This is a genomic window from Brachybacterium ginsengisoli (assembly GCF_002407065.1).
In the GTDB taxonomy this organism is placed as follows: Bacteria; Actinomycetota; Actinomycetes; order Actinomycetales; family Dermabacteraceae; genus Brachybacterium; species Brachybacterium ginsengisoli.
On record NZ_CP023564.1, the window covers coordinates 966,083 to 1,425,296 of the forward strand.

General features: G+C 71.0%; 409 protein-coding genes, 5 tRNA genes, 3 rRNA genes, 1 pseudogene and 2 riboswitches (2 of these 420 cut by a window edge). Of the genes and pseudogenes, 270 read left to right on the top strand and 148 right to left on the bottom strand.

Translation table 11 applies throughout. The features are described 5' to 3' along the window. Positions 1-1,157: the 5' portion of an ABC transporter substrate-binding protein gene (locus CFK41_RS04185; protein WP_096798538.1), read on the bottom strand. The gene continues 127 nt to the left of window position 1, outside the view; 1,157 of the gene's 1,284 nt are visible here — the first part of the coding sequence; the start codon lies at positions 1,155-1,157; its stop codon lies beyond the left edge, outside the window. A 98-nt stretch (positions 1,158-1,255) separates the two neighbouring features. Here CFK41_RS04185 and CFK41_RS04190 point away from each other — a divergent pair, with 98 nt between their 5' ends. Next, entirely contained in the window at positions 1,256-2,512 is a 1,257-nt protein-coding gene (locus CFK41_RS04190) for an ROK family protein (protein WP_151904669.1), read from the top strand. Beyond that, complete coding sequence (locus CFK41_RS04195; RefSeq protein ID WP_096798539.1) at positions 2,509-3,606, top strand: Gfo/Idh/MocA family protein; 1,098 nt, start codon at positions 2,509-2,511, stop codon at positions 3,604-3,606. The genes CFK41_RS04190 and CFK41_RS04195 overlap by 4 nt, the downstream gene beginning before the upstream one ends. 142 nt (positions 3,607-3,748) lie before the next feature. On the opposite strand, the gene CFK41_RS04200 is transcribed toward CFK41_RS04195, so the two are convergent. The 6 genes from CFK41_RS04200 to CFK41_RS04225 form a co-directional block, all read right to left on the bottom strand. After that, positions 3,749-4,666, bottom strand: coding sequence for a glycine betaine ABC transporter substrate-binding protein (locus tag CFK41_RS04200; protein WP_096798540.1), 918 nt, complete (start codon positions 4,664-4,666; stop codon positions 3,749-3,751). Positions 4,667-4,709: 43 nt separating this feature from the next. Next, a complete protein-coding gene (locus CFK41_RS04205; RefSeq protein ID WP_096798541.1) occupies positions 4,710-5,618 on the bottom strand; it encodes an ABC transporter permease in 909 nt (302 codons plus the stop codon). Next, positions 5,615-6,946 carry a quaternary amine ABC transporter ATP-binding protein gene (locus CFK41_RS04210; RefSeq protein WP_096798542.1) on the bottom strand — a complete coding sequence of 444 codons (1,332 nt, stop codon included), beginning with the start codon at positions 6,944-6,946 and terminating at the stop codon, positions 5,615-5,617. The genes CFK41_RS04205 and CFK41_RS04210 overlap by 4 nt, the downstream gene beginning before the upstream one ends. 412 nt (positions 6,947-7,358) lie before the next feature. Then, positions 7,359-8,108 (bottom strand): dienelactone hydrolase family protein, encoded by a 750-nt coding sequence (locus tag CFK41_RS04215; protein WP_096798543.1) that lies wholly within the window; start codon positions 8,106-8,108, stop codon positions 7,359-7,361. A 62-nt stretch (positions 8,109-8,170) separates the two neighbouring features. Continuing rightward, entirely contained in the window at positions 8,171-9,436 is a 1,266-nt protein-coding gene (locus CFK41_RS04220; RefSeq protein WP_096798544.1) for a calcium:proton antiporter, read from the bottom strand. A 291-nt stretch (positions 9,437-9,727) separates the two neighbouring features. Further along, complete coding sequence (locus CFK41_RS04225) at positions 9,728-9,991, bottom strand: hypothetical protein (RefSeq protein ID WP_096798545.1); 264 nt, start codon at positions 9,989-9,991, stop codon at positions 9,728-9,730. A gap of 151 nt (positions 9,992-10,142) precedes the next feature. Here CFK41_RS04225 and CFK41_RS04230 point away from each other — a divergent pair, with 151 nt between their 5' ends. Together CFK41_RS04230 and CFK41_RS04235 are read left to right on the top strand one after the other, a co-directional pair. Next, positions 10,143-11,618 carry a SulP family inorganic anion transporter gene (locus CFK41_RS04230; protein ID WP_096798546.1) on the top strand — a complete coding sequence of 492 codons (1,476 nt, stop codon included), beginning with the start codon at positions 10,143-10,145 and terminating at the stop codon, positions 11,616-11,618. Between the two features lie 78 nt (positions 11,619-11,696). After that, positions 11,697-12,518: a class I SAM-dependent methyltransferase gene (locus CFK41_RS04235; protein ID WP_169928785.1), complete on the top strand. Its 822-nt coding sequence runs from the start codon at positions 11,697-11,699 to the stop codon at positions 12,516-12,518. Between the two features lie 16 nt (positions 12,519-12,534). On the opposite strand, the gene CFK41_RS04240 is transcribed toward CFK41_RS04235, so the two are convergent. Both CFK41_RS04240 and CFK41_RS04245 read right to left on the bottom strand, forming a co-directional pair. Then, on the bottom strand, positions 12,535-14,574 hold the full coding sequence (locus CFK41_RS04240; RefSeq protein ID WP_096798548.1) for a prolyl oligopeptidase family serine peptidase: 2,040 nt from the start codon (positions 14,572-14,574) through the stop codon (positions 12,535-12,537). 154 nt (positions 14,575-14,728) lie between these two features. Next, positions 14,729-14,801 (bottom strand) — tRNA-Arg (locus tag CFK41_RS04245). Positions 14,802-14,875: 74 nt separating this feature from the next. Here CFK41_RS04245 and CFK41_RS04250 point away from each other — a divergent pair. Both CFK41_RS04250 and CFK41_RS04255 read left to right on the top strand, forming a co-directional pair. Beyond that, on the top strand, positions 14,876-16,309 hold the full coding sequence (locus CFK41_RS04250; protein WP_096798549.1) for a nitrilase-related carbon-nitrogen hydrolase: 1,434 nt from the start codon (positions 14,876-14,878) through the stop codon (positions 16,307-16,309). Between the two features lie 49 nt (positions 16,310-16,358). Then, on the top strand, positions 16,359-17,012 hold the full coding sequence (locus tag CFK41_RS04255) for a copper resistance CopC family protein (RefSeq protein ID WP_096800934.1): 654 nt from the start codon (positions 16,359-16,361) through the stop codon (positions 17,010-17,012). Between the two features lie 107 nt (positions 17,013-17,119). Here CFK41_RS04255 and CFK41_RS04260 read toward each other — a convergent pair whose 3' ends face one another. Further along, a complete protein-coding gene (locus tag CFK41_RS04260) occupies positions 17,120-17,323 on the bottom strand; it encodes an antitoxin (protein ID WP_096798550.1) in 204 nt (67 codons plus the stop codon). A 164-nt stretch (positions 17,324-17,487) separates the two neighbouring features. On the opposite strand from CFK41_RS04260, the gene CFK41_RS04265 reads away from it, so the two are divergent. The 5 genes from CFK41_RS04265 to proC all read left to right on the top strand — a co-directional run bounded on the left by CFK41_RS04265 (position 17,488) and on the right by proC (position 25,515). Next, entirely contained in the window at positions 17,488-18,345 is an 858-nt protein-coding gene (locus tag CFK41_RS04265) for a DeoR/GlpR family DNA-binding transcription regulator (RefSeq protein ID WP_096798551.1), read from the top strand. A 105-nt stretch (positions 18,346-18,450) separates the two neighbouring features. Beyond that, on the top strand, positions 18,451-23,229 hold the full coding sequence (locus CFK41_RS04270; protein ID WP_151904671.1) for a hypothetical protein: 4,779 nt from the start codon (positions 18,451-18,453) through the stop codon (positions 23,227-23,229). Continuing rightward, complete coding sequence (locus CFK41_RS17715) at positions 23,226-23,471, top strand: hypothetical protein (protein WP_151904672.1); 246 nt, start codon at positions 23,226-23,228, stop codon at positions 23,469-23,471. Before CFK41_RS04270 ends, CFK41_RS17715 begins: the two co-directional genes overlap by 4 nt. A 130-nt stretch (positions 23,472-23,601) precedes the next feature. Continuing rightward, positions 23,602-24,552, top strand: a complete 951-nt coding sequence (locus tag CFK41_RS04275) for a DUF368 domain-containing protein (RefSeq protein WP_096798552.1) — start codon at positions 23,602-23,604, stop codon at positions 24,550-24,552. A gap of 96 nt (positions 24,553-24,648) precedes the next feature. Beyond that, positions 24,649-25,515, top strand: a complete 867-nt coding sequence (proC, locus tag CFK41_RS04280; RefSeq protein WP_096798553.1) for a pyrroline-5-carboxylate reductase — start codon at positions 24,649-24,651, stop codon at positions 25,513-25,515. 283 nt (positions 25,516-25,798) lie between these two features. Here proC and CFK41_RS04285 read toward each other — a convergent pair whose 3' ends face one another. Both CFK41_RS04285 and CFK41_RS04290 read right to left on the bottom strand, forming a co-directional pair. Then, positions 25,799-26,464, bottom strand: coding sequence for a potassium channel family protein (locus CFK41_RS04285; RefSeq protein WP_096798554.1), 666 nt, complete (start codon positions 26,462-26,464; stop codon positions 25,799-25,801). A gap of 104 nt (positions 26,465-26,568) precedes the next feature. Beyond that, entirely contained in the window at positions 26,569-27,984 is a 1,416-nt protein-coding gene (locus CFK41_RS04290) for a TrkH family potassium uptake protein (RefSeq protein ID WP_096798555.1), read from the bottom strand. 145 nt (positions 27,985-28,129) lie between these two features. Between CFK41_RS04290 and CFK41_RS04295 the strand changes: the two genes are divergently transcribed. Beyond that, complete coding sequence (locus CFK41_RS04295) at positions 28,130-29,407, top strand: acetoin utilization protein AcuC (protein ID WP_096798556.1); 1,278 nt, start codon at positions 28,130-28,132, stop codon at positions 29,405-29,407. On the opposite strand, the gene CFK41_RS04300 is transcribed toward CFK41_RS04295, so the two are convergent. Continuing rightward, positions 29,395-29,655, bottom strand: a complete 261-nt coding sequence (locus CFK41_RS04300; protein WP_151904673.1) for a hypothetical protein — start codon at positions 29,653-29,655, stop codon at positions 29,395-29,397. The two genes, CFK41_RS04295 and CFK41_RS04300, sit on opposite strands and share 13 nt — an antisense overlap. A gap of 135 nt (positions 29,656-29,790) precedes the next feature. Here CFK41_RS04300 and CFK41_RS04305 point away from each other — a divergent pair, with 135 nt between their 5' ends. The 3 genes from CFK41_RS04305 to CFK41_RS04315 all read left to right on the top strand — a co-directional run bounded on the left by CFK41_RS04305 (position 29,791) and on the right by CFK41_RS04315 (position 33,480). Continuing rightward, positions 29,791-31,545, top strand: coding sequence for a dynamin family protein (locus CFK41_RS04305; RefSeq protein ID WP_096798558.1), 1,755 nt, complete (start codon positions 29,791-29,793; stop codon positions 31,543-31,545). Further along, positions 31,542-33,242, top strand: a complete 1,701-nt coding sequence (locus CFK41_RS04310) for a dynamin family protein (protein ID WP_096798559.1) — start codon at positions 31,542-31,544, stop codon at positions 33,240-33,242. The genes CFK41_RS04305 and CFK41_RS04310 overlap by 4 nt, the downstream gene beginning before the upstream one ends. A gap of 139 nt (positions 33,243-33,381) precedes the next feature. Further along, positions 33,382-33,480, top strand: a complete 99-nt coding sequence (locus tag CFK41_RS04315; protein ID WP_074712200.1) for a 30S ribosomal protein bS22 — start codon at positions 33,382-33,384, stop codon at positions 33,478-33,480. Positions 33,481-33,545: 65 nt separating this feature from the next. On the opposite strand, the gene CFK41_RS04320 is transcribed toward CFK41_RS04315, so the two are convergent. Both CFK41_RS04320 and CFK41_RS04325 read right to left on the bottom strand, forming a co-directional pair. Further along, complete coding sequence (locus CFK41_RS04320) at positions 33,546-33,851, bottom strand: glutaredoxin family protein (RefSeq protein WP_096798560.1); 306 nt, start codon at positions 33,849-33,851, stop codon at positions 33,546-33,548. A gap of 126 nt (positions 33,852-33,977) precedes the next feature. Next, positions 33,978-34,508 carry a YceI family protein gene (locus CFK41_RS04325; protein WP_096798561.1) on the bottom strand — a complete coding sequence of 177 codons (531 nt, stop codon included), beginning with the start codon at positions 34,506-34,508 and terminating at the stop codon, positions 33,978-33,980. A 123-nt stretch (positions 34,509-34,631) separates the two neighbouring features. Here CFK41_RS04325 and CFK41_RS04330 point away from each other — a divergent pair, with 123 nt between their 5' ends. The 6 genes from CFK41_RS04330 (at position 34,632) to ccsB (ending at position 40,156) form a co-directional block, all read left to right on the top strand. Continuing rightward, on the top strand, positions 34,632-35,189 hold the full coding sequence (locus tag CFK41_RS04330; RefSeq protein WP_096798562.1) for a MarR family winged helix-turn-helix transcriptional regulator: 558 nt from the start codon (positions 34,632-34,634) through the stop codon (positions 35,187-35,189). Between the two features lie 75 nt (positions 35,190-35,264). Further along, positions 35,265-35,912 carry a histidine phosphatase family protein gene (locus CFK41_RS04335; protein WP_096798563.1) on the top strand — a complete coding sequence of 216 codons (648 nt, stop codon included), beginning with the start codon at positions 35,265-35,267 and terminating at the stop codon, positions 35,910-35,912. After that, the gene (locus CFK41_RS04340; RefSeq protein ID WP_096798564.1) at positions 35,909-36,493 is read left to right on the top strand and encodes a TlpA family protein disulfide reductase; all 585 of its coding nucleotides are present in this window, start codon (positions 35,909-35,911) and stop codon (positions 36,491-36,493) included. Before CFK41_RS04335 ends, CFK41_RS04340 begins: the two co-directional genes overlap by 4 nt. Then, positions 36,490-37,284 carry a cytochrome c biogenesis CcdA family protein gene (locus CFK41_RS04345; RefSeq protein WP_096798565.1) on the top strand — a complete coding sequence of 265 codons (795 nt, stop codon included), beginning with the start codon at positions 36,490-36,492 and terminating at the stop codon, positions 37,282-37,284. Before CFK41_RS04340 ends, CFK41_RS04345 begins: the two co-directional genes overlap by 4 nt. Beyond that, on the top strand, positions 37,284-39,065 hold the full coding sequence (gene resB, locus CFK41_RS04350; protein WP_096798566.1) for a cytochrome c biogenesis protein ResB: 1,782 nt from the start codon (positions 37,284-37,286) through the stop codon (positions 39,063-39,065). Before CFK41_RS04345 ends, resB begins: the two co-directional genes overlap by 1 nt. Beyond that, on the top strand, positions 39,062-40,156 hold the full coding sequence (gene ccsB / locus CFK41_RS04355) for a c-type cytochrome biogenesis protein CcsB (RefSeq protein ID WP_096798567.1): 1,095 nt from the start codon (positions 39,062-39,064) through the stop codon (positions 40,154-40,156). The genes resB and ccsB overlap by 4 nt, the downstream gene beginning before the upstream one ends. 141 nt (positions 40,157-40,297) lie before the next feature. Here ccsB and CFK41_RS04360 read toward each other — a convergent pair whose 3' ends face one another. Further along, positions 40,298-40,624: a PLD nuclease N-terminal domain-containing protein gene (locus CFK41_RS04360; protein WP_096798568.1), complete on the bottom strand. Its 327-nt coding sequence runs from the start codon at positions 40,622-40,624 to the stop codon at positions 40,298-40,300. Between the two features lie 118 nt (positions 40,625-40,742). Here CFK41_RS04360 and CFK41_RS04365 point away from each other — a divergent pair, with 118 nt between their 5' ends. Further along, positions 40,743-41,237, top strand: coding sequence for a DUF4229 domain-containing protein (locus CFK41_RS04365; protein WP_096798569.1), 495 nt, complete (start codon positions 40,743-40,745; stop codon positions 41,235-41,237). Positions 41,238-41,249: 12 nt separating this feature from the next. Here CFK41_RS04365 and CFK41_RS04370 read toward each other — a convergent pair whose 3' ends face one another. From CFK41_RS04370 to CFK41_RS04385, 4 genes are all read right to left on the bottom strand, one after another. Continuing rightward, positions 41,250-42,146 carry a 1,4-dihydroxy-2-naphthoate polyprenyltransferase gene (locus tag CFK41_RS04370; protein WP_096798570.1) on the bottom strand — a complete coding sequence of 299 codons (897 nt, stop codon included), beginning with the start codon at positions 42,144-42,146 and terminating at the stop codon, positions 41,250-41,252. 101 nt (positions 42,147-42,247) lie between these two features. Continuing rightward, entirely contained in the window at positions 42,248-43,567 is a 1,320-nt protein-coding gene (locus CFK41_RS04375) for an AMP-binding protein (protein WP_096798571.1), read from the bottom strand. Position 43,568: 1 nt separating this feature from the next. Further along, positions 43,569-44,564, bottom strand: coding sequence for a 1,4-dihydroxy-2-naphthoyl-CoA synthase (locus CFK41_RS04380; protein ID WP_096798572.1), 996 nt, complete (start codon positions 44,562-44,564; stop codon positions 43,569-43,571). Next, positions 44,561-45,124, bottom strand: a complete 564-nt coding sequence (locus tag CFK41_RS04385) for a GNAT family N-acetyltransferase (RefSeq protein WP_227873204.1) — start codon at positions 45,122-45,124, stop codon at positions 44,561-44,563. Before CFK41_RS04385 ends, CFK41_RS04380 begins: the two co-directional genes overlap by 4 nt. A gap of 125 nt (positions 45,125-45,249) precedes the next feature. On the opposite strand from CFK41_RS04385, the gene CFK41_RS04390 reads away from it, so the two are divergent. The 4 genes from CFK41_RS04390 to CFK41_RS04405 all read left to right on the top strand — a co-directional run bounded on the left by CFK41_RS04390 (position 45,250) and on the right by CFK41_RS04405 (position 50,860). Then, complete coding sequence (locus CFK41_RS04390; protein ID WP_096798573.1) at positions 45,250-46,293, top strand: hypothetical protein; 1,044 nt, start codon at positions 45,250-45,252, stop codon at positions 46,291-46,293. 52 nt (positions 46,294-46,345) lie between these two features. After that, positions 46,346-47,323 carry an o-succinylbenzoate synthase gene (locus tag CFK41_RS04395; protein WP_096798574.1) on the top strand — a complete coding sequence of 326 codons (978 nt, stop codon included), beginning with the start codon at positions 46,346-46,348 and terminating at the stop codon, positions 47,321-47,323. A gap of 256 nt (positions 47,324-47,579) precedes the next feature. Continuing rightward, the gene (gene menD, locus CFK41_RS04400; protein ID WP_096798575.1) at positions 47,580-49,292 is read left to right on the top strand and encodes a 2-succinyl-5-enolpyruvyl-6-hydroxy-3-cyclohexene-1-carboxylic-acid synthase; all 1,713 of its coding nucleotides are present in this window, start codon (positions 47,580-47,582) and stop codon (positions 49,290-49,292) included. A gap of 23 nt (positions 49,293-49,315) precedes the next feature. Continuing rightward, positions 49,316-50,860 (top strand): S1C family serine protease, encoded by a 1,545-nt coding sequence (locus CFK41_RS04405; RefSeq protein ID WP_096798576.1) that lies wholly within the window; start codon positions 49,316-49,318, stop codon positions 50,858-50,860. 11 nt (positions 50,861-50,871) lie between these two features. Here CFK41_RS04405 and CFK41_RS04410 read toward each other — a convergent pair whose 3' ends face one another. Continuing rightward, positions 50,872-52,170 carry an isochorismate synthase gene (locus CFK41_RS04410; protein ID WP_151904674.1) on the bottom strand — a complete coding sequence of 433 codons (1,299 nt, stop codon included), beginning with the start codon at positions 52,168-52,170 and terminating at the stop codon, positions 50,872-50,874. A 172-nt stretch (positions 52,171-52,342) separates the two neighbouring features. On the opposite strand from CFK41_RS04410, the gene CFK41_RS04415 reads away from it, so the two are divergent. Beyond that, the gene (locus CFK41_RS04415; protein ID WP_227873205.1) at positions 52,343-53,944 is read left to right on the top strand and encodes a cell division protein PerM; all 1,602 of its coding nucleotides are present in this window, start codon (positions 52,343-52,345) and stop codon (positions 53,942-53,944) included. Here CFK41_RS04415 and CFK41_RS04420 read toward each other — a convergent pair. Further along, positions 53,922-54,338: a hypothetical protein gene (locus CFK41_RS04420; RefSeq protein ID WP_227873206.1), complete on the bottom strand. Its 417-nt coding sequence runs from the start codon at positions 54,336-54,338 to the stop codon at positions 53,922-53,924. The two genes, CFK41_RS04415 and CFK41_RS04420, sit on opposite strands and share 23 nt — an antisense overlap. 71 nt (positions 54,339-54,409) lie before the next feature. On the opposite strand from CFK41_RS04420, the gene purN reads away from it, so the two are divergent. The 3 genes from purN to ppk2 all read left to right on the top strand — a co-directional run bounded on the left by purN (position 54,410) and on the right by ppk2 (position 57,855). Then, entirely contained in the window at positions 54,410-54,982 is a 573-nt protein-coding gene (gene purN, locus CFK41_RS04425) for a phosphoribosylglycinamide formyltransferase (RefSeq protein ID WP_096798579.1), read from the top strand. 29 nt (positions 54,983-55,011) lie between these two features. Further along, positions 55,012-55,089: riboswitch (ZMP/ZTP riboswitch) on the top strand. 31 nt (positions 55,090-55,120) lie between these two features. Then, positions 55,121-56,794 (top strand): bifunctional phosphoribosylaminoimidazolecarboxamide formyltransferase/IMP cyclohydrolase, encoded by a 1,674-nt coding sequence (purH, locus tag CFK41_RS04430; RefSeq protein WP_096798580.1) that lies wholly within the window; start codon positions 55,121-55,123, stop codon positions 56,792-56,794. A gap of 155 nt (positions 56,795-56,949) precedes the next feature. Then, the gene (ppk2, locus tag CFK41_RS04435) at positions 56,950-57,855 is read left to right on the top strand and encodes a polyphosphate kinase 2 (protein WP_096798581.1); all 906 of its coding nucleotides are present in this window, start codon (positions 56,950-56,952) and stop codon (positions 57,853-57,855) included. Positions 57,856-57,899: 44 nt separating this feature from the next. Here ppk2 and CFK41_RS04440 read toward each other — a convergent pair whose 3' ends face one another. Further along, positions 57,900-59,408, bottom strand: coding sequence for an aspartate ammonia-lyase (locus CFK41_RS04440; RefSeq protein WP_096798582.1), 1,509 nt, complete (start codon positions 59,406-59,408; stop codon positions 57,900-57,902). 98 nt (positions 59,409-59,506) lie between these two features. On the opposite strand from CFK41_RS04440, the gene CFK41_RS04445 reads away from it, so the two are divergent. The 4 genes from CFK41_RS04445 (at position 59,507) to galK (ending at position 63,838) form a co-directional block, all read left to right on the top strand. Next, entirely contained in the window at positions 59,507-59,797 is a 291-nt protein-coding gene (locus tag CFK41_RS04445; protein WP_096800936.1) for a DUF3017 domain-containing protein, read from the top strand. Positions 59,798-59,885: 88 nt separating this feature from the next. Then, positions 59,886-61,376 carry a threonine/serine exporter family protein gene (locus CFK41_RS04450; protein ID WP_096798583.1) on the top strand — a complete coding sequence of 497 codons (1,491 nt, stop codon included), beginning with the start codon at positions 59,886-59,888 and terminating at the stop codon, positions 61,374-61,376. A 4-nt stretch (positions 61,377-61,380) separates the two neighbouring features. Continuing rightward, positions 61,381-62,469, top strand: coding sequence for a lactonase family protein (locus CFK41_RS04455; RefSeq protein WP_096798584.1), 1,089 nt, complete (start codon positions 61,381-61,383; stop codon positions 62,467-62,469). Between the two features lie 109 nt (positions 62,470-62,578). Then, a complete protein-coding gene (galK, locus tag CFK41_RS04460) occupies positions 62,579-63,838 on the top strand; it encodes a galactokinase (RefSeq protein ID WP_096798585.1) in 1,260 nt (419 codons plus the stop codon). A gap of 67 nt (positions 63,839-63,905) precedes the next feature. Here the strand turns inward: galK and CFK41_RS04465 are convergent, their stop codons facing one another. After that, on the bottom strand, positions 63,906-64,925 hold the full coding sequence (locus CFK41_RS04465; RefSeq protein WP_096798586.1) for an adenosine deaminase: 1,020 nt from the start codon (positions 64,923-64,925) through the stop codon (positions 63,906-63,908). Positions 64,926-64,935: 10 nt separating this feature from the next. Next, positions 64,936-66,192: a pyridoxal phosphate-dependent aminotransferase gene (locus CFK41_RS04470; protein WP_096798587.1), complete on the bottom strand. Its 1,257-nt coding sequence runs from the start codon at positions 66,190-66,192 to the stop codon at positions 64,936-64,938. A gap of 310 nt (positions 66,193-66,502) precedes the next feature. On the opposite strand from CFK41_RS04470, the gene CFK41_RS04475 reads away from it, so the two are divergent. The 15 genes from CFK41_RS04475 to tuf all read left to right on the top strand — a co-directional run bounded on the left by CFK41_RS04475 (position 66,503) and on the right by tuf (position 86,571). Continuing rightward, positions 66,503-66,575 (top strand) — tRNA-Trp (locus tag CFK41_RS04475). Positions 66,576-66,636: 61 nt separating this feature from the next. Next, positions 66,637-66,903 carry a preprotein translocase subunit SecE gene (gene secE, locus CFK41_RS04480; RefSeq protein ID WP_096798588.1) on the top strand — a complete coding sequence of 89 codons (267 nt, stop codon included), beginning with the start codon at positions 66,637-66,639 and terminating at the stop codon, positions 66,901-66,903. 76 nt (positions 66,904-66,979) lie between these two features. Further along, the gene (gene nusG / locus CFK41_RS04485; protein WP_096798589.1) at positions 66,980-67,933 is read left to right on the top strand and encodes a transcription termination/antitermination protein NusG; all 954 of its coding nucleotides are present in this window, start codon (positions 66,980-66,982) and stop codon (positions 67,931-67,933) included. Positions 67,934-68,118: 185 nt separating this feature from the next. Continuing rightward, entirely contained in the window at positions 68,119-68,550 is a 432-nt protein-coding gene (gene rplK / locus CFK41_RS04490; protein WP_096798590.1) for a 50S ribosomal protein L11, read from the top strand. A gap of 4 nt (positions 68,551-68,554) precedes the next feature. After that, a complete protein-coding gene (gene rplA / locus CFK41_RS04495; RefSeq protein ID WP_096798591.1) occupies positions 68,555-69,274 on the top strand; it encodes a 50S ribosomal protein L1 in 720 nt (239 codons plus the stop codon). 308 nt (positions 69,275-69,582) lie between these two features. Further along, positions 69,583-70,443: a serine/threonine-protein kinase gene (locus CFK41_RS04500; RefSeq protein WP_151904675.1), complete on the top strand. Its 861-nt coding sequence runs from the start codon at positions 69,583-69,585 to the stop codon at positions 70,441-70,443. Positions 70,444-70,752: 309 nt separating this feature from the next. Beyond that, the gene (gene rplJ / locus CFK41_RS04505; RefSeq protein ID WP_096798593.1) at positions 70,753-71,271 is read left to right on the top strand and encodes a 50S ribosomal protein L10; all 519 of its coding nucleotides are present in this window, start codon (positions 70,753-70,755) and stop codon (positions 71,269-71,271) included. Positions 71,272-71,415: 144 nt separating this feature from the next. Further along, positions 71,416-71,805 carry a 50S ribosomal protein L7/L12 gene (gene rplL, locus CFK41_RS04510; RefSeq protein ID WP_096798594.1) on the top strand — a complete coding sequence of 130 codons (390 nt, stop codon included), beginning with the start codon at positions 71,416-71,418 and terminating at the stop codon, positions 71,803-71,805. 598 nt (positions 71,806-72,403) lie between these two features. Next, complete coding sequence (gene rpoB, locus CFK41_RS04515) at positions 72,404-75,892, top strand: DNA-directed RNA polymerase subunit beta (RefSeq protein ID WP_096798595.1); 3,489 nt, start codon at positions 72,404-72,406, stop codon at positions 75,890-75,892. Between the two features lie 115 nt (positions 75,893-76,007). Continuing rightward, positions 76,008-79,892, top strand: coding sequence for a DNA-directed RNA polymerase subunit beta' (locus CFK41_RS04520; RefSeq protein ID WP_096798596.1), 3,885 nt, complete (start codon positions 76,008-76,010; stop codon positions 79,890-79,892). 490 nt (positions 79,893-80,382) lie between these two features. After that, entirely contained in the window at positions 80,383-81,666 is a 1,284-nt protein-coding gene (locus CFK41_RS04525) for a resuscitation-promoting factor (RefSeq protein ID WP_096798597.1), read from the top strand. A gap of 505 nt (positions 81,667-82,171) precedes the next feature. Next, positions 82,172-82,546 (top strand): 30S ribosomal protein S12, encoded by a 375-nt coding sequence (gene rpsL, locus CFK41_RS04530; protein ID WP_096798598.1) that lies wholly within the window; start codon positions 82,172-82,174, stop codon positions 82,544-82,546. Continuing rightward, on the top strand, positions 82,546-83,016 hold the full coding sequence (gene rpsG, locus CFK41_RS04535; protein WP_096798599.1) for a 30S ribosomal protein S7: 471 nt from the start codon (positions 82,546-82,548) through the stop codon (positions 83,014-83,016). Before rpsL ends, rpsG begins: the two co-directional genes overlap by 1 nt. Before the next feature lie 91 nt (positions 83,017-83,107). Next, on the top strand, positions 83,108-85,255 hold the full coding sequence (fusA, locus tag CFK41_RS04540) for an elongation factor G (protein ID WP_096798600.1): 2,148 nt from the start codon (positions 83,108-83,110) through the stop codon (positions 85,253-85,255). Between the two features lie 128 nt (positions 85,256-85,383). Continuing rightward, positions 85,384-86,571 (top strand): elongation factor Tu, encoded by a 1,188-nt coding sequence (tuf, locus tag CFK41_RS04545; protein ID WP_096798601.1) that lies wholly within the window; start codon positions 85,384-85,386, stop codon positions 86,569-86,571. 438 nt (positions 86,572-87,009) lie between these two features. Here the strand turns inward: tuf and CFK41_RS04550 are convergent, their stop codons facing one another. After that, positions 87,010-87,867, bottom strand: a complete 858-nt coding sequence (locus tag CFK41_RS04550) for a general stress protein (RefSeq protein ID WP_096798602.1) — start codon at positions 87,865-87,867, stop codon at positions 87,010-87,012. 176 nt (positions 87,868-88,043) lie between these two features. Between CFK41_RS04550 and ngcE the strand changes: the two genes are divergently transcribed. From ngcE to CFK41_RS04625, 15 genes are all read left to right on the top strand, one after another. Next, positions 88,044-89,510, top strand: a complete 1,467-nt coding sequence (ngcE, locus tag CFK41_RS04555; RefSeq protein ID WP_096798603.1) for an N-acetylglucosamine/diacetylchitobiose ABC transporter substrate-binding protein — start codon at positions 88,044-88,046, stop codon at positions 89,508-89,510. Further along, on the top strand, positions 89,507-90,481 hold the full coding sequence (locus CFK41_RS04560) for a carbohydrate ABC transporter permease (RefSeq protein ID WP_096798604.1): 975 nt from the start codon (positions 89,507-89,509) through the stop codon (positions 90,479-90,481). Before ngcE ends, CFK41_RS04560 begins: the two co-directional genes overlap by 4 nt. After that, complete coding sequence (locus CFK41_RS04565) at positions 90,478-91,389, top strand: carbohydrate ABC transporter permease (protein ID WP_096798605.1); 912 nt, start codon at positions 90,478-90,480, stop codon at positions 91,387-91,389. The genes CFK41_RS04560 and CFK41_RS04565 overlap by 4 nt, the downstream gene beginning before the upstream one ends. Before the next feature lie 425 nt (positions 91,390-91,814). Further along, positions 91,815-92,123, top strand: coding sequence for a 30S ribosomal protein S10 (gene rpsJ / locus CFK41_RS04570; RefSeq protein WP_015776378.1), 309 nt, complete (start codon positions 91,815-91,817; stop codon positions 92,121-92,123). 11 nt (positions 92,124-92,134) lie between these two features. Then, positions 92,135-92,815, top strand: a complete 681-nt coding sequence (gene rplC, locus CFK41_RS04575; protein ID WP_096798606.1) for a 50S ribosomal protein L3 — start codon at positions 92,135-92,137, stop codon at positions 92,813-92,815. 5 nt (positions 92,816-92,820) lie between these two features. Then, the gene (gene rplD / locus CFK41_RS04580; RefSeq protein ID WP_096798607.1) at positions 92,821-93,747 is read left to right on the top strand and encodes a 50S ribosomal protein L4, sunset domain variant; all 927 of its coding nucleotides are present in this window, start codon (positions 92,821-92,823) and stop codon (positions 93,745-93,747) included. Then, entirely contained in the window at positions 93,744-94,046 is a 303-nt protein-coding gene (rplW, locus tag CFK41_RS04585) for a 50S ribosomal protein L23 (RefSeq protein WP_096798608.1), read from the top strand. Before rplD ends, rplW begins: the two co-directional genes overlap by 4 nt. Positions 94,047-94,092: 46 nt before the next feature. Further along, positions 94,093-94,929, top strand: a complete 837-nt coding sequence (rplB, locus tag CFK41_RS04590; protein ID WP_096798609.1) for a 50S ribosomal protein L2 — start codon at positions 94,093-94,095, stop codon at positions 94,927-94,929. 18 nt (positions 94,930-94,947) lie between these two features. After that, positions 94,948-95,229, top strand: a complete 282-nt coding sequence (gene rpsS / locus CFK41_RS04595; protein WP_096798610.1) for a 30S ribosomal protein S19 — start codon at positions 94,948-94,950, stop codon at positions 95,227-95,229. A gap of 53 nt (positions 95,230-95,282) precedes the next feature. After that, the gene (rplV, locus tag CFK41_RS04600; protein WP_096798611.1) at positions 95,283-95,636 is read left to right on the top strand and encodes a 50S ribosomal protein L22; all 354 of its coding nucleotides are present in this window, start codon (positions 95,283-95,285) and stop codon (positions 95,634-95,636) included. A gap of 10 nt (positions 95,637-95,646) precedes the next feature. Further along, entirely contained in the window at positions 95,647-96,489 is an 843-nt protein-coding gene (gene rpsC / locus CFK41_RS04605) for a 30S ribosomal protein S3 (protein ID WP_096798612.1), read from the top strand. A gap of 5 nt (positions 96,490-96,494) precedes the next feature. After that, positions 96,495-96,914 carry a 50S ribosomal protein L16 gene (rplP, locus tag CFK41_RS04610; RefSeq protein ID WP_096798613.1) on the top strand — a complete coding sequence of 140 codons (420 nt, stop codon included), beginning with the start codon at positions 96,495-96,497 and terminating at the stop codon, positions 96,912-96,914. After that, positions 96,914-97,147: a 50S ribosomal protein L29 gene (gene rpmC, locus CFK41_RS04615; protein WP_096798614.1), complete on the top strand. Its 234-nt coding sequence runs from the start codon at positions 96,914-96,916 to the stop codon at positions 97,145-97,147. The genes rplP and rpmC overlap by 1 nt, the downstream gene beginning before the upstream one ends. A gap of 20 nt (positions 97,148-97,167) precedes the next feature. Continuing rightward, positions 97,168-97,503: a 30S ribosomal protein S17 gene (rpsQ, locus tag CFK41_RS04620; RefSeq protein WP_096798615.1), complete on the top strand. Its 336-nt coding sequence runs from the start codon at positions 97,168-97,170 to the stop codon at positions 97,501-97,503. Between the two features lie 364 nt (positions 97,504-97,867). Then, positions 97,868-99,565, top strand: a complete 1,698-nt coding sequence (locus tag CFK41_RS04625) for an MFS transporter (protein ID WP_096798616.1) — start codon at positions 97,868-97,870, stop codon at positions 99,563-99,565. Between the two features lie 149 nt (positions 99,566-99,714). Here CFK41_RS04625 and CFK41_RS04630 read toward each other — a convergent pair whose 3' ends face one another. Then, the gene (locus CFK41_RS04630; protein WP_096798617.1) at positions 99,715-100,173 is read right to left on the bottom strand and encodes a hypothetical protein; all 459 of its coding nucleotides are present in this window, start codon (positions 100,171-100,173) and stop codon (positions 99,715-99,717) included. 489 nt (positions 100,174-100,662) lie between these two features. Here CFK41_RS04630 and rplN point away from each other — a divergent pair, with 489 nt between their 5' ends. The 22 genes from rplN (at position 100,663) to CFK41_RS04740 (ending at position 117,475) form a co-directional block, all read left to right on the top strand. Further along, positions 100,663-101,031 (top strand): 50S ribosomal protein L14, encoded by a 369-nt coding sequence (gene rplN / locus CFK41_RS04635; RefSeq protein ID WP_096798618.1) that lies wholly within the window; start codon positions 100,663-100,665, stop codon positions 101,029-101,031. A 1-nt stretch (position 101,032) separates the two neighbouring features. Next, entirely contained in the window at positions 101,033-101,419 is a 387-nt protein-coding gene (gene rplX, locus CFK41_RS04640; protein ID WP_096798619.1) for a 50S ribosomal protein L24, read from the top strand. A gap of 1 nt (position 101,420) precedes the next feature. Next, positions 101,421-101,990 (top strand): 50S ribosomal protein L5, encoded by a 570-nt coding sequence (rplE, locus tag CFK41_RS04645; protein ID WP_096798620.1) that lies wholly within the window; start codon positions 101,421-101,423, stop codon positions 101,988-101,990. Position 101,991: 1 nt separating this feature from the next. Further along, complete coding sequence (locus CFK41_RS04650) at positions 101,992-102,177, top strand: type Z 30S ribosomal protein S14 (RefSeq protein ID WP_010550318.1); 186 nt, start codon at positions 101,992-101,994, stop codon at positions 102,175-102,177. Positions 102,178-102,249: 72 nt separating this feature from the next. Further along, positions 102,250-102,648 carry a 30S ribosomal protein S8 gene (gene rpsH, locus CFK41_RS04655; RefSeq protein WP_096798621.1) on the top strand — a complete coding sequence of 133 codons (399 nt, stop codon included), beginning with the start codon at positions 102,250-102,252 and terminating at the stop codon, positions 102,646-102,648. Between the two features lie 19 nt (positions 102,649-102,667). Continuing rightward, positions 102,668-103,210, top strand: a complete 543-nt coding sequence (gene rplF / locus CFK41_RS04660; protein ID WP_096798622.1) for a 50S ribosomal protein L6 — start codon at positions 102,668-102,670, stop codon at positions 103,208-103,210. 2 nt (positions 103,211-103,212) lie between these two features. Continuing rightward, positions 103,213-103,599 carry a 50S ribosomal protein L18 gene (gene rplR, locus CFK41_RS04665; RefSeq protein ID WP_096800937.1) on the top strand — a complete coding sequence of 129 codons (387 nt, stop codon included), beginning with the start codon at positions 103,213-103,215 and terminating at the stop codon, positions 103,597-103,599. 37 nt (positions 103,600-103,636) lie between these two features. Then, positions 103,637-104,323, top strand: a complete 687-nt coding sequence (rpsE, locus tag CFK41_RS04670; protein ID WP_096798623.1) for a 30S ribosomal protein S5 — start codon at positions 103,637-103,639, stop codon at positions 104,321-104,323. Next, on the top strand, positions 104,320-104,502 hold the full coding sequence (rpmD, locus tag CFK41_RS04675) for a 50S ribosomal protein L30 (protein WP_151904822.1): 183 nt from the start codon (positions 104,320-104,322) through the stop codon (positions 104,500-104,502). Before rpsE ends, rpmD begins: the two co-directional genes overlap by 4 nt. Before the next feature lie 5 nt (positions 104,503-104,507). Continuing rightward, positions 104,508-104,975: a 50S ribosomal protein L15 gene (rplO, locus tag CFK41_RS04680; protein ID WP_096798624.1), complete on the top strand. Its 468-nt coding sequence runs from the start codon at positions 104,508-104,510 to the stop codon at positions 104,973-104,975. 167 nt (positions 104,976-105,142) lie between these two features. Beyond that, complete coding sequence (gene secY, locus CFK41_RS04685; protein WP_096798625.1) at positions 105,143-106,447, top strand: preprotein translocase subunit SecY; 1,305 nt, start codon at positions 105,143-105,145, stop codon at positions 106,445-106,447. Continuing rightward, positions 106,444-107,043 (top strand): adenylate kinase, encoded by a 600-nt coding sequence (locus CFK41_RS04690; protein WP_096798626.1) that lies wholly within the window; start codon positions 106,444-106,446, stop codon positions 107,041-107,043. Before secY ends, CFK41_RS04690 begins: the two co-directional genes overlap by 4 nt. Further along, on the top strand, positions 107,040-107,888 hold the full coding sequence (gene map / locus CFK41_RS04695; RefSeq protein ID WP_096798627.1) for a type I methionyl aminopeptidase: 849 nt from the start codon (positions 107,040-107,042) through the stop codon (positions 107,886-107,888). Before CFK41_RS04690 ends, map begins: the two co-directional genes overlap by 4 nt. Positions 107,889-108,261: 373 nt before the next feature. Continuing rightward, the gene (gene infA / locus CFK41_RS04700) at positions 108,262-108,483 is read left to right on the top strand and encodes a translation initiation factor IF-1 (protein ID WP_089064401.1); all 222 of its coding nucleotides are present in this window, start codon (positions 108,262-108,264) and stop codon (positions 108,481-108,483) included. 22 nt (positions 108,484-108,505) lie between these two features. Continuing rightward, a complete protein-coding gene (gene rpmJ, locus CFK41_RS04705) occupies positions 108,506-108,619 on the top strand; it encodes a 50S ribosomal protein L36 (protein WP_010532506.1) in 114 nt (37 codons plus the stop codon). Positions 108,620-108,817: 198 nt separating this feature from the next. Continuing rightward, positions 108,818-109,192, top strand: coding sequence for a 30S ribosomal protein S13 (rpsM, locus tag CFK41_RS04710; protein WP_096798628.1), 375 nt, complete (start codon positions 108,818-108,820; stop codon positions 109,190-109,192). Between the two features lie 112 nt (positions 109,193-109,304). Continuing rightward, a complete protein-coding gene (rpsK, locus tag CFK41_RS04715; RefSeq protein ID WP_062947608.1) occupies positions 109,305-109,709 on the top strand; it encodes a 30S ribosomal protein S11 in 405 nt (134 codons plus the stop codon). A gap of 155 nt (positions 109,710-109,864) precedes the next feature. Next, positions 109,865-110,860 (top strand): DNA-directed RNA polymerase subunit alpha, encoded by a 996-nt coding sequence (locus CFK41_RS04720; RefSeq protein WP_096798629.1) that lies wholly within the window; start codon positions 109,865-109,867, stop codon positions 110,858-110,860. A gap of 27 nt (positions 110,861-110,887) precedes the next feature. After that, positions 110,888-111,547, top strand: a complete 660-nt coding sequence (gene rplQ / locus CFK41_RS04725) for a 50S ribosomal protein L17, sunset domain variant (protein ID WP_096798630.1) — start codon at positions 110,888-110,890, stop codon at positions 111,545-111,547. A 356-nt stretch (positions 111,548-111,903) separates the two neighbouring features. Then, entirely contained in the window at positions 111,904-113,997 is a 2,094-nt protein-coding gene (locus tag CFK41_RS04730; RefSeq protein WP_151904676.1) for an S-layer homology domain-containing protein, read from the top strand. Between the two features lie 225 nt (positions 113,998-114,222). Continuing rightward, positions 114,223-116,319 (top strand): S-layer homology domain-containing protein, encoded by a 2,097-nt coding sequence (locus CFK41_RS04735; protein ID WP_169928786.1) that lies wholly within the window; start codon positions 114,223-114,225, stop codon positions 116,317-116,319. A gap of 1 nt (position 116,320) precedes the next feature. Beyond that, positions 116,321-117,475: a polysaccharide pyruvyl transferase family protein gene (locus CFK41_RS04740; RefSeq protein ID WP_096798633.1), complete on the top strand. Its 1,155-nt coding sequence runs from the start codon at positions 116,321-116,323 to the stop codon at positions 117,473-117,475. A 5-nt stretch (positions 117,476-117,480) separates the two neighbouring features. Here the strand turns inward: CFK41_RS04740 and rbsK are convergent, their stop codons facing one another. The 8 genes from rbsK to CFK41_RS04780 form a co-directional block, all read right to left on the bottom strand. Beyond that, positions 117,481-118,383: a ribokinase gene (gene rbsK, locus CFK41_RS04745; protein ID WP_096798634.1), complete on the bottom strand. Its 903-nt coding sequence runs from the start codon at positions 118,381-118,383 to the stop codon at positions 117,481-117,483. A 1-nt stretch (position 118,384) separates the two neighbouring features. Beyond that, on the bottom strand, positions 118,385-119,425 hold the full coding sequence (locus CFK41_RS04750) for an aldose 1-epimerase family protein (protein ID WP_096798635.1): 1,041 nt from the start codon (positions 119,423-119,425) through the stop codon (positions 118,385-118,387). Between the two features lies 1 nt (position 119,426). Further along, complete coding sequence (fucP, locus tag CFK41_RS04755; RefSeq protein WP_096800938.1) at positions 119,427-120,833, bottom strand: L-fucose:H+ symporter permease; 1,407 nt, start codon at positions 120,831-120,833, stop codon at positions 119,427-119,429. 5 nt (positions 120,834-120,838) lie between these two features. Beyond that, on the bottom strand, positions 120,839-121,480 hold the full coding sequence (deoC, locus tag CFK41_RS04760) for a deoxyribose-phosphate aldolase (protein ID WP_096798636.1): 642 nt from the start codon (positions 121,478-121,480) through the stop codon (positions 120,839-120,841). Positions 121,481-121,569: 89 nt separating this feature from the next. Next, complete coding sequence (locus tag CFK41_RS04765) at positions 121,570-122,517, bottom strand: sugar-binding transcriptional regulator (RefSeq protein WP_096798637.1); 948 nt, start codon at positions 122,515-122,517, stop codon at positions 121,570-121,572. Positions 122,518-122,526: 9 nt separating this feature from the next. Continuing rightward, the gene (purL, locus tag CFK41_RS04770; RefSeq protein ID WP_096798638.1) at positions 122,527-124,854 is read right to left on the bottom strand and encodes a phosphoribosylformylglycinamidine synthase subunit PurL; all 2,328 of its coding nucleotides are present in this window, start codon (positions 124,852-124,854) and stop codon (positions 122,527-122,529) included. Between the two features lie 185 nt (positions 124,855-125,039). Then, positions 125,040-127,217, bottom strand: coding sequence for an acyl-CoA dehydrogenase family protein (locus CFK41_RS04775; RefSeq protein WP_096798639.1), 2,178 nt, complete (start codon positions 127,215-127,217; stop codon positions 125,040-125,042). After that, complete coding sequence (locus CFK41_RS04780) at positions 127,214-127,753, bottom strand: TetR/AcrR family transcriptional regulator (protein ID WP_407641147.1); 540 nt, start codon at positions 127,751-127,753, stop codon at positions 127,214-127,216. Before CFK41_RS04780 ends, CFK41_RS04775 begins: the two co-directional genes overlap by 4 nt. A 299-nt stretch (positions 127,754-128,052) precedes the next feature. On the opposite strand from CFK41_RS04780, the gene CFK41_RS04785 reads away from it, so the two are divergent. The 3 genes from CFK41_RS04785 to CFK41_RS04795 all read left to right on the top strand — a co-directional run bounded on the left by CFK41_RS04785 (position 128,053) and on the right by CFK41_RS04795 (position 131,790). After that, a complete protein-coding gene (locus tag CFK41_RS04785; RefSeq protein ID WP_096798641.1) occupies positions 128,053-129,375 on the top strand; it encodes an acetyl-CoA C-acetyltransferase in 1,323 nt (440 codons plus the stop codon). A gap of 85 nt (positions 129,376-129,460) precedes the next feature. Beyond that, positions 129,461-130,801 carry a 3-oxoacyl-ACP reductase gene (locus CFK41_RS04790; RefSeq protein WP_096798642.1) on the top strand — a complete coding sequence of 447 codons (1,341 nt, stop codon included), beginning with the start codon at positions 129,461-129,463 and terminating at the stop codon, positions 130,799-130,801. A gap of 5 nt (positions 130,802-130,806) precedes the next feature. Beyond that, positions 130,807-131,790, top strand: a complete 984-nt coding sequence (locus CFK41_RS04795) for a MaoC/PaaZ C-terminal domain-containing protein (protein ID WP_096798643.1) — start codon at positions 130,807-130,809, stop codon at positions 131,788-131,790. Positions 131,791-131,863: 73 nt separating this feature from the next. On the opposite strand, the gene CFK41_RS04800 is transcribed toward CFK41_RS04795, so the two are convergent. Further along, entirely contained in the window at positions 131,864-132,838 is a 975-nt protein-coding gene (locus CFK41_RS04800) for a nucleoside hydrolase (protein WP_096798644.1), read from the bottom strand. A 61-nt stretch (positions 132,839-132,899) separates the two neighbouring features. Between CFK41_RS04800 and CFK41_RS04805 the strand changes: the two genes are divergently transcribed. Together CFK41_RS04805 and CFK41_RS04810 are read left to right on the top strand one after the other, a co-directional pair. Beyond that, the gene (locus tag CFK41_RS04805) at positions 132,900-133,295 is read left to right on the top strand and encodes an MmcQ/YjbR family DNA-binding protein (RefSeq protein WP_096798645.1); all 396 of its coding nucleotides are present in this window, start codon (positions 132,900-132,902) and stop codon (positions 133,293-133,295) included. A 34-nt stretch (positions 133,296-133,329) separates the two neighbouring features. Continuing rightward, on the top strand, positions 133,330-134,163 hold the full coding sequence (locus CFK41_RS04810; RefSeq protein WP_096798646.1) for a MerR family transcriptional regulator: 834 nt from the start codon (positions 133,330-133,332) through the stop codon (positions 134,161-134,163). A 57-nt stretch (positions 134,164-134,220) separates the two neighbouring features. On the opposite strand, the gene CFK41_RS04815 is transcribed toward CFK41_RS04810, so the two are convergent. Beyond that, positions 134,221-135,330, bottom strand: a complete 1,110-nt coding sequence (locus CFK41_RS04815) for a serine hydrolase domain-containing protein (protein ID WP_096798647.1) — start codon at positions 135,328-135,330, stop codon at positions 134,221-134,223. A 78-nt stretch (positions 135,331-135,408) separates the two neighbouring features. On the opposite strand from CFK41_RS04815, the gene CFK41_RS04820 reads away from it, so the two are divergent. The 3 genes from CFK41_RS04820 to CFK41_RS04830 are packed head-to-tail and all read left to right on the top strand — an operon-like array spanning position 135,409 to position 138,355. Next, the gene (locus CFK41_RS04820; protein WP_096798648.1) at positions 135,409-136,455 is read left to right on the top strand and encodes a pirin family protein; all 1,047 of its coding nucleotides are present in this window, start codon (positions 135,409-135,411) and stop codon (positions 136,453-136,455) included. A 4-nt stretch (positions 136,456-136,459) separates the two neighbouring features. Next, the gene (locus tag CFK41_RS04825) at positions 136,460-137,695 is read left to right on the top strand and encodes a methyltransferase (protein ID WP_096798649.1); all 1,236 of its coding nucleotides are present in this window, start codon (positions 136,460-136,462) and stop codon (positions 137,693-137,695) included. A gap of 27 nt (positions 137,696-137,722) precedes the next feature. Continuing rightward, positions 137,723-138,355 carry a Type 1 glutamine amidotransferase-like domain-containing protein gene (locus tag CFK41_RS04830; RefSeq protein ID WP_096798650.1) on the top strand — a complete coding sequence of 211 codons (633 nt, stop codon included), beginning with the start codon at positions 137,723-137,725 and terminating at the stop codon, positions 138,353-138,355. Positions 138,356-138,455: 100 nt separating this feature from the next. Here the strand turns inward: CFK41_RS04830 and purQ are convergent, their stop codons facing one another. Then, positions 138,456-139,181 carry a phosphoribosylformylglycinamidine synthase subunit PurQ gene (gene purQ, locus CFK41_RS04835; RefSeq protein WP_096798651.1) on the bottom strand — a complete coding sequence of 242 codons (726 nt, stop codon included), beginning with the start codon at positions 139,179-139,181 and terminating at the stop codon, positions 138,456-138,458. Next, the gene (gene purS / locus CFK41_RS04840) at positions 139,181-139,453 is read right to left on the bottom strand and encodes a phosphoribosylformylglycinamidine synthase subunit PurS (protein WP_096798652.1); all 273 of its coding nucleotides are present in this window, start codon (positions 139,451-139,453) and stop codon (positions 139,181-139,183) included. The genes purQ and purS overlap by 1 nt, the downstream gene beginning before the upstream one ends. A gap of 240 nt (positions 139,454-139,693) precedes the next feature. On the opposite strand from purS, the gene CFK41_RS04845 reads away from it, so the two are divergent. The 4 genes from CFK41_RS04845 to CFK41_RS04860 all read left to right on the top strand — a co-directional run bounded on the left by CFK41_RS04845 (position 139,694) and on the right by CFK41_RS04860 (position 144,505). Next, the gene (locus tag CFK41_RS04845; protein ID WP_096798653.1) at positions 139,694-140,419 is read left to right on the top strand and encodes an MBL fold metallo-hydrolase; all 726 of its coding nucleotides are present in this window, start codon (positions 139,694-139,696) and stop codon (positions 140,417-140,419) included. Positions 140,420-140,479: 60 nt separating this feature from the next. Then, positions 140,480-140,588: riboswitch (TPP riboswitch) on the top strand. Between the two features lie 38 nt (positions 140,589-140,626). After that, entirely contained in the window at positions 140,627-141,394 is a 768-nt protein-coding gene (locus tag CFK41_RS04850) for a YkoF family thiamine/hydroxymethylpyrimidine-binding protein (protein ID WP_096798654.1), read from the top strand. Beyond that, positions 141,391-142,056: an ECF transporter S component gene (locus CFK41_RS04855; RefSeq protein WP_096798655.1), complete on the top strand. Its 666-nt coding sequence runs from the start codon at positions 141,391-141,393 to the stop codon at positions 142,054-142,056. Before CFK41_RS04850 ends, CFK41_RS04855 begins: the two co-directional genes overlap by 4 nt. After that, on the top strand, positions 142,046-144,505 hold the full coding sequence (locus tag CFK41_RS04860; RefSeq protein ID WP_151904678.1) for an ATP-binding cassette domain-containing protein: 2,460 nt from the start codon (positions 142,046-142,048) through the stop codon (positions 144,503-144,505). The genes CFK41_RS04855 and CFK41_RS04860 overlap by 11 nt, the downstream gene beginning before the upstream one ends. Before the next feature lie 71 nt (positions 144,506-144,576). On the opposite strand, the gene CFK41_RS04865 is transcribed toward CFK41_RS04860, so the two are convergent. Both CFK41_RS04865 and purD read right to left on the bottom strand, forming a co-directional pair. Further along, a complete protein-coding gene (locus tag CFK41_RS04865; protein ID WP_096798657.1) occupies positions 144,577-145,491 on the bottom strand; it encodes a phosphoribosylaminoimidazolesuccinocarboxamide synthase in 915 nt (304 codons plus the stop codon). After that, positions 145,488-146,789, bottom strand: coding sequence for a phosphoribosylamine--glycine ligase (purD, locus tag CFK41_RS04870; protein WP_096800939.1), 1,302 nt, complete (start codon positions 146,787-146,789; stop codon positions 145,488-145,490). The genes CFK41_RS04865 and purD overlap by 4 nt, the downstream gene beginning before the upstream one ends. Positions 146,790-146,963: 174 nt before the next feature. On the opposite strand from purD, the gene truA reads away from it, so the two are divergent. From truA to CFK41_RS04890, 4 genes are all read left to right on the top strand, one after another. Next, complete coding sequence (gene truA / locus CFK41_RS04875; RefSeq protein ID WP_096798658.1) at positions 146,964-147,902, top strand: tRNA pseudouridine(38-40) synthase TruA; 939 nt, start codon at positions 146,964-146,966, stop codon at positions 147,900-147,902. A 338-nt stretch (positions 147,903-148,240) separates the two neighbouring features. Further along, positions 148,241-148,684, top strand: a complete 444-nt coding sequence (gene rplM / locus CFK41_RS04880) for a 50S ribosomal protein L13 (protein ID WP_096798659.1) — start codon at positions 148,241-148,243, stop codon at positions 148,682-148,684. 50 nt (positions 148,685-148,734) lie between these two features. After that, on the top strand, positions 148,735-149,244 hold the full coding sequence (gene rpsI, locus CFK41_RS04885; protein ID WP_096798660.1) for a 30S ribosomal protein S9: 510 nt from the start codon (positions 148,735-148,737) through the stop codon (positions 149,242-149,244). 395 nt (positions 149,245-149,639) lie between these two features. Further along, positions 149,640-150,920 (top strand): CoA transferase, encoded by a 1,281-nt coding sequence (locus CFK41_RS04890; protein ID WP_096798661.1) that lies wholly within the window; start codon positions 149,640-149,642, stop codon positions 150,918-150,920. Between the two features lie 66 nt (positions 150,921-150,986). Here CFK41_RS04890 and CFK41_RS04895 read toward each other — a convergent pair whose 3' ends face one another. After that, the gene (locus CFK41_RS04895) at positions 150,987-154,310 is read right to left on the bottom strand and encodes a DEAD/DEAH box helicase (protein ID WP_096798662.1); all 3,324 of its coding nucleotides are present in this window, start codon (positions 154,308-154,310) and stop codon (positions 150,987-150,989) included. A 168-nt stretch (positions 154,311-154,478) separates the two neighbouring features. Here CFK41_RS04895 and glmM point away from each other — a divergent pair, with 168 nt between their 5' ends. Continuing rightward, positions 154,479-155,825: a phosphoglucosamine mutase gene (glmM, locus tag CFK41_RS04900; protein ID WP_096798663.1), complete on the top strand. Its 1,347-nt coding sequence runs from the start codon at positions 154,479-154,481 to the stop codon at positions 155,823-155,825. Between the two features lie 113 nt (positions 155,826-155,938). On the opposite strand, the gene coaA is transcribed toward glmM, so the two are convergent. Beyond that, positions 155,939-156,895 carry a type I pantothenate kinase gene (coaA, locus tag CFK41_RS04905; protein WP_096798664.1) on the bottom strand — a complete coding sequence of 319 codons (957 nt, stop codon included), beginning with the start codon at positions 156,893-156,895 and terminating at the stop codon, positions 155,939-155,941. Between the two features lie 198 nt (positions 156,896-157,093). Between coaA and glmS the strand changes: the two genes are divergently transcribed. From glmS to CFK41_RS04940, 7 genes are read left to right on the top strand one after another with little or no spacing between them, the layout of a single operon-like run. Further along, positions 157,094-158,962, top strand: a complete 1,869-nt coding sequence (glmS, locus tag CFK41_RS04910; protein ID WP_096798665.1) for a glutamine--fructose-6-phosphate transaminase (isomerizing) — start codon at positions 157,094-157,096, stop codon at positions 158,960-158,962. A 56-nt stretch (positions 158,963-159,018) separates the two neighbouring features. Next, positions 159,019-159,534 carry a holo-ACP synthase gene (locus CFK41_RS04915; protein WP_096798666.1) on the top strand — a complete coding sequence of 172 codons (516 nt, stop codon included), beginning with the start codon at positions 159,019-159,021 and terminating at the stop codon, positions 159,532-159,534. Then, the gene (locus CFK41_RS04920; RefSeq protein ID WP_096798667.1) at positions 159,531-161,060 is read left to right on the top strand and encodes an NAD(P)H-hydrate dehydratase; all 1,530 of its coding nucleotides are present in this window, start codon (positions 159,531-159,533) and stop codon (positions 161,058-161,060) included. The genes CFK41_RS04915 and CFK41_RS04920 overlap by 4 nt, the downstream gene beginning before the upstream one ends. A 13-nt stretch (positions 161,061-161,073) precedes the next feature. Further along, positions 161,074-162,243 (top strand): alanine racemase, encoded by a 1,170-nt coding sequence (gene alr / locus CFK41_RS04925; protein ID WP_096798668.1) that lies wholly within the window; start codon positions 161,074-161,076, stop codon positions 162,241-162,243. Then, positions 162,243-162,845 carry a tRNA (adenosine(37)-N6)-threonylcarbamoyltransferase complex ATPase subunit type 1 TsaE gene (gene tsaE, locus CFK41_RS04930; protein ID WP_096798669.1) on the top strand — a complete coding sequence of 201 codons (603 nt, stop codon included), beginning with the start codon at positions 162,243-162,245 and terminating at the stop codon, positions 162,843-162,845. Before alr ends, tsaE begins: the two co-directional genes overlap by 1 nt. Then, entirely contained in the window at positions 162,845-163,549 is a 705-nt protein-coding gene (gene tsaB / locus CFK41_RS04935) for a tRNA (adenosine(37)-N6)-threonylcarbamoyltransferase complex dimerization subunit type 1 TsaB (protein WP_096798670.1), read from the top strand. Before tsaE ends, tsaB begins: the two co-directional genes overlap by 1 nt. Position 163,550: 1 nt before the next feature. After that, complete coding sequence (locus CFK41_RS04940) at positions 163,551-164,063, top strand: GNAT family N-acetyltransferase (protein ID WP_096798671.1); 513 nt, start codon at positions 163,551-163,553, stop codon at positions 164,061-164,063. A gap of 27 nt (positions 164,064-164,090) precedes the next feature. Here the strand turns inward: CFK41_RS04940 and CFK41_RS04945 are convergent, their stop codons facing one another. Together CFK41_RS04945 and CFK41_RS04950 are read right to left on the bottom strand one after the other, a co-directional pair. Further along, positions 164,091-165,803 (bottom strand): hypothetical protein, encoded by a 1,713-nt coding sequence (locus CFK41_RS04945; protein WP_096798672.1) that lies wholly within the window; start codon positions 165,801-165,803, stop codon positions 164,091-164,093. Then, complete coding sequence (locus CFK41_RS04950) at positions 165,788-166,711, bottom strand: ABC transporter ATP-binding protein (protein ID WP_227873208.1); 924 nt, start codon at positions 166,709-166,711, stop codon at positions 165,788-165,790. Before CFK41_RS04950 ends, CFK41_RS04945 begins: the two co-directional genes overlap by 16 nt. 158 nt (positions 166,712-166,869) lie before the next feature. Here CFK41_RS04950 and CFK41_RS04955 point away from each other — a divergent pair, with 158 nt between their 5' ends. Then, positions 166,870-168,375, top strand: a complete 1,506-nt coding sequence (locus tag CFK41_RS04955; RefSeq protein WP_096798673.1) for an AI-2E family transporter — start codon at positions 166,870-166,872, stop codon at positions 168,373-168,375. Positions 168,376-168,487: 112 nt separating this feature from the next. Here the strand turns inward: CFK41_RS04955 and greA are convergent, their stop codons facing one another. Beyond that, positions 168,488-168,979 carry a transcription elongation factor GreA gene (greA, locus tag CFK41_RS04960; protein ID WP_096798674.1) on the bottom strand — a complete coding sequence of 164 codons (492 nt, stop codon included), beginning with the start codon at positions 168,977-168,979 and terminating at the stop codon, positions 168,488-168,490. Positions 168,980-169,225: 246 nt separating this feature from the next. Further along, positions 169,226-169,618: a DUF4307 domain-containing protein gene (locus tag CFK41_RS04965; RefSeq protein WP_096798675.1), complete on the bottom strand. Its 393-nt coding sequence runs from the start codon at positions 169,616-169,618 to the stop codon at positions 169,226-169,228. A 210-nt stretch (positions 169,619-169,828) separates the two neighbouring features. On the opposite strand from CFK41_RS04965, the gene mca reads away from it, so the two are divergent. Both mca and CFK41_RS18035 read left to right on the top strand, forming a co-directional pair. Then, positions 169,829-170,740 carry a mycothiol conjugate amidase Mca gene (gene mca / locus CFK41_RS04970; protein ID WP_096798676.1) on the top strand — a complete coding sequence of 304 codons (912 nt, stop codon included), beginning with the start codon at positions 169,829-169,831 and terminating at the stop codon, positions 170,738-170,740. Further along, positions 170,737-171,186: a hypothetical protein gene (locus CFK41_RS18035; protein ID WP_174705959.1), complete on the top strand. Its 450-nt coding sequence runs from the start codon at positions 170,737-170,739 to the stop codon at positions 171,184-171,186. The genes mca and CFK41_RS18035 overlap by 4 nt, the downstream gene beginning before the upstream one ends. 67 nt (positions 171,187-171,253) lie before the next feature. Here CFK41_RS18035 and trhA read toward each other — a convergent pair whose 3' ends face one another. Then, positions 171,254-172,132 (bottom strand): PAQR family membrane homeostasis protein TrhA, encoded by an 879-nt coding sequence (trhA, locus tag CFK41_RS04980; RefSeq protein ID WP_227873209.1) that lies wholly within the window; start codon positions 172,130-172,132, stop codon positions 171,254-171,256. Between the two features lie 221 nt (positions 172,133-172,353). Here trhA and CFK41_RS04985 point away from each other — a divergent pair, with 221 nt between their 5' ends. The 3 genes from CFK41_RS04985 (at position 172,354) to CFK41_RS04995 (ending at position 176,049) form a co-directional block, all read left to right on the top strand. Next, on the top strand, positions 172,354-173,112 hold the full coding sequence (locus tag CFK41_RS04985; protein ID WP_096798677.1) for an isoprenyl transferase: 759 nt from the start codon (positions 172,354-172,356) through the stop codon (positions 173,110-173,112). A 205-nt stretch (positions 173,113-173,317) separates the two neighbouring features. Beyond that, positions 173,318-174,778 (top strand): PhoH family protein, encoded by a 1,461-nt coding sequence (locus CFK41_RS04990; RefSeq protein ID WP_151904679.1) that lies wholly within the window; start codon positions 173,318-173,320, stop codon positions 174,776-174,778. 350 nt (positions 174,779-175,128) lie between these two features. Continuing rightward, complete coding sequence (locus CFK41_RS04995; RefSeq protein ID WP_169928788.1) at positions 175,129-176,049, top strand: hypothetical protein; 921 nt, start codon at positions 175,129-175,131, stop codon at positions 176,047-176,049. 453 nt (positions 176,050-176,502) lie between these two features. Here the strand turns inward: CFK41_RS04995 and CFK41_RS05000 are convergent, their stop codons facing one another. Beyond that, entirely contained in the window at positions 176,503-177,918 is a 1,416-nt protein-coding gene (locus CFK41_RS05000; protein WP_096798678.1) for a class II fumarate hydratase, read from the bottom strand. Between the two features lie 100 nt (positions 177,919-178,018). Continuing rightward, a complete protein-coding gene (locus CFK41_RS05005; protein ID WP_096798679.1) occupies positions 178,019-178,930 on the bottom strand; it encodes a carbohydrate kinase family protein in 912 nt (303 codons plus the stop codon). Between the two features lie 145 nt (positions 178,931-179,075). On the opposite strand from CFK41_RS05005, the gene CFK41_RS05010 reads away from it, so the two are divergent. From CFK41_RS05010 to CFK41_RS05020, 3 genes are all read left to right on the top strand, one after another. Continuing rightward, entirely contained in the window at positions 179,076-179,810 is a 735-nt protein-coding gene (locus CFK41_RS05010; protein ID WP_227873210.1) for a DUF4245 domain-containing protein, read from the top strand. Between the two features lie 116 nt (positions 179,811-179,926). Continuing rightward, complete coding sequence (locus CFK41_RS05015) at positions 179,927-181,375, top strand: SLC13 family permease (protein ID WP_169928789.1); 1,449 nt, start codon at positions 179,927-179,929, stop codon at positions 181,373-181,375. Between the two features lie 30 nt (positions 181,376-181,405). Beyond that, positions 181,406-182,653, top strand: a complete 1,248-nt coding sequence (locus CFK41_RS05020) for a glycerate kinase family protein (RefSeq protein ID WP_096798682.1) — start codon at positions 181,406-181,408, stop codon at positions 182,651-182,653. A 78-nt stretch (positions 182,654-182,731) separates the two neighbouring features. Here the strand turns inward: CFK41_RS05020 and CFK41_RS05025 are convergent, their stop codons facing one another. Together CFK41_RS05025 and xseA are read right to left on the bottom strand one after the other, a co-directional pair. After that, complete coding sequence (locus CFK41_RS05025; protein WP_096798683.1) at positions 182,732-183,025, bottom strand: exodeoxyribonuclease VII small subunit; 294 nt, start codon at positions 183,023-183,025, stop codon at positions 182,732-182,734. Further along, positions 183,025-184,431: an exodeoxyribonuclease VII large subunit gene (gene xseA / locus CFK41_RS05030; protein WP_227873211.1), complete on the bottom strand. Its 1,407-nt coding sequence runs from the start codon at positions 184,429-184,431 to the stop codon at positions 183,025-183,027. Before xseA ends, CFK41_RS05025 begins: the two co-directional genes overlap by 1 nt. A gap of 127 nt (positions 184,432-184,558) precedes the next feature. On the opposite strand from xseA, the gene CFK41_RS05035 reads away from it, so the two are divergent. Together CFK41_RS05035 and CFK41_RS05040 are read left to right on the top strand one after the other, a co-directional pair. Beyond that, the gene (locus CFK41_RS05035; protein WP_096798684.1) at positions 184,559-185,572 is read left to right on the top strand and encodes a 4-hydroxy-3-methylbut-2-enyl diphosphate reductase; all 1,014 of its coding nucleotides are present in this window, start codon (positions 184,559-184,561) and stop codon (positions 185,570-185,572) included. 143 nt (positions 185,573-185,715) lie between these two features. Then, positions 185,716-187,728, top strand: coding sequence for a vWA domain-containing protein (locus CFK41_RS05040; RefSeq protein WP_227873212.1), 2,013 nt, complete (start codon positions 185,716-185,718; stop codon positions 187,726-187,728). Between the two features lie 36 nt (positions 187,729-187,764). Here the strand turns inward: CFK41_RS05040 and CFK41_RS05045 are convergent, their stop codons facing one another. Then, positions 187,765-188,979 (bottom strand): DNA recombination protein RmuC, encoded by a 1,215-nt coding sequence (locus CFK41_RS05045; RefSeq protein WP_227873213.1) that lies wholly within the window; start codon positions 188,977-188,979, stop codon positions 187,765-187,767. A gap of 195 nt (positions 188,980-189,174) precedes the next feature. Beyond that, positions 189,175-189,537, bottom strand: coding sequence for a winged helix-turn-helix transcriptional regulator (locus CFK41_RS05050; RefSeq protein ID WP_096798686.1), 363 nt, complete (start codon positions 189,535-189,537; stop codon positions 189,175-189,177). A 166-nt stretch (positions 189,538-189,703) separates the two neighbouring features. Here CFK41_RS05050 and CFK41_RS05055 point away from each other — a divergent pair, with 166 nt between their 5' ends. After that, on the top strand, positions 189,704-190,354 hold the full coding sequence (locus tag CFK41_RS05055; protein ID WP_096798687.1) for an NAD(P)-dependent oxidoreductase: 651 nt from the start codon (positions 189,704-189,706) through the stop codon (positions 190,352-190,354). Positions 190,355-190,976: 622 nt separating this feature from the next. Beyond that, positions 190,977-192,062, top strand: a complete 1,086-nt coding sequence (gene ychF / locus CFK41_RS05060) for a redox-regulated ATPase YchF (RefSeq protein WP_096798688.1) — start codon at positions 190,977-190,979, stop codon at positions 192,060-192,062. A 302-nt stretch (positions 192,063-192,364) separates the two neighbouring features. Here ychF and CFK41_RS05065 read toward each other — a convergent pair whose 3' ends face one another. Continuing rightward, complete coding sequence (locus CFK41_RS05065) at positions 192,365-193,387, bottom strand: serine aminopeptidase domain-containing protein (protein WP_227873214.1); 1,023 nt, start codon at positions 193,385-193,387, stop codon at positions 192,365-192,367. Positions 193,388-193,416: 29 nt separating this feature from the next. Between CFK41_RS05065 and CFK41_RS05070 the strand changes: the two genes are divergently transcribed. From CFK41_RS05070 to CFK41_RS05090, 5 genes are all read left to right on the top strand, one after another. Continuing rightward, complete coding sequence (locus tag CFK41_RS05070) at positions 193,417-194,004, top strand: GNAT family N-acetyltransferase (RefSeq protein ID WP_096798689.1); 588 nt, start codon at positions 193,417-193,419, stop codon at positions 194,002-194,004. Beyond that, positions 194,004-194,816 carry a PaaX family transcriptional regulator gene (locus CFK41_RS05075; protein ID WP_096798690.1) on the top strand — a complete coding sequence of 271 codons (813 nt, stop codon included), beginning with the start codon at positions 194,004-194,006 and terminating at the stop codon, positions 194,814-194,816. Before CFK41_RS05070 ends, CFK41_RS05075 begins: the two co-directional genes overlap by 1 nt. A gap of 386 nt (positions 194,817-195,202) precedes the next feature. Then, positions 195,203-195,484 carry a type II toxin-antitoxin system RelE/ParE family toxin gene (locus CFK41_RS05080; RefSeq protein ID WP_096798691.1) on the top strand — a complete coding sequence of 94 codons (282 nt, stop codon included), beginning with the start codon at positions 195,203-195,205 and terminating at the stop codon, positions 195,482-195,484. Next, a complete protein-coding gene (locus CFK41_RS05085; RefSeq protein WP_096798692.1) occupies positions 195,471-195,773 on the top strand; it encodes a HigA family addiction module antitoxin in 303 nt (100 codons plus the stop codon). Before CFK41_RS05080 ends, CFK41_RS05085 begins: the two co-directional genes overlap by 14 nt. Beyond that, positions 195,770-196,264, top strand: a complete 495-nt coding sequence (locus tag CFK41_RS05090; RefSeq protein WP_096798693.1) for a nucleotidyltransferase domain-containing protein — start codon at positions 195,770-195,772, stop codon at positions 196,262-196,264. Before CFK41_RS05085 ends, CFK41_RS05090 begins: the two co-directional genes overlap by 4 nt. A 298-nt stretch (positions 196,265-196,562) precedes the next feature. On the opposite strand, the gene CFK41_RS05095 is transcribed toward CFK41_RS05090, so the two are convergent. Continuing rightward, entirely contained in the window at positions 196,563-197,252 is a 690-nt protein-coding gene (locus CFK41_RS05095) for a TetR/AcrR family transcriptional regulator (RefSeq protein ID WP_096798694.1), read from the bottom strand. A gap of 63 nt (positions 197,253-197,315) precedes the next feature. Here CFK41_RS05095 and CFK41_RS05100 point away from each other — a divergent pair, with 63 nt between their 5' ends. The 7 genes from CFK41_RS05100 (at position 197,316) to CFK41_RS05135 (ending at position 202,375) form a co-directional block, all read left to right on the top strand. Further along, the gene (locus CFK41_RS05100) at positions 197,316-198,071 is read left to right on the top strand and encodes an SDR family oxidoreductase (RefSeq protein ID WP_076808296.1); all 756 of its coding nucleotides are present in this window, start codon (positions 197,316-197,318) and stop codon (positions 198,069-198,071) included. Between the two features lie 29 nt (positions 198,072-198,100). Continuing rightward, the gene (locus CFK41_RS05105; RefSeq protein WP_076808295.1) at positions 198,101-198,430 is read left to right on the top strand and encodes a nuclear transport factor 2 family protein; all 330 of its coding nucleotides are present in this window, start codon (positions 198,101-198,103) and stop codon (positions 198,428-198,430) included. 102 nt (positions 198,431-198,532) lie between these two features. Further along, a complete protein-coding gene (locus tag CFK41_RS05110) occupies positions 198,533-199,699 on the top strand; it encodes a low temperature requirement protein A (protein ID WP_076808293.1) in 1,167 nt (388 codons plus the stop codon). Between the two features lie 578 nt (positions 199,700-200,277). After that, entirely contained in the window at positions 200,278-200,601 is a 324-nt protein-coding gene (locus CFK41_RS05120; RefSeq protein ID WP_096798695.1) for a HigA family addiction module antitoxin, read from the top strand. Beyond that, positions 200,598-201,119, top strand: coding sequence for an AAA family ATPase (locus CFK41_RS05125; RefSeq protein ID WP_096798696.1), 522 nt, complete (start codon positions 200,598-200,600; stop codon positions 201,117-201,119). Before CFK41_RS05120 ends, CFK41_RS05125 begins: the two co-directional genes overlap by 4 nt. A gap of 234 nt (positions 201,120-201,353) precedes the next feature. Then, positions 201,354-201,740, top strand: a complete 387-nt coding sequence (locus CFK41_RS05130; protein WP_096798697.1) for a VOC family protein — start codon at positions 201,354-201,356, stop codon at positions 201,738-201,740. Positions 201,741-201,943: 203 nt separating this feature from the next. Beyond that, positions 201,944-202,375 (top strand): MepB family protein, encoded by a 432-nt coding sequence (locus CFK41_RS05135; RefSeq protein ID WP_096798698.1) that lies wholly within the window; start codon positions 201,944-201,946, stop codon positions 202,373-202,375. 254 nt (positions 202,376-202,629) lie between these two features. On the opposite strand, the gene CFK41_RS05140 is transcribed toward CFK41_RS05135, so the two are convergent. The 3 genes from CFK41_RS05140 to CFK41_RS05150 form a co-directional block, all read right to left on the bottom strand. Further along, on the bottom strand, positions 202,630-202,959 hold the full coding sequence (locus CFK41_RS05140; protein ID WP_096798699.1) for a carboxymuconolactone decarboxylase family protein: 330 nt from the start codon (positions 202,957-202,959) through the stop codon (positions 202,630-202,632). A gap of 149 nt (positions 202,960-203,108) precedes the next feature. Then, positions 203,109-204,536, bottom strand: coding sequence for an MFS transporter (locus CFK41_RS05145; RefSeq protein ID WP_227873216.1), 1,428 nt, complete (start codon positions 204,534-204,536; stop codon positions 203,109-203,111). 397 nt (positions 204,537-204,933) lie between these two features. After that, a complete protein-coding gene (locus CFK41_RS05150; RefSeq protein ID WP_096798700.1) occupies positions 204,934-205,335 on the bottom strand; it encodes a MerR family transcriptional regulator in 402 nt (133 codons plus the stop codon). Positions 205,336-205,432: 97 nt separating this feature from the next. On the opposite strand from CFK41_RS05150, the gene CFK41_RS05155 reads away from it, so the two are divergent. The 3 genes from CFK41_RS05155 to CFK41_RS05170 all read left to right on the top strand — a co-directional run bounded on the left by CFK41_RS05155 (position 205,433) and on the right by CFK41_RS05170 (position 208,264). After that, positions 205,433-206,758: an NtaA/DmoA family FMN-dependent monooxygenase gene (locus CFK41_RS05155; protein ID WP_096798701.1), complete on the top strand. Its 1,326-nt coding sequence runs from the start codon at positions 205,433-205,435 to the stop codon at positions 206,756-206,758. Further along, on the top strand, positions 206,746-207,246 hold the full coding sequence (locus tag CFK41_RS05160; RefSeq protein WP_151904680.1) for a flavin reductase family protein: 501 nt from the start codon (positions 206,746-206,748) through the stop codon (positions 207,244-207,246). The genes CFK41_RS05155 and CFK41_RS05160 overlap by 13 nt, the downstream gene beginning before the upstream one ends. A 445-nt stretch (positions 207,247-207,691) precedes the next feature. Continuing rightward, positions 207,692-208,264 (top strand): GNAT family N-acetyltransferase, encoded by a 573-nt coding sequence (locus CFK41_RS05170; protein ID WP_096798703.1) that lies wholly within the window; start codon positions 207,692-207,694, stop codon positions 208,262-208,264. Between the two features lie 107 nt (positions 208,265-208,371). Here the strand turns inward: CFK41_RS05170 and CFK41_RS17905 are convergent, their stop codons facing one another. The 8 genes and pseudogenes from CFK41_RS17905 to CFK41_RS05205 form a co-directional block, all read right to left on the bottom strand. Further along, a complete protein-coding gene (locus CFK41_RS17905; RefSeq protein WP_169928790.1) occupies positions 208,372-208,509 on the bottom strand; it encodes a hypothetical protein in 138 nt (45 codons plus the stop codon). Positions 208,510-208,656: 147 nt separating this feature from the next. Next, complete coding sequence (locus tag CFK41_RS05175) at positions 208,657-209,424, bottom strand: SCO1664 family protein (RefSeq protein WP_096798704.1); 768 nt, start codon at positions 209,422-209,424, stop codon at positions 208,657-208,659. Then, positions 209,424-209,960, bottom strand: coding sequence for a DUF3090 domain-containing protein (locus CFK41_RS05180; RefSeq protein ID WP_096800945.1), 537 nt, complete (start codon positions 209,958-209,960; stop codon positions 209,424-209,426). Before CFK41_RS05180 ends, CFK41_RS05175 begins: the two co-directional genes overlap by 1 nt. A gap of 5 nt (positions 209,961-209,965) precedes the next feature. After that, complete coding sequence (locus CFK41_RS05185) at positions 209,966-210,685, bottom strand: MSMEG_4193 family putative phosphomutase (protein ID WP_174705960.1); 720 nt, start codon at positions 210,683-210,685, stop codon at positions 209,966-209,968. Positions 210,686-210,740: 55 nt separating this feature from the next. Then, a complete protein-coding gene (locus tag CFK41_RS05190) occupies positions 210,741-211,514 on the bottom strand; it encodes a sulfurtransferase (protein WP_096798705.1) in 774 nt (257 codons plus the stop codon). A 74-nt stretch (positions 211,515-211,588) separates the two neighbouring features. After that, positions 211,589-211,801 carry a helix-turn-helix domain-containing protein gene (locus tag CFK41_RS05195; protein WP_096798706.1) on the bottom strand — a complete coding sequence of 71 codons (213 nt, stop codon included), beginning with the start codon at positions 211,799-211,801 and terminating at the stop codon, positions 211,589-211,591. 1 nt (position 211,802) lies between these two features. Beyond that, on the bottom strand, positions 211,803-212,333 hold the full coding sequence (locus tag CFK41_RS05200; RefSeq protein ID WP_096798707.1) for a DUF2975 domain-containing protein: 531 nt from the start codon (positions 212,331-212,333) through the stop codon (positions 211,803-211,805). Between the two features lie 272 nt (positions 212,334-212,605). Next, a pseudogene (locus tag CFK41_RS05205) lies at positions 212,606-213,088 on the bottom strand (phage tail protein). Positions 213,089-213,256: 168 nt separating this feature from the next. Here CFK41_RS05205 and CFK41_RS17720 point away from each other — a divergent pair. The 5 genes from CFK41_RS17720 (at position 213,257) to arr (ending at position 216,170) form a co-directional block, all read left to right on the top strand. Further along, complete coding sequence (locus CFK41_RS17720; protein ID WP_151904681.1) at positions 213,257-214,072, top strand: GNAT family N-acetyltransferase; 816 nt, start codon at positions 213,257-213,259, stop codon at positions 214,070-214,072. 28 nt (positions 214,073-214,100) lie between these two features. Continuing rightward, a complete protein-coding gene (locus tag CFK41_RS05220) occupies positions 214,101-214,763 on the top strand; it encodes a YdeI/OmpD-associated family protein (protein ID WP_096798708.1) in 663 nt (220 codons plus the stop codon). After that, complete coding sequence (locus CFK41_RS05225) at positions 214,760-215,311, top strand: pyridoxine/pyridoxamine 5'-phosphate oxidase (protein ID WP_096798709.1); 552 nt, start codon at positions 214,760-214,762, stop codon at positions 215,309-215,311. The genes CFK41_RS05220 and CFK41_RS05225 overlap by 4 nt, the downstream gene beginning before the upstream one ends. Before the next feature lie 91 nt (positions 215,312-215,402). Next, on the top strand, positions 215,403-215,687 hold the full coding sequence (locus CFK41_RS05230; protein WP_096798710.1) for a hypothetical protein: 285 nt from the start codon (positions 215,403-215,405) through the stop codon (positions 215,685-215,687). Positions 215,688-215,744: 57 nt separating this feature from the next. After that, the gene (gene arr, locus CFK41_RS05235; protein ID WP_096798711.1) at positions 215,745-216,170 is read left to right on the top strand and encodes an NAD(+)--rifampin ADP-ribosyltransferase; all 426 of its coding nucleotides are present in this window, start codon (positions 215,745-215,747) and stop codon (positions 216,168-216,170) included. Here the strand turns inward: arr and CFK41_RS05240 are convergent, their stop codons facing one another. Then, positions 216,171-216,890, bottom strand: coding sequence for a VOC family protein (locus CFK41_RS05240; protein ID WP_096798712.1), 720 nt, complete (start codon positions 216,888-216,890; stop codon positions 216,171-216,173). A 93-nt stretch (positions 216,891-216,983) separates the two neighbouring features. On the opposite strand from CFK41_RS05240, the gene CFK41_RS05245 reads away from it, so the two are divergent. From CFK41_RS05245 to CFK41_RS05265, 5 genes are all read left to right on the top strand, one after another. Then, positions 216,984-217,199 carry a DUF6357 family protein gene (locus tag CFK41_RS05245; RefSeq protein WP_096798713.1) on the top strand — a complete coding sequence of 72 codons (216 nt, stop codon included), beginning with the start codon at positions 216,984-216,986 and terminating at the stop codon, positions 217,197-217,199. Between the two features lie 101 nt (positions 217,200-217,300). Next, entirely contained in the window at positions 217,301-217,633 is a 333-nt protein-coding gene (locus CFK41_RS05250) for a putative quinol monooxygenase (protein WP_096798714.1), read from the top strand. Positions 217,634-217,683: 50 nt separating this feature from the next. Then, positions 217,684-218,304, top strand: a complete 621-nt coding sequence (locus tag CFK41_RS05255) for a cation transporter (protein WP_096798715.1) — start codon at positions 217,684-217,686, stop codon at positions 218,302-218,304. A gap of 109 nt (positions 218,305-218,413) precedes the next feature. Then, on the top strand, positions 218,414-220,009 hold the full coding sequence (locus tag CFK41_RS05260) for a choice-of-anchor I family protein (RefSeq protein WP_151904682.1): 1,596 nt from the start codon (positions 218,414-218,416) through the stop codon (positions 220,007-220,009). A 132-nt stretch (positions 220,010-220,141) separates the two neighbouring features. Beyond that, the gene (locus CFK41_RS05265) at positions 220,142-220,651 is read left to right on the top strand and encodes a PIN domain-containing protein (protein WP_227873217.1); all 510 of its coding nucleotides are present in this window, start codon (positions 220,142-220,144) and stop codon (positions 220,649-220,651) included. 38 nt (positions 220,652-220,689) lie between these two features. On the opposite strand, the gene CFK41_RS05270 is transcribed toward CFK41_RS05265, so the two are convergent. Together CFK41_RS05270 and CFK41_RS05275 are read right to left on the bottom strand one after the other, a co-directional pair. Continuing rightward, entirely contained in the window at positions 220,690-222,306 is a 1,617-nt protein-coding gene (locus tag CFK41_RS05270; protein ID WP_096798716.1) for an alkaline phosphatase D family protein, read from the bottom strand. Between the two features lie 106 nt (positions 222,307-222,412). After that, a complete protein-coding gene (locus tag CFK41_RS05275) occupies positions 222,413-222,652 on the bottom strand; it encodes a PspC domain-containing protein (protein WP_096798717.1) in 240 nt (79 codons plus the stop codon). Between the two features lie 179 nt (positions 222,653-222,831). Between CFK41_RS05275 and CFK41_RS05280 the strand changes: the two genes are divergently transcribed. The 5 genes from CFK41_RS05280 (at position 222,832) to CFK41_RS05300 (ending at position 227,098) form a co-directional block, all read left to right on the top strand. After that, the gene (locus CFK41_RS05280; RefSeq protein ID WP_096798718.1) at positions 222,832-223,617 is read left to right on the top strand and encodes an amino acid ABC transporter ATP-binding protein; all 786 of its coding nucleotides are present in this window, start codon (positions 222,832-222,834) and stop codon (positions 223,615-223,617) included. 41 nt (positions 223,618-223,658) lie between these two features. Then, the gene (locus tag CFK41_RS05285) at positions 223,659-224,522 is read left to right on the top strand and encodes a glutamate ABC transporter substrate-binding protein (RefSeq protein ID WP_096798719.1); all 864 of its coding nucleotides are present in this window, start codon (positions 223,659-223,661) and stop codon (positions 224,520-224,522) included. A 115-nt stretch (positions 224,523-224,637) separates the two neighbouring features. After that, on the top strand, positions 224,638-225,312 hold the full coding sequence (locus tag CFK41_RS05290; protein ID WP_096798720.1) for an amino acid ABC transporter permease: 675 nt from the start codon (positions 224,638-224,640) through the stop codon (positions 225,310-225,312). Beyond that, positions 225,309-226,202, top strand: coding sequence for an amino acid ABC transporter permease (locus tag CFK41_RS05295; protein ID WP_096798721.1), 894 nt, complete (start codon positions 225,309-225,311; stop codon positions 226,200-226,202). The genes CFK41_RS05290 and CFK41_RS05295 overlap by 4 nt, the downstream gene beginning before the upstream one ends. A gap of 128 nt (positions 226,203-226,330) precedes the next feature. After that, positions 226,331-227,098 (top strand): phosphatase PAP2 family protein, encoded by a 768-nt coding sequence (locus tag CFK41_RS05300; RefSeq protein WP_096798722.1) that lies wholly within the window; start codon positions 226,331-226,333, stop codon positions 227,096-227,098. Between the two features lie 19 nt (positions 227,099-227,117). Here CFK41_RS05300 and CFK41_RS05305 read toward each other — a convergent pair whose 3' ends face one another. The 3 genes from CFK41_RS05305 to arfB all read right to left on the bottom strand — a co-directional run bounded on the left by CFK41_RS05305 (position 227,118) and on the right by arfB (position 229,139). Further along, a complete protein-coding gene (locus CFK41_RS05305) occupies positions 227,118-227,963 on the bottom strand; it encodes a DUF3152 domain-containing protein (protein WP_151904683.1) in 846 nt (281 codons plus the stop codon). 62 nt (positions 227,964-228,025) lie between these two features. Then, positions 228,026-228,622 (bottom strand): 1-acyl-sn-glycerol-3-phosphate acyltransferase, encoded by a 597-nt coding sequence (locus tag CFK41_RS05310; RefSeq protein WP_096798724.1) that lies wholly within the window; start codon positions 228,620-228,622, stop codon positions 228,026-228,028. Between the two features lie 76 nt (positions 228,623-228,698). Beyond that, the gene (gene arfB / locus CFK41_RS05315; RefSeq protein ID WP_096798725.1) at positions 228,699-229,139 is read right to left on the bottom strand and encodes an alternative ribosome rescue aminoacyl-tRNA hydrolase ArfB; all 441 of its coding nucleotides are present in this window, start codon (positions 229,137-229,139) and stop codon (positions 228,699-228,701) included. 96 nt (positions 229,140-229,235) lie between these two features. Between arfB and CFK41_RS05320 the strand changes: the two genes are divergently transcribed. Both CFK41_RS05320 and CFK41_RS05325 read left to right on the top strand, forming a co-directional pair. Further along, positions 229,236-229,550, top strand: a complete 315-nt coding sequence (locus CFK41_RS05320) for a 4a-hydroxytetrahydrobiopterin dehydratase (protein ID WP_096798726.1) — start codon at positions 229,236-229,238, stop codon at positions 229,548-229,550. A gap of 183 nt (positions 229,551-229,733) precedes the next feature. Beyond that, entirely contained in the window at positions 229,734-232,025 is a 2,292-nt protein-coding gene (locus CFK41_RS05325) for a sodium-translocating pyrophosphatase (RefSeq protein WP_096798727.1), read from the top strand. A gap of 36 nt (positions 232,026-232,061) precedes the next feature. Here CFK41_RS05325 and CFK41_RS05330 read toward each other — a convergent pair whose 3' ends face one another. Beyond that, positions 232,062-233,348: an acyl-CoA dehydrogenase family protein gene (locus tag CFK41_RS05330; RefSeq protein ID WP_096798728.1), complete on the bottom strand. Its 1,287-nt coding sequence runs from the start codon at positions 233,346-233,348 to the stop codon at positions 232,062-232,064. A 118-nt stretch (positions 233,349-233,466) separates the two neighbouring features. Continuing rightward, positions 233,467-233,787: a hypothetical protein gene (locus CFK41_RS05335; protein ID WP_096798729.1), complete on the bottom strand. Its 321-nt coding sequence runs from the start codon at positions 233,785-233,787 to the stop codon at positions 233,467-233,469. Between the two features lie 178 nt (positions 233,788-233,965). Here CFK41_RS05335 and CFK41_RS05340 point away from each other — a divergent pair, with 178 nt between their 5' ends. Next, entirely contained in the window at positions 233,966-235,627 is a 1,662-nt protein-coding gene (locus tag CFK41_RS05340) for an ABC-F family ATP-binding cassette domain-containing protein (RefSeq protein WP_096798730.1), read from the top strand. Positions 235,628-235,669: 42 nt separating this feature from the next. Here the strand turns inward: CFK41_RS05340 and CFK41_RS05345 are convergent, their stop codons facing one another. Next, positions 235,670-236,164 (bottom strand): flavin reductase family protein, encoded by a 495-nt coding sequence (locus CFK41_RS05345; RefSeq protein ID WP_096798731.1) that lies wholly within the window; start codon positions 236,162-236,164, stop codon positions 235,670-235,672. A 143-nt stretch (positions 236,165-236,307) separates the two neighbouring features. Here CFK41_RS05345 and CFK41_RS05350 point away from each other — a divergent pair, with 143 nt between their 5' ends. Continuing rightward, a complete protein-coding gene (locus CFK41_RS05350) occupies positions 236,308-237,222 on the top strand; it encodes an NADP-dependent oxidoreductase (RefSeq protein ID WP_321169386.1) in 915 nt (304 codons plus the stop codon). A 127-nt stretch (positions 237,223-237,349) separates the two neighbouring features. Here the strand turns inward: CFK41_RS05350 and CFK41_RS05355 are convergent, their stop codons facing one another. The 4 genes from CFK41_RS05355 to CFK41_RS05370 all read right to left on the bottom strand — a co-directional run bounded on the left by CFK41_RS05355 (position 237,350) and on the right by CFK41_RS05370 (position 244,543). After that, a complete protein-coding gene (locus CFK41_RS05355) occupies positions 237,350-238,942 on the bottom strand; it encodes a GMC family oxidoreductase (protein ID WP_096798733.1) in 1,593 nt (530 codons plus the stop codon). A gap of 73 nt (positions 238,943-239,015) precedes the next feature. Continuing rightward, positions 239,016-240,497, bottom strand: coding sequence for an aldehyde dehydrogenase family protein (locus CFK41_RS05360; RefSeq protein ID WP_096798734.1), 1,482 nt, complete (start codon positions 240,495-240,497; stop codon positions 239,016-239,018). Then, positions 240,490-242,745: a choline BCCT transporter BetT gene (gene betT / locus CFK41_RS05365; RefSeq protein ID WP_096798735.1), complete on the bottom strand. Its 2,256-nt coding sequence runs from the start codon at positions 242,743-242,745 to the stop codon at positions 240,490-240,492. The genes CFK41_RS05360 and betT overlap by 8 nt, the downstream gene beginning before the upstream one ends. A 352-nt stretch (positions 242,746-243,097) precedes the next feature. After that, complete coding sequence (locus CFK41_RS05370) at positions 243,098-244,543, bottom strand: MDR family MFS transporter (RefSeq protein ID WP_096798736.1); 1,446 nt, start codon at positions 244,541-244,543, stop codon at positions 243,098-243,100. Between the two features lie 229 nt (positions 244,544-244,772). Between CFK41_RS05370 and CFK41_RS05375 the strand changes: the two genes are divergently transcribed. Both CFK41_RS05375 and CFK41_RS05380 read left to right on the top strand, forming a co-directional pair. Further along, entirely contained in the window at positions 244,773-245,462 is a 690-nt protein-coding gene (locus tag CFK41_RS05375; RefSeq protein ID WP_096798737.1) for a dihydrofolate reductase family protein, read from the top strand. Next, a complete protein-coding gene (locus CFK41_RS05380; RefSeq protein WP_096798738.1) occupies positions 245,459-246,229 on the top strand; it encodes a DUF899 family protein in 771 nt (256 codons plus the stop codon). Before CFK41_RS05375 ends, CFK41_RS05380 begins: the two co-directional genes overlap by 4 nt. A gap of 25 nt (positions 246,230-246,254) precedes the next feature. Here the strand turns inward: CFK41_RS05380 and CFK41_RS05385 are convergent, their stop codons facing one another. Further along, a complete protein-coding gene (locus CFK41_RS05385) occupies positions 246,255-246,575 on the bottom strand; it encodes a putative quinol monooxygenase (RefSeq protein ID WP_096798739.1) in 321 nt (106 codons plus the stop codon). 58 nt (positions 246,576-246,633) lie between these two features. Beyond that, positions 246,634-246,978: a universal stress protein gene (locus tag CFK41_RS05390; RefSeq protein ID WP_096798740.1), complete on the bottom strand. Its 345-nt coding sequence runs from the start codon at positions 246,976-246,978 to the stop codon at positions 246,634-246,636. 221 nt (positions 246,979-247,199) lie between these two features. On the opposite strand from CFK41_RS05390, the gene CFK41_RS05395 reads away from it, so the two are divergent. The 3 genes from CFK41_RS05395 to CFK41_RS05405 are packed head-to-tail and all read left to right on the top strand — an operon-like array spanning position 247,200 to position 250,242. Further along, positions 247,200-248,141, top strand: coding sequence for a tripartite tricarboxylate transporter substrate binding protein (locus CFK41_RS05395; protein ID WP_321169387.1), 942 nt, complete (start codon positions 247,200-247,202; stop codon positions 248,139-248,141). Beyond that, positions 248,138-248,734 carry a tripartite tricarboxylate transporter TctB family protein gene (locus CFK41_RS05400; RefSeq protein ID WP_096798742.1) on the top strand — a complete coding sequence of 199 codons (597 nt, stop codon included), beginning with the start codon at positions 248,138-248,140 and terminating at the stop codon, positions 248,732-248,734. Before CFK41_RS05395 ends, CFK41_RS05400 begins: the two co-directional genes overlap by 4 nt. Further along, complete coding sequence (locus CFK41_RS05405) at positions 248,734-250,242, top strand: tripartite tricarboxylate transporter permease (protein ID WP_096798743.1); 1,509 nt, start codon at positions 248,734-248,736, stop codon at positions 250,240-250,242. Before CFK41_RS05400 ends, CFK41_RS05405 begins: the two co-directional genes overlap by 1 nt. A gap of 100 nt (positions 250,243-250,342) precedes the next feature. Here the strand turns inward: CFK41_RS05405 and CFK41_RS05410 are convergent, their stop codons facing one another. The 12 genes from CFK41_RS05410 to CFK41_RS05465 form a co-directional block, all read right to left on the bottom strand. Next, complete coding sequence (locus CFK41_RS05410) at positions 250,343-251,185, bottom strand: SurA N-terminal domain-containing protein (protein ID WP_096798744.1); 843 nt, start codon at positions 251,183-251,185, stop codon at positions 250,343-250,345. Positions 251,186-251,405: 220 nt separating this feature from the next. Then, the gene (locus tag CFK41_RS05415) at positions 251,406-252,248 is read right to left on the bottom strand and encodes a sugar phosphate isomerase/epimerase family protein (protein ID WP_096798745.1); all 843 of its coding nucleotides are present in this window, start codon (positions 252,246-252,248) and stop codon (positions 251,406-251,408) included. Positions 252,249-252,386: 138 nt separating this feature from the next. Continuing rightward, the gene (locus CFK41_RS05420) at positions 252,387-253,559 is read right to left on the bottom strand and encodes a Gfo/Idh/MocA family protein (RefSeq protein ID WP_096798746.1); all 1,173 of its coding nucleotides are present in this window, start codon (positions 253,557-253,559) and stop codon (positions 252,387-252,389) included. Between the two features lie 184 nt (positions 253,560-253,743). Continuing rightward, positions 253,744-255,213, bottom strand: coding sequence for an MFS transporter (locus CFK41_RS05425; RefSeq protein ID WP_096800949.1), 1,470 nt, complete (start codon positions 255,211-255,213; stop codon positions 253,744-253,746). Positions 255,214-255,699: 486 nt separating this feature from the next. Continuing rightward, the gene (locus CFK41_RS05430; protein WP_096798747.1) at positions 255,700-256,716 is read right to left on the bottom strand and encodes a transglycosylase family protein; all 1,017 of its coding nucleotides are present in this window, start codon (positions 256,714-256,716) and stop codon (positions 255,700-255,702) included. A gap of 318 nt (positions 256,717-257,034) precedes the next feature. Further along, positions 257,035-257,955, bottom strand: a complete 921-nt coding sequence (locus CFK41_RS05435; RefSeq protein ID WP_096798748.1) for a macrolide 2'-phosphotransferase — start codon at positions 257,953-257,955, stop codon at positions 257,035-257,037. Positions 257,956-258,133: 178 nt separating this feature from the next. Then, the gene (locus CFK41_RS05440; RefSeq protein ID WP_096798749.1) at positions 258,134-259,240 is read right to left on the bottom strand and encodes a baeRF2 domain-containing protein; all 1,107 of its coding nucleotides are present in this window, start codon (positions 259,238-259,240) and stop codon (positions 258,134-258,136) included. 170 nt (positions 259,241-259,410) lie between these two features. Further along, positions 259,411-260,226 (bottom strand): ABC transporter ATP-binding protein, encoded by an 816-nt coding sequence (locus CFK41_RS05445; protein ID WP_096798750.1) that lies wholly within the window; start codon positions 260,224-260,226, stop codon positions 259,411-259,413. Beyond that, entirely contained in the window at positions 260,223-261,260 is a 1,038-nt protein-coding gene (locus tag CFK41_RS05450) for a FecCD family ABC transporter permease (protein WP_096798751.1), read from the bottom strand. The genes CFK41_RS05445 and CFK41_RS05450 overlap by 4 nt, the downstream gene beginning before the upstream one ends. Further along, a complete protein-coding gene (locus CFK41_RS05455) occupies positions 261,257-262,303 on the bottom strand; it encodes a FecCD family ABC transporter permease (RefSeq protein WP_096798752.1) in 1,047 nt (348 codons plus the stop codon). The genes CFK41_RS05450 and CFK41_RS05455 overlap by 4 nt, the downstream gene beginning before the upstream one ends. Before the next feature lie 8 nt (positions 262,304-262,311). Continuing rightward, positions 262,312-263,361, bottom strand: coding sequence for an ABC transporter substrate-binding protein (locus tag CFK41_RS05460; RefSeq protein WP_096798753.1), 1,050 nt, complete (start codon positions 263,359-263,361; stop codon positions 262,312-262,314). Positions 263,362-263,606: 245 nt separating this feature from the next. After that, positions 263,607-264,257: a mismatch-specific DNA-glycosylase gene (locus tag CFK41_RS05465; protein WP_096798754.1), complete on the bottom strand. Its 651-nt coding sequence runs from the start codon at positions 264,255-264,257 to the stop codon at positions 263,607-263,609. A gap of 52 nt (positions 264,258-264,309) precedes the next feature. Here CFK41_RS05465 and CFK41_RS05470 point away from each other — a divergent pair, with 52 nt between their 5' ends. Next, complete coding sequence (locus CFK41_RS05470) at positions 264,310-264,906, top strand: thymidine kinase (protein ID WP_096800950.1); 597 nt, start codon at positions 264,310-264,312, stop codon at positions 264,904-264,906. Here the strand turns inward: CFK41_RS05470 and CFK41_RS05475 are convergent. Next, positions 264,899-265,399: a hypothetical protein gene (locus tag CFK41_RS05475; RefSeq protein ID WP_096798755.1), complete on the bottom strand. Its 501-nt coding sequence runs from the start codon at positions 265,397-265,399 to the stop codon at positions 264,899-264,901. The two genes, CFK41_RS05470 and CFK41_RS05475, sit on opposite strands and share 8 nt — an antisense overlap. Positions 265,400-265,557: 158 nt before the next feature. Here CFK41_RS05475 and CFK41_RS05480 point away from each other — a divergent pair, with 158 nt between their 5' ends. Continuing rightward, a complete protein-coding gene (locus CFK41_RS05480) occupies positions 265,558-268,782 on the top strand; it encodes a GH92 family glycosyl hydrolase (protein WP_096798756.1) in 3,225 nt (1,074 codons plus the stop codon). Here CFK41_RS05480 and CFK41_RS05485 read toward each other — a convergent pair. The 7 genes from CFK41_RS05485 to CFK41_RS05515 all read right to left on the bottom strand — a co-directional run bounded on the left by CFK41_RS05485 (position 268,733) and on the right by CFK41_RS05515 (position 277,252). Next, positions 268,733-269,578: a YwaF family protein gene (locus tag CFK41_RS05485; protein ID WP_227873218.1), complete on the bottom strand. Its 846-nt coding sequence runs from the start codon at positions 269,576-269,578 to the stop codon at positions 268,733-268,735. The genes CFK41_RS05480 and CFK41_RS05485 overlap by 50 nt on opposite strands. 166 nt (positions 269,579-269,744) lie before the next feature. Beyond that, on the bottom strand, positions 269,745-271,838 hold the full coding sequence (locus CFK41_RS05490) for a PTS fructose transporter subunit IIABC (protein WP_096798757.1): 2,094 nt from the start codon (positions 271,836-271,838) through the stop codon (positions 269,745-269,747). Between the two features lie 48 nt (positions 271,839-271,886). Further along, a complete protein-coding gene (locus CFK41_RS05495; RefSeq protein WP_096798758.1) occupies positions 271,887-272,843 on the bottom strand; it encodes a 1-phosphofructokinase family hexose kinase in 957 nt (318 codons plus the stop codon). Continuing rightward, on the bottom strand, positions 272,840-273,601 hold the full coding sequence (locus CFK41_RS05500; RefSeq protein WP_096798759.1) for a DeoR/GlpR family DNA-binding transcription regulator: 762 nt from the start codon (positions 273,599-273,601) through the stop codon (positions 272,840-272,842). Before CFK41_RS05500 ends, CFK41_RS05495 begins: the two co-directional genes overlap by 4 nt. Positions 273,602-273,715: 114 nt before the next feature. Further along, complete coding sequence (locus tag CFK41_RS05505) at positions 273,716-274,924, bottom strand: MFS transporter (protein WP_096798760.1); 1,209 nt, start codon at positions 274,922-274,924, stop codon at positions 273,716-273,718. Next, on the bottom strand, positions 274,921-276,222 hold the full coding sequence (locus tag CFK41_RS05510) for a hypothetical protein (RefSeq protein WP_096798761.1): 1,302 nt from the start codon (positions 276,220-276,222) through the stop codon (positions 274,921-274,923). Before CFK41_RS05510 ends, CFK41_RS05505 begins: the two co-directional genes overlap by 4 nt. Continuing rightward, entirely contained in the window at positions 276,215-277,252 is a 1,038-nt protein-coding gene (locus CFK41_RS05515) for a substrate-binding periplasmic protein (RefSeq protein WP_169928791.1), read from the bottom strand. Before CFK41_RS05515 ends, CFK41_RS05510 begins: the two co-directional genes overlap by 8 nt. Positions 277,253-277,357: 105 nt before the next feature. Here CFK41_RS05515 and CFK41_RS05520 point away from each other — a divergent pair, with 105 nt between their 5' ends. Next, positions 277,358-277,879 (top strand): phosphoribosyltransferase, encoded by a 522-nt coding sequence (locus tag CFK41_RS05520; protein WP_096798763.1) that lies wholly within the window; start codon positions 277,358-277,360, stop codon positions 277,877-277,879. A 106-nt stretch (positions 277,880-277,985) separates the two neighbouring features. Here the strand turns inward: CFK41_RS05520 and CFK41_RS05525 are convergent, their stop codons facing one another. Both CFK41_RS05525 and CFK41_RS05530 read right to left on the bottom strand, forming a co-directional pair. Then, positions 277,986-279,551, bottom strand: coding sequence for a glycoside hydrolase family 10 protein (locus CFK41_RS05525; RefSeq protein WP_096798764.1), 1,566 nt, complete (start codon positions 279,549-279,551; stop codon positions 277,986-277,988). Positions 279,552-279,636: 85 nt separating this feature from the next. Beyond that, positions 279,637-280,683 (bottom strand): DUF808 domain-containing protein, encoded by a 1,047-nt coding sequence (locus CFK41_RS05530; RefSeq protein ID WP_096798765.1) that lies wholly within the window; start codon positions 280,681-280,683, stop codon positions 279,637-279,639. Positions 280,684-280,790: 107 nt separating this feature from the next. On the opposite strand from CFK41_RS05530, the gene CFK41_RS05535 reads away from it, so the two are divergent. Together CFK41_RS05535 and CFK41_RS05540 are read left to right on the top strand one after the other, a co-directional pair. Next, positions 280,791-281,438, top strand: a complete 648-nt coding sequence (locus tag CFK41_RS05535) for an SDR family oxidoreductase (protein ID WP_096798766.1) — start codon at positions 280,791-280,793, stop codon at positions 281,436-281,438. A 66-nt stretch (positions 281,439-281,504) separates the two neighbouring features. Continuing rightward, positions 281,505-282,689 (top strand): MFS transporter, encoded by a 1,185-nt coding sequence (locus CFK41_RS05540; protein ID WP_096798767.1) that lies wholly within the window; start codon positions 281,505-281,507, stop codon positions 282,687-282,689. Here the strand turns inward: CFK41_RS05540 and CFK41_RS05545 are convergent, their stop codons facing one another. The 3 genes from CFK41_RS05545 to CFK41_RS05555 form a co-directional block, all read right to left on the bottom strand. Beyond that, positions 282,690-283,061, bottom strand: a complete 372-nt coding sequence (locus CFK41_RS05545) for an acylphosphatase (protein ID WP_227873219.1) — start codon at positions 283,059-283,061, stop codon at positions 282,690-282,692. Positions 283,062-283,175: 114 nt separating this feature from the next. Continuing rightward, complete coding sequence (locus CFK41_RS05550) at positions 283,176-285,638, bottom strand: phosphoketolase family protein (protein ID WP_096798768.1); 2,463 nt, start codon at positions 285,636-285,638, stop codon at positions 283,176-283,178. 133 nt (positions 285,639-285,771) lie between these two features. Further along, the gene (locus tag CFK41_RS05555; protein ID WP_096798769.1) at positions 285,772-286,944 is read right to left on the bottom strand and encodes an amidohydrolase; all 1,173 of its coding nucleotides are present in this window, start codon (positions 286,942-286,944) and stop codon (positions 285,772-285,774) included. A 129-nt stretch (positions 286,945-287,073) separates the two neighbouring features. On the opposite strand from CFK41_RS05555, the gene CFK41_RS05560 reads away from it, so the two are divergent. The 4 genes from CFK41_RS05560 to CFK41_RS05575 all read left to right on the top strand — a co-directional run bounded on the left by CFK41_RS05560 (position 287,074) and on the right by CFK41_RS05575 (position 290,265). Continuing rightward, positions 287,074-287,964, top strand: a complete 891-nt coding sequence (locus CFK41_RS05560) for a PPK2 family polyphosphate kinase (protein WP_096798770.1) — start codon at positions 287,074-287,076, stop codon at positions 287,962-287,964. Positions 287,965-288,038: 74 nt separating this feature from the next. Further along, on the top strand, positions 288,039-288,536 hold the full coding sequence (gene tpx / locus CFK41_RS05565) for a thiol peroxidase (RefSeq protein WP_096798771.1): 498 nt from the start codon (positions 288,039-288,041) through the stop codon (positions 288,534-288,536). 387 nt (positions 288,537-288,923) lie between these two features. After that, complete coding sequence (locus CFK41_RS05570) at positions 288,924-289,304, top strand: DUF488 domain-containing protein (RefSeq protein WP_096798772.1); 381 nt, start codon at positions 288,924-288,926, stop codon at positions 289,302-289,304. 70 nt (positions 289,305-289,374) lie between these two features. After that, positions 289,375-290,265, top strand: a complete 891-nt coding sequence (locus CFK41_RS05575) for a sulfite exporter TauE/SafE family protein (protein WP_096798773.1) — start codon at positions 289,375-289,377, stop codon at positions 290,263-290,265. A gap of 9 nt (positions 290,266-290,274) precedes the next feature. Here CFK41_RS05575 and CFK41_RS05580 read toward each other — a convergent pair whose 3' ends face one another. The 4 genes from CFK41_RS05580 to zupT form a co-directional block, all read right to left on the bottom strand. Further along, the gene (locus tag CFK41_RS05580; RefSeq protein WP_096798774.1) at positions 290,275-291,063 is read right to left on the bottom strand and encodes an alpha/beta fold hydrolase; all 789 of its coding nucleotides are present in this window, start codon (positions 291,061-291,063) and stop codon (positions 290,275-290,277) included. Between the two features lie 193 nt (positions 291,064-291,256). Then, positions 291,257-293,485: an NADP-dependent isocitrate dehydrogenase gene (locus tag CFK41_RS05585; RefSeq protein ID WP_096798775.1), complete on the bottom strand. Its 2,229-nt coding sequence runs from the start codon at positions 293,483-293,485 to the stop codon at positions 291,257-291,259. A gap of 165 nt (positions 293,486-293,650) precedes the next feature. Beyond that, positions 293,651-294,919 carry a hypothetical protein gene (locus CFK41_RS05590; RefSeq protein WP_151904684.1) on the bottom strand — a complete coding sequence of 423 codons (1,269 nt, stop codon included), beginning with the start codon at positions 294,917-294,919 and terminating at the stop codon, positions 293,651-293,653. A gap of 93 nt (positions 294,920-295,012) precedes the next feature. Further along, on the bottom strand, positions 295,013-295,867 hold the full coding sequence (zupT, locus tag CFK41_RS05595; protein ID WP_096798776.1) for a zinc transporter ZupT: 855 nt from the start codon (positions 295,865-295,867) through the stop codon (positions 295,013-295,015). Positions 295,868-295,968: 101 nt separating this feature from the next. Here zupT and hisD point away from each other — a divergent pair, with 101 nt between their 5' ends. The 7 genes from hisD to CFK41_RS05630 all read left to right on the top strand — a co-directional run bounded on the left by hisD (position 295,969) and on the right by CFK41_RS05630 (position 305,226). Continuing rightward, the gene (gene hisD / locus CFK41_RS05600; RefSeq protein ID WP_096798777.1) at positions 295,969-297,306 is read left to right on the top strand and encodes a histidinol dehydrogenase; all 1,338 of its coding nucleotides are present in this window, start codon (positions 295,969-295,971) and stop codon (positions 297,304-297,306) included. 198 nt (positions 297,307-297,504) lie between these two features. Next, the gene (locus CFK41_RS05605; RefSeq protein ID WP_096798778.1) at positions 297,505-298,584 is read left to right on the top strand and encodes a LacI family DNA-binding transcriptional regulator; all 1,080 of its coding nucleotides are present in this window, start codon (positions 297,505-297,507) and stop codon (positions 298,582-298,584) included. Positions 298,585-298,705: 121 nt separating this feature from the next. Further along, a complete protein-coding gene (locus tag CFK41_RS05610; protein ID WP_096798779.1) occupies positions 298,706-299,998 on the top strand; it encodes a sugar ABC transporter substrate-binding protein in 1,293 nt (430 codons plus the stop codon). A 1-nt stretch (position 299,999) separates the two neighbouring features. Beyond that, positions 300,000-300,950: a carbohydrate ABC transporter permease gene (locus CFK41_RS05615; RefSeq protein ID WP_096798780.1), complete on the top strand. Its 951-nt coding sequence runs from the start codon at positions 300,000-300,002 to the stop codon at positions 300,948-300,950. Continuing rightward, positions 300,950-301,768 carry a carbohydrate ABC transporter permease gene (locus CFK41_RS05620; RefSeq protein ID WP_096798781.1) on the top strand — a complete coding sequence of 273 codons (819 nt, stop codon included), beginning with the start codon at positions 300,950-300,952 and terminating at the stop codon, positions 301,766-301,768. Before CFK41_RS05615 ends, CFK41_RS05620 begins: the two co-directional genes overlap by 1 nt. A gap of 34 nt (positions 301,769-301,802) precedes the next feature. Then, positions 301,803-303,362: a glucoamylase family protein gene (locus tag CFK41_RS05625; RefSeq protein WP_096798782.1), complete on the top strand. Its 1,560-nt coding sequence runs from the start codon at positions 301,803-301,805 to the stop codon at positions 303,360-303,362. Further along, a complete protein-coding gene (locus CFK41_RS05630) occupies positions 303,349-305,226 on the top strand; it encodes a glycoside hydrolase family 3 protein (RefSeq protein WP_227873220.1) in 1,878 nt (625 codons plus the stop codon). The genes CFK41_RS05625 and CFK41_RS05630 overlap by 14 nt, the downstream gene beginning before the upstream one ends. A gap of 26 nt (positions 305,227-305,252) precedes the next feature. Here CFK41_RS05630 and CFK41_RS05635 read toward each other — a convergent pair whose 3' ends face one another. Continuing rightward, positions 305,253-305,687, bottom strand: coding sequence for a DUF3054 domain-containing protein (locus CFK41_RS05635; protein ID WP_227873221.1), 435 nt, complete (start codon positions 305,685-305,687; stop codon positions 305,253-305,255). A gap of 149 nt (positions 305,688-305,836) precedes the next feature. On the opposite strand from CFK41_RS05635, the gene CFK41_RS05640 reads away from it, so the two are divergent. The 7 genes from CFK41_RS05640 to CFK41_RS05670 all read left to right on the top strand — a co-directional run bounded on the left by CFK41_RS05640 (position 305,837) and on the right by CFK41_RS05670 (position 310,754). Then, positions 305,837-306,970: a histidinol-phosphate transaminase gene (locus CFK41_RS05640; RefSeq protein ID WP_151904685.1), complete on the top strand. Its 1,134-nt coding sequence runs from the start codon at positions 305,837-305,839 to the stop codon at positions 306,968-306,970. Beyond that, on the top strand, positions 306,967-307,590 hold the full coding sequence (gene hisB / locus CFK41_RS05645) for an imidazoleglycerol-phosphate dehydratase HisB (RefSeq protein WP_096798784.1): 624 nt from the start codon (positions 306,967-306,969) through the stop codon (positions 307,588-307,590). The genes CFK41_RS05640 and hisB overlap by 4 nt, the downstream gene beginning before the upstream one ends. Next, entirely contained in the window at positions 307,587-308,210 is a 624-nt protein-coding gene (locus CFK41_RS05650; protein WP_096798785.1) for a hypothetical protein, read from the top strand. The genes hisB and CFK41_RS05650 overlap by 4 nt, the downstream gene beginning before the upstream one ends. Beyond that, positions 308,207-308,899 carry an imidazole glycerol phosphate synthase subunit HisH gene (hisH, locus tag CFK41_RS05655; protein WP_151904686.1) on the top strand — a complete coding sequence of 231 codons (693 nt, stop codon included), beginning with the start codon at positions 308,207-308,209 and terminating at the stop codon, positions 308,897-308,899. Before CFK41_RS05650 ends, hisH begins: the two co-directional genes overlap by 4 nt. Before the next feature lie 3 nt (positions 308,900-308,902). Then, positions 308,903-309,061, top strand: a complete 159-nt coding sequence (locus CFK41_RS17910; RefSeq protein ID WP_096798787.1) for a hypothetical protein — start codon at positions 308,903-308,905, stop codon at positions 309,059-309,061. Between the two features lie 140 nt (positions 309,062-309,201). Then, positions 309,202-309,936, top strand: coding sequence for a bifunctional 1-(5-phosphoribosyl)-5-((5-phosphoribosylamino)methylideneamino)imidazole-4-carboxamide isomerase/phosphoribosylanthranilate isomerase PriA (gene priA / locus CFK41_RS05665; protein ID WP_096798788.1), 735 nt, complete (start codon positions 309,202-309,204; stop codon positions 309,934-309,936). Continuing rightward, positions 309,933-310,754: an SseB family protein gene (locus CFK41_RS05670; RefSeq protein WP_096798789.1), complete on the top strand. Its 822-nt coding sequence runs from the start codon at positions 309,933-309,935 to the stop codon at positions 310,752-310,754. The genes priA and CFK41_RS05670 overlap by 4 nt, the downstream gene beginning before the upstream one ends. A gap of 62 nt (positions 310,755-310,816) precedes the next feature. On the opposite strand, the gene CFK41_RS05675 is transcribed toward CFK41_RS05670, so the two are convergent. Both CFK41_RS05675 and CFK41_RS05680 read right to left on the bottom strand, forming a co-directional pair. Beyond that, a complete protein-coding gene (locus tag CFK41_RS05675) occupies positions 310,817-311,197 on the bottom strand; it encodes a DUF1844 domain-containing protein (protein WP_096798790.1) in 381 nt (126 codons plus the stop codon). Positions 311,198-311,315: 118 nt separating this feature from the next. Beyond that, on the bottom strand, positions 311,316-312,299 hold the full coding sequence (locus CFK41_RS05680; protein ID WP_096798791.1) for a hypothetical protein: 984 nt from the start codon (positions 312,297-312,299) through the stop codon (positions 311,316-311,318). A gap of 376 nt (positions 312,300-312,675) precedes the next feature. Between CFK41_RS05680 and infC the strand changes: the two genes are divergently transcribed. From infC to CFK41_RS05705, 5 genes are read left to right on the top strand one after another with little or no spacing between them, the layout of a single operon-like run. Beyond that, positions 312,676-313,254: a translation initiation factor IF-3 gene (gene infC, locus CFK41_RS05685; RefSeq protein ID WP_407641148.1), complete on the top strand. Its 579-nt coding sequence runs from the start codon at positions 312,676-312,678 to the stop codon at positions 313,252-313,254. A 25-nt stretch (positions 313,255-313,279) separates the two neighbouring features. Continuing rightward, positions 313,280-313,474, top strand: coding sequence for a 50S ribosomal protein L35 (gene rpmI, locus CFK41_RS05690; RefSeq protein WP_096798793.1), 195 nt, complete (start codon positions 313,280-313,282; stop codon positions 313,472-313,474). 59 nt (positions 313,475-313,533) lie between these two features. Further along, positions 313,534-313,914, top strand: a complete 381-nt coding sequence (gene rplT, locus CFK41_RS05695) for a 50S ribosomal protein L20 (RefSeq protein ID WP_096798794.1) — start codon at positions 313,534-313,536, stop codon at positions 313,912-313,914. Between the two features lie 19 nt (positions 313,915-313,933). Next, entirely contained in the window at positions 313,934-314,836 is a 903-nt protein-coding gene (locus CFK41_RS05700; protein WP_096798795.1) for a TrmH family RNA methyltransferase, read from the top strand. Beyond that, positions 314,833-316,890, top strand: a complete 2,058-nt coding sequence (locus tag CFK41_RS05705) for a cytochrome c oxidase assembly protein (protein ID WP_096798796.1) — start codon at positions 314,833-314,835, stop codon at positions 316,888-316,890. Before CFK41_RS05700 ends, CFK41_RS05705 begins: the two co-directional genes overlap by 4 nt. 364 nt (positions 316,891-317,254) lie before the next feature. On the opposite strand, the gene CFK41_RS05710 is transcribed toward CFK41_RS05705, so the two are convergent. Next, complete coding sequence (locus CFK41_RS05710; protein ID WP_169928792.1) at positions 317,255-318,676, bottom strand: heparan-alpha-glucosaminide N-acetyltransferase domain-containing protein; 1,422 nt, start codon at positions 318,674-318,676, stop codon at positions 317,255-317,257. A gap of 282 nt (positions 318,677-318,958) precedes the next feature. Between CFK41_RS05710 and CFK41_RS05715 the strand changes: the two genes are divergently transcribed. Then, positions 318,959-319,774 (top strand): hypothetical protein, encoded by an 816-nt coding sequence (locus CFK41_RS05715; protein WP_096798798.1) that lies wholly within the window; start codon positions 318,959-318,961, stop codon positions 319,772-319,774. Positions 319,775-319,946: 172 nt separating this feature from the next. On the opposite strand, the gene CFK41_RS05720 is transcribed toward CFK41_RS05715, so the two are convergent. Both CFK41_RS05720 and CFK41_RS05725 read right to left on the bottom strand, forming a co-directional pair. Then, positions 319,947-320,567, bottom strand: coding sequence for an MBL fold metallo-hydrolase (locus tag CFK41_RS05720; RefSeq protein WP_096798799.1), 621 nt, complete (start codon positions 320,565-320,567; stop codon positions 319,947-319,949). Beyond that, positions 320,564-321,664, bottom strand: a complete 1,101-nt coding sequence (locus CFK41_RS05725) for an S-(hydroxymethyl)mycothiol dehydrogenase (RefSeq protein ID WP_096798800.1) — start codon at positions 321,662-321,664, stop codon at positions 320,564-320,566. Before CFK41_RS05725 ends, CFK41_RS05720 begins: the two co-directional genes overlap by 4 nt. A 183-nt stretch (positions 321,665-321,847) precedes the next feature. Here CFK41_RS05725 and pheS point away from each other — a divergent pair, with 183 nt between their 5' ends. The 5 genes from pheS to CFK41_RS05750 all read left to right on the top strand — a co-directional run bounded on the left by pheS (position 321,848) and on the right by CFK41_RS05750 (position 328,206). After that, positions 321,848-322,954 carry a phenylalanine--tRNA ligase subunit alpha gene (gene pheS / locus CFK41_RS05730; RefSeq protein WP_096798801.1) on the top strand — a complete coding sequence of 369 codons (1,107 nt, stop codon included), beginning with the start codon at positions 321,848-321,850 and terminating at the stop codon, positions 322,952-322,954. Position 322,955: 1 nt separating this feature from the next. Beyond that, positions 322,956-325,550, top strand: coding sequence for a phenylalanine--tRNA ligase subunit beta (gene pheT, locus CFK41_RS05735; RefSeq protein ID WP_096798802.1), 2,595 nt, complete (start codon positions 322,956-322,958; stop codon positions 325,548-325,550). Continuing rightward, on the top strand, positions 325,547-326,047 hold the full coding sequence (locus tag CFK41_RS05740) for a hypothetical protein (RefSeq protein ID WP_227873222.1): 501 nt from the start codon (positions 325,547-325,549) through the stop codon (positions 326,045-326,047). Before pheT ends, CFK41_RS05740 begins: the two co-directional genes overlap by 4 nt. Before the next feature lie 4 nt (positions 326,048-326,051). Beyond that, entirely contained in the window at positions 326,052-327,128 is a 1,077-nt protein-coding gene (locus tag CFK41_RS05745; protein WP_096798803.1) for a family 20 glycosylhydrolase, read from the top strand. A gap of 169 nt (positions 327,129-327,297) precedes the next feature. Next, complete coding sequence (locus CFK41_RS05750) at positions 327,298-328,206, top strand: endo-beta-N-acetylglucosaminidase H (RefSeq protein ID WP_096798804.1); 909 nt, start codon at positions 327,298-327,300, stop codon at positions 328,204-328,206. 112 nt (positions 328,207-328,318) lie between these two features. Here CFK41_RS05750 and CFK41_RS05755 read toward each other — a convergent pair whose 3' ends face one another. Genes CFK41_RS05755 through CFK41_RS05775 form a run of 5 tightly spaced genes read right to left on the bottom strand, consistent with a single transcriptional unit; the run spans position 328,319 to position 334,358 of the window. After that, positions 328,319-330,076 carry an ABC transporter substrate-binding protein gene (locus tag CFK41_RS05755; RefSeq protein WP_096798805.1) on the bottom strand — a complete coding sequence of 586 codons (1,758 nt, stop codon included), beginning with the start codon at positions 330,074-330,076 and terminating at the stop codon, positions 328,319-328,321. A 47-nt stretch (positions 330,077-330,123) separates the two neighbouring features. Beyond that, positions 330,124-331,200, bottom strand: coding sequence for an ABC transporter ATP-binding protein (locus CFK41_RS05760; protein ID WP_227873223.1), 1,077 nt, complete (start codon positions 331,198-331,200; stop codon positions 330,124-330,126). Then, positions 331,197-332,318, bottom strand: coding sequence for an ABC transporter ATP-binding protein (locus tag CFK41_RS05765; protein ID WP_096798806.1), 1,122 nt, complete (start codon positions 332,316-332,318; stop codon positions 331,197-331,199). The genes CFK41_RS05760 and CFK41_RS05765 overlap by 4 nt, the downstream gene beginning before the upstream one ends. Continuing rightward, positions 332,315-333,235, bottom strand: coding sequence for an ABC transporter permease (locus CFK41_RS05770; protein ID WP_096798807.1), 921 nt, complete (start codon positions 333,233-333,235; stop codon positions 332,315-332,317). Before CFK41_RS05770 ends, CFK41_RS05765 begins: the two co-directional genes overlap by 4 nt. A 1-nt stretch (position 333,236) precedes the next feature. Beyond that, entirely contained in the window at positions 333,237-334,358 is a 1,122-nt protein-coding gene (locus CFK41_RS05775; RefSeq protein ID WP_096798808.1) for an ABC transporter permease, read from the bottom strand. A 412-nt stretch (positions 334,359-334,770) separates the two neighbouring features. On the opposite strand from CFK41_RS05775, the gene CFK41_RS05780 reads away from it, so the two are divergent. From CFK41_RS05780 to CFK41_RS05925, 29 genes are all read left to right on the top strand, one after another. Further along, positions 334,771-335,604: an EndoS/ChiA family endoglycosidase gene (locus CFK41_RS05780; RefSeq protein WP_096800956.1), complete on the top strand. Its 834-nt coding sequence runs from the start codon at positions 334,771-334,773 to the stop codon at positions 335,602-335,604. Positions 335,605-335,792: 188 nt separating this feature from the next. Next, positions 335,793-336,908: an N-acetyl-gamma-glutamyl-phosphate reductase gene (argC, locus tag CFK41_RS05785; RefSeq protein ID WP_151904687.1), complete on the top strand. Its 1,116-nt coding sequence runs from the start codon at positions 335,793-335,795 to the stop codon at positions 336,906-336,908. A gap of 99 nt (positions 336,909-337,007) precedes the next feature. Next, complete coding sequence (gene argJ, locus CFK41_RS05790) at positions 337,008-338,177, top strand: bifunctional glutamate N-acetyltransferase/amino-acid acetyltransferase ArgJ (RefSeq protein ID WP_096798809.1); 1,170 nt, start codon at positions 337,008-337,010, stop codon at positions 338,175-338,177. Next, positions 338,174-339,160, top strand: coding sequence for an acetylglutamate kinase (gene argB / locus CFK41_RS05795; protein WP_096798810.1), 987 nt, complete (start codon positions 338,174-338,176; stop codon positions 339,158-339,160). Before argJ ends, argB begins: the two co-directional genes overlap by 4 nt. Continuing rightward, positions 339,153-340,385 (top strand): acetylornithine transaminase, encoded by a 1,233-nt coding sequence (locus CFK41_RS05800; protein ID WP_096798811.1) that lies wholly within the window; start codon positions 339,153-339,155, stop codon positions 340,383-340,385. The genes argB and CFK41_RS05800 overlap by 8 nt, the downstream gene beginning before the upstream one ends. Before the next feature lies 1 nt (position 340,386). Next, on the top strand, positions 340,387-341,376 hold the full coding sequence (gene argF / locus CFK41_RS05805) for an ornithine carbamoyltransferase (RefSeq protein WP_096798812.1): 990 nt from the start codon (positions 340,387-340,389) through the stop codon (positions 341,374-341,376). Further along, positions 341,373-341,957 carry an arginine repressor gene (locus CFK41_RS05810; protein ID WP_096798813.1) on the top strand — a complete coding sequence of 195 codons (585 nt, stop codon included), beginning with the start codon at positions 341,373-341,375 and terminating at the stop codon, positions 341,955-341,957. Before argF ends, CFK41_RS05810 begins: the two co-directional genes overlap by 4 nt. A gap of 142 nt (positions 341,958-342,099) precedes the next feature. Further along, positions 342,100-343,338, top strand: coding sequence for an argininosuccinate synthase (locus tag CFK41_RS05815; protein WP_096798814.1), 1,239 nt, complete (start codon positions 342,100-342,102; stop codon positions 343,336-343,338). Next, entirely contained in the window at positions 343,335-344,807 is a 1,473-nt protein-coding gene (argH, locus tag CFK41_RS05820; protein WP_096798815.1) for an argininosuccinate lyase, read from the top strand. Before CFK41_RS05815 ends, argH begins: the two co-directional genes overlap by 4 nt. Before the next feature lie 190 nt (positions 344,808-344,997). Next, positions 344,998-346,266, top strand: coding sequence for a tyrosine--tRNA ligase (gene tyrS, locus CFK41_RS05825; RefSeq protein WP_096798816.1), 1,269 nt, complete (start codon positions 344,998-345,000; stop codon positions 346,264-346,266). Positions 346,267-347,014: 748 nt separating this feature from the next. Further along, positions 347,015-348,534 (top strand): 16S ribosomal RNA (locus CFK41_RS05830). 385 nt (positions 348,535-348,919) lie between these two features. Continuing rightward, positions 348,920-351,985: ribosomal RNA gene (locus tag CFK41_RS05835) — 23S ribosomal RNA — on the top strand. Positions 351,986-352,109: 124 nt separating this feature from the next. Continuing rightward, a 5S ribosomal RNA gene (rrf, locus tag CFK41_RS05840) occupies positions 352,110-352,226 on the top strand. Together the 16S, 23S and 5S rRNA genes form the textbook arrangement of a ribosomal RNA operon. 392 nt (positions 352,227-352,618) lie before the next feature. Further along, the gene (locus tag CFK41_RS05845; protein ID WP_096798817.1) at positions 352,619-353,626 is read left to right on the top strand and encodes a polyprenyl synthetase family protein; all 1,008 of its coding nucleotides are present in this window, start codon (positions 352,619-352,621) and stop codon (positions 353,624-353,626) included. 222 nt (positions 353,627-353,848) lie between these two features. Then, positions 353,849-360,067, top strand: a complete 6,219-nt coding sequence (locus CFK41_RS05850) for an Ig-like domain-containing protein (RefSeq protein ID WP_096798818.1) — start codon at positions 353,849-353,851, stop codon at positions 360,065-360,067. Positions 360,068-360,123: 56 nt separating this feature from the next. Next, entirely contained in the window at positions 360,124-361,098 is a 975-nt protein-coding gene (locus tag CFK41_RS05855; protein WP_151904688.1) for an AAA family ATPase, read from the top strand. Continuing rightward, positions 361,095-362,522, top strand: coding sequence for a DUF58 domain-containing protein (locus CFK41_RS05860; protein ID WP_096798819.1), 1,428 nt, complete (start codon positions 361,095-361,097; stop codon positions 362,520-362,522). The genes CFK41_RS05855 and CFK41_RS05860 overlap by 4 nt, the downstream gene beginning before the upstream one ends. Next, positions 362,519-365,041, top strand: coding sequence for a transglutaminase domain-containing protein (locus tag CFK41_RS05865; protein WP_096798820.1), 2,523 nt, complete (start codon positions 362,519-362,521; stop codon positions 365,039-365,041). The genes CFK41_RS05860 and CFK41_RS05865 overlap by 4 nt, the downstream gene beginning before the upstream one ends. Next, on the top strand, positions 365,038-367,044 hold the full coding sequence (locus CFK41_RS18225) for an RDD family protein (protein WP_096798821.1): 2,007 nt from the start codon (positions 365,038-365,040) through the stop codon (positions 367,042-367,044). Before CFK41_RS05865 ends, CFK41_RS18225 begins: the two co-directional genes overlap by 4 nt. Beyond that, positions 367,041-367,922, top strand: coding sequence for a PP2C family protein-serine/threonine phosphatase (locus CFK41_RS05875; RefSeq protein WP_096798822.1), 882 nt, complete (start codon positions 367,041-367,043; stop codon positions 367,920-367,922). The genes CFK41_RS18225 and CFK41_RS05875 overlap by 4 nt, the downstream gene beginning before the upstream one ends. Then, complete coding sequence (locus tag CFK41_RS05880; RefSeq protein WP_096798823.1) at positions 367,919-370,957, top strand: FHA domain-containing protein; 3,039 nt, start codon at positions 367,919-367,921, stop codon at positions 370,955-370,957. The genes CFK41_RS05875 and CFK41_RS05880 overlap by 4 nt, the downstream gene beginning before the upstream one ends. Further along, on the top strand, positions 370,954-372,630 hold the full coding sequence (locus CFK41_RS05885) for a serine/threonine-protein kinase (protein WP_096798824.1): 1,677 nt from the start codon (positions 370,954-370,956) through the stop codon (positions 372,628-372,630). The genes CFK41_RS05880 and CFK41_RS05885 overlap by 4 nt, the downstream gene beginning before the upstream one ends. 69 nt (positions 372,631-372,699) lie before the next feature. Next, entirely contained in the window at positions 372,700-373,410 is a 711-nt protein-coding gene (locus tag CFK41_RS05890) for an FHA domain-containing protein (RefSeq protein ID WP_096798825.1), read from the top strand. Between the two features lie 154 nt (positions 373,411-373,564). Next, positions 373,565-378,031, top strand: coding sequence for an FtsK/SpoIIIE domain-containing protein (locus tag CFK41_RS05895; RefSeq protein WP_096798826.1), 4,467 nt, complete (start codon positions 373,565-373,567; stop codon positions 378,029-378,031). Positions 378,032-378,242: 211 nt separating this feature from the next. Next, positions 378,243-378,512 carry a WXG100 family type VII secretion target gene (locus CFK41_RS05900; protein ID WP_096798827.1) on the top strand — a complete coding sequence of 90 codons (270 nt, stop codon included), beginning with the start codon at positions 378,243-378,245 and terminating at the stop codon, positions 378,510-378,512. Between the two features lie 128 nt (positions 378,513-378,640). Further along, positions 378,641-379,123 carry a hypothetical protein gene (locus CFK41_RS05905; RefSeq protein WP_096798828.1) on the top strand — a complete coding sequence of 161 codons (483 nt, stop codon included), beginning with the start codon at positions 378,641-378,643 and terminating at the stop codon, positions 379,121-379,123. A 320-nt stretch (positions 379,124-379,443) separates the two neighbouring features. Beyond that, positions 379,444-379,698 carry a hypothetical protein gene (locus CFK41_RS05915; protein ID WP_096798830.1) on the top strand — a complete coding sequence of 85 codons (255 nt, stop codon included), beginning with the start codon at positions 379,444-379,446 and terminating at the stop codon, positions 379,696-379,698. 418 nt (positions 379,699-380,116) lie between these two features. After that, positions 380,117-380,377: a hypothetical protein gene (locus tag CFK41_RS05920; RefSeq protein ID WP_151904689.1), complete on the top strand. Its 261-nt coding sequence runs from the start codon at positions 380,117-380,119 to the stop codon at positions 380,375-380,377. Between the two features lie 65 nt (positions 380,378-380,442). Continuing rightward, a complete protein-coding gene (locus CFK41_RS05925) occupies positions 380,443-380,712 on the top strand; it encodes a WXG100 family type VII secretion target (protein WP_096798831.1) in 270 nt (89 codons plus the stop codon). Between the two features lie 162 nt (positions 380,713-380,874). On the opposite strand, the gene CFK41_RS05930 is transcribed toward CFK41_RS05925, so the two are convergent. Further along, positions 380,875-381,363 (bottom strand): YajQ family cyclic di-GMP-binding protein, encoded by a 489-nt coding sequence (locus CFK41_RS05930; protein ID WP_096800959.1) that lies wholly within the window; start codon positions 381,361-381,363, stop codon positions 380,875-380,877. A 197-nt stretch (positions 381,364-381,560) separates the two neighbouring features. Here CFK41_RS05930 and CFK41_RS05935 point away from each other — a divergent pair. From CFK41_RS05935 to CFK41_RS05985, 11 genes are all read left to right on the top strand, one after another. Further along, positions 381,561-381,642 (top strand) — tRNA-Tyr (locus CFK41_RS05935). Between the two features lie 85 nt (positions 381,643-381,727). Beyond that, positions 381,728-381,800, top strand: a tRNA-Thr gene (locus CFK41_RS05940). 54 nt (positions 381,801-381,854) lie between these two features. After that, positions 381,855-381,931: transfer RNA gene (locus CFK41_RS05945), tRNA-Met, on the top strand. A gap of 97 nt (positions 381,932-382,028) precedes the next feature. Then, a complete protein-coding gene (gene rpmG / locus CFK41_RS05950; RefSeq protein ID WP_029360274.1) occupies positions 382,029-382,199 on the top strand; it encodes a 50S ribosomal protein L33 in 171 nt (56 codons plus the stop codon). Between the two features lie 222 nt (positions 382,200-382,421). Beyond that, positions 382,422-382,871 (top strand): MaoC family dehydratase, encoded by a 450-nt coding sequence (locus CFK41_RS05955; protein WP_096800960.1) that lies wholly within the window; start codon positions 382,422-382,424, stop codon positions 382,869-382,871. Positions 382,872-382,928: 57 nt separating this feature from the next. Then, positions 382,929-383,408 carry a MaoC/PaaZ C-terminal domain-containing protein gene (locus CFK41_RS05960; RefSeq protein ID WP_096798832.1) on the top strand — a complete coding sequence of 160 codons (480 nt, stop codon included), beginning with the start codon at positions 382,929-382,931 and terminating at the stop codon, positions 383,406-383,408. Further along, positions 383,405-384,529 (top strand): UDP-N-acetylmuramate dehydrogenase, encoded by a 1,125-nt coding sequence (locus CFK41_RS05965; protein ID WP_096798833.1) that lies wholly within the window; start codon positions 383,405-383,407, stop codon positions 384,527-384,529. Before CFK41_RS05960 ends, CFK41_RS05965 begins: the two co-directional genes overlap by 4 nt. 85 nt (positions 384,530-384,614) lie before the next feature. Beyond that, positions 384,615-385,883: a serine hydroxymethyltransferase gene (glyA, locus tag CFK41_RS05970; protein WP_096798834.1), complete on the top strand. Its 1,269-nt coding sequence runs from the start codon at positions 384,615-384,617 to the stop codon at positions 385,881-385,883. A 110-nt stretch (positions 385,884-385,993) separates the two neighbouring features. After that, a complete protein-coding gene (locus CFK41_RS05975) occupies positions 385,994-386,893 on the top strand; it encodes a bifunctional methylenetetrahydrofolate dehydrogenase/methenyltetrahydrofolate cyclohydrolase (protein WP_096798835.1) in 900 nt (299 codons plus the stop codon). Beyond that, positions 386,890-387,711 (top strand): exodeoxyribonuclease III, encoded by an 822-nt coding sequence (locus CFK41_RS05980; protein WP_096798836.1) that lies wholly within the window; start codon positions 386,890-386,892, stop codon positions 387,709-387,711. Before CFK41_RS05975 ends, CFK41_RS05980 begins: the two co-directional genes overlap by 4 nt. Before the next feature lie 192 nt (positions 387,712-387,903). Further along, the gene (locus CFK41_RS05985; protein WP_096798837.1) at positions 387,904-388,773 is read left to right on the top strand and encodes an alpha/beta fold hydrolase; all 870 of its coding nucleotides are present in this window, start codon (positions 387,904-387,906) and stop codon (positions 388,771-388,773) included. A 129-nt stretch (positions 388,774-388,902) separates the two neighbouring features. Here the strand turns inward: CFK41_RS05985 and CFK41_RS05990 are convergent, their stop codons facing one another. From CFK41_RS05990 to sdhC, 4 genes are all read right to left on the bottom strand, one after another. Beyond that, the gene (locus CFK41_RS05990) at positions 388,903-389,664 is read right to left on the bottom strand and encodes a succinate dehydrogenase iron-sulfur subunit (RefSeq protein WP_096798838.1); all 762 of its coding nucleotides are present in this window, start codon (positions 389,662-389,664) and stop codon (positions 388,903-388,905) included. Beyond that, positions 389,664-391,439: a succinate dehydrogenase flavoprotein subunit gene (gene sdhA, locus CFK41_RS05995; RefSeq protein WP_096798839.1), complete on the bottom strand. Its 1,776-nt coding sequence runs from the start codon at positions 391,437-391,439 to the stop codon at positions 389,664-389,666. The genes CFK41_RS05990 and sdhA overlap by 1 nt, the downstream gene beginning before the upstream one ends. A gap of 73 nt (positions 391,440-391,512) precedes the next feature. Next, complete coding sequence (sdhD, locus tag CFK41_RS06000; protein WP_096800961.1) at positions 391,513-391,968, bottom strand: succinate dehydrogenase, hydrophobic membrane anchor protein; 456 nt, start codon at positions 391,966-391,968, stop codon at positions 391,513-391,515. A 5-nt stretch (positions 391,969-391,973) separates the two neighbouring features. Continuing rightward, a complete protein-coding gene (sdhC, locus tag CFK41_RS06005; RefSeq protein ID WP_096798840.1) occupies positions 391,974-392,351 on the bottom strand; it encodes a succinate dehydrogenase, cytochrome b556 subunit in 378 nt (125 codons plus the stop codon). A gap of 276 nt (positions 392,352-392,627) precedes the next feature. Here sdhC and CFK41_RS06010 point away from each other — a divergent pair, with 276 nt between their 5' ends. From CFK41_RS06010 to CFK41_RS06045, 8 genes are all read left to right on the top strand, one after another. Continuing rightward, complete coding sequence (locus tag CFK41_RS06010; RefSeq protein WP_096798841.1) at positions 392,628-393,785, top strand: mannose-1-phosphate guanylyltransferase; 1,158 nt, start codon at positions 392,628-392,630, stop codon at positions 393,783-393,785. Between the two features lie 91 nt (positions 393,786-393,876). Beyond that, on the top strand, positions 393,877-395,118 hold the full coding sequence (locus CFK41_RS06015; RefSeq protein ID WP_096798842.1) for a M20 family metallopeptidase: 1,242 nt from the start codon (positions 393,877-393,879) through the stop codon (positions 395,116-395,118). A 206-nt stretch (positions 395,119-395,324) separates the two neighbouring features. Then, positions 395,325-396,440 carry a BMP family lipoprotein gene (locus CFK41_RS06020; RefSeq protein WP_096798843.1) on the top strand — a complete coding sequence of 372 codons (1,116 nt, stop codon included), beginning with the start codon at positions 395,325-395,327 and terminating at the stop codon, positions 396,438-396,440. Positions 396,441-396,565: 125 nt separating this feature from the next. Further along, positions 396,566-398,137 (top strand): ABC transporter ATP-binding protein, encoded by a 1,572-nt coding sequence (locus CFK41_RS06025; protein ID WP_096798844.1) that lies wholly within the window; start codon positions 396,566-396,568, stop codon positions 398,135-398,137. Continuing rightward, entirely contained in the window at positions 398,134-399,672 is a 1,539-nt protein-coding gene (locus CFK41_RS06030) for an ABC transporter permease (protein ID WP_096798845.1), read from the top strand. The genes CFK41_RS06025 and CFK41_RS06030 overlap by 4 nt, the downstream gene beginning before the upstream one ends. After that, positions 399,669-401,012: an ABC transporter permease gene (locus tag CFK41_RS06035; protein ID WP_096798846.1), complete on the top strand. Its 1,344-nt coding sequence runs from the start codon at positions 399,669-399,671 to the stop codon at positions 401,010-401,012. The genes CFK41_RS06030 and CFK41_RS06035 overlap by 4 nt, the downstream gene beginning before the upstream one ends. A gap of 8 nt (positions 401,013-401,020) precedes the next feature. Then, the gene (locus tag CFK41_RS06040) at positions 401,021-401,452 is read left to right on the top strand and encodes a cytidine deaminase (RefSeq protein WP_096798847.1); all 432 of its coding nucleotides are present in this window, start codon (positions 401,021-401,023) and stop codon (positions 401,450-401,452) included. Positions 401,453-401,470: 18 nt separating this feature from the next. Next, a complete protein-coding gene (locus CFK41_RS06045; RefSeq protein WP_096798848.1) occupies positions 401,471-402,778 on the top strand; it encodes a thymidine phosphorylase in 1,308 nt (435 codons plus the stop codon). 33 nt (positions 402,779-402,811) lie between these two features. On the opposite strand, the gene CFK41_RS18040 is transcribed toward CFK41_RS06045, so the two are convergent. The 4 genes from CFK41_RS18040 to CFK41_RS06065 form a co-directional block, all read right to left on the bottom strand. After that, positions 402,812-403,939: an NUDIX domain-containing protein gene (locus CFK41_RS18040; RefSeq protein WP_227873224.1), complete on the bottom strand. Its 1,128-nt coding sequence runs from the start codon at positions 403,937-403,939 to the stop codon at positions 402,812-402,814. 30 nt (positions 403,940-403,969) lie between these two features. Then, on the bottom strand, positions 403,970-404,980 hold the full coding sequence (locus tag CFK41_RS06055) for an L-idonate 5-dehydrogenase (protein ID WP_096798849.1): 1,011 nt from the start codon (positions 404,978-404,980) through the stop codon (positions 403,970-403,972). A gap of 46 nt (positions 404,981-405,026) precedes the next feature. Then, entirely contained in the window at positions 405,027-405,812 is a 786-nt protein-coding gene (locus tag CFK41_RS06060) for a FadR/GntR family transcriptional regulator (RefSeq protein WP_096798850.1), read from the bottom strand. Positions 405,813-405,890: 78 nt separating this feature from the next. Further along, on the bottom strand, positions 405,891-407,327 hold the full coding sequence (locus tag CFK41_RS06065; RefSeq protein ID WP_096798851.1) for an Nramp family divalent metal transporter: 1,437 nt from the start codon (positions 407,325-407,327) through the stop codon (positions 405,891-405,893). A 182-nt stretch (positions 407,328-407,509) separates the two neighbouring features. On the opposite strand from CFK41_RS06065, the gene deoC (CFK41_RS06070) reads away from it, so the two are divergent. Together deoC (CFK41_RS06070) and CFK41_RS06075 are read left to right on the top strand one after the other, a co-directional pair. Beyond that, positions 407,510-408,175 carry a deoxyribose-phosphate aldolase gene (gene deoC / locus CFK41_RS06070; protein WP_096798852.1) on the top strand — a complete coding sequence of 222 codons (666 nt, stop codon included), beginning with the start codon at positions 407,510-407,512 and terminating at the stop codon, positions 408,173-408,175. Between the two features lie 3 nt (positions 408,176-408,178). Next, positions 408,179-409,333 carry a DUF2330 domain-containing protein gene (locus CFK41_RS06075; protein ID WP_096798853.1) on the top strand — a complete coding sequence of 385 codons (1,155 nt, stop codon included), beginning with the start codon at positions 408,179-408,181 and terminating at the stop codon, positions 409,331-409,333. A 106-nt stretch (positions 409,334-409,439) separates the two neighbouring features. Here the strand turns inward: CFK41_RS06075 and CFK41_RS06080 are convergent, their stop codons facing one another. Together CFK41_RS06080 and CFK41_RS06085 are read right to left on the bottom strand one after the other, a co-directional pair. After that, positions 409,440-411,149 carry a phospho-sugar mutase gene (locus CFK41_RS06080; RefSeq protein WP_151904690.1) on the bottom strand — a complete coding sequence of 570 codons (1,710 nt, stop codon included), beginning with the start codon at positions 411,147-411,149 and terminating at the stop codon, positions 409,440-409,442. A gap of 2 nt (positions 411,150-411,151) precedes the next feature. Continuing rightward, positions 411,152-412,009 (bottom strand): purine-nucleoside phosphorylase, encoded by an 858-nt coding sequence (locus CFK41_RS06085; protein WP_096800963.1) that lies wholly within the window; start codon positions 412,007-412,009, stop codon positions 411,152-411,154. Between the two features lie 150 nt (positions 412,010-412,159). Between CFK41_RS06085 and CFK41_RS06090 the strand changes: the two genes are divergently transcribed. Continuing rightward, positions 412,160-413,626, top strand: coding sequence for an NAD(P)H-quinone dehydrogenase (locus tag CFK41_RS06090; protein ID WP_227873225.1), 1,467 nt, complete (start codon positions 412,160-412,162; stop codon positions 413,624-413,626). Positions 413,627-413,738: 112 nt separating this feature from the next. Here CFK41_RS06090 and CFK41_RS06095 read toward each other — a convergent pair whose 3' ends face one another. From CFK41_RS06095 to CFK41_RS06115, 5 genes are all read right to left on the bottom strand, one after another. Beyond that, a complete protein-coding gene (locus tag CFK41_RS06095) occupies positions 413,739-415,514 on the bottom strand; it encodes an acetyl/propionyl/methylcrotonyl-CoA carboxylase subunit alpha (RefSeq protein ID WP_096798855.1) in 1,776 nt (591 codons plus the stop codon). Between the two features lie 56 nt (positions 415,515-415,570). Beyond that, positions 415,571-416,299, bottom strand: a complete 729-nt coding sequence (locus CFK41_RS06100) for a Maf family protein (protein WP_096798856.1) — start codon at positions 416,297-416,299, stop codon at positions 415,571-415,573. Next, entirely contained in the window at positions 416,296-417,996 is a 1,701-nt protein-coding gene (locus tag CFK41_RS06105; RefSeq protein WP_096798857.1) for a DUF885 domain-containing protein, read from the bottom strand. The genes CFK41_RS06100 and CFK41_RS06105 overlap by 4 nt, the downstream gene beginning before the upstream one ends. An 85-nt stretch (positions 417,997-418,081) precedes the next feature. Continuing rightward, complete coding sequence (locus CFK41_RS06110) at positions 418,082-418,387, bottom strand: hypothetical protein (protein WP_096798858.1); 306 nt, start codon at positions 418,385-418,387, stop codon at positions 418,082-418,084. Further along, the gene (locus tag CFK41_RS06115; protein WP_096798859.1) at positions 418,384-419,973 is read right to left on the bottom strand and encodes an acyl-CoA carboxylase subunit beta; all 1,590 of its coding nucleotides are present in this window, start codon (positions 419,971-419,973) and stop codon (positions 418,384-418,386) included. The genes CFK41_RS06110 and CFK41_RS06115 overlap by 4 nt, the downstream gene beginning before the upstream one ends. 171 nt (positions 419,974-420,144) lie before the next feature. Here CFK41_RS06115 and CFK41_RS06120 point away from each other — a divergent pair, with 171 nt between their 5' ends. The 6 genes from CFK41_RS06120 to purE all read left to right on the top strand — a co-directional run bounded on the left by CFK41_RS06120 (position 420,145) and on the right by purE (position 426,307). Continuing rightward, positions 420,145-421,053 (top strand): biotin--[acetyl-CoA-carboxylase] ligase, encoded by a 909-nt coding sequence (locus tag CFK41_RS06120; protein WP_096798860.1) that lies wholly within the window; start codon positions 420,145-420,147, stop codon positions 421,051-421,053. Further along, positions 421,050-422,252 carry an adenylate/guanylate cyclase domain-containing protein gene (locus CFK41_RS06125; protein ID WP_096798861.1) on the top strand — a complete coding sequence of 401 codons (1,203 nt, stop codon included), beginning with the start codon at positions 421,050-421,052 and terminating at the stop codon, positions 422,250-422,252. The genes CFK41_RS06120 and CFK41_RS06125 overlap by 4 nt, the downstream gene beginning before the upstream one ends. 108 nt (positions 422,253-422,360) lie before the next feature. Further along, entirely contained in the window at positions 422,361-423,056 is a 696-nt protein-coding gene (locus CFK41_RS06130; protein WP_096798862.1) for a response regulator transcription factor, read from the top strand. A 3-nt stretch (positions 423,057-423,059) separates the two neighbouring features. Next, on the top strand, positions 423,060-424,523 hold the full coding sequence (locus tag CFK41_RS06135; protein ID WP_096798863.1) for an ATP-binding protein: 1,464 nt from the start codon (positions 423,060-423,062) through the stop codon (positions 424,521-424,523). Between the two features lie 18 nt (positions 424,524-424,541). Beyond that, on the top strand, positions 424,542-425,750 hold the full coding sequence (locus CFK41_RS06140; RefSeq protein ID WP_096798864.1) for a 5-(carboxyamino)imidazole ribonucleotide synthase: 1,209 nt from the start codon (positions 424,542-424,544) through the stop codon (positions 425,748-425,750). Further along, positions 425,747-426,307, top strand: coding sequence for a 5-(carboxyamino)imidazole ribonucleotide mutase (purE, locus tag CFK41_RS06145; RefSeq protein WP_096798865.1), 561 nt, complete (start codon positions 425,747-425,749; stop codon positions 426,305-426,307). The genes CFK41_RS06140 and purE overlap by 4 nt, the downstream gene beginning before the upstream one ends. A 97-nt stretch (positions 426,308-426,404) precedes the next feature. Here purE and CFK41_RS06150 read toward each other — a convergent pair whose 3' ends face one another. Together CFK41_RS06150 and CFK41_RS06155 are read right to left on the bottom strand one after the other, a co-directional pair. Next, the gene (locus CFK41_RS06150) at positions 426,405-427,265 is read right to left on the bottom strand and encodes an ABC transporter ATP-binding protein (protein WP_096798866.1); all 861 of its coding nucleotides are present in this window, start codon (positions 427,263-427,265) and stop codon (positions 426,405-426,407) included. After that, complete coding sequence (locus tag CFK41_RS06155; protein ID WP_227873226.1) at positions 427,258-428,184, bottom strand: ABC transporter permease; 927 nt, start codon at positions 428,182-428,184, stop codon at positions 427,258-427,260. The genes CFK41_RS06150 and CFK41_RS06155 overlap by 8 nt, the downstream gene beginning before the upstream one ends. Positions 428,185-428,254: 70 nt before the next feature. Here CFK41_RS06155 and CFK41_RS06160 point away from each other — a divergent pair, with 70 nt between their 5' ends. The 4 genes from CFK41_RS06160 (at position 428,255) to pseI (ending at position 434,900) form a co-directional block, all read left to right on the top strand. Beyond that, on the top strand, positions 428,255-429,049 hold the full coding sequence (locus CFK41_RS06160) for a glycosyltransferase family 2 protein (protein WP_227873227.1): 795 nt from the start codon (positions 428,255-428,257) through the stop codon (positions 429,047-429,049). 227 nt (positions 429,050-429,276) lie between these two features. Next, a complete protein-coding gene (locus tag CFK41_RS06165; protein ID WP_096798868.1) occupies positions 429,277-432,753 on the top strand; it encodes a glycosyltransferase family 4 protein in 3,477 nt (1,158 codons plus the stop codon). 5 nt (positions 432,754-432,758) lie between these two features. Then, positions 432,759-433,769: a hypothetical protein gene (locus tag CFK41_RS06170; RefSeq protein ID WP_096798869.1), complete on the top strand. Its 1,011-nt coding sequence runs from the start codon at positions 432,759-432,761 to the stop codon at positions 433,767-433,769. A gap of 57 nt (positions 433,770-433,826) precedes the next feature. Continuing rightward, positions 433,827-434,900 carry a pseudaminic acid synthase gene (gene pseI, locus CFK41_RS06175; RefSeq protein ID WP_096798870.1) on the top strand — a complete coding sequence of 358 codons (1,074 nt, stop codon included), beginning with the start codon at positions 433,827-433,829 and terminating at the stop codon, positions 434,898-434,900. Here pseI and CFK41_RS06180 read toward each other — a convergent pair. Both CFK41_RS06180 and CFK41_RS06185 read right to left on the bottom strand, forming a co-directional pair. Beyond that, positions 434,881-436,377 carry a bifunctional UDP-2,4-diacetamido-2,4,6-trideoxy-beta-L-altropyranose hydrolase/GNAT family N-acetyltransferase gene (locus tag CFK41_RS06180; protein ID WP_096798871.1) on the bottom strand — a complete coding sequence of 499 codons (1,497 nt, stop codon included), beginning with the start codon at positions 436,375-436,377 and terminating at the stop codon, positions 434,881-434,883. The genes pseI and CFK41_RS06180 overlap by 20 nt on opposite strands. Beyond that, complete coding sequence (locus CFK41_RS06185; protein WP_096798872.1) at positions 436,374-437,114, bottom strand: cytidylyltransferase domain-containing protein; 741 nt, start codon at positions 437,112-437,114, stop codon at positions 436,374-436,376. Before CFK41_RS06185 ends, CFK41_RS06180 begins: the two co-directional genes overlap by 4 nt. 71 nt (positions 437,115-437,185) lie before the next feature. Here CFK41_RS06185 and pseB point away from each other — a divergent pair, with 71 nt between their 5' ends. Then, positions 437,186-438,175, top strand: a complete 990-nt coding sequence (pseB, locus tag CFK41_RS06190; RefSeq protein WP_096798873.1) for a UDP-N-acetylglucosamine 4,6-dehydratase (inverting) — start codon at positions 437,186-437,188, stop codon at positions 438,173-438,175. A gap of 1 nt (position 438,176) precedes the next feature. Next, on the top strand, positions 438,177-439,304 hold the full coding sequence (gene pseC / locus CFK41_RS06195) for a UDP-4-amino-4,6-dideoxy-N-acetyl-beta-L-altrosamine transaminase (RefSeq protein ID WP_096798874.1): 1,128 nt from the start codon (positions 438,177-438,179) through the stop codon (positions 439,302-439,304). A gap of 49 nt (positions 439,305-439,353) precedes the next feature. Here pseC and CFK41_RS06200 read toward each other — a convergent pair whose 3' ends face one another. Together CFK41_RS06200 and CFK41_RS06205 are read right to left on the bottom strand one after the other, a co-directional pair. Further along, positions 439,354-441,342, bottom strand: a complete 1,989-nt coding sequence (locus CFK41_RS06200; protein WP_096798875.1) for a DUF6541 family protein — start codon at positions 441,340-441,342, stop codon at positions 439,354-439,356. After that, on the bottom strand, positions 441,339-441,719 hold the full coding sequence (locus CFK41_RS06205) for a DUF2304 domain-containing protein (RefSeq protein WP_227873228.1): 381 nt from the start codon (positions 441,717-441,719) through the stop codon (positions 441,339-441,341). Before CFK41_RS06205 ends, CFK41_RS06200 begins: the two co-directional genes overlap by 4 nt. Before the next feature lie 107 nt (positions 441,720-441,826). Here CFK41_RS06205 and CFK41_RS06210 point away from each other — a divergent pair, with 107 nt between their 5' ends. Then, positions 441,827-442,534, top strand: coding sequence for a glycosyltransferase family 2 protein (locus tag CFK41_RS06210; RefSeq protein WP_096798876.1), 708 nt, complete (start codon positions 441,827-441,829; stop codon positions 442,532-442,534). Between the two features lie 46 nt (positions 442,535-442,580). On the opposite strand, the gene CFK41_RS06215 is transcribed toward CFK41_RS06210, so the two are convergent. Next, on the bottom strand, positions 442,581-443,801 hold the full coding sequence (locus tag CFK41_RS06215; protein ID WP_227873229.1) for an LCP family protein: 1,221 nt from the start codon (positions 443,799-443,801) through the stop codon (positions 442,581-442,583). Between the two features lie 298 nt (positions 443,802-444,099). On the opposite strand from CFK41_RS06215, the gene CFK41_RS06220 reads away from it, so the two are divergent. The 6 genes from CFK41_RS06220 (at position 444,100) to CFK41_RS06245 (ending at position 451,127) form a co-directional block, all read left to right on the top strand. Next, entirely contained in the window at positions 444,100-445,107 is a 1,008-nt protein-coding gene (locus CFK41_RS06220; protein ID WP_096798877.1) for a glycosyltransferase, read from the top strand. Further along, positions 445,104-445,988, top strand: coding sequence for a glycosyltransferase (locus tag CFK41_RS06225; RefSeq protein WP_227873230.1), 885 nt, complete (start codon positions 445,104-445,106; stop codon positions 445,986-445,988). Before CFK41_RS06220 ends, CFK41_RS06225 begins: the two co-directional genes overlap by 4 nt. Positions 445,989-446,100: 112 nt before the next feature. After that, a complete protein-coding gene (gene glf / locus CFK41_RS06230) occupies positions 446,101-447,258 on the top strand; it encodes a UDP-galactopyranose mutase (protein ID WP_096798878.1) in 1,158 nt (385 codons plus the stop codon). A gap of 56 nt (positions 447,259-447,314) precedes the next feature. Continuing rightward, positions 447,315-449,420, top strand: a complete 2,106-nt coding sequence (locus tag CFK41_RS06235; RefSeq protein WP_096798879.1) for a glycosyltransferase — start codon at positions 447,315-447,317, stop codon at positions 449,418-449,420. Beyond that, positions 449,417-450,343, top strand: a complete 927-nt coding sequence (locus CFK41_RS06240; RefSeq protein ID WP_151904692.1) for an ABC transporter permease — start codon at positions 449,417-449,419, stop codon at positions 450,341-450,343. Before CFK41_RS06235 ends, CFK41_RS06240 begins: the two co-directional genes overlap by 4 nt. 13 nt (positions 450,344-450,356) lie before the next feature. Then, positions 450,357-451,127, top strand: coding sequence for an ABC transporter ATP-binding protein (locus CFK41_RS06245; RefSeq protein ID WP_096798880.1), 771 nt, complete (start codon positions 450,357-450,359; stop codon positions 451,125-451,127). Between the two features lie 51 nt (positions 451,128-451,178). On the opposite strand, the gene CFK41_RS06250 is transcribed toward CFK41_RS06245, so the two are convergent. Both CFK41_RS06250 and CFK41_RS06255 read right to left on the bottom strand, forming a co-directional pair. Further along, positions 451,179-451,898, bottom strand: coding sequence for a TIGR03089 family protein (locus tag CFK41_RS06250; protein WP_096798881.1), 720 nt, complete (start codon positions 451,896-451,898; stop codon positions 451,179-451,181). After that, positions 451,895-452,935, bottom strand: a complete 1,041-nt coding sequence (locus tag CFK41_RS06255) for a coenzyme F420-0:L-glutamate ligase (RefSeq protein WP_227873231.1) — start codon at positions 452,933-452,935, stop codon at positions 451,895-451,897. Before CFK41_RS06255 ends, CFK41_RS06250 begins: the two co-directional genes overlap by 4 nt. A gap of 211 nt (positions 452,936-453,146) precedes the next feature. Between CFK41_RS06255 and CFK41_RS06260 the strand changes: the two genes are divergently transcribed. Genes CFK41_RS06260 through CFK41_RS06270 form a run of 3 tightly spaced genes read left to right on the top strand, consistent with a single transcriptional unit; the run spans position 453,147 to position 458,490 of the window. Next, positions 453,147-453,446 carry a WhiB family transcriptional regulator gene (locus CFK41_RS06260; RefSeq protein WP_096798883.1) on the top strand — a complete coding sequence of 100 codons (300 nt, stop codon included), beginning with the start codon at positions 453,147-453,149 and terminating at the stop codon, positions 453,444-453,446. A 12-nt stretch (positions 453,447-453,458) separates the two neighbouring features. Next, positions 453,459-456,866 (top strand): hypothetical protein, encoded by a 3,408-nt coding sequence (locus CFK41_RS06265; RefSeq protein ID WP_096798884.1) that lies wholly within the window; start codon positions 453,459-453,461, stop codon positions 456,864-456,866. Continuing rightward, complete coding sequence (locus tag CFK41_RS06270) at positions 456,859-458,490, top strand: DUF5719 family protein (protein ID WP_096798885.1); 1,632 nt, start codon at positions 456,859-456,861, stop codon at positions 458,488-458,490. The genes CFK41_RS06265 and CFK41_RS06270 overlap by 8 nt, the downstream gene beginning before the upstream one ends. Before the next feature lie 43 nt (positions 458,491-458,533). Here CFK41_RS06270 and CFK41_RS06275 read toward each other — a convergent pair whose 3' ends face one another. Continuing rightward, the gene (locus tag CFK41_RS06275) at positions 458,534-458,989 is read right to left on the bottom strand and encodes a metallopeptidase family protein (protein ID WP_096798886.1); all 456 of its coding nucleotides are present in this window, start codon (positions 458,987-458,989) and stop codon (positions 458,534-458,536) included. Between the two features lie 110 nt (positions 458,990-459,099). Here CFK41_RS06275 and CFK41_RS06280 point away from each other — a divergent pair, with 110 nt between their 5' ends. Continuing rightward, on the top strand, positions 459,100-459,214 hold the 5' end (the start) of the coding sequence (locus CFK41_RS06280; RefSeq protein ID WP_096798887.1) for a DUF3499 domain-containing protein. It continues 284 nt past the right edge of the window; the window shows 115 of its 399 coding nt (coding positions 1-115); the start codon lies at positions 459,100-459,102; the stop codon falls past the right edge of the window.

The following is a 459,214-nucleotide window of genomic DNA, read 5'->3' on the forward strand; positions in this document are numbered from 1 at the left end:
GCGCCCATGTAGAACTTCCCCTCGTCGTAGAAGGGCTGCATCTCCGAGATCCGCGGATCCTTCACCTCGGGGGCGTCGTCCGTGGTGGAGAACGCGAGAGCCAGCTCGTTGTAGGGGAACTGGATCTCCGGGAGCATCAGATGCTGGAGGAACGCCCGGGCGCCCTCCTTCTGGTCGGCCTGCTCGGGGATCCACAGGGAGAGGTCGATGTTCACGCGGATCTTGAGGTCCGCGGGATCGTCGGTCACCGGCAGCGGGAAGGACCCCAGCTCGACGTCGGTGGCGGCCTTCTCGATCTCCACCAGGGCCCACGGTCCCTGGAGGTACATGGCGGCCTTGCCCTGCGCCATCGCCGTGTTCCCGTCGCCGTACGCGCGGCTGTTCGCGTCGTCGTTGAAGTACGGCAGCAGCTCGAGCATCTGCTGGACCGGCTCGAGGAGCGTCTTCTGGAAGGACACCGCCGAATCGGGGCCGACGTCCTCGCCGATCTCGTTGAGCTGGGCGAAGAAGTCCCGCACGTCGACCCGGCCGCCGATGACGTAGTCGAACAGCCCCTGGGTGAGCGTCCACAGCTCCGTGAACGTGCCGTAGAACGGCGTGATGTCGGCGGCGAGCAGGTCGTCGCAGACAGAGAGCAGCTCGTCCCAGGTGGTGGGGACCTCCAGCCCGTTGTCCGCGAAGATCTGCTTGTTGTAGATGACGGAGGAGGCGGCGACCGAGTAGGGGATCACGCTGGTGCGGCCCTCGTAGCCGGGATACCACTCCACCAGGTCCAGCACGTCGGCGCGGACCATGCCCGCCTCGGGGAGGTCCGAGAGGTCCGACAGGGCACCGCGGGCCATGAAGCGGTTCATGTCGAGGTTGTAGTTCTGCAGGGCGAGGTCCGGCGGGTTGGCGCGCACGAAGCCGGCCTGCAGGTTGGTCGCCACGTCGTGGATGTAGGTGAAGTCCGACTGCTCGGCGTTGAAGTCGGCGACGAGCTCGCGGAAGTGCTCGATCACCTCGCGCTTGGACTGGTAGAAGGTCACGCGGGGGCGGCCGGAGCCGCTGCAGCCGCTCAGACCTCCCAGGGCCAGGGCGCCGGCGGCGCCGGCGGTGAGCAGGGAGCGGCGGCTGGGCGGGCCCGGCCGGCCGACGGTGGGGTCAGTGGGTGACAACGGCGTCTCCTCGGCATCGCAACGGTTTATTCAGTTGCTAGATTTAATGCGTGGCGAAAGTATGCTGTGCGCCACACACCGCGTCAAGGAGGAGCCCGATGGTCGTGTCGACGAGCGTGCTGCGACGCCTGAACATCCAGGCGCTCCTCCGGCACGCCCTCGCCGTCGAGACCTTCACCGCCGCCGAGGCCATGGAGGCAACCGGCCTCGCCCGGGCAACCGTCCTGGGCCTGTGCGACGAGCTGATCGGCGCGGGCTGGCTCGAGGAGATCGAGGACAGCCGCGCCGCCGGGCTCACCACGCGCGGCCGCCCCGCCCGACGCCACCGGCTGCGCCACGACGCCGGCATCCTGGTCGGCGTCGACGCAGGCCGCCGCGGCTACACCGCCCGCGCCGCCGACCTCCACGGCGCCACCCTCGCCACCGCCCACCGCGAGCACGATCCGGACACGGTGGACCGCGCCCAGCGCATCGCCACCGTGAGCGCCCTCGTCGACGAGGTGCTCGCCGGCAGCGACGCCGTCGGCCCGCCGCTGCTCACCGTGGTGGGGATCCCCGCCCCCGTGGACGCCCACGGCGTCTCCCCGGTGGACGTCAGCGCCTTCTGGCATCTCATGAACCCCGGCTTCGACGAGCACCTCGAGGGCACCGTCCTGGTCGAGAACGACGCGAACCTCACCGCGCTCGCCGAGCTCGCCCGGCACCCGGAGCAGAACCTGGCGGTGCTGCTGGTCGGGGAGCGGATCGGCGCCGGCCTGGTGGTGGACGGGAAGCTGCTCCACGGAGCACGCGGCGGCGCCGGCGAGATGCGCTTCCTCGACGCCATCCTCCAGGACGACCTCGGCGCCGAGGGCGTCGGCTCCCTGGCCCGGCGCTGGACCCTCGAGGAGCTGGCCTCCGGCGCCGACTCGACCGCGCTCGCCGCGATCCCCGCCGAGCAGCTCACCGCTGTCGACGTGTTCGCCGCGGCGGCCGCCGGCGACGAGGTGGCCCGCCGGGTGCTCGACCGCATCGGGGAGCGCATCGCACGGATCGCGGCGATCCTCGTGAGCCTGCTCGGCATCGAGCGGATCGTCGTCGCGGGCGCCGTCTCCGACGCGATCGGGCCCGTGCTCGCCCACACCAGCGAGGTGCTGACCGAGATCTCCCGCGCCCCGTTCCCGGAGATCGTCGCGAGCACGCTGGGTCGCGAGGTGGTCGTCACCGGCGCGATCGAGCTCGCACTGTCCCGCCTGCGCTCCGCACCCCTGGACGTGCTCAGAACCTCCCCCGGCCCGGCCGAGGGGACAGATCGTGCAGGGTCGGAACCGCCGACGCCTGCACAGACCCACCCACGAGAGGACCCCGCACCATGACCTCAGCAGCCCCGCAGGACGCCCAGCCCCGACTGCGCGCCGGAGTGATCGGCCTGGGCTGGGCCGGCCAGCAGCACGTGGCCGCCTATGCCGCCGACCCCACCGTCGACCTCGTCGCGCTCTCGGCGATGGAGGAGCACCTGCTGGAGCAGTTCGGCGAGCAGCACCAGGTGCCCGGCCGCTACCAGGACTGGAAGCAGATGATCGCCGAGGCCGAGCTCGACATCGTCTCGATCGCGACGCCCACCTTCCTCCACGAGCCGATGGCGATCCACGCCCTCGGAGCGGGCGTCAACGTCATCACCGAGAAGCCCATGGCCCAGGACGGCGAAGCGGCCGGCCGCATGGTCGAGGCCGCCCGAAAGGCCGGGCGCGTGCTGGACGTGTCCTTCAACCACCGCCGTCGCGGGGACGTCGCCGCCCTCAAGACCGTGGTCGACTCCGGCGTGCTGGGCAAGCTCTACTACGCCAAGACCGGCTGGATCCGCCGCCAGGGCATCCCGGGCCTGGGCACCTGGTTCACCAAGGCGCAGAGCTCCGGCGGCGGCGCGATGATGGACATCGGCATCCACATGCTCGACATGACCCTGCACCTGATGGGCGAGCCCGAGGTCACCGCCGCCTCCGCCTCCACGCATGCCGAGTTCGGCCCGCTGGGCCGCGGCGGCTCCGGCTTCGGCATCTCCCAGGTCGAGGAAGGCGCGCCCTTCGAGGTCGAGGACCTCGCCACCGCGTTCCTGCGCCTCGACGGCGGCGGCACGCTGCTGCTCGAGTCCAGCTGGGCCCAGTGGATCCCGAACGATCTCTGCTACGTCACCCTCTACGGGGCCGACGGCGGCGCCACGATCGAGTGGGGCGCCCCGACCGGACCGAAGATCACCGTGTGGACCGAGGTCGCCGGGATCCCCGCCGAGCTGCATCCCGCGGTGGGCGAGGACGGCCACCACGCCGCGGCCGTCGCCGACTTCGTGGCGAAGGTGCGCTCCGGCGACGTCACCGAGCACGACGGTTCGCTGCCGCACCGCCGTGCCCGCGTGATCGACGCCTGCTACGCCTCGGCGAAGGCCGGTACCGAGGTCGCCGTTCAGGCCTGATCGCCCGCAGACGACAGGACGGGCCGACCGCGACGATGTCGCAGCCGGCCCGTCCTGTCGTGCGGGGAGTCCTGTCGTGCGGGGGTTCCTCCGTGCGGGGAACCCGTCCCCGCCGGGACCTCAGCTCATCCTCGCAGGGAGGTCACTCGCCCTCGACGGCGGGGAGGACGTCGGGGTTCTCCTCGAGCCACTTCTCCACGCCCTCGGCCTCCTTGTCCGTGTAGTCGTTGACCACGAGGTCCTCGAGCGAGCCGTACTGCTCGTCGTCCAGCGCGATGCCGCTGATGAACTCCGCGGCATCCGCGAAGTCCTCGGAGAAGCCGGGGCGTGCCAGGAAGTGCAGCCCCTCGGTCTCACCCATCGCCCCCTCGGGATCCTCGAGGTCCTTCACGGCGAAGGTCGAGTTGGCCCAGAACGGACGCCACAGGGTGACCACGATGTCGGTCTCCGCCTCGGTGGCCTTCTTCAGCTCGGAGAGCATCGCGGCCGTCGAGGAGGTCACCAGCTCGTACTCGCCGTCGAGCTCGTAGGCGGGCATCATCGAGTCCTGGGTGACGCCGGTGAGGCCGGCGCCGGGCTCGATGCCGTAGATCTTCCCGCCGAACATGTCGGCGTTGCCCTTGAGGTCGGCGATCGAGGTGATGTCGGTGTACTCCGGCACCGCGATCGTGAGCACCGCGTTCTTGTAGTAGGTGGCGAGGTCCTCGATGTCCTCGCCGTACTCGGCCATGTACTTCTCGTGGGTGACCTCCGGCCAGGCCGACGGGTAGATGTCGATGTCGCCCGAGGCCAGGGCCGAGTACAGCGCCGCGGGCTGCTCGATCTCCTGGTGCTCGACCGTGTAGCCCATCGTCTCCAGACGGTTCTGGAGCAGGTAGGCGGTGCTCAGCCCGTCGGTCCAGGAGGGGACGTAGCCGAGGGTGATGGTCCCGCCGCCGGAGCCGCTGCCGCCGTCGGAGCCGCAGGCCGCGAGGCCGAGGCCGGCCAGGCCGACACCGCCCAGGAGGGCGGAGCGCCGGGTGAGGGGTCGGGTGATCAGGGGAGTGCGTCGCACGGTCATGTCGATCGTCCTTTCGGTGGTGGGTGGATCAGGGTCGGGAGGGTCAGGCGCCCGCGGCGGCGCGACGGGCGCGGGCCCGTGCGATGACGTTCAGCAGGGAGCCGGTGCGGTCGCCGGGATCGCCGAGGGCGGCGGTGAGGCGGTCCAGGAAGACGGCCAGGAAGACCACCGAGAGCCCGGCTTCGACGCCGAGGGGCAGGTCGAGGGTCGAGATGCCTGCCACGACCTCCTTGCCGAGGCCCGGGGCGCCCACCATGCCGGCGATGACACCCATGGACAGCGCCAGCATGATCACCTGGTTGATGCCGGCCATGATGGTCGGCACCGCCAGGGGCAGCTGGATGCCGCTCAGGATCTGCCAGGGGGTGGCGCCGAAGGCCTCGCCGGCCTCGACGGTCTCGGAATCCACCTGGCGGATCCCCAGCTCGGTCATGCGCACGCCCGGGGGCAGCGCGAAGATGATGGTCGAGACGATGCCCGGGACCACGCCGATCGAGAAGAACACGACCGTGGGTATCAGGTAGACGAAGGCGGGCATCGTCTGCATGAAGTCGAGGATCGGTCGCACGATGGCGCTGGCCACCCGGCTCCGGGCGGCGAGGATGCCGACGGGGATCGCGATCACGACGGCGATGACGGTGGCGACCAGCACCAGGGCGGTGGTCTCCATCATGTGCTCCCACTGGCCCATCGAGAGCACCACCAGGAACATCACGGCGGTGCCGAGGGCGAGCTTCCAGGAGCGCACGGCCCAGGCGACCAGCGCCAGGAGCACGATCATCACCAGGGCGGGAACGGCGGTGAGGCCGTCGGTGAGGCCTTCGGTCACGGTGGAGAAGACAACCTTGATCAGATCGAACAGTCCCGACGCGTTGTCGGTCAGCCAGTCGACGCCGTCCTTGACCCAGTCGCCGACGGGGAGCCGGGGGATGACGCTGTCCTCGGGGTTCATCGGGTCTCCTCTCCGTGCTGTCGGGTGTCGGTCGCGGCGTCGGACGGGCCCTCGGCGATCTGATCGTCGGTGCGGGCGGCCCCGGGGTCCGGGCCGTCCGGCTCCGGTCCGTCGGGCGGGGCCACGGCCGGGATCTCCCCGGTGCCGTTCCCGAGCGTCCCCGCGGCGGTCAGCAGCGTGACGCGGGGGATGACGCCCTGGAAACGGCCGTCGTCGTCGACCACCACCAGCGGGGTGATGTGCTGGGCGGAGAGGGCGAAGAGATCCGCGAGCGGGGTGTCATGGGCGACCACCGGCATCTCGAGGCGGGTGGAGAACGGCAGGTCGTCCCCGCCCGCGCGCACGGCTGCGGCGACATCGTCCTCCCACAGCACGCCGACGGGCTTCCGATCCCGGCCCAGCACCACCAGCCAGGGGTTCTGGGTCTCGCGCAGCAGCTTGTGCGCGGTGCGCGGTCCCTGCGCGGAGCCGAGGGTCTGGGGCGGCTGCTCCATGATCCCGGAGGCGGTGAGCACGCGGGAGCGGTCGACGTCCTGGATGAAGCGGGCCACGTAGTCGTTGGCGGGCTCGTTGAGGATCTCGTCCGAGGTGCCGACCTGCACGATCCGGCCGTCGCGCATCATCGCGATGCGGTCGCCGATGCGCATGGCCTCGTTGAGGTCGTGGGTGATGAACAGGACGGTCTTGTCCAGACGCTGCTGGAGGTCCACCAGCTGGTCCTGCATGTCGCGGCGGATCAGCGGGTCCAGGGCGGAGAACGCCTCGTCCATGAGCAGCACGTCGGTGCCGGCGGCGAGCGCCCGGGCCAGACCCACACGCTGCTGCATCCCGCCGGAGAGGTTGTCGGGGCGGTACCCGCCCCAGCCCTTCAGCCCCACCATCTCGAGGGCCTCGGTGGCCTTCTTCTCGCGGTCGGCGCGGTTCATGCCGCTGACCTCCAGCCCGTACGCCGCGTTCTCGCCGACGGTGCGGTGGGGGAGGAGGGCGAAGTGCTGGAAGACCATCGAGATCCGGCGCCGTCGCACGTCGCGGATCTTCGCGGGGCTCATCTCGGAGAGGACCTCGTCGCCGATGCGCAGCGTGCCGGAGGTGGCCGGGAGCAGACCGTTGACCATGCGGATCAGGGTGGACTTCCCGGAGCCGGACAGCCCCATCACCACGAAGATCTCGCCGGGGTCGACGCTGAAGCTGGCGTCGATCACGGCGGCCGTCAGACCGTCCTCTCGCAGCTCGTCCCGGGTGCGCCCCGTCCGGAGCGCCTCGACTCCTCGGGTGGGGCGGCGGCCGAAGACCTTGTACAGGCCTTCCGCGGTGATCACTGGCGGCACGGGGGCTCCTTCGATGGCGGACGAGTGGCGTGCACGCGGCGCGCGGAGCGGCTCTCGTCCCCCCGACGGGGCCCCTGGCGCGGTGCGTGGACTTCTCGAAGCGTAGGCCCCATGCCCGCTGGAAAGTGGCTGGGAACAGGGCATTCAGTCCGGATCAGCGCCCGGCGGCGGCCGATCGGCGGGGTCTGGCAGGGCGCGCGGAGGCGTCCGGATTCTCCGGTATGGCCTGGGATGACGGGGCGACGGGAGGGCGCTCTCCCTCAGAGGATCCGGCTGTCCGACAATCCGGAGATAACTATTCGGCAACGCCCCCGTGGCGGGTGTCGAAGCGCACGACGGGGCCCCGTCGGCAGACCGTGGAGCCAGGGCGGAGTCAGGGCGCGGGCGGGGCGTCGGTGGGGAGCGGGCGGGGTCAGCCGCGGCCGGGCAGGGTCTCGGCGAGGAAGCCGACGGTCTGCTGCCAGGCGGCTTCGGCGGCCTCGGCGTGATGGAGCCCCGGGTGGGGGTTGTCGAAGGCGTGGCCCGCTCCCTCGTGCAGGGAGAAGCGCACCTGCTCGCGGGTGCCCTCGGCGGTGACGGCCGCGCGGATCCGCTCGACCTCCTCGGACGGGATGAAGGCGTCGGCCGTGCCGAAGTGGTGCAGGCTCGGCACCTCCACCGCGGAGGCGCGATCCAGCAGCGAGGGCAATGCCGAGCCGTAGTAGCTCACCAGCACCGAGGGCGCCCGGCCCTCCTCGGCGGCCGACGCCGCGGCGGCGAACGCCAGCCCGCCGCCGTAGCAGTAGCCCAGCAGGCCCACCCGCTCCGAGTCCACGGCGCCGTGGGCGCGCAGGGCGCCGAGCGCGGCGATCGCGTCGGCCTCCGCGCGTTCCCACGGGAGGCTGCTCGTCAGCTCCATGCCCGCGCCGAGCCACGAGTCGAGGTCGTCCCACTCCTCGACCCCCACGAGCGGCGGGTCCAGGCGGGCGAACAGCTGGGGAGCGAGCACCGCGTAGCCCAGGGCGGAGAGATCCGCGCAGCGCTGCTGCAGGGACTCGGACAGGCCGAAGATCTCCTGCAGGACCACGAGGCCGGGGACCGGCTGCTCGAGGTTCTCGGGCAGCCAGAGCAGCCCGGGCAGGTCGCCGGCGTCGGTCGGGATGGGAAGCGTCGTCGCACTCACGCCGCGACCCTACCCCCGGGGGGGGGGCCAGGGCGTCCGTCAGGAGGAGAACAGCGCCAGTGTCAGGTGAACAGCGCCAGTGCGTAGATCCCGAACAGCATCAGATGCACTGCACCATGGAGGGCGGTGACTCGTGGTGCGGCGGCGGAGATCGCCGAGACCGCGAGCGTCAGCCCCAGCAGCAGGAGGTTCGCCGGCGACTCCGCCAGCACCACGGATCGGCCCGTGAGCAGACCGATCACCAGCACGGTGGGGATGGTCAGCGCCAGCGTCGAGACCAGCGCGCCGTGGCACAGGTTCACCACGCGCTGCATCTCGCCACCGAGGGCGGCGCGCACCGCGGTGAGCGACTCCGGGGTGAACACGATCATCGCGATCAGCGCCCCGCCGAGCGCCGCGGGCGCCCCGAGCCGGGCCAGTCCTTCGTCGAGCAGGCCGGCCATGTGATGCGAGAGCAGCACGATCGGCAGCACCGTCGCGATCAGCAGGGCGGACCGCAGCAGCAGCTCGGGCAGGTGCTCACGGGCCACCGCGCGGAGCTGCGCGGTCGACGAGGCGCCGGCGTCGGCCGACGTCCCGGCGGATGCCGAGGTCGGGGCGTCGGTCGAGGCGTCGGTCGGGGCGTCGGTCGGCCCGGCGGCCGCCGGTTCGGCCCCCGGGGCGGCAGGCACCGCGGTGAGGGGCGCAGGCTCCTGGAAGTCCGCCGCCTGGGCGCCGGTCTGGCGCCACAGGAAGACCCCGTAGAGCGCGACGGTCAGGCCGCCCACGATCAGCGCCTGCGCCGGGGAGTAGCTCCCGCCCTCGCCCAGCAGCGCCGGCATGGCGAGCGCGAGCGCGGCCAGCACCACCAGCATCACCAGGTAGGCGGAGGTGCCCACGCGCTGCACGGCCAGGGCGCCATGGCGCAGCCCGCCCACCAGCACGCTCAGCCCCAGGACCAGGTTCATGATGATCATCGACACCGCCATCACCGAGTCCCGGGCGATCGTCGTGTGATCGCCGGGCCCCAGCATCACCGCGGCGATCAGCACCACCTCGATCACCACGATGGACAGCGTGAGCACGAGCGTGCCGTAGGGGTCGCCGAGCCGGTGGGCGAGCGCCTCGGCCTGCTGCACCACCCCGCCGGCCGCCACCACGACGACGGCCACGATCCCGGCGAGCACCAGGGCGAGCACGGGGGAGGGCAGGTGCCCCTCGAGCAGCTGGGACGCGAGGGCGAGCAGTGCGACCGAGGCCCAGCCGAGCAGCAGCCGGCCGACGGCGCCTCGGGTGAGCACGGTGCGGGGGAGAGCCCTGCCGGTCAGGGCGGGGGAGCGGGATGTCATGGGTCGGTCCTCCGGTGAGGCCGTCCTCGTCGCGATCCCGCCGGCCGGGTCGTCCCGGCCGCGGCGCCCGCGATCACCGCGCGGCGCCCCTGCAGTCTACGAGCGGCGCCCGCGGCCGGCCAGCTCGTGGTGAGCGACCTGACCGCGGGCGATGACGGAGCAGAGGGGTCGCTCGTCGGTCCGGCCGCTGATGCGGAGCTGCAGGCCCTGGTCCCCGTCCGCGAAGGTGCCCGGGGCGACGTGGAGGTCGAGCAGCGGGCACGGGCCGGGCAGGGGGCGGGGTTGCGGGTCTCAGTGCTCGTGGCCGCGCGGAGCGGGATCGCCATGCTGCTGCCGATACAGATCGTCCTCCGCGTCCTCATCGCTCACCGAGTCCTTAGGGCTGCGGAACCCCAGCAGGATGCCGAGCACGGTGCCGACCGCGAAGCCGATCAGGGCCCCGATCCACAGGCTGTCGATCACCGCGAGGCCCAGACCGATCCCCACCACGAAGCCGAGCAGCATCCCGAAGGGCAGCCAGGTGGCGTCGAAGCGACGGGCGGCGGGTGAGCTCATGGGTCCTCTGTCCGATCGGGCACCCGCCGGAGCGCCGACGGGGGTGGGGACGCCAGCGTAGTCGCGCGGCGGGACCCGGAGCCTGTGATCCCCGGCCCCCGGGGACGGACCTCACCTCGTCCGGACGGTCCGCGCGGATAGCATTCCGGGCGTGACAGCGACCCCGACCTCCGCCGCGAGCCCCACCACCCTGCAGGCGCTGCGCAGCCCCCGCCTGCTGACCACCGAGGTGCTCGCCGGCGCGGTGACCACGCTCGCCCTGATCCCCGAGGTCATCTCCTTCTCGGTGATCGCCGGGGTGGACCCGAAGGTCAGCCTCGTCGCCTCCGTGGTGCTCGCGATCTCGATGACCTTCCTCGGAGGGCGCCCGGCGATGATCACGGCCGCGGCCGGGGCCGTGGCGCTCGTGGTCGCACCGCTCGTGCACACCCACGGCGCCGCCTACCTGCTGCCCACCGTGGTGCTCGCCGGCCTGATCCAGATCGCCTTCGGACTGGTGGGCCTCGCCCGGATCATGCGCTTCATCCCGCGCTCGGTGATGATCGGCTTCGTCAACGCGCTCGGCATCCTCATCTTCACCGCCCAGCTCCAGCACGTGCTCGACGTGCCCGCCGCGGTCTACCCGCTGTTCGCCCTCACCCTCGTGGTGGTGCTCGTGCTGCCGCGGTTCACGAAGGCCGTCCCGGCCCCGCTGGTCGCGATCGTGCTGGTCACCGCGATCGCGATGATCGCCCACCTCGCCGTCCCCACCGTCGGCGACCAGGGCGAGATCTCCGGCGGCCTCCCCGGCATCACCCCGCTCGAGGTGCCGCTGTCCCTCGAGACCCTGCAGCTCATCGCGCCCACCGCCCTCAGCGTCGCCTTCGTGGGCCTCATGGAGACGCTGCTGACCGCCAAGCTCGTGGACGACATCACCGACACCCGCTCGCCCAAGGGCCGCGAGTCCTGGGCGCTGGGGGTGGCGAACATCCTCGCCGGGTTCTGGGGAGGCATCGCCGGCTGCGCGATGATCGGCCAGACGGTGATGAACGTGAAGCTGGGCCGCGCGCGCACCCGGATCTCCACCCTGATCGCCGGAGTGCTGCTGCTGGTGCTCGTCACCGCGCTCTCCGACCTCATGGCGCAGATCCCGATGGCGGCGCTGGCCGCAGTGATGATGGTCGTCGCGGTGACCACCGTGGACTTCCACAGCGTGCGGCCCGCGACCCTGAAGCGGATGCCGTGGTCGGAGACCCTGGTCATGGTCACGACGGTGGTGGTCGTGGTGATCACCCACAACCTCGCCATCGGCGTCGCGGCCGGCGTGCTCCTGGCGATGGTGCTCTTCGCCCGCCGCGTCGCCCACGTCATCACGGTGCGGCGCTCCGAGGACGGCGCACGCTACACGGTCATCGGGCCGCTCTTCTTCGGCAGCAGCAACGACCTCGTCGAGCAGTTCTCCTACACCGAGGATCCGCCGCAGGTCACGGTCGACTTCTCCGCCGCCCAGATCTGGGACGCCTCCACCGTCGCCGTGCTCGACTCGGTGCAGACCAAGTACGCCGAGCAGGGCACCGAGGTGCGCTTCACCGGGCTCGACGAGCGCTCCTCGGGCTTCCACGGCCGTCTCACCGGGACGCTGAACTAGCGACCGGGCCCGCAGCACCAGCCAGGGTGCGAGATGGAAGACTGCCTCCTCAGAACACCGCTGCGAGGAGGCGACCGCGTGTCCACCCAACCCGACCATGACGCGAACATCCAGGCGTACTACTCCCTGGGCCACGAGGACGCCCGCCTGACCACCCGCTCCGTCGGAGGGCGCCTCGAGTACGAGCGCGTGCGCCGGATCGTCTCCGCGCATCTGGCCCCTGGTACCCGGGTGCTCGACGTCGGAGGCGGCACCGGGGTGCACAGCCGCTGGCTGGCCGAGGCGGGCCACGAGGTGACCCTGCTCGATCCCGTCGCCTCGCAGGTCGAGGTCGCGGCGGGGCACGGCGGGTTCGAGGCGCTCGTGGGCGACGCCCGGGATCTGCCGGTCCCGGACCGCTCGGCGGATGCGGTGCTCCTGTTCGGTCCGCTCTATCACCTGGTGAGCGTGGAGGACCGACGGGCGGCGCTCGACGAGGCCCGTCGTGCCCTGCGCCCCGGCGGCCTCGTCTTCGCCCAGGGCATCTCGCGCCTGACCGCTTTCGTGGACACCACGGTGGCCGGTGGGTACGACGCGCTGGAGCCGCCGGACCTCGAGATCCTGCGCACCGGCGAATGGACCTCCGCCGGGGAGGGCTTCCCCGGCGGGCACTTCCATACCGCCGCCGAGCTGCGCGAGGAGGTCGAGCGCTCAGGGTTCGAGGAGGTCGAGGTCCACGGCCTCGAGGGCCCGAACGTCGGGGCGCTCGAAGCGCTCGCGGCCGGAGACGAGCTGGTGCGGCTCGGGCTCGAACTCGTCGAGACCCTCGAGCAGCAGCTGGGAGCCGCCGGGCACAGCCCGGAGCTGCTGGCCGACTACAGCCCCCACATGATGGCCGTCGGCAGGGCGCCCCGCCGCTAGGCCCCGCGTCGCGGGATCACCAGGGCAGCACGTCCGGCACCGGCTCCGCGCCGAGCACGTGCTGGTCGCAGAAGGCGAGCACCGCCTGGTTCCAGGCCAGGGCGTTGGACGGCGTGAGCACCCAGTGGTTCTCGCTGGTGAGCTGCAGGAAGCGGTGCGGCATGTCCTCCGGCTCGCCCTGCCAGGAGGAGACCAGGTCCCACCACAGCCGCAGCGCCTCGCTGACCGGCACCCGGTAGTCGCGGTTGCCATGGGTGACCAGCATCGGCGTGGTGATCGCGTCGACCTCGTGGTGCGGGGAGAAGGCCCGGTACCAGTCCGGGTCCTCGTCCTCGTGGCGGTGCACGCGCATCTTCGAGGCGGCGGCGTCGGTGGTGCGGTGCTGCTGCGGCAGCGCCCACAGCCCGGCGTGCGTGACGATCGCGTCGAAGCGATCAGATCGGCCCGCGATCCAGTTGGTCATGAAGCCGCCGAAGGAGGCGCCCAGCAGCGCGGTGCGCGTGGCATCGAGCTCGGGGCGCTCCAGCTCCTGGTCCAGCAGCGTCTCGCACTCGCGGAAGACCACATCGGGGCGGCGCGGCCAGCCCCGGTTCAGCCCGGCGTCGCCGTAGCCGGTGGACATCGCCGGGTCCGGCATCAGCACCGCGTAGCCGCGCTCGACGGCGAGCCACGGGCACCAGCGCCAGCTCCACGCGTTGTAGGAGCCGTGCGGCCCGCCATGGATCCACAGCATCACCGGTGCCGGCTCCGCGCTCGAGGCGGAGGCGGGCAGGCACAGCCAGCCGCCGACGGGGACGCCGTCGACCTCGGTCTCCACCCACTCCAGGGTGCCGGGCAGCGCGCCGACGGTCCCCGGGGCGGGCAGCTCCGTCAGGGCACCGTCGGCCGAGATCCGCACCGGACGGGCCGGGGTGCCCACATCGTTGCGCAGCGCGAGGACCGCGCCCTCGGGGCCGACGGCCAGGGAGGAGAAGACGCCGCCGTCGACCAGGGTGCGGGTCTCCCCGGTGGTCGCGTCCAGCAGGAGGATCGCGCCGGAGGAGTGCAGGTCGCCGCCGACCAGCAGGGTGGAGGAGTCCACCCATTCCGCCTCGCCCAGGGTGAGGTCGCCGAGCTCGGCGACCACCGGTGCGCCGCCGTCCAGCGGGTGGATCTCCAGGCGGCTGTAGCTGGTGTCGCTCGGGGTGGAGAGCGTCGAGCGCACCAGGGCGAGGTGCGTTCCGTCGGGGGAGAAGGACGGGCTGCCGTGCTGTGCCTCGTCATCGGCCTCGAGGAAGGTGGTGCGCGCGCCGGTGGCGGTGTCGAGGAGCACCACGTCGGTGCGGGTCTCGCCGCCGCGCACCCGGCGGGTCCACGAGGTCGCGACGGTGGTGCCGTCGGGGGAGAGGTCCGCGGAGGCGGCATGCAGCGGCACGGTGCCCACTCCGGGCGTGAGGTCGGTGAGCTCGCCGTCCGGGGTGACCAGCACCAGGTGGCGCTCCGCGTCGCCGAGCTCATGGTCCCAGAGCCGGATCGGCATGCCGGTGTGCCAGATGGTGGTCTGCTTCGCGTCCTTGCGGGCGGTGCGGCGCTCGGCGTCGTCCTCGAGGGTGCCGCCGGGCAGCACCTCGGTGGCGGCCAGGAGCGTGCCGTCCTCGGCGACGCCGAGCAGGCTGAGGCCGCCCGGAGCGGCCGCGACCAGCTCCGCCTCGCCCGCGGCGGGCAGGCGCCAGATCGCCGAGCGGTCCTCGACGGAGCCGCCCTCGGGGTCCGGGCGGGAGGAGCTGAACAGCAGCGAGCCCTCGGGGGTGAAGCGCGGGCCGCTCTCGCCCTTCTCCGACCGGGTCAGCCGGCGCGCCGACTTCTCGCCGGCCGGATCGAGCTCCCACAGCGACGAGAGGAGCTTCGCCCCGGGGCCGTCGGCCTCCTGGATCGCCGCGACGACCCGACCTTCCCGGCTCGTGGCGACGGAGGCCAGGCGCGGGATGCGCAGGAAGCCGTCGATGTCGGTGAAGTCGGTGAAGTCGGTGAAACTCGTGGAAGGAGTGGGGGCGGTGGTCGCGTCGTCGGAAGTCACCCGCGCAACGCTACCGGGATGGCGAGGCCCGAGGGGACGGAGTTGCGGAGGGGCGGCGTCCGGGCCTGGGACGTGCCGCAGAAGGTGGCCGCTCCGCACAGGAGTCCGTGGGCTGAGCGTGCGAGCCGCGAAGCGGCGCGCGCTGGAAGAGAAGTGCCCCCGAGACGATTCGAACGTCCGACACCCGCTTTAGGAGAGCGGTGCTCTATCCCCTGAGCTACGGGGGCGCACAGGCCTGGGACCCGGCGATGCCGCGTTCACAGACCTCGAACATGGTAGCGCTCCGTGGCAGGATCGCTGCATGTCCCGCGAGCACCACGAGAGAACCGCCACCGTCGCCGCCGTCATCCTGGCCGGCGGCGCCTCCTCGCGCCTGGGCGGGACCGACAAGACCCGCCTGCCCATCGCCGGGGCGAGCGCGCTCGAGCGGGTGCTGCGCGCAGCACCCGTCGGCCGACGGATCGTGGTGGGCCCGAGCGGGGAGGACGGCGACGCGCTCGCCGAACGCCACGGCGCCCGCTTCGTGCTCGAGGATCCGCCGCGCTCGGGGCCGCTCGCCGCGCTGGCCCGCGGCGTCGCCGAGTTCTCCGAGGGGGCCGACGGGGAGACCGTGCTGGTGCTCGGCGGGGACATGCCGATGCTGCGCCCCGAGACCCTCACCCGACTCGCCGCCAGGAGCGTCGAGCGCGGCACCGTCACCGCGCTCGAGAGCTCGGACGGGACCGTCCAGTTCCTCGGCGCCGCCTGGCCGCTGGGCAGGCTGCGCGCCGCGCTCGCCGCGATCGCGCACCCCGGCGGCGGCTGGGCGGATCTGAGCCTCCGCCGCCTCTACGGGCAGCTGGGCGAGGGCGAGCTGGTGACGCTCCCGCCCACCGGCGCCGAAGGAGCGGACATCGACACCCCGGACGCCCTCGCCCAGGTGCGCCGCGCCGCAGGACCTCGCATCGCCCTCGCCCAGATCGCGGTCTCCGAGGACGTCGAGGAGACCTTCGGGATCGTGCGCGACGCCGTGGCCGAGGCCGCCGAGGAGGGCGCTCACCTGGTGCTGCTGCCCGAGGCGACGCTCACCCCCTTCGGCACCGACCTGCGCGCCGCGGCGCTGGCCCACCACGAACGCTTCGCCCAGCTCGTCCAGGAGCTCGCCGAGCGGCATGAGCTGGTCGTGGTCGCCGGGTCCTTCACCCCCACCGATGACGGCCGCGTGCACAACACCGTCATCGTGCGCGGACCGGGCTGGGATCCGCACCTGGACTACCGCAAGATCCATCTCTTCGACGCCTTCGGGGCCGACGAGTCGCGCACCGTCGCACCCGGCACCGAGCTCGTCACCTTCGAGCTCGAGGGCACCCGGTTCGGGATCGCGACCTGCTACGACGTGCGCTTCCCGGAGCAGTTCACCGCTCTCGCCGAGCGCGGCGCCCAGGCGATCCTGCTGCCGCTGGCCTGGAAGGAGGGGCCCGGCAAGCGCGAGCAGCTGCAGCTCCTGCTGCGCGCCCGCGCCCTCGACGCCACCGTCGCCCTGCTCGCCGCCGACCAGGCGTCGCCGCCGGACTACACGGGCGATGCCGCCCGCGGCATCGGCCGGAGCGCCGCCGTCGGCCCGCTCGGCGCGATCCGCCAGGAGCTCGGCCCCGAGCCGGGCATGCTGCTGGTCGATCTCGACCTCGAGGAAATCGAGGCGGCGCGCGCCGCCCTGCCCGTGCTGCGCCATCACGTGGAGCTGCCCCGGGCGTGAGCAAGGGCACGGATCCGTGCCCAGGCGGCTGACGTAGCCTGCTCGCGTGATGACCCCGCTCAGCCGCTCCGCCGCCCTTCGTCCCGATGCGACCCGCCCGCTCACGCTGCTCGCCCTGTGCAGCGCACTGCTGCTCGCCGTGCTCATCGCCCTGCCCGCCCCGGCGCAGGCGCATGACACGCTGCTGGAGTCGGATCCTGCCGACGGCGCCGCCCTGGAGACCTCTCCGGAGGCCATCACTCTCACCTACTCCTCCGACATCCTCGACGTGAGCCCGCTCGTGCGGATCTCCGACGAGTCCGGGAAGCAGCTGGCCGAGATCACCCCGACGGTCGACGGTCCCGTCGCCACCGCGACCCTCGCCGAGCCGCTGCCGGCCGGGACCTACACGGTCCAGTGGCGCGTGGTCTCCAGCGACGGCCACCCCATCGAGGGCACCTTCACCACGACCATCGAGCAGGACACCGAGGCCGCGGCCGAGCCCAGCGACGCCGGCGGCTCGGAGGATCCCGCGCAGGGCGAGTCCGCCGATGCTGAAGCGCCGCAGGACGCCGAGGCGACCGAGGCCACGTCCGCGCCCGCCGCGGAGCCCGCCGCCGAGGCCGATGGCGGTCTGTCGATGCCGGTGCTGCTCGGCATCCTCGCTGTGGTCGTCGTCGGTGCCGCCGTGGTGGTCGTCGTCATCGTCCGCCGCCGGGACTGAGGCCCTCGGGCAGGCGCTCACCCCGCCCGCTCCGAGCCCGGACACGGAGGAGCCCCCGACGCCGATGGCGTCGGGGGCTCCTCGCGATGCAGCGGAGAGAGCGGGGTTCAGTTGCCCTTGTTCTCGTCCTGGTCGCCACCGAGACCGAAGTGATCGCGGGCGGCATCCGCGCCGGAATCGACGTGGCCGTCGATGTTGTCCGGGGTGCGCTCCTTGATCTGATCGGTCGCTCCGTCGAGGCCCTGGTTGACCTTGTCGGGATTGTCGTTGGCGAAGTCCTTGGCCTTGTTCAGCGCGTCATCGAAACCCATGATCAACGTCCTTTCGTTCGAGGGACCACCCCGAGTCCGGGGCGACGTCGTCAACCTATGCCGCCCGCGACCGTGACTCAAACGTGATCAACGAATCCGCCCCCACTTGGTCGATCTTGCGCGAAAGAGCGGCCTGTCGCCGACATGCACGCAATACTGGATGCGTGAACCTGCGTAATCCTGATCCTGACAAGAACGTGACGGCCGGTGCGCCGCCCGCGCGGACGCCGGTGAAGGACCGCAGCGCGCGCTGGGACCATGTGCTCACCCTCCTCGCCTCGACCAAGCGCCTCAGCGTCGCCGAGGTCGCCGTGGAGCTCGGGGTCAGCGAGTCCACCGTGCGGCGCGACTTCATGGAGATGGAGCGCGCCCAGCTCGCCCGCCGCACCCACGGCGGGATCGTCGCGGTCGACGTCGCCTACTCGCTCGCGACCGTGCCGCGCCGGGCCGACGTCGACTCCGCCCAGCGCGAGCGCGTCGCCGACCGGGCCGCCGCCATGGTCGAGCCCGGGCAGATCATCGGATTCAACGGAGGCCGCAGCACCACGGCGACCGCACGCCGGGCCGTGGCCCGCCCGGACTTCGACTCCCGGGACGGCAGCCCGGGGCTGACCGTCGTCTGCGCGGCGCTGAACATCGCCACCGAAGCCGTCCTGCGGCCCTCTGTGCGCACCGTGGTGCTGGGCGGCGTCGCCGAGCCGTACTCCTTCGAGCTGACCGGGCCGCTCGCCACCGCCACCATGCGCGACCTCTGGCTCGACACCATGTTCGTGGGCACCGTGGGACTGGACATCAATGCAGGACTGACCTGCAACTCCGATGCCGAGGCCGGGGTCACCCGGATCATGATCGGTCACTCGCGCCGGGTGGTCGGGCTGGCCACCGCGGACAAGATCGGCCACCGCGCCCTGGCCGGGATCTGCCCGGTCTCGGTGCTCACGGACCTCGTGATCGCCGGGCCCGTGCCGGATGCGCTGCGCGAGCACCTGCAGGAGGTCTCGGTGCGGCTGCACGAGGTCTGAGCCCGCCCGCCGCCTGCGGCGGGCACAGGATGTGAGCAGGCCGGTCACCGGGCGCGCGGCACGCCTGCACGGGAGGGGGCCCCCGCGCCGGTAGCGTGAGCTCCCATGTGGAGTTTCCTGCGCGGGAAGAAGCGGTCGGAGCGTCCGGGAGAGGACGTCATCCCCCGCGACGACGCCCTGTCGGCACTGGCGAGCGAGCGCCGAGAGGGTCGGGGCGGCACCGCCCGGGCCGACGCCGAGGAGCCCGTCGACGCCCCCGGATCCGTCGACTCCCCGCGCGAGGGCACCTCCCATGACGGCGTCGAGCGCTCCGGGACCGGCTACGCCGTGGTGCTGGACCCGCACGTCGAGGACACCGGCGCCGGGATCGCCCCCGGCCAGGACGAGGACGACCTTCCCGCCACGCCCCACGAGCACCGACCGCTCAGTCGCGAGGACCGCGTCGCCGACGCCCTGGACCGCTGGGCCCAGCAGATCACCGGCGGGGTCCACGCCCCCTCCTTCCTCACCCAGATCCGGGCCGGAGGCGTGGTGCTGGATCTGACCCACTCGCACCCCTCGGGCCTCGCGCAGCTGCTCGCCGGGCGCGGTCCCACCCGTCTGTCCTCCCTGGTCCGCGAGGTCGGCGCCCTGGCCGATGCCCGTGCCCATGCCCGCTCGATCCGCGAGATCGCCGAGCGCCATGCGGAGGAGGTGGGCCTGACCACCTGCCACCTCGGCATCGGCGAGGCGATCTGGCACCCCGAGGACGGCTCCGCCCCGATCCACGCGCCCGTCCTGGTGCGGCCGATCACGCTGCGCCTGCGCGGCAACGCCCGTGAGGACGTGGACCTCGAGGTCGACGCCACCGCGGACCTCAACCCGGTGCTGCTGCGCGCGCTGCGCGAGGCCGGCGTCGCGGTCGACGCCCGCGCCCTGCTCGCGACGACCGACGGCTCCCACGGCTTCGACCCCAACCCGGTGCTCGACGCCTTCCGCTCGCTCGGCCAGCCCCTGCCCGGCTTCCGCGTCTCGCACGCCCTGGTGGTCGGCAACCTGATGGACGCCGCCGGCTCGGTCGCCGACGACCTGGTCACCGATCGCGGCGACTGGTCCTCCTCCCCGCTCGTCGCCGCCCTCGCCGGTGACGCCGGGGCCCGGTCCGTCGTGCGTGGGCAGGGCGCCGAGCAGGAGGTGCCCGAGGTCCCCGAGGAGGAGCTGGTCGCCGCGGTGGACCCCGGTCACCGCGCCGTCCTGGCCCGGGTCCTGGCCGGTCAGGACCTCGCCGTGGCCACCCCGCCGGGCACCACCAGCCTCGACCTGGTGATCGACCTCGCCGAGGAGCTCAATGCACGCGGCCGCTCCGTGCTCATCGTCTCCCAGCGTCGGCGGAACCTCGCCCAGCTGGTGCGGATCGCCGGTCGCCGCGATCTCGCCGAGCTCGTCTTCGACCTCTCGCCGGACCCCGCGCTCCAGCGCAACGCCTCCGCCTCCCTGCTGCGCAGCCTGCGCCGGGCCGGCTCGCACGGCCTGGGCCCCGATGACATCGCCTCCGAGGAGCTCGGCACCAGCCGCGACATCCTGGTGGGCCACGTCGAGGCGATGCACCGCGTCCAGGACCCCTGGAACGCCTCCGCGCACGATGCGATCTCGGCCCTGGCCGCGCTGACCCGGCTGACCCCGGCCCCGCGCACCCAGGTGCGCCTGCGGGCGGACGTCGCCGCCCAGATGATCGGCGAGGATCGGGACCGCTTCACCGAGGCCCTGCATGAGGCCGCCGAGGTGGGAGTGCTCTCCAGCGGGCCCGAGATGACCGCCTGGTACGGCGCGCCCATCAGCAGCGACACCCAGGCCGCCCGTGCCGAGGAGCTCGTCGAGGAGCTGCGCACGGACGTTCTGCCCCAGCTGCGCCGGGCCGGCGCCCGCAGCGGCGGCGAGCTGGGCCTCACCGAGCCCACCACCCTGCACCAGCTGCAGGACCGCCTGGCCCTGCTCGACCGGGTGCGCACTCTGCTGGCGACCTTCCAGCCCGCGGTGTTCTCCGCACCGCTGGCGGACCTCGTCGCCGCCACGGCGGACAAGCGCTGGCGCGAGGAGCGCGGCGTGACCATGGGCTTCGGCGTGCGCCGACGCCTGCGCAAGGACGCCGCCGCCCTGCAGCGCCCGGCCGCGCTCTCGCCGGACCTCCATCAGGATCTCGGCGAGGCCCGGAAGGTCGCCGACACCTGGCGCCGAGCCGCTCTGGGCGACGACCCGGATGCTGCCGCCGCTGCTGCCACCACCACGGGCACTGACTCCGCCGGGAGCACCTCGACGAGCTCGTCGAAGACCTCGCGTCCCTCCCTCCCCGAGGACCTCGACTCCGTCCACCGTGCCGCGGCACGCTCCGAGAAGGTCCTCGACGAGCTCGCCGTGCTGCTGGACGGCACGGAGTCCGGTGCGGACCTGGCCCGCACCGACCTCGACGAGCTCGAGCGCCGCGTCGAGGCCCTGCACGCGGACCGCGCCGATCTCGAGACCCTCCCGCGCCGCACCGAGCTGCTGCGCCGGCTGAGCTTCGACGGGCTCGGCGAGCTGGTCGAGGACCTCCGTGCCCGACGGGTGCCGCGCGAACAGGTCGGCGCCGAGCTGGAGCTCGCCTGGTGGGGGAGCGTCCTCGAGCTCATCGCCGGTGCCGAGCCGACGATCTCGCAGTACGACGGCACCTCGCTGTCCCAGGTCGCCGAGCGCTTCCGTCGACTCGACGCGGAGAACCTGGCCCGCGCCTCCGCGCGCGTCCATGCCGCGGCCGACGAGACGCGCGTCGAGACGATGAAGACCTTCCCGGACACCTCGCGGTCCGCGATCGCAGAGCTCGCCCGCTCCTCGACCGTCTCCATCCGCGACCTCGCGGCCAAGTACGAGGACATCCTCTTCGCGGCCCGCCCCACCTGGCTGGCCTCGCCGTACCTCGTGCCGCAGGTGATCCCGCGCGGCCGTCACTTCGACGTCGTCATCGTGGCCGACGGCGGCCGCCTGCCCACCGCGGCCGCGCTGCCCTCGATCGTCCGCGGCGAGCAGACCGTGGTGGTCGGCGATCCGCTCGAGTACGGCGGGGACTCCGCGCCCAGCCTGCTCGACGACATGCTGCGGATCGCCCCGCACGCCGAGATCCTGCGCGATGCGCACCCCGCCACCGAGGGACTGCGGAGCTTCGCCCAGCGCCGCGCCCTCGCCGGTGAGGTGGTCGCCGTGCCGAGCCCCATCGCCCCCGAGCGGGACCGCCTGATCACGGTCGAGAACGGCCGCGGCATGGTCACCGAGGGCATGGAGTACGTCGAGAGCACGGAGTCCGAGCTGCGCCGGGTCACGGACCTGGTGATCGAGCACGCGCGGACCCGCCCGGAGCGCTCGCTGGCGGTGCTGACCTTCACGGAGGAGCACGCGCGCCGGCTCATGGAGCGGATCATGAACACCGTCTCGGTGATCCCGGCCCTGCGCGATTACTTCGATCCCGGCGCGAAGGAGGTCTTCACCGTCCTCCCCGCGGACCAGGCCACCGCCGTGGTGCGCGACGACATCATCGTCTCCGTGGGCTTCGGCAAGACCCCGCACGGCCGGCTCCTGCACCGCTTCGGCCCGCTCTCCGAGGCGGGCGGCCGCAAGGCCCTGGCCACCGTGATCACCCGCGCGCGGGGCCGCACCACCGTGGTCTCCGCGCTCGGCGTGCAGGACCTCGACCACGCCCGTCTCCGCTCCGACGGCGCCCGTGACCTGCGGGCCATGCTCTGGGTGCTGCAGGGCGGCCCCGATGTGCCCGTGGTCCCGCATGTCGCCGCGCTCACCGGCAGCGAGGACGAGGTCGCGCCGCCGGAGCCCCAGGTGCCGCGGGATTCGCCCGCCGCCGCGGGGCCTGCCGACGGCGGTGCGCCGAGCGATGGCGCGTCGGACGATGATGCCTCCTCGGATGACGCGGCGGCCGACGCCGCGGCCCCGGAGCTGTCCGACCAGGATCTGGATGCCGCGATCGAGGCGGCCATGGCGCGCCGCTCGGCCGGCTCTCCCGAGAGCGCGGACCCGGCACCGGGCGGCGCCGTGCCGTCGGGCGCGGACCTGCCCGAGGACGACTCCGCGGCATCGGTCCCGGTCGCTTCCGAGGAGTTCCCGCTGCAGGACGCCGTTCCGGACGTCCCTGAAGGGGACGCCGCCGGGCAGGCAGATGTCGCCGAGCCGGTGCTCGAGCCCGGCGCAGCGACCGACCCCGCGGGCCCCGTGCCCTCGGACGCCGCCGAGGAGAGCATCGTCGAACCGCCGGCACCGAGGGCGCTCGAGACCGATGCCCTCGTGCAGGATCTCGCCGATCGCCTCTTCCGCCTCGGCCTGCTGGTGGAGCGCGACTTCGGGCTCTCCTCGGACAGGATCGAGCTGGCCCTCGGCCACCCGGACATGCCGGGTCGGATGCTGCTGGCCGTCGACACCGACGGCTCCCACTACATCGACACCGCCAGCCAGCGCGAGCGCGACCGGCTGCGGGCCGAACGCCTCGAGGCCGCGGGCTGGGCCACAGAGCGCGTGTGGTCCTGGGCGCTGTTCATCGACCCCGACGGCGAGGCCGAGCGGATCCGTCGGGCGGTGGATCGAGCCTTGCGCCTGGTCCTCTCCGAGGAGAGCTCCGACTCCCCGACGGGCGTGGGCACCATCCGCCACCGCCTGCCGCGGCCTCAGATCCCCGCCGGCCACCCGCTGTCCTTCTACTCCAGCGACGACTTCGACGCGGTGGTGGAGTACATCTGCTCCGACGGCCGGGCCCGGCTCGAGGAGCACCTGGCCACCGAGGTGCGCAGCTTCCTCGGCTTCGAGCAGCGCTCGGTGCTGCTGGACGTCTCCGTCTCCAGCGCCATCCGTCGGTACCAGGAACGACAGTGACCTCCGGGTCGGGCACCGGGGGAGCGGGCCGTGCTCCGCGCCGGATCGTCATCTCCTCCGTGACGGGCAGGCCGATCCCCTGGGACGAGCCCGCACAGGAGGGCCGTCAGGACCGCAGCCCGGACCCCCGGCCGATCCTCCCCGACCGGGTGTCCGAGGACGCCCCGGAACCCGGGGCCGATGAGTCCAACGACGCCCGCATCGCCGGCGACGTGCCCCCGCACTGGGGCCGCGGGCGCTGAGCCGCGCCGCGACCAGGCCTGATTCGGGCCGCACCGCATGCTGGGCGCCCCCGATGGTGCCGCGCGGCCGCCGCACGCCGACGGCATCGCACCCCGGCGGCGCCCAGGTGACGCTCCGTAGGGTGGCGGCATGACGGATGCCGCCCCCACCGCCACGTCCCAGCGCGCCTCACCGGAGGAGCTGGTGCTGCCGCGGCATCGCAACCCCCTGGGCAACCTCCTGCGCGGCGCCCTGATCGGCGTCGTCGAGACCGTTCCGGGGGTCAGCGGCGGCACCGTCGCACTGGTCACCGGGATCTACGACGAGCTCATCGAGGCCGGCCACCACCTCACCGCCGCCGCACGTCGCCTGCTCACCGGGCCCGAACGGCGAGCCGGGGTGATCGAGCATCTCCGCGCCGTGTCCTGGGTGCTGGTGATCCCGCTGATGATCGGGATGGCGGGGGCCGTGCTGCTCGCCGCCGGTCCCGTCTCCCGCCTCGTCGAGGCGCATCCCCAGACGATGCGCGCCCTCTTCCTGGGCCTGGTCGCCGGCTCGGTGCTGGTGCCGGTGCGGCTCTCCGGCGGAGCCTGGCGAGGACCGGAGCTGCTGCGCTTCGGACTGGGCGTGCTCGGCGGGCTGGCGCTCACGTCGCTGCCCAGCACCTCGCTCGAGCCGAGCCCCTGGATCATCGCCCCGGCCGCTGCGATCGCTGTGTGCGCGCTCGTGCTGCCGGGGCTGTCCGGCTCCTTCCTCCTGCTGAGCCTGGGGCTGTATCAGCCCACGCTGCAGGCGGTCGACGAGCGGGACCTGCGCTTCATCGCCTGGTTCGGGCTCTGGGCCTGCGTGGGACTGGTGGTCGTCGTCAAGCTGATGCGCCGGCTCCTCACCCACCACCATCGCGGCACCATGGTGGTGCTCGCCGGGGTGATGATCGGGGCGCTGCGCAGCCTGTGGCCCTGGCAGAGCGAGGCCGGGGCGCTCGCCGCACCGGGTGCGGATTGGCCGCTGCTGGCCGGCATCGTCGTCGCGGGGGTGCTCGCGGTGCAGCTGCTCGTGCTCGTCGAGGCGCGCACGATCGCCCGGGCCGATCGGCGCTGACCCGGGCTGAGGTGTCCTGACCCGCGCTGCCCCGACCTGCGCTGAGCCGCACACGTCGCACCGAGTCGGCGAGTGCCACCGCGTACCCTGGTCGCCATGGACGACACCTCCTCGAACTCCGCTGAACAGACCTTCTCCGACGCGTCGTCGCCGGACCTCTCCGGGGTGCGGGTGGCCCTGATCGGTGCGGGCAACATGGGCGGGCCCGTCGGCCGCGCGATGCTCGCCGCCGGCGTCGACCCGGCCAACCTGCACGTGGCGAACTCGAGCCGCGCCAGCAGCGAGCGCGCCGCCGAGGAGCTCGGTGCGACCGCGGCGTCCCGTCAGGAGGCCATCCAGGAGGCCGACGTGGTGGTGCTCGGGGTGAAGCCGTACCAGATCCTCGATCTGGTCGCGGAGCTGGGCCATGACCTCCCGAAGGATGCCGTGGTGCTGTCCCTCGCCGCCGGGATCACCCTGTCCCGCATCCAGGACGCCCTGCCCGCGGGGGCCGCGGTGGTGCGCGCGATGCCGAACACACCGATCTCCGTGGGCGAGGGCGCCGTGGGCCTCATGCGCGGCGACGCCGTCGACGACGAGCGCCACCAGCTCGTCCACGACCTGCTCTCCCGTGCCGGCGTGGTCGTGGACATCACCGAGGACCAGGTCCATGCCTTCATCGCAGCGGCCGGATCCCTGGCCGGGTTCGCCTTCGCGATCATCGAGGCGATGACCGAGGAGGCCGTCCGCCAGGGGCTCAAGCGCGACCTCGCCGACAGCCTCGTGCAGCAGACGATGCGTGGAGCGGCGACGATGCTGCTGGAGTCCGGGATGCACCCCGCCGTCGCGAAGGCCGGTGTGTGCAGCCCCGGAGGCACCACCGCCGAGGGCTACGCGGCCTTCGAGCGGGAGGGCGTGCGCGCCGGTCTCGCCGCGACCATGGCGGCCGCCGCCGCCCGGTCCCGGGAGCTCACCGACAGCTGATCCCGGCGTGCGTCACGCGGCGCATGGTCGGGTACTGGACGAGGGGCGAGGAGTACGGCATATATGCCGTACCGGTCGCGCAGGCGCCAGTAGTCGACCATGGGTGCCGGGTGCCGGGTGCCGGGTGCCGGGTGCCGGGTGCCGGATGCTGGGTCTGGGTGCCGGATGCCGGGTGTCGGGTGACGCGGCTTGGCCGGTGCTGGGTGCTGGGTGCTGGGTCGGGCGCCGCGAGTCGGCCCGTCCCCGGGTGCCGCGGCAGGTCCCGCCCGCAGCACTCACCCCCTCAGGTGCAGCGGGAGAACTTCTCGATCAGCCCGGTGCGGCCGGAGACGATCAGGAGGTCGTGCGCGGCCACCATCGTCTCGGGCACCGCGTAGGTGAAGTCCTTGCCCGGCGACTTCACGCCCACCACGGTCACGCCATGGCGCTTGCGGATGTCGGACTCGGCGAGCGTCATGCCCTGCACCTCGCGCGGGGGACGCATCTTCACGATCGCGAAGTCGTCGTCGAACTCGATGAAGTCCATGAGGCGCCCGTTGACCAGGTGCGCGACCCGCTTGCCGGCGTCGGCCTCGGGATAGACCACGTGATGGCAGCCGATGCGCTGGAGGATCCGGCCGTGCGCGGAGGAGATCGCCTTCGCCCAGATCACCGGGTCGCCCAGGTCCACGAGGTTCGCGGCGATCAGCACGCTGGACTCGATCGTGGTGCCCACGCCGACCACCGCGATGCTGAAGTCGGAGGCGCCGATCTGGTCGAGCACCTCGGGCTGGGTCGCATCGGCTCGGACCACGTGCGTGAGCTGACCGGAGTACTTCTGGACCAGCTCCTCGCTGGTGTCGATCGCGAGCACCTGCGTGCCCAGCTTCTCCAGGGTCAGGGCGATCGACGCGCCGAAGCGTCCGAGCCCGATGACGAGGACTCCCTCGTCGCGCGCTCTGCGTGCCATGTCTGCTCCTCGGGGACGGGCTCGCGGACGGACCGCGAGCAGGGCGGGCACAGTCTAGGTCCTCGTGGGCCGGCCCCGCCCCGCGGCCGGACCACCGGAGGGGATCAGCCGACGATCGGGCGCTCGTAGGGCAGCTGGACCATGCGCACCCGCGAGCGCACGGCCAGCGCCGCGCCGAGGGTCATCGGCCCGAGGCGACCCATGTACATGCACAGGATCAGCACCCATTTCGCGTCCTCCGGCAGGGACGGCGTGATCCCGGTCGACAGCCCCACGGTGCCGAAGGCGGACAGCGCCTCGAGCAGGGTCTGGTCGAGCGTGTAGGGGGTCATCCGCAGCAGCAGGAAGGTCGCCAGGAACACCACGGTCGCGCTCATGACCAGCACCCCGATCGCCTGACGGATGGTGTCGCGGGGGATGCGGCGGTGGAAGACCTCCACGTCCGGGTTGCCGCGGATCTCCGCCCAGATCGCGAGCATCAGCAGGGCGAAGGTCGTGACCCGGATGCCGCCGGCGGTCGATCCGGAGCCGCCGCCGATGAACATCAGCATGTCGATCAGGAGCCGGCTCTCCGCGGTCATCTGCCCCACGTCGATGGTGGAGAACCCGCCGGAGCGGGGCATGACCGAGGCGAACCAGGCGCCGAGCACCTTGGTGGGCAGCGACCGGTCCCCGAAGGTCGACGGGTTCGACCACTCCAGCGCCAGGATCCCCACGAAGCCGACCGCGGCCAGGAGGGCGGTGGTGGTCAGGGTGAGCTTCGCGTGCACGCTCCACTTGCGCGGGGTGCGCCACTTCTTCACGACCACCATGATCACCGGGAAGCCCAGCGACCCCACGAACACGGCGAGCCCGATCGGGATGGTGAAGAACGGATCGGCGACGTACTGCGCCGTGCCCGCGGCCTCCGGCACGAAGCCGGCGTTGTTGAAGGCGCTGATCGCGTAGAAGAGCCCGAGGAACAGGGACTCCCGGATCCCGTGCTCGGTGATGAACATGTACGGGGTCAGCGCCACGAAGGTGATGAGCTCGAAGAGCGTCGAGGTCACGAGGATGACCCTGAGGACCCCGCCCACCTCGGCGAGCCGCTCGGCGCGGGTCTCCTTGGCGGTGATGACGCGCTGGGCGAGTCCCAGGCGGTGCATCACGGACAGGCTCAGCAGCGAGGCGACGGTCATCATGCCCAGCCCGCCGAGCTTGATCGCGATCATGATGACGGTGAGCCCGAAGGTGGACCAGTGGGTGCCGGTGTCCACGGTGACCAGACCGGTCACGCAGATCGCGGAGACGGTGGTGAACAGTGCGTCGGTCAGGTGGGTGCGCTCGCCGGAGACGGTCGCCATGGGCAGCGACAGCACCACGGTGAACACGCCGATCAGCAGGGTGAACACCCCCAGCGCGATGCGCGCGGGGGTCGCCTTCGTCAGCGAGTGCAGGTACAGCAGCCACTCGGGCCTGCGCCGACGGGCGCTGAGCGGCCGCGTGCGCGGCGGCAGGGCGCGCTTGCCGGGTGTGCTCATGCTGCTCCTCGCTGCGGTCACCGCGACCGGTGATCGCGGTCCGCGGCAGTCTACGACCGTTCCGCGGCCCGTCCTGCTGCTGTGCACGGACACGCGGGCGGACGCCGTCGGACGTGCTCGGTGCTCCCTGAGTACGCTTCGGACCATGTCCGATGCCGCACTGCCCTCGCGATCCGCCGCTCCTGCCGACGGCGCCGCCCCGTCGATCCGCACCGGGATCGTCTGGGACGACGCGCTGTGCGAGTACGACTTCGGCCCCTTCCACCCCATGGCCCCGATCCGACTCACCCTCACCCGGGAGCTCGCCCGCGGCGCCGGTGTGCTGGACCGGCCGGGGGTCGAGATCCTGCCGGCGCCGGTCGCGAGCGACGAACAGCTCCGGCAGGTGCACGACCCCGAGTACATCGAGGCGGTCAAGCGGGCCTCCCGGCCGATGGAGGAGATGACCGCGGAGGAGCTCGACGACCTGATCCGCTTCGGCCTCGGCGGCGACGACGTCCCGCCCTTCCGCGGGATGCACACCGCCTCCGCCCGGATCCTCGGCGGCTCCCTCGCGGCGGTCGACGCGATCTGCTCGGGCCAGGTGACGCGGGCCGTGAACTTCGCCGGCGGGCTGCACCATGCCAAGCCCTCGTCGGCCTCCGGGTTCTGCGTCTACAACGACGCCGCCGCCGCGATCCGCCGCGCCCTCGACCAGGGAGAGGAGCGGGTGATGTACGTCGACGTCGACGTCCACCACGGCGACGGCGTGGAGAGGATCCTGTGGGACGAGCCGCGCGCCATCACCCTCTCGCTCCACGAGACGGGGGAGCGGCTGTTCCCCGGCACGGGCTTCGTCCAGGACTCCGGCGGCCCCGGTGCACAGGGCTCCGCGATCAACGTCCCCCTGCCCTCGCGCACCACGGCCGACGAGTGGGTGCGGGCGATCCGCGCCGTCGTCCCCGCGCTGGTCCGGGCGGTGCGACCCACCCTGCTGGTCACCCAGCACGGCGCCGACACCCACCAGCTCGATCCGCTGGCCGACCTCACGGTCACCCTCGAGGCGCAGCGCGAGGTGATGCTCCTGATGCGGGAGCTGGCCGACGAGGTCTGCGACGGGCGCTGGCTCGCCCTCGGCGGCGGCGGCTATGCCGTGATCGATGTGGTGCCCCGCTCCTGGGGGCACCTCCTCGCGATCGCCACCGGTGAGGCGATCGACGCGGCGGCGCCGCTGCCGGAGGGGTTCGTCGCGGCGGCGGAGACGGCCCGCGCGGAGCACGGCCTCTCCCCGGAGCCGGGGATCCGCACCTACGGCGACGGACGCCCGCTCGCGGTGCGGGACTGGGCGGGCGGCTACGACCCCGAGGACCCTCTGGACCGATCGGTCCAGGCCGCCCGCCGCGGGATCTTCCCCGACTGGGGGCTGGACCCCTACCTGGACTGAGGCGGGAGCGCCGGTGCACGCGAGCCGGCTCGTGCGAGCACCAGAGCGATCGCCGTGCAGAGCATGCACAGCAGCGGGAACGGGTCCCCGTAGCCGAAGAGGTACGGCGAGAACCAGGGCTCCAGGGAGACGAAGGATCGGTCGGTGTCCGGGGGCGGTATCCATCGCACCTGCCAGGTGGGCAGCGACGTGACGACCAGGGCGCCGAGCAGCAGCACCACGGAGACCACCCTGCGCATCGTCGCCACGTCGGAACGGTACCGGGCTGGTCCACGCAGGGGGGTCCGCTGCGCGCGAAAGCGCCCCTGCGGGACCCCCGCCTGCGACAATGACGCCGAAGCCCCGTCCTCCGGGGCCGATCGTCTGACCCATCGGGAGCTGACATGACGAACCGGACCACGCAGGTCCTCGACGCCTTCGCCGAGCATCTGCGCGCCCTCGAGCTGCCCCTGCCCGTGGAGGGCGCGGAGCAGGCGCGCGCGGAGTCCGCCGCAGCGCTGTCGCAGCTCAGCGACCATGTGGTGCCGCGGCTCGACTCGCTGGACGCCCCGCTGCTGGTGGTGATCGGCGGCTCCACCGGCGCCGGCAAGTCCACCCTGGTCAACGCCCTGGTGGGCCGCCCCGTGAGCCGCTCCGGCGCTATCCGCCCCACCACACGGCGTCCCGTGCTGCTGCACCATCCCCTCGACGAGCCCTGGTTCACGGGGAGCCGCATCCTGCCGGGCCTGGCCCGGGTCCGTGCGGGGCAGCGGCGCGATCCCGAGGCACCCGGCAGCCGGGACACGACCGGGGACGTGGATCCCGCGACCTCCCTCGAGCTGCACGCCGAGGACCGCATCCCGCAGGGCCTCGCCCTGCTGGACGCCCCGGACATCGACTCGGTCGCGATCGGGAACCGGGAGCTGGCCCGTCAGCTGCTGCGCGCGGCGGACCTGTGGCTGTTCGTCACCACCGCCAACCGCTATGCGGACGCAGTGCCGTGGGAGGTGCTGCGCACGGCCGCCGAGCGGGACGTGACCGTGGACGTGGTGATGAACCGGATCCCCGATCGCGAGGGCGTCTCCGAGGAGCTCGCCGAGGACCTCCGCGGCATGCTCGAGCGCCAGGGCGTCGAGGTGAACCGCCTGTTCCTGGTCCCCGAGACGGACATCGACGAGGAGGGGATGCTCCCGCCCGCCGCCATCGCCGAGCTGCAGGAGCACTTCACCCGCCTCGCGGCCGACGGGGACGGGCGCGGCAAGATCGCGCGGCGCACCCTCGCCGGGGCGGTCGACGGGCTCTCCGGCTCCGCCGCGCGGATCGCCGAGCACGCCACCGTGCAGGACGCCGAGCGCGAGCGGCTGCGCGAGCAGGCGGTCTCCTCCTTCTCCGGGGCCCGTGAACGGATCGACGACGCGCTCGGCGACGGATCGCTGCTGCGCGGCGAGGTGCTCGCCCGCTGGCAGGACGTGGTGGGGACCGGAGAGTTCTTCCGCGGTCTGGAGAGCTTCGTGACCCGGGCCCGCGACCGCATCGGCCAGGCGGTCAGCGGCAGGCCCGCCCCGGCGGTCGCCGCCGAGCAGGCGCTGGGCACCGGCCTGGTGCACGTGGTCATCGACGAGACCGCCCGCGGTGCGGAGCGGGCGGACGCCGCCTGGCGCTCCACCCCCGCCGGGCGTCACCTCGCCGAGGGCCAGGACCTCTCCCGCCTCCCCGACGGCTACTCGGAGGAGGTCTCCGCCGCGATCCGCGCCTGGCAGGGCGACGTCCTCGAGCTGGTCCGCGCGGAGGGCGCCGACCGTCGCACGAAGGCGCGGCTGCTCTCGCTGGGCGTCAACGCCGTCGGCGTCGCCCTGATGGTGGTGGTGTTCGCCTCCACCGCCTTCGTCCCCACCGGCCTCGAGGTCGGAGCCGGCGCCGCGACCGCGGTGGTCGGTCAGAAGCTGCTGGAGACGATCTTCGGCGACGAGGCGGTGCGCCGCATGGCCGCCGTCGCCCGCGAGCGCCTCACCGCCCGGCTCGACGCCCTGGTCGCCGATCGCTCGCACCTCTTCCTCGATCGTCTCGACGCCCTCGGCGAGGAGGGCTCCGCCGCCCAGCTGGACGAGGACGCCCAGGCGCTCGCCCAGCTCGCCCACGACATCCGGGAGGACGCATGACGCCCCTGCTGAGCCGCGCCCCGAAGGGCCCGGCCCCGCTGGCCGAGCGGATCGACGCGCTCGAGCACGCGACCTCGCTGCTCGAGGGCGTCGTCCCCGAGCGGGTCCTCGAGGAGTCCCAGGGGGTCCTCGAACGCATCGACAGCCGCCGCGCGCTCTCGGCCGAGCACACCGTGATCGGTCTCTTCGGAGCCACCGGATCGGGCAAGTCCACCCTGATCAACGCCCTGGTCGGCACAGAGATCAGCCGAGCGGCGGTGCGTCGCCCCACCACCTCCGCACCGGTCGCGGCAGTGGTGGGCGATCGCGGCAGCGACGCCCTGCTGGACTGGCTCGAGGTCGAGGAGCGCCATCAGCTCGACGGCACGGACACCGCGCTCGTCGAGGCAGCCCGCACACCGCCGTCCGGTCGCCGGGCACGGCGGGAGGCGGAGCGCACCGGCACGGGCGTCCCCGGCATGGTGCTGCTGGACCTGCCCGATCTCGACTCGGTCGAGCGCGCCAACCGCGACATCGCCGAGCGGATGACGGGCCTGGTCGACGTCATCGTGTGGGTGACGGATCCGCAGAAGTACGCCGACGCCGTCATCCACCAGGAGTTCGTGCGTCCCTTCGCCGGGCACGACGCGGTCACCGTGCTCGTGCTCAACCAGATCGACCGGGTGCGGCCGGCGGAGCGCGAGCCCGTGCTCGCCTCCCTGCGCTCCCTCGCCCTCGCCGACGGGCTCGAGAGCGCGCCCGTGCTCGCGACCTCCGCGAGCACCGGCGACGGGGTCGGGGAGCTGCGCCAGCACCTCGTCACGATCGCCCGCGGCCGCGAGGCCATCGCCTCCCGCCATCGCGCCGACGTGCGCGGGGCCGCCGAGTCCCTGCAGGAGGCGGCGGACCCGACGGGCATGGCCGAGGCTCCCGCCCCGCATGACGTCGACGTCCTGGTCGAGGATCTCTCCACGGCCGCCCGGGTCGAGCCGGTCTCCCGCGCCGTCGGCGCCTCGTATCGCTTCCGGGCCGCCGGGAAGGTGGGCTGGCCGCCGCTGCGCTGGGCCCGCCGCCTGCGCCCTGATCCGCTCAGCAGGCTCGGCATCGGTCGGGGGAGCGACGGCGAGGGGCTCGAGCGCACCTCGCTGCCGGAGGCCGATCCCGCCGCCCGTGCACGCGCCTCCGGCGGGGTGCGCCGATTCGCCGATGCCGCCTCCGCCGGCGGCAGCGATCCCTGGCGCGCGGCGGTGCGCGATGCCGCCCGCTCCGAGGAGGACTCGCTGCCCGATGCGCTGGACCAGGCGGTCGCCGGGGCCGATCTGCACGCCAGGAGCACCTCGTGGTGGTGGCCGGTGCTCGATGTCCTGCAGTGGCTCGCCGTGCTCACCTGGGTGGTGGGCCTCGGCTGGCTCGGGCTGAACGCGCTGCTCGCCTTCCTGGGCGTGCCTCCGCCGCCGATGCCGATGGTCGAGGACCTGTGGATCCCGATCCCGCTGCCCACGGTGATGATGGTGGTGGGGATCGCCGCCGGGATCCTGATCGGTGTGGCCGGCGGGGCGATCGCCGCCCTCGTGGGCCTCTGGCATCGGCGCCGGGCCCGTCGGGTGCTGACCGCCCGTGTGCGGGCCGTGGCGGACGAGCGCGTCGTCGCCGCCGTCGCCGCCGAGCTGTCCCTCGCGCGCGATGCTGCGAGAGATCTCGCACTCGCTCGTGGGTGAGGGCTCGGGAGGGCAGTGTAGAATGGCTGGTCGACCGTGGCGTCGGGCCCGCACGAGTACCGTGCAGTCTCCGCGGGCCGCGCATACTTGATCCGCTGCACCATCCCGCAGGCGAGAGCCTGCAGAACAGAGGCAACCTATGGGTTCTGTCGTCAAGAAGCGACGCAAGCGCATGTCCAAGAAGAAGCACCGCAAGCAGCTTCGCAAGACGCGTCACCAGCGTCGCAACAAGAAGTGATCGCTGCGTGATGCACATCGGCCCCCGCCGCAAGGCGGGGGCCGATGCATGTCTCGGAGGTCTGCTCAGGCGCGGCCGGTCAGGCGGCGCCACCAGGGCCGGCGCGAGAGCGCGGCACGCAGCTGCGGCCCGTCCACGCGGTACTTCGCGTGCACCGCGCCGTCCACGATGATCACGGGCACGTCGTAGTCCCAGTCGGCCTGCAGGGCCGGGTCCTCGTCGATGTCCCGCACCTCCACGGTGGAGCCGACGCGATCGGCCTCGGCCCGCACCAGGGGCAGGGCCTCGTCGCACAGATGGCAGCCCTCGCGCGTGAGGTAGAGGACGCGGGCGTCCGGGTCACGGGGGGAGGGGATGCGCGGTGCGGTCATGGGTCGAACCCTATCGGGAGGTCAGGGCGAGTTCGGGACGAGGACGGGCCGCCCGCATGCTGCGGACGGCCCGTCGGATGCTCCTCGCATCGGTGCCCAGGGCGCAGTGCGCCGCGGGCGCCAGGTTCAGGCGGCGGTCGGCGCCGTGAACTCGGCCTCGATCGAGATCTTGACCTCGTCGGCGACCAGCACGCCGCCGGCCTCGAGGGCGGCGTTCCAGGTCAGGCCGAACTCCTTGCGGGAGATCTTGGTCTCGCCGGTGAAGCCCGCACGGTAGATGCCGAAGGGATCGGTGGCCGCGCCCTCGTAGGTGAAGTCCAGGGTGACGGGCTTGGTGATGTCGCGGATGGTGAGGTCGCCGGTGAGGGTGTCGCCCTCGACCTTGGTGGAGACGAAGCGGATCTCCGGGAAGGTCTCCGCGTCGAAGAAGTCGCCGCTGCGCAGGTGGTTGTCGCGATCGGAGTTCGAGGTGCTGATCGACTCGGTCTTCAGAGTGGCGGCGAAGGAGAGGTTCTCGCCGCCCTCGCCGACCTCGAGGGCGCCCTCGACGTCGGTGAACTGGCCGCGGGCCTTGGAGATGCCGGCGTGACGCACGGTGAAGCTCGCGGAGGTGTGCGAGGCGTCGAGGGTCCAGGTGCCGGGGGTGAGGTCGTTCATCGGTGTCTCCTTGAGAAGATCGGGGTGCCGGTCGGCCGAAGCGGCCACCGAACTCTTGCTTGAAATGTAAACTAAACTGCGGGATGATGACAAGCATCGGACCCCAGGAAAGAGGAAAGCGTGATGGACGCCACAACGTCAAGTGAGCCCGCCGACGGAGGCGAGGTGTCGACCCCCGAGGATCTCTGGCTGACCAGCAGGGAGCAGGAGGCCTGGCGCACCTACCTGTATGCCACCACCCTGCTCACGGACCGCTTCGGGGAGGCTCTGCAGTCCGATCCCGAGATCGATCTGACCCTCGGCGAGTACGAGATCCTGGTGCGCCTGTCCGAGGCGGAGGACAAGTTCCTGCGCATGTCGGAGCTCGCGGACAAGGTGGTCCACTCCCGCTCCCGCCTGACCCACACGGTCAGCCGCATGGAGAAGCGCGGGCTGGTGGAGCGGGTGCGCTGCAGCGAGGACGGCCGCGGCCGCCAGGCGCAGCTCACCGAGGCGGGGGAGGAGATGCTGGTGCGCGCCGCCCCCGTCCACGTGCGCTCGGTGCGCACGCTGCTGCTGGACGTCATCGGGCACGACGACCTGCTCGAGCTGGGCCGGATCCTGGGCAAGACCGTCGACGCGGATGCGCCCATCGCCATCGGGTGTCCGGCTCCTCACCCGGGCGCCTCCGCTCCCCGCTGATCCCGAGGTTCGGTTGGTACCGTGAGGCCGCTCGGGCCCGAGCCCGCAGCGCGTGAGCGAAAGAAGGATCTGTCCATGACCACCACCACGGTCCACCTCGTCCGCCACGGCGAGGTGCACAACCCCGAGCGCATCCTGTACGGACGCCTCCCGGGGTATCGGCTCAGCGATCGTGGTGAGCAGATGGCGGCGCTGGTGGGCGAGCATCTCGCCGACGCCGACATCGCCCTGGTCCGCTCCTCCCCGCTGCTGCGCGCCCAGCAGACGGCCGCTCCGATCGCCGGCCCGCACGGGCTCGAGATCACCTCCGACCAGCGGCTGATCGAATCGGGAAATCACTTCGAGGGCCACCGCATGGGGCACGGCGAGGCGCGTCTGGGCGACCCGCGCAACTGGCGCTGGTTCGCGAACCCCTTCCGCCCCTCCTGGGGTGAGCCCTACCGCGACCAGGTCGCGCGGGTGGTCTCCGCGGTCCACGACGCGCGTGCCGCGGCCGAGGGCCGTGAGGCCGTGCTCGTGCTGCACCAGCTGCCCATCTGGCTGACCAGGCGGAGCGCCGAGGGCAGGCCGCTGTTCCACGACCCCCGCCGCCGCCAGTGCGGTCTGTGCTCGGTCACCAGTCTGCGGTTCGTCGGCCCGCATCTGGCCGGTGTCGACTACGCCGAGCCGGCCGCGTCCCTCTACGCCGGGGCGGTCGATGCCACCGGAGGGAAGCTGACATGAGCGCCCACACCACGCGCCGCGGACTGCTGGGCGCCGCCGGCGCGATGACCGGCGCCCTGCTGCTGGCCGCCTGCGGCACCGACGCGAGCGACCGCTACAGCTCCGGCGACTCCGGCTACGTCTCGGGAGACGGCGTGGCGACCGAAATCGCCCCCACCGACCGCGCCGAGCCGCTCGACATCCAGGGCACCACCTTCGAGGACGACGAGTTCTCCTCGGCCGATCACCTCGGCGAGGTGCTCATGCTCAACATCTGGTACGCCTCCTGCCCGCCCTGCCGCAAGGAGGCGCCGGAGCTGCAGAAGATCCACGAGGACTACGAGGAGCTCGTCGTCATCGGCGTCAACGTGCGTGACTCCAGCGGTCCCGCGCGCGCCTTCGAGGAGACCTACGGGATCACCTACCCCTCGATGCCCGACCTCGACGCCGAGATCATGTACTCCCTGCGCGGTCTCGTCGCCCCCAACGCCGTGCCCTCCACGCTCGTCATCGATCGCGAGGGGCGGGTGGCCGCGAGGATCTCGGGCGCCGCCGATCCCTCGACGCTGCGCTCGATGATCGACGCGGTGATCGCCGAATGACCCCGGGCGAGGTCGGCTCCGCGTTCCAGGCCGCGGCCCTCTCCGGCTCGATGCTCCCCGCGCTCGCCGTGGCCGCCGCCGCCGGGCTGGTCGCCTTCCTCTCGCCCTGCGTCCTCCCCGTGGTCCCCGGCTACCTGGGGTACGTCTCCGGGCTGGCCGGCCAGGGCGCCGCCGCCGGACCCGCTCCCGCCCGCACGCGACCCGCGACCGGCCGCATGCTCGCCGGCAGCGCGCTGTTCGTCGCCGGGTTCGCGGTCGTGTTCATGATCCTCGGCGGCTTCGCCGGGATGCTGGGCTACCTGCTCCAGGAGCATGCGGTGTGGATCAACCGGGTCGCCGGAGCGGTGGTGATCCTCATGGGCCTGGTGTTCATGGGCGTGTTCCCGCGCCTGACGGCCACCCGCCCGATCTCCTCGAAGCGTCCCGACGCGGGCCTGCTCGGCGCCCCGCTGATGGGACTGATCTTCGGACTGAGCTGGACCCCCTGCATCGGCCCCACCTACGCCGCGATCATCGCGCTCTCGCTGGACGGCGGGGACGGCGGGGCGCTGCGCGGGGGGATCCTCTCGCTCGCGTACTCGCTGGGCCTGGGCATCCCCTTCGTGCTGTTCGCGCTCCTGTTCGAGCGCGCGCTGGGGCTGAGCAAGAAGCTCTCCTCGCACCGCCGCACCATCGGCCTGCTCTCCGGAGCGCTGCTGATCGCGATCGGCGTGCTGCTGATGACCGGTGTGTGGACGGCATGGATGAGCGGGCTGCAGGGCCTGATCGCGACCTTCGAGCCGGTGGTGTGATGAGCAAGGACCGTACGAACGACCCGACGAGCCCGAGCAGCCCCGGGAGCGCCCCTGCGGGCGGCAGCTCGGCGGAGAGCAGCTGGAGCAGCAAGCCCGAGGTGGACGGGAGGCGGCAGGTGGGCGCCCCGGCGCTGAACCTCCGCGGCACCCTGCTGTTCCTGTGGCGGCAGCTCACCAGCATGCAGACCGCCCTGATCCTGCTCATGCTGCTGGCGATCGCGGCCGTCCCCGGATCGCTGTACCCGCAGCGCAGCGTGAACCCCGCGCTCACCGAGCAGTTCCTCGCGGAGAACGGCCGATGGGGCAAGCTCCTGGACACGCTGGGGTTCTTCGAGGTGTTCTCCTCGCCCTGGTTCTCCGCGATCTACCTGCTGCTGTTCATCTCGCTGATCGGCTGCATCGTGCCGCGCCTCGGCGTGCACCTCAAGCAGCTGCGGGCCCGGCCGCCGCGCACCCCCTCCCGTCTCACCCGCTTCACCGGGTACACCCGGATCGAGCTCGCGGCGGCGCGCGAGGGCGGCTCCGGCGCCCAGCAGATCGACGCCCAGCAGATCGACGACGAGCAGATCATCGAGCGGGCACGCCGCTCCCTGCGCCGCTCCCGCTACCGCACCGAGGTCCGCGAGGAGGCCGGCGGGCAGTCCGTGAGCGCCGAGCGCGGCCTGCTGCGCGAGACCGGGAACCTCGCCTTCCACATCGCGCTCGTGGGCGTGCTGATCTGCATCGCGGGCGGTCAGCTGACCAGCTACCGCGGTCAGATCACCGTCATCGAGGGCGACGGCTTCGCGAACTCGCTGACCCAGTACGACTCCTTCGAGTCCGGCGCCTGGTTCGACGAGACCTCGATGCCGGACTTCCGCTTCACCCTCGAGGACTTCCGCGCCACCTACGTGAAGCCGGGAGAGTCCGGCACCGTCGGCGAGCCCCGTTCCTTCGAGGCCGATGTGCAGGTGAACACCCCGGGCGAGGACCAGGTCGACAAGACCATCCAGGTCAACAAGCCGCTGCACGTCCAGGGCGCGTCGATGTACCTGCTGGGCAACGGCTACGCCCCCGAGGTGACCGTGAAGGACCCCGAGGGCAAGGTCGTCGCCGAGGGCCCCGTGATCACGGTGCCGATGGGGGACACCGGCTACACCTCGCAGCTGGTCATCAAGGCGCCCGATGCCCGCCCGAAGCAGACCGCCGTGGTCGGCTTCTTCCTGCCCACCGGGACGATCGACGAGAAGGGGCCGCACTCGCTGTACCCCGACGCGGTCGATCCGCAGCTCGCCCTCACCGTCCACCAGGGCGACCTGGGCCTGGACTCCGGCATCCCGCAGAACGCCTACGAGGTCGACCTCACCAGCCTCACCCCGGTCACGGGCGAGGACGGCAATCCGGTGCTGATCCGCCTCTACCCGGGCCAGGAGTACAAGCTCCCGGACGGCACCTCGGTCAGCTTCGACGGACTGCGGCGCTACGCGGCCTTCGACGTCGCCCACAACCCGTTCGAGCACTGGATCCTCCTCAGCGCCCTGGTGGCCGTCGGCGGGCTCGTCCTGTCGCTCTTCGTGCCGCGCCGACGGGTGTGGGTGCGGGTGCGCACCACGGCAGACGGCACCGTGCTCGAGGTCGCCGGGCTCGCCCGCAGCGACGACCCGGCGCTCGAGGACGACGTCCGCGCGCTGGCCTCTTCGCTCGCCGAGGCGCAGGATGGGACCCCGAGCGCGTATGAGACAGACCCTGAACGGCCCGCACGGAACGCGGACCACTCCTCTGAAGGAAGTGCACAGTGATCAATGAGCAGCTGGCGCAGATCTCGAACCTCGCCCTCGTGGTGACGATCGTCCTCTACGTGCTCGCCCTGATCGGCTTCGGCGCCGATCTGGCCTCCTCCACGCAGCGTCGCAGCGACGCGCGCCTGGCGGACCGTGATCGGGAGGAGCAGGAGGAGGCTCGCACCCTCCAGCCCGTCGCGGTCGGTGCGGCCGACGACGGCTCGGGCGTGACGGCCGACGCCGGGGGCGCGCGCCCCGCTGCGGCGGGCGCCGACGCCGAGGGCCCGAACGGGCAGGGCGCTCCGTCGCAGGGGACCATGAGCGCGCAGCGCTTCGCCTTCGTCCTCTCCGGGGCGGCGACCGTGCTGCACGTCCTGGGCGTGCTCACCCGCGCCCTGGCGACCCAGCGGGTGCCGTGGGCGAACATGTACGAGTTCGCGACCACCAGCACCGCCGTGGTGATGCTCGCCTTCCTGGTCTTCAGCATCCGCCGCACGGAGCTGCGGGCGCTGGGGACCTTCGTGGTGGGCCCGGTCCTGCTGGTGCTGCTGCTCGCGCAGACCTTCTGGATCGTTCCCGCCGCGGAGCTCACCCCGAGCCTGCAGAACTCGCACTGGATCTACATCCACATCGGCGTCGCCATCATCGCCACCGCCCTGTCGATCCTCGGCGCCGTGGTGGCCGCTATGCAGCTGCTGCAGGCCCGCCACGAGCGCGCCCTGGTGGAGCGGACCGCCGACGGGGAGCAGAGCCCCGAGCACTGGGGGCGTCTCGGCCACGTGCTGGACCGCCTGCCGAGCTCCACCGTGCTGGAGGCGCTGAGCTTCCGCATCCACTCGGTGGCGTTCGTGTGCTGGACCTTCACCCTGATCTTCGGGGCGATCTGGGCCCGCGAAGCCTGGGGCCGCTTCTGGGGCTGGGATCCCAAGGAGGTGTGGACCTTCATCATCTGGGTGATCTACGCGGCCTACCTGCACGCCCGCGCCACCGGTGGCTTCCGCGGCAGCCGTGCCGCCGGATTCGCCCTGGCCGGCTTCGTGGCCGTGGTCTTCAACTACACGATCGTCAACACGGTGATCAACGGCCTGCACTCCTACTCGGGTCTCTGAGCCCGTCACAGGGCTGCTGAGAGAGCCCGTCGCCTGACCCTCGGGTCCGGCGGCGGGCTCTCTCGTGTGAGGAGGACAGCGAGTCCTGCATCCGGTGCGGCGCGCCGGTGCGGCGTGCGCGGCGTCGGCCGACGCGCCGGGTCAGGAGCCCTCGCCGCCGTCTCCCGGGTCCTCGCGGCGCTCCCGGCGCTCGCGGCGGATGTCCTCGTCGAGGCGGCGCAGGAAGTCGGGATCCTCGTCGGGCGCCATCGGGCCGGTGCGGCGCGGGCGTCCGTCTCCGCCCCGGCGGGTGCGCTCCTTGCCGACGAACAGCCAGGTGATCGGACCCACCCAGGGGATCAGCACGATGAGCACGATCCATGCCCACTTGGGCAGGCCGCGGATCTTGTCGTCCTCGGTCTGCACGCAGTCGGCGAGAGCGAAGACCGTCAGGGCGATGGAGAGTACTGCGAGGATGCCGCGGGCCATGACCGCAGTGTAGGCAACGCACCTGATCGGACGGTGGGTGAGGCGGTCACGAGCGAGGGGATGTGGCGTGCGCGGCGGTGTGGAGGGTCCTCGCGGACGGGAGAACTAGGCTGACCCCATGCGTCACTTCCTGCTCTACGCCGTCCTGCGACTGGGATTGTGGGCCCTGATCTGGTGGCTGCTCACCCTCATGCACGTCGGGGTGATGCTCGCCGGTGTCCTGGCGGCTCTGATCGCGATGCTGCTGTCGATCCTGTTCCTGGACAGGTTCCGCAGCGCCGCCGCGCTCCGCTGGAAGGCCGCCGACGAGCGCCGTGCCGAGCGCCGCGGTCCTGTCCACGACGAGGACGCGGACTACGAGGACTCGGTGCTGGACGCGGCCGAGGACCCGGACTCCGAGGACCCGGACTCCGAGGACTCGGACAGCGACCCCGAGATCGATCCCGAGACCGACGATGCGGCCGACGACCACGCCTTCGCGCCCGCTGACGGCTCGACCGATGCCGGCGCGGGAGATGCCGAGGGCCAGGACCCGTCGGGTCCGGCGGCCCTGCCGGAGCTCGGCCGGCTCGACGAGGGCGGGCACGACTCCCGCGGTGAGCTCAGGGGCTGATCCGCAGGGCCCTCAGAGTGCGAGGCCGAGGAGCAGGAGCACGGAGTAGACCAGCTCCAGGCGACCGGTCGCTCCGAGCACCGGGATCAGGGCGCGGCCCGCGGCACCGCCCAGCACGGTCCGCACCGGACCGATCGCGAGCGGAAGCGCCAGCACCACGAGCACCACCGGCCACTGCACCACCGCCACGGGGATCATCAGCACGAAAGGCACCAGCAACGTGGCCGCGTAGAGGCTCCGCGTACCGCGCTCGCCGAGCCGCACCGCGAGGGTCCGCTTGCCGGACAGGGCATCGGTGGGGATGTCGCGCAGGTTGTTCGTGAGCATCAGGGCGACGGCCAGCAGGCCGATCGCGACCGAGGCGAGCAGCGCCACCCAGGTGGGTGCGCCGGTGATGGCGTAGGCGGTGCCGTTGACGGCGACCAGTCCGAAGAACACGAAGACGAACAGCTCGCCGAGGCCGAGGTAGCCGTAGGGCTTCTTCCCCCCGGTGTAGAACCAGGCCGCGGCGATCGCGGCGGCGCCCACCAGGAGCGTCCACCAGATCTGGGCCACGATGATCAGCACGAGTCCGAACAGCCCGCCGAGGGCGAGCGCACCGATGGCAGCCCGCTTGACGGTGGCGGGACGGGCCGCCCCGGAGCCGGTGAGCCGGAAGGGCCCCACCCGGTCGTCGTCCGTGCCGCGGATGCCGTCGGAGTAGTCGTTGGCGTAGTTCACGCCGATCTGCAGGGAGAAGGAGACCGCGAGGGCCAGCAGGGCGCGGGGGACCACCAGACCCGCGTCGACCTCGCCGTGCAGGCTCTCGAGCTGCCAGATCGCGGCGCCGGTGCCGGCGGCGACGGGCGCGAGAGCGGCCGGCAGGGTGCGGGGACGGGCGCCCTGCACCCATTGCGACAGGGTGGCCATCGTGCTCCTCGAGGATCAGGCGGGTGATACCGGGCCGCCCCAGGGCGGCCTCCTCGAGGATACGTCGCGGTCAGAGCGGGGAACTGCTTCCCTGCACCGGATCACATCCCGCCGTCGGCCGCATCCTGCCCCTCGGCGGCGAGGCGGCGGGCGGCGGCGCGGTCCACCTTCCCGATCCCCAGCAGCGGCAGCTCGGCCACGACGTGGACGTGCTTGGGGATCATGTGGCCGGGCACCTCGGAGGTGCGCAGGGCCGAGCGCACCAGGGCCGTCGCCTCGGCGGGGTCGATCCCGGGCTCGAGGGTCACCAGAGCCTCGACGCGGCGCCCCCATTCGGGATCCTCGACGCCGACGACCACGCTCGCGCGCACCAGGCCGCGCAGCATCAGCGAGCGGTCGATCGCGCGCTCCACGTCCTGCGGCAGCACCTTGCGGCCGCCGGTGACGATGACGTCGTCCGCCCGTCCCAGCACGGTCAGGGCTCCGTCATCGGCGAGCTCGGCGAGGTCGGAGGTGAGGAAGCGGCGCGACGGGCCGGGGGTGAACAGCTCCGTGCTGGAGCCGCCGTCGGCCGTGAGATAGCCGAGCGCGAGGGTGGGGGAGGCGATGCGCAGCCGGCCGGCGCCCGCCGCGTCCGGAGCCTCCAGGTCGAGCGCCACGCCGGGCAGGGGCCGACGGTCGTAGACACAGCCGCCCGCGGTCTCCGAGGAGCCGTAGGTGGTGCGCACCGCGATCCTCTGCCCGCGCGCCCGGGCGAGCACGTCGGGGCTGGTCGCGGCGCCGCCCACGAGCACCGCGGCGAAGCGTCTCAGGAGCCCGCGGGCCCGGGCGTCGGCCCCGGTCGACCCGGTGACGATGCGGGTCAGCTGGGTGGGCACCAGAGAGGTGAGGGCGGGCAGCCCGGCCCGGGCGGCCTGCTCGAGAGCGGGCTCGGCCAGCTCCGCGAAGGCGGCCGCGTCGAAGTGGCCGCGCAGGTCCGGCAGCGGATCCGTCAGCGCAGGGGCGGCCAGCCCCAGCACCTGGGCCGTGCGGTGGGCACGGGCGATCACCTGCACGCCGGCGATGTGGGTGGGAGGCAGCAGCGGCAGCCAGAACCCGTGGCCGCCGGACTCCGGTGCCGTGCCGTCGGCCGCGAAGAGCCGGGCGGTCGCGTCCTGGGAGGCGAGCAGCGCCTCCCGGCTCAGCGCCACGGCCTTGGCCGTGCCGGTCGAGCCGGAGGTCGGGACCACGAGCGCGGCGTCCTCGAACCGGGCCGGGAGCTGCGCGGGCGGGTCGAAGGGCCCCAGCCACAGCCGGGCCCGTCCTGCCAGCATCTCCCCGACCGCCGCGGCGTGGGCGGCGAGCGAGGCGGCGGAGGCGTCGAAGGCGGGCGGGACCAGCCAGGGCAGGTCCGTGCTCGCCGCGCGGTGGGTCGGCGCCATCTCAGCCCTGCGGGTGCGGGAAGGACGACCAGTCGGGCTCGCGCTTCTCCAGGAAGGCGTCGCGGCCCTCGGCGGCCTCGTCGGTCATGTACGCCAGGCGCGTCGCCTCCCCGGCGAAGACCTGCTGGCCCATCAGCCCGTCGTCGGCGAGGTTGAAGGCGAACTTCAGCATCCGGATCGCCTGCGGGGACTTCCGTGCGATGGTCGCCGCCATCTCGAGCGCGACGTCCTCGATCTCCTCGTGGTCCACCACCCGGTTCACGGCGCCCCAGTCGTAGGCGTCCTGGGCGGAGTACTCCTCGGCGAGGAAGAAGATCTCCCGAGCCCGCTTCTGTCCCACCTGCTTGGCGAGGTAGGCGGAGCCGTAACCGCCGTCGAAGGAGCCCACGTTCGCGTCGGTCTGCATGAAGCGGGCGTGCTGGCGCGAGGCGATCGAGAGGTCGCTGACCACGTGCAGGGAGTGTCCGCCACCCGCGGCCCAGCCGTTGACCAGGGAGATCACGACCTTGCCCATCGTGCGCATGAGGCGCTGCACCTCGAGGATGTGCAGGCGTCCGGAGGATCCGGTGCGCACCTGCGCGGTCTCGCCGTACTCCTGCTCCGCCGCGTACTCGTAGCCCGCTCGGCCGCGGATCCGCTGGTCGCCGCCGGAGCAGAAGGAGTGCCCGCCGTCCTTGGGGGAGGGGCCGTTGCCGGTGAGCAGGATGACGCCCACGCCGGTGTCGAGCCGGGCGTGGTCCAGCGCCCGGTACAGCTCGTCGACGGTGTGCGGGCGGAAGGCGTTGCGCACCTCGGGCCGGTCGAAGGCGATCCGCACGGTGGGAAGGTCCCGCGCGGTCTGCCCGCCCTCGGAGGACTCGGTCCGCTCCACCGCACGGTGGTAGGTGATGTCGGTGAGGTCGGGCCCGCCGTGCTCCTGCGCGGGCACCTCCCGCCAGCGGCTCGGATCGAAGGTGTCGGAGACCCGACGGGGCGGCGAAGAGGGCGGGGTCGTCATGGTCCCCAGGGTAGTCCGGCGGTGTCGGGGACCGGATCCGTCCGGAGCCGGCCGTAGGTGAGCACGTCCACGCGCTCGTCGTCGATCAGGAACTTCCCCCGCTCGGTGCCCTCGTGCACGAAGCCCGCCGCCCGGGCCACCGCACCCGAGGCGAGATTGTTCGCCCGATGCCCGAGCTCGAGCCGTTCCAGGCCCCAGCCGCCGTCGGCCACCGGTCGGAGCGCGCGCTCTGCGACCGCGGCCGCCGCCCGAGCCCCGAGGCCCAGGCCGCGATGCTCCGCATGCAGCCAGTAGAAGAACCATCCGGAGCGGTTCTTCGGATCGACCGTGATCGCCACCAGGCCGACGAGGTGATCCGAGCCGTCCGCGATCGCGGTCGCCCGACGGTCCGCGGCGAGCAGCCAGGCCACCTGCTCCTCCGCCTCGGCGGGAGTGGTCACGGTGCCCTGGCGCGCCATGTCGGCGGCGGAGCGGTGGGCGGCGAGGATCGCCGGCGCATCGGCCGCGCGCACCGGGCGCAGGTGGTGGTCGGGGGCGGCGGATGGGGTCGAGGAGATCACGCCCCATTCTCACCGGTCGGCCGGTGCAGGATTCCGTCGATGCCGTCCGGCGGCACGTCCGAGGCTTCATGGGATGGACATCTCCGGGCCGTCCGGGCTCCGTCGCGGCACGGCACCCTGTGGGCATGACCGCTCCTCTCTCCCGCCGTGCCCTGCTCGCCGCCACCGCGATCTCCTCCGCGATGCTCCTGCCGTCCGCGGCGATCGCCGCACCCCATCGGGGCAGGGCCCCTCGATTCCGCGTCGCGATCGCCACCAATGAGCCCTGGGGCACCTACCACGTCAGGCCCCTGCTGGACGAGGTCGCATCCCGCGGCGGCACTATCCGCCAGGTGGTGCCCGACCTCGAGGGCATCGGCGCCGACGAGATCGTCCCGGTCAGCACCCTCGAGCAGCTCGACCCGTCGGGCCTCGACCTCCTGGTGGTCAGCGGTGCCACCGACTGGCCCGGACAGGTGGCGCGGGCGCTCCCCGACCTGCCGGTGATCGCCTCGAGCCTCGCGTACATGATGGCCGTCGAGGGCCCGCACGCCGCGGCTCTCCGCCCACGGCTGGTGAGGAGCACCGCGAGCTCCGAGGCCGAGGCCGAGACCTTCGCGGCGCACCTCGGGATCTCGGCTCCCGAGCTCCGCGTGGTGGGCATCCCCGAGCTCGACGACCTGCCGCAGCGCGCCCCGGAGCCGGGCACGGTGCTGGCGGTGACGTCGGTGACCCGCTCCGACACGACCGGCGGATCGGCACCGGGGACCGAGCTGCTGCTCGCCACCGCGCATGCCCTGGCGGACCAGGGGAGGAGGGTGCTGGTCGGGCTGCACCCGCGGGAGGACCGCTCGCTGTGGAGCGACTTCGAGATCGCGGAGGAGGGCACGCTCGCGGCGTCCGCACGCGCAGAGGCCGCCGTGGGCATCCCCGGATCCGTGTTCCCGAAAATCGCGGCCGTGGGCACACCGCTGGTGGGCATCCTGGGGGAGGGGCTCGAGGTCCCGGAGCACCTGCTCGACATCTGTGCGACCGCGTCCTCGCTCGAGGAGTCGCTGAGCGCCGTGGAGAGCGCCGAACCCGTGGACGGCCGGACTCTGCGCCGGGTGATCGGCCCGGTCGGGCGTGCCGGGGAGACGTACGCCCAGATCCTGTTCGCCGCCTCACAGTCGGTCCGCCGGGGCCGTTGACCGGGGCGCCTGCGAGGTCACACCGGACGGGCCGTCTGATTACGCTGGCCGCATGCTGATCCCCTCCACCCTGCGCGACCTCGGCATCGACGACGCCCGGGCCTGGTCGATCCCCATGACCACCCGGTTCCGTCGGATCACCGAGCGCGACGGCCTGCTGCTGCACGGACCGGCCGGCTGGTCCGAGTTCTCCCCCTTCTGGGACTACGAGGCGACGGAGTCGGCGGCCTGGCTGCGCGCCGCGCTCGCCGACGCCACCGACGAACGCCCCGCCCCGCTGCGCCGGGAGGTCGAGGTCAACGTCACCATCCCCGTGGTGGCGCCCGTCCTCGCCCACCGGCTCGCGAGGGTCGGCGGGGCACGGACCGCCAAGATCAAGGTCGCCGATCCGGGATCCTCCCTCGAGGAGGACGCCGCGCGGCTCGAGGCGGTCCGCGACGCGATGGGCCCGGAGGCCCGGCTCCGCATCGACGCCAACGCCGCCTGGTCGCGCGACGAGGCGCTCGCGGCGCTGCCGGTGCTGGACCGTGCGGCCGGCGGCCTCGAGTACGCCGAGCAGCCCTGCGCCGAGCTCGAGGACCTCGCGGCCGTGCGCCGAGCCCTCGACATCCCGATCGCCGCCGACGAGTCGGTGCGTCGGGCCGAGGATCCGCTGCGGGTCGCGCGGGCCGAGGCCGCCGACATCCTGGTGATGAAGGTGCAGCCCCTCGGAGGGGTGCAGCGCTGCCTGGACCTCGCCGAGCAGACGGGCCTGCCGGTGGTCGTCTCCTCCGCGCTCGAGAGCAGCGTGGGCCTGGGGGCGGGGCTCGCGCTCGCCGCCGCGCTGCCCGATCTGCCCCACGCCTGCGGGCTCGGCACCGCGAGCCTGCTCACCGGCGACCTCGTCGAGCAGCCCCTGCACACCCGCGGCGGCCTGCTGCCCGTCGAACGGCGCGAACCCGCACCCGATCTGCTGGAGCGCCACGCCGCCTCCGACGAGCTCGCCGCCCGCTGGCAGGACCGCCTCGCCGCCTGCGCCGCACAGCTCTGAGGGACCCCTCCTCACGGCACCGCGCCGGCCGGAGTCACGGACGTGGGGGATCAGCGCACTCATTCCCCCGTGTTCGTGACACTCGCGGGGTCGAGCGCCCAGCGCCCTCTGCACCGCGCCGGTCGGAGTGACGAACGTGGGGGATCAGCGCACTCATTCCCCCGTGCTCGTGACATCGGTGGGTGGTGGGCGGTGTCGGGCGGGGACGCCGTCTCGTCTCGGGCCCGGGCTCAGCGGGCGTGACTATCCTGGCCGGGTGCATGAGTCAGCGGCCCCGTCACCCTCCCCGGCATGGATCGACGCGCCGAGCCCCTCCGGCTCCGGGGCGGTCGACCAGTCGATCGCCCTGTGGAGCGCCCTGGCCTCGCTCGGGGTGAGGGACGCCGTGCTCGCGCCGGGCTCGCGCTCCGCGCCGCTGGTCTACGCGCTGGCCGCCGCCGAGGTGGGGGAGCGGATCCGCGCCCACGTGCGCATCGACGAGCGGGCCGCGGCGTTCACCGCGCTGGGCATCGGCCGCCACGGTCCGAGTCACCCGGCTGCGGTGGTCACCACCTCCGGCACCGCGACCGCGCATCTGCACGCGGCGGTGATGGAGGCCCACCACTCGCGGATCCCGCTGCTGGTGATCACCGCGGACCGCCCCGCCGAGCTGCGGGAGGTGGGGGCGAACCAGACCACCCGCCAGGCCGGCATGTTCCGCTCCCTGGCCCGCCTCGCGGTGGACCTCCCCGCCCCCACGGCGGAGCGCGCCACCCCGGTCGAGCTGCGCACCGCCGTCTCCACCGCGGCCAGGGCCTTCGCCGTCGCCGTCGCGGAGCATCCCGGGCCGGTCCACCTGAACCTCTCCTTCCGGGATCCGCTGGTGCCGCGACCGGCGCCGGATCTCTCGGACGGACCCGGGCACACCCCGCCGGAGCGGATCGTGCTGACCCGCCGCGAGCGCCCCGCACCGCCGGCCGCGCACCCGGTCCCGGTCGACGCACGCACCGTGGTGGTCGCCGGGGACGGCGCCGGGCCGGCGGCCGCCGAGCTCGCCGCCCGTCACGGACTGCCGCTGCTGGCCGAGCCCAGCTCCGGTGCCCGCCACGGGCAGAGCCTGGTCCCGGGATACCCCGCGCTGCTGCGTGAGGTGATGTCCGATCCGGAGCATCCGCTGCGTCCCCGTCGGGTGATCGTGCTCGGTCACCCCACCCTCTCCCGCCCGGTGGTCGGTGCCCTGCTCGGAGCCGAGGATGTCGAGGTGGTCGTGGTCGACCCCCAGCTCGACTGGGCCGACGTGGCCCGTCGCGCGAGCGTCGTGGTCCCCGTCGCCGACGGGCAGGAGCAGGAGAGCCCCGACAGGGCGGACCGCGAGCAGCGCCTCGAGCAGTGGCGGGCGGGCGCCGCCGCCGCGACCGCCGCGCTGCCGACCACCTGGCAGCAGCGCGCCGCGCTCGACGTCTGGGAGGTCTCGGGTCCTTCCGACGTGCTCGTGCTCGGCTCCTCGAGCCTGGTGCGCGACCTCGAGCAGCACGCCGGCCCCACCGAGGCACGGGTCATCGCGAACCGCGGCCTCGCCGGGATCGACGGCACCACCGCGATGGCAGGCGGTCTCTCCCTGGCGCGCGGCGCACGGACGGAGGGCGGCCGGGTGCGGCTGCTGGTGGGCGACCTGACCGCGCTGCATGACCTGACCGGACTGCTGATCGGGCCGGAGGAGGAGCGCCCGGAGCTGGACGTGATCGTCGTCGACGACGGCGGCGGTCGGATCTTCTCCGGTCTGGAGCACGCGGCCGCGCCGCCCGCCCTCCTGCGGCGCTTCTTCACCACCCCGCACGGGGCGGACATCGCAGCGGCCGCCCGTGCTCTCGGCGCGACGGCCCAGCAGCTGGCCCCGGACGAGCTGCCCGAGGCCCTCGCGGCGCCCGGTCAGGGTCTGCGGGTCCTGGTCGTCCAGCAGACACCCAGCACTGTCTCGACGAATTCTTGACCAGCGATGCTGATATGACTCCCATGAACGACGAGAACGCTCCGCATCGGTTCCCCCAGGACGCCGCCGGCAGGTTCGACGGCGGCAGGTCGCACGAGGATCTCCCGCACGACGGCACGATCCCCCAGAGCGCGGCCGACGGCGGCCCGCCCACCGGCACCCCGGCAGGACCCGACGCGGCGCAGCCGGCGGCGTTCCCCGTCCAGGACGCCCCGACCGATCGGCTGGAACCGATGGGAGCCCCTGCGGGCACCGGCTGGTCCGCGGACCCGCCCCCCTCCACCTCCTCGGCTCCTGCCTGGAACGGAGCACCGACCGCGTACCCGACCGCTCATCCGGCCGGTCCCGGCGGCCCGTCGGGCGTCGGGTCCCCGTCTCCGTTCGGACCGGACCTCGCGACAGCCTCGGCGACGCCTGCGGGACCCGCCGTCCCGGCGCCGCAGCGCCGCGGCCCCGGCTGGGGTGGGGTCGGCGCCCTGGTGGTCCTGGGGATGGTGCTCTCCAGCGGAGCGACCTTCGGCGGGGTGATGGCCTACGACCACTTCCTGGAGCCCGACCCGGTGGCGGCCTCCCAGCCCGCCTCCGACGGAGGCACCGACGCCCGGCCGGCGTCGGTCTCCACCGGGGAGACCCCGGACTGGTCCGCGGTCGCCGGCAAGGTCTCCTCGAGCGCCGTCGCGATCCAGGTGAGCACCAGCGGCGGCACCAGCCAGGGCACCGGCGTGGTCCTGGACGAGGAGGGCTCGGTCCTCACCAACAACCATGTCGTCGACGGGGCGCAGGCGGTCCAGGTCACCACCACGGAGGGAGCGAGCTACTCCGCGACCGTGGTGGGCACCGATCCCACCACGGACCTCGCCGTGATCCGCCTGGACTCCCCGCCGGACGGCCTGGTGCCCGCGGTCTTCGCGGACTCCTCGAGCGTCGAGGTCGGTCAGCCGGCGATGGCGCTGGGCACCCCGCTCGGCCTCGAGAACACGGTCACCACCGGCATCATCTCCGCGGTCGATCGTCCGGTCACCGCCGGCGGCGAGCAGGGCGAGCAGGGCGGACAGTCCGAGGCGACCTACACCTCGGCCCTCCAGACCGACGCCGCGATCAACCCCGGGAACTCCGGCGGCCCGCTGGTGGACGCCGCCGGCCAGGTGATCGGCATCAACACCGCGATCGCCGGCATCCCCGGCGCCTCCGGACAGGCCGGGAGCATCGGGCTGGGCTTCGCGATCCCGTCCGACACCGCCATGATGATCGCCCGCCAGCTCCAGGAGGACGGCACCGCTGACCACGCCTTCCTCGGCGTGACCACCACGGACGGCACGACGTCCTCCGGGGACGCCACCCACAGCGGCGCCGAGGTGGTCAGCATCGAACCCGGCGGACCCGCCGCAGGGACCTCGCTGCGCGAGGGCGATCTCATCACCGGGGTGGACGACATCCCCGTCGGCGGCGCCGCGGCGCTGACCGGAGTGGTGCGCGGGATGGAGGTCGACTCGACCCATCACCTGGAGGTGGTGCGCGACGGCACCACCCAGACGGTCGAGGTCACCCTCGCCCAGCGGCCCTCCTGAGAGGCTGCGGGTCAGGCGCCGTGCTCGCCGCGCAGGGCCCGCAGCATCGGCCGGCACTTCGCGAGCGCCTCGGCATGCTCGGAGACCGCGTCGGAGGCCGCGACCAGGCCTCCGCCGGCCTGCAGCACCACGGTCCGCTCATCGACCAGATGCGCCATCCGCAGGGCGATCGCCCACTGGCCGTCGCCCGCGGCGTCCATCCATCCCACCGGGGAGGCGTAGCCGCCGCGGTCGTGCGGCTCCAGGCGCGAGATGATCTCGTCGGCCCGCTCCCGGGGAGTGCCCGAGACGGCGGCCGAGGGATGCAGCCGGGAGGCGACGTCGAGGCTGGTGGCGCCGTTGCGCAGCCGGGCCGAGACATCGGAGGCGAGGTGCTCCAGCCCGGGCAGGCGCAGCACGAACGGCTCGGGGGAGACCTCGAGCTCCTCGGCCAGGCCCTCCAGGCGCTCCACCACCGAGTCGACGGCGAAGGCGTGTTCCGAGAGCTCCTTGGAGTCGGAGCGGAAGGCGCGGCGGTCGACCTCGTCGAGCTCGCCGTCGTCGGCCACGGGCCGCGAGCCCGCGAGGACCCGGGAGAAGACCCGGCCGTCCTCGGTCTGCGCGAGCATCTCCGGGCTCGCGCCCACCACGTCCTCCAGGTGGTACACCCAGGTGCTGGGGTAGGCGCGTGCCAGACGGGTCAGCATCACGGCGGGGGAGACCGGCTCCGGCGTGCGCACGGTGGTCCGCTCGGAGAGCACCACCTTCTCGGCGCGCCCCTCGCGGATCTCCGACACCGCGGCTCGCACCAGGGCCTGGTACTCGTCGGGGGTGTGATCCGGCTCCACCTCGAGCGGCTCCTGCGTGGGGACCGGGGTGGGGGAGGAGGGGAACAGATCGCGCCAGGAGGTGGGCGGCGTCGGCTCCTCGTCGACCCCGACGACGGTGAGGAACGACTCCCCGTCGTGCACGCCCAGCAGCGCCCGCGGCACCATCAGGGTCGACGGCCGCTGCGAGGCATCGGCGTAGGAGAAGGAGCCCAGTGCGATCAGTCCGCTGGTGCGCACCCGCACCTCATCGTCCACGCGGGCGCGCGCGGCGAGATCACGGAAGGCGGCCCCGGCCGCCGCGAAGCGAAGCGGACCCACGGCGCTCACCGACCACGCCGTGCCCAGCGCCACCATCCCCTGCCCATGGCGCAGCCAGGCACCGCTGACCTCGGCCGGGACGTGTCCCAGCAGGTCCACGTCCTCCTCGATGCGCAGGGTGCGGACGTGCAGCACCACCGGCGGCACGTCGGTGGCCTCGGAGGGCAGGAAGGTGGCAGACATCCTCGCCATTATGCGACACCGGGCGGGTCCTCCGCCGTGACCCGCGTCCCGATCCCAGATGCGCAGGAGCACCCCGCCGAGGTGCGACCATGGACCGGCGACCTCCTCCCCGGGGCCGCCCCGGAGCCCGGTTCCGCGACCCCGCCGAGACCCTTCCCCTAGGAGCACGCGCGTGAGCAGCCCAGTCGACAGCATCGCGACACCCCTGGTCCGGGGTGTGCTCGGGGCGCTCTCCGCGCTCGGCATCGCCCTCGCCGTGGTGGTGGTGCCCGCGCTCGCCGCCCAGGTCGCCGGCTCCGCCTCGACCGCGACCGCCCTGGACGCCATCCTCATCGGCCTGAGCATCCTGGTGCTCGGCCACGGCGGCGGCATCATGCTCAGCACCGGGGTCATCGACGGTCCCGTCACCGTGACCCCCTTCGGCCTGCTGCTCCTGCTGCTGGTGCTCTCGGCGCTCTCGATGCGCCGCGTGGGCCGCGCCCTGCGCCCGGTGCGCGACGACGGACTGCTGCGCAGCGGTGCGCTGCGGGACGCCGGCTCGGCCCTGGGCGCCTACGCGCTGGTGTACGCGATCGGTCTGGCGGTCCTCGCCGGCATCGGGCGCAGCTCGGACGCCTCCCCGGTGGTCACCTCGGCGGTGGTCTCGGGCCTGATGGTCGCCGTGATCGGCGGCCTGTGCGGCTTGCTGTGGTCGCTGCGGCGGGAGCCGACGGAGACCGTGCCCGGCGTGCGCGTGCTCGGGCTGCTCCCGGCCCCGTACGGCGACGTCGCCCGCGCCGTGCTGATGGCCGTGATCGGACTGCTCGGCCTCGGCATGGCGCTCCTCGTGGTGATGATGCTGTTCTCCGTGCCGGCACAGGCGGCTCTCTTCGACAGCCTCCGTCCCGGCATCATCGGCGGTCTCGTGCTCACCCTGGTCCAGCTCGCGCTGCTGCCGCTGGTGGCGGTGTGGGCGCTGACCGTGCTGCTGGGCGGCACCATCGGGGTCGGCACCTCCACCGGGATCTCTCTGGACGGCGCGGAGACCGGTGTGCTCCCGGCGCTCCCCCTGCTCGGAGCCCTTCCCGGACCGGGTGACTTCCCCGCGGCGATCTGGCTGCTGATGATCCTCCCGGCCCTCCCCGTCGCGCTCGGAGCGGTGCATCTGGTGCGGGCGGTCGCCGATCTCGAACGCCGTGAGCGGATCATCGCCTGGGTCGCCTATCCGGCCGCGGTCATCGTCTCCGTGCTGCTCCTGGCGGGCCTCTCCACGGGCGGGATCGGCGACGGCCGCCTGGTGCACCTCGGGCCGCAGATGAGCACGCTGGCGCTGCCGCTGATCGGCGTGGTGGTGGTGAGCACGGGCATCGTGCTCGCGGTGCTCGCCTCCCCGCTGGTCCCGTACTCGCGCGGTGCCGTCGGCTCCCTGCGGGCGCGGGTCGAGTCGGCCGAGCGCAGCGAGTCGACCGGGGAGAGCACCGGACGCTTCGGACGGTCGCGGCGCACCGGTTCCGGCGGTGACGAGGAGGGCGAGGACCACGAGGCGGAGCGGCGTGCGGTGCTGGCGCGGTTCGCCCGACGGGGATCCGCCGCCTCAGCTGGATCCGCCTCCTCAGCTGTCTCCGCAGCCTCGGCCGGATCGGCATCCTCGGCGACCTCCGCGGACGAGGCGTCGGAGGCCGACCCCGACGGTGCGCAGGACCCCTCGACGGATCCCGCACCGGAGGCCGAGGGGACGGATCCCGGGAGCAGCTCGCGCCGCCGGTCCTGGTTCAGCCGCCGAGAAGACCGCTGACCCACTCGGCCATCGAGCCCTTGGCGTCGGCATCGCACTGGATGCGCGCCTGCTCGGTGATCGCCGTCGCACGGCACTGCTCGAGCTCGGACATCGGCCCGTAGAAGGCGGCGGAGAGCGAGGCGTTGGCGATGATCAGCAGCATCGCCGGGATCCCCAGGAGCGTGCCGAGAACCGCCATCGAGTAGCGGCGGTCCCGGATCGCCCGGATGATCAGCAGGATCAGGAGCACCAGGGCGACCAGCCCGGTGACCCCGGAGAACAGCGCGTAGGGCAGCGGCGAGAGCATCAGGAACCACGAGGCCAGCATCACCAGGGCCAGCGCGCCGGCGAGGCGGCGGGACCGGGGAGCCGGCCGGTCCGTGGAGGGGCCGGAGGAGGAGTCGCTGTTCATCGGGTCCATTGTGCCCGCTCCGAGTGGGAACCGCTCGCCCGGCCGCCCGGCGGCGCGGCTAGGCTGGCGGAGTGACCCGCCTCCCCATCGTCGTCCTCATCTCCGGCAGCGGCTCGAACCTCGCCGCCCTCCTCACCGCCGCGCGCGCCGCGGACTGCCCCTATGAGGTGGTGGCCGTGATCGCCGATCGCGACGCCTCCGGCCTCGCGCACGCCCGGGCCGAGGGCATCCCCACGCAGGTCGTCCGACTCGCCGACCACCCCGACCGGGCCGCCTGGGACCGGACGCTCGCCGCGGCCGTGGCCGAGGCACGCCCCGAGCTCGTGGTGCTGGCAGGCTTCATGAAGCTCGTCGGGCCTCCGATGCTGGAGTCCTTCGGCGGGCGGATCGTCAACACGCATCCCGCCCTGCTGCCCTCCTTCCCGGGCGCCCACGGGGTGCGCGACGCCCTCGCCCACGGCGTGAAGATCACCGGGTGCAGCGTCATCGAGGTCGACGCCGGCGTGGACACCGGGCGGATCCTCGCCCAGGCGGCGGTCGAGGTCCTCGACGACGACACCGAGGCGAGCCTCCACGAGCGGATCAAGGCCGTCGAGCAGCCGCTCCTGGTGGACGTCGTGCGGCGTCTCACAGCCGTCTCCTGAGGCCTGCCCGTCGGCCGCCGCCCGATAGACTGGACCCACACGACTGGCGAAGGTGGGGGACCACCGGGGAGTGACGACTGCGAGCATCGACCGCCTGGGTGCCCGCCGCATCAGCAGATCCGACAAGGAGCACGCCACGTGAGCACCGCAGAACGCCGCCCCATCCGCCGAGCCCTCCTCTCCGTCTTCGACAAGACCGGCATCGTCGACCTCGCCCGCGCCCTCGTCGAGAACGGCGCCGAGATCGTCTCCACCGGGTCCACCGGGAGCACCCTCCGCGAGGCCGGGATCCCGGTCACCGATGTCGAGACGGTCACCGGCTTCCCCGAGATGCTCGACGGCCGCGTCAAGACCCTCCACCCCCGCATCCACGGCGGGATCCTCGCCGACCAGCGCCTCGCCTCCCACCAGGAGCAGCTGAAGGCCCACCAGATCGATCCCTTCGACCTGGTGGTCGTGAACCTCTATCCCTTCACCGAGACCGTCGCCGCCGGCGGCAGCTTCGACGAGATCATCGAGAAGATCGACGTGGGCGGCCCCACCATGGTGCGCGCGGCCGCGAAGAACTTCGCCGCCCTCGCCGTGGTGGTCGACCCCGAGGGCTACCCGATCGCGGCCGAGGCCGCCGCCGAGGGAGGCTTCACCCTCGACGAGCGCCAACAGCTCGCCACCATCGCCTTCACCCGCACCGCCGAGTACGACGACGCGATCAGCGACTGGATGATCGAGCAGCTCGAGAACTCCGCCGACGCCGAGGAGACCGAGGGCGGCGAGGTCGAGGACGATGAGCTCGCCGGCGAGGCGGAGGTCAGCGTCCTGGACCTCTCCGACGCCGACGCCGCCGAGATCGGCATCACCGCGACCCTCCGCTACGGCGAGAACCCGCACCAGCGGGCCCGTCTGGCCGTGACCGACGAGAACGCCCCCGGCCTCGCCGGCGCCGAGCAGCTCGGCGGCAAGGCGATGAGCTACAACAACTACATCGACGCCGACGCCGCCGTGCGCGCCGCCCACGACCACTCCGGTCCCGCGGTCGCCGTGGTCAAGCACAACAACCCCTGCGGCGTCGCCGTGGCCGGCGAGGACGAGGACATCGCCCTCGCCCACGTGCGCGCCCACGGCACCGACCCGCTCTCCGCCTACGGCGGCGTCATCGCCTCCAACCGGACCGTCACCCTGGCGATGGCCCAGCAGGTCAAGCCGATCTTCACCGAGGTCATCCTGGCCCCGGAGTACGAGGACGAGGCGCTCGAGCTGCTGCGCACCAAGAAGAACCTGCGGATCCTGCGCCTGGCCGGCGAGTACTCCCGTGGCGTCGAGATGCGGGAGATCTGGGGCGGGATGCTGCTCCAGGACGCCGACGTCATCGACGCCGAGGGCGACGACCCCTCGCAGTGGACGCTCGCCGCGGGGGAGGCCGCCGACGAGGCCACCCTCGCCGATCTCGCCTTCGCCTGGCGCTCGATCCGCGCGGTGAAGTCCAACGCGATCCTGCTGGCCACGGACTCCGCCGCCGTCGGCATCGGGATGGGCCAGGTCAACCGCCTGGACTCCTGCCGTCTGGCGGTCGAGCGGGCGAACACCCTCGGAGCCCACGCCGAGGGCGAGCAGGCCCCGGAGCGCGCCCGCGGGGCGGTCGCGGCCTCGGATGCGTTCTTCCCCTTCGCGGACGGCGCGCAGATCCTCATCGATGCCGGGGTGCGGGCGATCGTCCAGCCCGGCGGCTCGATCCGTGACGAGGAGGTCCTCGAGGCGTGCCGCGCCGCGGGCGTGACCATGTACCTCACCGGGACCCGGCACTTCGCCCACTGAGGCGACCCTCCCGACCCACCGGTCGGTGCGCCCCGTCCCGCAGGCTGCGGGGCGGGGCGCGCCGTCTCCGCCGCGACGGCGACCGCGCTGTTCACCGTCCGGACATCCAGGGCCTCTAGAGTTGGTCCCATACCCCAGCGTGTGAAGGAGCGAGCGTGAAGATCCCCGACAACCAGAGCCTGCGCGAGTACATCGAGCATCTGCGGGAAGAGGGTTACTCGGTCCAGGACGGTCACACGCCCGACCCCGACCTCATCGACCCCCAGGGCAACCCGGTCTACACCTGGCAGGAGGGCTACCCGTACGAGACCCGCATGGACCGGGACGAGTACGAGCTCGAGAAGTACAAGCTCCAGGTGGAGCTGCTGAAGTACCAGTACTGGCTCGAGGACAACGACCAGAAGTCGATCGTCATCTTCGAGGGGCGGGACGCGGCCGGCAAGGGCGGCACCATCAAGCGCTTCACCGAGCACCTCAACCCCCGCACCGCCCGTGTGGTGGCCCTGAACAAGCCCAGCGACCGCGAGCGCGGGCAGTGGTACTTCCAGCGCTACATCCAGCACCTGCCCACCGAGGGCGAGATGGTGCTCTTCGACCGCTCCTGGTACAACCGCGCCGGAGTCGAGCGCGTGATGGGCTTCGCGACGCCCGAGCAGTACGAGACCTTCATGAACCAGGTGCCCTACTTCGAGCGGATGCTCGTGGACTCCGGCATCTTCGTCACCAAGTTCTGGTTCTCGGTCTCCCAGAAGGAGCAGCGCACCCGCTTCGCGATCCGCCAGCTGGATCCGGTGCGCCGTTGGAAGCTCTCCCCGATGGACCTCGAGTCCCTGGATCGCTGGGAGGCGTACACGCAGGCCAAGGAGGAGATGTTCCGCCGCACGGACAAGAAGTACGCACCGTGGACGATCATCCGCTCCAACGACAAGAAGCGCGCTCGGCTCAACGCGATGCGCTACTTCCTCTCCCAGTTCGAGTACGACGGCAAGGACCACGAGGTCGTCGGCGTGCCCGATCCCAAGCTCGTCATGCGCGGCAAGATGGAGGAGGCCGACGAGTGAGCCGCGATGACGCCCCGCGCGGCGCGGGGCGTCACCGCGTCGGCTCAGCCCTGTGAGTCCTCGGGCAGGCGAGTGATCTCCCCGGAGTCGAGCTGATCGTCGGGCAGGACCGCCATCGTGCCCGTGGGCGTCGAGCGGTGAGGGCTGGTCATCGCGGCGGGGGAGAGCAGCACCTTCAGGCGTGCCTCGTCCAGCAGGCCCCGCTCGAGCACCAGCTCGGCGACCGGGCGGCCCGTCTTCAGAGCGGTGGCGGCGACGTCCGTCGCCGGGCCGTAGCCGATCACCGGCACCAGGGCCGTGACCACGCCGATCGACCGGCGCAGGTCCTCCTCGAGCACGTCCTCGTTGACCGTGATCCCGGCGATGCAGCGATCGGCCAGCGTGTTCATCGCACGGGTCATGATGCGCGTGGACTCGAGGATGTTGAAGCAGATCACCGGCTCGAAGGCGTTCAGCTGCAGCTGCCCGCCCTCCGCGGCGAAGGCGACCGTGAGGTCGTTGCCGATCACCTCGAAGGCGACCTGGTTGACCACCTCCGGGATCACCGGGTTCACCTTGCCCGGCATGATCGAGCTGCCCGGCTGGACCGCCGGGAGGTTCAGCTCGTGGAAGCCGGCTCGCGGCCCGGAGGACAGCAGGCGGAGGTCGTTGCAGATCTTGGAGATCTTCACCGCGATGCGGCGCAGGATCCCGGAGAAGGTCACGAAGGCGCCGGTGTCGCTCGTGGCCTCGACGAGGTCGGCCGCGACCATGAAGTCGATGCCCGTGAGCGCGGAGAGCTCCTCGGTGGCCCGCTGCGCGTACCGCGGGTCGGTGGTGATGCCGGTGCCGATCGCCGTGGCACCCAGGTTGATCTCCTGGAATGCCGAGGCGGTGCGGCTGAGGCGCTCCACGTCCTCCTCGATGGTGGTGGCCCAGGCGTTGAACTCCTGGCCGACCGTCATGGGGACCGCGTCCTGCATCTGGGTGCGGCCCATCTTCAGCACCTGCGAGTACTCGGCGCCCTTGGCGCGCAGCGTGGTGATCAGGTGATCCATCGACTCCACCAGAGCCGGGAAGGTCAGCAGGATCGCCAGACGCACGGCGGTGGGGTACACGTCGTTGGTGGACTGGGCCAGGTTGACGTGGTTGTTGGGGTGCAGGTGCTGGTACTCGCCCTTGGAATGGCCGAGGATCTCGAGCGCGCGGTTGGCGATCACCTCGTTGGCATTCATGTTGGTGCTGGTCCCGGCGCCGCCCTGGATCATGTCCACCACGAAGTTCTCGTGCAGGGAGCCGCCGACGATCTCCTGGCACGCCTCCTCGATGGCGGCCGCGCGCTCCTCGTCGAGGGTGCCCAGGCCGCGGTTGGCGCGAGCGGTGGCCCGCTTCACCTGGGCCAGCGCCTCGATCAGGCGGGGGAAGTGGCTCAGCGGGACATCGGTGATGTGGAAGTTCTCCTGCGCTCGCAGGGTCTGCACACCGTAGTAGGCGTCGGCGGGGACCTCTCGATCGCCGAGCAGATCATGCTCCGTGCGAGTGGTGAGGTCTGGCGTCGAACCGGGGCTGGTCATGTGAAGGAGTCCTCCAGGTCGCTCGGTGGTCGACGGCGCTGCCGACCACGGCCAGCCTAACGGGAGAGTGCCGGGTGGATGCCCCGTACGATGGGCGCGTGCCGCAGCGATCCTCACCCTTCAGCCTGTCCGCGGCCCTGCGACGCCAGGCGGTGCTCGTCGTCGCCCTCTGCGCCCTCGCGGCCGTCGTCGTGGTCGGCGTGCTGGTCTCCGCCTCGCTGGCCGGAGCGATGCTGGCCGGGCTGCTCGGCGTCCTGGCGATCCTGCGGGCGGTGCTCCCGGTGCGGACCGTCGGTGCCCTGGCCGTCCGGTCGCGCGGGCTCGACGTCGCGGTGCTGGTGCTGCTCGCCGTCGCCCTCGGCGTGCTCTCCTCCTCGCCCAACCTCTGAGGCGCCCGAGCGCCGACGGGTCGGACTGTGAACCACCCGGCACGGCGCGGGGTGCGACGGCGGGGGACCGATATGGCACGATCGATCCGTGCCCACCGATTCCGCCCGGCTCCACGCCGTCTTCGACCTCGCCATGAGGATCGGCGAGGGCCTGCTGACCAATGGCGCGGCCGCCTCGGAGGTCACCGCGACCGTGCTGCGGGTGACCAGCTCCTCCGGTCTGCGCAACGTCTCGGTCCAGGTCACCTTCAACGAGGTGACGATCTCCTACCTCGCGGACGAGTCCTCGACCCCCTTCACCAGGGTGCGCTCGGCGAGCGCGCGGGTGCAGGACTTCGCCCGCCTGGCGGCCTTCGAGGACATCTCCCACGGCTACCTCTCCGGCGATCTGCCGCTCGAGGAGGCGCGCCGCCAGGCCTCGGCGATCCCGCAGCGTCAGCCCCTCTACCGCATCCCGCTCGTGGTCTCGGGCTTCGCCGTGATGGGCGGTGCCGCAGCCCTCTTCTTCGGTGCGGGCAGCCTGGTGGTCATCGCCGCGACCCTCGCCGCCGGACTGCTGATCGCCCTCGGCGAGCTGCTGGCCCGCTGGAACATCCCGCCCTTCTACGGCCAGGCCCTGGGCGGCTTCATCGCCGTCGGCGCCGCGGCGATCGTCGCCCTCCTCGACTCCAGCCAGAGCCCGTCGATCGTGGTCGTCTCCTGCATCATCGTGCAGCTGGCGGGCCTCTCCTCGATCAGCGCTGTGCAGGATGCCGTCACGGGCTGGTACATCACGGCGGCCGGGCGCATGCTCGAGACCCTCATGCTCACCGTCGGCATCGTCGCCGGCGTGCGCCTCGGGCTCCTGCTGGCCGACCTGGTCGGGGCCGACGTCTCCGTGAGCGCCGGGATGCCGCTGACCTTCACCACGGCGGTGGTGGTCGTCATCTCCGGCCTCGGCATGGGGCTGGGCTACGGGGTCGGCACCCAGGTCCCCGCCCGGCTGCTGCTGGCCGGTGCGCTCGTCGCCTCGGGCTCCGGCATCATCGCCCATCTGCTGAGCAGCGCCTTCCTGGATCGCACGGTCGCCGTCGCCATCGCCGCCTTCGCGGCCGGCCTGGTCGCGACCGCGCTCGGCGACCGGATGCGGGCACCGTCCCTCGCGTTCGTGATGTCCGGAGTCATCCCGCTCGTCCCCGGCAGCCGCATCTACCAGGGGCTCCTGGGCCTCGAGGAGGATCTCAGCGCCGGTGTCGCCGAGCTGATCGGCGCGGCCGAGGTGGCGGTGGCGATCGCCGCCGGCGTGGTGCTGGGACAGCTGCTCGCCTCCCGTCTGATGCCGTACTTCCGTCGCAGCGGCATCGCCTACACGCCGGCCATCTCCTCGCCGTTCACCACGCTGCGACGCCGCCGGCTCTCGCTGGGGTCGCGCCGGATGCGGCGCCGTCACGGCGCTGCGGTGATCGAGCCGTCTACGATGACCGGAGAGATGACAGCGCTGTCCTCGACGATGTTCGATGATCTCTCGTTCCTCGAGGACCTCGAGCCGCCCTCGGACCTCGAGGACGGCACGGGCCGGCGCCCCGACCGCGAGGAGTGACCTTATGACCCGTACCGCCCTGATCGCCGCCGGCGGGTACTCCCGCAGCGGCTCCGGCCGCGGCCCCGGCATCGAGATCCTGTCGTTGACCACCGAGGGGGACGGCGGAGCGCCGGTGGTGGAGCGGCTCGCGGTCGTGGACCTGCCCGACCCGTCGTTCGTCCTGTGGAGCGAGGACGGGAGCGTGCTGCACGCCGTGCTGGAGACCGATCCCACCCGGGTGGTCGCCATGCGGGTCTCGGCCGACGGCCGTGAGGCCGAGGTCATCGGCGACCTGGTCCTGGAGGGCTCGGGCGGATGCCATCTGAGCCGCGGAACCGTTCCTTCCACCCTGATCGTGGCGCAGTACGGCGCGGGCACCGTGGCCACGGTGCGGCTGGATGCCGAGGGCAGGCCGATCCAGCAGATCGACCTGGACGACCACCGCGAGCTCCTCGAGCGCGGGGACGAAGCCGGCGCCGACGACGATCCGCACCCGCATCAGGTCGTCGCCCTCCCCGGCACGCGCGTGCTCGCGGTCCCGGATCTCGGCCTGGACCGGGTGCTGCTGTACCGCCAGGACACCGAGGGGATGATCGATCTGGCGGGCGAGATCCCGCTCAGCCGGGGCAGCGGTCCGCGGCATCTCGCGGCGGATCATGAATCCGAGCAGCTCCACATCGCCTGCGAGCGCTCGGGCATGGTCGCCACCGCCGTGCGGGGCGAGAGCTCGTCGCAGAGCCGACTGCCCTCCGCGCTGGAGGGTCCCACGCACCGCTGGAGCGTGCGCTCGATGATCCCCGCCAGCGGGAGCGAGGAGCCGAACGCGGTCTCCCACATCGAGCTGACCGCGGATGAGTCCGCGCTCCTGGTCGCGAACCGGGGGCCCGACACCCTCTCGCTGCTCTCGCTGGCGCCGATGCGTCCGCAGCTGGTGACCGAGATCGAGGTGGGGGAGCATCCGCGCCATTTCACCCAGCTGGAGGACCTGGTGCTGGTCGCGGCCCAGGGGGCGGACCGCATCGATGTGCTCCGTCGCCGCGACGAGGAGCTCGCCTCGGCAGGGGAGCCGATCCCGGCTCCGTCGGTGTCCTGTCTCGCGGTGCGACCCTGAATGTCCCGTCCTGTGCTCTTGTCGTGATGACGGTTAGACTCTCCGTCGGCGTGCCGGGCGAAGGTCGTCCTCCTCGCGCCCGGCCACTGTCCGCTCCGGAAGGAACTTCATGACCAGCACCGATTCCCGCACTGCTCACGCGCCTGCCGCCACGGGCACCGATCGGGCCGCGGTGGAGCTCTCCGCCGCTCCCGAGCGGTCCGTCGCCGCGGACAGGGCGGCGAAGCTGTTCGAGGAGTCCTTCGGGTACGCGCCCGACGGTGTCTGGTCGGCCCCCGGCCGCGTGAACATCATCGGCGAGCACGTCGACTACCAGGACGGCCTGTGCCTCCCGATGGCGATCTCCCACCGTTGCTTCGCCGCCGCCGCACGCACGCCCACGAACCGGCTGCGCCTGCGCTCCGCCCAGGACGAGACCGTGCTGGACATCGACGCCCGCGAGCTGACCGCCGAGGCCGTCTCCGGCTGGCCCGCCTATGTGGCAGGCGTGCTGTGGGCGCTCAGCTCCCGGATCTCGGGCGCCTCCACCCGGGGCATGGACATCCTGATCGACGGGCAGGTGCCGCTCGGCGCGGGTCTGTCCAGCTCGGCCGCGCTGGAGTGCGCCGCCGCGGAGGCCATCGAGGACCTGCTGAGCCTCGGCACCGGACCGCTGGACCGCGTGCGCGCCGCGATCACCGCCGAGACCGACTTCGCCGGCGCCTCCACGGGCGGGCTGGACCAGTCCGCCTCCGTCCTCTCCCGCGAGGGCCACGCGCTCTACCTCGACTGCCGCGACTTCTCCACCCGCCCGGTGCCGTGGGATCTCGCCTCGCAGGACCTGGCGCTGCTCATCACGGACACCCGCGCCGAGCACTCCCACGTGGACGGCGAGTACACCGCGCGCCGCGCGGACAGCGAGAGCGCCGCGCAGGCGCTCGATCTGCCCACGCTGCGCGACGCCGATCCGGCGCAGCTGGACGCGTTCCTGGCCCGCATCGACGACGAGGTGGTGCGCCGCCGCGCCCGCCACGTGATCACGGAGATCCAGCGGGTGCGGGAGTTCGACGCCCTGCTGGCGAGCGGCACCGTCCGCGAGCACGTCGCCGAGCTCGGCGCCCTGCTGAACGCCTCGCACGACTCGCTGCGCGAGGACTACGAGGTCACCGTCCCGCACCTCGACGTCGCGGTCGACGCGGCCCGTGCGGCCGGCGCCCACGGCGCCCGCATGACCGGCGGCGGCTTCGGCGGCTCGACCATCGCACTGGTCGAGGCCGACCAGGCACAGGCAGTCGCCGAGTCGATCGCGGCGGCCTTCGCCGACCAGGGCTTCGACGCCCCGGTCTTCTTCCTCGCGCTGCCCTCCGACGGGGCCGGTCAGGACCGCTGAGCCCCGCTGCAGGGTCGCCGAGCTCTGCGGCAGGACCGCTGAGCTCGGCCGCCGGGCGGCGACGCGCTCAGGCCAGCCAGTCCCGCACCCCGGCCAGCAGGCCCTCCTTGACCGTCTCCGGTGCGGAGGAGACCTGGATCGACGAGGCGGCGAGGTCCGCGAGCTCGGTGTCCCCGAACCCCATCGCACGGGCCGTCTCGTACTGGTCCACCAGGCGGGAGCCGAACAGCAGCGGATCGTCGGCTCCCAGGGCGATCCTCGCCCCGGCGTCCACCAGGCGGCGCAGGGGCACGTCGGCCGCCTGCTCGACCACGCCGAGCGAGGCGTTCGAGGCCGGGCACACCTCGAGACCGATCCCGGCCTCGACCACCGCGTCGAGCAGGGCCTGGTCCTCGGCCGCCCGCACCCCGTGCCCCAGCCGGTCCGGGTGCAGATTCTCCACCACGTCCTGCACATGGGCGGGGCCCAGCAGCTCGCCGCCGTGAGGGACGGACAGCAGGCCGGCGTCCCGGGCGATCCGGAAGGCGGGCGCGAACTCCGCCGTCGAGCCGCGCCGCTCGTCGTTGGAGAGCCCGAAGCCGATCACGGCCCCCGCGTGCCGCGCCGCGAGCCGGGCGAGCATTCGGGCGTCCAGCGGATGCCGGGTGCGGGAGGCGGCGATGACGATCCCGATGCTGACACCGGTCTCGCGCTCGGAGCGCACGGCCTGGTCCAGCAGGATCTCGATCGCCGGGGTCAGACCGCCCACGAACGGGGCGTAGCTGGTGGGGTCCACCTGCAGCTCGAGACGTCCTGATCCCTCGGCGGCGTCGTCCTCGGCGGCCTCGTGGAGGATCCGCCGCATCGCCGCCTCGGAGTCGACCACGGCGCGGGCCGCGTCGTACTGGCGCTGGAAGCGGAACCAGCCGCGACGGGTCGGCTCGACCTGCAGGGCGACGTCGTCGGTGAGGGAGCGGGGCAGACGGATCCCGCGCTCCTCGGCGAGCTCCCTCAGCGTGGACGGGCGCATCGACCCCGTGAAGTGGAGGTGCAGATGCGCCTTCGGCAGCGCGGAGAGGTCGCGCTGCCCGCCCTCGGCCGTGTTCATCGCCCGATGATCACTCGGACAGCAGCGCGATCACCCGGTCGATGCCCTCGCGGATGTCATCGTCGCCGAGCGCGTAGGAGAAGCGCAGGTGGCCCGGGGCGCCGAACGCCTCGCCGGGCACCGCGGCGACCTCGGCCTCCTCGAGGATGACGGTCGCCAGCTCGGTGGAGGTGGTGATCTCGCGACCGCGGATCGTCCGGCCCAACGCCTGGGAGACGTCCGGGAAGGCGTAGAACGCCCCGGTGGGGGTGGGGACGGTGAAGCCCGGGACCTGCGAGAGCTTCTCGACGATCAGCCGGCGCCGACGGTCGAAGGCGACGCGCATCTCCTCGACCGGCTCGGTGGGGCCGGTCAGCGCCGCCAGCGCCGCACGCTGGGCGATGTTGTTGACGTGCGAGGTGAGGTGCGACTGGAGGTTCGTCGCGGCCTTGATGACGTCGGCGGGGCCCACCATCCAGCCCACGCGCCATCCGGTCATCGCGAAGGACTTCGCCACGCCGCCGAGCAGCACCGTGGTCTCGGCAAGCTCGGGGACGGCCTTCAGCACCGAGGTGAAGGGCATGCCCTCGTAGGTCAGGGCCTGGTAGATCTCGTCGGTCACGACCCAGATCCCGTGCTCGAGCGCCCAGCGACCGATCTCGGTGACCTGCTCGGGGGAGAGGACCACGCCGGTGGGGTTGGAGGGCGAGCAGAGCAGGAGGGCCCTGGTGTTCTCCGTGCGGGCGGCCTCGAGCTGGTCGACGGTGGGCACGTAGTTCTGCTCCACGCCGGCCAGGACCGGCACCTCGACGGCTCCGGCCTGCCGGATCGCCTCGGGGTAGGTGGTCCAGTACGGCGCGGGCAGGATGACCTCGTCGCCCGGATCCAGCAGGGTCGCGAAGGTCTGGAAGACGGCCTGCTTGCCGCCGTTGGTCACGAGCACCTGGGAGGGGTCGATCTCCAGGCCGGTCGACGCCGAGAAGGACTCCGCGAGGGCCGCCCTGAGGTCGGGCAGGCCGCCGGTGGCGGAGTAGCGGTGAGTGGCCGGATCCTGCGCCGCCTCGATCGCCGCGGCGACGATGTGCTGCGGGGTGGGGAAGTCGGGCTCGCCGGCGCCGAAGCCGATCACGGGGCGGCCGGCGGCCTTGAGCGCCTTGGCCGTGGCGTCGACCGCGAGGGTCGCGGAGGGCTGGATCGCTCCCACGCGCTGCGAGACGCGGGCATGCTGCTCGGCATGCGAGGAGGACTGCGGGCTGGTCGCGGAGATGCTGGCATCGTCGGTGGTCACCGGACCATCGTGGCAGAGCTCGCCGTCCGCCGCCAGATCGACCCGCTGGTGGACGGCGCACGGATCGTCGCCGGTGACGGCCCGGTCGGAGCGGGCTGCGCCCCGCGACGACAGGGCGGGGGAGTCGGCCCGGGGGAGTCCCGGGAGGGTGCGGGAGGAGTCCGGGGGAGTGGCCTGCGTCTCCTCGGAATGTGATCTGACGCCGGTCGATTCGCACCAGGTCCCCGCGCCTTGTATGCTGGTCGCTGGTCCGAATCGCTGGACCCTTCCGGGGGTTCGCGAAAGACCTCATGAGGCTCGTTCCTCATGAAGGGCAGTGGCGCAATTGGTAGCGCAGCGGTCTCCAAAACCGCAGGTTGCAGGTTCGAGCCCTGTCTGCCCTGCCGGTCCGGTCGGGGTCACCCGACCGGATGCGGATGACCTCGACGAGATCGGACAGCCAGAGTGAACTCCAGCCAGAACGCCCCGTCGACGCCCACCGGTGCCGACGCCCAGGGCTCCGGGTCGAAGAACCCGTTCCTGGCGATCGGTCTGTTCATCCGGCAGGTCCTCGCGGAGCTGAGGAAGGTCGTCGCCCCGACGCGTCGGGAACTGGTCCTGTACACGATCACGGTCCTGCTGTTCGTGGTCTTCATGATCCTGCTGATCTTCGGTCTCGACGCCGCGTTCAGCTGGCTGTCCCGGATCGCCTTCACGGTCCCCGACGTGTGAGTCGCGGACCGATCCGCACCCCGCACAGCACCGTGACCGATCAGTTCCACGCCGCCAGGAAGGCAGACTCCCGCCGATGAGCGACCAGACCGCTACCCCCGACGAGTCCTACGAGGACCTCGACGACTCCCTCTCCTTCTCCGCCTCGGGCTCCGACGCCGACGCCGCCGAGACGGATTCCGTCCCGGCCGACGGCGAGGTCGCACAGGCCGACGGTGCTGTCGACGAGGTCGAGACCGCGGACTCCGAGGATGACGCCGCAGACACGGAGGCCCCCGCGGCCGAGGACGACCCCGCCGCCGATGACACGGTCGACGACGAGGGCGAGCCCGCCGAGGGCGACGCCGACGACGAGGTCGAGCCCGCCGAGGGCGAGGAGGCCGCCGCCTCCGAGGAGTCCGCCTCCGAGGAGCCCGAGGAGGAGGACCCGCTGGTGACGCTCAAGCGCCACCTGCGTGCCGCCCCCGGCGAGTGGTACGTCATCCACTCCTACTCCGGTCACGAGAACCGCGTGAAGACCCAGCTGGCCACGCGCACCGAGACCCAGGACATGGAGGAGTACATCTTCGAGGTCCAGGTCCCGATGGAGGACGCGACCGAGGTCAAGAACGGCCAGAAGAAGATCGTCCGCCGTGTGCGCGTCCCCGGATACGTGCTGGTCCGCATGGAGCTGACCACCGAGTCCTGGCGAGTCGTGCGTGACACCCCGGGTGTCACCGGCTTCGTCGGCAATGCGACCGATCCGACGCCGCTGAGCTTCGACGAGATCTTCTCGATGCTCTCGCCGTCCGTCGGCCTGCCGGAGAAGAAGCGCGCCGCGGGTTCGACCGCGGGCCGCCCCGCCGCTGCGCAGAAGGTCCCCGACTTCCAGGTCGGCGAGTCCGTCACCGTCATGGACGGCCCCTTCGAGACCATGCCGGCGACGATCTCCGAGATCCATGCGGAGACGCAGAAGCTCCAGGTCCTGGTGTCCATCTTCGGGCGCGAGACCCCGGTCGAGCTGGCGTTCGACCAGGTCGCCAAGATCTGAGCGGCGCGCGCTGCCCCGCGCAGCGCGAATACGACCGGGATCACCCCCGATTCCGGTCGACGCCGCCGCGACGTGCAGGTAACGTCGCACCCCGGACCTGTTCCCGCCGTGCGCGGGCCCGGGTCCTGCAGTGGGAGGAGCGCGTGATGAGCTCCGCCCGGACCACACCACAGTAAGGAAGAGCAATGGCTCCCAAGAAGAAGATCGCGAGCGTCATCAAGCTCCAGATCCAGGCCGGCCAGGCCACCCCTGCGCCGCCCGTGGGTCCCGCGCTCGGCGCTGCCGGCGTGAACATGATGGAGTTCGTGAAGGCCTACAACGATCGCACCGCGGACATGCGCGGCAACATCGTCCCGGTCGAGATCACGGTCTACGAGGATCGCTCGTTCACCTTCATCACGAAGACCCCGCCGGCCGCAGAGCTCATCAAGAAGGCCGCCGGCCTCCAGAAGGGCTCCGCCGTCCCGCACACCGACAAGGTCGGCAAGATCACCCAGGCACAGGTCCGCGAGATCGCGGAGACCAAGATGCCTGATCTGAACGCGAACGACATGGATGCCGCGGCGAAGATCGTCGAGGGCACCGCTCGTTCCATGGGCATCACGGTGGAGGGCTGACGACATGGGTTTCCGTAGCAAGGCATACAAGAACGGTGCGGCCCTGATCGAGGCCGGCCGTGCATACTCCCCGCTCGACGCGCTGCGTCTGGCGCAGAAGTCCTCCCCCGCGAAGTTCGATGCCTCGGTCGAGGTCTCGATGCGCCTGGGCGTGGATCCCCGCAAGGCGGACCAGATGGTGCGCGGCACCGTCAACCTGCCCAACGGCACCGGCAAGACCGCCCGCGTCATCGTCTTCGCGACCGGTGCGCAGGCCGACGCCGCCCGCGAGGCCGGCGCCGACGAGGTCGGCGACGACGACCTGATCGAGAAGGTCGCCGGCGGCTGGACCGACTTCGACGCGGCCGTGGCCACGCCGAACCTCATGGGCAAGGTGGGCAAGCTGGGCCGCGTGCTCGGCCCCCGCGGCCTCATGCCGAACCCCAAGACCGGCACCGTCACCATGGACGTGACCAAGGCCGTCTCGGACATAAAGGGCGGCAAGATCGAGTTCCGCACCGACCGTGCAGCCAACCTGCACTACATCGTCGGCAAGGTCTCGTTCTCCGACACCAATCTGGTCGAGAACTACGTCGCCGCGCTCGATGAGATCCTGCGTCTCAAGCCGTCCTCCTCGAAGGGCCGCTACATCGAGAAGATCACCGTGTCCACCACCATGGGCCCGGGCATCCCGGTCGACGTGAACCGTACGCGCAACCTCCTCGAGGACACCGACGAGGCCTGAGCCTCCCGGCCCCCAGAGGGTGCATCACGACGCCCCGTCCACCATCCGGTGGGCGGGGCGTCGTCATGCTCAGGGCGTGCGGTGCGGTGCCGGGGCTCCAGCCGGAGCGTGCCCCTGCCTGGTGCCCCGCTGTTGTGCGCTGTGCTTCCAGCTCTGGAAGCACAGCGCACAGTCGCGTCCCCGGGGCGGGGATGTCGCACAATCTTGTCCCCGGGGCGGGACTCTGAAGGGCACGCGTCCGGAGGGTGAGGTTCCGGACCATCGGGGTTCCGGGCGTGCGGCGCGGCGCCGGCGGCTACGGTGAGCCGGTGACCGATCTCCTCGAGCTGACCCGCACCGACCTGACCGCGGAGGAGCTCGTGGTGTCCGCGGGGGAGATCCTCGCCCGGTACGACCACCTCACCCAGGACTCGGGGAACGTCTCCTGGCTGGTGAGGACCCCAGGGGCGGATCTCTTCGTCAAGACGGCAGGGACCCGGGCGCCGACGCCCGCCGGAGCGGCTGTCCCGTATCTCGACCACGCCGGTCGCCTCGGGCTGCTGCGCTCCGCCGTGGAGATCGCGCGCAGCGTCGACCACCCTGTCCTCGCCCGGCTGCGCACCGTGATCGAGACGGCCGACGGCCCCGCCCTCGTCTACGACCGGGCGCCCGGCGAGCTGGTCGGAGCGCCCTCCGCGCAGCGTGCGGATCCGACGTCGACGTACCGACGTTTCGCCGCAGCCACGGAGGAGCTCAGGCTGGCGGTCTTCGATCAGCTGCTCGATGCCCATGTCGCCCTGGAATCCGCCGGATGGGTGGCCTGCGATCTGTACGACGGGTGCCTCATGGTCGACCTGGCCACAGGGCATCTGACCCTGATCGATCTCGACACCTACCGGCGCGGCGCCTCCACCAACGAGATGGGCCGAATGTTCGGCGCGAGCAGGTTCATGGCTCCCGAGGAGTTCGAGCTGGGCGCTCCGCTGGATGCGCGCACCACCGTGTTCACCCTCGGCCGGATGGTGCGACATTTCGGGACCGGCCTGAGCGAGGACCTCGCGGACTTCTGCGGGGGAGCGGAGACCGCCGAGGTCATCGAGCGAGCGACGTGTCCGGCACGGGCGGAGCGCTTCGGCACCGTCCGCGAGCTCGCCACGGCGTGGACCGCGAGCCGATCCTCGATGCGGTGAGGCGCGCCGGGTGAGGATCTGAGCGATGTGACGCAGAACGCCGCCCGCGCCATGGCGCCATCGCACCGCTCTGGTCTACTCTGGACCTACCGAAGACCGCCGGTCGTCGTCCTCGACCTCGAGGATGATCGAAGAAATCCCTCCGGGATGGCCTGCGCAGGTGAAGAAGCGACCCTCGTACGGTCGTGCCCGTCCGGCCCTGGCCGGTGCGGCTCCCGTGCGATCGAGGCCTCGACACTTGCGTGTCGAGGCCTTTTCCGTTCCTGGGACGCCTTCACCCGGTGGCGAGAGACCTCTGGAAGGAGGGCCATGGCGAACCCCGAAAAGGTCGACGCCGTCGCCGAGATCGTGGACCTGTTCCGCGATTCCGACGCCGCCGTCATCACCGAGTATCGCGGGCTCAGCGTGGGGGAGCTCAAGGAGCTCCGCCGCTCGCTGGGTTCCGAGACGACCTACGCCGTGGTGAAGAACACGCTCACGGAGATCGCCGCCCGCGAGGCCGGCATCGACGTGTTCGACGGCACGCTCAGCGGGCCGACCGCTATCGCCTTCATCAAGGGCGAGCCGGTGGAGCCTGCGAAGGCTCTGCGTGACTTCGCCAAGACCCACGAGAACCTCGTGGTCAAGTCCGGCTACTTCGAGGGCAAGCTGCTCTCGAAGGAGGACGTCCAGAAGCTCGCGGACCTCGAGTCCCGCGAGGTCCTGCTGGCCAAGGCAGCCGGCGCCATGAAGGCGTCGATGTCCAAGGCCGCCGCAGTGTTTGCGGCGCCGCTGTCCAAGACGGCGCGCACCGTGGACGCGCTGCGGGCAAAGCAGGAGGCCGCCTGAGCCTCGGCTCACGGCTTCCGCACCACAGCCTCAGCGCTGTCCCCCGACGGCTCCCCATGGAGCGGTCGGACCGAAAGACCTGGCGCGCATGCGCCGCCTGACACCGCAGGGACGCAGGTCCCACCAACAGGAAGGATTGCCACCATGGCAAAGCTCAGCAACGACGAGCTCATCGAAGCTTTCAAGGAGATGTCCCTCATCGAGCTCTCTGAGTTCGTGAAGACGTTCGAGGACGTCTTCGACGTCACCGCCGCCGCCCCCGTGGCCGTGGCTGCTGCCGGTGGCGCTGCCGCCGGTGGCGAGGCCGCCGCCGAGGAGGAGAAGGATGAGTTCGACGTCATCCTCGAGTCCGCCGGTTCCGCGAAGATCGCCGTCATCAAGGAGGTGCGCGGCCTCACCTCCCTCGGTCTGAAGGAGGCCAAGGCGCTCGTCGACGAGGCCCCCAAGGCCGTCCTCGAGGGTGTCAAGAAGGACGACGCCGAGGCTGCCAAGGCGAAGCTCGAGGAGGCCGGCGCGACCGTCTCCGTCAAGTGATCTCCGGCGCACGCTGAGGCGCGCGCCTGATCCGACGGCAGTCGCACTGCTCCTGAAGGGCCGTCCCGCATCTGCGGGGCGGCCCTTCTGCATGCCCGGGAACGGGAGCCGCTCGCGAGGACGCGGGCGCCGCCGCCTGCGCCGGGTCGCCGTGCGGCCCGGGGCGCATCGGGGCTCCGGCGCTGCCAGCGCCGCTGAAGACGCCGGCGCAGAAATCACGGATCTGCCTCTGACGTGCCGCGACACACCGGGGGAGGGGCCGCCTACTTGACTCACGGAGCATTTCCCACCATCCTTCTGTGCGTACGGAGCTGTTCCTGTCGCAGGTTCCCGGTGTGAAGTCCCCGCCGGGCCGGTCGAGTCAGACAGGCAGGAGAGCCCGGGAGAACACCCGCGCCAGGCATATAGCGGCCGACGCGGATGGGCTGGTCGCCCCCGCGGCCCTTGCGCCCATCCGCGATTTCTTGTATGCTCGTTCCTTGCGCCGTGTGCCTCCCGTCGGATCTGCCGCACCGTTCTTCATCGGACCTGCTCCACTGCCCTGATGGGTCGTTCACCGCGCCTGGGATTCCGTCATCGGCCTGTGGAAGGACCCCCCTTGGCTGCCTCGAGCACCGATCGCACCACTGACATCGCACTTCGCACCGCTTCGCCTCGCGTCACCTTCGCGAAGCTCGGCGACCCCATCGAGGTCCCGGATCTGCTGAGTCTGCAGACCACCTCGTTCGACTGGCTGCTCGGGAACGAGCGCTGGCAGGAGCGTGCCTCTGAGGCCGCCGCCGCCGGTCGTGAGGACGTCCCGCAGACCTCCGGTCTCGCGGACATCCTCGAGGAGATCTCCCCGATCGAGGACTTCGCCGGCAACATGTCGCTGTCCTTCCGCGACCACACCTTCGACGACCCGAAGTACACGGTCGACGAGTGCAAGGACAAGGACCTCACCTACGCCGCTCCGCTGTACGTCATCGCGGAGTTCATGAACAACGAGACCGGTGAGATCAAGACCCAGACGGTCTTCATGGGCGAGTTCCCGCTCATGACCGACAAGGGCACGTTCATCATCAACGGCACCGAGCGTGTCGTCGTCTCGCAGCTGGTCCGCTCCCCGGGCGTGTACTTCGAGGAGTCCATCGACAAGACCAGCGACAAGCACATCTTCTCGACCAAGGTCATCCCCTCGCGCGGTGCCTGGCTCGAGTTCGAGGTCGACAAGCGCGACCAGGTCGGCGTCCGCATCGACCGCAAGCGCAAGCAGTCCGTCACGACCCTGCTGCAGGCGCTCGGCATGTCGCACAGCGACATCCTCGAGGAGTTCGGCGAGTTCGAGTCGATGCGCTCCACGCTCGAGAAGGACCGCATCGCGTCCCAGGACGAGGCGCTCATCGACATCTACCGCAAGCAGCGTCCGGGCGAGCCGCCCACGCGCGATGCGGGCGAGGCGATGCTGAACAACCTCTACTTCAACGCCAAGCGCTACGACCTGGCGAAGGTCGGCCGCTACAAGATCGACAAGAAGCTCGGCCTGGACGGCAGCCTCTCGGAGTCGACCCTGCGCCTGCAGGACATCGTCGCCTCCATCAAGTACATCGTCGCGCTGCACGACGGCGTCACCGAGTACACGAGCGCCGACGACAAGCCGGTCCGCGTCGAGACCGACGACATCGACCACTTCGGCAACCGTCGCATCCGCGCGGTGGGCGAGCTGATCCAGAACCAGGTCCGCACCGGCCTGTCCCGCATGGAGCGCGTCGTCCGCGAGCGCATGACCACGCAGGACGTCGAGGCGATCACGCCGCTGACCCTGATCAACATCCGCCCCGTCACCGCTGCGATCAAGGAGTTCTTCGGAACCTCCCAGCTCTCGCAGTTCATGGATCAGAACAACCCGCTCTCGGGTCTGACCCACAAGCGCCGTCTCTCGGCGCTCGGCCCGGGCGGCCTCTCCCGCGACCGCGCCGGCATGGAGGTCCGCGACGTCCACCCGTCGCACTACGGCCGCATGTGCCCGATCGAGACCCCTGAGGGTCCGAACATCGGTCTGATCGGCTCGCTGGCGACCTTCGCCCGGATCAACCCGTTCGGGTTCATCGAGACCCCGTACCGCAAGGTCGTCGACGGCCACGTCACCGATGAGGTCGTCTACCTCACCGCGGATGACGAGGACCGCCACATCATCGCCCAGGCGAACGCCAAGATCGATGAGCAGGGACGCTTCCTCGAGGAGGAGGTCCTCGTGCGCCTCCCCGGCGGCGAGCCCGACCTGGTCGTCGTCGCGGACGTGGACTACATGGACGTCTCCGCACGTCAGATGGTCTCCGTCGCCACCGCGATGATCCCCTTCCTCGAGCACGACGACGCCAACCGTGCGCTCATGGGCTCGAACATGCAGCGCCAGGCCGTGCCGCTGCTCCGTTCCGAGATGCCGCTGGTCGGCACCGGCATGGAGCGTCGCGCCGCGGTCGACGCCGGCGATGTCGTGGTCTCCCAGAAGGCCGGTGTCATCGAGGAGCTCTCCGCGGACCTCATCGTGGTGATGGCCGACGACGGCACTCGTCAGACCTACCCGATCGGGAAGTTCCAGCGCTCCAACGCCGGCAACTCCTACAACCAGCGCGTGCTGTTCGACGAGGGCGACCGCGTCGAGGCCGGCTCGATCCTGGCCGACGGTCCCTCGACCGACCAGGGCGAGCTGTCCATCGGCAAGAACCTGCTGGTCGCCTTCATGTCGTGGGAGGGCCACAACTACGAGGACGGCATCATCCTGTCCTCGCGGATGGTCCAGGACGACGTCCTCACCTCGATCCACATCGAGGAGCACGAGGTCGACGCCCGCGACACCAAGCTCGGCAAGGAGGAGATCACCCGGGACATCCCGAACGTCGGCGACGACGTGCTGGCCGATCTCGACGAGCGCGGCATCATCCGCATCGGCGCCGAGGTCGAGCCGGGCGACATCCTGGTCGGCAAGGTCACCCCCAAGGGCGAGACCGAGCTGACCCCGGAGGAGCGCCTGCTGCGCGCGATCTTCGGCGAGAAGGCCCGTGAGGTGCGCGACACCTCGCTGCGCGTCCCCCACGGCGAGACCGGCACCGTCATCGGCGTCCAGGTCTTCAACGACGACGAGGACGGGGACATCCTGCCCACCGGCGTCAACGAGATGGTCCGCGTCTACGTGGCTCAGAAGCGAAAGATCACCGACGGCGACAAGCTCGCCGGCCGTCACGGCAACAAGGGCGTCATCGCGAAGATCCTGCCGGTCGAGGACATGCCGTTCCTGGAGGACGGCACCCCGATCGACATCATCCTGAACCCGATGGGCGTGCCCGGCCGAATGAACATCGGCCAGGTCATGGAGACCCACCTCGGATGGGTCGCCAAGGCCGGCTGGGACCTCGATCCCGCCGACCCGACCGCTGCGGACCTGCCCGCCTCGGCGCTGCACGGCGAGCCCGGCACGCCGGTCGCCGTCCCGGTCTTCGACGGCCTCACCGCCGACGAGGTCACCGGCCTGATCGCCAACCACCGCCCCAACCGGGACGGCGAGCGGATGATCAAGGAGAACGGCAAGGCGCGCCTGTTCGACGGCCGCTCCGGCGAGCCGTTCCCGGCACCGATCTCCGTGGGCTACATGTACATGCTCAAGCTCCACCACCTGGTGGACGACAAGCTGCACGCCCGCTCCACCGGTCCGTACTCGATGATCACGCAGCAGCCGCTGGGCGGTAAGGCCCAGTTCGGCGGCCAGCGCTTCGGCGAGATGGAGGTGTGGGCCCTGGAGGCGTACGGCGCCGCCTACGCCCTGCAGGAGCTGCTCACCATCAAGTCCGATGACATCGCCGGCCGCGTGAAGGTCTACGAGGCGATCGTCAAGGGCGAGAACATCCCCGAGCCCGGCATCCCGGAGTCCTTCCGCGTTCTCCTCAAGGAGATGCAGTCGCTGTGCCTGAACGTGGAGGTGCTGTCCAGCGACGGCACCGCACAGGAGGTCCAGGAGAGCGACGAGGAGGTCTTCCGCGCCGCGGAGGAGCTCGGCATCGACCTGTCCCGCCGGCCCCACGAGGGCGTCGGCTCCATCGAAGAGGTCTGACGGACGGGGGTCCGGGACGACGGTCCCAGCGCATCGGCGCTGAGCATCGTCCCGGCCCCGCCCTCGACCCCCCGTTCCCTCAGACACCAGACTTCCGATCGAGAGAAGGACACCTGTGATCGACGTCAACACCTTCGACGAGCTGCGCATCGGCCTCGCCACCGCCGACGACATCCGCGGCTGGTCCCACGGCGAGGTCAAGAAGCCGGAGACCATCAACTACCGCACCCTGAAGCCCGAGATGGACGGCCTCTTCTGCGAGCGCATCTTCGGCCCCACCCGGGACTGGGAGTGCTACTGCGGCAAGTACAAGCGCGTGCGCTTCAAGGGCATCATCTGCGAGCGCTGCGGCGTGGAGGTCACCAAGTCCTCCGTGCGTCGTGAGCGCATGGGACACGTGGAGCTCGCCGCTCCCGTGACCCACATCTGGTACTTCAAGGGCGTGCCCAGCCGCCTGGGCTACCTGCTGGACCTGGCCCCGAAGGATCTCGAGAAGATCATCTACTTCGCGGCCTACATGGTCACCTACGTGGACGAGCAGGCTCGCCACGACGACATGCCCGATCTGCAGGCGCGCTTCGACCTCGAGGTCAAGGAGCTCGAGAACGAGCGCGACTCCGCGATCAACGATCGTGCGCTCTCGGCGGAGAAGGACCTCGCCCAGCTCGAGGAGGAGGGTGCCAAGGCCGACGCGAAGCGCAAGGTCCGCGACTCCGGTGAGCGCGAGCAGGCTCAGATCCGCAAGAAGTACGACGCGGAGATCGACCGCATCACCCGCATCTGGGAGCGCTTCAAGTCCCTCAAGGTCGCCGACCTCGAGGGTGACGAGCAGCTCTACCGTGCGATGAAGCTGCGCTACGGCACCTACTTCGAGGGCGGCATGGGCGCCGAGGCGCTCCAGCGCCGGCTCCAGGACTTCGACCTCGAGGCCGAGTCCGTGCTGCTGCGCGAGATCATCGCGACCGGCAAGGGGCAGAAGAAGGCCCGTGCGCTCAAGCGCCTCAAGGTCGTCTCCGCCTTCCTCACCACCACCAACTCGCCCGTCGGCATGGTGCTGGACGCCGTCCCGGTCATCCCGCCGGACCTGCGTCCGATGGTGCAGCTGGACGGCGGTCGCTTCGCGACCTCCGATCTCAACGATCTGTACCGTCGCGTGATCAACCGCAACAACCGCCTCAAGCGTCTGCTGGATCTCGGTGCGCCCGAGATCATCGTGAACAACGAGAAGCGGATGCTGCAGGAGTCGGTCGACTCGCTGTTCGACAACGGCCGTCGCGGCCGTCCGGTCACCGGACCGGGCAACCGCCCGCTGAAGTCGCTCTCCGACATGCTCAAGGGCAAGCAGGGGCGCTTCCGTCAGAACCTGCTGGGCAAGCGCGTGGACTACTCCGCCCGCTCCGTGATCGTCAACGGCCCGCAGCTGAACCTGCACCAGTGCGGTCTGCCCAAGGGCATGGCGCTGGAGCTGTTCAAGCCCTTCGTCATGAAGCGCCTGGTCGAGCTGAGCCACGCTCAGAACGTCAAGGCCGCCAAGCGGATGGTCGAGCGTGCACGCCCCGAGGTGTGGGACGTCCTCGAAGAGGTCATCACCGAGCACCCGGTGCTGCTGAACCGTGCGCCCACCCTGCACCGTCTGGGCATCCAGGCGTTCGAGCCGCAGCTCGTCGAGGGCAAGGCCATCCATCTGCACCCGCTCGTCTGCGCCGCGTTCAACGCGGACTTCGACGGCGACCAGATGGCCGTGCACCTGCCCCTGTCGGCAGAGGCGCAGGCCGAGGCCCGCATCCTGATGCTGTCCAGCAACAACATCCTCAAGCCGTCCGACGGCCGCCCCGTGACCATGCCCGCACAGGACATGATCATCGGTCTGTACCACCTGACGACGGTGCGCGAGGGCCTGGCCGGCGACGGCCGGCACTTCTCCTCCGTGGCCGAGGCCATCATGGCCTTCGACCGCGGCGAGCTGGACCTGAACGCCCCGGCGTCGATCCGCTTCGACGACATCGCCCCGCCGAGCGACTGGGAGGCCCCGGAGGGCTGGACCGAGGGCGATCCGATCGTCCTGTCCACCACCCTCGGCGCGGTGTACTTCAACGAGACGCTGCCCGTCGACTACCCGTTCGTGCAGGGCCAGGTCGGCAAGAAGCGCCTCGGCGGCATCGTCAACGCTCTCGCCGAGCGCTACGACAAGGGCCAGGTCGCGGCGTCCCTCGACGCTCTGAAGACCTACGGCTTCTCGTGGTCCACCCGGTCGGGCGCGTCCTTCGCGCTGTCCGACGTGGTGGTCCCGCCCGGCAAGGCCGAGATCATCGCGAAGTTCGAGGCCAAGGCCGCTCAGGTGCAGGAGAACCGTGACCTCGGTCTGGTCTCCGAGCTCGAGCGCAACGCCGAGCTGATCGACATCTGGACCGAGGCGACCAACGAGGTCGACGCGGCCATGCGCGAGAACTTCGAGTCGACCAACGCGATCTTCCGCATGGTCCACTCGGGCGCTCGAGGCAACTGGATGCAGATCCGCCAGATCGCCGGCATGCGCGGCCTGGTGACCAACCCGAAGGGCGAGATCATCCCGCGCCCGATCCTCTCCAACTACAAGGAGGGGCTCTCGGTCCTGGAGTACTTCATCGCCTCGCACGGCTCCCGCAAGGGCCTGGCGGACACCGCGCTGAAGACCGCCCAGTCGGGGTACCTGACCCGTCGTCTCGTGGACGTCTCGCAGGACGTCATCGTCCGCGAGGACAACTGCGGCACCACCAAGGGCCTGGTCCTGCCGATCGCGGTCGAGGAGGGCGGCGTGCTGCGCGCTCACGAGCACGCGGAGTCCACGGTGTACGGGCGCGTCCTGGCCACCGCGGCCATCGGCGCCGACGGCACCGAGGCGGCGCCGGCCGGCACCGAGCTCGGCGACGTCCTCATCGAGCAGCTCGTCGAGGCGGGTGTGCGCGAGGCGAAGATCCGCTCCGTGCTGACCTGCGACTCGGCGGTGGGCACCTGCGCCCAGTGCTACGGCAAGTCGCTCGCGACCGGCCAGCTGGTCGACATCGGCGAGGCCGTCGGCATCGTCGCGGCCCAGTCGATCGGTGAGCCCGGCACCCAGCTGACCATGCGTACCTTCCACTCCGGTGGTGTGGCGAGCGCGGACGGCGACATCACCCACGGTCTGCCCCGTATCCAGGAGCTCTTCGAGGCGCGCACCCCGGCCGGCTTCGCGCCGATCTCGGACTTCGCGGGTCGCGTGGAGATCGAGGAGAACGACAAGCAGCGTCGGATCACGGTCACCCCGGACGACGGCTCGGAGCCGGTGGCCTACACCGTCTCCAAGCGCGTCACGCTCCTGATCGCCGACGGCGACCACCTCGAGGTCGGCCAGCAGCTGACCCAGGGCTCGGTCGACCCGAAGCAGGTCCTGCGCATCCTCGGCCCGCGGGCCGTGCAGCAGCACCTGGTGGACGAGGTGCAGAAGGTCTACATCAGCCAGGGTGTGGACATCCACGCCAAGCACATCGAGGTCATCGTGCGCCAGATGCTCCGTCGCGTGACGGTCATCGAGTCCGGTGACACCGGTCTGCTGCCCGGCGACTTCGCCGAGCGCGTGAACTTCGAGCGGGAGAACCGTCGGGTCCTCTCCGAGGGCGGTCAGCCGGCCTCGGGTCGTCCGGAGCTCATGGGCATCACCAAGGCGTCGCTCGCGACCGAGTCGTGGCTCTCGGCGGCCTCCTTCCAGGAGACCACCCGCGTGCTCACCGAGGCCGCCCTGAACCGCAAGAGCGATCAGCTCATGGGGCTCAAGGAGAACGTCATCATCGGCAAGCTCATCCCGGCGGGCACCGGCCTGTCGCGGTTCCGCCACATCGCGGTCGAGCCCACCGACGAGGCCAAGGCCCAGATGTACCAGGTGCCCGGCTACGACGAGCTGGACTTCTCGGGCTTCGGCCAGACCGGTGCCGTCAACCTCGACGACATCGACTACGCGGACCCGTTCCGCACCGATTTCCGCTGATCCGGAACCGCCCCTGAGGCGGTGACGGACCGGATGACGCCGCAGGGCGGTCCCACCACGGTGGGGCCGCCCTGCGGCGTTCTGCGTCGCGCCGGGACGGGGGAGGGGAGCGGGCTGCGGGGCGGGTGGCGCGGCGGTCCGGGCGTCGGGCCGCGGCGGTGCCCCTGCGCGGCCGACGAGCGGCCGGCGGCACCTGTGGGGCAGGTCGCTCCGGCGGCCGCTCAGAGGCCCGTCGGGGTGACCTGACCGACGCCGATGTTCACGAGAGGGTAAAGACCTCCTGGGTGCTTCTTCAAGGTCTGGCCCGTCCCCTTACGGAGGAGTGCGGATCAGGAAACCATGGCTGCAGGCAGTTCCCACACGTCCTATCCTGCCGCGCCCCCTCGAGGCGTCGCGAGTGTGCCGGAGCTGCAGACCCCGTCCTGCGGGGTTCGATGCTCAGGGAACGAAACGACTCGCCGCATGCACGCGGCAGGAAACAGGTGGACCAGTGAAGAAGACCCCGTGGATCATCGGAGCGGCGACCCTCTGCGTCGTCGCCGTCGGAGGCGGCGGCACCGCCTTCGCGATGTCGAGCGAGGCGAAGATCAACGTGTACGGCGAGGACTCCTCCGTGCGCATCTTCTCGCAGCCCACCGTCGCCGACCTGCTCTCGGACCAGGGCATCGAGCTCCAGGAGTCCGACCTGGTCCTCCCCGGCCTCGACGCCGTGGTCACCGACGGCATGGACATCCAGGTCATCCAGCGCACCCCGGTCACCGTGACGGTGGACGGCGTCGCCAAGGAGCTCCTCACCACCGGTGACACCGTCGCCGATGCGCTCGAGGAGGCCGAGTACAAGGCCGAGGGCGCGGCGATCACCCCGGCCCCCGAGACCAGCCTCGAGGACGCCGAGGGCGAAGTCGAGGTCGTCACGCGCAAGACGGTCACCTTCGTGGGCCAGTACGGCCAGGACACCTTCGAGGTCAACGCGCTGACCGTCGGCGAGGCGATGGACAAGGTCCTCGGCGACGTCAAGGACACCGACAAGGCCGACGTCCCCCGCGACACCATCCTCGAGGACGGCGCCACCCACACCGTCAAGCGCGTCCGCGAGTCCGAGCGCAAGGAGACCGAGAAGGTCCCGTTCGAGACGAAGACCGTCAAGGACGACTCCCTGTTCGAGGGCACCACGAAGACCACCACCGAGGGCAAGAACGGCTCGGTCGAGAAGGTCTACGCGGAGACCACCGTCGACGGCAAGGTCTCGAAGTCCGAGCTCGTCTCCGAGAAGGTCACCGAGAAGCCGGTCACCGAGGTCGTCGCCGAGGGCACCAAGGAGAAGCCGAAGCCGGAGCCCAAGCCGGAGCCGCGCGAGACCTCCTCGAAGTCGACCCGCAGCACGGATCGCGACTCCTCCGACTCGAGCTCCTCCGATTCCGAGTCGTCGAAGTCCAGCTCGTCCGACTCGAAGTCCTCCGACTCGAGCTCGTCCGATTCCTCCAAGGAGTCGAGCTCGAGCGCGCCGGCGGCGCCGTCGGCCCCCTCCGGTTCGGTCTGGGACCGTCTCGCCCAGTGCGAGTCCGGTGGCAACTGGTCCATCAACACCGGCAACGGCTACTACGGCGGCATCCAGTTCGACCGCGGCACCTGGCTCGCCTACGGCGGCGACAAGTACGCGCCGACCGCGAACCTCGCCACCCGCGAGCAGCAGATCGACATCGCCAAGAAGGTCCAGGCCAACCAGGGTTGGGGCGCCTGGCCGTCCTGCACCTCGCAGCTCGGCATCCGCTGAGGTCCTCGGACCGATCGGTCATCGATCACTCCACGAGCGCGTCGCCCATGGGCGGCGCGCTCGTCTCATCCTGCCTGTACCGCGTCCGGGCGCTTCCGAGCAACTTCGTGGACACAGGGCGACATGTGATCTGCGTCGGAACCGGGAGGAAGCTTTGACCGCGTCCGGCGCACCTCAGTAGACTCAAGGTGCGTCCGGAGTGCCCTCTGGTCGTGACCCGGGACTGACCCGCGGACCTTTCGGGGCTGCGGGGGATGTCCCCCGCGAGGAGCGGATCCTCGCGGCGTGCCCGAATACGAGACGGCGGCCGGCCCGGCCTCCCGATCGTGGGCACCGATCACGGTCCTCCAGGACGTCCGTCAGGTGCCATCACCTGTCGGGCGGGTCGATCCGCAGTGCTCCCCGGGCCGGGGGAGCGGCGCGTCGGGTCGCCGGCCGTGAGAACGGCCGAAGATGTCGATCCAGCGATGCGAACAGCATCGATGGCCGAACAGGAAGAGAAGCTGTGCCCACTATTCAGCAGTTGGTGCGCAAGGGGAGGAACGCGAAGTCGTCCGCCTCGAAGACGCCCGCGCTCAAGGGTTCGCCCCAGCGCCGCGGTGTCTGCACGCGCGTCTACACCCAGACCCCCAAGAAGCCGAACTCCGCGCTGCGCAAGATCGCGCGTGTGAAGCTGTCGACCGGCGTCGAGGTGACCGCCTACATCCCCGGCGAGGGCCACAACCTCCAGGAGCACTCCATCGTGCTCGTCCGCGGCGGTCGTGTGAAGGACCTGCCCGGCGTGCGCTACAAGATCGTGCGTGGCGCTCTTGACACCCAGTCCGTCAAGGGTCGCCAGCAGGCCCGCTCCCGCTACGGCGCCAAGAAGGAGAAGAAGTAATGCCTCGTAAGGGCCCCGCTCCCAAGCGCCAGCTCGTCGTCGACCCGGTCTTCGGCTCGCCGATCGTCACGCAGCTCATCAACAAGATCCTCCTGGACGGCAAGAAGACCGTCGCCGAGGGCATCGTCTACGGCGCGCTCGAGGGCGCCCGTGAGAAGAACGGCCAGGACCCGGTCGTCACCCTGAAGAAGGCGCTGGACAACATCCGTCCGTCGCTCGAGGTCCGCTCCCGCCGCGTCGGCGGTGCGACCTACCAGGTCCCGATCGAGGTCAAGCCCGGCCGTGCCACCACCCTGGCGCTGCGCTGGCTGGTCAGCTACGCCCGTGCGCGTCGCGAGAACACCATGACCGAGCGTCTGATGAACGAGATCCTGGACGCCTCCAACGGCCTCGGCGCCGCTGTCAAGCGTCGCGAGGACACCCACAAGATGGCCGAGTCCAACCGGGCCTTCGCTCACTACCGCTGGTGAGTCCACGGTGGGGTCCACCCTCGCGGGTGGACCCCACCGAGCGCCCTCCGGCAGCTCCACCAGCATCCGTTCTCCAGAAAGGCACAAGCCCGTGGCACTCGAAGTGCTCAGCGACCTGAACAAGGTCCGCAACATCGGCATCATGGCTCACATCGATGCCGGCAAGACCACCACGACCGAGCGCATCCTCTTCTACACCGGCGTGAACTACAAGATGGGCGAGACCCACGACGGCGCCGGGACGATGGACTGGATGGAGCAGGAGAAGGAGCGCGGCATCACGATCACGTCGGCCGCGACGACCTGCTACTGGCACGACAACCAGATCAACATCATCGACACCCCCGGGCACGTCGACTTCACCGTCGAGGTGGAGCGTTCGCTCCGCGTGCTCGACGGCGCCGTCGCCGTGTTCGACGGCAAGGAGGGCGTCGAGCCCCAGTCGGAGACCGTCTGGCGCCAGGCCGACAAGTACGAGGTCCCGCGCATCTGCTTCGTCAACAAGATGGACAAGCTGGGCGCCGACTTCTTCTTCACCGTCAAGACGATCGTCGATCGCCTCGGCGCGAAGCCGCTGGTCATGCAGGTTCCGATCGGCGCAGAGAACGACTTCCGCGGCATCATCGACCTCGTCGAGATGAAGGCCTACGACTGGCCCGAGACTCTCGAGGAGGACATGGCGGCGATCAACTCCAAGAAGGGTGACCCCTCGCTCGGCCAGTGGCAGCGCGAGATCCCGATCCCCGAGGATCTGGCGGACACCGTCGAGGAGTACCGCAACAAGCTCGTCGAGGACGTCGCCGAGAGCTCCGAGGAGCTCATGGAGAAGTACCTCGAGGAGGGCGACCTCACCGTCGACGAGCTCAAGGCCGGCATCCGGTCCATGACCGTCAACTCGGAGGCCTACCCCGTCTTCTGCGGCACCGCCTTCAAGAACAAGGGCGTCCAGCCCATGCTCAACGGCGTCATCGACTACCTCCCCTCGCCCCTCGACGTGCCGCCGATGATCGGCCACGACGTCAAGGACGAGGAGAAGGAGCTCACCCGCAAGCCCGACTGGGACGAGCCCTTCTCGGCTCTCGCCTTCAAGGTCGCCGCGCACCCGTTCTTCGGGTCGCTGACCTACGTGCGCGTCTACTCCGGTCAGGTGCAGCAGGGCATGCAGATCCTGAACGCCACCACCGGCAAGAAGGAGCGCGTCGGCAAGCTGTTCCAGATGCACTCCAACAAGGAGAACCCGGTGGAGGAGGCCTTCGCGGGCCACATCTACGCGTTCATCGGCCTCAAGGACACCACCACCGGTGACACCCTCTGCGATCCGGCGAACCCGATCCAGCTGGAGTCCATGAGCTTCCCGGAGCCGGTCATCTCGGTGGCCATCGAGCCCAAGACCAAGGGCGACCAGGAGAAGCTGGGTGTGGCCATCCAGAAGCTCGCCAAGGAGGATCCCACCTTCCAGGTGCAGCTCGACGAGGAGACCGGCCAGACCGTCATCCGCGGCATGGGCGAGCTCCACCTCGACATCCTCGTGGACCGCATGCGTCGCGAGTTCAACGTCGAGGCCAACATCGGCAAGCCGCAGGTGGCCTACCGCGAGACGATCAAGCGGACGGTGGAGAAGTTCGACTTCACCCACAAGAAGCAGACCGGTGGCTCCGGCCAGTTCGCCAAGGTGCAGATCACCTTCGGCCCGCTGACCGACGCCGAGGACGGCGTGTTCTACGAGTTCGAGAACAAGGTCACCGGCGGTCGCATCCCGCGCGAGTACATCCCGAGCATCGATGCGGGCATCCAGGACGCCCTTCAGGGCGGCATCATGGCCGGTTACCCGGTCGTGAACGTCAAGGCCTCTCTCCTGGACGGCGCCTACCACGACGTCGACTCCTCGGAGATGGCCTTCAAGATCGCCGGCTCCATGGCGGCCAAGGAGGCCCTGCGCAAGGCGCAGCCGGTCCTCCTCGAGCCCCTCATGGACGTCGAGGTCCGTACTCCGGAGGAGTACATGGGAGATGTCATCGGCGACCTGAACTCCCGGCGAGGTCAGGTCCAGTCGATGGAGGACGCGAGCGGGGTCAAGATCGTCCGTGCTCTCGTCCCGCTGTCCGAGATGTTCGGGTACGTCGGCGACCTGCGGTCCAAGACCCAGGGTCGCGCGATGTACACGATGCAGTTCGACAGCTACGCGGAGGTCCCCGGCAGCATTGCTGAGGAGATCGTCGCGAAGACCCGGGGCGAGTGAGAAGTAGGGGGAACAGGTAGGCTCCTTCTCCTGTTCCCCCGCTCTTCCATCGGACCTCCCTCTCACACGGAGGGGATCCGATCCCGATCCAGAAGTACCACGATTAGAAGTCCTAGGAGGACACCATCATGGCGAAGGCCAAGTTCGAGCGGACCAAGCCGCACGTCAACATCGGCACCATCGGTCACGTCGACCACGGCAAGACCACGCTGAGCGCTGCGATCTCGAAGGTTCTGTACGACAAGTTCCCCGAGGTCAACCAGAAGCGTGACTTCGACACGATCGACAACGCGCCCGAGGAGAAGCAGCGCGGCATCACGATCAACGTCTCGCACATCGAGTACGAGACCGACAAGCGCCACTACGCGCACGTCGACGCCCCCGGCCACGCCGACTACGTGAAGAACATGATCACCGGCGCCGCTCAGATGGACGGCGCGATCCTCGTGGTCGCCGCCACCGACGGCCCGATGGCTCAGACCCGTGAGCACGTGCTGCTCGCCAAGCAGGTCGGCGTTCCCTACCTGCTCGCCGCTCTCAACAAGTCCGACATGGTCGACGACGAGGAGATCCTCGAGCTCGTCGAGATGGAGGTCCGCGAGATGCTGGGCGCTCAGGGCTTCGACGAGGACGCACCGGTCATCCAGGTGTCCGCTCTCAAGGCGCTCGAGGGCGACGAGAAGTGGGTCAAGAAGGTCGAAGAGCTCATGGAGGCCGTCGACGAGAACATCCCGGACCCGGTCCGCGATCTCGATCAGCCCTTCCTGATGCCCATCGAGGACGTCTTCACGATCCAGGGTCGTGGCACCGTCGTCACCGGCAAGGTCGACCGCGGCAAGCTCGCGATCAACTCCGAGGTCGAGATCCTGGGCATCCGCGATCCCCAGAAGACGATCGTCACCGGTATCGAGATGTTCCACAAGCAGATGGACGAGGCGTGGGCCGGCGAGAACTGCGGTCTGCTGCTGCGTGGCACCAAGCGTGAGGACGTCGAGCGCGGCCAGGTCGTGGCCAAGCCCGGCACCATCACCCCCCACACCAACTTCGAGGCGCAGGTCTACATCCTGTCCAAGGACGAGGGTGGCCGCCACAACCCGTTCTACTCGAACTACCGTCCGCAGTTCTACTTCCGGACCACCGACGTCACCGGCGTCATCACGCTGCCCGAGGGCACCGAGATGGTCATGCCCGGCGACAACACCGAGATGACGGTCGAGCTGATCCAGCCCATCGCCATGGAGGAGGGCCTCGGCTTCGCCATCCGTGAGGGTGGCCGCACCGTGGGCTCCGGCCGCGTCACCAAGATCACCAAGTGATCGAGGCGGGGGAGACCCCGCAGCGGTGAGGCTCTCGCACCCCGAGAGCTGAACAGCGGAAGAAGGCCCCGCACCGGGATGACCGGTGCGGGGCCTTCTCGCTGCCTGGGGGAGCCGGTGGCTGGAGCTGTCGGGGAGGGGAGCGGAGTCGCCTGCGGGGCTCGGCTGCTGCGGGGCTCGGCTGCTGCTGAGCTCGAATGCTGCTGGGCTCGACGGAGGGGCTCGACAGCGCGGCTGGTCTGCGGGCTCGTCCGCGTGGCTGGCCTGCGGGGCAGGCATGACGGGCTCGCCTGCGCGGCCCATGACGACGGCAGGCACCGCACCCGGGGCGATGAGAACCCTGGTGACGAGAAGAGCCCCGCACAGGCGTCGATCCTGTGCGGGGCTCCGAGGTCGGCGGTCGCAGGTCGTCGAGAGCGCCCCGCGCGGCGCGCCGGATCAGCGGGCGCCGTCGCCGCCCGGTCGCTGATCCTCGGGTGCGCGCTCGTCCTGGGGACGCGGTGCGGGGGAGGGCTGTTCGGGGGAGGAGCTCGACGAGGCGTCCTCGCGCAGCGGCGACCCGGCCGGCATGCCGAAGCTCGGCCGGCTGCTGCGCGGCGGGGTCGACGGGTCCGAGGTCGGCGCCGACTGGCCGTAGCTGGGCCGGGACGGCGAGCCGGCCGACGGGGCGGCGGGTGTCCCGTAGGCGACGGGTGCCTGCGGCCGCGACCGGTCGTCGACGGGGCCGGATCCGAACGGGGCGTGAGGAGCGGGCGTGCTGTGCGGGCCCTCGGGCATCGGTGCTCGCGCCGGGGTGGGCGCCGCACCGGACTCGGCGAGGATCTGCTGTGCCTGGGCGGCGTGCTTGTGCTCGACCAGCAGCTCGTACTGCATCGGGATGGTGGCCGTCATCGAGGTGAAGTCCCTCCGGCCGCCGCTCATCGCGTACCCGATCACCGAGGAGACGGTGAAGAACACGATGCCCAGCACGACGCTCGTGAGGATCACGGTGAGGTTCCCGGGGGAGAGCAGGAGCAGCAGGAGCCCCAGGAACAGGCCCATCCAGAGCCCGGAGAGGGCGCCCTGGGAGATCACCTTGGGCCAGGTGCGGCGTCCGGTGACGCGCTCCATGAGCTTGAGGTCCGTGCCCACGATGAGCGTGCTCTGCACGGGGAACTGCCTGTCCGCCAGGGTGTCGACGACCGACTGCACCTCCTGGTACGTGCTGTACACGCCGAGGGAGCGGGGGTACTCGAGATGGTAGAGGCGCGCCGTCAGCGGAGAGGCGGAGCGCGGCGACTGCGGCGGCTGGGTCATGGCCCCTACGGTAGAGCAGTCGTGGGAGAAGAACCTGGACCCCGCCCGGACGTCAGGTGGGCGCGGGAGGTAACGATTCGTGACTCGCCCGAACGAATGGACAGGACGTGCGTCGGTCGCGTACTAGTGTCCGTATCAGCACTCGTATTCGACGACGAACAACGATTGAGGACACCATGGATCCACAGCACGATCCCCTGCTCGAGACCCCCCTGGACCGACTGGGCTCCTCCCGGCGCCGCTTCCTCTCCCTCGCCTCGCTCGGCACCGGTGCGGTGGCGCTCAGCGCCTGCGCCACCGGTGGCGGCGGCGGTGACGAGGGCAGCAGCGATGGCGGCGGCGGTGCGGTCGCCGAGGGCGGCGGCGAGGTCAGCGATGACAACCCCTTCGGCCTCGAGGCCGATTCGACCGTCGACGTGGTCATCTTCAACGGCGGCTACGGCGACCAGTACGCCAAGGATGCCGGCGAGGAGTTCCAGAAGCTCTACCCGGAGGCGACGGCGAAGGTCTCCTCGACGGTGAACATCCAGTCCGATCTCCAGCCTCGCTTCATCGGCGGTGATCCGCCCGATCTCTTCGACAACTCCGGCGCCCAGTCCATGAACGCCAGCGCCCTCATCTCCGAGGGCAGCCTCGCCGAGCTCGGTGCTCTCATCGATGCACCCTCGCTCGACGGAGGCACCATCGGCGATTCGCTGCTCCCGGGCGTCCTGGTCCCAGGCACCTACTCCGGCAAGCTGTACGCGCTGAACTACATGTACACGGTGTTCGCGCTGTGGTACTCGGCCAAGCAGTTCGAGGAGAAGGGCTGGAAGGCTCCGGCCACCTGGGACGACGTCATGACCATCGGCGAGGCCGCCAAGAAGGAGGACCTCGCACTGTTCGCCTGGGGCGGCCAGAACGCGGCCGACTACTACCACGAGCTCGCCCTGTCGATGGCGATCAAGGAGGGCGGCCCCGAGGTCGCCAAGGCCCTGGACACCCTCGACGCGGGTGCCTACGAGCAGCCCACCGTGGTCGATGCCTTCGCCGCGATCGAGGAGGCCGTCAAGGCCGGGTACTTCCTCTCCGGCGGCGCCGGCATCAAGCACACCGAGGCCCAGACGGAGTGGGTCACCGGCAGCGCCGTCTTGTACCCCTCGGGCTCGTGGATCGAGAACGAGCAGCGCAGCACCACCCCGGAGGACTACGCCATGACCGGCGTGGCCACCCCGATGCTCTCCGACGCGGCGGCGATGGGGGCCGGGGCCATCCACGGCGCCGCGGGCGAGCCGTTCATGGTGCCCAGCAAGGCGGCCAACGGCGCCGGCGGCCTGGAGTTCCTGCGCGTGATGCTGTCCAAGGCCCAGTGCGAGAACTTCTCGAAGCTGACCTCGTCGATGACCATCGTGAAGGACACGATCCCCGAGGACGGCTTCGGGTCGACCGCGCTCTCCTCGGTGAGCTCGATGATCGACACGGCGGGGGAGGACGTCTTCACCTTCAACTTCTCCGACTGGTACGGGATGGGCGAGACCTTCAAGCCGCTGTGGGCCGAGTTCCTCAACGGCGACGTCACCGCCGACGAGGCCCGTGAGCGCTCGCAGAAGGCGGTCGACACGATCCGCGAGGACGACAGCATCGAGAAGTTCGACGTCGAATGATGGCTGCAGTCCCCACGGCCGCTCCCCCGGAGAGCGCACCGCGCTCCCGGGGGAGGCGGGCCCGTCTCACCCCGTCCCGCCTCGTGTTCTTCGCCCTCTTCCTGGGCGTACCGATGCTGATCTACGTCGTGTTCGTGGTCTCGCCGTTCCTGCAGGCCTTCTACTACTCGCTGACCGACTGGCGCGGCCTGGCGCGAGCTCCGCAGTTCATCGGCCTGGGCAACTACGTCACGCTCTTCCAGGACGAGGTCTTCCTCAAGGCGCTGCGCAACAACCTGATCCTCATGGTCGTGCTGCCCACGGTCACGATCACGCTGTCCTTCGCCCTGGCCATCCTGGTCACGGTCGGCGGGGACACCCGCGGCGCGATCCGCGGCATCCGCGGCGCGACCATCTTCCGGGTCGTGAGCTTCTTCCCGTACGTGATCCCGGCCGTGGTGATCGGCATCCTGTTCGCCTTCGTCTACTCACCCAACGGCGGCCTGCTCAACGGGCTGCTCGGTCTGGTGGGCCTGGACATCCAGATCGGCTGGCTGGGTGACCGGCGCTTCGCCCTGGCGGCGATCATCGTCGCGGTGGTCTGGTCGCTGGTGGGCTTCTACATGGTGCTCTTCGTCGCCGCGATCAAGTCGATCCCCTCCGAGGTGGTCGAGGCGGCCCGCATCGACGGTGCCGGGCGATTCCGGCTGTCCGTCGCGGTGATCCTCCCGATGGTGCGGGAGAACGTCTCCACCGCCGCGGTGTACATGGGGATCATGGCGCTGGACATGTTCGTGTACGTCAACGTCATGACGCCCAACGGCGGCCTCGGCAAGAGCACCGAGGTCGTCTCCCGGTACCTGTACCAGACCGCGTTCAGCGAGTCCCGCTTCGGGCTGGCCTCGGCGATGGGCGTGGTCATGGCCCTGATCACGATGCTGATGGCCGTCCTGGTGCTGTTCGGGACCCGGCAGAGGAAGGAGGAGCGATGAGCACCGGCCTCGAGCACTCCACCCCCGCTCCGGAGCGATCCGCCTCCAGGAAGGTCGCCCCGCGCCGCCAGGGCGGACGGACCGGCGACCGGGTCTTCTCGATCGTCGCCCAGGTGATCCTCACGATCTGGGCGTTGGCGGTGCTGCTCCCGCTGCTGTGGACCGTGTTCAGCTCGTTCAAGACCTCCGGCGAGATCCTCTCCTCGCCGTTCTCGATGCCCGCGGAGTGGAGCTTCAAGAACTTCGCCACCGCCTGGACCGAGGCGGGCATCGGCCGCTTCTTCGGCAACACCGTGGTGGTGGTGGGCGGGGCCCTGCTCCTGGTCATGCTGCTCGGGGCGATGTGCGCCTACGTGCTGGCCAGGTACGAGTTCCCGGGCCGGAGGATCATCTACTACTCGCTGATCGCCGGCCTCACCTTCCCGCTGTTCCTCGCCGTGGTGCCGCTCTTCTTCATCATGGAGTCGCTGCACATCCGCGGCACGTACATCGGGCTGATCCTGGCCTACGTCGGCTTCGCGCTGCCGTTCACGGTCTTCTTCCTCTACGCCTTCTTCCGGCAGCTCCCGGAGGAGATCGGCGAGGCGGCGGCGATCGACGGTGCCGGGGATTTCCGGACGTTCTTCCAGGTGATGCTGCCGATGGCGGGTCCGGGAATGGCCAGCGTCACGATCTTCAACTTCCTGGGTCTGTGGAACCAGTTCCTGATCCCGATCGTGCTGAACACGGACCGCGACAAGTACGTGCTCGCGCAGGGTCTGGCGAACATGCAGGCGCAGCAGGGCTACGACTCGGACTGGGGTGCCATGTTCGCCTCCGTCACGATCACGATCCTCCCGGTGCTGGTGGTCTACATGATCTTCCAGCGCCAGCTGCAGGGCGGGATCGGACCGAGCACCAACAAGTGAACGGTCGGCGGTCAGCAGGCCACCGTGGAGCACCATGGCCCGGACGCCGACTCGGCGTCCGGGCCCTGGTCTGCGGAACCGGGCCCCGGCGGCGCCCGCCCGTGTGACCCGGTGCACCTGCCTGCACCTTGTGGGAGGCGTCAGCCTTCTGGCAGACTGTTCAAGTTGTCTGCGCGGGCCGACATCCCCGGTTCCGTTCTCCGAGCTCCGGCTCGGCGAATGATCACCGGATGAGGCCCGTCCCGAGGATGCGAACCGTGCCCCATGGCGCGGACCGCGCATCGACACAGGGATCAGCAGCAGACGCAGCCGATTCTCGGCGGCATCCTGATGGGCTCATGCGCCCTGCGGGGGCCGACACGCCCGTCCTCGGGTACCGGGAGTCGGTTGCTTTCATGCCAGACGAGGAAGAGAGACAGGACGCCATGGCGGGACAGAAGATCCGCATCCGGCTCAAGTCGTACGACCACGAGGTGATCGACAGCTCGGCGCGCAAGATCGTCGATACGGTCACCAGCGCTGGAGCGACTGTTGTGGGCCCGGTGCCGCTGCCGACGGAGAAGAACGTGTTCTGCGTGATTCGTTCTCCGCACAAGTACAAGGATTCGCGTGAGCACTTCGAGATGCGCACGCACAAGCGTCTGATCGACATCGTCGATCCCACGCCGAAGGCCGTTGACTCGCTCATGCGTCTCGACCTGCCGGCGGACGTCAACATCGAGATCAAGCTCTGAGGGTGGTGGATATGAGCAACGAACTGACCGGCCAGAAGGCCGCTCCGGTGTCCGGCGTGCTCGGCACCAAGCTCGGCATGACCCAGGTCTGGGACGAGAATGGAAAGCTCGTCCCCGTGACCGTCGTGCAGACCGGTGCGAACGTCGTCACCCAGATCCGCTCCGTCGAGACCGACGGATACGACGCGGTGCAGATCGCCTACGGGCAGATCGATCCCCGCAAGGTCTCCCAGCCGCTGAAGGGCCACTTCGAGAAGGCCGGCGTGACCCCGCGCCGTCACCTCGTCGAGCTGCGCACCGTCAACGCCGCTGAGTACGCCCTCGGCCAGGAGATCGACGCGTCGATCTTCGAGGCCGGCCAGAAGGTCGACGTCGTCGGCACCTCGAAGGGCAAGGGCACCGCGGGCGTCATGAAGCGCCACGGTTTCTCCGGTGTCGGCGCCTCGCACGGTGCGCACCGCAACCACCGCAAGCCCGGTTCCATCGGTGGCGCCTCCACCCCCGGTCGCGTGTTCAAGGGTCAGCGCATGGCTGGCCGCATGGGCAACGACCGCACCAGTGTCCAGAACCTGACCGTTCACGCGGTCGACGTCGAGAAGGGCCTCGTGCTCGTCAAGGGTGCCGTCCCCGGCGCCAAGGGCGGCCTCGTGCTCGTCCGCTCGGCTGTCAAGAGCCCCGCGAAGGAGGCCTGAGCCCGATGGCAGCGAACCTGACTGTCGACGTGCTCGATCCGGCCGGTAAGAAGTCCGGCTCCGTCGAGCTGCCTGCGTCGATCTTCGACGTGCAGACCAATGTGCCCCTGATCCACCAGGTGGTCGTCGCCCAGCAGGCGGCAGGCCGCCAGGGCACCCACAAGGCCAAGACTCGCGCCGAGGTGCGCGGTGGCGGCAAGAAGCCCTGGAAGCAGAAGGGCACCGGTCGTGCCCGTCAGGGCTCCCTGCGCGCACCGCAGTTCGCCGGCGGTGGCGTCGTCCACGGCCCCGTCCCGCGCGACTACAGCCAGCGCACCCCGAAGAAGATGAAGGCCGCCGCCCTGCGCGGAGCCCTCTCCGATCGGGCACGCAACGGCCGCGTCCACGTCATCTCCTCGCTCCTCGAGGGCGACGTGGCGTCGACCAAGGCCGCGCGTCTCACCCTCGCGAACGTCTCCGATCGCCGTCACCTGCTGGTGGTCGTGCGTCGCGATGACGACCTGGGCGCGCTCAGCTCGCGCAACCTGCCTTCCACCCATGTCCTGTACGCCGATCAGGTGAACACCTACGACGTCATGCTCTCCGACGACGTGGTCTTCACCGCCGGTGCGCTCGAGGACTTCGTGGCCCAGGCGACCCTGGCCCTGCCCACCTCCGGCTTCGCTGCGGCGAAGACCGCGGCTGCCGCTCCGGCCGCAGCCGAGGCCCCCTTTGGTGAGGGATCGGCGGCCCCGCTGGCCGACGGCTCCGCACCCGCGGGCTTCGACATCAAGGGCAACCAGGACTCGATGAAGTTCCACACCCCGGACTCCCCGTGGTACGGCCGCACCAAGGCCGAGGTCTGGTTCGCGAGCGAGGAGGCCGCCAAGGCCGCCGGGTTCGTGAACGCCGTCAAGGAGTCCGCCTCGTCCGATGAGGAGGCCGCCAAGTGAGCGCGCTGAACAAGGACCCCCGCGACATCCTGCTGGCCCCGGTCGTCTCCGAGAAGAGCTACGGGCTGATGGACGAGGGCAAGTACACCTTCCTGGTGGCTGCCGACGCCAACAAGACCGAGATCAAGATCGCCGTCGAGAAGGTCTTCGACGTCAAGGTCACCTCGGTCAACACGATCAACCGTCAGGGCAAGTCGCGCCGCACGCGCTTCGGGACCGGCAAGCGCAAGGACACCAAGCGCGCCATCGTCACCCTGAACGACGGAGCCATCGACATCTTCGGAGGGTCGGTCGCCTGAGGCGATCGATATCCGAGGAGCCGTAGAGAGTCTGAGGGAAACCCACATGGCAATTCGTAAGAGCAAGCCGACCACGCCCGGTCGTCGTGGCTCGAGTGGCGCCGACTTCGTCGAGGTCACCCGGTCGACGCCGGAGAAGTCGCTGGTCCGTCCGCTGTCCAAGACCGGCGGTCGCAACAACAACGGTCGCATCACGTCCCGTCACCGGGGCGGCGGCCACAAGCGCGCCTACCGCGTGATCGACTTCCGTCGTCACGACAAGGACGGCGTCAAGGCGAAGGTCGCTCACATCGAGTACGACCCCAACCGCACCGCGCGCATCGCGCTGCTGCACTACCTGGACGGCGAGAAGCGCTACATCCTCGCGCCGGCCAAGCTGCGTCAGGGCGATTTCATCGAGAACGGCCCGGGCGCTGACATCAAGCCCGGCAACAACCTGCCGCTCCGCAACATCCCCCTGGGCACCGTGATCCACGCGATCGAGCTGCGCCCCGGTGGCGGTGCGAAGATCGCTCGCAGCGCCGGCGCCTCCGTGCAGCTGGTCGCCAAGGAAGGACCGTACGCGCAGCTGCGCATGCCGTCCGGCGAGATCCGCAACGTCGATGCCCGCTGCCGCGCCACCATCGGCGAGGTTGGCAACGCCGAGCAGTCCAACATCAACTGGGGCAAGGCCGGCCGCATGCGCTGGAAGGGCAAGCGCCCGCATGTGCGTGGTGTGGTCATGAACCCCATCGATCACCCGCACGGTGGCGGCGAGGGCCGTACCTCCGGTGGTCGTCATCCGGTGTCGCCCTGGGGTCAGCCCGAGGGCCGTACCCGTCGACCGGGCAAGGAGAGCGACAAGCTCATCGTGCGCCGTCGCCGGACCGGCAAGAAGCGCTGATAGGGAGAATCAGAGACTATGCCTCGCAGTATCGCCAAGGGCCCCTTCGTGGACGATCACCTTCAGAAGAAGGTGGACGTCCAGAACGAGAAGGGCACCAAGAACCTCATCAAGACCTGGTCGCGTCGTTCGGTCATCACCCCGGACTTCCTCGGCCACACCTTCGCAGTGCACGACGGTCGCAAGCACGTCTCGGTGTTCGTCACCGAGTCGATGGTCGGCCACAAGCTCGGCGAGTTCGCTCCCACGCGGACTTTCAAGGGCCACGAGAAGGACGACAAGAAGGGCCGCCGCCGCTGACCTCCGGTCAGCGTGGCAGCACGTCCCGACATCCAGAAGAAAGCAGGACAGCAATGGAAGCCAAGGCGCAGGTGCGGTACCTCCGCATGTCGCCCATGAAGGCTCGCCGCGTTGTGGACCTGATTCGTGGCAAGAGCACGGCCGAGGCCCTGGACATCCTGCGGTTCGCACCGCAGGCCGCCAGCGAGCCCGTCCTCAAGCTCGTCGAGTCCGCGATCGCCAACGCGCGGGTGAAGGCAGATCAGGCAGGGGAGCGCTTCGATGAGCGCGACCTGGCCGTCTCCGCCGCATTCGTCGATGAGGGCCCGACCATGAAGCGGTTCCAGCCGCGTGCACAGGGTCGAGCCTTCCAGATCAAGAAGCGCACCAGCCACGTCACCGTGGTGGTCGCTCCCGTGAACAAGTAAGGAGTCCCGAATGGGCCAGAAGGTCAATCCGAACGGGTTCCGTCTCGGGATCACCACGGAGCACAGCAGCCGGTGGTTCGCCGATTCCTCCAAGGAGGGTCAGCGCTACCGCGACTACGTGAAGGAAGACGTCGCGATCCGCAAGCTCATGTCGAACGGCATGGAGCGGGCCGGCATCTCCAAGGTCGAGATCGAGCGCACCCGAGATCGCGTCCGCGTCGATCTCCACACCGCCCGCCCGGGCATCGTCATCGGGCGTCGCGGCGCGGAGGCCGAGCGCCTTCGCGGTGAGCTCGAGAAGCTCACCGGCAAGCAGATCCAGCTGAACATCCTCGAGGTCAAGAACCCCGAGGCTGACTCCCAGCTGGTCGCACAGGGCATCGCCGAGCAGCTCGCCGCCCGTGTCTCCTTCCGTCGTGCGATGCGCAAGGGCATGCAGTCCGCGCAGCGCGCCGGCGCGAAGGGCATCCGAGTGGCCGTCTCCGGCCGCCTCGGCGGCGCCGAGATGAGCCGTAACGAGTTCTACCGCGAGGGGCGCGTGCCGCTGCACACCCTCCGCGCGAACATCGACTACGGCTTCTACGAGGCCCGCACCGCCTTCGGCCGCATCGGCGTGAAGGTGTGGATCTACAAGGGCGACGTCACCGCCAAGGAGCTCGCGGCCCAGCAGGCCGCCTCGCAGGGTCCCCGCTCCGGCGGACGCGGCCCGCGTGCCGAGCGCCCGCGCGGCCGTCGTAACGAGCGCAACGCCACCGCGCGTCGTGGGGACAACGCCGAGCAGTCCGCTGCTCCGGCCGCGGCTCCCGCCGAGCAGGCCGCCGCTCCCGCACAGCAGCCCGGAACGGAGGCCTGAGCGACATGCTGATCCCTCGCAGGACCAAGCACCGCAAGCAGTACCGACCGCACCGCACCGGCATGGCAAAGGGCGGCACCGATCTCGCGTTCGGCGAGTACGGCATCCAGGCGCTCGCGCCGGCCTACGTCACGAACCGCCAGATCGAGGCAGCTCGTATCGCCATGACCCGCTACATGAAGCGTGGCGGCAAGGTGTTCATCAACATCTACCCCGATCGTCCGCTCACCAAGAAGCCTGCCGAGGTCCGCATGGGCTCCGGTAAGGGTTCGGTCGAGTGGTGGATCGCCAACATCAAGCCGGGACGGGTCATGTTCGAGATCGCCGGCGTCGAGGAGGAGGTGGCTCGCGAGGCACTTCGCCTTGCGCAGCACAAGCTCCCCATGAAGAGCCGCATCCTGAGCCGAGAGAGTGGTGACATCTGATGGCAGCGACCAAGCTCACCGCCGACGAACTCGACAAGCTGGACGACGCGAAGCTGGCCGACGAGCTGGCGAAGGCGAAGGACGAGCTGTTCAAGCTTCGTTTCCAGTCCGCGACCGGTCAGCTCGAGACTCCCGGCCGTCTGCGGTCCGTCAAGAAGGACATCGCACGGATCTACACGATCCTGCGCGAGCGCGAGCTGGGCATCCGTCAGGCGCCCGGCGCCGCCGAGTGACCGCGAAGCGAGGAACAGAGATGACTGACAACACCAAGGCCGAGACCCCGGCCGCCGAGGAGCTCGAGGTGCTCGAGAAGGAGGGCGCGCACGCGTCCTCGTCCGAGCGCCCCTACCGCAAGACCGTTCGCGGTTTCGTGGTCTCCGACAAGATGGACAAGACCATCGTCGTCGAGGTCGAGGAGCGTGTGAAGCACGCTCGCTACGGCAAGGTCACGACCAAGACGAGCAAGTTCAAGGCTCACGACGAGGAGAACAGCGCCGGCATCGGCGACCGTGTCCTCGTCATGGAGACCCGCCCGACCTCCGCGACCAAGCGGTGGCGTCTGGTGGAGATCCTCGAGCGCGCCAAGTGATCCACCGGCGGTCCTCGTGACCGCCGACGGACCCTGAGAAGGGCCGGTCCTCCCCCTGGGGAGGGCCGGCCCTTCTCGTCGTCCGGGGGAGTGCGCCTCCTCGGGCGAAGCGGCTCGGACGGCGCTCGGATGTGAAGGGCGGCATGCCGATGTGATCTTCCTGTACCCGCTGGTAGATCCCGGGATTCTCCGCATCGTTGCAGGTCATGAGATGACAAGCGCGTCCAGATGTGGTTCGCTCTATGGCCGTGCCCAGGAGCCGGGCGCCGTCGGGCCCCCTCGGGGGCGGCGTCTCACCGGCATCGCGAGGCAGGAAGCGCTGCTCGTCAGCCCCTCGTGCACGTCGCCTCACGAAGGCAGGTCCATGTCCACTCCCGATCCCTCCACCGCAGCAGCAGCCGCCTCCGCCCGCCGACCTCGCCGCGGGCGACGCACCCCGAGACCACCTCGCCTCGAGGTCGATGACGTCCTCGTGGTCCGCGGTCGGGGGATGCGGACGGCGATCGGCGGCACGGTGGTCGGCAACGTGATGGAGTGGTTCGACTTCGGCGTCTACGGCTACATGGCGCTGATGCTCTCCCAGCTGTTCTTCCAGACGGGCGACGAGGGTCTCGACCTGATCCTCAGCCTGCTCGCCTTCGCGGTCAGCTTCCTGGTGCGCCCCCTGGGCGGTCTCGTGCTCGGCCCGCTGGGGGACAAGCTGGGCCGCCAGAAGGTCCTCTTCTTCACCATGGCGATGATGGCGATCGCCACCGCCCTGATCGGGGTCCTGCCCACCTACGCCGACATCGGCGTCTGGGCCGCCTTCCTGCTCTACGCGCTGAAGATGATCCAGGGCTTCTCCACCGGCGGCGAGTACGCCGGGGCGACCACCTACGTCTCGGAGTTCTCCCCGGACAGCAAGCGCGGGTTCTACTCCTCGCTGCTGGACGTCGGCTCCTACTTCGGCTTCGCCATGGGCGCCGGCGCGGTGGCGCTGACCCACCTGGTCACCTCCAACGTGTGGGGACCGGACGCCATGCTCGACTGGGGCTGGCGCGTCCCGTTCCTGCTCGCGATCCCGCTGGGCGCCGTCGCCATCTGGTTCCGTGCCCGCATCCCGGAGACCCCGGCCTTCGAGGCCACCGAGGCGGAGCAGCAGGCGGAGCAGGCGGGTGGCGCGGCCGAGCACGCCGAGGGCTCGCTCCACGCCCGCAAGGGCGCCGCCGGCATCGTCCGCCACCACTGGCGGGAGCTGCTCATCGCGATCGCGATCGTGGCGGGGACGAACACCGCCGGCTACGCGCTGACCAGCTACATGCCCACCTACCTGGGCAGCCAGTTCGGGTACGACGAGATGGCCAGCGCCGCGGCCACCATCCCGGCGCTGCTGGTGCTGTGCGTGATGATCCCGTTCGTCGGCAAGGGCTCGGACATGTTCGGTCGACGTGCGATGTACTTCGCCGCCGCGGGGTCCGCGCTCGTTCTGCTGCTGCCCGCGTTCTGGCTCATGCACCAGAGCTCGTTCGTCGCGATCCAGCTGGCGATGTTCATCGTGGCCATCCCGGTGGCGCTGTTCATCGGCCCCTCCGCCTCGGCGCTGCCGGCACTGTTCCCGACCGCCGCACGGTACGGCGCGATGGGCATCGCCTACAACGTGTCCGTCTCACTGTTCGGCGGCACCACCCCGCTCATCTCCCAGACGCTCATCGAGCTCACCGGCAACAGCTACATGCCGGCGCTGTGGATCATGGCCTTCGCCGCCCTGGCCGGCATCGCCGTGATCTTCATGCGCGAGAGCGCCAATCGCCCGCTGCTGGGCTCGTTCCCGGCGGTGGAATCCGAGGAGGAGGCTCGCGAGCTCGTCGCCACGCAGGAGCAGAACCCTCTGCTGAACACCTCGGAGATGCCGATCGTGGTGCCCGGTCAGCTCGCCCGCGAGGTGGAGGATGCGCTGGACGTCCCGGGCGCCGGGCTTCCTCCGGAGGTCGGGTCCGCGAACGCGGGGTCGGCCGACGGGGAGGATCCCGACACCGAGGGTGCCGGCGCGGGAGAGGGCGCACGCCGCACCCCCACCGCCTGAGTCGGGCCGTCATGCCCGTCGCGAGAACGCGGCGGGCGGACGCCTGCCGCCGTCCCGGGCCAGCGTGCGAGCAGGCGCTCCGAACACCCGGAGGCCGACGGGCCCACCCTCTTCCGAGGGCGGGCCCGTCGGCCGTCCTGGGCGGAGGGTCAGCCGGCCGGGGTCGGGTCCGTCCCGGTGACGCTGTGGGTGAGCAGCACCAGCAGCGCCCCGGCATAGGCGTCCTCGGGGGAGGGGGCACGCACCTCGCGCTCGGTCCCTCCGCTCGTCCCGCCCGAGCTCCCGAGTACGATCCGCACGGCATGGACGCCGTCGTCCCCGCGCTCGAGCGAGCGGAACGACTCCCCGAGGGCGGCGCGCAGCTGCTCTTCGCGCGGGACCCAGAGCGCCTCGTGCTGCTCCACGGAGTCCAGCGCCCACTCGGTGGTGCCGTTGAAGCGGAGCACGGGCATCCCCGTGCGGCCGTGCGCGCGCTCCACCACCATGGAGGAGAGCATGAACGGCTCGTCCCGCAGCTCCCCGACGTCGATCACGAAGTGATCGCCGTCGGCCGGCACCCACTCCAGGCCGGCGTCCTTCAGCTTCCTCGCCACATCGATGTCGATCATGGGCCGACGCTACGCCATGGACAGGGGCGAGGGGCAGTGCCTCCTCGCCCGGGTCTGCGCTCCCGGGCCGTCGCGACGGGGGAGCGGCGCCCCGTCCAGCTCGGTGCCCCGCGCGAGAGCAAGCACACATCCGCCCGCCCGGAAGATGGGGTGACAGGCACGGGGCGGACGCGTAGTCTTGAACGGTTGCCGGAGAACTGAGTCCCGCACCCTCGTGGTGTCGGAGCCCGGAGCTCCGCGACAGGATCCTGGTCACCAGATCCGTCCTCGCCGGAGACCTCGCACGAGAGGCGAACGCCCCGCGTTCACCACGCCAGTGCCTGAGTCCGGCAGAGGGTTTTTTGGTGTCCGGGGCCGGTCGCCGGCATCGTCCGAGGTCCGATCCATGACCAGGGGCGATACCGGGCATGGTCCAGATTCCGTTCCGCCAGGCTCGGCCCGCTCGCTCCCGCGAGCTGGAAGAGAACCGGTGAGACGATAGGAGAACGAGTGATTCAGCAGGAGTCGCGACTGAAGGTCGCCGACAACACGGGTGCCAAGGAGATTCTCTGCATCCGTGTTCTCGGTGGCTCCGGTCGCCGTTACGCCAGCATCGGCGACACCATCGTGGCGACCGTCAAGGACGCCATCCCCGGTGGCAACGTCAAGAAGGGCGACGTCGTCAAGGCGGTCGTCGTCCGCACGTCCAAGGAGGTCCGTCGCATCGACGGCTCCTACATCCGCTTCGACGAGAACGCAGCGGTCATCCTCAAGACCGACGGCGAGCCGCGCGGCACCCGCATCTTCGGCCCCGTGGGCCGCGAGCTGCGCGACAAGCGCTTCATGAAGATCGTCTCGCTGGCACCGGAGGTGGTGTGACATGGCAAAGATGAAGATCAAGAAGGGCGACCTCGTCCAGGTGATCACCGGTCGCACCGGCGACGGGGACAAGGCCGCCGCGCGCGGTCTCGAGTCCGGCGACAAGGGCAAGCAGGGTCGCGTCCTGCAGGTGTTCCCCGATACCCAGCGTGTGCTGGTCGAGGGCATCAACCGCCGCACCCACCACGTCAAGCCCAACCAGGCCGGCGGCGCGGGTGGCATCGAGCAGCGTGAGGCGTCCATCCACGTCTCCAACGTCGCTCTGGTCGACCCGGAGGACAACAAGCCGACCAAGGTCGGCTACCGCGTCGAGACCCTCGAGCTCGAGAACGGCCGCACCAAGCAGGTGCGCGTCCGCTTCGCGAAGCGCTCCGGGAAGGACATCTGAGATGAGCGAGACCGCCACCCAGGCGCCCACCCCGCGCCTGAAGAGCAAGTACAACGAGACCATCAAGACGCAGCTGACCGAGCAGTTCGGTTACGAGAACGTCATGCTGGTGCCCGGTCTGACCAAGATCGTCGTGAACATGGGCGTCGGCGACGCCGCTCGCGACTCCAAGGTCATCGACGGCGCCATCCGCGACCTCGCAGCCATCACCGGCCAGAAGCCCCAGGTCACCAAGGCCCGCAAGTCCATCGCGCAGTTCAAGCTGCGCGAGGGCATGCCGATCGGTGCGCACGTCACGCTGCGCAACGCTCGCATGTGGGAGTTCCTGGATCGTCTGCTGTCGACCGCTCTGCCCCGTATCCGTGACTTCCGTGGCCTGTCCCCGAAGCACTTCGACGGCAACGGCAACTACACCTTCGGTCTCACGGAGCAGGTCATGTTCCACGAGATCGACCAGGACAAGATCGACCGTGTCCGCGGTATGGACATCACGGTCGTGACCACCGCGAAGACCGACGACGAGGGACGCGCGCTGCTCAAGCTGCTCGGCTTCCCCTTCAAGGAGAACTGATATGGCGAAGACAGCCCTGATCAAGAAGTCGGAGCGCAAGCCCAAGTTCGCGGTCCGCGCCTACACCCGGTGCCAGCGCTGCGGTCGCCCCCATTCGGTGTACCGCAAGTTCGGTCTCTGCCGTGTCTGCCTTCGCGAGATGGCTCACCGCGGAGAGCTCCCCGGCGTCACCAAGAGCAGCTGGTAAGGACTACCGCCATAGGTCCCCGGTCGCAGTCATCGCGTCCGAGGGAAACCAGGTGAGGAAGAAGCAACAGACATGACCATGACCGACCCGATCGCGGACATGCTCACGCGGATCCGTAACGCCTCAGGGGCGTACCACGAGACCGCGTCCATGCCGTACTCGAAGTTGAAGGTTCGCATCGCGGACATCCTGAAGGCTGAGGGCTACATCCTCGGCTGGACCGAGGAAGAGGCCGAGGTGGGCAAGAACCTCATCCTCGAGCTCAAGTACTCGGACAGCCGTGAGCGCGCCATCTCCGGGATCCGTCGTATCTCGAAGCCGGGCCTGCGTGTGTACGCCAAGTCCACCAATCTGCCCAAGGTCCTCGGCGGCCTGGGCGTGGCGATCCTGTCCACGTCCTCCGGCCTCCTGACCGACAAGCAGGCTGCCAAGAAGGGTGTGGGTGGGGAAGTCCTCGCCTACATCTGGTGAGCGGGAGAGGAGAACAGCTATGTCCCGCATCGGACGCCTTCCGGTCGCAGTTCCGGCCGCAGTCCAGAACGTCACCATCGAGGGTCGCACCGTCAAGGTGACCGGCCCCAAGGGTGAGCTCACCCATGAGGTGCCGGCTCCCCTCACCGTCGAGCGCGGTGAGGACGGCACGATCATCGTGAACCGCCCCGACGAGGAGCGCGAGAACAAGGCCCTGCACGGCCTGACCCGCACCCTCATCAACAACATCGTCCTCGGTGTCACCGAGGGCTTCTCCAAGAAGCTCGAGATCGTGGGCACGGGCTACCGTGTCACGGCGAAGGGCTCGGACCTCGAGTTCGCCCTCGGCTTCTCGCACCCCGTCGTCGTGAAGGCGCCCCAGGGCATCACCTTCACCGTCGAGTCCCCGACCAAGTTCGCGGTCAGCGGCATCTCGAAGCAGCAGGTCGGCGAGGTCGCGGCGAACATCCGCAAGATCCGCAAGCCCGAGCCCTACAAGGGCAAGGGTGTGCGGTACGCCGACGAGGTCGTGGTCCGCAAGGCCGGAAAGGCTGGTAAGTGATCATGGGTTACGCACTCAAGCACACCAAGGGCAACCGCGGAAGCAAGCTGCGTTCGCGCGGCCGTCGTCACCTGCGCGTCCGTCGTCGCGTCATCGGCACCGCCGAGCGTCCCCGTCTGGTGGTCACCCGCTCCGCGCGCCACGTCTTCGTGCAGGTCGTCGACGACGCCCTGGGCAAGACCATCGCGTCGGCCTCGACCATGGAGGCGGACCTGCGCGGCTCGGAGAGCACCAAGGCAGACAAGGCCCGCACCGTCGGGACCCTGGTCGCCGAGCGTGCCAAGGCCGCCGGGATCGACTCCGTCGTGTTCGACCGCGGCGGCAACAAGTACCACGGTCGCGTGGCCGCCGTCGCTGACGGCGCCCGCGAGGCTGGCCTGGCGCTGTGATCGCCGCCCGGACACAGGACGAGAAGAGGATCTGAATATGGCTGCACAGCAGCGTAGCAACGGTCCCGCGGCCTCCGGCCGACGGGACGACAACTCCAACAACAGCAACGATCGCGGACGCCAGGGCGGCGACCGCGGTGGTCGTCAGGGTGGTCGCGGCGGCCGCAACCAGGAGGCCGAGAAGTCGGCGTTCCTGGAGCGCGTCGTGAGCATCAACCGCGTGTCGAAGGTCGTCAAGGGCGGCCGTCGCTTCTCCTTCACCGCCCTCGTGGTGGTCGGTGACGGCGACGGAACGGTCGGCGTCGGCTACGGCAAGGCCAAGGAGGTGCCCGCGGCGATCGCCAAGGGCGTCGAGGAGGCGAAGAAGAACTTCTTCCGCGTCCCCCGCATCCAGGGCACCGTCGTGCACCCCGTCCAGGGTGAGGATGCAGCGGGCGTCGTCCTGCTCCGTCCGGCCGCCCCGGGCACCGGCGTGATCGCCGGCGGTCCGGTCCGCGCCGTCCTCGAGTGCGCCGGAGTGCACGACGTGCTCTCCAAGTCGCTCGGTTCGACCAACCAGATCAACATCGTGCGGGCGACCGTCGATGCGCTCAAGCAGCTCGAGGAGCCGGAGGCAGTGGCAGCACGTCGCGGTCTCCCCGTCGAGCACGTCGCTCCGGCGGCGCTCCTGCGGGCGCAGGCCGAGGGCCGTGCGGCCGCTCGTGCGGAGAAGGTGGGTGCCTGATGCAGATCAAGGTGACCCAGACCCGTTCCGAGATCGGCGGCACCCAGAGCCAGCGAGCCACCCTGCGAGGCCTCGGCCTCAAGCGCATCGGTGACACCGTGGTGAAGGAAGACCGCCCGGAGATCCGCGGCATGATCCGCACCGTCACCCACCTGGTGACGTTCGAAGAGGTGGACTGACTTTCATGAATACTGAAGACCAGAACGCAGCATCGCCCTTGAAGCTTCACGACCTGCGCCCCGCGCCGGGTTCCAAGACCGCACGCACCCGCGTCGGTCGTGGTGAGGCCTCCAAGGGCAAGACCGCCGGTCGTGGCACCAAGGGCACCAAGGCCCGTTACCAGGTGCCCGTCGGCTTCGAGGGCGGGCAGATGCCGCTGCACATGCGGCTGCCGAAGCTTCGCGGCTTCACCAACCCGTTCCGCGTCGAGTACCAGGTCGTGAACCTGGCGACCCTGCAGGAGCTGTTCCCCGAGGGCGGCACTGTCACGGTCGAGGACCTCGTCGCCAAGGGTGCGGTGCGCAAGAACCAGCCCGTCAAGGTGCTCGGTTCGGGCGATGTGAGCGTCAAGCTCGACATCACCGCCCAGAAGTTCTCCGCCTCGGCGGAGCAGAAGATCGCGGCGGCTGGCGGTTCCGTCACCACCGCGTGAGTCTCTTTTGACGGGGCACCGCGGCGCAGAATACTCTGCGACGCGGTGCCCCGTCGTCGTATCCCGTGGTCAAGTCGGGATCGGTCCGCTGGTCGCGAAGAATCCGCTGCACCGGGACGGATCGTGACACCCTTGGTCCAGTCCCCGGACCTCCAGGAGGGAATCAGGTGAACTCGTTCGTGCGCGCGCTGCGCACTCCCGAGCTGAGGGCGAAGATCTTCTTCACGCTCGGTCTGCTCGCCATCTACCGTCTCGGCGTCTTCGTCCCCACCCCGGGATTCGACGCCACCAACGTGATGATGTGCGCGGACCAGGCCGCCTCGGCCGGTGGTTCCAACGTTCTGGGCATGGTCAACATGTTCTCCGGCGGAGCCCTGCTGCAGCTGTCCATCTTCGCCCTGGGCGTGATGCCGTACATCACCGCCTCGATCATCGTGCAGCTGCTGCGCGTGGTCATCCCGCGGTTCGAGGAGCTCCACAAGGAGGGCGCCTCCGGCACCGCCAAGCTGACCCAGTACACCCGGTACCTCACCATCGGTCTGGCCGTGCTGCAGTCGACCACGATCATCACCCTGGTCCGCTCCGGCAACTTCTTCGTGGGCTGCACCCTCGAGCTCATGCCCGACCAGTCGATCCCGACGCTGCTGACCATGGTCCTGACCATGACCGTCGGCACCATCCTGATCATGTTCATGGGCGAGATGATCACCGAGCGCGGTGTCGGCAACGGCATGTCGCTGATGATCTTCACCTCGATCGCCGCCGCGTTCCCGACCTCCTTCGGCCAGGTCTTCCAGATGAAGGGGTGGCTGACCTTCTCCCTGGTCATCCTCCTCGCGCTGGTGATCATGATCGGCATGGTCTTCGTCGAGCAGGCGCAGCGACGGATCCCCGTGCAGTACGCAAAGCGCATGGTGGGTCGCCGCATGTACGGCGGGACCTCGACCTACATCCCGGTCAAGGTCAACCAGGCCGGCGTCATCCCCGTCATCTTCTCCGCCTCCATCCTGGCGCTGCCGCAGATGGCGAGCTCCTTCGGCGACCCGTCGGCCCCCTGGGTGCAGTGGGTCAACGCCCACCTGGTGATGGGCATGTCCTTCTCGTGGATCTACGCGGTCGTCTACGTGACCCTGATCGTCTTCTTCGCCTTCTTCTACACCTCGATCACCTTCAACGCCGAGGAGATCGCGGACAACATGAAGAAGTACGGCGGCTTCGTCCCCAACGTCCGGGCGGGCCGTCCCACGGAGCGCTACCTGCGCTACGTGATCAACCGTGTCCAGACCGCGGGCGCCGTCTACCTCGCGGTGATCTGCCTGATCCCGCTGATCGCGCTCGTCTATCTCGGAACCTCGCAGGACTTCCCGCTCGGCGGCGTGTCCCTGCTGATCATCATCGGCGTCGGTCTCGACACGGTGAAGCAGATCGATGCGAAGCTCCAGCAGCACCACTATGAAGGGATCCTCAAGTGACCGAGTCCTCCAGCTCAGCCACCACCGCCCGTCGCCTGCTCATCGTGGGCCCGCCCGGAGCGGGCAAGGGCACCCAGGCGGTGCGCATCGCCGAGGAGCTGTCCATCCCGGCCATCTCCACCGGTGACATCTTCCGCGCGAACGTCTCGGGGGAGACCGAGCTGGGCCTGCTCGCGAAGTCCTACATGGACAAGGGCGAGTACGTGCCGGACTCCGTCACCAACGACATGGTGCGCTCCCGCCTCGCCGAGGACGACGCCCAGGGAGGCTTCCTCCTCGACGGCTACCCCCGGACCCTCGACCAGGTCGACGCCCTGGACGGCGTGCTCTCCGAGCTCGACACGGCGCTCGACGCCGTGCTGCTGCTCGTGGTCGAGACCGAGGAGGTCGTGGGCCGCCTCGTCGAGCGCGGTCGCGCACAGGGCCGCAGCGACGACACCGAGGAGACGATCCGTCGCCGCCTCGACGTCTACGCCGAGCAGACCGCTCCGCTGATCGACGTCTACGAGAAGCGCGGGCTGGTCCGCCGGGTCGACGGCATGGCCTCGATCGACGAGGTCACCGCGGCGCTGCGTGAGGCTCTCGCCGGCCGATGAGCATCCTGCCGGAGCGGGTGGAGATCAAGACCCCCGAGCAGATCCTGGTGATGCGTCGCAGCGGCAGGCTGCTGCACCAGGTCCACGAGATGATCCAGGCGGAGATCCGCCCCGGGATCACCACGGACCAGCTCGACACCCTCGCGCACGACATGATCCGCGACGCCGGCGCGACGCCGAACTTCCTGGGCTACCAGGGCTACCCGGCGACGCTGTGCATCAGCGTGAACGACGTCGTGGTCCACGGGATCCCGGACGACCGCCCGCTCGAGGAGGGGGACGTCGTCTCCGTCGACGGCGGGCTGATCGTCGACGGCTGGCACTCCGATGCCGCCCGCACCCATGTGGTGGGGCGCCCCCGTTCGATGGCCGACGAGTCCCTGGTGCGCATCACCCGTGAGGCGCTGTGGACCGGCATCGCGGCCCTCGCCACCGCGGAGCGCGTGGGCGAGATCGGCGCCGCGATCGAGGACTTCGTCGCCGACGAGGCGGGGGAGTCCCTCTCGCACCTCGAGGGCTTCGGAGGGCACGGGATCGGCACCGCGATGCACCAGGCGCCCGACGTCATGAACTACCGCACCCGTGCTCGTGGGCCGAAGGTGCGGCCGGGGCTGTGCCTGGCCATCGAACCGATGCTCATCCAGGGCCCGGGCAACTGGGTGCTCGAGGACGACGACTGGACGGTGCGCGCCACCGCCGGCGGTCGTGCGGCCCATTGGGAGCACTCGGTCGCCGTGACCCCTGAGGGCCTGCTGGTTCTCACCGAGGGCGACGGCGGCGCCGCCGAGCTCGCGCTGCGGGGGATCACCGCCGCGCCGGACCCCCTCGCCGACGACAGCATCTGAGACGGCGACGTCCGAGTCGGCGAGGTCCGGGCGCGTCCGGGCCCGTCGGGGCAGGCCGGCACCGGTCGCCCGCGCTCCAGAGCGTGTGACGTGACCGGCGTCATCGCCCTCACCCCTCGCCACTCCGGGGAGGCGCGTGTAGGCTGGTCCATCGGGTGTGCTCCGTGCGCGTCGTCCTCATCGCAGGTCGTGCAGTCCCGTCGTGCCGACAGGTCGACCGGCTCCGCCGTGTCGATCAGCGAGGCCGACGATTCGCCGTGGCGTCACCCGTGTCGACCATCGCACCGTCGCCCGACGGTCGGTGAGCACGGCCTGAGCAATCAGGAACGCGGAACTCGACCCCGGCATGCCGGGAGCGAGAGATTGGGGAGGCATGGCGAAGAAGGACGGCGTGATCGAAGTCGAAGGTCGAGTCACGGAGGCGCTCGCGAACGCGCGGTTCCGGGTCGAGCTCGACAACGGGCACAAGGTGCTCGCGCACATCTCCGGGAAGATGCGCCAGCACTACATCCGCATCCTTCCCGAGGACCGCGTGGTCGTCGAGCTGAGCCCCTACGACCTCGACCGCGGCCGCATCGTGTACCGCTACAAGTGATCGTCCCGGGAGAAGGAAAGCAATGAAGGTCAAGCCGAGCGTCAAGCCGATCTGTGACAACTGCAAGGTGATCCGTCGCCACTCGCGAGTCATGGTCATCTGCTCGAACCCCCGTCACAAGCAGCGCCAGGGCTGAGTCCCCGGCATCTGCTGTGACGACCGCATCAAGCGGTCAGCCCCCAGTGGGCACCGCCCGCATCGCGGGCACACAACAGAAGAGACGACCCCACCGGCGCGAGCCGGTCACCCGCAGTGCGGAGGCTGCGGCGTCCCGGGAACAGACCCGAGGACGAGGGATCGGATCAGGCCTCCGAGACAGTAGGAGAATCTGCACATGGCACGTCTGGTGGGAGTGGACCTTCCGCGCGAGAAGCGCCTCGAAGTCGCCCTGACGTACATCTTCGGCATGGGTCGTACCCGCGCCCTGGAGACCCTCGCCGCAACCGGCGTCTCCGGCGATCTGCGCGTGCGCGAGGTCAGCGACGAGGACCTCGTCAAGCTGCGCGATCACATCGAAGAGAACTACATGATCGAGGGTGACCTGCGACGCGAGGTCGCCGCGGACATCCGCCGCAAGGTCGAGATCGGCAGCTACCAGGGACTGCGTCACCGTCGTGGCCTGCCCGTCCACGGTCAGCGCACGAAGACCAACGCGCGCACCCGCAAGGGTCCGAAGCGCACGGTCGCCGGCAAGAAGAAGGCTCGCTGATCAGCGTTCCCCGCTGAGAGGCCGCCCGGCTTCCCCCGCAGGGGAGCCCGCAGTCACTTCGCGCCGCTGAGGGATCCGGCGCACCCCACATCCACCAGAGGAGTTCTGCCGAATGGCAACCAAGACCCGTCAGGCCGCCGCGCGCAAGCCGCGCCGCAAGGACAAGAAGAACATCGTCAACGGCCAGGCCCACATCAAGAGCACGTTCAACAACACCATCGTGTCCATCACGGACCCGACCGGTGCTGTCATCTCCTGGGCCTCCGCCGGCCAGGTCGGCTTCAAGGGCTCGCGCAAGTCGACCCCCTACGCCGCGCAGATGGCCGCCGAGGCCGCTGCCCGCCAGGCGCAGGAGCACGGCATGAAGAAGGTCGATGTCTTCGTGAAGGGCCCGGGCTCCGGCCGCGAGACCGCGATCCGCTCGCTCACCGCGACCGGCCTCGAGGTCGGCTCGATCCAGGATGTCACCCCGCAGCCGCACAACGGCACCCGCCCGGCCAAGCGCCGCCGCGTCTGACCTCGCCGACCGGGTCGGAGCCTCACCGCTCCGCCCCGGTCGTCGCGTGCCGCACGCGGGCATCCCGCGCCCGGCACCCTGGACACCACTCACCTTCTAGGCCCACCGCCCCCTTCTGAGCGTCATATGGCGGACGCTCGCGGAAAGGATCCACAGTGCTCATTGCACAGCGCCCCACGCTGACCGAAGAGGTCGTGTCGGAGAATCGCTCCCGGTTCGTCATCGAGCCGCTCGAGCCCGGCTTCGGCTACACCCTCGGCAACTCCCTGCGTCGCACGCTGCTGTCCTCCATCCCCGGTGCCGCGGTCACGTCGATCCGCATCGACGGCGTGCTGCACGAGTTCAGCACCGTCCCCGGCGTCAAGGAGGACATCACCGAGGTCATCCTCAACATCAAGAACCTCGTCGTCTCCTCGGAGAACGACGAGCCCGTCGTGATGTACCTGCGTCGTGAGGAAGCCGGTCGCGTCACCGCCGCCGACATCACCCCGCCGGCCGGTGTGGAGATCCACAACCCCGACCTGCACATCGCGACCCTCAACGAGAAGGGCCGCCTGGAGATCGAGCTGATCGTCGAGCGCGGTCGCGGCTACGTCTCCGCCTCGCAGAACAAGGGTGTCGACGGAGAGATCGGCCGGGTCCCGGTCGATTCGATCTACTCGCCGGTCCTCAAGGTGACCTACAAGGTCGAGGCGACCCGTGTCGAGCAGCGCACCGACTTCGACAAGCTCATCGTCGACGTCGAGACCAAGCCGGCCATCTCCGCGCGTGACGCGGTGGCCTCGGCCGGCAAGACCCTGGTCGAGCTGTTCGGTCTGGCGCACGAGCTGAACCAGGAGGCGGAGGGCATCGAGATCGGCCCGTCGCCCACGGATCAGGCTCTCGCCGCCGATCTGGCGCTGCCGATCAACGACCTCAACCTCACGGTGCGGTCGTACAACTGCCTGATGCGCGAGGGTGTCCACACCGTCGGCGAGCTGACCGCCCGTTCCGAGGCCGATCTGCTCGACATCCGCAACTTCGGCCAGAAGTCCATCGACGAGGTCAAGGCGAAGCTCGCCGACCTCGGTCTGTCGCTGAAGGATTCCCCCGCCGGGTTCGACCCGTCGGCCCTGGATTCCTACTCCGACGACTTCGGCGACCAGTACTGACCTTCATTTTCTTCAAGGAGAACGACCATGCCTACCCCCACCAAGGGTGCGCGCCTCGGCGGATCCCCCGCACATGAGCGGATGATCCTCGCCAGCCTCGCCACCGAGCTGTTCCGTCACAAGGCGATCACCACCACGGAGACCAAGGCCAAGCGCCTTCGTCCCCACGCGGAGCGCCTCATCACCCAGGCGAAGAAGGGCGATCTCGCCTCTCGTCGCCGTGTCATGCAGACCGTGCGTGACAAGGGTGTCGTCTACACGCTGTTCGAGGAGATCGCACCGACCTTCGCGGAGCGTCCCGGCGGCTACACCCGCATCACCAAGGTGGCCCCCCGCAAGGGCGACAACGCCCCCATGGCGGTCATCGAGCTCGTCACCGAGGAGTACTCCCCGAAGCAGGCCGTGGTGAAGGAGGCCGAGGGCGCCGCGAAGAACGCGTCCACGGCCGAGGACACCGCCGCCGTCGAGGAGAGCACCGCGCCGTACGGCGAGGACTCCTACAAGGGCGAGACCCCGCCCGAGGGCTTCGACATCAAGGGCAACGAGGACTCGATGAAGTTCCACACCCCCGAGTCGCCCTGGTACGACCGCACCGTCGCCGAGGTCTGGTTCCGCACCGCGGAGGCCGCCGAGGCCGCGGGCTTCGTCAACGCGAAGCCGGCCGCGGACGAGGACGCCGACGCCTGAGTCGCGTCTGACACCGCACCACACCGAGGGCGGGCCACCGGGAGAGATCCCGGGGCCCGCCCTCGGTGTGTTCGCGCTCGGTCTCTGCACAGGGGCCTCGCCGGTGGGGCGGCGCAGCCCGCGGTGGGCGGCCCCAGTCCGCGTCGGCAGCGCACTCCCTGACGGGACGTCGCGACCGACGCTCGATCGTGACCGGGATTCTGCGACCCGTCGGGAGCAGACGCACTACGGTGGCCCCGGAGCCCGCCGAGGGCGATCCGGGCATCGCCGCCCGATCGCACGACGTGCGTGCCTCGGCTCGTGCTGGACCCACTCGATCGGACTCCGCCTCAGCACTCGGAGAACCGGAGCAGTCCATGTCCGCACGACACCCCGTCCCCCGCCCGGCAGCGTCTGATGCGACGCCGCCCTCGGAGGCGCCGCCGTCCCGCGCACCGTCCCGCCGGGCCGTGCTGGCCGTCTCCGCGGCAACCGCCCTGGTCCCGGCTGCCGGCTCGGTGCTGAGCGCCGCTCCCGCTCTCGCCGACCCGACCGTCTCCGGCGGGGAGACCCGCGTGGTCGACATCGCGCTCGCGGACGTCCCGCTGGTCGAGGCCGATCGAGCCGTCGCCCGCGAGCTGACCGAGCAGCCGGCGACCATGGTCGGCGTGACCTGGCCGGCGGACTCCGACGCTCCGGAGGTGCAGGTCCAGGGCCTGAGTCTCGAGGGGGAATGGTCGCCGTGGATCCCGCTGGAGACGGCGGAGGATCCGGAGACGGGGGAGGCCGCGGCCGGGACCGAGGCGGGATGGACGGGAGAGATCTCCGCCCTGCGGATCCGCGCGGAGCTCGACGGCGAGGACGTGACGGAATCCCTCGTCGCCCACGTGATCACCACCTCCGCCGCCCCGGCGGACGAGGAGACGCCGCAGCTGACCGGGCCCGACGCGACGATCACCCAGGAGGAGCAGTCCAGCTCCATGTCGACCATGTCGACCATGTCGACGACGGCCGCGAAGAACCCGGCCACTCCGCGGCTCGGCTCCGGGGCGCCCTCGTTCGTCTCCCGGGCGACCTGGGGTGCGGACGAGTCCTCGGTGCGCGCCACCAGCAGCGCCGACCGCCTCAAGGCCGTGGTCATCCACCACACGGCCGGGACGAACAGCTACACCGCGAGCCAGTCCGCCCAGCTGGTGCGCGGAATCCAGGCCTACCACGTGGGCACCCTGGGATGGTCCGACATCGGATACAACATCCTGGTCGACAAGTACGGCCAGGTCTTCGAGGGCCGCGGCGGCGGCCTGCACCGCAACATCGTCGGCGCGCACGCCTACGGCTTCAACACCGGCAGCTTCGGCATCTCGGTGCTCGGGGACTACTCCTCGACCACCCTGCCCAGCGCCGGGCGTCGGGCGATCGCCCAGATCGCCGGCTGGAAGCTGCTGAGCACCTTCCAGCCCGCCGTCACCGCGAAGGCCTCCTGGACCCCCGGCACCGGAACCCGGTTCCCAGCAGGGCAGACCGTCTCGCTGCCCCGCATCATGGGGCACCGCGACGTGAACTACACCGAGTGCCCGGGCCTGAACCTCTACCGGCAGTTCGGCACGATCCGCACGGAGGCGCAGAGCGCCTCGGACTCCGGCTGGACCAAGCACCTGAGGGCCTTCGAGAGCGCCGGAGGATCCGCGGTCCTCGGCACCGTCGTCAAGAGCGCCCACAGCACGGGCCCCTACAACGCGACGGTGCTGACCGAAGGGCTCGTGATCGACCAGGGCGGCGGCGCGAGCGCCTACGTCTGTCCCACGGCGACGTCCTGGCAGTCCTCCTGGGGGAGGCCCGCCGGGAAGCCGTACCAGGACGGCGACCGGGTGGTGCAGGCGTTCTCGTACGGGATGTCGGCGCTGAACGGCAGATACCGGCGCTTCGCCCCCACGAAGTTCGAGGACGTCCCGCCGGGGCGCGCCTACTACTTCGACATCAACGACCTCGTCGACGCGGGCGTGGTGCACGGCTATGGGGGCACCACCTACCGTCCCGAGGAGCTGACCCGGCGCGACCACATGGTGGTGTTCATCTACCGGGCGCTGGGATCGCCGGCCTTCACCCCGCCGAGCACCTCGCCGTTCTCGGACGTCCCCACGAGCCACTCGTTCTACAAGGAGGTGTGCTGGGCCGCGGCGAAGAGGATCTCGATCGGCTTCACCGATGGCACCTTCCGCCCGGCGGAGACGATCCGGCGCGGCGCGGTCGCCTCGCTCCTGTACCACGCGGCCGGATCGCCCCCGGCCTCCCCGGCGGATGCCGCGCAGTTCTCCGACGTCGCGGCGACCAGCGGCTACGCCACCGCGATCGGCTGGCTCGCGAAGACCGGGATCTCGCGCGGATACTCCGACGGCACGTTCCGGCCGCTGAACCGGGTGCCGCGGGATCAGATGGCGGCGTTCCTGTGGCGCTGGACGCGGGTGATCTGACCGGCTCCCGGACCGCGGCGCGCAGGCGGGGAACATGGAGGAGGGGACCTGCGCCGCAGGGTCCGCGCGCCCCGGCGCTTCTTCGCCGAATCGTGACCGCGTCGCAGGGGCCGGCGGGGAACGGTGCACTAGCGTTGCGAGGGAGAGCTGACCTCCTCGGACGCCATGCCGGTGCACGGTGATCCCGGGAGCCCCTTCCCGCCTCGTCGACCCGGAGCTGTCCTCATGCCCCAGCTGTCCTCGTCCCGCCGTCCGGCCGCCGACCTCCCTCCGCCGGTCGTCCTCGCCCGTCGCACCCTATTCGCCGTCACGGCCGCCGCGGTCCCCGCACTGTCCGTCGGGCTCACCGTCGCCCCGGCCCTCGCCGACCCCACGGTCACCGACGGCGAGACGCGCATCCTCGACGTCCCGCTCGCCGAGGTCCAGCTCGTCGAGGCCGATGACGTGCAGGTCCGGGATCTCCCGGAGCAGCCGGCCACGATGGTGGGCGTCACCTGGCCCACCGATCTCGACGCCCCCGAGGTGCTGGTGCGGGGGATCGACGCCGATGGCGAGTGGACCCCCTGGCTGCCCCTGGAGACTGCCGAGGATCCCGAGACCGGCGAGGCCGTGGCCGGCACCGAGGCGGGGTGGATCGGTGTCGTCTCCGCGCTGCAGATCCTGGCGGAGCTCGACGGCGCCGACATCACCGAACAGCTGGTCGCCCACGTCGTGACCACCTCACCGACCACCGCGGACGAGGACGTCCTGCCGCTGTCCGCCTCCGCGGAGTACAGCAGCGGGACCCTCGCCGACCAGGCCCAGCCCGCGGCGCAGCAGCGGACCATGAGCACGGCCGCCGCCGCCAACCCGGCGACCCCTGCACTGGTGGGCGCCCCGTCCTTCACCTCCCGGGCCGCCTGGGGAGCGGACGAGTCGATGGTCCGCGGGACCAGCGCCGCCGACGAGCTCAAGTCCGTGGTCGTCCACCACACCGCCGGGACCAACGACTACACCTCCGCGCAGTCCGCACAGATCGTGCGGGGCATCCTGCGGTACCACACGGTGACCCTGGGCTGGGCGGACATCGGCTACAACCTGCTGATCTCGAAGCACGGCCAGGTGTTCGAGGGGCGCAGCGGCGGACTGCAGCGGAACATCGTGGGCGCGCACGCCTATGGCTTCAACACCGGGGCCTTCGGCATCTCGGTGATGGGCGACTACTCGAGCTCGCCGCCGCCGCGGGCCGCGATGGTCGCCCTCGCCCAGCTCGTGGGCTGGAAGCTGCTGAGCACCTTCCGCACCAGCGTCACCGGCACCTCGTCCTGGAGCACCGTCGAGAACACCAAGCACTCCACGGGCACCAGGGTCTCGCTGCCGCGGATGTTCGGGCACCGCGACGTCAACTACACCGCGTGCCCCGGAGACGGCCTCTATGCCCGCTTCGGTGCGCTGCGCGGGGAGGCGCAGGGCTTCCTCGACGGCGGCTGGAAGGAGCACCTCTGGGCCTTCGAGGGCGCCGGCGGTGCCGCGGCGCTCGGCACCGTGGTCCGGAGCGCCCATCGCACCGGGAAGTACACCGCCACGCAGCTCACCGCCGGTCTCGTGCTCCAGGAGGGCGGCCCCGCGTACGGCTACGCCACCCCGTTCGGGGCCCGATGGGGCTCGGCCTGGGGCCGCCCCACCCGCAGCGTCTCCCAGGACGGCGACCGCCGCATCCAGCCGTTCGAGAACGGCACCGCCGCGCTCGAGAAGGGCGCGGTCCGCTTCGTCCGCCCCAGCTTCAGCGACGTCGCCCCGGAGCGGGTGTTCTTCCTGGAGATCCAGGATCTCTTCGCCGCCGGCATCACGGAGGGGTGGGGGAGCGGCAGCAGCCGCACCTTCCGGCCCGACAGCGAGAACCTGCGCGACGCGATGATCGTGTTCCTCCATCGGGCCATGGGGGCACCGGCGTACACGCCGCCGAGGACCTCGCCCTTCCGCGACGTGGATCCGAGCTTCGTCTTCTACAAGGAGATCTGCTGGGCGTACTCCGAAGGGATCACCGAAGGGTGGGGGAGCGGCAGCAGCCGCGTCTTCCGGCCGCTCGAACCCGTCAAGCGCGATGCCGTCGCCGCCTTCCTCTACCGGGCCGCCGGCGAACCACCGGCGAGCCCCTCCGCGGCGGACCAGTTCGTCGACGTCCCGCGCAGCCACGTCTTCGCCGCGGAGATCGGCTGGATGGCGACCTCCGGCATCAGCCGCGGCTGGAGCGACGGGACCTTCCGCCCCGACGCCCTGATCACGCGGGACCAGATGGCGGCCTTCATGATCCGCTGGATGGCGCTCACCGGGAGGTCCTGAGATGTTCGGATCCCGACGCCGCCGCGCGGCCGCCGCGGCCGAGAACGACGTCCCGGAGGTGGAGCTGCCCCGTCCGGGCCCTCTGCACGCGCCGCTCTATCTGGTCTCGATGGCCACCTACCCGAACTACGGGGACGAGCTGATCGCCCGGCGCTGGCTCGAGCATCTGGCCAGGAACCGTCCCGAGGACGAGGTCTGGCTGGACTGCCGCCGCCCGGGGACCGCGAGCGCCCTGTTCGGCGGGATCCACCCGCGTCTCCGCGTGACCGACGCGGTGTTCCGCACCGTCGAGGACTCCCTGCACGGTTCCCGGCGCAGCGTCGAGGACATCGTGACCACCCTGGGCACACCGCTGTACGACGCCCCGCTGCTGGCCCTGCGGGAGGCGGGGAGCCTGCATCTGCTGGGCGGCGGCTTCGTCAACGCGGTGTGGCCGCAGAACGATCTGCTGGTCACCGCCCTGCGTGCCGCGGCCCGGATCAGCGGTGCCCCGCTGATCGCGACGGGCCAGGGCCTGGCTCCCGTCGGCGCGGAGACCTTCGCAGGATTCGACCACGTCAGCGTGCGCGACGCCCCGAGCGCCGAGCACCTCGGCATCGCGCGGGGCGTCGACGACGCCTATCTGGTCCAGGACGTGCCGGTGCCGGATCGCTCCGCCCCGACGGAGCTGGTGCTGTGCGTGCAGTCCGACGTGATCGACGAGAACGCCTTCGAGCGCCTGCTGGGCCACGTGCGACGCACCGTCGAGGCCTCCGGCATCCCCCGCGACCGGGTCCGGTATGTGGAGGCGCTGCCCGGCGGGGACCACGCGGGCTTTGCCCGGCTGCAGGATCTCGTCGCGGAGGACGGCTTCCTCCCCTTCACCACGTTCTGGCGCGGGGAGTTCGCACCCGCGGCCCATCAGATCTGGATCACCACGCGTTTCCATCACCACCTCGTGGCCTCGCTCCACGGGGCGCGGGGGATCGCGCTGAGCGCCCGTCCGGGCTACTACGACGTCAAGCACGGCTCCCTGGTCGAGGGCGGCAGCCGATGGGAGATCCAGGACGGCACCGGGCCGGTCCTGGATCTCGCGACCCTGGAGGAGCCGGACTCCGCCGCCGACCTGGTCCGGGCCAAGCGCGCCGAGGCGGAGCTGCTGTACGGCAGGAGCTGACCGGGTCAGGCCGGCTGCGACTCCTCGGCCCAGGCGTAGGAGGTCTGCGTGCCCTGCCGGGTGACCGAGTCGGCGGCGTAGGCGGTGCCGGCCCGCACGGCCGCGAGCACGTCGTCGGAGCCCACCCAGGTGGTGCTGAAGCATCCGATGAAGGCATCCCCTGCGCCGGTGGTGTCGAGGGCCTCCACGGTGGGAGCGTCCACGAGCTGCTGACCGCCCGCATGGGCCCAGAGCGCTCCGCGGGCTCCGAGCGTGACGATGACGTTGGCGATGCCGGCGGCGACCAGCACGTCCGTCGCCTTGGTGATGTCCTCGAGGCTCGCGACGGGCATGCCGGTGAGGAGCTCGAGCTCGGATTCATTGGGCACCAGGAACTCCACCCCGGAGATCCGGGTGAGGTCGAGCTCGGGGGAGGCGGGAGCGGGGTTGAGCAGCACGGGGATGCCGAGCTCCTCCCCGAGGGCGACCGCCGCGTAGACGGTCTCCAGAGGGATCTCGAGCTGCAGGACGATGAGGCTGCATCGGGCGATGTCCTCGCGGGCCCACTCGACGTCCTCCGGGGTCAGCAGCGCGTTGGCGCCCTTGACGATGATGATCGCGTTGTGGGACTCCGGATCGACGAAGATCGGGGCGACCCCCGAGGTGGCCTCGGTGCGCAGCACATGCTTCGTGCTGATGCCGTGGTCCTCGAAGTTCTTCAGCGTCGACTCGGCGAAGACGTCGTTCCCGACGCGCGTGACCATGACGATCTCAGCGCCGAGGCGGGCAGCCGCGATCGCCTGGTTGGCGCCCTTCCCCCCGCATCCCATGGCGAATCCGGGGGCCTCCACGGTCTCGCCCTCGGAGGGCATGCGGTGGATGTAGGAGATCAGGTCCACCATGTTGGACCCGATGACGGCGATCGACATGTCAGGAGTTCTCTTTCTCGTGGGAGGCGACCAGTCCGGTGGTCACCGAGTACTTCGCGCTGTGACCGGCCGGGAGGTCGATCAGGGTGCCGCTGCGCTGCGCGGCGAGCCGGCCCTCGGGGCGCGACGTGGCGGGGAGCACGAACGCCGCGACCTGCTGGTCGGGGTTCGACAGTATCCAGCGGGTGGCGGTGGGGAGCAGCGCGGGGTCGAACCGGGTGAGGAACTCGAAGTCCTCCGAGCTCCTCATCCGGAAGGTGAGGGGCCCGTCCCCGGTGGGGAGGTCGTCGGCGAAGAAGACGATCTCCGGATCGAAGTCCTCTGCGTCGACCAGGCTGTCGGCGTCGATGTCGCCGCTGCGCAGGCGCTCGTTCAGCCGTTCCCAGTGCGGGGTCGGGGTCACGTGCGCCGGGATGCTCTCCCGCAGGCGGAAGCCGCCCTCGGGGATCTCCTGGGTCATCGTCGCGCCCGGGAGGAACCGGTAGTTCAGATGGCACATGTACTGCAGGGGCATCGGCGCGTAGGAGGAGAGGTTGGTGACCTCGAGGTCGATGTCGAACAGCGCCGATCCGGCCCGCATCGTCACCGCGGGCACGGCGCGGTAGTGGTCGCCGAAGCCCATGACGTGCTCCCGCGTCGAGCGGATCGTGAGGGAGTCCTCGTCGAGGACGAGCTCGGCGGAGTCCATGTCGGCGCAGGCGAACTCCCCGTGCAGCGGATGGGTGTCCTCAGGGGAGGGGCAGCCGGCGGCGAGCAGGCCGGAGTGGAACGCGAAGCACCCGTAGGTCTCCACGATCTGCGAGACCTTCCGCGGCTCCTCGAACATGCTGCTCATCCGCAGCGACTCCCCGTCGAAGACGGCGTCCCAGATGATCTGGCCGAGGAAGGGCAGCACCTCCAGATGGCCGCGGGAGTTCCGGAGGGTCAGGGACTCGACGCCGGTGCGGTACCGGCGCGCGGTGACGGTCCACTCGCCGCCGGTGCACACCGTGCGCTCCGCCTCGCCGAAGTCCTCGCGTCGGAGCTCGAGGGTGAACGCCATGTCAGCGCACCTCCGCGGGGGCGGCGTCATCCTGTGCGACGCCGCGGCGGTACAGGTGGCCGAAGAACACGAGCACGGCGCCGAAGCAGAGCAGGTTCACCAGGAAGCTCAGCTGCATCGAGCCCAGCAGGTCCGAGACGAGGCCCTGGATCGCGGGGACCACGGCGCCGCCGATGATCGACATGACGATGATCGCCCCGCCGGTCTCGGTGAACCGCTTGTCCTCGATCACGTCGAGGTTCCGCGCGAAGATGGTCGCCCAGCACGGACCCAGCAGCGCCGAGGCCACGATCGCCGCGTACACCGCGGTGAAGCTCGGGACGAAGGCGACGTAGAGGATGGCGAGCAGGCCCAGGCTCGCGTAGCCCACCAGCACCAGGTCCGCATTCATCCGCGTCATGAGGATGTTGGCGACGAACTTGCCGATGAAGAAGGCGATGAACGCTGCGATCAGGTAGTTCGCCGCCGTGCGCTCGTTGACGCTCGGATCCATGTCCATCGCGAGGCGGATGGTGAAGGACCACAGGGCGGTCTGCATGCCCACGTAGAGGAACTGCGTGAGGATCCCGGCGCAGAACAGGCGGTTGCGCAGGAGATGCGAGAGGGTCTCGCCGATGGAGGCCTTGGCCTCGGTCGCGTCCTCGCGCAGCGGCTTGGAGTGCGGGTACTGGGTGATCGCGATGAGCACGATCAGCACCAGGAGCATCACCAGGATGAGCTTGTACGGGCCGAGGGTCCGCCCGAGGGCCTCGGAGGTGATCGCCATCCGTGCCGCCTCCGTGGGGGCGGCGGCGATCCGGGCGTGCAGCGCATCGCCGTCGGTGAAGACCAGGAACTTGCCCATCACCGCGCCGCCGAGGAAGCCGACGGCGGTGAAGGTCTGCGAGACGTTCAGGCGCAGGGTCGCCGTCGAGCGCTCGCCGATCATCGACGAGTACGTGTTCGCGGAGGTCTCCAGGAAGGAGAGGCCGATCGCGATCGAGAACAGCGAGCCGAGGAACACCGCGTACGTGGCGACCTGCGAGGCGGGGAAGAACAGCACGCAGCCCAGCACGTACACGCTCAGCCCGATGAGGAGGCCGGTCTTGTAGCTGGTGCGGCGGATGACCCGGCTGGCGGGGATCGCGAGGAGGAAGTATCCGCCGTAGAACGCGGACTGCACGAAGGCGGAGGCGAAGTCCGACAGGGTGAAGACGGCCTTGAACTGCGCGATGAGGATGTCGTTCATGCTCGCCGCCATGCCCCACATGGGGAAGCAGATCGACAGCAGGATGAACTGGAACCGCGGTGTGCGGTCCAGATAGCCGTCGCGGAGCTGACGGGAGCGGTCCTTGATGAGGCCCCAGGAGGTGTTGGCGACGCCCTCCTCCTGCGGTGCGGGACGGGGATCGGTGCTGGTGCTTGCCACGTCGCTCACCGTCCCAGCAGGGTCGCGCCGGCGGAGGCCCCGATCCGGTTCGCTCCGGCGGTGACCATGGCCTGGAACGCCTCGGCGGTGCGGATCCCGCCCGAGGCCTTCACCCCCAGTCGGTCGCCGACGGCGGCGCGCATCGCGGCGACCGCCTCGACGGTCGCCCCGCCGGCGGCGAAGCCGGTCGAGGTCTTCACGAAGCCGGCACCGGCCTGCTCGGAGGCCTCGCAGGCGCGGGTGATCTCGTCCTCGCTGAGGAGCGCCGTCTCGAGGATGACCTTGACCAGGGCGTCCCCGGCGGCCTCGACGACCGCCGCGATGTCGGCGCGGACAGCCTCCCAGTCGCCGTCCCTGACCGCTCCGAGCGAGAGGACCATGTCGATCTCGTCGGCGCCGTCGGCGACGGCGGCCGCGGTCTCCGCCGCCTTCACGGCGCTGAGGTGGGCCCCGGAGGGGAAGCCGACCACGGTGCACACCAGCGGGGGCTGTCCGGCGAGCTGCTCGGCCGCCTGGGCGACTCGGGTGGGGCTCACGCACACGGTGAGGAACCCGTCGTCGATGGCCTCTCGGCACAGTGCGGCGACCTGGTCCGCCGTGGCATCGGGGGCCAGCAGCGTGTGGTCGATCAATGATGCGTCGTTCACGTCAAACTCCTTTGTCCGGCCCTCAGTCAAGGCCCCGCAGAGGAGGAGGACAACGGAGAAACGGCACATATGTGCCAGTTCGGGGCGGGTCAGGCGTAGGCGGCGAGTGCCTCGGCGGTCTCCACATCGGTCACCAGATGGTTCGCATAGCGGTTCCCCAGAGCTGCGCGGATCACGGGGATCAGCTCGGTCCCGCAGGCCACGAGCACCGTGCGCTTGATCCGGCGCAGATCCGAGAGGGTCGGTCCGCTCACCCGCTGGCTGAGCGACGGCGCGACCACCCGCCCCTCGGCGTCGATGAACCGTCCGCAGATCCTGCCCACGGCCTGCTCGGCGACCAGTCCGCGCTCCTCCTCGCTCACCAGCGGAGATTCGCTGAGCGCCGAGGCGCTCGGCAGCCCGGCGTCGAACACCGCGATGTCGCAGTCCGCCTGCAGCGTGAGGATCCGTCGGGTCTGCGGGGAGGTCTCCGCCTCGAGGCGGGCCGCCACCGTCCGGTGCAGGATCGGCTCCTGCAGGGTGTGCAGCGGCAGATCCGTGCGGGCGGCGAAGGCGCTGAGCGCCGCATCCGGAGCGCCGTCCGGTCCCGCCCCGTCGAGCTGCACCAGGGCGTGGGGTCGCAGGCGCATCCGGACCATCGCCTCGAGCACCACCTGGCCGGCGCCCTCCCACCAGAAGCCCACCACGTCGCGATCGGAGGTGGCGTGGCTGTCGAGCATCTCCGCGGCCCCGGTCCCGAGCGCCCGCCGTCGGTCCATGGGGCCGCGGCCCACGGGCACCACGAGGCGGAGGTCGGTCAGCTCGTAGCGGTCCCGGAGCGTGGTCAGGAGCGTCTGGTCCGACTCCCGCGGATCGGCGACGACGGTGCGGACGAAGCGCTGCTCCCGGGCGCTGGCGAGCAGCTTCGAGACGTGCGGGCGCGACAGGTGCAGCGCCTCGGCGACGGCCTGCTGGGACATGCCGCCGAGGTAGTAGAGCTTCGCCGCATCCAGCGCGAGGCGCTGCCGTGGGGTCAGCTCACCGGGCCCCTGCCGCACCCCGCCTCATCAGCCGAAGTAGCGGGGCAGGGTGCCCTCGCGCAGCTCCCGCAGCTCGGACGCCGCGAAGCTGCCGACGCCCTCGATCGCCAGGGCGCTCCCCGTCGTGGCGCCGAGGCGCAGCACCGGCACCCCGTGCTCGTCGGCCAGGGCCGTGAGGCGCTCCTCGTGCCCGGCGGGGACGGCGACCAGCGCCCGGGCCTGGGACTCGGAGAACAGGGCGGAGGCGAGGTCCACGCCGTCGCGCTCGAGCAGGCTGGCGAGATCGACCTGCGCACCGGTGCCGAAGCGGGTCACGGACTCGACCAGCGCCTGGGCGAGGCCGCCCTCGGAGAGGTCGTGCGCCGAGGCGGCGAGGCCCTCGTCGGAGGAGGCGATGAGCACCGCGGCGAGCGAGCGCTCGGCCTCGAGGTCGACCTGCGGCGGCAGCCCGCCGAGGTGCTGGTGGACCACGTCGGCCCAGGCGGAGCCGGAGAGCTCCTCGCGGGTGGTGCCCAGCAGCAGCACCGAGAGGTCCTCGTCCTGCCAGCCGGAGGGCGTGCGACGGGCGACGTCCTCGAACACGCCGAGCACGCCGACCACGGGGGTCGGGTGGATCGCGGAATCGATCTTCCCGGGCTCGCCGGTGGAGTTGTACAGGGAGACGTTGCCGCCGGTGACGGGCACGCCCAGGGTCTCGCAGGCCTCGGCGAGGCCGCCGATCGCCTCGACCAGCTGCCACATCGGGCCCGGATCCTCCGGGGAGCCGAAGTTCAGGCAGTCCGTGATCGCGAGCGGCACGGCGCCGGAGGTGGCGACGTTCCGGTATGCCTCCGCCAGCGCGAGCTGGGCGCCGGTGCGGGGGTCGAGCTTGGTGTACCGGCCGTTGGAGTCCGTGGCGAGCGCGACGCCGCGTCCGGTCTCCTCGTCGACCCGCAGCACGCCGGCGTCGTCGGGCATGGCGAGCGCGGTGTTGCCGCCGACGTAGCGGTCGTACTGGTCGGTGATCCAGCCCTTCGAGGCGAGGTTCGGGGAGGCGATCAGCGTGCGCAGCGTCGCCGCGAGCTCCTCGGCGGTGCCGGGGCGGGAGAGGGCCTCGGCGGTGTCCGCCTGGAGGGCGTCCTGCCAGTCGGGGCGCGCGTAGGGGCGGTCGTAGACCGGGCTGTCGATCGCGACGGTGGCGGGGTCGACGTCCACGATGCGGTGGCCGTGGTGGTCGATGGTGAGGCGGCCGTCGCCGGTGACCTCGCCGATGACCGCGGCCTCGACGTCCCACTTCGCGGCGATCGCCTGGAACTCGGCGAGCTTGTCCGGGCTCACCACGGCCATCATGCGCTCCTGCGACTCGCTCATGAGGATCTCGCCGGCGTTCAGGGTGGGGTCGCGCAGCAGCACCTCCTCGAGGTGGATGTGCATGCCGGAGCCGCCGTTGGCGGCGAGCTCGCTGGTCGCGCAGGAGATGCCCGCGGCGCCCAGGTCCTGGATGCCTGCGACGGTGCCGGCCGCATACAGCTCGAGGCAGCACTCGATGAGGACCTTCTCCATGAAGGGGTCGCCCACCTGGACGCTCGGGCGCTTGACCGGGCCGTCCTCCTCGAAGGTCTCCGAGGCGAGGATGGAGGCGCCGCCGATGCCGTCGCCGCCCGTGCGGGCGCCGAAGAGGACCACCTTGTTGCCGGCGCCGGTCGCGGCGCCGTGGCGGATGTCCTCATGGCGCATCACGCCCATGGCGAGAGCGTTGACGAGCGGGTTGGTCTGGTAGGCGGCGTCGAAGACGGTCTCGCCGCCGATGTTCGGCAGGCCGAGGGAGTTCCCGTAGCCGCCCACGCCGGAGACCACGCCGTGGACCACGCGCTGGGTGTCGGGGTGGTCGATCGCGCCGAAGCGGAGCTGGTCCATGACGGCGACGGGGCGCGCGCCCATGGAGATGATGTCGCGGACGATGCCGCCCACGCCGGTCGCGGCACCCTGGTAGGGCTCCACGTAGGAGGGGTGGTTGTGGGACTCGACCTTGAAGGTGACCGCCCAGCCGTCGCCGATGTCGACCACGCCGGCGTCCTCGCCCATGCCCACCAGGAGCTTCTCGCGCATCTTCTCGGTGGTGTGCTTTCCGAAGGTGCGCAGGTGCTTCTTGGAGGACTTGTAGGAGCAGTGCTCCGACCACATCACCGAGTACATGGCGAGCTCCGCGTTGGTGGGGCGGCGCCCCAGCAGCTGGCGAATGTTCTCGTACTCGTCCGCCTTCAGGCCGAGCTCCGCGAAGGGCTGGGCCTGGTCGGGGGTCGCGGCGGCGTGATCGACCGTGTCGACCTCCGCGGCCGGTGCCTGCGAGGGGGCGGGGGCGTTCTCAGCGGTCATCGCGGGTTCGGGTCCGTTCGTCACGAGGGCTGGGGGAGCGGCGGGCCGACGGGCCCGACGCGCTCCTCCCAGTCTACGAGCGAGCGACGGGGTGGGGCGCGCCGAGGCGTCTGGTGAGACCAAGGCGGCACCCGCTCCGCCTGCACCCGTCCGCTCCCTCCTGCGCGGAGGGAGCGGGCGGGTGCTCAGCGCCGGGTGTCGCGCTTCCCGTCGCGCCGGGCCTCTGCGCGGCGGGCCCGCTTCTCCTGGTCGCGCAGCGTCTTCTCGCTGACCGGGGAGTCGCTGCTGGCCCGCTGCGCACGGAAGTACGCCGCCGCCTCGTCCTGACGCTCCTGCTCGCCGCCGAGCGCGATCGGGGCGCGCACGTGACCGGGCCGCACATCGAACGCTGCGACCAGGTCGAGGACATGGGGGCGCAGGCGCCACAGCAGCCGGCGCAGGTCGCTCTCGATCTGGCGGCCGCGCTGCGTGGAGATCATGCCGCCGAGCAGGAACCAGGCCAGGTCGTCGTTGATCGCGGTGAGTCCGAAGAGGTCGCGCACGTCGGTGAGCACGGCACGGGAACCCTCGGCGCCGGGACCCTCGAGCGCCTCGATGCCGGCCGTGAAGGCGCGCCAGCGGACCAGGTCGGCGTGGGCGCGCGCGGCGTCCAGCATCTCCACCTGGTGCTTGTTGACCTCGGAGGCGGCGTCGGCCGGGCTCATCCGTGCGGCGCCGCGCAGGGCGAGCGCGACCTCCTCGACCTTGACGCGGGCGCGGTCGGCGAGCATCTCCTCCTGGAAATCGGACTGGCGCATCGAGTCGAAGGCCCGACGGGAGTTGCCGCGGTCGGCGACGCTCTGGCCGAGACGGGCCCACGGGGTGTGGCGCTTGGCGAGCACCTCGGCGCGCTGGGCGATGAAGCGGCCGATCCCGGCCCGGTCCACGGTGCGCAGCTCATCGGTGTAGTCGGAGAGCAGCCGCTTGGCGACCAGCTGCAGCAGGACGGTGTTGTCGCCCTCGAAGGTCGCGTACACGTCGAGATCCTGGTGCAGACCCACCAGCTGGTTCTCGGCCATGAAGCCCGCGCCCCCGCAGGCCTCGCGGCACTCCTGGATGGTGTCCAGCGCGAGGCGGGTCGAGGTCGGCTTGAGGGTCGCGGCGAGCGTCTCGAGGTCCTCCCGCGATTCGGGATCGTCCTCCCGGCCGGAGAAGACGTCGTCGAACGCCTGCAGCAGCTGCTCGTGGGCGAAGGCGCCCGCATAGGTGGCTGCGAGCTTCGGCAGCAGGCGCTGCAGATGCGCCTGGTAGTCCATCAGCACCGTCTCCCGGGTGGGGTCCGCGGCGCTGAACTGGCGGCGCTGGGTGGCATAGGTGATTGCGATGTGCAGCGCCAGCTCACTGGCGCGGATCGCCGAGCCGTCCAGGGAGACCCGGCCCTGCACGAGCGTGCCGAGCATGGTGAAGAAGCGTCGTCCCGGGGACTCGATGGGCGAGGAGTAGGTGCCGTCGGGTGCCACATCGCCGTAGCGGTTGAGCAGGTTGGTGCGCGGGACGCGCACGTGGTCGAAGGCGAGACGGCCGTTGTCGATGCCGTTCAGGCCGCCCTTCTCGCCGTCGTCCTCGCTCGAGACGCCCGGGAGCAGGTTCCCCTCGGCGTCGCGGACGGGCACGTAGAAGCAGTGCACGCCGTGGTCGACGCCCCGGGTGATCAGTCGGGCGAACAGCGTCGCCGCCCGCGCGTGGATCGCCGCGTTGCCCAGGAAGTCCTTCCAGGCGGCGCGGAAGGGCGTGTTGATCACCCATTCGCCGTCCTCCCCGCCGTCGGGGTCGAAGGTGGCGGTGGTGGCGAGGGACTGCACGTCGGAGCCGTGGCCGATCTCCGTCATGGCGAAGGCGCCGGGCGTCTCCAGGCTCATGGCGGCGGGCACCCAGGCCCGCTGCTGCTCCTCGCTGCCGAGCTGGATGATCGCGGAGGTGTAGAGCCCCCACTGCACACCGGCTTTGATCTGCAGCGAGGGGTCGGCGACGACCAGCTCCTCGAAGCCGGCGACGTTGGCCCCGTTGTCGTTGGGGCCGCCCAGGTGCTCGGGCAGCATCGGTCGGGAGACGTCGTCCTCGACCAGGACCTTGAGCTGCTCGAAGACGCGCTCGCGATGTTCGGCGACGGTGGCGTCCATCGGGCGATGCAGCTCGGGGCGGGTGGCGCGCTCACGGGCGGCGAGCCGGGCGTCGGCCCATCGGCCCAGCAGGGCCTCGGAGACCAGCTCGACGTCGAGGTGGTCGGACCCGCCGGGAAGCACCGGGATGGGTCCGGTGGGGTCGGCGAGGACCGGTGCGGGAGAGGGCGCTGAGGTGGGCGTGGTGCGGGAATCGGTGGTCATGCGTGCAGTCCCTTCATGAGCCAGGTGACCAGATGGGTCACCAGCTGGTCGGCGGAGAGCGGAGCGGGTCGGGCGTCGTTCGTCGGGAGCCCGGTCTCGGAGGCCGACGGGTCCTCGCCGGCCTCCCGGGTCTCGAAGTCGGTCATCCAGGTGTCGACCGCCCGCTCGACGAAGCCCACGGCGCCGTGGGCCCAGACCTGCGGAGCGGGGATCTCGGCGGGCAGGAAGGTCGTCACCAGGCGGGAGACGGCCGCGAGGAAGTGGTTCAGGCCGTCGCTGGGGCGGGTCACGAAGCGGTACACCCCGGGGGAGCGCTGGGCGGTCTCGACGTAGGCGCGGATCATCGCGTGGATGCGCTCGTCGGCCCCGGCCTCGCGGCCGATGCTCGTCTCCAGGGCGCGGATCTCCTCGAGGAGCTTGGCGTGCATCGTGGAGAGGATGCTGCGGCCCAGCTCGCGCTGGAGGTGCGCCTTGTCCTCGAAGTAGCGGTAGACGATGGACTTCGAGGTGCCGGAGGCCGCGGCGATGTCCTCCATCGTCACGTCCGGCCCCTGCTCATGGATGAGGTGCCTGGCCACATCGAGCAGCTCGGCACGTCTCTCTGCCCGGTGGCGGGCCCAACGTGCTGATCGGCCGTCCACGGGGGCTTGCGTCGTCGCGTTCACGGAACCTAGGGTATCAAGTACCGTCGGTTCTATGTAAAGTCCTCTGCAGGACCGAAGCCCGCCGGACCGACGATCCGGCGGCATCCGAACCCCTGACGTCTCCATGACCCGTAGTCCCCTGACACGCAGTGACCACGAAGAACAGCAGTGACCACGAAGAGGTGCACCCAGTGACCCATACCGACTTCCCGCGCGACGCCCTCATCCTCGGCGGCAACAGGATCCCCTTCGCCCGCTCCGGTGGACCCTATGCCGGGATCTCCAACCAGGACATGCTCACCGCTGCGCTCGACGGCCTCGTGGCCCGCTTCGGCCTGCAGGGCGAGAAGCTCGGCGAGATCGCCGGCGGCGCCGTGCTGAAGCTCGCCGGGGACCTCAACCTCACCCGCGAGAGCGCGCTGAGCACCCCGCTGGACCCGCGCACCCCCACGATCGACATGTCCAAGGCGTGCGCCACCAGCCTCGAGACCGTCATCCACGTCTCCAACCGCATCCAGCTGGGGCAGATCGACTCCGGCATCGCCTGCGGCGTGGACTCCGCCTCGGACTCCCCGATCGAGGTGACCCCGCGACTGCGCCGGATCCTCCACCGCGCCTTCGCCGCGAAGACCGCGATGCAGCGCGTCACGGCGCTCTCCGCGATCCGCCCGGCCGACCTCGCGCCGGTCCCGCCGCGCAACGGCGAGCCCCGCACCGGGCTCTCGATGGGCGAGCACCAGGCCCAGACCACCGCCGAATGGGGCGTCACCCGCCAGGAGCAGGACGAGCTCGCCCTCGCCTCGCACCAGAAGCTCGGCGCCGCCTACGACGCCGGCTTCTTCGACGACCTGGTCACCGGCTACCGCGGCCTGTCCCGCGACCAGAACCTGCGCTCCGACTCCACGCTCGAGAAGCTCGGCTCGCTCAAGCCCGTCTTCGGCGTGAAGTCCCCGCAGGTCGCCGAGCCGAGCATGACCGCCGGGAACTCGACCCCGCTCTCCGACGGCGCCTCCTCGGTGCTCATGGGCAGCGCGGAGTGGGCCCACGAGCACGGACTGACCCCGCTGGCCCGTGTGGTCGATGCCCGCAGCGCCGCCGTCGACTTCGCCCACGGCGCGGAGGGGCTGCTGATGGCCCCCGCCTATGCGGTGCCCGAGCTGCTCGACGCCAACGGCCTGGCACTGCAGGACCTCGACTTCTACGAGATCCATGAGGCCTTCGCCTCCACGGTGCTCACCACCCTGAAGGCGTGGGAGTCCGAGGAGTTCTGCCGCGAGCGGCTGGGTCGCGGGGGCGCGCTGGGCAGCATCGACCGCGACAAGCTCAACGTCGCCGGGTCCTCCCTCGCCGCGGGACACCCCTTCGCCGCCACCGGCGGTCGACTGGTCGCGACCCTGGCCAAGCTCCTGCACCAGCGGGCGCTCGAGACCGGGATCGTCCAGCGCGGCCTGATCTCGGTGTGCGCCGCCGCCGGGCAGGGAACCGTCGTGCTGCTCGAGTCCGTCACCGATTGACCCTCGCCCGCAGCCCGCCACAGACACCCCACAGCGCGCGGACGCCCGGACCGTCCCGCGATCGCATCCCGACCAGGAGGTCCCCATGACCGATGCCTACACCCGCTTCGTCCGCTCCGCCCCGGGCGGAGCCCTGGCCAAGCAGCTGGGCCTGCCCCGACCCTCCCGGCTGCTGCGCCGTGAGGACCGTCCCGAGCCGGTGCTCGGCCCGGTCGTGGTGCTCGGCGCCTCCGACGGCGCCGACAGGGTCGCCCACCTCCTGCTGGAGGAGGGCGCCGACGTGCGCCGTCGCTTCGAGGAGATCCGACGCGTCGGCTCGGTGATCGTGGTGCTCGACGAGATCTCCACCCCGGCGGAGATCGGCCCGATCGTGCTGTCGCTCGCCGGAGCGATGCGCACGCTCGCCCCGGGCGCGAGGGTGGTCACGATCTCCCGACCCGCCGACGACTCCGACCCCGCCCAGGCCGCCGCCCGCGGCGGCGTCGAGGGCTTCCTGCGCTCCCTCGCCCACGAGATGCGCGGCGGCGGCACCGCCAACGGGATCCTCGTCGAGGACGGGACCCCGCTGGACGCCCCGGGCGCCCTCGGAGCCCTGCGGTTCCTCCTCTCCGCGCGCAGCGCCTTCATCACCGGCCAGTTCCTCACCGTCTCCAGCGCGGCGGGCAGTGCGACGGAGAACCGCTCGCTGCCGCTGGCCGGTCGCACGGCGCTGGTGACCGGTGCGGCCCGCGGGATCGGCGCGGCGATCGCGCGCACCCTCGCGGCCGACGGCGCCCGGCTCGTGGTGCTGGACGTCCCCGGCGCCGGCACGGAGCTCTCGCGCCTGGCCAACGAGCTGCGCGCGGTGCCGATCCAGCTCGACGTCACCTCCGCCGGAGCGGGGGAGCGGCTGGTCGCCTTCCTCCGTGAACGGGGCCTGACCCTGGACGCGGTGGTGCTGAACGCCGGCATCACGCGCGACAAGCTGCTGGCCAACATGACCCCCGACCGCTGGGACCCGGTGCTCGCGGTGAACATCTCCAGCCAGATCACCCTCACCGAGGCGCTGATCGAGGCCGGGGACGTGCTCGGCGCCACGCCGCGCGTCGTCTCCCTGGCCTCCACCAGCGGCATCGCGGGCAACCGCGGGCAGACGAACTACGCGACCTCCAAGGCCGGGGTGATCGCGTTCGTCGGGGCGCTCGCCGCCCGGCTCGAGGCCCTCGGCGGCACCGCCAACGCGGTCGCCCCCGGGTTCATCGAGACCGAGATGACCGCGAAGATGCCCGCCCTGACCCGCGAGGTGGCCCGCCGCCTGAACTCCCTCCAGCAGGGAGGCCTGCCGGTCGACGTCGCCGAGGCGATCTCCTTCCTCTGCTCCGACGAGGCCGGAGGCATCCGCGGCGAGACCCTGCGCGTGTGCGGCCAGAACATGGTGGGGAGGTGAGCGGCATGGCACGCAGCTCCGCCGACGCCCGCACTGCTCCCGGGCGCGCCGAGGGGACGATCGGCGAGGAGAGGATCACCGACCTCTCCGACGTCCCCTCGTTCCCCGCGATCTACGCCGCGGCCCTCGACCCGCGCTCCGCCAGAGGCCGGCGGGGCGGCACCGGCGGGCCCATCCTCCCGCAGGTCGCCTATCGGGTGCGGAAGGTGCGGATCGACGCCGAGCGCTCTCGCGACTTCGACCATCTGATGGGCGGTCCGGCCACCGACCTGGTCCACCCCGGCGTGCTCCATGTGCTCGCCTTCCCGGTCTCGCTGGCGCTGATGGCCCGGCGCGACTTCCCCTTCGCCCTGCTGGGCCTGGTGCACCTGCGCAACCGGATCCTCCAGCACCGCGCGGTGCAGGTCGGCGAGCTGGTCGACGTCGAATGCCGGGTGCGGGATCTGCGCCCCCATCGCAAGGGCCGCACCTTCGAGGCGGTCTCCACGATCCTCGGCGAGGACGGCGAGATCATCGCCACCGACGTGTCGACCTACCTCGTGCGAGGCGGCGGCGAGCCGGGTGCGGGGGAGTCCTCGGGCACCTCCCCGTCGGCCACCGAGGAGCGGCGCGAGTTCGAGCCGCCTCGGCCCTCGGGCCGCTGGTCGCTGCCGGCCGATGCGGGTCGTCGCTACGCCGCGGTCTCCGGCGACGTCAACCCGATCCATCTCTCCGCGCTCAGCGCGAGGGCGTTCGGGTTCCCGCGGGCCATCGCGCACGGGATGTACACCGCCTCGCGCGCCTTCACCGAGTCCCGGGTGGACCTCTCGCGGCCATTGCGCTGGGACGTCTCCTTCGACGCCCCGGTGACGCTTCCCGGCTCCGTGCTCGTCTCCTACGAGGACGATGCCGCGGCGGGATCGGTCACCTGCACCGGCTGGCGCGCCTCGCGCGGCGAGAAGGGCTCGCGCCGCTGCTTCACGGTCGAGGTCACCACGCTCGAGCGGTGAGCGGTGGCGCCCCGGGGCGCCTCAACGGCCCCGGGGCGGCGCGGCGGCTCGCGTCGCCGCGGTCGACCCGCGCTCAGGCCGTCGCGGAACGTGCGAGCCCGGCCTCCAGGGTCGCCAGCAGATGCTCGACGAACTCCGCGGCGCGCACCTCGGTGAGCACATCGAGGTTCGGCTCCCTGCCCCAGCGGCCCAGCTCGTCGCCGACCGTCTGGCCCCGGGTCAGGGTGCCTGCCAGCTCGACGTCCACCGCGAGCGGGCGGGTGCTCGCGAAGTCGCCGGTCACGGCGTGCGCGGCGACGAGCGGGTCGTGCACGTGCGCCATCCAGCCGAAGCCGTCGGCCTCATGGAACTCGAAGTAGAAGCGCAGTGCATCGCCGAGGATCGTGGCCACCGGGTGGCCGGTGCGCGCCGCGAGGGCGACGATCCGGTCCAGGGTGCCCTGGGTGAAGCGGACGGCCTCGGTCGCCTCGAGCGAGCCCATCACCGGTCGCTGCGCGGCCCCGGTGAAAGCGGTGATCACCTGCTGAGCCGCCTCGGGGTCCACGGCGATGTTCCACTCGCTGGTGGGGCCGGTGTTGCCGCGGTGGTTGATCGCTCCGCCCATGACGTGCAGCCGCTTCAGCAGCCGTGGCAGCTCGGGCTCGATCTCGAGCGCCAGGGCCAGGTTCGTGTGTGGGCCCAGCACCAGGCCCACCAGCTCACCGGGTCGCTCCCGGACCAGATCCACCCACAGCTGTGCTCCGCTGCGGGGATCGCCGGCGCCGGTCTGAGCGGGCGGCACCGCATGGCCGAGACCTCCCGGGCCGTGGGTGTCATCGGCGTACATCGGCTCCTGCACCAGCGGCCGATCCGCACCACGCGCGATCGGCGCGGCGATCCCCAGCAGCTTGGCGAGGACCAGGTTGTTGCGGTGCACGATCTCGACCTCGACGTTGCCGCCCGTGGAGACGATGCCCGCGATCTCGGCGTCGGCGTGCGTGGAGAGATAGGTCAGGGCGATCGCGTCATCGATCCCCGTGTCGCAGTCGACCAGCAGCGGAATGCTCATCCGCCCAGCCTACGGCGGCGCGGCCCTGGCCCCGTGACCGGGCGCGGGGGAGGATGCTCCCATGGCGCATCCGAAGATGTTCGACGACGACGATCCGGTGCTCGAGCTCGTGCGGTCGATCGCCCTCGCCCTGCCGGGGGCGCAGGAGAAGATCAGCCACGGCCGGCCCGCCTTCCACACCGTGAAGGTCCACTGCTACTACGGCGGCTCGGTGAAGGCGGGCGGGGAGTGGATCGCGCACGAGCAGTCGGTGCTGCTGCATCTCCCCGCGGCGGAGACCCGCGCGCTCGCCGAGGACCCGCGCGGCTTCCTCCCCGCCTACCTCGGACCCTCCGGCTGGATCGGGCTGGACCTCGACGAGCGCACCGAGCAGGACGAGCTCGCCGAGCTGATCGAGGAGTCCTATCGCACGGTCGCCCCGAAGCGGCTGATCGCCCGGCTCGAGGATCCCGCTTGACCCTCACGCGACGTCAGGGAGGACGGTACTTCCCATGACCGAGAACGCAGAGCACCAGGATCTCACCGTGGGACAGGACCTCACCGTGGGGCGCGTCGCCGACCTGGTCGGCGTGAGCGTCCGCACCCTGCACCACTGGGACGGCATCGGACTGGTGCGCCCCGGTGGGCGCACATGGTCCGGCTACCGGCTCTACGACGCCGAGGACGTGGCCCGGATCCACCGGGTGCTCGTCTATCGCGAGCTCGGTCTGGCGCTCGCGGAGATCGGGCGGATCCTCGATGATCCGTCGGTCGATCCCCGCGAGCACCTCCGCCGCCAGAAGGACCTGCTCACCGAGCGGATCCGGCGGCTCGAGAGGACGGCACGCGCCGTCGACGAGATGATCGAGAGGACCGACATGACACAGGACGACGCCACCACCCTGAGCCCCGAGGAGCAGGCCCGCATCTTCGGCGCCGACTGGGACCCCGCCTACCAGGACGAGGCCCGCGAGCGCTGGGGGCGCACCGAGGCCTGGGCGCAGTCCGCCGCGCGCAGCACCGGCCGCGGCGCCGAGGACTGGCAGGCGATCAAGGACGAGATCGATGCGGTCGAGTCCGCGCTCGCCGACGCCCTCGCCCGGGACGTCGCCCCGGGCAGCGCGGAGGCGAACGCCCTGGCCGAGCGCCACCGCGCCACCATCACCCAGCACTACGACTGCACCCACGGGATGCACGTCGTGCTGGCGAGGATGTACACCGAGGATCCGCGCTTCGCCGCGCACTACGACGAGCGGGCGGGCGGCCTCGCCACCTGGCTCCGGACGGTGATCGAGGAGAACGCCCGCGCCCACGGCATCGATCCCGCGACCGCCGCCTGGGAGTGAGGGCGGGGAGCACCACGGGGCGGGCTCGGCGAGGATCTCGCCGGGCCCGCCCCGTCCTCAGGCGGTGAGCTCGCCGAACTCCTCGAGCAGCGGGAAGATCCTCGGGCCCATCTCGACCTGGGTGAGCAGCAGGCCCAGGGTCCCGTCGGGGTCGACGTAGAAGTCGGTGCCCGCTCCGCCGGACCAGCCCCAGCGGCCGCGATGGGGACCGTCGGCCACCACGCACACCCCGAAGCCCCACCCGGTGCTCTCCCAGAACCCCGGGAAGAAGGAGTCCGGCTGCTTGGCGCCGGCGGGCACCTGATCGGTGCTCAGCATCGTCAGGTGCTCGGCGCTCACCAGCTCCCCGTCGCGGAGGGCGAGGAGGAAGCGCAGGTAGTCCGGCGCGGTGGAGAGCAGCTCGCTGTGGGACATGTCGTAGGGCGGGGCGCCCACGTGGAAGCCGCCGCCGACGGGCTCGCGCTCGACCAGCTCCTCGCCCTCGGCCCCGTACGCGGCCGGCAGCCGGTGCGCCTTCTCGCGCGGCACCGAGCTGCCGGTGTCCGGCATGCCCAGCGGATCGAACAGCGTGCGGCGGAGATGGGCCTCCAGGCTCTCGCCGGTCAGCCGCGAGAGCAGCACGCCGAGCAGCCCGAAGGAGTGGTGATAGCGCCACACCGTGCCCGGCTGGCCCACCAGCGGCAGCTCGGCGAGCGCGGCGAGCCAGTCATCGGCGCCGAGGCTCGGCGGCAGCGGCCCGGCCTCGGTGGCGTTCGCGGCCATGGCCTGCTGGAGGGGGCTCTCGGTGAGGATCATCCCGTACCCGGAGGTGCAGGTGAGCAGGTGACGCACGGTGATCGGGCCGTCGGCCGGGACGGTGTCCTCGAGGTCGGAGCCGGGCGTGCGCAGCACCTGCGGCGCGGCGAGCTCCGGCAGCCAGGTCCCCACGGCGGAGTCGAGTTCGAGCTCGCCCTGCTCGATGAGCCGCAGCGTCGCCACGGCGGTGACCAGCTTCGTCATGGACTGGATGCGGATGATCGCGTCGGCCGGCATCGTCGGGCCGTCCACGGCCATCGACCCGGCGGCGATCGGCACCGGATCGTGGCCGTACGCGATCACGGCTCCGGGGACGGTGCCCGCCTCGACGGCGCGGGCGAGGAGGGCGGCGGCGGGCGTCTGCTCGGACATGCGCTCAGAGTAGGGCGGGCGGTGCCGGACCACCAGAGCGCCCCGGCGGCGACGGAGGATCCTCTCTACACTCGCCCCATGAGCGCCTTCGAAGAATTCGTGCTGCTGGAGCCCCGCGAGGTTCCGCTCGGAGGCCCGCGCGGCATGACCGTGCACCGCACCCTCCCCGCGAAGCGGACCTCGCTCATCGGCGCCTGGTGCTTCGTGGACCATTTCGGCCCTGACGACGTCTCCGGCTCCGACGGGATGCAGGTGCCCCGGCACCCGCACACCGGCCTCGCGACCGTGTCGTGGCTGTTCGAGGGCGCGATCACGCACCGCGACTCGCTGGGCAGCCACGCCTTGGTGCGGCCCGGCGACGTGGACATCATGGTCGCCGGCTCCGGCATCACCCACTCGGAGTACTCCGTCCCCGACACCACGATCCTGCACGGCGTCCAGCTCTGGTACGCCCTGCCGGACCGCACCCGCTTCCGTGACCAGGCCTTCCAGGTCTCCACCCCGCCCGAGATCGGGACCGACGCGGTGCGTGCCCGTGTGGGTCTCGGCGGCCTCCGCGCCACCCTCGAGGACGGCACCGTGCTCGAGGACCGCAGCGAGGTCGAGACCGACACCCCGCTCGGCATGGTCCAGCTGGACCTGCGCGCCGGCACCACCGTGCGCCTCGACCTCGAGCCCGGGCACGAGCACGGCCTGCTCGTGGATCGCGGCGCCGCCCGGCTCCGGGCCGGCGTGAGCACGGCGGAGATCGCGCAGCGGGAGCTGATGGTGCTGCCCGACGGCGTCTCGCAGCTGGAGATCCGTGCGGCCGACGGCGAGGACCTCCGCGCGATGCTGCTCTCCGGGGAGCCGCTGGGCGAGGACATCATCATGTGGTGGAACTTCGTGGGTCGCACTCACGAGGAGATCGCCGCGTTCCGGGCCCGCTACCAGGCCGAGATCGGTGCGGAGGGTACGCTCGCGGAGGCTCCGATCCACCCGGACGCCAGGGCGCGCGGCGGCCTCGCCGCCGATGCCGAGCAGTTCGGCCCCTTCGCCCCGCACACCCCCGCGGCCCTGCCCGCCCCCACGCTCCCGAACGGCCACCTGCGCTCGCGCGGCCGGATCGGACTCCCGAAGGACTGAACCCGTGATCCACACCTCCGCCGCTGACCCCTTCGAGGACGATCCGCTCGACGGCGTCGACGCCCCGCCGGTCCCTGTCGCGCCCACGGGACCGGACCAGACCGATCGCGTGATCATCGCTGCGGCGGAGGAGGCCGGGATCGGCTGTCCCTGCGATGTGCTCGTCGTCGACGATGCGACCGGGGAGCTGACCGCCTTCGCCCTCCGGGCGCTCGCGGACCATCCCGAGGCGACGGTGCTGAGCTGGGCCACCTCCCGGGCTCTGGCCGTTCGCTTGCGGGAGCGATTCGCCGACGCCCTCGCCGCGGGCCGGCTGCAGGTGCCGGCCGGACCTTCGCCGATGCCGCTCGAGGCCGCCGCGACCGGGATCGAGCCGCATCTGGTGCTCATGCGCCTGCCCAAGGCCGTCCACGCCCTCGAGGACCGGGTGCGGCGCCTGGCCGCCGCCTCGCAGGGGGAGGGCCGGGACCACCTCGAAGTGATCGCGGGCGGCCGGGTCAAGCACATGACCCGTCGGCAGAACGAGGTGCTCGGCGAGGTGTTCGGGGAGGTGAGGGCGAGCCGCGGGATCGGGAAGTCCCGCGCCCTGATCGGCAGCGGGGTGCGCGCCGGCGTCACGATGCCGATGCCGACCGAGGGGAGCGCCCGGATCTCGGTGCGCGGCACCGCTCACGAGCTGCCGCTGCGGGGGAACGGGGCCGTGTTCGGCGCCGCCACGGCCGACGCCGGCAGCCTCCTGCTCCTCGACGCCCTGGACCGCGCTCTCGGGGGCGGAGAGCTCGACGGGGTCGGCGAGCCCGGCGGATCCGCCCGGGCGATCGACCTCGGGAGCGGGAACGGCCTGATGACCGCCTATCTCGCCGTAGCGCTGCCCGACGCCTCGGTGCTCGGCACCGACCTCGACGCCGACGCGGTCGCGTCCACCGCGTCGACCCTCGCCGCCGCCGGCCTGGACCGCGCGGGTGTGGAGGTCTCCTGGGACGACGCGGCCTCCCTCCAGGAGGACGCAAGCGCCGACCTGATGCTGCTGAACCCGCCCTTCCACGACGGCACGGCGGTCGATGCGACCCTCGTCCAGGGCCTGCTCGACGCCGCCGCCCGCGTGCTGCGCCCTGGCGGGCAGCTGTGGTTCGTGCACAACTCCCACCTGCGCTACCGCCCCGAGCTCGGAGCGCGGTTCGCGACCGTGGAGCAGCGCGCCCGCGACCGCCGCTTCACCGTGCTCAGCGCGGTGCGCTGACCCGCGCGGCCAGGAGGCGGGAGCGGCATGAGGATGTACCTGTCGTCCTACCAGCTCGGCGAGCACGGAGAACGACTGCGCACCATGGTGCGCGGTGACCGACGAGGACTCGTGATCGCCAACGCCCTGGACGGCTGTGCCGACGACCGCCGGGAGGCGGACACCCGACGGCAGATCGCCCTGCTCGCGGAGCTGGGCCTCACGGCGAGGGACCTCGACCTGCGCGAGCACGACGCGAGCACGATCCGGAACGCCGTGGGCGCTCCGGACTTCCTGTGGATCCGCGGCGGGAACGTGTTCACCCTGAGGATGGCGCTGGCCCGCTCGGGCATGGACGAGGTGATCCTCGAGGGTCTGCGCGAGGACCGCTTCGTGTACGCGGGCTTCAGCGCCGGCGCGTGCGTCCTCGCGCCGTCCCTCGCCGGGCTCGAGCACTGCGATCCGGTGGGCCCCTGCATCGCCGAGCACGGCGGGGTGAGGTACGACGGTCTCGGCGTGCTCGATCGACCCGTGGTCCCGCACCTGGACTCGCCGCGTCATCCGGAGACCGAGCTGCTCGGCGAGGTGGCCCGCCGGTACGAGGCGGCCGGCACGTCGTACTGGGCCCTGCGGGACGGCCAGGTGCTGATCGTCGACGGAGAGGACTCACTGGTCCTCTGAGCGGCGCCGTGGCGGCGGTGGTCCAGCGGCACCCCTGCGACGAGCGCCGCCCCACCCTGGTGGGCGGGACGGCGCTCGGGAGATGGTGCGCTGGGGGTGGTCAGGCCACCATGCTGCGCAGCACCGAGGTGAACATGGCCAGGCCGTCGATCCCGGAGCGGGTGCCCTCGCCGGGCTGGTCCGGGCCGAAGCCGGCCTCGACCGCGTGCTCGGGATGCGGCATCAGGCCCACCACGTTGCCCTCGGCGTTGGTGATGCCGGCGATGTCGTGGCGCGAGCCGTTGGGGTTGGCCTCGAAGCCGGCGGGACCGTGGGAGGCGCCGGCGACGTAGCGGAAGACGACCCGGCCCTCGGCCTCGAGCTCGGCGAGGGTGCGCTCGTCGGCCACGTACTGGCCGTCCTGGTTCTTCAGCGGGATCCGGATGACCTGGCCCGCGTCGTACCCGGTGGTCCAGGCGGTGCGGTTGTTCTCCACCGCGAGGGGCTGGTCGCGGCACAGGAACGAGCGGTGCGCGTTCTTGATCATCGCACCGGGCAGCAGATGGGTCTCGCACAGGATCTGGAAGCCGTTGCAGATGCCGAGCACGGGCATCCCGCCCTTCGCCGCATCCACCACCTTCTCCATCACCGGGGCGAAGCCGCTGATGGCGCCCGCACGGAGGTAGTCGCCGTAGGAGAAGCCGCCGGGCAGCACGATCGCCTCGACGCCCTGCAGATCGTCCTCGCCGTGCCACAGCGCGACCGGCTCGGCGCCGGCGATCCGCACCGCGCGCAGCGCGTCCCGGTCGTCCAGAGTGCCCGGGAAGGTCACCACACCGATGCGCATCAGGCCTGCGCCTTCCCGTGGGCCGCGTCCTCGACCTCGATCGCGACGACGTCCTCGATGACCGGATTGGACAGCAGCGTCTCGGCGGCCTCGCGGAGGGTGGCGAGCACCTGCTCGGTCACCTCGCCCTCGACCTCGAGCTCGAACCGCTTGCCCTGGCGGACCGAGGCGATGCCCTCGAAGCCCAGACGCGGCAGCGCGGCGGCGACCGCCTTGCCCTGCGGGTCGAGGATCTCCGGCTTGGGCATGACGTGGACCACGACACGTGGCATGGGTGCTCTCCTGGGGGACGACGGCCTCGGGGCGGGCCTGACGGACGAGTGCTGCGGGACGATGCGCCGTCGGCGCCCGGGGCGGCCGACGGGACGGACCCGACCCGCTCATCGTACCGATCCGTGGCGTCCCCGCGGGGGACCGCCCACCGTGCGATCGGCCTCCTCGCCCGAGCACTGGGCAGGAGGCGGCGACGGCGATAGGTTCGGGACATCCACGACCCCTTCCGGGAGGAACCGATGAAGATCCGCCACCTCGTCCACTCCTGCCTGCTCGTCGAGATCGCCGGGCGGCACCTGCTCGTCGATCCCGGCGGCTTCAGCGCCGAGGCGGTGCGCGCGCTCGGACCCGAGGCGCTCTCCGCCCTGGACGCCGTGCTGGTCACCCACCAGCACCCCGACCATCTCGACCGGGACCTGCTGGACGAGGTGCTGGCGCTGGCCCCCGGGATCGTGGTGATCGCGGAGCCGGAGACCGCCGCCCAGCTGACCGAGGCGGGGGAGGGCGCACGCCCCGTGCCGACCGAGCGGGTGCTCCCGCTGCGCGCCGGTGAGCTGCACGAGCTGCCCGCGCTGGACGGCGAGGACGCCGTGCGGATCCGCGCCGTCGGCGGCCGTCACGCGATCATCCACCCCGACATCCCCCGCGTGGGCAACTGCGGTCTGGTCCTCGAGGCGGGGGGCGGCCCGCGCCTGGGCATCACCGGCGACTCCCTCGAGCCGGTGCAGGAGTTCCACGGCATCGACGTGCTCGCCTTCGCCGTCGTCGCCCCCTGGTCGAAGGTGGCCGAGACGATCGACTTCCTGCGCGCCGTGAACCCGGTGCTCGCGCTGCCGGTGCACGACGCGGTCGCGAGCGCCGCCGGTCGCCCGATCTTCCTGCGCCAGTCCACGAACCTCGCACCGGAGGGCACCGAGGTGCGCGACTGGGGCGCCGATGCGACCGTCGAGGTCGGCGGGGCCTGATCCCGGGGAGAGCCGCGGTGCGGACCGCCCTGCTCCGCGCCCGACGGGCCGGGGTACGGTGGCTGCGTGCACGGGAGTCCGGTGAGCCGGGCTGAGAGGGAGTTCTCCAACTCCGACCGTAGAACCTGATCCGGATCATGCCGGCGCAGGGAGCTCCGCCGAGCGAAGGTCGCCGGGTGCCCGTGCCTCCGTCGAAAGGCACCGGACATGGCCCCCACACCCGTCGGCACCCCCGCTCCGCCCACCGCGCCCGGCGGGCGCCCCGATCCCGCTGCGACTCCCGATCCCACCGCGACTGCCGATCCCACTGCGTCTCCCGATCCCGCTGCGTCTGCCGATCCCACTGCGACTCCGCTCGGATTCGGTGTCGGCGCCCGGCTGACCGCTTCCGTCATGACCGAGGACTACGCCCGCGTGCTGACGGGCATCCTCTCCCGCCTGGACGACACCGGGCTGGTGCACGAGACCGGGGACGTCTCCACCTATGTGGGCGGCCACGAGAGCCAGCTGCAGCGCTATCTGATCGACCTCGCCGAGGACCTCGCGCGCACCGAGCACCACGCCTCGCTCGCGGTGACCCTGTCCCGCGGCTGCCCCGGCGAGGTAGCCTGCGAGCTGCCCGGCGGCGCAGGACCCCGCAGCACCGAGGTGCCCGCTCCCCGCCGCACCGGCCGGTACGCCACCGCCGAATGGGCGCTGTACCCGCTGGCCGACCAGGTCTCCGCCGACGGCACCGCCCCGGACCACATGCGCGACATCTACGCCGCGATCGACCACGCCCGCGACCTCGGGACCTTCCGCGGCTCCGCCCACTTCGTCACCCGCCTCGAGGGCGACATCGGCGACGTGATCGCCACCGCGGTGGCCGGATGGCTGCTGGTGGGCCGCAGCGTCCAGCACGTCACCAGCCATCTCACCCTCTCCCTGAACAGCCCCTCCCACGAGGTGCGCGAGCTCGACGGGGCGACGCGATGACCGCCGCCCCGACCGCACGGACCTCCTCGACGGAGCCCGCCGCACGCCGCTCCCGCCTCTCGCTGCGGGAGATCGTGCTGGTGGTGGTGCTCGGCGTGGTGTTCGGCTTCCTCTACTGGGTGTTCGTGCAGGCCTGGAACGCGCTCGCGATCGCGATGGGACCCGCCGGCGACCTCGCCCAGCACGTCCTGTTCGGGTCCTGGCTGCTGGTGGGACCGATCGCGATCATGATCCTGCGCCGCCCCGGCGTGGGGATCCTCGCCGAGATCCTCGCGGCCGTCATCGAGGTGATCTTCCTGGGCAGCCCCGTGGGCCCGCTGCTGGTGCTCGCCGCGGCCCTGCAGGGCATCGGCAGCGAGCTGCCCTTCGCCCTGACCCGCTACCGCCGCTACGGCTGGGGCGTCTTCGCGGCCTCCGGGGCCCTCGGCGCGGGTCTGGTGTTCTTCTGGACCGCGTACCGGATGGGCTGGTACGGGCAGGATCTGCTCACGCTGCGGCTCGGGGTGCAGGTGCTCTCCGGGATCGTGCTCGGCGGACTGCTGGCGCGGGTGATCGTGCGCGCCCTCGAGCGCACCGGGGTGCTCGCGAACTTCGCGATCGGCGCCGCGTCGACCGGCGAGGGCGCTGAAGCTGACGGGATCCCGCAGCGTCGTGTCCGCTGAGCCGAGGACCGTCCCGGAGAGGATTGCGCCCGCCCGGCCGGAGCCGTCGGCGCCGGTCGTCGAGGCGCGGGATCTCGAGATCGTGCTGCCCTCCGGCGCCGGCGTCGGCCCCTTCACCGGGACGATCCGCTCCGGGGAGCAGGTGCTGCTGCTGGGACCCAGCGGCAGCGGCAAGTCCACCCTGCTGCGGGCGCTCGCCGGAGCGATCCCCGCCCACCAGCGCGCCCGGGTCACCGGCACGGTCCGCGTGGGCGGGATCGACCCCATCGCCGACGGCGTCGTCGCCGCCTCGCAGGTCGTGGGCGTGCTCGGGCAGGATCCGGCCGACGGGGTCTGCCTCCCGCAGGTGGCCGACGACGTCGCGCTCCCGCTCGAGAGCCGCTGCGTGCCGCCGGAACGGATCGGCGAGCAGGTGCACCGAGTCCTCGTGGACGCGGGGATCGGCGACCTCGGCGACCGGAACGCCGCGACCCTCTCCGGCGGGCAGCTGCAGCGGGCGGGGCTCGCCGCGGCCGTGGCGGCCCGGCCCCGGCTGCTCCTGCTGGACGAGCCCACCGCGATGCTCGACGCCGACGGGGTGCGCGCGGTGCGCGAGGCCGCCCGCGCTGTGACGGCGGGCGGCGAGGTCGCGGTGCTGCTGGTGGAGCACCGCCTCGACGACTGGGCGGGGGAGCGCGGCGTGGAGGGGCTCCCGCCGCGTACGATCGCTCTGGACGCCTCCGGCCGGGTCCTCGCCGACGGCCCGACCGGGGACGTGCTCGCCCGCCACGGCGCCGCCCTGCGCGAGTCCGGCTGCTGGCTGCCGCGGGAGATCGAGGAGGACCTCGGCCCGGAGGTGGGGCCCGACCTCGGGCACCTGCCCATCCCGGACGTCGGCTCGTCGGCCGAACGGGTCCCCGGCGGGGCCGGGCCCGCCCCGGTGCCGGGCGACACCCTGCTCACGGTGCGCGGGGCGGACCTCGGCCACCAGGGCCGCACGGTCCTCTCCGGCGTGGATCTCGCCGTGCGCGCGGGGGAGCTGCTCGCCGTGGTGGGCCGCAACGGGGCCGGGAAGTCCACGCTCCTGGGGGCGCTGTCCCGCCTGGATCCGCCGCTGCACGGCACGGTCGAGGGCGCCGCTTCCGGTCTGGTCTTCCAGCGCCCCGAGTCCCAGTTCGTCGCCGACACGGTCCTCGGCGAGCTCGTCGCCTCCGGCGCCGACCCCGCACAGGCCGCCGAGATGCTCGTCCGGCTGGGGCTCGAGGAGCTGCAGGAGGCGAGTCCCTTCGCCCTCTCCGGCGGGCAGCAGCGCCGCCTCTCGATCGGGGCGATGCTGCTCGCGCAGCGGCCGGTGCTGCTCGCCGACGAACCCGGCTACGGCCTGGACCGTGCCGCCACCCGCACCGTCCACACGCAGCTGCGGGAGGCGGCCGCGGCCGGGCACGCCGTGGTGGTCGCGACCCACGATCTGCGACTGGTGGAGGCGGCCGACGCGGTCGTCGTCATCGCCGACGGCCGCCTGCTGGGACCGATGCCCCCGGCGACCCTGCTGCAGGACGAGGCGCTGCGGGAGCGCGCAGGGCTCTCGGCGGGCGCGGGGTCGGGGGCGCACCGCGGTCCGGGCGAGAGCACCTCGCGGACGGGAAGCAGCACTCGGACCGAGCCGTCACGCGCCGAGTCGTCCCGTTCCCAGCAGCATCCACCGCTCGACGGCGCCGGCGGGAGGTCGCGGCGCGGAGCCCCGCTCGCCGGACGGAACCCCACCGTGCTGCTGGCCCTGCTGACGGCCCTGAGCATCGTCTGCATCGCCCTGACGCGGCCCGCGCCGCTGGCCGTGCTGTATCTGCTGCTGGTCCTCGGGGCGATGCTCGGCTGCCGCCTCGGTCCGCTCCGCCTGGCTCGGGCGCAGCTGCCCTTCGTCGTGTTCGCGCTCGGGGTCTTCCTGGTCAACGTGCTCAGCCGACCCGGCCACGAGCCCTGGCCCGAGCTGCCGGTACGGATCACCGAGGAGGGGATCGTGCTCGGCACGGCGCTCGCGATGCGGGCCCTGGTGATCGGACTCGGGGCGCTCGTGGTCTCCCGGGCCACCGATCCGCGCAGCACCCTGGTGAGCCTGCGCCAGCACGCCCGGCTGCCGGCCCGCTACGCCTATGCGCTGCTGGCCGGGCGACGTCTGCTGGACGAGCTGCCCCGCCGCTGGGAGACGATCACCCGAGCGCACCGGGTGCGGCTGCCGCTGGAGGCCGACGGGCGCGTGTCCCACCTGCGCCTGCGGCATCGGCTGCGCTGCGCGTTCGCACTGCTGGTCGACGCCATCCGCAGCGCGGACCGCATCGCCTTCGCCCTGGAGGCGCGCGGACTCGGGGACGGGCCGCGCACCCTGTGGCGGCCGGTGCCGCTCGGCGGAGCTGACGCGGCGCTCGTGCTCGGCGTCGCGGCCGCGGTCGCCGCCGTGCTGATCCTGGTCTGAACCGGCCCGGGCTCAGACAGCCCGGGCCCGGACTGTCGATGCTCTGACAGCCCGGGCCCGGACGAAGACGCTCAGAAGCTCTGACCGGTGAGGCGCTCGTAGGCCTCGACGTACCGGGAGCGGGTCTGGGCGACCACCTCGGCGGGCAGCTCGGGCGGGGCGAGGGCCGAGCCCTTGGACCAGCCGGAGGCGGGAGAGGTCAGCCAGTCCCGCACGAACTGCTTGTCCAGGCTCGGCGGGGTGCGGCCGGTGGTGTACGAGTCCACGGACCAGAAGCGGCTCGAGTCCGGCGTCAGCACCTCGTCGCCGAGCATCAGGGTGCCGTCCACGCGGGAGTGCCCGAACTCGAGCTTGGTGTCGGCGAGGATGATGCCCTGCTCGTCGGCGATCCGTCGGGCTCGCTCGAACACCGCCAGGGTGAGGCGCTCGAGCTGGTCGGTCAGCTCCTCGCCGAGCAGCTCGCGGGCCTGGGCGACGGTGATGTTCTCGTCGTGCTCCCCGGCCTCGGCCTTTGTCGAGGGGGTGAAGATCGCGGGCTCCAGGCGGGAGGCCTCGACCAGTCCGGAGGGCAGCACGTGCCCGCCCACCGAGCCGCCGGCGCGGTAGTCGGCCAGGCCCGAGCCGGTCAGGTGGCCGCGGGCGATGCACTCCAGCGCCACCATCTCCAGGCCGCGGCAGCGCACCGCGCGCCCGGCGACGGACTCGGGCACGTCGGTCCCGGAGATCACGTGGTGGGGGACGATGTCCGCCAGCTGCTCGAACCAGAACAGGCTGATCCCGGTGAGGAGACGGCCCTTGTCCGGGATGCCGGGCTGGAGGGAGTGGTCGTAGGCGCTGATGCGATCGGTCGCGACCACCAGCACCTCCTCGGCGGCCGAGGGCTCCACGCCCGCGGGGACGTACAGCTCGCGGACCTTGCCGGAGACGATGTGGTCCCATCCCTCGAGCTGCGGGGCCTCGATCAGGGGGGCGATGGTGGTGCTCATGCGGTCTCCTCGGCGGCACCGGAAGCGGTGCGGGCGTCGGCCGCGGCGAGGCGGGCGATGTCGGTGCGGTGGTGGCTTCCCTCGAGGACGATCTCCTCGGTGGCGGCGAGGGCGCGGCTGCGGGCCTGCTCGAGGTCCGTCCCGGTCGCGACCACGGAGAGCACGCGGCCGCCGGCGCTGACCAGCGTGCCGTCGGTCTCGGCGGTGCCGGCGTGGATGACGTGCGCGCCGAGCTCCTCGGCGGCGTCGATGCCGGTGATCGGGTCCCCGGAGCGGGCCGAGGCCGGGTAGCCGGCGGAGGCGAGAACCACGGTGACCGCGGCGTCCTCGCTCCAGCTCAGCTCCGTGTCCTCGGCGAGCTCACCGCGGGCCGCGGCCAACAGCAGCGGCGCGAAGGGGGAGGTCAGGCGCTCGAGCACCACCTGGGTCTCGGGGTCGCCGAAGCGGGCGTTGAACTCGACCACGCGGAGGCCGCGGGAGGTGAGCGCGAGACCGCAGTACAGGACGCCCACGAAGGGGATGTCGCGGGCGGCGAGCTCGGCGATCGTCGGCCGTGCGACCGCCTCCATGATCTCCTCGACCAGGCCCTCGGGGGCCCAGGGGAGGGGGGAGTAGGCGCCCATGCCGCCTGTGTTCGGGCCCTCGTCCGCATCCAGTGCGCGCTTGAAGTCCTGCGCCGGCGCGAGGGGCACCACGCGGGTCCCGTCGCTCACGCAGAACAGCGAGACCTCGGGGCCGTCGAGGTACTCCTCGAGCACCACCTGACCGCCGGCGGCCAGGACGGCCTCGGCGTGGGCCACGGCCTCGGGACGGTCCGAGGTGACCACGACGCCCTTGCCGGCGGCGAGCCCGTCGGCCTTGACCACGAAGGGGACATCGCCCAGGGGGTTGACCCGGTCCAGGCCCGCCTCGAGCTGATCGGAGGCGGTCACCGTCACCGAGGCGGCGGTCGGCACGCCCGCGGCGGTCATGATCTCCTTCGCCCAGGACTTCGAGCCCTCGAGGTGCGCGGCGGCGGCCGACGGGCCGAACACTGCGAAGCCGGCCTCTCGCAGGCGATCGGCGGCGCCGGCCACCAGCGGAGCCTCGGGGCCCACCACGACCAGGTCGGGCCGCAGCTCCTGGGCCAGGGCGACCTGGGCGTCGAGGTCCGCGACGGAGGCGTCGTGGCAGGTGGCGAGCTGTGCGATGCCGGGATTGCCGGGCGCTGCGTGCAGCTCGGGGGAGGGATGGTCGGCGGCGAGGCGCCGGATGATCGCGTGTTCGCGACCGCCGGAGCCGATGACGAGGATCTTCACGCGGGTCAGAGTACCCAGGTGTCCAGCCGTGACGGGCACCTGCCCGCACTGCGGAGCGCGCCCGGCATCGGCCATGGTCACAGCGTCCTCCGTAGGCCCTCCGTCCCCAGCCCCGGAGGCCGAGAGGTCCGCGGGGTGGCGCCGTGACGGGCCTGCGCCGTTACGATCGCTCGCATGCCCGTCGAGCTCTCCCACCTGTCTGCACCCGGCCCCGCCCCGGCGCCCGGCGACCGCGGCACGGTCCGGCTGCGACTTGACCTCTCCTATGACGGCACCGACTTCCACGGCTGGGCCACCCAGCCCGGCCAGCGCACCGTCCAGGGCGAGCTCGAGGAGGCCCTCGGCAGGATCGCGCGCGTGCCCGCCCGGATCACGGTCGCCGGCCGCACCGACACCGGCGTTCACGCCCGCGGTCAGGTGTGCCATCTCGACCTGCCGCGCGACGTGCTCGCCACCTTCCCCGGCCGTTCCGATCGCAGCCCCGCCGAGGCGCTCGTGACCCGGCTGGCCGGAGTGCTGCCCTCGGACATCGTCGTGCACGTCGCCCGGGAGGTGGACGATGACTTCGACGCTCGCTTCGGGGCGCAGTGGCGTCGCTACCGCTACCGGATCTCCGACGGGCCTGCCGCGCACGATCCGCTGCGCCGGGACGTGCTGCGCCACCGTCGGCCGCTGGACGTCGAGGCGATGGGGAGGGCGAGCATCGCGCTGCTCGGCGAGCACGACTTCCTCTCCTTCTGCAAGCCGCGCGAGGGCGCGACCACGATCCGCGAGCTGCGCGAGCTGCGGTGGGACCGGCCCGGCGAGGGCAGGGCCGACGAGGGCCTGATCGTCGCGACCGTGGTCGCCGACGCCTTCTGCCACCACATGGTCCGCTCCCTGGTCGGCGCGCTGATCGGTGTGGGGGAGGGGCGGCGTCCCGAGTCCTGGCCCGCCCAGGTGCTCGCCGCCCGCACCCGCGATGCCGCCACCCGCGACGGGGCCGGCTCCGCGCCGATGTGCCCACCGCAGGGGCTGACCCTGGACCACGTCGCCTATCCTCCGGACGAGGAGCTCGCCGCCTGGGCCGCCCGCGCCCGCACCCTGCGCAGTCCGCTGCCGTCGGCGGACTGAGCAGACGGTCCGACGGGCCCGCTCTCGGACCGGCTCTCGGACCGGGCGCAGATCACAGTCGCGGGGACCTGTTCCGCATTGACGCTCCGACCAGGCGCCCCGTAAGATGAGCGGTCGTTGTGCCTCGATGTGTGCCCGACTCCGCTGCCGTTCCTCACGGTGCGGCGCGATCGGGATCTCACCCACATCCAGGACCGCCGTCGCGTCGTGAGCGGAGCGGCCCGGGCACAACCACAGGGGCCATGCTTTTACCCGAAGGAAGCGTGCCCACGGTCCATCGAACCGTGCCTGGTCGGCATCCTGCCGCCTGGGCACCATGACGAGAGAAGAAGGCACGAGTGCGTACGTTCACCCCGAAGCCCGGCGATGTCGAGCGTTCCTGGTACGTCATTGACGCAAACGATGTCGTCCTCGGCCGGCTCGCTTCCCAGGCTGCCCAGCTCCTGCGGGGAAAGCACAAGCCGGTCTTCGCACCCCATGTGGATGCAGGCGACTTCGTGATCATCATCAACGCTGACAAGGTCGCGCTGACCGGAAACAAGCGGGAGGCGAAGCTCGCCTACCGCCACTCCGGCTACCCGGGCGGCCTCCGCGGCGTCCCCTACTCCGAGCTGCTCGAGAAGAACCCCGAGCGCGCAGTGGAGAAGGCCATCCGCGGCATGCTCCCCAAGAACAAGCTCGCTGATCAGCAGATCAAGAAGCTGAAGATCTACTCGGGCTCCGAGCACCCCCATGCCGCTCAGCAGCCCGTTCCGTTCACCATCGATCAGGTGGCGCAGTAAGCGGGTGCCCCGCCCACTCGCCCTGCCACACGGAAGAACCAAGGAGAACCGTGACTGAGACCACCCCCGATACCACTGAGGTTCTCGAGGACGTGACCGACGAGTCCGCACCCTCGAGCTTCACCACCGAGTCGACCGGCGAGTCCGCCGTCGGCGCCGGCCAGTCCGCGATCGCACCGGGCTACGGCACCGGTCGTCGCAAGCGCGCGATCGCTCGCGTGCGCCTGGTCCCCGGCTCCGGCCAGTGGACCCTGAACGGCCGCAGCCTCGAGGATTACTTCCCGAACAAGCTGCACCAGCAGGAGGTCAACGATCCGTTCACGATCCTCGACCTCCAGGGCCGCTTCGACGTCCTGGTCCGCCTGCACGGCGGCGGCCCGTCCGGCCAGGCCGGGGCCGTGCGCCTCGGTGTGTCCCGCGCGCTGAACGAGATCGACGAGGAGTCGAACCGCGCGACCCTCAAGAAGGCAGGCTTCCTGCGCCGCGATGATCGCATCATCGAGCGCAAGAAGGCCGGTCTCAAGAAGGCCCGCAAGGCTCCGCAGTACTCCAAGCGCTGATCGGCCGCGGAGCAGCGCTCCGCACCGTTCCGCCTGGCCACGATGCCCTCGACCTCCGGGTCGGGGGCATCGTCGCGTCCGGGGGTGGGACGGGGTCGCGCATCGGCCCTGTCAGCCCTGGGCGGCGGCACCCGCTCGTCGGCCCTCCTCGCGAGGCACCCGCTCGTCGGCTCTCCCGTCGGCGCGCTCCGCAGGGCGCCCGCTCGTCGGCGCTTTGCGTCGCCGGTCGTGAGGGTGATGGTCGACTACTGGCGTGTGGGCGATGTGTACGGCGATATCGGCATAGTCATCGCGATGGCGCCAGTACTCGACCAGGATGGTGGTGCTGGGGTGGAACGGCACGTTCTCGATCAGCGCCCGCCAGGACGCGCCGGTCCGGCCGCTACCCTCTCGTCATGATGTCTTCGCCGCCGCGCTGGTGGGGCGGGCCGCTCGATGCCGAGCAGCTCGCCCGCACCGCGGTGCACAGGGTGCGGGACGCCGCCGCAGAGCTCGTGGCCGCCCGCGGGCTGAGGACGGAGGTCGCGACCACGGACGCCCTGATCGCCGCCTCATTCGCCGCGATCGACCATCTGCGCATCGACGGCCGTTCCCCGCAGCCCTGGGGCGAGCTCTCCGGCTTCGTCGAGGCCCGCGACGGCTGGGTGCGCCTGCACGCGAACTATCCCCATCACGCCGCGGTGCTCCGCACGGTGCTGGGCGTCGAGGATCGGCCGGGCCTCGAGCGCGAGATCAGCCGACGCGATGCCGCCGAGGTGGAGGACCGGGTCAGCGCCGCCGGCGGGATCGCGGTCGCCGTGCGCACTCCGGAGCAGTGGCGCGAGCATCCGCACGCGATCGCGACCGCGCAGGATTCCTGGTCACAGGTGCAGGACCGGGGAGAGCGTCCGATGCCGGGGTCCGGCGCCCGCCCTGGCGGGCAGCCGCCGAACGGCCCGGCCACGCTCGCCGGCGTGCGGGTGCTGGATCTGACCCGGGTGATCGCCGGCCCCACCTGCACGCAGGTGCTCGCGTGCCTGGGCGCCGATGTGCTCCGCATCGATCCGCCGCACCGCCCGGAGCTCCTCGACCAGCATCTGTCCACCGGGATGGGCAAGCGCTCCGCAGTGGCGGACCTGCGCCGGCAGGAGATCGCCGAGCAGCTGCGTGCCCTGGCCGCCGGGGCCGATGTCATCCTCGACGGCTACCGGCCCGGAGCACTCGCCCGGCACGGACTGGGGCTCGAAGAGCTCGAGCAGCTCGCGCCGCAGGCCGTGATCGCCTCCCTCTCCGCCTGGGGCGAGCACGGGCCCTGGGGCGAGCGCGCCGGCTTCGACTCGATCGTGCAGGCCGCGACCGGGATCGCGGTGCGCTGCGGCGAGGAGGGGAGGCCCGGAGCACTCGCGGTGCAGGCCCTCGACCACTCCACCGGCCACCTCCTGGCCGCGCACATCCTCGAGGCGCTCGCCCTCGGCCGGGCCGTGACGGTGCGGGCGAGCCTGCTCGGCGCCGCCCGGACCCTGCTGGACCTGCCGACGCCGACAGGCGAGGTCATCGAGCCGGGCGTGGCCCGCGTCCAGGTTCGGGCAGGGGCCTGCCGGATCGAAGCGGTCCCTCCGCCGCTGCTCCTCGACGGGCGCACCCTCGAGCGCGACGTCGGCCCCGACGGCGCGGCCCGCGCGCAATGGATGGCCTGAGCGGCGGCGCGACCGCCGACCTCGTCGGCACCGGCCGGTGCGATCGACACCGGCGCGCCGCCGCCGTCAGCTGAGCAGCTCGCGGAGGTCCTCGGCGGTGACGGCGGAGCGGAAGGCGTCGCCGCCGTCGGTGAGGGCGTCGAACAGCTCGGCCTTGCGGCGCTGCAGAGCGAGAACCTTCTCCTCGATCGTGTCCTCCGCGATCATCCGGTACACCATCACCTGGCGCTCCTGGCCGATGCGGTGGGCGCGGTCCACGGCCTGGTTCTCCGCGGCGGGGTTCCACCAGGGGTCCAGCAGGAACACGTAGTCCGCCTCGGTGAGGGTGAGGCCGAAGCCGCCTGCCTTCAGCGAGATGAGGAACACCGGGGCGTCGCCCTCGCGGAAGCCGGTCACCGCCGCGTCGCGATCCCGGGTGGAGCCGTCCAGATGCGCGTAGCGCACCTCGCGACGGTCCAGCTCCGCCGCGACCCGGTCCAGATAGGACGTGAACTGGCTGAACAGCAGCACGCGGTGGCCGTCGCTGATCACCTCCTCGAGGCGGTCGAACAGCGCCACCAGCTTCGAGCTCGGCACGTCCGCGTACTCCTCGGCGTCCACCAGCGCGGGATCCAGCGCCATCATCCGCAGCAGGGTCAGGGAGCGGAACACGATGAAGCGGGAGCGGTCCAGATCCGTCTCGATCAGACCCAGCACCTTCTTCCGTTCGCGCTGCAGCACCGAGTCGTAGACCGCACGGTGCTCGGGCGAGAGCGTCACCGTGAGCACCTCCTCGTGCTTCTCCGGCAGCTCGCTCGCCACCAGCTCCTTGGTGCGGCGCAGCACGAACGGCCGCACCCTCCGACGCAGCAGCTCCATCCGGCCCGGATGGTCGCCGGTCTCGATCGGCAGGGTGTACTGCCTGCGGAACCCGATCGCTGTGCCCAGCAGCCCGGGCGCGACCAGATCCAGGATCGACCAGAGGTCGTCCAGGGAGTTCTCCATCGGCGTGCCGGTGATCGCGAGCCGGAACCCGGCGCGCACCCCCTTGGCCGCCCGATGCGTGCGCGAGCGACGGTTCTTCACGAACTGCGCCTCGTCCAGCACGAAGCCCTGGAAGCTGGTCCCGGCGAAGTCCTCCTCGTCGATCCGCAGCACCGAGTAGCTGGTCACCACCAGATCTACGCCGAAGATCGCGGCGGCGAGCTCGCCGCCGCGGGAGGCCGCGGTGCGGTCCAACACCCGCACCTGCAGGTCCGGGGTGAAGCGCTCCGCCTCGCGGCGCCACACCGGGAGCACCGAGGCCGGGGCGACCACCAGGAACGGCGGCGCCTGCGGGTCCTGCTCACGGGCATGGGCGATCAGCGCGAGGGTCTGGAGCGTCTTGCCCAGGCCCATGTCGTCGGCCAGCACGCCGCCCAGGCCGTGGGCGCGGAGGAAGGAGAGCCACGCGAAGCCCTCCTCCTGGTACGGGCGCAGCTCCGCATGGAGGGTGCGGGGCAGCGTGGGCGTCGGGGCGTCCTCGAGATCGCGCAGCGACAGCGCGGTGCGCTCCCACTCACGGCTGGTCACCGTCTCCTGGGCGATCTCCTGGAGGTCGTCCCACAGATCCACCTGGAAGCGAGAGATCCGCTGCTGCTCCGGCTCCCATTCGGCCAGCGCCTCGCCCTCGCGGATCAGCTCGCGCAGCGCGTCGAAGGCGGGATGGTCCAGGGAGAAGTAGGTGCGGTCGGACATCAGCAGCTTCGAGCGACCCTGGGCGAGGGCCACGAAGAGGCTCGGGAACGGGATCTGGCGTCCCTCGATGGTGATCTCGAAGCCGAGGTCGAACCAGTCGTTCTTGCCGGGGGAGGCCTGCTGGGTGATCCGCACCCGCGGGTCGCCGTCGAGCTCGCGATAGGCGTGGCGGGTGCCGGACACCTCGACCTCGACATGGTCCAGCGCGGCCAGCGCATCCAGGACATGCTCCGTGAACTGGGCGGTGTCGGTCCCGCTGAGCAGCTCCGGGGTGTCGCTGGGGGCCATCGGCCACAGCGACATCGCCTCGGCGATCACCTCCTCCTCGTGGGCGAGATCGCGATGGGCGCCCTGGCGCTGATCCATCGGCAGCTGCCGATCGGGGTCGTGGTACCGCCAGCTCCAGCGCAGCGACAGCCGGTCGCCGGAGGCGTACCCGGCGCTCAGATGTAGGGTGGGCCGACGCGCCGCGGGCAGCTCGACGCTGCCGTCGAGGCTGGTCATCGTGGTCAGCGAGCGCAGCTGCGGATAGGCGACCTCGAGGAACGTCTCGCGATCCGCGGGCGGCACCAGCAGGGGCCGACGACGGTGCAGCAGGCCGCGCAGCGCCCGCGGCACGGAGGCGCCGAGCGGGGCGAGACGGGCCAGGAGCTGCTCGTCCGCGAGCTCCTCGATCTCGAGGAGGCCGGAGGCGCCCAGCAGCCGACCCTCCTCGATCCGTCGGCCGCCGATGGCCAGGCGCGGCGAGACCTCCAGCTCCTGCGTGGACTCGAGGGTGCGCAGGTCCAGGCCCACCTCGCCGCCGCCCACCAGCTCGATCCCGGCGAGCCCGGAGCCGGGCAGGAACTCCACCCCGGCGGCTCGGGCGTGCTCGAGCGACTGCCACAGCAGGGGAGAGGTGATCGAGTTCAGCCAGAGGTGGTCGATCGCACCGCTGGAGTAGGAGCGCTCCACCGAGGCCGAGGCGAAGAGACGGGTCAGCGCCTCGCCGTGCGCGGGGTCGTACTCCCGCCCGGCGAGCCGGTACTCGAAGGTGCGCCAGGAGAGATCGCCCTTGATCCAGGCGCCCTTGCGGCCACGGGTCAGCGGGCGCATGCCCAACCACAGCTCCGCGCCGGAGTGCAGGTGGGCGGCCGTGGCGGTCTCGCGGTGGTGGCGGGAGGTGCCGCTGCCGGAGGTGCCGGCCTCGAGGTCGAAGCGCAGCGCGAGCGGTCGCGGCGCGGCCTGCGAGGCGGAACCGGTGGCGTCGGTGGAGACGGTCGAGTTCAGCAGCGGCCGCAGCACGCTGCGCCACTCGGCCGGCGGGCTCTCCTCCATCGCACGGGTGCCCAGGTCGTTGACCCGGTACAGGGTCGCCGCGACGTGCACGCAGGACTCGCCGACGCTGCAGTCGCAGCCGGAGCGGCGCGGCCGCCACAGCCCGCCGGGGCCCGGGGTGTGGAAGCGGCGGGAGACCGAGTCCTCCTCGTACTCGGCGAGCTCCACCTCGGTGCGGTGGGGGACGCCGTCGGTGTCGGTGACCTCCGCCGACACGACCGAGGTGGCGGGATCCCAGGTGACATCGGCGACACCGCCGGCACGGGCGAGGCCGAGACCGCGGCTCGCGGTGCGATCGCCCACGTGGTGGCTGATCGCCGAGGGCAGCAGGCGGGGGAGGAGGACGGGATCGGACATCCCTCCAAAGTAACCGGCGACTCCCACTCCTGACGAGACGCAGACGCGGTGCGAACCCCCTCAGCGGGTAGTCTCACAGCGGAAACCGGCGGGGACGCCGCCCGCGGCCCGCGCCGCGCGGCACCGCTCCGCCGGCCCTCGGATACCCATCCCCGTGAGGAGAACCCTGTGGCACGACTCTTCGGCACCGACGGAGTGCGCGGACGCGCGAACGGCGACATCACCGCGGAGCTCGCGGTCGAGCTCTCGGTGGGCGCCGCCCACGTGCTCGGCACGCTGGGCGCCTTCGGCGGCACCCGGCCGCGCGCGATCGTCGCCCGCGACACCCGCCCCTCGGGGGACTTCCTCTCCGCCGCGGTGAGCGCGGGCCTGGCCTCCGCCGGGGTGGACGTGCTCGATGCCGAGGTGCTGCCCACTCCGGGCCTCGCCTACCTGGTGCAGTCCACCGGTGCGGACCTGGGTGTGATGATCTCCGCCTCCCACAACCCGGCCCCGGACAACGGCATCAAGTTCTTCGCCCGCGGCGGCACCAAGCTGCCCGACGAGGTCGAGGACGCGATCGAGGCGCGCATCGGCGAGAAGTGGGACCGCCCCCAGGGCACGGAGGTGGGCACGATCACCCGCTACGAGGGCGCGATCGAGGCCTACGTCGAGCATCTGGTCTCCACCCTCGACCGCTCGCTGGAGGGGCTCACCGTGGTCGCCGACTGCGCCAACGGCGCCGCGAGCATCACCGGCCCCGAGGCGCTGCGCCGCGCCGGTGCGACCGTGCAAGTGATCGGCGATCTCAGCGACGGCGGCCTGATCAACGACGGCGTCGGCTCCACCCACCTCGAGCCGCTGCAGGCCGCGGTGCGCGAGCACGGCGCGGACATCGGCGTGGCCTTCGACGGCGACGCCGACCGCTGCCTCGCGGTCGACGCCGCGGGCGAGATCATCGACGGCGACCAGATCATGGCGATCCTCGCCCTGGACCTCAAGGAGCGCGGGCGCCTCCACGACGACACGCTCGTGGTCACCGTGATGAGCAACCTCGGCCTGAAGCTCGCGATGAAGGAGCACGGCGTGATGCTCGCGCAGACGGGCGTGGGCGACCGCTACGTGCTCGAGGAGATGAACCTCGGCGGGTTCTCCATCGGCGGCGAGCAGTCCGGCCACGTGATCATCGCCGAGCACGCCACCACCGGCGACGGCGAGCTGACCGCGCTGCACCTCCTGCAGCGGATGGCGGAGACCGGTCGCAGCTCCCGGGAGCTGGCCGATGTCATGACCCGTCTTCCGCAGGCGCTGATCAACGTCAAGGACGTCGACAAGGCCAAGGCCACGATCGACCGCGGCGTGACCGATGCGATCGCGGCCGCCGAGAAGGAGCTGGGCGAGACCGGCCGGGTGCTGCTGCGCCCCTCGGGCACCGAGCCCGTCGTGCGCGTGATGGTCGAGGCGCCCAGCGACGAGAAGGCGACCGAGATCGCCGAGCGCCTCGCCGTCGTGGTGCGCGAGCGCGTCGGTCTCTGAGCCGCGGGCCGACGCCCGCGCAGACAGACACTCGCCCGCAGAGGCCTTGTCCGGAACGATCCGGTCGGGCCCCTGCGGGCGATCGTCGTCCCGGGAGCTGGTGGGATCGGCGCTCAGACCTTCCGCAGCAGCACCGAGTGCACGCGGTGCTGGCCGTCCTTGCGCAGCACCAGGTCGGCGCGGCCGCGCGTGGGGACCACGTTCTCGGTGAGGTTCGGTCCGTTGATGCGCCGCCAGATCCCCAGCGCCGTCTCGACCGCCTGCTCGTCGGTGAGCTCGGCGTAGCGACGGAAGTACGAGCGCGGATCCGCGAAGGCGGTGCGGCGCAGCTGCAGGAAGCGATCCACGTACCAACGCCGGACGTCCTCCTGGCGGGCGTCGACGTAGATCGAGAAGTCGAAGAAGTCCGAGACCGCCATCCCCAGCCGCCCGTCGCGGCGGGGGCGGGCCGGCTGCAGCACGTTCAGCCCCTCGACGATGAGCACGTCCGGCTGCTCGACCACGACCCGCTCGTCCTCGAGGATGTCGTAGGTCAGGTGCGAGTACACCGGTGCCTCGACCCGCTCCTGCCCGGCCTTCACATCCGCGACGAAGCGCAGCAGCGCCCGCCGGTCGTAGCTCTCCGGGAAGCCCTTGCGCTGCATGATGCCGCGGGACTCGAGGATCGCATTGGGGTGGAGGAACCCGTCGGTGGTCACCAGCTGCACGCGAGGGGTCTCCGGCCAGCGCGCCATGAGCTCCCGCAGCAGGCGGGCGGTGGTGGACTTGCCGACCGCCACCGAACCGGCCACGCCGATGACGTACGGGGTGCGGTGCTGGTGCTGGTCCAGGAAGCTCTCCCGGGAGCGGCGCAGCGCCTGCGCCGCGGCGACCTGGATGTTCAGCAGGCGCGAGATCGGCCGGTAGACGGCATCGACCTCGCTGAGGTCCACCCGGTCGCCGAGCCCGCGCAGCCGGTCCACGTCCTCCTCCGACAGCGGCAGGGGTGTCTGGCGGGACAGCCTCGCCCAGTCGTCCCGGAGGATCTCCTCGAACGGGGTGACGGTGCTCGACGTCGGCGCGGCCTTCATGAGGATGATTGTTCCAGCAGTTCGTCCTGCCGGGGTGCACCTCCGCGCCGTGGCGGGCAGACGGTCCTGCTCATTTCTGATCACTCGTGCGCGAGGCCGACCAGGGGTGCGCGAGGAGGGTGCCCGAGGTGAGGAAGGACTCGCCCCGTTCCGGGTCGGGAGCTTTCCTGCGCGCGAGGGATCGTTAGCGTGAGGACCATGTGTGGAATCGTCGGATACGCAGGCCCTCAGGCCGCAGCACCCTCCTCCCGTCCCGTGGACGTCGCCCTGCAGGGCCTCGCCCGCCTCGAGTACCGCGGCTATGACTCCGCGGGAGTCGCCGTGATCGACGGCGGCGATGTGCGCGTCACCAAGCGCGCCGGCAAGCTCAAGAACCTCCGCGAGGCCCTCGACGGCGCCTCGGACAGCAGCGGCCAGGTCTCGATCGCGCACACCCGCTGGGCCACCCACGGCGCCCCCAACGACCTCAACGCCCACCCCCACCTCGGCGGCCGCGACGGCGAGCTGGCCGTGGTGCACAACGGCATCATCGAGAACTTCGCGACCCTCCGCGCCGAGCTCGAGGGCCAGGGATACTCCTTCACCTCCGAGACCGACTCCGAGGCCGCCGCGCACCTGGTCGCCCGCGAGATGGAGCAGGCCGGCGACCTCACCGAGGCGATGCGCCGCGCCGCCGCGTCCCTCGAGGGCGCCTTCACCCTCCTCGCCGTCCACCGCGACACTCCCGGCACCGTGGTCGCCGCGCGCCGCAACTCCCCGCTGGTCGTGGGCCTCGGCGACGGCGAGAACTTCCTCGGCTCCGACGTCGCCGCCTTCGTCGACTCCACCAAGGAGGCGCTCGAGATCGGCCAGGACCAGGTCGTGACCGTCACCGCGGACGCCGTGTCGATCATCGACTTCGACGGCGCCGAGGTCACCGACGCCAAGCGCTACACCATCGAGTGGGACGCCGCGGCCGCGCAGAAGGGCGGCTACGACTCCTTCATGGCCAAGGAGATCCACGAGCAGGCCAGCGCCGTCGCCGACACGCTGCGCGGCCGCCTCGACGACGGCTCCCTGCAGCTGGACGAGATGGACATCGATCCCTCCGTGCTGCGCAGCGTCGACAAGATCGTGGTCGTCGCTTGCGGCACCGCGGCCAACGCCGGCGAGGTCGCGAAGTACGCGATCGAGCACTGGTGCCGCATCCCCACCGAGGTCGAGCTCGCCCACGAGTTCCGCTACCGCGACCCGGTCGTCACCGAGAAGACCCTGGTCGTCGCCATCTCGCAGTCCGGTGAGACCATGGACACCCTGATGGCCGTGCGCCACGCCCGCGAGCAGGGCGCGAAGGTCATCGCGATCTGCAACACCCGCGGCTCCACCATCCCGCGCGAGTCCGATGCGGCGCTGTACCTGCACGTCGGCCCCGAGATCGCGGTCGCCTCGACCAAGGCGTACCTCGGCCAGATCACCGCCTGCTACCTGCTGGGCCTCTTCCTCGCGCAGACCCGCGGCAACCTCTACCCCGACGAGATCTCGGCGCTGATGGAGGATCTCGAGCGGATCCCGGAGCACATCCAGCAGGTGCTGGACGCCTCGGGGCAGGTCGAGAAGCTCGCGCAGGACATGAAGGACGTCTCCAGCGTGCTGTTCCTGGGCCGTCACGTGGGCTACCCCACCGCGATGGAGGGCGCGCTCAAGCTCAAGGAGATCGCCTACATCCACGCCGAGGGCTTCGCCGCCGGCGAGCTCAAGCACGGCCCGATCGCCCTGGTCGAGGAGGGGCAGCCGGTGTTCGTCATCGTCCCCTCCCCGAACGGCCGCCACTCCCTGCACTCCAAGGTCGTCTCCAACATCCAGGAGGTGCGCGCCCGCGGCGCCCGCACTCTGGTGATCGCCGAGGAGGGCGACGACGCCGTGCTGCCCTACGCCGACGAGGTGATCCGGGTGCCCGCCACCCGCACCCTGTTCGCGGCGCTGCTGACCGTGATCCCGCTGCAGATCTTCTCCTGCGAGCTGGCGACGGCGAAGGGCCTGGACGTGGATCAGCCCCGCAACCTCGCCAAGTCCGTCACCGTCGAGTGACGCTGCTCTGACCTGTCCGTCTCCAGGGGTCCAGCCGCGGGTGTGATACTGCCCGGGTGAGCACCTTCGAGACCCCAGCGCCGACGCCCGGCCCCACCGTTGACTTCGGGGGCCGGGCGTTCGCGCCTCGTGACGACGGCACGGTCGTGGGCGTCGGCATCGACGTGGTGGGCATCTCCCGCCTGACCGCGATGCTGGAGCGCACCCCGGCTCTGCTCGATCGGCTGCTGACCCCGTCGGAGCGGGACCTCTCGGCCGCCTCCCGCGCCGCCCGGGTCGCCGCGAAGGAGGCCGTCGGCAAGGCGCTCGGCGCTCCCGGTGACTTCTCCTGGCAGGACGTCACCGTCGAGCGCACGCGGGGGAGCCGCCCCTACGTCCGCCTGCGCGGCGCGACGCTGCGGGCCGCCGAGGCGCAGTCGGTCGCGCACCTGCACCTCTCCCTCTCGCACGACGGCGACATCGCCACCGCGATCGTCATCGCCGAGCGCGCCCGGATGTCCACGATCGGTGGACGTCCTGCTCCCGTCGACCGCCTGGAGCACGGCACCGTGCCGGGGGAGCAGGCGCCGTGATCCGCGGCTACTCCGCCCAGGCGGTCCGGGACGCCGAGGCCCCGCTGCTCGCCGCCGGCGAGCCGCTCATGCACCGTGCCGCGCAGGCCCTGGCCGACCACGTCGCCCACCGGCTCGGCGCCGCCGCGGAGGACGGTCGCACCGGCGCCGCGCGCGTGCTGATCCTCGCCGGTGCCGGAGCCAACGGCGGCGACGGACTCCATGCCGCCGCCCTGCTGCGACGCCGGGGGATCAGCGCCGACGCGATCGCGACCGCGCGGAGCCTGCACGAGGAGGGGGCCGCCGCCCTGCGCGCGGCCGGCGGAACGATCACCGCGCTCGCCGACACCGCCCCCGGCATGCTCGAGGAGCAGCTGGCCGCCACCGAGCTGGTGCTGGACGCGATGCTCGGGATCGGCGGCCGACCCGAAGTGCCCACGGACCTCGCCCCGCTGCTGGCCGTGGTGAACGGCAGCGGCGTGCCCGTGATCGCCGTCGACCTGCCGAGCTTCGTCGATGCCACCACCGGGGAAGCCGCCCTGGAGGCGCTCCTCGTGAGCGAGACGGTCACCTTCGGCGCGCAGAAGGCCGGCCTGCTGCTGCCGGGCGGCGCCGAGCGCAGCGGGAGAGTGCACCTGGTGGACATCGGCCTGGGACCCCACCTGCACGCCGCCCCGACTGTGCTCCGCCTCGAGGACTCCGACGCCCGAGAGCTGTACCCCCGCCCCGAGCGGGACTCCAGCAAGTACACCCGCGGCGTCGTCGCGCTCGCCGCCGGCAGCGAGCAGTACCCGGGAGCAGCCGTGCTGGCCGTCTCCGGCGCCGCCCGCGCCGGTGCCGGGATGGTGCGCTGCCTCGCCCCGCAGGCGGTGCTGGACCTCGTGCTGCGCGAGCGTCCGGAGGTGGTCGGGCACCGCACCGAGCGCGCCCTCGGCGGACCCGATGCGGTGGATCTCACCGCCGTCGGTCGCACCGACGCGCTCGTCGTCGGCCCCGGACTCCCGGCCGACGACCCCCGCACCGCCGCCGGTGTCGACTGCCTGCGCGACGGCTCCGGCTCGCTCTCCCGCGGCGTGATCGACGCCGGCGCCCTCGGGATCCTCACCGCCGAGCATCGCTTCGGCCCGGACACCGTCCTCACCCCGCATCGCGGCGAGGCCGAGCGCCTCGCCGCGCGCCTCGACGTCGACCCGGACCAGCCCGGACCGCTGCTGGCCCCGGCGCTCGCGCAGGTCACGGGCGCGACCGTGCTGCTCAAGGGCGCCGTCACGCTCATCGCCCCGGGGGACGGCGGACCCCTGCGCGCCCAGGCCGACGGGATCGCGCAGCTGGCCACCGCGGGCACCGGCGACGTGCTCGCCGGCGTGCTGGGCACCCTGCTGGCGGCCGGTCTGCCCGGACCCGACGCCGCCGCCCTGGCCGCGATCCTGCACGGTCGTGCCGGCCGTCTCGCCTCCCGCGACGGGCTGCAGCCGCTCGTCGCCCTCGACGTCGCCGCGCATCTGCCGGAGGCGATCGGGACTATCCTGGCGACCGCCCTGCCGTGAACCGAGGAGCTCGATGACCATCCCGATCCCTGCCGAGGACCCTCGGCACGTGCCCAACCGCGCGGTGATCGACCCGTCGGCGATCACCGAGAACACCCGCGCCCTGGGGACGCTCCTCGAGGAGCAGACGGCGCTGATGGCGGTGGTCAAGGCCGACGGCTACGGCCACGGCATGCTCACCGCCGCCCGCGCTGCGATCGAGGGCGGCGCCACCTGGCTGGGGGTCGCCCACCCCGCGAGCGCCCTGGCGCTGGCCCGTGCCGACCTCGATGCCCAGATCCTCACCTGGCTGTTCGAGCCCCGCACCGCGAGGACCGTGCTGCCGGAGGTGCTCTCCCAGGGGGTCGACGTCTCCGTCGGCTCCCCGGAGATGCTTGCGCTGGTCAGCGAGGCCGCCCGCCAGGCGGAACGGCGCGCCCGCGTGCACCTGAAGATCGACACCGGCATGGGGCGCAACGGTGTGCTGCCCTGGCAGATCCGCGAGATGGGCGCCGCGATGCGGGAGGACGAGCACATCCAGGTGGCGGGCGCTTGGACGCATCTGACCAGCGCCGATGATCCTGACGATCCGGCGACCGACCAGCAGGTGGAGCTGTACGACTCCGCGTGCGCGGCGCTCGCCGACGAGGTGGGCCCGATCCCGCTGCAGCACCTCGCGAACTCCGCCGCGACCCTCACCCGGCCGGACCTCCACCGCGACCTGGTCCGCACCGGCATCGCGATGTACGGCTACCCGCCCGTGCCCACCGACGTGCCGCTGCGACCGGCGATGACCCTCACCAGCCGTCTCGCGCTGGTCAAGGAGGTGGGGGAGGGGCACAGCATCGGCTACGGCCGGATCCGCAGCACCGACCGCCGCACCCGCCTGGGCCTGGTGCCGATCGGCTACGCCGACGGCCTCCACCGCGCCGCCAGCGACCAGTGCCATCTCGTGGTCCGCACCGACTCCGGGGATCACCGGGCCCCACAGGTGGGAAGGATCAGCATGGACCAGATCGTCATCGACCTGGGACCGGACTCGGACGCCCGCGCCGGGGACCAGGTGTTCGTCTTCGGCGACGCCGGCGGCGACCCCAACGGCCCCGCCGCCTCCACCGCGGAGGACTGGGCCCGGGCGGCCGGGACCATCTCCTACGAGGTGCTCACCTCCGTCTCCGGCCGCGTCAGCCGCGAGGTGCGCTGATGAGCGCGCTGACCGTCTCCACCCGTGACGCCGAGGGCACCCGCGCCGTGGCCCGGGCGCTCGCGGGAGCCCTGCGCGCCGGGGACCTCCTGGTGCTCGACGGCCCCCTCGGCGCGGGGAAGACCACCTTCACCCAGGGGCTCGGGGAGGGCCTCGGGGTGCGCGGTCCCGTCGCCTCGCCGACGTTCGTCATCGAGCGGGTCCACCCCAGCCTCGGCGACGGCCCCGACCTGGTCCATGTCGACGCCTACCGGCTCGGCGGAGAGGGCGCGATCGACGACCTCGACCTGGAGGCGGATCTCGACCGTGCGGTGACCGTCGTGGAATGGGGACGGGACCGCGTCGAGCACCTGGCCGACTCCGCGCTGCTCGTGGTGCTGGACCGGCCCGACCGGGTCGAGGACCCCCAGGACCCCGACGAGCCGCGCACCCTCCACCTGACCCCCAGCGGACCGCGCTGGGACGAGCCGGCCGTGCTGGAGCTGGAGGCCGCGCTGGCCGCGGTCACCGCTGCCGACGGAACCGCCGGGCCCGGGCAGGGATCCGACGCCCGGGGCGACATCGCCCATGATCAGACCGCCCCTGCCGAGGAGAACCGCTGATGCTGCTGGGAATCGACACCTCCGGGGCGGTCAGCGTCGCCGTCGCCCGAGGGGAGCTGGCCGGGTCCGCGCTCGAGATCCTGGAGGTCCGCTCGGATGACCGCTCCCGTCACCACGACGAGGTGCTGCTGGACCTGATCGACGAGACCCTGCGCGCCGCCGAGGTCGAGCGCGGAGAGCTCACCGGGGTGGTCGTCGGCCGTGGCCCCGGGCCGTTCACCGGACTGCGGGTAGGGCTGGTCTCCGCCCGCTCCATCGCCGCGGTGCTCGGCGTCCCCCTGCACGGGCTGAGCTCCCTGGACGCCCTCGCCCACCAGGCGCTCGCCGGGGCCGGTCCCGCTCAGGACGGCCCGCTCACCGTCGGCGTCGCGCTCGACGCCCGCCGCCGCGAGGTCTACCACGCCCGCTACCGTCGCGACGCCTCCGGTGAGATCACCCGGATCGCGGAGCCCGCCGTGAACACCCCTGCCGACGCGGCGGCGGACCTCACCGCCTGCGACCTGCTGGTCGGCTCCGGCACCGGGCTCTACCCCGAGCTGCTGCCCGCGACCGCCGAGCTGGTGCACGTCGACGCCGGGCACCTCCTGCTCGCGGCCGCCTCCCTCGTCGCGCGCGGCGAGGACCTCTCGAGCACCGAGCCGATGTACCTGCGCGAGCCCGACGCCGCCAAGCCCACCGCGCGCAAGAGCGCCCTGGGACGCTGAGATGGCGGAGCCTGGCGACCAGGCGGCGGACGGGGGAGCGGCCCACTCCGCGACGGGCCCCTGGGGTCTGCGTCCGGCGACGATCGAGGACGTCGAGGAGATCGCCTTCGCCGAGCTCGAGCTGTTCCCGGACGAGGCCTGGAACGTCTTCCAGCTCGCCGCCGAGATCGAGCACCCCGACCGTCGCTACGTGGTCGCCGCCGAGGGCGAGGACGCCGCCGGAGCCCTGATCGGGTACGCCGGCATCATGCTCGGCGGCGACCTGGCGGACCTGCACACCATCGGCACCCGACGCGAGGGCGAGGGCGTGGGCCGCGCCCTGCTCACCTGGTGCGAGGCCCAGGCCGTCGCCGGCGGGGCCGAGCGGATGCTCCTGGAGGTGCGGGAGGACAACGCCCGCGCCCGCGCCGTCTACGCCGCCGCCGGGTATCGGGAGATCGACCGCCGCCGCGGCTACTATCGGATCCGCGGCCGGCGCATCGACGCCCTGGTCATGGAGCGCACGCTCGCCTGAGCGCGCCCTGCCTGAGCGCACCCTCGTCTAGAGGTGATCGCGCACCTTCTGGAAGGCATCCGGGTAGCGGGCGTCGAGACGCACCACCGCGATCCGCAGACCGACCAGGAGCACCACCGCCCCGGCGGCCAGGGCGAGAGCCCCGGCGAGCAGGGTCAGCAGGAGGCTGCCGACGACCGCGCCCCAGATCCCGACACCGATCGCCGGGATCATCGGCACGATGATCGCGAGCATCGCCACGGTCATCGAGATCATGGCGTTCGCGCTCGAGGCGGACTTGTCCTTCATGGGGTTGGTGCCCGGAGGCGAACTCGGGTAGGGCAGCAGCACGCTCAGCGCCATCGAGCTGCCCCAGCCGCCGATCATCGTCCCGAGGCTGATCATGACCGCCATCGGCGCCAGCTCCGCCATCCCGAACAGCAGCGGGATCAGGGCGCTCACCACGACCACTCCCGGCACCATCAGCACGGCCTGGGCGGCGATGCGACCCAGCAGGTTCGCCCGGGCGGGCAGGCCGGTGACCAGGTTGACCCAGCCGGCGGGGCCGTCGAAGCCGATCTCGTTGGACAGGCTGATCCCGCTCATGCCGCACATGAAGATCGCCATGCCCAGCATCATCGGCCGCGACTCGGGCAGCACGAATCCCATCGCACCGAAGAACAGCACGATCACCGGGTAGATGCCGAGCGCCGCGAGGTACCGGGAATCCCGCCGCCAGTACCGCAGCGACCTTCCCATCACGGCGCCGAACGGCCCGGGCCGCACCCAGCGGGGCACCAGCGGGGAGACCTTCGCATCACCGGAGGAGGAGTCGCCGGTCAGCGCCGAGGTGAGCGAGAGGTCGATCGAGCGCCGCCACCAGCGCCACACCAGGATGATCGTCGCCGCGCCGATCAGCGCCCGCAGCAGAGCGGTGAGCACCTGCCCCTCGGCGAGGTCCATCGGCACGGCGAACAGCGCGCCGAACGGCGTCCATGCGAGAACCCCGACGACCTGCGGGAGCAGGGCCCGCACGAGGTCGAGATCCAGATCGCCCAGGCCCTGCATCGCCAGGGAGAACCCGTAGATCGCCGCGAACATCGCCAGGAATCCGAAGATCCCGCCGAGCTCACGACCGCTGCGGGAGGAGCTGCGCGAGGCTGAATGGGCGAACCAGGCCCGCGGCAGCAGCAGGCACAGGGCGAGGCCGGCGAGGTTCGCGGGGATCAATGCCACCGCCGCCACGACGATCCACCCCGCACCCTGCCCGAACAGGACCAGCCACAGCAGCTCGAAGGCGGTCACGATCGCGACCGCGAGCAGGGTGAGCACGCTGGGCAGGCTCAGCGCCGCCGCGGCGAACATGCCGGGCTGCAGCTGTCTCGCGCTGCGCGGGAACAGGGCGAAGGCTCGCGGATCCAGGGTGTCGTCGACGCCGAAGGCGAGCACGGGGATGAGGAACCACAGCAGCACGGTCACCGCGCCGAGACCCCGCACGATCAACGGGAAGGTCTCGCCCTCGCCGGCCCACAGCGTGGTGCCCAGGAGCAGGAAGACCAGCCCCACGAGCCCGCCCAGGGCATAGAGGGCGCCGATGATGGTGCCGATCAGCTTGCCCACGTTCTTGCGGTAGGACCGCTTCCACAGCGTCCACTTCAGCCCCAGCTGGAGCCGGATCAGCGACTTCTGGGAGATCTCTCCGTGGTGGATGCCCTGGGCGGAGGCGACCTGGGAGTGCTCGGTGCTCAGGACTCCAACCACGACAGGCTCCCCTCCGCGACGTCGCCGCCGCCCACGAGGTCGATGAACGTCTGCACGAGCGATCCGCCCTGGCGGACCTCGTCGAGCGTGCCGTCGGCCAGCAGCTCGCCGTGGGCGATGATCGCGACGTGGCTGCACAGCCCCTCGACGAGCTCCATCACGTGGCTGGACAGCACCACGGTGCCGCCGCCGCTGACATAGGCGGTGAGGATCTTCCGGATCACCTGGGCGGAGACCGGGTCCACGGCCTCGAGCGGCTCGTCCAGCACCAGCAGCCGCGGGGCGTGCAGCAGGGCGGAGGCGAGCAGGATCTTCTTGGTCATGCCGGCCGAGTAGTCGACCACCAGCTTGCCGTCCTCATCCGCGAGATCCAGGGCGCTCAGCAGCGACTCCATGCGCTCCTCGACCATGGCCGGCTCCATGCCGCGCACCAGCCCCACGTAGGTGAGCAGCTCACGCCCTGTCAGCCGGTCGAAGGTGCGCAGGCCGTCGGCGAGCACGCCGAGACGGGCCTTCGCCTCGCCGGGCTCCGTCCACATGTCGTGGCCGAGCACGTGCGCGGTGCCGCCGTCGGGCCGCAGCAGACCGGTCGCCATCGACAGCGTGGTCGTCTTGCCGGCGCCGTTGGGGCCGACGATCCCGTAGAAGGAGCCGCGCGGCACGTCGAGCGAGATCCCGTGGACCACCTCGGTGCGGTCGAAGGACTTCCGCAGCCCGCGGATCGAGAGGGCGGTGCGGTCGGGGACCGCGGCCCCCTCGGCCACCGGCGCGGCGACACCTCCTACCGGCTGTGCGGCTCCGACGGCGGGGGAGGACTGCGCGACCGGCTGAGTGAGCGGAGCCGGCGCGGAAGGGGTGCCGCCCGGCGACACAGGAGGGGAGGTGGGGACCTGGGGATCGCTCTGCATGGCATCACGCTAGTGCGCGGGGTGCGGGCGGTGAGACCGTCGCTCGGTGGAGGAGTGATCGACCTTCGTCGACCTCTGGCGTCATCGGCCCAGTAAGGGCCGGGCCTGCACGGTTAGGATGCCCGTGAGCCACTCTGGGCTCGGACGGAAGGAGTCCCATGTCGAAGCTGCGCCCCACCCCGCGCGCCCCCGGCCTCGCCACCGAGGTCGAGGAGATCCCGCTCGGCGTCCGTCGCGCCGCGGCCTGGTCCTGGCGGCTGATCGTGGTGGTCGCCGCCGCCTCGCTGCTCCTGTGGGGGCTCCTGCAGGTCGCCGGCCTGGTGGTCCCGGTGCTGATCGCGATCCTGCTGGCTGCTCTGCTCACCCCGGTGGTGAAGGTCCTCACCCGCTACACCTTCCTGGGGCGGGCCGCCGCGAGCGGCATCGCGCTGCTGGGGCTGCTGCTGGTGATCGCCGGAATGTTCACCCTCGCCGGGCGCCAGCTCTTCGCGCAGTTCGCCGACATCCAGGACAAGGCCGTCACCGGCTTCCAGTCGCTCACCGACTGGGCGACCACGACCTTCAAGATCGAAGCGCCGATGGTCGACAGCGCGATCCAGGAGGGCCTGGACAAGCTCCAGGAGAACTCCGACCAGCTGGTCTCCGGCGCTCTGGGCACCGCCGCGGTGCTCGGCAACCTCGTCACCGGCATCCTGATCTGCCTCTTCGCGCTGTTCTTCCTCCTCTCCGGAGGCTCCGGCATCTGGCGCTGGGTCGTGGGCCTGCTGCCCCCGGCCGCCCGCGTGCCCACCCATGAGGCGTTCCGCCGCGGCTGGAAGGCCCTCTCGGCGTACATCCGCACCCAGATCCTGGTCGCCGGGGTGGACGCCACCGGTATCGCGATCGGCATGATCGGCCTGGGCCTCGGCTCCTACGCGGTGCCGATCTGGCTGCTCGTGTTCCTGTTCTCCTTCATCCCGCTGGTCGGTGCGATCGCCTCCGGCGCCATCGCGGTGTTGCTGGTGCTCGTGCTCCACAGCTGGGTGGGCGCGGTGATCATGCTGGTGATCGTGCTCGCGGTCCAGCAGATCGAGGGCAACGTGCTCCAGCCCTTCCTGATGGGCAAGGCCGTCGAGCTGCACCCGCTGGCGGTCTTCCTCGGCGTGGCCGGCGGCGCGATGGTGGCCGGCATCGCCGGTGCGCTCTTCTCCATCCCGCTCATCGCCTTCGTCAACGCCACCATGCTGTACATCGTGGGCAGGGATCCGAGCCCGGAGCTCGGCCTGGACGCGGCCGGCGCCGAGCACTTCGACGCCCTCCAGCGCCGCAGCGAGGCGCAGACGGCGGAGCGTGCAGCGGCGTCCGCGTCCGCCGCAAAGCGTGAGCCGGCGCCGGCGGCTCCGGCCGCGGTGATCGCGGCCGGTTCGGCCGGCGGAGCGACAGCGGTCGCGTCGGCCGACGACGCAGCGGAAGCGGCACCGACCGACGACGCGGCGGCTCCCGCCGCCGAGGCCGCCGCGGAGCCGCCGTCGGCTCCCGTCGGCACGGAGTCCCCCGGGGCGCCGTCGGCGGCCCCCGTCGACGAGGCCCCGGCCGAGGCTTCGTCGCCCCGCACCGAGGAGCAGGGCGACGTCCCCCCGTCGGACGAGGTCCCGCCGCCCGCCCCGCGCTCGGACGACGCGTGAGCGACGCATCGCCCTGCGAACGCAGGGCATGACGAGAAGGGCCCCCGCCCCGGCAGCAGCCGGTGGGCGGGGGCCCTTCTCGTGGGCGGCCGCGCGAGACGCGGCGGCGGGCTCAGGCCTTGTAGGGCGTGGCCTTGAGGATCTCGATCGGGAAGGACTTCCCGTTCGGGGCGGTGTAGTCGACGGTGTCGCCGACCTTGGAGCCATGGATCGAGCTGCCCAGGGGCGACTCCGAGGAGTACACCTCGAGGTCGTCGTCGCCGTCGGCGATCTCGCGGTTGCCCAGCAGGAAGGTGCGCTCCTTGCCGGCCATCGAGATGACCACGACCATGCCGGGCTCGACGACGCCGTCATCCTTCGGCGCCTCGCCCACCACGGCGTTCTTCAGGAGCCGCTGGAGATCCGCGATGCGGGCCTCCATCTTCCCCTGCTCCTCGCGCGCGGCGTGATATCCGCCGTTCTCCTTGAGGTCGCCCTCGTCGCGAGCCGCGGCGATGCGCTCGGCGATCTCGGTGCGCCCCGGGCCCTCGAGCTCGGCGAGCTCCTTGGCGAGACGGTCATATGCGTCCTGGGTGAGCCAGGCGCCATTCGGCTGGCTGCTCATGGGTTCACTCCTGTCGTCCTGGATAGTGCGCGGGGGAGCGAAAGCCCCCCACAACGCGAATCACGGGGCACATGTCCTCATGCGCCCCGTGTGCGGGTGATGATGAATCGGCGCAATGCCGGTTCCGGAGCACATTACACCGAGCGGATCGCTTTCCTGGGAAGGCGATGCGGATTTCGCGTTCGGAGAAACTCGCGTCGCGCGGCCGACGGGACCGACGACGGGCGCGGAAGCACGCTCGGCATCTCAGCGGATCGAGCAGCGCACGATCTCCGCCGAGACGGCCTCTCCCTGGGTGGAGATCTCGACGTGGTGGTCGCTCATGCGGGTCTTCTGCGCGGGGATCTCCTCCTCGACGAAGCCGACCTGTGCACGGCCCGCGTTGAGGGCCTGGATCGAGCAGGTCGCCTCGCGGCCCGGCTTCATCGTCACGCGGAAGTCCACGGCGATCGCGTCGTGCCCGACGTGCTTGTACGCGAGCACCTCCGAGCGGACCGGTGTGCTGCCGGCCTGGACCCCCACGAAGATCACGACGGCCAGGAACACCGCCGCGGCCAGGCCGATCAGCGCGCGCGAGGTCCGTCGGCCCACGAGCGGACCCCCATAGCGGTCCGCGCGGCGATCACTGGCAGCGTTCATGGGGCCAGTCTCCCAGATCGGTCCCGGGAGATTCCTCCGAGCGGCCGGTCAGACGGGTCACGGAGCCTCCCGCCGGGCGCTCCTCCCTCCCAGCCGCTGGCCCTCCAGGTGGCGTAGGATCGGGCGCTGGTGCGTCCCGACCCGTCGCGTGCGCGAGACGTGCACCAGAACCGTGGGACCCCGCCCCTCCCGTCGTCTCCGAGGAGAACCGTGACCGTCCAGCTGCCCACCCCCGACGAAACCCTGCGGATGGTGGCCGTCCACGCGCACCCGGACGACGAGTCGTCCAAGGGTGCCGGGACGACCGCGCGATACGCGCGCGAAGGCGTCCAGGTCACGGTCATCACCTGCACCGGCGGAGAGCGCGGGGACGTGCTGAACCCGCGTCTGCTCGACGACCCCTCGCTGACCGCCGAGACGCTGCCCGCCATCCGGCGCGCGGAGATGGCGCGCGCCCAGGAGATCCTCGGCGTGGACCACGAGTGGCTGGGGTTCATCGACTCGGGCCTGCCCGAGGGCGATCCGCTGCCGCCGCTGCCGGCCGGAAGCTTTGCGACGATCGCCGTCGAGGAGGCGGCTCGCCCGCTGGTCGAGGCGGTGCGTCGGCTGCGCCCGCACGTGATGACCACGTACGACGAGAACGGCGGCTACCCGCACCCCGACCACATCCAGTCCCACCGGATCAGCGTCGCGGCGTTCGACCTCGCCGCGGATCCGGCCTTCGCCCCGGAGCTCGGGGAGCCCTGGGAGGTCGCGAAGCTCTACTACATCAACGGCTTCCATCGGCAGCGGTTCTCCGCGGTGGCCCGTCATCTCCGCAATGCCGGGGCCCCGAACGAGGAGCTCGAGCAGATGATGGAGCGCTTCGACGAGTCCACGGATCGGCTGCTGACCACGCGGATCGACGTCAAGGAGTTCCTCGCCGTGCGCGATGACGCCCTGCGCGCGCACGCCACCCAGGTGGATCCCGACGGACCGTTCTTCCGCATCACCCATGACGCCGAGATCTCCGCCTGGGGCACCGAGGACTACGAGCTGCACATCTCCCGCATCGGCGTGAAGCTGCCCGAGGACGACCTGTTCGCCGGGCTGCGCCACGAGACCGTGGAGGCCCGGGCATGAACGGCACCGGAATCGTCCTCGCCCTCGGCGAGCTGATGGCCGACCCCAGCCCCTCCGACGGCGGGGAGTTCAACTCCGTCTCCGTCTCACCGGGGCTGCCGGGCTTCCTGGCGATGTTCGTGCTCGCCGTGGCGGTCGTGCTGCTGGCGATCGACATGACCCGCCGCACCCGGCGCGTGCAGGCCCGGGCGCGTGTGCACGAGCGGATGGCGGCCGAGGACCGCGAGCGCGAGGTCGCGGCGCAGGGGAGCGACGACGAGTCGACGTCGGCCGACGAGGACGCGCAGGATGCCGAGGGCGAGACGACGCCGCAGACCCCGGTCGAGCCGCCGTCGGCCGCCGAGGCCTCGACGCTCGAGGAGCCGGTGGACGAGGACGGCCACTCCTCCGGCCCGGGCGCGACGCCCGCCGGTGCGGACGACTCGCCCTCCGACGACCAGCGCTGAGCGGGGCGCAGCCCACCAGCGCTGAGCGGGGCGCATGCCTGCGGCTGCAGCCCTGCGGCCGCAGGCCTCAGAGGACGGCGACGGCGACCGCGGCGAAGTGACACCCGAAGCCGATCAGCGTGCCGGCATGGAAGATCTCGTGGAAGCCGAACCAGGCCGGTGACGGGTTGGGTCGCTTGAGCGCGTACATGACCGCCCCCGCGGTGTAGGCGAGGCCGCCGATCGCGAGCAGCCAGACCACGGCCCAGCCGCCGGAGGCCTGCAGCTGCGGCATGTAGAAGACGGCCACCCAGCCCAGCGCGATGTACGCGGGCACGTAGATCCAGCGCGGCGCTCCGGTCCAGAACAGCCGGAAGCACACGCCGAGGGCGGCGCCGATCCAGGCGATGAGCAGCAAGGTGCGGGCGGGGCGCGGCTCGAGCAGCGCGGCGGCGATCGGCGTGTAGGTGCCGGCGATGATCAGGAAGATGTTCGCGTGGTCGAAGCGTCGCAGCATGATCGCCCGCTGCGGGGTCCAGGTGCCGCGGTGGTAGACGGCGCTGATGCCGAAGAGCATCGAGGCGGTGAGGACGAACACCGCGCACGCCAGGCGGATCGGCAGGCTCTCGCCGACCGCCACCAGCAGCAGCCCGATCACCAGCGTGGTGGGGAAGGCGATGAGGTGGAGCATGCCGCGCAGGCGGGGCTTGGGCAGCTGCAGGCCCAGCTGGGTGGCCCTGCGCGCCATCGCACGGGTCAGGGTGCGCGGGGCGAAGGGGAAGTTCTCGGCGGTGGGCAGGTCGTCGTCGCCCGGCAGCGCGGTGCCGCCGCTCTCCGCCACCGCGCCGGTGGTCTCGGCGGCCGCGCGGGCTGCGCGTCCGTCGGGGCCGTCGTGCCCTGCGGCGTCCTGCGGTGCGGCGTCCCCGCCGCGGCGCGGGTCGGTGTCATGGGGGAGTGCGGAACTCATGGGGCGACACTAACCTACGCGGCCGTAAGTTAGTGGTGGGAGTGCTGTGCCGATCCGGTGTCGATTTGCTCTGATCGTCAGGCCGGGGCGGGAGCGTCATCGATAATGGGAGGAGCGGCACGGCGACGTCGGCCGCGACGCACTGCATCCGGCGGAGCGCGTCGGGCCCGAGGGTTCGGAGCGTGGCGCCGTGGTGACCGGCACGAGGGAGGGAGGCTGCGATGGTCGACGACGGCCTTCTGTACCGCGTCTACGAACGGCGGCTCGCCCGCGAGCTGGAGAGCTTCGCGCTCCCGCAGCACCTCGGCGTGATCGTCGACGGCAACCGCCGCTGGGCGAAGGAAGCCGGGGAGAGCACGGAGCACGGGCATCGCGCCGGCGCCGCGAAGATCCTCGAGCTCCTCTCCTGGTGCGACGGTCTCGACATCCCGCTGGTCACCGTCTGGATGCTGTCCACGGACAACCTCCGCCGCCCGCCCGAGGAGCTCGCCGCCCTGTACGGGATCATCGGCAGCACCATCGAGGGGATCATCGAGGCCGGCTACCGCGTGCGGCTGACCGGCAACCCCGAGGCGCTCCCGGAGTCGATGCGCGCAGACATCTCGCGCGCCCAGGAGCGGGCCTCGCTGGAATCCCGGCTGACCGTCAACGTGGCCATCGGCTACGGCGGCCGCGAGGAGATCGTCGACGCCGTCCGCGAGCTGGTGCGGGATCTCGCCGACCAGGGTCGCTCCGGCGCGGACATCGCCGAGGCGATCAGCGTGGACTCCATCGCCGAGCACCTCTACACCCGGGGCCAGCCCGATCCGGACCTCATCATCCGCACCTCCGGCGAGCAGCGGCTCTCGGGGTTCCTGCTGTGGCAGTCCGTGCATTCCGAGTACTGGTTCTGCGAGACCTACTGGCCCGGGTTCCGCCGCATCGACCTGCTGCGCGCCCTGCGCGACTTCTGCCGCCGGGAGCGCCGCTTCGGCTCCTGAGGGGGAGCCGCGGAAGAAGTGCGAACACTCCCGTCGGCCTCCCCGGCAGACCCTGTGACCGGTGGCACACTGAGGGCATCGGGAGTCCGGCAGAACTCCCGATGACGATCGGGTGAACGTCGGCCCCGCATCCTGTGGGGCTCGCCCGACGGCGGGTGCCGACGCGGTTAGGGTCCAGGCATCCGCGCGATTCCGGGAGGCTCCCATGGACGAGACGACCATTGCCCGCGAGACGATGCCCGCCGACGGTGAGACCGCATCGTTCCGAACCACCCAGCGGGCGGAGGTGATCGGAGCCGCGAATCCCGACGGCGCACCGGTGGTGCCCTCGCTGCTGCCCGGCGCCGCGCAGCAGATGCTGGCCGAGGTGGAGACCGGGGTGATCACCTACGTGCTGGACACCTCCGTGCTGCTCTCGGACCCCCTGTCCCTGCATCGCTTCGCCGAGCACGACATCGTGCTGCCGATCGTGGTGATCACCGAGCTCGAGGCGAAACGCCATCACCCGGACCTCGGCTACTTCGCCCGCCAGGCCCTGCGGATCCTCGACGACCTGCGCGAGCAGCACGGCAATCTCGCCCAGCCGCTCCCGATCGGCAAGGACGGCGGGCACGTGCACGTCGAGCTCAACCACATGAGCCCCGCCTCGCTGCCGGACGGCTTCCGCCTCGGCGACAACGACACCCGCATCCTCGCCGTCGCGAAGAACCTCCAGCTCGAGGGCAAGAACGTGGTGCTCGTGTCGAAGGATCTGCCGATGCGCATCAAGGCCTCGGCCTCGGGCGTCCATGCCGAGGAGTACCGGGCGGAGCTGGCCCGCGACCGCGGCTACACCGGCATGGTCAGCACCGCCGTGGACGAGCAGACCATGACCGACCTCTACGACGGCCAGAGCGTCGAGATCCCCGAGGTCGCCCACCACCCCGTCCACACAGGACTGACCATCACCAGCCCGCGCGGATCGGCACTGGGGCGCGTGACCCGGGACAAGCAGGTCACGCTGGTCCAGGGCGACCAGACCGTGTTCGGGATCGCCGGGCGCTCCGCCGAGCAGCGGGTCGCGATCGACCTGCTGCAGGACGAGTCCGTCGGCATCGTCTCCCTCGGCGGCCGCGCCGGCACCGGCAAGAGCGCCCTCGCGCTGTGCGCAGGCCTCGAGGCGGTGCTCGAGCGACGCACCCAACGCCGGATCATGGTGTTCCGCCCGCTGTTCGCCGTGGGCGGGCAGGAGCTCGGCTACCTGCCCGGTGACCAGGGCGAGAAGATGGGGCCATGGGGCCAGGCGGTGTTCGACACCCTGGGGTCGATGGTCTCGCAGAACGTCATCGACGAGGTGCTCTCGCGCGGCATGCTCGAGGTGCTCCCGCTGACCCACATCCGCGGCCGCTCCCTGCACGACGCCTTCGTGATCGTCGACGAGGCGCAGTCCCTCGAGCGGAACGTGCTGCTGACCATGCTCTCCCGCATCGGCCAGAACTCGCGGGTGGTCCTCACCCACGACATCGCCCAGCGCGACAACCTCCGCATCGGCCGCTACGACGGCATCGCCTCCGTGGTCGAGGCCCTCAAGGAGAAGGAGCTGTTCGCCCACGTGACGCTGCAGCGCTCCGAGCGGTCCAAGGTGGCGGAGCTGGTCACCCACGTGCTGGACGAGCCGATCCCCTGAGGGGTGCGGCGGGGTCGGGCCGCGGCGGAGTCGGGGTCGGGCCCGCCCCGAGCCCGGCCCAGCCCGGCCACGCCTCGCCTCGCCCGGCCTCGCCCCGCCCGGCCTCGCCTCGCCCGGCCTCGCCTCGTCCCGCCCGGCCACGCCTCGCCTCGCCCGGCCTCGCCCCGCGGTGCGCTCATGGAATGGCGTATAGCGACGAGAGGTGGCTATATAGCCACCTCTCGTCGCTATACGCCATCGCGTGACAGGCCTGCTCGGCGTCGTGGCGACCGGTCCTCCCCAGGCCGTGGCCGTCCACAGCGGTCGCGGCCAGGCCGGCCGGGCCGGCGCACCGGTGGTGAGATCCCGGCATGGAGATCAAGGGAGTGATCCTCGCGTCGGGGCTGAAGCTGGTGGAGCCAGATCCTCGCCGTCGTCGGCGGCTGCTCCGTGACGGCACGATCCGCCGCGTGGGGCAGTGGTACGTGAGTGCCGAGGCTCCCGCAGATCTGGTGGCCCTGCTCGAGCTCGAGCTCCGCCCCACCTGTCTGGACGCCTCTGCCCTGCACGGTCTCTGGATTCCGCTGGCGAGCGGCGTCCACGCCTTCCGGCCGCGGGCCGTGGTGTCTCCAGAGCCGGCCCCGCAGGTTCTGCAGATCCGGCGTTTGCTCGACCCGGAGTCGGGAGTGCTGGTGCCGCCGCCGGAACTCGTCGAGGGAGAACGGCGTCGGGCGGCGCAGCCGGTCGTGCTGCATCGCCCGCACCTGCGCACCTGGCCGGATGACGATCCTGTTCCCGACCTTCTGCAGGTGCTGGACCACGCGGCTCGCTGCCTCCCAACCGTCAAGGCGGCCATTCTCATCGAATCCGCGCTGAACCAGGGCAAGCTCACCCGGCCGGACCTGTCGCATCTCCTCGAGGGCCTTCCGCAGAAGCATCGGATACCGCTGTTGAGGGTGCGGTCCGATGCGCAGTCCGGCACGGAGACGGCGGTGCGCTGGTGGCTGGAGGAGCGGGGCGTGAGGGTGCGCGGTCAGGTTCGGCTCGCTGCGCGGATCCGGGTCGACCTGCTGGTGGGCACCAACTGGGTGATCGAATGCGACAGCCGACGCTTCCATGACGATCCCGACCGGTACCGAGAGGACCGCCGGCGTGACCTCGCGCTGGCGTCCCGTGGATACCGGGTCACCAGGCTCACCTGGGAGCAGGTGTTCCTGGAGTGGGAGGCGACCGAGCGGATGCTGCGATCCATGCTGCACCGGCGCGAGCATCGGCAGGTGCTTCGCGCGTGACCGCCGATGTCGAGCTGGGACGGCCGGTGGTCGGTCGGACTGGTGGTGGCTCACCACCTCGGGCGGCAGGTGTCAGGGGATGGCCTATAGCGACGGGAGGTGGCTATATCGCCAGCTCGCGTCGCCATGCGCCAGTCCGTGACGCAGCACGCCGGAATCGGGGCTGCCGGGGGCGTGGCCGAGGGGCTTTGCTGGGCGTGCCCAAGGCGCTCCGCTGGAGCGGGGAGCCCGCTGGGAGCGTCAGGCGTCGCGCGATGGCCTATAGCGACGAGGGGTGGCTATATCGCCAGCTCGCGTCGCCATGCGCCAGTCCGTGACGCAGCACGCCGGAATCGGGGCTGCCGGGGGCGTGGCCGAGGGGAACTGCCGGGCCCGGGCATGACGACGGGGCGCCCCACCGCTGGTGGGACGCCCCGTGCAGGTCCGGTCGGAGCCTATGCGCCGAGCCTCGGATCAGGCCTTCGGCGCGGTCATGGAGAGGACGTCGAGCGCCGAGTCGAGCTGCTCCTCGGTGAGCTCGCCGCGCTCCACGAAGCCGAGCGCCACGACGGCCTCGCGCACGGAGATGCGCTCGGCGACGGCGTGCTTCGCGATCTTCGCGGCGGACTCGTAGCCGATCAGCTTGTTCAACGGGGTGACGATCGAGGGGGAGGCCTCGGCGTAGAAGCGGGCCTTCTCCTCGTTGGCGACCAGGCCGTCGACGGTCTTGTCGGCGAGCGCGGTGGAGGCGTTCGCGAGCAGGCGGATCGACTCCAGCAGGCTCGTGCCCATGAGCGGGATCTGCACGTTCAGCTCGAAGGAGCCCTGCGCACCGCCCCAGGCGATCGCCGCGTCGTTGCCCACGATCTTCGCGCACACCATGAGCACGGCCTCGGGGATGACGGGGTTGACCTTGCCGGGCATGATCGAGGAGCCGGGCTGGAGGTCCGGGATCGCGATCTCGCCCAGGCCGGTGTTGGGGCCGGAGCCCATCCAGCGCAGGTCGTTGCAGATCTTCGTGAGGGAGACGGCGATGGTGCGCAGCGCACCGGACATCTCCACGAGGCCGTCGCGGTTGGACTGCGCCTCGAAGTGGTCGCGCGCCTCGGTCAGCGGCAGGGAGGTCTGCTCGACGAGGTTCGCGATGACCTTCTGCGGGAAGCCGATCGGGGTGTTGATGCCGGTGCCCACGGCGGTGCCGCCCTGGGGGACCTCGGCCGTGCGGGGCAGGGCCGCCTCGACGCGCTCGATGCCGTAGCGGATGGAAGCCGCGTAGCCGCCGAACTCCTGGCCCAGGGTCACGGGGGTCGCGTCCATGAGGTGGGTGCGGCCGGACTTCACGACCGCCTTCCACGCCTCGGCCTTCTTCTCGAGGGACTCCGCGAGGTGCGCGAGGGCGGGGAGCAGCTGCTCGACGACGCCCTGCGTGACCGCGACGTGCACGGAGGTGGGGAACACGTCGTTGCTGGACTGCGAGCAGTTCACGTGGTCGTTGGGGTGGGTCTCGGTGCCGGCGTTCGTGGCGAGGGTCGCGAGCACCTCGTTCATGTTCATGTTCGAGCTGGTGCCCGAGCCGGTCTGGTAGGTGTCCACCGGGAACTGGTCGTCGTAGTCGCCGGCGATCACGGAGTCCGCAGCGACGACGATCGCATCGGCGATGGTCCCGTCGAGGACCCCGAGCTCCTTGTTGGCGCGGGCGGCGGCCTTCTTCACCTGGGCGAGCGCATGGATGTGCGCGGGCTCGAGGCCCTGGCCGGAGATCGGGAAGTTCTCCACCGCACGCTGGGTCTGCGCCCGGTACAGGGCCGCGGCGGGCACGCGGACCTCGCCCATGGTGTCGTGCTCGATGCGGTAGCCGTCCTGCTGCGCGGCGGGCGTGGACTGGGTCATGAGATGGCCTCCTCAGGTCGTGGTTCGGTGGTCAGGAAGACGGGGAGTCGGGGGCGCGGGGCGGCCCGGAAAGGTGCTGGTGCTCGCTCCCGCGACGGGGTCAGGTGAGCTCGTGGCTCCACGGCGGGTTCGCGCCGGCCCGGGACACGGTGATCGCGGCGAGGGCCGCGGCGCGGCGCAGCACGTCGGCGAGCACGTCGCTGGGCATCGCGGCGAGCTCGGGGCGCCGTTGCGCCCCCAGCAGGTCCTTCGCTGCCAGGGCGTCGAGGATTCCGGCGGAGAAAGTGTCCCCGGCGCCGACGGTGTCGACGGCGTCGACGACGACGGGGGAGACCTGCACGCGGCCGCTCCCGCCGAAGCCCACGGCGCCCTCGCCGCCGCGGGTCAGGACGGTCAGCGCCGGTCCCAGATCGCGCCAGGAGTCGACGACGCCCTCGACGTCCTCGGTGTCGTACAGCCAGGCGACGTCCTCGTCGGACGCCTTGACCACGTCGCACAGGGCGATGCTCTCCTCGACCTGGGCGCGCACCGCCTCGGGCGCCCCCATCAGGGTGGGTCGGGCGTTGGGGTCGTAGCTGATGGTCGCGGTCCCGTGGCAGCGCCGCAGCACGTCCACCACCGTCGCGGCGCCGGGCTGCAGCACCGCGGCGATCGACGAGGTGTGCACGGCGTCGACACGCTCGGGCAGCTCGGCGGGACGGGGATCCCAGAGCAGATCGAACTCGTAGGTCGCCGCACCGCTGGCGTCGAGACGCGCGAGCGCCGTGGAGGTCGGGGCCTCCACCGAGCTGCCGGGGGTGAGGCTCACACCGGAGGCTTCGAGATGCGCGCGGATGGCGTCGCCGCGGGCGTCGTCTCCGATGCGGGTGAGCAGCTGGGCGTCGTGGCCGAGACGGCTGAGCGCCACGGCCACGTTCATGGGGGATCCGCCGGGGTGCTCTCGACGCGTGCCATCGACGTCGATGACGATGTCCGTGAGTGCTTCTCCGACGATGAGGAATGTCGCGGTCACCGGTCGATCATCGCAGGTTTCCGGGGAGGGGGCGAACCCGCATCCGCCTTTCGTGGAGGTGCTCGGCGCGGGGGTGTGGTGCGGTCGACTCCCTCCGCACGCTCCTGGGAGCACATCACGGGGCGTGAGCGGCGACAATGGGGGAATGCGCGAAGCCGATCACGAGACCCCCGAGGCATCGGAGCCGACGCCCGCCGCGGCTCCGACCGGCGACGAGCGCCCCTCCGACGAGCGGGAGGAGCGCCCCGACGAGAGTGCGGAGGCGACCGGGACGGCTCGCCAGGACGTCCCGCAGGCCGCGCAGCCGAAGTCCGCGTACGAGCTGCCGTCGAGGAAGAACACCGTGCTGCGCAACATGGTGTGGGCACTCGCGCTGACCATGGCCGTGGTCGTCGTCATCGGCATCGCCTTCTTCGGCGTGGGCAGCGACCACCAGCGGGAGCGCTTGGAGAACTCCGAGGTGGATGTCGCCGCGAGCGCCGAGCGTGCCGAGGGCATCGCGCCCTTCCCGGTCGCCGTGCCGCGGCCGGGCGAGGGCTGGAGCGAGCGCTCCGCGCGCTTCACCGACGGGGGGAGCCCGCGCTGGGTCATCCAGTACAGCTCGCCGCATGAACAGCTGGTCACCCTGACCCAGGAGTCCGAGGTGAGCTCTCAGCTGCTCTCCTCCGCGCTGCCCGGCAGCGTCGTCGAGGAGGAGCTCGAGATCGACGGCGTCTCCTGCGAGCTGCTCAGAGGTGGAGAGCAGGGGGCCGAGAAGCGCGGGATCTCCTGCGAGGGTGAGGGCTTCGGCCTGCTGGTCCACGGAGGGACCGATCGCGAGGAGCTGCAGGACCTGGCAGAAGCCGCGCTCGCCGACGTCCAGGGAGACCACGCCGCCTGACCCGTCGGCCGGCGGCCTCCCCTCGAGACCGGTGAGAGCTGGGCTCTCCGCGCGATGAGAGCGGGCTCATGCCCGTCTCAACCCCGACTCATCGGAGCACTGCACGATCTGCGAGCATGACGACGCTCGCCCTTCCTCTCCTCGCCCCTCGCGCCGCACTGGTGCGTGCCGGCCGCGCGACCGCGCTCGCCGGTGCGGCCCTGGGGATGTGGTTCGCGACCCCCGGATGGCCCACCGACCAGCGGATCGTGGTCATCGCCCTCGCGGCGGCGAGCGCCGCCTGGATCGCCACCACGATCGATGACACCGTGATCGCCCTCGTCGCGGTCACCGCGCTCGCCCTCTCCGGGGCGCTCCCCACTGCGGATCTCTTCAACGCGCTCGGTCACCCGACGATCTGGCTGCTCATCGGCTCCTGCATGATCGCCGCCGGGCTCACCGCCTCGGGCGTCGCCAAACGGGTGGCACTGCGGGTCGTCGCCGGATCACGGAGCGTCCGCGGGCTCTGGTACCGCATGAGCATCGCCCTGATCCTGAGCACCTTCGCGGTGCCCTCCACGAGCGGTCGCGCCGCCCTGGCTCTGCCGATCTTCCGCACGCTGGCCGGCGTGATGCCGCGCGGGCACCAGGTGGCGCTCTCCCTGCTCGTCCCCGCCGTGATCCTGCTGTCGGCCTTCGGCTCGATCCTCGGCGCCGGAGCGCACCTCATCGCCGCGAGCCTGGTGGAGGCCACCACCGGCACCCGGATGTCGTTCCTGTGGTGGCTGCTGCTGGGCGCTCCCGTCGCCGTCGTGTCCTCGTTCGCGACCTGCGAGGTGATCCTGCTGAGGTTCCTCTCCCGCGAGGACCGTCGCCTCGACGTCACTCCCGTCGCCGCTGCTCTCGCCGGAGCCGGCCGGCGAGGCCGGTTCTCCGCGGCCGAGCTCCGTTCCCTCGCGACGCTCGGCGTCGTCATCGCGCTCTGGCTGTCAGAGCCGCTCCACGGAATCGATCCGGCCCTGATCGCGCTCGCCGGAGGCGTCGTGGCCGTGGTGCCGGGCCTCGGGACGGTCGCCTCGAAGCAGGCCTTCGCCCAGGTCCCCTGGCAGCTGCTGCTCTTCCTCGCGACGACGATCGCGCTCGGGAGCGCGCTCGTACAGACCGGTGCGGCACAGCGGATCGCCGACGCCACGCTCGGCTCTCTCGCCGGGGCACGCCCGGCGCTCGTGCTGGTCGCGATCGTGGTGATCTCCGCGGCCGCTCACCTGGTGGTGCAGTCGCGGTCCGCGCGGGCGACAGTCCTGCTCCCGATCGTGCTGTCCATCGCGGCGGGCGCGGGCATCAACCCGGTCTCCGCGGCGCTGGCCTCCACCGCGGCCGCCGGCTTCTGCCTCACCCTCACCTCCTCCGCCAAGCCCGTCACGATGTTCAGCGACGTGCCCGGCATCGCCACCTTCGACCGCCCACGCCTGCTGGCGCTCGCCGGGATGACGGCTCCGCTCGTGATCGGGCTGGTCCTCCTCTGCGCCGCCTGGTTCTGGCCGCTGCTCGGAGTCCCCTTCCTGAGCCCCGTCGGCATCCGCTGACCTGCACACCCACCGATGAAGGAGTTCGTCATGCGTCATCTCTCCACCCCCACCGTCCTCGTGGCCCCGAGCGGATTCAAGGAGTCCCTGGGCGCCGGTGCCGTCGCCGAGGCGATCGCCGACGGCGTCCAGCGCGTCCTGCCTGGCGCGATCATCCGCCGGATGCCGCTCATCGACGGCGGCGAGGGGACCGCCAGGGCCCTCGTCGAGGCCACCGGCGGCACCCTGCACGAACTGACCGTGACCGGCCCGGTCGGCGATCGGATCCCGAGCCACTTCGGGATGCTCGGCGACGGCCAGACGGCGGTGGTCGAGATGGCCGCCGCCGCAGGGCTCAGCCTCGTGCCGCGCGATCGCCGCAACCCGCTGAGGACCACCACCTATGGCGTCGGCGAGCTCCTCCTCGCCGCCCTCGACGCCGGGGCCACGCGCATCCTGGTCGGCTGCGGGGACTCCGGCACCTCGGACGGCGGTGCCGGCGCGCTCCAGGCACTCGGGGCGCGGCTGCTCGACGAGGAGGGCCGCGAGCTGGGCCTCGGTGCCCGACGTCTCGGCAGGCTCGACCGCATCTACGTGCACGGCCTCGATCCTCGGCTGGAGGACGTGGGCATCGACATCGCCTGCAACCCGACCAACGTGCTCACCGGCCCCCGCGGGGTGGCCCGAGTGTTCGGGCCGCAGAAGGGGGCGACGCCGAAGCAGGTCGATCGGCTGGCCAAGCACCTCAAGCACTGGGCGCGGGTCCTGGAGCGGGACGTGCTGGTGGAGGCCGGGACGGACCTCCGTCGCGGCCTGGGCACCGGGGCGTCCGGCGGGCTCGGGGCAGGGCTCGCCGCGATCGGCGGGGCGCTGCACCCGCGCTTCGACGTCCTGCTGGGTGAGTTCGATCTGGAGGACGCTCTGCGAGGCGCCGATCTCGTGATCACCGCTGAGGGGTCGATCGATGTCCAGACGCCCCACGGGAAGATCCCCTCCGAGGTGGCGCGGCGGGCGGAGGCCGCCGGAGTCCCGGTGCTCGCCGTGGCGGGCACGATCGGTGCGGAGGCGGACTGCGTTCTCGACATCGGGATCGGGGCCGTGCAGGGGATCCTCCCCGCGCCGATGACGCTGGAGGAGGCCTGCGCGCGGGGAGCGGAGCTGGTGGCCGACGCGACGGAGCGGGCCATGCGCATGCTCCTGCTCGGCATCGAGATGGCCGGGCACGAGCAGCACTCTGCTCACCGCACCGCTCCGGCCGGGCTGACCGTTCGGCCCCGCCTCGAGCCGATCGCCGCCTGAGTCGCAGCGGCGAGGGGCAGCGCCCGACCCGATCGTCCGTCGTGGTGGGGCGCTGCACCGCTGTGCGGCCCCGCGGGGTCAGTCCCCGGAACGGCGGGCGGCCACGGCGTCGTCGAGCCGCTCCCGCGCCCCGTCGAGCCACTGCTGGCAGCGTCGAGCGAGCATCTCGCCGCGCTCCCACAGGCCGATGGAGTCCTCGAGGCCGCCCTGGCCGGACTCCAGGCGTCGCACCACCTCGACGAGCTGGTCGCGAGCGGCCTCGTAGGAGAGCTCAGCGATGTCCGCAGGCAGGGGGTCGGTCTCCTCGGCCGGGGTGACGCCGGCCGCCGTCGTGTCGGCCGCGGGATCGGTGTCGGGGCTGGTCGGGGTCATCAGGACTCCTCAGTGGGGTCGGCGGGGTCAGGGTTGGACAGCTCGCCGAGGGGCGGCTCGTCGGCGGGAGGCATGTCGGCGGGAGGCGGTGACGCCTCCGTCGGCGGCTGCGCGGGCGGCGTGTACGGGTCGTGCTCGACGCGCTCCACCCCGAAGCGGCCACCGGCCACCCGCACGGAGAGCGCCTGGCCGACGCCGGGCTGGTCGGGGGCTCGGATGATCGTCCCCTCCGCGTCCTGCACCACGGCGTAGCCCCGCTCGAGGGTGGCCAGCGGGCTCAGGGAGCGCACCTGCCGGCCCAGGTGGTCGATCTCGTCGGCCGCACGGTCCAGACGGGAGCCGATCAGGGTGCGGGCCAGGGAGATGCGTGAACGGATCTCGTCGGCCCTTCCGGCGAGGATCGTGGAGGGGTTCTCCAGCACGGGCCTCGAGCGCATCGCGTCCAGCGCGGACTGCTCCCGCTCGATCCGCGCCCGGATCGCGGCCCGCAGGCGGGTGCGACCCAGCTCCAGCTGCTCGATCTCGGCGATGATGTCGGGGACCACGCGCTTGGCGGCGTCGGTGGGGGTGGAGGCGCGGACATCCGCGGCGAGGTCGATCAGCGGGGTGTCGACCTCGTGGCCGATCGCGGAGACGATCGGTGTGCTCGCATCGGCGACCAGGCGGGTGAGCTGCTCGTCGGAGAAGGGCAGCAGGTCCTCGAGGGAGCCGCCGCCGCGGGAGATGATGATGACGTCGACCTCGTCGAGCGCGTCCAGCTCGCGCAGCGCCGCGGAGACCTCCCGCACGGCCCGGGTGCCCTGCACCGCGACCTCGCGGATCTCGAACTGCACCGCCGGCCAGCGGCGTCGGGCGTTGACGGTGACGTCGCGCTCGGCCGCGGACTCCCGGCCGCAGATGAGCCCGACGGTGCGGGGCAGGAAGGGGAGCGGCTTCTTGCGGGAGGCGGCGAACAGCCCCTCGGCCGAGAGCACCCGCTTGAGCTGCTCGAGACGGGCCAGCAGCTCGCCCAGACCCACCGGGCGGATGTCGTCGGCCTCGAGCTGGAGGCTGCCGCGCTTGGACCAGAAGGTGGGCTTCGCGTGGACCACCACGCGCGCGCCGGGGACCGGCTCGACGGGCAGGGCGCGCAGCACGTTCTCGCGCACGGGGACGGAGAAGGACATGTCCACGTCCACGTCCCGCAGCGTCATGAAGCTCAGCCCCGCCCCGGGCCGACGGTTCAGCTGGACGATCTCGCCCTCGACCCACAGCGGGGACATGCGCGCCACGTACTCGCCGACCTTGACCGACAGCTGCCGCAGGGGCCAGGGGTTCTCCGCGGTGGTCTGCGCCGCCGTGGCGGCCGGGGCGGGCCGCGGCGTCGTGCCGGTGTCCGCCTCCGGGCCGGGGGAGTTCTGCGTCATGGGTCCACTGTGGCACGAGCTCCCGACACCTCGCCCCCGACGTGCCCGGCTGTGGAGGCAGAGCCCCTGTGGAGGGATGGTGAGTCTTGCCCCACCTGCGTCCCACCGGTGCGTCCTCGCTCCTACGATGGGAGGCGTGAGCACCGGAACCGTCCTTCTTGCCGAGCCGCGCGGGTACTGCGCGGGAGTCGATCGCGCCGTGGTCGCCGTCGAGCGCGCCCTGGAGCACTACGACGAGACCGTCTACGTTCGTCACGAGATCGTGCACAACAAGTTCGTGGTGGACCGTCTCAAGGAGAAGGGCGCCGTGTTCGTCGAGGAGGTCGACGAGGTCCCCGAGGGCTCGCTCGTCATCTTCTCCGCGCACGGCATCTCCCCGAAGGTCCGCGAGATGGCCGAGGAGCGCAACCTCCGCACCATCGACGCGACCTGCCCCCTGGTCACGAAGGTCCACAAGGAGGCGGTGCGCTTCGCCCGCCAGGACTACGACATCCTGCTGGTGGGCCACACCGGCCACGAGGAGGTCGAGGGCACCGCCGGCGAGGCGCCGGAGCATGTGCAGATCGTCAACTCCCCGGACGACGTCGACCAGGTCACCGTGCGCGATCCCGAGAAGGTCGTGTGGCTCTCGCAGACCACCCTCAGCGTCGACGAGACCATGGAGACGGTGGACAAGCTGCGCGAGCGCTTCCCGACGCTGCAGGCTCCGCCCAGCGACGACATCTGCTACGCCACCCAGAACCGCCAGGTCGCGATCAAGAAGATCGCCCCGGATGCGGACCTGGTGCTGGTGGTCGGCTCGCCGAACTCCTCGAACTCCGTGCGTCTGATGGAGGTCGCCAAGGAGGCCGGGGCCAAGGCCTCGCACCGCATCGACTCGGTCTCCGAGCTGCGTGACGAGTGGTTCGAGGGCGTCGGCACGGTGGGCGTCACCTCCGGCGCCTCGGTGCCGGATGTCCTGGTCCAGCAGCTGCTGGGCGTCCTCGCCGAGCGCGGCTACGGCGACGTGCAGCCCGTGCGCACCGCGACCGAGGATCTCATGTTCTCGCTCCCGCGCGAGCTGCGCCAGGAGATGAAGTCCCGTGGCGCGACCGATCGTCGCAGCAAGCCCACCGGCGACGGCGCCACCGCGGAGTCCTGATCCCGGAGTCCTGATCCCGGAGCCCTGATTCCGGAGTCCAGATCTCGGCGTCCTGATCCGGCGGGCGACCTCTGGGGCGCCGGGACGAGGGCCATCCCGGACATCCTCCGGCGGCAGCGCGCCATCTTCGGCATGATGGTCCGGTGACCCGCCGTCCGCTGTCCCGCCCGTTCGCCGTCCTGCTCGTCGGGCTCCTCCTCGGCGCCCTGATCGTCTTCGCGCCCTCGAGCGCGCCCCGAGCACGGGCCGACGGGTACAACACCGGTCGCACCGCACCGTCGATGCTGGTCCTGGACGCATCCGGATCGATGGACGCGGCCGACGTGGACGGCCGCTCCCGGATGGACGTCGCCAAGGAGGCCGTCACCGGGCTCGTCCCGATGCTCCCCGAGGACGCGACGGTGGGGCTGATGACCTACGGCAGCTCCACTCCGGAGGTCGCCGCGGACCCCGAGGCCGCCTGCCAGGACGTGAAGATGCTCGTCGAGCCCACAGGGCTGGACCGCGACGGCCTGATCAGCGCGATCGAGGGCGTCATCCCCTCGGGATACACCCCGATCGGACTCTCCCTGCAGAAGGCGACCGCATCCCTGCCCGAGGCGGAGATGCGCTCGATCGTGCTGGTCTCCGACGGCATCGACGAGTGCGGCGGACCACCGCCGTGCGAGGTCGCCGCGGATCTCGCCGAGAAGCACCCCGAGCTGCGCATCCACACCATCGGCTTCAAGGTCGAGCAGGACGCCCGCGACGAGCTCGCCTGCATCGCGGACGTGACCGGGGGGACCTTCGCCGACGCCACCGACTCCGAGACCCTGCGCGATGAGCTGCTGGTCAAGATGACCCGCGCCATCCAGGGCTACGCCACCCAGGGCCAGCCCATCACCGGAGGGGCCACGGTCGAGGACGCGGCGGACATGGCCCCCGGCTCGTACCTCGACGTGCTCGAGCACGGCAGCCCCGCGATCGACGACGGCGAGGGGTACTCCCGTTTCTACCGGCTCCGCGTCGCTCCCGGGGAGATCGCGCACCTCTCGGCGACGATGGTGCTCCCCGGCGGTGACGGGAAGACCAACCGGCTGGCCCAACTGATGATGCGCACCAGCTCGGAGGACGGCGTGGACTGCCGGATCGGCGAGGTCCAGGCCCGCGCCGAGGCAGACCTCGGACAGGGACCGATCACGGCGACCATCGCGACCCCGCGCATGGGGAAGACCCAGAACCTCAGCTGCTTCGGCGGGGAGTCGGGCGGCGTGGTGGTCCTCGAGGTCGAGCGCACCGGGGATCCCTCCCTCGAGGAGGCGGTGCCGGTGGAGGTCCAGTTCTTCGCCGAGGAGGAGGTGAGCACGGACGGGCTGCCGCCGGCCGCGCAGTTCACCCTCGCCCAGCAGCCGCTCGCGGTGCCGAAGGACGGGGAGCAGTTCCAGCCGGCGTTCTCCTTCGCCTCCGCCGTGCCCGCCGGAGATGGCGCGCTGCGGGGCACCATCATCCCCGGTGAGGTGCAATTCTTCCGGATCCCGGCCGAGTACGGTCAGCAGGTGCGGGCGGCGCTCGCGCTGGGGGAGTTCGAGACCCCGGAGGGGATGGAGCTCTCGCTGCAGGCACGGATGTTCTCCCCGCTGCGCGACGGCGTCTACACGTCGGTGCCTCCGAACTCCGCGACGTCGGTCGCCGGGGTGGAGAAGCCCGCGACGTCGGGGGCCACCGCGCAGCTGAACCAGGCGGCGCCGATCCAGTTCCGCAACCGGGAGGACGGCGGCACCGAGGCCCGTACCTCCTTCCTCGCCGGTGACTACTACCTCCAGCTCGCCGTGGTGCCCTCCGAGTACACCGCGCAGCGTCTGTTCGAGATCCCGTACGTCATCGATCTGGACACGGTGGGGAAGGTCGCCGACGGGCCCGAGCTGACGGGACAGGGCGCGCTCGAGGACCGCAGCGCCGCTGATCCGGGCTCCGGGCCGCAGGCGTCCGACGGGGGTGGCGCCGAGGGTGCGGGCTCCGACGGCGGGGGAGAGGTCCAGGAGCCGTCGAGCGGCGAGGAGTCCGAGGGATCGTCCCTGTCTCCGCTGGTCTGGGCCCTGCTCGGCGGGGTCGGCGGAGGGATCCTCCTGGCCGCGGCCGTCATCGGTGCGGTCGTGCTGGTGCAGCGCGGTCGCTGAACCGTCCGGCGGACCGTGCGCTCGCCTCCGGCCCGCTCAGCCGGTGCGGCCCTCCCGCAGCTCGCGCGGCGGGCGGCTCTCCGCCGGAGCGGCGAGGTCCGCGATCTCCTCGTCCTCCAGCGTGCGCGCACGACGGGTGAGCTGCTCGACGTCCTCGAGCGGGGTGCCCGACAGCCCGAGGTCCTCGAAGCGGCGTGCGGTGACCATCACCCGCGACTGCAGGGAGCCGACGGCGTCGTTGAAGGCGGCGACCGACGAGTCCAGGGAGCGGCCCACCTTGGCGAGGTGCGCGGTCATCGTCCCCAGCCGGTGGTGCATCTCCCGCCCCGTCTCGAGCACGGCCCGGGCGTCGCGGTTCAGGGTGTCGGTGCGCCAGGTGTGCGCGACCGTGCGCAGCAGGGCCATCAGCGTCGCGGGGGAGGCGATCACGACGTCCTTGGAGAAGGCGTGCTCGAGCAGCCCGGGATCGGTCTCCATCGCGGCGGCGATCACCCCGTCGCTGGGGACGAACAGCACCGTGAACTCCGGGGTGTCCCCGAGCGCCTTCCAGTAGCCCTTCGTGGACAGCACGCCCACGTGATGACGCAGCGCCTTCGCGTGCGCGGTGCGCCGGGCGGCGGCGCGCTGGGGATCGATCTCCTCGGTCGCGTCGAGGTAGGCGTCCATCGGAGCCTTCGCATCGACCACCACGTGGCGGTCGCCGGACAGGTGCACGACCAGATCCGGCCGCTGACGCTGGTCCCCATCGGCCCGCATGCCGGAGGGCTGCTCGGAGAAGTCGACGTGCTCGAGCATCCCCGCGGACTCGACGATGCTGCGCAGCTGCACCTCGCCCCAGCGCCCACGGGCGGTGGGTGCGCGCAGCGCGGCGGTGAGGGCGCTGGTGCCGGTCTCCAGGGAGCGGGCGCGCTGGGCGAGCTGGCCGAGGTGCGCTCGCAGCGCCCCCTCTGCCTCCACCCGGGCGGCCTCGGAGCGGGCCAGGGAGCGCTCGAGATGGGAGAGCGTCGCGGTGATGGGGGCGAGGGTGCGCTGGAGCTCGGCCTCCCGCTCCTCCTCGGCGGCATCGCGCCGTGCCACGTCGCGCTCGTGGCGCTCATCGGCCAGGCGCAGCAGCTGCCCGGCGCTGTCGGACTCCGAGCGCAGGCTCTGCTCCCGGCCACGAGCGCGCTCACGCAGGACCAGCCAGGTCAGTACCGCGCCGAGGACGGCGCCCAGCACGAGTCCCAGCAGAAGCATCGGTGTACCGCTCATGGGACCAGCACATCACGGGGGTGCGACAGCCGACGGTCGGCGCGCTCGACGGCGCTCGTTCGCGCCGGTCATCGGGCTGGCGGTCCGGACGGTCGACGGAACGGCCGATCGATCAGCCGCCGGTCGGCCGCCGGTCGGCTCAGTCGATCAGCCGCCGGTCGGGTCGGTGGATCGGCCGACGGTCGGGTCGGCGGATCAGGCGGCCTGCGACCGGTCCCGGGAGTCCTGCACCTCGGCCATGTGCTCGGAGGCCCAGGTCACCAGCGCCTGCAGCGGGGCGAGCAGCGAGCGGCCCAGGTCGGTGAGCTCGTACTCGACCCGCGGTGGGATCTCCGGGTAGGCGGTGCGCACCACGAGCCCGTCGGCCTCGAGGGAGCGCAGGGTCTGGGTGAGCATCTTCTGGGAGATCCCGTCGACGCGGCGGGAGAGCTGCGAGAAGCGCATGGGCCCGTCCTCGAGGGTGCCGATCAGGAGCACCGTCCAGCGGTCCCCGATCCGGTCCAGCAGGCGGCGCGACGGGCAGTCGTGGACATAGGGGTCGTACTCGATCAGCGCCATGGCAGGGCCTCCTCAGGGTGGTGCGGCGATGGGGGAGTCGGTTACCGCGAAGTGCCTACTTCCCCTCGGAGACCAGGTTACCTACAGTGAGCAGCGAGGTCCATGGGGAAACCGTGAACCGTCACCCGAGACATCGGCGCTCCTGCGAGCGCCGGAAGGAGAGAACATGTCGCGCATCGTCATCCTCGGAGGCACCGGCTACGCCGGAGGCCACCTCGCCGCCCAGGCCGCGGACCGCGGGCACCAGGTGCTCGCCGTCAGCAGGAGCGCCCAGTCCACGCCTGCGGCGTCGGTCGAGCACCGCGCCGGCGACGTGAGGGACGAGGCCTTTCTCGCCGAGATCCTCGACGGCGCCGACGTGGTCGTCTCCGCCCTGTCCCCGCGCGGCGACATGGCCGATCTCGAGTCGTTCCGCAGCCTCCAGAAGACCCTCGCCCGCCTCGCGCAGGAGAAGTCGGTGCGCCTCGGAGTGATCGGCGGCGCCGGCTCGCTGCTGGTCGCCGAGGGCGGTCCGAAGCTCGTGGACACTCCCGACTTCCCCAAGGAGTTCGCCGAGGAGCCGAAAGTTCTCGACGCCGTGCTGCAGGACCTCCGCGCCTCAGACGAGGGCCTGGACTGGTTCTTCCTCAGTCCCGCCGCCGGCTTCGGCAGCTTCGCACCGGGTGAGGCCACGGGCACCTATCGCGTGGGCGGCGACGTGCTGCTGAGCGACGAGTCGGGCACCTCGTTCATCTCCGGCGAGGACCTCGCCCTCGCCCTGGTCGACGAGATCGAGACCCCCGTCCACCGGCGCACCCGCTTCACCGTCGCCTACTGAGCGAAGAACCGGCTCCGCGGATCGGAGACGTCTGCACGGGCCCGTCGACGATCGATGACGGGCCCGTGCCGTGTGCCGGGGTTCAGGAGGGGGGCGAGCCCCTGCGCACGAGGTGGTCGAACTCGTGGGCGAAGTGCTCCGCGTCCGCCCGACGGTGCGGCGCCATCGTGATCGTCCGGCCGGTGGAGGGGCGACCTTCTTCCGGGTGAAGAGTCCGGGGCGGTACTGGACACCCGCGACCTCCGCCGCGGCGATCGCTCGCCTGATCTTCGCCTTCTTGAGGGGGCCCGCCCCGGCGGCCAGCAGGCAGCGCTGGGCGGTCGCGATCATGACGTCGGGATAGTCCCCGGCCACGCCGGGAAGGACCAGCAGGACCTCCTCCTCGGGGTGGAGCAGCGAGGGGATGTCGCGGCGCAGCCCCGGGTTCTCGAACAGCTCGTCGCGGTTCAGGGCGGTCGTGTAGCTCAACGAGGCACGAGAGGAGCTCCGGTCCCGAGTCCAGGAACCTGCCGCTCACCCGAGTGGAGGAGCAGGGCGGCATCCGGGGCGGCCCCCCAGGGGTCTGCGATCTCACCTCCGGAGAAGAGGTGCAGGAGTGCCGCGCCCCGTAGAATCACCTCCCGTGGCTCTAACTATCGGAATCGTGGGACTGCCCAACGTCGGCAAGTCCACCCTCTTCAACGCCCTCACCCGCGCCGAGGTCCTCGCCGCGAACTACCCGTTCGCGACGATCGACCCCAATGTCGGCGTGGTCCCGCTGCCCGACTCGCGGCTCGCCGACCTGGCGACCATCTTCGACAGCCAGAAGCTGCTGCCCGCGACCGTCTCCTTCGTGGACATCGCCGGAATCGTCAAGGGAGCGAGCGAGGGGGAGGGGCTGGGGAACAAGTTCCTCGCCAACATCCGTGAGGCAGACGCGATCTGCCAGGTCACCCGCGCCTTCGCCGATCCCGACGTGACCCGTGTGGACGGCTCGGTGACGCCCTCGGGGGACATGGAGACCATCACCACCGAGCTGATCCTCGCCGATCTCCAGACCATCGAGAATTCGATGCAGCGCCTGGAGAAGGACACCAAGCGCGGCCTCGTCGACGCCGCCGTGCTGGAGAATGTCGTCAAGGCGAAGGCCCTGCTGGAGACCGGCAGGACCCTCTACCAGGGCGCCGTGGACGCGGGCATCGACATCGCCGCGATCCGCGAGCTGCAGCTCATGACCGCCAAGCCCTTCATCTACGTGTTCAACACCGATGAGGAGGGCCTCGCCGACAAGGCCTCGCAGGACGCCCTGCGCAAGCTCGTGGCCCCCGCGGAGGCGATCTTCCTCGACGCCAAGTTCGAGTCCGAGCTGATCGAGCTCGACGAGGACGAGGCTGCCGAGATGCTCGAGTCCACCGGCCAGGAGGAGTCCGGGCTCGCCCAGCTCGCCCGTGTCGGCTACGACACCCTCGGCCTGCAGTCGTACCTGACCGCCGGCCCCAAGGAGTCCCGCGCCTGGACCATCCCCAAGGGAGCCACCGCACCCCAGGCCGCCGGCGTCATCCACACCGACTTCGAGCGCGGCTTCATCAAGGCCGAGATCGTCTCCTTCGACCAGCTCATGGAGGCAGGCTCCATGGCCGAGGCCAAGGCCAAGGGCTGGGTGCGCATCGAGGGCAAGGAGTACGTCATGAAGGACGGCGACGTGGTGGAATGGAGATTTTCGCTCTAACGTCTGGGGTGCGCCCCTTGGCATGAGGTTACTTTCCGCGGAACTCCCGCTGTTGTAGACGTCGAAGGGGAAGCGTGGAAATCCTAGTTGTTTCCTGCAGGAAGCAAAGCGAAGTGACCCACGACGCCCCGCCACCAGACTGCCATGATGACCCTGATCGGCGAAGTTCTCGCCGATCCAGGCTTTGCTCACTCGGACCTGCTCAGCGTCGCCCACTCGGAGAGCTTGCAGTTAGGTCGACGCGCGTCGAATGCTGAAAGATCGTCTTGGCTGCGTCGGCCCCTGCATCCTCACACCCTGTCTTACCCGATCGTGGAGAGGAAGCTGCTGTAGTCGTCGATGGCTCTGGGAGCGAAGATCGCTCGTGGCCAGAAGATCGCGGCGGCCAGTCCGATCGCGTCATTGTCTTCCATCGCGGTGCGGGCGAGTGAGTGTGCACCGTCAAGTCGCGAGACTGTCAGGTGCGGGCCGAAGGTTGATCTGTAGACATCTTCGGTCTCGGCTACGTCGACGTTCCTGTCGTGCAATCCCACCATCAGGTGCACGGGGATCTCTCGGGTGCCTGCGGCGACAAGATCGGACTCTGCGTCCGCGCCGAAGTTCCGCATGACGAAGCGCCAGCGGTCTTTGCTCATCGGGTCGGCGGTGTCCGTCGTTGCTAAGTAGTCCTCGTAGGATGCTCGCTGTTCGAGGAGCTTGCGCGTGTGGTCGCTTTCCTCTACCGCGCGTTCGCGCTCTTGCGTGCTTGCTTTGTCATGGTCGAGTTCGGCAAGGAGATTGAAGCGGCCCTGCCGTAGCCAGTTGATCGCCGGGCTGACGGCAACTACTCCATCGACATCCGCGCGGGCGGCGACGACTTTGGGGAGCACCCACCCGGCCTGGCTGGCACCCCACAGAACGATTGTGTCGGTAGGGACATCATCGCGGGCCTGGGCCCAGTCGAGCACTGCCTCGACCTCAGTGGCCCGGTCGCTCATTGACTGCGACAGCCAGTCCCCATCTGATCCTCCAACGCCTGGCTTGCTCCACGAGATGGTCGCGAAGCCGGCATCGGCTGCGCCTTCGAACCAGGCGTCGTAGAGGCCATCCTGTGTGGCTTCGGCGGCGGCGTCCCCGTGAACCATCAGAACGACACCTCTGGCAGTTCCGTCGTCGGGGAGCGTCATCACGCCGTCGAGGTTGCCTTCCGGCCCGGGAATGGAGACCCGGCGCTCTGAGAAGCGGAAGTCGTTGCCCACGAGGGCGACCCCGGTCAGGGCAACGAGTGCCGTCACGAGCGCAACTGCAGCGACGCGCAAGGATCGAGTATGTATCGGAATGATCACGAGCGTATAATATCTGATAGATTAAGCGCATGCATGAGGTGATCATCAGCAGAGGGATCGGTGACAGCGAGCGATCGCGTGTCGCGGAGCTGTACTGGGAGGCATTCGCTCGGAAGCTGCGTCCCGGCTTCCGCGATGATCAGACCGGCGTCCAGGCAGTGAAGGCCGGGTTGCAGTCGGAGAATGTGCTCGTCGCTCGTCGGCAGGGGGCGCTGCTCGGCGTCTGTGGCTTTTACGGCGCGAAGTCTGGGGCAGTCGACTTGAAGTGGTCGAGTCTGCGTCGCGCGCTGACCATTTCAGCTGCCGCGCGTGCAAGCACCGTTCTTGCAGTGCTGTCGAGGTCCACTTGCTCGGACGCCCTCGTGCTGGATGGCATCTGCGTCGACCGAGCCGCGCGGGGCCTCGGCATCGGCACCGCATTACTCAACGCGGCGAGCAGCTATGCGCGAAGTATAGACGTGCGGAGAGTGCGCCTGTCCGTCGTGGACAGCAACCCTCGTGCACGGGCACTCTATGAACGTCAAGGGTTCAGGCCCGTCGGCGGAGGGGCGCTCGGATTCCTTTCGGTTGTGTACGGCTTCGATGGGTACACGACGATGGAACTGAAGGTTGTGTGATGGACATGCAGATCACCCCCCGGACTCTCGTCGAAGCTTTCCTGCCCTTCGAGGGCGAGGTGTCGTTGGCCGAGGTGTACGCCGTGGCCAATCTTGCAGGTCTCGAGGACCAGCCTGTACGTTTGGCGATCCGTCGCCTCGTCGCTGCAGGCGGTGTAGTGCAGCATGGCAGGGGACGGGCAGGGAGCCTGACTCTCACTGGCACTGGCCTCCGGCGTCTGCAGCGAGACCGGCAGAGCCTCGCACTTGCCTTCGCCCAGGATGCTGGCGAAGTGAGGTGGGACGGGAGCTGGCTCCTGATAGCTGTCAGCGCGCCCGAGGCAGATCGCCACGTCCGCGACAGTCTGCGCCGAGAACTCCTGAAGCTGGGAGCAGCCACAATCTCGACAGGCCTTTACGCCAGCCCGCACGACCTCCGCGATATGTTGTCCGCGGATTCCATGCGGTACGTCGCGACCGCCACCACGGCTGATCTCTCGGTGCGGGGCGTGAACGACCCACTCGTGATCGCAGAGATGCTCTGGCCTAAGGCCTCCATCATCGAGCCCTATCAGGGCATCCAAGACGCCATCGCCCAAGAAGCCGATACCTCCTCACTGCCGAAAGAGGTCCGACTGCTCATACTTGCTGAAGCGCTTGAACGTGCGATGAGAGACGACCCTCTGGTCCCTCCTGAACTGAGAAGCTGCACGTGGCCGCCAACCAAGGTTCGTGAGGAGTGGGCACACCGCTGGGAAGAGCTCAGCACTGACGGCGGAACAACGATCTACTCGGGTTGGTGGCCACCTGCACAGGCCTCCGCGCTTCTATAGGGGTGTCAGGAACGGCTTGGTGGCAGTTTCGGCTTAGGCCGCGATGGCGAGCCTCGCGTGGACGAGTCGGGCCGACCGATCCTCACGTACCCGATCAACACGTTGCTGGGGGCGTGGCCGGGAGGTGAAGTGGACCTCCGTGGACACGCATGTTGGTCGTCAACTGCAGTTGGCTTCACGTGCCGGAACTTGGTGGAGCTCGGGTCTCCAAACCGACATCTCGCGGCGGGAAGGTCGAGCCCAAGGTAGCGCTGTCCTTCGGCTCGCTCGTTGGTCTGTTCAGCCAGTTGCGCCGTTCACGCGCAGACTGCCCTACGTGTGGGCATGTGGTGGAGTTCCGGTTTAACGTCTAGCGTTATTGACGCCGGTCGTTATGTCCTGGTCTCGTGATCAGATCGTTCGGGAGCAAGGACACCGAACGATTGTGGCGTCGTGAGCGAGTGCGCTCGATCGATCATCGGATCCATCGGGTCGCACTGCGCAAGCTTCGTCAGGTGGGATCGGCGGAGTCCATCGAGGATCTTCGGGTCCCGCCGGGCAACCGGCTCGAAGCGCTGAAGGGCGACCGCGCCGGGCAGCACAGCATCAGGATCAACGACGAGTGGCGGATCTGGTTCGTGCGGACCGACGCAGGACCGGAGGAGGTGGAGATCGTTGACTACCACTGAGAAGATTGCCCCGATCCACCCTGGGGAGGTCCTCATGGAGGACTTCATCGAGGGCTTCGGGATCACGCAGAACAAGCTCGCCGTGTCGATCGGCGTCCCGCCTCGGCGGATCAACGAGATCGTGCATGGCAAGCGGGGGATCACGGCGGACACCGCGCTCCGGCTCGGCAAGCTCTTCGGCACCACCGCACAGTTCTGGCTGAACCTGCAGACGCTCTACGACCTCGACCTCGCAGAGGATCGCGTGGCTGAGCAGATCGACGCCATCGTGCCGCTGCAATCCGCATGACCTTCAGCGGGATGGACGCCGCTGAGGTAGTACGAGTCGTTGCCTGGCTCGAGGAGCGATCAGTCGTCTACCAGGTCAACGGCGGATGGGCCGTTGACGCTCTGCACGGTTCCCAGACCAGATCGCATGGTGATCTGGATGTGTTCGTCGACTCGACGACGGTCGACGCCCTCATGGAATGGTTGCTCGGTCGCGGATACAGCATCGTGGAGGACTGGCGTCCGATCCGAGTTGAGCTGCGCGCCGGCGACAGGGCGGTCGACATCCATCCGATGGACGTGGACTGTGTCGGCGACGGGGTCCAGCAGGGCTTCGGTGAAGACTCGTTCGTCCACCGAGCGCGCGAGCGCGCGGTCGGAGTGATCGGAGATCGCTCGGTAGTTGTCGCGTGCGCCGCGCGACTCATGGCGCTGAGGCTCGGTTACGACCTCCGGCCGGAGGACCGCCACGATCTCGACGTGCTTGGGAGGTTGGTCGCCGACCACTCTTGAGGCCCGTGGCGGGCAGTTGACGCAGATGGTTGTCCGTGCCGGAACTCAGTGGAGTTCCGCTTCTCAAACTAACGTCTGGTGAGGTCTGACGGGCAACGGCTGCACATCGCCACATTCCACGTCCCCGTCGATCGGGACGTCGAGCCGTCCGAGCGCATCTACGACGGCCTAGTGTTGAGTTAGGCACTCTGTACGCGCGGCGCGAATCCTGCCCGCTGGCACGGCGTTGGTTTGATCGAAGAAGGTCTCTTGTCTACCTCCTGAACCGCTGTGCCTCTCCGAAGCTCGTGGCACTCGCCTACTGCAGCTTCTCAACCCTGCTCAACCGGCCGAGCCATTCGATGAGGAGCTGGGTCTCCGCCCTGCCGAGGACATCCGGTTGTGCTGCAGCGAGCTCGATGGCAGTGGTGAGCGAGTCGTTGTCTCGTGTTCCCTTGCCGGTGATCGCCGAGATAGCGCCTTCACGGACAGTTTGAGACAGGGCAGGATCCGGCGCTGCCAGGATGATCTGGCGCAGGGTGACGCCGATGTTGGTCACTAGGATGTGCGCGGCAGCCTGCTCAGAGGGCACCAGAAGCCTGCCCTGTTCGGCGGCCCGCGCCGTGAGCGCGCGCAGGATCTCGCTGGGACGGGACTGCGCCTCGGGGGAGTGCCCAGGGCGGACCTTCCCGTACATCAGAGTGTAGAACCCGGGGTTGGCCAGACCGAAGGCGACGTGGGCATCCCAGCCGGCACGGATGTCCTGGATGGGATCGCCCGAGGACTCCATCGACGACTTCTCGTTCAGGTAGAGGTCGAACCCGTGCTCGATGACAGCGTCGATCAGCCCTTGCTTGGAGCCGAAGAAGTGGTAGAGCGTCGGCATCTTCACCCCGACTGCGTCGCACACCGCGCGCAGGGAGAACTCCTCGCCGGGGGCGGCGGCGATGAGGTCGGCGGCTGCCGCTATCAGTCGCTCCCGTGTATCGCTTGTCGGTGCTCCTGTCATAGTGCTACGTTAGCGTATGTAGCAGAGTAATACTGTTGCATATCAACGATATGGAGGGCTGTCATGGCCGATCACACGCTCAACGGCAAGAACGTCCTGATCGCGGGCGGCGCGAAGAACCTCGGCGGGCTGGTCGCTCGTCAAGCAGCCGAGGCCGGCGCGAACGTCGCGATCCACTACAACTCCGACTCCAGTCGCGCGGACGCGGAGCAGACGCTGGCCGCCGTCGAAGCGGCTGGAGGCAAGGGCGCGGTGTTTCAGGGGGACCTCACGGTTCCGGCGAACGTGGCCGAACTGTTCGCCGACGCTGAGGCGGCTCTGGGGACGATCGATGTCGCGGTGAACACGGCGGGCAAGGTGCTGCGCAAGCCGATCGTGGAGACCACCGAGGACGAGTACGACTCGATGTTCGACATCAACTCCAAGGCCGCTTACTTCTTCATCCAGGAGGCCGGCAAGAACCTCGCCGACGGCGGCAAGATCATCACCATCGTCACCGCGCTGCTGGCCGCGTTCACCGACGGCTACTCCACCTACGCCGGAGGCAAGTCGCCGGTGGAGCACTTCACTCGCGCCGCGGCCAAGGAGTTCGCCGACCGAGGCATCTCCGTCACCGCGATCGCGCCCGGTCCGATGGACACGCCGTTCTTCTACGGCCAGGAGACCCCGGAGCGGGTCGAGTTCCACAAGTCGCAGGGTATGGGCGGTCAGCTCACGAAGATCGAGGACATCGCCCCGATCGTCCGCTTCCTCGCCTCCGAGGGCTGGTGGATCACCGGCCAGACGATCTTCGCCAACGGCGGATACACCACCCGCTGAGCTCGACCCTACGAAATAAGGAGCGCCCCATGGCAGCACCCACCATCCCCGAGCCCGTGGCCTCGTTCATCACCGCGGTCAACGACCACGACGAACAAGCCTTCCTCGACGCCTTCGCTCCTGACGGGACCGTCGACGACTGGGGCCGCGACTTCACTGGGCGCGAGCAGATCAAAACCTGGAGCGACAAGGAGTTCATCGGTTCGCGCGGCACCCTCGCGGTCGAGGAGGTCGACATCGCCGCTAGCACGATCACCGTCATCGGCGACTGGCGCTCCAACCACGCGAACGGCCGCTCGAAGTTCGTCTTCGACGTCGACGGCGACAAGCTCGCGAAGATGACGATCCGCGAAGGCTGAGAGCCGGCACGAGCGTCTCGAGCGGGCGTCCAGCCAGTTGGACGCCCGCTCGTCGCTGTCGTCTTCGAGGCCCCCGCACCACACATACGAGGTTCACCAACCATGACTACCGTCCCGCTCGCCCGCATCGGGCACCGTCGATCCGAGGTCGGCCCCGTCGAGCTCTTCTTCGACCTGGTCTACGTCTTCGCCATCATCCAACTCTCGCACCTGCTCATCGAGCACCTCTCCTGGGAGGGCGCTGCCCAGACCATCGTGGTGTTCGCCGCGGTGTGGTGGGGCTGGAACTACACCGCCTGGGCGATGAACTGGCTGGATCCGAGCCGCACCCCAGTGCAGCTGCTCTCCGGGGTGCTCATGCTCGCCGCACTGGGCATGTCGATCGCTATACCCAGCGCCTTCGGCGACGGAGCCTGGCTCTTCGTCGGGTGCTACCTGTTCATGGGCCTCCTCCGTCCTATGTTCATGATGATCACCTACCGCGGCCACCAGCTCGCAGCCAACTACCGCATGCTGCTGCTGTGGACCCTGCTGGCCGGCATGTTCTGGGTCCTCGGTGCGGCACTGCCCCTCGAGTGGCGGCTGGGTCTCTGGTTGATCGCGGTGCTCATCGACTACGCGGCCCCGCTCGCCCACTACCGGATCCCCGGTATCGGCGCAGCCCCCATGCACCAGTGGGACACCGACGCCGAGCACCTGGCCGAGCGCAACCGTCTCGTCTTCATCATCGCCCTGGGCGAGTCCATCCTGCTCATGGGCGGCAGCATCGTCTCCCACGGGCAGCTCACCCCCGGCCTCGCTCTGAGCTTGATCGTCGGCTTCGCGTCCCTGTTCGTGCTCTGGTGGAACTACTTCGCCCTCGCTGGCCCTGATACCCACGGCGGGGACTCGTCAACTGGGGCTCTCCGATCGGCCTACGCCTATGCGCATGCTTTTATGGTCTTGGGCGCGATCCTCGTCGCCGTCTCCATCGAGCTGCGGCTCTCCCACGACCACCTCACGCCCGCAATCGTTCTCGTGACGGCCGCAGGTCCGCTCGTATACCTGGCAGGAAACCTGCTGTTCCTCCGGTCCCGATTCGGACGCCTCGCACGGTCACGATTCATCGCAGCAGCCGTGCTGGTGGGGATCATGATCGCCGCGATGCTGCTGATCGATCACCTGCCGGTGATTGCGTTGAGCGTCGCTGTACTCTCCGTGACGGCTATTCTCGCCGCCCACACCGCGTACACGACATCGAAACAGTCGGCGCTCGATAACCGGCGATGACCTGGCAACCTCTATCTGAGATCCTTCTGCGCCCGATCGCGGTGCTCAGGAGCGAGCGACGCGCTTTGCTTTTCAACTGCGATCCTCGGTCATAGCTGGCCGACCGCATCGCGGTGAGAATGCTCCTTTGCGTCGCCGGTGGCTATGCGCACCTGGTCTCGGCCGTGCACTGTACGAACGGATCAGAGCAACGCTCTGACCCGCGGGATGATTAGCGCTGGCAACTTGACTACTCATCGTCAGAGGTTGGCTTGTAGCGGAACTCGGTGGAGTTCCGCTTCAACGTCTAGCGTTGATGGCGGGGTCCGTTGTGCACTGGTCTAGTGAGCAGATCGTCCGGCAGCAAGGACACCGAGCGCGTCTGGCATGAGCAGTACGTCAAGCGCATCGACCGGACGGTGCAGCGGGCGACCCTGCGGAAGCTCGAACTGATCCATGCGGCGATTGATGTCAATGCCCTCCGGGTCCCACCGGGGCCCAGTTGGAACGACTGCTCGGGGACCGCGGTGGACAGCGCAGCATCCGCGTCAACGCGCAGTGGCGTCTCTGCTTCGTCTGGAGACAGGGAGGTGCGGACGATGTCGAACTCGTCGACTACCACTGAGAGCGATCTGAGCGAGCCGATCCATCATCCGGGGGAGATCCTGACGGAGGATGTCATCGAGGGCTTCGGGATCACGCAGAACGAGCTCGCGGTGTCCATCGGTCTGCCGCCGCGCCGGATCAACGAGATCGTGCACGGCCAACGGGGGATCACCGCTGATACGGCGATCCGTCTGGCACGGTACTTCGGGACCTCCGAAGAGTTCTGGATGAACTTGCAGTCGAACTACGAGCTGCGGCTCGAGCGTCGCGCTCTGCGCGAGAAGGTCGCCGCGATCACGCCGTTGCATGTCGCATGACCGGGCACCTCATCATGATCTCCGGTCTTCCCGGCGTCGGAAAGACAAGCGTTGCTGAGATCGCCGCCGCGCGCACAGGCTCGGTGCATCTGTCCATCGATGCCGTCGAGGAGTGGATTCTCGCCTGCGGTCTGACGCGCGGATGGCAAGTCGGCGTCGCCGCGTACGAAGCGGCTCGCGCTATGGCGGAACTGAACCTTCGCCTCGGTCGCAGCGTCATCATCGATGCGGTGAACGACAGCGAGGACGCCAGGGAGACCTGGCGGGCTGCGGCCGCGCGCACCAGTTCTCGAATCGACTTCGTGCATCTGGTGGTCGCTGATGCGCAAGAGCATGAACGGAGGCTCAGCGGCAGGGATCGCGGTCTCGCCTACGTCGGCGAACCGACCTGGACGGATGTGCAGCGCCGTCGAGCCGACTATGCCGCGTGGTCCGATGAGGTCGTGGAACTCGACACGACAGCTCGGACTGCGGATGAGGTTGCAGGCGCACTTGCCGCGCGCCTCAGCGCGAGATGAGGCCGCGTCGTCGCTGATGGTTCTTCGTGCCGGAACTCGGTCGAGTTCAGGATCGATGCACAAACCGCTTGGTCAGAGCTGATCTCCAGCAGTCGATTGGCGCGAGGGCGGATCGATCTTGTGCAGTCACATCAGTGGCGGGCGATGCGTGCCGCGTGGATGCTTGTGTGGGGGAGCGACCGGGTGGCCACGCTGCTAGATTTATCTTGACAGCAAGATGAATTGGAGGCGCAGATGAAGCTGCATCACGTTCAGGTTGCCATCCCTCGCGGGGAGGAGGACGAGTCTCGTCGTTTCTATGGCGAGGCGCTCGGATTGCACGAAGTGGCCAAGCCGCCGTCGCTGGCCGGACGTGGCGGATGCTGGTTCCGCGCCTTCGACGGTGATGTGATCACCGCTGAGATTCATCTCGGCGTGGACGACCCGTTCCTTCCTGCCAAGAAGGCTCATCCCGGTCTTCTTCTCGATTCCCGTCATGAGTTAGAGGCGACGGCAGAGCGCATCGCCGATGCGGGATACGAGCTCTCCTGGGCTGAGCGCGACACCTTCGAGGGCTATGTCCGCTTCCATGCGCGCGACGGCTTCGGGAACCGCGTCGAAGTGATGACGCTCGCGGTGTGACGTGAGAGCTCCTCGGGCTTCCGTCTTCAGAGGTTGCTCTATGCCGGGACTCGGTCGAGTTCCGCCTCGACGCGTGATCGCCTCTGCTCCGGGTGCATGCCCGCGTCGCGCGGTGCCCGGCCGGCATCGCGTGGCGGCTTGTGTGAAGGGTTGATGGGAAGGTGGCGGTAGGGCGGCGCCATCTCCAGCGGTAGCGTTGTCTCGTGAACTTTCCTGCCTTCGAGACATACGCCGCCGAGATGGGGCTCGCCATCCCGATCGCGCCGGAGGAACAGAACAGCGACTACGAGTCGGGAATCGTGGAGATCGACCGCGACACATGGCATATCCGTACCGCACGGAACACACCCACCAAACCGGGTGCATTCGTCGCCTTCTGGAGGCGAGGCGCCGATGGAGTGACGACCCCGTTCAGTGACGCTGAACCTGCCGCGGGATTGCTGGTCTTCGTGGAGCAGCTGGGCAGACGCGGCGTCTTCCGGTTCACCGCTGCGGATCTCGCCCGGCTGGGCATCACGTCGGGGGCGCGGCCCGGCAAACGTGGCTTCCGGGTGTATCCGAGTTGGTGTGTGGATCTGAACGCCGGTGCGACGGCCGCGCAACGTGCTCAGTCGTCGTCTTTCCTCACGTACTGAGCCGATCGCTGACCGCCGCTCTGCGACCGCCTGGGTGCCGTCCAGGGATGGGTATGCCCTGGAACTCGGTGGAGTGGAGTGTCGATCTGCAGTCCTTCGAGGATCCGGTTGCTCCACGGGATGTGGTTCTGCTGCCCCGAATGGCACCGCCTTGCGGAAACGCCACGTGACAGGACGGCCGGGGGTCGTCGACCTTGACGCGAATGGACCGAGATCGCTCGAGCAGTCTTTCGGCTGTGCGGGGCAGGAACCGACTACTCGTCCGCGGTGATGCTCTTCATCGCCTTCCATCCGTGGGTGACGCCTGCGCCGGCCCGCAGGGCGGCCGCGACCATCACGGCCTCGGCGACATCTGCCTTGGATGCCCCCGCCCTGACGGCACGCTTGGCGTGGTCCTCGATGCAGAAGGGGCATTGCGTGGTCACGGCGACGCCGACTGCGATGAGTTCTCGGGTTGCCAGGTCGAGGTTCCCGGTGTCCTTCGTGAACACGGCCTTGTCGAATCCGAAGAAGGCCGAGACCATCTCCGGAGCGCCGTCCTTGATGTCGGCCATGTACTTCGCGTCGTCGTTGTGGGAGTGCATCGTCTGATCCTTTTCCAGTCGTCGATCCTGCCTCGGTGCCCGAGGCTGTGAACGGGGCGGTGCTTCCGTGGTGAGCGGTCGGTGGGGCGCGGGCGGACTGCGGCCCTCGTTCGGGCGTCGAGGTTGCTGCTGCTGCTCGTCCTCGTCACTCATCGGCGGCGCGGTCCCCGGCGCGAAGGGCAGGCTCCGCAGTGTTCACCCGGCCGCCCAGCGTGAGCAGCGCCAGGACGGCTGAGCGAGCAGGATTCCTGTTCCCACGATGAGCGCCATGCTGTAGCCCTCGACGAGGGCCTGCGGCCCCTGCTGGCAGTCCCGGCAGTGACGGTCGCGGCGACGCCCGCCAGGACCGCAAGGCCCAGGGCGACGCCGATCTGCTGGGCGGAGTTGAGCAGCGCCGAAGCGATTCCCGCCTTGTCGGCGTCGACCCCGTACACGGCGGCCTGCGTCAGCGCCACGACCCCGAGCCCGAAGCCGAGCGCGATGACGAGCATCGCGGGGGCCATGCCGGTCCAGTAGTCCGTGTCCACGGTGATCCGCGAGAACCACAGCGACCCTCCGGCTGCGAGGAATGCGCCGAGCGCGGCGGCCCAGCGCGGCGTGAGCTTCAGCAGGAGTGTGGGCGCGATGCCCGCGCCGAGGACGATGCCGGCGGCGAAGGGCAGCCAGGACAGACCGGTGATCAGCGGGTTGAACCCGCGCACCTCCTGCAGGTAGAGGGTCACGACGTAGAAGGTGCCCATCGGGCCGATCGCCAGTCCCAGCATCGTCAGGTACGCACCGGTTCGGCTGCGGTCGGCGAACAGCGACAGTGGCACGAGAGGGCGCGAGCTGGAGCGCTGGGCGAGGACGAAGGCGACGAGGAGCACCGCGGCCAGCCCGACGAGGGTCCATGCGATCGGATCTGCGAAGCCGTCCTCGCCGAAGCGGGTGATCGAGTAGACCAGCGAGATCATGCCGCCGGTGCCGAGCACCGCGCCGATCATGCCCAGGCGGCCGGTGCGTCGCTCGGCGGCGACGAGCGTGCGGGTGCCCCAGAGCACGACGAGGCCGATGGGCACGTTGATGAAGAACACCCAGCGCCAGTCGAGCAGGTCGGTGAGCACACCGCCCAGCAGCAAGCCGATGACGATGCCGAGCCCGGACATCGCGCCGTAGAGCGAGAGCGCCCTGTCGCGCATGGAGCGCTCGGAGAAGGTCGTGGCGATGAGCGCCAGGGCGTTCGGCGCTGCCAGCGCTGCACCGAGTCCTTGGACGGCCCGGGCGATGATGAGCATCTCCACGTTGGCTCCGAGGCCGCCGACGAGCGAGGCCACGACGAAGAGGGAGATGCCGACCTGCAGGGTGCGCTTGCGCCCCCACAGATCGCCGATCCGGCCGCCGAGCAGGAGCAGTGCGCCGAAGGCGAGGATGTACGCGTTGACCACCCACGGCAGGTGCACTGGTTCGACACCCAGTTCGCTCTGAATGCTCGGCAGTGCGATGTTCACGATCGAGTCGTCGAGCACGAGCATCAGCTGTGCCGTCGCGATCACCAGCAGGGGCACGACCGCAGAACGCGGCTGCCTCGACTCTGTCATCCTCTTCTCCTTGTTCCTCAGGCGGCGTGGGCCGGCGGGGGTCGGGTGCATGGTCGTGCCCGACGGGGCGCCATGGCTCGGCATGAATACAACGGAACCTATACCCCCTATGGGTATATTGCCCAGTGCGCTGTCGCGGCCGATGCAGGGCTGTGCGTCATCCGGAGTCTGTGCGAGTCGCTCAGCTGTCGGGTTGAGCGTTCGGGGCGGCGGAGGCGATCAGACGGTTGTTCGTCATGCATCCGACGAGGGTGATGGTGCCGACCATCTGCCCGCGCAGCCATGCCTCGAGGTCATTGCCGGCGAAGACGCCGGAGGGCTGTTCGCTGATGCGTTCGGACGCCCACTCCTCGTGAGCGGACGCGTCGAGGTGGTTGTGCAGACGCTGCCAGGCGGCTTAGTGCGAGGTGGCCGTCGTCGACGTCGAGCGAGTGTCCGTCGAGGCGCTGTCCATCGCTCCGATGTAGCGAGTGAGGGCGTCGCGGTTGCGCTCCAGGAAGGTGATGCGCTCGATCATCTTGTCGCGCTGCTCGACGAGCGTGGCGCGCAGCTGGGGATCTGGATCGGCGACGACCGTGCCACTGGTGTCCGTCAGGCACGGCAGCATGTCGCCGATGATGCGGGTCGCGATCCCCGAATCGAGCAGTCCGCGGATCTGATGCACGCGCGCCACGAGGCGCTCGTCGTACTCGCGATACCCGTTGTCCAGCCGCCGGGGCGTGATGAGCCCCTGCTCCTCGTAGTACCGCAGCATGCGCGTAGGTACCCCGGTCCTGTGTGCCAGCTCGCCGATCCGCATCCGACTCTCCTTCACATTGATGTCAAGGATACCTGTGAGAGTTCCCTCGTGCTCGGAGTTGACATTCACATCACTGTCAAGGTTGGACGATGTGAGCATGACAGAACGCAAGATCATCCTCGGCATGGCGCTGACCGACGGCTATGGCACTCTCCCTGGGGCATGGCGCGCCCCGAACGTCGACCCCACCAACTACGCGAAGGTCGAAGCGAACATCCGCTATGCACAGGCGGCTGAACGCGGTGGCTTCTCATTCGTGTTCACGCCCGACTTCCCGGCTGTGCGCGGCGGGCTTGAGAGCGGCACCGTCAGCAACATCATGGATCCCCTCATGGAGGCGGCCGTGATCTCGCAGGCGACGAGAAACATCGGTTTCGTGCTGACGGGGTCCACGACCTTCCAGGAGCCGTTCAACACGGCCCGCCAGTTCAAGACGCTCGACATCATGAGCCACGGCCGCGCCGGATGGAACGCCGTCACGACCAGCGACCAGCTCGTCGCGGCGAACTACGGCAAGCCCGTCGCCGACCGCGCCGAACGCTATCAGCGCGCTCACGAGTCGATCCAGATCGTGCAGTCGCTCTGGGGCAGCTGGGAGAAGGACGCCTGGATCCACGACCAGGAGTCGGGCCGCTTCCTCGACACCTCGAAGCTGCAGCCCGTCAACCTCGGAGGCGAGCACGTCGCGTCGCGCGGTCCGCTCGCGCTGCCGCCGTCGGAGCAGGGCCAGCCCGTCGTCTTCACCTCGGGCGGGCCGAGCCCGCATCTGCTCGAGATCGCGGGACGCTACGCGAGTGGTTTCATCACCGAGGTGTGGACGATCGACGAGGCCCGTGCTTCGCGCGCGGCGCTGCGTAGGGCGGCGGAGGCCGCCGGTCGCAACCCCGACGACGTGAAGTTCATCGTCGGCATCTTGACCACCGTCACCCCGACGGTGCGCGAGGGGCTCGACCGGCGCATGTCGATGTCGGGAGAGGTCATCGAGGCGCGCCTGCCGCACCTCGGCGCCATGATCGGCGTGCCGATCCAGCCCCAGCACATCGACACCCCGCTCACGACCGAGCAGCTCGCGATCGCGCACGCCAATCCGCAGGATCCGCGCTCCGAGATCGCACTCGAGGTCGCGCGCGAGGGGTGGTCGCCGCGCGACATCCTCGCCCACGGCGTGATCGACTACCACCCCGTGACGGTGGGCCCCGGATCCGTGCACGCCGACCACATGCAGGAGTGGTTCGAGGCGGGCGCGGCCGACGGGTTCTGGATGTCGCCCGACGTCTACGAGGACGGCGTCGACGCGTTCGTCGACGAGGTCGTGCCGATCCTGCGCGAGCGCGGTCTCTACCCCGAGGAGTACGTCGGATCCACGCTGCGCGAGAACCTCGGGGTGCCCGAGCAGTACGGCCTGGGGGAGTGGATGAAGTGATCACGCCGGAACGGATGCGACAGTCGAGGGCGGGTTTCGCGACGGGCCTGTCGGTCGTCGCAGCCGAGGTCGACGGCGAGATCGTGGGCATGCCCGCGAACTCGCTCGTGTCGGTCTCGCTGGATCCGCCGCTCGTGTCGCTGTCGTTCGCACACACGTCGACGACGTGGCCCGTTCTGCGGCGTGCCGAGCGGTGGGGGATCAGTGTGCTCGGGGCGGAGCAGGAGCAGGTGCTGAGCGACCTGCGTCGCCCGACCGCCGAGCGCTTCGACGGGATCGATGCCGAGGTATCAGGGCAGGCCGCGTTCGTGCGCGGGTCCCTGGCGACGATCGAGGTCGAGCCCTTGACCGCCATCGAGGCCGGTGACCGTACGCTCATGCTTCTCGAGGTGCATGCGCTCGACCGTGACGAATCGCAGGAGCCGCTCGTGTTCTTCGACAGTCGCGTGCACAGGATCGCAGCGGACCCCACGTCACCGATGGGGTGAATGCCCGACAGGCGGGAGCGCACCGACGCCCGACGCCGACCGGAACGTCACCTGAGCAGGCCGCAGAGGGCGTTCCGAGTCGGTGCTCGGTGGAGTCCCGTCCCGCCGTCGGTTCGCAGACCGGGGGAGACTCGCGCCTGCCCCGATTCGTGCCGTTCACCTGGCTGCGGCGCTCGATCGCGAGCAGTGGCCCCACGAGCCGGCCTACGACCGCCACCTCTGCACGCTCTTCTCCGTCGGCGATGAGACCAGCCAGGTCGGGAGGTGCAGATGCCTGCGAGACCGGCCCATCCGATGGCGGGCAGGTGCTCGCCGACGATGGCCACAGTCAGGACGGCGGTGATCGCGGGTCCAGCGAGGGTGCGCGCCGTCGTGGCGCTCGACGCGACGGCGCGGCAGAGCTCCGACGGGAGCGCGCCCCGGGACCTGCTTGAATGCTCCCGTGATGGACATCCTCGACGCCGACCTTGACGACCCCGTGCTCCTGCGATTCCTGCAGGAGCACCTCGACGACCTCGCGCCGACCGCGCCGACGGAGAGTCGGCATGCCCTGGACGCCGAGGCTCTGCGTCGCAGCGGCGTGCGCATGTGGGTCGCCGCAGAGGAGGGGGCGGTGCTGGGCACGGTGGCGCTCGCCGAGGTCGGGGACGCTCATGAGGAGCTCAAGAGCATGCGCACCTCGCCCGACCACCGAGGGCGCGGCATCGCGGCGCGGATGCTGTCGCATGCCGTGGAGGATGCTCGCAGGCGAGGGGTCGAGCGGATCTCCCTGGAGACGGGGAGCGCGGACTTCTTCGCGGCGGCGCGCAGCCTGTACCGCAGGGCCGGCTTCCTCGAGTGCGAGCCCTTCGGGGCGTACGTGCACGACCCTCACAGCGTGTTCATGACGACGACGCTGCAGCTCCCGAACGGGGGCGGCGTGCCCGTCGACGGCGAGCGGGTCGAACCGCCCCGCAGTCTGCCCGAGTCGGTGGTCCCGACCGTCCGGCTGACCGGGGGTCTCGGCGAGGCGCACTGACCGCGCTCTCCTCGATGCTGCTCGGGCACGGAGCCGGAGGCCTCGCAGCGCCGACGCTCATGCCACGCTCGGCGAGCAGGACGTCCATCCTCACGGAGACGGCCATGTCAGATCACCTCGTCCAGCTCCTGGCGGAGGGTGGCCGCCCGTTCGAGGTGGTCCCGCATCACGGCGACGACGAACGCACCGGCGAGGAGCACGGCGGTGCCGGCCGTCGCCTCGATGCCGCCCAGGTTCTCGCCCACGAGCACGGACGGCGCGAGGACGCCGGCGAGGGCCGCGGCGATGCTGAGCCCGGCTGCGAGGAGGCTCGCGGTCGAGCGACGATGACGCGCGCGACGGCGTGCCCGCTCACCTCCGATGCCGCGGAGGAGATGTCCGCGAGGCTGATCTCAGAACAGCGGCCATGGCACCGCCGGCATCCCGCCGCGCGGCGCCGGGAACCGCGCCGTCGCACTCAGCTCGGCGCAGCGTGCGGCGAGCGCTGCGATCTCCTCGGCGCTGATCAGCTCCGCCAGGTGGCTCCCCAGCTCGCCGCCCAGTCCGTCCCCGACCCGCTCGACGCCCTCGAGCTCCTCGGGGGTCAGGGCCTCGCCCAGCCATCCCCACAGGATCGTCCGCAGCTTGTGCTCGCGGTGGAAGGTGAGCCCATGGTCGACGCCGTGCCGATGGCCCCCGCCCATGGCGAGGACATGGGCGCCCTTGCGGTCGGCGTTGTTGACGAGCACGTCGAACACCGCCATGCGGCGCAGCGCCGGCGAGTCCTCGTGCACGAGGGTGATGCTCTCCCCGTCACCGTCGTCTCCCTCGAGGACGCTGCGCCAGCCCGCCATCGGCAGGTGATCCGTCGGCACCAGGTCCACGGCGTGCTGGGCGGGATCCTGCTCCTGCCACAGCTGCACCATGCCCACGCCCATCGGACCCTCGCGCAGCCAGGTGCGCGGCACGATGCCCCAGCCGAGGGCTTGTGAGATCAGGTACGCGGCCACCTCTCGGCCGGCCAGGGTGCCGTCGGGGAAGTCCCAGAGCGGGGCCTCGCCCGCGACCGGCTTGTAGACGACCCGCGTGTCGCCGATCGTGCCCACGAACGTCGCATTGGACGCCGTCGTGAGGCGGCCGATGAGCGTCAGCTCCGCGGTCGCCAGGTCCGTCTCGGGCATCAGAGCTCGGGAAGGGTGCAGATGTGGCCCTCAGGGTCCATCGGCTCGCCGCAGAGCGTGCACAGGGGGCGTCCGGCCTCCACGATCTCCCGGGTGCGCCGGGTGAACGCGCGGGCGGTGCCCACCGGCATCCGCACCCGCAGCATCTCGGACTCCTCCGTGTCGATCTCGTCGAGCGCATCGTCCTCGGGGAGGGGATGCGCCTCGATGATCACCTGGGCGGTGGTGGGGTCCCAGCCGATGCCGAGGGCTCCGGCGCGGAACAGCTCCTGGACGGTGTCGAGCTCGTCGTTGTCCACGAGCTCGACGGGGGTGCCGGTGGGGACGCTGTAGCGGTTGCCCTCGACGGTCATGAGCTGGTCGAGGATCTCGTCGACCTTCTCCGCGAGCAGGGCCGCCTGCTCCTTCTCCATCGCGACGCTCTCGATCTGCGACCCGGCGCGGACCTGCAGGTAGAACGTCCGCGCCCCCGGGCGCCCGACGGTGCCGATGACGACCCGATCCGGCCAGACGAACTCGTGCACCTGTGCTGGCATGTCGGTCATGACTCGATCCTAGGCCTCTGGTCCTCCGCTGTGTCGGTGCCGGCCCCGCCGCCCACCGGGGCATCACCGGGGGGAGCACTTCCTGCGAGCCACGAGAGATCGCCGGCGACGGTGTTGGTCGCCAGGACCCGGGGTCGGTTCGCGCCGTAGTTCACGATCGAGACAGACGCAGGGCCCACCTCGAGACGCTGGAACAGGTCGAGATGCGTGCCGAGGGCGTCGGCGAGGATCGACTTGATGATGTCGCCGTGGCTCACCGCCGCCCAGACCGCTCCCGGCCCGCGCTCGGCCTCGACGGCGGCATCGTGGCGCCGGATCGCCGCCACCGCCCGCGACTGCATCCCCGTCATGGACTCACCGCCGGGGAAGACGGCGGCCGACGGGTAGGACTGCACGGTCGACCACAGCGCCTCGGCGGCGAGCTCGGAGAGGGCGCGGCCCTGCCACTGGCCGTAGTCGCACTCCGTCAGGTCGGGTTCGACCAGGGAAGTCGGCGCGACCCGCTGCCGCTCGAGAATGGCCTGGGCGGTCTCCGCGCAGCGCTCGAGAGGGCTCGACACCACCGCGACCACGGGCACTGCTGCGAGCCGTTCCCCGGTTCGCGCCGCCTGGTCCCGGCCGGTCTGATCCAGGCTGACGCCGGGGGTCCGACCTGCCAGGACACCGGTCGCATTGGCTGTGGTGCGACCGTGTCGCACGAGGAGAACTGTGGCCATGCCTTCAGCCTAGCGAGGTGTGCCGAGCGGCTGCGAGGGCACCACCCACGGCGCCTCAGCAGGCTCGAGGCTCCCGCGCGGCGGCCGACGGGCTGGCGCCCTCTCGCGGCATGAGGTCCGGGGTGAGCGCCTCGCGCTCGTCGAAGACGAAGCACTCGCCCTCGAAATGCTCCTCGCCGACCGACTCGAAGTACCCGAGGATCCCGCCCTCGAGCTGGAGCGCGTCGATGCCCTCGTCGCGCAGATGGATCGCGGCCTTCTCGCAGCGGATGCCGCCGGTGCAGAAGCTCACCACGGTCCGACCCTCGAGCGCCTCGCGGTGGGATGCGGCCGCCGCGGGGAACTGCGTGAACCGCTCGATCCGCCAGTCGATCGCGCCGTCGAAGGTGCCGTAGTCGACCTCGAAGGCATTGCGGGTGTCGAGCATGACCACCTCGCGGCCCTCGTCGTCGCGGCCCTGGTCCAGCCAGCGCTTCAGGGTGGGCGGGGCGACGGCCGGAGCGCGCTCCTCGGCGGGGCGGATGGTGGGGTGGTCCATGCGGATGATCTCGTTCTTGAGCTTCACCAGCATCTTGCGGAACGGCTGCTCCTGCGACCAGCTCTCCTTCGTGGTCAGGGCCGTGAAACGGGGCTCCTCACGCAGGGAGTCCACGAAGCCGCGCACCGCGGAGGCCTCGCCGGCGAGGACCATGTTGATGCCCTCCTCCGCCAGCAGGATCGTGCCCTTCAGCCCGGCGGCCGTCGCACGCTCGCGCAGCACGGGGCGCAGCTGCTCCCGATCGGTGATCTGGGTGAACAGGTAGCCGGAGATGTTCAGGACGGATTCCACGCCCCGAGCCTAGGTCAACGGCGGGACGGGTCCGAGCGGGACAGCCGAGGCTGCCGGATCCCCCGTAAGGAGCGTCAGCTGTCCTCGGGCTCCCGCACGAGGACGTCACCGGGTGTGCAGTCGAGGACGCGGCAGATCGCATCGAGGGTCTCGAAGCGGACGGCGCGCGCCCGCCCGTTCTTGAGCACCGCGACATTGGCGGGGGTGATTCCGATGGCCGCGGCGAAATCGCCCACGCTCATCCCGCGCTCGGCGAGCAGCACGTCCAGCCGGACGGAGATGGCCACCTCAGATCACCTCGTCCAGCTCCTGGCGGAGGGTGACCGCCCGCTTGAGGAGGTCCCGCATCACGGCGACGACCAGTGCGCCGGCGATGCCCGTCGCGGCGCCGATCGTGCCGGCGATGAGCAGGCCCAGGCCGGTGCCCGTCTCCGAGCCCTCGGTGGCGGTGGTCGCCAGGGTGACCGGGGCGAGGACGTCGGTGAGTGCTGCGGCGAGGCTGAGCCCCGCCGCGAGGAGGCACGCCCCGATGGTCACATCGACCCAGAGGAAGGGGCGCTTGGTGAAGATCGAGTCGTTCCAGGAGTGCCGCAGGAGCATGCCGGTCGCGATGAGCACGGCCTCGAAGCAGGCGATCCCCAGGATCCCGATGGCCGTCAGCGCCCCCTGGGAGCGGGCGACCACCGGGTCGATGAGGGCTTCGTCGGCGAGAGCCGTCGGCACGACGACGGTCTGGAGGAAGACGCAGGCCAGGAGCGCAAGGAGGAGCCCGGCCTCGAGGATGATGATGAGGGTCCGACGGACGGTCTGCATGGTCATGCATCGAGTATCGATCGGTATCTATCGTTTGTCAATCGATAGGTGCGCGGTGCTCGAAAGCAGTGCTGGTGGTGGTGGGGGGGGCGGGCGCCTGCAGCGAGGTGAGTGCCCGGGCGAGAGCGCCCTGCCCGGCGCGGGGACGGCCGTTGGGAAGGAGCCGTGCGGTCGGCGGGTCGGGAAGGGGCACGCCGGCGGCAGCGGGTTCGGGCGCACATGCCGCCCGGCGGTGCTGTGGCGCTCTGATGCCTGGCTGTCCCGGCGTCGCCAGGAGCTCAGGCGCTCTCGGGCAGCGGGTGCTCGCCCTTGATGACGAAGTACGATCCGCGGATCGTGCCCGCGAGCTTCGACTTCTGCCGCGCGAACTTGAAGGCGGAGAGCTCCTAGGGCACCTCCATGCCCTCGGAGAGCTTCAGACCCACCGCGCGCTTGCCGCCGCCGGCCACGGTCCACAGCACGTTCAGTGACAGGCCGGACTCGTAGAACGCGTGCACCCAGTGGATGCCGTCCACGTCGTTGACGCTCAGCTCGAGCGCGGGGGAGGAGATGACCATGTCCCGCTCGCTGCGCAGGATCTCCTCGACCCAGGCGAGGGTGTCGGGCGCCTCCGCCACGGGCAGCACCGTGAAGGTGTGCTGGTACTTCGTCGAGAAGTAGCGGGCCTCGTTGGCGCGCAGACCGGCGAGGGTCGACGCGACGGGAGAGGACTCGAGGCCTTCCAGGGAGACGTCGGTGAAGGAGACGGGCTGCTGCGGCATGGGGACCTCCTGGTGCGGCGGGTGCCGACGGGGAGCTTAGACCGGTCGGCAGATCAGATCCCTTCCTGCCTCCTGTGCGGCTACGGGTGTCCGCGGGCTGTCGACGGCTCCCGTCTGTCGATGCGGACGGTCCGGTTCCGTCCGGTGGCCAGCGGATACCCTGCCTCGATGACTTCCCCGCACACCAGTGCCACTGTTCCTCTGGACGGCAAGATCTTCGCCGGCGTCCGCAATGCGGAGACCGGCCAGGTGGGTGCTTCGACGCGTTTCCACTACCACCAGGAGGCGGGCGAGATCTGGGCCGAGTACTCGGGCGGGGAGATCCGCCGAGGCCACCTCGTGGGAACCCGTGACGGGGAGAAGCTCACCTTCCGCTACGCCCATCTCAGCGAGGACGGGACCACGGCGACCGGCCGCTGCGAGAGTCGGATCGTGGTCCTCGACGACGGCCGCGTGCGGCTCGAGGAGTCGTGGGCCTGGGAGTCGCGCCCCGAGACCGGGACCAGCATCGTCGAGGAGGTGCGAGCCGAGGTTCCTCCCGCGCCCGCAGGCCGTCCGAGCGGCGTCGGGCCCAGCATCCGCCGGGCCGACGTCGAGGACGTGCCCGCCCTGCAGGCGTTCTGGGCGGTGGCCGGAGAGAACGCCTCCCGTCCCGGGGATGACGCGGCACTGGTCGAGAACCTGCTGCGCCGGGACGCCGACGCGATCCTCGTGGCCGAGGTGGACGGAGAGATCGTCGGCACCGTCATCGCGGGCTGGGACGGCTGGCGCGCCCATCTCTACCGTCTCGCGGTCGACCCCGACTCCCGAGGGCAGGGGATCGGCCGGCTCCTCATGCGGGCCGCGGAGGCGCGGCTGCGATCGCTCGGCGCGATCCGCTTCGACGCGATGGTGCTGAGTGGGAACACCCTCGGCGAGCGGGCGTGGGCGGCGATGGGCTACGAGCTCCAGGAGGACTGGCGGCGCTGGGTCCGCTTCGCCTGACGTCAGCGCCGGCCCATAGGCTGAGCCCATGAACCCCGATCCCGGAACTTCCGGCGGCACGGCCGAGCGGCCGGCGATCTTCTTCCGCGACGCCGATGAGTTCCGCTCGTGGCTCGAGCGCCACCACGACACCGACACCGAGCTGTGGATGGAGCTCCGGCTCGCGCACGTCACCGATCGAGGCCTGACATGGTCGGACGCGGTGATCGAGGCGCTGTGCTTCGGATGGATCGACTCGGTCTCCCAGCGCATCGACCAGGACTCCCGCCGCCAGCGCTGGACGCCGCGCACCGCCCGCAGCACCTGGTCGGCCGTGAACATCGCGCACGTCGAGCGGCTTCGGGCGGAGGGACGCATGCACCCCGCCGGCCTCGCCGCGTTCGATCGCCGCTCGGCCGAACGATCGGGCACCTACTCCCATGAGAACGAGGCGGCGGACCTCACCCCGGAGCTGCAGGCGATCCTCGACGCGTCTCCCGGCACTGGGGCATTCCTCGCCGAGGCCACCGCGGGATACCGCAAGGTCGTGCGGCACTGGATCATGACCGCGAAGCAGCAGAGCACCCGGGAGCGCCGGGCCCGGCAGCTCGTCGCCTGCTGCGAGGCCGGCGAGCTGATCCCGCTTCAGCGTCCGGGCCGCACCCCGGCCTGGCTCGCCCGCGCGGCCGAGGCCGCGGAGCAGACCTCATGACGGACTCCACGGCGAAGCAGCTGCGGGCGCTGCCTGCCCTGTCAGGTTCCGCGCCCTCCCTGGATCTCCGTGCTCTGCCCGAGGATCCGGTGATGCTCTTCCTGCAGTGGCTGGCCGTCGCGCAGGATCACCAGGTGGCGGAACCGCACTCGATGACCCTGTCGACCGTCGACGCCGACGGGGCGCCCGACGCGCGAGTGCTCGTGCTCAAGGACGTCGACGAGCGGGGCTGGGCGTTCGCCAGCACCCGGAGCAGCATCAAGGGCGGCCAGCTCGCGGCGAACCCGCACGCGGCCCTCACCTTCTGGTGGCAGCCCCTGGTGCGTTCGGTCAGGGTCCGCGGGGCCGTGGTCGAGGCGTCGCGCGAGGACAGCCTCGCCGACCTCCGCGCCAGGAGCGCGGCGGCCCAGGCGGCGGTGGATGCCGAGGACTGGACGCTCTGGCGGGTCCGGGCCACCCGCGTCGAGTTCTGGCAGGGCTCACCGGACCGCCGCCACGCACGCATCGTCTACGTGGCCGATGGGCGGCGCTGGCGGGTCGAGGGCTGACCGCGCGGAGCGTCCGCCGCCGCGCGAGCAGTGGAAGACTCGCCGCATGGATGCCCCGAAGGAGTCGCAGCGACCCCGGTACGCTCGACGCATGCGCGAGCTCTCCGACCACGGTTCGACCACACCGACCACGGACGCCCTGCGCAGGCGACAGCAGGAGCGGCTGACCAGATTCTTCGTCGGATTCGCCATCGTGGAGGGGGCGCTGCTCGCGGCCTGTGTGCTCGCCATCTACGTGCTCGACCTGATCGACCCCGAGATCGGCATCTGGCTGCTCATCGGCGTCGCCGCGCTCAGTGCCACCGTGCTGAGCACTGTCCTGGTGACGGCGACCAGACGGAACCAGCGCGAGCTCGACCAGAGCCACGGCGGCTGAGCCCGCGCCCCTCGCCGCGTTCCTCGTCGCCCCTGCTCCTCGTGGCAGACTCACCGCATGGATGCCTCGAAGGAGTCGCAGCGCCCCCTGTACTTCCACGGCACGCGCGCGGAGCTCGCCGTCGGTGATCAGATCACCGCAGGCCGTCCCTCGAACTACCGGCCCGAGGTGACGATGAACCACGTCTACTTCACCGCGCGGCGCGACGGCGGGGGACTGGCCGCCGAGATCGCCGTGCTGCTCGGTCCCGAAGGATCCGAGCCCCACGTCTATCGCGTGGAGCCGACGGGACCGTTCGAGGACGATCCGAACGTCACCGACAAGAAGTTCCCCGGGAACCCCACGCAGTCCTACCGCAGCACGGCGCCGCTGACCGTGCTCGAGGAGGTCACTGAGTGGACGCGGCTGGAGCCTGCGGAGGTCGAGATGTGGCGCGAGCGGCTCGCAGCGATGCAGGAGTCCCGCGCGGAGATCATCAACTAGTCACCGCGTGGTACCACTGCTGCGGCGGAGGCCGAACTCGTGGCCGCCGGGATCGGCCAGCTCGAGATGGCCGTCCTGGTCCTCGCGCCGTGTCGCCCCGAGGGCAAGCAGTCGCTCTACCTCGATCTCGGGTTCCGTGCAGATCAGATCGAAGCGCTGTCGGTTCCGGCGGTGCGCAGGGCGGGGCGGGTCCTCCTCCCAGGAGTCCCAGGAGATCTTCGTGCCGCCCAGCGGGGACTGGACCGCCGTCTGCCCCTGTTCGTCCAGCACCAGCGGCCAGCCCAGCGCGTCGCGCCAGAAACGGCCCACGGCCGGAGCCCCATCGCACGTGACCTCGCCGAGCGTGCCGGTCCCGGCGAGATAGGCGTTGCCCGGTTCGATGATGCACAGCTCGTTCCCCTGAGGATCCGCGAGGACCACGAACGGCTCCTCGGGTCCCTGGCCCACGTCGAGGTGCCGGCCGCCCAGTTCCAGGGCCCGTTCCACGATCGCCTGCTGGTCCTCCGCGCTGCTGCTGGTCAGGAGCAGATGCAGATGGCGAGGCCCAGCCTGCTCGGTCCGGGAGGTGACGAACCGCAGCCCCACCTGGGTCGCGTCACCCGGGACCGAGGCGCCGCCGGGTTCGAGGCGGACGCTCCGCTCGAGCATCCCTGCCCAGAAGGTCGCCGCGGACATCGCGTCGGCCACGTCGAAGACCACTGCGTCCAGTTCGAGTGCCATCTGCTCACGTTACGGCGAACCCTCGCGCACGGCGACCCCTCTGGGGGCTCGGTTCGACGTCCGCTGCCCGCCCGAGGATCTGAGGCCGGGCCCGTGGTGCCCGATCATGGGGACATCCTGGACCCGATCCTGCTCGGCGCCCCGGAGGAGGTGGACGCCACCCTCCGCGAGGTGCGTGTGGACCGCCGCGTCCTCGTCGCGCACCACGCCGGCCTCGACCTGCTGAATCGGCGGAGGTACTTCGACGCCGCGCAGTCCGCCACGCCCACCGCTGACTGGGGCCGGGTCCGGAAGCATCTCGGACCGTGAGCTCGGCAGCGGCCGGCGTCTCGCGGACGGCGACGTCCGCGCGACGTCACGCTCGATAAGGTCGCGGACGCACACGACGTCGACGAGCAAGGAACCGCGACATGACCGCCGAGCCCACAGGCAGCACGCGTCCCGACCCGGCACCCGGCGCCGTCGCGCTGACCGGCCGGCTGCTCTGCGCGGACCTCGACGAGGCCGCTGCGGTCCGCGAGCATCTGCCCGAGCACGTCGCCCTCACCCTCGCAGAGCCCGGCTGCCTCCGCTTCGCGGTCGAGCCGACGGAGGACCCCCTGGTCTGGACCGTCTCCGAGCTCTTCGAGGACCAGCTCGCGTTCGACGCGCACCAGGCCCGCGTCCGCTCGAGCAGGTGGTTCGAAGCCACCTCGGCGATCGCCCGGGACTACACCGTGGAGACCCTCACCGGCGAGGTCTGAGGGAGATGCTCGCGTGCCGCACCGGGCCGCGAACCTGAGATGATCCGTCGGTGCCCCACAGCGCCTTCGACCCCCGAGCAGTGCGTCGCGCGGTCCTCACCGTCGCGCTGCTGAACCTCGGCTACTTCGTCGTCGAGTTCACCGTCGCGCTCGGAGCAGGCTCCGTGGCGCTGCTCGCCGACAGCGTCGACTTCCTCGAGGACACCGCGATCAACCTCCTGATCGTCGTGGCCCTCGGCTGGGCCACCGCCCGACGGGCCGTGATGGGCAAGGTCATGGCGCTCGTGATCCTCGTGCCTGCCGCGTTCGCCGCCTGGGAGGCGGTCAGCAGGTTCCCCGCGCCACCGGCACCGGCGGTGCTGCCCGTCGTCCTCGCCTCCCTCGGCGCCGTGGTGGTCAACGGCGCCAGCGCCCTGATCATCTCCCGCGTGCGCCGGCACGGCGGCTCGCTGGGCCGTGCCGCCTTCCTCTCCGCCCGCAACGACGTGCTGGTCAACCTCGCCATCATCGCGATGGCGGTGATCACGGCCTGGACCGCCTCCGGCTGGCCCGACCTCGTGCTGGGCTGCCTGATCATCCTGCTCGCGCTGCACGCGGCCCATGAGGTGTGGGAGGTCAGCGAGGAGGAGCGACTGGGCGCCCGCGCGCTCGCCGGGGAGACGATCGACTGACGGGCCCGCGACGTCGGGCGGGGCCCCCGGAGACGATCGACACCGGGCATTCACCGTCCCGTCATCATCCGGTCTCCGGGTCCCCGACAGGCTTCTCTACGGTGCGCGCATGTCCCTCACCCAGCGCACCCGCCGTGCAGCCCTCGCCCTGACCGCGACCACCGCCCTCACCGCCCTGCTCGGAGCGGGCAGCGCCACCGCCGCCCCCGCCCACGAGGTCACCCTCACCCCGCTCGGCACCTACTCCACCGGGGCCTTCGACGAAGGCGCCTCCGAGATCGTCGCCCATGACCCCGCCACCCAGCAGGTCTTCGTGGTCAACGCCCAGGCCGGCACCGTCGACGTCCTGGACATCTCGGATCCGACCGCTCCCACGAAGGTGGGCACCCTCGACACCCCGGGCGCCAACTCCGTCGCCGTCCACGGTGGTCTCATCGCGGTCGCCGAGCAGGCCGAGACCACCACCGACCCCGGCACCGTCTCCTTCTTCGACGGCGGCAGCCTGGAGAAGATCCGCTCGCTGACCGTGGGCGCCCTGCCCGACATGGTCACCTTCACCCCGGACGGCAGGAACGTCCTGGTCGCCAACGAGGGAGAGCCGGAGGGCTACGACGAAGGACAGGTCGATCCCGAGGGCAGCGTCTCCGTCGTCTCCCTCGCGAACGGCGTCGAGAAGGCCCGGGTGCGCACCGCGGGCTTCCACCCCTTCAACGGCCGCGCCGGACAGCTGGAGGATGCCGGAGTGCGCCTCGTCGGGCCCGGTGCCTCCGTCGCCCAGGACCTCGAGCCCGAGTACATCACCACCAGCACGGACGGACGCACCGCCTGGGCCACCCTCCAGGAGGCCAACGCCGTCGCCGTCATCGACGTGCAGTCCGCACGGATCGTGGACATCGTGCCCCTGGGCCTCAAGGACCACTCCGTGCCGGGACAGGGCCTGGACGCCTCCAAGGACGACGACGCCCTCGACATCACCACGCACCCGGCCCAGGGCATGTACATGCCCGACGCCGTCTCCTCGTACGAGACCCCGGACGGTGAGGAGTTCCTGGTCACCGCCAACGAGGGCGACGCCCGCGAGTACGACGGCTTCGAGGAGGAGGTCGAGGTCCAGGACCTCACGCTGGACCCCGCGGCGTTCCCCGACGCGGAGGAGCTGCAGCTCGAGGAGAACCTCGGCGGTCTCACGGTCTCCTCCGCCTCGCCGCAGGGCCCGAACGGCTACACCGAGCTGCACTCCTTCGGCGGCCGGTCCGTGAGCATCCTGGACCGCTCGGGGAAGATGGTGTGGGACAGCGGCGACGGCCTCGAGCAGCTGATCGCCGAGGAGCATCCCGAGGACTTCAACTCTGACCACTCCGAGAACGGCTCCTTCGACGACCGCAGCGACAACAAGGGCCCCGAGCCCGAGGGCGTGACCGTCGGCGCGATCGGCGAGCAGCGCTACGCCTTCGTCGGCCTCGAGCGTGACTCCGGCATCGCCGTCGTGGACGTCACGGATCCGCAGAGCGCCGGGATCGTCGGCTACGCGACGGGCCGCGACTTCTCGGGCGACCCGGAGGCCGGCACGGCCGGTGACCTGGGTCCGGAGGGCCTGCACTTCATCACGGCGGAGGACAGCCCCACCGGCCGGCCGCTGCTGGTCGTCGGCAACGAGGTCTCCGGCACCACCACGATCTGGGAGGTCGAGGCACCGGGGGCCTGAGCCCGCGCCGTCGGGAAGGCCCGGAGCTGCCCCCGCCGCGACGGACCGCTCCGGCCCGGCCGTGCACCTGTGAGTGCGCAGCGGAGCATAGGGTCGATGGCCGGATCACCACGGAGCCCGAGGAGGCACTCCATGCGCGAGCGGACCGCGATTCCTGCGGACGGGCCGGGGGACGACCGGCACGCGGACCGATCGGACGACGCGCCGGACAGCGCGATGCCGGACGCCGGGGCGACGGGCACCGACCTCCCTGATGTCCTCGGAGCGCCCACGACCGTGGTCGTGGACGCCGCCAACTGCGTGGGCAGCGTGCCCGACGGCTGGTGGCGCGATCGCGCCGGGGCGACGCGGCGGCTGCGCGACGCGCTCGACCCCGAAGGCCTCGGCCAGGACCTGCAGCTCGACGCGACCCCCGCCCTGATCCTGGTGGTCGAGGGGCGGGCCCGCGGCGTCGACTCCACGCCGACGGTGCAGGTCGTGGAGGCCCCCGGCATCGGCGACGACACGATCGTCGACGTCGTCGAACGGCTCTCCGACCAGGGGGAGAGCGCCGTCGTCGTCACCGCGGACCGCGAGCTGCGGTCGCGGGTGACCGCCCTGGGGGCTCGCACCGTCGGCCCCCGCGTCGTACGCTCGCGCTGAGCTGGCCCGCACGGGCGAGCCGGCCCACCGGCCGCCGTTCAGCTCTCCGGGGTCAGCGTCCGGGTGTACTGCACATCGCCGTTCGCGTCGATGAGCTCGACCGTGAACGCCTCGCCCTGCGGCGCGACCTCGACCCGGCCGAAGAACTGTCCGGTGCCGTCGCGCGGGGAGCCCATCGTGGGGCCGGCCTTCTGGAAGTCGACGTGCGGCCCGAAGGTCATGTCCATCTCGTTGGGCCCGAAGGACCCGGAGTTGATGGGGCCGGCGACGAACTCCCAGAACGGGTCGAAGTCGGTGAAGGCGGCGCGCTCGGGGGAGTAGTGGTGGGCGGCGCAGTAGTGGACGTCGCCGGTCAGGAACACGATGTTCTTCGTCTTCTGCGCCTTGATCCCCGAGAGCAGGCGGGCCAGCTCGAGCTCACGGCCCAGCGGCGCGCCGTCCTCCGCGTTGGCGATCGACTCCTGCCCCTTGCCGTCGGGGACCACGATGCCCAGCGGCAGATCGGCGAGGATCACCTTCCAGGTGGCCTTGGACGTCCGGAGACCGCGCAGCAGCCACTGCAGCTGCTCCTCGCCCAGCATGGAGGTCTCGTGCTGCTCGAGCCCGTCGGTGTTCTCGCCCTTGTCGGTGCGCATGTCGAGCACGAACACGTCCAGATCGGGGCCGCGCTCGATCTGGCGGTAGATGCGTGTGGGCTCGAAGCCCGATCCGCGCGACATCGCCCGCGGGTCCGCGATCGGCTGGTACTCCTGCCAGGCCCGTCGGCCCCGGGCGGCGAGGGTGTTCACGTCCCGCACCGTGTAGCGGTCGTCCTCGAGCACCTCGCCTGCCCACCAGTTGTTGGTGGTCTCGTGGTCGTCCCAGGTGGCGATCACCGGCACCTCGGCGTACATCGCACGGATGTTCTCGTCCATCAGGTTGTAGCTGTGGCGCCCGCGGAACTCCTGCAGCGTCTCGGCCACCTTGGAGACCTCCTCGGTCACGAGGTTGTGCCACACGGTGCCGTCGGGCTCCTCGACGGACTCGGCGATCGGGCCGTCGGCGTAGATCGTGTCCCCGGCGTGGAGGAAGAAGTCCGGGGCCAGCGAGCGCATGGTCTCGTAGCCGAACATGCCCCCCACATCGGGGTTGATGCCGTAGCCCTGGCCGGCGGTGTCGGCCGTCCACACGAAGGTGTGGGCGCCGTCGGAGCGGCGACCCGGCGCGGTGCTGAAGCGGCCGGTGCCCACCTCGCCGCGCCGCCCGTGCTCGTCCTCGAAGAAGATCTCCGTCTCGAAGAAGGTGCCGGCGGGGAGTCCGTCCGCGCTGAGGCGTGCGGTGAAGTCGGTCTCGGGCCGGGCCCATCCGCCGCGCAGGGTGATCGGGCCGTGCCCCTTGCCCTTGCCGCGGGGGCTCACCCGCTCGCCGTCGGCGTCCAGCGCATGCAGCACCGCGTGCAGGCGGCCGGCGCCCGAGGCGCGGGACCACAGCACCGCCGAGCGGGAGGTGACGTCGCCGGTCTGCAGCCCGGACGGCAGCGTCAGCCGGGAGCCGACGGGGCCGACGGGCCGCGCCGGCGCGGCGAGCGCCGAGCCGACGGGGAGGGTCGTGGCGAGGGCGGCGGCCGCGGCGCCCTGGAGGAGGGCGCGGCGGTTCGGGGAGGGGATTCTCTGCATGCGGCGAGTCAACGCCGTCGCCGTGACGGGCGCGTGACAGCGCGATGAATGCTCGGGGACCAGGTGGCTCCCGCGGGGCGGACTCCGGTGCCCGGGGAGCTGCCGGTCAGTCCGGGAGCACCCGTTCCAGCGGGATGGACCCGTCCTGCCAGGGCAGCAGCGCCCAGGCGATCAGATACGCGCCGAGGCCCAGCACGGGCAGCAGGAAGGAGGCGAGGACCAGCACGCGGACCAGCCAGACGTTCACCCCGAAGGCGTCGGCGAGGCCGCCCGAGATGCCGCCCACGAGCCGCTGGGGGCCTCGTCGGAACCGGAGTCGTCGCAGGGAGTCGAAGAGTGATCTCATGGCAGCGACGCTACGCGCAGGATCGACGCACCGCACCGGGGATGACCCTCGGAGGGACCGGGGGTTCTCCCCATGGCGGACGGCCGGGCCGGAACCCTGCTCCGCCGAACAGGCAACGATTTGATCAAGGCGCCTGCGACCACGAGGAATGCGGTCATCGAGCCGATAGCCTCTCGGGCATGACGCAGACCACACCGGAGTCGGAGAGCGCCGCCCCGACAGCCAGGCGACCCCTGGTCGAGCTCCAGAACGTCAACAAGCACTTCGGCTCGTTCCAGGCTCTGACCGACATCGACCTCACCATCCCCGAGGGGCAGGTCGCGATCGTGATCGGCCCCTCCGGCTCCGGCAAGTCGACGCTGTGCCGCACCATCAACCGGCTCGAGACGATCGACGAGGGCGGCCGCATCCTCATCGACGGCAAGGTCCTGCCCGAGGAGGGCAGGGCCCTGGCCACCCTCCGCGCCGAGGTGGGAATGGTGTTCCAGTCCTTCAACCTCTTCGCCCACAAGTCGATCCTCGAGAACGTCACCGTGGGGCCGATCAAGGTCAAGGGCATCAAGAAGGCCCAGGCGGAGAAGGAGGCCATGGAGCTCTTGGAGCGCGTCGGAGTCGCCCAGCAGGCCAAGAAGATGCCGGCCCAGCTCTCCGGCGGGCAGCAGCAGCGCGTCGCGATCGCGCGGGCGCTCGCCATGAAGCCCAAGGTCATGCTGTTCGACGAGCCCACCTCCGCCCTGGACCCGGAGATGGTCCAGGAGGTCCTCGACGTCATGGTCCAGCTCGCCAGGGAGGGCATGACCATGGTCGTGGTCACCCACGAGATGGGCTTCGCGCGCAAGGCCGGGGACCGCGTCATCTTCATGGACGCCGGGCGGGTCCTGGAGGACACGGACCCGGAGTCCTTCTTCACCGCACCGCAGCACGAACGGGCCAAGAACTTCCTCGGGAAGATCCTGGCCCACTGATCGCACGCCCCCGACGACCACACCCACCTTCTGGAGGAACCATGCGCAAGAAGCTCGCATCCGCAGCGGCGATCGCCGCCGCAGCCACCCTGGCCCTGTCCGCCTGCTCGCCGTCCCAGTCCGGAGGCGGGGAGGGCGGCAGCGACGACGGCGGCGGCGACGGCCTCCGCATCGGCATCAAGTACGACCAGCCCGGTCTCGGCTTCCGCGAGGGCGACGGCGCCCCGACCGGCTTCGACGTCGAGGTCGCGAAGTACGTCGCGGGCGAGCTGGGCTACGCCGAGGACGAGATCGAGTGGGTCCAGACCCCCTCGGCCAACCGCGAGAACGCCCTCGAGGGCGGCGAGGTCGACATGATCTTCGCGACCTACTCCATCACCGACGAGCGCGACGAGCGCATCGACTTCGCCGGCCCCTACTTCGTGGCCGGCCAGGATCTCCTGGTGCGCGCCGACGACACCGAGATCACCGGCCCGGACGCCCTGGACGGCAAGAACCTCTGCTCGGTGACCGGTTCGACCTCCGCCCAGAAGATCAAGGACGAGTACTCCTCCGGCGTGGAGCTGGTGGAGCAGGGCGGCTACGCCGAGTGCGTGACCTACCTCGAGTCCGGCCAGGTCGACGCCGTGACCACGGACGACATCATCCTCGCCGGCCTGGCCGCGACCCCGGAGAACTCCGGCAAGTTCAAGGTCGTCGGCAACGCCTTCAGCGTCGAGCGCTACGGCGTGGGCATCCCCACCGGTTCCGAGAACTGCTCGGGCATCAACGACGCCATCACCAAGATGAAGGAGGACGGCGCCTGGCAGAAGGCGCTGGACACCGCCACCGAGGGCACCGGCTACGCGCCCTCCGAGGAGCTGAACAGCGGCGCCGACGCCCAGCTCGAGTCCTGCGACGACTGAGCTGACCTCCTCCCACCGATGACGGTGACGGGACGGGCCGCAGCCCGTCCCGCCACCGCCCTCCCCGTCGCCTGACGGACCCATCGGCGGCCGCAGGCCCCCGGACAGGAAGCACATGAACGGATTCCTCGACGTCTTCACCGAGTACGACGTGCTCGGCGCCTTCTGGATGAACATCAAGCTGACGGCCTTCGCCGCCGTCGGCTCCTTCGTGCTGGGCGTCGTGCTGGCCCTGTTCCGGATCTCACCGGTGGGCTCGTTCCGGGCCATCGGCACCGGCTACGTCAACATCGTCCGCAACACCCCGCTGACGATCATCATGGTGCTCGGCGTGCTCGCGGTCTGGGGCCAGCTCAAGGTCACCTTCTTCTCCAGCTTCGACCTGAACTTCTTCACCTACGCGGTGATCGCCCTGACGCTCTACCACGCCTCCTTCGTGTGCGAGGCGATCCGGTCCGGGGTGAACACCGTGCCGCTGGGGCAGGTGGAGGCGGCGCGCGCCATCGGCCTCACCTTCCTCCCCGCAGCCCGGATCGTGGTGCTCCCGCAGGCTCTGCGCGGAGCGATCACGCCGCTGGGCAACACCCTCATCGCCCTGACCAAGAACACGACGGTCGCCGCAGCCGCCTCGGTGGCGGAGGCCTCCGGCCTGATGCGCACCATGCTCGAGTTCAACCCGGATCTGATGATCTACATCTTCCTCACGATCGCCATCGGCTTCTGCGCGATCGTCATCCCCATGGGCCTGGTGACCACCTGGCTCTCCGACAAGCTGGCGGTGGCCCGATGAGCGCGCAGCCCGGCGTCCTCTTCGACGCCCCCGGACCGAAGGCCCGGCGCAACGTCCTGATCGCGAACGTGATCGCCCTCCTCGGAGTGCTGGCGATCGCCGCCCTGGTGCTGATGCAGCTGAACACCCAGGGCCAGCTCGCCCCGCAGAAGTGGCTCAGCGCCGTGAACGGCAGCGCCTGGTCCAACTACTACCTGCCCGGTCTGCAGTTCACGCTGCAGTCCTCCGGCATCGCCGTGATCACCGCGATGCTGTTCGGTCTGGTGTTCGGATTCCTGCGCCTGGCCCCCTTCGCGATCGTCCGCGGAGCCGCCGGCGTGGTCGTGGAGTTCTTCCGCGCCGTGCCGGTGCTGGTGATGATGTTCTTCCTGTACTTCTTCCTCGCGCGGAACGTCGCTTCCGCAGGGTTCATCGCCAACGAGGACTCCGCCTACTTCGCCGTGATCATCGGCCTGACCGTCTACAACGGCGCGGTCATCGCCGAGCTGATCCGCTCCGGGGTGAGGTCGCTGCCGAAGGGGCAGCGGGAGGCCGCCGCCGCGATCGGCATGACCAACGGCCAGTCCCTGCGGATCGTGGAGATCCCGCAGGCGCTCACGGCGATGCTGCCCTCGCTGCTCAGCCAGTTCGTGGTGATCCTCAAGGATTCCGCGCTCGGATACATGATCGGCTTCTACGAGCTCCTGCAGTATTCGCGCCAGCTCGGCTCGGGATATTCCAACATTCTGCAGACCCTCGTGGTCGGAGCGCTGATATTCATCGCGATCAACTACCTCCTCACGAAGGTGGCGTCCTGGCTGGCGGGCAGGCTGTCCTCCCGCACCGGCGGTGATACGGCTCCCACCACGTCCACCACGATGGCTCCCACCCCGCAGGCGGGCGTGCGGTGACCTGCGCCGACGGTCGCGCGGCCGTCTGATCTCCGCTCGACGCCGGGGCCGGAGGGCAGGGCGGGGGATGAGAGCTTGACCGCTCGGACTGGGAGGAGTGCACAGAATCCTTTTAGACTTCTTGACCAATGGTCGCCGAAATCGAGTCCCCGCGTGATGCCCTCCTCGACACCCGTGTCGCCGGCGGGCGTCATCTCCTGCGTGAACGCTCGTGGTGGGACCGCCTGACCTCGGCTCCGAGTCTCGCCATCGCCCTGCTGCTGGTGATCCTGCTGGCCGCCGGACCCCTCCAGCCGATGGACCTCTTCCTGGCCAAGCGCTGGCTGTACCGCATCGAGCCGGGGCTGCTGCCGTTCGCGCAGGACGTGCTGGATCCCATCGCCGGCCAGATGGTCTGCCTGCCGGTCCTGCTGCTCGTCGCCGCGGTGATCGCCCGGAAGCTGCGCTCCTGGCGCCCGCTGCTCATCGCGGGCCTGGCCGAGCTGGGGTTCCTGGCGGGCGTCGGCTCGATGAAGGTCATCCTCGCCCGCGGCGTGACCTACGAGCGTGACCCGCGCTTCTTCGAGGCGGGGTTCCTCGACATGGGGGCGAAGGGCATCAGCTTCCCCTCCGGTCACGCCTCCGAGGCGGTGCTGATCTACGGTGCCGCCGTGTACCTCATCGCCCGGTACACCGACGCCTCGCAGCGCCTGGTGCGGATCCTGACCGGGGTGGTCGTGGCGATCTGCATCAACTCCGTGACCGTCTCGTTCCTCATCGGCTGGCACTGGGCGAGCGATCTCGTCGGCGGGCTCCTCGCCGGGGGTCTCTTCCTGCGCCTGATCGTCGACTGGGACGAGCGCTCCCGGCGGCGATCCGAGGACCTCGGCGCGGAGCCGATCCCCGAGAGCGCCTGAGCGCGGCCCCGGGGCGCCCTCAGCGCCCGGGCTCCTCGGCCGGCCACGCGTTCGGCACGCAGCCCTGCAGATCGATCGACTGCTGGAGCATCACAGGGGCGGGCTCGCCGTCCGCCCCGCACTTCTCGTGGCCGTGCCCGAGGAAGTGCCCCACCTCGTGGTTGATCATGTACGCGCGGTAGGGCCCGAGCTCCTCGTAGGTCGGGGTGGCGTGCAGCCAGCGGTCCGAGTTCAGCGCGACGTCCGGCCCGATCCGGCAGCTCCACAGGCCCCCGGTCCTCGCCGGGAGGCACAGCTCGTCGACTGTCGGAGGAGAGGCCAGGGAGATGGTGAACTCGGCCTCCTCGAGCGTCGCGACCTGCTGGAAGGTCACCTCCTCGAGGTCCTGCCAGCCCCGGGGATCCGCCAGGACCTCCGCGATCGCCGCAGCCGCCTCATCGGCCTCGATGCCGGTCCCGCCCTCGACGCGCACGGCATAGCGATGCACAGTGGATCCTGGGTCCGACGGGGCGGCGACAGGGCCGGCGACAGGGTCGGCGACCATCCAGGTGCCGTCGCCGACCGTGCCGCTGCGCACGATCTCCTGCTCGTCGGCCGTCGCGCCGTCCTCCTGTCCCTCGGACTCCGGGGTGGGGGAGGAGAGCGCGGACTTCTTCTCCGCGGCGGCCCCGCCCGCGTCGCTCGTCGCCGTGGAGGGATCGCCGGAGGTCGCGGGCGGCTCGGCCGCGCCGTCGCGGAGGGCGCGGACGATCGAGATCAGTGCCAGGACCAGAAGCAGGACCGCCAGCAGCACCACGACGGAGCGGACCTGCCGTCCGCGACGAGTGAGCCGGAGGGGGGATCGGGGCGCCGTGGGCTGGGTCACAGGGGTACGTTACGGGAGGTCGCCGCCGGTCACCGGCAGGAACACACGCGCGGAGCCGTCCCTCAGGCGGCGTCTCCCGGCGCCTCCGCGGGACCGTCCTCCTCGCGCAGGCGCGGTTCGACCCGCAGGGACGGGTGGTAGCCGGAGCAGTCCGCGTAGAAGTCGCGGATCCGGTCCATGTCCGCGCCGATGTCGCCGGTCAGCTCGATGCTCGGGCCGAGGCCGGTGGTCATCGTGGTGCGGTCCACGTAGCCCAGCACCACCGGCATGCCGGTCCGACGGGCGATGCGGTAGAAGCCGGACTTCCACACCTCGTGCGCGCCGCGGGTGCCGTCGGGGGTGATCACCAGGCCGAACACCTCGCCGGAGTGTGCCCGTGCCACGACCTCCTCGACCACGCGGGACGGATCCGAGCGGTCCACCGGGATCCCGCCGAGGGCTCGCATCAGCGGCCCGCGCCAGGAGGTGAACAGGGTGTGCTTGCCCAACCAGCGCAGCGGCATCCGCAGATGCCAGGCGATGGCCAGCATGAACACGAAGTCCCAGTTCGAGGTGTGCGGGGCGCCGATGATCACGGCGGGGCGCTGCGGAGCGGGCTCCGAGACGAGCTTCCAGGGGCTGAGGGCCCAGAAGGCTCGGGAGAGGAGGTGACGGAGCATGCGCTCAACCTAGGCCAGATCCACCGCCAGGGGGGCATCCATCCAGCGGCCGCCCCGACGCCACGACGGTTCCGGGTCAGTCGGAGCCGGGCTGACGCCGCGACTGCTTCAGGGAGGACCGCTGCCGCTTGGCCTCGAGCCGTCGACGCTTCGAGCCCTTGGTGGGCCGGGTCGCTCGGCGCACCACCACCGGCGCCACCGCCTCGCGCAGCAGCGCGGCGAGCCGCTCACGGGCCGCGCGACGGTTCTGGCGCTGGGAGCGCTGCTCGGCGGCGGTGACGGTGAGCACCGAGCCGGATGAGCGGGCGGACAGACGGGCGAGGACCCGGGCGCGCTGCACCTCGTCCAGCGCTGTGGTGGCGGCGAGATCCAGGCTCAGCTGCACGCGGGAATCGGTGGTGTTCACCCCCTGCCCGCCGGGGCCGGAGGCATGGGAGAACTGCTCACGCAGCTCGGCCGCCGGCACGCGCAGGCCACGGGGCGCCCCCGGGCCCGGCGTCACCAGCAGATCGTCCATGCCTCCAGTGTCCCGTACGGGAGGATTGCTCGCCGCTCAGCGGACCGGCACGCCGCAGGGGTGGTCGTCGCGGTCCGACGGGGGCACGATGGGTGCATGGCCGATCCGAAGCAGACCCTGACCCCCACCGAGATCGAGGAGGCCGCCCTCGCCGAGTGGCGACAGGACGGCGAGACCCTCGTCGCGCGGTTCGCCACCGGCGACTTCGCCACCGGTCTCGATCTCGTGGCGCGCATCGGCGCCGACGCCGAGCAGGCGGACCATCATCCCGACCTGACCCTCACGTATCCCGAAGTCGGCGTGAGGCTCTCGAGCCACGACGTCGGCGGGATCACCAGCCGCGACCTCGATCTCGCGCGCCGGATCAGCGGACACGCGGCCGCCCTGGGCGTCACCGCTGCGCCGGACTGATCGCCGTCGGCCCGCAGCGGGTGCTCGACGCGGACCCGCAGTCCGGGGGAGGGGGCGGAGCCGAGTATTCCCGAATCCCCGTTCCCGGGAACGGATCGCGACTAGGGTGCCCGCATATCGCGGCGGCGTCGAGCGCGGCGAGATGACGGACCCCAGACCCACGACGACGTGCGGAGGACCCTCATGAACCCCGACACCATCACACTCTCGGCCGCGAGCCTCACCACGGTGGTCGTGATCGTGGTGATCTCGCTGATCGCGATCGCCATGGCCCTGCGCTTCCGGGCGGAGGTGCTGCGCGCGAAGACCGGGACCGAGGCCATGAACGCCGTCGCCGGCGCCGTGCAGGAGGGAGCGGCGGCCTACCTCCGCCGGCAGCTGCGCACACTGGGCATCTTCGCCGTCGTCGCCTTCCTGCTGCTCCTGCTGCTGCCGGCCCACGGGGCGTCGGGTGCGGAGGGGATGCTGCTGCGCGGCGCCCGGTCCGTCGCCTTCTTGGTCGGCGCGGCGTTCTCGGGGTTGATCGGCTACCTCGGGATGTGGCTCGCGGTCCGGGCGAACGTCCGCGTGGCGGCGGCCGCCCACGAGACGGGTCGAGATCCGGCGATGCTGATCGCGGTGCGCACCGGCGCCTGCGTGGGCATGGCCACCATCGGCTTCGGGCTCCTCGGCGCCGGCATCGTGGTGCTGATCTTCCGCGGGGACGCCGCTCTGGTGCTCGAGGGCTTCGGATTCGGCGCCGCGATGGTCGCGATGTTCATGCGCGTGGGCGGAGGCATCTTCACCAAGGCCGCCGACGTGGGTGCTGACCTCGTGGGCAAGGTGGAGAAGAACATCCCCGAGGACGACCCCCGCAACGCCGCGACCATCGCCGACAACGTGGGCGACAACGTGGGCGACTGCGCCGGCATGGCGGCGGATCTCTTCGAGTCCTATGCAGTGACGCTGGTCGCCGCCCTGATCCTGGGCCGGGCGGCCTTCGGCGAGGCGGGGATGGTGTTCCCGCTGATCGTCCCCGCCATCGGCGTCCTCACGGCGCTGATCGGCATCTACCTCACCGCTCCGAAGACGGGCCAGAGCGCGCTGACCACGATCCGACGCTCCTTCCTGATCTCCGCCGTCATCTCCGCGGTGCTGTGCTCGGTGGCCGCCTTCGTGTACCTGCCGGGCAGCTTCGCCGAGCTGGGCGTGGACCGGGCGGATGCCGCGATCGACGATCCCCGGATCGTCGCCGCCGGCGCCGTGGCGATCGGCATCGCCCTCGGCGTGCTGATCCTCTACCTCACCGGCTACTACACCAGCACCGAGGACCGCCCGGTGCGCCAGGTCGCCGGGACCTCCCGCACGGGCGCCGCCACCGTGGTGCTCTCCGGCTTCGCCCTGGGCCTGGAATCGGCAGTGTTCACCGCCCTGGTGATCGCGGCCGCGGTGTTCGGGGCGTTCCTCCTCGGCGGCTCCGGGATCGCCGGGCTGTTCGCGATCGCGCTCGCCGGCTGCGGCCTGCTCACCACGGTGGGCGTGATCGTCACGATGGACACCTTCGGCCCCGTCACGGACAACGCTCAGGGCATCGCCGAGATGAGCGGGGACGTGGACGGCGAGGGCGCCCAGGTGCTCACCGAGCTCGACGCCGTTGGCAACACCACCAAGGCGATCACCAAGGGCATCGCGATCGCCACCGCCGTGCTCGCCGCGACCGCCCTGTTCGGCTCCTACACCGATGCGATCCACGAGGTGCTCGGCGATCGCTACCAGGACTTCCTGGACCAGTCGGTGGTCTTCGCCCCGCAGACCCTGGTGGGCGTGATCATCGGCGGCGCCGTGGTGTTCCTGTTCTCCGGCCTCGCGATCAGCGCCGTCGGCCGTGCCGCCGGCGCCGTCGTGTACGAGGTGCGCCGTCAGTTCCGGGAGATCGCCGGGATCATGGAGGGCACCGCGAAGCCCGAGTACGGACGTGTGGTGGACATCGTCACCCGCGATTCGCTGCGGGAGCTCGCCACCCCGGGCCTGCTCGCGGTCGCCGCCCCGATCGCCGTGGGCTTCGGCCTCGGTGCCCCCGCCCTGGCCGGCTATCTCGCCGGCGCCATCGCCACCGGCGTGCTGATGGCCATCATGCTCGCCAACTCCGGCGGAGCCTGGGACAACGCCAAGAAGATCGTGGAGGACGGCCACCACGGCGGCAAGGGCTCCCTCGCCCACGAGGCCACCATCATCGGCGACACCGTGGGCGATCCCTTCAAGGACACCGCCGGCCCCTCGATCAACCCGCTGATCAAGGTGATGAACCTGGTCGCCGTGCTGATCGCCCCCGCTGTGGTGGGGATGAGCGCGCTCAGCGGCGACGCGAACCCGGTGCGGTACCTGATCGCCGCGGCGGCCGTGATCGCGATCGCGGTGCCGGTGACGATCTCGATCCGCCGCGGCGTGGTCCTGGACACCGAGGACGAGGAGGCACCCGCGACCGAGCGCGCCTGAGCGGCGCCCGGCGCGGATGCTCTGCCCGCGAGGGGATCACACGCCGACGGGCTGCGCCTCGGACGGCTCAGAGGCTCGCTCGCCGGACGCCTCGGCCGACCGATCGGCGACCTGCCCGGCGCTCTCCTGCGCGGAGGAGGTGACCGTGCCGATACCCCACTGGAATCCGGGCGGGGTGCCGTTGACCTCCCAGTCGCCGATCTCCTTGGCCTTGTAGACCCACGGGTTGTGCGAAGCGACGGTACGGGCGTTGCGCCAGTGGCGATCCAGCGCCGTGCTCCGGCGCACGGCGGAGGCGCCCAGAGCGTCGAACAGCCGGGTCGCGGCCTCGGGCACCAGACGCGAGGTGATGACCTGGGCCCGGGCCGAGGCGATCTCGGTCTCGATGACGGCGGAGCGGGCGTCCTCGCTGCGGGCGGCGGTGGCGTCGTGCGCGGCCTGCACGGCCTGTGCGACCTGATCCGCGAGGGCGGCTGCTGCGTGGGAGACGGCGGAGATCTCGCCGACCACCTGGAGGATCTGCGGGTCCTGGCGCACCCGATCGGCGTTGCCGTGGCTGTAGGTGCGGGTACGGGCGGCCACGGCGGCGACGGCGTCGGCCTCGACGGCGGCGGCGATCCCGGCATGCACGGCCACGAGCACCAGCTGGTAGACGGCGGTCTGGTAGCCGAACCGGTCCTCGAAGGGGATCACGTCGCGGCTCTCGAGGCGGGCGCCGTCGTAGATGATGGTCCCGGTGCCGGTGAGCTGCTGGCCGAAGCCGTCCCAGTCGTCGCTGATGGTCACCGCGGGCTGGTCCAGGGGGACCACGGCGATGTGCTGGCTGCCATCGGCCGCCTGGACGAGGGTGTCGGAGTAGTCCGCGAAGATCGACCCGGTGGTGTAGAACTTCCGGCCGGTCACCTCGGCCGCCTCGCCCTCGACGGTGATGCTCGTGCCGAAGGCGCCGCGCTCGACGGAGCCGATCTCCGACCAGGCGTTCCCGATCACGGCGCCGCCGAGGATCTTCTCCAGCCAGCGCTCCCGGAACTCGGTGTGGGGCGTGACCAGGATGTCCTCGACGAACGCGATGTGCCCGCGCCAGATCTGCGGGAGGTTCGAGTCGGCGGCCGCCAGATCGATCAGCAGTGCGGTCAGCTGCGGGATCGTCGCGCCCAGGCCTCCCTGCTCGACCGGGATGCGCACGGTCCCGAAGCCGGCCTCGGCCAGGGCGCGCACCGCGTCGACGGGGAGGGATCGCTCCTGTTCGCGGTCCAGCGTGCCAGCGGCGACGGTCTCGAGGATCGGGGAGAAGCGGGCGCGGAGCTCGGCGATCGTGGTCATGTCTGTCCTTCGGTCGTCTCAAACGGGTGGTGATGACAGACCCTAGGGCGAGCAGACCTTCCCGGTCACGGTTCCTGTCTCACGCCGTCATCGAGCGACAAACCCGCGTGACGAACGGTCACGGCCGGCCGGAGGCCGGGGCGCACGAGTCCAGGTGGGCGAGCACCTGCTCCACGAGCTCGTCGAGGGTCCGCGTCTCCTGCAGGGTGGGGAACTGCGGATGGGGGATGCCGACGATCCAGTGGGACGTCGGACCGTCCTCGAGCTTCGCGACGATGATCGTCGGACCGCCGGGCAGGGGGATGCGCAGCAGCGGCCGATCCGGGTCCAGCAGGAGTGTTGCGTCCAGCTGCGGGCGCGCGCTGAACAGCGCCGCCCGTATCTGCTCGCGTTCCAGCCAATCGCCGAAGGCGGCCGCCATGATGGGGGTGAAGAGCACGGTCCCTCGTGGGTGATGAACGAACGGACTCCGGGAAGAGCGAAGGTCAGGACATGGAGCGGAAGATCGGGACCACACTGCCGTATGGGGCGGACATTCTGGTTCGAAGCCCAGGTGTCGTCGCGTCGTCCCACGTGGTCGCGGCATGCCTCCCGGTGGGTGGTGCGAGAATGCTCGGATGACCGCCACTCTCGTCACCCACGGCCTGACCGGCGGCTACGGCCACCGCGTCCTGTTCGACGGGGTCGACCTCACCGTCGCCCCGGGAGACGTGATCGGCGTGGTCGGCGCGAACGGCGCCGGCAAATCCACCCTGCTGCGCCTGCTGGCGGGCGTGGAGACGCCGCACGACGGTTCTGTCTCGCTCTCCCCGTCCGACGGCTTCGTGGGCTGGCTGCCCCAGGAGCACGAGCGCCGGGCCGGGGAGACCGTCGGGGCGTACATCGCCCGCCGCACCGGCTGTGCGCAGGCCACCGCCGAGATGGACGCCGCGGCCGCCGCCCTCGAGGAGCCCGCTCCGCGCGGAGGTCCGGACCCGGCCGACGTGTACGCCACCGCGCTGGACCGCTGGCTCGCCAGCGGCGCCGCCGACCTCGAGGAGCGGATCCCGGTGGTGCTCGCCGAGCTCGGCCTGCCCGTCTCCGTGGGCGCGCTGGATCAGACCCTGATGACCGCGCTGTCCGGCGGGCAGGCGGCCCGGGTGGGGCTCGCCGCGCTGCTGCTGAGCCGGTTCGACCTCGTGCTCCTGGACGAGCCCACCAACGACCTCGACCTCGACGGGCTGCAGCGCCTCGAGGCCTTCGTGCAGGGGCAGCGTGGAGGAGCGGTGCTGGTCAGCCACGACCGTGAGTTCCTCGCCCGCTGCGTCACCGAGGTGCTCGAGCTCGATCTCGCCCAGAACTCCCACCGCCTCTACGGCGGCGGGTACGACGCCTACCTCGAGGAGCGGGCCACCGTGCGCCGCCATGCCCGCGAGCAGTACGAGGAGTTCGCCGCCTCGAAGGCGGATCTCGTCTCCCGGGCCCGCACCCAGCGTGAATGGTCCAGCCAGGGCGTGCGCAACGCGATGAAGAAGTCCCCGGACAACGACAAGATCCGCCGCCGCGCGCAGTCCGAGTCCAGCGAGAAGCAGGCGCGCAAGGTGCGCCAGATGGAGAGCCGGATCGCACGCCTCGACCAGGTGGAGGAGCCGCGCAAGGAGTGGCAGCTGCAGTTCTCCATCGGCGCGGCGCCCCGTTCCGGTGCGGTGGTGGCGACCCTCTCCGGCGCCGTGGTGCGCCAGGGCGGCTTCACCCTGGGCCCGGTCTCGGTGCAGGTCGACTCCGGGGACCGGATCGGCATCACCGGCCCCAACGGCGCCGGGAAGTCGACCCTGCTGCGCGCGCTGCTGGGCGCCCGGGAGGTCGACGAGGGCTCCGCCGCGCTCGGCGCGAACGTGAGGATCGGGGAGATCGATCAGGCCCGCTCCCTGTTCACCGGCGCGCTCCCGCTGGCCGACGCCGTCGAGGCCCAGCTGCCCGAGCTCTCCCCGGCGGAGGTGCGGACGCTGCTGGCGAAGTTCGGGCTCCGCGCGGATCACGTGGGCCGGCCCTCGCAGGAGCTCTCACCGGGGGAGCGGACCCGCGCCGCGCTCGCCCTGCTGCAGGCCCGCGGAGTGAACCTGCTGGTCCTCGACGAGCCCACGAACCATCTGGACCTGCCGGCGATCGACCAGCTGGAGCAGGCGCTGGAGAGCTACGAGGGCACGCTGCTGCTGGTCACCCACGACCGGCGCATGCTCAAGACCGTGCGCACCGACCGGCGCTGGCACGTCGAGTCCGGGACGCTGCAGGAGCTCTGAGCCGCTCGGGTGCCGGAGCGCCCGCGCAGTCCCGTCGGCCGCTCAGACGTGCAGCTGCTCCTGGGCCAGGGTCCTGAACCGGCTGCGGTGGAACACCATCGCCTCGGACTCGGGCGAGCTGTCGATCGAGAGCACCTCGAGCAGCACCAGGTCATGGTCCCCGGCGCGCATCTGGTCGTGGACGCGCACGGTCATCCATGCCGGGGCGTCCTGCACGATGAGGGCGCCGTGGGGGTCGATCGTCACGTCGATGCCGTCGAAGCGGCGTGCGCGATCCGAGGAGGCGAGCTGGCGGGTCACGGGCTGCTGCACGCTTCCCAGCACGGTCACCCCGAGATGGCCGTGCTCCTGGAGGAGGGGCCAGGTGCGCGAGCTGTGCTGGACCGCGAGGGAGACCAAGGGCGGGTCGAGGGAGACGCCGACGGTGAACGTCGAGGCGACCAGGCCGTGACGGACGCCGTCGACCTCTGCCGCCACTAGGACCAGGCCCTGGGGGAAATGAGAGAACGCCTCGCGGAGCGCAGTGTCGGTCAGCATGGTTTTCACTGTAGGCCGCACGCGGCCACCGATGCACTCCGAGGGACCTTCGCCGTCACATGGCGTCATCCGCGCCGGTGAGAGGTCCGGGGCAGCGGCGGGAATGACAGGGCGCTCCGAGGCGTTGTCCCCGCATGCGTGCCATGACCTATGACCAGTACGGCGATCCCTCCACTCTCCAGCTCACCGAGCGGCCCACGCCGCGGGTGGCACCCGGCGCGGTCCTGATCCGCGTGGAGCGCGCCTCCGTGAATCCGGTGGACTGGAAGGCGATGGCCGGCGGCCTCGATCCGCTGATGGATGCGGTCTTCCCCGTCGTCCCGGGCTGGGATGTCGCGGGTGTGGTCGAGGCCGTCGGGCCCGACACCCCGGAGTTCCGTCCCGGGGACCGGGTCGCCGCCTACGGCCGCAAGGACGTCCTCCAGGGCGGCACCTATGCGGAGCTCGTCGCCCTGCCCGCCACCTCCGTCTCCGCGATCCCCGACGGCGTGGGCTTCGACGTCGCGGCCGCCCTGCCGCTGGTGGGGCTGACGGCGCTGCGAAGCCTCGAGGCGCTCGAGCTGACGGCTGAGGACACCCTGCTGCTGCATGCGGCGTCCGGCGGCGTGGGCCACCTCGCCGCGCAGCTCGCCCGTGAGGTGGGCGCGACCGTGATCGGCACCGCCTCCCCGCACAACCACGAGGCGCTGCGAGCCCTCGGCGTCACGCCCGTCGCCCACGGCGAGGGCCTGGTCGAGCGGGTGCGCGAGGTCGCGCCCGACGGGGTGAGCGCGGTCGCGGACTTCGTGGGCGGCGTGCGCGAGGAGACCCTGGCCCTGCTGGCCGAGGGCGGCCGGCACGTCTCGATCGCGGATCCGAGCGTCGAGGAGTCCGGTGGGCGCTGGCTGTGGGTGCGGCCCGACGGCGCCCGCCTCGCCGGCCTGCTCGAGAAGGTGGACCGCGGCGTGCTCGACGTGCAGATCGACCGGACCTTCCCGCTCGCCGAGGCGGGGGCGGCCCTCGAGGCCAGCCGCGACGGCGCGGCGCGGGGGAAGCTGCTCATCGACCCGACGAGCTGACCCGCCCGGAAAGACGTCGACCGGTGCACCGTCGGCGTTCTGAGCACTCAGAACTCCGACAGCGCAACGGTCGACGTCGTGGGAGGCGGGTGAGGGGCGTGGAGAGCCCCTGCGCACCTCGGGCCGGTCAGGCGGTGCGGTCGGCCTTGATGAGGTCCGCCGCGCGCTCGCCGATCAGCATCGTGGTGATGTTGGGGTTCACCGCGACCAGCTGAGGCATCACGGAGCCGTCGACCACGCGCAGACCCGTCACGCCCTTGACCCGCAGCTGCGGATCCAGCGGCGACATGTCGTCGTCCACCGCGCCCATCCGGCAGGAGCCTGCGGGGTGGTAGACGGTGTTGTGGGTCTTCGCGACGTAGTCGGCGATCTCCTCGTCGCTCTGCACGTCCTCACCCGGGAACAGCTCACGGCCGCGGTAGGCGTCCATCCCGGACTGCGTCACGATCTCGCGCGCCTTCCGGATCCCGGCGACGGCGACCCGCATGTCGTGGCCGTCCTCGTCGGTGAAGTAGCGGGGATCCACCTTCGGCTTGTCCCGGTAGTCGATCGAACGCAGGCGCACGGTGCCGCGCGAGCGGGCGTGGGTGATGTTCGGCGTGAGCGCGAAGGACTCCGGCGAGGTGGGGTAGCCCTGACGGCGGGTGTGCATGTCGAAGGGCACCGAGCCGTAGTGCATCATCAGGTCCGGCAGGTCCAGGCCCTCCTCGGTGGGCGTGAAGATCCCGATCTCCCACCACTGCGTGGACTCGCGCGTCATCTTCTGCGTCGACTCCCACGAGATCACGGCCTCGGGGTGGTCCTGCAGGTTCGAGCCGACGCCGGGGGAGTCGACCCGCACCTCGATGCCCACCTCGCGCAGGTGGTCGGCCGGGCCGATGCCGGAGAGCATCAGCAGCTTGGGCGAGTCGATCGCCCCGGCGGAGAGGATGACCTCGCGGCGGGCGTGCATGACCGAGGAGCGGTCGAAGGCGTTGTCGATGTACTCCACGCCCGTGGCCCGCTGGTCCTCGTCGAACAGGACCCGCATGACCTGCAGCCCGGTGAGCACGTGCAGGTTCTCCCGCTCCAGGTTCGGGTGCAGGTAGGACACGGAGGAGGAGGCGCGGGTGCCGTCGGCCTGACGGTTCACCTGGAACCAGTTCGCGCCGTTGACCACGGTCTCGAAGTCGTTGAACCGCGCCGCGGGGATGCCGGCCTGCTCGCAGGCCTCCAGCAGGGCGACGCCCACCGGGTCCTCCGGCGGCACGTCCATGAGGTGCACGGGGCCGTCGGTTCCGTGGCCCTCGCCGGTGCGGTCCCTGTTGGTCTCCAGGCGGGCGATCAGCGGAAGGATCGTCCCGGCGTTCCAGCCCTCGGCCCCGAGCTGCTCCCACAGGTCCATGTCCTCCGCCGGCGGGTGGAAGGCGATGCACGAGTTGTGGGAGGAGCATCCGCCCAGCACCTTCGCGCGGGCGTGGCGCATGAAGGAGTTGCCGTTCTCCTGCGGCTCGATCGGGTAGTCCCAGTCCAGGCCGCCCTCGAGCAGCTCGGGCCAGCGCTTGAGCTGCAGCACCTCCTGGTGCTCGAGGTCCGACGGGCCGGCCTCGAGCAGGGCCACGTCGACCTCGGGGTCCTCGCTGAGCCGCGCGGCGAGAGCCGCGCCGGCGGAGCCTCCGCCGACGATGACGTAGTCGAACTCGGAGACGGGGTTCTCGGAGGTCAGGGCGTTCTCGGACATGTCTTCTGCTTCCTCTCGACAGATGGGGGGACGGGGCGGCGGGGCAGGGCCGACGGACCCTGCCCCGCGCCGCTCACTTCTGGGGGAACCAGCCGGTCACGGCCGGCTCGGTGTTCTGGTAGATGTGCTTGGCCTCGGTGTACTCCTCGAGACCGGTGGGGCCCAGCTCGCGCCCGGTGCCGGACATCTTGAAGCCGCCCCACTCCGCCTGCGGCAGGTAGGGGTGGTAGTCGTTGATCCAGATCGTGCCGTGGCGCAGGCCGCGCGAGACCCGGTTGGCGGTGCCCGCGTTCGAGGTCCACACGCCGCCGGCCAGGCCGTACTCGGTGTGGTTGGCGATCGCGATCGCCTCCTCCTCGGTCGAGAACGTCTCCACCGTGATGACCGGGCCGAAGCCCTCCTCGATCACGGCGGGGTTCTCGGCGGTGCAGCGGTCCAGCACGGTCGGGGCGTAGAAGCAGCCCTTCTCGTGCTCGGGCCCGCCCCAGTGGCCGCCGGTGCGCAGGCGCGCTCCGGCCGCGACGCCGCGCTCCACGTAGTCGGTGACCTTGTCCCGGTGCTGCTGCGAGATGAGGGGACCGGTCTCGGCGCTCTCGTCGAAGGGTCCGCCCATGACGATGCCCTCCGCGCGCGCCACCAGGTCGTCGACGAAGCGCTCGGCGATCGTGTCCTGCACGATCAGGCGGGTCCCGGCCGAGCAGAGCAGCCCGGAGTCCATGAACCCGGCGTTGAGCGCGTTGTCGAGCGCCGCGTCGTAGTCGGCGTCGGCGAACACCACGTTGGGGTTCTTGCCGCCCAGCTCCAGGGCCACCTTCTTGATCCCCTCGGCGGCGGCCGCGGCGATCTTGCGACCGGTGACGAGGCCGCCGGTGAAGGAGATCAGGTCGATCTCCGGGTGGGAGGACAGCGGCGCGCCGACCACGCCGCCGTCGCCGAGCACGAGGTTCGCCACGCCTGCGGGCACGCCGAGCTTGTCGAGCACGTCGATGATCAGGATGGTCGTGTGGGGCGTGAGCTCGGCGGGCTTGATGATGAAGGAGTTCCCGGCGGCGAGGGCGGGGGCGATCTTCCACGCGGCCTGCAGCAGCGGGAAGTTCCAGGGCGTGATCATGCCGCACACACCGATCGGCTCGTGGACCACACGGGAGATCACGCTGTCGTCCCCGGCGTCGATGAGACGGCCCGGGTTCTGGCCGGCGATCTTCCCGAAGTAGCGGAAGCAGGCGGTGATGTCGTCCATGTCGCCCTCGGCCTCGACCAGGCGCTTGCCGGTGTCGAGCGCCTCGGCGCGGGCGAACTCGGCCTTGCGCTCCTGGAGCGCGTCGGCGACCTTCAGCAGGAGGTCCCCGCGCTCGGAGGCGGGCCGGTCGGACCACACGCGCGACTCGAAGGACCTCCTCGCCGCGAGGATCGCCCGTTCGACGTCGTCCGCGGTGGCCTCGGAGACCGTGCCGACCTCGCTCTGATCGGCCGGGCAGGTGACGGTGCGGGTCTCGCCCGAGGACGAGGCCACCCACTCCCCGTCGATGTACAGCGTGGCGATGGTGTCAGTCATGGCGCTCCTTCGTGTCGGGCGTGAGGGGTGCGGACGGCTCCTCGGGAGCCGCGGCGGAGGCGTCGACCTGGTCGGTGTCGATCCACGTCTCCGGTGCGGTGACCGGGATCGTGCCGGTCGCCGTGCCGATCTCGGTGCTCATGGTCAGGTACATGATGTGGGCGTCGTAGGAGTCCAGGACATCGGCGATGACCTGCTCCTTCCCGTACCCCATGATGTCCCGGCCGCGGGAGCCGAGGGTCGAGAAGATCTCGACGCGGTAGTAGGTGTCGCGCACCGCGGCCAGGTTGGCCGCGAAGCTCGGGGTCGAGTAGGCCACCGGATAGGCCTGGTACTTGAAGTCCTCGGCGTCGGGGAAGGAGACGACCAGGTCCACGAAGGGGATCGAGCTGTCGGGGTGCGCACCGCGGTGGCAGGAGACGTCCACGCCGAGCTTCTCCAGCTCGGCGCCGACCTCCTCGACCGCCGGAGCGGCGACGCCCTCGATGAACGCCGTCGCCTGCTCCGCGGTGGCGTAGCTCATCCGGTGCTGGAGCCGACGGCGCCACGCTCCGCGTTCGCCGGACTCCGCCTCGCGGACGCGGCTGGTGAGCAGGGCCGGCAGGGCGGCGCGGCGCGACTCGAGGTTCATGTGCTCGGTGCGCAGCACCTTCCACAGGCTGAACATGACGAGGTAGACCAGCACAGACAGCGGGAGCCCCACCATCACGGTGGCCGCCTGCAGGGTGTAGACGCCGTCGATGAACAGCATCACCAGGGTCAGCGCGCCGGTGATGACCGCCCACACGATGCGCAGCCAGGGCGGGCCGTCGGAGTCCGTGGTGGTGGCCTTCGAGGTCATGTTCGCCATGACCAGCGAGCCGGAGTCCGCGGAGGTGACGTAGAAGAACAGACCTGTGAGGAGAGCGAGCGAGACGGTGAAGATCGAGCCCGGGTACTGCTCGAGCAGGTTGAAGAACCCGGACTCGGGCTGGTTCACGGCGAGGTCGAGGAACTCCGGGTCGTCCCGGAAGCTCAGCGCGGCGTTGCCGAAGATCGAGACCCACAGCAGGATGAAGGAGAAGGGGATGAGCAGCACGCCCACCACGAACTGGCGCAGGGTGCGGCCGCGGGAGATGCGCGCCAGGAACAGGCTCACGAAGGGCGCCCAGGCGATCCACCAGGCCCAGAAGAACAGGGTCCAGTCCGCCATCCACTGATCGGCGGGATAGCCGAGCTCCGCCGCGCCGTCGGTGTACGCGAAGGTGTTCATCATCATCCCGGGGAACCGGGAGAAGAAGTCGCCGATGTTCTGGACCAGGGCGTTGAGCAGATGGGTGGTCTGGCCGGAGAACAGCACCCACAGCATGAGCACCACGGCCAGCAGCACGTTCAGCTCGGAGAGCCGACGGATGCCCTTGTCGACGCCGGAGACGGTCGAGAGGATCGTGATGAACACGGCCAGGGCCATCAGGGCGATCTGCACCGCGATCGAGTTCGGGATGCCGAACAGGGCCGAGAGGCCGAAGTTGAGGAAGACGACGCCGATGCCGAGCGACACCGAGATGCCGAAGATCGTGCCGATCGTGGCACCGATCTCGGCGGCGTGGCCCACGGCCCCGTGGATCCGTCGGCCGAAGATCGGGGCCAGCGCGGAGCGGATCGACAGCGGCAGGTGGTAGCGGTACGCGAACAGGCCGAAGGCCATGCCCATGAGCGCGTACATCGCCCAGCCGGGGATGCCGTAGTGGAAGATCGTCCAGATCGTCGCCATCCGCGCGGCCTCGTCGGAACCCGCGGGCGCCTCCGGAGGGGTGAGGAGGTTCGTGGCCGGGCCCGAGATGCCGAAGAACATCAGGTCCACGCCGATGCCGGCGGCGAACAGCATCGCCGCCCAGGTGAACAGGTTGTACTTCGGCAGCGAGTGGTCCGGGCCCATCTTCGTCCCGCCCACCTTGGAGAACGCGACGATCAGCACGAACACCACGACGATGGTGGCCGTGAGGACGTAGTACCAGCCGAAGTTCGTGGCCACCCAGGCCATCGACCCGAAGATGACGGACTTCGCCGTGCCTGGCCAGATGGCGGCGAACAGCACGAAGGCGACGATGATCACCGAGGTGCCGACGAACACGGGCCAGTTCACGGGGGAGTGGCCGCGCTCCGGTGACGTGCCCGGATCCGTGGTGGTTCCGCCGTCCCCTCCGCCGGGGTCCCGTCTGATCTCGGGGGAATCTGCAGGGCGAGGGATCTCGGCGGCCTCTGCCATCACGGTCCTTTCGATCGACTACGGGCACACGTCGCCTGGGACGCGCGGAGCTGAGCCGGGGAGCGGCGCTGCTCCCGACCGGGCACGGTCGCGCAGGTCGCAGGCGGTCATCGACACTATGGTCGCGAGCGACGGCGTGCCACCCACGCGGCGGAAGAGGTGACCCAGCAGGCATCGCGGGCCCCGGGAACGAGGTGCGTCACCGGCCGCAACGGGCCCAGTGTGTCCCGAGTCACGGCGAGGTGTCCAGGGGCGAGGGGCCGGAGTCGAGCACCGTCCGCCGTCGCGCCGGCAGATCGCGACCAGTCAACGTCCCCCGTCCTGCTGTCCTGCCGTCCTGCCGGAGGGACGCTCAGCGGGCGTCGTCCGGAGCCAGCTCCCGCGGTCGCGAGCCGCGCAGGAAGCACGCGCCCACCAGACCCAGCGCGGCGATGCCACCCGCCACCCAGAACGCGACGTTCACGCCGTGGATCGCACCGGAGAGGCCGTACACCTCGGGATCGCGCGCCGTCGCGGTCATCACCGTGACGAGCACTCCGGTGCCCACGGAGGCGGCCACCTGGCGCAGCGTGTTGTTGACCGCGGCGCCGTGGGGGATCATCCGCGGCGGCAGCTGGTTCAGCGCCGCCGTGGTCACCGGCATGATCACCATCGCCGTGCCGAGCATCCGCACCGCGTTCACGATCGCGATGTAGGCGAAGCTCGTCTCCGTGCTGAGCAGCCCCAGCAGCACGCTGGTCACGGCCAGCAGGGCGAAGCCGGTGATCGCGAGCGCCGAGGCGCCGAAGCGGTCGAAGATCCGACCGGTCACGGGGGACATCAGGCCCATGATCAGCGCGCCCGGCAGCAGGACCAGCCCGGACTCCATGGCGGTGAAGTCGCTCATGTTCTGCATGTACAGCGGGATCATCAGCATCCCGCCGATCATCGCCATGAACACCAGCATGCCCAGCGCCGTGCCGAGGGTGAACATGGGGTTCGTCAGCACCCGCAGCTCGAGCAGCGGCTCCTCCAGGCGCAGCTGGCGGCGGGTGAACCACGCCAGGGTCAGCACGCCCACGATCAGCGGGACGAGCACCTGGGCGCTGGTCCAGCCGGCGTTGCCCGCGTTGCTGAAGCCGAACAGGAGGCCGCCGAAGGCGAAGGTGGAGAGGATCAGCGAGAGCACGTCCAGACGCGGATTCGTCTGCTCGGTGACGTTCTTCAGCGTGAAGTGGGCGAAGACCAGGGCGCCGAGCGCGATCGGCAGCATCATCACGAAGAGGATCCGCCACGACCAGTGGTCGACGATGAACCCGGACAGGGTGGGCCCGATCGCGGGGGCGAACGAGATCACCAGTCCGAACGTGCCCATGGCGGTGCCGCGGCGGTGGATCGGGAAGATCGCGAACAGGATCGTCTGCATCAGCGGCATGATCATGCCGCCGCTGGCGGCCTGCACCACGCGGCCCAGCAGCAGCACCGGGTAGGACGGGGCGATCGCGCAGATGACCGTGCCGAGGGCGAAGATGCCCATCGCGGCGAAGAACATCGTGCGGGTGGTGAACTTCTGGATCAGGAAGGCCGTCGCGGGGATCATGATGCCGTTGACCAGCATGAACAGCGTGGTCACCCACTGCGCGGTGTTCGCGGTGATCCCGAAGTCCGCCATGAACGCGGGCAGCGCCGTGTTGAGCAGGGTCTGGTTCAGGATGATCACGAAGGCGCCGGCGAGCAGCACCGCCATCACCAGATTCGGGTTGGCGATCGGCGCTGCGGGCTCCGTGCCGTCCGCGGACCTCTCATGCGTCCGCGCCATGGCGGGAACCTCCTGCGTCCAAGTTGCTGACGGGTGGTGTTCCCGCTCGTCCTGCGGGCGTGCCCGCTGTTCGAGGTTAGGTGGGATCTTGCAGTGAGTGCAAGACGAGAGCGGGGTGGGACACACCCGAGCGCCCCCGGATCCGGCTCTGGACGCGGTGCCCCGGGAGTGCTTGGCTGGAGCCCTCCGCACCGGCGCTCGCCGGGGCACCCGCCCGAGGAGGGCCGTGATGGACGACGACGCGAGCACCGCAGGAGAGACTCCCACTGCCGACGCAGGAGGTGCGGAGCAGGCGCCCGGCGCCGGAGAGCTGGTGGTCGACCTGATCCTCTCGCTCGACGGCTGCGCCGCCGGCGAGGGCTGGCCCGGATGGTGGGGGCTGCAGAGCGAGGAGTACCTGGCCTGGCTCGCCCGGCAGCCGGAGGCCCTGACGCTCATGGGGGCGACCACCTATCGGCTCATGGCCGAGATGGCGACCCAGGCCGCGGAGCTCGACATCTCCGAGGAGGAGAAGGCGAGCTTCGCCCAGATGGCCCAGATGCCCAAGATCGTGTTCTCCTCGACCCTCGAGGAGCCGCTCACCTGGCCGAACACCACGCTGGTCAGCACCGACGCGGTCGAGGCCGTCACCGAGCTCAAGCGCACAGCATCCACGCCGCTGACCTCCACCGGCAGCATCCGGCTCAGCCATTCGCTCATGAAGGCCGGTCTCGTGGACCGATTCCGGATCGTGCTCTTCCCCGTCATCACGGGCCGTACCGGCCTCGAGCGGATCTGGGAGCACTTCGAGGACTTCTCCCTCGAGCTCCTCACCGCACGCACCTTCGAAGGGGGCCTCCAGCTCCTCGAGTACCGACCCACGCACCTCGAACGACCCCCGGGCACCGAATGGGAACGAGCCGAGAGCACGCAGCGATGAGCGCGCAGCGAGCGGCCGACGCCGGACGGCCTGCCGTCGTCGACCTCGGGACCTGGCAGTCCGCACGGGACGAGCTGCTCGTGCGGGAGAAGGCCCACACGCATGAGGGCGACGCGGTCGCCGCCGCCCGGCGCCGCCTGCCCATGGTGGAGGTCGACGGCGGCGTCGTCGTCGTCGGGCCCGACGGTGCAGTGCCCTTCCTGGACCTGTTCGAGGGGCGCGACCGGCTCGTGGTCTACCAGCACATGTGGCACGACGGCGCCCCGCATCAGGGGCAGTGCGAGGGCTGCACCACCACCGCCTGGCATCTCCAGGACGCGACCTATCTCCACGGGCACGGCGTCTCCCTCGCGGTCCTCACCACGGGGGCGTGGGAGGAGGTCCAGCCGTACACCGCCTTCATGGGCTACGGGCAGGTGCCCTGGTACTCGGTGCGGGACGCGCCCGCGCCGATCGGCGGCGACATGGGGTACCTCGCGAGCTTCCTGCGCGACGGCGACAGCGTGTTCCTCACCTACCGCACCACGGGCCGCGGCAACGAACGGGTCAACGTCGCCATGGGGCTGCTGGACATGACGCCCTTCGGCCGCGGCGAGGACTGGGAGGACGTCCCCGAGGGCTGGCCCGCAGGGCGCCACGCCTGCTGGTCCTGGCGCACCGACGCCGACGGCACCCCCACCTGGGGCGGGACCAGCCGCCCCCTGCCGCAGTGGACGCGACCCGGGGCGTCGCCGGTGACGACGCTCGGCCGACGCGGCGAGCACTGAGGGTGCCGCGTCGACCTCCGCCGGATCAGTCGACGGTGATCTCTCCCATGGGGCCCCAGCCGTCGCTCTCGATCTGCTGGGAGATGATCTGCGGGGTCGCTTCGAGGTACTGCGGGAACTCCTCCTGCATCGCCTTGAAGTGCACGGACTCGACGTGCGGACCGGCGCCCTCGTCGGTGAACGCCTCGATCAGCACGTAGGTGCTGGGCTCCTTCACGCTGCGCGACCACTCGAACCACAGGTTCCCGGGCTCGGCCAGCGTGGCCTCGGTGAACTCGTGGGAGATCTCGGGCCAGCGGTCGGCGAACTCGGGCTTCACAGGGAACTTCACGTTGATGAGGATCATGCTCCGGACCCTACGGGATCCGCCCTGGAGCCGTCGACGAGCGGGGAGAGGCTCCCGGTCAGGCCTTGACGCAGAGCACGGGCTTGTTCGCCTCGAGGATGATCTGCTGCGCGGAGGAGCCGAGGAACAGCTTCGCGACCGCCGAGCGGTGTCGTACGCCGATCACCAGCGCGGAGATGTCGTCCCGCTCCGCGCGGTCGATGAGATCGCCGGTGGGGGACTGATTGCGCTCATCGGGGTGCTCCACGGTCTCGGTCACCTCGCCGAGCTCGGGGGAGGGGGTGTGCGACCCCTCCATGAGGAACACCACCAGGTCCTCGCCACGGCGGCGGGCCTCCTCGATGCCGTAGAGGTAGGCGGCCTGACCGGCGGGGGTGTCGGTGCCGGCGACGAGAACAGACATGGGCGCTCCTTTGCGTGGTCGGTCCCGGAACCCTAACCGATCTGTGGACGGCCAGCGCAAACGGGGCCAGCGTCATGATTACACTGTCCGCTCAGCGCACCGTGGCGCCGGCTGAGACCGAGCCACGCCCCCGACGAAGGAGACGTGTCATCGCCCCCGAGGAAGACCTCCAGCCGCCGCCGAACCCCAGCCGCCGCCGTGCGCTCAGCATCGGATTCGGCGTGCTCGCGGCCCCCGTCATCGGCACCGCCGCGTACCAGTCGATCAAGGCCGGCGCGGGCGGCACCGACGTGCGCTCGAACCTCACCCTCATCGCACCCGCCGCCGCGGGCGGCGGCTGGGACACCTTCCAGCGCGAGATGCAGCAGACCATGCGCTCGAACAGCCTGGTGGGCAACGTGCAGGTCGTGAACGTCCCGGGAGCCGGCGGCACCATCGCGCTGGGCAACCTCTCCCAGATGAAGGAGCCCAACAACCTGATGGTGGGCGGCACCGGCCAGATCGCGGCGCAGATCCAGTTCGGGACCGCCTCCGTGATCTCCGACGTCACGCCCGTGGCGCGGGTCGTCGAGGAGTACGCCCTGATCACGGTTCCGGCCAGCTCGCCGTACCAGGATCTCGAGCAGCTCCTCCAGGGCTGGGGCGACGATCCCTCGCGCCTCGCCTGGACCGGTGGAGGGTCGTTCGACCAGCTGGTCATGACCGATCTCGCGCTCGCCGCCGGCATCGACCCCGGCGAGACCACCTACATCCCCTCGGACGGCGGCGGCGAGGCGATCCAGGCCCTGCTCAACGGCACCGCCCAGGCCACCGCCGGCGGCTTCGCGGACATGTACCCGCAGATCGAGTCCGGCCGCCTGCGCGGACTCGGGCTCGTCGCCCCGGAGCCGCTGGACGGGATCGACATCCCCACCCTCCCGGACCTCGGATACGACGTCACCCTCACCAACTGGCGCGCGATGTTCGCGCCGCCCGGGGTGAGCGACGACGACGTCGCGCAGCTCGAGGAGCTGATCGCCGAGGCCGTCGCCACCCCCGAATGGAAGGACGCCGTGAAGCGGTACTCCTGGAAGGAGGTCCCGCTGGGCAGCGAGGACCTCGTGCAGTACGTCGAGGACGAGACCGTCCGCATCGCGGCCCTGTTCGAGGAGATCCAGGGATGAGCGCCGAGGAGCGCACCGCCGCCTCGGCCCCTGACGACGCCGCGGCCCCTGACGACCCCGGGGCGCCCGACGACCCCGGGGCGCCCGACGCGCCGGGCACCTCGAAGCAGCACGGCTTCTGGCACGGCCGCTCCGCGCTGCTCATGCCCGGCCTGCTCGCCGCATTCAGCCTGTTCCTGCTCATCGGCGCCGCGACGATCCCCGCCGCGGACACCGACTTCCCCGGACCGCGCTTCTTCCCGGTGATCCTCGGGATCGTCGGCCTGGTGCTCGCCGTGCTGATCGCGATCGGCGTGCTGCGCACGCCCGAGCCCGTCGAGGAGACCTCGGGCCGCAGCTACCGCACCCACTCCGACTTCGCGGCCCTGGGCTGGGTGGGCGGCGGATTCCTCGCCTTCGCCCTGCTCATGCCGTGGCTGGGCTGGATCCTGGACGGGGCCCTCCTGTTCTGGTGCGCCGCCCACGGGTTCGGCTCGCGCCGCCCGCTCTTCGACATCGTCATCGCTCTGTTCCTCAGCTCGCTGATCTACCTGATCTTCGGCGCGGGGCTGGGCCTCACCCTGCCCTCCGGCATCCTGGGAGGTGGTTTCTGATGGAACAGCTCGACCTGCTCCTCCAGGGCTTCGCGGGGGCCCTGACCCCGATCAATCTCCTGTGGGTGGTCGTCGGCTGCCTGCTCGGCACCGCCGTCGGCGTGCTGCCCGGCCTGGGATCCTCCATGGCCGTGGCACTTCTGCTGCCGATGACCTTCGCCCTGGACCCCACCGCCGCGTTCATCCTGTTCTCCGGCGTGTACTTCGGCGGCCTGTTCGGCGACTCGACCATGGCGATCCTGCTGAACACCCCGGGTCAGGCCTCGGCGATCGCCTCCACCTTCGAGGGGCACCGGATGGCCAAGGCAGGCCGCGCCCCGCAGGCGCTGGCCACCGCCGCCATCGGAGCGTTCGTGGGCGGCATGGTCGCCTCCGTCCTGGTGGTGTTCCTGTCGCCGACGCTCGTGGCGCTGTCGGAGTCGTTCGGTCCGCCGGAGTTCTTCGCCCTCGCCCTGTTCGCCTTCGTCGCCACCTCCTCGGTGGTCTCCGACAACGTGCTCAAGGGCCTCGCCGCTCTCGTGTTCGGCATCGGGATCACCGTGATCGGCGTCGACGGCATCTCCGGGCTGCAGCGTTACACCCTCGGTGCCCCGCAGCTGTTCGACGGCATCTCGCTGGTCACCGTCACCGTCGCAGTGCTCGCCTTCGGCGAGGTCCTCTACGTGGTCTCCCGGGTGCGCCGCGATCGCGAGAACCTGGTGGCGATGAGCGGGGGCGGACGCCCCTTCCTCAACCGCAAGGAGTTCGCCGAGGCGGCCCCCGCCTGGGCGCGAGGGACCGTGATCGGCCTGCCGTTCGGCGTCATCCCCGCGGGCGGCTCGGAGGTGCCCACCTTCCTGGCGTACTCCGCAGAGCGCCGCCTGGATCGGCGCCGCAAGGATCCCCAGTTCGGCAAGGGCGCGATCCGCGGCCTGGCCGCGCCGGAGGCTGCGGGCAACGCCACCACCGGCATGGCGATGGGCGCTCTGCTGGCGCTGGGCCTCCCGGTCTCCGCCACCGCCGCGATCATGCTCGCCGCCTTCCGCCAGTACGGGCTCCAGCCCGGACCGCTGCTCTTCGAGAAGAACGCCGACATGGTGTGGGCGCTGCTGGCGAGCTTCTTCCTGGCGATGGTGGTGCTGCTGATCATCAATATGCCCTTCGCCCAGCTGTGGGCGAAGCTGCTGCTGATCCCGAAGCCGTACCTCTACGGCGCGATCACCCTGTTCTGCGGACTCGGCATCTGGGCGACCTCCGGAGCGGTCTTCGACCTGCTGGTGCTGTTCGTGATCGGCGTGGTCGGGTTCCTGATGCGCCGCTACGACTACCCCGTGGCACCGCTGATGATCGGCATGGTGCTGGGGCCGCTGGCGGAGACCTCGCTGCGCGATGCGCTGCTCTCCTCCGTGGGTGACCCGCGGGTGCTGGCCTCCAGCCCGATCACCATCGTGATCTACGCGCTGCTGCTCGTCGTCGTCGCGCTCTCCGTGCGCGGTGCGGTGCGCAAACGGGCGAGCAGAGATCTCTGACCTCTGACCTCCGACCACTCGCTTCCGACCGCTGAAGTCGGCGGACGCGCGACGGCCGGGCCCTGGAAGGGGCCCGGCCGTCGTGCTGCAGGGGAGAGGATCAGAGGGCGATCGAGACGTCCCCGGACTCCCGCAGCTCGGAGGCGATCTTCGTCGCCGCCTCGTTCTGCTGCTGGGTGACGGACTGCTGGGCGAGCTGCTCCTTGACCTCGTCGAAGGGCGGAATCTCCGTCTGCTTGCCGCCCTGGGCCTGCTGACCGCCGCCCTGGGCCTTCTGCTGCTCGACGAGCTGGTCGTACTGCGTCTTCAGCTCCTCGTCGCTGGGCTGCTCGACGTCCGCCTCCTGCTCGATGTAGGCGGTGAGCGTGTACTGGGAGGCGGCGTCCTTGCGGACGTCCTCCTCGCTCATGCCCTGCTGCTCGAGCGCGGAGACGACCTCGTCGGCCGAACCGAGGCCGTTCTGCTTCGCGATCTCCTCGAGGGTGGCGTCGACGTCCTTCGAGGTCGCCGTGATGCCCGAGTCCTCCGCCGCCTGGAGCAGCAGGTGGTTGTCCACCAGCTGATCCGCGACCTGCTTCTTGAGCTTCGTCTGGTCGACCTCCTGGCCGGTGCTCTGCTGCTGCATCGCGGCCTGCTGGAACTGGCCCTCGTAGGCGGAGACGAACTCGTCCTTCGAGATCTTCTCGCCGTTGACGGTGGCCACGACGTCCGGGACGTCGGAGACATCGGCTTCGGGCATCTGGGGCTGCTGCTGCTCCCCGCCCTGACCGCCGGCGAGAGGGGAGCCGCCGCCGTCGCTGGCCGCAGGGGCCTGCTCGCCGCCGCCGTCGCTCGCACCGGACTGGGCGGCCTGGTCGCCGCTGCATCCGGTGAGGGCGATCGCCGCTGAGAACGTGATCGCCACGATCGCGCGCCGGAGTGCCCGGCTGCTGGGAACCTTCACTGTGCCTCCTGAGGTCGTTGGCGCGGGCGACGCTACGCCCTGAACCCTGGGATCGTGTTGCAGCTCCTCCCAGGCCCCGGTCAGGATTCCGATTTCCTCCAGCGCATGGCACTGCGGACGACCTGTGCCGGGCCGAGACCCGCGTCACGCCGGCCTCTGACAGGACGACGCCCGACGTCCGGCGCGGGGCGCGGACATCGGGCGTCGTCGGAGGCGGGGGTCAGTACCCGATGGACGTCAGGTACTCGCGGGACTCCCGGATGCAGTCGATCGGATCGCGGCCGTAGGTGTCGTCCTGCTCGATGAGGAAGTACTCGGCGCCGGCCTTCTCGGCGGCGGGAAGCAGCGCGGGCCAGTTCATGTTGCCCTGGCCCACCTCGGCGAACTGGGTGAGGTTGGTGAACGCCGCCATGAACTCGCTGCGGTCCATCTCCGCCTGCCGGTCCAGGACGTCCTGGGGGAAGGGCGCGATGCGGAAGTCCTTGACGTGGATGAGCTTGCAGGCCCCGGTGTAGGCCTCGAGCATGTCCAGCGGTGCCATGCCGCCGCGCTGGACCCAGTGGAGGTCCACCTCGAACAGCAGCGACGGCGCGACGCGGCGCACGATGTCGAAGATGCGCTCGCCGTCGAACTGGATGAGGTCCACGTGGTGGTTGTGGTAGCAGAGCGTGACGCCCTGCTCGGCGAGGTGGGCGGCGTAGGGCTCCACGGAGGCGGCCCAGGCCTCGCAGGCCTCCTTCGTGGTCATGGCCGAGAACGGCATCATGCCGATGCGCAGGTACCGCGAGCCGGTCTTCGTGCAGGCCTCGACGGCGCGGTCGAACTCGGTGGAGAGGGCGAAGCCGTTGCCGCCGGGCTCGATCGAGGCGCTCATCGCGGCCGTCTCGACGCCGAAGTCGGCCTTGCCGCGCACGAGGTCGTCGATCAGCTCGTCGGTCATCTCCACCTGGGAGACCTCGACGGCGTCGATGTCGAGGTCGCGCACCTGGCGCAGCACCTCGTACATCCCCTTCTCGTTGATCTGGTCCCTGAGCATCATGAGCTGGAGTCCGAGGACGGGCATGGGTCTCTCCTTCGAGGGGTGGTGTTCGGATCGTCGTGCGGGTCGTGCGGGTCGTGCGGGTCGTGCGGGTCGTGCGGGTCGCGGCCGCCGGGCGAGGGCCGGCGCGGCGATCGCCGCGACCGACCCTCGGCAATCGGGTCAGGAGCGCGTGGGGAAGCTGCCCTCGGCCTCGATGCGCTTGTTCAGCTCGGCGAGGTACTCCTCGGCCGGGTAGTCGACCAGATCGATCTCGCGACCGGTCCACGCCGAGAGCTGCATGCCGGAGGCCAGGCGCACGCCGTTGATGCCCTCGGCGCCGTCGGCGATGAGCGGGGTGCCGTCGTTGACGTTCGCCGCGAAGTTGGTCAGGACGTCGATGTGCTGCTTGCCCCAGACCGACTCGTACTCCTTGACCTCGGTCTCGTACAGCTCGGAGGTGTTGATCCTGCCCGTGAACAGGCGGCCCACGTCCTCGGGGGACATGCCGTCGGAGAGCGAGCGCTCGTCCTGCTTCAGACGGGTGATGGTGACCTTCTTGGAGCCCTCGACGACGACCTTGCCCTGGTCGAAGAGCATCTCCAGGCGGTCGGTGCCGATGATGTCGTTCGTCGAGGTGATGAAGCTGCCGGTGGCGCCGTCGCCGAAGTCCACGACCGCGTTGACCTCGTCCTCGGTGGCGATGTCGCGCTGGAAGCCGAAGGCCAGCTTCGCGAAGACCTTCTCGGGGGTGCCGCACAGCCACTGCCAGAGGTCGAGCTGGTGGGGGGCCTGGTTCACCAGCACGCCGCCGCCCTCGCCGCCCCAGGTCGCACGCCATGCCGACTGGTCGTAGTAGGCCTGCGGGCGCCACCAGGTGGTGATGATCCACGAGGTGTGGCGCAGCTTCCCGAGCTCACCCGAGGTGATGAGCGCCTTCAGATCGGTGTACACCGGGTTGGTGCGCTGGTTGAACATGATCGCGAAGGTGGTCTCCGGGTGCTCCGCCGCGAAGGAGTTCATCTCCTCGACCTGCTTGGTGTAGACACCGGCGGGCTTCTCGGTCAGGGCGTGGATGCCCTTGCCGATCGCCGTGATGGTCATCTCCGCGTGGAGGAAGTGCGGCACCGTGGTGACCACGGCGTCGACATCGCCGGAGTCGAGCATGGCGACGTAGTCGTCGTAGAAGGGGACGCCCGGGTGCTTCTCTGCGGCGAGCTCCTTCTTGGCGGGATCGATGTCCGCGATGGCGCCGAGGCTCATGCCCGCGACCTTGCCGTCCGCGACGACGCCGGCGTACATGCCGCCCTGGGCGCCGAGGCCGATGATTCCGAGACGGACGTTCTTCTCCGACATGGTGTCTCCGTTCTGAGGGTGATGTCGTGCCGTCCCGGGTCGGGGCGGCGGAGGGTATGCGTGGGAGGGGAGTGCGTGGGGAGGAAGAGCTCGGGGAGGGCGGGGAATGCGTTCTCCGACCTCCGGACGACCCTATCCCGGGCGGCGTCCCCGTTCTCGGGGTCGACGACCGTGACCCGTGGGATCAGGGGCGCGCGGCGCTCGCGTCGGCCGCGGCGTGGCGCTCCTCGAGGAGGGCGACGTTCTCGTCGACCCGCTTCTTGGTCAGGGGGTACCAGAACACCAGGGCCAGCAGCGACACGAGCAGAAGCAGGGCCGGGACCAGGGTGCCCAGGGTGTAGATGCCGTCGAGGACCGACTGCGACTGCCCGCCGCCGCCGGACTGGTAGCCGATCCATCCCAGCGCCCAGCCGGTCAGGCCGCCGGCGATCGCCTGTCCGAGCTTCCGCGACCACGAGTACATGCCGTACACGGTGGCGTCGTTGCGCTCCCCGGTGCGGATCTCCTGCAGGTCGATGACGTCGGTGATGAAGGCCCAGATGAGGATGTTCAGCGCCGCGACGCCGAGCATCAGCAGCGCGTAGCCGACCATGAAGACGTACGGGCTGTCAGTGCGGATCACGAAGAGCATCGCGCCGGCGAGGATGCCCAGGGTCAGGCCCACCGCGCCGATCTCCTTCTTGCCGTAGGTCCTGGCGAGCTTGGACGCGACCGGGACGAGCAGCAGCGTGGGCACGAGGCCCACGAAGTTCACGACGCTCAGCAGCTGGCCGTTGTTGAAATACTCGTTGAGGAGGTACGGCATCATGCCGCCGAGCATCATGAAGGCGATGAGCATGAACAGCGCGGTCGCGATGAGGCCGGTGAGGGCGCGGTTGGTGACCATGGACCCCAGCGCCGCGGCCAGTCCCTGGCGCTCCTCCTCGGGCTTGGGCGCGGTGGCGACGCGCTCCTCCACGTTCACGAAGCACAGCAGGTAGCAGACCACCGCGAGCACGCCGCAGCCGAGCGCCGCCCACATCATCCGGGTGCCGGACATCTCGGACTGGCCCGAGACCTGGACGAAGACGATCAGCGGCAGGATCACGGAGATCGCGAGGTTGGCCAGGGTGCCGCCGAGCGAGCGGAACACCGACAGTGAGGCGCGGTGGCCGGGGTCGTTGGAGATGACCGAGGCCATGGAGCCGTAGGGGATGTTGATCAGGGTGTAGAAGATCGACCCCCACAGCACATAGGTGACGACCATCCAGGCCACCTTCATGCCGTAGCCGCCGCCCTGCAGGAAGGGCGAGAACATGAGGAAGGCAGAGGCCGTCACGGGGATCATGATGCGCAGCAGCCAGGGCTTGAAGCGGCCGGAGCGGCCGGGCTTCAGCACGTCGATCAGACGACCGGCGCCCACGTCGGTGAAGGCGTCGAGGATGCGCGCGACGAAGAGCAGGGTGCCCACGTGGGCGGCGCTGATGCCCATGACGTTGGTGTAGAAGATCATGAAGAACGTGGACTGCAGGATGAACGTGAAGTCGTTCCCCCAGTCGCCGAACATGTAGCCGATCTTGTCCCGGAAGCTGAAGGGCCGCAGCCTCTTCGTCGGTCCCGCGCCCGCCGGGCGCGTACCCGCCGGGGTGGGATGCTCGGGGGCGGTGGTGCTCATCATCGTGCTCCTTCTGGCTCATCCTTGAGTCGCCCGATCGGCCGAGCGCGATGCGCGGGGGCCGTTGCTGCGGTGATCGTCGCAGGGCGGTGCAGCAGTGGACCGAGTCTGGTCAGCGGCCTCCGCGAGGAGGGGAAGTTGCCAGTGGTTGCAGCAACGCGACTTGCACCCGACGCGGGATGTCCGACGAAAGAACGCCTCTCAACTGCATCGTTGGGCAGAACGCTTGAAAGAGAGGCGCGTCACCTCGGCGGCGCGATGGGGGGCGCGTCACCGGAATTGCACTGTGTTGCCAGAGGAGTCGGCGAGTCTGGGGTGTCCGGCCCGGAGTGCGGGCTGCGGAGCGCCGGAGGTCGCCGAGCAGCTCCGCTCGACGCACGACGGCGGACGGCCGGGCCACCCGCGAGGGTGACCCGGCCGTCCGGGATGTGCGGCAGTGCCGCAGGGTGGCCGCGGCCCGTCAGGGGCCGCTGTCGCCTGGATGGATCAGTAGAGGTTCAGGAAGGTCTGCAGGACCTTCGCGGTGTCCCCGTCGATCTCGTCGGAGCCGTTCTGGGTGGCGCCGATCTCGTGCTGCAGGCCGGCGACGGTCTTCGGACCGATCGTGCCGTCCTGGTCGGTCTTGACCCAGGCCTGGAGCGCGAGGGTGGTCTCCTCGTTCATCTCACCGGTCTGCTCCACGCCCAGCCAGTCCTGGAGGGCGGTGATGGTCTTCGGGCCGACCTTGCCGTCGACCTCGAGGGTGCCGGCGACGGAGAGGTCAGGGGAGGCCATGGAGCCGGCACCGCTGGAGGACTTCTCCGGGGCGGGGGTGGACTCCTGCTCCTCCTGCGGAGCGGACTCCTGCTTCTCCTGCGGAGCGGCCTGCTGGGCAGGCTCCTCCTTCTTCTCGGTCTCCTTGGTGAAGCCGTTCTCGTCGCAGTTGTCCGCGATGCCGTCGCCGTCGCAGCTCCAGTCGCCCTGGGGCTCGGTGCTCTTGCTCTCGGAGGTGCTCTCGGACTGCTGATCCGAGCTGGAGGACTCATCGGAGCCGCTGCTGTCGGAGGTGCTCTCCTGCGGGGCGCTCTCCTGGGAGTCGTCCTCGGCGGCGGGGGCGCTGCCGGTGTCGGCGCCGCCGCTCAGGGCGCCGCCGCAGTTGGGCCATGCGCCTGCGCCCTGCTCGGCGAGGACGCGCTCGGCGACGGCGATCTGCTGGCTCTTCGAGGCCAGGTCGGCGCGGGAGGCGTACTCGGTGCCGCCGAAGCCCTCCCAGGTCTGCTGGGTGAACTGCAGGCCGCCGTAGAAGCCGTTGCCGGTGTTGATGGACCAGTTGCCGCCGGACTCGCAGGCGGCGACCTCGTCCCAGCCGGTCGCGGCGTTCGCAGCGCCGCCGGTGGCGAGCATGCCGCCGGCCACGACGGCGCCGCCGGCCAGGGTCACGGCCGTACGAGCCAGGCCGCGGCGGAGGGAGGTCGTGGAGGTCGAACGGTGCGTGCGAGGAGCGTGCGTGGTGTGGAGGGGCATGGAGCCGTCCTTTCGCATGTCGCGCGTATTTCGCGGTGACGAACGGTCGCCAACGTAGAGGACCCCGGCCCCCCTGACGCAAGGGCAAGGGCCTCGCGATGACGGAGACTTGACCTGATCTGGGGGACGTGTTGACAGAAACTGCTCGCGACGCAAGCTCCTGACCTGCAGTGATAGCGCATCACCCGCTGGTCGTGATGATTTTGTGACCGTTTGCTCGGCTGTGTCTGCCGGATCACGTGAGCGGGGCGGAGCGTGCCCGGTGGCTCGTGAGGCTCCATCGGCCCCTGCGCGCCGTCGCCGGACCTCGCCGGCCCGTCAGCCCGCGGCCGACGGATCCAGCTCCGCCGCCGCAGCCTCTCGATGGGCTGCCTCGCCCGTCTCCAGGGCGTAGATGCCATAGCCGATCGCTCCGGCGGAGAACATCTCCGTGCAGTGCTCCGCCAGGCGTGGCCAGGCCGTCCCGCCCTCGGCGACGTAGGTCCGCAGCGCCAGATCGAACATCTCCGGCGGGGCGGAGACCTGGTGGAACATCAGGTCCTTCGCCGGATCACCGATCGAGGCGGTGGTCCAGTCGATGATCGCGCTGATCTCGTCGGCCTCGACGAGAGTGTGGCCCGGGTACAGCTCGCCATGGGTGAGCACGGTGTGCCGCGGCCAGAGGTCGTCGTCGGCGATCCAGGCCTCCCAGCGCGATCGCAGCTCCGGAGCGATCGAGAAGGAGGCGGCCACGCGCGCCAGATCCCGTGCCCAGACCTCGCGCACCTGTGCGGGGGAGCGCACCTCGATGCCGGTGGCGGCCGCCACCTCGGCATCGATCGCGTGCAGGCGGGCGACCGCGGTGCCGAGCGAGACGGCGTAGGCGGGGGAGGACATGTCCACGTGCCAGTCGACCGTGCCGTCGGCCCTCACCGTCAGGCCGGGCGACCCGGGGAGCAGGGGGTAGGCGATCAGCTCGGTGGTGCGGATGCGCCAGTCGGGGACCGCGATCTCGAGCAGCGGCGAGATCGTGCGCAGCAGCTCGCCCTCCACCGCCGCACGCTCGAGCACCTCGGCCCGCCGGGGGATGCGCAGCACCCACCGCGAGCCGTCGGTCGCCCCGGCGATCGCGACCCGGAAGTCGAGGCCCACCTCCTCGGTGCGCAGGGTCGAGCCGACGAGGTCGAGGCCATGGGCCGCGGCGAGCGCCAGCAGGTCCTCGAGGTCGTCGGGCGGGGATGATGCGGCGTCGGCGGTCATGCGGGCATGGTGCCGGTCCCGGTGCCCTGACCGCCACCGAATTCCTGCACTCCTCTCCTGCTCGCCGGGCGGTCGCTGGTGCGGCTCACCCTCCTGGTCCGGGTGCTGCCGGTCCTCGCCGACCGACGGGCCGACGCCGTCTCCGGCGCCGGCCCGTCGCCCTCGGGGTCCGCCGACGTCACTCGCGCCGGGAGTCCCCGGACATGGAACCGATGCTGTTCGACGGCGTGGTCCCGTCCCGCCAGCGCAGCAGCGCGCCGACACCCTCAGGGATGCCCAGTGCATCCTCCTCGAGCGCTGAGACCGCCGCGTCGGTGGACAGCGCGGCGCGCAGCAGCTCCTCGATGCCGCGGGGCTCGTGCCCGCTGACGAAGACCAGCTCCTCCACCTGGCCGCGGGAGAGGGCCTGGGCGACCTCGGTCGCACCGCCCACCGAGGCGCCGTCGCGCGCCTGGCTCTCCCGGAACCGATTCGCGAGCTCCTGCTGACGCGCGGTGATGAACTCCCGGGTGGTGCGCACGAGCTCCTCCCGGAAGGGGCCGCGGTCCAGGGCCGCTCCGCGGGTCCCGCCGGAGACCTCGATCAGCCGCTCGCGGGTCTCCCGGCCCAGCGCCTCGCGCAGCAGGCCCATCGCCCGCACGTCGCCGCTGAGCATCACCATGTCCACACGGTGCTCGCGCAGCACCTTCTCCACGGCCCCGGCGACCGCGTCGGCGTTGCGGTCCCAGGAGTCCTCGACCCGAGCCTCGGAGTTGTCGGCCCGCCAGCCGTGCTGCGCGCCGCCGCCCAGATGGGCCTTGTGGAGCACGTCGTGGCCGCCCTCGACCGTCGCGTCGTCGCCCAGCCCGTTCGAGCTGTGGGAGATCGAGGGGTTCTCCGGAGCGCGCAGGTGCAGATCGGCGCCCGCTCGGTCGACCACAACGAGCAGCTGGCTGACGGCGAAGGGGATCAGCTGCAGCAGCGGGAGCAGCTGGGGGAACTCGCCGCGGTGCGCAGACTCCTGCAGCGGCGGCACCGGCAGCACCCGGTCCACGAGGATCTCGGAATCGGTGGCGAAGATCGACCGCCCGTGGCGGCCGCCCAGCGAGGACGGGCTCAGCACGGACTCCTCGATCCGGGCCAGGAGGTCCGGGTCGGCGCCGTCGGACTGGAGCCGCGAGCGCATCTGCGCCCACCTCGCCTCGAGCTCCGCGGCGGCGGACGGATCGGTCCGCGTGGTGTCGAGGTGGACGGAGAGGAACGGGCCGGACCGATCGAGGACGGGCGTGAGCCAGGGCAGTTTCACAGGGGACCTCCAGCATGCTCGACGTGCGGGGCACCGTGCACCCAGTTCGGCGTCGTCGCCCCGCCTGGGTCCGCTCCACCTTTCCACGCGGACCCGACCCCCGCAAGCGGATCACCGGACCTCGGACGGACCTGCGGGATCCGATGCGGGGGCCGAGCGGTGATCGCCGGTCACGACGGATGCAGGTCCCCGCCGTGATGCCTCCCGATCGGCACCATCAGCGGCGTTCCGGAGACCGGATCGGTGATGACCCTGCTGGGCAGTCCGAAGACGTCGAGAACCCGCTGGACGGTGAGCACCTCGGCGGGCGGGCCCGAGGCCGCGACCGTCCCGTCGGCGATCATGACCAGCTGGTCGCTGTAGCGCGCGGCGAGGTTCAGATCGTGCAGCACCATCACCACCGTGATCCCGCGCGCCCGGTTCAGATCGGTCAGCAGGTCCAGCACCTCGACCTGGTGGCTCACGTCCAGGAAGGTGGTGGGCTCATCGAGCAGCAGCAGGTCGGTGTCCTGCGCGAGCGCCATCGCGACCCACACCCGTTGTCGCTGCCCGCCCGAGAGCTCATCCACCGGACGTTCCGCGAGATCGGCGGTCCGCGTGGCGTCCAGCGCCTCGGCGATCGCGGTGTCGTCGCCCGCATTCCATCGCGAGAAGACGCCCTTGTGGGGGTGGCGGCCGCGCCCCACCAGGTCCGCGACCGTGATCCCCTCGGGAGTGACGGGTGACTGGGGGAGCAGCCCCAGGACACGGGCGAGCTGCTTGGCGGGGAGCCGATGGATCTGTCTGCCGTCCAGCAGCACCTGACCGTGGCGCGGGGCGAGCAGCCGTGCCATCGACCGCAGCAGCGTCGACTTCCCCGAGGCGTTCGCCCCCACGATGGAGGTGATGCCGCCGGTGACGAGCTCGAGGTCGAGGCCCTCGATCACGGTGCGCTCGCCGTAGCCGAGGGTCAGGTCCTCCACGACGAGCGAATGGTCGGCGGTCACAGGGAACTCCCTCGTCGGTGGACGTTGATGATGAGGTAGAGCAGGAAGGGGGCGCCGAGCACCCCGGTCACCACCCCCACCGGATAGCGGGTACCGGTGGCGAACTGGCCCACGAGGTCGGCGACCAGCACGAGCAGCGCGCCGACCAGCGCGGCCGGCAGCAGCGGCGAGGAGCCCGGGCCGGTGAGCCGCGCGGCGATCGGGCCCGAGAGGAAGGCGACGAAGGCGATCGGCCCGCACGCCGCGGTGGCGACGGCGATCAGGCCCACCGCCGCGATGACCACGATCAGGCGCATCCTGCCCACACGTACCCCGAGGGCCTGCGCGGCATCCTCGCCCAGCTGCGTGGCACCGAGCTCCGCGGAGCGGGAGAGCAGCAGCGGCCCCAGCACCGCGAGCGATCCGAGCACCGGCAGCGCCTGCTCCCAGGAGGAGTTGTTCAGGCTGCCGGTCAGCCAGCGCAGAGCCTCCTGGAGATCCCACTGTCCGGCGGTCGAGAGCACCCAGTCCGTGAGGCTGGTCAGCATCGCCGAGATGCCGATGCCCACCAGGATCAGTCGTGTCCCGGCCACGCCGCCGCGGTAGGACAGCAGATAGATCGCCAGCGCCACCAGCAGGCCGGCGATGATCGCCAGCAGCGAGACGGCGGTCCCCGACATGCCCAGGACGACGATCCCGAAGGCGGCGGCCGTGCTCGCCCCCGAGGTGATCCCGATGATGTCGGGGCTCGCCAGTGGATTGCGCAGCAGCCTCTGGAAGGTCGCTCCGCCCAGGCCGAAGCTCGCCCCGGCCAGCACGGCGAGCACCGCGCGCGGCAGCCTGAGCCTGCCCACCGTGAAGCTCGCGCCGGGGACCTCGCGGCCGAGCAGGACGCCAAGCACCTCCGCCGGGGAGTAGACGGTGCGCCCGACGACCAGGGTCAGGCAGAACACCCCGACCATCGACAGTGCGAGCGTGCCGAGGGTGAGGGCGGCGCGGTGGCGTCGGCGCCTGCGTACGGCCGTGACCCGCGTCAGCGTGTCCGGGGCGCTCATAGGTGGGCCAGCCGCTGTCGGCGCACGATGGCGATGAACACGGGAGCGCCCACCAGTGCGGTGACGATTCCGACCGCGAGCTCGTCGGGTCGCGCGACGATCCGCCCCAGCACGTCGGCGGCGGTGAGCAGGCCGGCGCCCGCCAGCGCGCTGAACGGGAGCAGCCAGCGGTGGTCGGGACCGATCAGCAGGCGGCAGGCATGTGGCACCACGAGGCCGACGAAGCCGATCGGACCGGTCACCGCGGTCGCCGCGCCGCACAGCACCACAGCGCCCAGTCCCGCCGCCGCCCGGGTGACGGCGACGCGCTCGCCGAGGCCGGCGGCGAGGTCGTCCCCGAGGGCGAGGGAGTTCAGCCCGCGAGCGGTCGCGAGGCTCAGCAGTGCTCCGACCAGCAGAAACGGGCCCACCTGCGACAGAGAGGCATAGGTGCCGCCGCCCACACCGCCGATCTGCCAGGAGCGGACGCTGTCGCCGATGTCCGAGCGGGGCAGCACAACAGCGCTGATGAACGAGGCCAGAGCGGCGCCGGTGGCGGCTCCGGCGAGGGCGAGCTTGAGGGGGGTGGCCCCGCCGTGGCCGAGGGAGCCCAGGGTGTGGACCAGCACGGCGGTGAGCGCGGCGCCGAGGATCGCGACCCAGACGTAGCTCGAGGCGGCGCTGAGGCCGAACCAGGCGATGCCGACCACCACGGCGAGGGAGGCGCCCGTGTTGATGCCGAGGATCCCGGGATCGGCGAGCGGATTGCGGGTCACGCCCTGCAGCACCGCGCCGGAGACGCCCAGGGCGGCACCGGCGGCGAGGGCCAGCAGGGTGCGGGGGATGCGCTTGGCGACCGAGGCGGGGCCGAAGCCCTCCGTCGAACCTCCGAGCGCGGCGAGGACGTCGTCGGGGCCCACGTCGCGGGAGCCGACGGTCACCGAGAGGACGGCGATCAGGAACAGGCCCACAAAGAGCAGCAGCAACCAGGCCAGCCGGATCCGGGAGGCCCGGCGCAGCAGTGCCGCTGTGCTCCGGGTTCTCGGAGGAACGGTCGTGGTCACGGAGAGGCTCAGGCCGATGCCGTCGCCGCGCGCTCGAGCTCGACCAGGTAGTCCTCGAGGATGTACGGGATCGCGAGCGGCGTCGGGTTCGCGGCGGTTCCCAGCGGGCTGTCACCGGGCAGGTGCACCACCGCTCGGTTCTTCACCGCGGGCATCTGGGACAGCAGAGGGTCCGCCTCGAGCGCCTCGACCAGCGTCTCGTCGCCGTAGGTCACGATGATCTCGACGTCGTCGAACACATCGGCCTGCTCGGCGCTGACGGAGGAGGAGAACTCCTCCGTCTCCTCGGAGGCGTCCCGCACGCTCTGCGCGATCTTCATGCCGAGGTCCTCGAAGAACATCGTGCGGGTGTCGTGCGCAGTGTAGAAGTTCACGGTCGAGAGATCCGAGGTGTCCACATGGGTGAGGAACATGACGCTCCGGCCCGCGATCGCCGGATGCTTCGCGACGGCCTCCTCGATCGCGCTCTCGAGCTCCGTGATCAGGTCGGCGCCCTTCTCGGCCATGCCCATGCCCAGGGCGTTGGCGGTGATCATGTCGCGCCACGACGTCCCCCAGGCCACCTTCGGGAAGGGGATCGTGGGAGCGATCTCCGTGAGGGTGTCGTAGTCCTCCTGGGTGAGGCCGGAGTAGGCCGCGAGGATCACGTCCGGGGCGGTGTCGGCCACGCCCTCGAAGTCGATGCCGTCCGACTCGTCGAAGAGCACGGGCGGCTCGGCGCCGAGCTCCTCGAGCGCCGCTTCGACCCAGGGGAGCAGCCCGTTGGCATCGTCATCGCCGAAGGTCGCGGCCGCCATGCCGGCGGGCACCACACCGAGGGCGAGCGGCACCTCGTGGTTCGCCCAGGCCACGGTCGTGACGACCTCGATCGTCGCGGGCAGCTCGGTGGTGCCGAAGGCGTGGTCGATCGTCGTCGCACCCCCGCCGGTGCCACCGCTGCCGGCGTCGCTCCCGGCCGCGCCGGCCGCCGTCGAGGACTGGTCCGTGGAGCATCCGGTGAGGAGTGCGGCCAGGGCGAGTGCGGAACCGGCGAGGGTGCGACGGGAGAGCTGGGCCATGGGAGCCTTTCGATGAGCCGCGCGGCGGCGTGGCGGAGAGCGTTGCCCGCAGCGGACGCCCGGACGTAACTAAGGATAGCCTCACCAAAGCACGCGGTGCGGTCGCCCGTCCGCATCCCGGCACTATCCAGCGGCTCCGGCGGACGCGCCCGGGTCTGCTCCCGGCGCCCCAGGGCGGCCAGTGCCCGCTCGGTCCTCGGCGGATCAGGGCTCTCGCTCGCAGTGCCCCGCCCGTCAGATGGCCGTCACCCCTCGTTCCGGCGGCGGACCCCTGCGGAGCGGGCGACCTCCCGCCAGGTCGCGGTGAGGGACTCGACGGTCGCGTGGGCGTTCAGCCCGCTCGGCTGCGGCACCACCCACAGCGGGATGGCCTCGGGCCACCCCGGCACCTGCGAGGGATCCTGGAGGCCGAGCACCGCCTTCGGCAGCCGGTACGCGGTGCGGAACGCGGTGATCCCGGCGATCGCGACGGTCCCCGGCCCCAGCACCTTCACCCGCGCCGTCAGCTCGGCCCCGGCCTCCTGCAGCTCCTCGCGGCTCAGCTCGTCGGCGCGAGCCGTGGCGCGGCCGATGAGGTTCGTGATCCCGATGCCGCGGCGGAGGAGATCCTCCTCGTCCTGTTCGTCCAGACCGCGGGACGCGTCGACCAGGCGCGAGGTGAGCCCGGCCCGATGGAGCGAGGGCCAGAACCGGTTCCCGGGGCGGGCGAAGGGCGCGTTCACCGCGGCGGTCCAGAGCCCCGGATTGATCCCGACGATCAGCAGGCGCGGCGGCCCGGCGCGGTCCGGGTCGGGCAGCACGTCATCGATCGCGTCCGGGTCCGGCGTCGCGAAAGCTGCCAGATCCTGCCTGGTGGGACGACGGCCGGCCAGGGGAGAGGGACGCCGAGTGCTCATCCGTCCACGGTACCGGCGGCAGCGCGGCGTGGGCCGCGCGTAGCCTGTGTCCATGCGCCCCATGGAGGCAGGACGACTGCACGTGATCGCGGGTCCGATGTTCGCCGGGAAGACCGAGGAGCTGCTGCGCCGGGTGCACCGTGCCCGGCTGGCCGGTCTCGACGTCGAGGTGATCGGCCACCGCCTCGATGCGCGCGGCGGAGCGGATCGGCTGAGCACCCACATCGGCCGGAGCATCCCGGCGAGGATGATGGAGGACGTGGAGCAGCTGCGCGAGCTGCTCGGGGCACCGGATCGCGCCGGCGTCCCGCACATCGTCGCCGTCGACGAGGCGCAGTTCTTCGGCCCAGGGATCGTGCCGGTGATCGAGGAGCTGCTGGAGGCGGGCATCCAGGTGGAGGCCGCCGGGCTCTGCATCACCTACGAGGGCGGACCCTTCGAACCGCTGCCCACGCTGATGGCGATGGCGGAGGAGGTCGTCAAGCTCACCGCGGTGTGCACCGTCTGCGGCGCGGACGCGGCCTTCCACGTGCGACTTGTCGACGACGGCGCGCAGGCGCTGCGGCCGAGCGCCGACCAGGTGGGCGGCGCGGAGTCCTATCAGGCGCGCTGCCGCAGCCATCGACGCCGCGGCGCGCCGATCAGGTGATCGGCTGCCCGCCCTCCTCGACCACCTCGATGCCGTCGAGGTCCCACTGGCCGTCGATGCGGCGCACGTAGTAGCGGAGCTGCACCTCGACGTCCTGGCCGTCGTCGCTGTAGGTCTCGGTGACCTCGAAGATGGCGTAGCCCTGACGGTTGATGCGATCGTCGACCCGGTAGTCGACCGCGCTGACGTTGCCCAGGTTCTCCTCGAAGATCTCGCAGCTGGTCAGCCCGGTGTTCGCGCGGAAATCCTCGGTGGTGGAGTCCATGAACTGATCGCAGTCGGTGTTCTCGAGGGAGCTGTAGAAGTCCTCGAGGGTGGACTGCGGGTTGCCGCGGTTGAGGACCTGGAAGCCGATGAAGATCGCGAAGGCTCCCACGATCAGCAATCCGACGAGGAGCACGCCGCCCAGGAGCAGCCAGTGCCAGAGCGGGCGCTTGGCGCGGCCGGAGGACGAGGGCATCGTGCCGCCCTGCGGCGCCTGCGCGTAGGCCATGGGATTCTCCTGGAGACGGTTCGAGGTGACGTGGGCAGTATTCCTCACCGGGGGCGGGCGCGCGATGGGGAGCACTCCCCAGGTCCGCACCGCATCTCGCTCCTCGCACCGGTCATGCCTCGCACGACGGCGCCCTGAGGATCGATAGCCTGGTCCCCATGATCGTCACCGCAGACCAGGGTCCCGTCGGCTCACCGACCAGCAAGGACGCAGCAGGATTCCTCGCGCCGTCCGCCGTGCGGTACACCGGAGGCGCCGGAGAGCGCCACGAGGCGGCACTGCCCCTCCACGAGGGGGCCGACGCTCTCGTCGGCCGCCGGATCGGACCCGATGAGGTGCTGCGCTACTTCGTGCACCCGGCGCTCGATCCCCAGCAGACCTGGGGCGCGACGGCCGTCGCGATCGACCTCGCCCTGGAGGACGGCAGCCGACTCTCCGACCACGCCCCGCAGGACCAGCACGGGACGCTCGCGACCGCGCGCGGGATCGGCGACGGGAAGATCCTGTTCCCCGATCAGTGGAACGACGTGCAGGTGTCCCTCGACGCCCTCGCGGGCCGGACCATCACCGAGGTGCTGCTGGTCCTGGATGCCCCGACGCCGGACGAGGCGGACCTGCTCGAGGACGCCGAGGGCGATGCGCCCGCCGAGGAGGAGCTCACCGGCTGGATCGACGGCCCCTACCTCGCCCCGCGCCGCGAGGACCCCTCGCTCGAGGACCCGGTGGCCTGGGTCGACACCCGTCGGGGCAGCAACGCCTCGCGCGACTTCTCCCGGGGCAACACGCTCCCGCTGACCGGGCTGCCCAACGGCTTCGCGCTCTTCACCCCGGCCACGGACGCCCGCACCCGGCGCTGGGTGTACGAGTACCACCGCGCCAACGGGCCCGACAACCGGCCGCGCCTGCAGGGGATGGCGATCTCCCACCAGCCCAGCCCCTGGATGGGGGACCGCCACCAGTTCCTGCTCATGCCGCTGCGGGGCTCCTCGCCGGACGCCACGCCTGCGGAGCGCGCCCTCGGCTTCGACCACGACGCGGAGACCGCGCGGCCCGATCTGTACGAGGTCGCCCTCGACGGCGGCATCGGCCTGCGTCTGGCCCCTACCGACCACGGGGCGATCTGCGAGATCGACCTGCCCGCCGACGGCGGGACCAGCCATCTGCTGCTCGAGGGGATCGACGAGCACGCCCGTCTCGACGCCGCCGGCGCCGTGTTCGACGGGCGTTTCCATGCCTGGGTCGACGCCTCGCCCGAGCAGGGCTACGACCGCGCCGACGGGGCGACCCGCATGTACGTGACGGGCGTGGTGGACCCGGCGCCGGTCTCGGTGGGGCGCGCGCCCGGGGACAGCGGCGGCAGCATGCTCACCTTCGCCCCGGGCACGGAGCGGGTGACGGTGCGCCTGGCCACCAGCTACCTCGGCCGGTCCCAGGGCCGCCGCACCCTCGCCCAGGAGCTGGAGGGGCGCACCTTCGAGGAGATCCGCACCGCCGCCCACACCGCGTGGGCCGAGCGCCTGCAGGTCATCGAGGTGCCGGACGCGACCCCGGCGCAGCGCCGCACCCTGTACGGCAACCTCTACCGCCTGAACCTCTATCCGAACTCCCACTGGGAGAACGCCGGCACCCCCGAGCGCCCGGAGCCGGTGCACGCGAGCCCCGTGCTGCCCGGCAAGGGCAGGGCGACCGACACCCGCAGCGATGCGCAGATCGTGCCCGGCATGCTCCACGTCAACCACGGCTTCTGGGACACCTACCGCACCGCCTGGCCCGCCTACGCGCTGCTGTACCCCGAGCTCGCCGCGCAGCTCGCCGACGGGTTCGTCCAGCAGTATCGGGAGGGCGGCTGGATCGCCCGCTGGTCCTCGCCCGGCTACGCGGACTGCATGACCGGCACCAGCAGCGACATCTCCTTCGCGGATCTCCAGGTCAAGGGCGTGCCGCTGCCGGATCCGCTGGCCGCCTACGAATCGGGCCTGCGCAACGCCACCGTGGCCCCGCCCTTCGCGGAGGTGGGCCGCAAGGGCAACGAGCGCGCCGTGTTCACCGGCTACGTCGACACCGACACCCCGGAGTCCGTCTCCTGGGCGCTCGAGGCGCACATCAACGACGCCGGCCTCGCCGCCCAGGCGGAGCTGCTCGCCGACCGCGCCGAGGACGAGGACCCCGCCGCGGCGGCCCAGCTGCGGGAGGAGGCGCACTACCTCGCGGCCCGCAGCCAGAACTACCCGCTGCTGTTCGACCCTGCGATCGAGTTCTTCCAGGGGCGCCGGCCCGACGGCGGCTTCGCGCTCACCCCCGAGGAGTACGACCCGCTGCTGTGGGGCGGGGACTACACGGAGACCGACGGCTGGAACTTCGCCTTCCACGTCCCGCACGACGGGGAGGGCCTGGCGAGCCTCTACGGCGGGCGGCACATGCTGCGCGGTCGTCTCGAGCAGTTCTTCGCCACCCCCGAGCGCGCCGACCTCCCCGGCACCTACGGCGACCCGATCCACGAGATGTTCGAGGCGCGCGCGGTGCGGATGGGCCAGTTCGGCATGTCCAACCAGCCCTCGCACCACATCCCCTTCCTCTACCACCACGCGGACGCCCCGGAGGAGGCCTCCCGGATCGTGCGCGAGGTACAGCGCCGCCTCTTCGTCGGCGAGGAGATCGGCCAGGGCTACCCGGGGGACGAGGACAACGGCGAGATGAGCGCCTGGTGGCTGTTCACCGTCCTGGGCCTGTATCCGCTGCAGCTGGGGACCGGCCGCTACCACCTGGTGGCACCGTTGTTCCCGCGGGCCACCGTGCATCCGCTGGGCGGAGCCCCCTTCTCGGTGACGACGGAGGCAGGGAGCGCCGACGACGTCTGCATCACCGGCATGACCGTGGACGGCCGCGATCACGGGAACGCCTGGATCGATCACGCCGACCTCCGGGGCCGCCTCCACGTGCGGCTCGGCGCCGAGCCCGAGGGATGGGGCGCCGTGCCGCCCTCGCCCACCGCCCCCGGCGAGCAGCCCCGGCCGCTGCGCGACCTGTTCGCCGCCGATCCCGAGGATCCCCTGCGGGACGACGACTCCCGCACCGAGCAGGCCTTCGACACCGCGGCCGTGGTCATCGGCCTGCCGGAGCTGGGGGAGCCGCAGCAGGCGCGCTTCCTCACCCTGACCTCCTCCGGCGAGACCGGCGGAGACCCGATCGCCTGGCGGGTGGAGGGCTCGGACGACGGCCGGACCTGGCAGACCCTCGACGAGCGCTCCGGTCAGCGCTTCCGGTGGCGCCGCCAGACCCGTCCCTTCGAGATCGCCGCTCCCCGGTCCTGCACCCATCACCGCCTGGTGATCGTCAGCTCCGAGGGGCCGCTGCGGCTGTCCGAGGTGGAGCTGCTGGGCTGAGCGCCGTGGGCCGACGCAGCAGGCCGCCCCGGCCGTGGAGCGGGGCGGCCCGCCGCCGGTCCACCAGAGCCCAGGCCAGCGTCATCAGCGCCCACACGGCCGCGATCAGCAACGCCTCGACCAGCAGGTACTGCGGCCACGGCCCGAGCAGGTCGAGGACCGAGGCGCCGTCCGGGGCGCGGTTCAGGTAGCCGTAGTTCGCGCCGGTCAGGGCGTTGCCGGTCACCGCGATCAGGGCCCATCCCACGGTCGCCGCATAGGCGATGCCGTACCCGCGCCAGGTGGGATGCAGGCGCAGCCCCCACACGAGCACGACGGGGGCGAGCACCCCGCTGAGGTGCGCGATCCAGTACTCGACGAACTCCAGCGGGATCCACACGAAGTAGTTCACGTCCGGCGTGAGCACCGACTGCATGTTCAGGGTCAGCCCCCAGAACCAGCTCACCACGATCGCCCAGGGCGCCCGGGTGATCAGCGCGATCGGCACGATGAACCGCAGCGCGTCGGAGTAGTGCAGCGGCAGGGACTCGTCGAGGTTCCAGGCCCAGGGCATGAACCCCCACGCCGTCCAGAAGAGGGAGTTGGCCAGCAGCACCCAGCCGGCGACCCGCAGCGCCCGCTCCACCCCAGCGGCCGCGCCGCGTCGCGCCCGGCGGGTGAGCACCACGGTGGCCACCACCAGCAGGGCCAGCATGCTCAGGTGCGCCGAGCCGTAGGCGGGCATGTGGCCGAGCGTCCCCTCGGCGAGGTGGACCGCGTCGGCCAGGCGGACTGCTGAGGTCCCGTGCTCCGGCATCGCCGCTCCCTGTGCTCCGCTGCTCCCGAGGTCGGCACGGGGTCCGCGGCGCGGTCCTCCGGTGCCAGGGCCGAGCATACGGAAGCGCCCCGCCGCAGCGGGGCGCTTCCGTCATCGTGAGGGCCCAGCGTGCTGATGCCTCGTCGTGCCCGTGAGCACAGGCAGATCAGGCGGCGACGGCCTGTCGGCGCTGACCGACCTCCTTCAGGACGGTGACCAGTGCGGCGGCGACCAGCGTGCCCGCGAGGATCGCGAGCAGGAAGCCCCACACCGGGGAGATCGCGAAGGCGACGAAGAGGCCGCCGTGCGGAGCCTGCGAGCCGACGGAGAAGGCCATGATCAGCGCACCCGTGACGGCGCCGCCGGTCATCATCGAAGGGATCACGCGCAGCGGGTCGGCGGCGGCGAAGGGGATCGCGCCCTCGGAGATGAACGCAGCGCCCAGCAGCCACGCGGTGGTGCCGTTCTCCCGCTCCACGGGGGAGTAGAGGCGGCGGCGCACCACGGTGGACAGCGCCATCGCCAGCGGCGGGACCATGCCGGCCGCCATCACCGCGGCCATGATCTGGAAGGACGCCTCGGTGCCCTGGGACAGCCCGGCGGTGGCGAAGAGGTAGGCCGCCTTGTTGACCGGCCCGCCGAGGTCGAAGCACATCATCAGCCCGATGATCACGCCGAGCAGGATCGCCGAGGAGCCGGACATGCTGGTCAGGCCATCCTGGAGGGCGGTCATGAGCGCGGCCAGCGGGCGGCCCAGGAACAGCAGCATCAGCCCGCCCACCACGAGTGTGGTCACCAGCGGGATGATCACGACCGGCATCAGGCCGGCGAGCCAGCGCGGCGGGGTGAGGGTCGTGAACCACAGGGCGATCAGGCCCGCGAGCAGACCGGTGATGAGCCCGCCGAGGAACCCGGCGCCGACGGCCACGGAGACCGCACCGCCGATGAAGCCCGGAGCGATGCCCGGGCGGCCGGCGAGCCCGAAGGCGATGTAGCCCGACAGCGCCGCGACCAGGAAGCCCATGCCCAGGTTGCCGAGGGTGAAGAGCACCGCGCCCAGGTAGAGCGCGAGGCCGGACCGCTCTGTCTGCATCATGCCGGTGGCGCCCTCGTACTCCTGGGTGCCGGGGAGTGAGGAGAGGGAGAACCCGGTGGCGACGTCCTGCGCGACGAAGGCGACGTCGAAGCCGGCGATGAGGAAGCCCAGCGCCATCAGCAGACCGCCCGCGGCGACGAACGGGATCATGTAGGACACGCCCGTCATGACGGCGCCCTGGATGCGGCGCGGCCAGGACTGCCGCGTCGCCGAGCTCGAGTCCTCGGAGGAGGAGGCGCCGCCGGCGGGGACCCGGGAGGCGGAGGGGTCGCCGGCCGCGGCGACGGCCTCGTCGATCATCTGCGGGCCGTGCGAGATGGCGCGCTTGACCGGATGCTCCACGATCGGGAGGCCCGCGAAGCGCTCACGGCCGGAGATGTTGACGTCCGCCGCGACGATGAGCGCGCTCGCCGCGGCGATCTGCTCCGAGGTGAAGGGGGTGATGCCGCCGGAGCCCTGGGTCTCCACGTGCAGCTCGACGCCCTTCTCCTTCGCGGCGTTCTCGAGCGACTCGGCCGCCATGTAGGTGTGGGCGATTCCGGTGGGGCAGGACGTGATCGCGAGCAGCACGGGAGCGGAGGAGTCACCGGCGGAGCCGGCCTCCGTGCCCGTGGCGCTCGCGGCGGCGGTGCTCGAGGTGGCGGCGGTGCCCGAGGCGGCGGCCTGCGAGGTCCCGTCTGCCGTGCCCTCGGTGGAGGGCTCCGCGGCGGGCTCGGGCTCGAGGACGCCCTGGACCAGGTCCGAGACCTGCTGGGGCTCGGTGGCGGCGCGCAGCTCGGCGAGGAACTCGGGGCGGATCAGCGCCCGCGAGAGCTTCGCCAGCAGCTGCAGGTGCTGATCATCGGTGCCGGCCGGGGCGGCGATGCCGATGACCAGATCGGCGGGCCCGTCGGAGGAGCCGAAGTCGACCGGCTCGCTCAGGCGCAGGAATCCCAGCGCCGCCTCGTGGACCGCCTCGGAGCGGCAGTGCGGGATCGCGAAGCCGCCGGGCATGCCGGTGGCGAAGGACTCCTCCCGCGTGAGCAGTCCGGCCTCGAGGCCGTCGCGCTCGGCGCGGCCGCTGGCGGCGATGAGATCGGCCATCAGGCCGATCACGGCGAGCTTGTCGCCGGGAGGCGCCACCTCGAGGCGGACCAGCTCAGGGGTCATCAGGGGAGCTGACATGGGTTCTCCTTCGAACATGCTCCTCCGCGGGGGCGGAGGAGGGAGGGGTCAGAGTGCGCGGACTCGGCCCGCGTCGACGCGGACCTGGTCGGGACGGGGGATGGTGGTGCCGGGCAGGCCGACGGCGGCCGTTCCGTAGGCGAGGGCGCGGGCCAGGCGCCCGCCGGGGCCCTCGCCCTTCTCGCGGGCGATCAGGTAGCCGGCGGTCGCCGAGTCGCCGGCGCCGACGGTGGAGACCACGCGCCCGGCGGGGGAGGGGCAGTACCAGGCGCGGTCCTCGGTGGCGAGCAGGCCGCCGGCGGCGCCGAGGGTGACCAGCACTGCGCCGACCCCCTGACGGTGGAGGTCCAGGGCGGCGTCCCGCACCCCGGCGAGATCGCCGGTCGCGGCCTGCGCCTCGAGGGAGGCGCCGTCGACGCCGAGGATCTGCCCGAGCTCCTCGGCGTTGGGCTTGAGGAAGTCCGGAGCCACGCGGGGGAGCGCCGCCGCCAGGGCGTTGAGCGGAGCATCGGAGGTGTCCACGCCGACGCGGGTCCCGGCGTCGTGGAGCGCCTCGACCAGACGCACGTACTCGTCCACCGGCAGCCCGGGGGCGAGCGAGCCGGAGAGCATCACGGAGTCGCCCGAGGACACGCTGCCGAGCAGCAGCTCCTCGAGCGCGGCGACCTCGGCGCCCGTCAGCTCGGAGCCGGGCTCGTTGAGCTTCGTGGTCGTCTCCGGGCTCGAGAGCACCGTGAGATTGGTGCGCACGCGGCCCGCGACGGGGCTGCTGCGGTGCGGGAGGCCGGCCTCATCGAGCAGCGCGATTAGGGGATCGGCGGCGGCGGCCGGGAGCACGGCGAGCACGGGCAGGCCGGCGCGGTGGACTCCGAGGGCGACGTTGATGCCCTTGCCGCCGGGCTGGGTGCGGTCCGACCCGATGCGGTGCACGCCGCCGGGCGTGAGCGGACCGCCGAGATCCACCGTGCGGTCCAGGGAGGGGTTCGCGGTGAGGGTGATGATCATGCGATGCGCACTTCCACGCCGGCGTCGGCGAGGCCCTGGCGGAGGTCGCCCGGGAGCTCTGCGTCGGTCACCAGCACGTCCACGTCGGCGAACCTCGCGAAGGTGACCAGGTGCCGGGCGCCGAACTTCGTCGAGTCGGCGAGCACCACCCGTCGGCCCGCCGAGCGGACCATCGCGGTCTTCACGGCCGCCTCGTCAGGATCGGGCGTGGTGAACCCGTCGAGGTCCAGCCCGTTGCATCCCAGGATGGCGATCTCGGGATGCAGCGTGCGCAGAGCATCGACCGTGGAGGCGCCGACGGCGGCCTCCGTGGTGGGGCGCACCCGGCCCGGGAGCACGTGGACGGCGAGGTCCGTGTGGACCAGGGCGCCCTGGGCGATGGCCGGGGCGTTGGTGATAACCGGGCCGCGACGGCCGGAGAGATGGGGGAGCAGCTCCGCGGTGGAGCTGCCGGCGTCGAGCAGCACCGCCGCCTGGGGGTCGCTGGGCAGCAGCTCCGCGGCGGCGAGGGCGATGCGGCGCTTGGCCTCGATGTTCGTCACCCGGCGGGACTGCAGGTCGGGCTCGACCTCGGCGGTGCCGCGGGGGATCGCGCCGCCGTGGACGCGCACCAGCTGGTTCCGGCCGGCGAGCTGGTCGAGGTCGCGGCGCACGGTCTCGGTGGCGACCTCGAACTGCGCGGAGAGATCGGTGACGGTGACCCGCCCGGTGCGGGCGAGCTCGTCGAGGATCTGTCGTCGGCGTTCTCCGGCGTACATCGGCCACCTGCCTCTTCGAAGGAGCGGACGGCGCACAGGAGGGGATCTCGAACGCCGCGATGAAGGAACGCTACGCCCGAAAGCCACACAAAGCAACAGTGGGAGTGAGTGGTTTTATGTGAGGGGAGGTCGGGCGCTCGACGGGTCGGAGCGTCCCAGCAGCACGATGGAGAGGACGCACAGCACGACGCTGGCCGCACCCCACAGGAGGAACGTGGAGCCGATCCCTGTGGAGTCGGAGGCGACCACGATCGCCGGACGGATCGCGACCATCGCGAGGCCGTTCGCCGCAGAGGCGATCGAGATGACGGTGGCTCGCCAGTGGGGACCGACGGACTCCACGAGCCAGATGTCGGTGAGCGTCTTGCCGAGTCCGAAGGCGGCTGCCCCGAGGGGGATGGCCACGAACATCGTGAGCCACGACGAGTCCAGCTCCATCGCCGGCGCCACGAGGAGGAAGCTGACGGCCATCAGGCCGATGGAGGCGGAGACCCACCGCCCCCGATGGCGGCGACCGATCCTGCTGGCCAGCCACCCGCCGATCGCGACGGCCACGGCGATCAGCGCATAGCTGACGCTGATCCCCATCGGATCCATGCCCAGGCGGAGCCCGAGCGGCTGGAACAGGATCCTGATGGAGATGCCGACGGTGAGCACGATGGCTCCCAGGGCGATCCCGGTGCGCACCGCGGGGATCCGCAGCGCCTCACGGAGAGTGGTGACGCCGCCGTGCGCCGACGCCGCGGCGAGCGGTCGCACCTCCGGGAGCGAGAGCGCCAGGAGCAGCGCCGCTATGCCGAGGGCGGAGGTCACGAGGTAGGGGAGCGGGGGCCAGATCTCCAGGAGCAGTCCCGCGCTCAGCAGGGACCCCAGGCCCGCGACCCCACCGGCGAGGCGGGTCCACCCCAGGTACCGCTGGGGCTCGATCATGCCCGGCCGAGACTCCGCGAGCTCCCAGGCGTAGGTCGTGTCCAGGCCCGATCCGAGCGCCCAGAGCACTCCCCAGACGCCCCAGACGACCGCCATCAGCCAGAACGAGTCCACGAGCCCGATGCCCGCGAAGATGACCGTCGTCAGCGCGCAGACGGCCAGCATCGCCCGCCGGCGTCCGATCCGGTCCACGACGCGGCCCATGGGGACCTCGGCGATCACCAGCGCGGCGTGGAAGACGGCATCGACCGCGGCGGCCTCGAGCGGGGAGTATCCCTGGCCGAGCAGGAAGATCATCCACGTCGGGAACCAGAACTGCACGTCCAGGAGCAGTCGGACCCCGAGCAGACGGGCGAACGGTCCCCGGTGTCCGCCGTCCCGGCGGAGCCTCACGAGACGCTCTGCCGTCGTTTCCAGATGAACACGGTGACGAGGACGATCGAGAGCAGAAGGCTGATGATGAGGATCGCATCCATGGACTGCGAGGACAGCCAGGAGGTGATCGATCCGTTGCCCAGGTCGAAGACGGACTGGGACGGATCCTGCCCGGCTCCCCGGCCGAACTGGACCAGGGCGATCGCCGTCGCCAGCACGGAGGTGACACCGATGCTCATGAGGATGATATCGGTGAACATCGCCGAACGGGCGGCCCTGTCCTCTGCGAGGGAGGTCAGGCGCTCCTTGCAGATGTCGACCTTCTCGCGCACGGAGCCCTCCAGGAGCTCGTCGTACTCCCAGAAGGCGAGGAATCGCTGCATCTCCTCATGCGTCCGGCGGCTGACCTGCTGGCGGACATCGGCGCGGAGCATGAACAGCTCCTGCGCCTGGGCCATGACGGTCCGGAGCTCGTGGCGCAGCTCCTTGACGGAGTGATCGCCCCGATCGGACTCGGTCCAGGCGAGGATCTCCCGCAGGCTCTGATCCACCCAGTGCATCGCCGACCAGAAGAACTGCGCCTTCTCGAGCGCGCTCCAGCTGTGCTCGACGGCGTCGACGCGATCGGAGCGGTGCACATGGTTCATCCACTGCGCGAGCACCGGGCGCCTCCCGTCGATGAGCTCCTCCACGGTGGTCCGGTGCTCGGCATCGATCCCGGAGACCCATCGTCGGGCGAGGTCGGCGCCCCGAGGATCCTCGGGATCCAGGACGAGCGCGCGCGTCACCCACAGGGGCTCCCCGAGATCACGGTCCTCGAGGCGCACATAGCGGTCGGAGTCGGCGTAGTGCCTCATCTGCTGGACGAGGAAGGAGTAGTCCGTCGTCGCGCAGCGCCGGGTGAGCTCCCGGCCCGCTCGCTGCACCGCGGTCTCCCAGTGCTCGGAGTCCCGGAGCGTGGCCGCGCCCATCTCGTCCGAGGTGCGGAAGCGGCCCTCGACGAGCAGCACCCCGTGGTCGAAGAGCTGCCACGAGAGCTCGGTGGTGGTGAGCCCATGGAGCTCGGGGACCGTCGCCGGGTCGATGCGGCCGGAGGCGACCTCCAGCGGACGCTGCAGGGTGTCGGCGTCGGCCCTCGACCACCCCACGCGCGCGTCCTCCGGGGGAGACGCGCGATGCATGGTCCAGGAGCTGTGACGGGTCCGCCCCTCGACCCGCTCCCAGAAGTCGCGGTAGTCCTCCGGGGCGCGGTCCATGATCCCGGGGGCGGAGGTGAAGCCGACGCGGATCGGTGCCATCCAGCGGAACTCAGTCATGAGTGATCTCCAGGTCCTCGAGGCGCGCCCACAGCAGTCGCCCGCGCAGCGGGCCGTCGAGGACCTTCACCGCGATCAGCGTGTCCGACGCCGGTGCGTCGTCCGGCCACCGGGCCACGAAGGCCTGCGTCCCGGACGGGGTGGAGCCCATGGGCTCGCCGTCGGCGTCCATGAGCTCGACGGCTCCACCGGCGGCGGAGTCGAGCACGACCTCGGCACTCGTGTCGGTGAGCCCGGCGACCAGACGGTCGTAGTCCTCGGATCCGCGGAAGTCCTCGAGCGCGGCGTTGAACTGCTTCTGGAGGGTGCGCCCCTCGGGAGTGTCCTTGATGAGCAGGTGCAGGCCCTGCGTCGACGAGGTGAGGTCGGTCCGTGGGGCGACCTCGGCGTAATCGGACGCGTCGCCCCCGAAGGCGGCGGACTCGAGGACGGACCTCCCGGCGATCGATCCCTCCGCGACGACATCCGCCTCGCCGTCCTTCACCGCCGTGAAAGCGGCCAGCGAGGAGGGGTAGTCGATGAAGGTGGCGCCCGAGCGGTCGAGGGCGTCCCAGTACTTGTAGCCGTCGATCCGGGCGACCCGGACCCCCTTGAGATCGGCTCGGTCCGAGAACGCGTCCAGATCCGCACCCTTCCTGCCGTGGAGCGTGTAGGTGAAATCGAGGAGGGGGTCGGTGTACAGCGCGAAGGAGGATCGGGTCTCGGAGACGATGACGGGCGCCATGCCGATGGTCGCGCCCGATCGGACGTCCCGCTCGGCGCGGGGCCAGGTGCCGAAGACGAACTCCGGGCTGTAGCCGGCCCGTCCGAACACCTCGGTGAGCATGGCGGCGACCGGCCCGTCGTCCGGGAGGTCCGGGGAGATGTAGGGGAGCCACTCGGAGGTCGAGATCTGCAGCGGCTGATTCCGCTCCGGCGGCGAAGGACGCACGATGGTGAGCACCAGCACCAGACAGACGACCAGGACGGCGGCGAGCGCGAGGATCGGCCATGAGATACCTCTCCTGCGCTGAGCGGGAGGCCTGATCATGCTCGCACTATATCCAGCGGCGCGGGCGCGGGCGGCAGGTGACCATCCGGCGGCCGCTACCATCGGAGCACTCTGCGAGCCCCGCACCCCAGGAGAAGAGCACCGATGTCCCAGGCCTTTCACGCCGACTCGTCCGACCTCGTCGTCAAGGAGGTGCTGACCTGGGACCTGTTCGGCACCGCGTCGCGGGAGCTCGCGCAGAGCATCGCCGACTCCGACTTCGACCCGGAGATCATCATCGCCGTGGCCCGTGGCGGGCTGCTCCCGGCGGGCTCCCTCTCCTATGCGCTCGGCCTCAAGCTCGCCGACGCGATCAACGTCGAGTTCTACACCGACGTCCACGAGACGCTGCCGGACCCCGTGCTGCTGGCCCCGATGCTGGACACCGAGTCGATCCAGGGCAAGCGGCTGCTCGTGGTCGACGACGTCGCCGACTCCGGGCGCACCCTCGCGCTCGTGCTCGAGCTGCTGCGCGAGATGGGCGCCGACGCCCGCAGCGCCGTGCTCTACTCGAAGTCCGCCTCGGTGGTCGCTCCGGACTTCGTCTGGCGGCGCACCGACGAGTGGATCGTCTTCCCCTGGTCGGCCGAGCCGCCCGTGGTCGCCGCCGCCGCAGAGTCGGACTGACCTCTCCCGAGCCGCGCGATGCGGCTCGGCCGTGACGACGTCGCGGCCATGACAGAGGCCCGTCGTGGCCGGTGGGATCCACCGGCCACGACGGGCCTCTCGTCGATCAGCGGCGCGGCTGCACCGCCTCGGACGGCTCGCTCTGGTGCCAGGTGCGGTCGTAGGCCGTGACGACGTAGTACCCGCTGCCGTCGGCGCCCTCGTGCATGAGGGCCTGGGACCCGTGGCCGGCGCGCACGGTGGCCACGAGGTGGCGGCCGTCGGCGAGATCCTCCTCGCTCACCTGCTCCGTCGGGAGATGCCAGAGCGCGTAGCTGGTCGCGCCGTGGCCGCGCCACCGCACCTGCACCCCCTCCTCGGTGGTGCGTGCCACCAGCACGGTCGGCGCGACCGGGGCCTCGCCGGGCACCGAGTCGAGCACGGGGACCAGCGCCGGGTGCGCGTAGTGGCGCCGCACCATGTCCTCGACGGAGCCGGTCGTGTCGTCGCGCAGGCTCGCCGCGCTGAAGAACACGTTCCCGTCGATCTCCTCGAGCGACCGGGTCAGATCGAGGTGGTCGCCCAGCTCGGTGGTCTCCGGGAAGGTGCCGTTGATCGCCTTGTACGCGGCCTCCCCGATGAACAGGCCCACGTCGGTGTCGGCGACCTTCTCCGCCCACCAGCGCACGAGGGTCTCGTAGTCCGCGGCGGGATGCCCGAACTGCCAGTAGATCTGGGGGTTGATGTAGTCGACCCAGCCCTGGCGCACCCAGCGCAGGGAATCCGCCGAGATGATCTCGTAGGACTCCGAGCCGGTCGTCTCCGATCCCTCCGGATCGCTGCTCGCGTTGCGCCAGATCCCGAACGGGCTGATCCCGAAGCGCACCCAGGGCTTCTCCGCCCGGATCCGTTCGTGCATCTCGCTCACCAGGAGATTGATGTTCTCCCGGCGCCAGTCCTCGATCGGGGTGACCCCGTCGGAGTGGGCGGAGTAGGTGGCCTCGTCGGGGACCGTCTGCCCGGCGACGGGGTACGGGTAGAAGTAGTCGTCGAAGTGCGCGCCGTCCACGTCGTACCGCGAGATCGCGTCCATCATCGCGTCCTGCACGAAGGCGCGGACCTCGGGCAGGCCCGGGTCGTAGTAGAGCTTCCCGCCGAAGGGCCACACCCACTCCGGATGCACCCGCGCGGGATGGTCCTCGACCAGGGTCGGTTTCTCCGTCATCGCCACCCGGTAGGGGTTGAACCAGGCGTGGTACTCGAGGTTGCGCTCATGGGCGGCCTCGATCTGGAACGCCAGCGGGTCGTAGCCGGGATCGCCGCCCTGGGTGCCGGTGAGGTACATCGACCAGGGCTCGAAGCGGGAGGGCCAGAAGGCATCGGCGGTGGGGCGCACCTGCACGATGACCGCGTTCAGCCCCATCTCCTGGGCGAGGTCGAGCCAGGCCAGGTATTCGGCCCGCTGCTCCTCGGCGGTGAGCCCGCTCGTCGAGGGCCAGTCGATGTTCACCACCGAGGACAGCCACAGCGCCCGGAACTCACGGGCCGGTGGAGCGCCTCCCTCGTCGCGCGGGACGGGGTCCGCCGGCGCGGCGAGAGCCGGGATGCCCGCGACGGTGGCGGCGAAGGCGGTGGTGCCGACGGCGGCACCGGAGGTCAGGCGGAGGAAGCAACGGCGGTCGACGGGATGCACAGCGGTGTGGACTCCTCGGTAGCGGATCGGGGCCACTCACCGTGGCACAGGTCACTCACCGGGGCAAGCGGAACGTGCCCGCAGGTCAGGAGCGGTCTGTGCCATCGGTGCCCGCAGCGCCGGTGCCGCCGTGCGCGGGGGCGTTCCCGGCGGCATCGCTCCCGGTCGCCGACTCGTCGCTGCCATGCCCCGCGCCCTCGCCCGATCCGTGGTGCCCGAAGGGCAGGAAGTGCATGATCACGGCGACGACAGCACCGACGACCAGGCCGACCACGAAGGAGAAGAAGGTGTTGATCAGCCAGGCGAGCACACCGCCGATGCCGGCGACGCCCTCCACCATCCCCTCGAGGTGGTGGACGAACCCGTAGGGCTGGGCGAGGCCGAGCTCGTGGGTGCCCACCAGCAGGATGTGGCCGCCCACCCACAGCATCGCGACCATGCCCACGTAGCTGATCACGTTCATGACCTTCGGCATCGCGTGCACGAGGCCGTTGCCGAACTTCTGCTTGGCCTCGGAGTTCTTGTCAGCCGCCAGGGCGAGGCCCACGTCGTCCATCTTCACCAGGATGCCCACCGCGCCGTAGACCAGCACGGTGATGCCGATCGCGACGACGACGAGCACGGCGGCGCGCGCCCACAGCGACTCCGCGTCGATCGAGTTCATCGAGATGACCATGATCTCGGCGGAGAGGATCAGGTCCGTGCGCACGGCGCTCGAGACGATCCGGTCCTCGGCGTCCGGCCCCTCGGCGGCGGCCGGAGCCTCCTTGGGCTTCCCGCTGACCAGCTCCCAGATCTTCTCCGCGCCCTCGAAGCTGAGATACAGACCGCCGAGCATGAGGATCGGGGTCAGGGCCCAGGGCGCGAACACGCTGAGCAGTAGCAGGACCGGGAGGATGAAGATCAGCTTGTTGCGGAAGGAGCCCTTGGTGATCCTCCAGATGATGGGCAGCTCGCGCTTGGGCTCCAGCCCCTTGACGTACTGAGGCGTCACGGCGGCGTCGTCGATCACCACGCCCACCGCCTTCGAGCTCGCCTTGGCGGAGGCTGCCGCCACATCATCGGCGCTCGCCGCGGCCAGGCGCGCGAGTGCGGCGACGTCGTCGAGCAGTGCGGCGAGTCCACCGGCCATGGTGAGGTCCTTCCCCCGAGGTGCGGGCCGCCGAGGAGCGACCCGGGCCAGGATATCGGCGCGGCGGCGGGCTCGACGACGGGATCACGTGGTGGCAGGGTGGGGGCATGGACATCGCACTCATCGGAGGACATGGAAAGGTCGCGCTGCTCGCGGCCCCGCTGCTGGTGGAGGCCGGTCACACGGTCCACGCCGTGATCCGCGACCCCGGGCACGCCGCCGAGGTCGAGGCGACCGGCGCGCAGGCTGTGCTCAGCGACATCGAGACCCTCGACGCCGGAGGCTGGGAGGAGCTGCTCACCGGCAAGGACGCGGTGGTTTGGTCCGCCGGAGCCGGCGGCGGGGACCCGCAGCGCACCATCGCGGTCGACCAGGACGCCGCGATCGCGTCGATGGACGCCGCCCAGAGCGTCGGCGCCTCCCGCTACGTGATGGTCAGCTACTTCGGGGCGAGCCTGGACCACGGCGTGCCGGAGGGCGAGCCCTTCCACGCCTATGCGGAGGCGAAGGCACGGGCCGACGAGCACCTGCGCGGCTCGCAGCTGGAGTGGACCGTGCTCGGGCCCTCCGGCCTCACCCTCGAGGAGCCGACGGGGCGGATCGACCTCGGCGCGGCCGAGTCCGGCACCGTCTCCCGCGGGAACGTCGCCCGCACCATCGTCGCCGCCATCGAGCACCCCGGCACCGCCGGGCGGACCCTCGCCTACAACGACGGCGAGCAGGAGATCGACGAGGCCTTCAGCACCGTACGCTGAGCGTGCTCCTGCCCGTCGGGCGGTGAGCGATCATCCGCCCGCCGGGCGCGGGGACCAGGAGGAACGGTGGACAGCGCACGACGGTGGGCCGGAGTGGCGGCCCTCGCGATCGGCATCTTCGTGCTCATCACCATCGAGGAGCTGCCGATCGGCGTGCTCAGCGTGATGGCGCCGGACCTCGGGGTCAGCGAAGGGGTCGCCGGGCTCGCCGTGACCGTGCCGGGCATCCTCGCCGGGGTGGTCGCCCTGTGCACCCCGGTGATCGTGCGCGGCATGGACCGGCGCCTGGTGCTGGTCCTCGCGCTGGTCTCGGTGGTGATCTCCTGCGCCCTGAGCATGGTCGCCCCGAACTTCGCCGTGCTGCTGATCGCCCGCCTCTTCGCCGGGATCTCGATCGGGCTGTACTGGGCCGTGATGGCGATCGTCGCGATCGGACAGGTGCCCCGCGAGCACGTCGCCCGCGCCCTGACCATCGCCTTCAGCGGTGCCGGGGGAGCGCTCGTGGCCGGGGTCCCGGTGACGGCCTGGATCGGCGCCCATGTGGGCTGGCGGGCGGCGTTCGCCGTGGTCGGGCTGCTCGCGGCGGTCGTCGCGGTGCTCCTGCTGGTCCTGGTCGAGCCGGTCCGCACCCCGGCGGTGGTGACGCCGCGGAAGATGCTGGCCGCGGCCCGCACCCGCGGGGTCCGCTACGGGCTGGGACTCGCGGTCCTGACGGTGGTGGGTCTGTTCACCACCTACAGCTTCGTCAGCCCCGTGCTCCTCGAGCGCGCCGGGGTGCCGCTCGGCGATATCGGGCTGATGCTGCTCGTGTACGGCATCGCGGGGCTGGTCGGGAACTTCGCGGTGGGCCCGCTGCTGCGACGCAGCGCACCGCTCGCGGTCGTGGTGGTGATCACCGGCACCATGCTCTCGCTGCTCGCCGTGCTCCTGGTGATGGATGCGCCGCTCTCGGCGCTGCTGATCATGCCGGTCTGGGGGCTGTTCGTCGGGGCGATCTCCGTGGCCTCGCAGGCCTTCATCGGCTCCGAGGCCTCCGCGGTGCTCGAGGAGGCCACCGCGCTCAACAGCGCCGCCTTCAACGCCGCGATCGCCCTCGGCGCCGCGCTCGGCGGGCTGGTGCTGGAGGCCGCCGGTCAGAGCGCCATGATCCTCACCTCCGTGGTGCTGGTGGGTCTGGGCGCCGTGGTCGCCGGTCGGTACCTCGCGACCACGGGCAGGTCCCGACCGGGCGCCCCGGTGGCCGCCCGCTGATCAGCCGGTGATGCGGAAGCCGTCGGCTCCCCGCGGCCGGTCCCGGCGCACGTCGAGGCCGTCGACCCGTGCCGAGGCGGGGCCGCGGCGCAGGTGCTCGACCATCTCGTCCACCGCATCGGGCGCGCCCTCGACGTCGGCCTCGACGGTGCCGTCCAGCAGGTTCCGCACCGTGCCGGCGACCCCGATCCGCTGCGCCGCCGCGGCGGCGTCCATGCGGAAGCCGACTCCCTGGACCCGGCCCCGCACCCGCACGATCCGTCGCAGGACGTCGTCCTGGTTGCTGTCGGCCGCGTCGGCCGGGCCGCGCGTCATGGCCTCTTCTGCCGCGTCGGCGCCTGCCGCGCCGCCGTCCTCGGTGCCGCTGCTCATGCTCGTCTCCTCCGCGACCGGGACCGCGCCGGTCGCGCGGTGGATGCACTGCTGTCCTCGAGCGCGGCAGTGCCCCGACCTGGTGCGCCCCGCGGCCAGAGCCGGGCAGGCGCGTCAGTCGTTGTCGCCGCCGGTGTCCTCCAGAGAGCCGGCCGGGGCGTCGCCGCCGTCCCCCCACTGCCACTGCGTGATCTCGGGCGCGTCCTCGCCGTGCTCATAGGCATGGGCCCGGCTGCGCAGTCGGGTGTCGACCATGCGCTGGCGCAGGCCCGCGTACCGCGTGCCGAGCCCCTCGACCCGGTCGATCACATCCATCACCAGGTGGTAGCGGTCCATGTCGTTGAGCATCAGCATGTCGAAGGGCGTGGTGGTGGTGCCCTCCTCCTTGTAGCCGCGCACGTGCAGGCGCGAGCCGCGGTCGTGGCGGTAGGCCAGGCGATGGATCAGCCACGGGTAGCCGTGGTAGGCGAAGACCACCGGCACGTCGGTCCCGAAGTACCCGTCGAAGGCCTGACGGGAGAGGCCGTGCGGATGCTCGGTGTCCTCCTGCAGGCGCATCAGGTCCACCACGTTCACCACCCGCACGCGCAGGTCCGGGATCTCCTCGCGCAGGATCTGCGCCGCCGCGAGCACCTCGACGGTCGGGATGTCTCCCGCGCACGCGAGGACCACCTCCGGCTCCGTGCCGGGCTGCTCGGACCCCGCCCACTCCCAGATGCCGAGCCCTCGGGTGCAGTGGAGGATCGCCTCGTCCATGTCCAGCCAGTTCGGGTTCGGCTGCTTGCCCGCGACCACCACGTTCACGTACTGCTTCGAGCGCAGGCAGTGATCGACCGTGGACAGCAGCGTGTTCGCATCCGGCGGGAGGTAGACCCGCACGATCTCCGCCTTCTTGTTGACCATGTGATCGATGAAGCCCGGGTCCTGGTGCGAGAAGCCGTTGTGGTCCTGCCGCCACACGTGCGAGCTCAGCAGGTAGTTCAGCGAGGCGATCGGTCGGCGCCACTCGAGCTCACCCGTCACCTTCAGCCACTTCGCGTGCTGGTTGACCATCGAGTCGACGATGTGGATGAACGCCTCGTAGGAGGAGAACAGGCCATGCCGCCCGGTGAGCAGGTACCCCTCGAGCCAGCCCTGGCACTGGTGCTCGGAGAGCATCTCCATCACCCGCCCGGCGCGGGCCAGGTTCTCGCTGCGGTCGTGCTCCTCGAAGTCGGCGTTCCACTGCTTGGCGGTGGTCTCGTAGACCGCCTGCAGGCGGTTCGAGGCGGTCTCGTCGGGACCGAAGATCCGGAAGGTGCTCGGGTTGTCCCGCACGACGTCGCGCAGCCAGGTGCCCAGCTGCTTCGTGGGCTCGTCGACGCTGCCGCCCGGGCCGGGGACGTCCACGGCGTAGTCGCGGAAGTCCGGCAGGCGCAGCGGTTCGAGCACGGAGCCGCCGTTGGTCGAGGGGTTCGCGGACATCCGCAGCTCACCGCCCGGAGCGGTGGCGGCGATGTCCTCGTGGAGCCTGCCCTCCTCGTCGAACAGCTCCTCCGCGCGGTACGAGCGCAACCAGGTCTCGAGGTCCGCGAGATGCTCGTCGGTGTCCCGGGCGCTGGACAGCGGCACCTGATGGGAGCGCCAGGAGCCCTCGGTCTGCTGGCCGTCGATCGTCTCCGGTCCGGTCCAGCCCTTCGGGGTGCGCAGCACGATCATCGGCCAGGCGGGGCGCTCGGTCTCGCGTCCCGCGGCGGCGTCCTCCGCGGCGCCCCGTTTGATCTCCGCGATCTGGTCCAGCGCCTCGTCCAGCACCTGGGCGAAGCGGCGGTGGATCTCCAGCGGGTCCTCGTCGTCGAACCCGCCGGTGAAGAACAGCGGGGTGTGGCCGTATCCGCGCAGGAGAGCATCGAGCTCTTCCTGCCCGATGCGCGCGAGCACGGTGGGGTTGGCGATCTTGTAGCCGTTCAGGTGCAGGATCGGGAGCACCACGCCGTCCTGCTGAGGATTGGCGAACTTGTTGGAGTGCCACGAGGTGGCCAGCGGCCCGGTCTCCGCCTCACCGTCGCCGATCACCGTGAAGGCGATCTGGTCGGGGCTGTCGAACATGGCACCGTAGGCGTGGGAGAGGGCGTAGCCGAGCTCCCCGCCCTCGTGGATGGAGCCCGGGGTCTCCGGTGCCACGTGGGAGGGGATCCCGCCGGGGAAGGAGAACTGGGTGAACAGCCGCTTCAGCCCCGCCTCGTCCTCGCTCACCGCGGGGTACACCTCCGAGTACGTGCCCTCGAGATAGGTGGAGGCGACCAGGCCCGGGCCGCCGTGCCCCGGGCCGGTGATGTACATGGCCCTCAGCGCCCGCTCGCGGATCGCCCGATTGGCGTGGGCGTACAGGAAGGTCAGCCCTGGGGTGGTGCCCCAGTGGCCGAGCAGACGCGGCTTGACGTCCTCGCGCTCCAGCGGCCGGCGCAGCAGCGGGTTGTCCTTGAGGTAGATCTGCCCCACGGAGAGGTAGTTCGCGGCGCGCCACCAGGCATCGATCGCCCGGAGCTCGGCCTCGTCGGGGGCCTCGGGGGAGGAGAGCGGCCAGGGTGAGGTCATCGGGGTGCACCTTCCGGGAGTCGGGACGCCTGCAGGAATCCCTGCAGGGTCGTCACCTCCACCGTAGGGCCGCAGGCGCGGCGCGGGAAGGGACTGTCGGTCGCCGGCCTGACCGCCCGGTCCGAGCGCGTCCTCAGCGCTCGGCGATCACCGGGTCGCCGGCCGCGTCGCGGTGCATGACCTCGCGGCCGGCCTGCCACACGCGCAGCGTCCGGTTCCGCACGTCCAGCGGGTCGCCCTCCCACAGCACGAGGTCCGCCTCCTTGCCCTCGGCCAGCGACCCGAGGCGGTCGGCGACGCCGAGCACCTCGGCCGGGTTCAGCGTGATCGCCTGGAGGGCGTCGGCCGGAGCCATGCCGTGCTTCACGGCGAGAGCCGCCTGGTCGACGAGGAACTCGATCGGCACGACCGGATGGTCGGTGATGATCGAGACCTTCACGCCTGCGGCGGTGAGGAGGCCGGGCGCCTTCGGGGTGCGGTGGCGCACCTCCACCTTGGACCGCGAGACGATCAGCGGACCGTAGAGCACGGGCACCCCGGCGGCGGCGATCCGATCGGCGATCAGGTACGACTCCGTGCCATGGTCCAGCACGAGCTCGTAGCCGAACTCCTCGGCCAGGCGCAGGGCGGTGGCGATGTCGTCGGCCCGATGGGAGTGCTGGCGCCACGGGATCTCGCGCTCGAGGACCCGGGTGAGCGCCTCGGAGACCAGATCGGCGTCCCGCTCGTCGGCCGGCTTCGCGGACCATGCTCGTGCCTTCGCGAACGCCTGACGGATGGTGAGCGCGACGCCGAGCCGGGTGGACGGGGTCTGCTTGCGCTCGCCGTAGACCCGCTTGGGGTTCTCGCCGAGCGCCGCCTTGAGGCCGGAGGGGCTGCGCAGCACCATCTCGTCCACGACCCGGCCGTGGGTGCGGATCGCGACCGCCAGGCCGCCGATCGGGTTGCCGGAGCCCGGGTTGACGTTCACCGCGGTGATGCCGCCGATGATCGCGTCGTCGAAGCCCACCTCGACAGGGTTGATCGCGTCGATCGCCCGCGCCGCGGCCATCACCGGGTCGGTCATCTCGTTGGTGTCCTGACCGGCCCAGCCCTCGCCCTCCTCCCAGACCCCGAGGTGCACATGGGCGTCGATGAAGCCCGGCAGCAGCCAGCCGCCTTCCGCGTCGACGACCTCCGCCTCCGCCGGGATCTCCAGGTCCGGGCCGAGACCGGTGATCCTGCCGTCCTCCAGCAGGACGGTGCCGTCGAAGGGCTCCGCCTCGATCGGGACGACGTGGGCGTGGGTGATGGCGGTGAGTGTCATGACCTGACAGTCCAGCGCGCAGGCGGCGGAGTCAAATCGCGCCCCCGCCGGCGCGCGGCGGCCCGAAGCCCGGCCCGAAGTCCGGCGCGAAGCTCGGCGGACCACCCGGCACCGGGCTACTCTGCCCCCATGTCGAAGAAGCCGAAGTCCTCCAAGAAGTCGAAGCAGGCCGAGCCCGAGGCGCCCCGGGGCTTCCTGATCGAGTCCGGGTGGAAGGGCGAGGTCACCGACCTCGACCCGCAGGCGACCCCCGGCTTCGCAGGGAAGAAGGACGACGGCAAGGAGCTGCTGGCCGCGCGGGACACCGCGCTGGACGAGCTGCAGGAGCGCCTCTACGCCGCGAACCACGGCCGCGCCGACGGCAGGTCCGTGCTGCTGGTCGTGCAGGGCATGGACACCTCCGGCAAGGGCGGGATCATGCGCCACGTGGTGGGCAGCGTGGACCCGCAGGGCGTGGACATCGCCGCGTTCAAGACCCCGACCCCGGCGGAGAAGCGCCACGACTTCCTGTGGCGGATCCGCAAGCGGGTGCCGGCGCCGGGCATCATCGGGGTCTTCGACCGCTCCCACTACGAGGACGTGCTGATCCACCGGGTGCATGGCTGGGCTGACGCCCAGGAGATCCGCAAGCGCTGCACGGCGATCAACGCCTTCGAGCGCGAGCTCACCGAGGCCGGCACCGTGATCGTCAAGGTGATGCTCCACATCTCCCGCCAGGAGCAGGGGGAGCGGCTGACCGAGCGGCTCGAGCGGCCGGACAAGCACTGGAAGTTCAACCCGGGCGACGTCGACGAGCGCCAGCACTGGGACGCGTACATGGACGCGTACTCCCGGGCGCTGCGGGCCACCTCGACCGTGGGCGCCCCCTGGACCGTGGTGCCCGCCGACCGCAAGTGGTACGCCCGCATCGCCGTGCAGCAGCTCCTGCTCGACGCGCTCGAGGGGATCGATCCGCAGTGGCCCGCGGCGGACTTCGACGTCGACGAGCAGCTCGAGCGCCTGCACGACACGATGGACTGAGCACCGCTCCGGGCGGCAGGACGCCTCCCAGAGACCAGGTTGTGTCGTTCAGCTCGGGGGATGATGATGGAGGCATGGCTTCCATCACCTTCCAGAACACTCCCGTCACCACCGCCGGAGAGCTCCCCGCACAGGGGTCCGCCCTGCCGGCCTTCGAGCTCGTCGGCCAGGACCTGGCTCCCGTCGCCAGCGCCCACCTCGCCGGCAGGCGCGTGGTGCTGAACATCTTCCCGTCGCTGGACACCGGCACCTGCGCGATGAGCGTGCGGAAGTTCAACGAGATCGCCGCCGGCCTCGAGAACACCGTCGTCGTCTGCGTCTCGAAGGACCTGCCCTTCGCCCAGGCCCGCTTCTGCGGCGCCGAGGGCATCGAGAACGTCGTCGCCGGCTCCGCCTTCCGCTCCTCCTTCGGCGAGGATCTCGGCGTGACCATGCAAGACGGTCCGCTGGCCGGCCTGCTCTCCCGCGCCGTGGTGATCACCGACGCCGACGGCAAGGTCGTCTACACCCAGCAGGTCGCCGAGGTCACCGAGGAGCCCGACTACGACGCCGCCCAGGCCGCACTGGCCTGATCCGCGCAGGTCGTCCGGCGTCGGCGCCCCGATCGCGTCGGCGCTCGCCGGCCCCGTGCCCGAATCGGGGCGGCATCTGCCGATCTCCGGACTTGGCGACAAGGATGGTCGACTGCTGGCGGCTCAGCGATGTCTATGCCGATATCGCCGTACTCATCGCCCTGACGCCAGTAGTCGACCAGCTGTGGCCCGAGGCATCCCTGGCCGGGCCGTGGCCACCCCCGGGCCGCCCGACCGCCCGGGCCGCCGGACCGCCCCTGCCGCCCTGCCGCCCGAGCCGTCCGAGCCGCTCGGGCCGCCTGGACCGGCCCTGGACCGGCCCGCAGAGCCTCTGCACGGCCCGTGGCCACTCCTGGCCGGCCTGCACGACCCCCTCGAGGAGGAGCGATGACCGCGCTGAGGATCGACCTGGTCCGCGTGCACGACGTCCTGGACGACGACGGCTCCGACCCCGCCGAGCATCGGGTCCTGGTGGACCGGCTGTGGCCCCGCGGCATCCGGAAGGAGCGCCTGCAGCACGACGAGTGGGCCAAGGAGGCCGCCCCCAGCACCGACCTGCGCAAGGCCTTCCACGGCGGCGAGCTCGACGTCGAGGAGTTCGCCGAGCACTACCGCCGTGAGCTCGAGCGCTCGGGTGCGGCGCAGACCCTGCGCGAGAGCGCGCTGGACGCCGGGGCCACCCGCCTCGTGCTGCTCTTCGCCGCCAAGGACATCGAGCACAACCACGCCCAGGTGCTCCGCGACGCCGTCGCCGAGGCGGGCCGCTGAGAGCATTCCTGCCGCCCGAGCGGCGGCCCGTCGCCCGCGCAGGTCCTCCTCGTGGGTACAGTCGACGCTCGTGGAACCCGTCTCGCTGATCGTCCTGCTGGCCATGGGAACCCTCGCCGGCGCCATCAACGCCGCCGTGGGCTCGGGGTCGCTGCTGACCCTGCCGGTGCTGCTCGCGCTCGGGATCCCGCCGGGCGTCGCGGTGCGCACCAACACCATCGGGATCCTGTTCTCGACCTTCGGCTCCGTCTACGGCTACCGCCGCGAGATCGCCGAGGAGAAGGGCAACCTGGGCCCGCTCATGGCCGTCACCGCGGTGTGCGCCACCGCCGGGGCGCTCCTGCTGCTCGCCTCCCCGGGAGCGGCGCTCGACGTGATCGTCCCGATCCTGATCGTGTTCGCCCTGGTCATGGTGATCTTCCAGAAGCGGATCACCGCAGCGATCCGCGCCGGCGCCGAGCGCCGCGCGGCACGGCGGGGCGGCGCCGGCTCCCCGGCGACCGACGGCACCGATCCCTCTGCGGCCGTCAGCCCGGGCGATGACCTGTCCTCCGCCGCGAGCATCGCATCGGCGCCCACCCCGGCCCGCAGCCCGTACCGCTCACCCGCCCTCATCGGCACGATGGGCGCCGCCTCGATCTACGGGGGCTACTTCACCGCCGCCCAGGGCATCCTCTACCTCGGCGTGCTCGGGACCTTCACCGGCCGGTCGATGAAGGCGGTCAACAGCGTCAAGAACCTGATGAGCCTGATCGTGAACCTGGCCGCCGCGAGCGTGTACCTCGTCGCGCACTTCGTGCTGAGGGTCGAGATCGTCTGGCTCGCGACCGCCGCGATCGCGGTCGGTGCGCTGGTCGGCGGCTACTTCGGCGCGCACCTGGCCAAGAAGATGCCGGAGTGGCTGCTGCGGGGGATCATCGTCGTCGTCGCCCTGTTCGCGCTGGTGCGCCAGGTGCTCTGACCCCCGCGCTCAGCGCAGGAACGGCAGGGCGTGCTCGAGCACCGGCTCGGGCGGGAACAGGGTGCCGCCGTGGTCGCGCCCGGGCAGCGGGACGAACTCGGCATCGGGCATGAGCGCCGCCGCCCGCCGGGACTCCTCGACGCGGGGATGATCCTCGGTGCCCGCCATCCACAGCGCCGGGACGGTGCACTCCGCGAGCGCCTCCTCGGGAACGGCGCCGGTGGCGTCGGTGGCGGTCAGCAGGGCGGCGACGGCGAGCGGGTCCGCGGCGAGGAAGGCGGTGCGGGTGGCCCGGGCCCGTCGGCTCTCGACCTCGGGGCCGAGCCCCTGGCCGGTGCAGAAGGCCTCCATCCCGCCCTCGCGCACCGCGTCGATCACCTCGGGGAAGAACACGGCGTCCACCGCGCCGCGCTGGGCGGAGGCCGATCCGCCGAGGCTCACCAGCCGTGTCACCCGGCCGGGGTGCTCCAGCGCCGCGGTCAGCGCGACGCGGGCACCGAGCGAGTACCCCATCAGGGCCGCCTGACCGATGCCCTCGGCGTCCAGCACCGCGAGCAGATCGGCGACGAACGCCTGCTGGGTGTAGGCCGACGGGTCGTGCGGCGTCCCGGACAGGCCGTGGCCCCGCTGGTCCAGGCGGATCACGGTGTGCTCGGCGGCGAGGGGCCCCAGGTATCCGAGACCCCGCCAGATCGCCCGGGACAGGACCGAGCCGTGCAGCAGCACCAGCGCAGGACCGTCGCCGGAGACGTCATAGCGCAGGTCGATGCCGTCGACGGGGGAGGGGATGACGGGCACGAGGGTCCTTCCGGGGGCGAGAGGTTCTTCCGGTGAGAGACCCGCTGCGCGGGCGCGTGCACCGCGCTGCGAGGCGGGCTCCAGAGTACGCAGGAACGCCGACGCCGGCCCGGTCCGCACGGGGCGGTCCGGACCGGCGTCGGCGCGAGGAGGCTGAGGCGACCGGGCGGGTCGCCTCAGCGAGGCGGCCGGGTCACAGCGCCGCGGAGATCTCCTCGAGGATCCGGTTGAAGGTGGCCGACGGGCGCATGACCGCGGCGATCTTCTCGAGGTCCGGGCGGTAGTAGCCGCCGATGTCGGCCGGCTTGCCCTGCACCGCGAGCAGCTCCTCGGCGATGGTCTGCTCACCGTCGGTGAGCTCCTTCGCGATGGGGCCGAAGGCGGTGGCGAGCTCGGTGTCCTCGCTCTGTGCGGCGAGCTCCTGGGCCCAGTACATGGCCAGGTAGAAGTGGCTGCCGCGGTTGTCGATCGAGCCGAGCTTGCGCTGGGGGGACTTGCCCTCGCTGAGCAGGGTCTCGGTCGCGCGGTCCAGAGCATCGGCGAGCACGCGGGCGCGCTCGTTGTCCGCGGTGCGGGCGAGGTGGCGCAAGGACTCGGCCAGGGCCAGGAACTCGCCCAGGGAGTCCCAGCGCAGGTAGTCCTCCTCGACGAGCTGCTGGACGTGCTTCGGGGCGGAGCCGCCGGCACCGGTCTCGAACAGGCCGCCGCCGCTCATCAGCGGCACCACGGAGAGCATCTTGGCGCTGGTGCCCAGCTCCATGATCGGGAACAGATCGGTGAGGTAGTCGCGCAGCACGTTGCCGGTCACCGAGATGGTGTCCTCGCCGCGGCGCACGCGCTCGAGGGTGTGGCGGGTGGCGTCGACCAGGTCGAGGATCTGGATGTCGAGGCCCTCGGTGTCCTCCTCGGCGAGGTAGGCGGTGACCTTCTCGATGAGGTTGCGGTCGTGCGCGCGGGCCTGATCGAGCCAGAACACGGCGGGCATGCCGGACTCGCGCGAGCGGCGCACGGCGAGCTGCACCCAGTCGCGGATCGGGGCGTCCTTGGCCTGGCAGGAGCGGAAGATGTCGCCCGCGGCGACCTCCTGGGTCATGAGCGCGGCGCCGGAGGAGTCGCGCACCTCGACCCGGCCGTCGGCCGCGATCTCGAAGGTCTTGTCGTGCGAGCCGTACTCCTCGGCCTTCTGCGCCATGAGGCCGACGTTCGGCACGGTGCCCATGGTGGTCGGGTCGAAGGCGCCGTTCTTCCGGCAGTCCTCGACGGTGGCGGCATAGACGCCGGCGTAGGAGCTGTCGGGGATGACGGCCAGGGTGTCCTGCTCGGCGTCCTCGGTGTTCCACATCTTGCCGCCGCCGCGGATCATCGCGGGCATGGAGGCGTCGACGATGACGTCGGAGGGGACGTGGAGGTTGGTGATGCCCTTGTGGGAGTTGACCATCGCCAGGGCCGGGCCGTCGGCCAGGTCCTTCGCGATCGCGGCCTCGACGCCCTCGCGCACCGAGGCGTCCAGGCCCTCGACGCCGGCGAGGATTCCGCCGAGGCCGTTGTCGGGGGACAGGCCCGCCGCGGAGAGCTGCTCGCCGAACTCGGAGAACAGGCTGGGGAAGAAGGCGCGCACCGCGTGGCCGAAGAGGATCGGGTCGGAGACCTTCATCATCGTCGCCTTGAGGTGCAGGGAGAACAGCACGCCCTGCTCCTTCGCGGCGGCGATCTGCTCGCGCAGGAAGGAGTCCAGCGCGGCGGCGCGCATGACGGTGGAGTCCACGACCTCACCGGCCAGGACCGGCAGGGACTCCTTGAGCACGGTCTCTGTGCCGTCGGCGGCGACGTGCACGATCGAGAGGGTGTCCTCGCCCTCGAGCACCACGGACTGCTCGTTGGCGCGGAAGTCGTCGGCACCCATGGTCGCGACGGAGGTCTTCGAGTCCGCGCTCCAGGCGCCCATGCGGTGCGGGTGCGCCTTGGCGAAGTTCTTCACGGCGGAGGGTGCGCGGCGGTCGGAGTTGCCCTCGCGCAGCACGGGGTTGACGGCCGAGCCCATGACCGAGCTGTAGCGGGCGCGGATGTCCTTCTCCTCGTCGGTGGAGGGGGACTCGGGGTAGTCCGGCAGGGAGACGCCCTGGGACTGCAGCTCGGCGACGGCGGCCTTCAGCTGCGGCACCGAGGCGGAGATGTTGGGCAGCTTGATGATGTTGGCCTCGGGGGACTTCGCCAGCTCGCCGAGCTCGGCGAGGGCGTCAGTGCCCCGCTGGTCCTCGGGCAGCAGGTCGGAGAAAGCCGCGATGATGCGGCCGGCCAGGGAGATGTCACGGGTGGTGACCTCGATCCCGGCGGTGTCCGAGAAGGCATCGAGGATGGGCAGGAACGATGCGGTCGCCAGCATCGGCGCCTCGTCGGTGTGGGTGTAGATGATGCGCGCCATGTGTCGCGTGCTCCCTCAGGTCGATGCGGAAATGTCTTGACGTCAAGACTAATCGAGGATCGGGCGGTGCCCCGCCCGTCGATCAGAACAAGTCCACGGTACGTGAGAAGCGCCTCTCGCGTCCCGTCTCGACGGCGGCGTGGAATCCTCGCCGGCGCGGAACGCTCAGGTCGCCGGATCCTCCTCCACGACCGTGACCGTCCAGGGCTTCGAGAGGACGATGTGCGTGGCGCCGTCGGCGTCCACGGCGGCCACCGCGCCGTGGGCCTCGTAGGTGCCCGGGCCCAGGGCGTCGGGCCCGCAGGCTCCCTGGCTGGTCCATGCCCGCTCGGTGCGGGTGACGCCGTCGGCGTCCATCCACTGCAGCGGGATCGTGGTGGCGTTGCGGGCCCCGGCGACGACGGTGCCGGTGCCGGGATCGGTGAGCACGACGGCATGGAACAGCCCCATGGACCCCAGATCCGGCGAGGTGGCCGTCACCTCGGCGCCCACCGAGCTGCCGACCTCCTCGTCGGGCACGACGGTGGAGACCTCCGTGGTCGGCTCGGCGACCTCCACTCCGAGCCCGTCGCCGTCGCCGCGCGGGGCGAGCGTCGCGCCGCAGTGCAGGGGGGAGAGGTCCGCGGGGATCTCGCCCGACGGGGCGCTGACGGCGCCGGGGACAGCCTCGGCGGCGCCCCCGACGACGTCGACGAGCACGTCCTCCCTCGCGCCCCATCCGGCCTCCCGGCGGCCGGGGCCGTCGAGATCGCCTCCGCTGAGGCGCAGCAGGTACTGCCCGTCCGGCAGCGGGGCGTCGTCGCAGGTGCCGAGCGTCAGCCGGGCGGTGACGGCCGACGGCGCCGGCCCGTCCCCGGCGACCTCGACCCGCTCGCGCACCACGATCGGGGGCACGGGGGCGCCCTCGACGCCGAGCTGCTCGTCCCATCCGGGGGCGGGCACGCCGCGGTTCTCGGGGTGGGCGGGCAGCAGCACGCCCGAGGGGGTGAAGCCCCGGTACTCCTGCTCGGGCTCCAGGTGGAAGGGGCCGCTCACCTCGAGGTCGTTGCCCTCGGCGCGGACGCTGAGCGGGGTGAGCGTCCCGCCGGTCGTGGAGGTGCTCGGGGCTTTCTCCTCTCCGGGGCGACACAGCCAGGTCGGGTCCACCGGGGTGCTCTCGGCGGCGGCCACCTCGGCAGGATCCATCGGCGCGGCGGAGGCCGGTGGAGTCGTGGGCTCCTCGTCCGTTCCGCCGTCGGGACGGTCCGGGATCGGGTCGCAGGCGCTGAGGGCGCAGACGAGCAGGAACGCGGAGAGGACGGCCAGGGAGGCCGGGACCCGGGGCCGACGTCCGCCGCGCCGGGCGCGGGGGAGCGGAGCCTCCGGGGGGCCGAGACGCGCGATGCCGGAGGCGCCCCGCCCGGAGCTGCGCGTCCTGTCCCCACTGTCGCCCATCCTGCGCCCCCTGCCTGGTCCCGATGCCTCGCCCCGGGGTCGGTCACGACGGCGTCGGCGCGCGGCCCCGGGTAGAACGTACCGGAGGCGGGCTCAGCGCGGTGCCGGGGCGGGGGCGCCCAGCACGATCAGGGTCAGCGCCATGACCGCCATCCCGGCGATCAGCGAGTAGATCACCGTGTGGTGCTCGCCGGTCTCCTCCGCGGCGGGCAGCAGCTCGTCGAGCGAGACGAAGACCATCACCCCGGCGACCCCGGCCAGGATCGCGCCCATCGCCGCTCCCTCGAGCAGCGGGGAGAGCAGCAGGAAGCCGATCACGGCGCCCACCGGTTCGGCGAACCCCGTCATCGTGGCGAGCCAGAAGGCCTTCGCCCGTGACCCGGTGGCCCGGCGCACCGGGACCGCGACCGCGAGGCCCTCGGGGATGTTGTGCAGCGCGATCGCCGCCACCACCGGGATCGCGACCTCGGGGGCCTGCAGGGCCGCCACGAAGGTCGCGAAGCCCTCGGGCACGTTGTGCAGGGCGAGGGCGATCGCGGTGACCGTCCCCGTGCGCAGCAGGCGGGCGCGCAGCATCCGGTCCTCGGCCTGTTCCTGGGGCTCGCGCACCTCGGCATGCCCGTGGCTGCCGGTCATCCGGCCCGAGAACTCGTGCGGGCTGACCGCCTCGGGCACCAGGCGGTCCAGCACCGCGATCACGCCGATGCCGACGAAGAACGCGAGCGCCGCCTGGGCCCCGCCCTTCGCGGTCACCGCTTCGCCACCGGAGAGCACGTGGGCTCCCTGGGGCAGCAGCTCCATGAAGGAGACGTAGAGCATCACGCCGGCGGAGAGTCCGAGACCGCCGGCCAGGATCTTCGGGCTGGTCCCGCGGCCCATCACTCCGAGGGCGGCGCCGATGCTGGTGGCGCCACCGGCGACGAGGGTGAGGAGGAAGGCGACGAGCACGGGCCGACCCTATCCGGTGCAGGGCCCGGATCAGCGCCGGAGGTCCTTCCGGGACGTGGGCGCGGCGAGCCTCTCCCGCGCCCCGCTCCTAGACTGCGTCCATGCCTTCCGCCGATCCGTTCCTCACCGTGACCGACCTGCGCACGCGGACCCTCACCGCCGCCGAGCTCACCGCCGCGCTGCCGCGCGCCGAGCTGGACGTCGAGGCCGCGGTCGCCGTCGCGCGACCGCTGGTCGAGGACGTCGCCTCCCGGGGCGCCGCCGCCGTGCTCGATGCCTCCGAGCGCTTCGACGGGATGCGGCCCGAGCATCTGCGGGTCCCGCCCGAGGCCCTGCAGCGCGCGCTCGAGGAGCTCGATCCGGCGATCCGCTCGGCGCTCGAGGAGTCGATCGCGCGGGTCCGACGGGTCGACGGCGAGCAGGTCCGTCCTGCCGACAGCGTCGAGGTGGTGCCCGGCGGCACCGTCACGCAGCGCTGGGTCCCGGTGCGCCGCGTGGGTCTCTACGTGCCCGGAGGCCGTGCCGTGCTGCCCAGCTCGGTGGTGATGAACGTGGTCCCCGCCCAGGTCGCCGGCGTCGAGCAGATCGTGCTCGCCTCCCCGCCGCAGAAGGAGTTCGGCGGGCTCCCGCACCCCACGATCATGGCCGCCTGCGCGCTGCTGGGGATCACCGAGGTGCTCGCCGCCGGAGGTGCCCAGGCGATCGCCCTGCTCGCCCACGGCGCGCAGGACCTCGGCGACGGCGAGGGCCTGCAGGGAGTCGATCTGATCACCGGGCCCGGCAATGTCTACGTGGCCGCGGCCAAGCGCCTCGTGCGCGGGATCGTGGGCATCGACGCCGAGGCCGGTCCCACCGAGATCGCGATCCTCGCCGACGGCGAGGCCCACCCCGCCTACGTCGCCGCGGACCTGATCTCCCAGGCCGAGCACGATCCGCTGGCCGCGAGCGTGCTGGTCACCGACTCCCCGGAGCTCGTGGGCGCGGTCGAGGTCGAGCTCGCCTCCCAGGTCCCGCAGGCGCTGCACCGTGAGCGCGTCGAGGAGGCCCTGCGCGGGCGGCAGAGCGGCGTCGTGCTGGTCACCGATCTCGAACAGGGGATCGCGGTGGTCGACGCGTACGGTGCCGAGCACCTCGAGATCCAGACCGCCGACGCCGCGGAGGTGGCCGCCCGGATCACCAACGCCGGCGCCGTCTTCGTGGGAGCCCACAGCCCCGTGAGCCTCGGCGACTACGCCGCGGGCTCCAACCACGTGCTGCCCACCGGCGGCACCTCGCGCTTCACCGGCGGACTCGGTGTGCAGACCTTCCTGCGCGGCATCCACGTCGTCCACTACGACCGCGAGGCGCTTGCCGGGGCGCGTGCTGCGGCGACCACGCTGGCCCGCGCGGAGGGTCTGCCCTCGCACGGCTCCGCGATCGACATCCGCTTCGCGGACTGACGCGCCGGGCGCTCGGCGGGCAGGAGTCCCGCCCGCCGGGCGCCTGATCTGCTGAGCGACTCGCGGGGCTTGCCACGATCGATGTAAGCGCATACAGTCATGCTTAGTCTGTAAGCGCTTCCAGTCCTGTGGCAGGAAGCGGACCGACCCGGCGGGCCCCGGGAGCAGAGCACCGATGGCGGTGGGGAGGAGCACGCGATGGCAGCGAGCGACGGCCCTCCGGGCGTGCCCACCATCTATCAGGTCGCCGAGCGCGCCGGAGTCTCGATCGCGACCGTGAGCCGCACCTTCGGAGATCCCGACAAGGTCGCCGCCCGCACCCGCGACAGCGTGCTCGAGGCCGCCCGCGAGCTGCGGTACGTCCCCGCGGCGGCGGCCCGAGCCCTCGCGGTGCGTCGCAGCAAGGCGCTGGGCGTCGTGCTCCCGCACATCGCGGGCCCCTACTACGCGCAGCTCCTGGTCGGCTTCGAGATCGCCGCCTCCGAGCTCGGTCTCTCCGTGGTGCTCGTGCTCTCGGGGCCCCAGGAGAACCGCCCCACCGCCGTGCTCGATCTGCTCGGCAGGGTCGACGGCGTCGCGTTCATGGCCCGCAGCGGAGCCGATGATCAGATCGTCCGGCAGGTCTCCGAGGTGCGCCCGACGGTGAGCGTCGCGCGCGGCACGGTGGATGGCGTCGACGCCTTCTACGCCGAGAACCGCAGCACGGCCCGAGAGCTCACCGAGCACCTCATCGGCCACGGTCGGCGGCGCATCGGATTCGTCGGCCTGCCCGAGGACGGCTCCGACATCGGTCGTCGGCACCGCGGCTACCTCGACGCCCTCGAGGACGCCGGGCTGGCCCCGGCACAGCATTTCCCCGTCCCGCCGATCGAGTCGGCCGGGTTCGAGGTCGCCGAGCAGCTGCTGGCCGGCCGCGGCGGGCCGGAGAGCGGGCAGGGGATCGCGGATCTCGACGCGCTCGTCTGCGGCAACGACGAGCTCGCCCTCGCGATCATCGCCCGCCTCACCGCGGCCGGGATCGACGTGCCGGGGGACCTGGCCGTGACCGGATGGGACGACACCGTCACCGCCCGGTACCTCAGTCCCGGACTGACCACCGTGCGCCAGGAGGTCGCCGAGCTCGGCGCTCGTGCGGCACGTCGACTCGCCGACCGCATCGCGGGCGAGGACGTGCAGGAACCCACCACCGTCGCCTCGACGCTCGTGCTGCGGGACTCCTGCGGCTGCCCGCCGATCGAGGTCTCCGGCGCTTCGCCGCCCACCGGCCCCACCGCCTGAGAACCGCTCTCCGCCGCGGCGCCCGCGACCCCGGGCCCTCGCAGAGCCCGTCCCCGAGCGCCCCGCCGCTCCCGAGCCACAGCCCCACCCCCTCCACCGCACCACCGACGAAGGAGTCACCATGACCACCACCTCGCGCCTCTCCCGCCGTGCCTTCACCGGCCTCGGCGCCGCCGGCACCCTCGCCGTCCTGGCCGCCTGCGGCCGTCCCGACGAGGAGGAGGCCGGTCCCGCGGCCTCCGCCGAGCCGATCGCCGAAGGCCCCGCCACCGGCTCCCTGACCCTCTGGGCGATGGGCGCCGAGGGCGAGGCGCTGCCCGAGCTGCTCAAGGGATTCGAGAAGGAGAACCCCGACGTGACCGTCGAGGTGACCCCGCTGCCCTGGGACTCCGCCCATGACAAGTTCACCTCCGCGATCGCCGCCGGCACCGCGCCGGACGTCGCCCAGGTGGGCTCGACCTGGATGGCGGAGTTCGTGGGCCTGAACGCCCTGGAGCCCACCCCGGAGAGCATCGCCCTGGACGACTTCTTCCCCGGCGCCGTCGACGGCATCACCGTCGCCGACACCGCCTACGGCGTGCCGTGGTACGTCGAGACCCGCCTGGTCTACTACCGCAAGGACATCGCGAAGGCGGCCGGGATCACCGAGCCGCCGACCGACTGGGAGGGCCTGGTCGCGATGGCGAAGGCCCTCCAGGGCCAGCCCGACGGGAAGTGGGGCATCGCCCTGCAGCCCGGCGGAGCGGGCTCCTGGCAGACCGTGCTTCCGCTGAGCTGGTCCAACGGCGGGGACGTCGTCTCCGAGAACGGCGAGGAGTTCACCTTCGAGACTCCCGAGAACGAGGAGGCGCTGGCCTACTACCAGTCCTACTTCACCGACGGCATCGCGGACCCGGCGCCGGCCGAGGGCACCACCGAGCAGGACTTCGTCTCCGGAGCGGTGCCGATGTTCATCTCCGGCCCGTGGATGATGGCCGCGGTCGAGGGCGTCGGCGGCGAGGGCTTCGCGGACAAGTACGGCGTGTTCGTCATGCCGCAGATGGAGACCAGCTCGAGCTTCCTCGGCGGGGCGAACCTCGGCGTCTTCCAGGGCTCGGAGAACCGCGACGCCGCATGGAAGCTCGTCGAGTACCTCTCGCGACCCGAGGTGCAGGTCCAATGGTTCGGGATCGTCGCCGCGATGCCGGGCCTCCAGAGCGCCTGGGAGGACGAGACCGTCTCCTCGAACGAGAAGTTCGAGGCCTTCCACACCCAGCTGCAGACGGCCTTCGCACCGCCCACCATCGCCACCTGGGAGCAGGTCGCCGCGAAGTTCGACGCCCAGATCGAGCAGGTCTGCAAGCAGGATCTCGCCCCGGCCGATGCGCTCAAGACCGTCCAGTCCGAGGCCCAGGGCATCGGGACCGGGGCCTGATATGACCGCCGCTCCGCTGACCGATCCCGGACCGGCCCCGAGCTCCGACGCCGGACCCGCCCGGCGCCGGAGCGGCCGACGAGCCGCGGGGGAGGCGCGCGCCGGGATCCTGCTCTCCCTGCCGTTCGTCCTCCTGTTCGCGGTGTTCATCGCCTGGCCCGTGCTGCAGTCGATGTTCATGTCCTTCACCGACATGCGCATCAGCGACATCCGCTCGCCCTTCGCGGTGGACTTCGTGGGCCTGGACAACTACGTCACCGCCTTCGAAGACCCGGTGTTCCGTCGCGCCGCGGCGAACACCGGCGTGTTCGTGGTGTTCGGCGTGCCGCTGACCATCGTCGCCGGCCTCGCCGCCGCGCTCGCGCTGGACCGGGGCGTGACCCGCCTGCGGGGACTGTTCCGCATGGGCTTCTACACCCCCGTCGTGACCTCGGTGGTCGCGGTCGCCGTGGTCTGGCGGTTCCTGCTGCGGCCGGACAACGGCCTGGTGAACACCGTGCTGGGCTGGGTCGGGATCGACGGGCCGAACTGGCTGGGCGATGAGCGCACGGCGCTGCTTTCGCTCATCGTGATGGCCGTCTGGCGCAACTTCGGTACCTCGATGGTCATCTTCCTCGCCGGCCTCCAGGCGGTGGACCGCGGGCTGCACGAGGCGGCCGCCCTCGACGGCGCCACCGTGCGCCAGCGGTTCTGGCACATCACCCTGCCCGCGATCCGCCCCACGATGCTGTTCGTCATGGTCACCACGTCGATCGGGTACCTGCAGTTCTTCGAGGAACCCTTCGTGATGACCCAGGGCGGGCCGCTGAACTCCACGATCTCCGCCTCGATGTACACCTACAACCAGTTCGGGTTCGGCAACTACGGGGTCGCCGGCGCGATGGCGTACCTGACGTTCATCGTCATCGGCATCGTCACCCTCGCGCAGTTCCGCCTCATGAGGGAGAAGTGATGATCGACCGTCGCCGCCCCGTCCTGACCTACGTCGTCCTGACCGTCTTCCTGCTGCTGGTGATCACTCCCTTCGTGTGGATGATCCTCGGCAGCGTGAAGACCCAGGGGGAGCTGCTGCGGGTGCCCCCGACCTGGCTGCCCGAGGAGCCCACCTGGGACAACTTCCGAAGGCTCTTCGACCGACCCTTCGGGCGCTACTTCCAGAACTCCGTGGTGGTCGCGGTCGCCGTCACCGCCGGGAACCTCCTGTTCTCCTCGATGTTCGGCTATGCGCTGGCGCATCTGCGGTTCCCGTTCAAGCGGCTGCTGTTCGTGCTGGTGCTGGGCTGCCTGATGATCCCGGGCCTGGTCACCTTCATCCCGCAGTACGTGCTGGTGGTGAACCTGGGCCTGGCCAACACCATCCCGGCGCTGATCCTCCCGTTCCTGGTCCAGCCCTTCAGCGTCTTCCTGATGCGCCAGTTCTTCCTGGGACTGCCCCGGGAGCTGCTGGAGGCCGGGCGGATCGACGGGGTCGGCGAGATCGCGATCTTCTTCCGGGTCTACCTGCCGCTGGCAGGACCGGCCTTCGCGACCCTCGGCATCCTCACGTTCCTCGGTTCGTGGAACAACTTCCTGTGGCCGCTGGTCGTCTCCTCCAGCGAGGCGACCTACACGCTGCCGGTCGCGCTCGCCCTGATCTCGACCGGTCAGAACGACACCGACTACGGACTGCTGCTGGCCGGCGCCACCCTCGTGGTCCTGCCGATCCTCGCCGTCTTCCTGTTCTTCCAGCGCTACTTCATCCAGGGCATCGCCACCAGCGGCATCAAGTGATCCCGCCCGTCCCGCACCGCCTCGAGGAGGCATCGTGAACCCCATCGACCGACGCACCCTGCTCACCGTTCCGCTCCTGGGAGCCGGTGCCCTCGCCGGCACCGCCGCCGCACCGCGCAGCGCCTCGGCGCCGCGCTCCGCCTCCGCTCCCGCCGGAGGATCCCGCCGCCCCGGCGGTACCGGGGACGACGCCCTGCTGCGGCGCTGGGCCGCGGACACCTGGCGCAGCCTCGACGCGATGACCGTGCGCCGCACCGGCCTGATCTCGGACAACATCTCCGCCGACCTCACCGGGCACTCCCGCCACACCTCGCCCACGAACATCGGCGGCTCGCTGTGGTCCACCCTGATCGCGCGCGAGCTGCGCCTGATCACCCCCGGCGATGCTCGCCGCCGCGTCGCGGCCACCCTGGCCTCCCTCGAGGCGATGGAGCACCACGAGCCCTCGGGTATGTACGTCAACTGGTACGACGAGGTCGACGGCACGATCCTGCGCTCCTGGCCCGGCTCGGGCGATCCCGTCGTCCCCTTCGTCTCGAGCGTGGACATGGGCTGGCTCGGTGCGGCCCTGCACGTGGTCGCCGAGGCCGATCCCTCGAACCGGCGCGCGGCGCGGCGCCTGTTCGACCGCATGCGCTGGGACGTCTTCTTCGACCGCGAGGTCGACGCGCAGCCCGGCCAGACCGTCGGCGGGTTCTGGACGGAGGATCCGAGTCGGGAAGGCGTCGAGCTGCGGCCGCTGTTCAACGGCATCCCCGGCGCCGACGTCTGGTACCACTCGACCCACCACTACGACACCGCCGTCTCCGAGGCGCGCATGGTCACCTACCTGGGGATCATGACCGGGCAGATCCCCGCCGGCGCCTACTTCACGACCTACCGGACCTTCCCGCCGGAGTGGACCTGGCCCGAGATGGCGCCGGTCGGGGAGTGGACCGAGCATGAGGGCGTGGCCGTGTTCGAGGGCGCGCACACCTATCGCGGGATGGAGATCGTGCCCGGCTGGGGCGGCTCCATGTTCGAGGAGCTCATGCCCGATCTGTTCGTGCCCGAGGCGGAATGGGGCCCGCGCAGCTGGGGGAGGAACCACCCCCTGCACGTGCGCGCCCAGCGCGAGCACGGCCTGGACGAGGCCGGGTACGGCTACTGGGGCTTCTCGCCCAGCTCCGACCCGCATGCCGGCTACCGCGAGTACGGCGTGGACGCCCTGGGACTGAACCCCACCGGCTACTTCTCCGACGCGGCGGGCACCGACTGGCGCCAGGGCGAGCCCTACCCGCAGGGGCTCGACGGCGTGGTGACCCCGCACGCCGCGGCGCTCGCGCTGCAGTACGAGCGCGAGGCCGCGACGGAGAACCTCTCCCGGATCGAGACGGAGCTGGGCGCCTACGGTCCCGGCGGCTTCCACGACGCCGTGGCCGTGGGCACCGGTGTCATCGCGGAGCGGCACCTCTCGCTGGACCAGTCGATGGTGCTCGGCGCACTCGGCAACGTGCTCCTGGACGGGCAGCTGCACGCCTGGTTCGCGACCGACGAGGTCGCCGACCAGCTGCGCGGCGTGATCGAGCAGGAGGTCTTCCGTGCCCACGGCTGACCGCTCCCTGCCCCTCCACCGCAGCGCCCCCGACGGCACCCGCTTCCGGGACCTGAACCGCAACGGCGTCATGGATCCCTTCGAGGATCCGCGCCGGAGCCCCGAGGAGCGGGCCGACGACCTGCTGACCCGGCTCTCCCTCGAGGAGAAGGTGGGGCTCATGTTCCACACCGTCATCGAGACCGGGCCGGAGGGCACGCTGCTCGAGCGTCCCGGGGCGATCTCGAAGTCGGCCACCTCCGAGGTGGTGCTGGGCAGGCGGATGAACCACTTCAACATCCACGGCCTCGAGAGCGCCGAGACCGCCGCCCGCTGGCACAACCGCCTGCAGGAGCTCGCCGAGCAGACCCCGCACGGCATCCCCGTCACCGTCTCCACGGACCCCCGCCACGGCGGGGCGCAGAACGCCGGCACCTCCTGGGTGACCTCGTTCTTCTCCCTGTGGCCGGAGCCGCTGGGCCTCGGAGCGCTCGCGGATCCCGAGCTCGTGGAGGAGTGGGCGGAGACGGTGCGCCGCGAGTACGCCGCCGTCGGCATCCGCGCCGGCCTCCACCCCGTCGCGGACCTCGCCACCGAGCCGCGCTGGGCGCGCCAGCGCGAGTGCTTCGGCCAGGACCCCGAGCTGGTCGCCGAGCTGGTGCGCGCGGCGCTCGCCGGGCTGCGCGGACGGGACGGGGAGGCGGCGGTGCAGTCCACCGTGAAGCACTTCCCCGGCGCCGGCCCGCAGAAGGACGGCGAGGACGCCCACTTCCCGTACGGGCGGGACCAGATCTACCCGGGAGGGCGGTTCGAGGACCACCTCCTGCCCTTCCGGGTGGCCATCGCCGACGGCGCCGACGCGATCATGCCGTACTACGGCCGACCCGTCGGCCTGACGCGGGACGGCGAGGAGATCGAGGCGGTGGGCTTCGGCTTCAACCGCCAGGTGCTCACCGGGCTGCTGCGCGGCGAGCTCGGCTTCGACGGCGTGATCGTCAGCGACTGGGAGCTCGTGAACGACAACCACGTCGGTGACCAGGTGCTGCCCGCCCGCGCCTGGGGCGTCGAGGAGCTCACCCCGGCCGAGCGCATGCGGCGCATCCTCGAAGCCTGGGCGGACCAGTTCGGCGGCGAGGAGTGCACCGAGCTGCTGCTGGACCTGGTGCGCGAGGGCGCGATCCCCGAGCAGCGGATCGACGAGTCCGCGCGGCGCCTGCTCCTGGTCAAGTTCCGTCTGGGGCTGTTCGACGACCCGTACGTCGACGAGTCCGCGGCGGCGGCGGAGGTGGGCACCGAGGTGTCACGCCGCCGCGGCCACGAGGTCCAGGCCCGCAGCGTCGTGGTGCTGCACGACGACGGCGAGGTGCTCCCGCTGCGCACCTCCGGCGGGCGCCTGCGGATCTACGCCGAGGGCCTGCCCGACGAGGTCGTCACGACGCTGGGGGAGCCGGTCGCCGATCCGGCGGACGCCGACGTCGCGCTGCTCCGGCTCGGGGCACCCTTCCAGCCGCGCGATGACCTCTTCCTCGAGTCCTGGTTCCACCAGGGCGATCTCGAACCCACGCCCGGGCTCGCGCATCGCCTGGCCCGGATCCGCGCGGCCTGCCCGCTGATCGTGGACATCGACCTGGACCGCGCGGCGGTGCTCACCACCATCGCGCCCGTCTGCGATGCGCTGACCGGCTCCTTCGGCGTCTCCGCAGCGGCCTGGGCCGAGGCGATCACCGGCGTCATACCGCCACAGGGTCGCCTGCCGATCGAGCTGCCGCGCTCGATGGCGGCGGTGCGCGCCTCGCACGAGGACGTCCCCGGCGGGACGGAGGATCCGCTCTACCCCTGCGGGCACGGTCTCGAGATCGGGCCGGTGCCCGACCACGAGGGCTGAGGGGGGCAGGTCCTCGTCGGGAGGGGTCAGTCCTTCTCGGCGGGGGCCGCGTCGGCCTTCCGAGATGCTGTCGCCTCCGCGCCGGTCACGACGCGGGGTCGGGTGCGCTCGCCGCGGGTGAGGAACAGCGCCGCGGCGCGCCAGCCCAGCATGCCCACTCCGGTGACGATCGCGGTGACGATGAGGAAGGACACCTCGGTGCCGGCGGAGAACAGGGTGCGCAGCGCCATCGCGGTGGCGAGCGTGATCGCCCAGACGAACACGCCGTGCGGCCAGATCCGGAAGGGTGCGCGCCAGGCCCGGATCGCCAGGTGGCCCAGCAGCACGCCCACAGCGAAGGGCCAGCCCACCAGGAACAGGTTCTGGGCGGTCAGCGGCGTGCCGTGCTGCACGAAGCCGATCGCGACGAAGAGCAGGACGACCAGCAGGTCGCCGACCAGGGCACCGAAGGAGCGGAACATCGCTCCAGAGTAATCCGCGCGCGCTGAGCGTCTCCTCGACATCGACGGTGATCCCGGTCGCGTCCGCGGGCCGCGGGGATCCACCGATGTGACCGGCGCGAGGTGGACGCGCCGGCCCCCGCTCCGTGCGGAGAACTACCATGGAGGCCATGCCCGCGAACTCCGCTCCGACCCTCGAGTCCTCCGCGCTGCCCGCCCCGCGCGACGGCATCGCGGGCGCCGCCCCGTACGGCGCGCCGCAGCTCGAGGTCGCCCATGCGCTGAACGTCAACGAGAACCCCTACGGACCTTCCGCGGAGCTCGCCGCCGCCATCGGCCGCGCCGCCGCGGACGCTGCCGTCGGCCTGAACCGCTACCCGGACCGCGAGGCGCTCGCGCTGCGCGCCGAGCTCGGCGCCTATCTCGCCGCCGAGTCCGGCATCGAGGCGCCCGAGGCGCACTCGGTCTGGGCCGCCAACGGCTCCAACGAGGTCATGCACCAGCTGCTGCTGGCGTACGGCGGCCCCGGCCGCACGGCGCTCGGCTTCACGCCGCACTACTCGATGTACCCCGAGTACGCGCGGGACACCTACACCGACTGGGTCACCGCCGAGCGCGGCCCCGCTCCGGAGTTCACGCTGAGCGTCGAGGCGGTCACCGCCGCGATCGCCGAGCACAGCCCCAGCATCGTGGTGCTGACCAGCCCCAACAATCCCACCGGCACCGCCCTGGACCTCGAGGTCGTCGAGGCGGCGGCCGCGGCCCTCGCCCCGACCCGCGGCCTGCTCGTGGTCGACGAGGCCTACGGCGAGTTCCGCCGGGACGGGGTGCCCAGCGCCCTGACCCTGCTCGGCGCGCACCCGAACCTCGTCGTCTCCCGCACCATGTCCAAGGCCTTCGCCCTGGCCGGTGCGCGGCTCGGCTACCTGGTCGCGGATCCCGCGATCGTGGACACCGTGCGCGTGGTGCGCCTGCCGTATCACCTCTCCGCCGTCACCCAGGCGGTCGCGCTCACCGCGCTCGCCCACCGGGAGGAGCTGCTGGGCAAGGTGGCCCTGCTGCGCAGCGAGCGGGACGCTCTGGACCGCCACCTGCGCGAGCGCGGCCACGACGTCGCCCCGTCGGACGCGAACTTCATCCTGTTCCGCAGCTTCACCGACCGCGACGCCGTGTTCGAGGCCCTCCTCGCCCGCGGCGTCCTCATCCGAGCCGTCGGCCCCGCCGGCTGGCTGCGCGTCTCCCTCGGCACCCCCGAGGACAACGCCGCATTCCGCACCGCCCTCGAGGAGGCCGACCCCCGATGACCGCCAGCCCCGCCGCGCGCCCCGCCCGCACCGCGACCATCTCCCGCACCACCCGCGAGTCCTCGATCGAGCTGACCCTCGACATCGACGGCACCGGCCAGGTCGACGTCTCCACCACGGTGCCCTTCTTCGACCACATGCTCACGGCGCTGGGGACCCATGCCCGCTTCGACCTGAAGGTGTCGGCCACAGGCGACACCCACATCGACGCCCACCACACCGTCGAGGACACCGCGATCGTGCTGGGCCAGGCGCTGCGCGAGGCCCTCGGGGACAAGAAGGGCATCGCCCGCTTCGGCGATGCGATGGTCCCCCTGGACGAGTCCCTCGCCCAGGCCGTCGTGGACCTCTCGGGCCGCCCCTACTGCGTGCACTCCGGCGAGAGCGAGGCCCAGGCCCTGCACCTCATCGGCGGCCACTTCACCGGGTCGCTGACCCGGCACGTCTTCGAGTCGATCGCGCACCACGCCGCGATCTGCCTCCACATCCGGCTCCTCGAGGGCCGCGACCCCCACCACGTGGTCGAGGCGCAGTTCAAGGCGCTCGCCCGTGCGCTGCGCGCCGCCTGCGCCTACGATGACCGCGTCCTCGACGTCCCCTCGACCAAGGGAGCCCTGTGAACACCGTCGACCCCGAGGAGCCCCGCGCCGACGGGACCGGAGGCGAGGGCTCCGGCCGTCCCGCCGACGACATCGATGCCGAGTTCGCGCGTCTCATGGAGGGGATCTCCCTCGACGACGCGCCGCTGACCGTCGAGGACGTGCTGTCCGAGCCTTCGGAGGAGGACTCCGAGCCGACGGTCGCCGTGGTCGCGACCTCCGTGGTCTCCGCGAAGGCGCTGGCCGGTGTGGTCCGGCTGGGCCGTGAGGCCCGCGAAGACGGGATCGACATCCCGGCCGGCACCCGGACCCTGGACACGGAGACCGGCGCCATCGCGGCCGGTCCGCTCGCCGAGGCAGCCGCCCATGACCTCGCGGCCATCGCCTCCACCGCCCTGCAGCGCAACGGCATCGTGCTGTTCTGGCGCCGCGGCGACCGCATGACCGCGACCCGGTACAAGAACGGGGAGCGCGGCGAGGACATCTCGCCCGCGATCGTGCTCGGCGCCGTCGACGACCTCGTCGAGGAGCTGCTGCTGGGCGCCACCGACCTGGCCGAGCTGGGCGAGGGGCTGGACCCCGCCGCGCTCAGCCGCGCCGAGGCGCTGGAGTGGATCGCCTCCGGGAAGAAGCGCAAGTGACGGCGGCACCGGAGCAGACCGCGGCCGGCCAGGCCCGTGCACCGCGCGTGGTCGTGCTCGACCACGGCTCGGGCAACGTGCGCTCCGTGGTGCGCGCCCTCGAGGCCGCCGGGGCCGAGGTCGAGCTCACCGCGGATCGCGAGCAGGCGCTCTCGGCCGACGGGCTGGTCGTCCCCGGCGTCGGCGCCTTCGCCGCCACCATGGAGCAGATCCTCGCCGTGGGCGGGGACCGCCTCATCGAGCGACGCCTCGCCGGCGGCCGACCGGTGCTCGGCATCTGCGTGGGCCTGCAGGTCATGTTCGACGCCGGCACCGAGCACGGGGAGCGCGCCGAGGGCCTCGCGCAGTGGCCCGGCGAGGTGACCCGGCTGGAGGCCGACGTCGTCCCGCACATGGGCTGGAACACGATCGACGTCCCCGAGGGGTCCGTCCTGTTCGAGGGCGTCTCCGAGGAGCGGTTCTACTTCGTGCACTCCTACGCCGCACGGAGCTGGGAGATGGAGCCGATCGGTCCGATGGCGCCGCCGCTGGTGACCTGGGCCGAGCACGGCGGTGACCGTTTCGTCGCCGCGGTCGAGAACGGCGCGCTCTGCGCCACCCAGTTCCACCCGGAGAAGTCCGGGGGCGCCGGCTCCGTCGTGCTGGCCAACTGGCTGCGCACCCTGCCGCGCTACGACCGGGAGGCGTGAGGGATGTTCATCGCCTTCCTCACGCTGTTCGCCGGAGGCATGCTGCTCGGCGGCGCCTGGTCGTTCCATCGATCGAAGAAGCCGTGGTGGGCCGCACTGGGCCTGCTGATGCTCGGGCTGATCTGCTTCGGCATCTCGATCTGGCGCATCCAGACCGGCTGACGCCCCGGCCCCGCCGAGCCCCGACCTCACCGAGATCTCGACGATACCGACGATCCCGCGGCGCGCACCCGCCGTGCCGCTCCACAGAACCACCCCCTCGCGGGCCCCGACCCGCCCCCATCGCTTCCAGGAGGCATCCCATGACCGCTCCCGTGCTCGAGCTGCTCCCCGCCGTCGACGTGCAGGACGGCCAGGCCGTCCGGCTCGTCCAGGGCGAGGCCGGCTCCGAGACCGCCTACGGCGCTCCGCTGGACGCCGCGCTCGCCTTCCAGGAGGGCGGCGCGAGCTGGCTGCACCTGGTGGATCTCGATGCCGCCTTCGGTCGGGGCAGCAACTCCGCGCTGCTGGCCGAGGTGGTCGCCGCCGTGGACATGAACGTCGAGCTCTCCGGCGGGATCCGCGACGACGAGTCGCTCGCCTCCGCGCTCGCGACCGGGTGCCGCCGGGTGAACCTCGGCACCGCGGCCCTCGAGAACCCCGAGTGGACCGCGGAGATCCTCGCCGAGCACGGCGACCGCATCGCCGTCGGCCTCGACGTGCGCGGCACCACCCTCGCCGCCCGCGGCTGGACCCGCGACGGCGGCGACCTGTGGGAGACCCTCGAGCGTCTGGACGAGGCCGGCTGCCAGCGCTACGTCGTCACCGACGTCACCAAGGACGGCACCCTCCGCGGCCCGAACCTCGAGCTGCTCGCCGAGGTCTGCTCGCGCACCGAGGCGAAGATCGTCGCCTCCGGCGGCATCTCCTCGCTCGCCGATCTCGAGGCCCTGCGCTCGCTGGTCCCCTCCGGGGTCGAGGGCGCGATCGTGGGCAAGGCCCTGTACGCGCAGGCGTTCACGATGGGCGAGGCGCTCGACGTCGCAGGCCGCCTGTGACCTCCCCGTCGGAGGAGCATCCGGCGGACGGGGCGCGCCGTGCCCTGCCCGCCCATTTCCGCGAGAAGTCACCGCTGACCGACACCGCCGGAGTGTCCTGGGAGGGGCGTGACTACAGCGTCAGCCCCTTCCCCGGGGACGACGGGACCACCCCTGCGCCGATCGCCGAGGCCCTGGCCGCGCACCGCGCCGGCCAGGACCCCCACCGCCAGCAGCTGGTGGGGGCGCTGGCCGCCTCACGGGTGCTGGTGCCGATCATGGCGGTCGCCACGGAGACGGGCACCACCGCCCATGGCCTGACCGGGGACAACGGCGCGGACATGGCGATGGTCTCGATCACCGCGCCCGATGGGACGACCGTGCTCCCGCTGTTCACCTCAGTGGCCGCGCTCGGCGCCTGGCGACGGGATGCCAGGCCGGTGCCGGTGGTCGGCCCGCAGGCTGCGCAGGCCGCCGTGCAGGAGGGGTGCACCGCCCTGGTGCTGGACGCCGCGACCCCGCCCGAGGAGGGCGGGCCGGTGCTGCTGCCCCGGTCGGTGCTCTGGGCCCTGGCCCAGGGGCGGACCTGGCTGCCGCCGCATGAGGACCCCGAGCTGGCCGAGGTGCTGGACCGCGTGGGGCGCGCTGCCTCCCACGAGGTGCGCGCCCTGACCGCCCGAGCGGGGGAGCGCGCCGAGGTGGACCTCCACCTGCAGCTGCGCCCGGGCCTCACCGCGGAGGAGGTCCGCGCCGTGGTCGACGCGGTCACCGCCGGGCTCGGCGCCGAGCAGATCGTGGCGGAGCGGATCAGCTCGCTGCGGCTCGTGCTCGGCTCCTGAGCTGCGGCAGCTGCCGAAGCCCGGCGGAGCCTGGAGCTCGTCGGCTCCTGGCACCCGTCAGGTCAGGAGACCCGGCCGGTGAACTTCTCGCCCGGTGCCTCGCCGGGGCCGTCCGGGAAGGGCAGCGCCTCGGCGAAGGCCAGCTGGAGCGAGCGCAGGCCGTCGCGCAGGGACCGGGCGTGCTCGTTGCCGATCTCCGGCGCCGCCGCGGTCACCAGCCCGGCCAGCGCGTTGATCAGCTTCCGCGCCTCGGCGAGGTCCTGGTACCCGCCGGTCGCCTCGTCCTCGGCGAGCCCCACCTTCACCGCGGCGGCGCTCATCAGGTGCACGCAGGCGGAGGTGATGATCTCCACCGAGGAGACCTCGGCGATGTCCCGCAGCTCCTGCGACTCGGCGGTCTCGTCGGAGTGGTCGTGGTGGTCGTCGTGCTGGTGATCGGTCATGAGGGCCCTCCTGGGGGTCGGGGTGCGGCTCCCGGGAGCGGGGCCGCGCGGTTCGGGCGCCCCGAGCGGGGCGCGATGGTCACGGCGCGTCGAGCAGTGCGGCGCGCGGGTCGTCGGGTCAGCCGCCGAGCGGCAGAGCGCCGATCTCGCCGAGATCCGGGAGCTCGATCCGCAGTGCGGACGGGTCGGTGCCGATCGGGACGTCGAAGACGGCGTGGAACTCGACCGTCCCCTCGGTCGGTACCACGCCGGCGTACTCCGAATCGGTCTCGTAGGCGTGCGTCGCGTCGTCATCGACGGGGAAGGTCTCGTCGGCGGCCTCCAGCACGGCGTCCGAGGTGATCCGCACCGGGGCGGAGGTCGGGTTCTCCACCGCGAAGACCACCACCACGAACTCGCCCTCGGGCTCCACGCGCGAGCTCGACGAGCCCACGGCACGGACCCCGACCTCGGTGCTCACCTCGGTGAACGTCACTCCGCCGACCTCGACGGCGCCCTTGCCCGCCGGGGCCGCCGGGGCCTGCGTGCCCGGGTCGTCCCCCGCGACGGGTGCGGGCTCCTCGGGGGAGAGGTGGCGGACGGCCAGGAGCCCACCGCCCACGACGACCACCAGCAGCAGCACGGCCGCCGCGGCGATGCCGGCGATGAGGAGGCGTCGCGGGCGGGCGGGAGCCGTCGAGGGATCGGGCTTCGGGGCCGGCCGACGGTTCGGTCGCGCCGGACGCGGCGGCGGAGTCGGGAAGCCCTCCGGGATCGGTCGCAGCACCGCGCGAGGGGCCGTCCCCGTGCGCAGGCCGGTCTCAGGATCGATGCTCGTGGCCGGGAAGGTCCCCGTGGCGGGGTCGGCCCCCGTGGCGGCCATCGGCCCTTCTGCCGTGCCGGAGACGTCGGCCGTGCTGGAGTCCGCGGCGCGGGGTCCGTCCGTGCCGGCGGCGTCGAGCCCGTCAGCGCCGTATCCGTAGTCGTGGGCGGTGCCCTCGGGAGCCGGGCCGGATTCCGTCGTCGGAGCCGGGTCGTCCCCGGTCGCAGGGCTCGCGGAAGACGGCGAGGCAGGACCGTCGTGCGGTGCGTCCCCGTCGGATGCCTGACGGTCGGTGTCCACCAAAACTCCTCGTCGGTCACAGCTACTGAGCGCGACGCACATCACCTGGACGCTCGGCGCACTCCTGCTAGGATAGACGACTGGAACAGGTCGAGACCCTCGTCATCAGTTCCTCAAGTGGAGTCCCTTCCCACCTCGTGGCGATCCGCTCGTGAGCTCTCCGGCTCGCGATCATCAGCCGCTGGGTCAGTATCGCAGCCGCGCCTCGTGCGCGGCGAGCGGGCAGCAATGCCCGATCGGCGCCGTGGCGCGTGCACCTTGGGGCCTCCGCATGACATGCGGGGGCCTTCTTCGTCTTCCGACGCGAAAAACAAGGTGAGGAGCCAACATCAGCGAACAGCGCATCAACGGTCAGATCAGGGTCCCCAAGGTCCTCCTGGTCGGGCCCGCCGGCGAGCAGGTCGGCGAGGTCCGTGTCGAGGACGCCCTGCGTCTCGCCCAGGAAGCAGATCTCGACCTGGTCGAGGTCGCGCCCGGCGCGAACCCGCCGGTCGCACGTCTCATGGATTACGGCAAGTACAAGTACGAAGCCAACCTGAAGGCCCGTGAGGCGCGCAAGAACCAGGCGAACACGGTCCAGAAGGAAATCCGTATGGGCCTGAAGATCGACACCCACGATTACGACACCAAGCGTCGCAACGTCGAGAAGTTCCTCGACGGCGGCGACAAGGTGAAGGTCATCATCCGGTTCCGCGGGCGTGAGCAGTCCCGCCCCGAGCGCGGCGTGAAGCTGCTGCAGCGGATGGCCGAGGATGTCGCAGATTTCGGTTTCGTCGAGTCGCACCCGCGGCAGGACGGCCGCAACATGGTGATGGTCTTCGGGCCGCACAAGAAGAAGGCCCAGGCCATGGCCGAGGCCCGCAAGCGCAAGACCGATGCTGAGAAGGCTGCCGCCCGCAGCGAGGGCGAGACGCCCTCCGCCGAGGCCGGTGCCGAGACCAGCGTCGAGTCCTGAGAAACGTCACAAGGAGAACAGGCAGATGCCGAAGAACAAGACCCACTCGGGTACCAAGAAGCGCGTCCGCGTCACCGGCTCGGGCAAGCTCATGCGCGAGAAGGCCAACGCCCGCCACCTGCTGGAGCACAAGTCCTCCACCCGCAAGCGCCGCCTGGGCAACGACACCACCGTCGCCAAGTCGGACGTCAAGCGCATGAAGAAGCTGCTGGGCCGCTGATCGCCCACGTGGGAGCACTGCTCCTGCACCCCTGAACTTTACGATCGAAGGAGTATCACGTGGCACGCGTGAAGCGGGCAGTAAACGCCCAGAAGAAGCGTCGGGAAATCCTTGAGCAGGCCAGCGGCTACCGCGGCCAGCGCTCGCGTCTGTACCGGAAGGCGAAGGAGCAGGTCCTGCACTCGCAGACCTACAACTTCCGCGACCGCAAGAAGCGCAAGGGCAACTTCCGTCAGCTGTGGATCCAGCGCATCAACGCTGCGTCCCGCGCCAACGGCCTGACCTACAACCGTCTCATCCAGGGCCTCGGCCTCGCGGGTGTCGAGGTCGACCGCCGCATGCTGGCCGAGCTCGCCGTGAACGACGCGCCGGCATTCGCCGCCCTGGTCGAGGTCGCCAAGAACGCCCTCCCCGAGGACGTCAACGCCCCGGCAGCCTGACATCGCGGCACCATCTGCGATGAACGAGCGCCCGGACCGGTCGCCGATCACCTCCCCCCGCTCCGAGCGGGTGCGGAAGGTGGCGGCGCTGGCCGGGCGCTCCGCGCGTCGCAAGCAGGGCAGGTTCCGCGTCGAGGGTCCGCAGTCGGTCCGCTCGCTGCTGGAGCACCGCCCCGATCTCGCCCGGGAGGTCCACCTCACCGAGCGTGCGGCGACCGATCACCCGGAGCTGCTGGACCTGGCGCGTGACGCCGGTGTCCTCGTGAGCACCGTCGACGAGCAGATCCTGCGCGCGCTGGTGCGGGAGCCGGCCGCCGGCGCGCCCGACGGCGCAGCGGCCGACGGGTCCGGTGCCGCCGGTGCTCTGGTGACCCCGCAGGGCGTCGTCGCCATCGGCGACCTTCCCGCGGAGGACCCTGCAGCCGCCGCGAGCGCGCTCGAGGCGCTCCCCGCCGATCGCGCCGTGACCGTGGTGATCCTCCATGAGGTCCGCGATCCCGGGAACGTCGGCACCCTGATCCGCACCGCGGATGCCGCCGGAGCCGACCTGGTGCTGCTCACGCGCACCAGCGCCGACCCGTACTCCCCGAAGGCCGTGCGCGCCTCCGTGGGCAGCCTGTTCCATCTCCCGGTGCTCACCGGTGCCGTGATCGAGGACGTCCTCGAGCAGCTCTCCGGGAGCGCCATCACCGCCGCGGCCACCAGTGGGTACGCGAGCTCGGAGCTCTTCGACGTGGAGCTGCCGCCGAGGATCGCCTGGATCCTGGGCAATGAGGCGCGCGGGCTGGACGAGGCCACCCTCGCCGCGGCGCCCCTGACCGTGCGGATCCCCCTGGCCGGGCACGCCGAGTCCCTCAACGTCCACACCGCCGCGACCGTGTGCCTCTTCGAGACGCTGCGCCGCCGACGGGCAGGGGCATGAACGCCGCCGCCCGCCGCACGAGCGCGCTCAGCATCCCCCTCCTCCTGCTCCTCAGCCTCGCCAGCGCCGTGGCCGGCATGGCCGCCACCGGTGCTCTCGCCCCGGCGGAGCTGGTCCCGGCTTCGCCCCTGGTCACCTGGGGCCTGCCGGCGGTCCGCGCCCTCCACCACCTCGGCCTGCTGCTCGCCATCGGCGCCGGAGGCACCGCCGTTCTGCTCCTGCCCGGACCCGGTCGGCGCGAGGTGACCGCGCTGGATCCTGCGCGCCGCGGGACCGTGCGCCTCGGCGCCGCGGGCGCGCTGCTGTGGTCGGTCGCGTCCCTCGCCCTGATCCCGCTGGGCGGGCTCGAGGCCACCGGCGCCGGGACCGCCCACAACGTCTGGGACGTGGCGCTGGGCGGAGAGCTGGGCCGGATCCAGCTGAGCATCGCCGTGTTCGCGGCCCTCGCCGCCCTCGCCTACGCGCTCGCGCGCTCGACGGTTGTGGCCTGCTGGGGCCTCGCCCTCGCCGGGATCGGCGCGGCCACGCTGGGCCTCGCCGGGCACGCCGGCTCCAGCCTCGACCACGTCAACGCCGTCAACGCCATGTCCGTGCACCTGGTGGCGGTTTCCGTCTGGGCCGGCGGCCTGCTGGTGCTGTTCCTGCGGAGCAGCCGGATCGACGAGGAGTCGATGGCGACCGCGATCCGACGCTTCTCGCCGTGGGCGCTCGCCTCGGTGATCGCGCTCGCACTCAGCGGTCTGGTCAGCGCCGGGATCAGGATGTCCGCCTGGTCCGAGCTGCTCACCACCGGCTACGGCCGCGTGGTGCTGGCCAAGGCGATCGGACTGCTGGCCCTGGCCGTGCTCGGCTCCCTCCAGCGGCGCCGGCTGGGGGAGCAGCTGCGCTTCCGCCACCTCGCCATCAGCGAGGGCCTGGTGATGGCTGCGGTGATCGGGGCGTCGATCGCCCTGGGCCGCTCCGCGCCGCCGGTCCCGCAGAACATCCCCGCGGTGGGGGAGCTGCGCGTGCTGTCGCTGGTGGGCTACCTCCCGCCCACGCGCGAGTTCTCGCCCGGAGCGCTGTTCACGGTCGTCCAGCCGGACTGGATCGCCCTCGCCCTCGCCGTGACCATGGCGGGGCTCTACGTCACCGGAGTGCTGCGCCTGGGGCGACGCGGAGATGCCTGGCCATGGGTCCGCACGCTCTGCTTCCTCGCCGGCTGCCTCGCCTTCGCCTGGGTGATGAACGGCGGGGCCGCCGCCTGGGGCCGGTTCCGCTTCGACGCGCACATGATCCAGCACATGGCGATGATGATGATCGTGCCGCCGCTGTGGGTGCTCGGGGCCCCGGTCACGCTGCTGTCCCGGGCGGTCTCGCCGCGCACCGACGGCTCCCGCGGGATCCGCGAATGGGTGCTGGCGGCGCTGCACTCCGGCTACTCCCGGGTGCTCTCCACGCCCCCGGTGGCCGGCTTCATCTTCGTGGGCTCGCTCATCCTGTTCTACTTCTCCCCGCTGTTCGAGCTGGCGATGCGGCACCACCTCGGCCATGTGCTGATGACGGTGCACTTCCTCGCCTCGGGGTACCTCTTCGCCTGGGTGCTGATCGGCATCGACCCCGCGCCGAAGCCCATCAACCCCATCCTGAAGCTGATCACCCTGCTGGTCACCCTCGCGTTCCACGCCTTCTTCGGCGTCGCGATGGTCTCGGCGACCTGGCTGGTCGCGCAGGACTGGTACACCCAGCTGGGGATGTACACAGCCGATCAGCTGGAGCTCATCCAGATCCGGGGCGGCACGATCATGTGGGCGATCTCGGAGGTCCCCACCGTGGGCTACGCGATCATCGTCGCCGTGCTGTGGATGAAGTCCGAGGACCGCCGCGCCCGCCAGTTCGACCGCAAGGCCGAGCGCGACGGCGGGGCGGAGCTCGCGGCGTACAACGCGTACCTGGCAGGTCTGCGGGGCGAGGGCGATGTTGACCGTGCTCCGGGCACTGCGGAGGCGTCAGAGGGCGCGGGCACGGCAGGTTCGTCCTCGATCGACGACTCCTCGCAGGAATCGAGACCCTGACCGCAGCGACCTCGACGGGTGGCGCTGTCTCCTGTCATCGCTGTGGAGGAAGACCGCGAGCGCGTGCAATGGCGTCGATGAGGCCCTGTCGGTCACCGCGACCGACAGAGGAACTCGTGAACGTCGATCGGGCTGTCGTCGTCATGGGCACCGACTGGGTATGACCCTCGTCGGGCAGCTTCGTCATGACGGATGTCGACGGACGGGTGCTATCGGGATGCAGGCGTTCTGGTCGCGCCTGCGCAGCCGCCATATCTGTTCCAGGAACCTGTCTTCACGGCTGCCCGAACCGATCCACCGAGCTGCTTTACCGTCCCCGATCGGAACGGCTCACACCATGCCACGCGCTGCACCTGTCTGAGCGTCAATCACCCTGGTGCGGGTCGGCGTCGGCGGTCGATGCGTCTGTTCGTCGTGGCGGAGCGGGTCGGGATGAGAGCCAGCGGGCGGATCGGGCGGTGAAGCGCTCGAGAGGGCCCCGGCCGAGGAACGCGGTCCATGTGGTGCAGGCGATGGCAAGGCCGAGGATCAGGAGGAGGCAGGCGGGGTTGCTGGCGAGGTAGCCGGCAGGTCCGGCGAGCGCGAGGATGACGAGGGCGTGGAGGGTGTAGGCGGTCAGAGGCATCGCACCGATGGCGGACAGGGGCAGGAGCATCCATCGCAGGGCGCGTGAGAGAAGTGTCGAGGCGCCGATGACGAACAGGGCGAGACCGCCCGACGTGAAGATCTCCAGCACGGAGCCGGAGTGCGGGGCGGTGGACACCACCGAACCGATCAGCACCGGAACGGGTGCCATGTCGGAGAGACGCTCGGGGTACGTGCTCCAGTCGGCGCCGTCGTCGTCCCAGTAGCTCGATGACGAGCTGCTCTCGTCGATCCAGGTTTCGCTGTACTCCTCCGGTTCGCAGTACACGACGGGGTCATACGACGTCGCGGGATAGCAGAGCAGTCCGGTTCCGTCGATCTCATCGAAGGGCACCATCGGCACGTCCTCTTCGTACCCGGCGGAGCCTTTCGAGCTGAACTCCCACGAGCTGGAGTACCCCGTGGAGCTCCACGAGGAGTATTCCTGGTACTCCGGAAGCAGGATCCCCAGGGCCGTGCTGAGGGCGAGGCCGAGGAGGGCGCCGGTGAGGGCGAGGGTCGCGCCGATCGCGGTGATCAGACTCGCGATGCGAGGGCGGGTCAGGGGGAGGCGTCCCAGGGCCATGCCGACCAGCATCAGAGGTGCCCAGGTAGTGAGCGGGTAGATGCCCACCATGAGGAGGTTGCTGCCAGCGCCGTAAGCACCCAGGGAGAACGCTTCGAGGAGCGTGACCAGAACCGGCCCGACCAGCGCGAGGGGTGTCGCGCACAGGATGAGGCGTGAGGGTCGCAGGCGGAGCGCGGGGATCGCTGCGACGTACAGGAGGCCATAGAAGGTGAGGATCACGGCGATGCCCACGCCGAGGAGCTCGAGCGCGAGCCCGATCGCGAAGATCGCAGCCCCTCGGCCGACGAGAGCCAGCCGCAGACGGGGCAGGTCCCCGGGCTCGGGGATGCGTTCGCGGCCGGTGAGCAAGGCGATGGAGATGCCGGCGAGGACGGCGAACAGGATCGAGGAGTTGCCGTGCACGATGTTCAGGTAGCTGAACGGGTCGCTCCAGGCGAAAGGAGGGAAGTCGCCGAGGTGCGCGGCGACCATGCCGAGGATCGCGAGGCCCCGGGCGATGTCCAGACCATTCAGGCGAGGAGGGTTCACCAGGCGCGCGAGGCGCTCGTGGGGGCCGAGCCTGACGGGTGTCACGGGAGCGTTCGCGGGGGGAAGAAGTGACGTCACCACCGGATAGTAAGCGGTTCTCGGTTCCGAAGCAGGCAGAGTGCACAGATGTCGGGGAGCACGTCGGAGCTCAGCAGAAGGACATATCTGGAGCTCCCCGAGTCCCGTCCCGCTCCGTGACGACAACGTCATGACCCGCAACAGCGAGGGGTGGGTCGACAGCGCGGAGGTACGCTTCAGCCATCGCCCGGATTATCGGAGAATCCGCAGCGAACGAAGCTGCTGCCGGAATACGGAGCGTTGGGATACATGGCAGAGACGAAGGCGATGAGAGTCTGGGACGCGGTGGAGACCCTCTCCGACCGCGGCAGGCCGGTCGTCCGCCCGGAACGCTCAATGCGGAGCATCTCGTTCCCGGTCGCGATCATCACGCTGAGCACCCTCGCGATCGCGGCTGTTCCCCTGGCCCTGCTGGACCCCGACCGCGTTGACGGCCTGCCCTTGCTGCTGTCGTTGTTCGTCTTTCCGATGATCGCCGCAAGCGTGATCATCGAGCTCGTCGTGCTCTGCAAGCTTCAGCGGCAGGAACCTCTGTGGACCCTGTTGTGGTGGCCGCTCGCAGTCCTTCCGATCGGCCTTCTCACCATGAGCATCGGGCCGGTGCTCGCTCACCCTGACTACTTCGACGTGACGAGTGCCGCGAGTGCCGCCGGAGTCATGCTCACGTTCGCGTTCCTCGTCCTCCTCGGCCTCGGGGTGAGTTTCGTGACCTGGGCCTTGATCGTGTTTCCGCTACGGATCCTGGGTCTGGCGGCGGTCGATGCCATGCGCGGGGAACGCATCGCCCGGTTCAGGATCTTCGCACCGCTCCTCTTCCTCGCGATCCCGACCGTCAGCCTGACGATCGTTGCCAGCCTGGGCGAACTGGAGACCAGCAGGGCCGTGGTCCTGCAGGTCGTCCTGGCGCTGCTCAGCATTCCCGGCGAGTACGAGATCGTCTGGGGGCCGGGACTCTGGATCGTGCGCGGGATCGCGCTCGCGTTGATCGGGGTCGCGATCTGGGCCCGAGTCGCGACGAGTGCGCGCAGCACGCGGAACGGCGGTCGTCCTCATCGGCGTCGGTGACCGGGCGAGTCCTGAGCCCGATGGCCGTCACGCTCATCAGCAGGGGTGTCCGCGGAGCCGTCGGCGCGGACTCCCCCGCACACGCCGACTGCGCGCGGCGGAGCAGGACCACACGAAACGGCGACGATCATCGCAGGATGATCGCCGCCGCATCGAGCTCAGAGGGGCCGGCTCAGAGCCAATCGCCCTGCGCGGCCCGCTTCTCGGTGCCGATGGTGGTGTCCGGGCCGTGGCCGGTGTGGACCACGGTGTCCTCCGGGAGCGCGAACAGGCGCTCACGCACCGACTCCTCGATGGTCTCCCTCGAGGAGAAGGAACGCCCGGTCGCGCCGGGGCCACCCTGGAACAGGGTGTCGCCGGTGAACACGGCGCCCAGCTCCTCGGAGTAGTAGCAGGTCGAGCCGGGGGAGTGCCCCGGGGTGTGCAGGGCCTCGAGGTTCACCCCGGCGATGGTGAACATGTCGCCGTCCTCGACCGTGTCGTCCCAGGGCAGGTCGCCGTGGGTGAGCTTCCAGACCTCGCCGTCGGCGGGGTTCAGCAGGATCGGTGCCTCGAGGGCCTCGGAGAGCTCCGGGGCGAAGCGCACGTGGTCGTCGTGGGCGTGGGTGAGGAGGATCCCCACGCACTCCCTGTCGCCGACCAGCTCGAGCACGGTGTCGACGTCGTGCGGGGCGTCGAAGACGACGCACTGCTCGTCATCGCCGAGCACCCACACGTTGTTCTCGACCTCGTGGGTCTCGCCGTCCAGGCTGAAGGTGCCGGAGGTGACGGCGTGGGAGAGGCGGGCGGTCATCCTGCCACCTCCACCACGGTGCGAAGGGTCTCGCCCTCGTGCAGCGAGGACAGCGCCGCGTCCACGCCCTCCAGATCCGTGCGGCCGGTCACGAAGCGGTCCAGCGGGAGCCGGCCCTGGAGGAACAGGTCGATGAGGTACGGGAAGTCCCGCTCCGGCAGGCAGTCGCCGTACCAGGACGACTTCAGCGCGCCGCCGCGGCCGAACACGTCCAGCATCGGGAGGGTCAGCTCCACGCCCGGGCGCGGGACGCCCACGAGCACCACACGACCGGCGAGGTCGCGGGCGTAGAACGCGGTCTCGTAGGTCTGCGGGATGCCCACGGCGTCGACGACCACGTCCGCGCCGAAGCCGCCGGTGAGCTCCTGGACCTTCTCCGCCACCTGCTGGGGCGAGAGGCCCTTGGTTGCCAGGGCATGGGTCGAGCCGAGCTCCGTCGCGGCGGCGAGCTTCTTCTCGTCCACGTCCAGGGCGATGATCGTGGTGGCGCCGGCGAGCGCCGCACCGGCGACCGCTGCGCAGCCCACGCCGCCCAGGCCGATCACCGCGACGGACTCGCCGCGCTGCACGGCGCCGGTGTTGATCGAGGCGCCGATCCCGGCCATCACGCCGCAGCCCAGCAGGCCCGCGACCTCGGCCGGGGCGTCCTCGGAGACCTTCGTGCACTGTCCCTCGTGGACCAGGGTCTTCTCGGCGAAGGAGCCGATGCCCAGCGCCGCGGTGAGCTCCGTGCCATCGGTGAGGGTCATGGGCTTGGAGGCGTTGTGGGTCGCGAAGCAGTACTGGGGCACGCCCTTCTTGCAGGCGCGGCACTGCCCGCACACGGCGCGCCAGTTCAGCACCACGTAGTCGCCCACCTCCACATGGGTGACGTTCTCACCGATCACGGAGACGCGGCCTGCGGACTCGTGGCCCAGCAGGAACGGGAACTCGTCGTTGATGCCGCCGTCGCGGTAGGCGAGGTCGGTGTGGCACACACCGGTCGCCTCGATGTCGACGACCACATCGTTCGGGCCGGGGTCGGGGATGACGATGTCGAGCAGCTCGGCGGGCTGCTTCTCAGCGCGGGCGACGACGCCCTTCACGGTCCAGGACATGCTGGCCTCCTTCGAGGTCTGGGGTTCCGGGCCAGCCTATCCGTGGACCGGGAGCAGGGGATGATCCACCGCACCGTTCCTGGAGCGAAGGGGCGCGAGCGGGCCCCTCGGCCTCGTAGAATGGACCGCGGTGCCCGCGCCCCGGCGCGCACCCCCGTGCACTCCAGGACGAAAGCGAACCCCGTGTCCGAGACATCTCCCGCGCCCGGCGGGCCCTCGATCGACGAGCAGGCGATCACCGCCGCCATCGACGCCGCGCTCGCCGCGATCGCCGCGGCCGCCACCACCAGCGAGCTCAAGCAGGTCCGCATCGACCACGTCGGCGATGCCAGTGTGCTCTCGACCGCGAACCGCGCCATCAAGGACCTCCCCAAGGACCAGAAGGCCGCCGCCGGCAAGCTCGTCGGCCAGGGCAAGGGCAGGGTCCAGAAGGAGCTCGCCGCGCGCCAGCAGAAGCTGGCCGCCGCGGAGGAGGAGGCCGCGCTCGCCGCGGAGACCGTCGACGTCACCCTCCCCACGGATCTGCGCCCGCGCGGCGCCGCGCACCCGCTGACGGTGCTGCAGGACCGGATCAACGACTTCTTCGTCGGCATCGGCTGGGAGATCGCCGAGGGCCCCGAGGTCGAGTCCTCCTGGCTGAACTTCGACGCCCTGAACGCCGACCCGGAGCACCCCTCCCGCTCGCTGCAGGACACCCTGTACGTCGCGCCCGAGGGCTCCGGGATGCTGCTGCGCACCCAGACCTCGCCGGTGCAGATCCGCGCGATGCTCGAGCGCGGCGCCCCGCTGTACGTCGCGTGCCCCGGCACCGTCTACCGGGCCGACGAGATCGACGCGACCCATTCGCCGATGTTCCACCAGGTCGAGGGCCTCGCGATCGACAAGGGCCTCACCATGGCGAACCTCGTCGGCACGCTGGACGCCTTCGCCGCGGAGATCTTCGGCGGGAAGCCGATCACCCGCCTGCGCCCCAACCACTTCCCCTTCACCGAGCCCAGCGCCGAGATGGACTTCCGCTGCTTCAGCTGCGAGGCGCGCGAGGGTCTGGACCACGACGCGGACCCGAGCTGCCGCGTCTGCGGCGGCACCGGCTGGATCGAGATGGGCGGCTGCGGCATGGTCCACCCGAACGTGCTGCGCGCGGCCGGTGTGGACCCCGAGGAGTACCAGGGCTTCGCCTTCGGCCTCGGCATCGAGCGCATCCTCATGCTGCGCAACAGCGTCGCGGACATGCGTGACATGGTGGAGGGCGACGTCCGCTTCTCCCAGCACTACGGTACGGAGATCTGAGATGCCCCGCATTCCCCTGACCTGGCTCGCAGAGCACACCGAGCTGACCGCAGGCGCTTCCGCGCAGCAGGTCGCCACCGACCTCTCCCGCGTGGGGCTCGAGGAGGAGGCGCTGTTCGGTGCGCAGGTGACCGGCCCGCTGGTCGTCGGCCGCGTGCTGGAGCTCGTCAAGGAGCCGCAGAAGAACGGCAAGACCATCAACTGGGTGCGCGTGGACGTCGGCCCCGAGCACAACGAGGCGCTGGACAACCCCAAGGATCCCCAGCCCGGCGAGGAGCGCCCGAGCCGCGGCATCATCTGCGGTGCGCACAACTTCGAGGGCGGCGACCTCGTGGTCGTCTCGCTGCCCGGCACCGTGCTGCCCGGCGACTTCGCGATCGCGGCCCGGAAGACCTACGGCCACACCTCCGACGGCATGATCTGCTCCGGCGACGAGCTGGGCCTGGGGGAGGACCCCGCCGGCGAGGACGGCATCATCGTGCTGGGCCGCGGCCACGCCGAGGGCCTGACCGGAGAGCCGGGCGATGACGCGATCGCCCTGCTGGGCCTCGCCGACGAGGTCGTCGAGATCAACGTGACCCCGGACCGCGGGTACTGCTTCTCGATGCGCGGCGTGGCCCGGGAGTACTCCCATGCGACCGGCGCCGACTACACCGACCCCGTCTCCACGGTCGAGATCCCGCAGGCCGACGGCGCCGGCGTCGCCGTGCAGCTGCGCGACGAGGCGCCCCTGAACGGGGTGCCCGGCTGCTCCCGCTTCGTGGCCCTCGAGGTGCGCGGCGTGGACCCCGAGGCGCAGACACCGCGCTGGATGGCGCGCCGCCTGACGCTCGCCGGGATGCGCCCGATCTCGCTGATCGTGGACGTCACCAACTACGTCATGCTCGACCTCGGTCAGCCGCTGCACGCCTACGACGCGGACAAGGTGGTGGCCCCGATCGTGGTGCGCCGCGCCCGCGCCGGCGAGAAGCTCACCACCCTCGATGACGTGACTCGCCCCCTCGACCCCGAGGACCTGCTGATCACCGACACCGACGGCGAGCGCCTGCTGGGCATCGCCGGGGTGATGGGCGGGGAGTCCACCGAGGTCTCCGCGAGCACCGAGAACATCGTGCTCGAGGCGGCGACCTTCCACCCGATCTCGATCGCCCGCTCCGCACGCCGCCACCGCCTGCCCTCCGAGGCGTCCAAGCGCTTCGAGCGCGGCGTGGACCCGCAGCTGCCGCTCGTCGCGGCCTACCGTGCGGCGCAGCTGATCGTCGAGCACGGCGGCGGCGAGATCGCCGCCTCGGTCACCGACGAGGGCTCCGCCCCGGCGCCGGCCGCGGCGATCTCCCTCCCGCTCGGCGCGGCCGAGCGCGTGGTCGGCATCGCCTACACGGCCGAGCAGGTGCGCGGCAGCCTCGAGAAGATCGGCTGCCTCGTCGAGGACGGCACCGAGGGCACCCTCGCCGTCACCCCGCCGAGCTGGCGCCCCGACCTCTCCCTGCGCGAGGACCTCATCGAGGAGATCGCCCGCCTGGTCGGTTACGCGACGATCCCCTCGATCCTGCCCACCGCTCCCGGCGGCCGCGGGCTCACCCGCGCCCAGCGCGCCCGCCGGGCTGCGAACCGCGCGCTCGCCGAGGCGGGCCTGGTCGAGGTCAGCTCCTATCCCTTCGTGGGCGAGGGCATCTTCGATGCCCTGCGCTACGGCGCGGACGACGCCCGACGCGGCGCGGTGCGCCTGGTGAACCCGCTCGCCGACGACGAGCCCCTCCTGCGCAGCGCCCTGCTGCAGACCCTGCTGCCCGTCGCCCGGCGCAACCTGGGCCGCGGCGAGGAGGCGGTGGCGATCTTCCAGCTCGGCACCACCTCGCTCTCCCGCGGCGAGGGCGCCTCCGCGCCTGTGCCCGCTCCGGCGCAGCGCCCCAGCGACGCCGAGCTCGAGGCGATCCTCGACGCGCTGCCGCTGCAGACCCGCAGCCTCGCCGCCGTGGTCGGCGGCGCCTCCGGACCGGCCTCCTGGCAGGGTGAGGTCGCGCCGTGGGGCTGGGCCGACGCCTTCGAGCTCGCCCGCCGCACGGCCGCCGCCGTCGGCGCGCAGGTCGAGGTGCGCCAGGTCGAGCAGGCCCCCTTCCACCCGGGCCGCGCCGGAGAGCTGCGTGTGCTCGGGGCCGACGGGGAGAGCACGGTCATCGGCCATGCCGGTGAGCTCCACCCGGGCGTGGTCAAGGAGTTCGGGCTCCCGGCCCGCACCAGCGCCCTCGAGCTCGACCTCGAGGCGCTGATCGCCGCGGCACCGGCCGTGGTCGTCGCCGCACCTGTCCCCACCTACCCGCTGGCCAAGGAGGACTTCGCCTTCGTGGTCGATCAGGATGTCCCAGCCTCCGCCGTGGAGGCCGCGATCGTGGTGGGCATCGGCGACCTCGCCGAGAGCGTGCACCTGTTCGACGTCTTCACCGGCGAGCAGATCGGCGAGGGGAAGAAGTCCCTCGCCTTCGCGGTGCGACTGCGCTCGAGCGACGGGACGCTGACCGCCGAGCAGATCGGCGAGGCACGCTCGCGCTGCATCGCCGCCGTCGACGCCGCCGTGGGCGGGGTGCTGCGGGCGTGAGCGCTCAGGATCCGGCCGCCCCTCGCCCCGGCCAGCAGGGCCCGGCTCTGCCGAGCCCCGCCGCAGCTCTGCCTGCTCCGGTCCGCAACGGCACCGTGGCCTGGGCTCTCGGCTTCCTCGCCTACATCCCGGTCCCGTTCCTGGGACTGATCGTCGCCGGGGTCGTCCAGCTGGTCGTCGGCCTCGGCCAGCGCAAGCACGGCGGCCTCGCCGCGGTCAATGGCGTGCGCGCGGCGAACTGGGGCCTCACCCAGCTGTGCTGGCCCGTCCTGATGGTGATCACGATCGTCCTCGGGGTGGCCACCGGGAGCCCGGGGGAGAGCGGCGGAGTGCACCTCACGCCCGTCATGAGGGGGGTCACGACGACCCTGTTCGGTCTGTTCTTCCTGGTGTGCGTGCTGGAGGCGATCTACGCGATCGTCGGCACCGTGCTCGCGTCCAAGGGGCGCCGGGTGTGGCTGCCCGTCATCCCCTTCCTGCGCACGCCCCGTTCCTGAGCCGATGCCGGCACCGAGCAGGCTGACCACCGCCCGATACGTGGGGCTGAGCCTGGATACGGGCCGCAAGGCCTTCAGCCCGACCACGGTCGTCGACCTGCTCCACCGGATGGGGGCGCTGGGCTTCACTGCTCTGCACCTGCACCTCACCGAGACCCACCGGGTGGGCGTGCAGCTGCCGGGCTTCGAGGAGCTCGCCGCAGAGGACGCCTGGAACAGCGATGACGTCGCCCGGATCGTCGAGGCGGCCGACGCCTCCGGGATCGCACTGATCCCGGAGGTCGACCTCCCCTCCCACGCCGCCGCCCTGCTGGTGGGCCGCGAGCACCTGCGATTGAGGGATCGCCACGGAACGATGCTCGAGGACCGGCTGGACATCTCCCGTCCGGAGTCGCTGCAGTTCGCCCTCGACCTGCTCGGGGCCGCTTCGGATCTGTTCCCGGGCGAGTCGATCCACCTCGGGGGCGACGAGTTCTTCGCCGCCCCGTGGGAGGACGAGGATGCGCAGCATCCCGAGCGCTTCCCGACCCTCGTCGACCACGCCCGCACCGCGCTCGGCCCGGAGGCCACGGCGCTGGACTCGTATGCGCTGTTCGTCAATGCGCTCGCCGAGCGGGCGCGGGAGCTGGGCCGGATCCCGATGCTCTGGAACGACCACGTGGTCCCGGCCGCTCAGCACCCGCTGGCGCCGATCAGCACCGACGTCGTTCTGGACGTGTGGATCCGGTGGCGCGAGTGGACCCCGTCGGTCACCGACTACCTCGACAGCGGGTACCGGGTCGTGAACTCGAACGGGGACCTGCTGTACTTCGTGCTCTCGGGGGACGGCCTGCCCGAGCCGCACGGCCGGCGACGCTTCGGCCTTCTCGAGGACACCTTCGCTCCGCGCCGCTTCATGGGCCTCGCCGCGCAGGACGTCCACCTCGACGTCCCGCCCGTGGCGGAGGGGGAGCCGGACCCCGTGCTCGGCGCCTCGATGTCGGTGTGGTGCGATGCGCCGGAGGTCCTCGGCGAGACGGAGACGCTCGCCCTGCTGGACACCTGGCTGGTGCCGTTCGCGCGGGTGATGCGGGCGGGCTGAGGGGCGGCTGCACGGCCGATCGTGCCCGCTGCTCCGCGGTCAGCGCAGGTCCTCCTGGGCGCTGAGGAGCCTTGTGCTTACGCGCTTAAGTGTCTACCGTGATCAGCGTCGGCCCACTGCAGCGCCGACCGGTCGTGCAGAGCGGCCGACGACGTCCTGGAGGACACTCATGACACACATCTCGCGACGTTCGGTGCTCACAGGACTGGGCGTGCTCGCCGCCTCCGGGTCGGCGTCCGCCGGCCTGGCGGGCCCCGCGAGCGCCGCCCCGGAACGCCTGCTGGACCGCATCGCCTCGGTCGCCTACATCGAGGTGAACACCAACTCCCTGCTCAACGCGGGCCGCTACACCCTCGATGACGGCAGCCCCGCGTTCGACATCGCCGTCATCTTCGCGGCGAACATCAACTACGACGGCACGAACGCCTACCTGTCCCTGAACGAGAACGTCCAGCGCGTCCTCGACGAGGCGGACACCTGCATCCGACCGCTCCAGGAGAAGGGGATCAAGGTCGTCCTCTCGGTCCTCGGGAACCATCAGGGCGCCGGGTTCGCGAACTTCCCGACCCCGAAGGCGGCTGACGCCTTCGCCCAGCAGGTGGCGCAGGTCGTGTGCCGGTACGGACTCGACGGCGTCGACCTCGATGACGAGTGGGCGGAGTACGGGGCGAACGGGACCAGCCAGCCCAACGACTTCTCCTTCGTCGCACTGGTCGGCTCGCTGCGCAAGCGGCTGCCCAACCGCCTGCTCACCTTCTACGTGATCGGCCCGTCGGCGGAGCGCCTGGAGCACGAGGGGACGCGCGTCGGTGACCTGATCGACTACGCGTGGAACCCCTACTACGGCGCCTACAACGAATACGACGTCCCCGGCCTTCCCCGTTCGCAGTACGGGGCGGCGGCGTTCGACCTCAGCTCGGCATCGACCTCCCCTGAGCAGGTGCGCGAGTACGCGGAGCGCACGGTCCAGGACGGGTTCGGTGCCTTCGTCACGTACCAGCTCCCCGAGGAGGACACCTCGGAGCTCGTCTCGGCCTTCACCGAGCCGCTGTACGGGAGCCCCGCGAGCTTCGCCTGACCGGCTGGAGGTCCTGCCCCGAGACACACATCGCCCGCCCGTGGAGATCACGGGCGGGCGATGTGCGTCGGCGGCCGCCTTCCGGGAACCTCCCGGAAGGCAGTCGGCGGCCTCAGGCCTTGGTGGGGCTGAGATCCCGCAGGGTCTGGACGACGTTGTTGTAGCCGTCGACCCTCGGGAAGTAGTCGATCTCGCTCGCCTGCTTGATCCCCGACCACTTCATGGTCGTGAACATGCCGCCGGCGCCGTTGGACTGCACCGGGATGTAGGGGGCGTCATCGGAGACCGCCTGCTGCAGGACCTGGCAGTGCTCGACGATCTGATCGACCTGGTCCGGAGGGGTCTGCGTGATCGCCGTGATGGCCTCGTTCGCGGCGTCGGGCATCTCCCAGCGGCCGTAGTTCCCGTCGGCCAGCTCGTCGCCGATCTTGTAGATCTTCGTGTGCATGTACATCGTGAACGCCTGGAACGCACCACCTGCGGCGTTCGTGGTCCACAGCGACAGCTCGTAGTCGCCCTTCGCCTGCGCCGGGCCGAAGACGTCGGCGGGGAGCGGAGTGAACTCGACCTTCAGCCCGAGGTTCGTCGACCACTGGTCCACCACGATCGGCATGGTCGTCATCTCGACGGGGTTGTCGTTCTGGATGTAGAGCTTGAGCGGGAACTCCTTGCCGTCCTTCTCGAGGTTCCCGGCGTCGTTGACGCTCCACCCGGCGTCTGCGAGCAGCTTCTTGGCGCCCTCGACATCCGCGGTCATGGGCTTGCTGAACTCCTCCTTCAGCATGCTCTCGTAGATCCCGGTGTCGAGGCCCGTGACGGACGGGACGGTGTAGGCGATGCCCGCCGCCTGCGCGACGATGCTCATGTCCGCGCCCGCCCGCAGCGCCTTGCGGACCGCGACATCCTTCGTCGGGCCCTTGTGCGTGGCCATGATGATGCCGCGGGTCGAGCCGTCGGGGTAGTAGAAGTACCCGTTGTGGTCCTCCATCCCGACGAAGTTGTCGACCACGCCGGGGGCGCCGCCCTGCGACCAGTCCACATCACCCTTGGTGATCTGGGATTCGATGTTGCCGGCAGTGCCCGCGGGGACGATGTGGACGGCCTTGAGCTCGGAGCTCACCTCGCCCCAGTAGTCCTCGCGGATCTCGATCTCGATCTGCTGGCCCGAGAACTTCGTGAGCCGGCCCGGACCGGTGCCGACGGGCGCCTTGTCCTGGTAGCTCTGCCGATCCAGATCCTTGTAGATGTGCTCGGGATAGATCGGGAAGTACAGCGACAGCGGCAGGTCCTCGGTGTACTGCGGCTCGTTGTAGGTGACGACCACGGTGTGCTCGTCCGGCGTCTCGATGGCCTTCGCGAGCCAGGGGAGGTTCCCGTCCTCGTCGGGCTCCGTCCCGGGCTCCTCGAAGATGAAGCCGTACGTGTAGGCCACGTCCTTCGACGTGAACTTCTCGCCGTCGTTCCAGGTCACGTCGTCGCGAAGGGTGTAGGTGCAGACCTTGCCCTCCTCGGTGTACTCGAAGCTCTTTCCGAGGTTCGGCACCAGGGCCGAGCCGTCCGTCGAGGAGATGCGGAACAGGGTCTCCCAGAACAGGGCGTTGCCGGGCGCCGAGTCACCGCCGCCGAACACGTTGAAGTTCTCGGGGAAGACGTTCGAGGTCGCGATCGTCGCGCCGATGCGCAGGATCCCGTCGTTGTCGATCGTTCCGGCCGTCGAACGGGCGCCGCTGCCCCCGTCCTCGGTCGCGCCGCTGGGGCTGCCGCCCCCGGTGCTGCCTCCGCAGGCCGCCAGGGCGGTCGCGGACAGGGCCGCGGCCCCCAGGCCGAGAGCCGATCGCCGGGAGAACGTGGTGGTCAGGCGTGATGTCATGGAACTACTCCTTCTTCGCAGTATCCGGATGATCCCCGAGGTCGGGGTCACCTCTGCCGCACGTACTCCGCGGCGTTCTCCGCCTGCCAGCACTGCACCGTGTGGTCGTCCTCGGTGCTGCGGAACAGGGGAAGGTCTTCGGTGGTGCAGCGCGGGGTCGCGACCGGGCACCGGTCGGCGAAACGGCAGCCGCGGAGCTCCTTCGTGGTGTCGACCGGCCGGGCATCGGGGATCGCCTCGTGGACCGGCGCCCCGGATCCCTTGAACCGGGCGGGATCGGGTGCCGCGCTGAGCAGCAGCTGGGTGTAGGGATGGACCGGGGCGGAGACGATCCGCTCGGTGGGTCCTGACTCGACGACCTTGCCGCCGTACATCACGTGGATGCGATCGGAGAGGTAGCGAGCGCTCGCGATGTCGTGGGTGATGTAGAGGACGGCCACGTCCTCTGACTCCCTGAGGTCGCTCAGAAGGTTCAGCACATCGAGGCGGATGGAGGCGTCGAGCATCGAGGTCGGCTCGTCGGCGAGGAGCACGTCGGGGTCGACGGCGAGGGTCCGTGCGATGGCGACGCGCTGACGCTGACCGCCGGAGAGGTCCGTGGGATAGCGGTCGAGATAGCGCTCCGGAGGAGTCAGGTTCACCTTCTGCAGCAGCTCGGCGGTGCGCTCCTGCGTCCGCTTCCGTCCGAGGCGCGGGTAATGGATCTTCACGACACGGGAGATGATCGTGCGGATCTTCTTCAGGCCGTTCAACGAGGCGAACGGGTCCTGATAGATGAGCTGGACGTTGCGGTAGTAGGCCCGCTCTGCCCGGCCGCCCCGGACCTTCACCGGCTCCCCCTTGAAGCGGATCTCCCCGGAGGTCGGCGAGTGGATCAGGGCGAACAGCCGCGCGATCGTCGTCTTGCCGGATCCGGACTCGCCGACGAGGGCGCAGATCTGGCCCGCGTGGAGGCTCAGGTCGACGCCGTCCAGGGCACGGATCGTGACGGGGCGGCCGGCGCTGTCGGTCCCCGGGAAATGGACGTGCACGTCGCGGGCCTCGAGGACCGGGGTGCCGCGGTCCGTCTCAGGAACGATGGCTTCGGCGAGGTCCGACTGCGCTGAGGGAGGAACCATGGTCATGACCGATCCTCTCGGTGCTGCTCGGGAGCGGCGTCGCGCGCCGCCAGCTGCTGGGCGAGCTCCTCGTCGCTGAGCTCGCCGTTGGTCAGGAAGCACGCGCTGCGGCCCGGGTCGATGTCCCGCAGCTGCGGGATGCGCTGATGGCACAGCGGCATCGCGTCCCCGCAGCGCGTGGAGAAGGCACAGCCGGCGGGGAGGGCCAGGAGATCTGGCGGGGAGCCGGGGATGCCGCTGAGCCGGCGGACCGGCTCCGACAGGGGCGGGAACGCACGGCGCAGGGCTCGGGTGTAGGGGTGCTTGGCGCTGCTGTGCAGGCGTGCGGCGGTCCCCACCTCGACCACCTTCCCGCCGTACATGATCGCGATGCGGTCCGAGATCTCCAGCAGCAGCGAGAGATCGTGGGTCACGAAGACGACCGCGAAGCCGAGGCGCTCCTGGGCGGCGAGCACCTGGTCGAGGATCTGTCGCTGCATGACGACGTCCACCGCCGTGGTGGGCTCGTCCATGAGGACGAGGTCCGGGTCGCAGGCGAGGGAGAGGGCGATCAGGGCGCGCTGCTGCATCCCTCCCGAGAGCTGGAACGGGAACGCGGTGAGCCGGTCCGCGCTGATCCCCACCATGGTGAGGAGCTCCTCGGCCTGGGCGCGGGCCGCCGCCTCGGAGACCTCCGGAGCATGCGTGCGGATGACGTCGGTGAACTGCTCGCCGAGGCGGATGACGGGATTCAGGCTCGCCATCGCCGACTGCATGACCACAGAGATCCTCGTCCACCGGTACGGGGCGAGCTCGCGCTCGTCGAGGGTGGCGATGTCGACGGGGTCGGAGCCGTCGGTGGGATGGAACCAGATCTCGCCGGCGCTGGTGGCGGCGGGCATGCGCTGCAGCCGGCCCAGGGCGTTGAGCAGCGTCGACTTGCCGCTCGCGGACTCCCCGGCCACGCCGAGGATCTCGCCCCGCTTGAGCGTGAGGTCGACGTCGTCGCAGGCGCGGATGTTCCCGGACTCGGTCACGTAGTCGACGCACAGACCGCGGACGTCCAGGAGGGTCCGGGAACGCTCCAGCCGCTCGAGGATCTCCGTCTCGGTCTCGTGGTGCTGGGGAGCGGAGGTGAGGGTCATGACGAGACAAGCTCCTTCTGACGGGACGCACGTGCCGTGTCGCGGAGGAAGATCCGCATCAGCTTCATGCGCCTGCTGGACAGCGTGGGGTTGGTGATCTCGTCCAGGCCGAAGTTGACCATCGTGGTGGCGAAGCCGATCAGGCACAGGGCGAGGCCCGGCGGGACGAACCACCACCACAGGCCGCGGAACAGGGCGTTCTGGGTCATCGCCCAGTTGATCATCAGCCCCCAGGAGGGCTCCGAGGGGTTGCCGATGCCCAGGAACGCAAGGGCCGCCTGCTGGTTGACCCCTGCGGCGATGAGCCCGAGGAACATCGGAGAAATGACCCCGAGGAGGTGGGGCATCACCTCGACGAGGATGATGCGTGCCCGGGACTCCCCGACGGTCCGCAGCGCGGTGGTGAAGTCCCGCCCGCGCAGGCTCATCGTCTGTGCCCGGATCTGGCGCGCACCGCCTGCCCACTCGATGCCGCCGATCACGATCGAGACGAGCAGCCAGTTGGCGTTCTGGAACGCGGCGGCCACGATGAAGAGCAGCGCGAAGGTGGGGAAGTTGCCGAACACCAGGATCACGCCGTTGAGGAACCGGTCGACGAATCCCCCGGAGAACCCTGCCCAGGCGCCGATGACGACGGTCAGGAAGGTGCCGATCACCGCTGAGGTGAACCCGACCAGCATCGAGGTGCGGGTCCCGTGGAGCATCCAGGACAGCACGTCCTGCCCCTGGCTGGTCGTGCCGAGCCAGTGCCCGGGACCGGGCGGGCTCCCGTTGAGGTGGAGGTAGTCGACCTGCTGGGGCGTGGTGCCCAGCACGGTGGTGCTGAACCACGGGCCGAAGATCGCCATGAGGGTGAAGACCGCGATGATCGCGAGTCCCACCTGGACCTTGCCGATGAGGAGGAACCTCTTCACCATGTCACCTCACCTCCCGGGTGCGGGGGTCGAGGAGCACGTAGACGGAGTCCGCGATGAAGTTGAACAGGAGCGAGGCGAAGATGACCATCAGCATCACGCCCTGCATGACCGGGAAGTCGCGAGCCGCCTGGGCGCCGGTCAGGAGCGAGCCGATGCCGGGGTAGATGAACACCGTCTCCGCGAGGATCACCGCGGTGAGTGCGCCGCCCATGCTCTGGGCGAGACCCGTGAAGTTCGGCAGGAGCGCGTTGCGCGCGGCGTACCGGCTCCGGATGCGGTTCTCGGGCAGTCCCTTGGCCCGGGCGAGCTGGACGTAGTCCTCGTTGACGGTCGTGATCATCATGTTCCGCATCGAGAAGAGCCAGCGGGCGAAGCCCACGATCACGAGGGTGAAGAACGGCAGCACGCTGTGATAGAGCGCGGAGAGGTAGAAGTCGGCGCTCGTGAGATCGATCGGGAGCGAGTTGTCGTACGCGCCCTGGTTCGGGAACCACCCGTTCATGTAGGCGAAGTACCAGACGATGAGGAGCCCGAGCCAGAACGCCGGGATCGAGCTGAAGAACATCGACAGCGGAGTGAGCATCGCATCGAGCCGCCGTCCGGGGCGCCAGCCCAGCCGGGCGCCGAGGTAGGTGCCGATGATCCATCCCAGGACGGTCGAGACGATCGCGAGGTACAGGGTCCACGGGAGCGCTCGAGCGATGAGCTCGTTCACGGAGATCGGGTAGTACTGGGCCGACTGCCCGAGATCGCCGTGGGCGAGCTGGGTGATGTAGTCCCAGAACTGCAGGACCAGCGGCCGATCGGGGTCTCCGTAGCGGGCCTTGATCATCTGGATCTGGTAGCCCGACGGGGGAGCGCCGGTCTTGTTGGTGATCTCCCGGATCATCTGCGTGGCCGGATCGCCGGGCATGAAGCGCGGGAGGGCGAAGTTCAGGATCACGCTGGCCACGGCGACCGTGAGGTACAGGGCGAGCCGCTGTCGGAGGTAGACGAACCCGGCGAGCCTGCTGGACCGTGAGCGTCCGCGCTCTCGGCGGTCCTCGACGGCCGGTGAGTCGGATGCCGGCCGTGCAGGGTCGTCGGCCAGAGCCACCGGATCGATCGGTGCGGGTTCGGACATGATCACCACCTTGTGAACCGTGACGCGCTCGTGCCTCCGAGCGATCGTTGTGAATCGGTTGTCGTACGCCACTTTAGCGCTTAACTTGGACTCATCGCGCAACGTTACACCGACGTGACGGAGCCTCTCTGCATCGGGGAGGGCGCGATGTCCGTTCCGCCCAGAGGGGGAACGGTCGCGAGCGGGCGCTCGGCCCGTCGCGGAGAGAGGGCTGGACATGTCACGCACGACCGGTCGACGTTCACTGATCGCAGGCGGCCTCGCGGCTGCTGCCCTGAGCACTTCCGCCGCGGCCTCGGCCGCACCGCCTGCGCACTCGCAGGGGTCGGGGGCGGGATCCGGTGTCCAGGAGCAGGGCAGGATGCCGAACCATGCCCAGGCTCCCGGCAGCCCTCAGGTGTCGCTGGAGGAGATGGCACCTCCTCTCGAGTTCGCCTACTTCCGGACCTGGCATGACCGCGCGGTCGATCCCTCGCGCCCCAACTCGATCGGCGAGGTGCCCGCGGAGATCGACGTGCTGTTCGTCTTCCCCGACTACACGCCGGAGGACAGCCCGTTCTGGGACACGCTCCGGGACGAGTACGTCCCGACCCTGCATGCACGGGGGACCCGGGTGGTGCGCACGACGGACATCCGCGCCGTCCTGGACCCCCAGTTCCCGGACACCGCCGACGGGCATCGGGCCAACGCCGAGCACCTGGTCGAGACCCTCGTCGAGCAGCATGGTCTGGACGGCCTGGACATCGACATGGAGCGCACCCTCACCGAGGCCGAGAACGCGCGAGCGGTCGGGGTCTTCCGGGAGCTGTCCCGGCTGATCGGCCCGCTGAGCGGGACCGGGCGGCTCTTCATCTACGACACCAACCGGGACGGCGACGTGCCGCTCCTCGGCGCGGTCGCCGACGGCATCGACTACGTGCTGGTGCAGTCCTATGGACGCTCCCCCTCCAGCCTCCAGGCGACCTGGGACACCTTCGCGCCGCACATCGATCCCGAGCAGTACCTGATCGGATTCTCGTTCTACGAGGAGAACGACGACTGGAACGAATGGAACGACACCTCCGAGCCGTTCGAGGAGTCACGAGCGGTCGCCTTCGCCGACTGGCAGCCGGCCGGGGCGAGCAAGGGCGGCGTCTTCTCCTACGCCGTCGACCGCGACGGTGTCGCCTTCAAGGACGACACCATCAGCCATACGACCTATGGCTGGAGCATCAGGCTCAAGGAGCGCATGCTCGACCGGATCTGAGCGGGCCGGCGGTGCTCAGGGGCCGGGGCCGGTCGTACGGGCAGGCGCCCCACGGCCGGGCCCGGCCCTCCGGGGGGGGGCGTGCAGTTCCGGACAGAGTGGTGCTGCCTGAGGGGTGCGGAGTCCACGACCTGGACCTCCGACGAGCCAACTGGCTGATCATGCACTGCGGTGTATATACTTCCGACATGACTTCCGCCAGCAGCTCTCCCGCCCACGCCCCGGCGACGCAGGACGGCGACCCGCGACGCCTGCGCGCAGCCGTCGTCGGCGCCTCCGGCTACGCCGGGGGAGAGACCCTGCGGCTCCTGGCGGGGCACCCGGAGATCGAGGTCGCCACCGTCACCGCGCACTCGAGCGCCGGCAAGCTGCTCTCCGAGGTCGCCCCGCACATCGACCTCGGCCACGACCCCGTCCTGCAGGAGACGAGCGTGGAGACCCTTCGGGGTCATGACGTCGTGGTGCTCGCGCTCCCGCACGGGCAGTCCGGCACGATCGCCGCCGCGCTGCGCGCCGAGGACCCGGACGTGCTGGTCCTCGACCTCGGCGCCGACCACCGGCTCGAGAGCGCCGAGGACTGGGCCGAGTACTACCGCAGCGAGCACTCCGGCACCTGGACCTACGGCATGCCCGAGCTGCCGCTGGCCGACGGCACGAAGCAGCGCGATCACCTCGTCGGCGCCCGCGAGATCGCGGTCCCCGGCTGCAACGCGACCGCCGTCAGCCTCGCCCTCGCCCCGCTGCTGCGGGCCGGGCTCCTGGACGCCTCCCGGCTCGGCGCCGTGCTCCCGGTCGGCTACTCCGGTGCGGGCCGCGCCGCCAAGCAGCACCTGCTGTTCAGCGAGGCCTCCGGCACCGCCTCCCCGTACGCCGTGGGCGGCAGTCACCGCCACGTGCCCGAGGTGCTGCAGAACCTTCGCCGCGCCACCGGGCAGGACGGCCAGCTCCTCACCTTCACCCCCGTGCTGGTGCCGATGAGCCGCGGGATCCTCGCCGTCTGCACTGCGCCGGTGCCTGGGGGGACCTCCACCGCCGATCTCCTCGGCGCCCTCCAGGCCGACTATGCGGACGAGCACTTCGTGACCGTTCTGCCCGAGGGGGTCTTCCCCTCCACCGGCGAGGTGACAGGCGCGAACACCCTGCGCATCGGCGCCGCGGTGGACCGTCACAGCGGCCAGGCCACCGTGATCTCGGCGCTGGACAACCTCGTCAAGGGCACCGCCGGCGCGGCGATCCAGTCCCTCAACCTGGCCCTCGGCCTGCCCGAGATCACGGGGCTGACCCGCACCGCGCTGGCCCCCTGAGACCCCGGCGACGTCCGACCCGCCCCTCGGCCCTCGCGCCGCCGTCGGCCGCCCGCCCCATCACTCGCACCACTTCCTTCCCTGCCTCCAGGAGCATCCGTGTCGATCACCCGCCCCCGCGGCTTCCGCGCCGTCGGCCTCCCCGCCGGCATCAAGTCCACCGGCGCCGCCGATCTCGCCGTCATCCTCAACGACGGCCCCCGCGACACTGCCGCCGCCGTTTTCACCAGCAACCGCGTGCAGGCCGCGCCCGTGCTCTGGTCCCGCCAGGCGATCGCCGACGGCCGCGCCCGCACCGTCGTGCTGAACTCCGGCGGCGCCAACGCCTGCACCGGGCCCGAGGGCTTCGCCGACTCGCACCGCACCGCGGAGCACCTGGCCGAGCAGCTCGAGGTCTCCGCCCAGGACGTCCTGGTCTGCTCCACCGGGCTGATCGGCGAGCGCCTCCCGATGGAGCCGCTGCTGGCCGGCATCACCACCGCCGTCACCCAGCTCGACGCCGGCCCCCAGGCCGACGAGTCCGCCTCGCGCGCCATCATGACCACGGACTCCGTGCCGAAGACCTCCGAGGCGACCACCCCGTCGGGCGTCGTCGTGGGCGGGATCGCCAAGGGTGCGGGCATGCTCGCGCCGCAGCTGGCCACCATGCTGGTGGTGCTCACCACCGACGCGGACGTCGACGCCGCCACGGCCGACGCCGCGCTGCGTGCCGCGACCTCCACCACCTTCGACCGCGTCGACTCCGACGCCTGCATGTCCACGAACGACACCGTGATCCTGCTGGCCTCCGGCGCCAGCGGCGTCACCCCCTCCCTCGAGGAGCTGACCGAGGCCGTGCGCGCCGTCAGCGCCGACCTCGCCCGCCAGCTGGTCGCCGACGCCGAGGGCGCCAGCCACGACGTGCACGTGGTGGTGTCCTCGGCGAGCACGGAGCAGTCGGCGCTCGCCGTGGCGCGGGAGATCGCCCGGTCGAACCTGGTCAAGGCCGCGATCTTCGGCAACGACCCCAACTGGGGACGGATCGTCGCCGCAGCGGGCTGCGTGCCCGAGGCGGTCGCCCCCTTCTCGGTGGACGACCTCTCGGTCACCGTCAACGGCATCCAGGTGTGCCGCGGCGGGGGAGCCCACCGCGACCGCTCCGAGGTGGACATGACCCCGCGGGAGACCCTCATCGAGGTGGACCTCGGCGCCGGCGACGCGACCGGGGACATCTGGACCAACGACCTCACCCACGACTACGTCGAAGAGAACAGCGCCTACTCCTCATGAGCTCCGCAGAGACCGCTCCCGAACCCGCCGCCCCGGCGGACGCCCCCCTGGTGGGCAAGAACCCGCTCGCCCAGCTCGACGCCGCCCGCACCGAGGCGCGCGAGAAGTCCGAGGTGCTCATCGAGGCGATGCCCTGGATGCAGCGCTTCCGCGGGAAGATCGTGGTGGTCAAGTACGGCGGCAACGCCATGGTCGACGAGGAGCTGCGCCGCGGCTTCGCGGCGGACATCGTCTTCATGCGCCTGGCCGGGATCCACGTGGTCGTCGTCCACGGCGGCGGCCCGCAGATCAACGCGATGCTCTCGCGCGTGGGCAAGGAGTCCACCTTCCGCGGCGGGCTGCGCGTCACCGACGCCGAGACGATGGACATCGCCCGGATGGTGCTCGTGGGCCAGGTGGGCCGCGAGCTGGTGGGCCTGATCAACCAGCACGGCCCCTTCGCGATCGGCATGTCCGGGGAGGACGCCCGGCTGTTCACCGCCACCCGCCGCGGCACCGTCGTGGACGGCGAGGACGTGGACCTCGGCCACGTGGGCGCCGTCCAGGGCGTCAACATCGCCGCGATCAGCGACCTGCTCGAGGCGGGTCGGATCCCGGTGATCTCCTCGATCGCCCCCGAGGTGGACTCGGGCGGCCGCCCCACCGGCGAGGTGCTGAACATCAACGCGGACCTCGCCGCGGCGGCGCTCGCCGAGGGCCTGGATGCGGAGAAGCTCGTGATGCTCACCGACGTCGAGGGCCTGTACCGCGACTGGCCCGACCGCGCCTCCCTGATCCCCGAGATCTCCGCGAGCGCGCTGCGCGAGATGCTCCCCGGCCTCACCGCCGGGATGATCCCGAAGGCCGAGGCGCTGCTGGGAGCGGTGGACGCCGGAGTGCGCACCGCCGCGATGATCGACGGCCGCATCGAGCACGCCGTGCTGCTGGAGGTGTTCACGACCAAAGGAGTGGGCACCATGGTGAGGAGGGACGACTATGTCTGAGCAGGCCACCGCAGGAGATCTCGACCAGCGCTACGGCGCGGCGCTCCTGCCCGTCTTCGGCGCCCCGCAGAAGGTGCTCGCCCGCGGCACGGGCGTGCACGTGTGGGACACCGACGGGAAGCAGTACCTCGACCTGCTGGCCGGCATCGCCGTGAACTCCCTGGGCCACGCCCATCCGGCGCTGCTCGCCGCGATCACCAAGCAGGCGGAGACCCTCGGGCACGTCTCGAACTTCTTCGCCTCGGCACCGCAGATCGAGCTCGCCGAGAAGCTGCTCGAGCTCGCGCAGGCCCCGGAGGGCTCCGGGGTGTTCTTCGCGAACTCCGGAGCCGAGGCGAACGAGGCCGCGTTCAAGATCGCCCGCCGCACCGGCCGGCCCCGCATCCTCGCACTGACGAGCTCCTTCCACGGCCGCACCATGGGGGCGCTCGCCCTCACCTCGAAGGAGGCCTACCGGGCGCCCTTCGAGCCGCTGCCCGGCGGGGTCGAGTTCCTCGAGGCCGGCGACGAGCAGGCGCTCGAGGCCGCTCTCGCCCCGGGGGACGTCGCCGCCGTGTTCGCCGAGCCGATCCAGGGGGAGGCCGGTGTGCGCCCCCTCGGCGAGGACTACCTGCGCGCGCTGCGCCGCCTCACCCGCGAGCACGGCACGCTGCTGGTCCTCGACGAGGTCCAGACGGGCGTCGGCCGCACCGGGCGCTGGTTCGCCCACCAGGCGATCGAGGGCCTCCAGCCCGACGTCATGACCCTCGCCAAGGGCCTGGGCGGCGGCTTCCCCGTCGGCGCCGTGGTCTGCTTCGGCCCGGAGGCGCACGACCTGCTCCAGCCCGGCCAGCACGGCACCACCTTCGGCGGCAACCCGCTGGCCTCCGCCGCGGGCCTCGCCGTTCTCGGCACGATCCTCGAGGACGGCCTGCTCGAGCACGTCCGCACCGTCGGCGAGGGCTTCACCCGCGAGGTCCTCGCCCTCGGCCACCCGCTGATCGCCGGCGTGCGCGGGCAGGGGCTGCTGCTCGGCATCGCCCTCTCCGAGCCGCTCGCCAAGCCGCTCGCGGCGGCCGCCCTCGAGGCGGGCTTCATCGTCAACGCGCCCGACGAGTCCACGCTGCGCCTGGCACCGCCCCTGATCATCACCGACACCGAGCTGGCCACCTTCACGGCCGCTCTGCCCGGCCTGCTCGACGCCGTCGCGGCGCGGGCCGCTTCGACCCCCGAAGGAGAGCACTGAGATGCCCCGCCACTTCCTGCGCGACGACGACCTGAGCCCTGCCGAGCAGAAGGAGGTCCTGGCGCTCGCCCTCCGGCTCGCCGTCGACCGCTTCGCCGAGCGGCCGCTCGAGGGACCGCGCACCGTCGCGATCCTCTTCGACAAGTCCTCCACCCGCACCCGGGTCTCCTTCACCACCGGTGTCGCCGAGCTCGGCGGCAGCCCGCTGGTGATGGAGGCGGGCTCCAGCCAGCTCGGTCGCGGCGAGTCGATCGCCGACACCACGCAGGTGCTCACCCGGATGGTCTCCGCGATCGTCTGGCGCACCTTCGGCCAGGAGCGGATCGAGGAGATGGCCTCGGTGGCCACCGTCCCCGTCGTCAACGCCCTGACCGACGAGTTCCACCCCTGCCAGATCCTCGCGGACCTCCAGACCATCGCCCAGCACACCGGAGGGCTCTCCGAGGGCGACGCGGCTCTGGCCGGTCGCTCCCTCGCCTACCTCGGCGACGGCGCGAACAACATGGCGCACTCGTACCTGCTGGGCGGTGCGACCGCCGGCATGGACGTGCGGATCGCCTCGCCGGCCAGCCACCGCCCGGACCCGCAGATCCTCGCGCGCGCCGAGGAGATCGCGGCGACGACCGGAGGCTCCGTCACCGTCACCGAGGATCCGCGCGAGGCCGTCGCCGGCGCCACCGCGGTGCTCACCGACACCTGGGTGTCGATGGGCCAGGAGGGCGAGGACGGCCGCGGCGAGGAGACCTTCGCCCCGTACCAGGTCACCGCCGAGCTGATGGAGCTCTCGGGCGGCCTCTTCCTGCACTGCCTGCCCGCCTACCGCGGCAAGGAGGTCACCGCCGAGGTCATCGACGGCCCCACCTCCGTGGTCTGGGACGAGGCGGAGAACCGTCTGCACGCCCAGAAGGCGCTGCTGACCTGGCTCCTGCAGCACCCCGACGAGCGGACGGCGGAGCACGCCCGTCCGGTGGCGGGGGAGGGGCGAGGATGACCGATCCCCGTCGGGCGCTCGCCCAGACCAAGACCTCCCGGCAGCAGCGGATCATCCAGCTGCTCACCCACCAGGAGGTGTCCTCCCAGTCGCAGCTCGCGCAGCTGCTGACCTCGGAGGGCATCGAGGTCACCCAGGCCACGCTCTCGCGGGACCTGGTCGAGCTGCAGGCGGAGAAGGTGCGCGGCTCCGCCGGGAGCCTCGTCTACCGCCTTCCGCCCGAGGGCGGGAGCCCGCGCCCGGCCGGGCCGGCGCCCGAGAACGAGCTGCTCGAGGCGCGCCTGCCCCGGCTGGCCGAGGGCCTGCTCGTCTCCGCCGAGGCCAGCGGCAACCTGGTGGTGGTCCGCACCCCGCCCGGGGGAGCGCAGTATCTCGCCTCCGCCCTGGACCGGTCGGTCATGCCCGACGTCCTCGGTACGATCGCAGGGGACGACACGGTGCTGCTGGTCTCCCGGGACCCCGCCGGCGGCGACCGGCTCGCCGCGCGTCTGCTGGATCTCGCGGACGGCCGACGACAGGGCTCCGAGCCCGACGAGCAGGATCCGTCCGCGCCGGGCGGCCCGTCCGCTCCGGCCCCATGACCTCGACCGACCGCACGACGCACCACCCCGGACCCTGCCGCCACGCCGCGGGCGGCATGACCCGTCACCGCACGACCCACCACTTCACGACCCACGACTTCACGACCCACGACTGCACGACCCACGACTAGGAGCATCTCCCGTGACCGAAAAGATCGTCCTCGCCTACTCCGGCGGCCTCGACACCTCCGTCGCCATCGGCTGGATCCACGACGCCACCGGCGCCGACGTCATCGCCTGCGCGGTGGACGTCGGCCAGGGCGGCGAGGACCTCGAGGTCATCCGCCAGCGCGCGCTGGACTGCGGAGCCGTCGAGGCCTACGTGGCCGACGCCCGCGACGAGTTCGCGAACGAGTACTGCATGCCCGCCCTCAAGGCGAACGCGCTGTACATGGACGCCTACCCGAACGTCTCCGCGATCTCCCGCCCGGTGATCACCAAGCACCTGGTCAAGGCCGCGAAGAAGTTCGGTGCCACCACGGTCGCCCACGGCTGCACCGGCAAGGGCAACGACCAGGTGCGCTTCGAGGTCTCGATCACCTCGCTCGCGCCGGAGCTGAAGTGCATCGCGCCCGTCCGCGACCTCGCGCTGACCCGCGACAAGGCCATCGAGTACGCGGAGCGCAAGGGCCTGCCGATCGAGACCACCAAGCACAACCCGTTCTCGATCGACCAGAACGTGTGGGGCCGCGCCATCGAGACCGGCTTCCTCGAGGACATCTGGAACGAGCCCACCAAGGACGTCTTCAGCTACACCGATGACCCGGCCTTCCCGCCGGTCGCCGACGAGGTCGTCATCTCCTTCGAGCAGGGCGTCCCGGTCGCGATCGACGGCCGCGCCGTCAGCCCCCTCGAGGCGATCCAGGAGCTCAACCGCCGCGCCGGCGCCCAGGGCATCGGCCGCATCGACATCGTCGAGGACCGCCTCGTGGGCATCAAGTCCCGCGAGGTCTACGAGGCACCGGGCGCGATGACCCTGATCACCGCGCACCAGGAGCTCGAGCGCGTGACCCTCGAGCGCGAGCAGGCACGCTTCAAGCGCACCATCGGCGACCGCTGGACCGACCTGGTCTACGACGGCCAGTGGTTCTCCCCGCTGCGCCGTTCGCTGGATGCCTTCATCCAGGACACCCAGCGCTACGTCAGCGGCGACATCCGCATGACCCTGCACGGCGGCCGCGCGACGGTCACCGGGCGCCGCACCGAGACCGGTCTGTACGACTTCAACCTCGCCACCTACGACGAGGGCGACACCTTCGACCAGGGCAGCGCCCGCGGCTTCATCGACATCTACGGCCTGGCCGCGAAGCAGGCCGCGGCCCGCGACGTCGCCTTCGGCAACGGCGAGGACCTCGAGTCCGCCGACGGGGCGCAGGCATGACCCAGGACCCCGCCGCCTCCGGCACGGGCGCGCTCGGTCAGGCCGATCCGTCGGCCGCCCAGGAGAAGGCCTCGCTGTGGGGCGGGCGCTTCGGCTCGGGCCCGGCGGCGGCGCTCGCCGCGCTGTCCGTCTCGACCCACTTCGACTGGCGCCTGGCGCAGTACGACCTCCGCGGCTCGAAGGCGCATGCGAACGTGCTGCACGCCGCCGGTCTGCTGAGCGATGACGAGCTGGCCGGGATGCAGGACGCGCTGGACCGCCTCGCGGCCGACGTCGCCTCCGGCGAGTTCGCCGCCGCGCCGGACGACGAGGACGTGCACACGGCTCTCGAGCGCGGGCTCATCGAGCGGGCCGGTCCCGACCTCGGCGGCAAGCTGCGGGCGGGTCGCTCCCGCAACGACCAGATCGCCACGCTGATCCGGCTGTTCATCCGGGATCAGGCGCGGGCGATCGGCGACCAGGTGCTGGACCTGGTCGACGTGCTCGTGGCCCGGGCGCGCGAGGTGCACGGCGCTCCGATGCCGGGTCGCACGCATCTCCAGCACGCCCAGCCCCTGCTGCTCAGCCACCACCTGCTGGCCCACGCGTGGCCGCTGCTGCGGGACGTGGAGCGGCTGCGGGACCTGGACGTGCGGGCGGACAGCTCGCCCTACGGCTCCGGGGCACTGGCCGGATCGAGCCTCGGGCTCGACCCGCAGGCGGTCGCCGCCGAGCTCGGCTTCTCCGACTCGGTGTGGAACTCGATCGACGGGACCGCATCGCGCGACCTGACCGCCGAGTTCTCCTTCGCGATGGCGATGATCGGCATCGATCTCTCGCGGCTCGCGGAGGAGGTCATCCTGTGGAACACGAAGGAGTTCTCCTTCATCACCCTGGACGACTCCTACTCCACCGGCTCCTCGATCATGCCGCAGAAGAAGAACCCGGACATCGCCGAGCTCGCCCGCGGCAAGGCGGGGCGCGTGGTCGGCGACCTGGTCGGCCTGCTCACCACGCTGAAGGCGCTGCCGCTCGCGTACAACCGCGATCTGCAGGAGGACAAGGAGCCGGTCTTCGACCAGGTCGACTCCCTGGACCTGGTGCTGCCGGCGTTCACCGGGATGATGGCCACGCTGGTGTTCCACACCGATCGCATGGCCGAACTGGCTCCGCAGGGGTTCTCCCTGGCCACGGATATTGCGGATCATCTGGTGCGCCAGGGCGTGCCCTTCCGCAGCGCCCATGAGATCTCCGGCGCCTGCGTGAAGCTCGCCGAGTCCCAGGACAAGGAGCTGTGGGATCTCACCGACGAGGAGCTGAGCTCGATCTCGGAGCACCTGGACGGCTCCGTCCGCGAGGTGCTGTCCGTCGAGGGCTCGATCGCCTCCCGCGATGCGAAGGGCGGCACGGCCCCTGTGCGGGTCGCCGAGCAGGGCGATGCGGCCGACGCCGCGATCTCGACGCTGCGCGGGTTCACGAAGGACCGCTGAGCCCCACCGCACAGCCGAGCCGCACAGCCGACGGCCGGCCGAAGACCTGGAGGACGGGTCTCCGGCCGGCCGTCGGCCGTCGCGGGACGTCCCACCGGTGGGTCCGGTCCCACCTCGCCGCCCCGGGGGTGGGACAATGGGCGCGGCACCCGACCGGGCGCCGCGCAGCACCACCGAGAGGAACTGATCGATGCATTCCGTCCTGGACGAGCTCGCCTGGCGAGGACTCGTCGTGCAGACCACTGGGCGCGAGGCGCTCGGCAGCGCTCTGGCGGATGGACCGATCAGCCTGTATTGCGGCTTCGACCCGACCGCCGCCTCGCTCCACGTGGGCCACCTGACCCAGGTGCTCACCATGCGCCGGCTCCAGCTGGCGGGCCACAATCCCTACGCCCTGGTGGGCGGCGCGACCGGGCTGATCGGCGACCCCAGGATGTCGGGGGAGCGCGTGCTCAACGACGCCGAGATCGTCGCCACCTGGGTGGACAGCCTGCGCAGTCAGATCTCGCGCTTCCTCGACCTCGAGGGGGAGCACGCCGTGACGATGGTGAACAACCTCGACTGGATCGGTGAGATGAGCGCCCTGGACTTCCTGAGGGACATGGGCAAGCACTTCCGCATGGGCACCATGCTGGGCAAGGAGACGGTGGCCCGCCGCCTGCAGAGCGACGAGGGGATCAGCTACACAGAGTTCAGCTACCAGGTCCTCCAGGGGATCGACTTCCTCGAGCTGCATCGGCGCCATGGCGTCTCGCTCCAGTACGGGGGCAACGACCAGTGGGGCAACCTGCTCGCCGGCGTGGACCTGATCCACAAGACCGAGGGACATGACGTGCACGCGCTGACCACACCCCTGGTCACCAAGGCGGACGGCACCAAGTTCGGGAAGAGCGAGGGGGGCGCCGTCTGGCTGGATGCCGAGCTGACCAGTCCGTACGCCTTCCACCAGTTCTGGCTCAATGCGGCCGACGCCGATGTCGTCAACTACCTGAAGTACTTCACCTTCCGCACCCAGGAGGAGATCGCCGAGCTCGAGCACGAGACGGAGACCGCCTCCCACCAGCGGGCTGCGCAGAAGGCGCTGGCCGACGAGCTGACCACCATGGTCCACGGCGAGCAGTCCACGGACCAGGCGAAGGCTGCGGCCGCGGTGCTGTTCGGGCGGGGAGACGTGCGGGAGCTCGACGAGCCGACGCTGCTCGCCCTCGCGCGTGAGCTCCCGGGGGCGCAGGTCTCCTCGACCACGCCCCTCGTGGAGGCGTTCATCGACGCCGGCATTGCCGCCTCGAAGGGTGCGGCGCGGCGGGATGCCGAGGGCGGCGGCCTCTCCGTCAACGGGGAGAAGGTCTCCGGCGACGATCTGCAGCGGGAGGTCGGCGAGCTGTCTCCGCTCCCGGGCGGACATCTGCTGCTGCGCCGCGGCCGCAAGAACGCCGCCATGGTGCGGATCGACGCCTGACCGCACTCGCACCACGAGGCCACGAGCCCCGGGAACCGTCCACGGACGGGGCCCGGGGCTCGTCCGATATCGGGGTGCCGACGCGGCCGAGTACGCGAGCCGACCCGAAACTGTCAAGCCGACGATAAGCCCCGGTGACCCCCCTCTCAGACGTGGGTCACATCCGGATGAACGAGCGCTTTCCGGACGGAGCAAAATGCGGTGCGACCTGCATCGATACGTCAGATTCGGGGTGAACGGAGGCTGAATCGACGGGTTTGACGGCCCCCGCCGGGACACGTAATGTTCTTTCTTGTCAGCAGCGAGAACGCAGACACGGCGGGACGAACGCCTCCTCGGAGGTCGGACGGAACGCCGGGGAGCGGGAAGCGCTGAGGACCGCCGGACCGAGAGATCGGAACGGTGAGCGTGACCAGGTCACAGGGAGGATCGCACCCCGATCCGAACGAGACCGGGGACACACGCAGCGGAGTTGGACTGGGCCGCGAAACACTGCTAAGGTAGTGACTCGCGCCGGGACGACGAAGCATGAAGGTCGTCCAGCGGATTCGTCCGCCGGCACAACAAGAGCCTCTGACTCGAACCGCAGATGCGGGGACAGAACGATGTGCGCGTGTTGCTTGATATCTCAATAGCGTGTCTGTTTATTGATGCCATTTAGTTTGAATGGCAATATTATACGGATGATACAGCAGTTTAATTTGCTGGTTGTTTGTTTATTTTGTCAGGATATTGTTTTTCATGTTTTTTCATGGAGAGTTTGATCCTGGCTCAGGACGAACGCTGGCGGCGTGCTTAACACATGCAAGTCGAACGATGACGGTGGTGCTTGCATCACCTGATTAGTGGCGAACGGGTGAGTAACACGTGAGTAACCTGCCCTTCACTTCGGGATAACCTCGGGAAATCGTGGCTAATACCGGATATGAGCTCCTTCCGCATGGCGGGGGTTGGAAAGATTTATCGGTGAAGGATGGACTCGCGGCCTATCAGTTTGTTGGTGAGGTAATGGCTCACCAAGGCGATGACGGGTAGCCGGCCTGAGAGGGCGACCGGCCACACTGGGACTGAGACACGGCCCAGACTCCTACGGGAGGCAGCAGTGGGGAATATTGCACAATGGGCGAAAGCCTGATGCAGCGACGCCGCGTGGGGGATGACGGCCTTCGGGTTGTAAACCCCTTTCAGTAGGGAAGAAGCGAAAGTGACGGTACCTGCAGAAGAAGCGCCGGCTAACTACGTGCCAGCAGCCGCGGTAATACGTAGGGCGCAAGCGTTGTCCGGAATTATTGGGCGTAAAGAGCTCGTAGGTGGCTTGTCGCGTCTGCCGTGAAAACCCGAGGCTCAACCTCGGGCGTGCGGTGGGTACGGGCAGGCTAGAGTGTGGTAGGGGAGACTGGAACTCCTGGTGTAGCGGTGAAATGCGCAGATATCAGGAAGAACACCGATGGCGAAGGCAGGTCTCTGGGCCATTACTGACACTGAGGAGCGAAAGCATGGGTAGCGAACAGGATTAGATACCCTGGTAGTCCATGCCGTAAACGTTGGGCACTAGATGTGGGGGACATTCCACGTTTTCCGCGTCGTAGCTAACGCATTAAGTGCCCCGCCTGGGGAGTACGGCCGCAAGGCTAAAACTCAAAGGAATTGACGGGGGCCCGCACAAGCGGCGGAGCATGCTGATTAATTCGATGCAACGCGAAGAACCTTACCAAGGCTTGACATGCACCGGACGACTCCAGAGATGGAGTTTTCTTCGGACTGGTGCACAGGTGGTGCATGGTTGTCGTCAGCTCGTGTCGTGAGATGTTGGGTTAAGTCCCGCAACGAGCGCAACCCTTGTTCTATGTTGCCAGCACGTCATGGTGGGGACTCATAGGAGACTGCCGGGGTCAACTCGGAGGAAGGTGGGGACGACGTCAAATCATCATGCCCCTTATGTCTTGGGCTTCAAGCATGCTACAATGGTCGGTACAATGGGTTGCGAAACTGTGAGGTGGAGCGAATCCCAAAAAGCCGGCCTCAGTTCGGATTGGGGTCTGCAACTCGACCCCATGAAGTCGGAGTCGCTAGTAATCGCAGATCAGCAACGCTGCGGTGAATACGTTCCCGGGCCTTGTACACACCGCCCGTCAAGTCACGAAAGTCGGTAACACCCGAAGCCAGTGGCCCATCCTCGTGAGGGAGCTGTCTAAGGTGGGATCGGTGATTGGGACTAAGTCGTAACAAGGTAGCCGTACCGGAAGGTGCGGCTGGATCACCTCCTTTCTAAGGAGCATCACCAATTATGGTGGCCATCTGCCTGCCCGAGTGTGGTGGGGGTGGTTGCTCAAGGGTGGAACATCAATGAATGGGCACTTCGCTTCTCGGCGTTGTTCGTCAGTACGGCTGTTCTTCGGAATGGTCTGGAACACGGATTGCTGGAGGGGTTTGAGGTGGAGACACGCTATTGGGTTGTGAGGCTGCACGCGGCTTCATGATCCTTGTCGGGCTTTTCGGAGTCTGGTGGGGGTTGTGGGGTGTGTGGCTGTTCCTCCCTGATGTCACTGCTGCGAATGCGGGGTGGTGTTGGTGTGGGGTTGTTTTTTGAGAACTGCATAGTGGACGCGAGCATCTTGTAAGCAATTTTTAAGCGCAAAGAGTCTTTGTGTTGCCGTAAGTTTTAAAGGGCGCACGGTGGATGCCTTGGCAAGAGGAGCCGACGAAGGACGTGGGAGTCTGCGTTAAGCCTCGGGGAGTTGACAACCAAACTGTGATCCGAGGATGTCCGAATGGGGAAACCCACCACGAGTCATGTCGTGGTACCCGCCGCTGAATGTATAGGCGGTGTGGAGGGAACGCGGGGAAGTGAAACATCTCAGTACCCGCAGGAAGAGAAAACAACAGTGATTCCGTGAGTAGTGGCGAGCGAAAGCGGAAGAGGCTAAACCTGGTCTGTGTGATACCCGGCAGGGGTTGCAGGTTGGGGGTTGTGGGACGTGTCTGATGGGTCTGCCGGCTCATCGACGTGTACGTGTAGTGGTAGTCGAAGTCGTGTTGAGTGCGACGGCGTAGAGGGTGTGACCCCCGTAGACGAAACCAATGCATGGCGTGACGCTGTTCCCGAGTAGCACCGGGCCCGTGAAATCCGGTGTGAATCTGCCAGGACCACCTGGTAAGCCTGAATACTACCTCTTGACCGATAGCGGACAAGTACCGTGAGGGAAAGGTGAAAAGCACCCCGGGAGGGGAGTGAAATAGTACCTGAAACCGTGCGCTTACAATCCGTCGGAGCCTTTAGGGGTGACGGCGTGCCTTTTGAAGAATGAGCCTGCGAGTTAGTGGTCGGTGGCGAGGTTAACCCGTGTGGGGTAGCCGTAGCGAAAGCGAGTCTGAACGGGGCGTTCAGTCGCCGGCTCTAGACCCGAAGCGAAGTGATCTATCCATGGGCAGTGTGAAGCGCGGGTAAGACCGCGTGGAGGCGCGAACCCACTTCAGTTGAAAATGGAGGGGATGACCTGTGGATAGGGGTGAAAGGCCAATCAAACTTCGTGATAGCTGGTTCTCCCCGAAATGCATTTAGGTGCAGCGTTGCGTGTTTCGTGCCGGAGGTAGAGCACTGGATAGGCGATGGGCCCCACCGGGTTACTGACCTTAGCCAAACTCCGAATGCCGGTACGTGAGAGCGCAGCAGTGAGACTGTGGGGGATAAGCTTCATGGTCGAGAGGGAAACAGCCCAGAACATCAGCTAAGGCCCCTAAGCGTGTGCTAAGTGGAAAAGGATGTGGAGTTGCTGAGACAACCAGGAGGTTGGCTTAGAAGCAGCCACCCTTGAAAGAGTGCGTAATAGCTCACTGGTCAAGTGATTCTGCGCCGACAATTTAGCGGGGCTCAAGCACACCGCCGAAGCTGTGTCATTTCGGATTTTTCCGGGATGGGTAGGGGAGCGTCGTGCAGCCAGCGAAGCCGCGGGGGAACCCAGTGGTGGAGGCTGCACGAGTGAGAATGCAGGCATGAGTAGCGAAAGACGGGTGAGAAACCCGTCCGCCGATTGATCAAGGGTTCCAGGGCCAGGTTTATCCGCCCTGGGTTAGTCGGGACCTAAGGCGAGGCCGACAGGCGTAGTCGATGGACATCGGGTTGATATTCCCGAACCGATCGTAGGAGGACCCATACCGAGGCAGTCGATGCTAACCACCCGAGCTGTTCCCATGCCCTTCGGGGTGTGGAGAGTGGTGAGGCTGGGAACCAAGGTTGTAGTAGGTCAGCGCGTGGGATGACGCAGAGAGGTAGCTTCCGCGGACTTAATGGAATAGTCCGTCTAAGCGTGCAGCCCGACCCCGGGTAATGCTGGGGTCATCAAGGGTCAGACGTGATGGGGATCCCGTATGGGCGTAGGTGAGTGATCCTGTACTGCCAAGAAAAGTTCCGGCGTGACGAATACGGTCGCCCGTACCCTAAACCGACTCAGGTGATCAGGTAGAGAATACCAAGGCGTTCGAGAGAATCGTGGTTAAGGAACTCGGCAAAATGCCCCCGTAACTTCGGGAGAAGGGGGCCCAAGGAGTGAGAGCTCTGAGGGCCGCAGAGACCAGGGAGAAGCGACTGTTTACTAAAAACACAGGTCCGTGCGAAGTCGTAAGACGCTGTATACGGACTGACGCCTGCCCGGTGCTGGAAGGTTAAGAGGACCGGTTAGAGCTCTTCGGAGTTCGAAGCTGAGAATTTAAGCCCCAGTAAACGGCGGTGGTAACTATAACCATCCTAAGGTAGCGAAATTCCTTGTCGGGTAAGTTCCGACCTGCACGAATGGCGTAACGACTTCTCCACTGTCTCAACCGCGAACTCGGCGAAATTGCATTACGAGTAAAGATGCTCGTTACGCGCAGCAGGACGGAAAGACCCCGGGACCTTTACTATAGTTTGATATTGGTGTTCGGGACGGCTTGTGTAGGATAGGTGGGAGACTGGGAAGCATTCACGCCAGTGAGTGTGGAGTCATTGTTGAAATACCACTCTGGTCGTTCTGGATTCCTAACCTCGGTCCGTGATCCGGATCAGGGACAGTGTCTGATGGGTAGTTTAACTGGGGCGGTTGCCTCCTAAAGAGTAACGGAGGCGCTCAAAGGTTCCCTCAGCCTGGTTGGCAATCAGGTGTTGAGTGTAAGTGCACAAGGGAGCTTGACTGCGAGACAGACATGTCGGGCAGGTGCGAAAGCAGGAACTAGTGATCCGGCACCTCATTGTGGAATGGGTGTCGCTCAACGGATAAAAGGTACCCCGGGGATAACAGGCTGATCTTGCCCAAGAGCTCATATCGACGGCATGGTTTGGCACCTCGATGTCGGCTCGTCGCATCCTGGGGCTGGAGTTGGTCCCAAGGGTTGGGCTGTTCGCCCATTAAAGCGGTACGCGAGCTGGGTTTAGAACGTCGTGAGACAGTTCGGTCCCTATCCGCTGCGCGCGTTGGATATTTGAGAAGTCCTGTCCCTAGTACGAGAGGACCGGGATGGACTGACCTCTGGTGTGCCAGTTGTTCTGCCAAGGGCATGGCTGGTTGGCTACGTCGGGAAGGGATAACCGCTGAAAGCATCTAAGCGGGAAGCCTGCTTCGAGATGAGATATCCGTGCACCTTCGGGTGCGTGAGGCCCCCAGTAGATGACTGGGTTGATAGGCCAGATGTGGAAGCACAGCAATGTGTGGAGCTGACTGGTACTAATGGCCGATGACTTACAACAACATTTCTTTGTGTTGATTGTTTGCTGTGTGTGTTTGCGTCCACTGTGCGGTTCTCGGGAAACAACCCCTGACGTTCCAGGCCTGTGAGGGTGTGGGGTGTGAGGGATGGTTGTCTCATCGTGTTACGGCGGTCATAGCGTCGAGGAAACGCCCGGTTCCATTCCGAACCCGGAAGCTAAGCTCGATTGCGCCGATGGTACTGCACTCGGGAGGGTGTGGGAGAGTAGGTCGCCGCCGGACATCTTCACTGGGAGTGGAGGAGTGCTTGAACCCCTTTTCTGGGTGTTCGCCTCCTCCACTCCCTTTTCTTGCGCCCGAGAACCCGCCGGCGCACGGCTTCAGCGGGGGAGCGCCGTACAGCAGTGCTGCGTCGTGCGGGGCGTGAGTGCTGAGTTCTCCTGCTGAGGGGCCGGCGGGAAGTCTGCTCTCCGGTGACGGCCGCAGTCTGTCCGCTCACCTCGGGGCCATCGTCCCGTCGGTATCCGAGCGCTTCCCGGTAGACTCTGGAGTCGCATCTGGACCCCCGCTCGCGCGGGCGGACGAGGTGTTCTGGAGCGGCGTGCCGCTCTGATCGTCTGTCATTCACAGTGCGGGCGCATCGTCTCGATGCCCCGCTGACTTCCAGGAGAGCCATGCCGTCCACGCTGCCGGGCGTTCCCGACATCGACGAGGACCTCGCCGCACGCATCGTCGAGCGGCTCGGATCCATCGAGCAGCGCCTGCGGGACTCGGTCTCGAGCTCCGACGACATGATGCGCTGGACCGGCCGCCACCTCATGGATGCCGGCGGCAAGCGCGTGCGCCCGATGCTCGTGCTGCTGGCCGCCTCTCTCGGTGACGTCGATGCTGACGGCGTCCAGGATGCGGCTGTGCTCGTCGAGCTCACACACCTCGCCAGCCTTTACCACGACGACGTGATGGACTCTGCTCCCACCCGCCGCGGAACCGACAGCGCGCACGCCCTGTGGGGGAACAACGTCGCGATCTTGACCGGCGACTTCCTGTTCGCCCGCGCCAGCGGTCTCAGCGCGCGCATCGGCACCGAGGCGGTGCGGCTGCATTCGGAGACCTTCGAACGGCTGTGCCTCGGGCAGCTCCACGAGACGGTCGGCCCGAAGGAGGGAGAGGACCCTTTCGAGCACTACATCTCCGTGCTCTCGGACAAGACGGCGTCGTTGCTCGCCCTCGCAGGCAGCCTCGGTGCCTCCCTGGCGGGAGCCCCGAAGGAGTCCGCGGACGTCATGCGACGCTACGGCGAGAAGGTGGGCGTCGCCTTCCAGCTCGCCGATGACGTCCTGGATCTCGAGAGCGATGCTGCCACCAGCGGGAAGACTCCCGGAATCGACCTTCGTGAGGGCGTTCCGACCATGCCCACCCTGCTGGTTCGGCGCCGTGCTGCCGAGCAGGCGGATCCCGACAGCCTGGGTATCGTCGCGCGGCTCGACGGCGACCTCACCGATGATTCCTCGCTGGATGAGCTCGTAGGGCTTCTTCGCAGGGATCCCGCGCTGGAGGAGACTCGCGAGCTCGCAGCGCGCACTGCGGACGAGGCCATCGCGATCCTCGAGGAGCTGCCGGCGGGGGCCGTCCGTGAGGCTCTGACGACCTTCACGACCACGCTGGTCCGACGGAGCCGCTGAGCGGGGTTCGGACGCGAACATCCTTGCGGTGAGCTCTGGCGGACCCACCGCTGCGTGTGACTCCTATGCGGTGACTCGGCCCGCGTAGTGACCCGAGTCGCCTCCGGGTACCCTGGTCGAGGTCGCGCATGCGGTCGGTGGGTCCTCGGGGGCGTGTCTGCAAGGAGATGCGGCGAGGTCGCCGCTGGACATGCGGAAGAGCAAACGCCTGGGGGTACGTCCATGTCCGACACCGCGGTTCCGAAACGTCGCAGGGGGCGGCGTGTGACGGTGGTGTCGTCGGCGGTGCTGGCGGTGGTGGCGTTGGTGCTGACGGGGTTCGCGATCCGGTATGAGGGGCTGTCCTCGTCGGAGGTGAAGGTCTCCAACGGCGGGGTGTGGGTGACCAACGAGCAGCTGGGGATGCTGGGCCGGCTGAACGTGGATGCGGGGGAGCTCGATGCTCGTCTGTCCGCGACGGGCCAGGATCTCGACATCATCCAGTCGGGCTACAACGTGCTGGAGACCGGTCCGCGGGGCTTCACGCCGATTAACACGGCGTCGGTGACCCGGAACGGTCTGGTGGAGCTGCCGGCGGGGTCGGCGGTGAAGATCGGTCTGGATCGGGTGGTGATCGCGGCGCCGGACGGCAGGGTCTGGATCGTGTCCCCGGAGGAGGCCGCGGCGTTCAGCCCGAGTGCCGTGGATCCCGTGGTCAAGGCCGGCAACGGGCTGAAGCCGGTCGCCGTCTCCTCCACCGGGACGGTGTTCGTGCTCGACGGCAGCCAGCTGCTCACCTTCCCCCGCTCCGACGCCACTCGTGAGACCTCCGCGGCGGATCCGATCCAGGTTCCTGGCGTCTCGTCCTCGGCGGAATCCCTTCAGCTCGCCGCCGTCGGCGAGCAGCCGGTGATCCTGGATCGCGAGAACCAGCTTCTGCGCGTCGGCAATGACATGAAGGAGTACAGCCTCGCGGACTACGGCGTCGCGACGCTCGATGATGCCGAGCTCCAGCAGTCCGGGCCCACGTCGGCGTCGTTCGTGGTCGCCACGATCGACGCCCTGTTCGTGATCCCCTTCGACGGCGGGAAGGCGAAGCAGATCGCCGCAGGAGGGTCCGGCTCCACCGTGGTCCCTCCTGCACAGGTCGCAGGCTGCGCCTACGGAGCATGGGGCGGGTCCCAGCGGTATGTGCGGGCCTGCGACGGCCAGGAGCCGGTCGCGGCGACGATCCCGGAGGCGGACAGCGCGGCCGATCTCGTGCTCCGGGTGAATCAGGATCTGGTGGTCCTGAACGATCAGAAGTTCGGCCTGTCCTGGGAGATCATGGACAGCATGGAGATGGTGGACAACTGGGTCATCACCCAGGACATCCAGACCAGCAAACAGGAGAAGAAGGAGAAGGAGACTCTCACCACCACGATCACGAACATCGCGGCGGAGAGGGATGAGGAGAATCGCCCGCCGACGGCGAACGATGACACGTATGGGGTCCGTCCGGGCAAGAGCATCGTCCTGCCGGTGACGCGGAACGATTCCGATCCTGACGGCGACATCCTCACGGTCACGGTGAAGGGCGACCAGCCGGGGATCGGGCGGGTCACGCCGATCCGGGGCGGGACCGAGCTGCAGATCCAGGTCGACGAGGACGCCTCCGGCACCGAGACCTTCATCTACCAGGCCGACGACGGCCGGGGCGGGAAGGACACCGCGACCGTCACCCTCCAGGTCCGAGAGGACAGCGAGAACTCCGGCCCCGAAGCGGCGGACCAGACGATGACGAAGGTCCAGGTCCGTGCAGGGGAGGAGATCAGCTTCAACATCCTGCCGTACTGGAAGGATCCCGACGGCGACGCGTTCTACCTCGCGAACGCCACTGTGCAGCCGGAGGACCTGGTCACCTTCACCCCCGACGGCCTGGTCACCTTCAACGACGCGGGCCTCGCACCCGGCACCAAGCAGGTCCAGCTCACCTTCCGTGACGAGAAGGGCATGACCGGCGAGGGCACCGTCCAGATCGAGTCTGTCACGGACGACGATCTCGCCCCGATCACCACTGCCGATCACGTCAGCATCGTCGCCGGCCGCAGCACCACGATCATGCCGCTGGCCAACGACCTGAATCCCAACGGCGGCAGTCTCGAGCTGATCGGCGTCAAGGACGCAGAGGGCCTGGAGGTGGACCCGGTGCTGGAGGCAGGGGTCATCAACGTCTCCGGGAGCACTCAGGGCGTCTACTACCTGGAGTACACGGTGGCCGCGAGCGGCTCGAGCACCGCGTCGCTCGGTCTGGTGCGCGTCGACGTCGTCGAGGCCGAGGAGGCAGATCTGGTGCCGGTCGCCGTGGACGACATGGGCACGGTGACCACCGGAGCGGACACCCTGCTGGACCCGCTGGAGAACGACGTCGACCCCACCGGCGGGGTGCTGGTCGTGAACTCGATCGACCTGCCGGCCGACAGCGGACTGAAGGCCACGGTGGTGAACCATCACCTGATCCGGGTGCAGGCGGCGCCGGGAGCTCCGATCGGCGAGGAGCCGGTGTCGCTGACCTACGAGGTCGCGAACTCCGCCGGCACCACCACCGGCACGATCCGGGTGATGGTCGCGGGCACCGACACGCAGTTCGCGAATCCTGAGGCCGTTCCGGACCGCGCTGTGGTGCGTGCCGGGGACATGGTCTCCCTGGACGTGACGGCGAACGACATCTCTCCCACCGGGTCCGATCTCCACCTCGGTTCCATCGTGGACACCTCCCGTGCTGATGAGCAGGGGCACGCGGAGCCGAACCAGGATCAGATCCGGTTCCGTGCGGATGACGACGCCGTCGGCGAGGCGGTGGTGCAGTACGAGGTGGTCGACGAGACCGGCCGCACCGGTTCCGCCCTGGCCTACATCACGATCGTTCCCAGGGACGCGGACAACTCCGCGCCCCGGCCCGACAACCTCACCGCCCGGACGGTGGCGGGGACCCCGGTCAGGATCCCGGTCTCGACGACCGGGATCGACCCTGACGGTGACTCGGTGATGCTCACCGGCATCGCCAGTCCCATGCCGGAGCTCGGGGAGATCGTCAGCGCCAACGGGGAGTGGATCGAGTACCTCCCCTATGACGACTCGCGAGGGACCGACCGCTTCCGCTACCAGGTGATGGACCGTCAGGGTGCGATCGGCACGGCAGAGGTGCTGGTCGGGATCGCAGCCCCCAGCGACACGAACCAGGCGCCCTACGCGGTCGACGACACGGTGGAGGTGCGCCCGGACCGCGAGGTGCAGATCCCGGTTCTCGACAACGACACCGACCCCGAGGGTGATTCGCTCACCCTCGTGCGCGACGACGTCGAGCCGATGACGGAGATCCAGAAGATCGATCCGCCGGACGGCGAGGAGGACAACTTCGTCACCGTCCGGACTCCGTCGGAGCCGGGCACCCACACCGTGCTGTATTCCGCGTCGGACGGCCAGCTGAAGAGCTCCGCGACGGCGACGATCAAGGTCGCGGGCAACGCCCCGCTGCGTTCACCCATCGCCCGCGATGACTTCGTCGAGGCCGCGGACGTCCTCGAGCAGGACACCCGGTACCTGGACGTCGATGTGCTGAAGAACGACTCGGATCCCGATGGCAGCACCAAGGATCTCGAGATCGCGCTCGACGGCACCTACGAGGGCGTCCAGCTGCAGGGCGAGGACGGCATCGTCCGGGTGGTGCCGCAGGAGCAGCAGCAGCGGATCCGCTATGTCATCACTGACGTGGACGGTCTCTCCTCCGCGGGATACATCTGGGTTCCCGGGACGGCGAAGCAGGCACCGGTCTGGGTGGGGGAGCCGCTGGAGGTCCAGGCCGGCTCCGAGGGAACCGTCGATCTGGCCGACCCGAACAACGTGCGGGTTCGTCCAGGTGCGCAGCCCGTGCAGGTCACGGATCCGAAGCTGGTTTCGGCGCCGCACAACGACGGCGGCCAGATGGTGACGGGGGAATCCAGCCTCGTCTATCGTCCGGCGAAGGATTTCTCCGGCAAGGACACCATCACGGCCGAGGTGACCGACGGTGCCGTCGGTGATCCGTCGGCCGCGACCGCGACCCTCGCGATCCCCGTCGTGGTCACGCCCGAGGACTCCAACCTCCCGCCCACCTTCCAGGGCGCGCAGATGGAGGTCGAGCAGGGTGCCGCCGTCTCGAGCATCGACCTCGCGCCGGGGGCGGAGGACCCGGAGGGTGACGAGCTCGTCTATGCCCTGGGCGCGTTCGATCAGAACCCCGAGGTGGGGATCGAGCTCGAGAAGTCCACGCTGTCGGCGACGGCCACCTCGACGGCGACCAAGGGCACGGTCGTCGATGTCCCGGTCACCGTGTCGGACGGCACCAACCCGCCCGTTCCGGCGTCGGTGCGGGTCACGGTCGTCGGGTCGAAGCGGCCGCTGATCTCCACGCCGCTCGCAGAGGTCCAGATCGATGCGGGGACCACCCAGAGCGTCGACGTCCTCAAGGACGCCTCCAACCCGTTCCCGGATGGTGAACGGACGGTGACCGATGCTTCGCTGATCAATGGGGACGGCGAGGTCTCGGTCGAGGGCAACCAGGTCGTCATCACGCCGGCCCAGGACTACCACGGCATCCTCACCGCTCAGTACTCGGTGCAGGATGCCACGGGGGATCCCGATCGCCTCGTCACCGGGGAGGTCCGGGCGACGGTGCGAGGACTTCCGGCTCCGCCGTCGGCGCCGCGGATCGGGGAGATCGGTGATGGGTTCGTCGAGCTGACCTTCAACGCGGGGGCGGACAACGGTGCCCCGATCACCGGGTACACGGTGACGAGCGCGAGCGGCCCGGCGGTGACGCGGAAGTGCGAGTCGACCTCGTGCACCATCACGGGGCTGACGAATGACACCGAGTACACCTTCCAGGTCGTCGCGACGAACGAGGTCGGGAACTCGGATCCTTCGGTGCCGTCGGCGGTGGCGCGTCCGGATGTGCGGCCGGAGAAGCCGGCAGCCCCATCGCTCAAGCGGGGCGATGAGCAGCTCACCGTGACCTGGTCGCCGCCGGTCAACCACGGCTCGCCGATCCAGAAGTACGAGGTCCAGCTGCAGAACACTGCGACGCAGGAGATCTCGGGTCAGGAGCTGCCCGGCGGAACCACGGAGACAGCGTTCTCCGGTCTGCAGAACGGTGCGGACTACCGCGTACGGATCCGTGCGAAGAACCTGGCCGAGGAGCCGTCGGACTGGTCCGAATGGTCCCGGCCGGAGCATCCGGCGGGCAAGCCGGCGACTCCGTCGGGCACGCCGAGCGCCGAGCGCGTGAATGATCCGCGCGGCGGCGGCATCACGGTGACCTGGCCTGCGATGAGCGAGAAGGAGGCGAACGGCGAGCCGATCACGCAGTACATCGTCACGCCTTCTTCGGGGCCGTCGCAGACCGTCGATGCCTCGAAGACCTCGGCCACGTTCCTGAACATGGACAAGAACACCAAGTACACCTTCACCTACCAGGGCGTGAACTCGGTGGGGGAGGGCGTCGGCGCCTCCAAGTCCTCGAATGCGGTGGTGCCGTGGTCGAAGCCGTCCGCCCCGACCGGGGTCACCGCGTCCATGCCCGATGAGAGAACGGGCACGGGCCCGAACGGTCGGGCGACCGTGCGCTGGAAGGCCTCGGGCGGCAGCGGCGACACCACGGTCACGAAGTATGTGGTGCGCTGGAACGGCGGCTCGAAGACCGTCGATGCCTCGCAGACGAGCCTTTCCCTGACCGGGCTGACCAATGGGACGAGCTACCGCTTCACCGTCGAGGCCCGCAACGGCTATGAGGCCGACGGGGGCGTGAGCGAACTGTCCTCGGCGTCGAATGCGGTCACCCCGTACACGACGCCGGAGGCACCCCAGATCACGGCGGCGCCGGGAACCTGCTCCGGGGACTCCTGCACGGTGACCTACTCCGCGTCAGCACGCGGAGCCGGAGGCGCCACGCCGGTGACCCTCACCTGCAGCGTCGACGGCGGAGCCTTCGGCGCCTGCGGGAGCTCCGTCTCCGGCAGCGGCAAGCAGGAGCACACCATCATCGCCCGGGCCACGAACGCCGAGGGGCTGAGCACAGAGGCGACGGCCACGGCGACCGCTCCCGCCGCCACGCCGACGCCGCAGGTGATCAATCAGCATCGGGACGGCGACGCGTCCGGAGAGAAGAACTGCACCGAGGGATACTGCTACTACATCGACTTCACAGTCACCGGGCTCGAGCCGAACACGAGCTACAGCTACTGCATCAAGGCGAACGGCGAATGCTGGTACCCGACCACTGACGGAAGCACCGCGACCACGGGTACCCTCACCACCGACGGACAGGGTCAGTGGTCGCTCGTCGGGAGCGACCGCAAGCCGTACTGGGGCAGCCCGTACGTACCCATGCTGGTCTGGGTGGAGAAGGACGGACAATCTGCCGACTCCAACTCGTTCACCATCTGACCTCTTCCTGATCCCTCATCCCTCTCCCTCCTCCGACGAAAGCTGAAGCACTCCCCATGAGCATGACTCCTGAACAGGCCCGCTGGTTCGCCGAGACCTTCGACAAGCTCGTCCAGAGCGTCGGCCAGGCGGTCCTGGGCAAGAACGAGGTGGTGCGCCTCGTGCTGACCTCGATGCTCGCTCCGGGGCACGTGCTGCTGGAGGACGCCCCGGGCACCGGCAAGACCTCGCTGGCGCGCTCGATCGCCGCGACGGTGCAGGGCACCAGCACCCGCATCCAGTTCACCCCGGACCTGCTCCCCTCGGACGTCACGGGCGTGACGATCTACGACCAGAACTCGAAGTCCTTCGAGTTCCACAAGGGCCCGGTCTTCGCCAACGTCGTCCTCGCCGACGAGATCAACCGCGCCTCGCCCAAGACCCAGTCGGCGATGCTCGAGGTCATGGAGGAAGGGCGGGTCACCGTCGACGGCGTCACCCACGAGGTCGGCAACCCGTTCATGGTGATCGCCACCCAGAACCCGATCGAGCAGGCCGGCACCTACCGCCTCCCCGAGGCGCAGCTGGACCGCTTCCTCATGAAGACCTCCATCGGATACCCGGACCACGCCTCGAGCGTCCAGATCCTCCAGGGCTCCGCACTGCGCGACCGCAGCTCCCAGCTCTCCCCGCGGATCTCGCTCCAGGCGGTCAACGACATGACCCAGCTGGCCTCCACCGTGCACGTGGATCCGGCGGTGCTGGAGTACGTCTCGCGCCTCATGGAGGAGACCCGCCTCGCACCCGAGGTCCGGGTGGGCGTCTCCATCCGCGGCGCCCTCGCACTGATGCGAGCGGTCAAGGTCTGGGCCGCCGTCAACGGCCGTCACTACGTCATCCCCGATGACGTCAAGCACCTCGTCGAGCCGGTCTGGCTGCACCGTTTCGTGCTCGACCCCGAGGCGGAGTTCGCGGGCACGACCGCCCAGAGCGTCATGACCAAGATCCTCAGCGAGGTAGCGCCGCCCCAGGCGCGTCAGCAGTCCGCATGAGCTCCCCGAACCCCGTCCCCGCGGACACCGCCGACGCCAAGGCGGCGAAAGCGGAGAGCAGGAAGCGCCGCCGCGCCGCGTCCGCGGCGAACCGTGCCACGTCCCGTCGTGCGCGCCGGAAGGCCTCGGTCGAGGCCGCCGACGGCACCACCCCCGATGGCGGCGCATCGGCCGACGGACGCTCCCCGGAGAGCGGGACCGCGCCGACGGGAGGCGAAGCGGGCCCCGGTCTTCGCGACCGCGCCGGTGCGCTCTGGCGCCGGCGCATCCATCCCGTGCTCGACGTCGTCTCACCCGTCGGGTGGACGCTCCTCGGCGCCGCGGCCGCCTGCTGGCTCCTCGGCATGACGCTGCACATCACCGAGCTGAACGTGATCGCCTTCGTGCTCACCGTGCCGCTCGTGATCGCCGCGCTGTTCGTGCTGGGCCGGGCCAACTACCGGGTCACCCTGGATCTGCAGTCCCATCGCGTCGTGGTGGGCACCCGCGCCGTGGGTCGCGTCGAGGTCGCCAACCCCACCCAGCGACCGATCCTGGCGTCCCGCATCGAGCTCGCCGTGGGCTCCGCGACGGCGCAGTTCCTGGTGCCGCGCCTGGCGGCGGAGGCGGAGCACGAGGAGCTCTTCGCCGTCCCCACCAAGCGCCGCGCCGTCCTCGTGGTCGGCCCGGTGCGCTCCGTGCGCGACGACCCGCTCTCGCTCATGCGCCGCCAGGTCACCTGGGCCAAGGAGCAGGAGCTGTTCGTCCACCCCCGCACCGTGCGACTCGACGAGGCGGCCAGCGGCTTCCTCCGCGATCTGGAGGGGACGCCCTCCTCCGACCTCTCGAGCTCCGACATCGCCTTCCACGCCCTGCGCGACTACGCGCCCGGCGACGACCGCCGCCACGTCCACTGGCGCACCACGGCCCGCACCGGCAAGCTCATGGTGCGTCAGTTCGAGGAGACGCGCCGCTCCCATGTGGTGGTCGCGCTGGACAACCTCGCCGAGCACTACGCCAGCGCCGAGGAGTTCGAGCTGGCCGTCTCGGCGGCGGCCTCCCTCTCCGGTCAGACCTTCCGCGAGGAGAAGGAGCTGACCCCCTTCACCTTCGATGAGCGCCAGAGCACCCGGACGCTGCGTCAGATGATGGACGACTACACCGTGGTCGAGCAGCTCAAGGAGAGGACCCCCTTCCACGAGCTCGGCCAGAAGGCCGCTGACCTCGCTCCGAACGCCTCCGCGGTGATGATGATCGTCGGCTCGCACACCACGGCGCGGGAGCTGAACTCCGCCGCCAACCAACTGCCGATCGGAGTGATGGCCGTGGCGATCCGCTGCGTCGACGATGCCGAGGTGAAGAGGTCCGCGATCGGCGGGCTGGACGTCGTGACCCTGGGATCTCTCGACACCCTGGCCAAGGCGATGCGGGCGGTGGGCCGATGAGCGCCACCACCGCGGCCAAGCGCCCTGCGAGCTACTTCTCGACCGTCTCCCACGGCCGCCGCGCCCTGGACATGGCGGTGATCGGAGGCCTGTTCGTCCTCGCGATGCTCGGCTTCCACGAGGTCTACGGCGGGGTCCAGTATCTGCTGACCGGGATCATGGCCCTGGTCCTCGGCACCCTGATCGCGCTGATCGGCGCACGCTGGCGCTGGGGGCCGCTGCGGCTCACCCCGGCGCTGCTGGTGGTGTACTTCCTGTTCGGCCCGATGTTCGCCGCGCTGACGCGCGCGCTCTGGGGCGTCCTGCCCACCCCAGGAGCGCTCTGGGAGCTGCTCAAGGCGCCCGTGACCAGCTGGAAGTCCGTGCTCACGGTCGCCCCGCCGGTGGGTGTCGCCCAGGGGGTGCTCGCCGTGGTGTGGATCAGCGTGCTGGTCCTGTCGCTGCTGGGCATGAGCATCGTGCTGCGCAGCCGCTTCTACGCGCTCGCCTGGATCCTCCCGCTCGCGCTCATCGGGGTCACGATCGTCTTCGGCACGGACCAGGCCTTCGCGCCGGTGCTCCGTGGCGTGCTCTACGCGATCATCTCGGTGGCCTGGCTGACCTGGCGGTTCGAGGGAGCTCGCCTGAGCAGTGCACAGTCGACCATCATCTCGGACACGGTGAGACCGGGGTCCTGGAAGAACCCGGCGCTGCGCCGTCGTGTGATCGGCGGCGCCCTGATCATGGCCCTCGCCGGCGGCGGCGCCGTCGCAGCGCACTCCCTGCTCGACCCGCCCGCCGGCACGATTCGCTACGCCACGCGAGACCACATCTCCCCGCCCTTCGATCCGCGGCAGTACGTCTCCCCGCTGACCGAGTTCCGCGGCTATCTCAAGGACCAGCGGGACGCGACGCTGTTCACCGTCTCCGGGATGAGCAGCGGCGAGCACGTCCGCCTCGCCACGATGGACCAATGGGACCTGCAGGTCTACAACGTCGCCAGCAGCACCGACAAGGACAGCGCCTCGGGGGCGTTCCTGCGCACCGCGCCGGGTGTCGACCTCCATCAGGGCGACTCCGCCGAAGCGGTCTCCACCGTGACGATCGGCAAGTACCGAGGGGTGTGGATGCCCACCATCGGCAGCCGCACCAACCGCGTCGATCTGGAGGGGATGTCCGGGGACCGCTCCAGCGTGACCTCCGAGAACCTCTATCTCAACCAGGCGTCGCAGACCCTGGTCAACTCCCGTGGAGTCCAGGAGGGCGACTCCTACGAGCTCTCCTACGAGCCGTACCCCGAGCTGACCAAGGAGCAGCGGGATGGTGAAGCCACCTTCTCCGAGATGACGCTGCCGGACAACGCCCCTGTCGACGCCTTCAAGCAGTTCGCGACGGAGTGGTCGGGCGATGAGAAGGAGGACTCCGACTACGAGCGCATGGAGAACCTGACGCGCGCTCTGAAGGAGGACGCCTACTTCTCGCACGGGCTCGGGGAGGACAGCGCATCGAACTCGGGACACGGTGCGAGCCGACTCCTGGCGATGATGGAGGAGGAGGTCAGCTTCGACAAGGACGTCCCCGATGCCCAGCCGATGGGCCGCATCGGTGACCAGGAGCAGTACGCCGCCCTGCTCGCCGTGATGGCCCGCTCGATCGGCATCCCCGCCCGCGTGGTGATGGGTTTCGAGGTGCCCGAGGGCCAGGAGGGGACGGTCGCCATCACCGGCGAGAACGTCACGGCCTGGGTCGAGGTGTCCTTCGACGGCATCGGCTGGGTGCGCTTCGACCCCGCTCCGGACGAGGACGAGGATCCGACGCAGCCGAAGCCCAAGGAGGTCGAGGACCCGCTTCCCCAGGTTGCCCAGCCCCCGCCGCCGCCCGCCGAGCCGCCCAGCCCGCCGCCGGGCGCGATGAGCGAGGACTCCGACGACACGGGCAAGGATGATCAGGACAAGACGTCGTGGGTGGCCTATGTGGGGATCGGGCTGACCCCGATCGTGCTGCTGCTCTTCGCCGCTCTGGCCGTGGTCCTGGCCAAGCGGAGGCGACGCGGTCGCCGTCGCACCCGTGGCTCGCTGCCCTCGCGCGTCGACGGCGGCTGGCAGGAGATCCTCGACCTGATGGCGGACATGGGCCGTGCACCGGATCCGTTGCTCACCCGGACCGAGCTCGCCGCCCGACTGGACGCCGACATCCCCGCGGTGGGCGCCGCGAGCCTCGCGGGACGGGCGGATCGTGCCGTCTTCGGCCCCGACGACCTCCCGGACGCCGCGGCCGATGAGTACTGGGCGCAGGTCATGGCCGCTCGGCGTAGCATGTCCGCGGCGGTGCCGTGGCACAGGCGGCTCCGGGCCATGCTGTCGCTGCGCTCCTTCCGCCGGCTGTCCGTGGATCGTCGCAGCGAGAAGAAGCGGACCCGCGCCCGGACCCGGGCACGGGAGAAGGTCGAGCGGCGCGCCGCGGCGCTGCGCCGTCGGCGGTCCTCGTCACGCGGAACCGGCACGAAGAGGACATCGACGAAGAAGGGCCCAGCCTCATGAGCCAGACGCGATACTGCAGCACCTGCGGAACGCTGCTGTCCGAGGGCGCCGTGATCTGCGGGGAGTGCGGCGCGCGATACCAGGACTCTCCCTATGAGCGCCGTGCCACCGACGCCCCGGGCGCCTGGTCGCAGGCGCCGGCGCCGCGGTCCCGGGACCTGGGCCGCGCGGAGGACTCGACGTCCTCGGACGAGGGCATCGAGCTCATCACCCGTGAGTCGCTCGAACCGAAGAACCCCGGCGCCACCACGCTCCGAACGAGGGGACAGTACGATCAGATGATGGTCACCCAGCCTCCGATGCAGCAGAACGATCCGGGATCCGCCCCGGGATCCGCCCCGGGAGCGCCCAGCGGGCCCGGCTCCCCGATCGGTGCGCCGAGCGCCCCGCCGGGCGCGGCGCCGTTCGAGCCGCCCCTGGACGGCTGCGCGCCGGCCTCGGCGGTCAAGCGCCTTGTCGCCGCGGTGATCGACGGTGTCATCGGGACCCTGGTCCTGGTGCCGCAGATCGTCGGCTGGGTGCTGGTGGCGACCTCGGAGGAGATCGGTGCGCTGCCGCTGATCCTGATCGGTGTGGGAGTCGCGCTCCCGCTCGCCTACGCGCTGCTGATCATCTGGCTGGTCGGCGCCAAGGGCTTCAGCCTGGGCAAGCTGATCATGGGGCTGCGCGTCACCCGCGCGAGCGAGGGCGGCCGCCTCGGCTTCCTGCGCTCAGCCGGTCGCTGGCTCCTGTACGGGGCTGTGTGGCCGATCATGGCGCTGTCGATCTTCCTGGATCCGAAGAAGACCTTCCGCGGCTTCCATGACCGTGCGCTGGACTCCGCCGTGGCGGACATCAAGACCGGGCGGGACCCGATGAAGCCCCGTCCGGATGACTTCGAACGGGAGGGCGCCGACCATTACCTCGGTGCTCCGTCCGTCGCGGTGACCGCTCACGAGAACCTGCTGACCGAGCCCGGTTCGGCGTGGAAGGACTCCTCGGCCCCCGCGCCGGCGCAGCCCTCCGGTGACACCGGCTGGGGCGGCTCGCAGGCCTCGAGCCCGTATGCGCCGTCGGCCCCGACCGATTCGGCCGCCTCCGCCGCCGATGCGCCCTGGTCCGGATCCTCCGCCCAGGACCCGGCCGCTTCGCAGCAGTCCGTCGGCGGCTGGGCGCCGCCCCCGGTCGAGCCGGTCCCCTCGCAGCAGCAGTCGTGGGGTCAGCAGCCGTCCGCTCCGGAGGCTCCGCAGCAGCAGTCGTGGGGTCAGCAGCCGTCCGCTCCGGAAGCCCCGCAGCAGCAGACGTGGGGTCAGCAGCCGTCCGCTCCGGAAGCCCCGCAGCAGCAGTCCTGGGGGCAGCCGCAGACCTCGGCGGAGCCTGCCGCGCCGTCCTGGGACGCCCAGGGGCCCCAGCAGCCGCCCGTCGCGCCGCAGCAGGCGTGGGGACCGCCCCCGCCCGCCCCGGAGGAACCGCAGAGCGATGCCCACCAGGGATGGGGGCCGCCGTCGGCCCCTGCTCCGCAGGATCAGGCGCCGACTCCCCACGGGCAGTTCGCCGAGCACACCCCCAGCGACCTCACCGGTGATGCCTGGGAGGCAGAGGACCACGGCGTGGACGAGCAGACCCGCCTCACCGCCGCTGAGGAGCCGTTGGGCGATCTCGAGCAGACCCGTCTCTCCGCGGTCCAGCTGCCCCCGGTCAAGAAGCTGCGTCTGACCACTGACGACGGTGGCGAGCGGGAGGTGGAGAAGGCCGTCGTGATCGGCCGCAACCCCTCAGCACCCGGCGACGAGGTGCTGTTCGTGATGAAGGACGACACCCGTTCCGTCTCCAAGACGCATCTGCGCATCGACGGCACCGGTGACGACGTGACCGTGACGGACCTCGGGTCGACGAACGGCTCGAGCATCCTGCGCGAGGACGGCTCTCGGGAGAGCCTGGTGCCGAACACCCCGACGGTCCTCCCCACCGGGGCACAGGTGACTCTCGGCGACCGGACCCTCTCGGTGGAGCAGGTGCAGTGATCGACCGCTCCCTGTCGGACCCGGATCTCCACGGCACGGTCCGAGTCATCTCCGCCTCGGCCACGCATGTCGGTCACGTGCGGGCCACCAATGAGGACAGCATCCTCGAGGTCCCGCCGATCTTCCTCGTCGCCGACGGCATGGGCGGTCACAACGCGGGCGAGGTGGCCAGCGCGATCGTCGTGGAGGAGTACGAGAAGCTCACCCTGCAGGAGAACGTCACCGTCGAGCAGCTGGGCGATTCGCTCCGCAGCGCCGGGGTGCGCATCGGAGACCTCAGCGGCGAGTCCACGCTCGGCGCCGGCACCACGGTCGCGATCGTGGCCACGATGGTCCTCGACGAGGTCGGGTACTGGGTCGTGCTGAATCTGGGCGACTCCCGCGTCTACCGGCTCTCCGGCGAGATCTTCGAACAGGTCAGCGTGGACCACTCCGTGGTCCAGGAGCTGATGGACCGCGGAGAGATCTCCGCGGAGCAGGCGAAGGTCCACCCGTACCGGCACATGGTGACGCGCGCGCTGGGTGCGGGGCCCGAGTCCGATCCCGACTACTGGCTGATCCCCGCCGAGACCGGTGACCGGATGCTCATCTGCTCGGACGGTCTGACCGGCGAGGTGGACGACCACGCGATCGAGCAGATGCTCCGCAGCCCTGCCGATGTGCGGACCGTCTGCGGGGACCTGGTCAGCCGCGCGCTCGACGCCGGTGGCCATGACAACGTCAGCGTCGTCGTGGTCGAGGCGGTCGAGGTGGTCGGGCAGGCCCTGGCCTCCGAGAGCACGGCCGACTGCTCACCCTCCTCCCCGGACAGCGCCGACACCGAGGTGGATGAGGACACCCTCCCTCGTGAGATCACCGAGGGCGGCCTCCGGCGATGAACGAGGACGCGCAGGACGCCCCGTCGCCTCTGCTCGGAACGGGGACCTGGACCAAGCAGGGCCCCGCGACGCTGGTGCTCCGCGAGAGCTCATGGGCGGTCATGATCCCCGGGCTCCGCAAGCAGGTGATCGAGGCGGCGTGGACGGTGCTGGGGGAGAAGCCCGCACCGGAGGAGTTCCTCGACCGGCTGGTGGAGGTCGGCGAGCTCGAGAGCGCGGACAAGCTGTCGGCGCTCCTGTTCGGCTTCCACGACGGGGACAGGGCCGTGCTGGGAGTGAAGGGGACGACGCCGATCGCGGTCTACACCGCGGACGGCTCCCAGCAGATCGTCGGCACGGAGGACGAGCCCTTCGTGCTGCGCACCCTCGACGGGGTCCGCCGTACGGCGTTCGGCGACCTCCCGCTCGAGGACGGCATCGGCTCACCGCGGCTGCAGGCCGGCATCGTCCCGGTCCGCGGGTTCGTCCACGTGACGGTGGATCCTGCTGATCTGTCGGCGGAGGAGCGCGCCGCGCTCGCCGAGCAGGTCGAGAAGGACGGACGCTCGATCGAGGATCCCGAGGTCAAGAAGCGTCGAGCGGAGCGACCGGCCCCGAAGCAGGCCGCCGCGGCGCCCGCGCCTCCCGCCTCCCGTCCCGCGAGCTCGGCCGCGTCCACCACGAGCCGCAGCACCGTCGGAACCGCCGCCACCCGCAGCGTTCCTGCGCCGGAGCCGGGACCTGCGGCGCCGAACATGTTCGACGGACTCTTCGGAGCGGGCAAACCCGCTGCGGCCGGCACTGCCCCGGCGAACGACGCAGCCCCGGCTGCTGGGACATCCGCGGCATCGGCGACCGACCCTGCACCGTCGGCCGACCCTGCACCGTCGGCCGATCCGGCCTCCGCGGCACCGGTGGCCCCCACCAGCACCAACTCCACGGCCGCATCGACCCCGGCGCCCGGGTCCTCGGCGGATGCCACCCAGGCACCGGCACCGGTGGCCGCAGGGACGGCCGCCGCAGCATCGCCTGATCGCGCAGCATCGGCCGGCGGTGAGGACGGGCAGAATGCCGCCGGGCGCAGACGCCGCCTGGTGAGCTCCTCCCTGTTCGACCGTCGCACCCGCACCGCGCCTTCGGCTGCGGTCCCCGCGCAGACGGGTCCGACTCCGGCGACGACGGAGCCCTCGGCCCCCGAGGAGGAGGCGGCCACGACGTCAGCGGCCCCCGCCGACACGACGGCGCCGAGCACTGAGGCGCTGGAGGGTCGCGCCTCCTCGGCACCCGATCCCGCTTCCGCACCCGCTCCCGCGCCGTCACCTCAGGCCGCGCCCGTTGCAGCGCCTGCGCCGTCGCCCTCGGCCGCTCCGTCTCCCGCTCCCGCGCGGCCGCAGAACACAGCCGCCGTCCCGACGCCCGCCTCGCCGATCTCGATCCCGACGCCGGAGCCTGCTCACGACGAGGGGGAGCACCCTGCCCGTCCTGGGATCGATGCACTCTCCTCCCCGGTGACACAGGTGGAGCCGATCGAGGACGGCGGGGCGCAGGAGGCGCCTGCCGCTCCCGCCCCGCGCCGCGCGCCGGCACCGCCCCGCACCACGTCGACGGCATCGGCAGGAGGCGATCTCGAGAACACCGGCGCTTACGACGACCTCTTCGGCAAGACCGTCTTCCGACGCATCGAGGATGCGGCCGTCCGTCGGTCGGAGGACGACGACCACGAGGACGAGGACGAGGACTCGGCCGAGAGCGCCGAGGCCGCGGACGCCCCCGCCGAAGCGCAGGCGGTCGAGGAGTCCTCGGACGGCGGTGCTGCCGTCGATGCCGGGTCCGCACCGGTCGATGAGCAGACCTCGGCCCCGGGGGATTTCATCGACTGGGTACCCGGGGTGGGGCGCGCCGCGCCGGAGATCGCCCAGGCCGCGGCACGTCGTGCGGCGGCGCCGAAGGCTCCCGAGCCGGCCTACCCTCAGGTCCACATGGCCGAGCGGCCGCCGGCCCCGAACACCGGACCCCGCCCGGCACCGATTCAGGCGTCGACTCCGCACCAGCAGCAGGCACCATACGGTCGGCGCACGCCGTACGAGGCGCAGGGACATCACGGACAGCCCGCGCAGCCCGGCCCGTCGAACTCCACCCCGCCCTACGGCGGCCCGATGAGCACCGGCGCCGCCGGTCAGCAGGTGGGCTACTCCGCCGCCCCTGGTCAGCCGCAGCAATACCACCACCAGACGCCGGTGAACCCCGGAGCCGCCGGCCACCAGCTGGGATTCCCCGGAGCTCAGGGATCGGCATCCTCCGGTGCCTCCGCGAACCAGCAGCCGATGGGCGCGCCGAGCGCTCAGGAGGCGCCGAACCCCGCCTGGGGAGGGGCGCCGAGGTCGCCGCACAGCGGTGCTCGGTCTCCGCAGGGCGGACCCCCGCCGCAGGGCATGCCGTCCCACCAGGGCATGCCGCACCACCAGGGAGCCCCCCTGCCGCAGAACCTGCCTCCGCGTCAGGGCCCGCCGCCGCAGGGATCGCCTCCCTCCGCGCCCGCCGCCTCCTGGCAGCAGGCCGGCTCCTCACAGCCGATGGGGAGCGCTGGTCCCAGGCCCGGCGTGACGCTGCCCGGCTCCGTCTGCCCGAACGGCCATGCGAACTCTCCCGAGCGCACCGCGTGCCGGATGTGCGGTGCGCCGCTGCAGGGCCCGACGCGCACGGTGACGCGCCCTCCGCTCGGTGCGGTGACGGTCTCGGGTGGTGAGCGCTTCGTGCTCGACCGGACAGCGATCATCGGCCGTCGACCGCGGGCCTCCCGCGTCAGCGCCCAGGACATGCCGCAGCTGATCACCGTGCCCAGCCCGCAGCAGGACATCTCCCGGTCGCACCTCGAGCTGCGGTTGGAGGGGTGGCATGTGGTGGCGCTCGATCTCGGGACCACCAACGGCACCACGCTCCATCGCGAGGGCTTCGAGCCGGTCCGTCTGCGTCCGGGCGACGGAATCGTCCTCCACGACGGTGACCACCTGGATCTCGGCGACGACGTCCACCTGATGTTCGGAGAGAGGGCATGAGCTCGAGACCGCCCTCACGACCGCCCCGGCTGGCCGGCTACGAGTACGAGCAGCTCCTGGGATCCGGCGGCTTCGCCGATGTCTTCCTGTACCGCCAGTTCCGCCCGCAGCGGCGCGTGGCGATCAAGGTGCTGCTCTCGAACGTGCTCGACGAGTCGGTCCATCGGCTCTTCGACGCCGAGGCCAACGTCATGGCGCAGATGTCGACCCACCCGTCGATCGTCACGATCCACCAGGCGGAGGTCTCCGACGACCACCGCCCGTACATCGTCATGGAGTACTGCCCGCGGCCCAACTACGGTCTGCGCTTCCGCAAGGAGCGCATCACCGTGGCCGAGGCGCTGCGGGTGGGTGTCCAGATCGCCGGCGCCGTCGAGACCGCGCACCGGGCCGGGATCCTCCACCGCGACATCAAGCCCGCGAACATCCTCGTCACGGACTACAACCGCCCGGCGCTGACGGACTTCGGCATCTCGATCGCCACCGGGCAGGGCGACGACGTCGAGGACTCCCAGGGGATGTCGATCCCGTGGTCCCCGCCGGAGTTCTTCGCCGACACCCCTCAGGCCGACGTGCGCTCCGACGTGTTCTCCCTGGCGGCGACCGTGTACTCGCTTCTGGCCGGGCAGACGCCCTTCGAGCGTCGGGGTCAGCGGAACACCGCCTCGGACCTCATCCATCGCATCTCGACCGAACCTCTCCAGCCCCTGAGCCGGCCCGACGTGCCGGCGGAGCTGAACCGGGTGCTCTCGATCGCCATGGCGAAGGACCGGACCGGCCGGTTCGACACGGCGCTCGCCTTCGGTCGCAGCCTGCAGCAGGTGGAGCTCTCGCTCTCCCTGCCGGTCACGCAGATGGACGTGCTCGACGACCGGGCCGTCGGCACCTCGCACAGCGCCGAGGACGACGAGCTCGACATGCACACACGGATCCGGAAGGTCGCCACGGTCGACCCGGACTCCGCAGGCCTCACCGGCCCCGGCACGCGGCGACCGCTCGATCCCTACGCCGGTGTCGCGCCCGCGCTGGGCTCGCCGACGGGACCGGGGCAGAGGCCCCGCCCAGGCGGGCCGGTCCCGTCGCACGGCTCCGCGGATCCGGCCTCCGTCGAGTCCACGATGCTGCGACCCGCCGGGGCACCGCTGCGGGCGCCCTCGACGGCGGCACCGCTCCAGGCGGCCGACGGCGGCGCACCCTCGTCGGCCCAGAAGGCGCCGACCCCGGCCTGGCCCTTCGTCGCCCTGGCGGCGCTGCTCGTGGTGGTGCTCGGGGTGGGTGCGAGTCTCGGCGTGCGCCACTTCGTGGTGACCCCGGAGGAGGGCCCTGCGACCACGGAGGTCAACACGGTGGTGACGGATTCCCCGGAGGCTCCTGGGGAGCCGACGGCCCTCGATCTGCAGATCATCTCCGAGGGGCGGGGCACGGAGCCCGGGATGGCGAGGATCTCCTGGGAGCCGCCGGAGGGGGTCACCCAGGAGGCCTTCTACCGGGTGCGGTGGAAGGACATGCCGAAGAACTATGAGAAGTACGGCGTGTTCCAGGAGGTCTACGGCCGCAACTCCGTGACCCTGCCGATCCCGCCCCAGCTCCCCGGAGCGTGCGTCGAGGTGCAGACGGTGGATCCTTCAGGTCCGGTCAGCGCCTCGGTCGAGAAGTGTCTGGACGAGAAGTGACAGGTACCGTGCACCCATGAGGGAACACGGCGGCAGCGAGGGCTGCGACGACAGAGGGGACGACTGAGGATGTCATCGACGATTTCGGTCGAGTTCTGCGGGGAATGGTGGCGCGTCGAGGACGGCGAGGAGCTGACCATCGGCCGGGAGGCTGACCTCACCGTCGACGAGGACAATGCCTTCCTCCATCGCCGGTTCCTCACGATCGTGCAGGTCGAGGCGATGTGGTGGCTGGTCAACATCGGCTCGCGGCTCTCTGCGACGATCACCGACGGGACCGGGTCGATGCAGGCCTGGCTGGCGCCGGGCGCTCGGATCCCGCTGGTCTTCGACGTGACCAAGGTGGTGTTCACCGCCGGCCCCACCACCTATGACCTCGCCGTGCACGCGGAGTCCCCCGAGTTCGCCCGGATCGCCGGGCCGGATGACCCGGTGGGGGAGACGACGATGGGCTCGGTGCAGCTCACCCCGAGCCAGAAGCTGCTGATCCTCGCGCTCTCCGAGCCGATGCTCGTCCGTGAGGGCTCCGGGATGAGCTCCGTGCCGACCTCCGCCCAGGCCGCGCAGCGGCTGGGGTGGCAGCTGACGAAGTTCAACCGCAAGCTCGACAACGTCTGCGACAAGCTCGACCGGCTCGGCGTGCGCGGGCTGCGCGGTGGTCCCGGCAAGCTGGCCAGCAACCGTCGGGCCCGGCTCGTCGAGCACGCCGTCTTCTCGCGGCTGGTCACCACCGACGACCTGCCGCTGCTGGACCAGGCGCAGGACACCGACGACGACTGATCGGCGGCACTCCCCGGGCTCGCCGCCCGGGGAGTCGGTTCGCGGCACGACGCACAGATCGACGCACACTGAGGACGCACACTGAGGCAGCGTCCCACCCCGTCCGGGGCGGGACGTCAGGCGGGCGAGGGGCCCGCCAGGGGGAGGAACACCGATGCGCATCAAGCTCACGCTGCGCAGGCCCGAGGATCGGCTGACCGATCTCGAGGTCACCGCCGATGCGACGGCGACGGTCGCCGACGTGGCCAACGCCCTGTACCTCGCGGATCCGCTGCGCGGGGACGTCGAGGCGCCCGAGGGGCTCACCCTCCAGGTCCAGGACCCCGGCGCAGGCCCCGGGGCGAAGGGCGTGCGCTCCCTGGACCGCGAGATCGACCTGATCCAGGCCGGACTGCGCTCGGGCAGCATCGTCTCCATCGCGCGCTCCTCGGCGGAGTACGCCACGCGCTCCGAGTCCCGCGGCGCGGCGGTCGCCCTGATGCGCGTGCTCTCGGGCCCCGAGGCGGGCCGCGAGTTCCCGCTGCCCTCCGGCTCGAGCATCGTGGGCCGCGAGGGCGATCTGGACATCCGGATCGCCGATCCCATGCTCTCCAAGCGCCACGCCCGCCTGAACGTCGGCGACTCCATCGAGATCGTGGACCTGCACTCCTCCAACGGCGTCGTGATCGGCGGCGAGCAGGTGCAGCGGGCCGTCATCGGCCCCTCGGACACGGTGATGATCGGTCAGACCACCTTCTCGGTGATCGCCCTGCACCGGCTCGGCGGCACGGCCCCGAGCTCGCCGGTGGTGGAGTTCAACCGGTCGCCGCGCGTGGTGCCCCGCTTCCCCTATCGGCCGCTGAAGGCGCCCGCCCCGCCCAAGGAGCCGAATCCGCAGTTCTTCCCGATCTTCATGATGTTCGCCCCGATCCTCATGGGCGGCTTCATGTTCTCCATGACCCGCAGTCCGTTCTCGCTCATGTTCGTGTTCATGATGCCGATGATGGCCACGGCCGGCTATCTGAACCGCAAGTTCCAGCAGAAGAAGGTCCTCGAACGGCAGATCAAGAACTTCGAGGACGGACTCGCCTCCCTCAAGCGCCGAGTCACCGCAGCCCAGGACCTCGAGCGTGCGGTGCGCCTGGTAGAGACGCCGTCCGCGGCGGACACGGTCGATGCGGCGTTCCGGCTGGGCCGACTGCTGTGGACCCATCGCCCCGAGCACAACGCCTTCGGCACCGTGCGGCTGGGGCTCGGTATCGCCCCGTCCCGCGTGGGCATCGAGATGCCCGCGGAGAACGACGCGATCCCCAAGTACTACGACATGCTCGACGACATGAACGAGGAGTACAAGCTGATCGCCGGGGTGCCGGTGGCGGCGGAGCTCCGCTACGCCGGGAACATCGGGATCGCCGGCGGCGGGGAGGAGGCCGACGGGGTGGCCCGCGGCATCGTCACCCAGATCTTTGCCCTGCACTCCCCGGCGGAGGTCGCGATCGCCGCGATCACCTCGCGCTCCAGCCGCGAGATGTGGCAGTGGCTGAAGTGGCTCCCGCACACCTCGAGCCCTCACTCGCCGCTTCCCGGCGACCATCTCGCCGACACCCCCGGGCGTGGGACCTCCCTGCTCTCCCGCATCGAGGAGCTCATCGAGCAGCGTGCGGGCGATGCCCCGCCGCAGCTGCGCACCCCGATGACCATCGAGCTCGAGCAGGCTCCGGACGTCCCTCCGGAGCCGGTCACCCCGTATCTCGTGGTCATCATCGAGGACGACGCCCCGGTGGACAGGGCCCGTCTGGTGCGCATCGCGGAGCGCGGGCCGGATGTTGGCGTGCACGTGATCTGGTCGGCCTCGAACGTCGCTGCCCTGCCTGCGGCCTGCCGCACCTACGTCTCCGTCGAGGAGTCCATCGAGGGGGCGAGCGCCGGCCATGTGCGGCTGGGGGAGCGGTTCTACCCGGTGACGGTCGAGACGGTCTCCATCGAGGTCGCCTCCGGGGTGGCCCGCCACCTCGCACCGGTGGTCGATGCCGGTGTGCCGATCGACGACGACTCCGACCTGCCGCGAGCGATCTCCTACCTCAAGCTCGGCGGCATGCAGATGGCCGAGGACCCCAACTACATCATCGAGCGGTGGAAGGAGAACAACTCCCTCACCCCGCGCGACGGCTCCGAGCCGCAGCGGCGCAAGCACGATGCGAACCTACGCGGCCTCGTCGGCCACAACGGCCAGGACGCCTTCCACCTCGACCTGCGCACCAACGGACCTCACGCCCTGGTGGGCGGCACCACCGGCGCGGGCAAGTCCGAGTTCCTCCAGGCGTGGGTGCTGGGCATGGCCACCGCGCACAGCCCCGACCGGGTCACCTTCCTGTTCGTGGACTACAAGGGCGGCGCCGCGTTCGCCGACGCCCTCGCCCTGCCCCATACGGTCGGCCTGGTCACCGACCTCTCCCAGCACCTGGTGCGCCGCGCGCTGACCTCGCTGCGCGCGGAGCTGCACCACCGCGAGCACCTGCTGAACCGGAAGAAGGCCAAGGACCTGGTCTCGCTCGAGCGCACCGGCGACCCCGAGGCACCGCCCAGCCTGATCATCATCGTCGACGAGTTCGCGGCGCTGGCCAAGGAGATCCCGGAGTTCGTGGACGGCGTCGTGGACGTCGCCGCCCGAGGCCGCTCGCTGGGCCTGCACCTGATCCTCGCCACCCAGCGGCCGGCCGGCGTGATCAAGGACAACCTGCGCGCCAACACGAACCTCCGCATCGCCCTGCGCATGGCCGACGAGGCGGACTCCAAGGACATCCTGGGCGACAAGATGGCCGCGCACTTCGACCCGGGGATCCCCGGCCGCGGTGCGGCCAAGACCGGGCCGGGACGGATCGCGACCTTCCAGTCCGGGTACGCCGGCGGCTGGACCACGGAGGAGCCCGAACGGGCCCGGATCGACATCGTGGAGAAGGACTTCGGCACCGGGGAGCAGTGGGACATCCCCGCACCCCCGGCCAAGGAGGTCAAGGACCCCGGCCCCAACGACATCTCCCGGGTGGTCGCGACCGTCAAGGCTGCGGCGGAGAACGCCGGGGTCCCGGCGCCCCGCAAGCCCTGGCTGTCCGAGCTGGCCGATGCCTACGACCTCTCGCGCCTCCCCAGCCGCCGCACCGACGAGGAGCTCCTGCTGGGCGTCATGGACGTCCCCGAGGACCAGGCCCAGCCCACGACCTCCTACGTCCCCGACCGTGATGGCAACATGGCGATCTACGGGACCGGCGGATCCGGCAAGTCCACCACGCTGCGCACCCTCGCGATCTCGGCAGCCTCCACCGTCCGCGGCGGGCCCGTGCACGTGTACGGTCTCGACTTCGGCGCCTCGGGGCTGACGATGCTCGAAGACCTGCCGCATGTGGGCGCGATCGTGCCGGGGGACGACGAGGAGCGGGTGATCCGTCTCCTGCGGACGCTCCGGAAGCTGATCGACGAGCGGGCGAAGGAGTTCGCGAAGATGCGCGCCGGGTCCGTGGCCGAGTACCGCGAGCTGGCCGGGAAGCCGGACACCCCGCGCATCCTCCTGCTGGTCGACGGCATGGCCGCGTTCCGCGAGGCCTACGACTACTCGAACCTCTCGAAGTGGTTCACGACCTTCGTCCAGATCGCGACCGACGGCCGCCAGGTGGGCGTGCACGTGATCGTGACCGGCGACCGGCCCAACGCCATCCCCACCTCGCTCGGATCCTCGATCCAGCGGCGCCTCATCCACCGCATGGCCAGCGATGACGACTACATGGCCTTCGGCGAGCCCAAGGACATCCTGGACAGCACCTCGCCTCCCGGCCGATCGATCCAGGACGGGCACGAGGTGCAGGTCGCGGTGCATGGCGGAGATTCGAACGTCGCGCTCCAGGCCCGTGAGGTCGCCAAGCTCGCCAAGGCGATGCGTCGCGCCGGCGTCCCCGAGGCGCCGGACGTCGAGCGTCTGCCCGAGCGGGTCGAGTTCTCCTCCCTCCGCCCGACCGTCGGTGGGATGCCGACGCTGGGTCAGGCCGACGAGACCCTCTCGGAGATCACCTTCGAGCCGCGTGGGGCCTTCATGGTCACGGGGCCGATGGGCTCCGGGCGCACCACGGCGATGCTCACCATCGCGACCGCGCTGAAGGCGATGGACGAGCCGATGCGGCTGGTCCGCTTCTCCTCGCGCCGAACCCCGCTGACAGGTCTCGACGTCTGGGACGTCGAGGCCTCGGATCCGGACACCGTCCGCGAGCTCGCCGGGCAGCTGCGACAGACCATCGAGTCCGGCAGCGTCGGAGAGGGCAAGCTCGCCCTGTTCATCGACGGCGTCGCGGACTTCACCGGCAGCGGCGTCGAGAACGATCTGGACAAGCTCATCCGCGCGAGCACCCGTGAGGGCCAGTTCGTCGTGGGGGAGAACGAGTCCGCCACCTGGTCGCAGGCGTACGTGCTCGCCCAGCCCTTCAAGGCCGGCCGCCGCGGCCTCCTGCTGCAGCCGAGCGACATGGACGGCGACACGCTGCTCGGAACCGGATTGGGGAGGATCCGTCGAGCGGACTTCCCGCCCGGTCGCGGGTTCCTCGTGTTCTCCGGTCGTGCGATGAAGTTGCAGGTCGCGCAGAACACGGCCGGCTGACGCGCCGCGTCTCCGCCCGCTGCCCGCGGGCGCCGACCGCGGCGGGAGCCGGACCGGGCGGGCCGGTGCGCGCGCCGTCGTCCCCATGGGGACTCCTCCCCATGGTCGGGGGTCGGCGATCGCTCTACAGTGAGTCCTGTCGACCACGACAGCAGGCCGGTGCACCGGAATGGGGCGCAGGCGCGAGCCACCAGGAAGGGGAACCCGAACCGTGAACTCCACGTTGGGTATGAACATCGAAGAGGTCCGGCGGATGTCCGCCCAGCTGCGCGACGCCGCGGAGGAGATCACCCGGATCGAGCAGGAGCTGACCAGCGGTCTGGCCGATGTCGACTGGACCGGCCCGGACGCGGACCGCTTCCGCAGCCAGTGGCAGGGTGAGATGGTCCCGGCCCTGCAGCAGATCATGACCTCGGTCAACGAGCTGGGGGACTCCGCCGAGCGCAACGCCGCCGGGCAGGAGAACGTCTCGTCCCACTGATCGCGCCGCATCCGGTCCTCGTGACCGACCGACGACGGCCCGAGCATGTTCTGCTCGGGCCGTCCTCGTCGTCGCACGATGCCTGATAGGTTGACCGTCGTCAGAGGTGGGACGAACGGAGCATATCCATGGCACAGAGCATCGAATACCCGAGCGCAGATTTCCCCGGTCCACCGAGGATCGCGATCGAGGTTCCGGACGACTGGGAGACGCTGACAGTCCCGGGTGTCCAGCTGGCCGTGGCCCAGCCTCGCGTGGAGGGCACGTTCCGCGCGAACGTGGTCGTCACGGTGCAGCGGTTCGGCCCCGACTTCACCCTCGAGGCGGCTCGGGCCGGGCTCGACCAGCGCAAGGCGGCACTCCCTGAGCTCGAGGAGCTCGGCACCGGCGAGATCGAGATCGAAGGCACCACCTGGATCGCCAGCGAGTACGGGTACACCCAGCCCGGCCGCCCCACCGTCGTCCAGGCGGCACGGTACGCGGTCGTCGACCGCGGCGGCGTGGCCAAGGACGTCGTGGAGATCGTCGGCAGCTGCGGGGCGGAGAGCGCCGATGATGAGATCGAGACCGTCCGCACCATCCAGGACTCCCTGACGGTGAAGCTCGACTGAGCTCCGGACGATCCGACGGCCCCGGCCCCTCGATGAGGGGCCGGGGCCGTCGTCATGTCGGTGTGCCGGCGCGGGTTCCCATGGGGCATGGGGAGTCCTGGAGGGGTGAGGACCGGGACGAGTACGTCTCCGAGTTCACCGGCACGGTTCGGGAGATGGTGACTCAGGCCAAGCAGCAGTGCGAGGACTTCGCGGAGCGCGCGAAGGCGAACGCTCAGTCGCAGCGCAAGACGTCGTCCTGATCATCTGAGTTCCAGTTTCTTTTTCTCGATGTGCAGCTCCGGGAGCGGGGAGAAAGGGGTCGGTCGGCTTTCAAGGGTATGGATCCGGGCGAGGGCGACGAGATCGCTCAGGCTGTCACGCAGTCCGGCGAGCAGATTCTCGAGGTCGTCGGTGATATGACGACGATCATCAACTCGGTCGAGTGGGAAGGTCCGGATGACGACGGCTGCGAGGAGGAGTGGAACTCCTTCATCGGTGGGCCGCTGTCGAACCTGGTCGAGGCTCTTCAGCAGAAGGGCAAGGAGCTCACTCAGCATGCTGAGGAGCAGGAGCAGGAGTCGAACAACGGCTGATCCCGGTTCGAGCTCGTCGCGCTCGTCGCGAGGAAGGCCCCGCACCCGTTCTCGGTGCGGGGCCTTCGTGCGTGCCCTGGGCGGGGGAGCGCGCTCTGCCGGCGGCACGGTCCGCGCTCCGCGCGGCGGAGCGCGCCGAGCACCGAACGCCGCAGGGCTGCGCGGGACGGCCGGCCAGTAGTTGCCCGCCCGGTGCTTGTCCACAGCCCGATAGTGCTTGCGATCAGGCTGTGGCCTGGCCTTATGTATTCAGCGGGGGTATGGGGAGGACCATGGGGAGTTGTCCCCATCGCCATGTGGTGGTGGGGGTTCTAGGGTGGTGTCATCACCTGGGGGACAGGGTCGAGGAAGCGGTCACTGGCTGCGGAGGTCAGGTCCGGTGGGTGGGGGCAGTTTTCACTACGAGATGGAGGACACCATGAAGAAGGGCATGAACCCTGAGGCCGTCGAGCAGATGGGTCAGCAGATCCAGGATGCGGGCGAGCAGGCCGGCCAGATCTTCGAGGAGATCGCTGGCAAGGTCGAGGGCTTCGACTGGACGGGTGAGGACCGGGACAAGTACGTCTCCGAGTTCACCGGCACGGTTCGGGATCTGGTGACTCAGGTCAAGCAGCAGTGCGAGGACTTCGCGGAGCGCGCCAAGGCGAATGCTCAGTCGCAGCGCAAGACGTCTTCCTGATCATCTGAGTTCCAGTTTCTTTTTTTCGATGTGCAGCTCCGGGAGCGGGGCGAAAGGGGTAGGTCATGGCTTTCAAGGGTATGGATCCGGGCGAGGGCAACGAGGTCGCTCAGGCTGTCACGCAGGCTGGCGAGCAGATTCTCGAGGCTGTCGGTGATATGACGACGGTCGTCAACTCGGTCGAGTGGGTCGGTCCGGATTACGACGGCTACAAGGAGGAGTGGAACTCCTTCATCGGTGGGCCGCTGGCGAACCTGGTCGAGGCTCTTCAGCAGAAGGGCAAGGAGCTCACTCAGCATGCTGAGGAGCAGGAGCAGGAGTCGAACAACGGCTGATCCCGGTTCGAGCTCGCCGCGCTCGTCGCGAGGAAGGCCCCGCACCCGTTCTGGGTGCGGGGCCTTCTTGTGTGTCCTGGGCGGGGGAGCGCGCTCTGCCGGCGGCACGGTCCGCGCTCCGCGCGGCGGCGGCCTCGGGGATCCAGGGCCGCCGGCGCCGACTCAGCGGTAGTTGACGAACTGCAGGGCGACGTCCAGATCCTTGCCCTTCAGCAGAGCGATGACGGACTGCAGATCGTCACGGCTCTTGGAGGAGACGCGCAGCTCGTCGCCCTCGATCCGCGCCTTGACCGCCTTCGGGCCCTCATCACGGATCAGCTTGGAGATCTTCTTGGCGTCCTCGGTGCTGATGCCCTCCTTGAGGGACGCGGCCAGGCGCACCTCCTTGCCGGACTGCTTGGGCTCGCCCACGTCGAGAGCCTTGAGCGAGATGCCCCGGCGGATGAGCTTGGACTGCAGCACGTCCAGCACTGCGAGCACCCGCTCCTCCGCATTGGCGGTCATGACGATCTCGTCCCCGCTGAGGGTGATCGACGCTCCGGTCCCTCGGAAGTCATAGCGCTGGCCGACCTCCTTCACGGCCTGGTTGACCGCGTTGTCGATCTCCTGCCGATCGAGCTTGCTGACGATGTCGAACGATGAATCTGCCACGGTGGGTCCTTCCTTCATGCGGCCGCCCGGGTGGGCCGCCACCTCATTGTCCATGTGCCCCCGGAGCGGCTGTGATGCTCTTCATGCACCGAGGGGCCGCTCCGAGTTCGCATCGGCGGCGCGGCGCCGGTATGCTGTTCCAGGTCCGCTTCCAGCGGCCACTCGATCCAGGTCGGGTGGGCAACGGGAGCAGTCACGGCAGATTACCCGAGCGGCCAAAGGGAGCTGACTGTAAATCAGCTGGCATTGCCTACGGGGGTTCGAATCCCTCATCTGCCACGGCGGAGGATCCATGTGATCCGAAGCACCGGGACCAGCCCCCGAATTGCCTCCGGGCGAAGAGGTGGGTAAAGTTCACCGGGTTGCCCTGATAGCTCAGTCGGCAGAGCATCTCCATGGTAAGGAGAAGGTCAAGGGTTCGATTCCCTTTCAGGGCTCTGATGGATGCGGCGGCCCGGTCTCATTCGAGATCGGGCCGCTTCATCGGTCACGCCGGGGTAGCTCAGACGGTTAGAGCGCACGACTCATAATCGTGAGGTCGCGGGTTCGATCCCCGCCCTCGGTACCACACCGGTTTCCGCCGGAGTGCTGAATCCACATCCCCCGAGCACGGGGACCCACGAGGCGCACCGCAGGGAGCGCCACCCGGACGAAAGAGGCGAACCGTGGCGAGCAAGAGCTCTGACGTGCGTCCCAAGATCACCATGGCTTGTGTTGATTGCAAGGCGCGCAACTACATCACCAAGAAGAACCGTCGCAACACCCCGGATCGGCTCGAGCTCTCGAAGTTCTGCCCGACCTGCGGCAAGCAGACGGCGCACCGCGAGACCCGCTGAACGGGTCAAGCACTGCTTCCACGAAGGCCACCCGGGATCATCCCGGGTGGCCTTCGTCATGTCCGCCGCGTGCATCGGACCCGGCGCACCAGCCTCCGCACGCCCCCGGCCTCCGCACGGACCAGCCCGTCCCGCCCGGCCTGCCTGCACCCTCGGTCCGGCGGTGAGATGATCGAGGGGTTCGTATCCGTCGGCCCCGCCGACCCGACCTCGGGAGACGTCATGCCCACCACCCCCGATCCCGCCTTCGCCGGCCGCACGTACCCTGCGGGTCCCGTGCACACGGTCTCGGCCGCGAAGATCGTCGAGTTCGCCCGCGCCACCGGTGCGACCTCCGCGCTGCACACGGATGCCGAAGCGGCCCGTGGTGCCGGCCACGCCGATGTGGTCGCGCCGCCCACCTTCCTCGTCTCCCTCGCCCAGGCCACCGAGGCCCAGTACATCGAGGATCCGGCCTCCGGGATCGACTTCTCCCGGGTGGTCCACGGCGAGGAGTCCTTCACCCTCCACCGACCCGTGGTCGCCGGGGACCGACTGGTCCCCACCCTCACCGTCGAGGCCATCCGCGCCGCCGGCGGCCACGCGATGGTCACCACCCGCGTGGACCTCGCCGACGAGGCCGGCACCGAGGTCGCCGCCGTGCGCAGCATGCTCGTCGTCCGCGGCGACTGACCCTGCCGCGACCGCCGCCGCAACATCCCGCCCGCCTCCACGGATCCAGGAGCAGACATGACCACCACCCCCGCCGCCCCCGCGGACCTCTCCGCACTGACCGTCGGCCAGGAGCTCGCCCGCACCCGTCACGAGGTCTCCCGCGACACCCTCGTGCGCTACGCCGGGGCCTCCGGCGACTTCAACCCCATCCACTACAACGACGCCGTCGCCGAGCAGGCCGGACTGCCCGGGGTCATCGCCCACGGCATGCTCACCATGGGCACTGCCATCACCGGGCTGCTCGACGCCATCGTCGATCCCACGGCGGTGCGCGCCTACTCCACCCGGTTCACCAACCCGATCCCGGTGCCCGCCACCGGCTCCGTGGCCCTCGAGGTCGTCGCCGTCGTCGGCGCGATCGACGAGGCGGCGGGCACCGCGCGGGTGGATCTGACCGCGCAGGTGGACGGGACCAAGGTGCTCGGCCGTGCCCGGGCCACCCTCGCCCTCCCGGCCGCCCCCGCTGATGGCTCGGCGGAGCAGGGCGCCGCATGAGGCTCTCCGACCTCACCACCCTCCGCATCGGCGGAGAGATCCGGAACCTCGTCGAGGCCCGCACCGCCGACGAGGTCATCGCGGCGGTCTCCGCGGCCGACGCCGCCGGGGAGCCGCTGCTCGTGCTCGGCGGCGGCTCGAACCTCGTCGCCTCCGATGAGCCCTTCGAAGGCACCGTGGTGCTGCTGCGGGACCCCGAGGACCCGCCGCTGCTGGACGCCACGTGCGAGGTGGGCGCCTCGGGGGAGCCCGATGGCATCCCCGTCGATCCCGCGGAGCTCACGCCGCTCGAGCCCACCTGCGGCGGTGCGCTCGTCGAGTACTTCGCCGGGGTGAACTGGGACCGGGCCGTCCGCTACGCGGTCGCCCGCGGGATGGTGGGCATCGAGGCGCTCTCCGGGATCCCCGGATCCGTCGGCGCCACCCCGATCCAGAACGTGGGCGCCTACGGCCAGGAGGTCGCCGCGACCATCTCGCGCGTGCGCACCTGGGACCGTGAGCAGAACGCCGTGCGCACCTTCTTCGCGGCCGACTGCGGCTTCGCCTACCGCGACAGCGTCTTCAAGCGCACCCGCTACTCGGGCGTCCCCTCGGCGACGGGCCGCTACGTGGTTCTCTCGGTGACCTTCCAGCACACGATCGGTTCGCTCTCCGCCCCGATCCGCTACGCCCAGCTGGCCGATGCGCTCGGCGTCCGGGTCGGGGACCGGGCGCCGATGCAGCAGGTGCGTGAGACGGTGCTGAGCATCCGTGCGAGCAAGGGAATGGTGCTGGATCCGGGCGACCACGACACCTGGAGCGCCGGATCCTTCTTCACCAACCCGATCCTCGACGCCGCGGACGCCGAGCGTCTGCCCGCCGAGGCTCCCCGCTACGACGTCGGCGACGACCGGGTCAAGACCAGCGCGGCGTGGCTGATCAGCCACTCGGGGATCGAGCGCGGGCATGCCGTGGGGGAGCGGGCCGCCGTCTCCACCAAGCACTCCCTGGCACTGACGAACCGCGGGGGCGCCGGCAGCGACGACCTGGTCGCCCTCGCCCACGACGTCCAGGCCCGGGTCCAGGAGAGCTTCGGCATCCACCTCGAGCCCGAACCGGTGCGGCTCGGCCTCGCACTCTGAGCGCGACAGCGGCGGGGACGCCGACCGTCCTAAGATGGCCGGACGGCGTCCGTCGCCACCCCGCCCCGACCCTGCAGGAGGCCCTGTGAACGTCCTCGACCAGTCCATCGCCGATCTCGATCCGGACATCGCCCAGGTGCTCGATCGCGAGCTCGCGCGCCAGCAGCGCACGCTCGAGATGATCGCGAGCGAGAACTTCGTCCCCCGCGCCGTGCTGCAGGCCCAGGGATCGGTCCTCACCAACAAGTACGCCGAGGGCTACCCGGGCCGCCGCTACTACGGTGGCTGCGAAGAGGTCGATGTCGCCGAGCAGATCGCGATCGACCGTGCGAAGGAGCTGTTCGGCGCCGAGCACGCGAACGTCCAGCCCCACTCGGGCGCCTCGGCGAACGCCGCCGTCATGCACGCCCTGGCCCGCCCCGGCGACAAGCTCATGGGCCTGTCCCTCGCCCATGGCGGCCACCTCACCCACGGCATGAAGATCAACTTCTCCGGCCGTCTCTACGACATCGTGGCCTACGAGACCGAGCCCGGCACGGGCCTGATCGACATGGACAAGGTGCACGAGCTGGCCGTGGCCGAGCAGCCCAAGGTCATCGTCGCCGGCTGGTCGGCGTACACGCGCCAGCTCGACTTCCCCCGCTTCCGCGAGATCGCCGACGAGGTCGGCGCCGCGCTGTGGGTGGACATGGCGCACTTCGCGGGCCTCGTCGCCGCGGGCCTGCACCCCAGCCCCGTCCCCTACGCGGACGTGGTCTCCACCACGATCCACAAGACCATCGGCGGTCCCCGCTCCGGCATGATCCTGTGCACGGAGAAGTGGGCCAAGAAGATCGACTCCGCGGTCTTCCCCGGCCAGCAGGGCGGCCCGCTCATGCACGTCATCGCGGCGAAGGCCGTGGCGCTGAAGGTCGCCGCCTCCGAGGACTTCAAGGACCGTCAGGCCCGCACCCTCGAGGGCGCGAAGATCCTCGCCGAGCGCCTCCAGGCCGAGGACGCGAAGGCGGCCGGGGTCAAGGTCATCTCCGGCGGCACCGACGTGCACCTCGTGCTCGTGGACCTCGTGGACAGCGAGCTCGACGGACAGCAGGCCGAGGACCGTCTGCACGAGGCCGGCATCACCGTGAACCGCAACGCGGTGCCCAACGATCCCCGCCCGCCGCGCGTCACCTCCGGCCTGCGCATCGGCACGCCGGCGCTCGCCACCCGCGGCTTCGGCGCCGCCGAGTTCACCGAGGTCGCCGACGTCATCGCGCTCGCCCTCACCGGCGGCGCGGACCTCGAGTCGCTGCGCGCACGCACCGAGGCCCTCGCCGCGGCGAAGCCGCTGTACGCCGAGCTGCAGCAGTACTGATCACGCGCAGGGGGCCCGGCACCACGGCGCCGGGCCCCCTCGCCGTCCTCGTGGAGGCACGTGCGGCCTCCCTTCGTTCGACCAGCCACCCCTGACATCCAAGGAGCGCCATGACGGCACAGATCCTCGACGGCAAGGCCACCGCGAAGGCGATCAAGGAGGAGCTGGCCGAGCGCGTCACGCGACTCGTCGAGGCCGGGCACGAGCGCCCCGGACTCGCCACCCTCCTGGTCGGAGACGACCCCGGCAGCGCCGCCTATGTGCGCGGCAAGCACCGCGACAGCGAGCAGATCGGGCTCACCTCGATCCAGAAGCACCTCCCGGCGGATGCCACCCAGGCCGATGTCGAGGCTGTGGTCGACGAGCTCAACGCGGATCCCGCCTGCACCGGCTACATCGTCCAGCTCCCGCTCCCGAAGCAGATCGACACCGACGCGATCCTCGAGCGGATCGATCCGGCCAAGGACGCCGACGGCCTGCACCCCATGAACCTCGGTCGTCTGATGCTCAACGCCTACGGGCCGATCCACACCCCGCTGCCGTGCACGCCGCGAGCGGTCATCGATCTGCTCCTGCGCCACGACATCGACCTCGCGGGCAAGGACGTCGTCGTGATCGGCCGCGGCATCACCGTGGGCCGCTCGATCGGTGCGCTCATGACCCGCCGCAGCATCAACGCGACCGTCACGCTGACCCACACCGGCACCACCGACCTGCCGGAGCATCTCCGCCGGGCGGACGTGATCGTCGCGGCCGCGGGCGTCGCCCATCTGGTGCGTCCCGAGGACGTCAAGCCCGGCGCGATCGTGCTGGATGTCGGCGTCTCCCGCCAGGAGGACCCCGAGGGCGGGAAGGCGAAGCTCGTGGGCGATGTGGATCCCGCGGTCGCCGAGGTCGCCTCCTGGATCAGCCCCAACCCCGGAGGCGTCGGCCCGATGACGCGAGCGCTGCTCATGAACAACGTCGTCGAGGCGGCCGAGCGCGCCGCGGGGATCGAGGTGTCCGCATGACCCTCACCCTCGCCACCGTCAACGTCAACGGCCTGCGCGCCGCCGCTCGGAAGGGGATGCCCGACTGGCTCGCCACCACCTCGGCGGACGTCATCACCCTGCAGGAGGTGCGCGCCCCCGATGAGCTGCTCGCCGGTCTGGTCGGCGAGGGCTGGAGCATCGTCGGAGAGGCCTCGCAGCTCAAGGGCCGCGCCGGCGTCGCGGTCGCCGTGCGCACCTCCCGAGAGGACGTCGATCTCGAGACGGCGCGGCGCGGCCTGCCCGGGCTCGAGGGCGATGCGCACACCGGTCGCTGGATGGAGGTCGATCTCGAGGACCCCTTCGGCGACGGCCGCACCCTCACCGTGATCTCCTGCTACATGCACTCGGGGAACACCGAGAAGCCGCAGACGATGACCGACAAGTACGCCTTCCTCGACGTGGCCATGGCCCGTCTCGAGGAGCTGCGTGCCGCCGGCGGCCACGTGGTGCTCACCGGCGACATCAACATCGCCCATGCCGAGTGGGACATCAAGAACTGGAAGGGCAACCTGAAGTCCGCCGGCTTCCTGCCCGAGGAGCGCGCCTACCTCGACCGGCTGACCTCCGAGGGCGGGTACACGGATGTGCACCGCCGCCTCCACGGCGACGGCCCCGGCCCGTACACCTGGTGGTCGCAGCGCGGCAAGGCGTTCGACAACGACTCGGGCTGGAGGATCGACTACCAGCTGGCCACCGAGGATCTCGCCTCCCGCGCGGCCACCGCCCAGGTGGACCGTGCGCCGAGCTACGACACCCGATGGTCCGACCACGCACCGCTGGTGATCAGCTACTCCTGAGAAGGACGGGATCGTTCGGCAGGGCTGCGTGCAGCGCCGCCGGACGATCCCGGACCGGATGGGGACGGACCCGCCCGGTCCGGGCTGCCGGGGTGTCTTCCGCGAACGGCCCTGTGGCTCTACGGTGAGGGAGCTCGCCCCGGCGTCGCAGCGACGCGCGCCGGATCGTCCCGCACCCCTCGAGGAGCTCCCATGGGAGACACCGCCCGCACCCTGGCCCTTCTGGACGCCGACATCGCCCATCACGTGCGCGGCGCCCTGCCTCCGGACGGAGGCGACCCCGTCCTGCTGATGATCGGTCAGCCGATGACCTCCGAGGGCTTCTCCGACCTCGCCGAGCAGCTGCCCGAGCGCACCGTGGTGACCTACGATCCGCGCGGTCTCGGGGAGAGCACCCGGCGCGACGACAGCGCGCTGAACGATCCCGTCCTGCAGGCCGAGGATCTGCACGCCCTGGTCGAGCACCTCGGCGGCCCGGTCGACCTCTTCGCCAGCAGCGGGGGAGCGGTCGCCGGCCTCGCACTCCTCACGGCGCATCCCGAGGACATCCGACTCCTCGTGGCCCATGAGCCGCCGCTGTTCGGGCTGCTGCCCGATGCGGAGGCGGTCGCCGCGGTGAACCAGGCGGTCACCGAGCGGTATCACGAGCGTGGATGGGGCGCAGGGCTCGCGGCCTTCATCGTGATGTCCTCCTGGCAGGGCGAGCTCACCGAGGAGGTCAGCGCACAGTTCCCCGCGCCGGAGCAGTTCGGGCTTCCTGCGGCGGACGACGGCCGACGGGACGATCCCCTGCTCTCCGGGGCGAGCGCCCCGGTCACCGACTACGTCCCGGATCTCGAGGCCCTCCGTGCTCAGAGCGGGAAGCTCGTGCTCGGCCTCGGCGAGCAGACCGGGCAGGCGATCACCGCGCGCTCCACAGCGGCCCTCGCGGAGCGCCTCGGCGTGACCACGACGTCCTTCCCAGGGGACCATGGCGGCTTCCACGCCGGGGACCCGTCGAATCCCGGGGATCCGGCGGCCTTCGCGGAGCGCCTGCGCGAGGTGTTCGCCGGCGGCCGCTGAACCGTGACGATCCCTGTGCGGGATCGCGCGGGGCACCGCAGACGACGAGGACCGATGCTCCCTGCGGAGCATCGGTCCTCGTCGTGCCGTGCGGTCATCGGCCCGTGCGCGGGACGACGACCGGATCGATCAGATGCGGCCGGTGAGCACGGCCTGCTTGACCTCGGCGATCGCCTTGGTCACCTGGATGCCGCGCGGGCAGGCCTCGGTGCAGTTGAAGGTGGTGCGGCAGCGCCACACACCCTCCTTGGAGTTCAGGATCTCCAGGCGCTGCTCGCCGGCATCATCGCGCGAGTCGAAGATGAAGCGGTGCGCGTTGACGATCGCGGCCGGGCCGAAGTACTGCCCATCGGTCCAGAACACCGGGCACGAGGAGGTGCACGCGGCGCACAGGATGCACTTGGTCGTGTCGTCGTAGCGCTCGCGCTGCTCCGCGGACTGCAGACGCTCCTTGCTCGGCTCCTGACCACCGGCGACCAGGAAGGGCATGACCTCCTTGTAGGAGTCGAAGAACGGCTCCATGTCGACGATCAGGTCCTTCTCGACCGGCAGGCCCTTGATGGGCTCGACGGTGATCGGCTTCTTGATGTCGAGGTCCTTCAGCAGCGTCTTGCAGGCCAGACGGTTGCGGCCGTTGATCCGCATGGCGTCGGAGCCGCACACGCCGTGGGCGCAGGAGCGACGGAAGGTCAGCGAGCCGTCCTGGTGCCACTTGATCTCGTGGAGCGCGTCCAGCACACGGTCGGTGCCGTGCATCGTGACGGTGAACTCCTCCCAGCGGGCACCCTTCTCGCTGTCCGGGTCGAAGCGCGAGATGCGCAGGGTGACCTCGAACGAGGGGACCTCGCCTGCGCCGGCGTCGGCCTGGGGCTTCTCAGCGACGGCAGTCATCAGAAGGTACGCTCCTTGGGCTCGTAGCGGGTGATCACGACGGGCTTGGTGCCCAGGCGGATCGGGGTTCCCTCGACGCCGTCCTCACCCGGCAGGGTGCGGTAGGCCATGGTGTGCTCGAGGAAGTTGACGTCGTCGCGCTTCTCGAAGTCCTCGCGGAAGTGACCGCCGCGGGACTCCTTGCGGTGCAGAGCGCCGAGCGCCACGATCTCCGCGAGGTCCAGGAGGAAGCCCAGCTCCACGGCCTCCATGAGGTCGAGGTTGTAGCGGCGACCCTTGTCCTGGATGGCCACGGTCTCGTAGCGCTTCTTGAGCTCGGTGATCCCGGCCAGGGCGCGACGGCAGGTCTCATCGGTGCGGAACACCTGGACGTTGGCGTCCATGAGCTCCTGCAGCTCGAGACGGATGTCGGCGATCCGATCCTCGGTGGCGGGACGGTCGCGCAGACGCTGCAGCAGCTCCACGGTGGGGAGCTCGACGTCCTCGGACAGCTCCGGCAGGTCCACGGTCGCGGCGTACTCCGCGGCGGCGATGCCGGCGCGGCGGCCGAACACGTTGATGTCGAGCAGCGAGTTGGTGCCCAGGCGGTTGCCGCCGTGCACCGAGACGCAGGCGGTCTCGCCCGCGGCGTACATCCCCGGGATCACGTCGGTCTCGTTGCGCAGCACCTCGCCCTTGATGTTCGTGGGGATGCCGCCCATGCCGTAGTGCGCGGTGGGGAAGACCGGGATCGGGTCCGTGTACGGCTCGACGCCCAGGTATGTGCGGGCGAACTCGGTGATGTCCGGCAGCTTCGCATCGATGTGCGAGGGCTCCAGGTGGGTGAGGTCCAGGAAGACGTAGTCCTTCTTGGGCCCGGCGCCGCGGCCCTCGCGCACCTCGTTGGCCATGGCGCGCGCCACGACGTCGCGCGGGGCGAGGTCCTTCAGCGTCGGGGCGTAGCGCTCCATGAAGCGCTCCATGTCGCAGTTGCGGAGGATCGCTCCCTCGCCGCGAGCCGCCTCGGAGAGCAGGATGCCCAGCCCGGCCAGGCCCGTCGGGTGGAACTGGAAGAACTCCATGTCCTCCAGCGGGATGCCGCGGCGGAAGGCCATCGCGGGGCCGTCGCCGGTGAGGGTGTGGGCGTTGGAGGTGGTCTTGAAGATCTTCCCGAAGCCGCCGGAGGCGAACACCACGGACTTCGCACGGAAGACGTGGATCTCGCCGGTGGCCAGCTCGTAGGTGACCACGCCGGAGGCCCGCACGCCCTCGTCGCTGCGGGGGTCGCCGGTCATCAGCACATCGAGCACGTAGTACTCGTTGAAGAACTCCACCTCCTGCTTGACGCAGTTCTGGTAGAGGGTCTGCAGGATCATGTGGCCGGTGCGGTCCGCGGCGTAGCAGGAGCGGCGCACGGGCGCCTCGCCGTGGTCACGGGTGTGACCGCCGAAGCGGCGCTGGTCGATCTTGCCCTCGGGCGTGCGGTTGAACGGCAGCCCCATCTTCTCGAGGTCGAGGACCGCGTCGATGGCCTCCTTGGCCATGACCTCCGCGGCGTCCTGGTCGACGAGGTAGTCGCCGCCCTTGACGGTGTCGTAGGTGTGCCACTCCCAGTTGTCGTCCTCGACGTTGGCGAGGGCGGCGCACATGCCGCCCTGGGCCGCGCCGGTGTGGGAGCGCGTGGGGTAGAGCTTGGTGACGACCGCGGTGCGTGCGCTCTTGGAGGACTCCAGGGCTGCGCGCATGCCGGCGCCGCCGGCTCCGATGATCACCACGTCGTAGTTATGGGTCTGCATGTCGGGTGACTGCTCCGTTTCGGGTCGACCGGGAAGTGGGGTGGGACGGCCGCTCCGCGGCCGTCCGGGGGCGTCAGCCCTCGCAGAAGGAGGGCAGGAGGCTGGGCTCGGCGCCGGTGGGGCACGGGTCGAAGGTGAAGATCACCAGGGTCCCGAGGATGATAGTGACGACCACGGCGACGTAGAGCAGGCCCTTGAGGACGAGGCGGAGACGGTCGTTCCGGGCGTAGTCGTTGATGATCGTGCGCACGCCGTTGCCGCCGTGGATCAGGCCGAGCCACAGCATGAGCAGGTCCCAGACCTGCCAGAACGGGTTGGCCCACTTGCCGCCCACGAAGGCGAAGTCGATGCCCTTGACGCCGAGGCCGAGCCAGAGGTTCACGAAGAGGTGGCCGAACACGAGGATGACCAGCAGCACGCCGGAGGCGCGCATGAACATCCACGAGAGCATCTCGGCGTTCACGCCGCGCTGGCCGCGGCGACGGTAGCGGGTGCTCGGATCAGGGATCGAGGTGGTGGAGGTCGACATCGTGATCACGCTCCGAACATGTGCATGAGGTGGCGGGGGAGGAAGCCGGCCATGAGGACGACCCACAGGACCACGACACCCCAGAACAGGCCGCGCTGGTGCTTGGTGCCCTGGGACCAGAAGTCCACCAGGATGATGCGCAGGCCGTTGAGGGCATGGAAGAGGATCGCGCCGACGAGGCCGACCTCGCCGAGGCCGAACACCACTGTCTTGTAGTGCCCGATCACCTCGTTGTAGGCCTCGGGGGAGACGCGGACGAGAGCGGTGTCCAGGACGTGCACCAGCAGGAACAGGAAGATGAGCATTCCTGAGATGCGGTGGGCGACCCAGGACCACATGCCCTCGCGACCGCGATAGAGCGTCCCGGATTGGGCGGAAGCCACGGAGTTCCTCCAGAAGCGTCGGGATGGCGCCGGGAACGGTGAGGAGATGCCGTGGCGTGCGGCCAGCCGACCGCCGGAACGACGCTCCGGACGGCGATCGCGCCGTGGACCGCCCACGAGCGGGCATTTCACGACACGGCGACATCATCATCGCCCCCGACAGGGGCCTCTTCAGCGTAGCACCAGGCAGGGGCTGTGCCGTGCGTCGGCGGCCGAGTCCTGACGGTCGTCCTCGGGCCCCGCCCCGACCGCCTCGGGCATGGCTACGCTGGGCCGATGCCCGCCTCTCCCTTCGTGCCCGTGATCCCCGCCGGCGGCGCCGGGACCCGACTGTGGCCGCTCTCACGCCGCTCCCGCCCGAAATTCCTGTTGGATCTGACCGGCGACGGGCGCTCCCTCCTCCAGAGCACCGTGGAGCGGCTCCTGCCCCTGGCCGACCATCCGCCGATCGTGGTGACCGGCGTCGATCACGAGGAGTCGGTGCGGGAGCAGCTGGCGGAAGTGGGGAGCGCACATGTGGTGCCGGAGCCCTCGCCCCGCAACTCCATGCCCGCCATCGCCCTGGCCGCGGCGCTCGTCGAGCGGGAGCACCCTGAGGCCGTGATCGGCTCCTTCGCCGCCGACCATCTGATCGGGGACCATGAGGCCTTCCTCCGCGCCGTGGGCATCGCGCGTCGCGCCGCGGAGGGCGGAGACCTGGTGACCCTCGGGATCGCCCCGACCCATCCCGCGACCGGTTTCGGGTACATCGAGCAGGGCGCTCCCGACGGCGCCGATGGCGCGAGCGCCGAGCTCCCCTCCGGCGCCCATCGCGTGGTCCGCTTCGTCGAGAAGCCCGACCGCGAGCGCGCCGAGGAGTTCCTGGCCTCCGGCCGCTTCCTGTGGAACGCCGGGATGTTCGTGGTCCGGGCCTCGGTGCTGCTGGACGAGCTGGCGGTGCAGATCCCCTCCCTGGCCGCCGGGGTCCGGGAGATCGCGGCGGCGCACGGCACCGCGCAGCACCAGGAGGTGCTCGAGAGGATCTGGCCCCGGCTCACCTCGATCGCCATCGATCATGCGCTCGCCGAGCCGCTCGCCGCGGACGGCAAGGTCGTCGTGGTGCCCGCGGACCTCGGCTGGGATGACGTGGGCGACTTCGCCGCGCTCGCCCGTCAGCTGCGCGAGCACCGGAAGGCGGCGGAGTCGAGCGAGGGGGAGGAGACGGTGCCGGATGCCGGTGATGTCCGCGTGCTGGGAAGCGTCAGGGTCGATGCCGTCTCCTCGCGGGCGACGGTGTACGGTGCCACGGATCGCCTCATCGCCCTGGTCGGGCTGGACGGCATCAGCATCGTCGACACCGAGGACGCGCTGCTGGTGCTCGCCGACGAACAGGCGCAGGACCTCTCGGTGCTCGTCGCCCGCCTCGAGCGGCACGGGCTGGGCCACCTGCGCTGACGTCGACCGCCCGCAGCGGCCACCGCAGGGGCGTCGGCCCTCGACGGATCCCGCGAGCGGCCGTGTCGAGCCGATGCAGGGGAGTGCCACAGTGGAGCAGTCGCAGCAGGTCCTGCTGGGAACCGCGGAGCAGCGGTCGATGCTGGGGCCGACGGGTCTGATCGCGAGGACGATCCGCGAGTCGGAGGATGCGCTGCGCGAGGTGCGTCGGCATCTGCACCGTCACCCCGAGCTCTCCCATCAGGAGCATGCGACCACCGACTTCATCGACGCGCATCTGCGTGGTCTCGGGCTCACGCCCCGCCGCATGGCGAACACCGGGCTGATCTGCGACATCCCCGGCTCCGACCCCGCGCTCGAGCTGATGGCGCTGCGTGCGGACATGGATGCGCTGGGCATCCCCGAGCTGAGCACCGTCGGCTTCCGCTCGACGGTCGAGGGCGTCTCCCACGCGTGCGGCCACGATGTCCATATGAGCGCGGTCCTGGGCGCGGCGACGGCTCTGGTCCGAGTCGCCGACGCCGGAGGTCTGCGCCGCGGGGTGCGTCTGGTGTTCCAGCCCGCCGAGGAGCAGCATCCCTGCGGCGCGCTCGAGCTGATCGGGCAGGACGTCCTCACCGGGGTCGACTCGATCCTCGCCCTGCACTGCGATCCCGGGGTGGACGTGGGCCATGTGGGCCTGAAGTCCGGCCCGATCACCTCGGCCACCGATCCGGTGAAGGTCCAGGTGCGCGGCGCGGGCGGACACACCTCGCGCCCCCACCTGACCCAGGACCTCGTCTACGCGCTCGGCTCCATCGCGACCCAGCTCCCGGCCGCGCTGAACCGTCGGATGGATCCGCGCTCCGGCGTGAACCTGACCTGGGGCAGCATCCACGCGGGCTCGGCGTTCAACGCGATCCCCAGCAGCGGCACCCTCGAGGGGACCCTGCGCTGCCTCGACCACGAGGCATGGGACCAGGCCGAGGAGCTGCTCGAGACGATCCTGGCGGACCTGGTGCGGCCCTGGGGCGTCGAGGCGCGGGTGACCCACGACCGCGGTGTGCCGCCGGTGTCCAACTCCCGCTCGAGCGTCGACGTGCTCGCCGCCGCCGTGCAGGGCGTCCTCGGCCACGACAAGCTCGACCCCACCGCGCAGTCCCTGGGCGGGGAGGACTTCGCCTGGTACCTCGAGAAGGTGCCCGGAGCCCTCGCACGCCTCGGCACCCGCACCCCGGGCGGCCGCACCTACGACCTGCACATGGGTGATCTGATGATCGACGAGCGGGCGATCGGCATCGGCGCCTCCGTGCTCGCCGCGGCGTGCGTCCAAAGGGATCTGCTGCCGGTCTGATCGCCCGAGGGCCGTTCCGGGAAGGGTGACGGGTTCGCCGGTCGTTCACGGCGGCGACATCCGCGCGACGATTTCATAACGGTTCACGGACGAATCCGCGAGTGCGTCTCAGAACCGACCTCCCGGCGCTACTCTCCGAGTGACCGTGACGTGGCCTCGCCCGAGTCCCGGGCGCGTCCGGACCCCCCTTTCCTCGGAGGAAATACATGAAGACCATCTCGCGTGCGATCGCCCTCTCTGGCGCCGGCATCCTCACCCTGGCAGCCTGCGGCGCCCCGCCGGAGGAGGCTCCTGCCGCCGGGGGCAGCGACGGCGGCGGCGCCACCTCGGACTTCAAGGCCTGCATGGTCTCGGACTCCGGCGGCTTCGACGACAAGTCCTTCAACGAGTCCGGTTCCAACGGGCTCGCGGCGGCCGAGGAGGCGCTGAAGATCGAGACCGCGAAGGCCGAGTCCACGGACCCGGCGCAGTTCGCGACCAACATCGACAACCTCATCGGCCAGGACTGCGACCTCGTCTTCACGGTCGGCTTCCTCCTCGCCCCCGCCACCGGCGACGCGGGCAAGGCCAACCCGGACACCGAGTTCGCGATCATCGACTCGACGGCGCAGGACGCCGACGGCAACGCGATCGAGGTCGACAACGTCAAGCCGCTCTCCTTCGACACCGCGCAGGCCGCCTACCTGGCCGGCTACGTCGCCGCAGGCACCTCGAAGACCGGGAAGGTCGCCACCTACGGCGGCATCCAGATCCCGACCGTCACCATCTTCATGGACGGCTTCGCGGACGGCGTGGCGAAGTACAACGAGGTCCACAAGACCGACGTGCAGCTCATGGGCTGGGACAAGAAGACCCAGAAGGGCTCCTTCACCGGCGACTTCGAGGACCAGTCCAAGGGCAAGGCCCTCTCGGACACCTTCTACTCGCAGGGCGCTGACATCGTCATGCCGGTGGCCGGTCCGGTCGGCTCGGGCACCCTCGCCTCCGCCAAGGAGGCCGACGGCCGCTACGTGATCTGGGTCGACACCGACGGCTTCGAGTCCGTGGGCGACGATGCCGCCAAGCCGCTCATCCTCACCTCGGTCATGAAGGGCATCGCCCCCGCCGTCGAGGATGTCGCCACGGCCGCCGCCGAGGGCAGCTTCGAGAACTCCCCGTACGTCGGAACTCTCGAGAACGAGGGCGTGGGCCTGGCCCCGTACCACGACATGGACGGAGAGGTCTCCGACGAGCTCAAGGGCGAGGTCGACCAGCTCAAGAAGGACATCATCGACGGCAAGATCGTCGTCGAGTCCGACGCCTCCCCGCAGAACCTCGGCTGATCCAGCCTCTTTCTGCGCACGCCGCCGCCCCCGCCGAGCCTCCTCGGCGGGGGCGGTAGCATCGCCCACGCGGGCGCGGCACCGACCGGTGCCGCCCGCACTGACACCCGACGGAGAGAGCAGGCGTGAAGCTCGAGCTCAGAGGGATCACGAAGGTATTCGGCACCTTCGTGGCCAACGACGCGATCGACCTCGTGGTCGAACCCGGTGAGATCCACTCCCTCCTGGGGGAGAACGGCGCGGGCAAGTCCACGCTGATGAACGTGCTGTACGGCCTCTACCGGCCCGACGGCGGGCAGATCCTCCTGGACGGCGCCCCCGTGCACTTCAGCGGCCCCGGCGACGCGATGCGGGCCGGCATCGGCATGGTCCACCAGCACTTCATGCTGGTGCCGCCGTTCACGGTCGCCGAGAACGTCATGCTCGGCAACGAGCCCGGCAGTCTCGGCTTCCTCGACCTCGCGACCGCGCGCCGCACGGTCCGGGAGCTGTCCGCGCGCTTCAACTTCGAGATCGACCCCGACGCCGTCGTCGAGGACCTCCCGGTGGGCGCCCAGCAGCGGGTCGAGATCATCAAGGCGCTCTCGCGCCAGGCGAAGGTGCTGGTGCTCGACGAGCCCACGGCTGTGCTCACCCCGCATGAGACCGACGAGCTGATGGCGATCATGCGTCAGCTGCGGGACGAGGGCACTTCGATCGTGTTCATCACCCATAAGCTGCGCGAGGTCAAGGCGGTCGCCGACCGCATCACCGTGATCCGCCGCGGGCGCATCGTGGGGACCGCGGAGCCGTCGGCCGATCAGACCGAGCTGGCGTCCCTCATGGTGGGCCGCTCCGTCGCGCTCGACCTCGACAAGGCCCCTGCCGACCCCGGCGAGGTGGCCCTGCAGGTGAAGGGTCTGGGCGTCACCGATGCGGACGGGATCGTGCTGCTCGACGACGTCGACCTCGATGTCCATCACGGCGAGGTGCTGGGCGTGGCCGGCGTGCAGGGCAACGGGCAGACCGAGCTCACCGAGGCCCTGCTGGGCCTGCAGAGCGGTGTGCGCGGCTCGATCCTGCTCGAGGGGAAGGAGCTGGTGGGGCGCAGCACCCGCCAGATCCTCGACGCGGGCGTGGGCTTCGTGCCCGAGGACCGCACCCACGACGCGCTGGTCGCCGACTTCTCCGTCGCGGAGAACCTGGTGCTGGACCAGCACCATCGCGCGCCCTTCGCCTCCGGCGTCATGCTCCGCCCCGGCGCGATCCGTCAGCGCGCGACCGCAGAGGTCGCGGAGTTCGACGTGCGCACCGGGTCGATCGACGATGCCGTGTCCACCCTCTCCGGCGGCAACCAGCAGAAGGTCGTCATGGCCCGCGCGCTGGGCCGCGACCTCTCCCTGTTCATCGCCTCCCAGCCCACCCGCGGCGTGGACGTGGGCTCGATCGAGTTCCTCCACCGCCGCATCGTCGCCGAGCGCGACAAGGGCACCCCGGTGGTCATCGTCTCGACCGAGCTGGACGAGGTCATCCAGCTCTCGGACCGGATCGCGGTGATGTACCGCGGCGGGATCCTCGGCGTGGTCCCCGCGGACGAGGACCGTGACGTGCTGGGCCTGATGATGGCGGGCTACACCCTGGAGGCCGCGCGCGAGGCGGTCGCCGCCGGTGCCCGCACCTCCGACAGCATCCTCGCCGACGAAGGAGACATCGTATGAGCGCCCCGAGCGACGGCCAGGCTCCCGCGGTCGCCCCCGGCACCGCCGTCCAGCCGGGCGATCCCGGCACCCCGGGCTCCGAGGCCGCCTCCCGCGGCGCCGGCCCGGTCCTGCAGCAGATCGCCCGCAGCAACGTGCTGGTGGTGGTCCTCGCCTTCGTCTTCGCGTTCATCGTCGGATCCGCGCTGATCCTCGTCTCCGACACCGGCGTCCGCGAGGCGGCCGGATACTTCTTCGGCCGACCGGCGGACACCTTCCGCGCCGGCTGGCAGGCGATCACCGAGGCCTATGCGGCGATGTTCCGCGGCAGCGTCTTCGACTACCAGGGTGCGGGGAAAGTCGCCGACGACATCCGCGAGCGGGGCGGCAGCGGGCTGTACCTGCTGGGCCCCGCGTTCCTGCGCGGCATCAAGCCGCTGATGGAGACCCTCACGGTCGCGACCCCGCTGATCATCGCCGCGACCGGAATGGCCGTCTCCTTCCGCTCGGGACTGTTCAACATCGGCGGCACCGGCCAGCTGATCGTGGGCGCGACCGCCGCGGGCTACGTGGGCTTCGCGGTCGACCTGCCCGTGGTCGTCCACCTGCTCGCCTGCATCGCGGCGGCGATCGTCGCGGGCGGTCTGTACGGCGGGATCGCCGGCTTCCTCAAGGCCCGCTTCGGCGCCAGCGAGGTCATCACCACGATCATGCTGAACTGGATCGCGACCTATGCGCTCGCGTTCGCGCTGACCACCTCCGCCTTCACCGGTGCGAACAAGGCCCAGCCCACCTCGCCGTCGATCGGCGCCGACGCCCGGCTCCCGCTGCTCGCGGGGGACCAGTACCGACTGCACCTGGGCCTGCTCATCGCCCTCCTGGCCGTGGTGTTCCTGTGGTGGCTGATGAGCCGCTCCACCCTGGGCTTCCGCTTCCGCGCCGTGGGCTCGAACCCCCGCGCCGCGGAGGTCGCCGGCATCGACGTGGGTCGCAGCGCGATCGGCGTGATGGTCGTCGCGGGCGCCCTGGTGGGCCTCGCGGGCGGCGTGCACGTGCTGGGCACGGAGCAGCGCCTGACCGGCTCGATCGCCGGCTCGATCGGCTTCGACGCGATCACCGTGGCGCTGCTGGGCCGCTCCGGCCCCGTGGGCATCCTGCTGGCCGGCATCCTGTTCGCGGGGCTGTCCACCGGCGGGCGCTTCATGGAGTCCGCTCAGGGCGTGCCGATCGACCTGGTCCAGGTGATCCAGGCTCTCGTGGTGCTGTTCATCGCCGCACCTCCGCTGGTGCGCTTCCTGGTGGGTCTCGGCGGCGTGGACCGTCCCCGCGCACCGCGACGTCCGCGCCGCGGAGCGGCCGAGAGCACCCACGCCGCGACCCTCGCCTCGGCCGACGCCGCGGCGATGGCGTCCGCCGAAGGACCCGCCGTGCCGCGCGAGGGTGTCCACCGGGCACCGGTGGACGCCCCGGATCCTGCCGATCCCGACGGTCCACCGGGCGCCGCTGATCCCGTTCGGCCCGCCGATCCCGACTCCTCGAAGGGGGAGAGCGCATGAGCACGTCCGTCCAGGACCCGACGCCGTCCACGGCCGACGCTCCCGTCGTCCCCGTGCACACCTCGGAGCGCCTGCGCTCCTGGTGGCATCTCCCCACCGCGCTCACGGCCCTCTCGGTGCTGGCGCTGCTGGTCTTCGCGCTGAGCTCCCCGGGCGCCGACTCCACGACCTTCCGCCTCGCGACGGAGGGGGATCTGAACCCCGGCGGCATCGTCCCCGAGGACCTGACCCTGCCCTCCCGCATCCTCGCGCTCGTGCTCGCCCTGGCCTGTCTGGCCATCGCCGGCGTGCTGTGGTGGTCCGCGGCGATGATGCGCCCGCTCGGCCGACGGGGCCGCCCCGCCCTCGTGGCCGCCTTCGGACTCCTGTGGGTGCTGGCCTTCCTGGACTGGGCCTTCCACGGCGCGACCGTCGACGTGGGCGCGATGCTGCAGACGATGATGCTGCTCGCGGTGCCGCTCGCCTTCGGCGCCCTCTCCGGCGTGCTCTCCGAGCGCTCCGGCGTCATCAACATCGCCATCGAGGGCCAGCTCCTCATGGGCGCCTTCGGCGCGGTGCTGGTGGGCTCGATGGTGGGCAGCCCGTGGGTGGGCCTGCTCGCCGCGCCGGTCATGTCCCTGCTGATCGGTGTGCTGCTGGCGCTGTTCGCCGTCGGCTACCGGGTGCAGCAGATCATCATCGGGGTGGTCCTGAACGTCTTCGCGATCGGTCTGACGAGCTTCTTCTTCGGCACCGTCATGAAGCAGAACCCGCAGATGTTCAACCAGCCCCTGCGGCTGCCCACGCTGCGGATCCCGGTGCTCGCGGACCTGCCGGTGATCGGCCGGGTGCTCTTCGAGCAGAACATCCTGGTGTACCTCATGTGGATCATCGTCGCGGTGCTCACGGTGGCGCTGTTCCGCACCCGCTGGGGCCTGCGCGTCCGTGCCGTCGGCGAGCATCCCCGCGCCGCGGACACGGTGGGCATCGACGTCAACCGCACCCGCTGGGGGAACGTGCTGCTGGGCTCCGCCGTAGCGGGCCTGGGCGGTGCCACCCTCACCATCGGCACGGGCGTCGCCTTCGGCGAGGAGATGAGCGCGGGCAAGGGCTACATCGCCCTGGCCGCGATGATCCTGGGCCGCTACCACCCGGTGGGCGCCCTCGGTGCAGCGCTCCTGTTCGCCTTCACCGACGCGCTCCAGCTGCGCCTGGGCACCCTGCCGGCGGGCAGCGGCGCCGGCATCCCCAGCCAGTTCCTGCTCATGCTCCCGTACATCGTCACCCTGTTCGCGGTGGCCGGTGTCGTGGGCCGGGTGCGGGTCCCGGCCGCCAACGGCGTCCCCTACGTGAAGCAGTGAGCGCCGCGATGAACCGCACCGAGGAGAGGGAGCCCGCCGAGTTCTCGGAGCTGCTCGGCATCGCCCGGGAGATCGCCGAGCGGGCCTACACCCCGTACTCGCACTTCCGGGTGGGCGCCGCGGCGCTCACCGCCGACGGTCGCCTGGTGCGCGGCTGCAACGTGGAGAACGCCGGCTACGGCGTCACCCTCTGCGCCGAGTGCGGACTGATCAGCGAGCTCGTCGCCGGCGGCGGCGGGACGCTGACGCGCTTCGTCTGCGTGGGCGGGGACGAGAGCCTCGCCCGCGACGAGCGGCCGGTGGTCATGCCCTGCGGCCGCTGCCGTCAGCTGCTCTCCGAGCACGCCGCCCCCGACCTGGTGGTGCTCACCCCCGAGGGCCCGCGCAGCATCGAGCAGGTGCTCCCGCAGGCCTTCGGGCCCGCCGACCTCACCCCCTGACCTTCCGAGGAGAACCCCATGACCTCCACCGCCCCCGCGGTCGAGCCCTTCGACGTCGTCGACGTCATCCGGACCAAGCGTGACGGCGGCCGCCTCGAGGACGGCCAGATCGACTGGGTGATCGACGCCTACACCCGCGGCGTCGTCGCCGAGGAGCAGATGGCGGCGCTCGCCATGGCGATCTTCCTGCGCGGCATGGAGCGGCCCGAGATCGCCCGCTGGACCGCGGCGATGATCGCCAGCGGCGAGCGGATGGACTTCTCCGCCCTGTCCAAGCCCACCACCGACAAGCATTCCACCGGCGGCGTGGGCGACAAGATCACCCTGCCGCTGGCTCCGCTGGTGGCCTCGTTCGGGGTCGCCGTCCCGCAGCTGTCGGGGCGCGGGCTCGGCCACACCGGCGGCACGCTGGACAAGCTCGAGGCGATCCCCGGCTGGCGCGCGGCGCTGTCCAACGAGGAGATGATGGCGCAGCTGGAGAGCGCCGGCGCCGTGATCTGCGCGGCCGGCTCGGGCCTCGCTCCGGCGGACAAGAAGCTCTACGCCCTGCGCGACGTCACCGGGACGGTCGAGGCGATCCCGCTGATCGCCTCCTCGATCATGTCCAAGAAGATCGCCGAGGGCACCGCTGCGCTGACCCTCGACGTGAAGACCGGCGCGGGTGCCTTCATGAAGGACGAGGCCGACGCGCGCGAGCTCGCGCGCACCATGGTCGAGCTCGGCACCGATGCCGGGGTGCGCACCGTCGCCCTGCTCACCGACATGTCCGCCCCGCTGGGTCGCACGGCCGGCAACGGCCTCGAGGTGCGCGAGTCCCTGGAGGTGCTCGCCGGCGGCGGCCCGGCCGATGTGGTCGAGCTGACCTGCGCCCTGGCCCGGGAGATGCTCGCCGCCTCCGGCGTGCACGACGCCGACGTGGAGGCCGCGCTCGCCGACGGCCGTGCGATGGACTCCTGGCGCGCCATGATCTCCGCACAGGGCGGGGACGTGGACGCCCCGCTGCCCACGGCGAAGCACGTCGAGGAGGTCCGCGCCACCGAGGACGGCGTGGTCACGGGCCTGGACGCGATGGGCGTGGGCGTCGCCGCCTGGCGGCTGGGTGCGGGCCGCTCCCGCCCGGGCGAGGCCGTGCAGGCCGCCGCCGGCGTCGAGATCGAGAAGCACCTGGGGGACGAGGTCCGCGCCGGCGACGTGCTCGCCCGGCTGCACACCGACACCCCCGAGCGGGTCGCGCGAGCGGTCGAGGCGATCGAGGGCTCCTGGAGCCTCGGCGCACCCGGCACCCGACTCGGCGACCGTCGCATCGTCATGGACCGCATCGCCTGAGCCTTCCCGCAGGACACGGAGGGCCGGACGGGATCATCCCGTCCGGCCCTCCGCGTCCTCGCCGTCCGCTGCGCGCTGCCGGGCCTCCTGCAGACGTAGGGCCGGGAGGATGTGCTCGACCATCAGCGGGGCGAGGCGCCCGGCGCCCTGCCGGGCCTCCTGCTCCAGCGGGATCCACCGATGCTCGGCGAGCTCGGCCCGGACCGCGAGCGGCTCGGGCAGCGGCCGACGGCTGACGAAGACCTCGGCGTGCACCACGGTCCCGGGCTCGTTCGCCGCCACGGCCTCGAAGACGCCGAGCTCCTCGAGGTCGGCGCTCCGCAGCCGGACCCCGATCTCCTCGTCGACCTCGCGCACCGCTGCCTCGCGGGCGCTCTCCTCGCCGTCGAGCTTGCCGCCCACCTGCATCCAGGAGCCGGTGCCGTGCTTGCGCACGCAGAGCAGCTCGGTGCGATGGCCGGCCCCGGGTGCTGCCTCCCGCAGGAAGCACACCGCTGCGATCCGCAGCCGCTGCGGAGTCGCGGAGACCACACGGGAGTACCGCTCCGCCTCGGCGTGGGCGGTCAGCTCGCGCATCCGGCGCACCGCCGCGCGCAGGCCGAGGGGTAGCAGACCCGAGCCCACCCAGCCCTCCATGTCGGCGCGCTGCTGACGGGCCAGGGCGGTGCCGCGCTGCAGCAGGATCGGCACGGACTTGCGGTGCTCCCGGAGGTCGCGCACGAGGCGGAGGCCGAACACGACGGGCACGGGCCGATCCAGCACGATCGCCTCCGCCAGCAGCCCGGCGGCGGCGAGAGGGGCGATCAGCTCGGCCGCGAAGATCCCCTCGGCGATCAGCAGGGGAGCGTCCCCGGCCTCGAGGCGGGTGCTGCCGGTGCGACGTGACTGCGCGATCGAGTAGGTGGGGATCTCGGCGACCCCGTCGTGCGCCAGGGCCGTGAGCGCGGCCAGCGCCGCTCCGGCGTCCCACGAGGCCGGGTGGTCCCAGTCCGTGATCCCGAAGCGGCGGGGGAGCGAGGGATCGTCGCCGTCCCGGTAGAAGTCGTCCAGGTTCAGGGACGGCACTCCCGCGCGGCGGGACACCACTCCCTTCCCGCTCCCCGAGGGGCCGGTGAGCAGGACGATGCGGCGAGGGGATCCGGGCGGCGGCGGGGTGGTCACGGAGGACCATTCTACGGTCGCCCCGGCGGCTCAGCCGATGCGCAGCACCACCTTGCTGCTGGTGGGATCCGACACCTGCGCGGTAAAGGCCGCGGCGGCCTGCTCGAGGTCGAGGACGTGGCTGATCACGTGCTCGGCGAGGTCGTCGGCGGCCAGCAGGGCCACCGCCTCCTCGATCTCGGAGACGAAGCGGTAGGTGCCCCGGTAGTCGATCTCCTTGGAGACGATCGGTCCGAGGGCGACCGAGACCGGGGTGGGCGGCAGATTGCCGACCTGCACCACCACCGAGGCGCGGGCGATCGAGGACAGGATCGCGTCCAGGGACGCCGGAGCGCCGGAGGCCTCGAAGGCGACGGTGACGGCGGGGTCCATGCCCTGCGCGCCCTCGAGCGCCTCATCGGCGCCCACCGCGAGGGCCCGCTCGCGCGCCGGGGCGGCGAGGTCCACGGCGGTGACGCGGTCGGCACCGGCGGCGCGGGCCGCCACGATCACGAGCAGCCCGATCGGCCCGCAGCCGGCGACCAGGACGTGCGCGCCCCGGACCTCGCCTGCGCGGCGCACCGCATGCATCGCGACGCCGAGCGGCTCGGCGAGCACGGCGCGGCGGGTGTCCAGACCCTCGGGGAGCGGGATCACCTGGTCGGCGTCCACCGTGATCACCTCGGCGAAGCCGCCGTCGGTGTGGGGATCCTGGGCCGCGGAGCCGAGATAGGTGAGATGCGGGTGGAGGTTGTCCCGTCCGGCCAGGCGCGCGGGGAGCGGACCGGTGGTGCGGGCGGGATGCACCGTGACGGGCTGCGACTCCTGCAGACCGGTCACCTCCGCGCCGACCGCCAGCACCCGACCGGACACCTCATGGCCGAGCACGAAGGGGTGGGACATGACGGCGGTGCCGGAGACGCCGCGCCGCCAATAGGCGATGTCGGAGCCGCAGATGCCGCCCCACTCGACCCGGATCTGCACCTGGTCGGGTCCGAGGTCGGGGACGGGACGGTCGACGACGCGGAGGTCCTCGACGCCATGGATCTCGAGTGCACGCACGGGGGAGCGGCCTTTCTGCTGGAGGTTCTGGGCGGTGAGCGGGTGGTCAGGAGGTGATCAGAGGGGCGGTCGTGAAGTTCTCGACGGAGCGCATGTGGTGCTCCATCGCGGCCGCGGCGGCCTCCGGGTCGCCGGCGAGGATCGCATCGATGATCTGCAGATGGTCCTCGTGCTCGGAGCCGACGAGCCCGTGCAGGTCGCGTTCGGCGCGGACATCCTGCATGGCGCGGAACAGAGGGACGCTCACCGCCTCGAGCAGGCCGTGCAGGGCCCGGTTGCCGCTGAGGCGGGCGATCTCCTGGTGCAGCTGGAGGTCCAGCTGCGGGTACAGCTCGGAGTCCTGCAGGGAGTCGTCGAGTCGGGCCCGCAGCTGCTGCAGCGCCGCCCGCTCCTCGGCTCCGTCCTCGCCGGATGCGGCGAGGCCCTCCGCGGCTCGGCGCGCGGCCCGCACCTCGAGCGGCCCGCGCAGGTCCATGAGGGTCGAGAAGCTGTCGCTGCGGGACTCCCCGAGGGCGCGGGAGAGGTAGAAGCGCACGAGGTGGGGATCCAGGGGACGGACCGTCGCGCTGCGGCCGTTGCTGACCTCGATGATGCCCAGCGCCGCGAGGGCGCTCAGGGCTTCGCGGACCACGGGGCGGGAGACGCCGAAGCGCTCGGCGAGTGCACCGGTGGACGGCAGCGGATCCCCGGCCGCGAGGTGCTCCCGGTCGATGAGCTCCAGCACGGCTTTCCGGGCGCGGTCCGCCAGGGACTCCCGCTCGATCGTCCCTCCGGTTCCGGCGGGGGAGGAGGAGGCGAGGTAGTTCCAGGCGGTGGCGCCGAGGTCGTCCATGGGGAAGCTCCTGAGGGGATGATCCTGAGGGGGATGAGGCGACGGTGCCCGGGCCGGGGGACCCGGGCACCGAAGGGGTCAGAACGAGTTGATCAGGCCGTAGATGCCGACGAAGGTGATGGCGACCGCCGAGATCCACAGCATCACCATGGTGGGCACCCCGTCGCGGATCCGCGGGTCCGTCTGCGTGTAGGAGAGGTACAGGGTGGCGACCGCCGCGCCGATGAGGAAGATCGCGTTCAGGATCCCGGCGATGATCACCAGCGCGAGCGGCGAGGAGATCGCGGTGCCCAGCACGCCCCACACGATCGGCAGGACGATCATGATGACCCGCTGCCAGCGGATGCGCGTCTTCTGGTCGCTCCAGTCGTAGGCGCCGAAGATCGCGAGGGTGTGCCCCACCTGGCGGCCCAGGCTCGGCACGTTCGCGAGGATCGTCTTGAACAGGGCCAGGCCCGCTCCGATGAGGAAGAGCACCGCGCCCCAGCGGCCCACGGCCGAGTCGAAGATGGACGAGATCGTCACCATGACCTCGTTGCCCTCGGGGACCAGCCCCTGGGGGTGCAGGACGGCCGCGCCGAGAATGTAGAAGGCCGCGGTGGAGACGGTGTAGATGACCCAGGAGACCCAGGCGTCGACCTTCATCACGGAGATCCACCCGCGGGCGCGGGAGATCCAGCCCTCGGTGCCGTCGTTCGGGCCGGTCCAGGCGGCGTAGCCCTTCTCGACCACCCAGTAGGTGTAGGCGGTGGTCTCTCCGGCGCCGACGCCGGTCATGCCGAACATCGCCAGCGCGACGCCGAAGGCGCCCGCCGCGATCTGGAAGCGCATGCCCTCGCCGAGGTCGCCGAGCGTCCAGGCGAACTCGGTGCCGCCGAGGAGGAACACCATGGTGATGGCGAAGGCCGTCACCAGCAGCACCAGCACCGTGGAGATGTTCTCGACGACCGCGTAGCGGTTGGCGACGTGGATCGCGATGGCGACGACCACCAGGATCGCCACCCAGACGCCGATCGAGAGCAGCGAGTAGGGGTCCGGGCCGATCGGGAACAGGGTGCTGAAGGCGAAGGCGGAGGCGCTGATGACGCCTGCCTGGCCGATGAAGAACTGCAGGAACATGAACAGCACGAGCCAGGAGATCCATCCGCGACCGGCGATCCGCGGGGGCACGTCGTCGTAGCCGTCCAGGGCCACGCGGCCGGTGGAGATGGACCAGCGGGCCAGCTCGATCTGCACCCACACCTTGAGGAAGGTGGAGACCAGCACGAGCCACAGGAGCATGAAGCCCACCTGGGCTCCGAGGGCGGTCGCGGTGAGCAGCTCGCCCGAGCCGACGACGGCGGCGGAGGTGATCATGCCCGGGCCGAGGAAGCGCAGCTTGCCGCGCAGCGTGCGGGGCGGCTCGGTGGTCTGGGTGCCGTCGATCAGGTACGGATCGACATCGGCCGAGAGGGTGGCGGACTGCGGGGCGCTCGAGGCCGGGGAGGCGCTCTGCGGGGGAGTGGGCGTCGACATCGACAGATCTCCTGGCAGGTGGGATGGGATGGTCGCTGCGCTGCGGGACCTGCATGCTCCCTCGCACCGACGACAGCAACCTATCATATAGGCAGAGAGGTGGGCTCACGGTGTCCGCGCCCCGCCCGTCGGACGCCGCCGATCGCCGTGCGAGCAGGGCGGCGACGTGCGAAAATCGGACCATGAACTCTTCGGACCCCTCGGCCCTCGCGGGCCTCATCGACCACACCCTGCTCAAGCCCGAGGCCACCGCCGCGGATGTCGCCGCGCTGGTGCGCGAGGCGGAGGAGCTGGGGACCTACTCGATCTGCGTCTCCCCCTCGATGCTGCCCGTGCAGACCACCGTGAAGGTCGCGACCGTCTGCGGCTTCCCCTCCGGCCAGCACGCCCCGGAGGTCAAGGCCTTCGAGGCCCGCGACTCGGCGACCAAGGGCGCCGACGAGGTCGACATGGTCCTCAATGTCGGGCTCGCGCGCGCCGGCGAGTACGACGCCGTCGAGCACGAGATCCGCACGGTGCGCGACGCGGCCCCGTCGCCCGTCGTGCTCAAGGTGATCATCGAGTCCGCGGCGCTGGACGACGAGCAGATCGTCGCCGTCTGCCAGGCCGCCGAGCGCGCCGGGGCGGACTTCGTGAAGACCTCCACCGGCTTCCATCCCGCCGGAGGCGCGACCGAGCACGTCGTGGCCCTCATGCGCCGCACCGTCGGCGACCGCCTCGGCGTCAAGGCCTCCGGGGGCATCCGCACCCGCGAGGCGGCCGAGGCGATGGTCGCCGCGGGCGCCAGCCGTCTGGGCCTCTCCTCCTCGAGGGCGATCCTCGAGGGCGGCACCGGCACCGGCTACTGAGCCATGGGAGCCACGAGGCCCGCGAGGGAAGTTGCGCGACGCCGCTCCCTCCGCGCGCTGCTCGCGGGGCTCGTGCTCCTCGCCCAGGTCGCTCTCGGCGCCGCCTCCCCGGCGGCGGCCTGCGGCTGCGGCGGCTTCGTGGACCCGCTCGGCGACGGGCACGATGCGAACGTCCTCGAGGAGACGGCGGTGCTCTCCCTGCGCGACGGGATGGAGACCATCGTCATGGGCCTCTCGCTCGACGCCGAGCGGGTCGGCTCGACACTGCTGATGCCCACCCCGACGGTGCCCGAGGTGACCGCCGGGAGCTCTGGCACCCTGCGTGAGATGGCCGCGGCGACCGCACCGCGCGAGAGGATCGAGTACGACATCTGGGGCTCGCTGGGCTTCGGGGCAGGTGGCGGACTCGGCGGTGCAGGCTCCGGGCCCCCCGGGAAAGCCACCGTCCACTCCCAGGAGCAGATCGGGAACTATGAGGTCGCCGTGCTCGGCGGCGACGCCGACGGCGTACGCACCTGGCTCGAGGAGAACGGCTACGCGCTGGCGGAGGACCTCTCCACCCTGATCGACCCGTACGCCGAGGACGGCTGGACCTTCACCGCGATCCGCTATGCCGAGGATGCTGTGCTCTCCGGGGACGTGGAGCCGCTCCGCTTCGACTTCGCGACCGACGAGCTCGTCTATCCGATGCGGTTCTCCCAGGCCGCCGAGACGGCGCAGAGGGTGCATCTCTACGTGCTCGCCGAGGATCCGGTGGGAGTGGAGCGCGGGACGAATGCGGCACTGCGCATCGACCGACCGTGGATCGGGTCGCCGACGGGCCTTGGCTGGCACTGGTCTGATGAGACCCTGCGCGAGATGGCCGGCGAGACCGCGGAACCGGGCACCTCGAGCGAGGAGCACCCCTACTACTGGACCGTCACCGAGCTCGAGATCTCGGGTGCGCCGGATTCCTTCACCGAAGACCTCGTCTTCGCGGAGGAGCCGTACACGGCGACGGTGATCCCCACTTACACCACCACGAGGACCGTGACCCTCGCGCACATCCCCGTCGGCTGGTACCTCGTGTTCGCGGGGGTGATCACGATCGCCGCGATCGTGGTCTCGGTGCTCTCCCTCCGCTCGGCGGCTCGCGCGCGGCGACGCGCCGCGGCCTGAGCGCGGGGCACGACCCCTCGGGGCGTTCGGGTCACGGAGCGTCCCCGCGCACGCCACATCGTGGGCGTGCCGCGATGATCGCATGGCGGGGATCCGGCGGCGCGGATCAGGCTGCGCCGAGCACCTTGCGCAGCTCGTCCTTGAGCGCCTCGAGGCGCTCGACGGCCTCCCGACGGATCGCACCGATCTGCGCCTCGGTCACTCCCTGAGGCAGCGCGGTGACCAGCTCGAGGTAGCACTTGAGCTTGGGCTCGGTGCCGGAGGGGCGCACCACCACGCGGGTGTCGTCCTCGCTGAGCAGCAGCACGCCCTCGGTGGGCGGGAGCCCGGTGGTCTCCACGGATCCCTCGGAGAGGTCCTGGTTCGTCGTCACCGGCGAGCCGAGCAGCGCCCCGGGCGGAGCGGCCCGCAGACGCTCCATCATCGCGCCGATGAGCGAGAGGTCCTCGACCCGGATCGACAGCTGCGCGGTGGAATGCAGACCGTGCTCCGCGGCCAGCTCGTCGAGCCGGCCGATCAGCGTGCTCCCCTCCGAGTGGGCGAGGGCCGCCATCTCGGCGACCATGAGCGCAGCGGAGAGGCCGTCCTTGTCGCGCACCACCTCGGGCAGCACGCAGTAGCCGATCGCCTCCTCGTAGCCGAAGACGACCCCCGGTGCGCGGGTGATCCATTTGAACCCGGTCAGCGTGGCCGCCTCCGGCTGCCCGGCGGCCTCTGCCACAGCGCCCAGCCAGCGGCTGGAGACGATCGACCGGGCCATCACGCCCTGATAGCCGTGCCGACGCATCAGGTGATCGCCCAGCAGCACGCCGAGCTCGTCACCGGTGAGCATCCGCCAGTCGCCGAGGTGCGGGTCCAGCACCGCGGCGGCGCAGCGATCGGCGTCGGGGTCGTTCGCGATCACGACGTCCGCCTCGAGGGTGCGGGCGAGCTCGAGGGCGAGGTCGATCGCGCCGGGCTCCTCGGGATTCGGGAAGGCGACGGTGGGGAAGTCGGGGTCGGGGTCGGCCTGCTTCGCGACGGGGTGCACCTCGCCGAAGCCGGTGCGGTGGAGCGCGGCCAGTGCGGTCTCGGTGCCCACGCCGTGCATCGCGGTATGCACGATCCGCACCTCGCGCGGCCCCTCCGGGTCCGGCAGCGCACAGATCCCGGCGAGGTAGTCCTCGCGCAGCTGCTCGCCGAGGAGCTGCACGTCGGTGCCGTCCACGGGGATCTCCCGCACGGGGCCGACGGCGGCGATGCGCGCCGCGATCTGCGCGTCCGAGGGCGGCACGATCTGCACCCCTCGTCCGTCGGGCTCGGCGGCGCGCGCCCCGAGGTAGACCTTGTAGCCGTTGTCCGCCGGCGGGTTGTGGGAGGCGGTCACCACGATGCCCGCGTCGGCCTCCAGGTGCCGCACCGCGAAGGCGACCAGCGGAGTGGGGCCGAAGCGATCCAGCAGGAGCACCTCGCAGCCCGCCGCCGCCATGATCTCCGCGGAGCGCCGGGCGAAGTCCTGCGAGTTGTAGCGGGCGTCGAAGCCGATGACCACCCGCGGGCGGTCCAGCCCCAGATCCTGCAGCAGATGATCCGCCAGCCCCCGCGCGGCACGGGAGACGACGGCGAGGTTCATCCGGTTCGGGCCGGGAGCCATCCTGCCGCGCAGCCCCGCGGTGCCGAACTGCAGATCGGCGGAGAACGCGTCGGCGATCTCGTCCTGTGCCGCGGCGCCTCCCTCCTCGGCCTGGGTGAGCAGGCCCTGGAGCGCGGACCGCGTCGCGGGGTCGGGATCGTCCTGGAGCCAGGACTCGGCGCGGGTGCGGAGCGCGGCGTCCATGCTCACGCCGAGGCGCCCGCGGTCGAGCCCGCCGCTTCGCCGGCGTCGACGATCCGTCGCACGGTCTCTGCCAGCAGGCGGGAGATGCGCGGGCCCGCCTCGCGACCGGCCTCGAGCACCTCCTCGTGGCTCAGCGCCTCACCGCTGATCCCCGCGGCGAGGTTGGTGACCAGCGAGATGCCCAGCAGATCCATCCCCGCCTCGCGGGCCGCGATCGCCTCGAGCGCGGTGGACATGCCCACCAGGTCCGCCCCGATGACCTTCGCCATCTGCACCTCGGCGGGGGTCTCGTAGCTCGGCCCGGAGAACTGCATGTACACGCCCTCGTCGAGGCTGCCGTCGACCTCGTGGGCGATCGCGCGCAGCGCCGGGGTGTAGAGATCGGTGAGATCCACGAAGTTCGCCCCGACCAGGGGAGTGGCACCGGTGAAGTTGATCTGGTCGCGGATCAGGACCGGCGTCCCGGGGGTCCAGGAGGGGGTGATCCCGCCGCAGCCGTTGGTGAGCACCATGGTCCGGGCGCCGGCCGCGGCGGCGGTGCGGATCCCGTGGACGACGGCGTCCACGCCCGCGCCCTCGTAGAAGTGGGTGCGCGCACCGAGCACGAGGACCCGCGCCTCTGTGCCCTCCACGCGGACCGAGCGCAGCGTGCCCACGTGCCCGGCGACCGCCGGCGGGCGGAAGCCGGGGATCGTGGTGGCATCTGCCTGCCAGACCGTCTCGCCGAGAAGGTCGGCGGCGCCGGACCACCCGGAGCCGAGCACCAGGGCGAGATCGTGGGCAGGGACCCCGCTGGCCTCGGCGATGGCGGCCGCGGCCTCGCGGGCGAGCTGGTACGGGTCAGGAGCGGAAGTCGTCATGGACCGAAGGTAGCGCAGACGAGCCGGTCGCGTGGCCGCCCCGCCGCGGTCCATGCGGTGCCGGCCGGCCGCTCCCGGCGGAGCTCACGTCGAGGCCGCGGGAACTGCAGGAACGGCCCCCGGGGGTGCGGGCTTTGCCACAATGGCAGGGTGACCGATCCCAGCACCGCCCTGCCCTCGGACCCGCGTCGTCTCCCCAGTGCGGGGGACCGCCCCAGAGTGGTCGTCATCGGCGGCGGTCCGGGCGGCTACGAGGCCGCGCTGACCGCGGCCCGGCACGGCGCCGAGACCGTCCTGGTCGAGGAGCGCGGCATAGGCGGCGCGGCGGTCATCACCGATGTGGTCCCCTCCAAGACCCTGATCGCCACCGCCGACGTGCTGGATCTGGTCGCCGGATCCCAGCAGCTCGGCATCCGCGACGCCGACAACGGCACCGCTCCCACCGCGCACTCCCTGAACGTGGACCTCGCCGCCGTGAACGCCCGGGTGCGGGAGCTCGCCGCCGCGCAGTCCGCCGACATCCGCGCGAGCCTCGCCGACGCCGGGGTGCGGGTCGTGGACGGGACCGGGCGGCTGGACGGTCCGGACCGCGTGGAGGTGCTCGACGCGGACGGGGCGCTTCGGGAGTCCCTCGAGGCCGACGTCCTGCTCCTCGCCGTCGGCGCGCGTCCGCGAGAGCTGGACAGCGCCCCCTGCGACGGGGAGCGCATCCTGAACTGGACGCAGCTGTACGACCTGGAGCAGCTGCCCGAGCACCTGATCGTGGTGGGATCCGGCGTGACGGGCGCCGAGTTCGCGAGCGCCTACCGGGCGCTGGGGAGCGAGGTCACCCTCGTCTCCTCCCGCGAGAAGGTGCTTCCGGGCACCGATGCGGAGGCCGCGGACGTGCTCGAGGACGCCTTCGCCCGACGCGGGGTCACCGTGCGCTCCCGGTCCCGCGCCGCCACCGCCCGACGGACAGAGGGCGGTGTGGTGGTGACTCTGACCAGCGGTGAGGAGATCACCGGCTCGCATGTGCTGATGGCCCTCGGCGGGATCCCCTGGACCGCGGATCTGGGGCTGGAGGGCGCCGGCGTGCGGGTGCGGGAGTCCGGCCACATCGAGACCGACCGCGTCTCGCGCACCTCGGTGCGGGGCGTCTACGCCGCGGGCGACTGCACCGGGGTGTATCCGCTGGCCTCGGTGGCGGCGATGCAGGGACGGATAGCGATGCACCATGCGCTCGGCGACGCCGTCTCGCCGCTGATCTCCGCCCAGGTCTCCTCAGCGATCTTCACCAGCCCGGAGATCGCCGTGGTCGGCGTGAGCGAGCAGGAGGTGCTCGGCGGCGAGGCGGCCGGCGAGGTGATGGTGCAGCGTCTGGACACGAACCCCCGCGCGAAGATGCAGGGCATCACCGAGGGCTTCGTGAAGCTCATCGTGCGCCCCGGCTCGCACACCGTGATCGGCGCCGTGGTGGTCGCGCCCCGGGCGAGCGAGCTGATCCTGCCGTACACCCTCGCGGTCGCCCATCGGCTGACCGCCGAGCAGGTGGCGGGGACCTTCACCGTCTACCCCTCGCTCACCGGCTCCCTGGCCGAGGTGGCGCGACAGCGGGCGCTCGCCCCGGAGAGCTGAGCGGGCCCGCTCCGACCGAGAAGATCGACGTCGACTGCTACCGCGTCTGCGACAGCGACCGCGTCGGTGAGGTCAGGTCCCGTTCGGTGCCCTCACACCCGGCGCGGGACCGTCAGTCCTCGAGGGTGCACAGGACGGCGCCGGCGGAGACGGTCGCGCCCATCTCGGCGCTCAGGCCCTTCACGATCCCGGAGCGATGCGCGGTGATGGGCTGCTCCATCTTCATCGCCTCGAGGACGACCAGCAGATCGCCGTCGGCCACCGACTGGCCCTCTTCCGCGACCACCTTCACGATCGTGCCCTGCATGGGGGCGGAGACGCTGTTGCCGCCGCTGGCGACCTCGCCGGCCGCGCGATGGCCGCGCTTGCGGCGCTGGCGCACGGCGGCCTGGGGAGCCCGCAGCGAGGCGGGCAGGCTGATCTCGACGCGGCGGCCGTCGACCTCGACGACCACGGATTCGCGGTCCTCGGCCTCCTCGGGCTGGCCGGGGAGGGGAGCGGCCTGCAGCTCGTTGACGAACTCGGTCTCGATCCAGCGGGTGTGCACCGCGAAGGGCTGCTCGGGATCGGCCGGCGCGAAGGCGAGGTCCTCGACCACCGCGCGGTGGAAGGGCAGGACCGTCGGGATCCCCTCGATGTGGAACTCCGCGAGCGCCCGACGGGAGCGCTCGAGCGCCTCCTGGCGGGTGGCGCCGGTGATGACGAGCTTGGCCAGCATCGAGTCGAAGGCGCCGGAGACCTCGTCGCCGGCGCGCACGCCGGTCTCGAGGCGCACGCCCGGGCCCGTCGGGGCCTCGAAGCGCTGGATCCGTCCGGGCGCGGGCATGAACCCGCGGCCCGGATCCTCGCCGTTGATCCGGAACTCGAAGGAGTGACCGCGGACCGCGGGGTCCTGGTCGCTGATCCGCTCGCCGGCGGCGATGCGCAGCTGTTCGCGCACCAGGTCCACTCCCGCGATCTCCTCGGACACAGGGTGCTCCACCTGGAGGCGCGTGTTGACCTCGAGGAAGGAGATGGTGCCGTCCTTGCCGACCAGGAACTCGCAGGTGCCGGCGCCGACGTAGCCGGCCTCGCGCATGATCGCCTTCGAGGAGCTGATGAGCTGGGCGTTCTGCTGCGGGGTCAGGAAGGGCGCGGGGGCCTCCTCGACCAGCTTCTGGTGGCGGCGCTGCAGCGAGCAGTCACGGGTGGAGACCACCTGGACGTTGCCGTGCATGTCCGCGAGGCACTGGGTCTCCACGTGACGGGGCGAGTCGAGGTAGCGCTCCACGAAGCACTCGCCGCGGCCGAAGGCGGCGACGGCCTCGCGCACCGCGGAGTCGAACAGCTCACGGACCTCGGACTCCTCGCGAGCCACCTTCAGGCCGCGGCCGCCTCCGCCGAAGGCGGCCTTGATCGCGATCGGCAGGCCGTGCTCACGGGCGAAGTCGACGACCTCGTCGGAGTTCTCCACCGGATCCTTGGTGCCAGCCACCAGCGGAGCGCCGGCCTTCTGGGCGATGTGGCGGGCGGAGACCTTGTCGCCGAGCTTCTCGATCGCCTCCGGCGACGGCCCGATCCAGGTCAGGCCCGCGTCCTTCACGGCCTGGGCGAAGTCCGCACGCTCGGAGAGGAAGCCGTAGCCGGGGTGGACCGCGTCGGCGCCGGAGCGCGCGGCGATGTCGAGGATCTTGTCGACCACGAGGTACGAGCTCGCGGCGGTGGTGCCGCCGAGGGCGTAGGCCTCGTCCGCGATCTGCGTGTGCAGGGCATCACGATCCGGATCGGCATAGATGGCGACCGATCGGAGCCCGGCATCCCGGCAGGCCCGTGCGATCCGCACCGCGATCTCTCCACGGTTGGCGATCAGCACCGTGGACAGGGGGCGGGGCTTGGTGCGAGCGGGCATCTGCGTAGGGTCCTTCCGAGGGGGTCAGCAGGGGCCGAGTCTAGTACCGAGCGGGCTCAGTCGGTGGCAGGGTCCGATGTGACGGGATCGGCGGTGTCCGCCCACAGCTCGTGGACACCCAGATCGATCTCGGCGAGCATCCGGCGCAGCAGTGGCAGGGAGAGTCCCACCACAGCGTGGGGGTCGCCCTCGACGTGCTCGATGAAGGGGCCGCCGAGGCCGTCGATCGTGAAGCCGCCTGCCACCCCGAGGGGCTCCCCGGTGGCGACATAGGCGTCGATCTCCTCCTCGGAGAGATCGGCGAAGCGCAGCTCGCAGCTCGCCGTCGCGCCGAAGGTGGCGCCCGTGCCGCCGTCCTCCGCGTCGCGGTCGTCGACCAGCCAGTGCCCGGAGTGCAGCACCGCCGTGCGGCCGCGCATGCCGAGCCAGCGCTCCCGCGCCCGCTCGGCGGTGAGCGGCTTGCCGATCACCGCGCCGTCCAGCTCGAGCATCGAGTCGCAGCCGAGCACCACGTACCCGCCCTCGCTGCGGGAGGTCGCCGCGAGCGCCTTCTCGCGGGCCAGCAGCAGCACCTCGTCCGCGGCGGTGAGGGCGGAGGCCTCGTCGCCGGACTCCGCCGCCGCGCGCCGCGCGCGCTCGAGGATCGCCGCCTCGTCGAGGTCGACGGGCAGGGCCGAGTGCTCGATGCGCGCCGCGTCCAGGGTGGCGCGGCGGCCCGCCGAGGCGGAGGCGAGCAGCAGCAGGGGATCGTGGTCGACGCCGTCGGCGGGGATCGGGGTGCTCATCGCAGGGCCTCCTCGAGGACGGAGAGCGGGAGGCCGCCCAGCTCGAGCGCCCGGCGGTGGAACTCACGCGCATCGGTGCCGGCGGCCTCGGCGTCGTGGCGCAGCTGCTCCCAGACGCGCTGACCGATCTTGTAGGACGGGGCCTGCCCCGGCAAGCCCAGGTAGCGGTGCAGCTCGAAGCGCTGCTCCGCCTCGGTGACGCCCCAGTGGGCGCTCATGAAGTCCCAGGCCGTGTCGTAGGTCCACTCGCCGCCCGCGGAGCCGGCGAGGTCCTCGGGCATCGGCAGCTCGCAGTGCAGGCCGATGTCGAGCACGACGCGCCCGGCGCGCAGGCGCTGCGCATCGAGCATCCCGAGCCGGTCGCCGTCGTCGGAGAGGTATCCCAGCTGGTCCATCAGCCGCTCGGCATACAGCGCCCAGCCCTCGCCGTGCCCGGAGACCCAGCACATCATGGCGCGCCAGCGGTTCAGGATGCTGGCCTGCATGGTCTGGATGCCGACCTGGAGATGATGGCCCGGCACGCCCTCGTGATAGACGGTGGTGGTCTCGAGCCAGGTGTGGAACTCGGTGGTGCCCGCGGGCACGTCCCACCACATGCGGCCCGGGCGGCTGAGGTCCTCGCTGGGGCCGGTGTAGTAGATGCCGCCGGAGCCGGTCTTCGCGATGCGGCACTCGAGGCGGCGCAGCGGCTCGGGGATGTCGAAGTGGGTGTCGCGGAGATCCTCGATCGCCGCGTCGCTGAGCTGCTGCATCCACTCGCGCAGCTCCTCGGTCCCATGGAGCACGCGGGCGGGGTCGGCGCGGAGCGCGGCCTTCGCCGCCTCGACGGAGCGACCCGCACCGTTGCCGGCGCGCTCGTTGATGCGTGCGGCGACCTCCTCCTGCTCCGCGACCACGGAGCGCAGCTCCGCGATGCCCCAGGCGTAGGTCTCGTCGATGTCGATCTCGGTGCCCAGGAAGGTGCGCGAGGCCAGGCCGTACGCGTCGCGACCCAGGGCATCCTTCTCGGGGGCGGAGGGGGCGAGCTCCTCGAGCGCGTCGGCGAGGTCCAGGTAGCCCTGGGCGGCGGTGCGGGCCGCCTCGGCCACCCGCTCCCGCTGCGGGTCATCGCCCACGGCCTCGGCGGCGAAGGTCGTGAAGAAGCCGTCGGGTGCTGCATAGCCGCGGGCCTGCTCCGCACCGAGCTGCAGCTGGCGGCGGGCGGAGATCACGCCGTGCTCCGCGGCCTCGTGGAGGGATTCGACCCAGCTGCTCAGGGAGCGGGGCATCTTCTCCATGCGGGCGGCGATCACCTGCCAGTCCTCGGCGGTGTCGGTGGGCATCTGGTCGAGCACGTCGCGGGACTGCAGAGGAGAGGCGAGGTTGTTGACCGCGGCGATGTCGAGCCGCTTCTCGGCCCGCTCGATCTCCAGGCCCAGGCGCTCGGTGAGCGCGGCGCGGGTGACGGCGTCCACGGCGTCCTCGTCGGCGACCTCGGCGACGCGGCGCAGCAGGGTCCGTGCGGCCTCGGTGCGCTCCTCGTTCGCGGCGGGGGAGTAGTCGGTGACCTCGGCGTCGTAGCCGGGCACGCCGAGCGAGGTGGCGAGGAACGGGTCCAGGCGGACGCTCAGGTCGACGTACTCGTCGGCCAGGCGGTCCAGAGCGGTGGCGGGGCGGGGCGCGGGCGCGGCCGACGGGGCAGCAGAGGTCTCGGGCATGCGGCGCAGTCTAACGGTGCCGGGGCCGCCTCCAGAGCCGGTCGGGCTCTCGTCCAGGGCGATCCCACCAGCGGCGGGATCTTGGTCAGCGGTCCGAGAACTGCCAGGCGGTGGCCGAGGGATGGGAGCGCAGCCCGTGGGCGCGCGGATGGGCGTGCACGGGATCGTTCCAGGCTCCGGCGCCCGCGCCGCGGCCCTCGGCGAGCAGCCGCTCCTCCGCCTCCAGGCGGCTGGTCACACTCATCGTCGAGACCACCAGGGCGACCGCCGCGAGCTCGTCGTCGCGCAGGTAGCCCTGCACCAGGCGCACGTCGGACGGACGCGCCGCCGGGTCCTCTCCGTCGGGCGCCGCGCTCGCCGCCGGCGGGAGCTCGTTCCCCGGGGTGCTCACAGCGGGATGTTCCCGTGCTTCTTGGTGGGCAGGGAGTCGCGCTTGGTGCGCAGGACGCGCAGGGCGCGGGCGACCTCGAGCCGGGTCTCGGCGGGACGGATCACGCCGTCGATCCAGCCGCGCTCCGCGGCCGTGTACGGGGTCGCGAACTGCTCCTCGTACTCCGCCTCGTACCGGGCGCGGGCCGCCGCGACGTCGCCGCCCTGCTCGGTGACCTCGCGCAGGTCGCCGCGGTGGAGGATGTTCACCGCACCCTGCGATCCCATCACCGCGATCTGCGCGGTGGGCCAGGCGAGGTTGATGTCCGCGCCGAGCTCCTTCGAGCCCATCACGATGTAGGCGCCGCCGTAGGCCTTGCGGGTGATGACGGTGATCAGCGGGACCGTCGCCTCCGCGTAGGCGTACAGGAGCTTCGCGCCGCGACGGATGATGCCGCCGTACTCCTGGTCGGTGCCGGGCAGGAAGCCGGGCACGTCCACGAAGGTGAGCACCGGGATGTTGTTCGCGTCGCACAGGCGCACGAAGCGCGCCGCCTTCTCGGAGGCGTCGATGTCCAGCGTGCCCGCGAGGTGCGAGGGCTGGTTGGCGATGATGCCGACGCTGAAGCCCTCGACGCGGCCGAAGCCCACCAGCACGTTCGGGGCGAACAGCGGCTGGACCTCGAGGAACTCCTCGTCGTCGAGCACCGTGCGCAGCACCGTGAGCATGTCGTAGGGCTGGTTGGGGGAGTCGGGGATCAGCGAGTCCAGCGCGGTGTCCGTCGCGGTGAGGCCCTCCTCGAAGGGGGCCGGGAACGACGGCGCCGGGCTCAGCGTGTTGGCCGGCAGATAGCTCAGCAGGTCCTTGACGTACTCGATCGCCTCGGCCTCGTCGGGTGCCATGTAGTGCGCGACCCCCGAGCGGGAGGAGTGGGTGCGGGCACCGCCGAGCTCCTCGAAGCCGACGTCCTCGCCGGTGACCGTGCGGATCACGTCGGGCCCGGTGATGAACATGTGGGAGGTCTTCTCGACCATCACGATGAAGTCCGTCAGCGCGGGGGAGTACACGGCGCCGCCCGCGGCGGGCCCCATGATCAGGGAGATCTGCGGGATCACGCCGGAGGCGCGGGTGTTCCGCTTGAAGATGCCGGCGAACATCGCCAGGGAGGCCACGCCCTCCTGGATGCGGGCGCCGCCGCCGTCGAGGATCCCGATGATCGGGACCCCGGTGCTCAGCGCGAGGTCCTGGATCTTCTGGATCTTGCGGCCGTGGGCCTCGCCGAGCGACCCGCCGAAGACGGTGAAGTCCTGCGAGTACACGCAGACCTGGCGGCCGTCGATGGTGCCGTAGCCGGTGATGATGCCGTCGCCGTCGGGGCGCTTGGCATCGATGCCGAAGCTGCGGGCCTGGTGGCGCACGAAGCGGTCGGTCTCGACGAAGGAGCCGTCGTCCAGCAGGTCGGAGATGCGCTCGCGGGCCGTCTTCTTGCCTCGGGCGTGCTGCTTCTGCACCGCGATCCCATCGGCGGCGGAGACCGCGGCGGCATCACGCTCGCGCAGGTCCTCGAGTCGCTGGGCGGTGGTGAGCGGCCTCGGGGCGTCGGTCACGGAGCCTCCTGCTGCGGCCGATGGAGCGGCCATGTGTTCCGGCGGATGGACACCGGGATACTACGCTACCCACGTCCGCCGGCGGGGTCAGGTCCCGTGGTGACGAGCGCCTCCGCACGGTCGGACGGTGCCGCGACGGGCGCGACGCGAGGACGGACCGAGGGAGGCGTGATGGATCGACGGGCAGCCGCCGCACAGCATCCGCGACCCGAGATCCTCCGCCTCGACACGGTCGCCTCCACCCAGGACGAGGCCGCACGGCGCGCGGTCGGCGGCCATGCCGTGCCGTTCGCGCTCACCGCCCGGCACCAGACCCGCGGCCGAGGGCGCCTGGGTCGCGCCTTCGCGAGTCCGGACGGAGCGAGCCTGGCCCTCACCTATGTCCACCGCACCCGGCTCGCGCCCGATCGGCGCACCTGGTTCTCGCTGGCCGTCGGCGTCGCCGCGGTCGCCGCCGTGGAGCAGGTGCTCGGCGGTCCGCGGGGCGGTGAGTCCCCGATCGGGCTGAAGTGGCCGAACGACCTGCACACGGAGGACGGACGCAAGATCGGCGGGATCCTCGTCGAGGGCCGCGGGTCGGATCTCGTGCTGCTGGGCATCGGACTGAACCTGAGCGGGCCGATCTCGCAGGACGACGGAAGCCCGGTGCCCGGCGCGGCGTGGCTGAGCGGCGAGGACGGTCTGCGCCCCGGGCGCGAGCAGTCGATCGACGTGCTCCGGGAGCGTCTGGAGTCAGCGCTCGCCCTCGCCCTGGGGGCCGAGCTCGCCCATCTCGAGTCCGCTCACGGCGATGGCGTCTCGGCGGGCACGCACGACCGCTACACTATGACCTGTCTCACACTGGGGCGAGCGGTGCGGGTCGACCCCCTGGGGGAGACGGGAACGGGCGGAGCGCATCCCCCCTCCCTGCACGGCATCGCCCGGATGATCGACGCGCAGGGCCGTCTGGTGGTCGACCTCGCAGGAGGCGGCCGGACGGCCGTGGACATCGGCGACGTGCGGCATCTGCGACCGGACGGGCCCGTCCGGTCGATCACCCGCGAGACGTCGGACGACGAGCAGGAGGAGCACGGCACGTGACCGGAGGCATGGAAGACCTGGAGAGCCCCGAGGACCCCACGGGGGACCTCTCGGGGCAGGAGCCGTCGGCGTCGCAGGAGAGCGTTCCTGCGGAGACCGCGGAGCTCCCGGACCTCTCCGAGGACGACGCCGCGGCGGGATCCCTGGGAGATCAGGAGATCCTCGACCTCAACCGGCGTTTCGCGGCCGTGCGCCGCAGCGTCGGTGCGCTCGAGAAGATCCTGCTGCAGGGGCCGCGCAAGTACTCCCGGCGCGACCTCGCCGAGCAGCAGGACATCCCCGAGCGGCTCACCTCCGTGTACTGGCGGTCGCTCGGCTTCACCCCGGTCGACGAGGACACCGTGGTGTTCACCGACGAGGACGCCTATGCGATCGGGGACCTCGCCGCGATCGTCGAGGACGGCGTCATCAGCGAGCGCGCCTTCGCCAGCATCTCCCGCGGGCTGGGCTTCCACATGGGGCGCCTGGCGATGTGGATCACCGAGGCGCTGGTGGACGAGGCGAAGTACGCCGACGGCCTCGACGACTCCCAGGCGCGCCAGCAGATGCTCGACACCGTCCCGGAGCTGCTGGAGACCTTCGAGTCGCAGGTCATGTTCACCTTCCGCCGCCAGCTCTCCGCCTATGCGGCCCGGGCCGGCAGCGAGGTGCTCCACCGGGACACCGACGAGCTCTTCCCGCTGCAGCGCGCCATCGGCTTCGCCGACCTCGTCCAGTTCACCCGGCTCGCGCAGGACCTCCCCGGCACCGAGCTGGCGGACATGGTGGGCCGCTTCGAGTCCCTCAGCCGCGACATCATCTCCGTCGGCGGCGGCCGGGTCGTCAAGACCGTCGGCGACGAGATCATGTTCCTGGCCGACACGCCGGAGGACGGCGCCCAGATCGCCGTCAGCCTCGCCGAGACCATCACCGAGTCCTCGGACCTGCCCCCGGTGAGGGTGGGCCTGGCATGGGGCTCGATGTTCTCCCGCTACGGGGACGTCTTCGGCCCGATCGTCAACCTCGCCGCCCGCATGGAGTCCGTGGCACGGCCCGGGACCGTCGCGGTGGACGCGGAGACCTCCGCCGCCGTCGAGCAGGCCCTTCCCGGCGGATTCTCCTTCTCCGAGGGCGAGGAGGTCGAGCTCCACGGGATCGGGGACATCCGGGTCCGGGAGATGCGTCGGGACCGCTCCGCACCCCTGGATCTGGGCCTGTGATCGCCGCCCTGCTGCCCGCGACCCAGGGGGACCTGTGATGATGGAGCCCTGCCCGCGGCGATCCGTGCCACGGGCGCACCCTGCCGGCATCGTCTTAGGATGGTTCGCGTGACACGACTGCTTCTCGTCGAGGACGACTCCGCCATCGCTGAACCCCTCTCCCGGGCACTGGACCGGGAGGGCTACACCGTGACGCGTGCGTCCCGGGGGATGGATGCGCTCGCGATCGCGGCCGGCGCGGAGTCGATCGACCTGGTCATCCTGGATCTCGGCCTGCCCGACCTGGACGGTCTCGAGGTCGCCCGGCGCCTGCGCAAGGGCGGTCTGGAGTGCCCGATCCTGATCCTCACCGCACGGGCCGACGAGGTCGACGCGGTGGTGGGCCTCGACGCCGGCGCCGACGACTACGTCACCAAGCCGTTCCGCCTCGGCGAGCTGCAGGCCCGGATCCGGGCCCTGATGCGGCGCTCCCAGGCCATGGAGGAGTCCGGAGACAACTACGACGTCAACGGGGTCACCCTGGACGTCTCCGCCCGCCGCGCCTACGCCGACGGCGAGGAGCTGAGCCTCTCCGCCAAGGAGTACGACCTGCTCACCGTGCTGGTGAGGGAGTCGGGCAGCGTGGTGACCCGCGACGACCTCATGCGCGAGGTGTGGGGCGCCGAGTGGTGGGGCTCCACCAAGACCCTCGACATGCACATCTCCTGGCTGCGCCGGAAGCTCGGCGACGACGCCACCGATCCCCGCCGGATCACCACGGTGAGGGGTGTCGGCTTCCGCTTCGAGACCGGCGCGGAGAGCTGAGCCGTGCGGCAGCGCGTGCTGCAGGCCACAGTCATCACCGTGCTGCTGGCCGTGCTGATGCTCGGCATCCCTCTGGGGTACTCCTGGCTCAAGCTGGTCGAGCAGAATCTCAGCAATCAGGAGAACTCGATCCTCGACAAGGTGCGCGTCGCCACCGAGACGCGGCTCCAGGAGGACGGGGAGCTCGATGATGCGCTGCTCCAGCGCTTCGTCGACGAGCAGTCGGATCTGAACATCGCGATCACCGTGGTCCACGAGGGCAAGACCTACACCGCCGGGGACCCGCCGGGCGATGACGCGATGAAGAAGAACACCAACGGGGCCTCCGGGCAGTCCATCTCGGTGTACATCCCGCAGTCCGATGTGCGCGCCCACACCGCGAGCGCCTGGGTGCTGATGACCGTGGCCGGCCTCGCGGCCCTGTCGATCGGGATCTCCGTGGCGCTGTGGCAGGCGCAGCGGATCTCCATGCCGCTCGCCCGCCTGAGCAGACGCGCCGAGGAGATCGGCTCCGGACGCTCCCGCGGGCCCTGGGATCCCTCGGGCATCTCCGAGATCGACGACGTCGCCGAGGAGCTCGCGCGCTCCGGGGCGATGCTCAACGAGCGGCTCGAGGCCGAGAGCCGCCTCGCCTCCGACGCCTCGCATCAGCTCCGCACGCCGCTGACCGCACTGTCGATGCGTCTGGACGAGATCCTCGCGGTCAGCTCCGAGGAGTGGGTGCGCGAGGAGGCCCGCATCTCGCTCGAGCAGATCGATCGCCTCACCGAGGTCGTCCACGACCTCATCAACGCTCCGCGCTCCTCCCAGCGGCGCACCCCCGGGGTCGTCGAGCTGCGCAGCGTGCTCACCCAGCAGAGCGAGGAGTGGTCCCCGGCCTACCGCCGCGCCGGGCGCGAGCTGCGGGTGCTGGTGCCGCGCACCGCCGCGGTCTGGGGATCAACCGGGCCGCTCACCCAGGTCGTCGCCACCCTCATCGAGAACGCCCTCGCCCACGGCGGGGGTCGCACCACGGTCAAGGTGCGCCGCAACGACCACTCCACCGTGGTCGAGGTCACCGACGAGGGCGGCGGCATCGACGCCGAGCTCGGCGCCCGCATCTTCGAGCGCTCCGTCTCCGGGCGCAGCTCCAGCGGCACCGGGGTGGGCCTCGCCCTCGCCCGCACGCTCGTGGAGGACGACGGCGGCCGGCTCGAGCTGCTGACCGAGAGCCCTGCGACCTTCGGCGTGTTCCTCATCTCCGCCCCCGGCGACGACGGCGAGGACGACCACTCCGAGGAGCTGCACTCCGGGCGGCCCTCGCGCCCCGGTCGCGAGAACCGCTCGGGGCGCAGCGGCCGGCCCGCCCGCGGCGGCCGGGCGGACATGATGGCCAGCGGGGTCACCGGAGCCCGCACCGGGCGGGACGACTTCGATTCCCTGCCCCAGGGGTCCGTGGTGCGGCGCCGCCCACGCACTCGCGACTGACCTCGTACACTGGCCGCCGTGCCAGAGACCTCCCCGCGCCCCGATCATCCCTCCGCTCCCGCCCGACGCGTCGGCATCATCGGAGCCGGTCAGCTGGCCCGCATGATGCTGGGCCCGGCGATCGAGCTCGGGCTCACCGCGCCCGTGCTCGCCACCGACCCGGCCGAGAGCGCCGCGGCAGTCGCCGCGCAGGTGCGTCTGGGCCGTCACGACGACGAGCAGGCCGTGCGGGATCTCGCCGCCGAGGTCGAGGTCATCACCTTCGACCACGAGCACGTGCCGGCCTCTGTGCTCGAGGGGATCGAGCGGGACGGCGCCACGGCGGTGCGGCCGGGGCCCGCCGCCCTGATCCATGCCCAGGACAAGCTGATCATGCGCGAGAAGCTCTCCTCGCTCGGGCACCCCTGCCCGCGCTGGTGGCGCATCACGTCCGTCCAGGACCTCGTCACCGCGCTGGCCGAGTCCGGCGGCCGGATCGTCGTCAAGACCCCGCGCGGCGGCTACGACGCCCACGGAGTGCGGATCGTCGATGACGCCGAGCAGGCCGCCGACTGGCTCTCCGAGCACGGGGAGCTGCTCGCGGAGGAGCTCGTGCCCTTCACCCGCGAGCTCTCCGCCCAGGTCGCCCGGCGGCCCGGGGGAGAGGCGATCGCCTATCCGGTCGTGCAGTCGGTCCAGAAGGACGGCGTCTGCTACGAGGTGGTCGCGCCCGCTCCGGGGCTCGATGCGGCCGATCAGCAGCGGATCCAGGGCCTCGCCCTCGCGATCGCCGAGGACCTCGACGTCACCGGGATGCTCGCCGTGGAGCTCTTCGAGACGGCAGAGGGCGAAGTGCTCGTCAACGAGCTCGCCATGCGCCCGCACAACACCGGGCACTGGTCGATGGACGGCGCCGTGACCGGCCAGTTCGAGCAGCACCTGCGGGCCGTCGCGGACATCCCCCTGGGATCGACCGCGCCCCTGGCCCCTGCAGCGGTGATGGTGAACCTCCTCGGCGGCGCCGCGGAGGACCTCGCCCCCGGTGCCCGCGCGGCGCTCGCGGCCGATCCGGACGTCAAGCTCCACCTCTACGGCAAGTCCGTCCGGCCCGGCCGGAAGATCGGCCACGTCACCCTGATCGGGGAGGACCCCGAGGACCTGCTCGCGCGCGCCCACCGCGCCGAACGACTGATCATCGACGGACCGGATGTGCCCGTCGGCCCCACGACTCCTGGAGAGACCCGATGACGCAGCCCACCAGCCCCGAGATCACCACCGCCCCCGAGGGCGACGCCGCCGAGGCCCGTCCCCTGGTGGGCATCGTGATGGGCTCGGACTCCGACCACCCGGTGATGAAGGCCGCCGAGGAGGCGCTCGCCGAGTTCGGGATCGCCGCCACCGTCGAGGTCGTCTCCGCCCATCGGATGCCCGAGGACATGATCACCTGGGGCCGCGGCGCCGCGGATCGCGGCCTGCGCGTGGTGATCGCCGGAGCCGGCGGTGCAGCGCACCTGCCGGGCATGCTCGCCTCCCTCACCCCGCTGCCCGTGATCGGCGTGCCGGTGCCGCTGAAGCATCTCGACGGCATGGACTCGCTGCTCTCGATCGTCCAGATGCCCGCCGGGGTGCCGGTCGCGACCGTCTCGATCGGCGGGGCGCGCAACGCCGGTCTGCTCGCCGCCCGGATCCTCGCCGCCGGCGGGGACGAGCAGGCCGAGCGCCTGCGGGAGCGGATGGTCGCCTTCCAGGGGGAGCTGCGGGAGATCGCCCTCGCCAAGGGAGAGGCACTGCGCGCCTCACGCTGATCTCGACCCTGCGCCCGTCCTCCTCATGCACGAGGGCGCGGCGCGGGATCGCTCCCTGCGCCGCGCCCTCGGGGTGCGGATCCTGGCGGTTCGACCGCTAGTTCAGCTTCGCGCCCGACGAGGCGTCGCTTCGGCCCTCGACGTACTCGTGGTACGCGTCGGCGACCACGTCCACATCGCCATCGGCGACGAGCACGCCCTTGTCGATCCAGAGGGCGCGGGTGCACATCGCCCGGACGGATGCCAGGGAGTGCGAGACGAAGAAGACCGTGCCGGCCTGGGCGCGGATCTCCTCGATCCGTGCGGTGCTCTTCTTGCGGAACGAGGCGTCGCCGGTGGCCAGGGCCTCGTCGATCATGAGGATCTCCGGCGTGCGGATCGTCGAGATCGCGAAGCGCAGCCGCGAGGCCATGCCCGAGGAGTAGGAGCTCATCGGCAGGTAGAGGAAGTCGCCGAGCTCGGCGAACTCCGAGACGCCCGGGATGTTCCGGCGCACCTCCTTGTTGCTCAGCCCCAGCGCCAGACCACCGATCGTGATGTTGCGCTCGCCGGTGAGGCGGGGGAGCAGCGCGGCGTTCACGCCCAGCAGCTCGGGCTCCGCGGAGGTGAAGACGCGACCGGAGGTAGGGGGGAGCAGGCCTGCCACGGCGCGCAGCAGCGTCGACTTGCCGGACCCGTTGGTGCCCAGGATGCCGATCGACTCCCCGTGATGGGCCACGAAGGACACCCCGCGCACGGCGGGGACCTCGGTGATCGGTCCGGTGTCGGGGCGGCCCAGGCTGATCGCCTTGTCCCACAGGGAGCTGCGCTCCTTGGTGGTGCCGCCGCGGCGGGCGCCGAAGACCCGGTAGGTGATGTGTAGATCGTCGACCACCACGGACGGCGGGCCGAGCGGCTTGCGCTCCACCCGATCCGGCAGATCCTCGGGGTCGATCTCGTAATCGATGTCCTCAGTCACGACCGTAGGTCTCCTCTGCGCGCCAGAAGTACAGGAATCCGAGGGCGAAGACGACGACCGCCCAGCCGATGGCCTCGAGCCACAGCAGCGGTGTCATCGGGATCAGTTCCTCGTTGCCGAACACGGCACGGAACAGGTCCAGGTAGATCGCCACCGGCTGATGGATCAGGAGCGGCTTGAACCACACGCTGTCCGGGACCATCGCTGGGATCAGGAACATCGCGCCGGAGGCGTAGCGCCCCAGGGTCAGGATGAAGGGCATGGCGTTGGCGATGTCGGGGGCGCGGGCGCCGACGCGCGAGAAGAACATCGCGAGCCCCGAGGAGAAGGCCATCAGGAGCACGGCCGCGAACGGGAGCAGGAGCCAGGACCAGGTGGGCACCACGGCGCCCATGCCCGGGAGCAGCCCGGTCACCATGGCGACGACCATCATCGCCACGAGGATCGGCGCGAACATCACCATCTCGGTCATCACCGTGGCGAGGGGGACCACCGCACGGGGGAACCGGTGGGACCGGATCAGCTGCAGGTTGTTCGGGATCGCGTTGAGCCCCGACATCACCGAGGTCTGGAAGAGCGAGTACGTGAACGTGCCGATGACGATGAACGCCGCTCGGTTCTCGATCCCTGGGGCGCTGGAATGGAACAGGAAGCCGAAGATGATGACGTACACGCCGGCGTCGAGGATCGGACGGAGCACGGCCCACGCCTGACCCAGGTACGAGCCCTGGTTGCGCGAGTACGCCCGCGATGCGGAGAGGTTCCAGATGAAGGATCGGCGCTGCCACACCTGCGCGATGTACCGACCGAGCGGGGGACGGATGCCCATCTCGGCCAGTCCGGATCTCGCGGCGAGCGCCTCGGACTCGGTGGAGGTGAGGCGCGGAGCGAGGGGGACCTGCGCCTTCTGGTCAGCCAAATTCGTTCTCCTCTGGCCGGACGGGCGCAGCGGGCTGACCCGCCGTTCGGCATCGGTATGATCGTGCATCGTGACAGACGCATTGGAACAGCACCCGCTGGTGACAGTCGTGATGCCGGTATTCAACGGCGCGCGGACCCTGCGTCGATCACTCGGTAGCGTACTCGATCAGACCCGCTCCGACCTCGAGCTGATCGTCGTCGACGACGCCTCCACGGATGACACTGCGCACATCGTCGAGGAGGTCGCGCAGGGCGATTCCCGCGTGCGTCTGATCCGTCGCGAACGCAGCGGCGGGCCCGCCGCGGCCCGGAACACGGGCATCGCGAGCGGCACCGGTCGCTATCTCGCGTTCTGCGATGCCGACGACCTCTGGCTCCCCGACAAGCTCGAGCGGCAGCTGACGCTCGCCGAGGCCGAGGGTGCGTCGCTCGTCTACAGCGGCTACCACCGGGTCGACGCCGGTTTCGCGGGATCCGCCGCCGACTTCGTCCCCGAGGGCCGCGTGGTCCGCGTGCCGACCCGCGTCACCCGCGCCGCGCTGCGCCGCGGGAACGTCATCGGGAACCTGACGGCCGTCGTCGATCTGCAGCGGACGGGTCCGGTGTCGCTGCCCGACATCCCCGGCGCCGAGGACTGGGCGCTGTGGCTGCTCATCGTGGGCGCCGGCGGCGCCGCGGTCGGCATCGACGAACCGCTCGCCCTGTACCGCGCGGACCAGCCGGGCTCGCACTCGGCCGATCGCACGCGCGCCGTGCGCGCCGTCTGGCAGGTGCTCCGGCAGCAGGAGCGGCTCTCCATGCCGGGCGCTGCGGCGAACCTGTTCCTGGGTGCCGTCGCAGCACTGCGCAAGAACCGCATCTAGGAACGCCCCGGCGCCGCGACCATGGCAGACTGAGGAACGTCCTGATCCTGATCTGCGCCGATGAGCTCGCCGGGCCCCCCCGGTTGCCGCGATTCGGCCCCCGAGGCCGCCAGGGCGTCGCACCCCGTGGAGCGACGCTCCCTGAGCGGGACTGCGCCCCTGCGTACCGTGACTGCACAGAACCTCTGGCCCCGAGCCGCTGTTCCTCGAGGAAGGTTTCCGCCCGAATGATCGTCATCTGCACCAATGAGGTCGCCGGGCCCACCGGTTACCACAAGTCCGTCGTCCAGCTGGCGAACGGCCTGCGCACGGCGGGGTACCCCGTGGCCGTGCTCGGCTTCCTGGGCACCGGGGACGTGGCCAGCCGGATGCTTCCACGGTGGCCGCTGGACCTCGAGGTCCCGGCCTACACCCTGCGATCCCTCCCGGCGGCCGGCGGATCGCTGCTGCACAAGGACGTCCACCCCCAGCTCTCGGGAGCTCTCGGGGCGCTGCGCTACGAGTTCACGGCCAACGAGCTGGCCGCGCTGAGGGATCTCAACCGGTCGCTGAGCGACGAGGACACCATCATCTTCACCGCGCCGGTGCAGGCCCTGGCCTTCCAGCGCGCCCTGGGCGACGACGAGCGCCGCCCGCGCACCGTGCTCCAGATCCACGGCGACTATCTCCACCACGCCGAGCTCTGGGAGCCGCTGATGTCGGTGCGCGGCACCGTCGACCGGCTCCAGACCGTCGCCGACGGGCTGCGGAAGCAGTTCAGCCCCAGCTGGGACGAGGACGACGTGGTCTTCATACCGAACTTCCCGGGCGAGGGCTCCGACCTGGTGACCCGGGCGGAGCACGAGGGCGTCAACATCGCGCTCCCGGCCTCCTTCCAGCATCGCAAGAACCAGCTCGACGCGATCCGGGCCCTCTCCCTGATCGAGGACGAGTCCGTCCGGCTGACGCTGTGGGGCAACATCAGCCCCCTGAACCCGTACTTCATCGCGGTCCAGGAGCTGATCGAGACGCTGGGGCTCTCCCATCGGGTGAGCATCCCCGGGTTCGGCACCGAGCAGGACGTCTACTCCACCGCCGACATCGTGCTGATGACCTCCCTGTCCGAGGGGTTCCCGTACCCGCTGCTGGAGGCGATGTACCAGTCCCGTCCCACCGTCTCCTACGACTTCGAGTTCGGGCCCCGCGAGGCCATCGAGGACGGTGGCAGCGGCTTCATCGTCCCCCTGGGCGATGTCGAGCAGCTGGCCGACCGCCTCCGGGAGCTGGCCGCGGACGACGAGCTGCGTGAGCAGTACGGGCGACGGGCGCGCGAGCGGTTCGACCAGTGGTTCGCCCCCGCCGCCGTCGCCGAGCAGTACAGCCGGTTCCTCGGACCGTCCGACAGGTCGATCGATCTGACCGAGGTGTTCGCCACCGACGGCGTCGAGCCGGTCGCCGTCCAGGAGATCTCGCATCGGGTGCGCCGCGTCCGTGGACGTCGGATTCACCAGGTCACCGTGCATTCGGGCGCGACCCTGCACGACGTCGAGATCGACGACGGCAGGCGCGTCACCCGCCCGCAGGTGCTCCGCCGCGACGACCGCACCGTGATCGAGTTCCCCATCGGCTCGCACGACGTCGTCTCCTACAGCACCCGACCGGGCTCGACGGAGCGCCACTATCTCGCCGGACCCGCCGACGGCGAGGAGCTCCCGGTGCTGCCCCGGCTGCGCAGGGATGCCACCTACGGGGACGGGACCCCGCCGGTGCAGGACACGATCTTCGCCTCCAGCGGAGGCGCGCGGCACGTCTCGCTGAGGACCACCCCGGCTCATCTGGCCGAGTTCGGTGCCAGCTCGGTCGAGGCGGTCTCGTGGAAGCTGCGCCAGGTCCTGCCCTCCCCGAAGCCCAAGGCCCCGGCCGGCGTGACGGAGCAGAGGATCGCCGCAGCGAAGGCTGACGCAGCGAAGGCTGACGCCGCGAAGGCGGATGCGGCGAGTCCTGCCGCGGCAGGCGCCGACACCTCGGCCGCCGGCTCCGACGCATCGAGCGCTCCCGCTGCCGCACCGAGCGCCCCCGCCGGCGCGGCCTCGACCGCGCCCGTCGATGCCGCCGCCTCGCAGGCGTCCGCGCCGCCCGCCCTCACAGGCGTGGGCAAGGCCGTCGGACTCCCCGCTCAGGCGATGGGGTCCGTCGGCCGGGTCGCCAAGACGTATGCGAAGACCGCTGCGTCGATGCTCGTGGACACGATCGCCCACAACCCCCCGGCGCCGACGCGGCGTGAGATCACGCGCCATCCCTGGTTCCCGGTCACCGCCGGGGTGGACAGCTTCGGGACCCCGATCAACCACTCCGGCGGGGTCGAGGTGTCCAACAGCGGCACCGCGCAGCGACCCACCGTGACCGTCCAGGGCGAGTACGACTCCCTGGTGCTGAGGGACGGGATCTCGCGTCGCGAGGTGTCCCCTCCATGGACGTACGGTGAACTCTTCGAGTCGATCTGCGAGGCCGAGCGGGAGCACGGACTGTTCGACATCACCAGCGGGGGAGTGCATGTCTGGGAGCTCGGGCGCTCGGCTCTCGTGATCCAGCTCGGCGAGGCCGCCGGGCTGTGGGGGACCGCCGCCGCCATCGGGGCCCCGGTCCGCGACGTCTACACCGGGAGCAAGCGGCTGACCACCGCCCCGTCGGCGCGCACCGTCGTGTTCGACTACGCCCGCCGAGGACAGAGCGGCTACCGCACGGCCCCCTTCGTGGACGATCAGACGCTCTTCGTCGTGCAGCCGGATGCGGAGGGCTATCCCGGCGTCGACGAGACGAACCTGGTCTACCCCTTCGCCGAGTTCACCCAGTGGAAGAAGCACTGGCGTCGGCGGTGGTCCCACCTCCGGGTGCCCGAGGTGGATGCCCGCCCCTTCGAGGCGGCGCTGTCCGAGACCCTCGGCATCCGGGTCGACCTCGGTGACCACCTGCGCAACCGCCTGGCGAAGTTCCTCGCCGAGCGGGAGTTCTGGACCCCGGTGTTCGAGCGCGTCGCACCGGAGGAGGTGCTCCTCGCCTCGAGCCACTGGTGGGCCGGGATCGCGGCCGCCGCGGACCGCTCCGGTGCCCGGGTCTCGGACATCCAGTACGCCCTGACCAGCCGGTACGCCCCGAGCTTCTGGTTCGGCCAGAAGCCGCACTACGGCGCGACCCGCTTCTACACCTGGTCGGACTACTGGGCCGAGCGCACCAACGTCTACGAGGAGCACGTCGTGGTCCCGCGCGAGCAGCCCGAGCTCACCGAGGCGATCGCGAACCCGTCGACCGAGGAGCCGGTCTGGGACGTCTGCATCGTCTCCCAGCCGCGCGTGCTGCGCCGGATCCTCGCCTTCGTGCAGGACCTGGTGCGGGAGCGCCCGGAGCTGCGGGTCGTGCTCGCCCCGCATCCCGCCCAGCGCGACATCATCGACAAGGAGCTCGCCGCCGCCGGCCTGGACTCCCACGTCACGGTCGCCGCCGAGGACACCCTCACCACGATCCGTCGATCGGCGATGAGCGTGGGGACCTTCTCCACCTCGCTGTGGGAGTCCGCCGCCATGGGCTGCCCCACCTACGTCATCGAGGTCCCCGGGTACGAGGAGACCCTCGAGGACATCGAGTCGGGCCTGTTCCGGCTGGCCCGGACCCCGCACGACCTGGTCCCGTACGAGGTCCCCGCGTCCCGCCACCGCATCTTCGGCTGAGCCCCATGGACATCCAGAACCACTATTACGGCCACAGTGCGGCCCTGGCCCTGCACGCCGGGCTGCGCTCGGTCCGGCACATCAACGGCCTGCTCCAGCACGGGTGGACGGTCCGCTCTCCCACGCTCGTGCACTTCTCCGACTTCGCCGACCTCCCCAGGACGGCTCGTCGGCTGGTGTGGAGCCACGCCGCCCGCGGCTGGGACCCGGAGGCCGATCCGTTCGCGACCACTCCCGTCGGCGCCCCGTTCCTCTACCTGAGCGCCCTGACCGCAGATCGCGCGGTCGAGCCGCTGGGGGCGACGGTCGCGTTCCCCGTGCATGACACCCGCCTGGTCAAGCTCCAGCACGATGACGCGGTCCTCGCTCGCGAGCTGGCCGAGCGTGACGGGCCCTCGATCGTGTGCCTGCACCCGGAGGACCTGGAGCGCCCCGAGAAGCGCCAGGTGTGGGTCGAGCACGGCCACCGCGTGGTCAGCGCCGGAGAACGGCGGGACCCGCAGTTCCTCGGCCGCATCCTGCGCCTGGTCCGCGGAGCGCGCCGCGTGGTCTCCAACCAGCTCTCCACCGCGGTCGTCTATGCGGCCGCGGAGGGCACCCCGACGGCCATCTACGACGGGGACATCGCGATCGGTGCGCTCGGGACCGAGGTCTCCCAGCGCACGCGCGAGCTGTGGCCCGAGTTCCACGAGGAGGCCGAGGACGAGGTCCGTCGCGCCGTCGCCCTCGACGAGCTGGGCCACCGCTTCCTCCAAGAACCGCAGGCGCTGCAGGCCCTGCTCGGGTGGGATCGCCGGTCGCCGGGGCCGTTCCTCAGCTACTGGGCCGGAGCCCCGGTGCGGAAGGCGGGTGCCGTCCTCGGGGTGGTCAAGCGCCCCGAGGGGGCTCAGGACGCCGGGGCGGGGGCCTCACCCCTGGTGTTCCTCCGCCACCCCCTCAGCCACCTCCCCGGCGCCCTTCCCGCGGTGCCCCGCGGGCAGGCGCTGCTCCCGGAGCCGCTGACCCCGTCGCAGTGAGGTCGCCGGCCCCGATCCGGGGCCGGTGACGTGCGGTGATTCCGGTACGATCGCCCCATGCCTCTCAGCCAGAACGGTTCCCCCAAGTCCCTTCAGATCGGCGACCTGCAGGTCGGCGAGAGCCACCGGCCCTTCGTCGCCGCGGAGATGTCCGGCAACCACAACGGTGATCTCGGCCGGGCGCTCGCGATCGTCGATGCGATCGCGGAGACCGGCGCCCCGGCGATCAAGCTCCAGACCTACACGGCGGACACGATCACGATCGACGCCGACGGCCCCGCATTCCGCATCACCGACAGCCACGGGCTGTGGGGCGGTCGCAACCTGTACAGCCTCTACCAGGAGGCGCACACCCCCTGGGAGTGGCACGAGGCGATCTTCGCCCGCGCCCGCGAGCACGGCATGATCCCGTTCTCCAGCCCCTTCGACGCCACCGCCGTCGACCTGCTGGAGGACCTCGGGGCCGAGGTCTACAAGATCGCCTCCCTCGAGATCGGCGACATCCCGCTGCTGCGCACCGTGGCCCGCACCGGCAAGCCGGTGATCCTCTCCACCGGCGCGGCGGACGCCGCGGACGTCGACCTCGCCGTCGCGACGATCCGGGCCGAGGGCAACGACCAGATCGCCGTGCTCGGCTGCACCTCCTCGTACCCCGCCACCGCAGAGGCGTCCAACCTCCGCACCATCCCGGTGCTGCGCGACACCTGGAAGGTGGTCAGCGGCCTCTCCGACCACACCAAGGGCATCGGCGTGAGCGTCGCGGCCGTGGCCTTCGGCGCCGCGATCCTCGAGAAGCACGTGACGCTGCGTCGCGCCGACGGCGGGGTCGACTCCGACTTCTCCCTCGAGCCCGAGGAGCTCAAGGCGCTGGTCGACGAGTCCTACGCCGCGTGGCTCGCGCTCGGCGAGGTGCACGTGGGTCCCGTGGCGAGCGAGGCCGAGAGCCAGCGGCTGCGCCGCTCCCTGTTCGTGGTGGGCGACGTCCGCGCCGGGGAGACGGTCACCGAGGAGAACGTGCGGTCGATCCGCCCGGCCGGCGGCCTCGAGCCGCGCTACCTCGACATCGTGCTCGGCCGCACCTTCACCCAGGACGTGAGCCGGGGGACCCCGCTCAGCTGGGATCTCGTCTGACCAGCACGTCGAAGTCGCCGTCGTCGCGGGCGGGATCGAGCTGGTAGCCCGCTCGGGCGAACAGCCGCTGGGACGGCACATTGCCGGGCAGCACCGCCGCGACGACGGTGGCCTCCGGGTGGTCCTGATCGAAGGCGTCCTCGCCGGCGGCCAGGACGGCCCGCGCCAGGCCGTGGCCCCGTGCCTCCGGGGCGAGGGTGATCGAGACCTCCCACTCAGCGGCGTCGGGGGCGTCCAGGGCGTCGAAGCGCACGGTTCCCACCGGGGCCCCGCCCCGCTCGACGACGTACAGCAGCCGCCGCGGATCCTCGAGGATCCGCTGGTACCACTGCGAGTGCCCCTCCCAGGAGACGCGCTCGGTGGACCGTGAGACCTCGCGGGTCTCGGGGTCGTTGCGCCATCTGAGCAGGAGCTTGGAGTCCGCGAGGGCGGCGGGGCGCGCCGCCACGGGGGCGGCGTGCTCTCCGATGCGCCGCTGGAGGGCCTGCGTCCAGGCGGCGACGATGCGGCCGGCCCCCTGGCCGTCCACGAGGGTGCGGCCGGTCTCCGCCCAGGACCGTCCGGAGCGCAGATCGGCCACGGCCGACTCCACCGCGACGCGCGCCGCCTGCGGATCGTCCCGCACCTCGGCCAGCGTTCCCAGCCCGCGGGCGATGCCCACGTCGAGGGCGGCCTCGTAGCCGGCGCGCTGGTTCTCCACCACGGCGACCAGCAGGCTCGGCACGCCGATGCATGTGAGCTCCCAGGCCGTCGTCCCGGCGGCGCTGACCACCAGGTCCGCGTCGGCGGCCCGGTCGAGGAAGGCGGGGGAGGGGGCGATCAGCTCGACCTCCCGTCCTGCCTCCTCGCGCACCGCGTCCCAGCTCTGCTCCGATGCGATCACGCCGACGTGCTCGACGCCGTCGGCGGCCACGCAGAGCGCGGCCAGGGTCCCGGCGGCGCCGGTCGCGTCGGTCCCGCCCATGACGATCAGCACCCGTGCGCCGCGGCTGACGTCGTGGACCTCGGAGGCTCGCCTCGCGCGCGCCGCGCGCACCTGGGCGCGCATCGGCGCGTAGTCGATGCCGAGCAGCACCGTGCCGCTGCCGTCCTCCGGACGAGGGGCGTGCTCAGCACGGATCGTCGAGTCGATGACGACGTCCGCCGGCCGTCGGCCGAAGGTCCCGTCCTCCATCGAGGACAGCAGCGCGCCGGTCGCGTGCACCTGGTCCCGTGCCTCGGTGCCGGTCGGGTAGTCGTCCACATGGACGACGGTCGCACCCTGCTCGGCGGCGAGGATGCCGAGATCCGCAGGGGCCTCGGCGGTCTCCAGCCCGGCGTCGGCGAGCAGGCGCTCGGCCAGGGGGGACTCGATCGCGCCGACCACCACCACGCTGTGCCCGGCCTCGCGGGCGGCACCGGCGACGGAGATCGCCCGCACCAGGTGCCCGATCCCGCCCGCGGCGCTCGCGTCGCAGCGGATGGCGACGTGGGTCATCCGTCCGCCATCTTCTTCTGGCGGACCCCGGCGTTGATGCGCGTGAGGTCGGGTCGCGTGCGCAGCAGGTCCACGACCTCGTGCCACGCCGGCGCGCGGTCCCCGAGCTCGGCGACGACCGCGTCGAGCATCTCGCCGTCCTCGGCGGTGTCCAGGGTGACGCGCAGGTCGTTGGCCGCCGGCTGGACCACCAGGCCCATGGTGCGGAACTGGCGCTTGCTGTCGTAGAGATAGGAGGTGACGTGCGTGCGGTGGTAGCTCTCGGCCTCCGCGTCCGCGATCCGCAGCGCGTCCTTCGATGCGAGCTCGACGTCCATCCCGCGGGGCAGCGTCCGCACCAGGATGGTCGCGGCGTAGTCCAGGGACGGATCCGCGCGCCACATGCTCACCACGGAGGAGATCAGCGCCGGGTCCGCGAGAGGGCAGTCGGCGGTCAGCCGCACAACGGCGTCCGCGCCGGTCTCCTCGAGGGCGAGCGCGAAGCGCGAGAGCACGTCGTCCTCGCTGCCGCGCACCACGGTCACCCCGAGCTCCTCGCCGAGAGCGGCGACCGCGTCGTCCCCCGCAGCGGTCGACGTCGCGATCACCACGTCGTCGACGCCTTCCGCCTCCTGGGCGGCGCGCACCACCCAGCCGAGGACGGGGCGACCGCCGAGCGGTCGTAGCACCTTCCCGGGGAGCCGGGAGGACCCTGTTCGGGCTTGGATTACAGCGACAATTCGTGTTTCGGTCACCATGCCATAATGGCACGCGCAGCCCCCGGGGAGCCCCCGGCGGCGTCTCCTCCCGCACGACGAAAGAGATACGCATGTCGCTCCTCAACGGTGCATCAATCCTCGTAACCGGTGGGACCGGATCCTTCGGCAAGGCCTTCCTGCGGGAGGTGCTCGACAACCACAACCCCCGTCGGGTCGTCGTGTTCTCGCGCGACGAGCTGAAGCAGTACGAGGTGCGCAACCTCTTCGGCAACGACCCCCGACTGCGCTGGTTCATCGGCGACATCCGCGACGAGCGCCGCCTCGCGCGCGCGCTGAAGGATGTCGACTACGTCGTCCACGCGGCCGCCCTCAAGCAGGTCGACACCGCGGAGTACAACCCCTTCGAGTTCGTCAAGACGAACATCCTGGGCAGCCAGAACGTCATCGAGGCCTCCATCGACGCCGGCGTCAAGAAGGTCGTCGCCCTCTCCACGGACAAGGCCTCGAGCCCGATCAACCTCTACGGCGCCACCAAGCTGACCGCCGACAAGCTCTTCATCACCGGCAACCACTACGCGGCGAGCTACGACACCCGCTTCGCCGTGGTGCGCTACGGCAACGTCATGGGCTCCCGCGGCTCGGTCATCCCCTTCTTCCGCCGCCTCGGCGAGGAGGGCAAGCCGCTGCCGATCACGGACCTGACCTGCACCCGGTTCTTCATCACCCTGCCCCAGGCCGTCCAGATGGTCATCGACACCTTCGAGCTGATGCAGGGTGGCGAGCTGCTGGTCCCGCGGATCCCCTCGATGAAGGTCACCGATCTGGCCCACGCCGTGGTGCCCGGCGCCGAGCTGGTCGACGTGGGCCTGCGCCCCGGCGAGAAGCTCCACGAGGAGATGATCAGCCCCGAGGAGGGCCGCCGTGCGGTCATGATCCAGGACGGCAAGTACTTCATCATCCAGCCCGACCTCGCGACCTGGGGCTACCAGCCGCCGGAGGGCGCGACGCCGGTCGAGCCCGGATTCTTCTTCCGCTCGGACTCCAACGACCAGTGGTACACCCAGGAAGAGATCGCCCAGATCATCGAGGAGGGGATCTGAGGTGCTGCCGTACGGCCGTCAGTCGATCGATCCCGAGGACATCGCCGCCGTCGAGGCGGCGCTGCGCAGCGACTGGCTGACCACCGGTCCGGAGGTCGACCGGTTCGAGGCCGCCGTCGCGGCCCGCGCCGGCGTCGACCACGCCGTCTCCGTGACCTCGGGGACCGCAGCGCTCCACGTCGCCTACGCCGCCGCCGGCATCGAGCCCGGCGACGAGGTGGTCACCACGCCGCTCACCTTCGCGGCCACCGCCGCGACCGCCGCGCTGCTCGGCGCGAAGATCGTCTTCGCGGACGTCGATCCGGCGACCGGCAACCTGGACCCGGCCGCCGCCGAGGCCGCCGTGACCTCCCGGACCCGGGTGGTCGCGGGCGTGGACTACGCCGGCGTGCCGGTGGACGCCCCCGCGCTGCAGGACCTCGCCGCGCGCAAGGACCTGCTCTTCCTCGAGGACGCCGCGCATTCCATCGGCTCGACCCTCGACGGGAAGCCGGTGGGCTCGCTCGCCGATCTCACCACCTACTCGTTCTTCCCGACCAAGAACCTCACCACCGCCGAGGGCGGCGCCGTGGTCACGGCCGACGAGGAGCTCGCCGCACGCGCCCGGGCGTTCAAGAACCACGGGCTGGTCCGTGATCGCTCGCTGCAGCGGACGCCCGATGAGGGCCCCTGGCACCAGGAGGTCCACAGCTTCGGCCTGAACTACCGCCTCCCGGACGTGCTGAGCGCCCTGGGCACCAGCCAGCTCACCCGTCTGGACGCCTTCGTGGCGCGCCGGGCGGAGGTCAAGAAGGCCTACGACGAGGCGCTCGGCGACCTCGACGGCGTGGAGATCCCCTTCGCCCCCGAGGGAGCGGCGCCCGCATGGCACCTCTACCCACTGCGGGTCCCCGCGGAGCGGCGTCGGGCGATCTTCGATTCGCTGCGCGAGCAGGGCATCGGTGTCCAGGTGAACTACATCCCGGCGTACTGGCACCCGGTCTTCGAGGACCTGGGCTACCAGCGGGGGATGTGCCCTGTCGCGGAGGACTACTACCGCCGCGAGATCTCGCTGCCGATGTTCCCGTCCCTGACCGACGCGGACGTCGAGAGCGTCATCGCAGCGACCCGGAAGGCTGTCGGAGCCTGATCCTCCGGACCATCGGGGGCTGAACCCCCACCCGTCGAGTGCGGCGCCGTCAGGCGTCGCACTCGACCTGTATGAGGCGGGAGTGGTCGGTCTCGAACACCACGGGTCCCAGATCGTCCCCGCCCTGGGAGATCGCGGTGAACGCGGGATCGAACTGGTAGAGCTGCTTCTCCTGGTACACGTACCCGATGCCCTGGTCCAGCAGCGCCCGGCACTGCTCGGGGGAGGCGCCCGCGTGAGGCACCGCCGCGATCGCGGCCCGGTCCGCCTCCGTCAGCGCGACCCCCGCGACCGGCAGCTGGATGCTCAGGCCGTGCAGGGCGTACATGTGAGCAGCCCCGGAGTACGGGCTGGCGAGGATCGACAGGTTCGGATCGAGCTGCGGAGCCGCCTGCGCGAAGGCGGCGAGCTCATCGGCCTGGAGGAAGCGACCGCGCCCCGGATACTCCATCGAGAGGTTCTTGGCGGCGTTGTCCAGGCGCGGAGGGATCGACAGGAGCGCCGCGACCAGGGCGAGCGCGATCAGCGCCGCGGCCAGCGGACGGCCGACGCGCCGTGACCCCAGGAGGTTCGCGCGGCGCAGCAGCCCCGCCCACGCCTGCAGGCCCGGCACCACGAGCAGGATGGAGAGCATCGCCAGCGGCATGGCGAGACGATCCTGACCGCGGAAGAACAGCACCGAGAGGTTCAGCGGGGAGTCGACCGCGGCGTCGAAGTACATCAGCGCGATCACGAGCCAGGACACGCCGAGCCAACGCAGCGGGCCGCGCAGGCTTCTCACCAGCCCCGGCCACCACAGCACGGCGAGCAGCGCGCCGAGCGCCATCGGCCAGACGGTCAGCAGGCCCAGGGCGATCTCGCCGAGCGCGGACCACCAGGGCACCTGGAGCCCGCCGGAGAAGCCGGTGACCCGGGCGCCGAGCGGCGTGTACGTCAGCACGCCCACGGGGATCAGCGCGAGCACCGGCACGGCGATCAGCCAGGGACGACGGCGCCACAGCGGGAGCCCGGTGACCGTCGAGAGCACAGCGAGCAGGATCAGCGCGGTGACGGAGACGTTCGGGTGGAGCAGGGCGAGGCCGATGCCGGCGAGGGCGACCGCTCCGAGCGCTGCGACCACGGCCGAGGGGCGGGGGCCCGGAGCGTCCTGCTCCGTCCCGGACGGGGAGGCCTCGACGGGAGGGAGCAGCGAGGCGAGAACGGTCCGCTGCGTGGCCGGCACGACCGCGTGCCACAGGGCCACGAGTCCGGCCAGCGCCCCGGGCAGCATCGCGAATCCCACGAGGTTGGGGACCGGCGAGAGATGGATCCACAGGTCGATCGGACTCGCCGGGATCAGCGCCGCCCCGACCGCGACGGCCGGCGGCGCCCACGGCACGGTGGGGAACACCGCGCGGGCCAGCATCGCCGATCCGAGGACCCACGGCACGAGGGCCAGCGCGAGCACGGCGCCGTTGAGCACGATCGGGATGTCGACGGCGGGGACCAGCGAGGCCAGGTCGTGGAAGGCGGCCGGGTACGAGGCGGCCCTCCCGGTGCTGCTCGCGATGGCGTTGAGCTCGAGGCTCGACCCGTTGCCGGTCAGCCGGATGTGCTGCAGCGCCGTGAGGTGGTAGAGCGTGTCGTAGCGCTCCAGGACCGCGTCGGCCCGCCCGGCGCGCAGCGCGATGGGCGCCACGCCCACCGCGAGCGCCGCGCCGAGCGCGCCCAGCCATGCCGCGACCGTCGGGATCCCGGTGCGGGGGACCAGCGTCCCGTCGAGCACGGTCGAGGGCAGGCGCACGCCGCAGCGCGCGAGTCCCAGGGCGAGGAGGACCAGGACGGCTCCGGCGGCCGTGAACGGCAGCAGCGTCCAGTCGATGCCGAGGGCCGGAGCGGCCATCGCGCCGATGCCGGCCACGGCCGTCCCGAGGGCCGGCGCCAGGGCGAGGGCCAGCCATCGGGACCCGCCCAGCGCCCGGACCGCGAGGTGGCCGGGGAGGTACGTCGCGAGGAGGACCAGCAGGACCGTGAAGACCAGGGAGATCAGGCCGGTCATCCGAGGTGCTCGTGCAGGGATCGCTCCCGGTACTCGGCAGGCGGCTCCGTCTCGTCCAGGGCGAGGCGCCGGGCGAGGTAGGTGGTGCGCTTCTCCGCGGCCTTCGTGCGGGCCTCCTGCAGGGCCAGGAAGCCCAGCAGCACCAGGACCGTGGCATAGAGCAGGAGATCGGCCCCGCGCCCCACTCCCACCAGGTGGGCCACGCGGGTCAGGAGCGTGGGGAACATGACGGCGAGCGCGGCGAAGATGGCGAAGGCGATGATCAGCAGCCGCCGGATAGCCAGCTGCTTCGCGCCGCGCGTGAGGAAGAGCCAGGCGACGATCAGCACGATCCCTGCCATCAGCAGGAGCTGGATGATGAACGTGCGTCCGCCCACCCCGAGTCCCGGGCCGAGAGCTAGAAGTATTTGGTCCACCTGAACAGGGTATCCTCCTCGGGCGTCCGGGTTTCGTTCGCTGATCACCCCGTCCACGAGGAGAACCCATGAGCAGCTCTGACCCCTCGCGCGAGGAGTCCGCGCCCGGGGCCGACCGCACCTGGTTCGTGGTGCCGCTGTTCAACGAGGGGACCGTGGTCGGGGACGTGATCCGCGATCTGCGCACGCGCTACCCCCTGGTGGTGTGCGTCGACGACGGCAGCGGGGACGACTCGGCGCAGGTCGCGCGCGACGCCGGTGCCGCGGTGGTGCGCCACCCCTTCAACATGGGGCAGGGCGCCGCGCTGAAGACCGGCATCGACTACGCGCTGCGGGACCCGCAGATGCAGCAGGTGGTCACCTTCGACGCGGACGGCCAGCACCAGGTCGACGACGCCGCGGCGATGATCCTCCTGCGCGAGAGCGACGGCGTGGACGTGGTCCTCGGCTCACGTTTCCTCGACGGCCGCACCACGCCCTCCCGGCTCAAGCGCCTGGTGCTGCGGGGAGCGGTCTGGTACTCCAACCTCACCTCGGGCGTGAAGCTCACCGATGCCCACAACGGGCTGCGGGTGCTGGGGCGCGAGGCCTGCGAGAAGATCACCATCGAGCAGAACCGGATGGCCCACGCCTCCGAGCTCGTGGAGGAGATCGGCCGCCATCGCCTGAGCGTGGCGGAGCATCCGGTGCACATCCTGTACACGGACTACTCGCGCTCGAAGGGCCAGTCCGTCCTGAACTCGGTGAACATCGTCATCGACATGCTCTTCCGCTGAGCGGGCCCGTCGGCGACCCGCCGTGCGGCGGGGCGCCGACGGCGGGTCACTTCGGTCCCGGGACCTCCGCGGTGCCGTCCTCCACGGAGGCGAAGAACGCGGCGATGTCGTCGTCATCGGTGAGGATGGCGACTCCCGAATGCTTGGTCATGAACTCGGGGTTCTCGATCGGGATCACGGGCGTGCTCCCGTCTTTCATGGCGCTCCGCGCCGTCAGGGCCATCCGGCCCACATCCACGATGCCCGTGCCGTCACTGGTCATCAGCGCGTCCGAGCCGGCACCGGCCAGGCGCACCTGGGCGAAGGGGTTCAGCAGCACCGACGGCGAGGTGGCGCGGTCCATGAGGGCGCCGACGAACTGCTGCTGACGCTGCTGCCGCCCGATGTCCGCGGTGGGGTCGAAGTAGCGCGCCCGGACGAAGGCCAGCGCCTGCTCGCCCGCGACGTCGTGGCAGCCCTCGGTCATCTTCAGGCCCGACTTCTTGTCATCGACGTCCTGGTCGATGCACAGGTTCACCGTCCCGACGGAGTCCACGACCTCGGACACCCCGTCGAAGCCGATCTCGACGTAGTGGTCCACGGTCAGGCCCGAGAACTCCTCGACGGTCTTGACCAGCAGCTCGGCGCCGCCGAAGGAGAAGGCGGCGTTGAGCTTGTACTTCCCGTAGCCGGGAATGTCGACGAGGGTGTCCCGCGGCAGGGAGATTAGGTAGCTCTTCCCGCTCGGGGTCCGGTGCAGGAGCATCATCGTGTCGGCGCGCGCGCCCTCGGTGCCGTCCTGGCTCACGGCCCCGCCGTCACGGCGATCCGAGCCGGCGATGAGATAGGTGGTGCCGGACGTGTCCTCGGCACCGGAGAGCGCATCGACGTGCTCGATGCGGCTGTTGGACCAGGCACCCAGTCCGACTCCCCAGCCGAGCGCGAGCACCAGCACCAGCACGATGAGCGTGGCGCCGAGCCGGAGCGGACGGGGGACGCGCGAGCGGCGCCGGGTCCGGCGCGGCCTCGGGCCGTCGGGCTCCAGATCGTCGATGCCGTCCACCGCGCCGGGTGCGAGGGACGGGTCCTCGGACGGCGGGAGCGAGGTGCGCGGCAGCGGGCGTGTGGGCGCCGGGCCCGCCTCTGGTGACTGGGGTGACGGTGCGGCGGGGCCGCGTCGGCCGGAGGAGGGCACCGGGCGGGCGCTGCCTCCGGCGCGAGCTCGGTGGCCGTTGGGACGACGAGGGCCTCCGGCACGCGGAGAGCGGGGCGGCGTTCGGTCGTTCACAGCTGTCTCCTTCCCGGCGCGGGCCGTGCGGTCGTGCTGCGTGCGGTCATGGGCGTCGGGGCCGCGGCGACCCCGGTGCGGCGACCCGAGATCGATCCCCGGGGCGCGTGCGGCGATCGTCAGGGTAGCGGGATCCAGGCCCGGCGCGCCGACCCGGGGCCGCATGTCGGGGCGCAATCGAGGAACCTCCCGAGAACCTTCACACCACGGTCATGCCGCATGAGAGCCCCGCCTCGCGCGGCTCCGTACACTGGGGAGGCGCCGCCCCGTGCGGCACGGATCAGCAGCAGGAGGCGCAGTGACTGGACCCGCACCGACCGGCGATCGGACGCCGGACCGTGGAGATGCCCACCCCGATGCCCTCGCCCAGCGGGTGGTGGCGGTGGTCGTCACGTACAACCGGGAGACGCTGCTGCAGCAGTGCCTCGACGGCCTCGCCGCACAGGAGCGGCGGCCGGATGCGGTGGTGGTGATCGACAACTCCTCGACCGACACGAGCGGCGCCGTCGCGGACGCGCACCCCCTTGCCGCGGACGTCGTGCATCTGCGGCGCAACGTCGGCGGCGCCGGTGGCTTCGCCGCCGGGATCGCCCGGGCGCTGGTGCGGCACGACGCCGACTGGGTCTGGGTGATGGACGACGACACCGTCCCGCGGCCCGGCGCGCTGCGCGAGCTGCTGGCGGCGCTCGAGGCCTCCCCGGTGCGGCTCAGCGTGCTCAGCTCCCGCGCGGTGTGGACGGACGGCCGGGACCACCCGATGAACACCCAGCGCACCCGTCGGGACGCGAGCGCCCAGGAGAAGCGCGATGCGGCGCGCGCCGGCGGGCGCCCGATCCGCACCGCGAGCTATGTCTCCGCGCTGCTGAACGGTCAGGACGTGCGCCGTCTCGGGCTCCCCAACGCGGACTACTTCATCTGGTCCGACGACTTCGAGCACACCGGCCGCCTGCTCCGCCACGGGCGCGGTCTGCAGGTGCCCGCCTCGATCGTCGAGCATCGCACCGCGCACTTCGGCAACGCCCAGTCGGGCCCGGGCGGGCGCTTCTTCTACGACGTCCGCAACCGGCTCTGGGCGCTGCTGCGGACCTCGTCGTTCACCCCGACCGAGAAGGTGCTGCACGGGGGAGCGACGGCTCTGGGCTGGCTCCGACTGCTGCTGCGTCATCGTGGGGGCCTGCTCGGGGTGGGTCTGCGGGGGCTCCTCGCGGCGGCGCGCCGCGGCCCCCGCCCCTCGGCGGAGGTGCTCGCCGCCGACGGCGAGGCCGCCTCGGACATCCGCGCCATCGAACGGGTGGCCGGCCGGTGACGGCCCACACCGGGCCCAAGGGACCGGCGGCCAGGGCGCCGGCCTTCACGGTGCTCATGCCGCTGTGGGGCAAGGACGTGCCCGAGCGGGTCGAGATCGCGCTCGCCTCGGCGACGCTCGAGCAGCAGCTCCGCCCCGATCTGCTGATCCTCACCGTCGACGGGCCGTTGCCGGCCGCGCTGGAGGCGGTCGTCGACCGCGTCGCCGCCGGGGAGTTCGGTCCGGCCCGCGTGCTGCGCCACGATGCGCATCGCGGGGTCGCCGCCGCCCTCCAGGACGGTCTGGAGACCAGCCCCCACGACCTCGTGGCCCGCGCGGACGCGGACGACATCTGCCGTCCCGAGCGCTTCGCCCTGCAGATCCCGCGGATGGACGCCGAGGGCGTGGACCTGCTCAGCTCCTCCATGCGCGAGTTCAGCGACAGCGTCCCTCCGGGGACCGGTCCGCTGCGCACCCGCCCCCTCACCCACGAGGCGATCGCGGCGTACCTCCCGCAGCACAGCCCCTTCCACCATCCCGCCGTGGTGCTCCGCCGCTCGGTGGCGCTCGCGGTGGGCGGCTATCGGGATCTGCCCCTGCTGGAGGACTACTGGCTCTGGGAGCGGATGATGCTGGGCGGTGCCCGCATGGCGAACCTGTCCGAGGTGCTCGTGGACTATCGCGTGGACGAGCAGCTGTTCGCCCGGCGCGGCGGCTGGCGGCTGCTCTCGAGCGATCTGCGGCTGCAGCGGCGGATGCTGCTGGACCGGGTCACGACCCCGGTGGGCTTCCTGCGCAACCTGGTCATCCGGACCACGTACCGACTGGTGCCCGGGTGGGTGCGTCGGATCGCCTATCGCCGCTTCGTCGAGAACAGCGGCCCAGTTCACGGGGCGGCATGAGGGATGCCACACCCCGCTTCGACGTCAGATGCGCATCACCTGCTGTTCACCCGGCTCGACTACTGTGAGCGGGTCCCCGGCGATCCCGCCGTGTGCTTCGAAAGGATCCTCTGTGTCGTCCCCTGATCTCCTCATCGTCGGCTCCGGACTGTTCGGACTGACCATCGCCGAGCGCGCGGTCGCCGAGCACGGCGCCAGGGTGACCATCATCGACCGGCGATCCCACGTCGGCGGCAACGCCTACTCGGAGGCCGACGAGCAGACCGGCATCGAGGTCCACAAGTACGGAGCGCACCTCTTCCACACCTCGAACGAGCGCGTGTGGGAGTACGTCAACCGCTTCACCGAGTTCACGGGCTACCAGCACAAGGTGTACACGACCCATCAGGGCGTGGTGTACCCGATGCCGATCAACCTCGGCACGATCAACCAGTTCTTCTCCGCCGCGCACACGCCGGGCGAGGCCCGGGCGCTGATCGCCGAGCAGGCGGGGGAGTTCGCCGGCAAGGATCCCGAGAACCTCAACGACAAGGGCATCTCGCTGATCGGTCGGCCCCTCTACGAGGCGTTCATCAAGAACTACACCGGCAAGCAGTGGCAGACCGATCCCAAGGACCTGCCCGCCTCGATCATCTCGCGGCTGCCGGTGCGCTACACCTACGACAACCGCTACTTCAACGACACCCATGAGGGTCTTCCGAAGCAGGGCTACACCGCCTGGCTCGAGCGGATGGCGGATCACCCGAACATCGAGGTCAAGCTCGATACCGACTACTTCGACACCTCTCAGCCGCTGAACCGCGACGCGGTGCGCGGCGAGCTGCCCGTCGTGTACACCGGCCCCATGGACCGGTACTTCGACTTCGAGCTCGGCGAGCTGAGCTGGCGCACGATCGACCTGGAGACCGAGCATCTCGAGGTCGGCGACTTCCAGGGCACCTCGGTCATGAACTACGCCGATGCCGAGACCCCGTACACCCGCATCATCGAGCCGCGCCACTTCCACCCCGAGCGCGACTACCCCACGGACCGCACGGTGATCCAGCGCGAGTTCTCGCGCTTCGCCGAGTCCGGCGACGAGCCGTACTACCCGATCAACTCCAGCAGCGACCGCGAGCGCGTGCTCGCCTACCGCGAGCTGGCCGATGCCGAGCCCCGCACCCTGTTCGGCGGACGGCTCGGCACCTACCAGTACCTGGACATGCACATGGCCATCGGCGCCGCCCTGTCCATGGCCGACAACAAGCTGCCCGACCTGCTGCGGGCCTGATCCGCGCACCCCGCCGACCGCAGCGGGCCGAGAGCACACCGCCGACGAGGAGCACCATGAACGCCACCACTGCCACCGCGACGTCCCGTGGATCCGGGGCTCCGGCCGATGCCGCCCCGCAGCGGCTCCTGCAGCGGCTGATCCTTCCCTACGAGTCCTCGCCGGACGTCGTCCCGCTCTACATCGAGGCCACCGACGCCCGCTCCGGCACCACCGGCAGCGCCCTGGGCCTCGGCGGAGGCGGCGAGAACGTGCGGCGCGCCGAGCCCGAGGCCCCGTCGACCCAGCCCGCCGCGAAGGTCGACATCCACGAGCTCAACGAGCGGCACTCGGTGAGCATCCCGGCGAACAGCATGCGTTCCTTCGGCACCTACTTCAACGCCTTCCCGGCCAGCTACTGGCGCAGGTGGACCCCGGTGCGCGCCGTGCGGCTGACGATCCGCACGGCTGGGTCCGGGCACCTCGTGGTGATGCGGTCCACCGCCCGCGGCACGCTGCAGCGCCAGGAGTCCCGCACCGTCTCCGGATCGGGCGACCAGGTCTTCGACCTGCCGCTGACGGCATTCGGCGACGGCGGCTGGTACTGGTTCGACGCCTACGCCGGGTCCGAGGACCTCACCGTCCTCGGCGCGGAGTGGACCGCCGATGCGAAGCATGCCCGCACCGAGGGCACCTTCTCCATCTCGATGACCACGATGAACAAGGTCGAGTACTGCCTGGAGAACATCCGCACGGTCGCCGAGGACCCCGATCTGCGCGATCTGCTCGACGTCATGTACGTCATCGACCAGGGCGCGGACCGTCTGAGCGACCACGCCGAGGAGCTCGGCGCGCTCCAGGACTCCCTCGGCGACCAGCTGCAGATCATCGAGCAGGGGAACATCGGCGGCTCGGGCGGCTTCTCCCGCGGCATGTACGAGGCCTCCACCGCGGGCGCCTCGACCTACGTGATCAACTGCGACGACGACATCGTCATCGAGCCGGAGTCGCTGATCCGCATGACCACCTTCGCGGACTTCGCGACCCGGCCCACCCTCGTCGGCGCCCACATGTTCGACCTGAACAACCGCTCGGTGCTGCACACCTTCGGGGAGGTCGTCGACCCCTGGCGCATCCAGCCCGCGGTCGCCATCCCCGACAGCACCACGGGACACGACTTCGCCCTGGAGCCGCTGCGCTCGACCCCGTGGCTGCACCGCCGTGCGGACGTCGACTACAACGGCTGGTGGAGCTGCCTGATCCCCACCGAGACGGTGCGCGCGATCGGCCTGAGCCTGCCGGTGTTCATCAAGTGGGACGACGCCGAGTACGGACTGCGCGCGAAGAAGGCCGGATACCCGACGGTCTCCCTCCCCGGCGCGGGCGTCTGGCACATGAGCTGGGTCGACAAGGACGACCTGGTGGGCTGGCAGGCCTACTTCCACGAGCGCAACCGCATCATCACCGCGCTCCTGCACTCCCCGTACGAGCGCGGCGGCCGCGTGGTCAAGGAGTCGCAGTTCATGGACGTCAAGCATCTGATCTCCATGCAGTACTTCACCGAGGCCGGTCGTCTGATGGCCCAGAAGGACGTGCTCGAGGGCCCCGACGCCCTCCACCCCTCCATCGGGACCAAGCTGCCCGAGATCCGCGCGATGGCGGCGTCCTTCGACGACGCCGCGACGAAGAAGGATCCGGACCTCTACCCGCCCATCCATCGGGACAAGCCCCCGCGCAAGGGACGTCCCTTCACCGAGCCGCGCCGCCTCATGCTCCCGGCCTGGACGGTGAAGACCCTCGCCAAACAGCTGTTCGCCGCGCCGACGCCGCAGGCCGAGGCGAACCCGCAGGCGGCGATCCCGCACCTGGACGCGAAGTGGTGGCGCCTCTCCGCCTATGACAGCGCCCTGGTCTCCAACGCCGAGGGCACCCAGGTGTCCTGGTACAAGCGGGATCCGCGACAGGTGCGCCAGATGCTCGCCGAGGCGGTCTCCGCCCATGTCGCCCTGCACCGCGGCTGGAACAGCCTGCGCGACCACTACCGCGAGGCATCCGCCCGCATCACCTCGTTCGACGCCTGGGAGAGGACCTTCGCCGAGAACCCGGCGCCGGTCCGCGACCGGGACCGGGACCGTGCCGAGAGCACGACCCCGGCGGCTCCCGGCGGAGGCACCGCGGCGTGAGCGACGCCGGTGCCGTGAGCTCGGCGCGGCTGCCCACGCGCGCCGAGCAGTCCGAGGGCTGGCGCGCGCCCGGGCAGGACGCCGGCTGGCTGAACCCCGTGCGGGAGCGGTTCCTGCTGCGGCTGCTGGTGCGCAAGGAGCTGCGGGTACGCTACCGCGGCAGCGCGCTGGGGATGCTGTGGAGCTACGTCAAGCCCGCGGTCCAGTTCATCGTCTTCTACATCGCGCTCGGCGTGTTCCTGCAGCTCCAGCGGGACACTCCCGCCTATGCGGTGTACCTGTTCAGCGGCATCGTGGCGGTGAACCTGTTCGGCGAGGTGTTCGGCAACGCGACCCGCTCGATCACGGGGAACCAGGCCCTGGTCTCGAAGATCTATCTGCCCAGCGAGCTGTTCCCCTGGGCGAGCATGATCGTGGCCCTGGTCCACTTCCTGCCTCAGCTGCTGGTGCTGGTGGTGGGGGCGCTGCTGTTCGGCTGGCTGCCCTCGACCACCTCGGTGATCGCCTTCGGTCTGGGCATGGTGATCCTGGTGGTCTTCACCATGGGCCTGGGCATGATCACCGCCGCCCTGAACGCCGCCTTCCGCGACGTCGAGAACTTCGTGGATCTCATCGTCATGGTCGCCACCTGGCTCTCGCCGGTGCTGTACCGGATCTCGATGGTCGAGGAGTCGATCGGCGGCACCTTCTGGTGGTGGCTGTACCAGCTCAACCCGCTGACCATCGTCGTGGAGCTCTTCCACGTCGCGTTCTGGCGCTATTCGGGGCCGGTGGTCGAGGGCATCGCCCTGGACCCGTCCCTCGCGGGGCCCGGTGAGCCCTTCGGCCTGTGGTGGGCCGGGCTGCTCATCGCCGCGGTCACCTTCGTGATCGGCACCGTCCTCTTCGAGCGCTCGAAGCGCCGCTTCGCCCAGGAACTGTGAGAGGAGCCGTGCGATGAGCCCGAACATCGACTCCGTGCCGGAATCCGCCGCGGTCCCCACCGACCGCGAGATGGTCCGCATCGAGCACGTCACCAAGCAGTTCTCGCTGCGCCACGACCACTCGCTCAAGGAGCTCGTCTTCTCCGCGCTGCAGCGCAAGAAGCTGGCCGACAGCTTCCTCGCCCTCGAGGACGTGGACCTCACCGTGCACGCGGGGGAGACCGTGGGCCTGATCGGCTTCAACGGCTCGGGGAAGTCGACGCTGCTGAAGACCGTCTCCGGAGTCCTCTACCCCGATCACGGGCGCGTTCTGCTCCGCGGCCGGGTCGCCGGCCTGATCGAGGTCGGCGCGGGCTTCCACCCCGATCTCTCCGGGCGCGAGAACGTCTATCTCAACGGTGCGATCCTCGGCATGACGCGGGAGCAGATCGACGCGAAGTTCGACGAGATCGTCGCCTTCAGCGAGATCGAGGAGTTCATCGACACCGACGTGAAGTACTACAGCTCGGGGATGTTCCTGCGCCTGGCGTTCTCCGTCGCGGTCCACACCGAGCCGGACATCTTCCTGGTCGACGAGATCCTCTCCGTCGGCGACGAGCCGTTCCAGCGCAAGTGCCTCGAGCGCATCCGGGAGCTCCAGGAGGCCGGCCGCACCATGATCGTGGTCTCCCACGAGCTGGAGATGCTCGAGAAGCTGTGCACCCGCATCGTCGTGCTCCGCAAGGGGCGCACCATCTTCGACGGCGACCCCACCGAGGCCGTCGCCACCCTGCGCGCCGGCTGAGCGGCCGCGCACGGCGGGGTCCGGGATCGGCCGGGTGCGGCGCGTCCTGCCTCAGGCGCGGCCGGTGACCGCCTCGTCCTGCTCCTGGCGTGCCGTGAGCGTCCCGGCCGGGCCGACGATCCCGCCGCCCGCGAGGAGCGCCGCGAGCACCTGGGGGAGGGACCTGAGCCCGTCGCCCTCGACGAGCAGACGGGGCGGAGCGTCGGCGGCGGGTGCGGAGCCGTCGTCCTCCGCCGTCGTGCTCTCCTGCGCCGCCGGACCGCTCCAGGCGGGCAGGGCGACGCCGAGCCGATCGGAGCTGCCGCGCACCTCCGCCAGCCAGTCGTGGACCAGAGGCGGCAGCTCTCCGCTGTAGCGGGGGGCGAGCGAGACGGCCTCGAGGGCGAGCACCTCGTCGGCGGTCTCGGCGAGCGGGGAGTCGGGGCGGTCGGTGAGGGCGGCACGCGGGGCGTGGGGCAGCTCGCCGAGGAGGTCCCCGGTGCTCTTCGCGCGCTCGGCCACCGTCACCTCGGCGCCCAGCGACCAGCACGCCAGAGCCAGCGCCAGCCGCTTCCAGTGCGGCGGGAGGTCCAGGATCACCTGGTCGGCGGGGGCGAGATCGATCTCGTCGTGCAGGTGTCCGATCGACTTGATCACCCAGTTCGCCAGCACGTGGCCGGACAGCTCGATCCGCGCGGCCTCGCCGTACCAGGCCAGGACCGGTCGCGGGCCGATCGACTCGAGGGCGCGGAGCAGCTGCGCTCCCATGTCCGGGGGCGGGGTGGTGGTCATGATGTCTCCTGGTCGGGGTCGGGCACGGAGATCTCGACGTCGATCTGCGGCAGGGGGAGGCCGAGGGACTCGGCCTGCAGCGCCGTGCGGATCCGCTCGGCGTGGGTCGCCGCATGGATCAGCGCGGCGTGGGAGGAGTCCGCGGCCGTCACCACGACACGCGACGGCTCGCCGTCGGCGGGCAGAGCACGGACGGAGGCGGTGGACGGCTCCTGGTCCGGGCGGGGGAGGGCGGCCACCGAGAGCGCGCGGTCGACCCGCTCCGCGACGGGCTCGGGGGACATGCGCGCGATCGGCTCCTGCTCGGGGGTCAGCCCGAGCGCGACCCAGACAGACTCGAGGCTCGGCCGGCGGAACCAGTCGTCGGGCCCGGTGCGGGAGAGGTCCCGGGCGGGCACGTCCATGGCGACGGCTCCGGGGACCCCGCGCACCAGGGCGGCCGGCACCCCGCTGGACTTCCCCTTGACGAGGTCCGCCGCGGCGGCGAGCTCGTCGGCCAGGTTGCGCACGGTCACGGTGAGCGGTCGGCCGTCGGCATCGGTCCCGCCCCGGAGGTCCTGCAGCGAGGCCACTCCGGCGGCGCCGAGCGAGATGTCTCCCACACCGACCCTCCACACGCGGGAGGAGGTGTCGGTCAGCAGCACGCCGAGCTCCACGCCGAGCGAGGCGACCAGCGCCTCCCGCAGCTCGCGCGCGCAGGCGTCGGGGTCCTCGGGCAGGAGCAGAGGACCGTCCGGAGCGTTGGAGGAGTCCACCCCGGCCGCCGCCATGACCGGGCCGGAGGGGATCTGCACCACCGAGGTGACGACCCGGGTGTGGAGGCGTCGGGCCACGGTGCGCACGGCGACGTCGGCGATGGCCCGGTCGCGCTCCTGCGGGGAGACGCGCAGGCCGAGGGCCTTGGAGACCACTTTCGTGGACAGGCACAGCACGTCGCCGCCCCGGGGGTCGAGAGGGGCCAGCGCCTCGCCGAGGAGGGCGGCGAGGTCGTCCCCGGCCCGGATCTCCCCGAGTCCGGTGACGGGCAGCACGTGCACGCCTCGAGGGGAGTCGGGGTGGGGGTCGGACGGGGCGGGACGAGCAGCGGGCACAAGGGCCTCCCGAGTCGTGGTTTCGGTGGTGACATGCAAGGCGACGCGCCGACGCCGCTTGACGGACCATAACTACACCGGTGTACTTTAGGCCCCGACGGCCTTCGGAGGTCACACCGTATCGGTGGTCAACGCAGCAGTGGAAGGAGTGGTGGCGATGGACGAGGACCATGTCGACGATGACACGCGTGCAGAGCTGTCCCTGCTCGACTTCGCCGGTGAGGACACCGACGAGGCCGAGCTGACCTGGCAGGAGCGCGCCCTGTGCGCGCAGACGGATCCAGAGGCGTTCTTCCCGGAGAAGGGCGGCTCCACCCGTGAGGCGAAGAAGGTGTGCGTCTCGTGCGAGGTGCGCGCCGAGTGCCTCGAGTATGCCCTCGAGAACGATGAGCGCTTCGGTATCTGGGGTGGGCTGTCCGAGCGTGAGCGCCGCAAGCTCAAGCGCCGGGTGGTCTGACATCCTTACCTGGTGAACGACCGGCACATCACCGCGGTCGTCCTGTTGCACGGGACGACGTCCGCATCGACCCATGACGCGCTGCGCGCAGCGCTGTCCGCGCAGACGCGCACCCCGGATCGGATCGTGGCCATCGCCCCCTCCGATCTGCCGGAGGACGTGCGCGAGCGCCTCGAATCGGATCTCGCCGCCGGGACGATCCACCGCATCCTCCCCGTCTCCGCCTCGCTGAGCCGCGCGGGTGCCGTCCGGGAGACGCTCGAGAGCCTCGACGACCTCACCGGCGCACCGACCACGGCTCCGGGCGAGCGGGTCGACGACGGTCCCGCCGGCCGCGCCGGCTCCGGCGATCCCGAGGTGCAGGGCGCCGAGGAGGACGGCCGGGCCGGGGGGCGTCGCGCGCGCGAGGTGGACAGCGCCGCCGTCGAACGGGAACGGACCCAGAAGGCGGAGGACCTCGCCAAGGTCCCGCTGCGGCTGCGCCGTCAGCGATCCCACTCGGGCCGTCGGGTTCGCGCCGCCGAGAGCGCGGCGGACGAGTCCTGGCTCTGGTTCGCCGTGGACGGGGCCCCGCCCGCGCCGGACGCGCTCGAGCACCAGCTGGAGATCATCGAGGTCTCGCCGAACACAGCCGCGGTGGGCGCGAAGCGGGTCCGCCACGCCGATCCCGACGCCGCCGAGGGCGATGAGCTCCTTGGCATCGAGGGCGCCGATGCGCTCGTGGACGTCGGCCTCACCCTCACCCACGGCGGGCAGATCATCACCGGCGTGGACCCCGGGGAGATCGACCAGGGCCAGGCGGACTGGCGTCACGACGTGCTCGCCGTGCCCCTGCCCGGGATGCTCGTGCGCGAGCGGACCCTGCGCGAGATCGGCGGCCTGGACCCGGATCTCCCCGCGCCGTGGGCGGAGATCGACCTGTGCCGTCGCATCTGGCGCTCCGGGGAGCGTGTGGCGGTGCAGTCCTCCGCCCGTGTCCTGCACCCGCATCCGACCCGGCCCCTGCTCGAGCGGCTCCAGGAGCAGCGCACCGGTCAGCATCTCGCGCTGCTCAAGCAGCGTTCGCTCCTGCATGCCCTGGTGACGCTGCTGGTGCTGCTGCCGCTGATGACCGTCGTGCGGATGCTCGGCGCCCTCGCCGCCTCCGTCCCTCGCGTCGCCATGATGGAGCTGCGCGCCTCGACGGCGGTCCTCCCGCGGGCACGCCGAGTCCTCGGCCGGGGCCTGCGCGAGCGCCGCTGGGCGCGCGTGCCGCGCGGCCGTCTCGCCCCGCTCTACGTCCCGCGCGGCGAGGGCCTGCGCCGCTGGGTCGACGACACCTGGACCCGGATCTTCGCCGACGACGACCGCCGGCGCCAGATCCGCCGCACCACCTGGGGGGTCGCCGGGACGCGCCACGGCCTGGACGACGCGGACTACGGCCGCCACATCGTGTGGACCGCCGTCGTGGCGCTCGTCGCGAGCGTGGTGGGGCTCGTGGCCCTGCGAGGTCTCTTCGGCCGTGGCGAGCTCTCCGGGCCCGGCCTGCTCGCGATCCCGCGGAGCCGCGCCGACCTCTGGGACGCGGCCTGGTCGAGCTGGATCCCCGGCGGGCTGGGGGAGCGCGGCCCGGCGGATGCGCTGGTCCGGCTGCTCGGGCACCTGCCCCTGGGAGGCTCCCACCTGATCGAGGTCCTGGTGTTCGCCGCCGTCCCGGCCAGCGCACTGTTCGCCTGGTGGGCGTCCGGGGCGCTCACGCGGGCGGTCGGGGCGCGCCTGGTGATCGCGAGCGTCTGGGCGCTGGCGCCGTCGCTGCTGACCGCACTGAGCGCGGGGGCCTGGCCGCTGCTGCTGGTCCATGTCCTGCTGCCGCTGCTCGCCCTCGCCGTCGGCCGCGCCATCGGGCTGCCGCACAAGGTCTCCCAGGCGAGCGTGTCCGCCGCGGCGGCCGCGGGGCTCCTGCTGCTGGTGATCGGCGCCGTCCAGCCGGTGCTGGTCGTGCTCGCCGCGCTGGGGCTCGTGCTGGTCGCGGTGGCGACGCCGGGACGCCGGCGCCGGCTCCTGTGGGTGCTGCTCCCGTCCCTCGCGCTGCATGCCCCCTACCTCCCCACGTACATCGGACAGCCCGGCACGGTGCTCGCCGTCGCGGGGACGCCGTCGAGCCCGGCGACAGCCTCCACCGTCGACCTGCTCGGCCTGTGGCCGGTGGCCCCCGGTCTGCAGAGCCTGCTCGAGCCGCTGGTGGGGGTGACCGCCGCCGGTCTCCTCCCGCTGCTGCCCGTGGCCCCGGTGGTGCTCGCAGCCCTGGTCGCGCCGCTGCTCGCCGGGGCCGCCGGACGCGTGGGCCGCTTCTCTCTCCTCCTCGCCGCTCTCGGCCTGCTGACGGCCCTGCTGGCCCGCAGCACCTGGACGGCGGTCGCCGACGAGCAGCTCGTCACCCCGTCGCTGCACACCCTGCTCAGCGCGGTCCTGCTGGCGCTGGCCGTCGGCGCCGGGGCCACCTTCGACGCCCTCGCCCGGCGCGAGGAGCGGGATGGCCGCGTCCGACGTCTGGTCACCGGCGCCGTGGGAGCCCTCGTCGCCGCCGCCTGCCTGGTCTCAGTGATCGGGTGGGCACTGGTCCTGCCCGGTCAGCTGCGGGTGGACCGCACCGAGGGCGGCGAGGTTCCGGCGGCAGCCGCGGACCAGGGCCGCACCGGCGCCCGCTCCCGGGTGCTCGTGCTCGAGCAGCGCTCCGACGGGACGGTGCAGGCCGACCTCGCCGTCCACGGCGGCGACACGGTGATCCAGCATGCGGTGGTGCCCGACGCCCGGGACGTGGACACCGTCCGCGCCGGGGATCCGGTGGACGGCGATCCCGCCTCGACCGCGCTGCGGGAGGCGGTGGCGGGGATGCTCTCCTCCACCGGCACGGCCGACGAGCAGGACGAGCACGCCGCGGTCCCCGAGCTCGCGATCTCCTACGTGGTGGTGCGCGGCGATCTCGAGGAGCAGACCGACCTCCGCGGGATCCTCGACAGCTCCACCGAGCTGGAGAAGGTCACCGAGGGCGACAACGGCGGGATGTGGCGTGTGCTCGACGCGTCGCCCCGCGCCGTCGTCCGCGGCGGCTCCGCACCGGTCGCGCTGGACAGCGGCGCCATCGATGCCTCCGGCACGGTGCCCGTCGCCGGCGACCCGCGCACGGTGGTCCTCGCGGAGCGCTTCGACACCGGGTGGCGGGCCACCCTCGACGGCTCCGAGCTCGAGCCCGTCGAGGTGGACGGCTGGGCGCAGGGCTTCGTGGTCCCCTCCGGCGCCGGGGGAGAGGTGGACGTGCATCGGGAACAGCCGCTGCGTCTGCTCTGGCAGGTGCTGCTCTACCTCGCCGTCGCCCTGACCGCGCTGATCTCGATCCCGTGGCGCGTCCGTTCCCGCTCGACGGAGGAGATGTATGGCTGAGAACTCCGCTCCGCACCCGGCGAGCGATCCCCGCCCGGCGCCCGCCGTCCGACGCGGCGGGGTGCGCCCCCTGCTCGCCCTCGCCTCGCTGGTCCCGCTCGCGCTCGCCGTCGCCGCCGTCTCCACGACCGACCGGCCGGATCAGACGACGATCGAGCACGCCTCCGCGCAGTCGCAGCCCGGAGCGAGCACCTCCTGGTGCCCCGGTCCGGTGACGCTGCCCGAGGAAGCCCTGGATGCAGGATCCGACGATGAGCTGGGCGTCACCCCTCCCAGCGCCGCGATATCGCTGCGCGCGGTCGCCGCCGAGCCCGCCGCCTCCGTGCTCTTCGGCCGGGTGAGCGCCTCGCAGACCCTGCAGGAGGAGGACGGCTCCGTCCGCGCGCCCAGCATCTCGGCGGAGGACGCCGACGGCACCGTCATCAGCGACCGGCCCGCCTCCGAGGACCTGGGCGTCTCGGTCCTGGAGGAGACGAGCTACACGGGCCGCCCGCACGTGAGCTCGGCGACCTCCGAGGGCGGCCGCGCGGTGGCCGACTCCGTCCAGAGCACCCTCACTGCCGACGGCGACTACCGCTCCCTGTCGCTGACCCGCTGCTCGGAGCCGGCCACCGAGGCCACCTTCCTGGGCGTCTCCACCGGGACCGGTTCCAGCTCCGTGCTCGTGCTGCGCAACCCCACCGAGCGCCCCGCCACCGCCTCGGTGCAGCTGTGGACCGCCGATGGCCCGGCGTCCATGGAGGGACGCAGCCAGGTGGTCGTGGCACCGGGCGAGGAGCAGCGCGTGCTGCTGGAGTCCGTGGCCCCGGGACAGGACGCCGTCGGCGTGGGCGTCTCCGTGCTCGGCGCGCCCCTGTCGATGCACGTCCAGAGCACCGAGCGGGACGGCCTGACCCCCGGCGGCGCCGAGATCCTCGCCCCTCTCGCCGCGGCGGACACCGAGCTCCTCATGCCCGGGGTGGACGTCGCCGGGACGGACCCCGCCCTCGTGCTCGCCAACTCCCAGGGCAGCGACACGAGCGCCTCGGTCGAGGTGGTCGGACCGGACGGGCCGGTCGACGCCGCGGCGCTCGAGGAGATCGACGTCCCCGCCGGGACCGTGGTCAGCACGCCGCTGGAGGGCCTGCCGGACGGCACCTACTCCGTGGTCGTCCGGTCCGAGGCCCCGCTGACCGCCGTCACCCGCAGCGTGCGCACCGGCGAGAAGCTGGCCGGGGACACCCTCGGCGCCCCGGTCGACTTCGCCCTGGTCTCCCCGGCGCCGGCGATCGGCTCGCAGGCGCTGACCGCCCTGCCCGGCCAGGGATCCGTCGGGCAGCTGACCCTGATCGGCACGGAGGACTCCGCGGTCACGGTGGTCCCGATCGCCGCCGACGGCTCCGCCGGCGAGCCGATCGATCTCGAGGTCTCGGCCGAGTCCACGGCCTCGCTGACCTCCGATCAGCTCGAAGTGGGCGGTCGGCGCGCCGTGGGCGTCACGGTGGTGCCCGAGGTCCCCGGCAGCGTCCACGCCGGGTGGACCCAGCGGGAGGGCGGCGGCGAGAACCCCTCGCTGATCTCGTCCTTCCCGGTGCTGCCCGTGCAGGGCGGACAGGACGCCGTCACGGTGCAGGTGGCTCGCTGAGCCGCAGAGCGGCGAGACGTCCGGCACACTCCGTCGGCCGGGGTCAGTCGGTCCAGGCCTCCGGGTCCACGTCCTCCGGGGCGATGCCGAGCAGCGCTCCGATCTGCTCGGCGAGCACCTGGCGCACCAGGGTCTCGAGCTCGTTCTCGTCCTCGCAGCGGGTCTGCAGCGGTCGCCGATAGACGATCACCCGGGCGGGATGCTCCCGTGAGGGCGGGATCACCCGCCCCAGCAGGACCCGCGCCTCCTCCCAGGGCGCCGGATCGGACGGAGGCACCTCCTCGACCATCACCTGCAGATGCTCGAGACGGCGGGGGAAGCGTGCGGCGAGCGCCGCACCGGCGTCCGCCACGAGGTCGTCGAAGCGTTCCCTGCGGGTGAGGTGCCCGGGCAGGTGGGGAGGGATCAGGTCCCAGCGTCGGCCTCGTCCGCGACGATCGCGGCGACGGGGACCCTGGCGGGGCCCCGGGGCACCGGGGCGCAGCGGCTGGACATCCATGGCCGCACTCTATCGGCCCGGAGAGCGAGCTCACCGTCCTGACGGGCCGTGGCCCGTGGTGCGGGGCGCGCTGTCGACCGCCCCCTCCTCCGCCTGCGTAGACTGCGGGGGTGCCTGCTCGAGAATGCTCCCGGACCGCCTGCTCCAGTCCCGCTGTCAGCTCGCTGACCTTCGTGTACGAGGATTCCACCGCGGTGCTGGGTCCGCTGTCGCGGCTCAGCGAGC

Bases quoted from the DNA above. Each gene is read 5' to 3' on its own strand.
- CFK41_RS04190 (WP_151904669.1), top strand. From the start codon at position 1,256: ATGGTCGTGTCGACGAGCGTGCTGCGACGCCTGAACATCCAGGCGCTC.
- CFK41_RS04195 (WP_096798539.1), top strand. From the start codon at position 2,509: ATGACCTCAGCAGCCCCGCAGGACGCCCAGCCCCGACTGCGCGCCGGA.
- CFK41_RS04200 (WP_096798540.1), bottom strand. From the start codon at position 4,666: ATGACCGTGCGACGCACTCCCCTGATCACCCGACCCCTCACCCGGCGC.
- CFK41_RS04205 (WP_096798541.1), bottom strand. From the start codon at position 5,618: ATGAACCCCGAGGACAGCGTCATCCCCCGGCTCCCCGTCGGCGACTGG.
- CFK41_RS04220 (WP_096798544.1), bottom strand. From the start codon at position 9,436: ATGACATCCCGCTCCCCCGCCCTGACCGGCAGGGCTCTCCCCCGCACC.
- CFK41_RS04225 (WP_096798545.1), bottom strand. From the start codon at position 9,991: ATGAGCTCACCCGCCGCCCGTCGCTTCGACGCCACCTGGCTGCCCTTC.
- CFK41_RS04250 (WP_096798549.1), top strand. From the start codon at position 14,876: ATGTCCCGCGAGCACCACGAGAGAACCGCCACCGTCGCCGCCGTCATC.
- CFK41_RS04255 (WP_096800934.1), top strand. From the start codon at position 16,359: ATGACCCCGCTCAGCCGCTCCGCCGCCCTTCGTCCCGATGCGACCCGC.
- CFK41_RS04260 (WP_096798550.1), bottom strand. From the start codon at position 17,323: ATGGGTTTCGATGACGCGCTGAACAAGGCCAAGGACTTCGCCAACGAC.
- CFK41_RS04270 (WP_151904671.1), top strand. From the start codon at position 18,451: ATGTGGAGTTTCCTGCGCGGGAAGAAGCGGTCGGAGCGTCCGGGAGAG.
- CFK41_RS04275 (WP_096798552.1), top strand. From the start codon at position 23,602: ATGACGGATGCCGCCCCCACCGCCACGTCCCAGCGCGCCTCACCGGAG.
- proC (WP_096798553.1), top strand. From the start codon at position 24,649: ATGGACGACACCTCCTCGAACTCCGCTGAACAGACCTTCTCCGACGCG.
- CFK41_RS04285 (WP_096798554.1), bottom strand. From the start codon at position 26,464: ATGGCACGCAGAGCGCGCGACGAGGGAGTCCTCGTCATCGGGCTCGGA.
- CFK41_RS04290 (WP_096798555.1), bottom strand. From the start codon at position 27,984: ATGAGCACACCCGGCAAGCGCGCCCTGCCGCCGCGCACGCGGCCGCTC.
- CFK41_RS04295 (WP_096798556.1), top strand. From the start codon at position 28,130: ATGTCCGATGCCGCACTGCCCTCGCGATCCGCCGCTCCTGCCGACGGC.
- CFK41_RS04305 (WP_096798558.1), top strand. From the start codon at position 29,791: ATGACGAACCGGACCACGCAGGTCCTCGACGCCTTCGCCGAGCATCTG.
- CFK41_RS04310 (WP_096798559.1), top strand. From the start codon at position 31,542: ATGACGCCCCTGCTGAGCCGCGCCCCGAAGGGCCCGGCCCCGCTGGCC.
- CFK41_RS04315 (WP_074712200.1), top strand. From the start codon at position 33,382: ATGGGTTCTGTCGTCAAGAAGCGACGCAAGCGCATGTCCAAGAAGAAG.
- CFK41_RS04320 (WP_096798560.1), bottom strand. From the start codon at position 33,851: ATGACCGCACCGCGCATCCCCTCCCCCCGTGACCCGGACGCCCGCGTC.
- CFK41_RS04325 (WP_096798561.1), bottom strand. From the start codon at position 34,508: ATGAACGACCTCACCCCCGGCACCTGGACCCTCGACGCCTCGCACACC.
- CFK41_RS04330 (WP_096798562.1), top strand. From the start codon at position 34,632: ATGGACGCCACAACGTCAAGTGAGCCCGCCGACGGAGGCGAGGTGTCG.
- CFK41_RS04335 (WP_096798563.1), top strand. From the start codon at position 35,265: ATGACCACCACCACGGTCCACCTCGTCCGCCACGGCGAGGTGCACAAC.
- CFK41_RS04340 (WP_096798564.1), top strand. From the start codon at position 35,909: ATGAGCGCCCACACCACGCGCCGCGGACTGCTGGGCGCCGCCGGCGCG.
- CFK41_RS04345 (WP_096798565.1), top strand. From the start codon at position 36,490: ATGACCCCGGGCGAGGTCGGCTCCGCGTTCCAGGCCGCGGCCCTCTCC.
- resB (WP_096798566.1), top strand. From the start codon at position 37,284: ATGAGCAAGGACCGTACGAACGACCCGACGAGCCCGAGCAGCCCCGGG.
- CFK41_RS04360 (WP_096798568.1), bottom strand. From the start codon at position 40,624: ATGGCCCGCGGCATCCTCGCAGTACTCTCCATCGCCCTGACGGTCTTC.
- CFK41_RS04365 (WP_096798569.1), top strand. From the start codon at position 40,743: ATGCGTCACTTCCTGCTCTACGCCGTCCTGCGACTGGGATTGTGGGCC.
- CFK41_RS04370 (WP_096798570.1), bottom strand. From the start codon at position 42,146: ATGGCCACCCTGTCGCAATGGGTGCAGGGCGCCCGTCCCCGCACCCTG.
- CFK41_RS04375 (WP_096798571.1), bottom strand. From the start codon at position 43,567: ATGGCGCCGACCCACCGCGCGGCGAGCACGGACCTGCCCTGGCTGGTC.
- CFK41_RS04380 (WP_096798572.1), bottom strand. From the start codon at position 44,564: ATGACGACCCCGCCCTCTTCGCCGCCCCGTCGGGTCTCCGACACCTTC.
- CFK41_RS04390 (WP_096798573.1), top strand. From the start codon at position 45,250: ATGACCGCTCCTCTCTCCCGCCGTGCCCTGCTCGCCGCCACCGCGATC.
- CFK41_RS04395 (WP_096798574.1), top strand. From the start codon at position 46,346: ATGCTGATCCCCTCCACCCTGCGCGACCTCGGCATCGACGACGCCCGG.
- CFK41_RS04405 (WP_096798576.1), top strand. From the start codon at position 49,316: ATGAACGACGAGAACGCTCCGCATCGGTTCCCCCAGGACGCCGCCGGC.
- CFK41_RS04410 (WP_151904674.1), bottom strand. From the start codon at position 52,170: ATGTCTGCCACCTTCCTGCCCTCCGAGGCCACCGACGTGCCGCCGGTG.
- CFK41_RS04420 (WP_227873206.1), bottom strand. From the start codon at position 54,338: ATGAACAGCGACTCCTCCTCCGGCCCCTCCACGGACCGGCCGGCTCCC.
- CFK41_RS04440 (WP_096798582.1), bottom strand. From the start codon at position 59,408: ATGACCAGCCCCGGTTCGACGCCAGACCTCACCACTCGCACGGAGCAT.
- CFK41_RS04455 (WP_096798584.1), top strand. From the start codon at position 61,381: ATGACCCGTACCGCCCTGATCGCCGCCGGCGGGTACTCCCGCAGCGGC.
- galK (WP_096798585.1), top strand. From the start codon at position 62,579: ATGACCAGCACCGATTCCCGCACTGCTCACGCGCCTGCCGCCACGGGC.
- CFK41_RS04465 (WP_096798586.1), bottom strand. From the start codon at position 64,925: ATGAACACGGCCGAGGGCGGGCAGCGCGACCTCTCCGCGCTGCCGAAG.
- nusG (WP_096798589.1), top strand. From the start codon at position 66,980: ATGAGCGACCAGACCGCTACCCCCGACGAGTCCTACGAGGACCTCGAC.
- rplK (WP_096798590.1), top strand. From the start codon at position 68,119: ATGGCTCCCAAGAAGAAGATCGCGAGCGTCATCAAGCTCCAGATCCAG.
- rplA (WP_096798591.1), top strand. From the start codon at position 68,555: ATGGGTTTCCGTAGCAAGGCATACAAGAACGGTGCGGCCCTGATCGAG.
- rplJ (WP_096798593.1), top strand. From the start codon at position 70,753: ATGGCGAACCCCGAAAAGGTCGACGCCGTCGCCGAGATCGTGGACCTG.
- rplL (WP_096798594.1), top strand. From the start codon at position 71,416: ATGGCAAAGCTCAGCAACGACGAGCTCATCGAAGCTTTCAAGGAGATG.
- rpsG (WP_096798599.1), top strand. From the start codon at position 82,546: ATGCCTCGTAAGGGCCCCGCTCCCAAGCGCCAGCTCGTCGTCGACCCG.
- tuf (WP_096798601.1), top strand. From the start codon at position 85,384: ATGGCGAAGGCCAAGTTCGAGCGGACCAAGCCGCACGTCAACATCGGC.
- CFK41_RS04550 (WP_096798602.1), bottom strand. From the start codon at position 87,867: ATGACCCAGCCGCCGCAGTCGCCGCGCTCCGCCTCTCCGCTGACGGCG.
- ngcE (WP_096798603.1), top strand. From the start codon at position 88,044: ATGGATCCACAGCACGATCCCCTGCTCGAGACCCCCCTGGACCGACTG.
- CFK41_RS04560 (WP_096798604.1), top strand. From the start codon at position 89,507: ATGATGGCTGCAGTCCCCACGGCCGCTCCCCCGGAGAGCGCACCGCGC.
- CFK41_RS04565 (WP_096798605.1), top strand. From the start codon at position 90,478: ATGAGCACCGGCCTCGAGCACTCCACCCCCGCTCCGGAGCGATCCGCC.
- rpsJ (WP_015776378.1), top strand. From the start codon at position 91,815: ATGGCGGGACAGAAGATCCGCATCCGGCTCAAGTCGTACGACCACGAG.
- rplC (WP_096798606.1), top strand. From the start codon at position 92,135: ATGAGCAACGAACTGACCGGCCAGAAGGCCGCTCCGGTGTCCGGCGTG.
- rplD (WP_096798607.1), top strand. From the start codon at position 92,821: ATGGCAGCGAACCTGACTGTCGACGTGCTCGATCCGGCCGGTAAGAAG.
- rplB (WP_096798609.1), top strand. From the start codon at position 94,093: ATGGCAATTCGTAAGAGCAAGCCGACCACGCCCGGTCGTCGTGGCTCG.
- rpsS (WP_096798610.1), top strand. From the start codon at position 94,948: ATGCCTCGCAGTATCGCCAAGGGCCCCTTCGTGGACGATCACCTTCAG.
- rplV (WP_096798611.1), top strand. From the start codon at position 95,283: ATGGAAGCCAAGGCGCAGGTGCGGTACCTCCGCATGTCGCCCATGAAG.
- rpsC (WP_096798612.1), top strand. From the start codon at position 95,647: ATGGGCCAGAAGGTCAATCCGAACGGGTTCCGTCTCGGGATCACCACG.
- rplP (WP_096798613.1), top strand. From the start codon at position 96,495: ATGCTGATCCCTCGCAGGACCAAGCACCGCAAGCAGTACCGACCGCAC.
- rpmC (WP_096798614.1), top strand. From the start codon at position 96,914: ATGGCAGCGACCAAGCTCACCGCCGACGAACTCGACAAGCTGGACGAC.
- rpsQ (WP_096798615.1), top strand. From the start codon at position 97,168: ATGACTGACAACACCAAGGCCGAGACCCCGGCCGCCGAGGAGCTCGAG.
- CFK41_RS04625 (WP_096798616.1), top strand. From the start codon at position 97,868: ATGTCCACTCCCGATCCCTCCACCGCAGCAGCAGCCGCCTCCGCCCGC.
- CFK41_RS04630 (WP_096798617.1), bottom strand. From the start codon at position 100,173: ATGATCGACATCGATGTGGCGAGGAAGCTGAAGGACGCCGGCCTGGAG.
- rplX (WP_096798619.1), top strand. From the start codon at position 101,033: ATGGCAAAGATGAAGATCAAGAAGGGCGACCTCGTCCAGGTGATCACC.
- rplE (WP_096798620.1), top strand. From the start codon at position 101,421: ATGAGCGAGACCGCCACCCAGGCGCCCACCCCGCGCCTGAAGAGCAAG.
- CFK41_RS04650 (WP_010550318.1), top strand. From the start codon at position 101,992: ATGGCGAAGACAGCCCTGATCAAGAAGTCGGAGCGCAAGCCCAAGTTC.
- rpsH (WP_096798621.1), top strand. From the start codon at position 102,250: ATGACCATGACCGACCCGATCGCGGACATGCTCACGCGGATCCGTAAC.
- rplF (WP_096798622.1), top strand. From the start codon at position 102,668: ATGTCCCGCATCGGACGCCTTCCGGTCGCAGTTCCGGCCGCAGTCCAG.
- rplR (WP_096800937.1), top strand. From the start codon at position 103,213: ATGGGTTACGCACTCAAGCACACCAAGGGCAACCGCGGAAGCAAGCTG.
- rpsE (WP_096798623.1), top strand. From the start codon at position 103,637: ATGGCTGCACAGCAGCGTAGCAACGGTCCCGCGGCCTCCGGCCGACGG.
- rplO (WP_096798624.1), top strand. From the start codon at position 104,508: ATGAATACTGAAGACCAGAACGCAGCATCGCCCTTGAAGCTTCACGAC.
- map (WP_096798627.1), top strand. From the start codon at position 107,040: ATGAGCATCCTGCCGGAGCGGGTGGAGATCAAGACCCCCGAGCAGATC.
- infA (WP_089064401.1), top strand. From the start codon at position 108,262: ATGGCGAAGAAGGACGGCGTGATCGAAGTCGAAGGTCGAGTCACGGAG.
- rpmJ (WP_010532506.1), top strand. From the start codon at position 108,506: ATGAAGGTCAAGCCGAGCGTCAAGCCGATCTGTGACAACTGCAAGGTG.
- rpsM (WP_096798628.1), top strand. From the start codon at position 108,818: ATGGCACGTCTGGTGGGAGTGGACCTTCCGCGCGAGAAGCGCCTCGAA.
- rpsK (WP_062947608.1), top strand. From the start codon at position 109,305: ATGGCAACCAAGACCCGTCAGGCCGCCGCGCGCAAGCCGCGCCGCAAG.
- rplQ (WP_096798630.1), top strand. From the start codon at position 110,888: ATGCCTACCCCCACCAAGGGTGCGCGCCTCGGCGGATCCCCCGCACAT.
- CFK41_RS04730 (WP_151904676.1), top strand. From the start codon at position 111,904: ATGTCCGCACGACACCCCGTCCCCCGCCCGGCAGCGTCTGATGCGACG.
- CFK41_RS04735 (WP_169928786.1), top strand. From the start codon at position 114,223: ATGCCCCAGCTGTCCTCGTCCCGCCGTCCGGCCGCCGACCTCCCTCCG.
- CFK41_RS04740 (WP_096798633.1), top strand. From the start codon at position 116,321: ATGTTCGGATCCCGACGCCGCCGCGCGGCCGCCGCGGCCGAGAACGAC.
- rbsK (WP_096798634.1), bottom strand. From the start codon at position 118,383: ATGTCGATCGCCGTCATCGGGTCCAACATGGTGGACCTGATCTCCTAC.
- CFK41_RS04750 (WP_096798635.1), bottom strand. From the start codon at position 119,425: ATGGCGTTCACCCTCGAGCTCCGACGCGAGGACTTCGGCGAGGCGGAG.
- purL (WP_096798638.1), bottom strand. From the start codon at position 124,854: ATGACCGCTGAGAACGCCCCCGCCCCCTCGCAGGCACCGGCCGCGGAG.
- CFK41_RS04775 (WP_096798639.1), bottom strand. From the start codon at position 127,217: ATGACCACCGATTCCCGCACCACGCCCACCTCAGCGCCCTCTCCCGCA.
- CFK41_RS04780 (WP_407641147.1), bottom strand. From the start codon at position 127,753: ATGGAGGACATCGCCGCGGCCTCCGGCACCTCGAAGTCCATCGTCTAC.
- CFK41_RS04790 (WP_096798642.1), top strand. From the start codon at position 129,461: ATGACCGATGCCTACACCCGCTTCGTCCGCTCCGCCCCGGGCGGAGCC.
- CFK41_RS04795 (WP_096798643.1), top strand. From the start codon at position 130,807: ATGGCACGCAGCTCCGCCGACGCCCGCACTGCTCCCGGGCGCGCCGAG.
- CFK41_RS04800 (WP_096798644.1), bottom strand. From the start codon at position 132,838: ATGAGCATTCCGCTGCTGGTCGACTGCGACACGGGGATCGATGACGCG.
- CFK41_RS04805 (WP_096798645.1), top strand. From the start codon at position 132,900: ATGGCGCATCCGAAGATGTTCGACGACGACGATCCGGTGCTCGAGCTC.
- CFK41_RS04810 (WP_096798646.1), top strand. From the start codon at position 133,330: ATGACCGAGAACGCAGAGCACCAGGATCTCACCGTGGGACAGGACCTC.
- CFK41_RS04815 (WP_096798647.1), bottom strand. From the start codon at position 135,330: ATGTCCGAGCAGACGCCCGCCGCCGCCCTCCTCGCCCGCGCCGTCGAG.
- CFK41_RS04820 (WP_096798648.1), top strand. From the start codon at position 135,409: ATGAGCGCCTTCGAAGAATTCGTGCTGCTGGAGCCCCGCGAGGTTCCG.
- CFK41_RS04830 (WP_096798650.1), top strand. From the start codon at position 137,723: ATGAGGATGTACCTGTCGTCCTACCAGCTCGGCGAGCACGGAGAACGA.
- purQ (WP_096798651.1), bottom strand. From the start codon at position 139,181: ATGCGCATCGGTGTGGTGACCTTCCCGGGCACTCTGGACGACCGGGAC.
- purS (WP_096798652.1), bottom strand. From the start codon at position 139,453: ATGCCACGTGTCGTGGTCCACGTCATGCCCAAGCCGGAGATCCTCGAC.
- CFK41_RS04845 (WP_096798653.1), top strand. From the start codon at position 139,694: ATGAAGATCCGCCACCTCGTCCACTCCTGCCTGCTCGTCGAGATCGCC.
- CFK41_RS04850 (WP_096798654.1), top strand. From the start codon at position 140,627: ATGGCCCCCACACCCGTCGGCACCCCCGCTCCGCCCACCGCGCCCGGC.
- CFK41_RS04855 (WP_096798655.1), top strand. From the start codon at position 141,391: ATGACCGCCGCCCCGACCGCACGGACCTCCTCGACGGAGCCCGCCGCA.
- CFK41_RS04865 (WP_096798657.1), bottom strand. From the start codon at position 145,491: ATGAGCACCACCATCGCCCCCCTGATCGAGGCCCCGCAGCTCGAGGGA.
- truA (WP_096798658.1), top strand. From the start codon at position 146,964: ATGCCCGTCGAGCTCTCCCACCTGTCTGCACCCGGCCCCGCCCCGGCG.
- CFK41_RS04890 (WP_096798661.1), top strand. From the start codon at position 149,640: ATGATGTCTTCGCCGCCGCGCTGGTGGGGCGGGCCGCTCGATGCCGAG.
- CFK41_RS04895 (WP_096798662.1), bottom strand. From the start codon at position 154,310: ATGTCCGATCCCGTCCTCCTCCCCCGCCTGCTGCCCTCGGCGATCAGC.
- coaA (WP_096798664.1), bottom strand. From the start codon at position 156,895: ATGAAGGCCGCGCCGACGTCGAGCACCGTCACCCCGTTCGAGGAGATC.
- glmS (WP_096798665.1), top strand. From the start codon at position 157,094: ATGTGTGGAATCGTCGGATACGCAGGCCCTCAGGCCGCAGCACCCTCC.
- alr (WP_096798668.1), top strand. From the start codon at position 161,074: ATGACCATCCCGATCCCTGCCGAGGACCCTCGGCACGTGCCCAACCGC.
- tsaE (WP_096798669.1), top strand. From the start codon at position 162,243: ATGAGCGCGCTGACCGTCTCCACCCGTGACGCCGAGGGCACCCGCGCC.
- tsaB (WP_096798670.1), top strand. From the start codon at position 162,845: ATGCTGCTGGGAATCGACACCTCCGGGGCGGTCAGCGTCGCCGTCGCC.
- CFK41_RS04940 (WP_096798671.1), top strand. From the start codon at position 163,551: ATGGCGGAGCCTGGCGACCAGGCGGCGGACGGGGGAGCGGCCCACTCC.
- CFK41_RS04950 (WP_227873208.1), bottom strand. From the start codon at position 166,711: ATGCAGAGCGATCCCCAGGTCCCCACCTCCCCTCCTGTGTCGCCGGGC.
- CFK41_RS04955 (WP_096798673.1), top strand. From the start codon at position 166,870: ATGTCGAAGCTGCGCCCCACCCCGCGCGCCCCCGGCCTCGCCACCGAG.
- greA (WP_096798674.1), bottom strand. From the start codon at position 168,979: ATGAGCAGCCAGCCGAATGGCGCCTGGCTCACCCAGGACGCATATGAC.
- CFK41_RS04965 (WP_096798675.1), bottom strand. From the start codon at position 169,618: ATGAACGCTGCCAGTGATCGCCGCGCGGACCGCTATGGGGGTCCGCTC.
- CFK41_RS18035 (WP_174705959.1), top strand. From the start codon at position 170,737: ATGAACGGCACCGGAATCGTCCTCGCCCTCGGCGAGCTGATGGCCGAC.
- trhA (WP_227873209.1), bottom strand. From the start codon at position 172,132: ATGAGTTCCGCACTCCCCCATGACACCGACCCGCGCCGCGGCGGGGAC.
- CFK41_RS04985 (WP_096798677.1), top strand. From the start codon at position 172,354: ATGGTCGACGACGGCCTTCTGTACCGCGTCTACGAACGGCGGCTCGCC.
- CFK41_RS04990 (WP_151904679.1), top strand. From the start codon at position 173,318: ATGGACGAGACGACCATTGCCCGCGAGACGATGCCCGCCGACGGTGAG.
- CFK41_RS04995 (WP_169928788.1), top strand. From the start codon at position 175,129: ATGGAGATCAAGGGAGTGATCCTCGCGTCGGGGCTGAAGCTGGTGGAG.
- CFK41_RS05000 (WP_096798678.1), bottom strand. From the start codon at position 177,918: ATGACCCAGTCCACGCCCGCCGCGCAGCAGGACGGCTACCGCATCGAG.
- CFK41_RS05010 (WP_227873210.1), top strand. From the start codon at position 179,076: ATGCGCGAAGCCGATCACGAGACCCCCGAGGCATCGGAGCCGACGCCC.
- CFK41_RS05015 (WP_169928789.1), top strand. From the start codon at position 179,927: ATGACGACGCTCGCCCTTCCTCTCCTCGCCCCTCGCGCCGCACTGGTG.
- CFK41_RS05020 (WP_096798682.1), top strand. From the start codon at position 181,406: ATGCGTCATCTCTCCACCCCCACCGTCCTCGTGGCCCCGAGCGGATTC.
- CFK41_RS05025 (WP_096798683.1), bottom strand. From the start codon at position 183,025: ATGACCCCGACCAGCCCCGACACCGATCCCGCGGCCGACACGACGGCG.
- xseA (WP_227873211.1), bottom strand. From the start codon at position 184,431: ATGACGCAGAACTCCCCCGGCCCGGAGGCGGACACCGGCACGACGCCG.
- CFK41_RS05035 (WP_096798684.1), top strand. From the start codon at position 184,559: ATGGGAGGCGTGAGCACCGGAACCGTCCTTCTTGCCGAGCCGCGCGGG.
- CFK41_RS05045 (WP_227873213.1), bottom strand. From the start codon at position 188,979: ATGAGCGGTACACCGATGCTTCTGCTGGGACTCGTGCTGGGCGCCGTC.
- CFK41_RS05050 (WP_096798686.1), bottom strand. From the start codon at position 189,537: ATGGCGCTGATCGAGTACGACCCCTATGTCCACGACTGCCCGTCGCGC.
- CFK41_RS05055 (WP_096798687.1), top strand. From the start codon at position 189,704: ATGTCGCGCATCGTCATCCTCGGAGGCACCGGCTACGCCGGAGGCCAC.
- CFK41_RS05070 (WP_096798689.1), top strand. From the start codon at position 193,417: ATGCATGAGGTGATCATCAGCAGAGGGATCGGTGACAGCGAGCGATCG.
- CFK41_RS05075 (WP_096798690.1), top strand. From the start codon at position 194,004: ATGGACATGCAGATCACCCCCCGGACTCTCGTCGAAGCTTTCCTGCCC.
- CFK41_RS05090 (WP_096798693.1), top strand. From the start codon at position 195,770: ATGACCTTCAGCGGGATGGACGCCGCTGAGGTAGTACGAGTCGTTGCC.
- CFK41_RS05095 (WP_096798694.1), bottom strand. From the start codon at position 197,252: ATGACAGGAGCACCGACAAGCGATACACGGGAGCGACTGATAGCGGCA.
- CFK41_RS05100 (WP_076808296.1), top strand. From the start codon at position 197,316: ATGGCCGATCACACGCTCAACGGCAAGAACGTCCTGATCGCGGGCGGC.
- CFK41_RS05105 (WP_076808295.1), top strand. From the start codon at position 198,101: ATGGCAGCACCCACCATCCCCGAGCCCGTGGCCTCGTTCATCACCGCG.
- CFK41_RS05110 (WP_076808293.1), top strand. From the start codon at position 198,533: ATGACTACCGTCCCGCTCGCCCGCATCGGGCACCGTCGATCCGAGGTC.
- CFK41_RS05120 (WP_096798695.1), top strand. From the start codon at position 200,278: ATGTCGAACTCGTCGACTACCACTGAGAGCGATCTGAGCGAGCCGATC.
- CFK41_RS05125 (WP_096798696.1), top strand. From the start codon at position 200,598: ATGACCGGGCACCTCATCATGATCTCCGGTCTTCCCGGCGTCGGAAAG.
- CFK41_RS05130 (WP_096798697.1), top strand. From the start codon at position 201,354: ATGAAGCTGCATCACGTTCAGGTTGCCATCCCTCGCGGGGAGGAGGAC.
- CFK41_RS05140 (WP_096798699.1), bottom strand. From the start codon at position 202,959: ATGCACTCCCACAACGACGACGCGAAGTACATGGCCGACATCAAGGAC.
- CFK41_RS05145 (WP_227873216.1), bottom strand. From the start codon at position 204,536: ATGACAGAGTCGAGGCAGCCGCGTTCTGCGGTCGTGCCCCTGCTGGTG.
- CFK41_RS05150 (WP_096798700.1), bottom strand. From the start codon at position 205,335: ATGCGGATCGGCGAGCTGGCACACAGGACCGGGGTACCTACGCGCATG.
- CFK41_RS05155 (WP_096798701.1), top strand. From the start codon at position 205,433: ATGACAGAACGCAAGATCATCCTCGGCATGGCGCTGACCGACGGCTAT.
- CFK41_RS05170 (WP_096798703.1), top strand. From the start codon at position 207,692: ATGGACATCCTCGACGCCGACCTTGACGACCCCGTGCTCCTGCGATTC.
- CFK41_RS05175 (WP_096798704.1), bottom strand. From the start codon at position 209,424: ATGCCCGAGACGGACCTGGCGACCGCGGAGCTGACGCTCATCGGCCGC.
- CFK41_RS05180 (WP_096800945.1), bottom strand. From the start codon at position 209,960: ATGCCAGCACAGGTGCACGAGTTCGTCTGGCCGGATCGGGTCGTCATC.
- CFK41_RS05185 (WP_174705960.1), bottom strand. From the start codon at position 210,685: ATGGCCACAGTTCTCCTCGTGCGACACGGTCGCACCACAGCCAATGCG.
- CFK41_RS05200 (WP_096798707.1), bottom strand. From the start codon at position 212,333: ATGACCATGCAGACCGTCCGTCGGACCCTCATCATCATCCTCGAGGCC.
- CFK41_RS17720 (WP_151904681.1), top strand. From the start codon at position 213,257: ATGACTTCCCCGCACACCAGTGCCACTGTTCCTCTGGACGGCAAGATC.
- CFK41_RS05220 (WP_096798708.1), top strand. From the start codon at position 214,101: ATGAACCCCGATCCCGGAACTTCCGGCGGCACGGCCGAGCGGCCGGCG.
- CFK41_RS05225 (WP_096798709.1), top strand. From the start codon at position 214,760: ATGACGGACTCCACGGCGAAGCAGCTGCGGGCGCTGCCTGCCCTGTCA.
- CFK41_RS05230 (WP_096798710.1), top strand. From the start codon at position 215,403: ATGCGCGAGCTCTCCGACCACGGTTCGACCACACCGACCACGGACGCC.
- arr (WP_096798711.1), top strand. From the start codon at position 215,745: ATGGATGCCTCGAAGGAGTCGCAGCGCCCCCTGTACTTCCACGGCACG.
- CFK41_RS05240 (WP_096798712.1), bottom strand. From the start codon at position 216,890: ATGGCACTCGAACTGGACGCAGTGGTCTTCGACGTGGCCGACGCGATG.
- CFK41_RS05250 (WP_096798714.1), top strand. From the start codon at position 217,301: ATGACCGCCGAGCCCACAGGCAGCACGCGTCCCGACCCGGCACCCGGC.
- CFK41_RS05260 (WP_151904682.1), top strand. From the start codon at position 218,414: ATGTCCCTCACCCAGCGCACCCGCCGTGCAGCCCTCGCCCTGACCGCG.
- CFK41_RS05265 (WP_227873217.1), top strand. From the start codon at position 220,142: ATGCGCGAGCGGACCGCGATTCCTGCGGACGGGCCGGGGGACGACCGG.
- CFK41_RS05270 (WP_096798716.1), bottom strand. From the start codon at position 222,306: ATGCAGAGAATCCCCTCCCCGAACCGCCGCGCCCTCCTCCAGGGCGCC.
- CFK41_RS05275 (WP_096798717.1), bottom strand. From the start codon at position 222,652: ATGAGATCACTCTTCGACTCCCTGCGACGACTCCGGTTCCGACGAGGC.
- CFK41_RS05280 (WP_096798718.1), top strand. From the start codon at position 222,832: ATGACGCAGACCACACCGGAGTCGGAGAGCGCCGCCCCGACAGCCAGG.
- CFK41_RS05285 (WP_096798719.1), top strand. From the start codon at position 223,659: ATGCGCAAGAAGCTCGCATCCGCAGCGGCGATCGCCGCCGCAGCCACC.
- CFK41_RS05290 (WP_096798720.1), top strand. From the start codon at position 224,638: ATGAACGGATTCCTCGACGTCTTCACCGAGTACGACGTGCTCGGCGCC.
- CFK41_RS05295 (WP_096798721.1), top strand. From the start codon at position 225,309: ATGAGCGCGCAGCCCGGCGTCCTCTTCGACGCCCCCGGACCGAAGGCC.
- CFK41_RS05300 (WP_096798722.1), top strand. From the start codon at position 226,331: ATGGTCGCCGAAATCGAGTCCCCGCGTGATGCCCTCCTCGACACCCGT.
- CFK41_RS05310 (WP_096798724.1), bottom strand. From the start codon at position 228,622: ATGCTCCGTCACCTCCTCTCCCGAGCCTTCTGGGCCCTCAGCCCCTGG.
- arfB (WP_096798725.1), bottom strand. From the start codon at position 229,139: ATGGACGATCTGCTGGTGACGCCGGGCCCGGGGGCGCCCCGTGGCCTG.
- CFK41_RS05320 (WP_096798726.1), top strand. From the start codon at position 229,236: ATGGCCGATCCGAAGCAGACCCTGACCCCCACCGAGATCGAGGAGGCC.
- CFK41_RS05325 (WP_096798727.1), top strand. From the start codon at position 229,734: ATGAACCCCGACACCATCACACTCTCGGCCGCGAGCCTCACCACGGTG.
- CFK41_RS05330 (WP_096798728.1), bottom strand. From the start codon at position 233,348: ATGACCACGATCGCCGAGCTCCGCGCCCGCTTCTCCCCGATCCTCGAG.
- CFK41_RS05340 (WP_096798730.1), top strand. From the start codon at position 233,966: ATGACCGCCACTCTCGTCACCCACGGCCTGACCGGCGGCTACGGCCAC.
- CFK41_RS05345 (WP_096798731.1), bottom strand. From the start codon at position 236,164: ATGCTGACCGACACTGCGCTCCGCGAGGCGTTCTCTCATTTCCCCCAG.
- CFK41_RS05350 (WP_321169386.1), top strand. From the start codon at position 236,308: ATGACCTATGACCAGTACGGCGATCCCTCCACTCTCCAGCTCACCGAG.
- CFK41_RS05355 (WP_096798733.1), bottom strand. From the start codon at position 238,942: ATGTCCGAGAACGCCCTGACCTCCGAGAACCCCGTCTCCGAGTTCGAC.
- CFK41_RS05360 (WP_096798734.1), bottom strand. From the start codon at position 240,497: ATGACTGACACCATCGCCACGCTGTACATCGACGGGGAGTGGGTGGCC.
- betT (WP_096798735.1), bottom strand. From the start codon at position 242,745: ATGGCAGAGGCCGCCGAGATCCCTCGCCCTGCAGATTCCCCCGAGATC.
- CFK41_RS05370 (WP_096798736.1), bottom strand. From the start codon at position 244,543: ATGGCGCGGACGCATGAGAGGTCCGCGGACGGCACGGAGCCCGCAGCG.
- CFK41_RS05375 (WP_096798737.1), top strand. From the start codon at position 244,773: ATGGACGACGACGCGAGCACCGCAGGAGAGACTCCCACTGCCGACGCA.
- CFK41_RS05380 (WP_096798738.1), top strand. From the start codon at position 245,459: ATGAGCGCGCAGCGAGCGGCCGACGCCGGACGGCCTGCCGTCGTCGAC.
- CFK41_RS05385 (WP_096798739.1), bottom strand. From the start codon at position 246,575: ATGATCCTCATCAACGTGAAGTTCCCTGTGAAGCCCGAGTTCGCCGAC.
- CFK41_RS05390 (WP_096798740.1), bottom strand. From the start codon at position 246,978: ATGTCTGTTCTCGTCGCCGGCACCGACACCCCCGCCGGTCAGGCCGCC.
- CFK41_RS05400 (WP_096798742.1), top strand. From the start codon at position 248,138: ATGAGCGCCGAGGAGCGCACCGCCGCCTCGGCCCCTGACGACGCCGCG.
- CFK41_RS05405 (WP_096798743.1), top strand. From the start codon at position 248,734: ATGGAACAGCTCGACCTGCTCCTCCAGGGCTTCGCGGGGGCCCTGACC.
- CFK41_RS05415 (WP_096798745.1), bottom strand. From the start codon at position 252,248: ATGCCCGTCCTCGGACTCCAGCTCATGATGCTCAGGGACCAGATCAAC.
- CFK41_RS05420 (WP_096798746.1), bottom strand. From the start codon at position 253,559: ATGTCGGAGAAGAACGTCCGTCTCGGAATCATCGGCCTCGGCGCCCAG.
- CFK41_RS05425 (WP_096800949.1), bottom strand. From the start codon at position 255,213: ATGAGCACCACCGCCCCCGAGCATCCCACCCCGGCGGGTACGCGCCCG.
- CFK41_RS05430 (WP_096798747.1), bottom strand. From the start codon at position 256,716: ATGCCCCTCCACACCACGCACGCTCCTCGCACGCACCGTTCGACCTCC.
- CFK41_RS05435 (WP_096798748.1), bottom strand. From the start codon at position 257,955: ATGACCGCCGACGCCGCATCATCCCCGCCCGACGACCTCGAGGACCTG.
- CFK41_RS05450 (WP_096798751.1), bottom strand. From the start codon at position 261,260: ATGAGCGCCCCGGACACGCTGACGCGGGTCACGGCCGTACGCAGGCGC.
- CFK41_RS05460 (WP_096798753.1), bottom strand. From the start codon at position 263,361: ATGGCCCAGCTCTCCCGTCGCACCCTCGCCGGTTCCGCACTCGCCCTG.
- CFK41_RS05465 (WP_096798754.1), bottom strand. From the start codon at position 264,257: ATGAGCACTCGGCGTCCCTCTCCCCTGGCCGGCCGTCGTCCCACCAGG.
- CFK41_RS05470 (WP_096800950.1), top strand. From the start codon at position 264,310: ATGCGCCCCATGGAGGCAGGACGACTGCACGTGATCGCGGGTCCGATG.
- CFK41_RS05475 (WP_096798755.1), bottom strand. From the start codon at position 265,399: ATGGCCTACGCGCAGGCGCCGCAGGGCGGCACGATGCCCTCGTCCTCC.
- CFK41_RS05480 (WP_096798756.1), top strand. From the start codon at position 265,558: ATGATCGTCACCGCAGACCAGGGTCCCGTCGGCTCACCGACCAGCAAG.
- CFK41_RS05485 (WP_227873218.1), bottom strand. From the start codon at position 269,578: ATGCCGGAGCACGGGACCTCAGCAGTCCGCCTGGCCGACGCGGTCCAC.
- CFK41_RS05490 (WP_096798757.1), bottom strand. From the start codon at position 271,838: ATGTCAGCTCCCCTGATGACCCCTGAGCTGGTCCGCCTCGAGGTGGCG.
- CFK41_RS05495 (WP_096798758.1), bottom strand. From the start codon at position 272,843: ATGATCATCACCCTCACCGCGAACCCCTCCCTGGACCGCACGGTGGAT.
- CFK41_RS05500 (WP_096798759.1), bottom strand. From the start codon at position 273,601: ATGTACGCCGGAGAACGCCGACGACAGATCCTCGACGAGCTCGCCCGC.
- CFK41_RS05510 (WP_096798761.1), bottom strand. From the start codon at position 276,222: ATGACTGAGTTCCGCTGGATGGCACCGATCCGCGTCGGCTTCACCTCC.
- CFK41_RS05515 (WP_169928791.1), bottom strand. From the start codon at position 277,252: ATGATCAGGCCTCCCGCTCAGCGCAGGAGAGGTATCTCATGGCCGATC.
- CFK41_RS05520 (WP_096798763.1), top strand. From the start codon at position 277,358: ATGTCCCAGGCCTTTCACGCCGACTCGTCCGACCTCGTCGTCAAGGAG.
- CFK41_RS05530 (WP_096798765.1), bottom strand. From the start codon at position 280,683: ATGGCCGGTGGACTCGCCGCACTGCTCGACGACGTCGCCGCACTCGCG.
- CFK41_RS05535 (WP_096798766.1), top strand. From the start codon at position 280,791: ATGGACATCGCACTCATCGGAGGACATGGAAAGGTCGCGCTGCTCGCG.
- CFK41_RS05545 (WP_227873219.1), bottom strand. From the start codon at position 283,061: ATGAGCAGCGGCACCGAGGACGGCGGCGCGGCAGGCGCCGACGCGGCA.
- CFK41_RS05550 (WP_096798768.1), bottom strand. From the start codon at position 285,638: ATGACCTCACCCTGGCCGCTCTCCTCCCCCGAGGCCCCCGACGAGGCC.
- CFK41_RS05555 (WP_096798769.1), bottom strand. From the start codon at position 286,944: ATGACACTCACCGCCATCACCCACGCCCACGTCGTCCCGATCGAGGCG.
- CFK41_RS05560 (WP_096798770.1), top strand. From the start codon at position 287,074: ATGTCGAAGAAGCCGAAGTCCTCCAAGAAGTCGAAGCAGGCCGAGCCC.
- tpx (WP_096798771.1), top strand. From the start codon at position 288,039: ATGGCTTCCATCACCTTCCAGAACACTCCCGTCACCACCGCCGGAGAG.
- CFK41_RS05570 (WP_096798772.1), top strand. From the start codon at position 288,924: ATGACCGCGCTGAGGATCGACCTGGTCCGCGTGCACGACGTCCTGGAC.
- CFK41_RS05585 (WP_096798775.1), bottom strand. From the start codon at position 293,485: ATGGCGCGCATCATCTACACCCACACCGACGAGGCGCCGATGCTGGCG.
- CFK41_RS05590 (WP_151904684.1), bottom strand. From the start codon at position 294,919: ATGGGCGACAGTGGGGACAGGACGCGCAGCTCCGGGCGGGGCGCCTCC.
- hisD (WP_096798777.1), top strand. From the start codon at position 295,969: ATGCCTTCCGCCGATCCGTTCCTCACCGTGACCGACCTGCGCACGCGG.
- CFK41_RS05605 (WP_096798778.1), top strand. From the start codon at position 297,505: ATGGCAGCGAGCGACGGCCCTCCGGGCGTGCCCACCATCTATCAGGTC.
- CFK41_RS05610 (WP_096798779.1), top strand. From the start codon at position 298,706: ATGACCACCACCTCGCGCCTCTCCCGCCGTGCCTTCACCGGCCTCGGC.
- CFK41_RS05615 (WP_096798780.1), top strand. From the start codon at position 300,000: ATGACCGCCGCTCCGCTGACCGATCCCGGACCGGCCCCGAGCTCCGAC.
- CFK41_RS05620 (WP_096798781.1), top strand. From the start codon at position 300,950: ATGATCGACCGTCGCCGCCCCGTCCTGACCTACGTCGTCCTGACCGTC.
- CFK41_RS05635 (WP_227873221.1), bottom strand. From the start codon at position 305,687: ATGTTCCGCTCCTTCGGTGCCCTGGTCGGCGACCTGCTGGTCGTCCTG.
- CFK41_RS05640 (WP_151904685.1), top strand. From the start codon at position 305,837: ATGCCCGCGAACTCCGCTCCGACCCTCGAGTCCTCCGCGCTGCCCGCC.
- hisB (WP_096798784.1), top strand. From the start codon at position 306,967: ATGACCGCCAGCCCCGCCGCGCGCCCCGCCCGCACCGCGACCATCTCC.
- CFK41_RS17910 (WP_096798787.1), top strand. From the start codon at position 308,903: ATGTTCATCGCCTTCCTCACGCTGTTCGCCGGAGGCATGCTGCTCGGC.
- priA (WP_096798788.1), top strand. From the start codon at position 309,202: ATGACCGCTCCCGTGCTCGAGCTGCTCCCCGCCGTCGACGTGCAGGAC.
- CFK41_RS05675 (WP_096798790.1), bottom strand. From the start codon at position 311,197: ATGACCGATCACCAGCACGACGACCACCACGACCACTCCGACGAGACC.
- rpmI (WP_096798793.1), top strand. From the start codon at position 313,280: ATGCCGAAGAACAAGACCCACTCGGGTACCAAGAAGCGCGTCCGCGTC.
- CFK41_RS05700 (WP_096798795.1), top strand. From the start codon at position 313,934: ATGAACGAGCGCCCGGACCGGTCGCCGATCACCTCCCCCCGCTCCGAG.
- CFK41_RS05705 (WP_096798796.1), top strand. From the start codon at position 314,833: ATGAACGCCGCCGCCCGCCGCACGAGCGCGCTCAGCATCCCCCTCCTC.
- CFK41_RS05715 (WP_096798798.1), top strand. From the start codon at position 318,959: ATGGCAGAGACGAAGGCGATGAGAGTCTGGGACGCGGTGGAGACCCTC.
- CFK41_RS05720 (WP_096798799.1), bottom strand. From the start codon at position 320,567: ATGACCGCCCGCCTCTCCCACGCCGTCACCTCCGGCACCTTCAGCCTG.
- CFK41_RS05725 (WP_096798800.1), bottom strand. From the start codon at position 321,664: ATGTCCTGGACCGTGAAGGGCGTCGTCGCCCGCGCTGAGAAGCAGCCC.
- pheT (WP_096798802.1), top strand. From the start codon at position 322,956: ATGCCCCGCATTCCCCTGACCTGGCTCGCAGAGCACACCGAGCTGACC.
- CFK41_RS05745 (WP_096798803.1), top strand. From the start codon at position 326,052: ATGCCGGCACCGAGCAGGCTGACCACCGCCCGATACGTGGGGCTGAGC.
- CFK41_RS05750 (WP_096798804.1), top strand. From the start codon at position 327,298: ATGACACACATCTCGCGACGTTCGGTGCTCACAGGACTGGGCGTGCTC.
- CFK41_RS05755 (WP_096798805.1), bottom strand. From the start codon at position 330,076: ATGACATCACGCCTGACCACCACGTTCTCCCGGCGATCGGCTCTCGGC.
- CFK41_RS05760 (WP_227873223.1), bottom strand. From the start codon at position 331,200: ATGACCATGGTTCCTCCCTCAGCGCAGTCGGACCTCGCCGAAGCCATC.
- CFK41_RS05765 (WP_096798806.1), bottom strand. From the start codon at position 332,318: ATGACCCTCACCTCCGCTCCCCAGCACCACGAGACCGAGACGGAGATC.
- CFK41_RS05770 (WP_096798807.1), bottom strand. From the start codon at position 333,235: ATGGTGAAGAGGTTCCTCCTCATCGGCAAGGTCCAGGTGGGACTCGCG.
- CFK41_RS05775 (WP_096798808.1), bottom strand. From the start codon at position 334,358: ATGTCCGAACCCGCACCGATCGATCCGGTGGCTCTGGCCGACGACCCT.
- CFK41_RS05780 (WP_096800956.1), top strand. From the start codon at position 334,771: ATGGCACCTCCTCTCGAGTTCGCCTACTTCCGGACCTGGCATGACCGC.
- argC (WP_151904687.1), top strand. From the start codon at position 335,793: ATGACTTCCGCCAGCAGCTCTCCCGCCCACGCCCCGGCGACGCAGGAC.
- argB (WP_096798810.1), top strand. From the start codon at position 338,174: ATGAGCTCCGCAGAGACCGCTCCCGAACCCGCCGCCCCGGCGGACGCC.
- CFK41_RS05800 (WP_096798811.1), top strand. From the start codon at position 339,153: ATGTCTGAGCAGGCCACCGCAGGAGATCTCGACCAGCGCTACGGCGCG.
- argF (WP_096798812.1), top strand. From the start codon at position 340,387: ATGCCCCGCCACTTCCTGCGCGACGACGACCTGAGCCCTGCCGAGCAG.
- CFK41_RS05810 (WP_096798813.1), top strand. From the start codon at position 341,373: ATGACCGATCCCCGTCGGGCGCTCGCCCAGACCAAGACCTCCCGGCAG.
- argH (WP_096798815.1), top strand. From the start codon at position 343,335: ATGACCCAGGACCCCGCCGCCTCCGGCACGGGCGCGCTCGGTCAGGCC.
- tyrS (WP_096798816.1), top strand. From the start codon at position 344,998: ATGCATTCCGTCCTGGACGAGCTCGCCTGGCGAGGACTCGTCGTGCAG.
- CFK41_RS05845 (WP_096798817.1), top strand. From the start codon at position 352,619: ATGCCGTCCACGCTGCCGGGCGTTCCCGACATCGACGAGGACCTCGCC.
- CFK41_RS05850 (WP_096798818.1), top strand. From the start codon at position 353,849: ATGTCCGACACCGCGGTTCCGAAACGTCGCAGGGGGCGGCGTGTGACG.
- CFK41_RS05855 (WP_151904688.1), top strand. From the start codon at position 360,124: ATGAGCATGACTCCTGAACAGGCCCGCTGGTTCGCCGAGACCTTCGAC.
- CFK41_RS05860 (WP_096798819.1), top strand. From the start codon at position 361,095: ATGAGCTCCCCGAACCCCGTCCCCGCGGACACCGCCGACGCCAAGGCG.
- CFK41_RS05865 (WP_096798820.1), top strand. From the start codon at position 362,519: ATGAGCGCCACCACCGCGGCCAAGCGCCCTGCGAGCTACTTCTCGACC.
- CFK41_RS18225 (WP_096798821.1), top strand. From the start codon at position 365,038: ATGAGCCAGACGCGATACTGCAGCACCTGCGGAACGCTGCTGTCCGAG.
- CFK41_RS05880 (WP_096798823.1), top strand. From the start codon at position 367,919: ATGAACGAGGACGCGCAGGACGCCCCGTCGCCTCTGCTCGGAACGGGG.
- CFK41_RS05885 (WP_096798824.1), top strand. From the start codon at position 370,954: ATGAGCTCGAGACCGCCCTCACGACCGCCCCGGCTGGCCGGCTACGAG.
- CFK41_RS05890 (WP_096798825.1), top strand. From the start codon at position 372,700: ATGTCATCGACGATTTCGGTCGAGTTCTGCGGGGAATGGTGGCGCGTC.
- CFK41_RS05895 (WP_096798826.1), top strand. From the start codon at position 373,565: ATGCGCATCAAGCTCACGCTGCGCAGGCCCGAGGATCGGCTGACCGAT.
- CFK41_RS05905 (WP_096798828.1), top strand. From the start codon at position 378,641: ATGGCACAGAGCATCGAATACCCGAGCGCAGATTTCCCCGGTCCACCG.
- CFK41_RS05915 (WP_096798830.1), top strand. From the start codon at position 379,444: ATGGATCCGGGCGAGGGCGACGAGATCGCTCAGGCTGTCACGCAGTCC.
- CFK41_RS05920 (WP_151904689.1), top strand. From the start codon at position 380,117: ATGAAGAAGGGCATGAACCCTGAGGCCGTCGAGCAGATGGGTCAGCAG.
- CFK41_RS05925 (WP_096798831.1), top strand. From the start codon at position 380,443: ATGGCTTTCAAGGGTATGGATCCGGGCGAGGGCAACGAGGTCGCTCAG.
- CFK41_RS05955 (WP_096800960.1), top strand. From the start codon at position 382,422: ATGCCCACCACCCCCGATCCCGCCTTCGCCGGCCGCACGTACCCTGCG.
- CFK41_RS05960 (WP_096798832.1), top strand. From the start codon at position 382,929: ATGACCACCACCCCCGCCGCCCCCGCGGACCTCTCCGCACTGACCGTC.
- CFK41_RS05965 (WP_096798833.1), top strand. From the start codon at position 383,405: ATGAGGCTCTCCGACCTCACCACCCTCCGCATCGGCGGAGAGATCCGG.
- CFK41_RS05975 (WP_096798835.1), top strand. From the start codon at position 385,994: ATGACGGCACAGATCCTCGACGGCAAGGCCACCGCGAAGGCGATCAAG.
- CFK41_RS05980 (WP_096798836.1), top strand. From the start codon at position 386,890: ATGACCCTCACCCTCGCCACCGTCAACGTCAACGGCCTGCGCGCCGCC.
- CFK41_RS05985 (WP_096798837.1), top strand. From the start codon at position 387,904: ATGGGAGACACCGCCCGCACCCTGGCCCTTCTGGACGCCGACATCGCC.
- CFK41_RS05990 (WP_096798838.1), bottom strand. From the start codon at position 389,664: ATGACTGCCGTCGCTGAGAAGCCCCAGGCCGACGCCGGCGCAGGCGAG.
- sdhA (WP_096798839.1), bottom strand. From the start codon at position 391,439: ATGCAGACCCATAACTACGACGTGGTGATCATCGGAGCCGGCGGCGCC.
- sdhD (WP_096800961.1), bottom strand. From the start codon at position 391,968: ATGTCGACCTCCACCACCTCGATCCCTGATCCGAGCACCCGCTACCGT.
- CFK41_RS06010 (WP_096798841.1), top strand. From the start codon at position 392,628: ATGCCCGCCTCTCCCTTCGTGCCCGTGATCCCCGCCGGCGGCGCCGGG.
- CFK41_RS06020 (WP_096798843.1), top strand. From the start codon at position 395,325: ATGAAGACCATCTCGCGTGCGATCGCCCTCTCTGGCGCCGGCATCCTC.
- CFK41_RS06030 (WP_096798845.1), top strand. From the start codon at position 398,134: ATGAGCGCCCCGAGCGACGGCCAGGCTCCCGCGGTCGCCCCCGGCACC.
- CFK41_RS06035 (WP_096798846.1), top strand. From the start codon at position 399,669: ATGAGCACGTCCGTCCAGGACCCGACGCCGTCCACGGCCGACGCTCCC.
- CFK41_RS06040 (WP_096798847.1), top strand. From the start codon at position 401,021: ATGAACCGCACCGAGGAGAGGGAGCCCGCCGAGTTCTCGGAGCTGCTC.
- CFK41_RS06045 (WP_096798848.1), top strand. From the start codon at position 401,471: ATGACCTCCACCGCCCCCGCGGTCGAGCCCTTCGACGTCGTCGACGTC.
- CFK41_RS06060 (WP_096798850.1), bottom strand. From the start codon at position 405,812: ATGGACGACCTCGGCGCCACCGCCTGGAACTACCTCGCCTCCTCCTCC.
- CFK41_RS06065 (WP_096798851.1), bottom strand. From the start codon at position 407,327: ATGTCGACGCCCACTCCCCCGCAGAGCGCCTCCCCGGCCTCGAGCGCC.
- deoC (WP_096798852.1), top strand. From the start codon at position 407,510: ATGAACTCTTCGGACCCCTCGGCCCTCGCGGGCCTCATCGACCACACC.
- CFK41_RS06075 (WP_096798853.1), top strand. From the start codon at position 408,179: ATGGGAGCCACGAGGCCCGCGAGGGAAGTTGCGCGACGCCGCTCCCTC.
- CFK41_RS06080 (WP_151904690.1), bottom strand. From the start codon at position 411,149: ATGGACGCCGCGCTCCGCACCCGCGCCGAGTCCTGGCTCCAGGACGAT.
- CFK41_RS06085 (WP_096800963.1), bottom strand. From the start codon at position 412,009: ATGACGACTTCCGCTCCTGACCCGTACCAGCTCGCCCGCGAGGCCGCG.
- CFK41_RS06095 (WP_096798855.1), bottom strand. From the start codon at position 415,514: ATGCCCGCTCGCACCAAGCCCCGCCCCCTGTCCACGGTGCTGATCGCC.
- CFK41_RS06100 (WP_096798856.1), bottom strand. From the start codon at position 416,299: ATGAGCACCCCGATCCCCGCCGACGGCGTCGACCACGATCCCCTGCTG.
- CFK41_RS06105 (WP_096798857.1), bottom strand. From the start codon at position 417,996: ATGCCCGAGACCTCTGCTGCCCCGTCGGCCGCGCCCGCGCCCCGCCCC.
- CFK41_RS06120 (WP_096798860.1), top strand. From the start codon at position 420,145: ATGGATCGACGGGCAGCCGCCGCACAGCATCCGCGACCCGAGATCCTC.
- purE (WP_096798865.1), top strand. From the start codon at position 425,747: ATGACGCAGCCCACCAGCCCCGAGATCACCACCGCCCCCGAGGGCGAC.
- CFK41_RS06165 (WP_096798868.1), top strand. From the start codon at position 429,277: ATGATCGTCATCTGCACCAATGAGGTCGCCGGGCCCACCGGTTACCAC.
- CFK41_RS06170 (WP_096798869.1), top strand. From the start codon at position 432,759: ATGGACATCCAGAACCACTATTACGGCCACAGTGCGGCCCTGGCCCTG.
- pseI (WP_096798870.1), top strand. From the start codon at position 433,827: ATGCCTCTCAGCCAGAACGGTTCCCCCAAGTCCCTTCAGATCGGCGAC.
- CFK41_RS06180 (WP_096798871.1), bottom strand. From the start codon at position 436,377: ATGACCCACGTCGCCATCCGCTGCGACGCGAGCGCCGCGGGCGGGATC.
- CFK41_RS06185 (WP_096798872.1), bottom strand. From the start codon at position 437,114: ATGGTGACCGAAACACGAATTGTCGCTGTAATCCAAGCCCGAACAGGG.
- pseB (WP_096798873.1), top strand. From the start codon at position 437,186: ATGTCGCTCCTCAACGGTGCATCAATCCTCGTAACCGGTGGGACCGGA.
- CFK41_RS06200 (WP_096798875.1), bottom strand. From the start codon at position 441,342: ATGACCGGCCTGATCTCCCTGGTCTTCACGGTCCTGCTGGTCCTCCTC.
- CFK41_RS06210 (WP_096798876.1), top strand. From the start codon at position 441,827: ATGAGCAGCTCTGACCCCTCGCGCGAGGAGTCCGCGCCCGGGGCCGAC.
- CFK41_RS06235 (WP_096798879.1), top strand. From the start codon at position 447,315: ATGAACGCCACCACTGCCACCGCGACGTCCCGTGGATCCGGGGCTCCG.
- CFK41_RS06245 (WP_096798880.1), top strand. From the start codon at position 450,357: ATGAGCCCGAACATCGACTCCGTGCCGGAATCCGCCGCGGTCCCCACC.
- CFK41_RS06250 (WP_096798881.1), bottom strand. From the start codon at position 451,898: ATGACCACCACCCCGCCCCCGGACATGGGAGCGCAGCTGCTCCGCGCC.
- CFK41_RS06260 (WP_096798883.1), top strand. From the start codon at position 453,147: ATGGACGAGGACCATGTCGACGATGACACGCGTGCAGAGCTGTCCCTG.
- CFK41_RS06270 (WP_096798885.1), top strand. From the start codon at position 456,859: ATGGCTGAGAACTCCGCTCCGCACCCGGCGAGCGATCCCCGCCCGGCG.
- CFK41_RS06275 (WP_096798886.1), bottom strand. From the start codon at position 458,989: ATGGATGTCCAGCCGCTGCGCCCCGGTGCCCCGGGGCCCCGCCAGGGT.